We start from the raw sequence: 461,373 nt of genomic DNA, 5'->3' as shown, positions 1-461,373 counted from the left end.
GCGATATAGATTGAAATAAGAATACGCTCGGCATCGAATGTACCGTTCTCAGCAAGCCGGCAAAGCGAACGGTAATAGTTTTCGCTATGAATGGCAATACCGTCCCTCGCAGCAGTTTCACGATAAAGCCGATAAAAGATCGGTATTACGTCTTCGGCTTGGCTTCCGGGAAAACAGCGAACCTGTACACCTTTTTTTTCGGCAAGCCGGATATTGTAGCGCCACTTAGGTTTACAATGAGAAAGCAGTATGTCAAGCGGTTGTTGTAAATCAAGCAGAACGGTATCCGGCGGCTGAATATCGGAAGCTGCTTTACGCAGACTGCACGGCGTTTTTCCGCCGGTACAAGGTATAAGCGGAAACTCTTGGTGAGAGAAAGTTCGCAGATTTCCGCTTCTCATTGCGCATTCCCACGGCGGGTCAAAGCGAATTAAAAAAACATAAGCAGGCAGCAAGGGGACAAGCTTTTCCGCAAGGTTTACCAGAAAAAGCCTCCGCCTTTCCACCGTTTCGGGGAGATGTGAATCATTCGTAATGAGGATAGACGGACCCATCGGAATATAGGCAAGAAAGCCGAAGGGATTCAATTGCCGCAATAAAACCGTGAGTAAAAAAGAACGGGTACCAGAACTATGCACCTCATATTGCCGATATGACCAACCTTGTTCCTTTTTAAATTCCGCCCAAAAGCGGCTCTGCAAAAAATGCTGTGCAGGAGTTTTCACCGTCATATCGGTACATTCTTTTATCGTCAATGTATTCATAGTTGGAAGGAACGATAGCGGAAAATGGAGCTTTTGTCAAAGGATTGAAGGTGGTTTTGCCCAAAGGAATTAAGTTCATATTGCGATATTGATAAAGATGTGGTATCTTTAGAAAGGAAAGAAAATGACAGTCTTTGAAAAGCTTTCAAACAATGGAATCTATTTGACCCATAAAGATTTAGAATATATAATTTCTAAGTATAATGTTAAAGAAATATCTGTATTTGGGTCATCAATACGAAATGATTTTACAAGCAAAAGCGATGTTGATTTTCTTATAGAATTTAGAAATTCTGAGGAAATATCACTTTTTGATATACTTGATATACAAGACTATCTTCAAAATATCACAAAAAGAAATGTTGATATTGTAGAACCCGCCAGTTTAGTAAATCCATATAGAAGAGAAGCAATCATGAATTCTCGGGAACCTCTTTATGTTGCATAATGAGCGCGATAAAAGTTATATTTACGACATATTAAAGTATTCACAAGAAATAATTGATATTGTAAAAGACGAAAATCATAATAGTTTCGTAAACAATCGTATCAAAAGATTAGCAATTGAAAGATTAATACAAATAATTGGAGAAGCCGCAAATCATCTTTCCAGAGATTTTATGCAAGAAAATCAAGATATTCCTTGGACAAAAATTATTGGATTAAGAAACAAAATCGTTCATGATTACGGGGAAATCTTAACAGATCGAATTTGGCTCATTGCATCGGAATCAATTCCTGAGTTAATGCAGCAGATAAAATCGAAAAATTTTATCTAGCGCCCTGCTTCAAACTCTTTCCCGCTGATTTTAATATTTCTCGACATATCATTTTCGCCATGAAGAGCGGAAGTGCAACATAAACATCCAGAGGCACAAATAAAGACTGTTTTTGAGTCTGTATATACTTGACAAGATGTAGCCTATAAGCTAAGGATGCATAGTCTTGCATTTTTCCATCCGTTTACACTCCTCCGCCCCATCCGCGCCATTTTTCTGCAAGCGGTGTTTGCGATTCCGATGCGGAGTACGAAGAAGTAGCATCGGAATCCGCTGGGGCAGAAGAAATATCAACGGGAGTAGCGGAATTGCAGACGGTTTCGATATTGGCACTCTTTAATTCCTGTAAGAAAGCGGCTAATTCCTCCGGGGACATTGTCTCTCTTAATTTATTGATTGTACGGATTAAATCTTGTTGGGCACCGCTCGCGGTTTCTTTTGTCAGTTGAGCATTATTTTTTTCCACCTTTTCGCGGAGGCGTTTTGCATATTCTCTGCCATCGATGGATTGCGCAACGGGGATGCCTGCCGTCACACCGATAACTGCAAGTACTAATTTAAGTCCGACAAGTCCGCCTGCACTGCTCGCATATTCAAAAGAAGCACCGGTAAGATAAGCGGTTTTAAACGCCTCATAGTAGAAAATAGTAAGCGCACTATATGCAATAAGGAGTATAAACGCCGCAGCAAGCCGTCTTTTGGTGTACCATCCCATTGGCTGAATAAACAAATAGATAATCGCTGCAATCAAAACCAATGCAAAAAAAAGTTCGGCGCTCCAAGGCATCATAATAAAAGAAAAAGACTCTGTATGAATTACATTACGTAACAGATAGAACTGTCCGATAAGCATTACTAGAAAACAGATAACCGTAACCCCGCCCCGCGCACGGGTATTTGTTTTATTTTGTTTCATTTTATATACATCCCCTCGATCAGCGTAGCAGGTTTCTATTGACGAGTCAACGGAACTGCGGTACAAAAGATACGGAGGATTTATGCTGCAATTCAATCCGGTACATCTTGCTTTTGCCGTTATGATAATCGGTGTTATTTTTACCTTTGTATTATCAAAAAAGGAGATCAAACAACTTCGGTCGCTTGCCGATTCCTTTACAATCCCTTTTGTCAAACTTTCAAACTATATTGCACCGCAAAAACCTGCAAGCTCATTGTTGACAGAAAAAACGGACTCCGGCGGTATTAAACCGCTGCCGGCAGAAGAACAATCAAAAGAAATGCGCGAAATCATTAAACGGGCGGGAAATACTAAAGCGGTAAAACTTTTCCGTGAAATGGTGGAGGCCGAAGATGCACTAAAAACAGCTGCGGGGAAAAACCGACGTAAATGCTATCAATTTGCCGATCCCGTTGCCCGCATCCTGTATATGACGCACACCTTTCTTACCGGTTGCGAAAATCTTGCCTCCATCGATACGGACAGCAAGCTGGAAGAATTTAATAGTTTTTTGTATGAACAAGTACCGCACCGCATGACTTTATTGCGGCTCATCAGCGGTTCCCTTGCCGATGAATACCGCGAGCTGAATAGCGTATATGCGGCAGAGATGGAACAAATCGAGCGGGAACAAATGATGTTTCGACAGTAGCGCTTTGAAGTATGTTTTATTTACTTCACACGGTTCCGTTCAGGTAGTCTAACGTATAGGACACATATAAGGTTACCGCTGCCGTTAGGCAATCTTCGTCGATATCGAACATAGAATCATGAAGAGCAGCGACCGTTTCTTTTTTGGCGGCATTTCCGCTGCCGATATATGCATACACACCGGGAACTTTAAGGATATATTCGGCAAAGTCATCTCCGCCGAGGCTGGGTTTCCGTTGCGTAATCACCTTTTCGTGCCCGAAAGCAGCAATCGCGGCAGCTTGTACCTCGCGGGCAACCGTAGGATCATTGATAAGCGGAGAGGTAAAATCCTTCCACTCGACCGTAACGGTTCCGCCGAAAGAGGCCGCACTATGTGACGCAAGCGCTTCAAGCCGTTCTTTCATTTGTTTCCGTATCTCCGGCGTCAATACGCGAATGGTTCCTTCCAATTCAGCCTTTTGCGCTACAATGTTATAGGCATCACCCGCAGTTATCTTTCCTACCCCGATAAGTACGTTATCCATCGGTGAGGTACAGCGAGTTACAAGAGCTTGAAGCGCCGTAACAATCTGGCTTGCAATGTAGACGGCATCTACGCCGAGCTGCGGGGTTGATACGTGTGCGGGGGCGCCGTGTACCGTTATCCTAAACCAATCAACGCTCGCATTATTCGGCCCGGGCATCACAACCACGGAACCGACCGGCACATCCGAAGCGACATGGATACCGAACGTACGGTCGGCACCGTCAAGATAGCCACTATCGACAAAGACCCGTGCACCGTATCCGATCTCCTCACCTGCTTGAAAGGTCAGACGAACGGTTCCGTCAAATAGATCTCGGTGCGCATCAAGAACCCGTGCCGCTCCGATAAGCGATGCGGTATGCGCATCGTGCCCGCAAGCGTGCATACGTCCCGGAATCATTGACGTGTATTCGCAGGTATGCGTTTCCTGAATGGGGAGCGCATCAATATCGGCACGGAGCACGATTGTCTTGCCGGGCTGCTTCCCTTGAATTTCCGCATATACCCCCGTTTCTCCGACCCGCTTATGAGCAAGACCGATCTTATCGAGTTCAGCTTCAATCCGTTCGGCAGTATGGAACTCTTCTTTTGCAATTTCCGGATGCTGATGGAAATAGCGCCGTAATGCAACGATGTACGGATGATCCTCGCGGATATGTGCCGAGATGCGCTCCTGTTCAGTCTTGTTCATATTATCTTTCTCCCATAACGCATTGCAGCTGTTTAAAACTCACGGCGAGTCTTAAACAGCTGCCTTAGGTATTGAACAGCCGGTTACCACCGTACGGCAGCGTCAACTTTTTTCATCGTCGCTGCAGCGGTGTCCGCATTCACCTTGTTATAAGCAAATGACGGAAAAAAAGATTCTTTATATTTGGCAAGAACATATTCTGCCAGTGTTTGGGATTGGTACAGCTGCACGATTTTTGCATAGACGGCATTATTTTTATCATTTGTACGGGCTACAATAACATTGACATACGGATTACCGCCGGATTCGGATTGCTTTTCGATTATCAACCCGTCCCGTGAAGGAATTAAACCTGCCGGAATAGAATAGGTTCCGTTAATGGTCGCTCCGGCATAGTCGTTGAGCGTTTGCGGCAACGTATTGGCAGCCTGCGGAACTACCTCCACATTATACACATACTTGGTAATATCTTTCAGCTCAGGCGTATACCCTGCCACAGGATTCACTTCAATCAGCCCTGCGGATTCCAGCAGCTTTATTCCGCGGCTCATATTGGTGCCGTCGTTCGGAATAGCAAATTGCAAAGCCTTGCGTTTAACGTTTTTGGTTCCATTAGTACCCGCAGCCTTTTTTACCTCATCGAGGCTTTTATACTTCTTAGAATACAGGGTCAGCGGCGCAATAAGCGTATCACCGATTGCAATGATCTTATAACCGTTTTTTGCAATCTCATTGTTAAGATAGGCCTTATGCTGAAACGCATTAAGATGAATATCGCCTGAATTGAGCGCCTCATTCGGCAGATTATAAGCGCTGAATTCTACCAGCTGAATCTTGATATTGGTCTTTTGCTGATCGAGCAGGTACTGAACCGCCTTCCACTGATCATTTGAAGATCCGCACACACCAACCTTGACGGTTGTTACGCCCGCCTTTTGGGCAAAAAGTCCGCCCGCAAGCATGATACCGGCAAAAAGTATACCTATGAGTCTTTTCGCATTTTTCATAAAAATCCTCCTATAAAAGTGATAGGGAGCCTCTAAAAATCCATATTCTAAATTTTGAGAAGATACCCACTATTCTAAAAGCCAAAGAGCCTTTAATAACCTTCTTCATTCAGGGGTGCAGTTCGTGCTATTCCCTGCTTCCTTGTTGTCACAGAGTAAACCTGTTCGGAAACGCAGTTATCGAACAGGTCTATTATCAGTACGTCTTTTTAAACAATCCCCTATTTGTCGTCTTTTTGGCGAAAAAAGAACCGGTAAACTGTAAAAAACAGATAAAAAGCAGTAATACGATGATACAGGCGTAGATAATGTCGGCGTGGTTTAAGCCCTGACCATAGTTGATGGCAAAGTCTCCCAGTCCGCCTGCGCCGACAGCTCCTGCCATTGTGGTCAAACCTACGAGCGAAATAGCCGTAATTGTTGCCGCACGGATGAGCTCAGGAACCGACTCATGCAGATACACTCGAAAAATCAAACCGGCCGTACCGCTTCCCATACTGCGAGCAGCTTCAACTTTTCCCGGATTCACATTTTCAAGGGCGCTTTCAACCTGACGCGAAAAGAACGGTACGGTTCCGAAAATCAACGGAATAACAGCTCCTTTTACGCCGATTGCCGTACCCACAACCGCTCGGGTAAAGGGAATCAAAAATACGAGCAACACAATAAATGGAATAGATCTGAATACGTTGATAATGATACTGATAACGGTATAGAGGATTTTATTTTCTCTTATGCCATCCTTCTTAAACGCGACAAGCAAGACACCAAAAAACATTCCGAATACGAATGAAATACTTCCGGAAATAAGAAACATCTGGAAGGTTGCGAGGCAATTATCTAAGAAACGATACCAATAGGCATAAAGATTGGGACACCACTGCTCAAGAAATTCCACGATCACACTTCCTCCGATATATCAGTTTTTGCATATTCAAATATTTTGACATTTTTACTGCGAAAATAGGTAAGTGCGTTATCGACATTTGATGTGTCGCCCTGTATAACCGCAACGATGCCTCCAAGCGGTACACCCTGAATAAGGTCAACATTCGCAAGTACAATACTGAGATTTACATTGTATTTTCGAGACACTTCAGAGATCAGCGCATCTCCGACAACATCTTTTTCAAACTGCAATCTAACCAAGCGGCTGCCGGCACCGGTGTCGATCAGGCGGTGAGCGGAAGATGCAATGGCTCCGATTTTAGAAAGGGATGACTGAGAAGCAATGAATTTTCGCGTGATATCTTGCTCAGGCGCTGCAAAAATGGAATATACATCACCCTGTTCAACAACCCTTCCTTTTTCCATCACGGCAACTTTATGACAAATAGATTTAATCACCGCCATTTCATGGGTAATAAGGATAATGGTAAGATTCAGCTTTTTATTCAGCGTTTTTAGCAGGCTTAAAATCGATTCGGTTGCTTCAGGATCGAGGGCGCTCGTTGCCTCATCCGAAAGCAGTAAACTCGGATTATTGGCAAGGGCGCGGGCAATAGCAACCCGTTGTTTCTGTCCGCCCGACAGTTGAGCGGGATATGCCCGTATTTTATCGGTAAGATCGACCAGTTCGAGTAACTCATGTACACGATCCCGTATTCGTTCCTTAGACAATCCCGAATACTTGAGCGGATATGCAATATTATCAAAAACGGTAGACCGATCCAGCAAATTAAAATGCTGAAAAATCATACCTATCTTTTTCCGTACCTGTTTCATATCATGGTTTGAAAGACGCTTAAAGGCTCCGTTTTCTTCCCATGTAACGGCAGTACCGTTTACCGTAATCGTTCCGCTGTCCGGCACTTCGAGCAAGTTGATACACCGCACCAGGGAGGACTTTCCGGCTCCGGAATAACCGATAACACCGAAGACCTCACCGTCATTTACAGTAAGCGATACATCTTTAATTGCTTCAACCGTGTGGTTCGCAAGATAATATGTTTTATTAAGATTTTTCAACTCTACCATATACACCGCCGTAGGTGTCTACCATAGCTCGTTTATTTAATACTGTCAACAGCAAGTTACTTATGGTGGTAATATTTATTGGAGAGAGCTTGAGTTACTGCAGCAATATCGGCATACCGAAAGCTGAACATCTGCACATATTTTTATATACAAATCCGTAGAAAAATCGTTTCCGATATCTCCGGTTGTAAGAAAAATAACATAACACATCAACATGAAATAAAAAAACGCTTTTGTAAGTTATTATAAAACAATAACTTACAAAAGTGTTAAGAAAATCGGTTTAAATACGATCAATATTTAAACTTATTTTATTTCCACAAGAATTCGGGATAATAGTTTTCTGTAATTTTTTGCGCTATTTCTTTTTTCACGATTTCGCGATCTTCGGGATAGGTCATACCGAACCAGCGTTCATCGGTGGTATAACATTTGATTGTACCGAGCCCCTTCGTAACCAGCATACTCGCTCCTTCCGGTAAGAGGCATTCGGCTTTTTCGCTTGCGATATTCTTTTTAATAAACTCTTCAAAGAATGCATGGAAACCTTCAAATGCTTTCAGACTAAAGCCGAAGAGATTCATAGAAACGGTTTCTTTGCCGGTCAGATGTATTACTCCATTTTCAAGCTGAGAAAGTATTACCCGTTTACCGTTTTCTTCACCGTAAGAAATCTTGGTATGTTCCTTCATAGAAACCAGCATTCCGTTCTCAACGTTGCATACTCCCCGAGATACGGAACCGGATTCGCTCATCGTATTCTCCAGAATATAACCGACCATCGCATGATTGGGAGAATGAGTATCCAATACCGATAAATGCTCAGCCATCGTTTTATATGCCTTGCGTCCGTAATAGTCGTCTGCATTGATAATGGCAAAGGGCGTTTTAATGGAATTCTCCGCACACAGTACGGCGTGAATGGTACCCCACGGTTTTTTACGGTTTACCGTTTGCGGGAGTTCTTTAGGATCGATCAGTGAATCAATGGATTGAAACAGGTATTCTGCATCACAATTACGCGCAATCCGGTCAAATAAACGGGCGCGGAAATCGGTTTCAATATCTTTTCGAATAACAAATACTACTTTTCCGAAACCGTTATGCATAGCATCATAAACTGCATAATCCAGTAATGTTTCATTATGCATCCCCACCGCATCTATTTGCTTAACACCGCCGTAACGGCTCCCCATTCCTCCTGCTAAAACCAATAATGTAGGTTTCATTCTATTGTACCTCCGTAAAAGAAAACGCCGATTAACCCATTGCAGGATCAATCAGCGTTTCAAAAGTTCATTAATCACACTATAAAAGCACTCTAAATGCACATAAGGCTAAAGGCAACCTCTAAAACCTCACAGTTTTAGAGGTTTTCGTCTGTTTACCGTTTGTTTACGTGACGGAAAATAACGCGTTTTTCCATCGTTGTTACTGTCTTACCGGTGGTAGCGCCTTTCAAATCTTCAACTTCGACGGAAGAAAAACCTTTATCCCGTTTGTAATTTGAAAAGAATTCATACATGACCTTTTCAGCTTCATTTTCGTCAAAAGTGTTCTTATCTTCTTCATATACGCAATAGTATTCCGCCCAGTTGTCGGTCTTATAAATTTCGGTCATATAAAGGTTGGCATTTGCACGCCCTTCAACCTTTATTTTTTGCTTTTTAGGCTGTATGGTCTGCGCAGACAGGACAACAGCGAGCAACATAAATGCGCACAGCGCAAGTATTTTCTTGTTCATTATAGATCCTCCTATAAAGTAATAAACAAGTTTAGTATATACGGAAAAATCGTTCTTTGCAATATCAACTGTTCAGGGCAACCGCATCAGGCTTTTTTTTAACAAGCCCGCGGAAAAATTGAGACTATTCGACCAGAGTTGAACCTCTTCGCGGTTCAAATGGTCTCATAGTCTCAATTTTTCCGCGATTTTTATCTATCCTACCTGATGCGGTTGCCCTTCTTCTAAAATAAACCATTCGAAATTTTTAACAAAATTTCGAATGAAAAAGAAAGCAACCGTTTGAAAATAGTAGCGGTACGGTTGCCTTGTTCCGCGTTATTCACATAGAGCGATCGGAGCAAAGGTGTCTGCTTTAAGTGCGGCACCGCCGATTAAGCCTCCGTCGATATTTTCTTTTGCAAGTAAGGCCTTGGCATTTTCAGCCTTCATCGAACCGCCATACTGAATGACCATTGCATCGGCAGCAGCCTTTCCGTATAGCTTCGCAATGACGGATCTGATATGTGCATGAATCGCATCGGCATCCTCCGGGGTCGCCGTTTTTCCGGTACCGATTGCCCAGACCGGCTCATACGCAATGGTTACCCGTGCCAGTTCTTGCGCGGTTACGCCTTCCAATCCTTTTTCGGTTTGTGACGCACAAACAGATTCCGCATGACCTGCTTCGCGTTCTTCCAGCAATTCGCCGATGCAAAGGATCACTTCAAGCCCGTGCTGCAATGCAAGCCGAACCTTTTTGTTGATCATCGTATCGGTTTCGCCGTAAATATGACGCCGTTCCGAATGGCCGAGAATAACAACCTGTACACCAAGGTCTTTAAGCTGCAATACGGACACTTCTCCGGTATGAGCGCCTTGCTCATCAGTACTCATATTCTGCGCACCAAGCAAAATATTCGTCCCTTTTACTACCTGAGAAACGGCATCAAGGGCGGTAAAGGAAGGAGCAATCATGTATTTGTGCTTTCCGCCTTTGACAGCCTCTACCACACCTTTTGCCAAATCTACGGCTTCTCCCTTTGTTTTGTGCATTTTCCAGTTACCTGCAATAAAATATCTACGCATACCTTCTCCTACAAAAGTTTTTAGTCGTGCGCGCGTAATGCGCGCACATATAAATAATCAAGTTTGCACCGCAAACTTGCGATAAAAAGCATCGACGCAATTTTAGGCGATGTTTTTTATCATATCTCCTATAAAAACTTTCAGATATTTCATTATACCGCACCTTTACAGCTTATTAAAGGGTATTGTTCTGCCTGTTCCGCCGTTCTATCATGCACAGCACAAACAGAATCAGGACTTTTTTTATTATATATTCTCGGTTATAATAAACCTGTCCCGAAACGGAAGTTTCCGAACAGGTTTAATAAACAAAAGAAGGATGATGCGATGAATGTATTTGATATAATCGGCCCCATCATGATCGGCCCTTCCAGTTCTCATACGGCAGGGGCGGTACGAATCGGCTTAATGAGCAGGCTACTGCTCGGCGCCCCAGCAGTAAAGGCATATATCAGGCTGCACGGCTCTTTTGCGCAGACATACAAAGGGCACGGAACCGACAGGGCACTGGCAGCCGGAATTATGGGTATGCAGACCGATGATGAGCGTATCAAAAGGAGCTTACAAATTGCCAAAGAAACCGGTCTTTCTATTACTTTTGAGCCGACGGTCATTCCCGACGCTCATCCGAATACAGCGGAAATCACCTTAACCGATGCAAGCGGCAAAACCGTGTGTGTGCAGGGAGCATCCATCGGCGGCGGCAACATTGTTATTACCCACATAGACGGCAGAGAGGTAAAAATCACCGGTCAATCCCCAACGATTATCGTCGTACACAATGACATACCGGGAATGATCGCCGCCGTAACTGCACTGATGGCACAGTATAAACTCAATGTCTACAAATTCAATCTTGCACGGGACAAAAAGGGTGGAACGGCAATCATGACATTACAGATTGACGGACGCTCCCTTGGAGAAGATTTGCAAGCCGCTATCAAAAAAATACCCGGTGTTACCAAGGTGATTTTTGTTAGACCATTTTAAACGGAGTCCTCTATGCTTAGTTATGAATCAATCAACGAATTATATAAAACAGCGGAAGCGCAGCATAAACGTATCAGAGAGATTGTATTAGAAGATCAATCAGCACAGCTTGAACAGCCGGAAGAAGCGTTGATTAGGCGGATGGAAGAAAACTTGACAGCCATGCTGGAAGCAATCGAAAACGGCAGCAAACCGGGGGTTAAATCGACCAGCGGATTAACCGGTGGAGATGCATACCGATTAAAACAGACGATTGCGGAAGGTAAACACCTTTGCGGGGATCTTATGTCAAACGCTATTCAGATGGCAATGGCAGTATCCGAAATAAACGCCGCGATGGGAAAAATTGTTGCAACTCCCACAGCCGGTTCCTGCGGTATTCTTCCCGGCGCATTGGGCGCCTTGCTAAAAGTACACGGTATTCCGCAGAAAGAAGTAGTGCTGTCGCTGTTTACTGCAGGAGCTGTCGGTATGGTTGTTGCAAACAAGGCGTCGATTGCGGGCGCTTCAGGCGGATGCCAAGCTGAATGCGGCACCGCTTCCGCGATGGCAGCAGCGTGCATTGTGGAACTCTTAGGCGGCACACCGGAGATGGCGGCTCATGCCGTAGCGATAACCCTCAAGTGTATTTTGGGATTGGTATGCGATCCCGTTGCCGGCTTGGTAGAAATTCCTTGCATTAAACGGAATGCTTCCGGCGTTACACTTGCCTTTACCGCTGCAGAGCTGGCACTTGCAGGTATTAAAAGCGCAATTCCCGTGGATGAAACCATCGAGTCCCTCAAACGGGTCGGCGACGGACTTCCGGCATCGCTTCGTGAAACGGCCCAAGGAGGTTTAGCAATAACACCGACGGGACAAGCCTTTGAACGGCAGGTCTTCGGTACGCACTCACCGCTTACCGGCAGTCCGTGCAATACCTGCGGCTCATGCGGATCATGTGGTAACTGATGAGGGGAAGCCTATATCACCTTCAAAAAGCTCAGTACAAAGACTATCCCGAAAATAGTGATACACGATAGTACCGTTGAGAAAATAACGACTTGAGCAGCGAGTTCATGATCACAGCCAAGTTGTTCAGCCATAACCGCTGAAATAACAGCCGTAGGAGAACCGTAAAGGGCGATAAGCGCTACAATCTCATTGGCTCGAAATCCAAGATAAACAGCCGGCGTAATAAAGATCAACGGCATACCGATGAGCTTGCCTGCAACGGTAATCAACAGATTTTTAAAATTTGCCGAAACTTTTGAAAAATCGAGCATTGCACCCAGTACGATAATGGGAAATACACTGCCTACTTTGCCGATATCCGTCAACGATTTATTGAAAAAATGGGGAATAGGAGGATGCAGCAAGGACATCATAATTCCTAAAAGAGAGGCAATGACCATGTGATTTTTTAATACATCTCGTATCAGCTTCTTTTTGTTGACGGCGCATCCGCCATAGATTGAAAATATAACAACGGCTGCAGCATTGAAGATGGGAACAACAACCATAATAAGCATCGATGCCAAGATCGCGCTGTTTTCTCCTGCAATATAAGAAGAAAGGGGAATCCCAAGCATCACAAAATTACTTCTGAATGTCCCCTGAATCATAACGCCTTGCTTTTTTTTATCTTTCTCAAATAAGGGAACAATGATAATAAGCAGAAAGATAGCGACTAAAATACTTCCTGCGGCATACAGAACGAAGCGCAAATCGAAAACTTCATTTAAATTTGTCTTTCTAATATTATTAAAGGTTACGATCGGTAAAAGTAAGTCAAAGCAGAGCTTATTTAATTGGGCAATCGTTGTCTTGCTGAAATACCCTTGTTGTTTGAGAAAATAGCCGAAAACAACTAAGAGAACGACCGGCATAACTGCATTAAATGCTATAAAGAAACTTCCCATGTTATGCTCCTTACGCTACCGGTTGGAAATTGTCTGAGAATACCCGTTTTAGATAAACGGGCAAAAAAATCTCAACAAAACCTCTAAAAAGCTGAGTCTTTTAGAGGTTCCCATACTGCTTATACCTTGAACTTTCCAATTTCTCCGGTAACGTTGGCCGCATTTTTCTGATTATTCATCGCGATAGTATTTACTTCTTGCATTGCATTGTTGACTTCCGCTATTCCGGACGCCATTTCAGCCATGCTTTGTGTAATAATCTCAGACAGGTTGGCAAGTTTTTTGATACCGGCTGAAATATCGGTAGCTTCGGAAAGTATGTTATTTGAATCGGCTTTAACCTTCGATGTTATGGCATTCACTTCACTAATCACATTCAAGACGTCTTCACCGCCCTGCATTTGTTCCTTCATGGTACGGATCATGCCGTCTTCCTGTCGATAGATAAAGTCCATCATAGCACTGATTTTTTCAAATTGCTCCGCTACCAGCGGTCCTGCACCATTAAGACTTTCGATCTTATGTTTAAGTTCTTCCAAAACCTTAGTAATACTTGTACCTTGAGCACCCGATTCCTCAGCCAGTTTTCGTATCTCATCGGCGACGACTGCAAACCCTTTTCCCGCTTCCCCCGCATGGGCTGCCTCAATTGCAGCATTCATCGCGAGAAGGTTTGTTTGGCTTGCCGTATTCTGAATAACCGTAATAGCATCGAGAAGACTCTCGGATTGCTCCGTTACTACCTTTGTTACCTCAACAACCATCGCAACGGTCTCTTTACCGGTATGAGTTGTTTTTTCAAGGGTTTTAATCGATTGAAGATTTTTTTCAGCCCGTTCTTGTAAAGTCCGGATATTTTTTATAATTTCTTCGATTGTAAGAGATGAACCGGAAATACTTTTAGCTTGATTATCAATATGAAAATCAAGGCTTGACATCGTTTGAGCAATAGAATCTATCTTTGCAGCAGTTTCAGTAACTTCCGTATGCTGAACCATGACGCTGTCTTTTACACTTTCAATATTTCCTGTTATCTCATTAAGTGCTGCAGCAGAATTCACCATTCTTGTAGACAATGTCTGGCTAACCGCTTGCATATTTTTTGCCGTATTAGTGATAACCAAAAAAGAAGCACGGATTTTTTCTATTGCATTATTCATGGATAACGCGATGGCACCGAGCTCATCGGAATGTACTGCTGCCTGAACGGTAAAATCACCTTCTGCAACTTTATCGAAAATAGCATGGAGTTTAATAAATCGTCCGAATAAATAGCGGAGCATAAACTGATTGACTGCGATCATAACTATTACCAGTACGGCCGTCCATAAAAGAGAATAGCTCATAATCGCGAAAATCGGCGGTGCAAAATCCTTTACAGGAACTGCCATGATAGTATAATAAGGCAAATTGGCAAGCTGTTTTTTTACAACAACCACTCTGCCGAGCGAAGCATCGTCATAGTATTGAAGATTACTGTAGCCGGTTAAGTTTGAAAGAATACCGATCACCTTATTCAGTTTTTTATTTGTAAAGTCGGCATTTGAGCAAAGCGATAATGTATCGGTATTATCAATAATGCCGACCCATGATTGCGGACTCGGTAGCGATTTATTTATTTTAGCAACGGTTTTTTGTAAATCGACTGCCATACCGGCAAATCCGATAGCTTCCCCTGCCGTATTAAATACTTTTACGTTAAACCAAAAATTCGTTTTATTGAGCGTTTTATTATAATCGACACTATAAAATAACGTCTGCGGACTTTTCATCATGGTAAAAAACCATGAATCATCGGCTTCGGTAAGTATATCTTTTTTTACCTGTTTATTACTATCAACAACATAGTAATTACCGGTTAAATTCGAAGCGGCAAAACCGGCAGAAAACTGTTCATCTTGACTAACATCAATCAGTCTTTCGGTAACTTTAGCGCCATTTTCGTTATCTTTTTCATAACTGTTAAACCAATCCAGCAAGTACGGTTCTTCCGCTAAGTCTTGCGAACGTGCTAAGCCCACTGCAAGGTTTGCCTGTAATTCAGAACATGAAGCATCCAACATAAACGGTACGGTCTTATAGAAATTACTTTCCATATATGACCTTGCTTGCATAACGCTAAAAGCGAGGGCTCCGCAAACAGCGATAATAAGCGTCGTTACCAAAAACAGGTTAACTGATGTCCGTATTTTCATAGAGTCTCTCCAGCATAGTAAGAAAAATTTGACGATAGAATAAGTGTACCGTATTTTCATTTTTATAGCTAGATAGGCATTGCCCTGTATCGCCCAATGGAGCTTTTTTTTCTTTTATGCTATAGTGAATGCTCTATGGATTATTATGCAGTGCAGGTAAAAACAGGTAAGGAACCGGAGCTGTTAAAAACAATACGGAAATTAAATGAAGAAAAACATGAAATAGAAGCCTATTTTCCGCGCCGCATACTGTATGTTAAAAAGAAAGGTATACGGCACAAAGTTGATGCCCCGGTATTTCCCGGCTATATTTTTTTAGAAATCGCTGACTTATCGCTTCCGCTTTGCTGGCAGCTCCGTAAGACACCGAATTTTTATCATTTTTTGCCGAATAATCAAAATCCGCTGCCGCTTGCCGATAATGACCTCGCGCTTTTGCGCCATTTTCTTTCGTTCGGAGAAGTTACTGCTCCGTCTAAAGTATTTTTTGACGCGAATGCACGGATATGTGTTGTAGAAGGGGCGCTGAAAGGACTTGAAGGAAAAATTATCAAAGTTGATAGAAGAAAGCAACGGGCTAAGGTACTGCTCGATATGTACACCGACAGCTTTCCCATCGATTTGGCTTTTGATGTGATAGAGCCGGCAGCGGCCGGTTTAGGTGGAGGGGAGAGATGACAGCTCAAAGTAATAAAGTACAGCCGACCGTGTATATTATCGGGGCGGGGCTTGCGGGCACCATGATTGCCCACGAAATAAAACGGAAAGGCGTATTCGGCCGTGTTGCGGCATTCCTTGACGACGATCCGCAGAAAATCGGTACTAAAATTGAAGATATTCCGGTACTTGGTCCGATTCAAGATGTTGCCCGCCTTATCAGAGTGGAGGCGCGGGATGAACTGTTGATTGCCATTCCAAGTATAAAGGCAGAGCGATTACGCGAAATCTATGCAATTGTAAAAGAGGCAGGATTTACCACCATCAAATTACTGCCTGGTATTTCGCAGATTGTAGACGGGAATGCGCACCTCGTACAAGCACGGGAGATAAACCCGCAAGACCTGCTCGGACGCACACCGATAAAAATCAGCTTAAAAAACAGCCTTGCCTATCTGCGCGGAAAGCGGGTACTGATTACCGGCGCAGGCGGCTCCATCGGCAGCGAACTGGCGCGACAGCTCCTTTCGGGCGGCGCCGAGCGGCTTTATCTATTCGGGCATGGAGAAAACTCAATTTACCAGATCGATAAAGAACTCCACCTCTTACAGGAAGAAGGGGTCGGCGACAAGGCAACGATTGTGCCTATCGTGGGTGAGCTGAAAGACCGCGAGTATATGCGGTATATTATCGGGAAGCTCCGCTGCGATGCGGTTTTCCATACGGCGGCTTACAAGCACGTACCGCTGATGGAAGCGAACCCCGTCGCCGTCATCGAAAATAACGTGTTCGGTACCAAGAACCTGCTCGATGCCTGTATCGAAAACGGCGTAAAACGCTTTGTGCTTATCTCGACGGATAAGGCGGTTAATCCCGTATCGATTTACGGGGTTTCGAAGATGCTCAACGAAAAGATGGTGCTTGATGCCGCCGCGCGGGTCAAAGAAAAATACGGCAGCGCTGACTATGCCTATATGTTTGTCCGGTTCGGAAACGTGCTCGGCTCGCGCGGCTCAATTTTTCCGCTCTTTGTCGAACAGGTAAAAAAAGGAGGTCCCGTAACGGTAACCTCCCCCGATATGATGCGCTTTTTTATGACCATACCGGAAGCCTGTTCACTCGTATTGCAGACTGGCGGAGTGGGCATCAACGGGCAGTCATACCTACTGGATATGGGCGAACCGGTCAATATTCTGGAAACCGCCCGTCAGCTGATACGGTACATGGGCTACGAACCGGAAAAAGACATACCGATAGAAATCATCGGGGTACGTCCGGGAGAACGGTTGGAAGAGCCGCTAACTTCTGAAACGGAGTACACCGAGCCGACCGAGTATCCGAAAATTCTCTGCCTCCAAAACCGTGAGGAATATGACCGCGGTACCCTCGGCAAACTGCTTACCGCACTACATCCCGTATGCTGTCCTTCGGGGGATCCGGAGCTCTATCGGAATAAAGAATACCTGACGCGTATCCTCTGCGATGCATGTCAGTCGCTTAGGGATGCGCGGTAAAAGCACTTCTCGCACATTAAATCTAAAAGGTTTTATAGGAGATTACATTATATGAACAACACACATCATCAATCTTGTACCACCGTGCTGGTGGGTAAAAAGGCCTCAGTTGACGGTTCGGTGATGATTGCCCGCAACGAGGACTTTCACGAAGCGATTTCGGTTAAACTGTTTACCGTGATGCCCGCAAGCGAGGTAAAAAACCGTACCTATACATCGAAGAACACCGGCGTTACCGTTGCGCTGCCGGAGAAGGCGCTCCGCTGCACTTCTACGCCTCAGGCATTTCAGCTGCTGAAGGGCGATGAAGGCGAATACGGAGAAGCAGGCATCAACGAAAAGAATATTGCCGTCAGCTCCACCGAAAGCGTATACGGCAATCCGCGCGTGCTTGCGTTCGATCCGCTCGTACCGGACGGTATCGGAGAAGATGCTATCTACAACATCGTAGCACCGTTTATCAATTCCGCGCGGGAAGGGGTTGCCTTTTTAGGTAAGCTCATCGCACAGTACGGTTCGGCGGAAGGCAACGGGATCCTGTTTGCCGATGCGGATGAAGCATGGTATATGGAAATCCCGTGCGGACATTACTGGGTCGCGCAGCGCATCCCCGACAACTGCTATGCCGTCGCACCTAATCAGGTCTGTATCGAAACCATCGATTTTTCAAACGAGCGTGAGTTTATGTGGGCAGACGGCATTCAGGCATTTGTCGATACGCATAAGCTCAATCCCGACCGCGAAGGCTTTAACTTCCGCCATATTTTCGGTACCTCAACCGAGAAAGACCGTGTGTACAACACGCCGCGCGCATGGTTTGCACAAAAATACTTGAACCCCGAAATAGAGCAAAGCCCCGTATCCAACGATATCCCGTTTATACGAAAGGCGAGCAGGCTGATTTCGGTAGAAGATGTGCAGTATATCTTGAGTTCGCATTACAACGAAACCATCTATGATCCGCTCGGCAAGGCGGGAACCGACTACGAAAAAACACGGTTCAGAGGTATCTCTCTTTCCCGCACGGCAGAATCCCATATTCTCCAGCTGCGTTCCCGCGTACCGAAAGGCATGGCCGCTATTCAGTGGCTCGCATTCGGCACTACCGCCTTTACCCCCTATGTACCTTTTTTTACCAATATCAACGACACACCGAAAATCTACAAAAAAAAGACGGCGACCGTCTCGCTCGAAAATGCCTATTGGCTGTTTAAAATCCTCGGGTTCCTCACCGAAAGCCGCTATCCGGCATTCCGCGACGCAAATACAACCTATCTGAACGAGATGCAAACCTACGGGTTCAAACGAGTTCACGAGGTTACCGAAGCAGGCAAAGCCCTGACCGGAGAAAAACTGACCGAATTCCTCACCGCGGAAAACGAAAGGACCGCCGCTTACGTCATTAAAAAGACCAAAGACCTGATCGCGCAGCTGATGCTGGAATCGTTTAACTACTCAAAGCTCAGCTTCAAAATGGATAAAAACCTGTAAAAACTCAGGGCAAACGCATCAGACTGTTTTTTTAACAGCCCTGCAGAATAAACAGGCTATTCGACCAGAGTTTCGCCGTTCCACGGCTCAAATGGTCTCACATCCTATTTATTCTGCAATTTTGTCTATTTCTCTGATGCGTTTGCCCTTTTTCTGAAAAAAATTGTGCAAAATTTTATCTAAAATTTTGCACAAATGGAAGGTAAAAATATGCTTACGATACGGAATGTTTCAAAGACGTATGGACGGTCAAGGGAAAAGGCGGTTGATAATCTCTCTTTTGAGGCGAAAAGCGGGGAGATTTTCGGCTTTTTGGGGCCGAACGGGGCGGGAAAAACGACGACCATCAAAATGCTCACCGGTGTCATTGCGCCCGATTCGGGGGATATTCTCATCGGCGGTACCGATATACTGAAATATCCGCTGGAAGCAAAGCGGAAAATCGGGTATGTAACCGATAATCCCGAAGTGTTTGTGCAGTTTAAGGCGCTTGAATACCTCAACTTTGTCGCGGATGTGTACGGTGTTTCAACCGAAGAGCGGCAGAAACGGATTGCAGAGTATACCGCGCTTTTTGAAATCGATACGGTATTGAACACGCGCATCGCGAGTTTTTCACACGGCATGAAGCAAAAGCTGCTCATTGCGGCAAGCCTTATCCATCAGCCGGAATTGTGGATTTTGGATGAGCCCATCGTCGGGCTTGACCCTCAATCCGCGTTCCGCCTGAAAACCCTAATGCGGAGCTATGCCGATTCGGGAAAGACGGTGTTTTTTTCCACGCATATCATGGAAATTGCCGAAAAGGTATGCGACAAACTTGCGATTATCAACAAGGGGCGGATGCTGTTTTGCGGGTCGCTGTCTGAACTGCAAGCACAGCGCGGCACAAACGATTCACTTGAGCATCTGTTCCTTATGATGACGGAAAGAGGCACTTCACCCGCTGCTTCTTCGTAAAACAGCAGGTACCTGAAAATCCGGAGCGTTTTTTCGGATACCTGCCGAATTTCAAAATGCTATACTGATGGCGCTATTGTGACGGTGTATTTCACAATACTGCCCTTAGAGATGCGCTATTGTAGTTCGCCACGCTCAACGGAGAATTTTCCGTCTTTCTTTTTTGCTTCAACTTTAATATCGCCGATAGGTTTCCACTCGACCGCAAAAGTGATTGTCGGACTAAATTCATAATATTTACGGGTGCCTACATTCTTTAACTGAGGTTTAATTTCACAATTGAATTTTAATGTCCAATCTTTAAGATAATGGGTAAGGCCTATATCCAGCGATTGGAGTTTAAATCCTGATGCTTCCCGTTTTGATGTATCCCAAAAATAAAATGACTCAACCAAATCGGTCAGTACATTGGTATTGCCGGGAATAACAATCGGTAAATTGAGTGCTTTTTGAAAATATCGTGCAATGACATCATTCCTGCTTGATGAACCGAAAGAAAAATCCCAAAATTCATGGATATTAAAAATAATCTTAGGTGCAAACGTAAAATAGCTATCCGTAATGCGGACTAAATTAAACTGTAAGGTTGACGACAATCCAAGCTGTATTTTGATACGGTTTTTCCATGCATAAATAGTAAAGGGATTGGAAGTATTGGAAAACGAAAAGCCCAAAGCAAAGGGAATAAATCGTTTTTCCGTACCGTCCAGAACCCATGTCTTTAACGACGGGTCAAGTTTTTGCGGTATTTCGCGACTTTGGGTATAAAAGGCTGAAATATATTTCCACCCAAAAGTGATATGCAGCCGCTCATTGCTCTTCTCTTGGATATTATAGATATAGGTTTGGGCAGTCCGTATATCATAGGGAAGCGTCCATGTTACATCTGCCTTAAATGGTTCCCACGCCCATTTATCTGCCACATTCTCTTTTTCGAACAACTTTGTCGAGGCTGTCAATGTTCCATACGGAAATGATACGTTGAGTGAAGTACTATAGGCTTGCAAAAGCGGCGGCAGATTCATAGAAAAAGTAATTTTTTGCGTATACTTTTCCGCAAGTATAACACCGAATACCGCAGATCCCGTATGGGCAGTGATAAAATCTTTATTCCACTTTACCCCCTGTGTTTCCCATTTAGGATTACTATACGAACCGGTAAACGTATTTTTTGCTAAAATTTCCGTGATACTCCAGCTAAAGGATATAGGTTTAAATAGATCGTTATACACAAAAGGATTGACCGTTACTGAGTTTTCGTTTTTCAGCATATACACATTCACTTTAAAGTTGTTGAGCTCTAAAATCGGCTTTTTACTTACATCCCGTGTCCAGGGGTGCCGCTGATAATTTCCTGAAATAATAAGGTTACTCGAGAGAGTAATAAGATTTTGCGAATAGGATAGCGTACCTTTTAAACCGGCACTCCCCTTCAGCTGATAATAGCGCGATTCATAATCCTGCCAACGTATATCTTCGGGTTTATTCCACTGTGAAGAAGCAAAGGTTGTCTCTTGTAATGCGGAAAAATCTCCCGAATATGTGAGCGAATATATAATACTATGATCGAATTCTTTGCCGTATACCGGCTTAAACACCGGAACAAAGGCATCAAAGTATTCCTTTTTATCGGTGTTTTCGGTTTTTCCTGTATCCGATGATGTTTTATCCTTCGTTATAAACGGATGGTCGATACCTTCAACATCGGGGATCTTTTTTGCCGGTTTTTCATTAAACAGTGTATTTGATAATAGTGTTCCTGCAATTGAGATTTTCCCCTCCGGCTTAAAAAGCGACGGATAAAAGAAAACCCGCTGAGGTGCATAGGCTTCTTCACCGGTTGCCGGCGGGTTTGTTTCTTTTGAAGAAAAGTTAACGGTCAGTGATGCGGTATCCAGATTAAATGAAGAAATCCATGGGCTGATTTTCTTAAATGACGGACGGATAGAACCGTTAAGCTTCCACGAATAGGAACTTTCCATTCCTATATCAGCGCCTTTTGCCAACTTATCTTTGTTCAAAAGATAATTAAACCAATTCATGTCCTCCGATCGATCAAAAAAGTCTTTCTTAAAATAAGGGTCGGATACAAAGGGGACATTTATCGAAAGTTGAAACGGCGCCTGCGAAATACCGAAATTGATATGCGCCCTGTATCGAAACGGAAGCGGCATTCCTAAAAAAAAGCTTTTATTGTAGTACCGTTTTCCATTCGTATAATAGGTAGTATGTGTAATACCGTCAATACCGATTCTATTCAGCGGAAAGAGTGTCCGAGACATTCCGAAAAAAAGTGAAAAATCAAGTTGGCTAATCGGCGTATTTTTAGGGATGATCTTTCCGTCTATGCCGACTAAACCACCCAGCTGTGAATAGGTGTCGGCAATGAGTTTGATATAGGCAGGGCTTATATCAGTCGCATCTTCATCAAGGTTCTTAAAAAACAAACCGATTCGTTCTTGCTTTTTAAGCCTATCACTTTTCATGAAATTGGAGAAAGAACCGGATTTTTTTGAATCGGTATCAAGCGGTTTACGACCGAGAAGATATGTCGTTGTTTGAAGAAAATAGCCCTCACGACTGCGGAAGCCGAACACCGGATGAACCACCATTTCATCGGCAGGATGATAAAAAAACGGCAGATATAATATCGGTACAATTCCAATGGAGAAATAACCGTTTGCAAACGCAAGCTCGTTACCCGGCAACAGCCAAATCCGGCTTGCACGGATAGACCACAACGGTTCTTCGTCCGGATCGGGGTTGGTACTTAGTGCGGCATCTTTAAATCCTGTTGTACCACTTGAATCGCGGCCGACCGTTGCCGATTGAATCGTAAAAGGATTTTGCCCCTGTTTCCGCGGAGCCTGTTTAATCGTACCGTCGAGGAATATACCTTCCATCTCATCGATATTGAAGAGCAGCAATTCACCGGTGAACTCTTCCGCCCCTTCGGAACCGCCCGTCTTCCTGCTGTACCGGACATTTCCTTCAGCCTCGATCGTATTTTCCGAACGGTTGTACACCAACTTATCGGACTCAATTGTAGAAACGGATGAGCCTTCTTTTACCGAAACCGAAACGCCGCCGGTAAAGACAATAATGTCATCTTTTTTCCCTTCAATAGCTTTTTGAGCCTCTTCGGTTGTTACCGGAACCTGAGCGTCGGATGTATTTTCCGTGCCGCCGTTTTGTTCTGCCGGAGATTCCGTGCTTTCCGTAACAGGAAGTGTGTCGGCAGCGGACTGCTGACCGGCATCAGCCTTTATTGCCGCAGAAGGCTCCCCTGCCGTTTCACTTTTATCCGGATTGGTGCGATACTGCGCCTTATTCTCTTTTTTAAACACCTCCATTATGCGCACGGAATTGATGGTAATAACCTTCGGTTCTTTCGCGGTCTGCGCATAGGGAGAAGCGAGAATGAATAAAAAAAGGCAAAAAAAGGAAACAAGCAGCTTTTTCATTATACGGCTGTCTATAAAAACCTATGAGCTTTTTTGCCGCTGCCGGTCGAGCATTTCTTTGATGTAAAATCCCGTGTAGGAATTTTTCACTTCGGCAACTTCTTCCGGCGTTCCTTCCGCAATAATAGTACCGCCACGGGAACCTCCTTCCGGACCAAGGTCGATGATATGATCGGCTTGCAGGATAACATCGAGGTTGTGCTCGATCATTAGGGCGGTATTACCCTGATCCACCAGCCGCTGAATAACTTCCATCAACTGTTTAACATCCGCAAAATGCAGCCCCGTTGTCGGCTCGTCCAAAATATAGAGCGTTTTCCCCGTCGAACGCTTGGAAAGCTCGTGCGCCAGTTTAACCCGCTGCGCTTCGCCGCCCGACAAGGTAAGCGCCGACTGCCCGAGGCGGATATAGCCAAGCCCTACCGAAAGGAGGGTCTGCATTTTGCGGGCGATCTGCGGCACGGAAGCGAAGAACTCGGCGGCTTCTTCGATGGTCATGTCGAGCACGTCGGAGATGTTCTTCCCCTTGTACCGGACATCGAGCGTTTCTTTGTTAAACCGCTTCCCGCGGCACACATCGCAGGTGATATACACGTCGGGTAAAAAGTTCATTTCGATTGCTATCGCGCCGTCACCCTGACAGTGCTCGCAGCGGCCGCCCCGCACATTAAACGAAAAGCGCCCCGGCTTATAGCCCCGCGCTTTCGCTTCCGGCAAGTTTGCAAACGAGTCGCGAATCGCAGTAAACACTTCTACATAGGTCGCAGGATTCGAGCGGGGCGTTCTGCCGATCGGGCTTTGGTCGATATTGATAACCTTATCGATATGCTCAAGCCCTTTTATCTTTTTGTATGCGCCCTCCGGCAAGCCGCTGCGCATCAGCGCATTGGATACGGCGGGATACAACACATCCGAAAGGAGCGTGGACTTCCCCGAACCGGAAACGCCGGTGATGCAGGTAAAGGCTCCGAGCGGGATGGAAACCGAAACATTCTTTAAATTATGCTCGGTTACTCCCTGCAAAGTTAAAAAGGAGCCGTTCCCTTTCCGCCGTTCCGCGGGAAGTTCCATGCAGAGCGTTCCCGCAAGGTACTGACCGGTAAGGCTTTCCTTTACCTGCATCACCTCGTCGGGAGTACCCGCCGCTACGACAGCACCACCGTGCACCCCTGCACCCGGGCCTAAGTCTACGATGTAGTCGGCGACACGGAGAGTTTGCTCGTCGTGTTCTACCACGATGAGCGTATTGCCGAGGTTGCGCAGGTACAGCAGCGTATCGATCAGCCGCTGATTATCCCGCTGGTGCAATCCGATGGACGGTTCGTCAAGGATGTACAGCACTCCGATTAAGCTGGAGCCGATTTGGGTCGCAAGCCGTATCCGCTGCGATTCCCCGCCGGACAGCGTCGCCGCCTTCCGTTCAAGGGTAATATAGTCAAGCCCCACGTTTTTCATAAATTGGAGGCGGGAGGTTATCTCTTTTAAAATCTGGTGTGCAATAGTCTTTTCCGTAGCGGTCAGCTTGAGCTTTTCAAAAAACGTAATTGAATCGCCGACGGAAAGGCTGCTTAACTCGTAAATATTTTTACCGCCGACGGTAACGGCTAAGGCTTCGGGCTTTAAACGCTTACCGCCGCAGTGTTCGCACGTCGTAACCGCCATATATTTTTCGTACGATTCCCGCTGCGCTGCCGAATACGCTTCGTTATAGCGGCGCTGCATATCGGCATAGATACCGAGCCACGGACGGCGGTACTTTGACTTACCCGACCCGTCCTGCCGTTCGTACACAAATTCAATCGGTTCAAGGCCGGAGCCGTCCATGATAATCTTTAAATCTTTTTTTGATAAATCTTTTACCGGCGTGTCGAGTGAAAAACCGAAGCGGCGGGCAAGCGACTCAAAACGGGCGCGGTTCCACGCAGAATCGGGATTATAGGGCAAGAACGCCCCCTCGTTAAAGGACAGCGAGGTGTCGGGAACCATCAGCTTAAAGTCGAAACGCTGCTTATGCCCCAGACCGGTACATTCGGGGCAGGCGCCGTAAGGGTTGTTAAACGAAAAAAGGCGTGGCTGCAAATCCGGCATCGAAATACCGCAGTCGGGACAGGCATTCTTTTGCGAAAAGAATACTTCCGTTATCGGGTCATCCGCTGTCTTTTGCCGCAACGCTATCAACGTTCCGCCGGAACTTTCCAACGCAGTCTCTACCGACTCCGAAAGCCGTTTGCGGGCATCGGCGGACAGCTGAATACGGTCGACGACAATCTCTATGGTGTGTTTCTTTTGTTTATCGAGCTTAATACCGTCTTCCAAATTAACCGTTAGTCCATCGATGCGCGCACGGAGAAAACCCGCCTTTTGGGCGTCTTCGATAATCTTCTGGTGTTCGCCCTTCTTGCCCTTGATAATCGGCGCGAGGATTTGAACACGGGTACGGTCTTCCCAGCTCATAATCGCATCGATAATTTGATCGACCGTTTGCTCCTGAATTTCTTTCCCGCACTGCGGACAATGCGGATGCCCCGTTCGGGCATACAGGAGACGGTAGTAGTCGTAAATTTCCGTTACCGTGCCGACCGTCGAGCGCGGATTACGGTGCGTGGTCTTTTGTTCTATGGAAATAGCCGGAGACAAGCCTTCGATATAATCGACATCGGGCTTATCCATACGGTCTAAGAACTGCCGCGCATACGCCGAAAGGGATTCCACATACCGCCGCTGCCCCTCGGCAAAGATGGTATCAAAAGCAAGGGAGCTCTTCCCCGAACCGGAAAGCCCCGACACCACAATGAGCTTGTCGCGGGGCAGCTCCACATCGATATTTTTGAGATTGTGCTCGCGCGCACCTTTAACAATGAGTTTATTCACGTGCGCACGATTCTGTACTTCATTTTCTTGCATGATAAAGATTAAATTAACGCTTATTTCGCCTTGCCTTGATTCGCAACGGCGTTGATCTTGGCATTGATTTTTTCCTGATCTCCCAAATAGGCCTTACTCACCACATTAAAATTAGTATCAAATTCATAGACAAGCGGAACGCCCGTCGGCAAATTCACCTGAATAATCTCTTCATCGCTGAGATGCTCGAAGTATTTAATAAGCGCACGGAGCGAATTACCGTGGGCGGCAATCAGTACGCGCTTACCTGCCAGCATATCTCTTTTAATTACCGATTCGAAATACGGAACAGCCCGTGCAATGGTATCTTTCAAGCTTTCGGTACGGGGCAGTTCCGCCTTGTCGATGCCGCGGTATGCAGTTTGGAGATACGGACAGCGTGTATCGTTTTCGGCAAGGACGGGCGGCGCAATATCGAAGGAACGGCGCCAAATCTTTACCTGCGCTTCTCCGTATTTTTCAGCCGTTTCAGCTTTGTTCAATCCTTGCAGATCGCCGTAATGTCGTTCGTTCAGCTTCCATGTTTTAACGACGGGAAGCCAGTTGCGGTCAAGCTCATCCAATACGAATTGCAGCGTATGAATCGCCCGTTTTAAGTATGAGGTATAGCAGATATCAAAGTCAAAACCGGCTGCGGCAAGAGCCTTTCCGCCTTCCTTTGCTTCCTCTACGCCCTTTTCCGACAGTTCCACATCAGTCCAACCGGTAAACAGGTTCAACTTGTTCCATTCACTTTCGCCATGCCGTATAAGCACTAATTTCATTTCTTACCCCCTATGATATGAAAAAACGGTAATTCATCTCCGAAAATATCGGATATTCTTTTTCTCTTTTAATCAGCCGATCGGTACCGATCGAGCCGGAACCGAGTGAATCATACACATCGGTAAAGGCAGCAAGATGCTCCTCGCATTCTGCAGCGGCGTATTCGGCAGAGGTTTGGGCATCCGCCATCAACGGCCAATCAGTCGATTGGGCAAGCAACAACTCTTTCGCTGCCATATTCAGCATCCGCTCTTTAATACCTTGGTCACTGGGAAAACGTCCGGCAAGGTCGATCATCCGTTCGGTAGCCTTTTGAATACGGGGAAACATCCAATCGTTTGAGCTGTTGATCAGTTCATCCGCATATCCGCTCGGCAGGTTGGAAGCATAAAAAGGATTAATACTCTGTATCCGCCGCACTTTTTTCAGGTATTCGGCGGGTAAAGCGCATTGCATATCATGCCGCTGTGCGAGTTTGCGGAATACAGCTTCCAGCCACCACATTCCCTCCGTCCATGTTTTGCCGAGAAACCTTAGCGGAAGCACGGAAACTGAACACAGCGGATCGGGATCGATATCAAGCAATTCTGCAGCCTCCGTTAATACCGCATCACGGTTTGCAAGAAACCGCTCGGCATCTTTTTCCGCTTGCAGTGCGCCTGCCGCTGCGTCATAGTCGCCGCCGCCTCGCCGGTGATAACAAAATCCTGTTGTACGCCGTCCTTTTTTCACATCGAACAGGGGCGAAAGCGCTTGTTCATCCAGTTCAAACCCGGCATCTTTATCGGTATCGAGGTAATCGGGGTGCAGATAAAAACCGGTTTCGGAATGTGCAATATCGGTGTATGCGGTACTGTCTTTTCCTAAAAACGAAAGCCCGCTTTCTCCCATCGCGGCGGAAAAGACACCATTCACCGGCGGCCGATCGGCAAATAAGAAACTTTGGCTTTCCAATACGGTATAATCGATACCGTACGACTTGATCATACTGTCCAGCCCCGTATCATACCCCATCGATGGGAGCCAAAACCCTGCGGGAACCGTTGCAAAATCCTCCCGAAAACTGCTGAGTCCTTGTTCAATCTGAACGGTAAGCGCTTCGGGCATAGCCTGATAAAACGGGAAAAAACATGGCGTCGCCGATGTTGCAAGCAGTTCAATACAGCCTTTAGCAGCAAAGGAATTTATTCCGCTCAAAATATTTTTTTTATAACGGACATAAAAATCTTCTCGGTTCATCTGTAAAAACTCAAGGGACAGCCGTACAAGAGCTTCCCGAGGTGAGCCTGCTGCCCGCTTTAATTCCTGCTGTGCAAATACGATATGCTGATCCAAGTACACGCCGTACCGTTCTTGACACAAAGGAGATTTCAGCATTTCGCACAAAAGCGGAGAAATGACCAGCGCACACTTAAACGGAACAGCATCGGCATCCAAACGGCTGCATATCCGTAAAAACGGTAAAAAACCGTACGATAGCATTTCATATAACTGTGTCGCTTCAAGCGGCTCATTCTCTTCCGAATGACGGATATACGGTACGTGAGCATGAAAAATAAAAAGTAAGGTCTTTTTAATCATCGGGTACCTCGAATATACTGTTCTTCGAACACGGGGATGGCGAAACAGCAACCGACTTTCAAGACATCCCCAAGCTTTTTTATCTAAAGGCTTGCCGGTAATGCCTAAAGTGGGACTTCTTTAAAGCAGCCAATCCCGATAGACTGATTATCTTATTCACCGCATTTTGTGAAATGCAAAGCCGTTGTGGAATATTCTTCCGCTGCATGCCGACGATATTCGATTGTGCCAATATCTGCTCACGGCCGTTCGTAAAATGAGCCATTAAATCGATACGATGCAGGTATTCGTCAAAAGAGACATGCACATAGTGCCTACGGTCTTCCTTGAGTACCTGTATATCAAAAAAGTCTAATGACTTTGAAGTATTCTCAGGATCGAGGGAATGTACACGCAGTGAAAAAAAAGAAAAATCTTTCGCTTCCGTTAATTCGGTAAAAAGGCGTTTATGAAAATCCCAAAAGACAAAAAACCACAGCGGATTTTTTAAGATAACCCGTATTTCGGTCATATTATAGCTATAGGTTGCCTCATGAGGCTTTACAGACGCCGCAATGGAATCACCACTGTATTCATCATTCGCAGTACCGTCATCAAGATCGAGCAATTCGCCGATCAAAAGATGCCTCGTCAAATCCGACGACAAAAACAGCCCATATTGGTCTGCCAATGCAAAAAGAGCATCCGTCGACAGTGTTTGCAAATAAGATCTGGTAAATTTCACCGCATTACCCATTGAGGCATCATCTAAAATATTCATCGTTATGTCAAGACTCAAGCCTTTTGAAAATATACGGCGCATCTACTTCGTTGCTGTGCACAAATTAATCCTCAACGTATCAAAGATACGCCTGCGGTTAATTTGTGCTCACGCCTTGTATCTACGTCGTCTCTTTTCAAAAGCGTTGCTATATGGTAGGGCAACCAACTTTTCTGCGAAGTCCGATATATCCTTTTAATGCATTTGCCTTACATTAAAAATAGCCTTTCCGTAAGCCTTTTGAAATAGACGGCGTAGATGCTAGGAGCCTAGCCGAAATAAAGCGGAGACGTATCGGGTATACGTTGAGCATTTATTTCGGCGTAGCGACAACGCAGATATGCCGTATATTTCAAAAGGAGGTTGCGTCTTTTAGGTATATACTATAGTATAGAACACCTCTGAATTCACAATCGCCCTTTCGGCGGTGCACCTATGCGTATCAAAGATGAGCAAAAAGATGGATATAATCGATTTTATTTACAACATTGTTAAAGGCCTTAACTTACCTACCACAATACTGATATCCTTTGCGTTGATATTGATAAGCGGCTTTTTAGTCACTCGATTCACAAAAAGGATTCAGCTGCCGAAGGTAAGCGGCTATATTCTAGCAGGTATTTTAATAGGCCCAAGCGGATTGCATTTAATCCATCGGCATTTTATCGTCAACTTGGACGTTATTTCGATTATCGCACTCAGTTTTATCGCTTTTGATATGGGAAGATACTTTAAGCGGAGCGACGGCAGAAAGGAATTCCGGAATGTCGTCTTTATCACGCTTTGCGAATCTCTGTTAGCAGGATGCTTAGTGACCGTTGTTATGCTCTTCGTATTTAAAATGAGGCTGTCTTTCTCACTCTTACTCGGTGCGATTGCGACCGCAACAGCCCCCGCCAGCACTATTATGACGATAAAGGAATACAACGGTAAAGGCCCCTTTGTCGATCTGCTGTTGCGTATCACCGCCTTTGACGATGTTGTCTGCCTTTTTGTGTTCAGTATCATGGTTGCCGTCGTCAATGCACAGGAAAGCGATGTGTTTAATATTATGAGTATTGTGATGCCGATTACGCTTAATGCCGCAATGCTAATGTTGGGATTCATGACCGCTCTGTGTATGGAGTTTCTCATTACAGAAAAACGGAGCTTTGACAATCGCCTGATTTTAGCCGTCGCATTTCTTTTTTTAATTTCCGGTATCTGTTCATACTTCGAGGTAAGCCCGCTGCTTGCCTGTATGGTATGCGGCGCCGTATATTACAACCGGACAAACGATAAAACCCTATTCGACCAAATGAATAATTTTTCTCCTCCGGTGATGAGCAGTTTTTTTATCATCTCCGGTATGAATATGGATCTGACCATTATCGTAACGGCGGGGATTATCGGAGTCGCGTATTTTTGTATCAGGATAATCGGAAAATATATCGGCGCATACACATCATGCAAAATACTGTCTATCGATAAGAAGATAACGGACAATATGGGTTTTGCTCTGATGCCGCAAGCGGGTGTTGCAATAGGTCTCGCGTTTATGGGGAAAGCGATGCTGCCTGAAAAGGACGGTCTCATCTTATTTAACATCATTCTGGCTTCTTCGGTATTATATGAATTGATGGGACCGGTAACTGCAAAAATAGCACTGATACGCTCAGGAGCAATTAAACCTCAGAATATCAAGAATCATTGAAATGATTTCCACTTTACGATATATTACCGGATAGTATCATGAAAATCGTTATTATGTATGAAAATGCGGAAAAGAAAACCGCCGAAGCAGCCGCACACATTATTGAATCTCATCAATGCGATGTCAAACACTGTCAAGCCGAAAGGTTATGGAAAGACAATACATGCTCTCCCGCAGCTCTGCTGCAGGATGCCTCGCATATTTTATTTATTTTCGGTAAGAATACACCTAGGTTAGATCCTGCATTTATTTTCATTTTAGGTCTTGGTATTGGAAAGCATCTTCCTATCTTAACGCTGGGACAGAGAAAGTCATTACCTTTACCGGAAAACTGTAAACAATTTATCATCCCGTTGGCACTTGATATATTTGAAGATTTTTTTGTTAAAGAGCAGCAGAATTTTCTAACAGTAGAACGAAAGCGGCTTGCCCGCGAACAGCTGCTGGATATCGGCTGTCCTTGTTTTGAATCAAACTTTACGACAGCAGTAGAAGAAGGCAAATACGAAATTGTCAAGCTGTTTTTGGAGGCCGGATTCAGTGCTTCACAGCGGGACACGCGCGGTACTCCGGTACTTTCGCTTGCCGTCAGAAATACACACTATGAGATTACCACACTCCTGCTCACCTATGGAGCAGAGATAAATCTCCGTGCCGAAGACCGTTCCTATTCGGCATTGATGGAAGCCGCTCAAATCGGCGATTTAAAGACTGCAGAATTACTGCTCTCAAAAAATGCCGATACAAACATTCAGAGCAAGGATGGACAAACGGCATTAATACTTGCCGTCGGCAGGCAGGATGTCCCAATGGTACAGACCCTCATCAAGCACAAGGCAGATTGGAATATTTCCGATCATTTAGGTATGTCCGCGTTGGGATATGCAAAGCTGTTTCACAATAAAGAGATTTTAGAAGCTATGCAGCAGCCTTAGCTACGTCTAATCCGGCACTATCAATATCAATGTCCTTCAAAAAAATCAGCCGTTCTATTCGGCTAAAAGTGTGTGATAAGGTGAATTATTATGAAAGAAAAACTTGAAAGCTTATCAGTTCGCTGGAAAGAACTGGAAGAAGAAATACAAGACCCTGCGTTGATCAAAAACCAAAGCCGTTACAAAGAAGTGATGCGGGAACATGCCTATCTTTCAAAGCTAATGGAAGAATATGCACAGTATCTCCATCTGGAGAAAGACATTACACAAACCCGCGCAATGATGCAGGAAGAAACCGACCATGACTTGAAAGAGATGGCGCGGGAGGAGCTGCATAACCTTGAAGCTCAACTGGAGCAAAGCGAGAACAACCTTAAAGTGTTGCTGATTCCGCCCGACCCGCTCGAAGAAAAAAATATCATTATGGAAATACGCGGCGGTACCGGCGGAGAAGAAGCGGCACTCTTTGCAGCGGATCTGTTAAAAATGTACACGCACTATGCGGAATTGAAAAACTGGAAATACGAAATTCTTTCCTCAAATGAAACCGAGCTGGGCGGGTTTAAAGAAGTAACGCTGTCCATTTCAGGCAAATATGTGTACGGAAGTCTCCGCTATGAATCGGGTGTGCACCGCGTACAGCGCGTACCGGAAACGGAGGGCTCGGGGCGTATCCACACGAGTGCGGTAACCGTTGCGGTTTTACCCGAAGCGGAAGAAACGGAAATCGTTATCAAGCAGGAAGATTTGCGCATCGACGTTATGCGCGCAGGCGGTCCCGGCGGTCAGTGCGTCAACACAACCGACTCCGCCGTGCGGATTACCCATATCCCGACCGGTCTTGTCGTTATCTGTCAGGACGAAAAAAGCCAGATTAAAAATAAGGCAAAGGCAATGCGCGTCTTGCGGAGCCGTCTCTATGATATGGAAGAAGCGAAGAAGCAATCGGAGCGGGCGGAAGACCGGAAAAATCAAGTCGGTTCGGGAGACCGTTCGGAACGCATCCGTACCTACAACTATCCGCAAAACCGTGTAACCGACCACCGGATTAATCTAACTCTCTACAAGCTCGATGCGATTATGCAAGGAGACCTCAACGAAATCGTCGAAGCGCTCTGCATCGCCGCCCGCGAACAAATGATGAAAGCCCAAGCATAATCGGATGTTCACCGTCGCCGATGCCCGCCGCTGCGCCGTCGATTTGTTTATGCAGTCGGCAATACTGAAAACGCAGCCCCGCTCGTCTTTAACGCTCGATGCGGATGTCCTGCTGCAGCACTTTCTCAATAAGCCGCGGGCATGGCTTTTTGCCCATGATGACGCCGATATTTCTCCGATACGGGAAGCCTTTTACGCGGCGGCAGAGCGGCGCTGCACCGGTTTACCCATTGCCTATATCACCGGCGAAAAAGACTTTTGGGGGCTTCCCTTTCACGTGAGTCCCGATGTACTGATCCCCAAGCCCGACACCGAACTGCTGGTAGAGCGGAGCCTCACCGTCATAAGAGAAAAAACGGCGGCTCTCCGGCAGGATCAAACCTTGTTCATACTCGACCCCTGCACCGGATCGGGCTGCGTCGCAATATCCATTTTACATACGCTTGAAGCTGAAGGCATACGAAATCTCTGCTGCATTGCCGCCGATATTTCTCCCGCCGCCCTCGCCATAGCCCGCCTCAATGCAGAGCGGCTCCTGTCCGCTGAAACACAAACGCGGCTTCATATCATCGAAGGCGATATGCGCGCATTGCCGGAAACCATCGCCCGCTTTCAGAAGCTGCTGCGGTTGGGCACAACCCCCTTTCCCAAAGGTGCCGATAGAACATCCTCGCCACCTCTGAGTGCCGAAAACCTCCGCTTCGACCTCATCGCTGCCAATCCGCCGTATGTACCCTCCGCACTGACGCAGGAACTACTCAAAGACGGGCGGAATGAACCGGCATTAGCCCTCGACGGCGGCTCCGACGGTCTTGATTTTATACGGATTTTGACAAATAATACCCGTACTGTCCTAAACCGCAACGGAGTCCTTTTAAGCGAGGTAGGAGAATACCATGCCCAAGCCGCCCGTCGGCTCTTTGAAACCGCAGGCTTTTCGGACATCCGTATCCATCAAGATTTAGCAGGCCAAGACAGACTAATCGAAGGCGAACACGATGGTAGAAAAAGTTGAAAACCTAAGCAGTCTTGAACATTTTTTTGCGCAGTATCCCTGTTATGCGGAAGCGGAAAGTCCTGAAGACGCCGCTCGGATTACCGCGGCATGGAATCTTTTGCTTACAAACCGTATACCCGATACGGCAGCTGACGCCCCCATTCCGCACGACGCCGCCCATTCGCTGCGTATGGCGCACAGCCTTGCCGCACTTGAAATGGATTCCGAAAGTATCATCTGCGCGCTGCTCTACAGCGAAGACGGCAGCTTTACGTTACCGGAGGAGCAACTGCGTGCTCAATTCGGGAATACGGCCGCGGATATTTTGAATGCGGCGGCAAAGTTCTCCGATGTAAAGCTGTATAACAAAAGCAAAGAACATACCGATACCGTGTGCAAAATGTTCTTCTCCCTCGTAAGCGACTTACGGGTTATGATTATCCAACTTGCCGACCGGCTCGATAAGATTCGGTATATTTCCGAATATCCTGCCGAGCGGCAGCGCGGTATCGCCCGAGAAATCAGCGAAATCTGGGCGCCGCTTGCCCAGCGGATGGGTATTTCCACCGTTCAAAATGAGCTTGAAGATTTAAGCCTCAAATACATTAACCGCGAGGCCTTCGATCAGATAAAAGACGTTGTTGCGGCAAAGAAAAAAGAACGGGAAGCCTTTTTACAAAGCACCGAAAAAACAATCTATCAAACGATGGAAAAATCGGGAATCAAGGTTAAGGTGCAGAGCCGCGCCAAACACTTTTGGTCTATCTATCAAAAAATGAAAAAGCGGAACAAGGCGGCGGATGAATTGTACGACCTCCTCGCGGTGCGGATTTTATGCACCACCGTGAACGAGTGCTATACCATCCTCGGCTTGATGCACACGGTATGGAAGCCGCTTGAAGGTCGCTTCAAGGACTACATCGCGATGCCGAAAGCGAACGGCTATCAAAGTCTCCACACCACCGTTATCTGTAAAGGCGGGCAAACCTTAGAAATCCAAATCCGCACGCACGAAATGCACGAAATAGCCGAGCGCGGCGTTGCAAGCCACTGGGTGTATAAAAAACACAGCAAGAACAAAACGGCAAACGAGCAGGAATTATCTTTTGTGCAGCAGGTCAAGTCGCTCGCGCAACAGCGCTTTAATAATGAAGAATTCCTTGCGGAACTCAAAAGCGATTTATTAAGCGATTCGATTTTTGTGTTTACGCCTAAAGGTGATATTATCGAGCTGCCCGCCGGTGCAACCGCCGTCGATTTTGCATACCGTATCCACTCGTCGATAGGGGAAAAGCTCGTATCCGCGAAGGCTGACGGCGCCATCATCCCGCTTTCTCGCCCGCTCAAAAACACGCAAGTGGTGGAGGTTATCACGCACCCGAACGCGCACCCCACGCACAACCAGTACGAAAACGCCCATACGACGCGGGCTCGTCAAAAAATCCGCGCATGGCTCCAACTGCACGAAAATCTCCTCCACACTGAAAAAGAAGAAAAAGGACAGCGAACGGATATTGCCGAAGATGCGACAAAAGAAGCACCACGGCCGCCCAAAGAAACACCAGAAGAAGCTGAAACGGCAAAACGAGAACTTGAATCAGCTCAAAAGGATCCCAAGAAGAATCCAGCATTGCGGATACGCATCGGCGGTTCTACCAACTTTCCCGTACGTTTTGCAGGGTGCTGCAAGCCGACCTCCGATTCCGCCATCTGCGGCTATGTCGCAAACGGAAGAGGAGTTATCATTCATAGGAAAAGCTGTATCAACCTCAAAAGAATCCCTGATTTGGAAGCCCGCCTCATCGACGTTGAGTGGGATATAAAAGAAAGCAAACAGAAAAATCCCGAAAAAATGCAGAAAAAAATTAAGCCGCATAAGTAATCCGTTCGATATTAAAGGTATGAAAAAGAACGGTATTATTACGGTTATTGCGCTTATCGGCTTCCTGTTTCCCGTATTCGGGGCGGATTTAGAGCTTGACCAAAGCGATCTTGCGGTTATTCAAGACCCTAAGGGCGCCGGATATCACTTTTATATTCGAAAAAAGCCCGATATCGCTTCCATCTTGATGACGGAGACGACAAAGGATCCTCAAAATCGGCTCGATAACTTTGCATACCGCGATTTCCAATACAACAGCATTAACGGCGATGAAAAACGTATCCTGAACGGCAAAGAGCTGGATACCCGCGGAAAGCGGCTTTACAGCCTGATAGACTCCAGCCCGGAAAAAGACACGCCGCTCGGCGAAGCATTTCATATCTGGGTACCGTATATTATCTGTTACGGCTATGAATGGGACAGACACGGCGAAGTGCAGGTATTGGACGGCACGTTTTTTAATATCCGCGCATTTGAAAAGCCGTATGCCGATTATACCGGCTCTTTTAGCGATAACCCCTTCGTCCTCCGTGTAACGCAAAAATCGATTAAGGAAGTGCATGATCCGGCTTTTAGCGAACCGGCTGCTACGGCTTTTTCGGAACTTGCCCGTTTGAGCGGCAATAAACTGATCTATTCAAAGAATGTTGACGGTATTATGCCGTCGATTGAAGTCATCTTGACACCAAAGAAGCGCAAGAACCTCGATGTGGTGTTTGTTATCGATGCAACCGAAAGTATGAAGGATGATATACAAAAAGTCAGAGAGCTGCTTGCAATCTCATTGAAAAAGATACTTCCCAAGTATGATTCATACCGGATAGGGCTTGTCCTTTATAAGGACTACTATGATGATTTTTTGACTAAAACCGCAACCGATTTTACCTCGGATATCGATCGTTTTTCCGCTGCGCTCAAGAGCTTTAGCGTATTCGGCGGCCGCGACATCCCCGAAGCGGTTTACGAAGGCATCGATGCGGGACTCGACCTTGAATGGCGCACCGATACGGACACCGACCGTAAACTGATCCTTATCGGCGATGCCCCACCCCACCCCCGCCCTCAAGGCTCAATTACGAAAGAGGGCGTTATCGAAGCGGCAAAGGCAAAGGATGTAAAACTGTTCCCGATTATTTTGCCGCATAATAAGACCTACTAGACCAACCTTTTGAAATATACGGCACATCTACTGCGTCGTACGGCAAAAAAGTGTCCTCAACGTATCAAAGATACGCCTGCGGTACTTTTTTGCCTAACTCCTTGTATCTGTACCGTCTATTTCAAAAGGCTTACGGAAACTATGTTGCTACTGAAAATCCTCAACGTATCAATTCCGCCAAGGATGGCGGTGGCTCTGGTCAGTAGCGTGTTTGCGGTACTTTTTTGTACGCTCCTAGCATTTTCAGAACGGACACGGATGTCCGTGGTTCCATACAGCAGCGATGTTTTTGTGGAACAAAAACTCGCGTCCAGAAGTGTACACGGAGGTATACTTCTGGACAGGCTATTTTCAAAAGGCTTACGGAAAGGCTGTTTTACTATGTTGCTACTCCGTTAAAAAGGCCGCTTCGTATTCGCCGTTAGTAATAGTGCTGATAGGTAAACTCTCATAGCGGATATCGTATACGTCATTCATATCGCCAAGGTTGGTAACATGATCATATTTTTCATATAAGAAACCGATCCGGTGATCCTGCTGCATCACCATTGTCGAATACCCGCTCTCTCCGGTAAATACTTGATATTTTTTCTACTTGGTACTGTCTGCCAATGCCAAAAGACTGATGTTCTCTTCTATTACGCGCCAGTAGATGCCTACATCCATACGGATGTTCGGTTCAGATCCTCCCTTGGGGTGCCGTTTTGAGGATAAAGGAATAGACTGCAATGCAAGATATACCGGAGCTTTCGTATCGGTTTTACGAACCTTTATAATACATATTTCACCGTTCGTACCGCGTTCATTTTCGAGCAGCATACTTTGAGCATTTTCCCAATGCCCGTTTGCGGTTCCTTCATTTATATAAGTGAAGATATTAAAGAGACGTCCGTTCTCAGTGCGGCTTGAAAGCAATACTCTGCCGTCGGGAAGCTCTTCAACCTTGGCTTCATCACCGTTCGGTATCGGCGACACCGTTGCATCACCGAGAACCTGCCATGTTTCACCGAAATCGTCAGAGTACAATACGGCATTTCCGAAGAGCGCGACTTTGGCTTTTCCAGAGGGAGCTTTTGATGTCTTTTTAACTAACAGGGCTGCATAAATACGATAATACTTATCTTTTTTTATCTTGCGAGACTGCATAATCTTCCCCGAACCGAAAAAGAGCGTTCCCCAATCACCGTTTAAACCGTAAATGGAAGTCGTAATTTCCTCAGGCTGTGTAAACGTTTTACCTCCGTCTAAGGAACGGAGCTTAACAACTTTAAGCCGTGTATTTGCATCTCCTGCTGTATAATGTCCGTAGCGGGTATCCCCGTGAGCGCAAATAATCAGTACATTATCCGAGTCCCTATCTGCCACGATAGCGGCATCTCCATAACCGTATTTCACGGGATTATCCGGTGTATTTGTAATTTTTGTACTGCTGCTATCCCATGTCAAGCCGTTATCGGTAGAGCGTTTAACCATTACATCCACGCGATGGATATGGGAGTCTTGCCCCCATTCCCCATTAGGCCCGAACTTACCGATATCGGCAGTATGATTGTATCGTAAATCCGTAATGGCAATCAGCGTCCCGTCTTTTGTCTGTGCCAATGCCGGAATTCGAAAATAGTTTGTCGCTCCTTCAGTTTTCTTACTTTCCCATAACTCCTTTTTTAAAAGACTTTTAGGAGTCCATTTTGCATAAAGCGTTATATCTGCCGTAACGGTATCGGAGGCCGTATTCCATTGAGTATTGCAATTTTTATCTTTATACCAGCCGGAAAAATTCCATGTCCGGTGCGTAGGATTCGGTATATCAGTTGCAGGAATAGTATGATTTTTAATAACAGTTACCGGAGCCGGTGGAGTGGTAAGTCCACGCGTATCAAACCTTACGGTAAAACGAACATCACTCCATTTTGCATACAGTGTTATATCTCCGGTAACGATGTCTGAATCTATATCCCATTTATTGGCACAGACCGCCTCTTTATACCATCCATCGAAGTTTTTATCATCAGGAATATCTTCAGGCGGCGGTAATTGATCGGGCCTTAATTTACTGTTTTTAGTCACGGTAATCGTCGCGGTACCGGCAGGCAGCGAACCGAATCCCTGCACATCAAACCTTACTGTTACATTTCCCGGGCTCGGAGGAATAGGCGGCTGTGATGGGGAAGAAGCATTACGCCATTTTGCATAGAGCGTAATATCCGCTGTAACGGTATCACTATTATAGTTCCACGGCTGTGCACCGGCAGGGTCTTTAAACCAGCCGTCAAAGCTTTTATTTGTGGGGATAGCCGTAGGCGAAGGTATTTGCGCTGCGGTGAGCTTACTCCCTTCCGCAACCGTAAGCATCGCCGGAGCAGTACCAATGCCTTGCGTATTAAAGGTAACCGTATACGCCCTCAGAGAAGGATTGCGACACCCGCTAATTATAAACACACCGGCAAGAATAAAAACAAGGGAAAAAAATCTTTTCACACACGGCTCCTTTAAAATCGATCTTTCTAACACTATCAATATGATTAAAAGTAAAATGCAGCCTACATACAAGGAATAAGATTATAAGAAGTTACAGAATTACATTATCTTGCATAGAATGAAAAATATGCGTACACTTCCTTATTATGGAGAGCTTACAAACCGAAGCGATGCAGCGGATTGCTGCGTTTAAAAAACAAATGGCCGTATCCGTCATCGGGCAGGAACAGCTGATCGACGATATTCTGGTCGCATATATTGCGGGCGGGCATGTGCTGCTGGAAGGAGCGCCCGGCCTTGCTAAAACCTTAACGGTACGGACATTCGCCGATCTTTCACAGTTAAGTTTTAAACGCATCCAGTTTACTCCCGACTTACTGCCTGCCGACCTTACCGGAACGCTCATTTTTGATTCTATCGCACACCGCTTTTCGGTACGCAAAGGGCCGCTATTTGCACATCTGGTACTGGCCGATGAAATCAATCGGGCGCCGGCAAAGGTTCAGTCCGCGCTGCTCGAGGCGATGGCGGAAGGACAAGTTACCATCGGCGAAACGAGCTATCCGCTTCCCGAACCGTTTTTCGTGCTCGCAACCCAAAACCCGATAGAACAGGAAGGTACCTACCCTCTTCCCGAAGCGGAACTCGACCGCTTCCTGTTTAAACTCTTCGTCCCCTATCCTAAGCCGGCGGATGAGCTGGTCATCATGTTGAAAAGCGAGAACATCACCGCTTCGGCAAAAAAAACACAGACGCCCGAAACCGAATCGATTCTTTCCGTCGACACGCTTCATACCATCCGCAAAGGAGTTGAATCCGTACGCTGTACGGAAGGCCTGCACGAATACATTATCTCGTTGGTTACGGCGACCCGCCCCATCATCGAAAAACGCGAAGAGCTGCCCCGCGGGAGCTACCTCAGCTACATCACCGTCGGAGCATCCCCCCGCGCAAGCATCGCCCTTTACCGATGCTCAAAGATACGGGCGTTTTTAAACGGACGCGACTATGTCCTGCCCGAAGACGTAAAGGCACTCGCCTACCCCATCCTGCGCCACCGCTTAAAGCTTTCGTATGAAGCGAGCGCGGAAAATATTAGCGCCGATGAAATTATCGCCGAGCTGCTCGAACTTATCCCGCAGCCGTAATAGGAGCCGGTTATCAGCGGCTTTATAGAAAGAAGCGCAGCGTAATGGTACAATAAAATTACGAGACGCCTTACTTTTGGAGGAATTATGAATAAAGAACTTGACGCCGTAGCGCTTTCGATACGGAGCCTTTCAATCGATGCAATCGAAAAAGCTAATTCCGGCCATCCCGGGCTTCCGCTCGGAGCCGCCGAACTCGCAGCGGTGCTGTACGCAAAAATTTTACGGCATAATCCGAAAAATCCCCAATGGGTAGACCGAGACCGGTTCATCTTGTCGGCAGGACACGGGTCTATGCTCTTGTATGCCGCGCTGCATCTTGCCGGTTACGATCTTTCGCTTGACGATATCCGCTCGTTCCGGCAGATCGGTTCCCGCTGCGCAGGACATCCCGAATACGGCCTCACCCCCGGCGTCGAAGCCACCACCGGGCCGCTCGGTCAGGGCATTTCTACCGCAGTCGGTATGGCAATTGCCGAAGCGATGCTTGCAGCGCGGTTCAACACCGAAGAGTACCGCATTGTCGATCACTACACCTACGCGCTGGTGGGAGAAGGCTGTTTAATGGAAGGCGTTTCTTCCGAAGCATCGAGCCTTGCCGGTACGTTGAAACTCGGTAAGCTCATTGTATACTATGATAAAAACAATATTACGATAGACGGTTCAACCGATATCGCCTTTACCGAAGATGTTACAAAGCGGTACGAGGCTTACGGCTGGCAGGTGCTGCACGGGTCGATGTATTCCTACAGCGATATAGAAAAGCTCACTGCGGAAGCAAAAAAAGATCCCCGTCCCTCGCTTATCATACTTGATTCGGTAATCGGAAAGGGAGCGCCCGCCGTTGAGGGAACCGCCGCCGCACACGGAGCGCCGCTCGGTCAAGAGAAGCTGGCGCAGGCAAAGAAGACGCTGGGCATTGATCCTGCAGAACAGTTCTTTGTCGCCCCCGAAGCCTACCGTTATTTTGAAGAGCGGCAAAAGGAGTTTGCTCAAGCGGAAGCAGACTGGAATAGTCGCTTTGCCGCGTGGAGTGCTGCCTATCCCGAGCAGCGCAAAGAATGGGATCGCAGCTTTGTGCAAGGCGGTATCGACCAAGCCGTACTCGACGGTGTTGCCGATCCTGTCTTTAAAAAAGATGAGATGATTGCGACGCGGGCGGCTTCTAAAACCGCACTGAATGCTTTTGCAAAGGCATTTCCGAATCTCGTCGGCGGTTCGGCGGACTTGCAGGGACCGAATGCGGTCGCCTTACAGGATACCCAATCGTTTACCGCCGCAACACCGCAGGGACGGTATATCCACTTCGGTATCAGAGAATTCGCGATGGCAACGATTACCAACGGTATTCAGCTGCACGGCGGTTTCCGCGCCTTCTGCGCAACCTTTGCCGTGTTCTCCGACTATCTGCGTCCGGCGCTCCGGCTTGCGGCGCTGATGCGCATCCCTTCTATTTTTGTATTGACCCACGACTCCATCTTTGTCGGCGAAGACGGCCCGACCCATCAGCCGGTGGAAACACTCGCAAGTCTCCGCGCCATTCCTAACCTACTGGTACTCCGCCCTGCCGATGCGGAAGAAACCGCCGCCGCATGGAGAATTGCGCTGGAACAGAAAGACCGGCCGGTCTGTTTAATACTGAGCCGCCAGAATCTGCCCATACTGGAAAAAGCCGAACCTCAGTGGAAAGCTCTGATGAAAACCGCCGGCAGCTATATCGTAAAAGGCACCGACGGCGATCCTGAGATAACCGTGCTTGCGACCGGTTCCGAGGTCAGCCTCGCCTGCGAAGCCGCTCAGCTTGCCGCCCCGAAAAAAGTACGGGTTGTTTCCGTTCCGTCGAAAGAGCTTCTGGAAGCGCAAACATCTTCCTGTAAAGCGCGGCTAGTCGGTAACAACGGCCGTGTGATGGTTGCGGAAGCGGGAGTTAAACAGGGCTGGGAAGGCTGGGTACAGTCGCCGGAAAAGGATATTTTCTCGATAGAACGTTTCGGCGAATCGGGTCCCGCAAAAAAAGTTGCGGAACACCTCGGATTTACCGCCGAAGCGCTTGCCGCCAATATTAAAGACTTCGGTTAATCGAATAAAAGGACTGCGTTTACAGCAGGGCAAACAAGAGGGCTATCTTCGATAGCGGAAATGCTCCGATAGAACTGTAAACGCAAGAAAGGCGATAAATTTAAAAGGAGAGACAATGAAACATACAAAGAGACTCATAGTTATTTTGCTATTGAGTATATGCTTTGCGCCGGTTTTTACTCAAACCATTCAAAACGGAGTACTCGATCTCCGCAGAAGCAACTTCGACGATACTCAAAGCATGGTAATAAGCGGCAGGATGGGATTCTATAATCGCCGGTTACTTTCTTCACCGGAAGATGTACGTAACCCTACGGTATTTATCGAATGTCCTAAAGAATGGAGCGCAACCGTTTTATCCGACGGAACAAAGATGTCTGCATTCGGATACGGTACTTATACTCTGCAGATTTTATTACCGGAACAACATCCCGAATTAGCAATACAATTTTCTTCTCCGGTTTCCGCATGGAGCCTCTATGTAAATGGAGAGTTGCAAGCCCATTCAGGACAAGTCGGAGCTTCACGGGAAGCATCTGTCCGTGGCGAAGCAAATATTCTCTATTATATTCCGAAAGATCTAACCGAAGTATGCATGGCGATTCAAGTTTCAAACTTTTTTCATTCACGCGGAGGTATTTACCAAACCATTAAATTTTCGACAAAAGCAAAAGCCGACAGTGCCGATTTCGCATTCCTGTTTATTGAGATTTTCGTCTTCGGCTTTGGTGTCGCAATTATTCTGTATCATCTTGCGCTCTATCTATTTCAACCTGATAATAAAAGCGTCTTATGGTTTGTGTTCTTCAGTATTCTCGTCGTTCTCCGCAACATGGTAAAAGGACCCGTCTTTAGAATCCTCTTTTCTTCTTTATCATGGAATATCGATACTAAAATCGACTACCTTACCTTTGCATTGCTCAGCTTTTCCGTAGTCGGTTATTTTGCGACTCTCTATCCTAAAGATACTCATAAAATTATTAACCGTATCATTATGATTGAGGCGTTGGGGTACTCAGCGTTTATTTGTGTAACACCGTCTTATATCTACGGAAAACTCATACAAGTTCATCAATTAGTGATTGTTATGATTATCGTCTATGTCATTTATTTGATCATCAAGCTGCTCATACGTAAACGGGAAGGAGCAATATTTATTGTTATCGGTATTATCATTCTGACAATTTTCACGTTAAACGATTTATTTTATAGTATGATGCTCGTTCCTACAGGAAATTTATTGCCGTTCGGTTTTTCCGCATTTTTATTAGCGCAGGCGTTCGGTTTTGCATGGAAAACGCACATTTACAATCGTCAAAGCGAGGAGATAAAAATACAACTGTCGGATTCCGACAAGCAGAAAACACTTTTATTTAATGAGATCAGACACACCAGCGATAAACTGCAGCGGCAAGAGACGGTTCTGTCACAAAACATGGACGGAGCAGAACAGGCAATGCAGGCATTATCGCTTCAAGTTCAAACGTTAAGATCTGAAATATCCGAGCAAAGCAATCAACTTCGGAGTACGCAAAATGCAACCGACAGCTTTAATGCTTTTTTGAATACAATGCGGCAAGGAATTGAACGGCAATCGGATGCGGCAGAAGAAACGGTAACACAGATTAAGCAGTTGAACAATGCTACTAACGGACTAACGGAAAAATTCAACGAAATAAATCATAATTTTTCATACATCCGCGAAGCAAGCGATGCCGGTAAACATCATTTGATAACGGTTACGGATATCATCAATGCTATTTACGAAAGCTCGGAAAGTCTACTGGAGACAAACCAAATTATTACCGCCATTGCAGAGCAAACGAATTTATTGGCAATGAACGCGGCAATAGAGTCCGCTCATGCCGGAGAAGCGGGAAAAGGCTTCGCGGTCGTTGCCGATGAAATACGGAAACTTGCAGAAAACTCCGCGTATGAGGCCGATAATACCGGTAAGATTTTAAAGCACATCAATAAAAGCATTAAAGATTCCGCAGAGGCTTCGGATGTGTTGCGAAAAAGTTTTGAAAATATCAATATGCAGGTCAATAACTTTCAGACAATATTAGGAGATATTTCATCGTTTTTAAAAGACGTCGATGTACAGGCCGAAGAAATGAACAGCGCTATGCAATCGCTGGCGGATCAATCCATTGATGTACAAGAGGAACAAGCGGAAGTAGCCGAACTCAGAAATAAAATCAATGAAAGCTTTACCAACTTATTGCAAGCGACCGAAAAAGTACATACGGAAATCGCGGCTATGTTCACAAATATCAAAAGCCTCAATGATGCAGTTCAGACAACACGCGGGGTAGAAGCTGAAACGAGCGAATCAATCGGTACGCTCAATGCACTGATTACACACACCGATCATCTGAACAACATCCAAATGAATGAATAGCTTAGATGAATGAAAGCATCCCTTAAAAACTGAAAGCCTATCGGCTTTGCGGAGGGCGGATCATTTTTTACGAGATGCCCATGTTCTACCACGTAAACGTTCCCTTCAACCATAGAGCGCTGATCTTGTGTAAGGCCGCAAAGTCGCCCTTGCCGTCGTAGCCTTTGGTGTACACATCCCCGCCGAGTGCAAAATTGATATTATCGGTGAGGGCATAGCTAACCGAATAGGTGCTGGATGTACTGCCGTAGTTTATATCGATAACGCCGCTTGCCGAAAGCTTGAGCGTATCGCGCAAAAATGTTTTGCTTACATTGAGGCTGACAAAGCCCTTGTGCATCGGCCGCTCTATATCGTTTTTATGATTGAGGATGAGGTCTTCAAAATACTGAGCGCTCAGCGTCCACGAACTCTTGATCCAGTCAATGCCGGCGAGCATCAGCAGCTGGTGTTTTTTTATTGCTTGATCAAACTGAACATGCATTGCACGATCCGTAAATGTAATACCCTTTATCAAATTTGCTTGTTTTGGCTCAAACTTACGGTCTCCCACCAAAGCTGTTTCCAAACGTATTGTTACATCACCTGCCGGAATTGCCGCATCAAATCCAGCCATCCAGATACGATTATAACAAGTATCAAGAATCAGCTCCGCTTTTTCCTTTGCAGGGATAAACTTATTCAGAATAGGATGAAAAGGCAGCGAAGGATTAGCTAATTGCCCTTCCCATTCACCCCGTTTCATAAACTCAGGTATCTTATCCCAGCCGTAGAAGCCTGAAACGGAAAAATCGATGCCGGGCAAAAAGAAGGAGAAACGGGCGGCGGCTTCCGTGTCGGTAAACATCTTTGGTTTTGCGCTTTCCGTTTTTGTATAATGAACAGGGACTGTTCCGAACGGCGTACTAAAAGTATCCGGCGTGTCGATGTAGTACAGCCCGTCTTTGGCGCCCTCTTCAAAGCCGAAGCGCGGCAGCTTGTTCGGCGTAAAAAACGGCACGGCGACCGCTTCAAACGTAAACAGATCGTGAAAAAAACGTAGGCGGACGCTGTCCGACGGAAGCCGCGCATCATCGCCGCTAAAGGCGATAAACTCCGAGCTGTCCCGCGCACTTAACACATCGGTGAGTCTAAATCCGTCAGCCTGTCCCCACGCAATAACCTGCCGCCCGACACTGATATCCCAGATATCGCCGGAATAGCGGTAATACGCTTCGTTCAGCCGAAAGCCCGTGCGCGCAGGATTACGATAATTGTATTCGGTAGCGGCGGACATAACCGCATAAGAAGAACCGGCAGAGACCTCACCTTTTATCTGTGCGATAGAACGGGACGCGCCGTATTCAAGCTTCTTTTCAGCACCGTTCCAACGCACTCCGTGCAGCGTTTCAATTTTGCCGCTTACTGTAAAGACAGGTTTTGCAGTGTCATCTTCCAAATCGGTAGAAAATTCATCATCTGTTGAATCACCGACTATGTCATCAGCGGTTTGTAATTCAGAGCCGGTACCGGGAGACGAATCCGCTGCTTGAGCTGTTCCTGCCTTTCCGTCTACACCTGCAGCCTCCTGCGCACTGCATGGAAACGTCAATACAAAAAACAGCGTACAAAATGTAATGCCTAACAAGAATGATTGTCCGTATTTCCGTATTATACTCATATTGTCATTACTCCTTTTTTTTCAATAGTTGTATCCTATCAATTTACCGGTTGTCCGTATTCCCGCTTCTCAATGTACTTTCCATGTAAGCCTTAGAAAGAAAACAAAAATTGTATAAGCATTACAATACCTGTTTGAACTAAAGAAAAAAGTGGAACCATTATAAACGGCCACAATAAAAAATGTTCGGGTATTCCGATAACCTTCATCCAATTTTTTGTTTGATAGGTTGGATGATCTTCCGTTCCCGGAATGACAATCAGCTTAGTCCACTTTTGGAATAAAAGACAATCCAACAAGAAAAAATCGCCGAAATTCACAACAATCCAATGAATATATGCAGTCCAAAACAATGCCCTAAACGTATGAATTCCGCCATGCAATGCACTTATTACTCCATAAAGCCAGCACGCTCCCATTACTATCACCGTAAATATTTTATTTACCCGTTTTTCTTTCTTATTCATTGGCTCAGGAGCAGCTTTTTGAATCCCCTTAGGATATGAATCCATCAAATATCTCGGGTTTGCTATTACAAGAGCCGCCGCCGAACCGTTAAATATGGCAGCCATCGCTATACCATCCAATACTGCCCTGATTATATCCATTGAAAACCTCTTTTTGAAAAAACCTGTCCAGAAGTGTACATCCGTGTACATTTTTGAGCTGCAAGTTTGCAAGCAAACTTGTTACTGCATAGAACCAGCGGCGTCCGTGCCGCTTCTGATACATTGAACATTTTCAGTAGCAGCATATAAAAAATAACCCTTTCCGTAAGCCTTTTGAAAATAGACGGTGTAGATCCGAGGCGCGAGAAAAAATTAACCGCAGGCGTATCTTTGATACGTTGAGGATTAATTTTTTCGCAGCAACGAAGGAGATACATCGTATATTTTCAAAAGGTTATCTGATTTTTCCTTCTTCCAGAGAATTCACCCTAAAATACGAGTCTGAAATGTTTTTATTGAACTCGTGCTTGAGCGTTTCAATAACGGTTGTGTGCTTTTTTTGCAGATTATTCATTTCCATTTTACCGGCAGTCCAAAAGCCGTCTTTTTTTTCGATACCGCTTACCGTAAGCACTTTCAGCAGCGCGCCCTGCTCATCGTAAAATTCCGCCTTTACCTGCACCAGCGATTCCTTATCAATCCAGGAAACATACTTTGAGTACATCGATTTTTTTACCGGAACCGATTCAACTTTCCAACAGTTTTTCCCATCTACGGTTTCTTCTGCAAGCAATGTGTACGTGTAGTCATCGATCTTGTGCCCGCTTATATCATCGTAGGTAAAATCGGTACCCATAAAATAGTCCTGACTTGAAGAGCCGGAAATGCGTTTTGACTTTTTAAGCGCAGGCATATAAAGCCAGCGGTCATCGTTTTTCGAAGCATCATCATACGAGAAAGAAAGATAACCAACGCCCTTTACATCGGCAGGCAGCATAAACACCATCACCGTTTTCTTTTCGCTACCGTAATCTTTTGAATATGCAGTAACTTCGCGTACCCGTTTTTTTCCACCGGAATTGATGAGCGTCATTCGCATCGTAAACGAATCGGTTGCAGCTTTTTCGCGTTTATCAACCTTTTGCATAATCTCTTTACCCGTCAACTCTTGCGCAAATGCAAGGCTTAGGGACATCGCTACAAATACAGTCAGCGCAATCAAATGTTTTGTTGTTTTCATACTATCATTTCTCCTCTTTTCCAAACGGTTTGCTGATGTAAATCAATACCGGCGTCATCAAATAGTCGGCGGCGAGCGCAGACAAAAGACCGACTGCAGCCAATACACCGAGACGTAGAATCGCATCAATCTTACACGTAAGATACACTAAAAATGTTGCAGACAAAATAATCGTTGTCATCGCAAGTGTCTTTCCGATGGAATAAAACGTCTTGAAAATTACACGGTCATAAGATTTCTCTTTATCAAAAAGATATTTGGTATGGTTTGTAAAATGAATGGTGTCATCGACGGCAATACCGAGGATCATCGGCATAATCGCCATCGTTATGATATCCAACGGAATACGCAGATACCCCATAATCGCGCCGATGACAATGACGGGAAAGATATTCGGGATAAGCCCGATAAGTCCCATCTTAACACTGCCGAACACAAGCATCATTAAAATTGCAATCGCAACGAGTGAAGTTAAAAAAGAATACAATTCGCCGAATACGATTTTGTTGTTCAATTCCGCAAATTGTACGGCGGCTCCGATTAAATGACAATCGGCCTGCGGAAACAGTTCCGCGCATGTTTCCTCAATGGTTTTCATATTCGATGCAAGTTCGTTCGCATCATACGAGGCAACATCAATCGCCATACGGAGCGTGCGGAAATCTTCATCAACCCAACGTGAAGTTTTGCCGCCGGAAATTTCGTACAAGAACAGCAGCTGGGTGAGCAACTCTTCATCATCAGGAATCGTGTAAAAGGCAGGATCATCGGAGTGCATCGTTTGATTCATTTCTTTGACTACATCTAAAATGGAAAAAATTTTCGGTACGCCGTTATTTAATTTTGTGAGTCTAAAGGTTCCGATAAGGGTGCTCAGCTCATCAAGTTTTTTAAGTACATCAGGATCTTTTACCGAATCGTCTTCATCAAAGGTGAGCATAATGTTGTAGTTAAAATAAGAGCCGAGCTGCGACTGCGTAATTTCATAAAGACGTTTAATATACGGAATGCGCAAGCCCATAAATTTAAAGCTATCCATATTGACATCTATTCTGAATAAGGCCGGAATACACGCAGCAGTGATGAGCGTAAATGCAGCGATGATTGCTTTGCGTCTTTTGATAACAGTACGCCCGAAGCGTTCAAACCGTGCATCCAATTTTTGAGCACGCGAGGCCTTTGCATTGTGAGCATTTGCCGAATCTTTACCGGCCTCAATATCTTTTCCGAAGCTCATCAAAATAGGAATAAGAACACTGACATAAATATACACGGCAAACACCATTGCAGCGCTTGCAGCCCCCATCCAGCGCATCGGTTTAAGGTCGGTCGTTAAAAACGACAACACCGAAACAACAGTAGTAACGACGGTAAAAAAGAGCGGCCACCCGGTATTTTCAATTGAATCGATTACTGCTTCTTTTCGTTTACCGATTACATAGAAACTGGTTTTAAACGAATTGACAAGGTGAATTGAATAACCGACCGAAAGCGCCATCGCAAGCACAATCGGAACCGACATCATTTCCGACTTTCCGGAAATGTGCAAAAAGCCCATGATGCCGAGTACCGTGGTAATACCGAAGAAGGTTGCGAACAACGGCACAATCGTTCCGCGGAGCGATCTTGTAAATATGATGAGCAAGATAATCATACAGAGAAAACTCAATCCTACGCTTTTTGTGGTCTCGTGTCCCATCACTACTTTTTCTTCCGTTTCGGTATAGGGAAGCCCCGCAGGTTTTATCGTATACGCGGCGCTATGATATTTAGAATCGGTAACAATGTCGATTGCCGCTTCTCCGATAACGTACATCGGCGCCGTCGTCGAAGTTTTACTCCAGACTTCTTCAGGCGGTGTCGCCTTGAGCGACAGTACCAGCCATGTTTCCGTCGCATCCTGTGTTACGAGCTTATTAACAATCGACTTACGCGAAAGGATAAAGTCTTTGGCAGCCTTTAATGCGGCAGGATCGGAAGGAATACCGTCCCGAAACGGATTGGTGATTTCTATGCCTTCGTCCGTACCAACGGTAATATCCGTATCGGTAATCGAAGTGATGGAATCCGCATACGGTACTTTTTCCAAAAGTTCCGCGCCGATATCTTTAATCGCTTGGAGCACCTCCGGCTTAAATACATCGTCTGATTCAAAGAGCAGCACGATCGAATCGTTACTGCCGAACAATTCCTTAAACCGCGCATCATTCTTTTTTGTGCTTTCTTTTACGGTTAAAAACTCGTCTTCATCAGCCGAGCCGACCTTAAAACTTTTTACGCCTATAAGCCCCGCAACCGTTACAGTCGCAAGCAGAACCAAACAGAGCCAGCGGTATTTTAATTGAAACTTTGCAATCTTTTTAAAGAATAGATGCATCCCTTCAAGTTTCATGCCATGAACCTCTTACAATACTGAAATAGTAAACACTGTTTACTATTTCAGTATAAGATTCCCCTAGGAATTGTCAATAGGTATGATTGAATTTGCGATTTAGTTATTCTTCGGATCCGTTAAAACAATCTGAGGCCATTACCTTGATCATATTTCCGGCTGCATAATTTTATTCCAGCAGAAATACATGACATCAGTTAATATATCGATAAATCCTTGAGCTTTTTCGTAAGAATACTCATGGGTGATAATTTCAAAAAACGGCGTTAAGGCAGTACTGTAAATCAAATGAAGCTGATCGTCGCTTAAAGGCCGGATATTGATTCCATGTTTTTTAAAATCATCAATAACTTTTTTACATGCTGTAACATCCGCCATTACAAATTCATGGCGGATATTTTCGTATTTTGTTCCTGTCGCACGGTTAAACAGCAGTTTAAATTCATCAAAGCGGCTATAAACAAGATTATACAAATTCCATATCGATGTGCGTATAACTTCTTTTATCGCTGCCCCATTTTCTGTTTTGAATAGCTCGACTACGGTTTCGGAAAAATCGGTGCCGATACTTAACGTTTGTGCAATGAGCGGCTGCACGAGCGCTTCAAAAATTGCAGCCTTTGACGGAAAGTGTTTGTACAAAGCACCTGCCGTTATTCCCGTCATTGCTGCGATGGAACGCATTGATGCTTTTTCAAAGCCTTTTTGTAAAAACTCTATTTCTGCATTTTTGAGAATTTCAGTATAAGTATCGTGCTTTTTTTTCGATTCTTTCATTACTGATAGTATAGATTGCCGTTTGCAAATTGTTAAGAGGGCAACTTTCTTAACCTCAATCCTCACTCAGCGTTTTATGCTGCAACAGCTGCATCGTCCGGCGGTTGAACCATGAAAGGGAACCGTCATAGTTTACACTGACAATGTATGTATCCGTCATCAACGCTTTACGAGGAAGGGCGTAATCCCGCGGAAGCTGCCGAATCGTTCGCCGCCTTTTATCATAATAACTCAGCTGATTTTTCCCGAGGTTGGTCAGCACTGCGTATCCGTCATCGTAGAGTGAAGCGTGTAAGTTTTCATCCCCGTATGACAGTGCCGCGGTAAAACTGCTGCGGGCGGGATGTACCGTATCGATCTTCATGGTCATTAAATCGGTCTGAGCCGCCTTCTCTGTTTTTAACCGAAAACAGGAAAACGTATTTTTTACTTTATTATTTGCCTGTGCAGAAAACGCAATGTCTCCGTCCATATTAAGCGGAATGGTTTCCCCTGTCCTAATATCGATAAGAAGGAGCGGCTGGCGGATAATACCGCCGGTACTTTTAGTGATAAGCACATAGGTATCGTCAACCTGTACGGCATCTTGCAATCCGGCAGCTTGATACGTAAATAACTGCGCACCGCTTTTACCATCCAGTAAGACAAGCCCGCTAAATGCCCGCACCGCCGCGATAGTATCTTTATACACCGAAACCGAATTCAGCCGTTCCCGCGGGCGGTAGAGAATAGCAGGTATTTGACCTTCTTCTGCATAATATAGCGGCACATTTTTTTCTGCAGACCAAAATAAAAACCCGTTGCCGTATACCGTACACCGTTCTCCCGAAACGGATTGGATGACAGGCTCCGGCTTATCCGTCGGAGAAGCAGCGGCATAGAGCGTCGAACCGCTCAGCATATAGATTTTGGAATCCTTTGTGCATATATCGCTCACTTGAATTGAAGTGTCGATATTCAACTCCGTCAGCGAAATTGCCGCATCACTATTCTGCTTTAACCGGTATAGTCTACCGTCATCGGTTCCGATAACAACCGTCGAGTCAACATGCCTGGCAGCTGTAATAGCGGCCGGATACGGAAGGCTAAAAGCAGGAGATTTCTTATTCCCCTGAGATAAATGCCATGTTTGCCGCGTATCGCCTTTTTCAATCCACACCGGTAAGCTATCCGTAATTTTCCCTGCAAACAACGCCGAATGCGCAGGATAGTTTTCCAGTACCTCACCTGAAGCAGCTTTCACAACTACGACATTCCCGTTTTTATAGCCGATAATCTGCGTGTAATTCTTAATAAGCTCAGGACTTTCCAACCGATCCTCTGTCTCGTATTGGGTAAGAATAGATTTTTTCGCAATATCGGCATACACAAGCCTGCCGGTTTCCCCATACGTTACAATGCTTTTTTCACTCGGCCCCGTTGCTGCAAGCAGCACAATTCCCGGCGGACGCGGATACACTTTTTTTACATTTCCGTTGATATCAAGAACCGTAATACCTTCCGTCGAGGCAGTTCCGATAAACAAATATGTCCCTTGCGCCGACCACGATAGGGAGAGGACTGAGCTGGCAAAACGTTTTGCATACAGCTGTTTTTTTGTTTGCCAATCCCACAGAGAAATTTTATGAATGCTGAAACCGTCTGTTTCATAGACGGCAACCATCGCTTTTTTAGGATGTGCAGCTATGCACTTGACCGGCATAGCCGAAACCTGCCACGTTTCGGGCTTCATCGTTCCATACGGAAATCGAGTGATAAAACCGTCTTTTCCTGCAGCAAAAAAAGAACGCGTCACAGAAGAATCGGCAATAGCAGTTACGCCCCCCTCAAATCGATGAGCAATGCGTGCCCGTTCCAAACTGTTTTTTAAAGAAGGGTCTTGCCCCCGTACTCCGTTTTTTTGCGTATTAGGGATGTTTTCATCAGAATCGGATTCAGCCTCTGACTCAGGGTTATGAGAATCTTCGGTATCAGAAGTGTTTTTATCGGTAGGAGATGCAGTATCATCCGATTCTAAGGGATCAGGTTTCGATTGTTCATCGGGAGCAGTTTGTCCGATTTCAAAAACCGCAGATTCGGAGTCTCCTGGAGATGTCACGATATTGCCGGTTGTCTGAGCTGCTGCACTTGCAAGGAAACATATAAACAGGAACAAAAACGAAAATCGTTTAAATTGCCGTATCATGATCATCTCCTTCAGCATGAATATTCTTATAGGAAAGATAAGGACCGAGCCATAAGGCTTGAAATACCTCTTTGTGCTTTTTCGCTTTACGATCCGCTTCAATCGAACGGTAAAGATTCAGAGGAATACGCATTACTGCAACTTCTTTTTCCCGTAAGCCATGCACATGAAATTCAATAGTATCATCGTGGAGTTTTTCAAACAGGATTTGAATTTGCTTACCCTTAATATTCTTTCCGTTATCCAGCAAAAAGAATTTTACCGCTTCCACAATTTCCGGATCCAAGCCGGAATCAAGTACGGCAATCCGATCCGCAAGTTCAGGATAACCGATAACGGGCGTTTGTCCTTTCTTCAGAAATTCAGTCTTTAATTTTTTATTATTTTCCGCATCAATTCGAACCGCACCTGCACAAAAAGCAAGACATTCCATACGCTTCTTTTCGGGTACAAACAATAGCGTTATTTTTTTCGATTTCCACACAAATTCCGTTTCAAGCTCGATGTTGACTTTTGAATGGCAGGACGGACATATAAAAGACAAAAAAGAGCCTTTCTTTATATCTTCTTTGATTGCGGGACGGGCATCAAGATCAATTGTTTTTTCATATTCCACATCAAACGAACAGTCACACTTACAGGTAATTTTTTGCATAGTTTTTTCCTTATTTCATAATATATAAGATATCCGCCCAGAGCGCAAAGAAAAAAAGTACCGCGATAAAGGCGACTCCTACAAACTGTAGGTAATATAAAATGCGAGGAGGTATTTGCCGGCGGACGATACATTCGACAAAGGCAGTAAAGATCAATCCGCCGTCTAGAATGGGAATGGGCAAAAGGTTCATTAAAAAAAGAGACACGCATATTACCGCAACAATTTCAGCGATATTCACAAAGCCCGCCCGTACATTCTCACTAAAGCCGTCTGCTGCAAGACCGCCGATCATCGAACTGATTCGTACCGGCCCCGCAACCGCTTCGGTCATACTCACCCCTTTAAACAAAAGCCCGAGGCTTTTCAGCGTAACAGCCATCAGCCCTCCTGTTTGCACTATCCCTTGGCGCAAACTGGTAATAAAATCGGTTCCTTTCTCGGTTACGGTGATATAGGTCCAATTCAAACCGAGATCGACACTGCCGTTTTCCGTGCGGACAAGGTTTACCGGCAGCTCAATCCGCTCTCCGTTGCGGATAAGCTCAAAAAGCGCGGTCTTTTGCGTATAGTCGCGGAAAAAGTATATCAGCGCCATCTGATTATCGAGCGCCGTCCCGTCAATGCCGGTGATACGGTCGCCTGCTTTTACTCCTGCTAAATCGGCAGCGGAATCTTTCCGTACAGATGCAACTTCGAGCGGCACATAACGGTAAATACCGACCTGCCCCGCACCGGTCTTTTTATTCAAATCAGGGCGTATAGTCATACTGAGCTGTTCGCCGCCCCGTTCAATAAGCATTGTGAGCGATTCTTCGGGATGAAGCGCGATAATCTGCTGAATATCAGCGAAGTTCGCTATCTTTTGATCGTTGATTTTGAGAATACGATCGCCTATCTGTAGACCGGCTGTCCGCGCAGGCGATTGGTCGCTCGAATCGAGGCGGTACACCGGCACGATACGGTTATCAGTGGTGTAGTATGTCCTGCCGAGTCCGCTTATCATAGCAAGTGCGGCGGCGGCAAGCAAGAGGTTGGCAAAGGGTCCCGCAAACGCTATCAGTATCCGCTTAAAAGGGTGCGCGGCAAAAAGGCTCCCCTCTTCCTTGGGAACACTGGGCAGTTTTTTTTCGTATGCCTCTCTAAACGCGTGTTCGCCCTTCATGCCGCAATAGCCGCCGAGGGGAATCGCCGACAGCCGGTAGTCGGTCGCACCGAACTTTTTATGCAGCAGTACCGGCCCCCAGCCGATGGAAAAGCTTTCTACCGACACTCCACAGAGCTTAGCAGCGATGAAGTGCCCCAGCTCATGGATAAATACGACAATGCCGAGCACCGGCAATCCGATCAAAAATTTTAACATCTATATAGTCCTTTGCAGGGTAACCGCATCAGGTTATTTTTTTTACACCCCGCAGCATAAATAGGGTTGTTCAACCTTCCCTTTTGAAAATATGCATACCGTCTACTTCGTTGCTACACAAAAATAAATGCTCAACGTACAACAAGTACACCTGCGCTTTATTTTTGTTCGCGCCTTGTATCCAGTACCACTATTTTCAAAAGGCTAACGAAAAAGTTTGTTTTACCAGACATAAACTCACTTATTCTGCGATTCTTATTTATTTATCTGATTCGTTTTCCCTTCTCTTCTAAAATAAACTGTATCAAGGAGTCTGCGCGGCGGCGGGCGGATTCGTCGATGCGCATAACATCCGTTATATCCTTCGGCGCGGCGCTCCAATCTTCCTGCATCACCTGTGCGGTAATCTCCGCAAGCTGAACGAAACGCAGCTTACCGTCCAAGAACGCCGCGACCGCCTGTTCATTGGCGGCATTGAATGCTATCGGATATCCTGCCTTTTTACGGGCGGCGGTAAACCCGAGCGATAGCATCGGAAAATCCTCCGTCCGCGGCGGTTCAAAGTGCAGATCTACAGGCTTGGTAAAATCGAGCGGTGCAAGATAAGGCGGCGGCTCTTCAGGATAGCTGAGCGCAGCAAAAATAGGATTGCGCATATCGGGCGGAGAAAGCTGTGCATAGATTTCACCGCCGGTAAGCTGCACCATCGAATGTACAATACTCGACGGATGCACCACAACGGTAATACGGTCGGCAGGAATATCAAAAAGATGCACCGCTTCGATTACTTCCAAAGCCTTATTGGCAAGCGAAGCGGAATCGATGGTAATCTTAGCGCCCATCGTCCATGTCGGATGCTTCAGCGCATCCTGTAATGTCGCCTCTTGAATACGCTCCTTCGTCCATGTCCTAAACGGACCGCCGGAAGCGGTAATAATCAAGCGTTCAATAGCCTCCCGCCCGTGTGCTTGTATTAAACTGTAAATGGCTGAATGTTCGGAATCTACCGGTATAATGAGTGAATGATACTTTTCGGCTTCTTGTTGCAAAAGATGCCCCGCCATCACAATACTTTCTTTATTCGCAAGAGCGAGTGTCCGGTGTGTCTTAACCGCAATGAGAGACGCCTGTAACCCTGCTGCGCCCGCGATGCCGTTCACCACAATATCGGCGTGAGTTTCGGTGAGAAACCGTTCAAGACTGCGATGCTTTGCATCATACCAAATACTAACGGCAGAATCCGTTACTGTAAAATCGTTGAAATGAAATTCGGCACGTAAGGCATCCAATACATCGGTCTTGGTGTGCACGGAAACACCGGCAAGTTCAAAACGGTCTGAAAACCGGCGTATAATATCGATAGTATTTTGTCCGATTGTTCCGCTCGCTCCGAGCACGATTATTTTTTTCATTATTTTGCCCTATATCATGAGGCATCTAAAAACAGATGGTTCATTTTCCGAGATGCCGAACTTTTAAAGATGCTTTTATACCCCAATGAAAAATCGATAGCAAAGATAGAATACCGGCGTAGCAAGTAAAATAGAATCAACACTGTCGAGGATTCCGCCACGTCCGAGTATGAGCGCTCCGGAATCTTTTACCTCAGCAGAACGCTTAAAAATAGATTCGATAAGATCCCCGATTATAGCTGCCAAACCGGTACAAAACCCCGTTAACAAAGAGCCGCTGAGACTCTTCCCAAAGTTAGCAGGGAACAGCTTAAAGGCAAGAAAGCCGACCGCAGTTGCAGCGGCAGCCCCGCCGATAAAACCTACGATGCTTTTATTCGGACTTGCCGGTACAAAGCCACGGTTTCCCTTCCCAAACAACATACCAAAGAGCCACGCAAGCGAATCACAGGAAAAAACCATCAGTAAAAACATTGCGATAATATTAGAAGCGTCCGGCCAGCGTGTCATAGCTGATAGAAACATGACCAAAATTCCGGGATAAAAAACAATAAATACGGCAGAACACACACGCTGAATACTTTTTTCAAACGGTTTTGAAAAAGAATAAAAAGTTTCAACAAAAAATATAAAATAAAGAGCGCCGATACCAACCAAAACCATCCCAACGCGGGATAAAAGCCCAAGTATAAAAAAATATGCAGCCGCGGGAATAAGCATACCGGCAAATAAAACAATCGGTATCGAGTATACGGCAATTTTTCGGGAAAACATAGTACGGATTTCTATGATCGAAAGCGCCGTAGCAATAAATATTTCGAGATGCAACACCAAAAAATGTTGATACGGCAAAAAATATACCGAACTGATTACAAGAGGCAAGCCGACGACAAACATTATTATCCGTTCAATAATCTTTTTCATACGATCCTTCCGAAGCGCCGTGTACGTTTACTGTAAGCGTCCAATGCTTCCATCAGATGGGCAGGCGTAAAATCCGGCCACAAAACATCCGTACCGTAAAATTCGGCATACGCGGTTTGCCATAATAAGAAATTACTTAAACGCTTTTCTCCGCCGGTACGAATAACAAGATCTACAGGGGGAACACCGGCTGTGTCGAGCAACTGTTCAAAGGAATCTTCCGTAAGGGTTTCAAGCTCTCCAATGCTCAGTTTTTTTATTGCACGGATAATTTCATCTTTACCACCGTAGTTGATGGCAAGCTGCATCGTTGTTCCCGTGTAGTGTTCCGTTTTTTTCACTATATCGGTAATCTCTGTTTGAATTGCACGCGGCAGCGCCGCTGCATCACCGATATGTCTCACTTTAATATTATTTGCAGCATAAAAGGCGAGCTCCGCACGGAGATGTTGTTGAATGAGCCCCATCAAAAAACCGACTTCTTCCTCCGTGCGTTTCCAATTTTCCGTCGAAAACACATACAGAGTAATGTATGGTATATGCAAATCGGCAACAGCTTTGACAATCCGCTTTGCTGCTTCCAATCCTTCTCGATGTCCTTTTGTACGAGCTAACCCCCGCTGCTGAGCCCATCGCCCGTTGCCGTCCATAATGACGGCAATATGCTGCACTATCATTAACCTTCCATAATTTCTTTTTCTTTTTCTGCAAGGAGCTTATTAATATCGTTGATATGAGCATCCGTTGCTTTTTGGAATTTTTCTTCGGCTGCTTTTAAGGCATCCTCGCTCAACAAACCGTCTTTTTGCTGCTTCTTTGCCTCATCAATACCGTCACGCCGAATATTGCGAATCGCTACACGACATTGTTCGGCAAAGTTTTTCGCTTGTTTTGCAAGCTCTTTCCGGCGTTCTTCGGTAAGCGGCGGAATCGCAATGCGGATAAGTTTACCGTCATTGGCAGGGTTTAACGAAAGTTCCGATTTCAGGATGGCTTTTTCGATTTCTCCCAACAACGATTTATCCCACGGCTGAATAACAACCAAGCGCGCTTCGGGAATGGAGATACCCGCAACTTGATTGAGCGGTGTCGATTCCCCGTAGCAGTCCACCCGTATCTTGTCGAACAAAGAAGCAGAGGCGCGGCCTGTCCGAAGGGCGTTAAAATCGTCTTTTAACGCCGCAATCGACTTCTTCATTTTTTCTTCATAGACACTATGAATATCGCTCATATCCGCCCTCTATTGGCCAAGCTGCCACAATACAAGCTTTGAAAGACTGATATTCGCACCGAGCTGCTTTCCGACTTCCTTCATTTTTGCCGTCACGGAAAGCTTATCATCCTTAACAAAGGCTTGTTCAAGGAAGCATATCTCGGCTAAATGCTTATTCAGCTTTCCTTTTACGATTCCTTCTTTTACATTGTCAGGCTTCTGTAATTCGGCAACCTGTCCGCGGAATACTTCGAGTTGCTCGTCGATATAGGCAGCATCGACATCTTCTTTCTTTACATAGAGCGGGGTAAATGCCGCTGCATGGAGGCAGCAGTCATACGCAAATTCCTGAAATACTTTGTCGGCAAATACGTCGGTCTTATCGGATTTTAACATGACGATAACGCCGGTCTTTTTGTCGGAGTGGACATAATGCGCAATGTATTCATCGCTGCCTGCTTGTACGGCAGTTAAGCGCCGTAAGCCCATATTTTCGCGTACGCGTGTGGCAAGGTCGAGTACCATATCGCTCAATTCTTGTTGAACATCGGTATAGCCTTTTGCGAGGGCTGTTTCTGCAATTTTATCGCCGACTGCGATAAAATCGGCATTTTTTGCGACAAAGTCGGTCTCACAGGTTAATTCCGCCATCACTGCTTTAGAATCGGCGGTTTTAACGACGATGATACCTTCGCTGGTCGCGCGGCTTGCACGCTTTTCAACAGCAGCAAGACCTTTTTCTTTTAAGAATTTCTCAGCCTCTTTTGCATCACCGTTACATTCCTGCAGAGCTTTTTTACATTCCATCATACCGGCGCCGGTTTTTTCGCGCAGCGCCTTTACGTCAGATGCTTTTATTTCCATAACTGTTTTCTCCTTAAATCTTTGTGCATAGTAAGATGCCGCCGAAAGTATGCACATCTTTCAGCGGCAGGTTATACGTTTTTTAGCGGTCGCCGTACAGTTCATCTTCATCAATTAAAGAACTGCTTCCATCATCCGAATCTTCTTCATGATCGTTCTTTTCTGAAGGGGTGTAGTTGGAATAATCGGTAATCTCTTCATCTTCACGATCTTGATACGGATCGATATTGGAATCACTGAATCCTTCCTCTCCGTCTTGCAGATTTTCGATAATCTTGAGACCGCTTTCGTTATCAGCTTCGATAACGGCATTGGCAATAATCTGAGTGAACAAAGAAATCGAACGGATAGCATCATCGTTACCCGGAATCGGATAGTCGATACCTTCGGGGTTACAGTTTGTGTCAACTACTGCGACAATCGGGATTCCCATGCGGCGGGCTTCGCTGATTGCGATAGTTTCTTTCCGTGTATCGATGATAAAGATAATGCCCGGGAGATCTTTCATCTCTTTGATACCGCCGAGGTTCTTTTCGAGCTTGGCTTTTTCTTTCTGCAGCACGGCGACTTCTTTTTTAGTCAGGCTGTCAAAAGTGCCGTCGTTTTCCATTTTTTCAATTTTCTTAAGACGAGCGAGGCTTTTTTTGATGGTAGAAAAGTTTGTCAGCATTCCCCCGAGCCAGCGGTTATTAACATAGAACATACCGCAGCGTTCAGCTTCTTTTGCAATGGTTTGCTGTACTTGTTTTTTAGTTCCAACGAATAAGACGGATTTTCCTGCTGCGGTTGTCTTCCGTACCGCGTCATACGCCTCACGGATTGCAGTGATAGTTTTCTGCAAATCAATAATGTGGATACCGTTCCGCTCCGCAAAAATGTATTTTTTCATTCGCGGATCCCAGCGCTTTACCTGATGTCCGAAATGAACACCGGATTCAAGCAGGTTTTTCATGGTTACTACTGCCATGGTTACTCCTTCACGAGCTTTTTAAGCCCATCCTTCTCTATTTCTCTAAAAATGCATTCAAGGCGTTTCTGAAAACGTAGTGAGATTTTAGAAATTTTCCTCTGCATTTTAGGATATTTGCACGGCTGCTGTTCTTAGGTAAAACTGTAGCCGTGTTCGGTCAAAATATCATATAATTCATAAATAGGCAAGCCTACAATTCCGCTGTATGAACCCTCTATTTTTGTAATAAAACAAGCTGCGGTTCCTTGTATACGGTATCCTCCTGCAGCCCCCTGCCATTCCCCGGTACTCAGGTACCAATCGATTTCAGCCTCTGATAATGTCTTAAAAAATACGTGAGAACTACTGATTCGGGTTGAAATGTGCTGTAATTTTTCGTCATAGCAACAAATCGCCGTTATAACCTTATGCGCCGTATTTGAATACGATTGCAGCATCTTACGGGCATCATCAATATCGGCAGGTTTACCCATGTGCGTACCATTAGAAAAGATAAGTGTATCGGCAGATATAATCCACGGTGTATTGATTTTTAGCGGCGAACGGAGCACTGCTTCAGCCTTCCGCAATGCGATCTGTTCTACTGCTTTTTCGGGAGGAAGATCGGAGGCGATGGATTCATCGGCCTCCGACGGGATACTGATAAACGGAATGTTTAAACGCTTAAGGATGTCCTGCCGCTGGGGTGACTTTGATGCAAGAATAATCGGTTCCATTCACAACAGTATACGAAAGGAAGAATAAAAAGACAAGCAGGACAAGAAATTCGAATTAAGCGCACAAACACAATGCAACAAAGATATTGCCCAAGGAGTCTCTACAGCTTAAAAGCAATCCCTAACCGTGCGGTAAAATTGTTTGCCAAAAGCCCCGATGTCATCTTTTTAATATCCTTCGCGCCATCCTTGAAGTAAACAGAGAGGCCGGCATTTGTATAATATTGCTGGTTAGACACCTGTACGAACGAAAGATTATCCGTAACGCCTGCAAAAATACCTACATGAGGCAGAAAGTAAAAACTTACCCCGACATTAAGGCCGAGTCCCAATAAACCAATGAGACGGTCTTCTGTCCAGTTAGCCAAAAGTAATGTGCCAGCCGGAATATCTCTCGTTGTTCTGATGAGGTCAAATCCTACACCGCCCCCAACAAACAAATTGATGGGAGAATCTTTAAAGAAAGTTCCCCCATAGCCAAGCTGTCCGTTAAAAATAAACGAATTGTTCTTTAATGTTCCCCCGAAATTTTTTATATCATCGATACTAATTTTACGGGGAAGTCCCACATTCAGGGTAAGATACGCACCGCTTATTCTAAGATCCGCTCCTAAGGTATACATATTATAGCCGTCGTGAAAGAACTTATTATAGTCGTTGAATATTTCTTTTATCTGTGCAGATGCATTGTTAATGGTATCTTTATCATACTTTGTCCACACGTTGAAATTCATAAATCCGACAGGACTCACTTGTGCCGAAAAATCGACTCCATCGGAAAACACGAGCGGCGCCATAAGTGTTAAACCGATCAACATACATAAAATCTTCTTTTTCATAACACAACCCTCCTTAAAGTTTTATGACTACTATAATGCAGTACTCTCTGACACCCCAATTCGTTTAGATCAGAGAGACAACCCCATACCTACTTTAATTCGCGCTGAACGCGTTGCACAACATAATCGATAACACCCTCAAGCGGCATATTCATCGACTCTTTATCCGAACGGAACTTAAATTCAATATCAGGCAGTTTCTTATCGCTGATAACAAGCCGGATAGGCAAGCCGATAAGATCCATATCCTTGAACTTGACCCCCGGACGTTCTACACGGTCATCCAGCAATACCTCAATACCGCGAGCTGTGAGTTCATCGTGCAGCCGGTCAGCAACAGCCTTCATGGTTCCTTCATATTGTATCGGTACAATACCGACATGATACGGGGCAACACTCATCGGCCAGATAATTCCGTTATCATCGTGATGCTCTTCGATAATCGATGCCAGAGCACGGTCGATACCGATACCGTAGCACCCCATTAAAGGGTACTGCTGTTGACCGCTTTCGTCAAGGTAAGTCATATTCATACTTTCAGTGTATTTTGTACCGAGTTTGAAGATATGTCCAAGCTCATTGCCTTTTTTGCTGTAAAACGGTGTTTTGCACAAGGGGCAAAGATCGCCTGCCTTTACGACACGGACATCGCACACCATCGCGGGAGTAAAATCCCGTTTCGGTTCAACATGAACATAGTGCATATCTTTTTCCAACGCACCCGCAACGGCATCATGCATCAGCATGACACTTTCGTCAGCCAATACGGGAGCCTTGGTTAAGCCGACAGGACCGGCAAATCCGACTACGGTACCCGTAATATCTTCAACATCCGCATTAGAGGCAAGTTCAACTTCCGCGGCCTTGAGTACTGCCGTTAATTTTGCTTCGTTTACTTCCAAATCACCGCGGATACACACTGCAACAAACTCCGCGTCGATAACCTCGGAATCCTTTACACGATAGATTAAGGTTTTGATGAATGCTTTCGGCGAAGTGTGCAAAAACGCAACTAATTCTTCTATTGTGCGGGCATCGGGTGTCGGCAGCTTCGTGCATTTTTCCGCTGTTTCGGGAAGTTCGGTGTAGGGATCGGGTGCACAGGCAGCCTTTTCTTCGTTTGCAGAATAGCGACATTGCGGGCAGAGGATGAGCGTGTCGTCCCCGATGGCAGATTCAATCATGAATTCCTCGGAGCCGCTGCCTCCCATAGAACCGGAGTCCGCCCGAACCCGTATAATGCTTAAGCCAAAACGGCGGAATATCTTTTCGTATGCTTCGCCGAATGCACGGTAGGTTTTATCAAGACAGTCAGCGTTTGTATGAAAGGAATACGCATCCTTCATCGTAAATTCACGGGCGCGCATTAACCCGTAGCGCGGACGAATTTCATCCCGGTATTTTGTATTAATATGATATACGGAAAGCGGATAATCCTTGTACGAACCGAGCTCGTACCGCATCAGGGCGGTAAACGATTCTTCGTTTGTCGGGCTGACAACGAGATCTTGACCGAGGCGGTTTTTCATCCTTAAAAGCCCGTCTCCCATCGTGTACCAGCGCTTGGACTCTTGCCAAATCTCGCCCGGAGCAACAACCGAAGCTTTACACTCCAAACATCCGGTAGCGTCGATTTCCTCCCGTACGATATTTTCAACCTTTCTGAACACGCGTAAACCGAGCGGCAGATAATTAAACAGCCCGTTCCCCAATCTACGGATCATTCCGGCGCGTAATAATAATTGATGACTGACAACGACTGCTTCCGCAGGTGTTTCCCGTAATGTGGGAATAAACGTTTGAGATCTTTTCACACTATGCCTCACTCAGGGTAATCTCATCAGACTCTTTTTACAACCCCGCAGAATAATATAGGCCGTTCAACCAGAGTTTCGCCGCTTCACGGCTCAAATGGTCGCCCAGCCTATATTATTCTGCGATTTTTATGTATATACCTGATGTGATTACCCTTCTTCTAAAATAAACTGTGCGAAATTTTAGAAAAATTTCGCACAATAAGGAATGCAACCGCTTGAAATATCTCCGATACGGTTGCCCTGATACCTCACTGCCTTAAACCAGAGTGGAAGCATATAGAATTTCTTTTTTTATGTAAAGTAGAGCATATAGAGGCTAACAGGGATTCCGCACGAATAAAAACATGCGGAGTCCCTGCAACACGAACAAACTGTCCGCGTTGGGAAATGACTACCGGCTACTCTTGCCAGACTAAGCGGAAGCCTCTGATAGGATCAGCTCCACTGGAACCTTTTGATTTTCGCTTGCCGGTCATGCAATCGTATACAGCTTGTCCGGTACTTTCAGACCAGTTGCCGCCGCGTACTACCCGTTGCGTCTCATAGTCCGGAAAAGGACCGGTAGGATAGGCATTTGTACTTGCATTTATGGTTGTATATAAATCCCAGCACCATTCTGCAACATTGCCACTCATATTGTGCAGTCCCAATTTGTTGGCTGTTTTGTCTCCGACATTTGCTCTACCAGGTACGGAGGGACTTTGTGATGCAAATTCCGTGCCGTTCCACCATTTATTGAAAACTGCAACACGGGTGGTTTCTGCGCATAAGGTTTCATAACTTTCACCGGACGGCATTGCCATACCTTCAAAGCCAACAGGCTTTGTTGCACCGCTTGCCGAATTCAAATTGGTTAAATAAACAGTACCGTATTGTTCGGCATTGGTGCTGTCGTTACCCTGCCAGCGGGCAGCGTACTCCCACTCGGCTTCCGTCGGCAAACGGAATCCTTTTTTAGAAAAATCGCAATATGCTTTATCACCATGGAAAGCCTGTTTTATGACCTTCCCCGATGGCGATCCGTCGCGGTATACGCACTGTTCCGTGTTTCCGAATTTCATCTCGGTATATGCATTACACCACGCTATGCAGTCGGTCCAGCTTATGTTTGCCATCGGCTGATTAGCTTGGGTAGGAGTATCGTCGTTTTTAGGGTCAAATTCAAACAAATAACCGTTCCTTTGAGCCCATTCGCACACTTCATTCCATATTTGCACACTAACTTCGTATTTACCTATAGTATAGGCATTTAAATTGACTGTGCGTCCATTGATAAATACGCCTTTCCATGAAGCGTCGGCAGTTGGCAAGGTATACGAAACGGCATGTCCGGTAATACCGCCTGTAGGAGGCGTTACCTTTACACCGTCGGGAACGGGAACTTGTTGTGTTATCGCATATATGTCGGTGTCTTCTTCAAAATCATCAATGTCAAACAGCTCTTTTCCGGTTGTGCTGCCTTTTTTCCATGTGGCAAACACATAGCCTGGGGTACAGGTTATCTTAGTTTTTGCTTCGTCTTTTATTTCTCTCCATTTTACGCCATATGGCTTTGTGATTGTAGGCGACGCACCGAGCTGCACATGACCATCTCCTTTTATCGTGATGGTAACATCTGTCGGTCTTGTTTCGACGTATATCGTTGTTTTGCCTCTAAATTGAAAGTTATCGTAAAATTCGATACCGGTTTTACTGCCTTTTTTCCATGCAAGTATGACAAAACCGGGTTTTTGACTAACTTTATCCATAACTCTGGTTTTTATTTCGCTCCATTTTGTGCCCTTAGGTACATACATTTCGGCAGGAGAAGTGATATCAACATGCTCTCCTTTAATGGTAAGCTGTATATCTACCGGTTTTGTTTCTATAAAGACGGTAGTATTGGCATTAAACGAAGTTATATAGCTGTCATCCAAAACCTGCCCTGAAGCATTGCTAAGACGCCAGTTTTTAAGCTCATAATGAGACTTATATTTTTGTATTTTCGTTTTTGCAAGCGCTTCGATTTCATCCCAGTGCTTGCCCGGAGCCACTTCAAATGTAGGATCGGCTTTTAATATAACCCCTGCGTCTCCCTCAACTGTTATCATAATCTTAGAGGGCAGCGGCGTTGTGATCTGTTTTGTTACAACAAAAACGGTTGTATTTGCATTAAAAACATAGTCAGCAATTAAATCATGACCGGCAGCATTGGTAAGTTTCCATTTGTCGAGTCCGTAATGTTCGTTGTAGTGGTCTATCTTATCTTCCGCCAATGCTTGTAATTGGTGCCAGGTTTTTCCTTTATCTGCTGTAAATGTTTTTTCCGCTTTAAGCGTAACGTGTTCATCTCCCGCAACTGTTATCATTATTTGTGTAGGTGTCGAACTGCCGCCGCTTCCGCCCTCCTCCTGTGGGGAAGACGGGGGTAACGGCTGCGGCTCCTTGGAGGGAGTATTGGGAACTTTACATCCTGCAAAAAATGCAGCAAGCGTTATCACCGCTGCTATAGTCAATAGTATCTTTTTCATAAGCTCTCCTCGTATAATCGACCTGTTCGATAACTGCGCTTCCAAACAGGTTCAATGGACAAGTTTGCGCCTGTGCGGACAAACGGGTGAATCTTATCTATATGCCTGCCCCGGGTTAGTTACTATTGTCAAAAAATCAGTGAAACCCTTTAACTGTACCGTTATTTTAAGATCCGTTTCATTCTGTTTTTTGTCCAAAACTATATTTTCTATAAAAATTGATTTTCCGTTTTTAGTCAGCGAAGCCCCAAAATGCCCGCATCCCAATTGAGAAGCTAGGTTCCCCATTCCATTTACGCACAACTGAAAAGGCTCACCTGAACCGCCGGGCAGAGGATTGGCAATGGGGTTGGGGGTAACAGTTCCATTACTATTATTTACACTCAGTAAACGGCGGCCTGTAAAAATTTTATTTTTCCAAGTCTGTACATCGATATCTGAAGGATTTAGGTTAGAGACAACCGCGAAAAAAACTTGTTTATTTAATTCATCCGCATTGGTTATCTTTGCAAACCCCGATTTTTTTATCTCTTTAATTGCCGAAATATTGTTCTGAGCAGTAACCTGATCACTTGTTGCAATACAAAGATTTATCTTCACCGTACCTGTGTAGTCATCGGCATCGATTCCGCCGTTTTTAGGCTGAGCGATACCGTACGTAATTTTATCGATTGCGAGCTGCTTATTCATATCTTTAGTCTGATACAGATCGGCATATTTTTTAACCGCATTTGTAAATTCTTCAGTAAAAAGATTTGCCGGTGCTTGTCCGGTAGCTTTTGCACCGGCATAAAAGGACGAAGCAAATTCCTTCAGATCGGCTTTTATAGCGCTATCGGCAGTTTTATCCAAAATATACTTGAATACATCCTTTGCTTCAAAATAGTCTTTTTTCAGCGATGAATTTAAATGGGTAAACGAAAATACCGTATTCTTGACAAGTGTTTCTGTCCCGCCCTCGGTGAGTTTTCGGAACATAACACTCGGCTGAACCACTATCTTCGTATCCGGCGAGCCTTTTTTCGCCTTTGCCGTCAGTGTATAGCTGTCGTGTTCGCCAAGTTCTATGGTTGTTACGGAATCGCTCAGCATAAACGACAGTTTTTTTACGAGCTTTTTTCCGCTCTTATCCTTATTTACTTCTTCAATATATTTTGCAAGCGAATAATTGTGTTCTATAGCGTCGTCCAAATTAAGCTCGCAACTGGCAACCGATTGTACAAATTTCTCTGCAAGCGGATGCGTAAATCCGGTTACGGAAATCTTTTGGGAAAAGTTTTTACCGTCTTTCGTCCCCTTTACTGTTATGGTAAATGTTCCTGCTTCATCGTCATACGCAATCATTTTTCTTTCGGTAAACGTAATACCGCTTGCCGGAGTGCCGTTTTCAATCTTTTTGGCGGCTGCCGAAGCGGTGATATGTCCCTTTGAGAGAGAGAACGCCTCAAACACATCCGCTTCAACCAATTCATACGGATTTTGCGGAGGAGTAGATGGGACACCAGGTGTTTCCGATGACCCCTTATGATCTAACGGCGAATTACAGCTTGTCATTCCGATAGCTATCACCGCTGTTATGCAAAGTATTAGTTTCTTCATTATTTATACCTCATCAAAAAATATTTTCCGGTCTTTAAAGTCCGGTTCTTTCGTTTTACCCTATAGGAATTGCTAAAAGGCAAACGATGCCCTTAGCCGGTTTCCCCGTCAATGCCCCAACAATTGTATAACTTTTGATAATAAAAACGTATTTGTAATAGAAATGTCGAATGGCTTTATTGTAATTTAAGCCGCCGGCTGCTGAAAAAGACCGTTACACGGATATCTTTTTAACTTACACGGCGACTATATAGGATTTCTGTGAATGAATCAAGCAGACTAAAGCATATTTTTTTTAAATTTTCGGAATAATACCGATTTTTAGTTCTGCGGCAGAATCATATCTTCGGAAGTATCGCCTTCAATATGCAAGAAAACTCTGTTAGGCATACAGGCATTCCAATCCCCTGCTTTTTTGAGTGCCGCAGCATTCACACAGGTCTTATTGGGACACGGAGAATCGGAAATAAAAGCGGTATTATGTTCTATCCGGATGATCGTATTGCCGATTGCACCGGGTACAACCACCGTGCGCGTTTCGGTAAGCGGATATATCCATTTACCGCTTGGCGTTTCAATCACCAGCCGCTGTACGTGATTCTCTCCGGTATAGAGGAAAAAGCCCGTCCATAAAGAAACAGTGATAACGGAGGCAAAGATCAGATAATCAAGGACACGCAAGCGGCGGAAAACAGGAATCATACGCTATACTCTTTTTTTGTTTTCCGGGTTAAAAGCGCCCGTTGTATCTTACCGTTAATACCTTCCGCAAAAAAGGCTTGCAGTAAATGTTTGTTATCCATTGTTTTATGATATCCGAACTCAATCTGTTTTTTAGGATCCGAAAAATCACGGGATGACCGGGCGCTTGTCAAATTGATAAACGCAGTAGGGTATTCATTCGGCTGCAGTGCAATATGAGCGGTAGTACAGGCAAGCGTCCTCATCAGTACCGCGACCGAACTATCTAATTCGGAAGTAGTAACCGGTTCAAAAGCACCGAAAGTCAGTGCAAGGATATTTTTATATCCCTGTTCGCGGGCAATCCAAACAGGAGTATTATCTATCACGCACGCATCTATCAGCATTTCATTCTGTCGCTTAACGGGTGTAAAAAGACCGGGATACGAAGCACTCGCCCTCATTGCATCCGCTAACCGTCCTGAATTGAGTACAACCTCTTTTCCGCTGCAAAGGTCGAAGGCATTGCACAAAAAGGGAATGGTACAGTCATTAAAAGATTTACCGCCGGAGAGTTCCATAAAGAATTTATGGGCTTTTTCTCCCGAATCGGCTCCCGTGCCGGAAAGCATACGGGTAATCAACGTACCGTAGTGAATAATCTGGTTAAGTGCGTGTTTTAAAAGCGGAATATGCACGCCGCTGCCGCCGACATACCGGTTAATATCGAAAGATTCTTCAAAAACGGCTTCCATTTCCCGTACCGATTTTCCGCTTGCATATAAGCCGCCGATAATCGATCCCATCGAACAGCCGACAATACAGTCCGGCTTAGGAAGATTCAATTCTTCAAGTGCCTTAAAAAAACCGATGTATGCAAGCCCAGCGGCTCCGCCTCCCGATAACACAAGTGCCCATTTCATAGTAACTGGTAGTATACAAAAAAATGCAGTATACGCCTATAGTGCATTTACCCTACACTCTATAATAGCCTGCTTGAAGAAAGTTATAAATTATAGTATCTTTGAAATACGTTCGGCGTTATCAATTTTAGCGGAGGATAGATATGGCGATTACTGACGCGCAGTTTCAATTGGTTACCTTTCAGCTCGGTGAAGAGCTTTACGGTGTCGATATAATGGATGTAAAAGAGATAGTAAAGGTTCAAGAAGTCCGGCAGATTCCGAATGCACCATATTACGTCGAAGGTTTTTTCCATTTGAGAAATGAAATTATACCGATTATCAGTTTGCACAAACGATTCCACCTTAAAAAGGCGGATTTGGACGGAGACGATGAATATTTGGGAGGATTTATCATCCTTAAAATCGGAAAATATAAGATCGGTATTGTCATTGACCGCATCGCACGTGTTGTTATGGTACGGCAAGAAGATGTTCAGCCGCCGCCGCAGATGATTACCGGTATCGGTACCGAATATATTAACGGAGTTATCCGCCAAGACTCTGGATATCTCATCCTATTGGATATCCGCAGATTGTTTAATCCGAAAGAATTACAAAAACTTACCACATTCTAATATGCCGATACCTGTTTATAGCTCTACTATTCGGCGTTCTGAAATGGATGCCGTACTCACCTGTATGGTCGAAGAAAAAATCGGCCCGGGTGAGATGAATCAAAAACTCATTAAATTAGTACGCGAACTCTATGAGGCTGAAGGAGTCCTTGCCTTACGGAGTCCGGCGATGGCATTGGTTTATACGCTCAAGATGTTCGACCTCCCTGAGAAAGCGGGCGTCTTATTGTCAGCGCTCGCCCCTTCGTGGCAATATATCGAAGTAGCACGAAACGGATTTACACCGATTGTTTTGGATGTCGATCCGTTAACCGGTTTGGTTACACCTGAAGCGGTTGAAGAAGGTATTAAGCAAGGCGGCAGAGTGCTGGTTCTACACGAAACACTCGGCAACGTCCCCGATATGGAAGCGTTTACAGCTCTTTCAATTCCGATTATCGAAGACATTTCCCAAAGCGCCGGCGCCTTATACGGGGAAAAGCGGGCAGGAACGTTCGGTTCGTTTGCGATACTGGGACTCGAAGAACGGGATATTTTAACGGGCGGCGGCGGAGGCATCCTCATTGCTGCAGAGCGGCGCAATGCTTCCGTGTTAAAGAACATGGCGGAAACTATTCCGATAACCGATTTCTTGCCCGACATTAATGCGTCCCTCGCCTTTGTACAGCTTAAAAATATGGAAAAAAACCTCCAGCTTCGCGACGAAATGCGGGAGCTGTATCTCCGCTCACTTTTACAAACGAGGCATAAGCCGCTCGTATTTGCTGAAAGAGTAAAAAACCCCGTCTATTCCTTTCCGGTAATACTTGAAAGCGGCTTTAAAGATGTAAAACAATACGTTAACCGCAAAGATATTGAGATAGAACTCGCTTTTACCAATTCCATTGTGGACTTTTTAAAAGAAGAAAATACATGCATTAATGCGGCCTCGCTTTTGCTGCGGACGGTACTTTTTCCCCTCTATCCCCGGCTCGGTCTCAATAATGCTGCAAAGATTGCAAAGGTATTAGGAACACTGCCGTAACGGACACGTATGCAAAAGAACGCCATTATCATCCTAACAACCTATAAACCGCACGCAGCGGAGATATCCCAGGAGCTTCCGGAGTTTTTGCAAGAAAACGGGATTCAAGCAGACATCTATGAATATGACGGCTTGTCTCCTGCAAAGCCGATTCGAAAACGGTATGATTTTGCCGTTTGCCTCGGCGGGGACGGGACGGTGCTGTTTGCAGCACGGTACTGTGCACCGAAAAAAATACCGGTATTTCCCATTAACCTCGGTGAATTCGGGTTTATTGCAGGCGTTGAACCGGCGCATTGGAAACAAGCGCTCGGCGAATACCTCGCAGGAAATGCGGAACATCACGAGCGGCTGATGCTTTCTACCGCCGTGTATCGTAACGGCGAGTGTGTCGGCTCCTTTGATGCGCTCAACGATGTTGTTGTTTCAGGCGGCGGCATTGCGAAGCTTATAAATCTCGCACTATCCTTTAACGGTATCTCTTTCGGCGTGTATCGGGCGGACGGCGTTATCGTGTCAAGCCCGACCGGTTCTACCGCATATTCGGCAGCCTCCGGCGGCCCGATTATGGATCCGACGGTTGCCGCCTTTGTTCTTACACCTATCTCGGCATTTTCACTGTCAAACCGGCCGGTCGTATTGCCTGCTTCCGGTACGATGCGTATTGAGGTTTTGCATAATCGTCAAAAAGATGTTATTGTATCTATAGACGGACAGGAGTTGTTTCCGCTCTGCGAAGGCGACAAAATTGAAATTAAAATGTCACGCCACCGACTAAAACTCATCGGGTGTTCGCCGGAAGCGTTTTACACGGCGCTCCGGTCAAAATTAGCGTGGTCGGGAAGTCCGTTGCAGGAATAACACTGGGGCGCGGAGGTTGATGTGCTCGAAACCATTTCGGTAAAAAATATTGCGCTTATCGACGAGCTTTCTCTCGATTTTAACGCTCATTTGAATGTACTGTCGGGAGAAACCGGCGCGGGAAAATCCGTTTTGATAGGAGCACTCAGTTTTTTGCTCGGCGGGAAGGTTACTACGGATATTATCCGCACGGGCGCTTCCGAAGCGGCGGTGTCCGGTACGTTCTACCTTGCGAACACCCATCCCGAAGCCGCCGCATGGCTTGACGAGCGTGGCATAGAACCGGAAAATAACCGGATACTGTTACGGCGCACACTGAAAGAAAACGGCCGCGGCGGTATTTGGATTCAAGACACACAAGTTTCCCGCGCCGAGCTTGAAGCATTCACCTCTTTTCTAGTCGATATTCACGGTCAGCACGACCATCAATCTCTTTTTAAAACAGCGGAACACCGCCGCTTCTTGGATTCCTATGCAAGTATCCTCGATGAAGTGCGTGCATTCAGTCTTCTTTATACCCGCCTCGCCGAAATAAAAGCAAAACTGGAAACGATAGGGCATTCCGAAAAAGAGCGTACCGAGCGGGTAGACTATCTTGCATTCGTCATCGACGAAATCGACAATGCCCGCTTACAGCCGGAAGAAGACGAGGCGCTTGAAGCGGAAGAAACAAAACTCTGCCAGTATGAAAAACTGTATGAACAGGTCGAGACGCTGCAAAACCTGTGCACACAGGAACAAGGCATTGTACCGCAGCTTAAAAAACTACAGCATATCTCTGACAGCGTTACCGCTATCGATCCCGCCGTTCACGAATATGCCGAGCGGATAGAAAATGCCTACTATGAAATGCAGGATATCGGCGAATTTTTCAGCTCCTATCTTTCAAAACTCGTATTTGACCCCAATCGGCTGGAACAGGTGCAAAAGCGGCTTTCCCTTATCAATAAACTCAAGAAAAAATACGGCGCAACCATCAAGGATATCCTCGCCTATCGGGAGGCCGCACAATCCGAGCTGGATTCCCTCGGCGAAAGCGAGCAGGATAAAACCGCTCTGGCAAAAGAAGTTCCTCAGCTTGAAGCAAAACTTTTTGCAGCCGGTACCGCCCTGTCTCAAAAGCGGAAAGCTGCCGCAGCGGAGCTTCAGCAAAAAATTCAAACTACCCTCACCCGCCTCGGTATGCCCAAGGTGGTATTTACCGTGCAGGTTACGGCAGCCGAACCGAACGGAAACAAGCAGACTGCCGGTCTCTACGGGTTTGACTCGGTAGAATTTTTAATCAGCACCAATCCGGGAGAACCGGTTAAACCGCTCAACAAAATAGCGTCGGGTGGTGAACTCTCGCGCGTCATGCTGGCACTGAAAACCGTCCTGACTGCCGCCGATGAAGCGGATACCCTGGTGTTTGACGAAATAGATACGGGTATCGGCGGAGAGGTAGCCCGCACCGTTGCAGAACATCTGAAAGAATTGGCCGGTAATAAGCAAATACTCTGTATTACGCACCTTGCAGTTATTGCCGCCGCTGCCGATACTCATATTAAGATACTGAAGATACAATCCGAACATACAAGCCGCACATCTGCCAAAACAATAGAGGGAGACACCCGCATTGAAGAAATTGCACGGATGTTGGCAGGCGATGAGGTGAGTGCCGCTTCACGTATTCATGCAAAAGAGTTATTATCAAGGTATGGAAGTATAGGATAGCGCGATATGGATAATCCACAACAAGGTACAAACATATACGAAGAACAACTCCGTTACTATCAGGAGGAAATCGACCAAATACTCAAACAGGAAAAAGCGATGGCAGAGCTTATCGCAAGCGATCCTCAAGGTGGTATGTATAAAAAAATCATGCTCGTCGATGAACTGATATATGTGGTAACGCTCTATTTGGGAATGTACCAAATAGCGGTCTCCTTTTTGAATCGAAAAAACGAAACGCTGCTCAATGAAGCGCGAAAAGCCATTTACAAGGTTATTATCAATCTCGAAGAAATTGTTTCAAACTTTATCGACGCACCTTTTTCGGACTATGAGGAAAAAGTACGCAAAATTCAACACGTGCCTCAAAAACAGCGGTTTTATTTAATCCGAAAATTAGGCTTGGTGATAGACCTTGTCATCCGCGCGTACAGCGGCAATACCAAATGGAAGTGGTCGTTTGTAGAAATTCAAGGACGATATGCAACGATTGCGAAAAACATCCTCGATTTAAAGGATACTGCAGAAACAGGCTTTGATCCACGTTCACCGGACTATGAAAGCACGATGTTCCATCTTAAGTTGGTAAAAAAGCTACTCTTGCAGGCAGCCGACCAATACCGTGCGCGATATGAAACGGCAACCGCCAGTATAGAGGATTTCAGAATTGCTATTCAGTATCTGGAAGCTGCGCGGCGTATGCATATTTTGCTGAATGAGCGAAACGCAGCGGAAGAAGTAAAACGGCAAATCGGTATATGGTCCGAGAAGATGGAAAAAGATTTACAGAAGCGGAAAAAAGCATAAGAACGGCAAAACGGAAACAGGAAATTACAATGTTCAGTAAAGAAATCGTATGCAAACTTTTTGAAGCGTTTTCCATTCAGCGATGGAATGATTTAGTCCGCCCCTTCGATATCGTCGAAATGGATAAGACGGCAGAAAAAATGTTCCTCAGCTTTATCATCGGCAAATATGAAGAAAAGAACGGAAGGACGGTCAATTGGCTGACTATCATTAATCATTCGTTCTTTGAGCTGCTCCGCCGAATCGCGCTCTGCGATATGAAGTCGCCGGTACAGCGCATTATCCGCTCGGAATATCCCGAAGAATACAAAAAACTGAACTGCTGGGTTCTTGATAAATATAAGACAATTATTACCGACCCGCTTTTTCTTGATGAATTTGCCGCCTACCTATTTGATCCGGTTGATCCTACGGACATAAGTTTTCGAGTACTGCGCGCGGCCCATAAATATTCGGCAATGCGCGAGCTCGATATGATCCGCATGGTGAACGAACCTTTCCGGCTGACTGAAATCGACAAATGTTTGGAGACGGATATTGCCGATTTTATGGACTTAAAGGGCGTACAGCTTTTGACAACGAGGCAGCAGCCGTACTATTTTATTACCGAAATTGAAAAGCTGCGGTTCCAAACCCGTTGGAACCAAACGCCGCGGGTACCGGCAACAACGGTGCTCGGACATTCGTACTTTGTTGCCGCACTGGTTTTCTTAATGAGCCGCACGCTCAAGCTGGCGCCGCATCGTCTTTCGATGAACTTTTTTGCAGCGCTGTTCCACGACTTACCGGAGGCGGTTACCCGCGATATTATTTCTCCGGTAAAGCAAGCGACCGATCGCCTGCCCGAAGTGGTTAAGCATATTGAAGATGAAATTGTTGCAAAGGAATTGCTCCCGTTGATGGACGACTTTTACCGCGAAGAGGTGCTGTACTTTATTCAAGATGAATTTGAAAACCGCATTACATTGAACGGAGAAATCCGCTGCGTAACAAGCGAAGAGTTGAATACAACATACGCGGCGCCTCAGTTCTGCGGGATTGACGGTAAACTGATCCGTGCAGCAGATCACATCGCGGCCTTTGTAGAAGCCGACAGTTCCATCAACTTCGGCATTCGGTCGGAACAGCTGGAAGAAGGCAGGGCAAACATCCTGCACCACTACGGCAAAAACACCGTCATCAACGGCTTTTCCCTAGAAAGCTTTTTCGGATCATACCGCTAAAAAGCGTGTACATAAGAGGTGTGCAACAGGGCAACCGCCTCCAAAATGTTTCAAGCGGTTGCTTTCCTTCTGCACAAAATTTTGAATAAAATTTTGTGCAGTTTATTTATTTTAATGAGAAGGGTAATTACATCAGATAAATAAATACATATCGCAGAATAAATAGGTTGTGAGACCATTTGAACCAGCTTCAACTGTTGTACATCCATGTACAACAGTTGAAGGCGAGTTTTGTGCGTGCACAAAACATCGCTGCTGCATGGAACCACCGCCATCCGTGGCGGTTCTGCAGTGTAAGCCTTTTGAAAATAGATGGTGTAGATACAAGGAGTTAGGCAAAAAAGTACCGCAGGCGTATCTTTGATACGTTGAGGACACTTTTTTGCCGTGCGACGCAGTAGATGCGCCGTATATTTTCAAAAGTGTCTGGTGCAATTACCCTATGGAGTAGAGAAGATGAATATTGTAGAAATCCCGTTACCGCTGTTGCGGAATGAATTATCGGCTGTGTCTTTTTTATCCTGCATTGCCGAAGATGAACTTGAAGCACTCGCACAGTTTTCTCAGCTTTGCGCATTTGACGAAGGAGAGGTGCTGATTGCAGAAGGCACCATAAATGCCGATTTGTATATTTTAATGAGCGGCTCTCTTGACGTGATAAAGCAGGGCAAATGGAATAAGCAGGTACACGTTGCAACGCTGCGGGATCACGCCTCGGTCGGCGAATCCGCACTCCTGGAAGATGAACTCAGCACCGCAACGGTACGCGCTGCCGAAGATACCGTCGTCCTAATTCTTTCTCGCAGTCAGTTCAAAAAATATATTAACGCCTATCCTAAGGCGGGATTGGTAATGATGACATATATCGTTTTCAGTCTTTTGCAAAAGCTGCGGAGCGCAAACGAAGAGCTTGCCGATGAACGCAGTATGGAATTTGCACAGGAATATTTAACCGCAATGGTCGATATGTTCCAAGAGACTGAACAAGACGAAAGCTCCGGCTCAAACGATGAGACGCGATAATTCCGCGATTAAATCTTTACCGTCCCAAATCGTGTCCATTTCCATCGCCTGCCCCAACGCGGCGATTCGGTCGATACCTGCCGAACGTCGCTGCGCAAAGAAGTGCGCGAGTTCTTCCCTCCGGTAGCCTTCCACGCAGAGCGTCTGCACCTTGAACGAAAGCAGCGGCAACAGTTCATCTTTATTGCAGATTTCGGTTTCAAAGAAAAAGCCGAATGTTCCGCGCAGCGTCTCCACCGCATAGGCGGGCAGCTTTGCCAAAGTCGCAACATATAAAAGATTCCCCGCATACTGCTTGACGGAAACTTCTTCCAGTAAGGTCATCGCAGAAAGGCACAGCTGCTCGTATTTCCGCGCCGCTTGATAGGAGCCGAACCGGTACGCCGCTTGAGCTTCCGCCGCAACCTTTTCCCACCAGCGGAGGCGGACTGTAGAATCACCTCCGTCGTTTTCCCACACGACAAGGTGCGGGGCGGAACAAGCATTTTGATCCATCAAATACGTGTCGTTGTAAAACCGGTGCGCCCATGCGGCGAGCGTTTCTTCATCTGCTTGGGAAAACGCCGCTTGACTGAACAGCGCAAACGACCAGCGGTCGGGGAATACCAGTTCAACCGCATGGGGCGGAAGCGGAAGCGCGCGTATGCGGCGGATTGTTTCGTCCCCGCCCCACACTACCCGCACATCGCACTCGGTCGTATACGCAGCGGTTACGGCGTCATCCCTGCCATAGCTGATAAACGATGTCCGCCGTTTTATCGGTTCAAACTCAGGGCGATCCAGCACTCGGCCGATGCAGGCGCAGAGCATTGTAGCGATTTCCCCGCCCCGCTCCGACAGCCGCACGATGTTTGCGTTCCCTGCAAGCAACCCGATTGTATATGAATAGGCAAACATCGTCGGCACGTTTGAAGGCGCAATATGGAACGCAAGCCCCCGGCCGAGACGCGGAAAGGGTGAAGCATGGCGCTTAGCCAAGGCTTCAAGATGCGCCCTGCGGCACCAGAAGCCGAATGCAGCAATCTCCGGTATGGAATGCAGTTCCGATGCGCCGATTTCATCCGATACCGCAGCAAGAAACTCCATTGCCTCCGGTGAAAACACGGGATACGGTTCTCTTTCCGGCTGCAAAACGCCTGCCAATAATGTTACAGAGGTTTTCGTCTGCATGGTTGTATCATCCTTCATACGAGATTTAGAGCTGCTCAATACCCGATAACTCGAAGTGTTTAGCGTTCACGTTCACTCATGTATTGTTTTACTTCAGCAGCAGTTAATCTGCGTATCTGTGTATGCGGATATTCTCTATATTCCCCAATGGTAAAAAGAGGGGCAGTGTGCTTACATTGTTTATCTTTATTTTTCTTTAAAAATAACAGGACATCATTATATGAAGGAAAGATTTTATAGGATTTCTTCCCATTACTGTTTTCTATTTCGTAAATACCGCAAGACTGTTTTTCCGTATAATCTGCTGTCCGTAAATAGAGCTTTGCAATTTCCAATGACTTGAACGGAAAATTCCATCGTTGTAAACCTCGTTTAGGATCACGGTCAATACAAATACACCGTCCGCATGTCCCGCAAATGTACTGCGTATGATGTTCTAAACAATCTACAGGATTAAGCAACGGCGTAATTCTGTTTTTGTTTACGTAACACTCTTCACACATGGTAATCTCTCCTTTTAAGCCTAAGCCTTAGCTCTGCTTTTTGCCGTTATATATGGAACATCGATACGCAATACTGTAACCGATGCTGCCATCTGTTCAGTTATTTCAAAGTCTCGGCCGCTTTGTGTTTTCATCATAAGTCGCAATCCGGAAATCTTTTCTGCAACATCTTCAACAATAACCGCAGTTCCGTCTCCCATAACACTGGCATATTCCGAACCGTATTTACACGGAATGTCACCACCGGAAACAATTGCAACATCCGTCTCAAGTTCAATAAAAACGCACGGATTCTTTTTGAGAATGTCGAGTTTACGCCCCTCTTTTGCGCAGTGCACATAGAGAGTTAACCTGCCGTCGGTAAATATAAAACCATACTGCATCGGCACCACATACGGATGGTCATTATCGATCATCCCAATATGCACAACCTTTGCCTTTTCAATAATAGTATATATTTGTTGATAATCCGTTACTTCTCGATCTGATCTTCTCATAGATAAAAACCTCCATCAGATAGTATATACCATAAATATACATCCCGCTACATGATTTCTACATGATTGCGAGCTGTTGTGTATGGAAATATCAATATCTTAAGTTATTCGTGCTTTTGCCGATGCCTTTAATATGACCTTCTCACAACTGTTTACCCTGATAAAGAATGTGGTTATTTCTCCCGAAGTGATTATCGTTACTATACTGCTTATATTATACTTAAATCTTGTATTCTATATTGTGCAGTATCAAAAACCGAGACTTTCCTCCCTACAAAGCAGAATCCAAAAAAATTTGCAAAAACCGCCGGCAGAAGCTAAAAAAGATAACACACCTACCGAGCAGGCAAAATAAGAATCGGAAAATTTAGGCATACCTTAAAATACGGGGTACTCTCTCAAATGTAGAACTATCTGCCTTATATATGATCAGCTGTAAGATTAGCCGGAATTTTTTTGAACTTAAAACTCTGCCGCTGAATAGGAGAAGCGCCATATAGTCCGATAAGAGAACGATGCAACTGTGTCCCATAGCCTTTATGCAGATCGTAGCGGTAAAGCGGATATTGCTTATGATACTCCATCATACAATGATCCCGTTCGGTTTTAGCCAGAATAGAAGCGGCCATCACACACGGATACCGTCCATCAGCTTTAGGTTCCGCAATAAGCGTAAAATTACCGCCGATATTAGGCAGTTGATTGCCGTCAACAATAACCGTTAAATCCTGTTCAATACCAACCGCTGTATTAGTATTATCTCGCCTATACCGTGTAAATAGAGTTTCAAATGCTTGCTTCATTGCGGTAAGCGTTGCTTGTAAAATATTGATTTTATCTATTTGTTCGGAAGGAACCGATGCAATCTGCCAATACAGTGCACCGTCAAGAATAGCAGCCCGCGCCATTTCGCGGCGTTTAGGGGATAGTTTTTTTGAATCATCCAATATCGAAATATCAAAGGTATCAGGCAAAATGACAGCCGCAGCATATACGGGGCCTGCCAACGCCCCCCTCCCCGCTTCATCAATACCGCAAAACAACATCAGACATTTTTCCTATTTTCTGTATTATCACTGTACCCTTCACAATGCTCTATGTATCTATATAATACACTATCTACGAATAAGCACTTCCGTAAATCCTGTTAACTCAACAGATTTCGGCAATTCAGCTTTAGAAGTATTATCAGCAATGACGGCCGCATCCATCATTTCAAATAAAGGCGAGGTATACGAGCATTGCAATTTTCGGACTTTGACGGTTGAACCGGTAAGATCGGCCAATCTTCCGGTATAATGCGCAGTAAGATTACAAACCGTATCGGTCAGCGTACACTGTGTTTTTACAAAATCAAAACATAACACCATTAATCCCGATGCCGAAAAAGTACTGCGCAGCGCAGACACGGTACTGTTTTTGGCACGCACCAATACAGCCTGCGCAGTTTGTTCGGAAGTAAAAGAAGTGTCGGTACACGTGATACGGCTATCCCGAAGAATCACGGCATCACCGCCCTCTTCTACGGTAATTGAAACTCTATTCAGCGTTAGGGAAGCATTCGAACCGTATAAAACAGGTACAATACGCGGTTCCGTAAACCGTTCTATGCGTTTTATCGAGCATCCTTTTATCTCCAACGAAGTACATTCAACGACAAAACCGGCATTTTCTCCGAATGTAATTACCGGAGCATTCTCACCGAGTATCTTAATCGGAGCCGTAAGAAACACAGCTTCTTCAACATACACATCGGAACGAAGAAAAACAGAAACCGGAGCAGGTTTACCGTTCTTTACCGGAGTTTCTTGCCGGTTTATTCGGTCATAGACTGCTGCAACAGCCTGTTCAAGAGAAACGAACGGATTATCGGATGTCCCTTTTTCCGCGGTTGTTTTTGCAGCAGTATCTACATAAAAGACTAAACCACTCTCAGCAGCAAAAAGAGAAAGAGAAAAAAAGAAATATGCAAAAAGGCATAATAACGGTTTACCATTCCTGTACATCGGTTTCTTATAAAACACCCTTAAAAATTTCACGCAGCTCGGGATATTGCGCATAGTAGTACTTTTCAAGTTCCTCAGGAGTTAAACCGGTCAGTTCATGGCTCATATAGTGGATCCAACTGCTGTCTTTATCGGCATAGATATCATGCTTTCTGCACCAATAATCGGGCTGGATAGGTTCACTGCTCTTTCTGTTATGGAAAACCTTATAATCATGAACGGCTATCTTTATATCACGCCGCGGAATACCTTTTTCCAAGAAAGCCGATACAAGATAATTGATTGTAGCACCGCTATCGAAAATATCATCAACCAACAATATCTTATCGCCGCTCCGCAGGTGTTCGGGGGAATATGTCCATCCGTCAATCATCATTTTTGACTGCTGATTAGCATCGGAATAAGAATGAGCGACGACAGCGGCATACAAAATAGGCTTCACATCTCTATTCACTAACTTAAACCATTCATGAATGGCATTTCCCAAAGATGAACCGCCCCGCAGTGAAACATATATCACATCAGGAATAAAACCATCTTCCCAAATTTGGCGCGCCAAACGGAACCCGTTATTACGGATCGTATCATAGGGTAAAAATTCTTTGCTCATAATCGCTTCCTTACTTTAAATGTATACTTTATTTCAAATTAAAATACATTAACCTCAGCCGCATCAGAACGGTTGCTTAATTTTGAGGAAAATAATAGTGATAGGAAATAAAGCTCTCATTTTCTTAGTATAACGATTTCAAGTTGCTTATTCAATAGAACTTGCAACGTATCATAATCTAAATACGTACGATAAATCATTCACCCAATTATTGAGCGGCAAAGCGTATAAAAAAAGCTGCCTTTCGGTAAATCCGATGGCAGCCTTCTACTTCTGTGTATCTTATAAGATTATTTAAAATCTTTAGGTCGGCGTTCAATACGATGACATTTTGCACATTCAGCGATATTTTTTATTTTTCCGTTTTCAACCATTGTTTTTAACACAACTTCACCACCGCACGGACAGCTAAACTTCTGCGTAGCGACAGCAGTACGGGAGTTTTTACTTGCACCAGCCATACCTCAAGCCTCCTCATGAAAATTTTGTCCTTTAATATAGAAAATTTATGATAGACTGTCAAGCCCCCCTAAAACTAAGTGTTTGTAATTTATTCTCTTTTGTGATATACTCGCGCTATGTTCCAAAAGTATCCGGTGCTTCTCCAATCTATACAACTGCAAGGGCAGTATAAGCAAAACCTTTCCGGAGGTCTGCTCCCAAGATTCCCGCTGCTTTTGTTGCTGTGTTCTCTTTGGTACTTTTTAGGATGTACAAGCGTTCCTACTGCCCCCATAGATACGCCGTATCAGCCTGCTGCTCAGACAGAAATACACTGGCGTACCTTATCCCCAGGTATCGAAGCTGCCGATATCAATGATCTGCAATTTCCGCTTATCGTTCATGTTGTGAAAGTAGATTTACTCAATCCCGCTGTCGCCGTGATAACCTCAGAACCGGCTCTCTTTAAAAACGGCCAAGGCTGTATCCGCGGCGAAACGACACAGGATTTTGCACTCAGGCACAATACAATCGCAGCCTTTAATGCCACTCCGTTCAAAACAGGCTCGCTGTTTTTCAGTGTATACCGCACTATCGTGGGTATTCATATTACAGATTTCTGCCGGATGAGTATGCCGAACGAAGGCTACGGTGCATTGCTTTTTTATGCGGATAAAACAGCTCGCATTATCGACGCTCAAACGGAAGATGTATTATCAACAGATGTCCGTCATGCAGTCGGGGGCTTTTGGACAATTCTTCGAAACGGTATCGTGATTCCGCAAAAACTTCATCGCCGTGATTCACGGACTGCCGTCGGCCTTACTGATAACGGAAAAACACTCTTCGTCGTGTCGGTAGAAGGTGAGAATCAACAGAGGAGCCAAGGTCTTTCCTTTGAAGAAACGGCGTGGCTGCTGCGGGAATTAGGCGCTGACGATGCACTGCAACTCGATGGCGGCAGTTCTAGTTCGTTAGTTTTACAGGAAAATGGAGAACAGCGTATTGTATCCCCTATTCGCAACTGGAATATCCATATACGTGTTGCAAGTAATATCGGTATTATCATTAACCAATGATGACCGTTTAAGTTTAAAGCAACATTTGCCTTTATAGTACAAGTGATGTAAAATAGAAAACATGAAGAAGGAAGTTCAGTATGAATGAAGTAATCAATGCAATTTTAACACGGGTAAGTGTGCGTCAATTTACCGATCAAAGAATTGAAGATGAAAAACTAAAACTTATTGCCGACTGTGCAAAAGCTGCCCCGACAGGAAAAAACCGACAAGCACGAAAATTTACGGTTGTACATAATCGGGAAAAAATTCAAGAACTCGCACAGGCGATCGCAAAAGTACATAACCGCAACGATTACCGGATATATGGCTGTGATGCGATTCTCTTGATCAGCTTTGCAGAGGACGATAGGTACGGCCAATGCGACTCATCTTGTGCAATTGAAAACACTTATTTAGCAGCAGAATCCCTTGGGTTGGGTGCTGTCTGGATTAACCAATTACGTGATAAATGCAATGAACCGGAAATCCGAAATATACTGGACTCCTTTCATATTCCGCACAATCATGTGATATGCGGCTTTGTTGCGTTAGGCTATCCTGCAGAAAAACCGGTGATCAAAGAAAGAACGGAACCGGTAGAATTTATATACTAGAGGGAAAATTATTATGAATGAAAAGATCGCTATCCTCGGCGCAGGGTCATGGGGAACGGCAATAGCTTGTACACTCGGTCGAAACGGGCATCGCGTTATGCTCTGGAATCGGAGTGAAGATGTATGCTCAAGCATCAATATCGAACATATTAATAAAAAGTATTTACCGAACTATACCTTACCGCCAACGATCTCAGCTTCTGTCGATATGCAAGAAGTATGCAAGGATGCGGCAGTACTTTTTTTAGCAAGCCCATCCCTGTATCTAATGGATACTGTAGACAAGCTCTTAACGATTCCTCCTTTTAATATCGATACCGGAACACAGACATATCCGCTCATCGCGGTACTAACTAAAGGATTTATCCCTGATGAGCACGGAGAACCGCACTTAATCATCGAATCTCTTGAAAACAAATTGCCCGATTTTTATCGGGATCACCTTGTCTATGTCGCGGGTCCGAGTCATGGAGAAGAAGTTGCCGCCGGAAAGCTCACCGGTCTTATTGCAGCTTCAAAAAATCCATTAAGCTCCATCCGGTGCCGCGAAATCCTTAAATCTCGCAGTCTACTGGTATACTCAAGTCTTGATATTGTAGGTGTACAGGTATGCGCAGCGACAAAGAACGTGATTGCCATTGCATTCGGTATGCTTGATGCGCTAACCGAACATTCCGACTTTTTCGGTGATAATACCGAATCGCTTTTATTAGCGGCCGGCTTAAACGAAATTCAGATTATAGGGAGAGCAATGGGAGCAACGCATCCGGAAACATTTACATCAATTTCCGGTATCGGAGATCTTGACGTTACCTGCCGCAGTAAATACGGAAGAAATCGCAAATTCGGCCGTGAAATTATCACTGCAGCGGTTTTAGATTCTTTTAACGGCATCGATGACCTTATCGCACGAATCGGTACTATCGGCTATTTACCTGAAGGTATCGTTGCATGCGCTTACCTCGGCAAGATCGCCGTAAAATACGACTTAAAGTTACCGCTCTGCACCGGACTCTACAAAATCCTAAACAAAGAATTATGCCCGGCGGAGTTTATCGAAAATCTTTTAAATGGAACAAAGAATTAAACACATACAAGGCAATTGCATCAGAATCGCTACAGAGAGTGGTAATTCCACTTACAAAGAATCCGATACCTTTGCCCAAATATCAGGATGGAGCCGGCAATTCTCAAGTGTACGCGAAAAAAATGGAATAGTCGCCTCGGCAAAGAAAATTTCCTCCGGTTTCATAATACTGCCTGCAAAACGGTACGTTTTTCTCCAGTATGACTCTTGAATGCTTGAAATAATAACACCGGTATGGGGACCGTCCGATGCCGAATGGATAAATTTTCCTGCACCGATATAAATCCCAACGTGGGAAATACCGCCGGCAGTGTTAAAAAACAATAAATCGCCGGGCTGAATCTCTTCATCCGTTATTCTTTTTGCATATTCGGCAAGGGCATCCGAACGCCGCGGCATCTGCAACTTCAGAACATCAGCCCCATTGCGAAAGACAAAACCCGAACAGTCCATCCCCTTACGAGAATGGCCTGCATAACGGTAGGGCGTACCGAGATAGCTCAAAGCATTATTAACAAAAGCAATCCGTTGAGAATCTTTTGGAGAAGATGCCCCAAAAATGAAAGGTATCGCCGCTAATATGAAAAATAAATAGAAAAAAAATGCTCGTATATCTTTCAAAATCATGTAAAATAGTTATACTAAAAACAAGAAAAAATTGCAATTTTGAAAATAAGCAAAAAATTGTATTTATAAAGGAGCGTATCGATATGAATGAAAAGTCAAGATGTCCATGGGGATTCCTTGATACATGGCGCGGGAAAAAATTTACCGGAGAATGGCCGACATTACCGGAGATGTTTGAAATTACTGCGGAACGTTTCCCAAATAGGAACTGTTTAACCGTCTTTGAGCCGGATCGGATCACCCTTACCTATCGTGAAACACTTGGAGCAATTAAAAAATTAGCAGGTTGGCTTGCCACTCACGGTGTAAAAAAGGGAACACACATTGCCGTTTCAGGTAAAAACTCTTCCGAATGGGCAATTGTCTATTTAAGTGCGCTATATGCCGGCGGTATTATAATCCCCATTGACTACGGCCTACATGATTATGAAATCGAATCACTTTTAAAAACAGCAAAACCGCTCTTTTTCTTTGTTGATGAAGAAAAATACGACCATTTTCTTGAGGCATCAAAATCTCAATCCTTTATTGGTCAAGTTTATGCTTTAAACAGTAAGAACAGTGACCGCTATGTATATAACTTGGAAGCGGAACCGCTTGCCACCTATTATCCTTTACAGGAAACCGACACGGCAGCTATCCTATTCACCTCCGGTACGATGGGTACTCCCAAGGGCGTTATGCTTTCTCACCGGAATATCGTCTCCGACTGCTACATAGCTCAATCACACCTAACCATATTTGAAACCGATATTTTCTATGCATTATTGCCGATCCATCACTCCTATACTATGGTTGCCGTCTTCATTGAAGCAATTTCGGTGGGTGCAGAAATCGTATTCGGAAAATCTTTGGTTGTATCCCGTATGCTCCGCGAATTAAAAGAAGGAAAAATTACGATGCTTCTCGGCGTACCGCTTCTCTTTAATAAGCTGCTTGCGGGTATCTTAAAAGGAGTGCGCAGTAAGGGTGTCGTGGTATATGGCATCATCCGATTCCTCATGGGTATTTCATACCTTGTTAAAAAGACAACAGGGAAAAATATCGGTAAAATACTCTTTAAGAGCGTATTGGAAAAAGCAAATCTTACAACGCTTCGTATTGCAATTTCGGGCGGCGGACCGCTTTCAAAGGAAGTTTTTAGAGCATACAATGAATTCGGTATCGATTTTGTCCAAGGCTACGGTCTGACCGAAACATCGCCGATTATTGCACTGAATCCGAAAGAGCACTTTAAGATTGAAAGCGTCGGGCGTTACTTCCATCCCTATATGGAAATGAAAATCCTTGATCCCGATGAAAACGGCCGCGGAGAAATTTGCGCGAAGGGGCCGATGATTATGCAGGGGTATTACAATATGCCGGCAGAAACCGTAGAAGTACTATCGGAAGACGGATGGTTCCGCACCGGCGATATCGGATGGATTGACGATGAAAAATATCTGTATCTCTGCGGACGTGCAAAGAATCTCATTGTTACCTCCGGCGGTAAAAACGTATATCCTGAAGAAATAGAAAATGCCTTCCAGATGTATTACAACGATATCGAACAGATAACCGTACAAGGATACCACCCCGCGCACGATTTAACGAGCGAAGAAATTGAAGTACTGGTATACCCCGCCGATGAACTGTATAAAACGCTGAATCTTAACCGCGGCACTCCAGCCGGAGACAGCACCGTTTATAAAAGAATAGAAACGATAGTCGAAACCGTGAACAAGGAACTGCTGCCCTATCAGCGGATCACAAAAACCACGCTTTTGGACAAACCTCTCGAAATGACTACAACAAAGAAAGTTAAACGGTATACTAAAGCCGAATAAATCAACACCCTCCAATGAACTGAGGCTTTAAAAAATACGGCACCCATTCTTACAGAACGGGTGCCGCACTCCGGAACTTCGATATATCGATACAGATTAGTTTACTTTAAATTTTCCAACTTCCAGTGCTAAATTCTTAATGCTCTGTGTATTCTTTTGCGTAATTGCGTTTACTTCCTGCACGGCATTGTTAATCTGTGCTGCGCCAGAGGCCATTTCATTCATGCCGTCGGTTATAATACGCGTTAGATTATCCAATTTGCGCATTTCCTCCGCGACACCCTCCCCGCCTTTCAACATCTCTTCAGCCCCGAACTGAACTTCCGTTGTAACCGTATTGATGTTTTTAATAGCATCCAGTACTTCATTGCTGCCGTTTGCCTGTTCGCGCATCGCTTCCGTCAGCTGATCGCTCATCTCTTTTACTTGAGCAGCAAGGGTAAAAATAGCATTGAATTTTCCCTCGACTGTTTTAGAAGATGCTGAAAGCGTTTCTATTTCGCTGCTGAGTAGTTTAAGCGTCGCCGTAATGTTTTTTCCCTGTACGGCCGAATCTTCTGCCAATTTGCGGATTTCATCGGCGACAACGGCAAATCCTTTGCCTGCTTCTCCCGCATGGGCGGCTTCAATCGCAGCGTTCATTGCAAGCAAGTTTGTTTGCGATGCGATGTGTTGAATAACACTCGACGCTTCCATGAGCGAGCCGGATTCTTCCGCTATTTTCTGTGTTACCGTATTAGACGTAAGCAACGTTGCTTTTCCATCTCCCGTTGCGGACACAAGCTCTTTTACGATTGTATCAGCCTTATTGAGTGTCTGGCTGATCGAAGCAATATTTGCGACCATTTGCTCAACCGACGCCGAAGACTGTGCAACACTTGCAGACTGTGTTTCAATACTACTGCTCAACTGCTTAATAGTGCGGATAATTTCCTCTACTGTCGCGGCAGTTTCGGTAACGCTTGCAGCTTGGGTCAAAACTTGTTGCTGGATACCGTCTATATTTGCATTAATCTGATTAATTGAGCTTGCTGTTTCGGACATATTTGAAGCAAGCTCACTACCAATCTCTTCCATAATGCTGCTATTGACGCCGATAGACTTTATTGTAACACCGATTTTTTCTATCGTTTCATTAAAATATTCCGATAAATCCGTTACCTCGTCATTACCGCTTACAGCCATACGAACCGTTAAATCACCTTCACCTTGCGCAATGTCCTTAAGCGCTGCAACAAGTTTTTGGATCGGCTTTACGATATTGTGTGCAACAAAGAATACAACAACCAATGCCGAAACAAAAATAATTCCCCAGATAATGTCTATAGCAATACTCATCTCACCCACTGAACTCATAAGGTCACTGTAGGGAGCGGTCATAATAACCGTCCATCCCGATAGCTTGCTCTTAGCATAGGATGATATTACGGAAACGCCATCGTTATCATAATACCCGATACCCGGATCTTGTGCCTGTAATGCTTGTCGCTCAAATGATGCAAGCGGCACTTGAGTCGGATCTGTTTTTGCTTCCTCGATGGAATTGTATTGATCTTCAACAAAACGTATATCTTTATCTGCAATCGTATTCCCCGTTAAACCGAGTATATAGCAATACCCCCTTTTTCCCAAAACGATGTCTTTAATTGCTTCGGATAAAAGATTCGCTTCTACGGCTGCGCTTAATACGCCGACAATTTCATTGTTATCACCGATAATGGGAACGGCATAGACGATCTGCATTGTATTTGAAACGCGAGATATACGCGGTTCTGCTACAAAGCTTTTTCCTGATGAAGCGGCTAAAAACCAATCCCGGTCGCCGACATAAACAGCTTTTCCATCATCTGTCCCATAACGGTACCCCTGCATAGTGCTGACACCGAAATAATCTACCCGTGCATTATGCCCCGCTTCATTCACAAGACTCTGCGCTTTTTGATAGTATGAAAGAGAAGGATCACGCAGGGAAGGCATACGGGCAACTCCTTCGACAAATTGGAGAGTCGCTTTTATTCTTCCATCGATAATCTCTGCAACATCGGCAGCTTTATCTATTAAATGAGTTTCAATTTTCTCCGTTACGGCTTTGCGTGCAATCATAACTGCAAGCAGCCCCTCGATAACTGAAGCGCCTAGAATCAATACACCAAAAACCAACATCAATTTTTTTCTTAATGAAAAGCGCTTTTTCTTTAGGTTCCTTCCCATATATTCGTCTCCTAATCATTTTGGTACCGACGGCTCAATTGACCGATAATGATAACGGCTGTCCTATAGAACAGCACCGCCGGCCATTTGCCGTTTTAAACGGTACAAACCTCACAGCATAATTCAACACTTTTGAAATTGCAAAACAGGAATATCATTTTCCTGAGCAAAGAGACTTATTTCTATGACTAATTTTATATAAAGGGCATAACGGATTATATTTATTTAAATTAAGTTAGTCTATCCCTCTGTAGCTTATGGAAGAAACCGTAAGAAACTGCCTACGATAAATGCAAGTATTGAAGAGTCCCTAGAGTTGTTCACCGGCGCGTAGTTTAACCCGCATTGTTTGGATTTTTGCATCCATCACTTCGAGCTCGTTCAATATTTCTTTCTCGTGATTGGAAGTTTCGATGACTGCATGAATCCCGCCGTTTTTAATAACGATACGCTTATCGGCATAGAGCGCAAGCGCCGGGTCATGGGTAGCCATCAGTACGATTTTATCATTCGATACCAAAAGCTGCAAAGCCTTTTTACGATCAATTCCTGCATTTTCAATCTCGTCGATCAGAACAATCGGAGATGAGCTTAAAATGGCGGTATCTGCAATCATGAGCGCCCGGGACTGTCCGCCGCTCAGTGCAGTAATCGGCGTATCCAGCCGAAACTGCTCCCCTGCCAGTTTATTTGCCGCCTCGATAATACCGCTGACAGCTGCTTCTTTGTCTTCGACCATCCGGCTTTCCGCATGCAGTTCAATAAACTCTCGGACGGATAAATCCATGACAAAGTTCATATTTTGCGAAAGCTGCGCAACCAGTTTATTGTTTATCGAAAACCGGATTGCTTTATCGGGCACTTCGCCGTTAATCAGTATTGCCCGGCCGGTAGGTGTGTCTTTTTGCGCTGTCCATTCGATGTCCGCGAGCAGCCGCGACTTACCCGATCCGGTCGGCCCGACAATCGAAATAATCTGGGACGGATACAATACAAGGTCTTGAAAATTCTCCGGTTCGCCGGACTTATTCGTACCGGGTAGTATCGTAAGACTCTGCACACCTTGAACGTCATCCCCGTTTAAAAACCGCTGCATTTGAATGATATATTCAAAAAATGCATGGGATAAAGCTTCTCTATCAAGCGCACTCTCTTCGCATTCTTCTTCGGAAAGGTTTTGTAGAAAAGAGTCAAAAGTACGCTGCGTATTGTCCAGAACATGTAGCTCTGTCAATCTGTTTTCTGCAAAAAAATCTTCAATAAAAGGATACTCTGCGAGCAGCGTTTCTATCGTTTTTTTTGAAAGTTCTATTCTTTTTTCGGCGGTGCCGTGTATGTCAAAACCGGTATTTGCGGCCATATTGTCTCCCATAAAAATTTTTGCAAGATGTTTTAGTTATTTGTTTGCGACTCGGCAATCTTCATCTTACGGATATTGCCCATCTGGAAATTTTCGCCGACCCGTGTTTCCCCCAAACAATAGGAACACAACGCCGCAGGCATCGGGAAACGGAGCTCCATTCCTTGCACCGTCGAAATATCTTTATCTCGGTTAAAAAGCAGCGTGCTCAGTTCAAAGGCACCCTGCCCCGTCAGGCCGTTTACCTGCATAATCACCGCTCGCGGATTAACGGTGTTAACGCGGGCGCAAAACACCTCCCGTTCTGCTTGCGACACAATATCACCTTTTGTGATGACAACAATATCCGCCGCTTTTAACAGCGGACCGATTTTTTTCGGTGTATTGATACCCGATAAATTATCGATAACGCAAATACCGAGGATATTTTTAATATATGGAGAACAACGGTTGCACAAGCCTGCTGATTCCGTTATCAAAAGGTCGAATTTTTCCTTGACGCCCCATTGTACTACCTCTTCGATATTGGAAACAAAGAAGTGATCGGGACAGAGCGAACCGGAAATACCTTTTTGAACGGGAATACCGGCCTTTTCGTACAGTATGTCGTCATCGGTGTAGAGGCAGTCAAATTTCACCACTCCGGCACGAAGCCCTTGTGTGCGCAGCGCCTCGATTGTCTTTAAAATAACGCTGGTTTTGCCCGAAGACGGCGGGCCGGAAACGATCAAAAGATTCATAGTATTGCGATTATATCATACCGAGCTGGAACAGGCGGTAACATCCGTTACGAAAGGATACGCAATAGTTGGGCGACAATTCGTCCGGCTTTTCCGCGATGAGACAGTTCGTTTTTTTCTTGTGCCGTCAATTCTGCAACCGTTTTACCGATCTTTGGAAGATACACAATCGGATCATAGCCGAAACCATGTTCTCCGCGCTCCGATGTACCAATCACACCCTCGCACGTTTCTTGCACCGTAAAAAAACGATGAGCATCCAGCATCACTGCAATACAGCAGACAAACCGACAGCGACGGTTTTCCACACCTTCCATCTGCTGGAGAACGAGCTGATTCCGCTCCTCCGCTTTCAGCTGCACACCGTCTTTCATACCATAACGGGCTGAATAGATACCGGGCTTACCGCCGAGCGCATCGATACACAACCCCGAATCGTCGGCAATCACCGGACATTTAACACTTTCGTATAACACGCGAGCTTTTAGGAGTGCATTTTCTAAAAAAGTTGTTCCGGTTTCTTCAGGATCAAAGAGGATACCTGCATCAGCAGGGAGACTGATGCGATGCCCTTCCAAAATAGCGGCAAATTCTTCTTGTTTATGCCGGTTGCCGCTTGCTAAGTATATGTGCATAACCTACCATAACACGCTTTTTTAAGCTCGACAAGATCGTTGTTAATTGTCGCTCGAGAAACACCCAGTTGTTTTGCCAATACCCGATTACTCGGTCCCCGCGTATATTCCTGTATCCGTTTCAGATACCCCTGCCAACGCGCATAACTGTATGCTTGACGGTTTTTCAAGCGCTTGATGACGGAACCATGAGCCTCATCAACCTTACGCAGCTGAAGTGTCGCACTCTTATACCGCACATAATAAAAGTCCCGCTTAGTTACCCATTCATTGTAAACGGTATCCCGTTTGTCGGTCAGCTCCTTTGCTTCTTCAATCAGCAGTCTTACCTTCCGTACCGATATTCCTAAATGTCCAGCAACCGTTTGCAGCAAATGGTCATTGATACAAAAACAAGATTTACACAACAGTTCGAGAAAATAACGTGTATAGATGTCTTTCCTTTTTCTTTCCCATCTGATTGTTTCTTGAATAGACTGAGCTTTTTCAGGTAACACCGTATAAGAAGGCGGCGGACTTGCTGCATACAATTCATAGTTTTGTGCCCCGTCCTGTTCGTCCTGTATCGTTTTAACGATCCGCTGCTGATCATCTTGGGCAACGGAATCATACGTCGCCTGTTCGCGGTTCCGTCTCAGAAAGAGCTTCCAGCTATAGGTAAGAGACATCCGCAAGTATGTAGGAAATATTGACCTATCGGGATTATAACCGTCTATGATAGCATCCAGCTTCGGATAGAGCCAAAGTAAAAAGTCACTGCGCATATCCTCGCTTCCGCAGTAGACTCCGAATTCGCCGAGATTAAAATACAAATACTGAAACAACCGATCGACGGCTTCTTTTTGTGTATTCTGCCGTGAAAAGTCCGTCAATATCGTTTCAACGATATCCTCTTGCATACGTTCCTCCGTGAGCGTAATTTTATTTAAACCTGTTCGGAAACTTCCGTTTCTGAACAGGTTACCTTGAAATGCGATGTTCTAAATCGTGCTATTTGTGCGATTTAGAACTCGTCGACCTATTCGAAAACACAGTTATCGAATAGGTCTTTTGTGCAGAGAGTTTAATACCTCGGTACTGCTTGAACCGTAGCACAGGTATTACAACCGCCTTATAGCATGTTCCCCGATGCTCTGCGCCGAGGTATATTGATGCGTAGTTGTGTCATAGCAAGATACATGCCAAAAAAAGGAAATACGGATTTTTTCAAAAACGAGCAGGTTTTCTAGAGATAATGATCAGTTAAGACCGACAACGGATTTATTTAAATAAGTCTTTTTATAATAACAATTTACAAACTCTTGTGTCAAATTATATGTATGAAAGAAAATCTTTATTCCGTTTTCCTCCTCCTGTCATTATGCAGTAACATTAAAATATGGATACAACCATAAGTGCGCCATCTGTCAGAATATGATACACGGAATATCAGAATTTGAGCATTTGAAAATTATTCGGCTGGCAGAGTTATCGAATCGGACATGAGGAAGATTCAACACTGTCAATAATGCCGCCGCCGAGTACCCTACTCCCGGAATAAAATACAGCGGCTTGCCCGCACGCAACCGCCCGTTCCGGTTCGGTAAAAACAATACGGACTCGGTCAGTGCCGATAGGTTCGATGCGGGCTTTTTTCAGCTGCTGCCGGTACCGTGTTTTAACTTCTGCATAAAAAGGCTCCAGCGGCATTTCGGCAATCCGGTTTACCTCACGCACGGAACAGGCAGCGGCAAGAAGCGTCTCGCCTGAACCGACGGTAACGGTATTATGCTCTGCCGATTTTTCAACCACATAAATCGGATAGCCGAACGGCAGTGCAAGCCCCCGCCGCTGCCCGATGGTATAACGATGCAAGCCGCGGTGTGTACCGACCTTGACGCCGTTGATATCGATAAAATCTCCTTCAGGAAAAGCATCGGGTGCCAATGCGTCGATTACTGCCGTGTAGTCACCGTCCGGCACAAAGCAAATATCTTGACTGTCACTCTTATGCGCATTAACCAGTCCGGCATTTTCTGCAATAAGCCGGACTTCCGGTTTCGTCAGTTCCGCAAGCGGGAAAAAGGTTCTGCTGAGCTGCTCTTGGCTCAACAAGGCCAAAAAGTAGCTTTGATCTTTCTGCGCATCGGCGCCCCGCTCCAACACATACCGGCCGGACAGCTCCTGAAATACTTTGGCATAATGACCGGTTGCAACCGCATCGAACCCTTCTCGTAATGCCTGCTCCATCAGTAACCCGAATTTAATTTGCTTATTGCAAATGTAACAGGGATTCGGCGTTTCTCCGCTGCGATAGCTTTGAATAAAATAATCGATTATCTGCTTTTGAAATTCGGCACGGAAATCGTAAACACAATGCGGAATACCGAGTACCCTCGCTGCCTGCGCCGCTTCTTCAATAATCCGCTCTGTTTGTTCCTTCGCAGCGGAGGCTTGTTCATTCAGCAAACGAAGCGTAATGCCGCATACGTCATACCCCTGCTCTATCAGGAGTTTTGCAGCAACACTGGAATCAACGCCTCCACTCAAGCCTACTGCAATCTTCATTTTTTTATGGAACTCCGCAACGATATTGCTTTACCGTCCGTCAGCACAACTGCTTCCAATTGTTTATAAGTATGGGCAGGGAATTGAGCCGGCACACTTAACGCGCTGCCGATATAAATCACTTCAATGGTTTTCGTTTCCTTTTCGTCCGTATCGCGGTTTATTGCGGTAATACGGACAAGAAGCGGCAGCGCATAGTCATCACTTTGTTCCGTGGCTTCAAACGAAATATTCACATAGAGATAGTTTTGTTGGGTCAAGTAGTCCAGTTTGACCGGAACGCCCTCAATTTTTCCCGACTGCCGGCCGGTTTTTAAGAGAAAAGAGAGAAACGTAAGCGCAAAAACGGCAATAATGGCGAATAACATGGAACGGGACGAACGTGTTGCGGTAAGACTTTTCAGTAAGCTGATTTTTTTTATGTAATCGGGTTCATACATCTGCTGCACCGCTTCCGGCGCTCGCTTCAAACGCTCACTCCGGTCATAGCGGAGATATGAACTGCCCTCGCTCCACGAATCCGGTTGGTTATTCATTTTTTGATACCCCGGTAATTGTGTTTGTCTTCCACCAGACAATATCTGCCTGTTTATCTCCGGCAAGAAGCGCCGACAAGATACCGTCGGAAGAAAGATAAAAAGCGTTGTACACCAGTTCATCCGGAGAAACAGCCAATGTCCGTGTATATATTTTATTTGAATGTAAGTCGATTAATTCGAGGATATAGCCGTCGGAGCGCGGCGTTGTCAACAAACACCAATGATTTGCCGTTATACCAAGCAATCCGTAAACTTTTTTAACAGGACGGGTGCCGGTATTCGTGTCTTCGGTATCTTCATACGCAGCGATATCAATAGTCCGTTCATACCGCCGGTCTTCAATATTAAACGTATACAGACAGCTTTTATCATAACTGATTCCGGCACTCACATTGATATCTGTATCGATGTCTTCACGATAATAATCGACTTTGATATAAAGCCGCTTCGATGTAAAATCGGGAACAGCCTTATCAAGGCTGGAAAACATCTTTACTTCGTTGGTGTAAGGCGACGGTAATCCGCTAAACGCGATGGGAATTTTATACAGCAAGCTGCCGGTATTGTCATACCAGTATACCCGAATACCGGTTTCCGTTCGGCACACTACAATAATACCGTTATTTGCATCCGCATAAAGCCCTTCGATGGGCGGAAAGGGAGTACCGCCGACACCTTCTTGCCCGACAGTATCCACAAATTCCCCCGTATCACTAAAATGAATGACCGTATCACGCAGCACAAGATTTTCCGTCTGATCGTACTCAATACGTTCTTCGTTGACCGTATCGACGGCAAACAGATTTTTGTTTGGCGTTACGGCAAGATACGTCGGATGATTGAGCGGATACGGCACGGCGCTGCGGGTCATAATTTTATCGGTTTGATCGGCATCGATAAATGTCGGGCGCGGATTTTTATCAGGATTATAGTACAATGCCAACAAATCGCCGAATGATGTCAACCTGAGGATTTTTCCCGCACCTGAATTACTCAGATAAAAGATACCGTCATCCATAACAAGCTGACTGTCGGGACGGACATACGGACTTGCCAGCTGAAACAAATCGAGCTGGTCTTCAAAATTTCCGTATTTTATTGAAAAAAGCTGTTTGCGCTCCAAGTTTCCCGTTCTGTCTTTCCCGCACGAAACCGCACAAAGGGAAAAAACGGAACACAAGAAAATACAAAGTCCCTGAAAAAAACGACTGCGGCGATACATTACGATAATCCGATTTTTTGCTGCTTATTTGAGCACTTCAGCAATGCCCGACACAAGCCCCGCCATATTCTGAATATCCGCAGGAATAATAATTTTCGTCGATTTTCCGTCGGCTACTTTTTCAAAGGCTTCGAGACTGCGCAGTTTAATCAGTGCGGAATCGGCACCGACATTCTTAATAAGATTCAAACCTTCAGCCGTTGCCTTTTGAATAGCCAAAATTGCCTCAGCCTCACCCTGCGCTCTGCAAATAGCGGATTCTTTTTCCGCTTCGGCCTGTAAAATCATCGACGCCTTTTTTCCTTCCGCCACCAGAATAGAGGACTGCTTTTGACCCTCTGCGATAAGGATAGCTTCACGCCGTTCACGTTCTGCACGCATCTGCTTTTCCATTGCTTCCTGAATGGATTCAGGAGGAATGATATTCTTTACTTCTACACGGTTTACCTTAATACCCCACGGATCGGTCGCCTCATCCAGAATGCTGCGCATACGGGTATTGATAACATCGCGGCTTGTCAGCGTGCCGTCAAGTTCCAATTCACCGATAATATTCCGCAGAGTCGTTGCCGACAGGTTTTCAATCGCATTCATCGGATTTTCAACACCGTAGGTATAGAGCTTCGGGTCGGTAATCTGAAAATAGATAACCGTATCGATCATCATGGTAACGTTATCCTTCGTAATAACCGGCTGCGGCTTAAAATCGAGCACCCGTTCTTTGAGCGACACCTTATTGGCGATTCGATCGACAAACGGCATCTTAACGTGTAGACCGACTTCCCATGACTGGAAATAGCCGCCGAGCCGTTCGATAATGAACGACTGAGACTGCGGTACAATTCTGATATTCAAAATAAGCAGAATGAGTACGAACACAATTAATGCAAAAGCAATCCACATAATAGACCTCGCTATTGGGAACTTCTAAACACTCAGTTTAATCTTTAGGAATTCCCTATTCTATCTTTTTTACAATGAGGGTAACACCCTCTATCTTTTCGATGATACATTCCTCTCCGGTAGGTATGTCTGCGCCGCCGGTTGAAGCGGCAGTCCATACCATACCGTTGATTTTAACCTGCCCCTTTTCAAACTCGGTAATGGTTTGCAGTACAAGTGCTTTTTTACCGATAAGGCTATCCGCATTGGTCTTTACTCGCTTTGTATGTAAAAACTTCAACGCAATGGGACGGGTGAAAAAGAGCAATAGAAGCGCAACAAGCGCAAATAAAATGCACTGCGCATAAAACGGCGGATGCAGCATAGAGATAAAAATCATCAATACGGCGCTGAGCGAAAACCATACCGTCGTTAAACCGAGTGTCATTCCCTCGATCACTGCACAGATGACTGCAATACCGAACCAGAACCACGGCGTATAAAGTGCTAATAACATTGACAATTCAATCATATGGATAGAACCTTAGATTCGCGTCAGCGCCGCTCCGATAAAGTCGCGGAACAGCGGATGCGGTTTATTGGGACGGGAGGCAAATTCGGGATGGAACTGCACCGCTAAAAACCACGGATGATTTTTCAGCTCGACGATTTCCACCAAATTACGTTCCGGATTGATTCCCGAAAGCAGCATATCGGAGTTTTCAAACCGGCTGCGGTACAAATTGTTAAATTCATAGCGGTGCCGGTGGCGTTCACTGATTTCGTGCATTTTATATGCCTGTTCCGCCTTGCTGTTTTCCGCAACCATGCAGCGGAAAGAACCGAGCCTGAGCGTACCGCCGAGCTGCACGTCTTTTTGATCGGGCATTAAATCGATGACCGGCTCGCAATTTTTGATAAATTCAGAGGAATGCGCGCGTTCCATCCCGAGTACATGGCGGGCAAATTCGATAACGGCAATCTGCATTCCAAGGCAAATACCGAAATAGGGAACGCCCTTGCTGCGTGCATATTCCGCAGTAAGCACCATCCCTTCAATCCCGCGTTCGCCGAAACCGCCCGGAACGATAATCGCCTGCGCATCCTTTAACAGCTCTTCAGTCTTTGCCGCATCCGTAATCTTTGCTGCGTCAATCCATAGCTGCTTTACACGTGCGCGGTGATAGACACCAGCAGCGGTCAACGCTTCGCTTACGCTTAAATACGCATCGGGCAGCTCGGTGTATTTGCCGACAAGCGCAACCGTTACTTCTTTTTCGGGATGATAATAGGATTCAACCATTTCCTTCCACGACTGTAAATCGGGTTCAGGATTGGGAATATTGAAAAGCTCACATATTTTTTTACCGAGGTTGCCATCTTCCAGCATCAATGGAACTTCGTAGATGGATTTTGCAGTAAGGTTTTCGATAATGGCGTCTTGGCTGACATTGCAAAAAAGGCTGAGCTTTTCACGAATTGATTTGCTGAGCCTTTTTTCGCTGCGGCACATAATAATATCGGGCTGAATTCCGAAGCCGAGCAGCTCTTTAACGCTATGCTGCATGGGTTTGGTTTTAATCTCACCGCATTCTTTTAAGTACGGTAAAAGCCCGAGGTGAATAAAAAGGCAGTGTTCCCTGCCGACCGTGTTCCTAATTTGCCGAATTGCTTCTATAAAAGGGAGCGATTCGATGTCGCCGACCGTACCGCCTATTTCCGTAATGACAATATCGCTGCCGGTTTCTTCCGCCGTCTGCATAATGCGGTGTTTAATTTCGTCGGTAACATGCGGGATAACCTGTACGGTCGCTCCGCAATAGTCCCCAGCCCGTTCATGATCTAAAATGGAAAGATACACTTTTCCGGCTGTGTGGCTGTTAAATTTATGCAAAGCAACATCAGTGAATCGTTCGTAATGACCGAGGTCAAGGTCGGTTTCTCCGCCGTCCTCCGTTACAAAAACTTCTCCATGCTGATAGGGGTTCATTGTCCCCGGATCAATATTCAGATAAGGATCAAACTTTTGATTGATAACCGAAAAACCTCTGCTCTTCAGCAAAAGTCCGATAGATGCCGCGGTAATGCCTTTTCCAAGGGAAGAAACAACCCCGCCGGTAATAAAAATAAAACGAGCTTTCATCATGTACGCTACTATAGCATATTATGAGGGCTTCCGCAATCAATATGCCCTTGCCGAACACAGCATCGTGAAATCCCCCTCCGCTATGACTGCGGGGCGTTTTATGATACACTCATCTCCATGACACAGCATACACAAGATACGCTCTACCTGCTTGATTCCTACGGCTTAATTTACCGCTCTTACTTCGCTTTTGTCAGCCATCCGTTGACCAATAAGGCGGGCGAAAACGTTTCCGCTCTTTACGGCTTTTTTAGAAGTCTTGCGATGATTTTAAAAACATACCGGCCGCAGTATTTTCTTGCAGCCTTCGATTCCCGCACGCCGACCTTTCGGCACGAATGGTACCCCGAATACAAAGCAACCCGCGACAAGACGCCGGAAGATTTGCACGCGCAGATTCCGCATATCGAAAAAATATTGACAACGCTTGGTATCGCCTGCCTCCGCAAAGACGGTTTTGAGGCTGATGATATTATCGCAACCCTTGCCTGCCGCGCTGCACAAGAAGGCCGCCGCTGTGTTATCATCTCCGGAGATAAAGACTTAGCGCAGCTTGTAGGAGAGTTTGTTTCGGTGCTTAAACCCGATAAGAGTGAAGCCTTGGCGCACTGCGGCATCGAAGAGGTTAAGGAGCATTGGGGGGTTGCGCCTGCACAGATGCTCGATTATCTTTCGCTCATCGGCGATGCTTCGGATAATGTCCCCGGCGTAAAAGGCATCGGCCCCAAAACGGCTGTAAAACTTTTGCAGGATTACGGTACGCTCGACGCTGTGTATGAACATATCGATTCCATTGCGGGAGCCGTACAAAAGAAATTGGCTGCCGGAAAAGAGAGCGCCTATTTTTCAAAAAAACTGATAACGCTTGCCGCCGATATTCCCATCGAAGGCTCGATTGAGGATTACCGCTGCGATGCGCTGCACTACACGGAGGCGGCTGCGCTGCTGAAAGAATATGAGCTGCCGCGCCTCGGGGAATTGTACACAAAGGCCGCCGAAGAAGCAGGCATGGCTGGTGCAGCAGCCGCGCCCAATACCGCAGCAGCCGGCGGTTCAGCGGGTAGCAGTTCGGTAGAGAACGGTTCCGGTACAGGCGATGCGATTTCCCGCGGCAAAGCAGCCTCGTCCGCCGGTACCGGTACAACACCGGCGGAGCTCCGTAAAAATACCGGCGAGTACCGCACCGTAACGGATGCGGCAGAACTCGAAGCCGTTATCGCAGAAGCCGAAGCGCAGGGCTTTGCCGCCTTTGACTGCGAAACCACCGGCCTCAATCCGCTGTACGACGCCCTTATCGGATTTTCGCTCAGCTTAAAAGCCGGTACCGGCATCTACGTACCGCTCAAAGCGCCGGCGCCCGAACTGGGGGAACAGCCCTTCACCGTGATGCCCCTTGCCGCCGCAAAGAAACTACTCGCGCGGCTCTGGAGCAACGAATCACTCACTCTGATACTGCACAACGGCAAATTCGACTATCAGGTGCTGCGGACGGCAAAGATTTTTACCAGCGCCGGCTGCCGCCTCTTCGATACGATGATAGCGGCATGGCTGCTCGAACCGGACAACCTTAGTTTCGGGTTGGAGAACCTTGCCGAAGCGCAGCTCGGCTTGCAGGGCATTAACTATAAAGACGTCGTCCCCAAAGGCCGTACCTTTGCAGCGGTGCCCCTTCCGCAAGCGACCGAATATGCAGCGGAGGATGCCGACTTCACCCTGCAATTATATCACCTATATAAGCCCGCCTTGGAGCAGGCAAACCTCACCGCGCTTTTTGAAACGCTTGAAATGCCGCTGATGCCGCTCCTTGCGGATATGGAAGCGCAGGGTATCTTCCTTAAAAAAGAAGAGCTCGCCGCGTTTTCGGAGGAATTGGCGGATACGCTTGCGCGGGACGAAGCGGAAATTTACAAGCTGGTCGGCCATCCCTTTAACATCGCCTCCCCTAAGCAGCTGCAGGAAGTGCTGTTCACCGAACGGAAGCTGCCGACCGGTAAAAAAACAAAAACCGGCTACTCTACGGATATTTCCGTGCTTGAGGAGCTTGCCACCATCGATGAACTTCCGGCAAAAATTCTCGATTACCGCGCCTCCGCAAAACTGAAATCGGGTTACGCCGATGCGTTACCCCTACTTGCCGATACACACGGGCGGATACACACCAGTTTTATTCAGACGGGAACCGCGACGGGGAGACTTTCGAGCCGCGATCCCAATTTGCAGAATATTCCGATCAGAGGAGAAGAAGGCCGCAAAATCCGCAAGGCATTCTACGCAGCGGACGGCTGTAAGCTGATTTCCGCCGACTATGCACAAATCGAGCTGGTTATCCTCGCTCATTTTTCGCAGGATGAAAATTTAGTAAAGGCATTTCGGCACGGAACCGATGTCCACGCGGCGACGGCTGCGCTCATCTTTAACGTGCCGGTCGAAAACGTTGTCCCCGATATGCGCCGCATTGCAAAGGTAATTAACTTCGGAGTGATGTACGGTATGAGCGCATTCAGGCTCGCCAATCAACTGCGCATATCCCGCACCGAGGCGGCGGAGTTTATTACCCGCTATTTTACCACCTATTCGGGAGTATCCGCCTTTATGGAAACGCTCAAAGAGTCAGCCGCGGAAAAAGGCTTTGTGGAAACACTGATGGGCAGACGGCGATATATCAACGCCATCAACAGCCGGAATCAAACACAGCGCGCCGCAGCGGAGCGAATTGCCATCAACACGCCCATTCAAGGCTCCGCCGCCGATATCGTCAAAACGGCAATGCTGCGTGTAGACCGCGCATTAAAACAACAGCAGTTAAAGGCGCGTCTTCTGTTACAGGTACACGATGAGCTAATCCTCGAAGCGCCCGATGCGGAAGTCGATACCGTCAAAGCACTGTTAAAACAAGAGATGGAACACGTCGTCGAGCTTGCCGTCCCGCTTCGTGTCAGCATCGAAGCGGGCAGCTGCTGGGGAGATTTCCACTAAGCAGGAAACAATATGGGGAACCTCTAAAAGCTGGAGTTTTTAAAAGCGCCTATCATTTTTTCGTAGATAAACGCCTGCTTATCCCCGAACCATGCAAACCGGTCTAAAACCTGTGTGCGGATAAAGCCTTGTTTTTCATAAATCCGGATGGCCTTATGCCAGTCTTCATGCACAAGCAGAATGATCCGCTCCAACTGCGGAAAAACGGCAGCAATGCGTTCTATAGAAGCTGCAAAAAATTTTTCGGCAATGCTTTGCCCGCGCACATCCGGCAACAATGCAAAGGAAGAAATATACAGCGCTGTTCCTGTAGACTGATGACGTTCCCGTACCGAATGCCCCAACGCAAATGCATCTACTCCAATCTGTGAGGAATCCCACAGTTCAGCTGTAAAGTAACCGCATACCGATTGCGTACCCGTTTTAACAAGAACATAATTGCAGTCGGAAGCATACGCGATGCGGTCGGCAAACACACTTTCATCCTCAACGATGTTTTCTTCAAAGCTTTGCCGTTCAACCTGCATGACCGCAGCTAAATCTCCCTGCTCCGCCTTTCTTACACTATACCCTTTCAGCATCATTATATCCTCATCACCACCCTAGGATCTCTTTACGGTGCAGTAAACCTATTGCCCTAAGATTTTCTGCCGTAGACGTATGCGCATCGCTCAATTTTTTAAAATCGATAGCAAAACAATTCATCGAAAAATGCTGAAATACATAGACGGGAGCCTCGGACTTCCCGCCGTACTGCCGCCGCAATTCTTCCGCATAAGCGGTAAAAAGAGATTTCTTCCGTAATTCGCCGTATCCTACCAGCCAGAACGGACAACCGAGCACTCGTTGCAGGGCGGCGGTATTGGCAGCAAGCCATTCTTGCGTTTCCTCAAAAAGATTGCGGAATTGTTCGCCGCCGTGCTTGAGCAGGTAATTAAGCTCCTTTGTCTTTGCCGTATGAACGGGAGTTTTATTAAGAATAATGACTTCACGTCTAAAATCAATAGCGAGTTCGGGATTGCGGCGGAAAAAACCTTCTGCAACCTTCCCCGCCTGCCCTACCAGATAGCGTTGATTTTTATGCAGCTGCTCGTTTTTTCCCGGATTATCGCTGATGATAATCAGTTTTATCCTATCTGAGGCTTGCACTTCGTCCAAGCTATGGTTATACACAATGGGCGTTTCTTGCGGATAAGCGGGAGTCTTGTTATCAGCTGCAGCAGCCTGCTGTAATAGATGCAGCTTTCCGCGGTTCGCCGACCTTTCTACCGATGACGTTGTTTCATCAGGTGCTGAATACTCATAGCCGCACCGGTTAAGCCATTGCCGGCATACCGCTTTAAAGTCGGTTCTAAATACGGAAAAAGCCTGCCATTCCCTATCGGTCATCGGATTACGGAGTTTTTATTTGAGAGAAAATTTTTCTGAATACATTACTGCTCAATTTTTTCTTGAGGAAACCCAGCTTGGTTTCGGAAATGACAATAGCAATAAAGATGAAAATGCAGCCTATCAGCAGTGAAGCTGTTACCCTCTCATGCCAGAACGCAATGGCGAGGATAATACCGAATACCGATTCAAGGGAGAATATGAGCGCAGCCGTCGATGCAACAACTTCCCGTTGACCGATCGCCTGCAAGATATTAGTCAGAGACATACAAATAACGCCTAAATAAAGAGCGGCAAAAATAGACTGCCCGTTCCAGACGATTCGAGTGCTGTCTTCAAAAAAATAAGTATACAAACCTGCATAAATGACACCGAAAAAAAGATTCCCGATTGTAAGCAAAATCGGATCCATGGTATCAACATACCGGCCAAGGTACACGAGGTAGGCGGCAAAAATCACACTGCCTATCAAGGCAAGAAAATCACCGAGATTTAAACCGACATTGGAAGTTTTCAGAAGATCAGGCATCGAAATAAAACCGATACCGACCAGACAGAGAACAGCCGCAATAATATTATAGACATTCGGTTTTCTTTTCCATACAAACCATGCAATAAACGGAGTGATAACGCAATAGGTGGCAACCAAGAAACCGCACCGCCCAGGAGGACAACCGGCAGCAATAGAAAGATTTTGCATCAAATAGCCGATAGTCATGAGGAGACCAAGGAAGGCGCAAACAATGATGTACGAACGGGACAAGTGTTTTAACCGTTTGATAAAAACGAACAGCAACACAACGCCTCCGATGGCACACCGCATAAAGACCAAAAAAGCAGGAGGAAAATAGTCATTCGTACTGCTGATAGCGACAAAGGTCGTTCCCCAAAACATTGCGGCAACAAGAAGCGCAATATATGCACTGATCTCTTTTTTTGTAAGTTTACTCATAGGTTAATCCAGCCAATAGACTTTATCGGGAGCTTGTTCTCGTAAAAAAATTTTCCGATACCGCTGAGAATGTTGTACGCGTACATCGTCGGGAAAATATACATTATGCAAAAACCATACGGTATCCAACAGGTCTCCGAAAGAATCCGAACAGGAATACCGGTAGTACAGCGGCGACTCTTCAAGCAGTGCACGCATTGCGAGGTCATGGGTATGATACGGATCAACTGCTTGCCGCAAATTACTCCGTAAGCCTCCATACCACGCATGAGTAATCGCCAGTAAATTGAGCCGTTTATGGGTATCCATATAATACAGCTCGTACATACCGGCGATGGCAGGAACAGACGTTGTTATCTTATATTTATCCGCACGCGTTAAGGCAGTCCACGTCAGAGTATAATAGACATCGTTTTTGTCGTCTTCTTCTTTTATGATAATCGGTTTTAATTCAAGCATACTCTCAAGCTACTATAGCATATTCCGCATCAATTGACTAGCAAGGGGATGTCCCAAAAGTTGGTTGCTTTCGGGACATCCCCGTCGAGTTTAAAATTAAGTCTTTATGCAGTAATGACTTAATTTTAAATGTCGCATCTAAATCTAAGGAAACTGTCCAAAAACTGAAGTTTTTGGACAGCCCCAAACATACCGGACAGTTTTTTGTTTGACAGAGACGTAATTTGGCGATATACTTTTCCTTATAGGATAATTTTTAGGAGGCCTTAATGGCAAAAGTTGAATTGAAAGGTATCGGCAAGGTTTACGATGGAAACGTCCGTGCAGTAGAAAATGCCAATATCGTTATCGAAGATCAGGAATTTGTTGTATTCGTCGGACCGTCCGGCTGCGGTAAATCAACGACACTCCGCATGGTAGCCGGGCTTGAAGAAATCAGCGAAGGCGACCTGTACATAGACGGTGAACGTATGAATGATATTCCGCCGAAAGACCGTAACATTGCAATGGTTTTCCAAAACTACGCACTATATCCGCACATGACTGTCTATGACAACATGGCATTCGGATTAAAGATACGTAAAGTTGATAAACAAGAAATTGAACGCCGCGTGCATGAAGCCGCCCGTATTCTCGACATTGAAAAACTGCTCGACCGTAAACCGAAAGCTCTTTCGGGCGGACAGCGCCAGCGTGTCGCAGTAGGACGTGCTATTGTCCGTAACCCCAAGGTATTCTTATTTGACGAACCGCTTTCCAACCTCGATGCAAAACTGCGTGTTCAGATGCGTGCCGAAATTTCCGACTTACACAACCGCTTAAAGGCCACGATGATCTATGTTACACACGATCAGGTTGAAGCGATGACCATGGGCGATAAAATCGTTGTTATGAAAGACGGAAAGGTACAGCAAATCGGCTCGCCGCTCTATCTTTATAACCATCCGGTAAATAAATTCGTAGCAGGATTTATCGGTTCTCCGCCCATGAACTTCTTAAATGTCAAAGTCATCGAGAAAGACGGCGGCATCGCTATCGACGAAGGTACTTTCGTCTTGCATCCTACTGAAGATCAGCAAAGACACTTAAAGAAGTATGTCGGTAAAAACGTATTCTTCGGTATTCGGCCGGAAGATTTACAACTGGTTGCAGAAAGCGATGATGCTAAAAACAGCATGGCACTCAAGATCACCGTTAAAGAACCGCTCGGAGCGGAAACCCACCTCTATCTCGCGTCAAAGAACCAGCAGGTCATTGCCCGTACATTCAACACCGTCGAAGCGGGAATCGGAGAATTGCTTCACTTTGTTCCGAATATGGAAAAAGCACGTTTCTTCGATAATGAAACGGAAGCAAATATCTGCGAGGACGTTCAAAAGCAATAAAACGCTCCATACGCCGGCCTACACGGCTTGCTAAACAGCCTTGCAAAGTTTTTGAGATAAAAGGGGATGTCCCAAAAGTTGGTTACTTTCGGGACATCCCCGTCGAGTTTAAAATTAAGTCTTTATACAGCAATGACTTAATTTTAAACGTCGCATCTAAATCTAAGGAAGCTGTCCAAAAACTGAAGTTTTTGGACAGCCCCTCTTTTTTTTTATTTCTTCAGCACCCATCCTCATACAAGCAAGCTATCGATAGCGTTGTTACCCATAGCTTGCGGATTTTTCCCCAGCATGATAGTATGCAGCCCATACATTTATGATAAAGAAAAGATTAATTACGTTTTTGGCGCACTCGAAGCGCTATGTCTATTTAAATGTTTTGTGGCAGTGGATTGCCCTTGTCTCGCAGATTGCAGCGGTGTTTTTTATCGGGCGTCTTTTGGAAGCTTTATTCAAGGGTACGATTACCTCAAAAGAGATAATGACGGCAGGCGCTGTTTTTATAGCGGCGCTTGCGGTTCGGGCTGTCGCAACAAAATTTGCAACCCGCTATGCCTTTCTTGCCGGTCGGGACGTTAAAACCACCTTGCGGGATGCCCTCTACGCAAAACTGCTGAAACTCGGCGCCGCCTATCGGGATAGCATCGCTACGTCGGAAGTAGTGCAGCTTGCATCCGAGGGGATCGAACAGCTTGAAGTATACTTCGGCAGATACCTGCCTCAGTTTTTCTACAGCCTCCTTGCGCCGCTCACCCTTTTTGCGGTGCTGGCGCCGGTCAGTTTTAAGGCGGCGGTCATCCTCCTCGCCTGCGTTCCCCTGATACCGATTTCCATTGTCGCCGTGCAAAAAATCGCCAAGCGGCTGCTCAGTAAATACTGGGGCGCTTATGCAGGGCTCGGCGACAGCTTTTTGGAAAACCTTCAGGGACTGACGACGCTGAAAATATATCAGGCGGATGAAGCAAAAGCTGAGGAGATGGACAAAGAAGCGGAACATTTCCGGCGTATCACGATGAAGGTGCTCAGTATGCAGCTCAACTCCATTACCGTTATGGATGTGGTTGCCTACGGAGGAGCAGCCGCAGGTATCATCACTGCAGCATATCAATTTGCCGCAGGAAATATTTCGCTCGCGGCGGCATTCAGCATCATTCTCTTGTCGGCGGAGTTTTTTATTCCGCTTAGACTGCTCGGCTCTTTTTTCCATATCGCGATGAACGGAATGGCCGCCTCGGATAAACTTTTCTACATTCTCGACTTACCCGAACCTGCGGAAGCGTCCGGCTCCATCGACAGCACCGCCGGCATCACCGTTCAAGACCTCTCGTTCTCTTATACCGAACAACGGGCAATCCTTACCGACATCAGCCTGACCGTTCCGCACGGTTCCTTTATCGCCCTTGCAGGGGAATCCGGATGCGGCAAGAGCACGATTGCGGCGCTCCTTTCCGGTAAGCATAAAAACTATACGGGGCGCATCCTGTTCGGTGCAGACGAACTGAAAACCATCGATGAATGCCGTATCATGCGGCATATCGCGGTCGTAAAACACAATGCGTATCTTTTTAAAGGAACCGTTGGAGATAACTTACGAATTGCAAAGCCGGATGCTTCTGATGAAGAAATGACGGCCGCGCTCAAAAAAGTAAACCTTGCCGATTTCTTAGATACGCAAAAGGGCTTGGACACCGAGCTGCAGGAAGGTGGTATGAATTTTTCCGGCGGACAGCGGCAGAGGCTTGCATTGGCACGAGCCCTTCTTTTTGACAGCCCCGTCTATATTTTTGACGAAGCGACCTCCAATATCGACATCGAAAGCGAAGATCGGATATTACAGGTTATCCATGAACTGAAACAAACCAAGACGGTGCTGCTTATTTCGCACCGATTGGCAAACAGCGTAGATACCGACTGCATCTACTTTATGGAACACGGGCGGATTGCGGAACAAGGCACTCATAGCGAATTGATGTCCTTAAACGGCCGCTATTCCGCGTTGTACAAGAGCCAGTCGGAGCTGGAACGGTACGGAAGCACCGCTCCTACTCAAACAGCACAGGAGGAGCGATAAATGAATACATCAAAACGCAGAAGCGCCCTTTCCATTATGGGGTCGTTGATTACCCTTGTACGCCCGCTCCTTCCCGTTATGCTGATTGCGATTACCGCCGGAGTGCTCGGATTTTTATGCGCGATCTTTATCACCATCCTCGGCGGCGAAGCAATTATCGCGGCGCTTCACGATAAGCTCCCCATCGCGATCGGAAGGCCGTTCTTTTGCTTAAGCCTTAAACAGATTACAACAGCACTGATAATCCTTGCAATTCTACGGGGAGCGCTCCGCTACGGAGAGCAATACTGCAATCACTATATTGCGTTTAAGCTTTTAGCCATTATCCGGCATAAGGTATTCAACGTATTACGGAAGCTCGCGCCTGCAAAACTTGAAGGCAAAGACAAGGGGAATTTGATTTCTCTGATTACCACCGACATCGAGCTATTGGAGGTGTTCTATGCCCATACCATCTCCCCCATCATTATTGCAGCAGTAACATCCCTTTGTATGCTGATCTTTCTCGGCAGCCGCAGCCTCATTGCAGTACCGGTCGCACTCGCAGGGTATATTACAATCGGTGTGATTATTCCGCTGCGCAACGGCAAGCGAACAAGTGAACAAGGCCTTGCCTTTAGAACGGAATTCGGAAATTTGAATAGCTTTGTTCTTGAGTCCCTGCGCGGCTTGGAAGAAATTATCCAATATGGGGCGGGGGAACGTATCCGTACCGAACTGCGGCGGCGCTCGGAAAACCTTGGACAAAACGGGGAATATTTAAGCGTACAAGAAGCACGGCAGCGTATTTCGACGAATACGGCTATCCTCTTTTTTACCTTTGCACAGCTTTTTCTTTCTAGTGTCCTCTTTCAACAAGGAAGCATCGACTTTGCCGCCGCTGTAGGAATAACACTCGGCATGAGCGCCTCTTTCGGCCCCGTGCTTGCCCTTGCGCAGCTTTCCAACAATTTACACCAAACGCTCGCAAGCGGCGACCGCATCTTGAGCCTGTTGGAAGAGCAGCCGCTCGTAGAAGAAATCCCCACTGACGGCAAACCGCGTTCATTTGAAGGCGCTGCGGCCGATCATATTGATTTCAGCTACGGCAATGAACAGATATTGCACGATTACAGCGCGGTGATTCAAAAAGATACGATTACCGGCATACACGGCGCAAGCGGTTCGGGCAAGTCTACCCTGCTTAAACTCCTGATGCGGTTTTGGGAAGTGCAAAAAGGCGCGATACGCATCTCCGGAGAAGACATAAAAACCGTACCGACCGGAGCACTGCGGGCGATGGAATCCTGCGTTACGCAGGAAAGTCAGCTCTTCAAAGGAACTATTGCCGACAATATCAAAATCGGTAAGTTGGATGCGTCGGAAGAAGCAGTTATCGCAGCGGCACAAAAAGCATCAATCCACGACTTTATTACCACCCTTCCCGATGGCTATAATACGCCGGTCGGGGAACTCGGCGATACCCTTTCAGGCGGAGAAAAGCAGCGTATCGGACTTGCCCGTGCATTCTTACACGATGCCCCGTTCCTCCTCCTCGACGAACCCACCAGCAATTTGGATGCCCTTAACGAGCGTATCATCCTTAAATCGCTCAAGGAATCCGGCGCCGGAAAAACGGTTGTGCTCGTTTCGCACCGTAAGTCAACGCTGAATATCGCCGACACGGTTATCAATATCAAGACAACCGCATCAGACGGTTTTTAAACAGCCCCGCTATTTCGGTGGCTGAAAATAAACCTACGATTTAGAACATCACATTTCAAGGCAACCTGTTCTGAAACGGACGTTTCTGAACAGGTATTTCTATCCTATTTTTGGGTAAGGCTGAAAACGCCGTCCCAGTTATCTGCCGGAGGCTTTTGAATAAAGGCCTCGCACTTACGCAGATAGGCATCGGAGGGGCCGTCATCAGGCCGTTCTTCACGCAATGCTGTAAAGAGGCGGGCGGCTTCTTTCCAATCCCGCCGGTCGAACACGCAATGAGCCTCTTCAAAACGGCGTAAAAAGTCGAGCGTTGCCGAATCGACAGCATCCTTTAATTCGACCAGCTCCCACAGCTGTACCGGCGTATTGATACCGACAACACGCACGCGATCGAAGCGGCGGGTAATAAATTCGTCGCCGATTTCATTTTTCGTCATATCGGAAATCAAAAGCCATGAACCGTACTGTTTGTTTACCCCTTCCAAACGGGCGGCGAGGTTGACGGCGTTACCCATAATCGTATAGTCCATCTTCCGTTCGGTGCCCATGTTCCCGACAACCATATCGCCGGTGTTAATCCCGATGCGGGTTAAAAGCGGATTGGGACTCATACCTTCCCGCATGAAAAGCTCGTTCAGCTCAACCTCTTTCCGTCTCATCAGCACTGCAGCACGGCACGCGAGGCGGGCATGTTCTTTATAATCAACCGGAGCGCCGAAGAACGAGATAATGGCATCGCCTTCATACTTATCGATAGTACCGCGCTGTTCCAAGATAATATCGCTCATACCGGAAAGATAGATATTCAACAGCTTAACCAACTGTTCGGCATCGAGCGCTTCGCTTATCGTGGAAAAGCCCTTAACATCGGTAAACATTGCGGTAATCCATTTTTTCTGCCCGCCGAGCTTGAGCATGGAAGGATCTTCTATTATCTCATTGATAACATCGCCCGAAAGGTATGTACCGAACGCTTTACGGAGAAAGCTTTTTTCGCGCTCACTGAGAATGAACGAAACCATCGAGTACGTTAAGAACGATACGAAAAGCGCCAATACGGGTGAAATGATAAAGATATAAACACCGGTAAAGCTGAATATGAGCTGATTCACAATCAGCACCACAGCAGACAGCACAACCCCCAAAATAATCTGAACGATGGTACTAAACGGACGGATGATAAAAATGATACCGAAAGAAAAAACAATCGCTAACAAAGCCGACACCCAAACCGGCGCTTGCCGTAAAAAATCCCGCTGCAAAATAGTATTGGCAACGGCAGCATGCGTACCGACATTCACATATTCACTGTGAAAGGGGTTAACGCCGATATCGGTCGTACCGGTGCTTGACCATCCGATAATACAAAAAGCGTCTTTCAGTTTAGCGGCAAGCGCCGTTTCAAGCTCCGTATGCCGGGTATAGGATGCGGAGGCATTTGCATAGAGCGTTTCAAAATCGGCTTTCACCTGATCGTACAGTTCCGCATCCTCAGGCTTTCCTGCCTGTTTTGCCTCGTCGAACAAGCGCGCTACCGCTGTACCGTAGTCCGTTTCAAAAAAGCTTTTTACCGTATCCCAATAAGCCTGCACAGCGGTAAGCCACGCTTCCTTATCCTGCACAGCCCCCGATTCCAGAGCAGTACGGCGCAATTCTTCGCTTTCACCCCACAGCTGCATACACATATCGATCGGCGCATAGCCGGGGCCGAGATTCCACCCTTGGTTCGCCCGTAACAAGCGTAAACTGCTTGCTGTTTTTTCTCCGCTTTCGGCATAATCGATCAATAGATAAAAAGGAATATGAGTAAAACTCTTCTGATAATTCTTTTTAGGCCAGCGGATCAGCATCATACCGCTTGAATCAAGCGGTATTGAAACATTTTGCGCTTTATCGCCATACACGGCGCCGGCCAATGTAACGCGGTTTTTATCGATGACAACTTCGGGAGAACCCAGTTTCTGCAACAGCGGAGAAAAGGCAAGCTGCATAAACACTGTGCCGCCGATATTATCCGTCAACCGGATACGCCGCCTTACACCGTCGCTATCGATATGCACATTCGTAAAGCCCGCTCCGGCCGCCATACGGCTAATTTCGGGTATCGGTACCAAAACACTATGCCGCCCATCCGATAAAGGGGCGTTCACTTTAAGCTTGGGATAGATAAAACGTTTCTGGGCAATTGCGTATAAGTCTTCCGTACCCTCACTCGGAGGATCGTCCTGCATATTAACCGTAATAAACGACGAGCCGAATAGCCTCATTGCCTGTCCTAAATAGCTGTCGTTTTCTATCGCAACCTGCTTCGTATGCCGGTAGAGAGTATCCCGCGATTGATCGATTAAATCCACCAATTCACTCCCGTATATACCCGCCTCCGGCAGCGTAATTTGGTTATTGGCAAGCGCTGCAAAAATATCCTGTACATTTGCGCCGATCTCCTCAAAAGAAGCGGCGAACTCAGACTTTAAGGTACCGTTCAAATAGGTAAAATCCACACTCATCGGACTTTTATCGATATACTCAATATCGAAGACTGCAAATTCGGCGCCGAGCTGCGTCAATGCTTCCAAGCCTTTTGCAATCGTATTACGGGGCCATGGATATAAGCCGACTTTTTCGATGGACACATCATCGATATCCAGCAGCACGATAGAAGAATCTTCTTTAACATTAGACTTTAGTCCTAAAAAGAAATCATACAGCCGATTTTCAACACCTATCCAAAACGGAAACAGGTACACTCCGGCACTCAGTAACCCGATAATGCACGGTATAACAATTGAAGGCCACGATGTTTTTTTCTTCACTCTTTACTCCCTATTAAATCTATAGTAAGATATGTACGTGAGTTATACAATGGGAAGATGCTAAAAATTTCATTTTTTATTAAAGGGGGCACAGAATGAAACGCACTTTATGTATTACCGTTGCGGTTTTGATTACTATCGCGGCATCATTCGGTCAAGAGGCTGAAAAGGTCGATAAAATTTTAGAGACTGAAAAAACAACCTTCGGTCAGGCTGCCTATCTGATACAGACAGCCTTGAATGAGGGGGCTGACACGCTTGATTTTGAAACAGCCTTTGACCGCTTCAAAAGCGAAAATCAAAATTTAATACGGGATTCGGTTACGGCAGGCGATGTAATACCGGTCAAAACCTATGCCTTTTTATTGATGAAGGCTTTCAATATAAAAGGAGGCTTAATGTACCGCATCTATCCCTGCCCTCGATACGCATATCGTGAGCTGCGGTACCTCGCAGTTATCCAAGGTAATAGCGATCCCGATGCACCGATGACGGGATCTACAATGCTCCAAATACTCGGACGCATCGATACGGTACAAGGCGGTGAACAATGAAACGTATACTAACCTTTCTCATTATCGCAGGCGGTATTACCATGTATGCTGCCGCATTGGATTTCGGTGTCAACCTTTCCAATAGCACCGAGTTAAACGGTACCAATAAAACTTTTAACATATCACAGGCAAATGCAGCGGAAGTCTTCGTCACATTCCCTGTAAAGGATTTTTCATCGATATATATTTCCGGGGAAGCCCGGTTTTCAGGTGATTTCCCTATTAATCCTAAGGGAGCGGCTCAGTTCCTTCCCATCCACCAAGCATTTAGACTGAAAAGAACGGATTGGTCGGGCAATAAGATCTTTAATGCGATCGGCTTGCAATGGTCAGTCGGACGTACTTCATTCAACGATTATTCAAATAAAATTTTGAGCGGTTTATTCGATGGAGGCAAAATCGGTCTTACCATCAAGAATGTTGATATTGCTTTTGCACTCGGCTATACGGGACTTACCTATAAAACCGATACACAAATCAAAATAGATTTGGATGATGAAGACCGTTTGAATGATAACAGTAAGGTACTTGCCCCTCAACGGTTGTTCTTCCTTCTTTCGGCCTCTTTCCAAGAGGTTATTCCTTCACATACAATAGGAATCGATGCCCTTGCTCAATTTGATCTACTTAAACTAACCGGAAGGACACACACGCAATACTTCATGCCGTATATTCATGGACGGATAGGCAGGAATATTAATTGGCAATACTGGATAGCCCTCCAATTGGGAGAAGCTTCAAAATTTACTTACTCGCTTGCATCGGGACTTGCAGTGCAATATTTTAATCCCAATTGGCGTTATTTTACGGTAACCGGTAAGCTCAACTGGGCTGCAGGAAACTATGACGGTACAGGACCGATGCGTCGATTTGCACCTATTACAGACACAAAACAAACAGTTGTTGCTAATGGGTCGATCAGCTCGTTCAGCAATACGCTTACGGGAGGTCTTACGGTAAACGCTCGCCCGATACAAGGTCTTTTAACGGAATTGTCATATCTACTGCTGACTTCTCCGAACACCGTACAAAAACCTACTTATGTCGGATCCGAGTTATCGGCGAAAGTAGTGTATCAATTCCATAATGATTTTGATGCATCATTCACCGGAGGCATATTTATACCAAATCCGAAAGTTATCACGGCGTATAATCTGCGCTGGCTAACTGAACTGACATTTACCGTAAAACTATAGGGAACCGCTAAAACCGGAAGTTTTTAAAACTCCCCTATAGCACTCAATTTTAGGAGGTGTACTATGAAAAGATATCTAGGAATTTTACTGCTCTGCACAGCGGGAATTTTTTCTGCTGCAGCAGCAAATCTGACGGCAACCGTCACCGAAATTGCCGGAAAAGTTGAATGCAAACACCCCGGAAAAGATTGGAAAGCCGCAAAAGTAGGCGATGTTTTACCGGCCGGTTCTCTTATCTCTACCGGCTTTAAGAGTACCGTTATTCTTAAAACGGAATCGGCAGTGCTGACGGTAAAACCTGTTACCCGCTTATCGCTTGAAGAGCTGATAAAATCCGAAGGAACAACAAAAACGCAGATGTTTTTGATGGCCGGACGGGTTAAGGCAGAAGTTACACCGAAAGAAGGTGAAAAAGCGGAGTTTAAGGTTAAGAGTCCGACTGCAACCGCTTCCGTACGCGGTACCGGATTTGAATTCGACGGACATAACTTATTCGTAGACCATGGAGCCGTTCAGTTTGAATCGGGTATCGGTGTCGGAATACCGAAAATGGTTGCCTCCGGCGAATTCAGTACCTTGAGTTCCGCAGGTACCGTAACCGCTCCTGTAGCTGTCGCAACTGACACTTCGGATAACCGGTTACAAGCAGCTGCTGCCCATACCGCATCCGATATTGAGGCAGGGGATAACCGGCAAGGTATAGCCAAGCCTATCAGCGCAGAAGACCGTCCCGGATCTACCCATGTCATCGTCGGCTGGGACGACTAACTCTTTTTAATCCATAACCGGCAGCCGCTCCCTCCCATCTCCCACAACCGGTGAGGGATAGGATGCCGGTTTTTAATTCAAAAATACACCGTATTCAGTCTATATCGATCGTAATTAGGAAACTATGGATATCAAAATTATCTGTGCGGATATAACGACACTTAAAGTAGATGCAATTGTCAATGCAGCAAATACCACCTTGCTCGGCGGCGGAGGTGTTGACGGAGCTATTCACCGTGCCGCAGGCCCCGAATTATTGGAAGAATGCCGCGCACTCAAAGGGTGTAAAACAGGACAGGCAAAAATTACACGCGGATATAAGCTCCCTGCAGAATACGTTATCCATACTCCCGGGCCGATATACGAAGACGGTAAACACGGAGAGCCGGAACTGCTCGCAAGCTGTTACCGGAACTCACTCATTCTTGCCGCAGACTTTCACTGTGAAACGATTGCGTTTCCCTGTATCAGTGCAGGCGTATACGGCTATCCTATGGAAGAGGCGGCACTAATAGCTCTTTCCACCGTTTATACCTACTTAACGGAAACAAAGGCGGATATGACCGTCTATCATGTCTGTTTTAATAAACAAGCAGAAGAACTGTATCGTACAATATTATCAAACATAATTATCAAACAGAGCGATTCAAGACAGTCAAAAAATAGTAGGCGGATACACACACGGTAATACAGGAACATGGAGAAAATAAATGGAATTTTTAATTTTTGGTCTTCCTATTGTAGCATTAATTTGGCTGATAAGTGCTATAATACAATTTTGCAGGACAAATAAAGAAAATATTGAGAAAAGAAAAGCCTTAAAAAAAGAAATTATAATTTGTTCAATAATTATTGTAGCATGGATTGTGATTATTGGTGGATTTATATTTTTACTGATGAGGTCAATTGCAATCAATGGAATGTAATATGAAGAAAATTACTGTTATCCTTTTTATTATGATTTCTCTATTAGGAATGATAAGTCTCTTATATTCAGGAATACAATTTAATATTTTACATAGAAAGTCAGGTATGATAGCTGTTGTAGCTGGGAGTAACGAAATCTCAACTCTTTCAATTGATTTAAAGGATTATCTTCCATTTGACAAGAACTCAAAAACAAATTATGTAAAATCAGATTTTCAAATAGATGACACCATTCCTGTACTTGATGGAGCAAGTGCGTTATATCCGGTCTTTTCTGCGATTGCATCTGCAACTTATCCTGAAAAATCAGTTTGTTTCGATGGTGAAAATTTTACCAAAGAAAGCAAAGTTCAAATGCGAAACACGAGAGGCGCTTACAAAGCTGTTGTTGATGGCGTTGCAGATATAATTTTTTGCGCCTCACCTTCAGAAGGGCAACTATTGTATGCAAAACAAAATAATGTAGAATTAGAGTTTGTTCCAATTGGCTTAGAAGCATTTGTGTTTATTGAGAATATAACGAATCCTGTCAATAACTTATCAATTGAACAAATAAAAGGAATATATTCCGGTAAAATTAAAAATTGGAAAAAAGTTGGTGGAACAAATACTTTAATTGCAGCATGGCAAAGAAAAGAAGGAAGCGGCAGCCAAACCGCATTCTTAAAATTTATGAATGGAGAAAAGATACGATTAAATCCTTTAGGCATTTTCTTTGGAAGTCCTATCGGTTACTCATTTCGTTATTATGTAGAAGGAATAACACAAAATGCAAATGTAAAAATGATTTCTTTAAATGGGATTGCACCAACAAAAGAAAATATACAAAATGGCAGATATCCTCTATCTTCACATTTTTTTGCTATTTACAGAAAGGATAACAAAAATGCAAATGTAAAAAAGCTGATAGATTGGATTCTTTCTCCTGAAGGGCAAAGCATCATCGATAATAATGGCTATGTACCGTTAAAAAATTGAAAAACGTCCGTTCAACGGGCGTTTTCAACTACAACGATCATGAACAAACCTGACACCTCTGCAAAACGAGCGACAATCCTTATGAATACAATATATACCGCTGCACCATCTCAAACGCTTATAGAAAATGTGAACGATTTTTACCGATGGCTTGACGGTTTTATCAACTTTGAAAAACGGCCGCATAACAAAGCATTTTCGCTTGAGGTTATCGGATACTATGCCGCGCTTTTTTCCAACCCGCAAACGGCATATAAAACAGTACACATTGCCGGTTCAAAGGGAAAGGGCTCCGTTGCGGCGATGCTCTCGGCCTTACTTGCCGAGGCAGGATATAAGACCGGCCTTTATACTTCACCTCACGTAAACGACTTCCGTGAACGGATAACGGAAAACGGTTGCTTTTTCAGCGATTCCGCCTATCTTGAAGCATTCCGTACCGTACGGGAGAGCGTTATGCCGCATATCGGCAAAGAGACTGAACCCCAGCCGAGCTGGTTTGAACTGGTAACGCTGACCGCCTTTGTATTGTTCCGGCAGGAGCGGCTCGACTGGGCGGTGTTTGAAACCGGCATGGGGGGCAGGCTTGACGCTACCAATATCGTGCAGCCGGAAATAACGGTGCTGACGCCGATCGAGCTTGAGCACTGCGAATATCTCGGCAATACCATTCCGCTCATCGCGGCGGAAAAAGCGGGTATCATTAAAGCGGGGGTGCCCGTTTTTTGCTCGCGGCAGCAACCTTCCGCGCTTGAAGTATTCAGAGAACGGGCGGCAGCGCTCAATGCTCCGCTCTTCTATCTCCCCGATTTTATCGAAGCAATCGAACACCGCCTGACACCTCAAGGCCGCGAAGTTACTATCCGCTTTTCCGCCGCGCATCCGGTCGGTACGCTCTTTAAACGTCCGCTGCACGCAATACTCCCGCTTTTTACGCCGGTACAGGCGGAGAATGCTGCGCTCGCCGCCGCCGCTTTTAAATACCGCTTTCCCGATATGCCGGAAGCGTTAATCGAAAGCGGGCTTTCAAAGGCATGGCTCCCTGCGCGCTTCCAGCTTTTAAGTACGAAGCCTTTAATCGTCATCGACGGTGCGCATACCCATAACAGCATACGGACTTGCGCAGACACGTTCTTTTCTCTCCTCGACAATGGCTCCGCTAAATCAGATAATGCTAAGCCGATACTGGTGTTTGCCTGCGCGGCCGACAAAGATCCCGCCGATTTTGCGCCGATATTCTACGATAAAGTTTGTTATCTCTACCTCACCGTGCCGGGTTCGTTTAAAAAGGGGAATTTAGAAAAAACCGTCGGTGCATTTACGCAGGTTTTCGGGAATGAGAACAGTGTTGTAATGGAAGCGAGCGAGGATTTTAACGCGGTATTAAAGAAGGCCTTTACCCAAAGCATCGCCGAAAACCGGCCGCTGCTGATTACGGGTTCATTTTATCTGGCAGCGGAAGCGCAACACGTATACTCTGCCGAGGGTTTTCAGGATCGGGGAACTCAAGACTGACCGCATAAAGCTGCAAACTCACCGGCGCAGCTTCCGGTTGAGCTTCCGCTCCCTGCAGCGCGTACAGCGGATCACCCGCAATAGGAAGTCCGGCGGAGGCCAGATGAGCACGCACTTGGTGCCGGTATCCGCGGGAAAGGCGGCAGCGCACCCGAATCAGCGGCGGGGACGGACGAAATTCGTAGGCGGTTTGAGGCACAGCATCGTTTCCATCAATTGGAGATGGCAGAATATCAACCGCTTCGATTACCGTCGTATACAGCCGCCCGTCTTTCTTGTAATGCCGCGAACCGGGAAAAACCGGAGCGACCCTTTTTGCGCCGGGGCCGAAATTCCTAAACTGACTTTCCAGCGTAAGCGGTAATTGTGCTGCTATCCGTTCCTGTACTACTACCTGTTCCTGTGCCGCTATCCCCCTCTGTACGGCAGACAGCTCTTTCAGCGTAGACAACTCCGTTGCATCGAAACCATATCCGTCATCTATCTCCGGGGCTCCGTTCGGTTCTACGAAAGCGCAATAGGTTTTTATTATCTGCCCCGCTTCCTGCCGGGCAGCAAGAAAATCGTATACTGCTTGATCCTTTGCAAAAAGCACAAGCCCCCGCGTATCCGTATCGAGCCGGTGCAGCAGCCCCGCCTCAATCGCCTTTTTTCCGCGTACCTGCGCTTCTCGAATACGTCGTCCTGTCGGCCGTATCACCGGTTTATTGCCGACCTGAACTTCCTGAATATCCCGCCCGTATTCGGCGGGCGGCTCCTGTGGATCTATCTGCGTAGCATCGAGCAGCACATCTGTTTGCATATCATCGCATGGAACATCGCCCTCTGCCTCAGGGCTATGCAAAAACCAGTATACCAGCGTATTGCGTTCATCCGCTCGGAGCGGCGCAGTGGGAAGATACGGCGGCTTATACACAACCGCCCAATGATCGGTTTCCCGTACAATACAGGGTTCCGCTCTATTATAATCGAAATTTTTAACCGAAAATATTTTTTCAGTGGAATTTTGCATCACTGCATTTTCGGCACATATTTCGATAGTTTCGTTTCCCATAGACGCCTCAGCTATTCCCCTGTGACTGCCGCATCTGCAAAAAGCGCAGAACAGTTTGGAATTTTCGGGGCAGCGGGGCGGTAAACACGGCTTTTTTCTGTGTTGAAGGAAGATTAACGCACAGGCGATAGGCGTGGAGCATCAACCCGTATGCCTTCCATTCGGTTTCTTTTTTTCCATACAGCGGATCTCCGACCACCGGACAGCCGATAAACCGCGCATGAAGCCGAATTTGATGAGTTCTGCCGGTATCGATTTTAAAGAGCACCAGCGCATACCGCCCATACACCCGCAGCACTTTATAGCGTGAGCGGGCATATTTTCCCTTAGACAGATCTGCCGAGGCGGCAAACCGAATGCGGCTATGCCCGTCGCGGAATACCGACGTTTCGATAATGCCGGCCGGCTTTTCCGGTATGCCGTTCAGAATTGCGATATAATATTTTTCCGTGCGCCGCAGCTTAAACTCGTTTTTAAAAAAAGCTTCCGCTTCGGCACTACGGGCGGTGATAAGGATGCCGGAAGTATCCTTATCAAGCCGGTGAACGATACCTGCACGCAATAGCTCGGCAAAGCGCCCCTTCCCCTGCTCCGCTTCGAGCAGGCGGGCATATTCATCATGAATGGGCGACGTGTGCAAGCGGTAATACGCAAGCGCCTGTACCAGCGTCCCCGTCCAGTTGCCCGCCGCAGGATGCGTAACCATACCGGCTCGTTTATTCACCACGATGACATCATTATCTTCATATACAATACGGAGCGGAATGTGTTCAGGTATAAGAACATCGGGGAGCGGATTTTCCCATATCAGTGTAATACGGTCGCCCGCTTGCACCGTACTTGAAAGTTTTGCCTGCCGCCCGTTGAGCTGCACAGCTTGCATCCCCGTTTTCAGCTGCGAACGGGTCATACCGGTAAGCACGCTGCTGCAAAACGCATCAAGCCTCAGCTTGCCGGTTCCATCCGGCACTGTAAGCTCAAATACTTTATTCATACTATTGTGCAGCCGTACCGGTCTTGCCGCCCTGTGCGGAAGGAGTCGATGCGGTAACCTTTTCTAACAGTGCTGTAATTCCTCCGATAGACCCCGCAGCCAATGCAGCATCGGTCATGAGCTTCAAAGTCTGAGCGTCCTCTTCGTCCGATGGCTTTATCGGCGTAAACTGAATAGGGTCTTCGGTAAAGGCATTCTCCCGTTCCAAACGCTTTTTTGCTGCGGAACGTTTAATCGCGCGGTATGTTATATCGATTAATGCGATTGTTACCGATATGCCGACGGCGGTAAGAAATACGCCCAGCTGTTCTTTCTCGGTCAGCGCGACCGCCTTGTCAGCTTGTTTGAACGGCCACGGATAATAGGCAGGATCTTTAGGGTGCTGTATGGCACGAATCATATCGTACCCCCAAAAAGACAGCAGCGTAACAAAGGGGAGCGCCCCGAAAGACAGTATTTCAAACCGCCGGAGTTCCCGCTGCCAAAGCGGGAATTCCTCTTTTGTATAAGGAACCGGCGTATGATCTTCTTTTTTTTCGTCCGCAATCAGCGGCATCTGTGCAACGGTCATCATGCACAGAACCAAAAATGCGGTACAACGTAATCGTTTATTCATCACAGCCCGCCAGTCTATCCGATAAGCGGATAAAATCATAGACAGTCAGCGATTCCGCACGGGCAGCGGGATCAATTCCAGCCGCTTTCAGCAAGGATTCCGCCGACAGCGTCTTTTTTCCTCTCGCAGCAAGAATCGTGCTTAAATTATTCTTCACCGTTTTACGCCGCGCACTGAAAAGGCCGCGGACAAGACTTAAAAAAAGACGTGCATCGCGTACCGGCTGCGGGGACTGTTTTTTGGTAAAACGGAGCGCCCGGGATTCGACATTCGGTTTAGGCCAAAAGGCGGCGGGAGCAATATCGCGAATCGGCTCTACATCATAAGCCCATTGGCACAGCACCGAAAACGACGAGTAATCCGCACTTCCCGGAGCCGCGGTCATACGGAGCCCGACCTCTTTTTGTACGGTTATCACCATACGGTCAAAAAAACACTCGGCTTCGATTGTCGCCGCGATGAGCTTTGCCGCAATATTGTACGGCAGATTCCCGAAAAAGGCCTTCGGTGCATACCGTTGATATTCAGCCTTCCATGTTTTAAGCACATCGCCTTCTATTAAATGAAACGAATGATATGAACCGAAATAGGATGTTAAGAGCTGCACGAAGCCGCGGTCTATTTCGAACACGGTTAGATCGGCGCCGGCCTCCAACAGCAACGATGTCATCGAGCCGAGCCCCGGGCCGACTTCCCATACAGCATCTCCGGTGGAAAGGCCGAGCGCGGAAACAAGCTCCTGCCGTATATGTGCATTAATCAAAAAGTTTTGTCCGAATTTTTTCTGCATCCCGAACCCGTGTTCATCGAGCACGGCAGCGAGTGCGGACGGCGCATTATAGTCGGGAAGTTTCATGTTCAACCTGAAGCGGCCGTGCCATCTTCCGTTCATCAGTCCATTCGGTACGGGCGCGGAACACCTCGCTGCCGTCGGCAGTTCTCACAATAGAATGCACACACACGTTGTCTTCAATATGAGAACAGCGGCAGCAGAGTTCTTCCCCGTATTGAGCGGAAATCAAAAAATTGGTATCGAGGACGCGGAGCAATTTACCGCGGCAAAAGTCCGCATCCATAAACGACAATGCCCAGCGGATATAATTGAGATTATTGACGTGCCCGTTCATATCGATATCCAAAAGCGACGGATGGAAAAGTTCTTCGCGATCCCAGTGTTCCGGCAAGGGAATCTTTGCAAAAACCCGTCCTTCCAAATGCTCGTCACAAAACGTCAACGAACCGAACACCGTGTCGTCAAGAACGGCAGGCTGATTGGTGTGCGTATTCAGCACAACCCAGCACGTACTGCCGCGCACACACAGCGCTCCATGCCGGCGTAACGAGTCTGCCGTCCATTCGGTACCCTTCCGTTCCGCCGCATCAAAATCTTTAAAAGCCGCAGACAACGAATCTTTCTTTCCGTCCTCAGCGTAGTAATAGGCAAAATCCCGAAAACAAAAAAGCCCCTTCGGCGGCTGCGCCCATGTTTGTAACGTCAGGCAATCGAGCCAGAGCGGATATTCATGTATTTCAAAATGCTGCTTGGAAATAATCCACATCAAACCCCGTTCTTGCAGCTGCGGCATAAATATACCGGTAGAACTATAGTGATTAGCCGCCAAATCCTGCGAAAGCGCAGCAAGGGTTAACGGCGTACAGCGGTACTGCCCGTCGATGGCAGTGGTCGGCACCGTATACGGCATCGTGTATTTATCGTCGAGTATCATAGGCATCAGTGTAACTGCTTTTAGAGCGTTGTGCAATGCGTTTCAAATGCGTAGTCGCGGTGCAGCCGATCAATGAAGTGCTTCATTAAATACTCACCGCCTTCGATTGTGTAGTGGATACCGTCGCCCTGTATAAGCGGTATCCATGCGCTGCCTTCGGGCTTAATCGCTCCGATGTATCCCGTTCCATATTGCTCGACGAGACCTTTAAGCGAAATCCTTACCAGCTTTTTGGAATCGTATTCTTCGGCGACGGAATCGTGTACTGCATTTAGGTATTGCATCTTTTCGTTATACGCAGCGCTCCGCACTACCGGCAAGCCGAGCCAGTACAGCCGCGGAACGGAAGCAAGAACGATGTCGAGATGCGCTTTTACCATTTTACGGTACACCTCTTCCCATTCGGGCGTACCCGCCGTAAGGATAATGCCGCCGGTCGTCCACATATCCTGATAGTCGTTCATGCCTAAAAAGGCAACGGCGGCATCAAAGCGTTCTCCGTCTTTTTGTGCGGCAAGCAGCGCTTCAAGTTTTTGCGGCCAGTTATAATAATCGGATCGGAGAAAGCCGGAAGAAGGAACGCTTAAATCCTGTATTGTAATAGCGGTGTCGGAGCCGAGCGCACGGGTCATACCGGCGGCGATACTGCGCATCTGAGAATCTCCGAAAAAGAATAGCCGCAAGGGCATCCGTGCGGAATGGACAACCGGCAGTGAGACATTGCGGAGCATCGCTTTAGAAACCTGCCCCAACAATTCTGCAGGCAGCCCGCTGCCGCCTAAATTATCCGAAAAGCCGGGCATTGTTTCGATATAACCGTGCTCACCGGTTACCGCGTAAAAAGCGGCGACCTCGCTGTCGTACACCCCTTGGCGATAAAAGAACGTATCCCATTCGCCGCGCTCCGTTAACCCCGCCGTTCGTATAAACGCATTCCTGAGTACGGGAATAACGGCAGCGACAGGAGATGATTCGGTAACGGAAACAATCGGCGCGGTGAGTGCGCTGTAAATATTTTTTAAAGAGGCTCTTTTGATGTTTTGCACCGGATGCGCAAGCCGCTGCCCTAAAAACGGAATAAGAATAAACAGCGTTAACACAACAAAGAAAAAACACTGATTGGGAGAGTATCGGCCGTTCCGCCCTTGCCGATTGTCGTATTCTTGCCGCTCGTATTGAGCGGATTCGCCGCGTTGACTTTTTTCACTCATACTCTGCGTATCTCCCTAAAATCCGAAGTAGATAAACGGCGCAACACCGGACGTCGAAACGATATTGAGTCCGACAAAAAACAGCACAACGGCAGCGGCCTTTACCGCGAGCGGCAGCCGTACATACCGTGCAAAATAAGCGCGGCGCGTTTCTTCTTTCGGGATTTGCAGCAAAAAGGCGGCGGCGAGCGGTACCAGCACAAACCAATGCACCGTGCGGAACGGCTGTGTGATATTCTTGAGTGAAGAAAGATACAACGTAATTTCCCGCACGGTATTCGACCGGAAAATTAGCCAGCTGATATTGATAAACACAAACATACCGCCGAGCCGAAGCAGCCGTTTCATGTCAATGTTCCATCCGATAAACCGCACCATGCCGCGGCGCGGTTTATCGGATACAGCCGTTGCAGCAATGAGAGATTCTTGGTTGCCCGCGGCAGTGTTTATAGCGGCGGCGCGGCGTTCTTTACCAAGCACGGCGGCAACCCGCTCTGCGGCGCAGGCAAGTCCCTGAAGCAGCCCCCACAGCACAAAGGGAATAGAGCCGCCGTGCCACACCCCCGCGATGAGCATTGTCCCAACCAGCGCAATCACCGTGCGGACTAAACCGTAACGCGAGCCGCCGAAAGAGAAATACACATAATCGCGCAGCCACGACGAAAAACTGATATGCCAGCGCCGCCAAAACTCACTCACCGATTGGGAAAGATACGGACGGTTAAAGTTCTGCGGTGCTTCAAAGCCGAGCAAAAGCCCGATGCCGATTGCCATATCGCTATAGCCGGAAAAGTCGCAATAAATAACAAACGTATACGATACCAAAGCAACAAGCAGTTCGAGGGTATTACACTGTGCAGGATTCGCAAATACGGGATCGACGGCAAGCACGGAAAGAAAGGTTGCCAGCACCATCTTTTTATACAGCCCCGACAAGATCAGCAGTACGCTGCGGTCAAACGCTATCGGGCGTTCCGCCGTTACATCCTGTGCAAGATTATCCGGCAAGGCTGTAAAAAAGGCTTCCGCCTGCACGATGGGACCCGACGCCAGCTGCGGAAAAAACGAGATATAGAGCAGTACTTCGATAAACGATTGAACCGGCCTCATTTTGCAGAGATAAATATCAAAAATATAGCTCATCGAGCGGAACGTATAGTACGAAATTCCTACCGGTAATAAGAGCGAGTAACTTTGCAGTTGCAACAACAGCGGCGCTTGGAGCTGTCCGTTAAAAAACGTGTAGTTTAAAAAGGAAACAGCTGTATAAAAATATTTAAAAAAACCGAGAAAAAGAATGTGCAGCACGGTACCGGTTATCATCGTAACGGTACGGGGAATATAGTTTTTTTGTATACCGAGCAGATAACCGGTAAGACCGGACAGCGCCGACACTCCGAACAGCAAGAGGCAAAAACGCCAATCCCAGCAGGCATAAAAAAAATAGCTTGCGCAGGTAAGCAGCACAATCCGTTGTCTTTTCTGCCTGAATACATACCAGTACAGAAAAAAGACAACGGAAAAAAAGAGCGCAAACCGGAGTGTCGGAAATAACATCTCTCAAGAGATTAAGGGAGCGCTGCCGGTTTGTTTGCCATCTTGCGCTGAATATCGGCGGCGCGGTTCGCCGGCATCAACGAGAACCAGTACGCAACGGAAGAAGTCTTGTTCGCTTTTTTCGCGATTGCCTCTACCGCCCGCAACACATCGATAATATCTTGATCATCCATTTGCAGCAGGTTTGCGACAGCCTTCTGAGGCGGCATTCCATTGATATACCGTGCAATCTGGTCGATATTTACTTCCCGCATATCGCGTTCCGTCATCATCTGTTTAAAAGACTTTTCTTTTTCTTCTATAATAGAAAGCCGGTCATCCAGCTCCTGCGATACTTGTGCCGCTTCTTTTTCGCGGGCGGTAACATCAGCTTCTTTTTTATCAAGCTCCTGCGAGCGGACATCAAGTGCAATCAACCGCTTTGCATACCGGTCGGCATCCAAATCCGCATCAGCATCAGCCGGAGAAGCAACGCCGGCAGGTGTTTTTAACCCGAACCATGAGTATACCGGTGAAAAAACTCCTCGCGCATTGATTAAGCCGAGATAGCTAAACCAAAAAAGTCCGCCGAAAACCAATATAATAATCAATAAAAGCAATACTATTACTCGTCCAAAAGAACCTCTACGTCTCACCGGAGTCCTCCCTGCATATTTCAGTATCGGTAAAAATCTCAACAAATATTAGTCCAGCGCTTAAAAGCATTTTTTTTAAGCGCTCTATCAGTCCCCGCGTTAATGTTTATAAAGATACTGAAAGTATTCCATATCGGTTGATAATATCTTTTCGGTATCGGGAAGTGCGTTTTGGTATACTTCAAGACTCTTCCAAAAACTGTAAAACTCAGGGGACTTGCCGTACGATGCGGCATAAATTGCGGTAGCCTGCGCATCCGCCGCACCCTTTATCTTCTCCGATTCGGCATATGCCTTTGACAGGATGCTCTTTTTCTCGTTTTCCAACTTACCGAGCCATTCCGCCTTTTTGCCCTCACCGGTAGAACGGAAGGTTTGCGCAATCTGATTCCGTTCCTTAATCATTCTATTATATACGGAGGCTTGCAATTCGTCGGAATATTTTATCTCTTTAAAGATGACATCGATAACCTCAATGCCGAAATCTTTCAGCTGCATATTCGCCTTCTTTAAAATTTCGGCAGCCAGCATATCGCGCCCTTTTTCGATATTCGCATACACAACCTTTTCCGCGCCGGTTACTTCCTCCAGCTTAACCTCATCCGTATTCAGCCCGATCTGCTCTTGATGCACCATTTCATTAATGATGTTGGTGTTGCGGACAACGTCATTCAAACTGTTGACGGTGATAATATCCCGCACTGATGAGTCGATAATATCCGAAAGACGCGAATAAGCGGCTTCGTAGGTTCCGAGAGATTGATAGAACCTGAGGATGTCTGAAATACGCCAACGGCTGGTCGTATTCACTTCGATGAATTGCTTTTCTTTGGTAAGAATTTTTTGAGGGTCGCCATCGATGCGGAGCAATTTTGCCGTGTATCGATGTACCTGGTGCAGAATCGGTATCTTAAAATGAAGCCCCGCCTCCGTTTCGGCTTTGACAATTTTACCGAACTGAGTGATAACCGCGGTTTGTCCCTCATTTAAAATATAAAAAGGCTTTACCAATAACACAAGAATAAGAATACCCAGTAGTATGGCGCCAAACTGCACTATCTTCTTTGCTTTTACCGGATCTATTTTCCTCGCTCTCACTGTTCCCCTCCCGAAAGATTTTTTAACGGTAAGAAATTTTTGACATTTTTATCGATGAAGATTACCTTGTCGGTATTCGAAAATATTTTATCGAGCGTTTCAAGATAAAGGCGGCGCCTCGTAATATCAGGGGCCTTGCTATACTCAGCATAGACAGCGTTAAACCGCGCAACATCTCCTTCCGCCTTGTTGATCCGTTCCGCCGCATAACCTCGCGCTTCTTGAATCATACGGTCTGCCTCGCCTTTTGCTTTGGGTATCTCTTTATTGTAGGCTTCTTTGCCTTCGTTAATCAACCTGTTCATATCCTGAATGGCGATATTGACATCCTCAAAGGCTTGCTGCACGTCTTCCGGCGGAACAACGTTTTGCAGCTGCACCGACGAAACCGCAATACCGAGCCCCAGCTGCTTATACTTTTCATTCATAATTTTGGGCGCTAAAAACTGAATGGGGTCGCGTTCAGATCCCATAATATCAAAAATAGTGCGGTCGCCGATTAGACTGTTGATTGCCGCAGCGGACACATCGCGGATTGTGTTCATCCGCTCGTCTGCCTTAACATTAAAAAGCCATGCCTTGGGATCGATAATGCGGTACTGTACCGTCCATTCAACATTGATAATGTTGAGGTCGCCGGTCAGCATAGAAGATTCGGTGAGGATGTTGTTCCGGTACTGACTCCGGTCTGATGCCATCGTGGTACGAAAACCGAATTCCTCTTTTTGAACGATCGTAACAGGAATATGATACACCCGTTCAATAATCGGGATAATAAACTGCAACCCGGGCTGCAGCGTCCGGTTGTACTTACCGAGCCGAGTTACCACACCGTTATCCGTGGTCGAAATAACGGTAAAACTGAAAAATGCCAATGTGACGAGTACAACCGCCGCCCCTATTGCAACAAGCTGCCCGTTTTTTAATTGTTTTGCCATGATTCCTCCTTACACTACATTCTGCGGTTTACCGACAAGAAAGCTTTTTAAATTCTCCGCGGCGATATGCAACAACCGTGTCCGCGCTTCGCGGGTTTGCCATGCGATATGCGGTGTTATAAAACAGTTGGGACAGCCGAACAGCGGATGGTTTGCAGGCGGCGGTTCAACGCTTAGAACATCGGCTGCATAGCCGCCGATAGAGCCTTTTTTTAACGCTGCGGCAACAGCCTCATCATCGATAAGCTGTCCCCGTCCGGTATTGATAATAAACACGCCCGGCTTTACTTTCGAAAGCGCGGCAGCATCCATCATTTTTTCGCTTGCACCGTTAAGCGGTGCATTCAAGCTGATGATGTCGGATTCGGCAAGCAAGGTTGCAATGTCAACCTGCTTCGCCGCAGCGAGCTGTGGTACCGTTTTGGGCGAACGGTTGACATAGAGCACCCGCATTCCCATCACAAGCGCAATTTCCGCAACCTTTTGCCCGATGTGGCCGAACCCGATAATACCGAGCGTTTTCCCCGTCAGTTCAAACGTCGGAAACGAGGTATAGCAAAAATGTGCGCTGCGGCTCCATGCACCGCCGTGAACCTCATCGCTGTGTTCTTTTACGTGCCAATAAAACTGTAAGATGAATGCAAATACCAGCTGAGCAACGCTGTCGGTGCTGTAGCTGGGGATATTCGTTACGGTGATCCCAGCAGCATGAGCCGCCTCTACATCGATAACATTATAACCGGTCGCCAGCACGCCGATATACCGCAGCTTGGGTAAACGCGCAATCAATTCCTTTGAAAACACAATTTTATTTGATAAAACCGCCTCGCAGTCTTTTACCCGCTCATATACTTCATCGGGTGCGGTTTTATCGTATATCGTAATATCCGCAATATCCTGTAAAACCCGCCACGACAAATCTCCCGGATTAAGCGTGAACCCATCCAGTACAGCTGCTTTCATAGTTGAGCCTCCCACAAAAAATACTTTTTCATTATAGTAGAAAACTCCATTTTCTTCAATTATTTTTATTACAAGGCAAGCCCTTGACCTAACGTAATCTTGCGCATACACTCTATAGAAATGAACAAGAAAACGGTTGCTGCCTATTGTGCCGCTTTTGTGTACGAAATAATAAAAGTTTTTTATATCGCTGTCTTTTCATCCGGCTATCCGCAAGGGATAACCTTCTTTAAGTATAGCGCACTTGCGGCGCTCTGTATGCCGGTACTTTTGTGGCTGATGCTCGCATTAAACGAAAAAGACTTTCACTGGGCACTCTATGCGGCTGCATTGTTCAAATTAACCGCTGTTTGCGCGGAATTCCTCTATATTTTTCAACGGGGATTTGCTATAATAGGGAACGTCTTTAACTCGGCACAGAGCAGCGGCAGTCTCGATTTCTCAAAGGAAGTGCTTTTTTTCCTTGCAGCCGATACGGTGTTGCTGTTTTATTCATTTATAAAAGGGAGTGTGTATTATGCAAATAATACCGATTGCTAGCGGAAAGGGCGGGGTCGGAAAAAGTCTTCTTTCCGCGAATCTTGCAATTGCACTCGGACAGGCAGGAAAAAATGTTCTGGTTGCCGATCTGGATTTAGGCGCATCGAATCTTCATTTGGTTCTTGGACAGCAATCGAACGCGCACGGGATCGGTACGTTTTTGTCGGGAAATTCGGCATTCGAAGATATTATTGTAAATACGGGGTATCCGAACGTACGTTTTGTTCCGGGCGACTCCGAAATTCCCGGCTTCGCAGCCTTAAAAGCCTCTGATAAAAACAGCTTAATCAAAAATATGCTTAAAATGGATGCAGACTACCTGATTCTTGACCTCGGTGCAGGAACACACCTCGGTATTCTGGATTTCTTTTTGCTTTCCCCGCAGGGCATTGTCGTTACCGCACCGTCGGTTACCGCGATACTGAACGCATACCTTTTCCTAAAAAATGTCGTATTCCGTATGCTCTACGGAGCCTTCAAGCGTAATAGCCCCGGTTTTAAATACCTTGAAAAACTCAAGTCCGATTCCTCATCCATGCAGCGGATGTACATCCCCCGTATCATCACCGAACTTGAAAAAGTCGATCCTAAAAACACCGAGCTTTTTTTGACCAATCTGCATAAATTTAAGCCCCGGCTTATTATGAATATGCTCGATGACCCGAAAGATGCCGACAAAGCCTTAAAGATCCGCCGGTCATGTCAAGAATACCTCAATATCAATCTTGAACACCTCGGCGTTATTTACCGGGATACAATACAGGATACGGCGCTTGCATCACGTTTACCCGTCATCCTATACAAACCGCAGGCTATGATTTCTCAGGCAATCTACCGCATTGCCGACAAAATTCTACAGTCCGAAACCGAAACTTTTCAAAATGCGGCAGATTATGCCGAATATACCGATGAGACGTTTCAGTCTGCCGAATTGGAGGCCGAAACCGACTTCCGCTCAAAAATGGGCTATATCGAAGACCTCATCGGCAGTGATGCTCTGTCAATGAACGATATTGCCGAAATGCTCAAGAGTCAGCAATATGAGATTTCCGTTTTAAAGAAAGAAAATGCTTTGTTGAAGCGGAAAATAAAAACAGCCCTTGAACAAGGGTATCGTATATAAGCGGTATGATATGAAGTGGACGATAAAACAAAACGAGAGAAATAAAAAGTGGTATTTTTCCGTCAGTGACGTAGACAATAAAGAGAACTGCGTATTCCCCAGCTATGAAGAAATAGTAGAACAGGCTAAGAAAGAAGGGGTGTCTACCGAAAATCTTATCAACGTACAACAGTTTGAACGCTACTTCGATAAAATATTATATGGAACGACAGTACCGCTTCCCCTCGAAATCGAACTTGATCCATCCTTTGACACACGGCTGATTATCGATCCGGATAAAACAAAAGCAACACTCTATATACGGAAGGCAAAAGACGAACCCCATACTATCGATAAAAAATTGATTACGGCAATGCTGAATAACAGCCAAATTGCAGCTATCGATTTTAAAGCGCTGGACGAGAAGATACATGCTTTTATCGAAGCTCCCGATCGGGAAATTGAACTTGTCATCGCAGAAGGTACGCTACCCGGTCGGGGAAAAGACAGATCTCTTATCCCGCACATTACAAAGTTGGACGAGACGGAAGACCTCATGCTCCGCAAAAAACTGCTCCATGCGGTGGGAACAGCCCGTGAACAGCCGCAAATGATATACGACAAAGATTTTCCGCTTTCCGAAGCACAAGCGCTTTCCGTTGTTGCAAAACACGACCTGCTGTACGAATTTTCAAAATCCGAACTCGGAACAAACGGCGCAGATATTTACGGGAATGCTATTCCGGGCTTACCGGGCAATGATCCCTTTGTGCTGGATTTACGGAATATCACACAAACGAATGACGAATTGAAAGCCGGCTGCAATGGGATTCTCTTATCGGCTGAAAGCCCCGATGGACTCAAGCTGCGTATTATCCCGTATAAAGATGCTACGGTCAAAGCTGTTATCAGTAATGACAAAATGGAAGCATCGCTCATCCTTGAATCGGGAAGAGGAGCCGGCGCACGCCTTTCGCTTTCCCGCTTAAAAAAGGCCTTGGATGAAGTAAACCTACCGGCTGAGCGATATACCGACAAAATACTGAGAGATGCCATTTACGAAGCACGGCTTTCTTCCGCACCGGTTGAATTTACCGTCTGCAGAGGCATACCGCCGGTCGCTCCGCATTCATACCAATTCGACTGGAAAGTACATTTCGGTCATTCAAACGCCGTATCGGTAAAGCGGGGAGAAACCCTCCTGGAAACATTCTTTCAGGAAGCCGGCGAAAAAGGCTCCGATGTGTTCGGTAACACTATAGAAATCAATCAAGCAGCACTGTTAAAACTGCCCCAAACCGATAACACCATCCGTGTTATTAAACAAGGAAGAAAAATTTCGTTCGTAGCGGCTGTACACGGGGAATTGATACGCGCCGGCGAAAAGCTCAAGATACTTAATTCAAAAATTATCGACACTGATGTGAATAAAGAAACCGGCGACATTATCTTTGCCGGTGATGTAATTATCAATGGGGACATAGATGCAGACCGCAGCGTAAAGGCCGGCGGCAGTTTAACCGTCAACGGAGATGCGGGCGTATCGTTGGTGTATACCAAGGAATCGCTTTTAATGAACGGCGGTATACGGGGAGAAAGCCACGGTACCGTGTGGGCAAAGAATACGATGGCACTCCATTTTGCCGAAACGGCACGGCTGTTTGCAGGTGGTAATATCTATATCAATGAGTACAGTTTCCGTTGCGTCGTTAAAACAAACGGTCAGCTGATTATGACCGGAGAACCCGGTAGTTTTATCGGCGGAAATGCTCATGCCGCCCGCGGCATCAATGTGCGAAATTTAGGGGATTACAAAACCGTTCGTACCATTATTTCATTTGGACAAGACTACCTGATAAAAGATAAGATAGAGGTATACGAAAAACAGACGCAGGATAACCTGCTGGAACTCGCCCGCATAGAAGGGGAATTAAGCGACACGGAAACCCCTACCGACCGTATCCAAGAACTGCGAGAGCAAAAACTCATCTTACTTAAATCAAACACATCTCTCGGCATAAAGATTTTTAAGCTGAAAGAAAATTTTGAATCGCATATTCCCTCTGAGGTCAAGGTAACCGGCACGGTGTACCCCGGCGTTATTTTGGAAAGTCACGGCAGATATTACGAGGTACGCGAACCGGCTTCTCATGTCATATTCACCTTTGATTCAAAACAGGGCAGAATAGTCTGTAAGCAAATTGAAGATAAAGTCGAATTTACGGCGGAATAAGAGGTATTTTTATGATTTGTGCTATTCAATATCCGTCGTGGATACAACCGGAGATTATTCCGGGCTTTCCCTTTTTACGATGGTACGGGTTTATGTACCTCGTTGCGTTTGCGATAGCTTTCATGCTGTTTAAGGTACAGGTTAATAAAGGCGAGTTACAACGGTACGCAAAAAGCGAAAAGCCTATCACGAATGAAGATATCATCGACTTTTTTACCTGGTCGCTTTTTGGGCTGATGCTCGGCGCCCGCATTTTTGCAACGCTGGTATATGAACCGGAATGGCTTTATTGGCAAAAACCGTGGTTGATCTTTTGGCCGTTTTCCCAAACAAGAGAATGGACGGGGCTGCAAGGGATGTCGTACCACGGAGGTTTTATCGGCTGCTTCTTAGGTGCCTTTCTGTGGACAAAGCGGCATAAGCAGGACTTTTTTGCATGGGCGGATACCGCAGCAGCAGGAATACCGCTCGGCTACACCTTCGGAAGGCTTGGAAACTTTTTTAACGGCGAACTCTACGGGCGCATCACAACAAGTCCCATCGGTATGCTCTTTCCGTCGGTGCCACTGTACGACTGCTTCCCGGTCAAAGAAGCATGGGTACGGGAGTTTGCGGCAAAAGCAGGAGTCGCCATACAAGAAGGAGCTCAATATGTCAACCTACCCCGCCACCCAAGCCAGCTGTATGAGGCACTTTTTGAAGGAGTACTCCTCTGGATTGCAGTATGGCTGGTACGCAATAAAAAACCGTTTAACGGCTTTTTATTTTGTTTCTACACCATCGGGTACGGGCTTGTCCGTTTTTTCATCGAATACTTCCGACAACCCGATTATGAGCTGGGCTTCCGGATTGCCGCTGCTGCGGACGAGGCAAATATCTATCTTTTTAGCTCGTTCAAAAATATTTCTACCGGACAAGTCTTTTGCTTTATGATGATTGCAGGCGGTCTCATCGGTATCGGTCTTTTAGCTCGGTATAATCGGAAGCGTAATCATGGATAAACCGTTGTTGCCTAAAAAAAACCGAAGCGATATTTTCACCTTTTCGCTCCTTTCACCCGGAACACGGGTTGGATACGCAGTGATGCTGCTGTGTATCGGTGCGGCCTCCGTTCTTATGTATAGTGAGCGGCATCAGCTACCGATTTTGGGAATTATACTGGGATGTTTTTCTCTGTTTGCGCTATGCTATATAGACCGATGGAGTTTTAACTGTACGGAACAGACGGTAGAGTATCGGGTCGGTCTTATTTTTTTTATTTTGTGCACGCAGCATCTTTTTTCCGATATCGAAAAGACCGAAACAGAGCGCTTTACCAAAGGGATTTTTAAAACACCGTTCATAAAATGTGTACTGTGCTTACGAACCGGAGAAAAGAAAACCGTTGCTATTTTTCCGGCACGCAACAAAGCGCTCGAACGGCAGTGGGAAACACTCTCGGCGTTTTTTGCCGATTAAAAAAGGGAGAAGATATGCGCTGTCCGTATTGCGGAAGTGTTGACGATAAAGTGGTAGAATCCCGAACACTCGGGCAAGGCGATTGTATTAGGCGGAGACGAGAATGTCTCAGCTGCGGGTACCGCTTTACCAGTTATGAGCGGATAGAAGAAAAACCGCTGATGGTGGTTAAACGAAACGGACGGAGGGAACCCTTTGACCGCGCAAAATTGGAACGGGGCATCGAACGCTCACTGGAAAAGCGTCCCGTTTCGATGAACGAGATTGAAAACATCGTTAGCGATATTGAAGATGCGGCGATTATGAACAGTAAGAGCGCAAAAGAAATCAAGAGCACGGAACTGGGCGAAATGGTACTTGCACGATTGCATTCACTTGATAAAGTCGCCTATATTCGATTCGCATCGGTATATAAGAAATTTAATGACCTTGATGAGTTTATCAACGAAGTACAAAAAATACATGTCAAATATGGGGAGGAAGAAGAACATGGATCAAGCGGTATTTCCTGAATGGACAGCCTTTTTAGGAGACACAACGATAGAAACAAAGCCGGTATTGCGGTCGGTAGTAAAACGGTCGGGTGATATTGAAGTTTTTAATCGGAATAAAATAAAGATAGCCATTCAAAAAGCAATCGAGGCGGTTACCGGTTCTGCAGATGAAGAAAAAGCCGACTCGCTGACGGCTGCAGTGGAAGAGAAACTGACAGAGTTGATGGCTTCGCGCCATGCACATTCGATTCCCGCAATCGAGGAAATTCAGGATATTATCGAAAATGTCTTAATCGAACGCAATGAGGCAGGTATTGCAAAAGCTTTCATCCTCTACCGTGCAAAACGGGAAGCTGTCCGCGATGCGGAACGGCTGATGATCGATATCGACAAAACGATGAACGGCTACTTGAGTAAAAGCGATTGGCGGGTCAACGAGAATGCCAATGTCAACTTTTCGCTCGGCGGTCTCATTTTGCATAACTCCGGTACGATAACGGCAAACTACTGGCTTAAAAATATCTACACGCCGGCAATCGCCGAAGCGCATCAGACGGCGGCTTTCCATATCCATGATCTTTCGATGTTTTCGGGCTATTGCGCGGGCTGGTCGCTCCGGCAGCTCATCCAAGAGGGTTTGGGCGGCGTTCCCGACAAGATTACGTCGAAGCCTGCGCGCCATCTTTCCACCCTTATTCAGCAGATAGTAAACTTTCTCGGCATTATGCAGAACGAATGGGCGGGAGCGCAGGCATTCAGCTCCTTCGATACCTACCTCGCACCCTTTGTAAAAGCCGACAAGATGGACGAAAAGAGTGTAAAGCAATGCTTGCAAAGTTTTATCTACGGGGTTAACACGCCGAGCCGTTGGGGGAGTCAAGCGCCGTTTACCAATATCACGCTCGACTGGACATGCCCCAAAGATCTTGCCGATAAAAAAGCAGTGGTCGGCGGAAAGGAAACCGATTTTACCTACGGCGATTGCCAAGCGGAAATGGATATGATCAATAAGCTCTTTATCGAGCTGATGCTGGAAGGCGATGCGGCAGGGCGCGGTTTTCAGTACCCTATTCCAACCTACAACATTACCGAAGACTTTAAGTGGGACAGCCCGAACGCCACCCTCCTTTTCGAGATGACGGCAAAGTACGGAACGCCGTATTTTCAGAATTTTATTAACTCGGATCTTAACCCGAGCGATGTTCGCTCCATGTGCTGCCGCCTACAGCTGGATAAGCGCGAACTGCGGAAACGGGGCGGCGGTCTTTTCGGCTCCGACGAATTTACCGGCTCCATCGGCGTAGTTACCATCAATATGCCGCAAATCGGCTACCTTGCGCGCACGGAAAAAGAATACTTTGACCGCCTTGACTATCTGATGGAACTTGCCAAAACCAGTTTACAGATTAAGCGCAAGGTGATTCAGCGGCTGTTGGAGGGAGGCCTTTTCCCGTATACGCGCCGGTATCTTCAACACTTAAACAACCACTTTTCTACAATCGGGATTTGCGGCATGAACGAATCGTGCCTTAACTTCCTCGGGGAAACTATCGTCGGAGACGCCGGTAAGGCCTTTGCCGAAAAAGTGCTGACCCACATGCGCAAGCGGCTCGCTGATTTTCAGGAACAGACGGGCGACCTCTTTAACCTTGAAGCAACCCCCGCCGAAAGCACCTCATACCGGCTTGCGCGACATGACAAGCAGCAGTTCCCCGACATTATCACCTCAGGTGAACGCGACCCCTACTATACCAATTCAAGCCAGCTGCCGGTTTCGTATACCGCCGATGTGTTTGAAGCCTTGGATCATCAGGAAGCCCTGCAGCGTAAATACACCGGCGGTACGGTATTCCATATCTTCTTAGGCGAATCGATTAAAGAGTGGCAGGCGTGCCGTGATTTGGTTAAAGCGGTTGCTTCCCATTACCGTATCCCGTATTTTTCCATATCGCCGACTTTCTCCATCTGCCCCACGCACGGGTACATCGACGGAGAGCACTTTGAATGTCCCTTGTGTAAGCGCGAAAAAGAAGCTGAACTGGAAGCCCGCTTACGTAAACTGGAAGCGGAGAAGGAGGCCTTGGGCTACTAGCCTAAGAGTTTTGCTCCGAAAACATGAACGCCCCTGTTACCGCTAACGGCAGCAGGGGCGTTTTATCTTATGAAATGCTTATGGAAACCTCTAAAACTTCCATTTTTAGAGACGCTCTATCAGCAGTTCATTCAGGAACAAATATTAGAAATTAATGCAATTCTTCAAACCCGTAGACTTCTTCTTTCGTATTAAAGAAATAGTTATAGGATTTGGAAGCCTCTACCGTAATTTCCTGTTTGCTTGCACCGTAAGTTGTGGTAACGGAGCGGTAAAAGAAACCGGGACGAGTTTTTGAAAAAGACGATTCGACAATATGGGTTCCGGGAGTAACATAGAATCCGGTTGAAAGCTTTTCTCTAAAGTAGAACGGACGTTCCCCGTCGACACTGCTGACGGTTATCTGCTGAGCCGCACTCGCCAGATAACCGGTTACCGAACTCGTTTTACCGATATACACTTTTACCGCATCGGGATGTTCATTCAGCCAATTTGTAACGCGCTGTTTATCCTTCTTTGTTTTAAAGATTGCAAATGCAAAATAAGCAAGCAGCCCTATCGGAATAAGGATAAAATAATAGATATGTGAAAAAGTTGTATTACTCATGATGGTGTCCATGTGTTTTCTCCTTTACGGTTGTCAATTTAGCCGGTTCATCAGTATTGTCCGTGCTGAGTTTGGTTACGGAATCTCTATTGATTCCCAAATCATCCAATAACTTTATAAACTGCGTAATACCGATTAATTCGCAGTCAATCAGTTCTTCATTTTCTCCCTGCCGGGTAAGATAGAGCGAGCATTCCGTATCCCCGCCGGAACTAACGGTTTTTGCCCGTATCGCTGTAGCGGAAATCGAATAGGTATCGATTTTATTACCCTTTTTTATTGTCAATGTATCGCCGTCGGTTTCTATAACAATCATATTACCGATAATTACCAACCAAACATAGCCGGCGAAAGTTGCTAAAGCTATCAATAGCAATAATACGGAACTTTTAAGCCAAATTGATGCAATAAAAGTCACAAAGAGAGCGGCTCCCGCACCAAAAACAAGATTCACAAGTACTCTGTGCGGGCGTGTCTTATAGACATTGCTCATTTTTTTCCTCCTATAAAAATTTCAGGAATCGAAGGAATTATTATAATTGAGCCACTCACTTTGTCAACCCAGTCTAAATTTCTTTTCAATTTTTAGACTGCTTTATGCCGATTAACCGGAGATATTAGACATCCGTTTGATTGACCGCTTGATACTTTTCTTCCTGTTTGGAAACAATAAGCGTTCCGACAACATCGCCTGTTACATTGATGCAGGTTCTTCCCATATCAAGCAATGCATCGATTCCAAGAATCATCGCATAGGCTGCCGCTACGGCAGAACCTTCAGTGAGTTTTAAACCGCAAGAGTCGAGTACCATTAGCAGCATAATAGCTCCCGACCCCGGAACACCCGCAGTACCGACCGCTGCCAATGTTGCCGTAAGCACAACGGTAACCTGCTGTGAAATACTCAGCGGAGAGCCGATTGCATAGCCGATAAACATCGCGCAAACACCGAGGTAGATAGCGGTTCCATTCATATTTATTGTTGCACCAAGCGGCAGTGTAAATGAAGAAATACTGCGCGGAATCTCCAAATTTTCTTCCGCCACGCGCATGGTAACCGGCAACGTTCCTGATGACGAACGGGTTACAAAAGCGGTAATCATAATCTCGTGAATCTTTTTAAAAAAGGTTATCGGAGAAACCTTCGATGCGGTAAGAATAGCGCCGTACACCACAATCGTCTGTACTACAAAGCCGAGATAGGCACAGAGAGTAACCATTAAAAGAGGTCCTATCGCCTGCGGTCCTTGCTGGGCAAATACAATGGAAATTAAAACGAATACACCAATCGGTGCATATTGCATAATTCCGCCGACGATTTTATACATTGCCTCAGCCGCCCCGTTACAACCGTAAAACACCGTATCACCGCTTTTACGGAGTAACTCGTCTTTGGAACCACGGACAAAAGAAACGGCAAAACCGAACAGCATTGCAAATAATATGATGGGCAGCATATCCCCTTGAGCCAATGCCTCCATCGGATTAGTCGGGATCATTTTTAAGAGAATTTGATTCATTGCAGGCGCTTCGCTGATCTTCGCCTTTGCAGCTGCCGAACCGACAACCGAAAACCCGAAGCCGGGGCGCAGTAGATTAGCAAATACAAGCCCGACGAATACGGCAAGCGCACTCGTCAATAAATAGTAGATAATGATTTTAACACCGATCCGTCCCAATTTTGCCGGTTCGATACTGGCCGAACCGCAGATAATCGAAAACAGGACAACCGGTACGACAATCATTTTCAGCAGCCGGATAAATACATCACCGAAAAACTTCGTATAGGTAACGTAAGGCTGCACCGCATGGGGAAAGAAGCCGAGAATAATACCGGTAATTGCACCGAGTATAAGAGCAGCAAGAATTCGCTTTAAAAGATTGGAATCCAGATACAACCTTAATGCATTTTTTCTCATCATGAGCCTCCTTTAATTACAACGGGATAGCTCTAAAAACGGAAGATGTAAGAGCCTCCCGATAGTATGATTCTATTATACCCCCTATCCGGCCTGAATGCAAACAAATTGTTGTTCATATAATGATAGAAATGGAGAATGCCCTTCGTAATTGAGAAAATTCGACAATCATTTTTTATCTTGATTTATTTGCAATTATCTTATTTTGCCGGATGAATTCGATTTGTTTTTACGAGTACGGTACATCTCAGATAAGTCGAGACCAAAGAGAAAATTAATAGGCTTACACAAAAAACATAGCGGATGATAAAAAAGAACGGCATCAAATATATACTACAGAGCACAATCACCGTAGGTAAAATATAAAATCCTATAGCCGTATACCGACCAATACGGTCAAACATAAAAATATGAGACCGGTACTGTACGCGTTTTATCAGTAGAGAGGTCAAGATAAATTCAAAAAGTTTTACGGTAATAAGAATCAGCACCCAAATAGGTAAACAGCCTAAGCGGTACAGTGCGTAAGTTGAAGTCATAATATAGAAGAAGTCACAGATGACATCTGCTATTGCACCAATGCCGCTTTGAACATGAAATGCACGGGCACATTTTCCGTCCAAAAAATCACTTACGGCAATACCCAAGAATAAGCAGAGATAATAAATACCGCGGATAGTTCCCGCTGTTATTTCCATATAAGCAAAGACGGATAACGGTATTCTGGATAATGTTAAACAATTAATCAGCACAAACGCTGCATATTTTTTTCCGGTAGTGTACATATTTTATTTCCTTATTTTACTGAATGAATATTATTTAACATTCATTCAGAGTATAGTCATTATTGATGAATGTGTCAATAATAGCATAGAGCATCTTTTAAAAATCTATACCTGAGTTTTTAATTAATGAAAGAAAACGAGAATCTGACCAATTATATGCATGGTAAATTGCTAGTGTCAAAGGGGGTACTGCAGGCTGAGCTTCATTATTGTACATTCTTACACGAGTATTTATATTTTCATTTGTAAGTTTAGAAAGACGTGCATAATCCTTTTCGACTTCTTTACATGAACAATTTTTTCTACTGTAAGCATAACAAAATGCCATTGAATGCCCAGGGCGGACGCTTCGAGTCGATGTTGCAGGACTTAAGAAAAAAGTCTTTTACTTCCTGCTCCATAAGCGGATGATTTCCTTTAAGAGCTAGAATATAATCACTATCTTTTGCAATTTTTATCAAAAATACAATGAATTTTACACAAAAGTGATTGTTACTATTTCAAACCTTTAAAATCATCTACTTTAATCTGCTTGCTATCAATTCCCTGTTCCTCAAGTAACTTTTTTATCATTTCAACATCATCAGATTGACCAGCCAAAAGATAGATAGCTTTATTACCATATTTATCAACTATATTTTTTAAGGTTTCTTGGCTTTGGGAGAGGCTGGTGCTTTTGTCATAATTCAGTTCGACGTATTTTTGAGCCGTTTGAGACAACTCTTCATCAAAAACCGTTACACCCTTATCCAAATGACTCAGAATAATATCTCGTTTGCCAGCCCACTCTTTGATAATTGGTCGTATTGCAGCAATACCTACATCAGAGGCAAAACAAACAAGTGGCTCTTCGCCATCTGTAACAGATAAATGAGAGTCAATCCAACTCATCGCAACCTTACTTCCTGCTGGTAAATTGGTCAAAGTTTTCTTATATAAACTACTACTATTGTGAGTCAAAATAAGGATTTCATTCTCATCAGGATTGGAAGCTATTGTCAGCCAGTAACGGTTTTGCTTGTTTTTATCACCGCTCGTTGTAGCACCGGATACTGCATCTGTAGTGTCTTGATTACTCTCCTTAATATCGCGTAATGTAAACTGAGCAAAAGAACCGGCTTTCCATGTCATATTAGTAGGTTTCGTCAAATGTATTAAGTAAAGGTCACCATTGAAATTTTCAATGGATTTTAAAGACAAAGCTTGACTACGTCCAAGATGGGTTATCACACCCCAAGAAATAAGGCATATAGCTACCAGAATAGATACAATAATTATCAGCATTTTTTTACCTCTTTTCATTATTTTCCTCATTTCCAAAATTTAAAGGATAGCCAAGTAGCCAGTGCAATAACAGGAATAAAGCCAATCAGTTTGATAAGCAAATCAGTATCAGGTAGACTGTAAATATAAATCATGGTAGTCAATGCCGCTAACCAAATACCTACGATTTGCAGAAAGGCAGGCAAGCCGGCAATCATACATAACCCTATAGCCAGCAAAATCATACCTCCAGTCGCAAAGGACATAAAATTAGGGTTTGATAAATCAATCTGTTGTAGTGTAGCCCCCCCAATAATGACCAAAATACCAATAACGGCAAGAGAAATTCCTGTAATACCTAATCCATTCATTTTTTTCACTCCTTGTTTGTCCATGATAACATCCCCTTTATTATATTATTGAATGAATAAAATATAAATTCATTCATATATTTCCAAAAAATAAAGAAATTAATTCTTTTTATAAAAATTTTGTCCTTTCCATTAAATAGTATCAAATATAGCATATCCATTTACTCTATAATCTGTTCTATCTCACCTATAAGAATAAAATGAGGTTCCCAGCCACCATGTCCATCAGTATAGATATCCGGATACGATTCATAGTAATCCCTTATTTCCTGTACAAAACTCTCCTTGTCAAACTGTTGCTTACAAAGCTTTTTACATAAAAAAGTCTGCTTTGCCTCTTTAAATCCCATGGTCTTACCTATAGGAATTGCCATAAGTCCGGCATTTTCTATTTTATTTTCATTTCTTCCTGAATGACTTCCAAGGTATGCAAGTGCCTTTTTATATTTCGGATCAAAAAAGCTTACAGTAAAGTATTCACTATCATCAATAAACTCAGCTGTATATCTTGACGGGTGTATATATAGGGTTACAGTCGCCTTACTTTTTCCCGGTGCTCCCCAGATATTTCCAAGGCTGCCCCATGACACAAGGCAGGCATTGAACTTTTCCCTGTTTCCTACCGTTACTGCCGCCCATTCACTGTCAAAAATATCAAACGGTTTGTACCCTTTTTTTCTAAATTCCATGGACATCCCTCTTTCTCCAATTCACCTATATTATATTTGTTATTTAAGAATGCCTTTAATGAAGTAAGTCGCAAGCATTTCAACAGTTTTACTGACTCCCGGAAAATCATTTTCTGTGATGTGCATATCCATATAGTAGAACAGATTATAAACTTGCAAGATTTCTTGAATTTTTTTCTGAGAATATCCTTCTTCCACCATACGATTAGTAAAGGTCTCCACTAAAAACTGATGAAAGGGATTCGCAACTTTGCCCTCTTCCGAAGAATAATATTTATGCAATTCATCAGAAATAAGAGGATTGTACCATTCCGTAAGAATTTTATTGGAAGAAACATAACTTCGTGACCGTCTGAAAATCTGACTGACAAGTCCAACCATATCATTCATTTGCCAATCCAGCTCGTTTATCATTGCTTGACGTACACGATTATTCTCATCTACATAAACATCTAAAAAAATAGCTTCTTTACTGTCATAGTAGTTATAAAAAGAGCCAACTGCTACACCGGCTTGCTCGGCAATTTCTGCAATTGCTGTTGCCTTATATCCTTTTTTAGAGAATACATCGTAGGCTGCGGTCTTTAATGCCTGTTTTTTATCCAATTAAATAGACCTCCTTTTTATACTATGAATGAATAATTCGTTGTATTCATTCATAGTATATCAGACTATAAATAACTTGTCAATAGATAAAAAATATAAACCATTATTTTATTCTTAGTTGTCAAGACATATGTAGAAATCTTTCTATATTTATGGTATAATGTATTAATAAATTATATACACGCTTATGTTTGCTATCTAAATCATTCTTTTGTAGCTTTTGTAGACAAACTAAGGAAAGTCAATATCAATTTAAAAAATGGCAAATATTATTTTTTGCTACTGAAAAATTAAAAAAGTGCATAACAAATAGACCTCATAAAAGTTCTATTTTGAGTCTTAATTGTCAACAATTTATGCAGCTATTTTATTGTTTTCTCGAATTAGTCTTTGATGTTCTTCGGGTGTTCTTAACTCAAATGATTTTTGGTTTCTAAGAACAGCAAAAATCATTTGAACCATCTTTCTCATAATTGCACACATTACAACTTTGTACGGTTTTTCAGCTATTTTCTTTTCAAAGTCAGTTCGCATAATAGGATTGAAATGCTCTCTGTTGCGATTCGGATATACATTAGACTTTGCCAACATATGGAGAATTAAGCGGTTGATGTGTTCTACGATTTCATCTGTCAATTCTTTGTGTTGTCTGCAAAGCTTTTTGACCTGATATTCCGGAGTGTTCATCGCTTATGTTGTACAGTCTTTGCAAAATGATGACCTTAAACATCAGCACATAATCATACGCTGGTCTTCTTATGCTGTGCCCGGAATCAGGAACACGGAGTTCAGTTTTACCTCATACGGTAGTAAGCCGCTTATCTTAATTACACTTGACATCTTCACTATGCTTGCATATTTCTTCCGATTGTAGTAAACTCCGTCTTACAGTTTAATATTACACCGTAATATTAAACTGTAAGACGGAGGGTGATTGTATACCAAGGAATTTTCAGCAAACACACGAAAATCTGCTGCAATGTGCAAAAGAGCAGTTTTTAGCATTCGGCTTTGAGCGGGCAAGCATTCGGGAAATTTGCAAGGAAGCTCATGTAACCAACGGCGCATTCTATAATCATTTTACGGATAAGGAAGCGCTCTTCGGCGCCATAGTAGACCCGGTTTTTCAAACTATTTCTCAAATGTATAACGATGCCGCAGCGGAGCAGTTCGCATTAGTAAAAAACGATGATCTTTTACAGCTGTGGAGACATGAAGAAGAAACCTTGTGCAGCATGATCGAGTATATCTACGCACATTTTGAAATATTTCAGCTTTTGCTGATGTGTTCAGCCGGTACAAAATACGCAGATTTTCAAGATATGGTGGTACGTGCCGAAATGCGGGAAACTAAAAAGTTCCTTGTCGAATTAAAGCGGCGGGGTATTCCTTTTCGGGATTTGGAAGATGATGAATGGCATATCCTTGTGCATGCGCATTATGCTTCCCTTGCCGAACTTGTGTTGCACAATTATCCAAAAGAAACCGCATTAAAATATGCTCATACGCTCGCCGCTTTTTTTGAGGCGGGGTGGAAAGCGGTTTTAGGGTTCCGTAATGGGAGAATAAAACTACGGCAGCGATTTTGATCTATCAGGAGATAGTAGGCATCTTTTAACAACTCTGGTTAGATTTTTTATAGAGAGGAGAATATATGGATATTTTAAAAAAGCATATCGGCGCAATCATCTTTTCGGTGGTTGTCGCAATTATCGGTGTTGCGTGCAGCATTGTGCCCTACTTTGCTGTTGCATCTATTGTGACACAGCTGATAAACGGCGCAACGGATTACCGCATTTTCTTACCGTATGCAGGACTTATTTTTGCAGGCTTTGCCGGGGCGATTATCGGACATTCGGTATCTACCATTGGTTCGCACAATCTGGCATTCAGCATTATTGAAGATACGCGGAAGCGGGTGGTGGAAAAATTAAGCCGTCTTTCGATGGGTACGATAGAAGAAAAAAGCAGCGGCAAGTGGTCTCAGTTTGTGGTAGAAACGGTGGATAAAATGGAAAAGCCGATTGCGCACGTTATCCCCGAAGTACTTGCCAACGTTATCATTCCGATTGTTATTGTCGTTATCATTTTTATACTGAACTGGAAGATCGCTCTTGCAAACCTCGTAACGCTGCCGCTCGGTATGCTCTTTTCGATGCTGATGATGAAAGACTATGAAGCAAAATCGAAACGGTACATCGAAGCATCGAAAAAAATGAATGCCGCTGCGGTCGAATATATTCAAGGGATAAAAGTGATCAAGGCGTTTAACAAATCGGCATCATCGTATGATAAATTCCAAAAAGCGGTGGAGGATAACCGGGACTCAATGCTCGACTGGTATTTGAGCGTGTGTTTTGCGATGACCGCTGCGATGGAAGTGCTGCCGTCTACGCTCCTTGTCGTACTGCCGGTCGGCTTGTATCTGTTTATGACCGGCGGCATTACACTGCCGGTGCTGATTATGTGCGTGCTGCTTTCTTATGCGTCATATAAACCGCTCCTTAAAGCAATGGCGTACATGGACACAATGGCGAATGTGCGTGTTGTGTTCGGTGAGATACAGTCGGTACTCGATTTACCGGAGCTGGTTCGGCAAGACACCGCCCCTGCACCGCACGGCTTTGATGTGCGCTTTGAAAATGTGGTATTCGGCTACGGCGGAGCGCTGTGCGAAACAGCCGGTGCCGCTGCCAAGGATCCTGCGGCAGGCAGCGCGGTAAACGGTGCAGCTGCCAAAGACAGCACAAAGGTGTTCGATGGATTGAACTTTACCGCCAAAGAAGGCGAGCTGACCGCGATTGTCGGCTCTTCCGGCAGCGGTAAGTCTACCATTGCAAAACTGCTGGCAGGCTTTTGGAATATCGACAGCGGACACATCACCATCGGCGGCGCTGATATCGGGAGTATGAGCTTGGAACGGAATATGCAGCTGGTTACCTACGTGTCGCAGGAAAACTTTTTGTTCAATAAGACCATTCGGGAAAACCTCAAGATGGCAAAAGAAGATGCAACCGATGCGGAAATCGAAGCCGCCTGTACAAAAGCCAGCATTCACGACTTTATCAAAAGCCTGCCCGACGGGTATGACACCAATGCGGGAAACGCAGGCAGCAAGTTTTCAGGCGGCGAGCGGCAGCGGCTCACCATTGCCCGTGCCTTACTAAAAGACAGTCCCATTGTGGTACTCGACGAGGCAACCGCCTACTCCGACCCGGAAAACGAAGCCATTATCCAGCAGTCCATCGATAACCTCGTAAAAAATAAGACCGTTATTATGATTGCGCACCGGCTTTCCACGATTGTCAATGCCGATAAAATCATCGTACTGGATAAAGGAAAAATCGCCGCTGAGGGAACGCATACCGAGCTGTTGCAACGTTCACCGCTCTATCAAAAAATGTGGCAGTCTCATATCAGCAGCAGGGATAATTAAGAATTATATTGGAGAAATACATGATACGAACTATACAGCTAACAGATGCAAAGGCTATTCGTGATATCAGCGAATTTTCGCTTGGATATAAAACAACAGAAACGGTAACCGAACGGCAGATTGCAAAACTCATCTCCGATAACCGGCATTTTATACGGGTGTACGAAGATAATGAAACGCACACGGTGGTAGGCTTTATTCATGCCGAAGCGTATGAATTACTGTTTGAAGAAGCGGGGTTCAACATTTTAGAATTGGCAGTCAGTTCCGAACACCAGCACAAAGGTATCGGCAAACAGCTGTTGGGTGCTGTAGAAGCAGAAGCTGCTGCGCGGCACTACCGCTTTATCCGCCTCAACTCCGGTGAGCACCGCACGGAAGCCCATGCGTTTTATGAACACTGTGGCTACAAATGTACCAAGCTGCAAAAACGCTTTATAAAGGAATGGTAAAACTATGTTTGATTTATTGAAGAAGATTTACGCGATTGCGGGGAAGCAATCAAAGCGTATAACAACGATGTTTATTTGCGATATGCTCAAAAGCATATTCGAAGGTTTTACCCTCGGCGGACTTGGATATTTTTTGCTAACGTTGAGCCGTGCGGTGTTTCAATCACAGCCGGTTACACGGAGCAATATTATCACGGTGTTCTGCATTATGCTTGTCAGCCTTACGGGAAAAATTATTTTCGGCTATATTTCCGACCGCAATAAAAATATCGCCTCGTATACGATGGGAGCGGAGAACCGGCTTGTCATCGGAGATAAACTGAAAAACGTACACATGGGATATTTTTCCGAAAGTAAACTCGGCGATATTTCGGGAGCGTTGACAACGGTGATCACCGATGTTGAAACCATCAATATGATGATTCTCGAAATGATGTTTGCAGGCGGTATTCAAACGGTGATCATGGCGCTGTTTGTATTCCCTTATGATATGACGACCGGCTGTATCATCTTTATTACCCTTGTCGTGGCGATTGTATTCAACAATCTATTCCAAAAGAAGACCGATGCGGTAACGACAAAACTGACGGAGCTGAAGCTGCAACTGCATACCGATGTTCTGGAGTATGTGCAGGGAATCGGTGTGGTCAAGGCATTCGGAAGAACAAGCGAAGCGATAAAAAACGTAACGGAGAGTATTAAAAAAAGCAAAACCGGTTTCTTTGCGGTAGAAAAAACGCTCATGCCTTCATTGCTGGTTTTTTCGCTCCTGCTAAAACTGGGGACAACCGCAATTATTGTAAGCGCCTTATATCGGTATTCAGCTGGGGCGATCGATGTGGAAAAAACGCTGATGCTGATTGTTGCGAGCTTTGTGGTATTCGGCGGATTTGAAATAGCCGGTACGATGCAGCGGATGCGCGGTGTTGCGGTACAGAATTTGGATACGCTGTTTACGGTTAAAAATATTCAAGCCTTACCGGAAGGTTCGCTCCTGCCGCAGGGAAATGACGATATCACTGTCAAAAATATTACCTTCGGCTACGGCGGAAATGAGCAGCCGGAAGAAAAACTTTTCCGCAATGTGGATATGAGTATTCCGAAAAACAGCGTAACAGCCTTGGTCGGGTATTCCGGTTCGGGAAAGACCAGTTTGTGTCAGCTGATTGCCCGCTTTTGGGATGTCAATTCAGGGGAAATAAAACTCGGCGATACCAATATAAAAGACTTTGCGTACGATGCGTTTTTATCAAACTTTACGTTTGTATTCCAAGATGTCTATCTCTTTGAAGATACAATAAAAAACAACATCAAATTCGGAAAACCGGATGCAACCGATGAAGAAGTTATTGCAGCAGCAAAAGCAGCGCAGTGTCACGACTTTATTATGGAACTGCCGAACGGTTACGATACCGTACTGCAGGAAGGCGGCAGCAATCTTTCAGGCGGGGAGCGCCAGCGTATTTCCATTGCACGTGCAATGCTCAAGCCGAGTTCCATTGTCATCCTCGACGAAGCGACTTCCAGTGTCGATCCCGAAAATGAAGAAAAACTGATGAGCGCCCTTGATGAATTGCTGAAAAACAAAACCGCAATCATCATCGCACACCGGCTTTCAACTATCAAAAATGCCGATCAAATATTCGTCATGGACAAGGGCAGTATCGTCCAGCACGGCACCCATGCCGAACTCGTGCAGCAAGACGGTATTTATGCACGCTTTGTCGGTATGCGGGAAACCGCTGCTGCATGGAAGGTGTAAAATAATTGATAATGTTCTAATGTGTAATTGGTAATTAGTGCAATCCTTAAGTGTACAACATTACCAATTATACATTGACTGAATTATCCGGCTGTACGAAATTTTGACGGAAGTGTGAGGTATATATTGACAAGTGTTACAGTTAAAGAATTGTTGAATAGCGACAAACCCGAAGAGCTATTGGAAGCGGCATACCCGTTTGCCCATCTGATGATGCAGTATCGCTGTGCTATGCGAGAGGTTCAAACAAAACTGGAAGTCCTTAATACTGAGCTGTCGATGGATCAAGACCGTAATCCTTTTGAATCCATCACCTGTAGAATCAAAAAACCGATCAGTATTCTCGGCAAATTAAAAAAGATGGGACTGGATGTATCGCTCGAAAATATCGAACGTCATTTACATGATGTGGCGGGCATTCGGGTTATCTGCACGTTTCAAAAGGACATCTATATCCTTGCCGATAAATTATGTGCACAAGATGATATAAAACTGCTTGCCCGCAAAGATTACATTAAAAATCCAAAACCGAACGGGTACCGCAGCCTGCATCTGATTGTCGAAATTCCCGTTTTCTTCGCAGAAGGGAAAAAGTATATGCAGGTAGAAGTACAATTCCGTACAATCGCGATGGACTTTTGGGCAAGTGTCGAGCATAAGATATATTATAAAAAAGAGATCGACCGTAACACCGCTCAAATTACGGAAAAGCTCCGGCTCTGTGCGGAAAACATCAACCTGATTGCAACGGAATTGGAAGATATCAGCAGAGAAATAGAAATACAAGAAGAACAGGATCGTCCGCTAGCCTAACAGTCCGATGCGTTTATACTGACATTTCCTATTGTGCTATTCCTTTTGCAATAAACACTTCTTGCCAAAATGCATTTTCTGCTGTGATCGTTACAATACCGTCAAGCGTATTGGTCCCTTTGCTGATATACACATCGATTCCGTTTACTTCAAATTTATCATAGTTATTAAGGTCTTTCGGCATTCCGACAAGCACGGTCGGATCTACAATAGTACCGCCTCACGATGCGCCCATCGCGATACAATACACCGCAGTCGCTTTTTGCTTACTCAGCGCTGCATGTGCTTTATCGTCAATCACCACATGCGCAACAGGCCTTTCGGCCCATACAGCGGTTTGTGTACGTTTATCCGCCGTACAAGTTTGAGCGGTATCTTGCCGTGCCTCACGTTTACATGCAATACAGCCTAATATCAGCAAAACCAAACCTACATACGAAAAATTTTTTTATATATTATCATCGTTAACTCCTCTAAACCAGAATCACCGCCTCTGTTTATACCTCAACCTTTCTTTTTAGAAGCCATGCCGAAGCAAAAAAACATGCGATGCCTATCCCCAATGAAATGAACGTCGAAACGATAGGGACGTTAACAACCATACTCGGATATGATGCGACCTGTGCTGTATACTTAATACCGGATACGGTAATGGGACAATAGGAGCCTAACGCCCGTCCGACCATTGCCTCAACTCTGCCGGTCAAAAAGAGTGTACCGGTAAAAATAAGAATAAAGCCTACGGTCCAGACTCCCCGCATCCGTTTAATATTAAAGGAACGCATCACCGTTTGAACGGCAAGCGCAACATTTCCAATAAATATGAATGACACTAAAGAGCCGAACAGCATAAAAACAAGGAGCGGAAAATTTTTAAGGAAAATAAGAGTAAGAATATCTCCCGCAACACGAAAAAACTGCTGACTCGTAAAACCGATATAATGATATGTCCACCCTATTCCAACTGCTATTAAAAAGGCTCCTGAGACAAACATACAAATCACCAATTCGGCAAGGCCGCATAGTATTCTGCCGAGTAATATAAATTCGGTACGAACCGGCAGTGTCAGCATAAGATAGCTCTCATCGGTAAATAGTAATGTCCGTGCGTAACCGCTGCTGCACCGAATAAATAGGAAGAGCGGAATTACCGTTAAGGCTATCACGGTAAGTACAAACCATAACATATAAAACCCGTTAAATATGTTTTTAGTAAAGGCTAAAAAGAGCAGCTCAACACCGCTCATACATGCCATAACGGCACAGCTTAAAATAATACTCGGCAGCCGCTGCAAAAAAGTATATTTAAAAATCCGGTTCATTTTTTTCCCCTTTAGCCGAAAATTTCGAGATACAACTGATACATCGATTTTTGATGCGCTTCCCTTAGTTGTTCCGCATTGCCTTGCATGGCAATTGTTCCTTTGCGCAAAAAAGCGACATCGGTAAACACATGCTCAACATCCGTAACCAGATGGGTACTGATGATAATTGCACTGTTTTCCGTCCATGTTTTAATGATCGTTTTGATAATCCTTTCACGGGCAACAGGATCGGTGCCTCCTAAGGGCTCATCAAGCACGAACAGCTTTGCCGTCCGCGAAAAAGTGAGCGTTAAATTCATCTTTTCGATCATACCTTTCGACATTGTTTTAATCGTTTGCTTTTGCTCGAGTTCCATGAATTCAAGCAATTCCAAGGCTTTATTCCGGTCAAAGTCATCAAAAAAATCCTGATAAAACTGAATAACATCGAGTGCAGTCATCCGCGGATACAAGCAATTCCGGTCGGGTAAAAACGAAACCATACGCTTTGTTTCAAGCCCAATCGGTTGACCGCACACCCGAACATCGCCGGAGGTTGCATGAAGCAATCCTGCAATAATCTTCAAAAAAGTAGTTTTACCCGAACCGTTCGGACCAAGCAACCCGAGTATCGAACCTTCTTCTATCGCCAAAGAAATACCATTCAAGACAGGTTTGGTAAAATAGGATTTCTTTAGCCCGTCTACCTCTAAAATAACACTCATATTGTAAACTCCCTTCTTATTTGCCCACGCAAAAGCCTGAGAATATTTTATCTAAGATATCATCGGAGTGCACTTCGCCGGTAACGCTTCCAAGCGCATGCACCGCCTCTTCCACATCCTGAATGACGGCATCGAGCGGATATCCGCTGTGCCCTGCTTCAAGTGCGTGGTGTGCTGCTTCAAGCGCGGCGGTTACCGCTTCCTTTTGCCGCTCCGTCCCGAGCGAGATGCCTGCGTCCTGCATCGGCAGCGCGGTATCCGCCGTAACGAGCCCGGCAACCGTATCGATCAGCGTATCGAGACCGGCTCCCGTTTTCGAGCTCAAACTCACGGCGGGATACCGCTGCAAAGCCGCCGGCAATGGTTCCGTTTGCCCCTTATCCGCCTTGGTTTGCACGATAATCAGCGGCACGGTATTCCGTTCGATAAACGCACTATCTTCTTCGGCCGGCGGCTTTGTCCCGTCAATCAGATACAGCACAATGTCGGCTGCCGATGCCAGTTCAACGCTGCGCTGCACGCCTATCGCTTCGATTGTATCTTCCGTAGCGCGGAGACCGGCAGTGTCGAAAATATGTGCAGGAATACCTTTAAAATCGAGTTCAGCTTCAAGCCAATCACGGGTTGTTCCGTGAATATCAGACACGATAGCGCGATCTTCTTTTAACAGCGCATTAAAAAGAGAAGATTTTCCTGCGTTTGTTTTGCCTGCAAGCACAAGGCGCACACCTGCCTGATATATTTTTTCCGTTTGCCACGAATCGGCGAGCTGCTGCAAGGCCGAAAGAGGTTTTTTCAGAAGTGCTTCGTTAAAACTGTCTGCAATCGTTTCCTCATCTTCGGGATATTCGATGCCCACTTCAAGAGCGGCAAGAGCTGTCATTAAATCTGTTTTGATTGTTTCAATTTCACGGAATACGGTACCGGAAAGCCGGCCGGCAGCCTTTTGCTGCGCCGTATTTGTTTTTGAATCGATAATTTCCCGCACCGCTTCCGCGCGGGTTAAATCCGTTTTGCCGTGTATAAACGAACGAAAGGTGAACTCGCCTCGCTCCGCTTCACGGAAGCCGTTTTTGATGCAGAGACGATAAATCGCTTTTACTACACCTGCCCCGCCGTGACAGAGGATTTCAACGGCATTTTCACCGGTATTGCTTTTCGGAGCACGATACACGCAGAGGACAACCTCATCGACTTTCACCCCCTCATCGTGTATCCACCCGTATACCAGCGTATGCCCCTCTGCCTGCAACAATGCCTGCGGACGGGAAAAAAAACGGGAAATAAGCTCAAGGCTTCGAGTTCCCGATGTCCGCACAATACCGAGTGCTGCGGGCGCCAATGCTGTTGCAATAGCGGCAATTTCGTCATCAAGCGTATAATTCAAAAAGCGACATCCTTTAGTGCTTGAGAGGAAAGAGTTTAACAAAGTTTTCCAAAATAACTGCCGGAGCAGGTTGTGCATCCAAGGTTATGAGCAGTTTTTTATTTTGATAAAACTCTATTAAAGGAAAGGTTTGCTCTCGATAGGTTTCAAGCCGCTTTACAATTGCTTCTATTTTATCATCCTCGCGGATAACCAGTGTACCGCGGCAATTGTCGCAAACACCTTCGACCTGTGGTTTCATAAACTCAATATGAAAGTTCTTACCGCATGAGGGGCACAGCCGCCTGCCTGACAGCCGTGTTATTACTGCTTCATCCGAAATATCAAAATTGATGACAGCATCGAGCCTGCAAAAATCTTCCAAAATTTCCGCCTGTGCGATTGTACGCGGGAAACCGTCTAAAATAAAACCGTTACGCGCATCATCATGAGTAAGGCGCTCTTTTACCAAAGCAGCCGTTGTTTCATCATCAACAAGCGCACCGGAATCGATAATCTTCTGAATTTTTTCCCCTAATGGAGTATGATTCTTGATAGCAACACGGAACATAGATCCCGTAGAAATATGAGGAATACCGTAATATTTTGCAGCCTCCAACGCCAATGTTCCCTTTCCGGCCCCCGGAGGACCTAAAAAAACCAATTTCATATATAACCTCTAAACGAAGTTGTTATAGGGCATCTCTAAAAAACAGAGGTCTTTAGAGGCTTCCTATACTCTGCTAAAAAGATATAAATCGGGTAAAGTATGACAGCTTTCAACATCAAGATCCCGCTTTACACTTGCATCACTCATTAAACCGAGTTTAAAATGGTAGTGAATAGGATCATATCCATCCTTATCAGCATGAATATAAAAGTTAAAAATACGCTTTTCACCTAATTCCGATGCAAGTACGGGAAACGGCCAAAACGTATACGTGCCGGGCGTCTTATGAGAAATCGTATACGGATTATCCCACAGATGATTCATCTGTGCAACCAAGGTGTTTTCCAGATATAAAGCGACAGGTAAATCGGAAACGGGAGCAAATGTTTGACCGTCCAAGACTCGCCCCGTGATGGTTGGAAAATTAAATACATGACCGGAAGGCAGGACTTGTTCAGAGGACGTATGGGAACGCTTGGTACTCAAAACAGTTTTCATACCTTCAAACGCCAACGCTGAAACATCGGCAAGCAGCTGATTTTTTTCCGACTGATCAATCTGCAAAAAATGCGCCATACCTCTACCGGAAGTCGTATACCGCGGTTTAATCCGGTTCAAAACATAACAAACCGTATCCAAACGGCATTGCATACAATTACAAGTAAACCATGATTCATTCTTTTCTTTTGCAGCATCGAAAACTTTATTCACTTCGTTGTATACGAAATCTTCCATAAGGTTATGTATTGTCATTACGAAGGCTCCTATTTAATCAGTGTAACGCAACATTATAGATTTTGCAAGCTGCTTCATAATAGTTTTTTACAGTTGTCTCAGACTGATTCCCATTACAAGTCCTGTAGCAATCATCGCGGTCCACAAAGAAGAACCTCCATACGACAGAAATAACAGCGGAATACCGGTAATCGGCATAAATCCCATCACCATCCCAATATTGACAACAAAGTGAAAAAAGAACATCCCCACAACACCGGAGACAATGAGTTTTCCGAATAAATCACTTGTTTTTTGAATGATAAGAATCATCCGTAAAAAAATGATTGCATAAAGTCCAAAGACCAAAAGTCCGCCGAGGAACCCCCACTCTTCCGATAGAATACTGAAAATAAAATCGGTACTCTGTTCCGGCAAAAAGCGGTAATGGCTTTGCGTTCCTTTTAGAAAACCTAAACCGGATCGCCCTCCCGAACCGATTGCCGTCATCGATTGGAGGATATGCCAACCTGCACCACGCGGATCGCTATTGGGATCCAAAAAGATGATCAAACGCTTCATCTGGTAATCTTTTAATACTCTGCTCCCAACCAATGCACCGGATAAAGCAACGGCGATAATGCCCAATACATAACCAATCCAGTAATAATACCGCTTTTTCAACAGAAGATATCCGATTGCAGCAATAATCCCTGCCCCGACAACGGAAAAAATAATCAACAAGGTAATATTTTTATTACCTAATACTTTAACTGCGAAAGAAGATTTGCGTAAAATAGTCCGTTCCCAAAGGGGCAGTAGCGTAAAAATGAGCGTACAGACCGTTGTACCCAATAAACCAAACACATACCGAAGCGGGAAACCGGCTATAAAGCTCATGATTAAAAAAATGGGAAGATATACGGAAGCCGTTCCAAGATCGGGCTGCAGGAGTATCAATCCCATCGGTACAAACATAATAATCGCAGCCTTGACAAACCGGCGGAATTCGGGTTCATTCTGAGATCTTGATAGATACCAAGCAAGAAATAAAATATAAATAATTTTTGTAAATTCGGAAATTTGTATACCGAAATCTCCGATTCCGATCCAGCTCCGTGCTCCTTTAACGGTTTTTCCGAACAATCTTGTATACACCAATAAGAGCATTGTAATAATATAAATCAATAAAGCACGATCGGCGATTTTAGTATAATCGTATACCGCTACCGCAAACAGTAAAATCAATCCCGACACAACCCAAATGAGCTGTTTAATATATTCATGCGAAATCGATATACCATCGGAATTAACTCCGGAAGAATAGATAAAGAGGATGCCGATAACCGACAAGCTGATTACAGCTAAAAACAGTACATAATCAAAATTAGTAATATGTCTCAGATTCATTCTTGCCTTACCCTTACAGCCGGTAAAAAGCTCTTACCGCCGAGAGCTTCAAGAGCTTCTTCATATGTTTGATCCGCAAAGATACCCTGAAAGATAATATTTGTAGCATAGGGTGCCCACCACTCCCATTTATTCTGGGCTTCAACCAATACAACGACTATAACAGCGTCTTCTGCCGGAGCATTGTAAGGCCCATAAGCAACCATCCATGAATGCCATCGATCGGAGAAGCCTACTTCTGCAGTACCGGTTTTTCCGGCAAGCTGCACGATTTTATTACGCATTGGGTATTGAGCCGTTCCATCCGTAATGGTGTACCGCATATCTGCCCGCACCTGAGCGAATATATCGGGAGGAATATCACTTTGCTGCAATATCTCCGGTTTCTTTTCATATATAAGTTCGTTAGTACCGGGTGCTCTGACTTCTTTTAACAAATGCGGTTTATAGATTACTCCGTTGTTAACAACCATTGCTACCATATTTGCAACTTGTAAGGGCGAAGCAAGCATAAATCCCTGTCCGATCGACATATTCATCGTATCCCCGCCAAGCCATTTTTCATGGAATTGACGTTCCTTCCATACGGGATTAGGCACTTGGCCAACTGCTTGGCTCGGTAAATCGATTTCGGCAGACTTACCGTATCCGAAATCGCGGACATAATCGACCATCTTATCGATGCCGAGGTTATCACGGCATACCGTCCAATAATAAATATCGCAAGACTGTGCCAATGCATTCCTTAAATCAAGATACCCGTGTCCGGCACGTTGATGGCAACGGAATAAGTGATTACCGTATTCTACTTTACCGGAACACTGCACTTTTTTTTCGGGAGGAAACGCTTTTTCCGCCAGAATTGCAGTAGACATAGCGATTTTAAAAGTCGAAGCCGGAGGATAGCTTGCATTCACCGCCCTGTTCAACAGCGGATTACGGGGATCATGCAAGACCTGCGCATACATTTCATTCCCATTATCATTCAAAAAAAGATTGGAATCAAAGGATGGATACGAAACAAGCGCAAGGATTTCTCCTGTTGCCGGCTTTAGTACTACGGCAGCACCGATACGCTGACCAAGCGCATTTTCCGCAAGCTTTTGAATTTTCCGGTCGATGGTTAAAATAAGATTATTTCCCATTTTAGGAGGAATAAATGCGGTGTTGCTCTCAATTAACCGCCCGCTTGCGTCAACTGTGCGATATTCGCTGCCGTCCTCTCCGCGTAACCACTCATCATAGTATTTTTCGATACCGGCCTTACCGATTGAAGTATTTGCCGTATAGCCCTTGTTATACAACTCCTTGAGTTCTTCTTTTGTTATATCACCGACATAGCCGAGAATATGAGAAAACGATCCCGTCTCAACATAGTTGCGCACCGGTTTTGAATGCCACGAAACTCCCGGCAATTCATCGATATTTTCTGCAAGAGACGTAATGACTTCATAAGGAAGGTTAGACCTTATCTCGATACTTTGAAAGGAATTACGCTTCGCCGGCAATTTTTTTTCGATCTCTACAACGGGAATCCGCAAAATATTTGCAAGACGCACCATAACCGTTGAAAATGACTTTTTCGGAATTTCTCCCGGAGTTACCGACACGGCAAAGGTGTTGGTACTAAGTACCATCGGGACGTTTGCATTACGGTCAAATATTTCTCCACGCTGTGCGGGAATACGTTCGGAACGCTGAGATATTGTCTGAGACTGTCTTCTAAACTGATCACCTTGAACGATCTGCATCGTAAACAATCGAAACAGATATATCACTAAAATACAGAAAACAAAAACACTAAAAAATTTCAGCCGTTTATCAACTTGTTGAAAATCCTGCTCATACATGGAACTCAGCACTCCCTTATTTCAAACGCATTCGGAAATAAACCTAACAGCATAAATAATGCCGGCGCACAGAGGGCATTTTCTGCAACTTCAATCCAAAAGGGGGCTGCGAGCAGGTTATAAACCTGAATACTTTGTCCGAACAGTACATGTAACACGAATAGCATCCCAGCTTTTAAAAATGTTGCCGAAAGCCCGAGTATCAATGGGAAAAAGAAGCGACGCACATTATATTTCCCGTACAACATACCATAAAGAAATCCGAGTACGGTAAATACAAATGAATGGAGTCCCATCGGCGCCAATGAAAGAAAATCAAAAATGAGTCCGGAAAAAAAACCTGCTGTAATGCCGGGAACAGTACCGTTATACAGCGCAATATACACGACAAGAAGTAAAATTAAATCCGGCAATGCCGGCAATAATTGAATATGGGACAAAATCGCTGTTTCAAACACACCGAGTAAAAAGGCAGTTGCAATCGTCCACAGAATAACTTTTCTCACTGTACCGCCTCCCCATTAGAACCCGATAAATCCAGCACAAACACATAGTCCAACCGTGAGAAATCGATAATCGGCTGTACCGCCAACTCAAGATAGGTTTCATAATCATGCACCTTAATACCGGTTACAATACCGATAGGACTGTCTTTCGGGAATAGATTGTTTTCCCCCGATGCAAGAATTCTGTCACCGATAGCGATTTCGTCTTTTGCCCGTTTTTGTACATACTTCATAGTAAGCGGAAGATCGGCAGTACCCTGTCCGTTGATCAAGCCCCGATGTTTTGTTGTTTGAACGGAAGCGGCAACATAACACTGATAATCATATATTGGGATGATCATACTGCTGTCGCGACCGGTTTGTACGATTTTTCCTACTAAGCCGACATTGCTGCCCTGGAATGCCAACACCGGCATATTCTTACGCACACCGTGCTTTGTTCCGCGGTTAATGATAATACCGGAATAGAGGTTATCAGGATCAAATCCGACAACCTGCGCCGGAATATTTTTATAGATAATCGTATCCGCAAAACCGAGCAATTCCTTTAACTCTCTGTTCTCACGGCGTATGTCGGCATTTGACCGCTGCAAAAGCTCATAATCTTTAAGTTTTTCGCTCAACGCCACATACTTTGAACGAAGCTCGGCAAGCTCCCGTACAGCCGACACCGTATCCGTCACAAATGACGATACCGAATGCACGGCATTTTCCGTTCCGGCAGCAACTGAAAAACCGACCGATTTAAAATCGACGATAAATCGACCGCCGGAGAACGTCAGCAACACCGAAGATATGATAAGCAGCAAGATTAATAAAAAAACATCAAGCTTTATTTTAAATGAAAATTTCCTTTTCATTGTATTAGCGGTTTAAACTCTCGTAGAGACTGCGGTTACCCGACATATCCTTATACACGTCATAGTATAAACCTGCGCCGATCGCCACGCAGTCCATGGGATTTTCGGCAAGGATGACCGGAACGTGCGTTTCTTTAGAAATGAGCTTCGGTAAGCCTTTCAGCAGAGAGCCACCGCCGGTCATAACAATCCCCCGCTCTACGATATCGGCAGCCAGTTCCGGCGGCGTCTGGGCGAGCGTTGTTTTTATCTCTTCTACAATCTGGGTAATCGGCTCCCTCAACGCCTCGCGCACTTCTACAGAATCGATTTCGAGGCGACGGGGAAGTCCGGTAATTGCATCGGTTCCCTTAATTTCCACCCGTTCCATGTTTTTTTCCGGGAACGCGTTACCGATTTCAATTTTAAGACGCTCGGCAGTCTGCTCACCGATGATGAGGTTATGCACGGAACGGATATGCTTAATGATGGCCTGATCAAATTCATCGCCGCCGACACGGATAGCATTGGTAACAACCATACCAAGCAGCGAGATAACCGATACTTCGGTCGTACCGCCGCCGATATCGCATACCATATTACCGGCAGGTTCGGTAATCGGAATATTGGCACCGATGGCAGCCGCACGCGATTCTTCAAGCACTTCGACGCTGCCGGCTCCCGCTTTTAACGCACTTTCGTGCACGGCACTGCTTTCCACATCGGTGATACAGCTCGGAATACCGATAACCACGCGCGGTTTAATCAGCCTATGACGCGGCAAAATCTTGGAAATAAAGTACCGGATCATCTTCTCCGTCGTATCTTTATCCGCAATAACCCCGTCTTTCAGCGGCCGTATGGCGATGATGTTGCCCGGCGTCCTCCACAGCATTCGTTTAGCGTCGGCGCCTACCGCCACAACCGATTTTGTTCCGCGTTCTACGGCAACAACCGAAGGTTCATTAACGACAATCCCCTTCCCTTTTATATAAATGACAGTATTACAGGTTCCCAAATCAATGCCTATATCGGCAGAAAATCTTTTAAAAAAGCCCATACCCCGAACGTTCCTCCTATTGTGAACCTCTAAAAACTTTAGTTTTTAGAGGTTTTCCTTAGATTTAGCCGCGATGTTTAAAATTAAGTCATTATTGTATAAAGACTTAATTTTAAACTCGTCGGGCATCTCTAAAATCTAACCAAGTTTTTAGAGATGCCCATGCTATTTTATATTCAATTTTGCACGCGTTTCCGCATGTATGGGATTAAGCCGTATCGCAGAGCGCCACTCATACCGCGCCTTAATCATATCTCCCTGCATCTCATGTATCAGCCCGATACCGTAATGTGCATCCGCAGAATTTACATCTTTTTCAAGTACAAGCTTGAACTGCGCCAACGCATCGTCCGGTTTATTTTCCTCTAAAAAGAGCAAACCGAGCTGATTTCTGCACCGCACTTCCAGCACGGCATTACCGGTCTTTTTAATTGTTTCAAAAAGATAGAGCTTTGCATTCTGTATATCACCCTTCTTTTTATAATTTTCCGCTACGGCATACAGCACAAAGTCGGAAGGATTTGCCGCAAGAGCTTGGGTAAAAGCTTCTATCGCCTTATCGGTATCTCCCAATACAGAAGCCGCCATACCGCGAAACTCCGATAAATCACTCGCCTCAATACCGCCTGTGTATGCTTCATCCAAGTACTTCACTGCGAGATCGGCATAGTAATAGCCTTGTTGATAATATGCCTTCCCGAGTACATACGCAATTTTCGGAATATCCTTATCTTTAGTCAGATAAAGCGCCCTGCGTAAATGCACAATAGCTGCCGTAAGATAATCCGCACCGACAGATAAATCGGTCTGTTCGGCAAAAAGGTAATACGCTGCAAAACCGTGCAGTGCAAGCGCAGTTCCATCCATCGGGCGTTTCTCTAAAATTTGAGCGGTCTTTGCGTACACTCCCGCATAATCTTTATTTTCCCACTGAGTATATACCGTACGCATCGACGGCACACGGAAATAACGCGCCCGATACACAGTAAAAAAGAAAAGAGCACCGGCAACGATAAACACAATACACAAAAAAAGAACGGCATATCTTCCGATATGCGGTTTTGAGTAATACTGTGTCTTACCGTGGTACCTTTTCATACGTTTCTAATTCATATCCTTCATAACGGAATGCATCCGTATAAATAAAAAATAGAGAGCCATAAGCCGGATTCTGTCTGCGAACAGGGTAACCATCTATCTTACTCCTGCATTACTACAGTAATTTCCGCAATCAACCCGTAAATAAAGGATCGGATATCCTTTACTATTCAATTTTGCTCCTGATGAGGCTTGCAGTGCCGCCCCGTTACCGGAAGCGCGGTGGGCTCTTACCCCGCCTTTTCACCCTTACCGTTTTACCGGCGGTTTATTTTCTGTTGCGCTGTCTGTCGCCTGTATTTTTCAATACAAGCGCCCGGCCATTAACCGGCATCATCTCCGAAGGAGTCCGGACTTTCCTCCGTATATCACGGCGGTTACCGGCTCTCTATCATCTTACACTATTAATCTTCGCTGTTGTCCGATTCCCCTTCATCATAGTCGGACGAATCATCCAAATCGGCTAAGCTACCCATATCCATATCATCAAAGATCATATCCTCAGCGGAATCCTGATCACTTTCCTGATAATACAGAATTCTGCTGCAATACGGACAATACATGATATTTTTTCCTTCCCGTACTTCAATAGCAAATTGAGCCGATAAGATCATGTGGCAACCCATACAAACATTGCCTTGAACGGGAACGATACCGATACCTTGCTTGTTTTTGATAATACGGTCAAATTTAAACAGCGTATCACTATCCAAATCGGGGGCAATCCGCTGCTCCCCTTCAGCAAGTTCAGCCAGCTCGTTTTTCTTTTCGGCAATTTCTTTTTCGATCACCGCCTTCCGTTCATCAAGCTCCTGTTCCTGCTGTTTAATCAGCGCTTCTTCATTTTTAATCTCTTCGTCAAGACGCTTATGATTTGCCTCGTTTTTCAGGATTTCTTTACGAAGCTCAGCTTCTTTTTTGCTCGCCTCTTGAATTTCACGATCGAGAGCATCATATTCCCGTTGTGAGGTAATACTATCCATTCCCTTCTCGGCATTTTCACGCTTTTGTTCGGTTTCAAACAGTTCTGCTTTTAATGCGCCGATGGTTTGCCGTATTGCTTCATCGTCAGTATTCTTCTTAATATAATTCGTTTTATACTGCGCCAACAGTTCTTCCTGCTTTACCAATAGTTGAGGTGCCTCTGAAATCTCACTATCAAGCTGATTCTTCCGTGCAAGAATATCCTGTAATTCACGCAGTTTATCAAAAATCTCCGCTGTAACCATCGTCTCTCACTCCCCTATGTATCCAAATAATCTTTTAATTTGCAACTTTGTTTAGGATGCCGCAATCTGCGTAATGCCTTTGCCTCAATTTGACGGATACGCTCGCGCGTTACGTTAAAATACAAGCCGACTTCTTCCAAAGTCAGAGCATAGCCTTCATCAAGACCGAACCGCATTTTAAGCACTTCTTGCTCCCGCAACGGCAGACACGACAATACGCCGCGCAGCTGTTCCTGCAACAGAATATACTCTGTCAAGTTGGACGGATTTTCGACATCCTTATCTTCGATAAAATCGCCGAGCGAAGAATCTTCTTCCTCGCCTATCGGTGTTTCAAGCGAAATAGGCTCGCGCGCGACATTTTTAACCTGTTTAACCCGCTCGACATTCCAGCCAAGCTGCGCGGCGATCTCCTCGTCGGTAGGCTCTCTGCCGAACTTCTGCATCAGCTGCCGCGACTCGCGGGTAACCTTATTGATCTGTTCAATCATGTGCACCGGCACACGGATGGTTCGCGCCTGATCGGAGATGGAACGCGTAATTGCCTGCCGTATCCACCATGTCGCGTATGTCGAAAATTTATACCCTTTGCGGTATTCAAATTTTTCAACCGCTTTGATCAAGCCGATATTGCCTTCTTGAACCAGATCGAAAAAGTGCAATCCCCTATTGGTATACTTTTTTGCGATCGATACGACCAAGCGCAGGTTTGCATTGATCAGCTTATCCTTCGCCTTTTTCAACATTGCATGACCGTGGCGTATTTCTTTTGCCAGCGCGATAATATCTTCCGTCGGCGCTTCAAAATCATATTCGATTTTCCGCACTTTACGAATGAGCGTTTGAATATGCGTATAAATATCGCGGATATCGTTCGCCGTCATACCAAGCTCTTCTTCCAGCTTCTGCCGTTCACGCGGAATAGCGAGCCGTTTCCCAAGCTTTCGCAAGTCGGAGTACGCCCGTATACCGAGTTGACGTTGCTTCTTTTCACGCCGGCGACGGTACTCCCGTATCTTCCGGGCTGCCTCCAAAAAATGATCCGAAATTTTTTCGATTTCTTCGGTTTGAAACTCGATTTTTTGTAAATAATTCAGAATCTTTTTCCGTGTTTTTTGGAGATCTTCGTCATCCAAAAAACTGGCAAGCGTCTCTTTATCGTATAATTTCTTTTTTAATAAGATATAAGCCTTTATATCGGAATAGATGGGTTTTAATTGTTCGCCATAAGATTGGCGGAGCCGTTTTTTTTCAGCATCTTCATAGCTCAATTCCTTACGCGGTTTATTGTTCTCTGAAGAACTGATTTTGGCAAAAGCTTTTTGGGCGATCATTTGAACTTCAGAAATCAGCACACCCGAGTTCTTTATCGCATTTTTGATGATATTCTCCCCATCCTCCATCGCTTTTGAAAGGATAACTTCCTGCTCGGCTGTCAGCAAATTTTCCTTGCCGATATCACGCAAATAGAGTTTAATAGGGTCGTCAACAACTGCTTCTCTATCGTTATTCAAAAGCTTTTTATGCGTTTCTTCCGGTTTTGAAAATTCAGAGTCATTTCCGGGTTCGAGTTCCGCCTCTTCAAACAGCTGCTCCTCGCTTTCAAGCTCTACTTCATCAAGCTCATCCGCGAACATATCATCGGCTTCTTCTGAGACATCATCAACCACTTGTATCTGCTCTTGTTCAAGCAGATCAATAATTTCATCCATCACCGTTTCGGACGAAGTCATTTTTTCAGGCAACAAATCGGTCAGTTCATCCCACGTTAAGCTTTTACGCTCTTTTGCATGGGCAATCAACTTTATAACAATAGGATCTTCAGAGATATCTATCATTTATGTCGTTTCCTTTAATTCTGCGAGCACTCTGTCGATATGCAGTTTCTCGCTCAGCAGGTCATTGGCATGCTGAATATCGTCAACACTGCCGTTTTCATGCACTGCTTGCAATTTACGGATTATGAGCTCCTTTTGGCGCTGTAAAGCATTTTGTTTAATATAGTAGATACCGTCATACACCAGTTTATCAGGATTTTCTGCAAATTCACCTTTAATAATTGCACTGCTTACGGCATCTCTCAACGTTTCGGAAGGACAATGCGCTAATAAGCTGTCATACGTATTTGCATCGGCGCGATAACATTCTTCTAATACAATAAACAAATCCTTCGCAGCAGGATCCTCAAAATCATCGGAAGTCAACTCTGCCCGCATTTTTTTAAAGAGATGAGGATTTGCAGCTGCTGCAAGCACGATCCTCAGCTCTGCGGTCATTTTAAGCGCAGTACGCTTTTGTGTTTCACTTTTTCGTGTAGGCGGTACCCGTTCTTGTTTTTGGTCATACTGTATATAATCAGTAAATAACGCTTTTGAGCTTATACCCAAGTCCGCCGAAAACTTATGTATTGTTGACTCTTTTTGAATATCGGATTCCAACACCTCAATATAGGGGAATAGAAAGGCAGCAGCCTGAGCCTTTCCTTCGGGACTCACCACATCAAACCGCCCAACGGCAATTTGAATAAGATAATCACTGTCTAAAATAGCATTTTTTACCAATTCCGTCAAGCTTTCGGCACCCTTATGCGCCAGTATCTCAGCAGGATCCTTCCCTCCCTTAATCATCAGTACCCGTACTTGTAAATGTCCGGCACGACACAGCTTTATCGCCTTGTATGTTGCCTGCTGTCCTGCAAAATCGGAATCGAACGAAAGAATGATAGTGTCGGCAAAGGACTGAATAAGCTTTACCTGCTCTTCCGTCAAAGCGGTGCCTAATGGAGCAACGGCATTGGTAATACCCGCTTGGTGAAAGGCGATAACATCCATATAGCCTTCACAAAAAATAACCGTTTTTTCTTTTCTGATCTGCGCAAGCGCCTGCGAAAACGCAAAAAGCGTTTCGCCTTTTTTATACTGCGGCAAATCCCCGGTATTAAGGTACTTCGGTCCGTCGCCTTCCAGAACCCGCCCGCCGAAAGCGACCGGCTGACCGTGCCGGTTACAAATCGGAAACATAATTCTGTTTGAAAAAAAAGAAACTTCGGGATAGTTTTTAGAAAATAAACCGGATTTTGCTAAAAACTCTGCAGAATACCCCTTTGTCTGCAAAAATTTAAAGAGCCACCGGCGATCAGCCGGCGCATACCCGAGATTAAACTGCTCGATCATTTCGGGACTTACTGCCCTCCCCTGTAAATATCGCAGCGCAGGAGCTCCTTCAGGGGTGTGCAATAGAAAATAATGAAAGGTTCCGCTCACTCTTTTGTATAATTCAAGCAGTGTTTCTTTCAATGAATCCTCCGGCGCGGGGTTATAACGGCCTTCCGCATACACAACGGGAATACCGGCTCGCTTCGCAAGCGCCTCTACCGCCTCATTAAAGGACAGCTTTTCCATTTCCATAAGAAACTTGATGGTAGGGCCGCCCGCTCCGCAACCGAAGCAGTAATACATTTTTTTATCGGGGATAACATGGAAAGACGGTGTTTTTTCGTTATGGAAGGGACAACAGCCCCACCAATCATGCCCGCGCTTTTCCAAATGGGTATAATTTTCGACGAGTGACACCAAGTCCGTATGATTATTGACCGCGTCGATCGTTTCCGTAGTGATTTTTGCCATCGCGGTCAGCGCCCCGCTGCCCGTTTTAAAATAATTGCGCCTGCTTTTGTATGTTCCGTTAAATTTTTAGTAAAAATATGTGTACCGGCCGCCGCATCTTCCAAACGAAAGTAGAGATAGCTGCTTTTTTCGGGATTACAAGCTGCGTACAAGGCGGTCATTCCCGGATTGGAAATCGGCCCCGGAGGAAGCCCCCGCCATTTATAGGTATTATACGGATGGTCTATTTCCAAATCTCTATTCAACAGACGATCGGGGTGAGGTTTATGCTGAATCTCTGTCAATATATATTCTACGGTAGCACACGATTGCAGTCCCATGCCGATATGCAGCCGGTTTGAAAAAACGCCGGCAATTTTTACGGCTTCTTCCGGTACACGGTATTCACGCTCTATAATGCTTGCCAAAATAACCGCCTCGTACCGCTGAACAGGATCGTCGGGGAAGTGAGGGATACCGGCCGTTTTGCTGAAGAAATTATCCAGCATCGCCGTAATAACCCGATCTGCCGTTTCATTGTACGAAAAAAAGTAGGTATCGGGAAATAAAAACCCTTCGGCAGAACTGCCGGGAATTCCATAGGATTGCAGCAAAGCTTTATTGGTTGCCGCTGCAAGGAAATCATCGGCGGCAATAACCTGCCGGTCTTCAAGAATCGCTGCCGTTTTTGAGAGTGTCAGCCCCTCCGGCACAGTAACCTTAATCAATTCTTGTTTTCCCGCCTGTAAATAGGCACAGAGCGTGTGCACCGACCAAGCGGAAGAAAGTTTATATGTTCCGGCTTTAATCGGTTTATTAAAAAGTCGGAAATACAGATATGTCGGATACTCAAACCGGATGAGTCCCGCCGCTTTTAAATCGGCAGCGATTGCCCGTGCAGAAGTACCGCGTTTAATAGTAAAAAGCTGTTCGGCAGGATTTGTATCAAAAGAAGCAGGCGTATAAACAACAGCAGCCGCTGCTCCAATAAGAAAGAGACATATCGGTACAATCATCGTTAAGAAAAAGTATTTTTTTTTCATAGTGTGTTCACATATCACATATATTGACTACTATCGATCACCATAGAGCTGTTCCGCTTCGCTGATGGTAAGATTTCTATAAATATACTTTTCAGCAAAAACATTCAATGAATACAGCTCATTGGGCAACGGGGGACTTTTCCTAAAAAAAGAAACAAGTGCTTTAAGTTCGGAATCGGAAAATTGATAAATCGGCAGATCATCACTCATAAGTACAGATCCGTTCCTTCAACAGCACTGAATATTTCAAGCGTACCGGTACCTATATAGTTGCAGTAATGCTGTGCACTTGATTGTATCGCGAGAATCTTTTTATCGTTATACGTCGGTTCGTGATGGAAAAGTGCTAATTTTTTAATTCCCCACGAAGTTGCAAAATCAATAGCGAGAGAAAAGGTTGAATGCCCCCAGCCTATTTTTTCGATGGAATCGGTCATTGTGTACTGAGCATCGATAATCAGCAGCTCTACATCACTATAAAATGCGATATTAGCATCATTTTTTTCAAAATCTTGAGGGCGAAGCTCCGTATCGGTTGAAAAAATAATCTTTTTTTGATTATCATTGATTGAGTATGCGACACAGCCACCCGGATGACGCACACGATGCCATCCTATCCGTGTATTACCAATGTGGATATACGGTTCATCCGGTGCAATACAACGGAACTCGAACTTTGCAGTAAAGCCGCCCTTTCCGAACATGGTAATCGGGAAGTACGGATACTTCATCTGCTCTTCTAAAAACTCCCGCATTTTAGGGCGGGTACTATATATAATAATAGTATTGCGTGAATCATACGCCGGGCCGAAAAAAGGAAGACCTTGGATATGATCCCAATGGAAATGAGAGAAAAAGAGGTGATAGGTTTGCGGCCGGTCGAAATAATCAAAGCGGTTTTGCAAATTAACGCCTAACTCACGAATACCGGTACCTGCATCAAAAATGATATGATTACCCTCTTCGGTTTCCACTTCTACGCAGGTCGTATTTCCGCCGATAGTTCCAAAGAGCCATGGCGGTAATGAAGCAAGAAAACGCTCCCGTGCATCTTGATCGGTAATGTCCTTTTCGGTTATCCGTTGAACAACAGCAGAAATTTTAGCTTGAATTTGCGTTGCGCTCAACGGGGTTGCAATCGAGCCGCGAACGCCCCAAAAATGTACCCGCATACACTCCTCTATTTTTCGGTAAAATCTCTGCTTTCGCCGGTTCTTCTTCGTCGAATAACAGGAAATTGTTTTGCAGCATCAAGAAAACCTTGAATCTCTTCCGCAGAATACCATTTACCGCGATTTATTCCCGAACAGCTGCGGGCATTTGCATTCCAACGCTGCTCATTTTCAAGTAAATAATCCCAAAACGGATATGAAGAACATTGAAAAGGCCGATAATTATATGCAATACAGCCGTTATTCCATAAAATACAATCGTAATTTGGAAGTTCTTTTAAGCAAAGATACTCGTATCCATCCCCTTGAAGTACCCACCGGCAATATTTTTCGATAAATGCCGCCCGTTTTAGCGATGCCCATGTTTGCAAATTTTGAAGATCCCGAGGAGATAAATACACAAACCCCGGATCATAGCGGCAACATCCTGAACATCGGTCGCATGAAAAGCATAAACCGCCTTTCCAAAATAAACTTTGCTGCAAAAACTTCTCCGTTACAATTATCTCATTATATATGAAAAACCTTGCTATTTCAAGCATTTTTTTTGCCGTTGTGGGCTAAACTTGTTCAAGATGAACATACCAGACAATTCACAATTATGAATTGTATTACTCCAACAACCTTGGTATATTATATTTATAGGGAGATCTTGCTATGGGAACATTATACTGGAAACGTATATACGATACTGCCGAACCTCAGGATGGGTTTAGAATATTAGCCGATCGGCTGTGGCCGCGAGGTATTACAAAAGAAAAAGCAATGCTCGGAGATTGGGCAAAAGATATTACGCCGTCGTCGGATATACGGCAGGCCTATCACAGGGGAGACATGGATTACAGCCATTTTTCCGCCCTTTATGCAAAAGAATTAGCAGGAAATCCTACAGTACCGGCTTTTATCGAAAAAATTAAAAGCAAACTGCAAACCGGTAACGTTACGATACTATATGCGGTCAGGGAACCTGAGACAAGCCATATTCCTACGTTACGGGCATTTATTGAAAAGCATCTGAAACAGTTTTGTTAAAGCAATCTTTGGAGGAGGTTTATATGAAAGTTGGGATTAAAGGAGATACCTGCTTTACCGTTACAAAGGAAATGTTGGCGAGTCAAGACGGTGATGACACACTTGAGGTATTTTCGACGCCGAACATGGTTCTAAAGATTGAGCGGACTGCAGCGCTCAGCGTACTTCCATTTTTAGAAGAAGGATATACGATGGTCGGCGTAAAAGTCGATGTTCAACATACTGCCGCAACCCTTGAAGGGATGAAAGTATATGTCCATACCGAACTGATAGACATCAGTGAGAATGGAAAATTCTTGACTTTTAAAGCGGAAGTCTCAAACGATCGGGGGATTATAGGCAGTGGTACCCATGTACGGGCAATCGTCAATAAAAAACGGTTTATGGAAAAACTCCGAGCGGCTGTCCATAATGATACTCATGCCTTTTAGAATATCTCCGCTGCGCTTGACATTGATGCAATACGAGACCTTGCATTAAGAGGATGTTTTCCGTACAATTCGGGATAAAAAGATATGCTAAAAACAGCCGTCTAACATAATTGCCGGTATAGTTTTTTAGCTCAAGTTTTTATAGGAGTTATTATGAAACGTATTATACCCCTGTGTGTATTGATTGCAACGCTCGGTATTGCATTTTTGAGCGGTGCATGTGCCTCTACGTCAAAAAAGCACGATCCCGACTTCCTCGGCAACTATCCGGTACAGTCGTTAGGTGTACTGCATCTTAATATAGTAAAACGTTATTCCAACGATTTACTGCCGCGCGATATCAGCTTTGTTTTTGAACCCTCAACCAACACTGTTAAATTTCATCATAAGATGATGGGAGATAATATTTGGATTTCTTTAAAAAAGAAGGAACGTGCACTTCTACGGAATGCCATTGAACAGTACCTCACAGCCTTTGCTAATAAAACACTGACTCCCGAAGGAGCAAAGAAAAAGGGAGCATTTGGAAAAACCGAGATATTAATGACATGGGGGCTATTCGGAGGGGCACATGAAGCATACCCAACCCTGCGATTTGATTATCAATTTATTACGCCGCAACGGCCGTACTTCATACTTGCCAATGCGACCACTCAAGCAGACGACAAAGCTAACTGCCCTGCAGTGCGGATTGCGATTTCACCCGCACAATGCCAGGATGTTTTAAAAGTATTGGACGAACCGGCTCTCTTGCAGCTTGTAGAAGAATTAAAAGCAGACTATGACAAATACGATGAATTTAATTCAAATACATCAGCGGTGAAAAACATAGAAAATACTCCCGAAGGAAGCGACACACCTGTAAAACAGGAAAATATTTCTTTTGATGAGTTTTAAAAACTCATCAACTGATGGACAAAGATGTCCATCAGTTGATGAGGCCAAGTTTTTAAAAGAAAACTTGGTTTTATAGGAGGATTTATGTGCAATAAAAGGTTATGCGGTTTGGCTGCAGCAGGTATGCTGATAATCGCGATCGGTATTTCCGGCTGCGCGGGAACACCCCGGAATTCCCGGCCGTTGGTATTTCAGACTGACTTCGGACTAAAGGATGGTGCGGTCTCGGCAATGAAGGGTGTCGCTTTTACGCAATCGTCTGCGATTCCGCTGTATGATCTTACCCACGAAATACCTGCTTACAGTATCTGGGATGCAGCGTATCGGCTCTTTCAGACGGTAGAATACTGGCCCGCAGGCACAGTCTTTGTATCGGTAGTTGACCCCGGTGTCGGTACCGACCGTGATTCGGTTGTCTTAAAAACTAAGACAGGTCACTATATTGTGACTCCTGATAATGGAACACTTACGCTTGTCGCAGACAGGCTTGGAATTGCAGAAGTTCGTTTAATCGATGAGGCGGTAAACCGGCGAAAACATTCGGAGAAGAGTTATACTTTCCACGGACGTGATGTATACGCTTTTACCGGTGCACGGCTCGCAGGAGGAATTATCAGTTTTGAGCAGGTTGGACCCGCAAAAAAAGAGATTGTCCGTCTTCCTTACGAAAAACCCCGTTTTGACAAAGGTACACTATTAGGAACCATTCCTGCCCTCGATGTCCAGTACGGGAATGTGTGGACAAATATTAGCCGTGAAACAGCCGAAGCATTAAAATTAGCCGTCAATGATGTCGTGCAGGTAACGGTATTCAATAACGGAAAACAAGTATACACCGGCTCTATGCCGTATGTGAACAGTTTCGGCGATGTTCCCGACGGAAAGCCGCTGCTGTATTACAATAGCCTCGATTGCTTATCGATGGCATTGAATATGGATAATTTCGCAGCCGTGCATAAAATCGAATACGGCGGCGAATGGACCGTAAAAATCACCAAAGTTACAAAATAACATCCTTTTTGGCATCTCTAAAAATCTAACCGAGTTTTTAGAGATGCCTTAATCCTTATCCCTCGCAAAGAGGAGGCACTTGTTCCCTTATGAATGTTTTAGCTGAAAAATTTAAAGAAGTTATTTTTTCAGTTTTACCCATTGCCGTGTTAATTTGTATTTTGAACTTCCTTTTTGTGCGGGTTGATTATACTTTTTTTATTCAGTTTTTGATCGGCGTTGTTTTTATCTGCCTCGGACTTACGATATTCCTATTCGGAATAGACATCGGTATTACGCCCATCGGCGACGTGATGGGGCAGTTTATCACTGCCAAAAATAAAATCTCGGTGGTTATTATCGGGGCACTCATACTCGGCTTTTTTATTTCAATTGCCGAACCTGATCTGCAAATACTCGGCGCTCAAGTTATGCAAGTTACCAAGGGCGCAATCCCGCAAACCACACTGATTGTCATCGTTTCAATCGGCGTCGCGATATTTCTTGCCGTCGGATTATTAACCATTGTCTATCACATCCCGCAACATAAAGTTTTTACTTTCTCGTATGGATTGATATTGCTCTGCTCGATTTTTTCGGTACGGGAGGGCATCTCGATAGCCTTTGATTCTTCGGGTGCAACCACCGGCGCGATTACGGTACCTTTTGTTCTGGCAATAGCAGCAGGTGTTTCCCGCATGAAGAAAAACTCCATCGCATCGGAAACGGATTCTTTCGGACTTGTCGGGATGGTTTCGGCGGGAGCAATCTTGAGCGTGCTTGCAATAACCTTGATACGGCAGTTACCGGCCTTTGATAATGATTTCAGCATTTCGGAACCGGCCACCGGTGTATCAATTCTTACCGCCATATCCGAATCATTGAGCCATGCAGCCTCTGAATCGATGCTGTCGCTGTTACCGATCGCGGTTATCTTTTTACTCACCGATATATTATCATTACGGTTGAAAAAAAACACCTTGAGCGGAATTATTAAGGGGATGATCATCACCTTTGTCGGCTTAATGTTATTTTTAGCGGGAGTAAAAGCGGGCTTTTTGGATCTGGGATTCCTGATTGGCCATAAAATCGGCGAAATCGCCAATATGCCGCTCATTTTAATCATCGGGGCTTTTATCGGCTGTGTGGTCATCCTTGCGGAGCCGGCCGTTTATGTATTGACCAAGCAAATTGAAACCGTCAGCGCCGGCTATATTCCGAGAAAGCTGGTACTCATCTTCCTTGCGCTCGGCGTGAGTATTGCGACGTTTCTTTCGATGCTGAGGATTCTTATTCCCGCATTTCAGCTCTGGCATATTCTATTGCCGGGATACATGGTCGCCCTCGCGCTTTCGTGGATTGTGCCGGAGCTGTTTGTCGGTATGGCTTTTGATGCAGGAGGGGTCGCGTCTGGTCCGATGACAGCGACATTCGTGCTCTCCTTTGCGCAAGGGTTGGCGGCTGCAACACCGGGTGCAAACGTACTTATCGACGGGTTCGGTATTATCGCAGCGGTCGCCTTGGCGCCGGTTATCTCGCTGCAAGTACTGGGATTGCTTTTTTATTTAAAACAAAGGAAAGGGACATGACCGCTTTTTCATTATTGATCATTTTAGTGCCGCATGGACAGGCGCGGAAAATTATCCACGAAGGCAGGGAACTCGGCCTTATCGGCGCAACAACGCTGCTTGCTCAAGGTACCGTAAAAAGTAAGCTGCTCGATTTTCTCGGCATCAATCAAATCCAAAAGGAATTGATTTTGACGATGGGAGAACATGATAAACTTGCCTCGATTATGGAGGAACTGAACCGGCGGCATAAAGTAACCAGAAAAAATTTCGGCATTGCGTTCATCATTCCGATTACCTATTCAAATAAACATTTCAGCGGAGCAATGCCGCCGGAAACGCAAAAGGAGATACAAGCTATGAAGTCGGCGATTTTTACGATTGTAGATAGAGGACGAGCTAATGATGTTGTGGACGCTACCATAGAAGCGGGAGCACGCGGAGGCACCATCCTTCACGCCCGTGGTTCGGGGGCAAATCAAACAAAGCTGATTTTCGATATTGAAATAGAACCCGAAAAAGAAATTGTCTTAACAATTGTAGATCCCGAACAGGTTGAACCCGTCGTTGCCGCCATCCGCAGCCACAGCGATATTGAAAAAGACGGCCACGGAATCTTATTCGTGCTGCCCATCACCGACGCCTATGGAATAAAATAAAAGAGAACCTCTAAAAAAATTGCAAGCTTATCGGCTTGTTCTGTAAGGGAATGGTCTCTCATATCTGCTTAAGCTGATTGCAAATTGTTTTTTAAAACAATACAAGGCCGACCGCAGCGCCGGCAAGAATTAAAAAGATGGGATGCAGCCGCTTAAACAATATTTGCACAAGTAAAAAAAGGCAAAAGACGGCTGCAGCTTTCCAGTCAACCAATTCCGTCCACTGCCGCGAAGCGTAAAAGGCAGGCAATGTGAATACAGCAACGGCAAGTACGTTCCATGCCGCAGCGGCAATCATCCCCGCAGCCCCCGCCCGCAGCCCATACATGGTATTCTTAACCGGCGCCGCATTTTGAAACGATTGAGCAAAGCGGGCTATTAACATAATCACAATCAGCGACGGCAGCACAATGCCTGTCGTCAACACAAGGCTGCCCCAAATACCATACAGCTCGTACCCGATATAGGTCGCCATGTTGATACCGATTGGACCCGGCGTCGATTCCGAAACGGCTATCATTGCAATAAACTGTTCCGAGCTGATAATTGATCGAGAAACCAGCTCCTGCTGCATCAAGCTGACGGCAACCAACCCGCCGCCGATGGTAGAAAGGCCGATATACATAAAAAGGAAAAACAAACCGAATAAGCTCATTCTTTATCCTCCTCACGGCGGCTGGAAGCTCTTTTACCGTTTCGGATAATCTGCGCACAAAACCCGATAATACCGGCGGCAAGCACTATCAAGATACCGGAAATATTCCACACGGACATCGCGAGAAACGCACCGGCGGCAATCCCCGCGGTAACAAAGTCGGTAATAATCTTTTTGCCGAAAGTAAAAACCGCACGGGCAAGCAGGGCGGCAACAGCAACATAGACACCCTTCATCGCGCGTTGTATCCATACAATATCGGAAAAGCGGGAGATGGAACCGGCTATCAGCGTAATGACAATCCACGAAGGACACACAATCCCTATCGTGCTCACAATCGCACCCGAAAGACCGGCGCGCTTATACCCGCAGAACGTCGCAACGTTCACCGCAATAATTCCCGGCGTACACTGCCCTATCGCAAAGTAATTCAGGATTTCTTCTTCCGTCAGCCACTTTTTCGATTCTACCAATTCTTTCTGCAGCATCGGCAGCATACTCATACCGCCGCCGAAGGTAAAAAGCCCTATCTTAAAAAAAGCCGTGAATAACTGCACATAGCGTATTAATCCGTCTTTCATAGCTCATCCGCCCCCCCTTGTTTTTATTCGTGCCAAAGGTTTAATACCTGACGTATACCCTGCCTCCATGTACTACTTCTTAAAAAGCTTCAAAAACTTTGCTTTAAGCTTTGAAAGTGTCGAAGGAGCTTGAGCCTTTGCCGTTTTCTCTAATGCAACAAAATCCAGCACAGCTTCATCGAGACTGAAATCGTTGCCGTTCTTTTGCTTGAGGCTATCCCAATGCTTGACAATCCAGACATAAATATCGCTCTTCGTCCGGTCTTTAAAATCGGAAAGCAGCTTATATTTATCTATCACAGCGATAACCGGAAGATACACCGTTTTATACCAAGAAACCAGCGCATCATTAAAATCAATTTCGGTATGCTGCTGCTCATTCATATAATACTTATGTACAAGGATATGATTATAGATGACATCGTAGCGGCCGGCTGCGGTAAAGTCCAAATCCCAATAATCGGTTAGATCGCCGAAATGTGTTTCGTTATAAAACACCCGTTTCTCGTAACGGATAACCGCATCGAGCAGCGTGTCCAGTCTGACATCCGGCGGCAGCTGCACCTCGCTCTGCAGCGAGATCACTTCGGCATCGATAAACTCAACCCCCTGCGTCTTCGCCACCGACACACGGTGATTCCCGTCCCGGACAAAATACAACCCGCCGAGTTCATACAGCTGAATAGGCGGCAATATAATGTCAGATAAATGAGCTTGATCGACATTCATCCACCGCTGCTTCAATTCGTTTGAACGGGGTAAAAAGCGGTTGTCAAAATCATTATAGCGCCCCTCACTGCCGACTATCTTTTTGATCGGAACCGTTTTAAGCCCGACATACACCTCATTCTTAGGCTTTAAAATCTTTTTTACGTCGTTCAGAGAGAGAAGCCGTTTTTTATCGGGATGCATGACATTCTGCATCTCATTGATCCATGCCTTATTGCGCGCCTTGGAAAAATCTTCTTGTGCCTGAAATCTGAAAGCATCCGATTGCATAATAGTTGTATTATGGTAGTAAATAAAAAACAGCCTGTCAAGGTAAGCGGAGTCTTGTCAATATACAATGGCTGTGATAGTATGCCCCCCGTGATACGGTTTAAAAAGTACCTGCTTGTCTGTTCCGCCCTTTGTATCGGCGCTTTATGCTGTTCCTGTTCTCAGGATCGGTTCGGCTATCTCTATACCGGCTTACGAGAACACCGCAAAGAACAGAAAACCTTGGTCGCTTTATTGGAAAAAGAACAGGACGCTCAAATACGGTTCGCCCTTATCGACAAAATTACTTCTCATTTACAAGCTGAGCATAAAATAAAATCACTGGCAGTGTTCCTCCAATCCGTTATTGCTGCGGAACCGGACAATCCCTATAATGCCTACTTCCTTTTACGGCTTGCAGCGGCATATCGGGATTCCCAAGAAGATGCTATTGCAGCCCATTATTTTGAATATATTGTTCAAAATTATTCAGATATGATGGTAAACGGACAATCAATCCACTTGCTCTGCCTAAAAAATCTGATAGAGCTTGTCGGCACCGCCAGAAAATCGATTGTTTATTATTCGCGGCTTTTGACCGATTTTTATAATGAGTTCGACCCCGCACAAGCATATTTTATGCTCGCACAGGCTTATGAAAAACAAGGGGAATGGCAGCTTGCAATCCAAGCGTATACACAATTTTTAAATCTGCACCGGTTTGATGTTATTATTCCGGGTATCCCCGACAGCTACGGCTATGCGCGTAAGATTGTCGACTACAGTACCTCGACAAAAAGCTGGACGTTCAATACGCTTGACGATCTCGTAAAGACCATCAAGGCTGCAATCCGTGCGCGGGACTATGCGACCTTGGAACGGTGCCGATCAAAGGTTAACTTCTTTGCAATGTCGTGGAAGCAGGAGTTATCCGATACGCAGCAGCAGCCCGATACGAATCTAAAGGATTTTATGTACGGCAGTGCCATCAGTATTGCCTCCGAGCTGGATCCGTCCTCGACCCCTTACGAAGCTTATTTAAGGACTTCCGGTTGGAACCAATACGTCCGTACATGGTACCTCTACTTTAGAAAAATTAATTTTCCTGCCGATCCGGCAATCCACGGCCGCTGGGAATGGGCAGGCATCTATTATGGAGAAAAACTTTGAGGATGCGTATACATTTTACCGGTAAAAAATCGCATATAAAGTACTTCTGTGCCGGTGTCATAGCAGGTACGCTGTGTATCCGCCCTATCTATGCGAATGCTCAGCCCAAACCGGCAGTCACAGAAACAGGTGTGTACTTCAATAAATCGCTTTTGCAAAATTTCCAAAGCAATACGTTACTACATAATACGCTTATCCCTCATGATCATCCGTTAGTCGAAAAATTCCGTAAGCAGTATATGTGTACCGACGGCTATGACTACCTTTCAAAAATAATGAAGCGTTCCGCTCCGTACCGCGATTTCATCATCGAACTCTTGGAATCCGAAAATATGCCTGCCGAACTGTTGTTCCTGCCTGTCATCGAATCGGGCTTTTTTGAAACGGCAACGTCAAAATCGGGAGCCGTCGGAATTTGGCAATTTATGAGGAACAGTGTCGGCGGATTTAATATCCACATCGACGATTGGGTTGATGAACGGCGGGATCCGTGGAAAACGAGTGTCGCCGCGGTAAAAAAACTCAAGTGGAACTACAGTCAATTCAACGACTGGCCCCTTGCGCTCGCCGCCTATAACAGCGGAGTGGGAACAATACGGGCAGCGGTCAAAAAAGCCGGCAAAGCTGATTACTGGTATCTCGCAGAACACGGGTATCTAAAAAAGGAAACACTGTACTATGTGCCGAAATTCCTTGCTATTGCGGAGATACTTTCCCGCAGCGAGGAACTTAACATCGATTGGGGAAAGACCGAAGACCACCAGCCTACTTCCACCATCGAAATCAAACGGGCAATCGACGTGCGGTTACTGGCAGAGGAGCTCGGACTTGAATCCGAAGCAATTAGAAAACTCAATCCTTCGCTCCGGTACTTTATCACACCGCCGAGCGTCAAATATCAGCTGCGCCTCCCTTCGGCTTATACGGAAGCAGCCCAAGCCGTACTCAGTCAATCGGATAAGCTGCTGATAAAATACTATCAGTACCGTATCAAATCAGGCGACACGCTCTATGCGCTTGCAAAACACTATGGGGTCAGCGTTCAAAGTATCTTAAACTACAACACCGGTCTTAAACCGGAAACACTGAAAATCGGAAAGACTATTTTAATCCCTGCATTAAAATCGGTCGGAACCTATTCGGGCAAAAGTACCGCGCAGGCAGGAAACTTTGACGGTACACATACCATCCGGCAGGGCGACACGCTGTGGTCGATCGCGCTGAAATATTCGGTTTCAGTCGAACTTTTAGCTCAAAAGAACAATATGTCGGTAAATAGTGTCCTCAAGTTAGGGAATACCCTAAAAGTGCCGATACTGTAACGAGGACGTATCTATGAAATATTCACTTTCCCTTACCGTTTTCATTTTATTTGCTTCGCTCTTCTGCTACAGCTACCCGTCGGGGATGGAATCCCAAACAGTACAAAACTGGGAAACAGCTCAAGTAGATTCAAAAATCACGATAGATTTAAATAAAAGCGGGTTGTACCTGCCGACCGATAGAAATGCGGCAATACGGCTTATCCAACAGAACCGCTCTTCTCTCTTAAAGAATGCCTATCTTTCCATATTGGTGGATTCTTCCCATAGGATCGGCAACTATCTGGCAGAAGAAAAAATTTCCTTCACTGATATAAATACCGTCATTAACAACGGTAAAAGCACGGCGCCTATTCTCTCTCAAGAATTGCAGACGGCTATTGTTTATCATCAAAATCCTTTACAGGGACTTGCAAACCTTTTTGTAAAACATAATGCGCCGTATACCCCGTCTTTTTTTCCTCTCGGTACGGCGAGTAAGGTATACACCGGTATTTTAATCGATGCACGCGGACAGCTGCCGGTACACGGCGAGTATTCCAGTGAACAACTTAATCCGTGTTTGTTTCCGAAAATTTGGAATAAAAACATGAACTTGATTTACGAGAAGAATATCGTAGACCCTGCTCAGGCAAAAAAACACAGCATTGTTTTGTATACCGGAACTCTTGATGAAAGCGAATATCGGGACAGAATCGGTACCGAGCCATTGAGAATTATTGCGCGCGGCGTATTCGGCGACAACCGAACCGACCCGATCATCAGTAATGAAGATGCGGAACGTATCCTTGCAAAAAAGGAAAATATCGAACTGCTCCGTCAAGGAAAGATTGTTATTGTGTGTGATAAAAACACCTTGCAGGTTTCTCCGACATATCCGCTCGTGGATGAACAGTTCTACTTTATATACCGCGATATAGAAAAATTCTTCTTAGACCGCGAACCCGAAAACATCACCCTTAAAGCGCCCGAAAATGTTATCAAAATTACTATGCACGATGAGATACTATTCGTAGCGGATTCGGCAGAAATTCTTCCGGACGAAACAGGCCGTCTTGACGTAATTGCAGAAGCGTTGAAAAAAGTCGGCCCGAATACTCACTTCTTAATCGAAGGGCATACTGCTGACCTTAATCGCCCCGAAGGGCAACGCATCCTATCGCTACAACGGGCTGATAAAATTGCTGAAGAGCTTGCAAAACGAGGTATTGAAGTAAGTAGAATGCAAACTGCCGGATACGGAGCAACGCGTCCCATTGCACCGAACGACACCGCCGAAAACAGGGCAAAAAACCGCCGCGTAGAAATTACCATCCTGCGCGACTAGTACAAGTTTTTAGAGGAGTTTATGTATGAAGATAAAAAACATTACACATTTGTGTTGTATGATTATGACGTTCAGTCTTTTTTCGTGTATGACTGTCCCTAAAGAATCCGAAATACCGGAAGAAGCAACAGCAGCGGATTTAACGCAAAAAGCGCAAGAAGCCTTCGATTCAGGTAACTACCGCGCTGCACGTGTCTATTATGAGACTATCCTGAAACGTTTTGCCGATGATGAGAGTGCGTGCATCGCCGCTCAATATGAAATTGCACACTTGCATATCAAACGGCATCAATGGAAGGATGCGTATACCATACTCGAAAAGATTATGGCTCAATATGAAGGGCCGATGGCGATGCATTTGCCGCCCGATTATTATAAACTTGCAAAAATCGACCATACACGCGCTGCGGAAAAACTCCGTATTAAGACAAAGCAGTAGGCTCCGCCGATTTTTGCACTGTGTTAATATTGTATTATGGTATTGAACGGAATAGACCGGATATGTGATTTCGATTCTCTTTTTAAAGGAAAAAAGCTCGGTGTTATTACTTCGCTGTCCGGGCTTTCTAAAGATTTTATCCCTTCGTGGAAAATACTTGCCGAACAGTATACGGTACGCGCCCTCTTCGCGCCGGAGCATGGGCTTTACGGCTGTGAAGACGCCGGCACGGTATGGGAAGGCGAAAACAAATCGGTTTCCGGTATTCCGCTCTACAGCCTCTACCGGCAAGACGGGCAGGATTTTAAGCCCGATATGCTGGCCGATATCGACACCTTAGTCTACGACATTCAGGATGCCGGCGTCCGATTTTATACCTATATTTCTACATTGATACTCGCAATGCGGGCAGTATCGGCGCATGGTAAGGATTTTATCGTACTTGACCGGCCTAATCCGCTCGGCGGCGTTAAAACGGAAGGTAACATCGTAAAAAAAGACTTTGAAAGTTTTGTCGGTATGTACTCGCTGTGCATCCGCTACGGTTTAACCGCCGCCGAACTTGCACGAATGGTACACACGGAGGAACAGCTGCGCTGCCCGCTGCATATTATACCGATGGAACACTGGCGCCGCGATATGCTTTTTACCGAAACCGGCCGCGTGTGGATACCACCCTCCCCCAATCTGCCGCACTTTGACAATACGCTCGCCTATCCGGGTACCGCGTTGTTTGAAGGATCAGATGTATCGGAAGGCAGAGGCACGGCAAATCCGTTTACCCTTATCGGCGCTCCGTACATCGATGCGGAAAAACTTGCCGATACGATGAATGCTGCAAAGTTGCGCGGCGTGCATTTTTTACCCGCCCGTTTTACCCCTTCCGCCTCCAAATACGTAGGCGTGCCGTGCCGCGGCGTACAACTTTTTATCACCGACTACAAAGCCTTCGAGCCGGTTAAAACGGGCGTAACGCTCTTGTTTGCCGTTAAGATTGCCTACCCCGATGATTTCCGGTTTTTGCCCACTCCGGAAGCAACAGCCGCAGACGGAAATCTTTCGGCTTCGATAGACCGGCTCGGCGGAGACAGCCTATTGCGGACAGCCTCTTCCGCAGCTGAAGTGTGCAGCATATTTGAAAAAGAAGCGAAAACTTTTTACCGGCGTATCAGGCCGTTTTTTATTTACTCGTAGGAGGGAGCAACTATGAACAGCACTACGTTAACCGAACATATCGGACAGATGTTTGCCTGCGGTTTTCCGGGGACGCAAATGCCGGAAGACTTTATCGCATTGGTAAAAAAATACAAGGTTGGCAATGTTATCCTCTTTAAGCATAACATTACAAGCCTTGTGCAGCTCAAGACGCTCTGTGCAGATATACAGACCTTGATTACCGCTGAAACCGGACACCCTGCCTTCATCACGATTGACCAAGAAGGAGGCGCTGTTTCACGGCTTGCCGAAGACTACTATAACGTACCGGGCGCAATGGCACTGGCGGCAACCGGCGATGAAATAAATGCCTACACCGCCGGTAAAATCACGGGAGAAATCCTCCATGCCCACGGCGTAAACTTTGACTTAGCACCGGTGCTGGACGTCAATTCCAATCCGCATAATCCGGTTATCGGGGTACGCAGCTATGGAGATGATCCTACCCTTGTCGGCTGCTACGGGCTTCAGATGGTACGGGGACTCACCGCAGGAGGAGTGCTCAGTGCCGCAAAGCATTTTCCCGGGCACGGCGACACATCAGTCGATTCGCACCTCACGTTACCGACCGTCCGTAAATCAAAAGCGGAACTGGAAGAGATGGAAATTGCCCCCTTTGCACACGTCATCAAAACGGGACTGCTTCCCGCGGTTACCATCTCGCATATTCTCTTTCCCGCCATCGATGAGCAATTCCCTGCGACCATCTCTAAAAAGATCGTAACCGGCTTATTAAAAGAAAAACTCGGATTCAACGGATTGGTTATCAGCGACTGCATGGAGATGAAGGCAATGCAAACGTACTTCGGCACCGCGGAAAGCGCTGCGGCGGCAATCAATGCGGGTATCGAACTGATTTTTATCTCCCACACCATACCGACCGCCTGCGCCGCCATCGAAACGGTAACGCGCGCCTGTGCGGACAAACAGATTTCTGCAGCAACCATCGAACAGGCAGCCGGAAAGATTATCGGCTTAAAAAAGCAATTCAAACCCGCACAGCCGCTGCCGGAAAAAACGATGGAAGAATATCGAAAAACCATTGCAAGTCTCCGGCGCAAAACGCTGACGGGCTATCATCTGTCCGAAAGCGGATTCCCCAACCTCGGCAGCAAACCGTTTTTTGCCGGCCCGCAGCCGTTCATTGTTACCAATGTGTCGAACGACGTCGATAATTCAATCAGCTTTGCACGCTCCATGCAAACCGCATTCGGCGGCACCGGCATCGATACGTCGATCGACCCTGACGAAGCGGAAATCGCGCGAATCGTTGCGCAGGCGGAATCGGCTACCGGTATCGTCGCAGCGAGCTATAACGGACACGTAAAACAGGGACAGCTCAAATTGATCCAAGCCCTTACACGCCTGCATAAACCGATGATCGCTGTCGCCCTGCGCAATCCCTACGACCTCGGCTGCCTGCCTGATACCGTCTGCGGCCTCGCTGCCTATGAATACAGCAATGCAGCACTATCCCGTATCACCGAGATGCTCAAAACGAATGCCAAACCGGAAGGGCATTTCAGCGTTACTATCCCGAAGATTGTACTTGAATAAAATAGGAAATATGATCATGAATACAACCGAACAAAATCCCGCTAGGGAGATACCTTTTTTTAGACCGTCGTTCGACCGCAGAGAAGAAGAAGCGGCAATCCGCGTGCTGCATTCGGGCTGGCTAACAACCGGCAAGGAAACGCTCGCCTTCGAAAAAGAGTTTGCCGATATGGTACACAGCCCGTATGCGCTTGCAGTCAATTCCGCGTCAAACGGATTGATGCTCGCAATGGAAGCCTTCGGAATCGGCAAGGGAACCAAAATACTCACCAGCCCGTACACTTTTGTCTCGACTGCAACCAGTGCCTTGCACCTCGGCGGAGAAGCGGTCTATGCGGATATCGAAGCGGACTCATACAGTATCGATCCGGAAAAAATCGAAGATAAACTCAAGCAGGATAAAAGCATTAAAGCGATTGTGCCTATCCATATCGCAGGAAACCTCTGCAATATGAAAGCGATTAACAGCCTCGCAAAGAAATACAACGTTGCGGTTATCGAGGACGCAGCCCATGCCTTTCCTGCAAAAACAGCGGACGGCTACGGCGGTACCTTCGGCGACGCGGGCGTGTTCTCTTTTTATGCCACCAAAACCATCACAACCGGAGAAGGCGGTATGATCTGCGTCCGCAATCCCGAAGCGGCGGAACGCATTAAGCTGATGCGCTCCCACGGTATCAACCGCACAATATGGGATCGCTACACCGACAAGCACGCCAGTTGGCAATACGATGTTGTTGCGGAAGGCTATAAATGCAACCTGCCGGATATTTTATCGGCAATCGGCAGAGTACAGTTACAAAAGGCGGAAGAGTTTTACCGGAAACGGAAGCTCATCGCCGAACGCTTTACCCGCGCCTTTGAACCGCTCGACTTTTTTCAAGTTCCGCCGGACGGAGCAGGCAATGCGTGGCACCTCTACCTCCTCCGCATCGCACCGGAAACGCTTTCCGTCGGCAGGGATGACTTTGCCCGCGCGCTGCAAGAACGGGGACTCGGTATTTCAGTCCACTTTATCCCCCACTTTGAACTGACCTTCCTGAAAGAGCGGTATAACCTGCGCGCACAGGACTTCCCCAATGCCGCAGCGCACTATTCGCAGAGCATCAGCCTTCCGTTCTGGCCGGATATGACCGATGAGGATGTGCAGTATGTCATCGATACGGTAATCGATACTGCAAAAAAGTTCCGCAGATAGGAAAGATACAGTAGGGATTTTGACAGGAAGTTTGATATGATAGAACAATTTGTTTCGGATATGAGCTTTGAGGGGCAGCGCTATGCGGTGATTGTCCGCGCCCCCGTATCGTCGGGGATCATTTCCGCCGTGCATCTGCCGCCCTTACCGGAAGGGTATGCCTTTTACGGAGCAGCGCAGATTCCCGGACAAAAAACCGTCGAAGTATTTGAACACTCGATCCCGCTTTTTACAGCGGACGAGATAGAATATAAAGAACAAGCAGTCGGAATCCTTACCGGCGATAATGAGGCAACACTTGAAGCGCTGCGGAAAGATATCACAATAGAACTGGAGCCGATACCCGAAGACAGTTTTGAGGCAGGACGAACGCATACGCTGTTTGATTATCCTATTATTGCACGGGAAGATCGAACTGCCGGAAATATCGATTCAATCTTTGAAACAGCCCCTTCGACCGTATTCTCATCGCTTAAAATCGCTTCGCAATATGCCGCCCGTTCGGAGCCGTTTTCCGCCGTTACGGTGTTCCGTGAGGACGGGCTCGACGTCTATGTGCCTACCCAGTGGCCGTTTCATGTCCGTACCGCGGTAGCAAAAGCGACCGGTCTTACGGAAGAAGCGGTTGTCGTGCATCCAACCCAAACCGGCGAAACATTCAATGAACTTTTATGGTTCCCGTCTCTCCTTGCCTGTCAGTGCGCTGTTGCGGCGGTTCTACAGCGGAATACCGTTTCGCTCAATCTATCCGCGGAAGAAAGCCGGACGGCAGCGCCTAAAACGCCGGAGATGATTATCGAACATAAATCGGCGCTATCAGACACTTATTCGATTGACGCAATGCAGATATCGATTATTGTCAATGCCGGTACCTGCTGCCCGCTCATCGGCAATATACTCAAGCAAATGACCGCCGCTGCATTAGGGCCGTACACCGTACCCAACTACCGGATCGAAGTGCGGGCTTCAAAAACAGCGGATGGCCTTATCGATATCCTTGAAGGCTGGGGCGACTACTATATATCAAACGCGCTGGAAAACCACATCAACAAGATTATTCAGGATTACAATCTCTCTCCGGCGGAATGGCGCATAAAAAATATGCCGGACGATTACAGCGCCGTTTTTTCAAACCTCTTCGAACTCTTAACCGGCAAAAGTGATTTTATCTGTAAATATGCCGCGTATAATGTTTTTAACCGAGGCAAAACGGATAAACGGGACGGACGGTGGCGCGGTATCGGCTTGGCAGCGGGCTTTCAATATAGTGGATGTGCCGCAAACTTCACGTATACGGCAGAGCTGACGTTGGATGTCCACAACCGGCTTTCAATTAAGGCGGAACCGGCGGAGGATGATTTAAAGAAAGTCATCAGGAAGCTTGCTGCGAAAAAACTGGAAATCGCCGAATCCGATATTACCTTTGCCGGCCTTACGACTGCCGATATGAATGAGTCCGGGCCTGCGACTGCCGGCAATACTGCGGGTATTGTCCTACCTCTTATTGAGCAATGCCTGAGCGATTTGCAGGAGCAGCGATTCCGCAATCCGCTCCCGATCAGTATTTCGAGAAGCACTCACACCCCGCAGCCCGATACTCCGCAGCCGGACGTTTCCTCGGCAGAAAATGAAACCGGTAAAAACAGTGTTCCGTTTATTGCCAAAACGCCCGCGGCCTGTATTATCGAACTTGAAATGGATACGGTTTGCTATAAAATACAAATCCGGAAAGTGTGGTTCGCTTGTCATCCTGGAAAAATCTACGAAAAAAAGCAGATTCTCAACTATCTGCGTAAAAATATTGCCGCGGCATTATCACGTACTGCTCAGGAAGCGCTCCCTTCAGCCGAAATCGATGATACTCCCCTCCCCTATTCGGAATACCGGATGATACTGCCGAATGAAATGCCGCCCCTTTCCGTGGATATTCCCGAACGGGGACGTTCGATGAGCGCTTTTGATTCATCTGCACTGAATATACTGCCCGCTGCATATCTTGCAGCGTTGAACCAAATACTGCTGCGTGTTCCTGCACGGATAAATACCTTACCGATCCGTAGAGAACAGCTATTCAAAGCTTTGACGGGGAAAAAATAATATGAAGATACGATTTCATCTCAATAATGAGGCGGTAGAAATAGAAGCTGATGCCGATGAACGGCTGTCAGATGTGCTGAGACGGGATTTCGGCATCTTGAGTGTACGGAAAAGCTGTATGCAGGAGACGTATGCTTCCTGCACAGTGTTATTAAACGATCATCCGGTGCCGTCCTGTATGCTCCCCGTCTTTGCTGCAGCGGGGCAAAACATTATCACACTTGAAGCCTTTAGCGCTACGCAGGAATATAAAGATATTATCACCGCATTTGAAAAAGAAGGCATTACACTGTGCGGTTTTTGCTCTGCGGGTACTCTTTTAACCGCTCACAGTATTGTACAAAAACATTGGAACCCCACCGACGAACAAATACGCGATGCCTATATCGGAATCGTGTGCCGGTGTACCGATATTGTTTCGATCACCGCGGCGTTAAAACAGGTATGCAAATCAAAGAGGAGCAAGCGGCATGAAAAATAATTATATCGTCAATACCGCAAAAAACATGGCCGAGCTGTATACGCTGATGCAGAACCATACCGACATTACTCCGCTTGCCGGCACTACCGGATTGCTCAAAGATTGCCATACCGACCGTTTCCTCTTGCCGGAATCGATTTTATTCCTAAAGAATCTTCCCGAACTTGAAACCATCGCCAAACGGGAACGCTTCATAGACTTCGGCGGTGCCGCAAGCCTCAATACCATTTTAGAGCTGGGAGAAAAGAACGTACCGCGGATTCTCTATCAGGCGATTTCCCTTGCGGCCAATCCCGGTATCCGCTCGCTTGCAACCATCGGCGGAAACATCGCGCAAGCGCCCATGCAAAATTCCTGCCTTATCCCATTAATCGCGCTCGATACCAAAATCGAAATACGGACACGGAAAGAAACATTTTGGATGCCGCTGATTCAGTATTGCGACGAAAGCAGCACTGCACTGCGCCAGAGCCCGCATATTATCCTCCGTGTGCGCGTTCCGTTTGAAGAATGGACTATTTCATATTATAAGCGGCTTGGACCGGTCGGTCATATTACTGCCGATACCGCCTCTTTTGTATTTATGGCTCGCACACAGAAAAACCTGCTTTCCGATGTTAAACTGCTGTTCGGCAGCACTCAGCTGATAAAGAGTAAAGAGTTTGAAAACCTCTTAACCGGAAAGGGACTCCCCATCGACCGGCGCAGTGTCGGCGCATTGATGAAAGAAACCGAAGAGATTTTCAGCGACACCTTTTCCGCCGCGGAAATCTCCGAGTTCCAAAAGGCGTGTTTTTTCAATTTGATTGAAGAGAGTATCTACTTACTAACCAATTAAGTGTAGATTGACAAGTTATACCGCTTAAATCTTTATCCTCATTAAGAGCGGAGCAGCTTCTGCTCCGCTCTTTTCATAAGGACACCTGATGAGTCGATACTCAAACAGCTCCCAGTCTACTTCTTCTGTGCGGTTTCAAAGGCTCCGTCTTCGGCAACGGCATAGCCGAGGATGGGATTTGCAGTGCCGTTACCGCCTACAATCCATTCATCAGTACCTACAGTACCCGAAGCCGTAGGAATCTCTTTTATCACACCCGTAAAACTATCTTTATACACACCGACATTGATGCGGTATTCCCGTATCATATTCGTAGCCGGAACAATCGAAACCTCCCATGCACCGGTAAATCTTTCATCGGTAAGGGCACCGGCTTTTATGCTTCCGCTTCCTATTCCCGCAGTCACTTCAGATGCAGACGGAGCCGTTTCATCGACCAAGTAAGCAAGCTTCGCACTTGCTCCGCCCTGCATATAGTAGCTGATGTACGGTATCCATTTTCCGCCAGTCTTGGCCCGTGCAAGATCAATAGACACGTGCGTACCGGTAAGCGAATAGGAGTCTACAATGACAACAGACCAGCTTGCATTATTGTATGCCGGCAAATAAGCGTACTTTAAGTTACCGCTGTCGTAAAATGCTACGTGTATACCGCCTGAGGGGTCTGCAACACTGCGTACATATTCACCGCCCGAACTTATTTTGACGGGAGCTGACCATGTAACATTATCCTTCCGAGGAGTTTCTGTTCCGCCTGCGTATGAATACATTAAAGAACGCTCCTTAAAATTATACCATACAGCCGTAACTACATCGTGTGTTGTACCGGCTGTAGCAGCCTTAACCGCCGCAAGCGACACATATTTACCGGAGTTATTAACAGTTCCTGTTTGAGTAGAACCGCCATTATCTCCGGGATATTTTTTTGCAGGAGGCCCTGCCAATATGCTAAATGACGATGCCGGAGGTTCCTGCATCTTACCGTAACCCTTAAGGTCTATCAGCTGCCCATCATATTTATGATACGGCTGCTCTGGATTGCCCCAGTAATTCGTCTTTTTACTAACCGAACCCCAGCGATAGCGAATATGCTGATTGATAGCATCGTAATATGCCAGATAGATAAAGGTCTCTTCGTTAGTAGCGTTGCCTGCAACCGTTGTGATCGAGGGCGACTGTATACGGTCGGGGTCTGCTGTATAGGGATTATTGGTAGTACCGATATTTTCAAGGCGAAGACCGATTCCAAACTGTTCACCTCTTGGAGGCTTCCCTGCTCCGCCGTTGCTGCCATAATTATTTAAATTATTTATTTCTCCGGGTCTTCGGGAAACAAATTTTGAATAAGAGGCAACGCCTCCACTATCCCCAGAGTTCATATCGACACCGGTCGCCATACCATAGGTATATCCGTATTCGTCAAAGACAAAATCCGTATGCACATATTGCGCCCAGTTTTGATCAAAACGACGTGCACTCTTGTAATCGGTTTGTCCTGCAGTATTACCAAAGCCTGCCATGTTAAAGTATTCAACGCCGTTTGCATAGGCAAGCCCTACACTTCCGTCCTTGGGAGAAACCTTTAATACAGGATAACTTATAAAGCCGTTTGCCGGTTTTGCCGCCTGTTTAAACTGCCACACATCAATAAAGCGGTCATCTGTTAATAAGTCGTTATTAACCTTATTCGGTTCCTGATTATAAGGCTTAGTATCGTCGTTTATGTTATTGATTGACTCAATCTGTCCGACTTTTGCAACAAGGGCACCCGATTTTGCAGAACCTATTTTATACTTGGTGCCTGAGGCAGTAAGATCGGTTCCGTTAAGCTTAAATTCTGCACCGCTTAAATTAAAGCCTTCTATGGTTATTTCTTCCGCATCAGCTACAGGATATTTTCCCAAAGCCGTTCTGTTATAGACGGAAGCGTTGCTGCTGAGATCCGAGAGTTTTGTAGTAACCTTTGTTATATACGGCACGATATTCACAGCAAACGCTGTATTGTTGGAATTCTTATCATACAGGCGGTAGCTTGTAATACCAGTAGGAACACTTGTGTCCTTCCAGGTAACCGTTTTTCCGTCGGCAGAAACGGTATCAACCTGCACCAGATATGATTTTTTGCCCTCTTTATTATTTACCTTCTCATACAGACGTATAAACTGATGCTTTACCGCAGTGTGGTTTGTATCGGAAGCAAGAGTCATACCCCGATCGCCGTTCCGTGTACCGATTTTTTCGGCAGGTTCGGTTTTCCCTGCTGCGTTTGTTTTACTTGCCGCATCGGTTACATTGAGCGTTACCGTTTGAGCCAACGCAGGAGTTCCCGTTGTCCACTCATATTCCCATTCAACATAGTGACCGGTATTGCTTAAGCCTTTTTTCACAATTTTAAGAGGAGAAGTTGCCGACCAGGCTCCATTTGTAAACTCATTGCTTACACCGCTGATTCCCGCTCCGCTTAATTCAAGTTTTTTAAGCCGAATATTATCGTAAGCGATACCGCGAAGCATCACCTTACCCGAAACACAGGGATGTGCATTTATAGAGCTTATTCCCGATATTTCGATATGACCTGCAGGCTCTTTTACCTTTTTTATTACACCTGCATCGGTTTCAACATCATAGACAACACTGACAAGGGGTAAATCCGCAGGCTTTGTTATACGGCTGTCATCGCTGTTGTAGTACATCGGCATAATAAAACCGGTGGGCGTAACATCGTCGACAACATCCACACCTACGGTTATATCCGCTTGGGCACACCAATACGGACTGGTAGGAGCCGGTGTAGGAGGAGCCGGCGGATCCGACGGAACCGTTCCTATCGATTCGTCTTCAACTTTGAGAACAAGTGCTTTTTCGACAGCATCCCCGATATTGAGAACATTACTTAAATCAAGGTCTACATGATACTCATGACCGGAAGCATTGGGGGTTACAGAAACAGATTTAACAACATTACTGCCGTTAAGTAAAGATACTTTTACACTTTCCCCATAACCGCCTTTAAGTGTAACTATCAATTGGGATTTTATCGGATTTTTAAACGTAAATTCGGATGCTGCATTTACCGTTCCGGTAAAATCCCTGTTGGCATCTAAACTTCCGAAATCGGTACTTTCAAAAGTTTCATTAGGATCATTATAATCTCCATCACCGGATAAGTCGGTCTTAAAAACGATCTTTTTAATTTCAAGAGGCTTATTTTTTACAATGACATTCGTTATCGTCTCTGAAATTTCATTACCGTTTCCATCATAAGCGGTAACCGTCAGTCGTCCTTTTCCGTTGGGAACATCCTTGGTCTTAAGAGAACCTTTAAAACTGACCATATTGCCGCGTTCTGTGCTTATTTTGTTACTTGCGTGATCGGCTGTCATATCAACCGATACACTCTTAGTCAAACCGCCTTTTACAACTTCAAGTTTTGCCGTAACCTTTTGTACGCCCGATCCGGTATCGGAAGCAATACCGGTAATCTGATAGTCCGAACCGTCATCATAAATCATTTTAGGCTGCTCTACGATGCCGTAATCAAAGCTGCCGGTTAAAGATGAAGCATCGCTTAAAACAACATTTGTACCCGTTATCGAATGTACCTTATATACCTGATTATTGACTAAGACGCGGTATAAATCTTTTTTCGTGTTGTCAAGATTTGCGACAAATTGTCCGCCCGTAAATACGGCAGTATCGCTTTTTACTTTATGCACACCTGCCGCAACAGTCGGCTTACTGTTATCGTATTTGAGCGTTATCATGTATGAAACCGGTACCGGCGTTCCGTCCGTACGGGCATCTATTGCCGAAATATCAAACTGAATATTCCCCGCCTTTTGAGTATAATGCGAGGTTTTTATGGGAATTGCAAAATTATACTCCCGATCGGAGCCGATATTGGCTTGCGTAAACCAGCCTGACGTATTAGACGTATCAAGCTTTTCATAGCCTTGAGGCAGCTGAGCGGCAGACTCGGCCTTTATTGTATTTTGTATACCTGCACTGTGAGATACCGATCCCGTTATTTTAAAATCATCGCCCTTGAGCCACACCGAATTCGGAGTGTAAGGATTAGATTCTGTACCTTTTTGCAGCTGTATTTGGGAAAATTTGGCAACATCGGTATTTATCGTAAAACTTATCGGCTGAGTCCACTCACTGAACACACCGTCTACGTTTTTTGCCTTTACACGTAAAAACACCTCTTTTGAAGAGTCACTACCAAGAATATCGGCTCTAACTTCAGACGGCAGAGTGTAATTCCAATAATATACATCGGGAGACCCGGATGCAGGATAGATTTTAACGCCGCTTGCAGCTCCGTAATTCGTACCGTTTAAGGTCCACGCGGTATTCGATTCAAGCTCCGCCCGTGTTTTTCCCATCTGCAGATAAATTTCTTTAACGGTTTTACCGGATGCGGGGTTTGCCACATGGGCACTGCCGCTTATTAAAATATCGCCGCCCAAGCGATCCCCTTGTTTGGGCGCAGTCAAATCCGCAAAGGGAGTTCCGCCCGCCGGGTCAAATTTTATGGTAAATACATCGGATGTGCGCAGGTTTCCCGCCTTATCAGAAACTTGTATTTGTATGGGGATACTGTGTATGGTACCTCCCGAAGGGACGGATGCTCCATAAGCAGCTGTATATCGAGCGATATCGGATATATTGATAGTCCATGCACCGCCCGAATAGGTCAGTTTACTCCACTCTACACCGCCGGGCTTATGCTCGGTTACAAAGCCGGAATTTCCGATTTTATATTTTACGGTATCGGCATCCGCTCCTGAAGCCATTCCGGATCCGGAAGAAACTTCATCGATTATAGTTCCCATCAGTTGTATTTCTTTGAAAAAAATACCGTGCAAATCGGGGGACGACTGCTTAACCTTAGGGGCGGTAAAATCAACTATTACTGGGGTCTGCCATTCTGTCAGCGTACCCGATTTCGACTTAACATAGAGTTTAAAATTGGGATTTCCCTCAACAAGAGGTACATCATTAACCGTCCATTCTTCATATCCATCGGTAGCCGTACCTGTTTTTGTCCCTGCTTTTTCGCCGCCGCCTACGGACACTTTTACGCTTTCAATTTCAAAGGTGCTGTGTGCAAAAACTTTAAATGAAGCTTTTTTATTATTTTCACTTACTCCGTTTCCGATAACGGCATTTTGTTTTACCAATGTAACGGGAGAAGGCTCGGAATATGTTGTTCCCAACGAAAACCGTATATCTTCAAATTTAATCTGCGGAGAATCGGTATTTACCTCATAGGGGCCGAAGTCGGTATCCGTTTTATTACCGGCCTTATCATAGATACTTACACGCAGATAGTTATCTTTTTTTTGTCCGAAACTTACAACCGCCTCCCATTTATACGGATCTGAAGAAGATACGGGATCAATGAGTGTAGCAGGACTTTCGTTAGGTTTATATACTATAGGAGCGGACGAATTTGCCTTGGTACCGACCCTATAGGTTACTTTATCTATATTCGAAATTTGGCTAAGCTGAAGACCCGTGGGTATTTTATCGGCCGCCGTTCCCTTAAATGTATGCGACCATGTACTGAATGTATGATTTTCGGTTTCAACGGGATCCGTTAAAACAGCCGGCGACGGATCCGTTTTATCAAAAATAAACGGAACATATGCAGTATTAAATAATACATCGCTCTTATATGCACGCACATGAACCGTATGATTTCCCTCGGGAAGTCCGGACGTTGATACCTTCCTCTTATATACGTCCGGGGAATCTAGTGTTAAAAGCGAAGGACCGGAGGAAGCAGGAGTACCTGTAGGATCCGCATCAAAGTTATAGTCTACTTTACCGCCGGATAAATTTTTTACATCACAGAAGATGTCGAAGTCGGCTTTTTGATATGTCTTCAACGTACGGAAAAATATATACGGGGCGCCTGTCGCTTCAAGCTTTATAATGAAATATCCTTCTGAAGGCTTATTGCCTTCGCCGTAAGGTACAAATCCGCTATTATTTTTTACGTCTGTGCCTTCGACATTAATCCTGTATAAACCCGGTTTTGTATCGGCAGGCAGCAATTTTGTTATTTTTATAAGATTGCCGCTTAGTTCGACACCTGAAAAATCGGCATTATCCGCTGCTGCATCAAACAATACTTTTTCCCCGGTATAGATACCGTTTTTTAAATTTTCAGCGGTTTGTCCTTCGCAAAGGGAAACTTTGATTCCACGTGTTTTATAATCGGTACCTGCAACAAGAGCATTACCGTCCCTATTCGGATATAATTCAACAGTTAAGGCAGTAGTTGAACTAAACTGCATTAACGGGGGATTGGGCTGATCAATAAACGGTGAAATACCGACAAGCTTAAATCCCGGCGTCTTCGCCGGATTTAGCGAAAATACGCTTTTCGTTGTATTGGATATTATACGTTTACTCAATAAAACATTGCGGGCTGCTTCATCGGTATGCCGCAAATCGTATACAGCCTGTTCGTGCGGGGTGCCGCCGTTTTTTCCTTTTTTACCCGAAAAATAATCGCTTATAACCTTTGCCGTATATTTATTTAAATCAAGATCAGCTTCCAGTTCGTTTTTAATATAATAAAAAGCCGATTCATTTCCCCTATTATCATTATCGGCAGTTGCATCATCACATATTCGGGCATTATCCTGTAAAGCTATAACAGCTTTTAAAGGCTTATCATTTCCTCCTGCAGCATTCAATAAATTTGTGTAATCCGAATCAGGATCACTTGCCATAACAAGATCAACGGAGGTTTCTTTATTCTTTTTTGTTATGGACAGACTATCATTTACCTTCAAGGTAACCGAACGCAGTTCGTACATATCGGCTGCCGAACCCGTAATTTTCATCACGGCACCATATTGATCTCCCGAAGGATTGACCGCATCATTCGCTGCCGATAATGAGGGTCTTTCAACGATAAACACGGGCGGCGTATTGTCGATTTTATAGTTTTGGGTAAATGTGGACGTCTTTCCGCCCTTGTCGGTCACGGTAACGGTTGCCGTGTATTCACCATCGGGAATAGGATACACTTTTACGAGAGGATGATTGTCTATCGTTCCCGTAAATTCATTATTTATATCTGCCTTCCACGATGTGCTAGGCACTCCGGGATTTGAAACCGCAGCATAAAACGGACCTTTTCGGTCATTCGTTTCGATATTTACAAAAACAATGGAAACAGATGTAACACCCTCGTCATCCTTTGCCGTTCCCTTTAAGACAAACGAACCCCGTATCGGCATTTCACCCGCATCAGGATAGGTGATCTCACCGCTCGGCGGAAGAATATCGATCTGACCGCCCAAACCTACATACGGTTTACAGGTAATACCTGCAAGGGCAGTTAATATAATCAGTACAAGAAATACTGCACGATTCATCTTTTTCATAAGCCTTTTCTCCGCTCCATTGAGCAAGCGTTTCTAACACACTCCGGCGATAAAAACGCACTATAATTTCTTCTGCTTCGCTTCTCTGCGGCAGAACCTTACCGTCTTGCTTTCACCTCTGAGCGGTAGCGACATAACCGGTACAACTTTCTGCTATCCCGCTTCCCGTATCGGCAGGAATAGCGCAAAACTTTAATGTTGCTAGTTGATAAACTTTTTGTACGATTACTTTTTATGGATGACTTTTAGAGGGCGGCAGATTACCGCATATATTACTAAATCTCATGTGATGTATACCGATAATTAAACATTTTGTCAAGCAAAAAATAAATCTTAAATCTTTATCCTGCCTTTGAAGCTGCGCATTAGAGTCAGTTTGTCGGTGTACTCCAAATCGCCGCCGACCGGCAGTCCCGATGCAAGGCGGGTAACCTCGACGGGGAGATCGCGCAGCACCTTTTGGATATAAAGAGCGGTGGTATCCCCTTCGATTGTCGGGTTGGTTGCGAGAATCACTTCTTTTACCGCAGTACCGTATTCTTCCTCCGGTTCTTCTTACTGACCAATTAAGCGTACATTGTATCAGAGTTGCTTCTCATGCTAGTATCAACATTATGTTACGGCATACAATATTTTTTATATTACTACTGTCCGCCTACACCGCTACAGCAACGGATACACACATACAAGGTCGTATTCCTTCTCCGCTGTACGGTATAACGCTTGACGATGTTTCAGAGCATTCTATCACAGCTATCATAGATGCAATTAAAGCACTACCGGTAAAACCGACAGCACGTATTGTTATTGATGCTGACAAAAAGCCGGCTGATTTTGTTTCACTTCTCGCCGGTATTCACGAAGTCGCGTATATTATGCTTTGTCCATGCGATTCGTATGATATGGCTTTTTATAAAACAGCCGAATCCTATAAGGCGCGTTTCGCCGAATGTGCGGCATATCTCACGCCGTACGTAGATATTTGGGAAATCGGAAATGAAGTCAACGGAGAAGGATGGTTGGGCGGTTCGGAGAAATTGATTGCCGAGAAGGTTTATACGGCGTGGAAATACATACATCAGCAAGGTTTTGCAACGGCACTTACCGCATATATGGCTGATCCGGATTATCAAAGTATAACAATGGAGGACTGGCTTTTAAACTATATTCCACCTGATATGCGGAATACACTTGATTATGTATTAGTCAGTTACTATGACGATGATAATGACGGTAAGCATGAAGAATGGCAGAATATGTTCAAAAATCTGTATAATATGTTTCCTAATTCTTTGCTTGGATTCGGTGAATGCGGGTTTGCAAAACCACACAACGCAGGAAAAACCTTCAATGCCCAGGCAGATAGATATTATCGTATGCTCCCCTATAACCACCGCTATATCGGCGGCTATTTTTGGTGGTATTGGCAGGAAGACTGTATTCCTCATAAACAAAATTCGCGTTGGAGCAAAATAGCCGATAATTTTTTGTGGATGAAAGAACAATACCGCTAAACAAGACAATACAAAAAGCGTCGCCGTTAAAAACCAAAGTTTTTAACGGCAATGCCCAAAACTTTTATTTTACCTTACAAAAACACCTACTTTCCTACATAGAATGCCGCGCGGTAATCCGAACTGGTTTTAAACCCTACCGCAACAGGCATCTTCTCCGTAGTATTGTAATACTTTGCCTTCGTTTCAATACAGATACGGCCGTTTGCTGCCCGTTGGTTAAGCGGAGCGGTCATTGTTTCCCAGCCAGCTACATCCGTTCCCGTATTGTTAAAGTCCATAGAGGTTTTATAGGCAATCCGGATAGCATCGTACGAGTTGGGACGGGACATATACGTAATATAGGGCATTGTGCCGTCCATGGTCATCTCTATAAACGTACCGGAATCATCCAGTACTTCGGAAGTGCCAAACTTATACTTTGCTGAACCGGTATCGGACGTATTCGTGGATTTTACATACACGAGCTGCCCCCTGGTGTTTTGGAACGCGATATGCAGAATCCCATCACTGCCGATACATGCATTTATGTAGTCGCTTGCAATCTTACCGTTCGGATCCGAAGAAGCGAGAACGCTTTGAATCTTCCAATGATCTGATGATGTAGGTTGTTTTGACGTACTTTTTGCAAGCCGTAAGGTTCTCGTAGCAGCATCCATGTACACTACAACAGGATAACCGTCCTTAGTTACCGTAACGTCGACAGATTCCCACACTGCACTTGAAACGGAAAGACTGTCTTCAAAATTGTTCAGTACATACGGTGTCTTATACGCTGACTTGTTGGGACTCACAAATGTAAATATATTATTGGGCGAATCAGGCGGTACAGCTGTATCGACCAAGTGATCAGGAACTTTATATTCTCTATCTGTTATGTCGGTATTGCCGTCTATGACACACCATGGGAGTGCATGGACTCTTGTATCCGGTTTTTTACTGTCATCTACCCAGGCGAATTTTGCAGCTTCGGTTAATCTATCATAATACACAACATAGATGTTATCACCGGAACGTACAGTCCGTATGTTTTTAAACTGCTGCAATTCATTGTCGTAGGTATACAGTTCAAACCGATACACATTAGTATGCCTAGTTCCAACGGCTGCATCCTTATCATAGAGGTATATACCGCCTGCATACTCAGGAGTGGTATCATTCCATGGGTATTTTTTTGTGCCCGAAAGGTCTCCATTACCCCAGTTATTAGCACCACCGCCATGATAATTTGCAGCATAGAGTACATTTACTTCAGGATTTGGATCGCTTCCAGTAACGGTTATATCGGTTTCTTCCGGCGGGTCATATCCGTCAAATACTCTTGTTGCACCATCTCCGGCTGTAACAGAACCACTTCCCGTAAATTGATTTGAATAATACACTGCCGAAGTTGAGTTATTGCTAAACGATGCATAGAGCGTGCCATTACTATCTTTAGTCATTGCAGGATAAATAGCATTTTTGCTGCCTTTAAACGTATCATGCGCATTTACACGCCAAATATGCACAAATCTATCGTCGGAATGTTCCTTAGCTCCGTATGTATCGGATTTTTCCGTATTACTTGCGGTATAGGCATTTATATTATTTACCGCAGCAACACCGTTTACTACAAGATGCAAATATCCGTCTTTTGCCGTATCGGGAACTGTAAAGGTGAAAGACGAACCGCTCAAAGTAAGATTCTCCATTGCAACCGAAGAACCGGTTCCGTCTTTATTTGCGGTAATCTTTAAAGAGGGAGTGCTTCCTTCAAAGTTAAAGCCTGTAATCGTATTGCCAGCTTCCCCGCGGAGTAAGGGTATCGCACCGCTTCGCGCTCTGTTTGTATTATATGTACTGTTTCTGCTGACACCGGTAATATACGGCACCACGTTAACACTTATCGAAGGCTTATTTGTTGTATCTTGATACAGCGTAGCAGTCACAAAACCGGTATCTACCGCATTTATAAGCTCAATCTTATTACCGGTAACTGATTTTACTCTGGTTAAGTGCTGTGCCTCACCCTTGGTAAAGAGAATAAACTGACCGGGCTTTGCAACGGCAAAATCCGTATGTTCCGCCGTATCATTAGTATCACGGGTTAGAGAAGAAGATGAGGAAGACAGATCGGCAGCCGAGGTTCCTGAAGAATTGGTTCCGTCATAAGCCGAAACACTGATTGTCTTTCCAAGACCTACAGACGTTTTTTCACTGTCCCATTCCAGCTTCCATTTTACATAGTAGCCGAGATAGTCGTATTTAGACTCTTCAACTTCAAACTTGATATTCTTTGAAATATCTTCGCCTATAGACCAGTTATTATTGGTGTTCGTAACAGTTATGTTTGAAGCGTTAGGAAGCGTTGCTGTAAGTTTCTTGAGCTGAACATTGTCATACGCAAAGCCACGGATTGTAACCTTACCTGAAACAGAAGAGGTATCAATTTCCACATGTCCGTTAGCACAGCTGTTTTGATACAGAGAGTTATCGGTTTCGCCGTTCCAGTGGAACGGAAGAATAACTACCGTCGGCGGCTTAGTGTCAAGCGCATCAAAGAGCGTATTGATTTTAACTTCAGCAAAAGAACTCTTTTCAAGCGGAGCTGTGCCGGTCGGTGTACAGTCGTGTGCACTATCCCACAGTTCCAAAACCAATTCTTTGGTTGTTTCGTCTGTAGTATTATCGATTGTATTCAAATTGTCTTCGCTCAACATTATGGCGCCATCGGTGCTGATATTCTGCATATTATGACCGGCCAAAACATTACCGGCATATTTCAAATTATATTTTACCTGTCCTTGCCCGCCGGAAAAGTCAACCTTTATTTTGGAATTATCTTTATCTTTAAAGGCGAACGCACTGCTGGTATAATTCGCGGTAAAGTCGAGATTAGCATCTACGTCTATATCCTTGAGGGCTTTGTTCACATTATCATTTGCGAACTCTACAGCACTTCCCCCTATCTTGGTAGCGAGCGTAATTTTAGAAACCTTTATCGGCTTGTTTTTTACCCGCACATCGACAGCAGGAGCGGTATATTCATTGCCGCTCTTGTCGGTTATGGTATAATGCAGCTTGCCCTTACCATCAGATACGGAACCAAAATCAAGCTCTCCCTTCCACGTAACGGTTCCACCAAGCTGTTTGGTAATTCTGTTTTTCGGATGAGTTTCGTTTATGACCGTTTCAGGTGATTTAATTACCGTATGCAATACGGGATCAGTTTCAACACTTACCCAAGCCTTCACTTCTGCAACACCTGAACCACTGTCATTCGCCACACCATTGATAATCCATTTTCCACTGTTGTTTTTGTATATCAGCGTTTCCGGTTTATACAGAATATAGCTGTGACGTCCAGCAGTAAGAGCCGGAGAGGCGGTAAATTCAATCTTATCGCCCGTTACTTTCGTTACCGTGAGTATATGATTGTCCGCCAGTATTTTGCATCCGCCGCCGGAAGATTCTGTAGCGCCCAAATCTTTCACTTTTTGCGCCAGCTGTGCGTCAGTTATCGAATCAGAAGCAAAATTCCCGATATTCATATATTTATCGGTACCGAAATCACCGATAGGATCGGTGGTGTCGAAGCGGAAGGTAAACGTTTGTTGTGTACTCAATGCCGGAGATGTTGTATTTTCTGTAATGGAAATAGTTACACTAAACTCTCCAGCCGCTTTTGCAGCAGAGCTCAGCGCATCTAAGTCGAACGGAATCTTTAGCTCATAATTTCCGTCTGCAGCATCAGCTATCCAACCCGCTGCTTTAGCTTGAGCAAGATCATAGTTCACACCGCCAGCCAAACCGGTCGATGCAATTTGAACAGCCTTTATACCCGAATCGTCTTTTAATGAGCCGATCAGTTTTTTATTGCGTCCTACCCACATATTAGGCGTATAGTCTTTTGCGTTTGCACTGCCGGCAAGAACGGTACTCGAAGAATCGTCTACTTTAACGGCATTGGGACTTCCAATCGTAGGAGCAGACTTATCGACGATTATTTTTATTTTATCGCTCCAGTCCCCCATCGATGTACCATTTTTATTTTTCGCACGGACTCTAAAATAGACATCTTGGTTTTGATTGGTTGCATGATTAAATGAACCGTCGCCGTTTATACTGATTCTCCAGTCTGCGCCTCCGTTAGTATCTGTCCCCGGAATAAGCTGTCCGTTTCCACTATTGTACCAATTGATTGTACCAAATGTTCCATCTGCGGCAGAGGTAAAATTACCATCACGAGAAAATTGAATATATACTTCACGCACCGCTGCCGGTCCACCTTTAGGTACACTTGCAGTTCCGAATATCTGTATAGTACCGCCTAATTTTGTAGTAGGAGTAGTATTCTGCGGTGAAAGTACTTTCACAATCGGCTTTGTTCCCTCAGTATCAAAGAGTATCTGTTTTTCATGTACAGCTTTATTCCCCAGTTCGTCTTCCGTAAAAACATATAACGGTATTTTTCTATATCTACCGATAACCGCACCGTATTCCGATGAAGGAACGTTATCCAAATTGATGTGAATACTCCACGAACCTTTTGTCGAAGTATCAGGAGCATCTTTCATTATTTTCCAGCCGGCAGCAGTATCAACCGTCGGCGCAGGAGTCTTTTTACCCAGTATGTATTTAGTTTTTTCGGGATTTACTCCGGCCCATTCATCGCTGACACGGCCTAAAACGACAATCTCTCCCGCTTGCGGATCGGTTTCTTCAGGATATACTATTTCAATCGTCGGCCCCGTGTTATCGACGGTAAATTCGGTAGTATCCGTATCGGTAGAACCGGAATTTGTTTTAGCTAAAAAGTGAATTTTATGGATGCCGTCCGAAAGATGGTTCCCATTCCAAAGAAGCTTTCCATGCGAATCAGTAGTTAAAACAACCGTCGCTTTGTAGCGAGGATTGCCCGGGTCGGAACTGACCTTTGTAAGAATCTTTGTTGTATCGGGACTACCGGCATTTACCGGTGCACCTATATTGTAATATACAGCACCAGTCGAATCGATACCGGTAACATCCGCTTCTATATCCACAGTTGTATTTTTAAAGCCTTGCGGACGGATCGGACGTATTCTCGGCCCATTTCCGGTAGCAAGAAAGTTTATTATATAAAGACTGTTGATTACCGTATTAGAGGTGTCATAGGCTTCAAATTTATTTGAATCGGCTCCGGAGGTGTCGGAACCTTTAACCTTTACGGCATAGTATCCTTCACCCCAAGACGGATCAAAGACACATTTTACACGTAACTTTCCATCTACTACCGTAATATTGCTTGTATCCGTCAACTCAGAAAATTTTATCAGTTTCTTCTCTTCATAATTTTCATCATTTTTTAAGCTATCCGCTTCATTCGTGCCGGCCGCTTTATTCCATTTGCGTAAAACGATCTCAATATTGCTTTCCTTATACCTAGCAAGGTCAAAGCCGGCCGTCAATGGAGTGTTATTTTTATTACGGATAAGCTCTATCGAAAATGCCGTTTCACCTCCGCTTTTAAAGAGCATCGACGTAGCGTCTGAAAGAGTTAAAGCAGGCTCTACAGGTAAACTTTTTACGCCGACAACTGTAAAACCGGGAGATTGGCTGGGATCAAGTTTAAAAGTGCTGCGCTTTTCAGTCATTTTAATCATCGTCGTTTTAAGTATATTCAAAGCTGCCGCATCGTTGCGCAATTCTTTTATTTTTTTATCATGCTCGTCTTTATCCGACCCCTTTTTACCGGCAAAATAATCGCTGATTACTTCAGGCGTGTAGCCTTTTGCTATGACATCTGTATAAATGCTATCCCACTGATAATACCAATCGGCTTTATTACCTTCGTCTGTTACCCCCCCAGTATATTTGCGGGCATTATCGTATAAATATAATTGACTTCTGATAGGCTTTGTTTTATCCTGCGCTTGCAAATTATATAAAGGATTTGTTTCATTGCCTGAAATGACTTCCGATACGGCAACCCGTGCGTTTATATTGTTGCCCACGAACATATTAGTTATATCGATCGGCGGCGTTCCCGGAACATGCACATTCAGTTTTTCAACGGTATTTTTTTCACCCACCTGCCCCACAACAGAAAAAGTCGAACCATAACCGTCTGAAGGATCCGATGGTGAAGGAGAGGTACTTTCATCAACAAACATCGACGGCCGCTGCACGATAAACACCGGCGGGGTGTTGTCTATTTTATAGCTCTTGGTAAATGTGGACGTCTTTCCAACCTTGTCGGTAACGCTCACAATTGCCGTATATTCACCGTCGGGAATAGGATACACTTTTACCAGATCGTGTCCGGGTTCGATTCCTGTCGATTCGTTGTTTACGTTTATTGTCCACGAAGCTGAAACATCCCCTGCGGAAAATCCTTCGGCGCGATACGCAGAGCTTCTTTCTTTTGTTTCGATATTTTCAAAAACAACCGAAATCGATTGAATACCGTCATCATCGCTTGCACTGCCTTGTAACACAAAGGAACCACGGATCGGCGTTTCCCTCGTATCAGGATAGATGATTTTCCCACTCGGCGGAAGAATATCGATCTGACCGCCCAAGCCTACATACGGTTTACAGGTAACACCTGCAAGAACAGTTAATAAAATCAGTACAAAAGATACTACGTGATTCATCTTTTTCATAAGTTTTTCTCCGCTTCATTTAGCAAGAAAACTATCCAAAACCTGAAGTTTATGGACGGCCCCACGCTCCGGCGATAAAAATGCATTATAATTTCTTCTGTTCCGCTTCTCTGGGACAGAACTTTACCGTCTTGCTTTCCCGTCTGAGCGGTAACGCATAACCGGCACAACTTTCTGCTATTTCACCTCTCGTATAGACATCAATAGCTCAGAATTTTGATGTTGTTGATGATAAACTTTTTGTACGATTACTTTTTATGGATGACTTTTAGAGGGCGGCAGATTACCGCATATATTACTAAATCTCACTTGATGTATACCGATAATTAAACATTTTGTCAAGCAAAAAATAAATCTTAAATCTTTATCCTGCCTTTGAAGCTGCGCATCAGCGTCAGTTTGTCGGTGTACTCCAAATCGCCGCCGACCGGCAGTCCCGATGCAAGGCGGGTAACCTCAACGGGAAGATCGCGCAGCACCTTTTGGATATAAAGGGCGGTGGTATCCCCTTCGATTGTCGGGTTGGTTGCGAGAATCACTTCTTTTACCGCCGTACCGTTGCCGATACGCTTAACAAGGCTTGCAATGCGGAGCTGTTCCGGACCGATACCTTCAAGCGGCGCGATAACGCCGCCAAGCACGTGAAAAAGCCCGCGGTATTCGCCCATGCTCATCAAGGTATAAACATCCTGCGGCTGCTCCACGACACAGATGCATGAGCCGTCCCGCCCCGGATCGCTGCAAACGGCGCACACGTCCTGATCGGTAAAAGCGCCGCATATCGGGCAGGGCTTAATACTCTCGTGAAGCTTGTAGAGGCTGTCTGCCAGTCGGTGGGCATAGGGAGGCTCTTGCTTCAGGATATGATATGCGAGCCGGGCGGCGCTCTTTTTTCCGATACCCGGCAGGCGGCATAAATTGTCGATAAGGTCTTCAAGCGCATTCATTATGACGGCATTCCTCCCGTAAGCGCGGCGAGCGGTCCCATTTTTTCCTTCAAGGTATCCTTAATTTTTTCTATTGCATCGGTATGAGCCGAGCGGATCAGGTCTTGTAACATCGGAATATCGCGGTTATCGACAGCGATGGGATCCAATTCGACTTTTACCATATCGAAGGTACCGCTGAGCGTTACCTTTACCAAGCCGCCGCCCGAAACACCTTGCACGCGGAGCGCCGCCAGTTCTTCTTGCATTTTCCCGAAATGAGTCTGCAAATCTTTTGCGTTTTTCATCAATTCAAAGGGATTTATATTCATTATTCTTCCTCCGGTTCTTCTACAACCACTTTTTTCTGTATGTCAACGATGCTACCTTTGATATTACGCAGCACCATCTCTACCCGCGCAGGGACGGAAACTTTTTGTACCGTCTCTTCTTGAGCGAGCGTTATCTGTATTTTCAATTCTTTGCCGTAAAGCTCCGCCGTCTTTCGGGTTAGGATATTTTTTTCCCGCTGCAGCTGCTGTACTTCAAAAGGGTTGTGAACAGCCATATACAGGATGCCGTCCCGTTCGCGCCAGTTGAGCGTTTTTCCGACCGCAGCCGACAGCATCGTATGTTCTATGAGTAGATGCTGAACGAGCGCATCCTTGAGCTCATCGATGCTTTGCACACGGGGCGGCGGCGTGGTTCCGGTTGGCGACTGCCGCACTGCCGAAGGCTGAGGTACCGACACCGGCGGCTGAATCTGCGGCGTCCCCTGCGGTACCGGAACATCCCGCTGCTGCACCGGCGCTGCTCCGGTTGCCGGACGCTGTACCTCCTGTTGCTGCTGCACTGCTCCGGTTGCCGGATGCTGAGTATAACCTAGCGGGGCATTGGCCGAAATTCCTGTCTGCGAGGTGCCTGCTATTCCGACCGAAGCATTGACCGGTATCCCGGCCGATGCGGTATTTCCGTAAGTACCGGCAACCCTCAGCGAAGAGAAGCCGCCGGTCTTAAAAAAGGGGAGTCAGCCCCGCCTTTTTGCGGCACCCCGCTGCCGGGCAGTGCTCTGGTTGCAGATTGAACTGCCGTAGGTAAGCCCGCGAGCAGCGCTTGAGCCGCATCAAAGGCTTCTTTCAGTTCCTTTGGGGAAACATAGTCGGAAAGCCATGCAAGGCGGGAAACCGTTAATTCCAGTTCATAACGAGGATTAAGCGAGAAGCGGAGATCTCTGAAAAGCTGCAAAAACAGATACAGCGCACGCTCAAGCTGTTGCGCATCCCATCCCGTCAGTATCTCCTGCGGAAACCGATCCGCGCGCTGCCCGATCAAAGCCTCTTTTGTAATGCCCTGTTGTATTAATAGAAGACTGCGGAGATAGTTGGTGCAGTCTACCGTAAATTGCTCGGTAGAAACACCGTTTTGCAGAATAGTATCAAGGGTGAGCAGCGCGGCGGCGGCATCTTTTTGAACGCAAGCAGTCAGCAAGGCTCCGATCGAATCAGTACCCGTTAAACCGAGCGTGCTCTGTATTTTTTCAAAGGTGATATGCCCGTCCGAAAAGGCAGCCACTTGATCGAATAAAGTGTAACAATCGCGCACGCTCCCGGTAGCCTCGCGCGCAATCCAGTACAGCGCCTCGTCGTCAGCCTCGATATGCAGCTCCGCCGCCGCCTCTGCTAAAGCCTGTTTAAGCACTTCTACATCGACTAATTTAAAGTTAAAGTGCTGGCAGCGGCTTTTGATAGTTGCCGGAACTTTGTGCAGTTCGGTTGTTGCAAAAATAAAGATAACATAGGGAGGCGGCTCTTCAATCGTTTTCAGCAACGCATTGAAAGCGCTTGTAGAAAGCATGTGAACTTCGTCGATAATATAGATTTTATAACGGCTGGTATTAGGCGGAAAGAGGATTTCGTCCTTGATTTGCCGCACATCGTTGACGCTCGTATTCGATGCGCCGTCTATTTCGATAACGTCAATGCTTGAACCCGCTGTAATTTCGCGACACGAGGTACACACTCCGCAGGGAGTAGCGACTGTTCCCGTTTCGCAGTTGAGTGCCTTGGCTAAAATACGCGCCGAACTGGTTTTACCGCATCCGCGCGGCCCCGAAAAAAGATACGCATGGGCTATTTTCCCCGCTTCAATAGATTTTTGCAGCGTCGCCGCAACAAAATCCTGCCCTAATAAATCTTCAAATCGCTGAGGCCTGCGCCGTGTCGCAGTTACTTGGTACTCCATCCGGAGATAGTATCATAAATTGAGGTTTGGATAAAGTATTTACTCACGTAAAAATCTAACGGAAAGTCTTGCCCTCTAATCGAAAGACTCCTTGTCTAACAAGTCATACACTGATATAGTACACTATGCACACAGAAAAAATTATTATCCTTGATTTCGGAGGGCAGTATATTCAGCTCATTGCCCGCCGTATCCGCGAATGCGGTGTTTATTGTGAAGTACTTCCTTTCGACGCAGAGCTTACCCGTATACAAAGTATTTCTTTAAAGGGAATCATCTTATCCGGAGCGCCCGACTCCGTGTATGCCGATGATGCGGCAACCTGCAATCCTGAAATATTCAACTTAGGGGTACCGGTGTTGGGTATCTGTTACGGAATGCAGCTGATGACGTATTTGCTCGGCGGAAAAGTGCAGCCGGCAGAAAAAAGCGAATTCGGTAAAACCAAGCTCTACACCAGCGGAGATTCGGCAGGTGCAGCGCTCTGGAAAGATTGTCCGGCAGACTCCATCGTGTGGATGAGCCACAACGACAGCGTATCCGCCCTCCCCGAAGGGTTTACAACCATTGCGAAAACGGATAACTGTCCTATCGCCGCTATGGCGAACACCGAACGCGGGTGCTACGGCGTACAATTCCATCCCGAAGTATTACACTCCGTATACGGCACACAAATGCTCAAAAACTTTGTGCGCGGCATTTGCGGATGTACCGAAGTATGGAACGCCGCAACCGCCGCCGATTCGGTCATTCAAGAAATAAAACAAAAGGTCGGCAACAAAAAGGTTATTTCGGCTCTGTCGGGCGGAGTTGATTCCTCCGTCGCTTCGGTACTGGTGCATAAGGCTGTCGGCGATCAGCTTACCTGTATCTTTGTCGATCACGGTCTTTTACGCAAAGACGAAGCTGCACAAGTATTAAAAACATACCGTGAAACACTCGGTCTTAACATCATCCATGTGGATGCCTCCAAGCGGTTCTTAAAAAAACTTGCCGGAGTAACCGAACCCGAACGCAAGCGGAAGATTATCGGTGAAGAATTTATCCGCGTTTTTGAAGAAGAAGCGAAAAAGATCGGCACGGTTGACTTTTTGGTACAAGGAACCATCTATCCCGATGTTATTGAATCCGGCGGCAGTAAAAAAGCGGCGGTCATAAAATCCCATCACAATGTCGGCGGACTTCCCAAAAATATCGACTTTAAAGAATTGATTGAACCGCTGCGGATGCTGTTTAAGGATGAGGTACGGGCGCTCGGCACGGCGCTTGGTATTCCCGATGAATTAGTCAAGCGGCAGCCCTTCCCCGGCCCGGGACTTGCGGTGCGTATCTTAGGAGAAATCACCCCCGAACGGCTGCATTGGGTGCGCGAAAGCGATGCCATCCTCCGCGAAGAGATTGCGCAGGCGGGCTTGGCGGATTCTATTTGGCAGTATTTTACCGTATTCCCCAATGTCCGCACGGTCGGCGCTATGGGAGATGGCAGAACGTATGACAACCTGATAGCACTACGGGCGGTAACTTCCGTCGATGCGATGACGGTTGAGGTCGCGGAAATTCCGTATCCGCTGCTGCAGAAGATTACGCTCCGCATCATCAACGAAGTCAAAGGCATCAACCGCGTAGTGTATGACATTACGCCCAAGCCGCCCGCCACCATTGAATGGGAGTAACGCCATCCGTATGAATATCAAAACCCTTCATATAAAACGACTTTTTCTTTTTCTTGCTCTTATTTCGCTATTTCTCTGCTTTTCATGCAGGTCGGTTCCCCCGTCCATTCCTAAAGCGATTATGGGTACCGGACGCATGACGCAGGAACAACTCGTTTCGTTCTTTTTAATGCAAACCGCATTAGCGCAAACAGAAGAAGTTGATCAGGAAAAAGTCGAGCGGTTGGCAGGGTATTATGTGAAAGAATCCTCAGCTGAAGGAATAAATGCCGATATCGCTTTTGCACAGATGTGTTTGGAAACCGGCTTTTTACAGTTCGGCGGATTGGTAACCGCAGACATGAACAATTTTTGCGGACTCGGCGCGATCAATGCCGAAAATCCGGGTTTGGTGTTTCCCGACGAGCAAACGGGAGTCAGAGCGCATATTCAGCATCTAAAAGCATACGCCAGCGCCGAACCGCTCAAACTTCCATCCGTAGATCCTCGTTATCGCTATGTAAACCCGAAAGGCAAGGCGCCGCATATTTATAACCTTGCCGGAACGTGGGCATCGGATCCCGCTTACGGGCATAAAATAGACCAGCTACTGCGCCGTATGTACGCAGGGTTGTAACGAAAATATAACCGGTAACCTCTAAAAAACTCAATTTTTGAGGTTATTTTAAATTGATTTACAAAGGAGATCACTATGACAATAGCTGAACGTATTAACGTATTACGCAATAAAATGGCGGAATGCGGCTTCGACGCGTATTATATTCCCACCGCCGACCCGCATCAGTGCGAATATCTTGCCGAACACGATAAGACCCGTGTCTTTATTTCCGGCTTTACCGGCTCTGCAGGCGCCGTATTGGTTACAAAAGACAAGGCCTTTTTATGGACTGACGGCCGGTATTTTTTACAGGCTGAAAAAGAATTGAAGGGAAGCGGCATCTTCTTGCAAAAGAGCGGAGAACCGAATGTACCGACCGTATTTGAATATCTTGCACAGACGCTTCCTGCGGGAAGTACGATCGGTATGGACGGGAAAGTGATGGCGGTTAATTCGTTTGCACAGTTTAATTCGTCGCTTCCCGATATGAAGTTTGTTATCGACCGTGATCTCATCGGGGAGATGTGGATGGATCGGCCTGCGCCCGTATTAAGCGCCGCCTTTTTACTCGATGTCCGCTACACGGGAAAATCCGCGTCGGAAAAAATCAAAGAAGTCCGCGCGGCGCTTCGGGAAAAGAAAGCGGAGGCAACGGTTATCGGGGCTTTGGAGGATGTTTGTTACCTTTTTAATATCCGCGGCAACGATATTGAATGCACACCGGTTGTTACCGCCTACGCCTTGGTTGATATGCAGAGGACACGGCTTTACATCGACGCGCGGCAAATGACGGATGAGGTGAAGGCGGCGCTGGAAAAAGAAGGCGTGTCGGTTGCTCCTTACGAAGCGGTTTTCGCCGATGCCGAAAAGTTACAGGGTACGGTCTACATTGATCCGGCACGGACAAATATCTTCTTACGCAACAAGATTAAGGCGAATATCATAGAAGGCCTTAATATCACTTCTTCGATGAAAGCGGTGAAAAACGAAACCGAAATTAAAAACTACCGGAATGCATTCCTCAAAGACGGCATCGCGATGGTCAAAATCCTCAAATGGGTGGAAGATCATGCCGATAGTGGCGTTACCGAATGGGATGTTTCTGAACAGCTGCTGCGCTTCCGTGCCGAACAGCCCGACTTTATCGAAGCGAGCTTTACCACGATTGCCGGATACGGAGCAAATGCGGCGATTATCCACTACGGGCCAAAAAAAGAAACGGCCGCTACCTTGCAACCCAAAGGCTTTTTACTGCTCGACTCAGGCGGACAATATAAAGACGGAACAACGGATATTACCCGTACCATCCCGCTCGGCTCGCTCACCGCGGAAGAAAAAGAAGATTATACACTGGTGTTAAAAGGGCATATCCAGCTCGCCTTAGCAAAGTTCCCCGAAAACACGACCGGCTATAAGCTTGATATCCTTGCCCGCAATCCGCTCCGGAAATACGGTAAAGACTATAAGCACGGTACCGGACACGGCGTCGGATATGTGCTGTCCGTTCACGAAGGGCCGCAGAATATCGGGCTCCGCTATACGGACGCTCCGATGAAGGCGGGTATGATTACCTCCAACGAGCCCGGCTTTTACTGCGCTGGCAGTCACGGTATCCGCATCGAAAACCTCACACTGACAAAGGAATGGAAAACGACTGAGTACGGCACCTTCTTGAAGTTTGAAACGCTGACGCTCTGCCCGATCGACACACGGCCGGTGGTGAAGGAGCTACTGCTTCCCGAAGAACTCAAGTGGCTGAATGATTATAATCAAGCGGTTCGCACGGCGCTGGAACCTCATTTGGATGAGGCACATCGTGCATTCTTAAAAGAACGGACACAGGCACTGTAAGAGGGCTGAGGAGTAAAATAATGAAATCTGATTGATTTTTCATGTATTCCATTATATAGTTATGAGTGGAGGTTCAATATGGCAATGTTACAAGTCCGCGATATAGATGATCGATTATATGATAGGCTAAAATTTGTTGCGAAATTGGATAACCGCTCAATCAGTCAACAAGTTATTACAATTTTACAGGATTATTTTACTTCAATTCCCATAAAACAAAAAAATGCCACGGAAGAATTCTTAAAACTTGCAGGTTCTTGGGAAGATAGCCGAACTACAGAAGCAATAATCGATGATATTTATAGTTCGCGAGTAAATTCTACAAGATTTGAGGCATTAGATGGCATATTTAATTGATACGGATATAATAATTTTTGCTCTTCGTAAAGATAAGTCGGTTCTGATAAAATTTGAAGAGAACAAGAACATCCCCATTTCAATTTCAATGATCACTTATGCAGAGCTGATTTTTGGAGCAAAGCGTTCTCAAAACGAACAGCAAAACATGATTAAAGTAAGGCATATCCGTGAACTTTATCCGATTGAAGACTTAAACGAAGGTGTGATGGAAGTTTTTGCCGATATAAAAGCAAAAATGTTTAACAATGGAATACGAATTGAAGATATGGATTTATTGATTGCAGCAACAGCAATTTACAATGATTTAACACTGGTAACAAACAATGTGAAGCACTTTGAAAAAATCCCATATTTAAAATTGGAAAACTGGAAAAGTTAGGAAACCTAATGCCTGCTTCAATCCGCCATTGCTCTGCAATGCAGGGTAAACAAATGTTAAGATGATAGGAAGATAGAGCAGATGACGGAAAAGCGGACAGCCGCAGGACGGATTATCATGGGGATCGACCCCGGGCTTGCCTCTACCGGCTACGGCATTATTACGGTGTCCGGCAGCAGGATGCGCTGTATCGATTACGGTGTTATTCAAACGGAAGCGGGACAGGTACAGGGGGACCGGCTGCTCATTGTCTTTGACCGGCTTACGGAGCTTATCCGCACATACCAACCTGCTGCCGCCGGTATCGAAACGCTCTATTTCGCAAAAAACGTAACGAGCGCGTTGAGTGTTTCGGAGGCGCGCGGCGTAACGCTGCTTGCCTTAGCGCAGGCAGGCGTTCCTGTCTTTCAATACGCGCCGAATGCTATTAAAAAAGCAGTTACCGGCATTGCGCAGGCGGAAAAGCAGCAAGTACAGCTCACGGTACAGTTATTGCTCGGCCTTAAAACGATACCGAAACCCGACCATGCCGCCGATGCGCTGGCGGCGGCGATTACATACGTAAATACAGTACCTACCTAAGGGTTGTTTTTTTTATATGGGCTGTATATACTGTTCCAATGCTTTTTTATTTATCGGGGCTTCTTTCTTCATTCTACGGCCCCATGCGGCTTTTACAATCATATCTCGTACTTATTTCAATTTCATTTTATGTAGGCTTTTTTTTAACGGTATTCATTTTACCGTGCTTTTATGCCCGTTTACCGAAAGACAGAGGAAAGGAATTCGGTATTTCTCCTGAGGCAGCAAAAGGAAAACCGACCGGCGGCGGGGTCGTATTTATTACGATTTTTGTCGTTATGATTTTTCTGCTGATCATGCCTTCGGGTACGCAAATAGCGGTACTGGTTTTAACATGGTTGGTGATGCTCACCGGCTATCTTGACGACCGGTCGGTTAATCCGTGGGGAGAATACCGGAAAGGCGCATTGGATTTAGTGTTGTCGCTGATTACTGCGACAGTGCTCTTTCATTGGTATTTTGACGATTCCATTTCTTACTGGATTCCGTTTATGAGTCAAAGTATCGCGGTACATCCTGCCGTATTTTTTACGGTTTCCGTTTTAATTTTATGGTTTTCTATCAATACGACAAACTGTACCGATGGAGTAGACGGACTTTCCGGAACCCTCATTTTGATGGCGCTTATTTCGCTTGGTATGGTCTTCTATTTTATTATCGGGAACGTAAAAGTTTCGGAATATCTGCTTATTCCGCATCGGGTAGATGGCGCGCAGTGGGCGCTTATCTGCTTTAGTCTTTCCGGTGTACTGATGGGATACCTGTGGCACAATGCCTATCCAAGTAAGGTGATGATGGGAGATGCCGGTTCCCGCGCACTCGGCTTTTTTATCGGCGTATTGGTTATTATTTCGGGCAATCCCTTCTTGCTGTTAATGACCAGTGGAATGATTCTGCTCAACGGCGGCACAGGCCTTGTTAAAGTGGCGTTATTACGCTTTTTTCATATCCGTATTTTTAGGAATATTCGGTTCCCGCTCCATGACCATATGCGGAAAAACCTTCAATGGTCATCGACGCAGGTATTGATAAAATTCCTTATTTTACAACTGCTGATTACGCTTGCCGTATTTGCAGTCCTATTCAAAATCCGCTAAGCTTTGACTGACTCTGATCGCAAGAGCGCTGTGCGCAGTTCATATGATACGCACAATATCGGTATGGATATGCAGGACGAGCCTGACCCGCTGTTTATCCGGAGCAAAGCGCTTATCGGAACGGAAGGGGTTAACCGGCTTCGAAAATTGCGGGTCGCGGTATTCGGTATCGGCGGTGTCGGCGGGTATACGGTTGAAGCCCTTGCACGCGCCGGTATCGGGACACTATATCTCGTTGACGGCGATACGGTAAGCCCTTCAAACCTTAACCGGCAGCTCTATGCGCTTACCTCTACCATCGGACAGTATAAAACCGCTGCTGCCGCCGCACGAATCGCCGATATAAACCCGGTGTGTACGGTGCATCAGGTTGTTCAGCACATTCTCCCCGATGCGGACGGCTCTCTTTCTTTCTTACCTTTTTTATCCGACATCGATTGTATTGTCGATGCGGTTGATACGATTTCACTCAAGGTTGCACTGGCAGCAGAGGCGGAAAACCGCGGCATCCCAATCGTAGCGGCAATGGGCTGCGGAAATAAGCTCCGCGCGGATTTATTTCAATTTGCCGACATTTACGATACTGCCGTTTGCCCCTTGTGTAAAACCATGCGCGGACTGCTAAAAAAACGGGGAGTAAAAAAGCTGCGGGTACTATATTCCAAGGAAGTTCCCGCTGTCCGCAGCCGTCCGCCAAGCTCGGTTTCATGGGTACCCGCCGCAGCCGGTATTCTGCTTGCAGGCGATCTACTCAATCAGATATTACAGGGGATCTCTAAAAACTCAAGTATAACTTTTAGATGTCCCCAGACGTAGTTCTCTTTTATGAGAAATCCCCATTGATTACTACACCACTACACCATACAGAAATTATCAGGGTACAGCGCCGGTTACTCCAGCTTATATTGCAAAAGCAAAATTCGCAGCGCTTCTCGGTTCGCGACGCCGAAATACTTACAGGCTGCAGCCATGTCTTTTTTGACCACAGAGGTGCTGACATAATAGCGATTTCCCAGCGTTTCGTAAGTTTCACCGTGTTTAATCGAACCGAGGATAAATGCGATTTGGCGCTCCGAAAGCTCATAATCCGATAATTTTAATGTTGAACCTTTCGGCGGCAGGGTAACGGCAGTCGTTACCGTTTCGTTCGGCAACAAAAGATACGAAAGCTTTCCTTCGAGTTTTTGATACAATGCAGCGCAGGCAGTAAGCCCGAATAGTGTCCCTAAGATTTCAAATATAACGAATGTAAATCCGAGGACAGGATAGATTGTTATAGTAACCAGCAACCAGTAGACACCAAGCAATATCACCTTTTTTCTCCGATTAACGGCAAATTCTCCGTTAACAAAACAGAGGATAATACCGATACAGAACATCGAAGTTCCGATTCCCATAAAGCCGACAAGAACGGCATTTCCTGCTTCGACAAAAAAGACAATGTAGGTTAAGAGTTTTTTTTGGGGATGAACGATAAGGATAATGGAAAGACACACGCAAAAAGCGTTCAACCCAGCTTTAATTAAATTCATATACGGTATAACAGATGCATATGGAATAGCTACTTTGATATTCATTATCATTGCAAAGGTCATCATACCGGCATTTAAAATATATAACAGACGATCAGGGCTTAGTTTTTTAGTCATAATCGGCAGTACCATATCAAAAATAGTGTGAAAATTCTAGACTTTCCCAAAGATTATAGCCATGCCGGACAGCGTAACCATGGTTCTTTTTAAGCAACCATGGTTCTTTTTCATTAAAAATGCTGGCTGTATAGAGAAATTCTGCTATTCTATAGTAGGAATATTCTGTGTTAATTCTTTTACATCATCAATAAACATCACAATAACGCAGAGTATATGTATGCTACCGCGTACCAATTCAGCATCCTCAAAAATTGACATTTTGTGCGGTTGCTGAATTTTAGGGAGATTTTTATGCGCAAAGCTTTTATTATTTTAACAGGAATACTGTTTACTCTTTTGTTTGCAACCTGTCAGCAGTTTACCGCAGATATAGACGACTATTTAAGTCTTTGGTCTTCCCAGGCTTTTATTCTAAACTCGACTATAGACAAGAAAACCTATAATGACGCAAACGGTATTGTAAGTGTCGCTTCTGCGGATGATGTTACCATTACGCTGAAAGTACAAAACCCCAAGTCGTTCCGGTTTGTTATGCCGTCCGCGTCCGAAACAAGAAATATCGTTGGGTTTGCTCATTTTGCCGGGACAAAACCCGCAGCCGGTACTGATTATGAACTGACACAGCTTACAGCGGATACCTTGCAGCTTGTATATAAAAATTCTTTTTTGAAAAACTCCGAATGGGGCGAAAAAGATATCTCGTCTACCATCACCCTGTATGCCAATGACGGACGGCCGCCGTTTAAACAAACCTTTACCATTCCTCTTAAAGCGAATACCCCGCCTCCGAAGCCGGGCTATGCCGTTGCAAAGACAGCCGGAACATCTGCTTATTATGTGCTGTGTATCAGGGTGCCGGAGATGGATACGGCAGTACCGGGAGGACTGTTGCATAAAGATCTTACCCGTATTGAGGTCAACGGAACACCCTATACCTTTTCGGTAAACGAGGCGGAACATACGTTTGTAAGGCCGGAGGCTGATGTCTTTATTACGCAGTCCGCTGTAGAACGGCTGAGCGGAGCTGAAGGCGATGAACTTCCTACCGGCAAGTGGGTATTGTATTACAAAACCGATGTTGAAGTGAAAGCCGGCGCTGCAAAAAAAGACTATACAATTAAACTGATAGATAAAAAAGGTTTGGTTTCCGACATATTGAACGCAAGCACAAAACCGAATAAGGCGGAACCTGAAAATATTGCTATTACGAAAGGGACTCCCTCTGGCGGAAGCGGCAGCGACACTAATCCGACGATTATCGGTACCGACAGCAGCAGAGCGGAACTGACGATATCCTCCCCAACGGCGAATACCACGGTGCACTGCACATGCACCGATACAAGCGACGGTTCCGTTACAAGATACAACGCCAAGCACGTTACCGTACTGCTTCCGTTAAGCAGCGCCGGTGAAAAAAAGTACAAGCTGGAGTATTACATAGACGGCGAAGGCTTTGCTGCAACGCCGGTAAAAACGATTTATTATAAGGTTGCGAAAAAGTACACCGTAACATTCAGCGCAGTAGACGGAACCGGCGGAACGCTTAAAGCAAAACCTGAGGGCGGTTCTGAGAGTACAATAGGTTCCGTTTCAGTTCTGCATGGCGGAACCGTAACCTTTACTGCAACACCGACAGATCCAACCCACTACAAGGTAGGAGACTGGACTTGTACACCTTCGGAAGGCTTTACAGGGGCAAGTGGACAGTCGAGTGCCACGCTTACCGTAACGACAGACACAACTGTAAGTGTGCAGTTTGTACAGCTTAATGCTTTAAACCTGAGTAAACTTAAAATACACGGGCGAGACGCTTCGGTCGGTTCCGTTACGCTGCCTTATACTATAACTCAAGTGAAGAAAGAGGATATAAGTCTTGCGTTTAGCGGACAGACGGGAATTGACTTTACCGTAACACCGTCATTGCCGCTTAACTTAACGGAAGGAGAGAGTCTAACCATTACCATAAACGTTGCAGCAGATCCAGGCAATTATCCTGCGTGGTCAAAAACGGTAAGCATAACCCGTGTGAAAAACGACGTTGCAAAGTTACGGAGCTTTACGCTTAACGGAGAAACCAAAACTGCGGCTTCCGATAGTTCTTTTGCGAGCGAATACGAGGTTGCGTCCGAGCAGGCAGAAGTAAAAGGCTTTAGCTTTGATACCGGCAGTGACGGAGCAACGGCAAGCGTAAGCCCTGCGGGCAGCGAATCTATCCCAGTCAGTACGGGTAAAAAGTTTACCATCACGGTAACAGCTCAAAACGGTACGCAAAGCACCGTAAAATTTACCGTAAAGCGCAAAAAATACGACGTATCTTACAGTGTAGACAACGGAGTGGGCGGAACGCTTAAAGCAACACCTGCGGGCGGCACTGAGAGTACAACAAGCTCATCAGCGACCGTTTCAGTTGAGCACGGTGGAAGTGTAACCTTTAAAGCACAGCCCAACCTCGCGTGGGAAATTGAAGGTTGGACGCTTGACAGTACCGCTATAAGCGGGGCGGATAGTACCTATAGTCTTTCTAACATAAAGAGCGATAAAGCCGTAAAGGTGAAGTTTAAGAAGGTGACGACCGTAAAACACACCGATAATAACGCGTGGCAGTTGTTAAAAGAAGTTGTTAAAATCGCTGACAATAATGCCGTTATCATCATAGACGGTGAAATAAAGGCGACAAACGGAGACAATGCGGGTGAAATCAAAATAAACAAACACCTGACGATTAAAATGGCGGACGGTGCATCATCCGCCGTGATCGACGCGAACAAAGACACAGGCAGTAAACCGAAGCACCGCATTTTCAAGGTGGAGAGCGGCAAAACGCTTACCCTTGAAAACCTGACGCTTAAAGGTGGAAAGGCAGAGGGGACACAAGATGCGGATAACTATGGCGGCGCGATCTATGCAAGCGGTGCAATCGTCAATATAACAAACTGCACCCTCAAGGGCAACGAGGCGGCTCTGGGCGGCGGTGCAATTTATGCACGAGAGGTAGGCAGTACTGCTTCCACCATAAAAATCAGCGGCGGCACTATCGGCGGCGACACAGACGAGGATAAGAACAAGGTAACCAGCAAGTGGCAATTCGGCGGCGGTATCCTTGTAGTGACTGGCTGTACCTTAACGCTTGACAGTGTACGGATTATCGGCAACGAGGCATGGAGAGCCGGCGGTGTGCGCGCAAACGAATCAACTGTTAAAATGACCGACTGTACTATTAAAAACAACAAGACAACAGGCGACAATGACTCAGGCGGCGGCGGCGTATATACCTTTATGGGAATGCTCATCATGACAGGCTGTACCATTACGGGCAACGAAGCAGCCACAAACGGTGGCGGCTTAAATGTTGAGGGCACAACTACCAACATCACAAACTGCACCTTTACGGGGAACACCGCAAAGAACGGCGGCGGTATCTATACGAAAAAGGAGAAAGGCACCCCACCCACCGTAACAATCAACGGCGGCACTATCGGCGGCACGGATACGGATAAGGCAAACAAAGCAACCGGAACCGGCTCCGATGGCAACGGCGGAGGCATTTATATCGGTGAAGACTGCAAGGTAACACTGCAAAATAACGGCTCCACCGGCTGCACAATTACGGGCAACACAGCACAGCGCGGCGGCGGAGTTTATGTGGAAGGCGGCACCTTTAAGATGAGCGGCTCCGCAGTCGTTACGCCCGCTACCGGATCAGAGGCGAATGATAAGGGGAAAAACGACGTGTATTTGGTGACCGGACAGGCGATAACCGTTGACGACCCGCTCACCCCTCAAGGCGGAATCGCGGCGCGCATTACGGTACCGAACGACAACTACCAGACGGGGACGAAGGTGCTTGCGGGAGATAAGGTCGGTACGGAGTACACCAAGTTCGTCGTAACACCGAATGGCAACAAGCGTTGGACAGTGAAAAGCGACGGTACATTGTCAAACACTCTCGCTGACATTTTTGCCAATATCACGAAGGATCAGATAGAAGCCGAAATTGGAGCCGCAAACTCTGCAATGGTTTATACGGAGGGTAAAACAATTACCAACCTTATCACGACGTTGCAAGGCAAACTGATACTTTATATGACAGGTAAATATGATTACGGCATTATGCACGTTACCGAAGTAAACAACACAAGTAACGGAGGTAAAGGACATATTAAGTTTAATTACAAAACCTTTAGAACATATCATAGCGATGTTCTGCAAAATAGTGGTAAAGTGGTAAATGGAGATGCGAGCTTTGATTTAGACTCTGGAGGATCTGGTTCTAGTGGTAATGATTTTCAGCTTAAAACTGCTGCCAGTCAGTTCAAAATTTTAGACAACGCCAAGTTTTATATACTGCCTAATTAAATGGGTAATAGGTAAGGGAAAGAAAGACACTTGTTTCGGATAAAAGAGCCTTTCCTTCCCTTCGACCCTTCCTATCTTCAAAATAACCGCTTAGGTAGATTGCGAACCGGTGCAGCAATCTTCCCAAAGAACCCGCCGCGCGTATTACGCCGGAAAGCTACAGGGCGACGACGGTGCTTACGGGCAATATAACAACCGGCGAAAACCGCAAGAAGTTCACCGTGCCGCCGCAGAAAGTTACGGTGGGATCGGAGAACGGGAAGATATTTTGGTACATTTCCGCTACCGGTTTGTTGAAAGCGGAAGTTGAGGATCTTCAAACGTTGAAAGAAGCAGTTCAGGCTGCACCTGCCGATGATAAGCCTTTTATTATAAAGCTGGCGGGTACTATCGACGACCTTCAAACGGTTCAAATACCGGGGACATAAAAAGATTATGCTCAAGGCTGATACAGCGGTAACCTTAACATGTCCTCAGAAGTGGAACGACTATAAACACTTACATGTAAAAGAACATGCCTCATTAACATTAAAAGGGCTAATAAAACTGCAAGGCGCTGCGTACGGAAGGAATAGTCAATACGCGCTTTATGTAGAAACCGGAGGCACGGCAGAAATCAAAAATGGCGTAACAATTACCGAGTTTAAAAATTCCTGGTTTACAAACGGGGGTGACCATGACGGAAAAGGTCCTGTTTTTGTAGACGGAACACTTACCATGTCAGGCGGAACAATTACCGGCAACCAAGCCAAAAATGGCGGCGGCGTATATTCACAGGGAAGTTTTACGATGTCAGGCGGAACAATTACCAAGAATAAAGCAAATACTGACGGCAAGGCGGTGATGCTTCAGCATTATTTTAACTGGGCTGGCGGCGAGATCAAAGACAACCAAGAAGGCTCCGGCTCGGTAATTGGAGACAGTGGTGGCTATTTTCAAAACAACTGCCATGGTACGGCAACCTAAGGGGGGATTCCTTGGAGGCAACCGTATCAAAAGTATTTTAGTGCGGTTGCCTCCCTGCTGTGCGGAATTTTACACAAAATTCCGCACAGTTTTTTCCAGCAGAGGGGAAAACGTATCAGGCTGTTTTATCATATCTGCCATAGATGGTGGTAATACTAGTCAGCAGCAATACGGCTGCAAGAAGGATTAGGAATGAGTTTCGTCTAGAGCGTCTACCTCGTCTGTGGTTAGGCCGGAAATTTTACAAATATCCACAAGCGGATAGCCCATAGTAAGCATTGTTTTTGCCGTTTCAAGCTTTGCTTGACGGGAACCCTCTGAGCGACCTCTTGCTTCACCTTCTGCAAGCCCCATATCAAAACTTTCTTCCCGTTGTACTGCTATGTCGGTATCATAATCATACTCACCTATTAACATGTTCAGAACCTCCTTCGATTTCCGTTGTAAATATTCCCGTAAAATATCGTTTTGTATACATTCTTTGATTGCTTTTTCAAACCCATGTTCCTTATCAACAGCAATATTGCGGCGTACGGCATCAACAAACAAGCTGTATTGTTTCAGCGGCTTGCAGCGCTCAAGTATTTCACTTGCTTTATCATAATTGATATTAACCACTTTTACGGATAATTCAAGAGCATATTCATTATGTTTTTGAGTGAATGAATCAGATAGTTTTAAGAGCGAATCACCGCGATATGGTTCTTTTCCGTTATAAAAGACATAAAACTCCGGTGTTGGAATAGCTAACTGTTTACGGCTATACTTTTCTTTTGACTTATAAAACTATTCGTATAAGCGAGCAATATATTCAAGGCATCTGATTGGCATATTGGGATTTATGGTCGACTGACGTTCTGCCAGCACGATAATCTTATTGTCAACGAGATACGATACATCGTTAGCGAAACTCATATAGAGTACTTGTTTAAGCCGTATGTTTTTCAAAATAGTGGTAGATTGGTAATCAGTACCGTGCAGCGCGTTATATAGCGATAAAAAATTAGCTTTCGCGGTTTTGTCTGTACTGAATAGGTCGACAAAGACAGAATCTTTGTATCGGCGATTACGTTTTTTCATAGTATGTTCCTCCATAGGCATATATAACTACTTATAGAGCACGGATGAAGAAATGGCTAACAAAATGGGGATAATTCATCATTTTTTTGATAAAAACTGAAACTGAGGGGGAAAACAATTCAGAATTATGAATTACTCATTATCAATTACAAATTGACAATGTGATTGTTGATAAATCAAAGGCGTTTGCGTTGAAGGTCATCGCCTTGTACAAAAAGCTTTGCGATACGAACCGTGAGTTTGTTATGTCAAAACAGCTTTTAAAAAGCGGAACGAGCATCGGAGCAAACATTAAAGAAGCCCAGCAAGGACAAAGCAAGGCAGACTTCGGGAACCGCGGGATTTGCCCTCTGAGAGCCCCATATCAGAAGTTTCTTCCCGTTGTACTGCTATGTCGGTATCATAATCGTATTTACCTATTAATATGTTTAAACTCTCCTCTTTTGCAAAAATGCAAAGCATCTACTCCACCCCTTTGCAAAAAGCATTTCAGAAGCGGCACGGATGGCGATGGTTCTATTCAGTAGCGATATTTTTACGCAGCAAAAACATCGCAGTTCAAAAAAGGAAAGGCATTCTAAACGGTTGATATACCGCTGCCTATTTCTATCTTTATGTTATGCAGGAAAAAATTGTGAAGAAAGTAGAATTATATTCAGAAAAAGTTATAATAGCAAACAGGAGATATCATGGGAATTTTGAAGAACACATTCGGTAAAAAAAATAAAAAAATGGACACTCAAGCACCGCTCATTTTATCTATGCCAATGTTTAAAGGTGATAGCGGGTATTCATTGGAGAAAGTTATCGAGGATTTAAAATCATATTGGGGACTTACGGTTGATCAGATAGAGGGTGATGATACTACCGCTTCATTTGAAATCGGCGAAGAACGTGTAGTCATTGCGTTGATGCCTGCACCGATACCCGCTGAGGAATTTGAATCCATGTACAGCTATTCTTACCTTTGGAAAGATGCGGAGAAAGAGGTAAAAAAACATACACAGCATGCAATAGTTTCACTTTTAGCCGGCAATACCTCGGCAGTGGAAAGGTACTCTTTATTAACTAAAGTGAATGCTTCTATTTTGAGAACGTGTGAAACGGCAATAGGGGTATATCAAGGTGCATCGACACTGTTACTTCAGAAAAATCTTTATCTTGATTTTGCTCATTTTTTATTGGAGGATATGTTACCGATTCAGCTGTGGGTGTATATCGGGATTATCAATGGAGATGAGAAAAGCAGTGTTTATACATACGGGATGAAAGAGTTCGGTAAATCCGAAATAGAAATAATCGATGCACATATGAAAGGCAGTGAAGTATATGATTTTCTATTATCTATCCTTGAGTACGTTTTACGGCAAGATGTAACGCTGCACCACGGAGAAACCATAGGATTTACCGAAGAACAGAAAATTAAAATCACAGAATCGGAGGCAATTTATTTGGATGGCACATCATTAAAGATAGAATTATAGATTGCACGCAAGATGTCCGAGGTATCCTCCGCTGCTTTATCATATTTAGAAACCCTTTCTAACAATGAGCTTATAAAATTACTCCATTCTTTTACGATAACCCATGAAGATATTCGGAAGAAGAAGATTGCAGTATCCGTATCTGCAATACGGAAATTGCGTCAGCTGTAGAAGCTGAAATGATGAAATAAATACCGTTTAATGAGCACCGCTTTAAGCTAAGCTTGCCGCTCACTCTCCCCGCTACCTCCCCTCAAAAAACGCCTGCACCTTCTCCATAATCGCCTCCGACCAGCCGCCGCTCCACGCCAATTTTCCGCCATCCAGAAAAATAAAGTAATTGCAGCATGCAGCAATCAGCTCAGGATCGTGGCTGATAATGAACACGGTTTTGCCTGCACGGGCAAGGCGTGTGATATTTTCTGCAACTTCCCGCATGTGTGCGTAGTCAAGGCCGCTGGTCGGTTCGTCAAAAATAAGAAACTCCTTATCGGCAGCAATCGCGCTTGCGACGGCAAGTCGCTGCTTTTGTCCGCCCGATAACACCATCGGATGAACGTCCTTAAATTCCGAAAGATTCATCGCATCCAAAATGTCAAGCGCTTTTTGCCGAGCTTTTTGATGCGCCGCTTTGCCGCTTACATCACCTGAATCCATACTCAACAAGACTTCTTCGATAACGCTTTCCGTAAAAAGCTGATGGTTGACATCCTGCATCACCATATAGGACTTTTTCAGCCGTGCCTTTGCCGTGTAGAATTTTCCGTTATCGTTCAACACCCCCTTCGCCTGTTTTTCAAGCCCGCAGATAACCCGCGCCAAGGTCGATTTTCCTGCGCCGTTAAACCCAAGCACACCCGTAACCGCATCGGAAGGTACCTTCAGCTCCGGTATATCGAGAACGCGCTTTTTCCCGTAAGAAAACGCAAGACCGGAAAACGTAACGTACCGCTCGAATACCGGCGGCTTTTCGACAGAGGTATCTTCAAACACCGGCGGCTCTTCGGCAGGAGCACATTCGGATACCGGTGGCCTCTCGACAGAGGCACAGTCAAATGCCGGAGACTTTTCGGCGGGGGCACATTCAAAGATTCCTTCAAGGATTCCTCCGGTTTGACATGCACGGATACATCCCGGAGTGTATTCCATTGCTTTTTGCGAACGCAAACCTTTCCGATGCAGCGCTTCCGTGTCCACCTTCAGAAATTCCGCTATCGGAAAATCCTTGATAATCCGCCCGTTTTCCATATAGATCACTCGGTCGGCTATCTCCATCAGATAGTACAGTCGGTGCTCGGCGATAACGACCGTCTTTCCCTGCTCCTTCCATTTCCCTATTACCGCCTTCAAATTGGCAATGGAGCGGAGATCAAGATTGGAAGAAGGCTCATCCAAGACGAATATGGCAGGCTGCATCGCCGCCGCGGAAGCACACGCTATTTTTTGCTTTTCTCCGCCTGAAAGCGCAAACAGGTTTCTATCCAAAAGGTCAGCCATATCAAGGTCTCTGCTTACCTGCCCGATGCGGCGGTACATTTCTTCCCGCGGAACACCGGTATTTTCGTAGCCGAAAGCGATTTCACTCGTGGAATCCAAACTGAAAAACTGAGAGCGCGGATTTTGAAACACCGACCCGACTTTTTGCGAAAGCTCATACAGCGTTACGGACGCCGAATCTTTCCCGTCGATAAGTACCTGTCCTTCCAGCGTCCCCGCATAATACGCCGGAGCAAGCCCGTTAATCAGGCGGGTAATCGTCGTCTTACCGCAGCCCGACAGCCCGCATAGCAGTACCACCTGTCCCGCCGGGATTTGTAAGTCAATGCCGTACACTCCCGCGCTCCGCTCCGCGTTATGATAGGTAAAAGTTACATTTTTTAACTCAATCATCTTATCATCCTCTCATCTGCATCATTTTCCATATCATTGTCTAATCTGTGTCGCTCCCCAATCATCCCCCGATGCGTAACACCGTACAGACAAGCAGCGCAGCCGCGATAACGGCAATGCCCGCATCGTATATGCCAAAGTGCAGCTCAACAAGGCATGTCCGCTTTTTCAATCCCCCTAAGCCCCGCGTCAAAGCTGCCGCCGATAACTCCTCTCCGATTTTGGCAATCGACATCATCAGCGGAATCAGCCGGTACTCCAGCATCATCGTAGGGTTCCGCCAAAACCGAGGCGTACCGAGCCCAATCTCCCGCATCCGCATCGCGCTGCCGATTGAACGGTTTTCTTCTCCCAACGTAGGAATAAAACGGAACACAACGGATATGGGAATAATCAGCGCATCAGGCACATACCACCGGCTCATCGCCGCGATAAACTCATTCGGTTTTGTCGATTCGATAATATAGTAGCCGAACATAAACACCGGAAAAAACCGGAAAATCAGCTCGCTTAAAAGCCCCCACAGCATCGCCGCAAGGTACGGAAAACTCCCCGCCATGTTCGACAGCTTGACCGCAGCCGCCAGCGCAAAAAGCCCTCCGTAAATCAGCGCCGGCCGGTATTGGCGGTTCAGAAAAAGCAGACTAATGGGAATAAGCACAATCACCATATTCAGCATACTCTGCTCTTCCACAAAAAAAATCAGCGTTGCAAGAAAAAACATAAACAGCACCTTGGTGCGGGGATCGATGTGCACCCCCTTCGCCCGCGGCGGTCTATACGGCTCAAAATCTTCCATTATACAATCCTTTATATAACCCTTATCTAACACCATGCAGCACCGGCAGCATCTATACGCACCTATACAATACCGGCTCTTTCAAAATGCTTTGTCAACATCCGCCTTCCAAGCAGCGCACCGAGCAGTGAAGAGACAAACAGAATACCGATTGCCGCAAATCCCATCCACGGCGGCATAAACTTTTGCACCCCTTCAACATATTGATCCCCCATTGAACTGCGCACCTTTTCCATATACGTTGCAGCAAAAAGCCACATCGGCGCCTGACAGCTTATCATCGCGCAAGAAAAAAGCCAGTAGCCAAGCACACTCGCCTTAAAACTCTTGTATTTACCCGCCTTCAGTACTAGATCGGCAAGTGCTCCCATCACGCAATAGCCGATAATCGGAAGATACGTGTATCCCATCAGATACCAAAACAGGCCTAAAATAACACTCATAATAAAGACCATCCCGAACTTATCCGCCTTTGTCAAAAACAGCATAAACGGGATCCCCGTCGCAATCGGCACAATCACATATAAAAACGGATACAGCACCGGAATCGCGTTGATCATCCCGATCACAAAAAAAATAACCAAATACATCGCCGTATAGATTCCGATATTTATCAGATCCTTCGCCGACAACTTACTGCTTTGCATACGCAAACCTCCATTAAAATATTGGAAACCTCTAAAATCTGTATTTTTTAGAGCACCTCTTGTGATAACATTGATAGCACACTTTGTTATCTTTTCTTCAAAAAAAATATATTACACTCGCAAAACCTTCCGCCAGCCGGCAGAAAAAAATTCGGCAAGGGTATGCACAACTTCAAGCGCTTCATCCTGCGTGTAATCATGCAAAACCGTTTCAAAAATACAAGAAAAATAAGAATGGATCAGCATGTGCAGTTTTTTTCCATCAATCCGGCTGTATTTAATATGCTTTTTATCCAAAAATTCGTACATACGGTGTGTGTCTTGCAGTTCCCGTTCGACAAGCCGGTCAGTAAAATCGATATACGGTGTGCCATCCGCGCAGCACAAAAGGAGTTTGAACTCATCAAAATGCGCGTAAATGATGCGGACAAATGCTTCTATCGTCTCTGCCGAAATTGCCCAAATGTCTTCCGTGTTTCCCATACTCAGGCAATGAAAGCACTCATCCGCAGCCGTTTCATATTTATCTTGGATACTATTGACGGCAGGTTCCACAAGCGCCGAAAAGAGCGCCTCCTTGTCCTTAAAATGACGGTAAAATGCACCGGTCGTTACGCCCGCCGCACCACACAAATCCCGCAGATTCGTGCGTTCGTAACCATTCCGCAAAAACATCTCTTTGCCGCTTTCTAAAATTCTTGTGTGGGTTGCTTCGTACGTTCCGCTTGCCATATCCGTGTAGTAGTCGCCCTCAAAAACTAACTTTAAGCTTTTAGAGTATCTCTCTTGTTCTTGATAACTTTGTTAGCATTGTATGACAAAGAAGCGGATGTGTCAATGGAAAATTCATGGTACGATGCAGATATACTTACAGCACTTCAATCTAGAGGTAAAGGCTGTCAGACAAGAATAAATAGGATTTTAAGGAAAGCCATCATGACGGGGGATTATTAATCTATTCCACCTCTTTTCCCCTACATTCTCCACTGCTCCGCTTCATATTGTATATCCCACAGCCGCCGGTATAGTCCCCCTTGTGCAATCAGCTCTGCGTGAGAGCCGCGCTGACTGATTGTTCCGTTTTCCAGCACGAGAATCTGATCAGCGTTCTGTATAGTAGAAAGTTTATGTGCAATCATAATCACTGTTTTGTTTTTCAAAAGTTCCTGTAAAGCCGTTTGAATTAGCTGCTCATTTTCCGCATCGACATTTGCCGTCACCTCATCCAAAAGGATAATCGGTGCATCCTTGAGAAGCGCCCGCGCAATGGAAATACGCTGCTTTTCTCCGCCGGAAAGCCGTGCTCCCGCCTCACCGATAACCGTGTTGTAGCCATCTTCCATCGCTTCAATAAATTCCGCACATCCTGCACGCCGTGCTGCTTCACAGACTTCTTCAATTGTTGCATCAGGCCGTCCGATACGGATATTGTTCAGCACGGTATCATTAAACAAAAATACATCCTGAAATACAAAACTGATATTCTTTAACAAGTTTTCGTACGAGAGCGTTTTTACCGCTTTGCCGCCGATGCTGATCTCCCCGTGTCCGGGCAGGATATCCCAAAAGCGGGCAATCAAATTCGTAATCGTTGTTTTGCCACTCCCTGAAAGTCCGACCAGAGCCGTCGTCGTTCCTTCCGGTACGCAAAAACTAACATCTCGCAATACCGGCGTTTTATTGTATGCAAAATCCACATGCTCAAAACAAATATCGTACCGCTCAAGTTTTTCCGTGCCGGAAATATCTTCTAATTTAGGGATCGTCTTAATCTGATTCATCCGGTCGATGGACTGCTGCGTCATCTTTGCAAAGATACTGAATATACCCATCGCTTCGGCGCCGGTAAAAAGACTGAACGAGGCAAGCATCAATAAAAAGGCTTGCGGAAATATGAAGTCCTTGTTCAATAGAAACAGTCCGGAAAGAAATACGATCCCTGTCGTAATCAGCCGAAAACATAATTGATACATGCCCATCGGCGGGATATGAACAAATTCTCCTCGTACGGAAAATGCGCGCAATCTTTCATAAGCGTCTTGTGTTTTAGAAAATTGTTTTTCCGTCATATTGTAGGATTTCAATACGGGAAGTCCCTTGATAAATTCAATCGTATCTTCCGTTACCTGCCCGATCAATTTTTGCCGGTTTAGCTTGAGCGCATCCTGCCGTGTTGCAAGATATCGGTAGGCAAACCATGTCGGGATGAGCAAGACAAGCACGAGCAAAAAAATACGGTAATCAAATGAAAGACAGATCATAAGCGCGATGATAAATACCGGAATGCCGACTGCAACTTTTTCAATGACACCCATGCCTTCTATTTCTAAAAACGCCGCGTCCGAGGTAATCGTCGAAACCACATCGCCCAAATTCTTTTCATTAAAAAAACCGAGCGGCACCTTCCGCAATTCCTTCCCCAACGTTTTGCGCTCTTCCGCCATACATTTATACCCCGCGCCCGACCGCAGATACGAAACAAGGTAGCGCAGCACGATGCGGGCAAAAATACTCGCCAGCATAATCAGCGAATACCGGATCATTACCGGCATCGTCAAAGCCTCCGCAACGTCAGGATTAAATTCCGGCATCCGCGCGGTAATATGAAACGCTGCCAGCAAAGGAACCACAATCAGCCAGCCGTCAAAAAAACTCAACACAAGCGAAGCATACAGTTCCCTTTTTTGCCTGCTCATCAACTTGATAAAATCCTGCACCGTTTTTAACATACCGATTCCCCCATTTCTGCAATTCTATATCATTTTCCCGTCTGCTGTCCGTATAACAAACGAAACATTGTCTTCCTGCGATATATTTTGACTGCAAGCATAAGTGGGGGAAGTAACTTAGGGTAGTAGTAAGATATGCTCATTTGTGATATAAGGTTAGTAGTTGTCTGGATTTATTTGATAATCGCACAGCTATGTTACTTTATAAACGTCGCGTTTGCTAACCCGCAAACGCAAGGAAAAACAATTATGCAAACAGAGACACATTCCATTCATGATATTTTAGCGAAAAATGCAACCTCATTTTTTATTCCTCCATTTCAAAGAGCTTATGCATGGGGCAAAACAGAAATAGAAAGGTATTTTAGCGATATTATCAGGATTATTAATTCCGAGCTTGATACGTCACAATCCGATAAACTTGAACACTTTTTTGGAACACTTGTTATAAAAGAAGAAAAAGCAGGATTTGTGAATAAGTCTATTGTTGTCGATGGGCAACAACGATTAACCACGACACTGCTCTTTTTGATTGCTTTACGAGATAATGAACCAAACAAAGAAAATAGAGACTTTATCACCGATACTTATTTAACTAATAACGCATCATCTTTTCAAGATAAAATCAAATTAAAGCAAGTTTCAAAAGATTGGGATGCCTATCGTGCATTAATAAATGGAACAAGTGCAAAACCCGGTATAATAAAAAATGCGTATGATATATTCACTAAACTAATAGCAAATATAAAAATATCACATCCTGAAATTACATTGGAAAAATATATTATAGCTATCCAACGGCTTAATGTTGCTGTTATTTTCTTAGATGAAAGACCATTTAAAGGTGAAGACCCACAAATTATTTTTGAAACGCTCAATTCTTTAGGAAAACCGCTCACTCTATCCGATTTAATCAGAAATTATGTCTTGCTCAATATGGACTGTACGCATCAATCGATCATGTATGAAACAATTTGGTATCCAAAAATTGAACTACAATTAACCGGTAGTACGTCGGACTTTTTTCGAGATTTTTTACAGTATAAAAAATCTACTTCTATAAAAGTTGTAAGTGATAATAACACAAAAGAAATTTATGCAAACTTCAAAAACTTTGTCGAAGAATCGTATGCTAATCATAAAGCTTTTATTGACGACATCGTAAAGCATGTAAAACTTTATACTTGGATTATACAAGCAGAAATCATTGATACTATTTCACCAGATAAAATAAAAGACAGTCAAATAAAGGAACTGTTGAGGAATATTTTTCATGATATAAAGACCGAAGCATTTAAACCGTTTATCCTTGGACTGCTTTATTATCATCAAAATCAAACAAGCACTATCATATTTAGTGATGATAATTTTATAGCGATATTGCAAATCATTAGAACGTATCTAATACGGAGACGAATAGCACGGCTAACACAAGGAGAAAATAAAAATATCGTACTTCTCTGCAATCGAATACATGATCTCGTGCAAAAGAAAATTGAAATGATCGATTTATTATCAAGTATGTTTTATAAAATGAGACTTCCGAATGATGATGAAATGCGGCAAGTCTTGATGATTTCAAAATTTTATGAAGATTTTAAAACGTATGGAAAATTTATTCTGGGAAAAATAGAAGAACACAATGCAAAAGTCCCGGTTGATTTTAGAAATGCTAAAATCACGATAGAACACATTATGCCGCAGACACTCAATGATGAGTGGAAAACAATGCTTGGAAATAATTATGAAGAAATATATAAAAAATATTTGCATAATATTGGAAATCTCATTCTAACAGAGTTTAATAGTGAAATAGGGAATAGCCCTTTCAAAGATAAGAAAACCAAACTGCACACCTCTTCTTTATATTATAGACTGGAAATACTTAACAATGATGTTTGGAATGAGGATAGTATAAAACAACACCAATCAAATATGATTAATTGGTTCTTGGAGACATTCCCATTACCTCAACAATATCAAGCAGCTTCTAACTATGATAGAAAAAAACCTGATGTTACAACCTTTTCTCCTATAGATGACGATGCCGGTGATTGGGCAGAGGGGAATAAACCGGCAAAAATGATAATCAACGAGAGCGTTTTTAACGTCTCTACTTGGCAAGATGTATTTATAAAGTTTATCACATTTATGAAAGAAGATAGCAGATATGATTTCCAATTTATCCTTGATAATCAAACTGACTTATTCAATCGCGAAGGTGTAATTCTACACTGGGGTTTATTAAAAACGATCATAGACAAGAATATAGACCTAACCACCCGATATAAATCATTTGATGGGCTATTCCCGGATAAAATCTCAAACCTTAAAGGTAATATGCTGTTTATTCATACCAATATATCCGCAGCAACATGTATGAATCGTATCGCAAGCATTATGACCAAGTTTGATATGCCGAGAGAATTTGTGATTATTACTTTAAAGTAATAGTGGTTTGCAACGAATTTTGACGACCTCGAAGATTTCTTATTTTGATACCGCTTAAGTGATATGTATGTATGTAGGAGTAATTTCTATTTCTTTTCATCGTAATACACCGTATAGAAATTGCCTTTTGTGTCCGTACTTTGTTCGATGTTTTGACTGTCGCCATCGATAACGATTTATATTCACATTTTAACCTAATCAATAGGCAGAACATAAAACACATTAAATGAAATATCTAAAATCATACGCCTTGCCTCCAAGCTCTTCTAATTGCTTTCCCATGACTGAAAGGCGCCTTGAAAAATCAATTGTCACAGGTAAAGTCTTATATAATTCTGCTCCGTTCCAATTCATTTTAGTAAGCTTCAAAATATCATTAGCAACAGTTTCTATGGAATCTGTTCCTCTGAAACGCTTAATTAATAATGGGGCTGGGATACCACGTTTACCTTGATAGTATCTTCCATTCAATTCTTGATTTTGAACGAGTCCATGTGTCCATAGTAAAAAACTAAAATCATCTAATTGTATAACCGTTCCCCGTTCTATCGGATAAGCATCAAAATCATGGGTGTTTGCATTTTGTTTTTTTAACAACTTTATCGCCCTCCAATTACTAAACTGCTGAATCTGTAATAGCTCAATATTATCAATCCCCTCTAATGCATGACTTATACCCTCCATTTCCTCACTTGTGAAGTATGTTGTTTTATGAAGAACTAATTTTTTTAATCCTATAGTTGGGTCTATTTTATGGTAAATGTTTCTGATGTTGCTAATTAATTTAAACGCATCATCTTTACTCATAAATGGGTTTCTATTATAAAAAATAGGTTTTTCAATAGGTTGCAATAGAAATTTTAATCCGTTCCCGTTAGCGTCAAAAATTTGACTGCTCCCAAGAACAACTTTATTTTTTGCGTTTTGTCTTACTGCATATCCCAAACCAATAAAAGCAGTTTCTTTATTAGATGTTTTTATTTTCCAAGGCGATCCATTTGCTTTTACATATAGTCCTAACGAAAGCCACCATCGTATTTTTGCTTGGTCTTGGTAATTTATGGACTTGTCTTCTATAAGTTGTATTTTCAAGCCCCTTTTCACACAAAAAAGTTTTAGCGAATCATGTAAATCATAGTATGTATTATTGTTTTTCAATTCTCGGAAACATTTCCATTGGTCAGGGATATAAATTACAACACAGTCTATATCATGATTTTTTAAAGCAAGATTATCTATTTTACCCTTCAAATAGTCGTAAAACTGAACTGGAGAAAATGATTTTATTTCGTTATTGGGAATTGAAATTACGAACTCACTCTGAATCGAATTAGGGATAATCAAATGTTTTTTAAATACGTTATAAAAACCAGGAAAATCTCTCAAATATTCTCTTTCCGATTGAGGGCTTATGCTATCTAATAGCGATTCTAAATGTCTTTTAAGTTTATCAAATCCAAAATCAGGTGTTATAATAGCAAGATTAACCGGAGAATGGTTACTATTCGGTTCAAAACTTCTTCCTAAAGGTCCAAATATTTTCAAGCCACTGATAGGATGGATAGATTGCTTCGATTCATCTTGATAATGATAATAAATCGATGGTTCGTTAAGTTTGATATGATTGTCAAAGCAATAAATATTATCTTTTCCCTTTTTTGCAGCTGTTGAATAATAATCTGAAAATTTAATTTCAAAGTCGCCAAGTTTAAATGATAACTCTCTATTTTTATTTTGTAATCTTTTTATCCAAAAATTTAATTTTTGCCCATACTTTTTATTATAACGATTTGAGAGGATTGTATTCGAGAGAAATTGAAGGACATTTTTATAAGGATCTTCTCCTGATTTTGTTTGTATGTGAATAGTTGGGCAAATAAGTAAAAACAGCTCTTTGTTTACAAATTCGAGCTTAAATTCGAATGCCTCAAAAACGCTATTATTTTGATTGATATTAAAATTTCTGTTTCGTTGTTGAATATCGTGTATTTCATTTTCGCTCAAGGGATCATTTACGGAATAAAATCTTCTTATATTCCGACCTTTTGCATAAAGAGATAATCCGTAATCATTAACTAAACACTTTTCAATCATTTCATAGAGCATTCCAAGATAAAAAGAATCGGAATAGAAAAATATATGCTCAGGAATATCCGCAATTTTTAATTCGTCAGTCAAATGGTTTCTTAAAACATCTTTTATTTCTTGTTCGTTACCGAAAAGTTTTAAGCAGTCTTCTTTTCCAAAAGAGGCAACGATATTTGAATTACCAATTATTTCATGTAATCTTCTCCATTTACCTTCTCCTACAATATTGGTTTTAGTTAAAAAAGTGCTTTTAGGAAAACTTATTGCTTTAATTGCATTCAAAAAAATAGGAGAGATGTTTGAAATACTCTGGTTTAATCTGAAAGCTTGCCGCATTTCAAAACGTTTGTTAGCAATTGAATCGATATGAACATTTGTTACTTCGCAAATTTTATAAAGCTCATGCATAAAATAATCAAAACTGTCGATTATTACAAAACCAGAACGTTGATTTTTGGTATTGGCCTTTCCAATCAGTTGAGTTAGTCGCTCATTTGGTGTTACGCCTTTTGGGATACACCAAATCAAGCCTTTGGGGAAAGCATTATTTTTCTCTAAGACTTTTTCAAGTGATTTTAAAACAGACTCATCGCTGCCTGAATATCCGACCACTAGCAAACCTCTTTTTGTTAATGCGTCTACAAAATATTGATGTAAATTTTCCTCTAATTTTTGCAATTCTTCATCTGTATTTTGTAGTGGATCATATCGAAAATCTCCATGTAATTTCACAACGGTAGGAATATCCTCTTTGAAATTTTGAACAGAAGCTGCGTTTTCAGGTGATACTATCTGACAGCTTGTGTAATTTAATCCATTTATTGCTTTTTCAATCAAATCATCAAAATTCGTTGTCCAAACCGTATTGATCTTACATTGATCAACCATTGCTGCCAAACACAAAAAACCAATAGAAGGTTTTTTGTCTCTTACCAAGCCAGTTAAGAATTCTTTTCTTACTAATGGGTCAGGATAACATTGTGCAAAGTAATACGAATATGGATTAGTTATGTTGTTGTCGCCTTTCATATCAAAATAACTTTGAATTATCTTTTTATTGTCTTCTATTTTTAAGTCATGAAATTGTTTGTTATTTATTTTTCCGCTACTATTTAAAATCTCTCGTTTGAAGTGCCACACCAAATCGCTTCCCGACGGTATACCTGATGAGACAGATGCTCCCGCACCAAGAAGCAAATCAAAAGAGTGTTTTGAAAGCACTTTAAAACTTCTCAAAAAGACGTCTTTATCCATCGTTTTCATTTCGTTATTCATAACCAGCTACCCAATATCATTTTTCCTTTTCTGCACAGGCAACCGTCACCACTTTTGCAGCAGCAATCTCGGATTCGCAGGTTTCTATTGCCTTGAGAGCCTCCCGTTGGTCGCCAATCAGTGCAACTTGCCTTGATTGGCTTCCAATTCTATCAATCGAGGCTCTGTAACTACGGCTAAATCCGTCTTTTATCTTCTTATCTATCATACACAAATCCCAATTTTTAAAGATTAGCTACAATCATCTTATAAGCCCTAGTATATTCATTATAGATATTCTCTAAAAAAGAACAAGCAGGAAAAATGGTCATTACCTCAACTTTGCTTAACAAAACAGAATACCTCTCCCACAAAATCTCAAAATATGCTATAACACAGTATGTTTGCACTGGCAGAGACACTGGAGGAAGAAAGACTTACTCATGCGGTAAATACCGCTATAGAACACAAGGCACGTTTAGGGCAATATTTTACACCCTATCCGATTGCCCGCTTTATGGCATCTTTATTTCCGGTTACCGATCAAAAAATACGGTTGCTCGATCCCGGAGCTGGTATCGGAGCACTTTCCTGCACTTTTTTAGAACGGATTCGGCAGGAAAACTGGAAAGCGCCGGATATTTCTGTTTCTGCGTACGACATTGATGAATTGGTATTGCAAACATTAGAGAAAAATATAGCATATGCATGTTTTAATAAACCCGATTATGAAATAATTTCCGAAGATTTCCTTACAAAAACGGCATTTGAATACACATGGAATATAAACAAGACATATACCCATGTTATTATGAATCCGCCCTATAAAAAAATAGCAACTCATTCTATGGAACGTCATGCCGCTCGTGTTTTTGGTCTTGAGACGGTCAATTTATACACTGCCTTTATCGGAGCCGCTATTGCAATTACTGAAGAATTGGGGCATATTGTTGCTATTATTCCAAGAAGCTTTTGTAATGGTGTTTATTATAAACCCTTTCGAGAGTTTATTTTGAAACACTGTGCAATAAAACATATCCATCTGTTTAAGTCGCGAAGTAAAGCATTTAAGGATGAAGCGGTTTTGCAGGAAAATATTATTATTATGCTGCAAAAAAATGTACAGCAAGAAAAAGTAAGCGTATCTTATTGCACTGATGAGTCGTTTGCAGATTTTAAAGTATTTGATGCTGATTTCTCTCAAATTCTTAATCCATTTGATAAAGAAAAATACTTGCATATTCCCGAAGAAAAAAAGATTCATACGGAAACATTTTCCAGTTATTCAACTTTGAAAGATTTACATATCAATGTTTCTACCGGACCGGTTGTAGATTTCAGAAAATGGGATATTTTACTACAAGACTATCAAAACGGAGCTTGCCCTCTGATATATCCTCTTCATTTACGACATTTCCGTCTTGAATGGCCAAAGCAATCAAAAAAAACTAATGCAATTTTATATTCTGAAGATGTTGCTAAATTAGTGTTCCCGAAAGGTTTTTATGTTGCAGTAAAGCGCTTTTCAACAAAAGAAGAACCCAAGCGTATTATTGCTTCACTTATTACGCCGCAAGATTTTATAACTGATGGTATTACATTTGAAAATCACCTGAATATTTTTCATATAAATAAAACTTCATTATCTGAGGATATTTCATACGGTTTAATTTGTTGGCTTAATTCAACGTATATTGATAGAAATTTTCGACTATTTAGCGGTCATACCCAAGTAAATGCAACAGATTTACGAAATATCCCGTATCCTAATCTACAGAAATTAAAAGAGCTGGGAAAACAGCTGCAACAATCAAATCAATGGAATCAACCGCTTTTTGATTCACTTGTGGAGTCTATCGCATTATGCAACTAAACGAACAAATACAACAAAAAAATTGAAGAGGCAATTAATCTGCTTACTTTGTTTGGAATGCCGAAAGCACAGCAAAATGAACGGACAGCATATTGTCTACTTTCACTCTTAAATATGACACCGGAAAAAGAGTGGAAAAACGCTGAAAATCCGTTGATGGGTATTACCCCAATGATGAACTTTGCAAAAAAATATTATAATAAAATATATGCCCCAAATACGTGCGAAACATTTAGGAGATTTAGTACTCATCAAATGGTACAAGCAGGAATAGTTCTCTATAATCCAGACGATCCTGCACGACCGGTTAATAGTCCCAATGCCGTATATCAAATATCAGCCGAAGCATTGCAGATAATCCGACACACATGATTCACTTTAACGGTGATAAATTTATCGGAGCGCATAAATAATCAACTTAATAAAATCCCTTACCGTTTTTAACATACCGTATTCCCCTTTCCCCTCTCCAGCTTCCAGTTGCGGCTTTGCTCGTGTGTGTCCCACAGCTTTGCATACAGCGGCGAGGTTCTTAAAAGTTCGCTGTGTGTTCCCGTTGCTGCGACCGTTCCGTTATTCATCACGATAATTTGATCGCAGCAGGTAACCGTCGACAGCCGGTGAGCAATTAAAATAAGTGTCTTATCTTTACACAATTGTTCAAGCGACTTTTGTATCTTTTGCTGATTTTCCATATCCGCATAGGCGGTCGCTTCGTCAAGAATTAACACCGACGCATTCCGCAGCATTGCACGCGCAATAATAATCCGCTGCCGCTGTCCTCCCGATAATTTCGCTCCGTCATCTCCCGCCATTGTATCGTAACCGTTTTCCAACGCACAGATAAACTCATGACAATACGCTTTCTTTGCCGCTTCAATTACTTCCTCATCAGACGCATCGGATTTCCCAAGCCGTATGTTTTCTAAAATAGACATATTGAATAAAAAGGTGTCTTGCGTTACATAGCTGACCCGCCGCATCAGTTCATCCAACGATATATCCCGATACGCAACACCGCCTATGGTCAGACTTCCTTCCCGCACATCCCAAAACCGCGCAATAAGATTGGCGACAGTCGTTTTGCCGGAACCGGAAGGACCGACAATCGCCGTCTTTGTTTTTTCAGGGAATACCAGTGAAATATCGTGCAGCACCTGCACATCTTCATAAGCAAAAGAAACATGCTGCAGCGCAATTTCATTACTCGGTATGCTGCGGGCGGCTGTATCCGGTTCCTGCAATTCCGGAGCGGAAAGAACTTCGTCGATAAGGCGCTCACCATTTTTAATATAGTAAAAGTTATCCATAAATTCCGTGAACTTTAAAAGAGACGTACCGATTCCGACGGACACCAACACGGAAAACAAATACAAGTACGCGCTCAAACTTCCGGTGCAGTATAAAAAACCGCCGACACTCAGCACGCTTGCTAAAAGCGAAGAGAGCACAACGATTGAAGGAGAAGCGGCAATATACATTCTGTTATAAAGATGCAGCGTTGCGGTTTTATACTCATCAATGGAGGTGTCATATTTTGAAAGCGCCGCATCTTCCCGTCCGAAAATTTTTATTTCTTTATTCCCACGGATATATTCGATAACGCGCCCGTTCATCGTTTCAAGCATTGTATAATAGGTTGCGGCAAACTCGTTCATAATGCCGATATACATCGGAAGATAGAAAAGCAAGGTCAATCCCGCAGGTACCAATAGTGAAAGTCCCATCCGCCAATCAAAGCTGAAAAGTAATGCGATAACACTGACAGGCAGCAGGACGTTTGAAGTCGTTTCGGGGATTGCATGCGCAAGCGGATATTCGAGATGCTCGAGGCTGTCAATCAAGAGACTGTGAAAGTAGCCACTCCCTTTTGCTTGCATGTAGCCCAGCGGCATACGCATCATTTTTTCCGTAATGGAAAGCCGCACTTTTTTCAAAATAGAAAACGCCGTCTTATGCGAAAGAGCGGTTGAAAGACAGTGCATCAATATTTCGAGCGCAAGCGACAGCAAAATCAACAGCGCATACCACAACACCGTTCGCCCATTGCAGCCCTGCACAATACGCAGCAGCAGCCGGTACACCGCATAATACGGCAACAACCCGAAAAACACGGAAGCAATCGCCAGAGCCACAGAAACACTATAAACCGGAATATGTTCTTTTACAAAATCCTTAAATCGCATGATTGGCAATCCTCTACTTCATATCCTTAAAGTGCCGTTTTAAAATGAGCTTGCCGATATAGATACCTGCAATACCGAAAATGATAGCAGATACGATGCCGATTACGGCGAAAGTTCCGGTAAAATAGTGTACATATTCAAGTATCTCTTCCCGGCTCATTCCCATTTCCTGCCACTTTGCTAATTCTCGTTCCAAAAAGAAAAGGAAGGGAAACGCGCCTCCGGTAAAATAGGCAGCCTGCGTCAGTCCGTGACCGATACCGATTGAAAGTGTTTTGAATCCTGTTTTTGTGATAATTACATCAGCTATCAAGCCTATAATGACGACAAAAATTAAACAGTTAATACTTCCCATTCCGGTCAGCGTAAAAAGCGCAACGCCCAAACCGGCAAGCAGCGTCAATACGCCGAATCGCCGGACAGTCTTTACAACAAAAAGCACGATAGGCCCCATGAGAATTCCCGTCATACTGGGCGCAAACACGTGCATAACGGGGATAGTAACAGACGTCAGCATTCCGACCCCATAAATAACGGCTGCATAAATCGCCGCCATTAAACCGATTAAAACAAAGTAACTGATTTTCCAGTGATTGTTTTTTGTTTCCATACCTTTATAACCTCTCTTTAAAAATATGTTCCAACTGCATCGAGCCGTTCAATTGAAAATCTTCGGTTATCCGTCCGTCTTCCAAAAGAACAACTCTATTGCAGGTGTTCAAAATGAACTCATAATCATGCGTAATAATAACAGAGGCGTTTGTCTTGCCTGTTATCGAATCGATTAATGCACAGACATTTTGCATATTGCCGTAATCCAAACCGCTTGTCGGTTCGTCAAAAATAGTAAGCCGCTTATTTTGCAAAAATGATGATGCGACCACTAAACGCTGTTTTTGTCCCATCGACAGTGTGGTCGGGTGTTGTTCTTGCAGCTCTGAAAGACAAATCTTTGCAAGCACTGTTTGTATTTGATTTTTCCGGTCGTGCAGCATTTCGTTACCGAGCAATAAATCATCATATACACTGCACCCGAAAAGCTGAAAGTCTACATTCTGCATCACATACCCGACCGTCTTACTGCGTACCTTTGCAGGGAATGCGCTTCCGTCAAATAAGAGATTGCCGCTTTTCTCTCGTTTTAATCCGCAAAGGATTTTCCCAAGCGTTGTTTTTCCGCATCCGTTTTTACCGATTAAAGCGATCTTGTCTCCGGGATATATTGAAAGATGTATTCCTTTTAAAACCTCAACATTTTTTTGATAGGAAAAATGAATATCGTGCAGTACCAACAACGGTTTGTCTGTATGTTGCCGCTGCGGAGAGATCAGTGTATCGCAGTTATTTTGAAATAAATGCAAGCCGCGAAGTCCTTGTTTGTGCAACTCATCATTACCGATAGTGCGTAACAAAGCTTTTTCATATTCCCGTACTATAGACCCGTTTTCCATTACGATGAGCCGATCGCAGAGTTCCGCCAAATAATGCAGCCGATGTTCGATGATGAGTATCGTGTAATCTTTTAATTTTAGCTGTGCAAGTATTTGTGTAAGCAATTCAACGGATCGATAGTCAAGATTGGAAGACGGCTCATCCATCAATACAACGCGCGTATCCAACATTAAAACAGAAGCGATTGCAATCTTTTGTTTTTCACCTCCGGAGAGTTCCGAAAGCTTTCTGTTCAAAAGCGGTTCCAGCGATAACAGTTTTGTAACACGGTGCAGCCGCTCTTGTATTTCCTCTTTTTCTATACCGTAATTTTCGCATGGGTACACAAGATCGGAAAGCACATCGGTAGTAAAAAACTGGCTTTCGGAATTTTGAAAAACGGATGCCACAATGTCTGATATATCGCATATATGCATCGATGAAAGAGCATTGCCGTTTAGCGTAAGGCTGCCGGTTATTTCTCCTTCATAAAAATGAGGACACAGCCCATTCATACAGCGAAACAGTGTTGTTTTTCCGCAGCCACTTTTTCCGGTAATAGCAACCAATTCACCTTTTTTTACGGACAAGGATATGTGTCGAATTGCCTGTGCCGTAGCATCGTTATATTTGTAGCTTACATCATTCAGATTGATCATACGCGCGGCTCTCATTCAAAATAATTTTACGCTTGTACTTGCTGTTAGAATTGCGAGTGCGGCGAACGAAAATATAAGGTCAATCGATCTGAGCTTGACATCAAAATACGATGTTTTCTTACCGGTGTTTTCAATGCCCTTGATCAGTGCTGCGCAGGAAAGTTCTTCGGCAGTTCGCAGACTTTTAAACAGCATCGGCACAATTATAAATTCCATCGTCCTTATCGGATGAAGCATAGCCGAACGTTTTGACGTATACAAACCTTTCAGCTTCATCGAATCGATGATAACAAAAAAGTCATCTTTTATTGCAGGAAAATAGCGGAACATCACCGCTATACTGAGAATAATTCCTCTCGGTAGTCGCATACGTTCGAGCGCCATCGTAATTTCCGAAATATTTTTTTGCTTTTTAATTACCGTCCCCTGGAGCATAAAGGGAATAATCCGCTGTACGATAAAAGCGAGTATTCCAATAACGAAAAAAAACGCGTAGTGAAACACCGGCAGCTTCAAATGAAAAATCAGTTGGTAATAAGAAAAAAGCACTGCAAACAAAATAGCGTAGCACACTAAGGCGCCGTATAATCCCGTTATGACCGGCACTGCTGCCGCAACAATAAAAGAGCCGAGCGTTACTTCCGGCTTTCCGGAAATCAGCATAAAAACCATAATCAACATATCTAAAAAAAGAAGTGTTCTCGCATCGAATACGGCCGTTTTGTTTTCTTGCATATCGTACAACTTTTTCCTTTTTATATAGGCGCCGGTAATCTTTGATGCCTAAATATTCGTCTTGAGCTTTTTTAACAGATACCGGAATCCTGTGTATTATCATAGCTATATAAGTTAGCTAAGGCTATCAAAACATCGTAACATTGTCTTTTTGCTATATCTTTTGGCTGGGAGCGAAAGCGAGGAGGGTATGGAAGAAAATTTATTTTACCGGCATTATACAGGTTAATAGAAAAGTGACAAATATTTCTAAAATAAAATAATGTTCCATAACATAGCATTATTCGGCTATATATTGTATAATATAGGACGTAGGAGACTATTATGAGTCGTAAAGTGTTTTGTGAAAAAGATGGAATTGTAATTACCTATACCGATAACGGCATTCCGCAATCTTGACGCACTGGAGAGTGCCTGATGCCTATAACGCAGAAGTACAATTTTATAATTGATTATATTAGGAACATCAAAATTGACCAACAGTTATCAAAGTTTTATAGAACATACCGGCAGCACACTTACCAAAAAAAGCGCGCTGCTGAACGAGTGTTTTGATACATACCAATTCTCATCCGACTACGGCAAAGGATACACTGCCGTATATCAGCTCGATTCCTATGCGAGTATATGCATTGCGGAACATTCATATATCAGGGATTTTGAATATTCCGTGCCGGCAGAGGACTCCATCAGCATACAGCAGTATGATTCCATCGATTCTGATCGGCGTTATCCGCAGGGGAATGTATCGGCAGGAATGCAGTATATCGCTTATGCACCGGATAACCGAACCTATCGATATGTCATCAAAAAAAATGTTCCGGCAAAGGTGATTGGTATTCAGCTGCTGCCGGATTATTACGAAACATATCTCAAAAAAGAGTTCAGTATAAAAGGAATTGATTTAAAAAAATATCTACAGGTGTTTCCGCATGGTGTTGTAATTCCTGAAATTGCAGCGATATTTAGCAAGATACGCAGCTTTAACGGGAGTGAACTTAGTTCACGGCTCTTTTTCAAAAGCAAGATCGATGAGCTGACTGCAATCATTATGCAGAAAGCGGAAGAGTTCCGCTCTATGCATGATCTAAAACTTGCAGCTTCCGACAAGTGTGCCGTTGCAAAGATCACAGAATATGCGAACGATCATTTATCTCAAAACTTTTTGTTATCCGAACTGGCAGCCGAAGCATATATGAGTGTTTCAAAATTCAAATATGTGTTTAAAGCGGTTACGGGGCAAACATTCTCCGGCTACATAACGCAAAAAAAGATGGAAAAAGCCTGCGAACTTTTAACACACAGCAATCTCTATGTTGCGGAAATTGCTTACCGGCTCGGCTACAAAAATGCGGGAAGTTTTTCAACTCAATTTAAAAACTATACGGGTATCTTGCCGTCGGACTACCGCACCCATTGATATGTATTGATATTCGCTTATTTTTGTTTCATCCATCTTTATTAGACAGTATCACCCTCATAATGGAACCTTAATATGAACTCTTGTGCGCACGCAACCGAATGGCACGGAACACGCGCCGCTATTGTATCTAATACCAATTTGATAACGGAATATGCTATCAACTGCGATACACCGAACGGGCGTATGAAAACCTTTCATTTATTCTCAGGAGTTGATTATGCACTTACAACTTTTGAAGCGGTCTCATGTGATTACCGAAAAGAGCCGGTACCGAATATTCTGGAAATAGCCTATTGCAAATCAGGTAGGTTTGAATGCGAATATAAAAGCGGTTATTTTACATATATCGGTGAAGGTGATTTTGCTGTCGGTGTTTTGGAGGCTCAAACCGAAAAGCCTTATTTCCCGTTAGGATATTACACCGGCTGTACAATCATTATCGATGTCAAAAAGACAGGTATGGTTTTTCAGAATACTATCGAAGGCATATCCATTGACCTAGCGGCACTACTGCAAAACTATTGTCCCGACAATAAATGCGCAGTTATTAAAACACCGCCAATGCTGCTCCGTATATTCAATGAATTATATGAAGCATCCCAAGATTGCTGCTTTCCCTCTGATACAACAAACGGCTACCTGCGGCTGAAAGTTTTAGAGCTGTTGTTTTTATTGCAGCACTATAAACCGCAAAAGCAGTCTGCGGCACATACCTGTTTTTCAGGAGTATATATAAAAAAGATAAAAGCGATTAAAGCTGATATTACGGAACACTGGAGCGAAAATCCGCGGTTAAAAGATTTGTCGCAAAAATACGGCATCGGTTTAACGGTAATGAAAGACTGTTTTAAGGCGGTATACGGAAAACCGATTTATGCTTTTCAAAAAGAATACAAAATGCAAAAAGCGGCGCAGCTATTACACACTACGGAAAAATCGATTACAGAAATCGCCTCCCTAATTGGATACGAAAATCCGAATAAGTTTTCTTCCGCTTTTAAGAATACATTCGGGTGTTCTCCGCGGGAATACCGCCGGAATAATTTATAATTGATAATTTGTAATGGATAATTATTTTGGGCGTTCCGGTTCCCGTCGGGCTTTACGCTTATAGCTTTTTGCTGCGTTTGTATCATTTCAGCAGTGTTTCTCCTCACGTCGAAAACTGCATTTGACTTCTTTCGGCAGCAAAAAGGCTATCGCTGCAATCCCTAACGCAACGTCAAAAATGTACATCCTTGTACATTTTTGACTGCGAGTTTTGCCTTACGTCAAAACATCGCGTCTGTCTAATACCACGGACATCCTTGTCCGTTCTGAATTGACTTCCGTGTCAAAATTTGCACGCGAGTTTTTTTGCAAAGCAAAAAAACATCGCTGTTGCTTAGAACCAACGGCATCCGTGCCGCTTTTGAAAATCCTCGACGTATCAAAACGGCCAAGGATGGCAGTGGTTTCAAACGGAATCGAGTTCGCACTGTGAACTCGCAGACAAAGAATGTACACGAATGTTCATTCTTTGTCGTGCCTGCGGGGGTTTTTTATGCGCTCCTAGCATCTGTACCATCTATTCCAAAAGACTAACGGAAGGTCTATCCTCAAGTCTCTCTTCTGTACGAAATTTTGCATAAAATTTCGCACATTTTTCCATCAAAGGGGTAAACGCATCAGGCAGAATAGATAAAAATCGCGGAAAAATTGAGACTGTGAGACCATTTGAACCATCTTCAACTGTTGTACGTCCATGTACATCAGTTGAAGGCGAGTTTTGTGCGTGCACAAAACATCACTACTGTATGGAACCACTGCCATCCTTGGCAGTTCGGTCGAATAGTCTCAATTTTTCTGCGGGGATATTAAAAAAACAGCCTGATGCGTTTACCCTGGCCAATTTTCACGGCTTTTTGGATAGGTTTTGACTGAATGGAGTGGAAAACAGCTGTTCATTGCCGCTATAGTATTCTCTTAAGTTAGTAGGTGCTAACTCAAGAGGAGGAAATACTATGGAAGTAAAAACAAACGATTCGGCTCGACTGCGGTTAAAGGATATTATCACGCTTTCGATTTTTAATATTGCGATGCTGGTGATTATGGTTATCGTTAAGATGGTTATGACAATAGCGGCAACACCCGCACTCGATTACCTTTTTTACGTCGGCGTGATGGCTTTTTTCTGCGCACCGCTCTACATTGTTATGTCAAACAAAACAGCAAAACACGGAACATTCCTTGTAACGGCAATTTTTTGCGGATTGATGATGGCTGCGTTCGGTTCGGCATGGTTTTCTGCAGTGATGCTTGCAGTAGGTCTCATCTGCGAGCTTTTGATGCTTGGTAATACTACCTACAAAAACCCGGTGCGGAACGGTATCGGCTATGTGGTATATTGGACGCTGTACGCTTGGGGTAGTTCAATTCCGTTGTTCTTTTTTAAAGAGCCGTATTTGAAGAGCTTAGGTGATTCATATACCGAAGAAGGCAAGCAAGTGTTGATTCGTTTTTACGGTTCGCTTGATATGATGCTGCTTATCGGTTTGATTTCGGCGGCACTTGCGGCTGCAGGTTTTTGGGTCGGTATGCTGTTTTTCAAAAAACATATTCAAAAAGCAAAGTTAGCGTAAAGCCAGTGCGGAATCTCGACCCCCGAACACACCTTGCTGTTATGCTGTGCGCCACGGCTGTTTGGTTCTTCTACGAGCAGATCGGGCAAATGCATTGCCTGTGCCTGCTGGCAGGCTGTTATCTGCTGCAGGTGAAGGAGGTGCGAACGGCAGGGCGTTTGTGCTTTTTCTATACTATTCTCCAAGTACTTGCCCGGATCTGTGCGCCGCATACAGCGCTGCTCTATGTGATCCTGCATACCCTTGCCCGATCAATTCCGCTCGTGATGTTCGCTGCCGCCATTGTAAAAAGCAATCCGAGTAGGCTGATGGCAAGCTGGCAAAGCCTGCATATTCCTAAGTCCGTGACGATTATGCTCTGCATGATGATGCGCTTTTTTCCGGTACTGTGGAAAGAGATGGCATCGATTCGGGAGGGGATTAAGGCACGGGGATTGTTTCCGCATTGGCATGATTATGTCCGTCATCCGGTTATTGTGTATGAAAGTTTTTTTGTACCGTTTACCGTTCGCTGTTTAAAGCTGTCGGCAGAATTGGGTGCAACAGCGGAACTGCGCGGTTTGGACGCTCCTCAAAAACGAAGCAGCATATATGCCGCTCCGCTATCTGTCTACGACTACCTTGCGGTTGGACTATACGGTACCGCAATGGTTCTCATTGCCATTGTGTAAAATACGGTTGCTATATCTATGATTACATTTTGTGATGTATCGTTTTGTTATGGGGAAGCGGAGCTTGCGGTAGGGAACCGGCAGGATGCTTGCATTGAGGGAATGTTCTTCGATATACGGAACGGGGAATGCGTTGTTTTGTGCGGAAGATCAGGGGCTGGAAAGAGTACCGTGTTGAGGCTGATCAATGGTTTAGCTCCGGCATTTTACGAGGGAACACTACATGGTTCGGTGCTGGTTGCCGGGAGAGAACCTGCGTCTATGCCGCCTGAGCAGCGAGTGCGGACGTTCGGAGTTGTGTTTCAAGACCCGCGCAGTCAATTTTTTATGAACAGTGTGCAGGATGAAATTGCGTTTTCCGCAGAGAATATCGGACTGGAGCCGATGTACGTGAAAGAAAAGGTACGAGAAGCGGCTGCACTTCTTAACATAGAGCCGCTGTTATGCCGAACCGTTGATACCCTATCGGCAGGGCAAAAACAACGGGTAGCGATTGCTGCAGCGCTTATTTTATCGCCTCAAATCTTGATCTTAGACGAACCTGTTTCTAATTTGGATGCGGACGGTATCGAAATTCTTACCGGTCTTTTGGCGGAGATTAAAAAGCGGGGAACAACGATTATCATCAGTGAGCACCGGCTGCACACATTTTTAGGAATTGCAGATTCATTTTTGCATATCGAAAACGGTAGGGCTGCACACCGGTGGACGGCAGAGGAGTTTTGCCGTTTGCAGGAAGGTGAGCTACGGCAATTCGGATTTCGCTATCCCGGTATGGCGGACTTATCTTTGCGGACAAATCACATTCATACAACGGAAGTGATAGGAGCAGCTGAAAGAGCCGTACTAAAAAAAACGCAAGGAAGAGCCGCAGCAGTAGAAACGTCAACACCGGATCCGGTTGTAAAATTACCGGAAGCGGCAAAAATAGAGCCGGATGCATCGCGAGCTGCTTTATGTGTGTCGAATGTAACGTATTTATACCGGAATGGACGGTATACGGAATGTCACGGCGAAGACGGTTCCGGTCGGGCAATGGAATGCGGTATACGGAATATCAGTCTTACATTTCCGCAGGGGAGTATTACTGCACTGACCGGAAAAAACGGTGCCGGTAAAACTACCTTGTGCAAGATACTGTGCGGACTGTTGCGGCAGCAGAGTGGATGCATTACCCTGCACGGACAGAAGCTCTCGTGTGCACAGCGGCGGCGAATGAGCTATTTTGTGATGCAGGATGCCGATTATCAGCTGTACTCCGACAGCGTCATCAATGAGCTGCTGCTGGGACGAAAGCTGTCTCAAAGCGTAAAAGAGCACGCGGAAAAAGCACTTGAGCTGTTCCGCTTGCAGGCGGTACGGAACCGGCATCCTGCGTCGCTATCCGGCGGAGAAAAACAGCGGGTGGTAATTGCCGCGGCGTATTGCTCGGAAGCGCAGCTCTTTGTGTTCGATGAGCCGACCAGCGGTATGGACGGCGAAGGGCTTTTAAGTATGGTGCAGTGGGTTGATGCGCTTGCACAAGCGGGAAAAACCGTTGTCATTATCACCCATGATGAGCTGTTGACCGAACTCGCTTGTGATTACCGGTTAAAAATTATACACTCTTGATCATTGAGTATTACCGTAACGGCAGTCCCCTCCCCTACAAACACACCTCCGTGTATTTTCACGGAGATATCTGCGCTGTTACTGTACCGTACCGGTTTTAACGTGCTTCATTACGAGCGGTTTGCCGTTTACCAAGAGCTGTTTTCCGGCAGCGCATACGCGGAAATCTTCTACCGTAAAGGGCACCGCAAAGAACATCTCCGCATCAATAGCTTGCGGTTTTTGTACCGGCGACGTAGCTGCTTCGGCATCTCCCAGCATTACCGGTGTACCGGCAGCCGCACCGGGCATTCCGACCAGTTCAACCCGCTCGGTTCCGTCCGCATCGGTATAATGAGACGCTAAGAGCATTCCCTTCGATTCAATACCGCGCATTTTCCGCGGCTTTAAGTTTTCTGCGAGGATAATATCCGCACCAACCAGCTCTTCCGGCGCAAAATACGGCGCTAAGCCGGAAAGGATAACCCGCCCACCTTCCGATCCATCGTCAATGGTTTCCACAAAGAGTTTATCCGCATCGGGATGTTTTTCCACAGAAAGGATTTTCGCAGTTTTTAACGAAATATAATCGGTAAACAGCTGTTCGGGAGAAATATCCGCCCATTCCGGCTTGGCTTTCTGCTTCTCGTTTTTGCTTCCCGCATTCTGCTGTTTTTTTCCGCCCTGTTCTCCGCCTGCTTGCTTTCCCGCAGCCTGTTTTCCGGCTTGCGCGGCACGTTCCTTTTGACTGCCTGCATAGCGCTCACGATATGCTGCAATCGCATCGTTTTCCAGCGTTTTAAAGATGATTGCAGGCTTTTGCACCCGCTCCAAACCGCTCCGCTCCAAGAGGTTTTTCCACGCAAGGGTATTTTCAGGACGGGGCTGTACGGGATGTTCCCAGTCAAAGACATTGCCCGACCATATCTTAATACCTAAGAACGACGCAACCGCATCGGCGTATTCCGGCATATACGGGTGCATCAATATCAGCAAATCCTTGATTAAATAGCACAGTTCAAAGAGGAGCGCCTCCGCTTTTTCGGGATCAGCCTCGCGGTTTTTCCACGGCTCTCCGTCTTGGAACGCCTTGTTGGCAACTGAGGAAAGTGTAAACAGCTCGTGGAAGGCATCGCGCAGTTCCGCTTCTTCAAGCAGTGCGGTAATTTTTTCAATGCTATACTTTGCTGCAGCACGCAAGCCTTCCGTTACCGCACGGACATCCTCACGGGCGAAAGCCATCCCATCCCGCTGCGGGATAACGCCGTCATAATAACGCGACACAAAGGTGAGCGTCCGGTTTATCAGATTACACAGGTTCCCCACCAGCTCGCTGTTTACCCGCTCCTGAAAATCCTTCCACGTAAACAGGGCATCATTCTTTTCGGGGCGGTTATAGAAGATGTAGAAGCGCCACATATCTGCCGGAATCCCTGAATCCTTAGCATCGGAGCCGAACACGCCGATCCCCTTCGATTTGGAGAATTTGCCGGACTCGTAGTTGAGGTACTCGCTGCTTGAAATATGATGGAGCTTTACCCAATCCTTCCCCGATGCAATGAGTGAGCTGGGGAAAATCACCGTATGGAAGGGGATATTATCTTTTCCAATGAACTGAAACAGCTCGATGTCGTTTTGCTCAAGCCACCAGTTTTTCCAATCGGCTCCGGTTAAATCGGTAAAGCATTTTGTAATAGAGATATAGCCAATCGGGGCATCAAACCAAACGTAGAATACCTTATCTTCAAAACCCGCTTTCGGAACAGGGATGCCCCATTTCAGGTCGCGGGTGATGGCGCGTTCCTGTAAACCGTCGCGCAGCCATCCCTTGGTCATCTGCACGGCATTGTTGCTCCACTGCCCTTCTACGCTTGCTTTCTGCATCCACGGTTCATACTGCGGCACAATGCCCGGCAAATCGATGTAGAGGTGCTTGGTACTGCGCGGCTCCGGCGCAGCTCCGCAGGTTGAACAGCGGGGAGCTTTTAGTTCGGTCGGCTCCAGCAGCTTGCCGCAGGCTTCACACTGATCGCCGCGCGCATCTTCGTAACCGCAGTGAGGACAGGTACCGCGTACATAGCGGTCTGCCAAAAAGCGGTTACAGTGTGCACAATGGAGCTGTTCCATCGAATGTTCTTTTATAAAGCCGTTTTTTTCAATATCTTTAAAAATCCCCTGAACGATTTCTGTTTGCTGAGGTGTGGAGGTGCGTCCGAAGTAGTCAAACGCAATATTGAACCAATGATAAATATCGCGGTGGATCGCATGGTAGTAGTCGCACAATTCGCGCGGCGTTTTCCCTTCTTCGAGGGCCTTTGTTTCGGTTGCCGTACCGTATTCGTCGGTACCGCATACATATAAACTCGTATATCCGCGGAGCCTGCAAAAACGCGCAAAGACATCGGCGGACAAGACTTGAATTAAATTCCCGAGATGCGGGATATTATTCACATAAGGAAGGGCTGAAGTAATCAATTTTCGTTTCATATCGGGCTATTATAGTGTTCGGGACAAAATCAGTCAATCTTTTGAAAATATACGGCGCATCTACTTCGTTGCATCATTAAAAGTGTACACGGATGTACAAGTGTACACGGATGTACAATGGAAAGAAATGCGTAGTCGTTTTGAGCGGTGAACCGCATTGGGCTGCTGTGGGATTTGCTCATTTTCAGCCTCCTACAATCCTTATGCGACTTTTGGAGGAAAATGGCTGGAAAAATTACTATAATTCACATCAAAAATTCATCATTCCTTAAATTAAAATTTATTTAAGTGCTTCCACTTCTGCTTGAGGGAGTCCTACAATTTTACAAATATCGCTAAGGGGATAGCCCATTGTAAGCATGGTTTTTGCCGTTTCGAGCGCTTTTTGGCGGGAACCTTCGGCAAGACCGAGCGATTTGCCTTCAGCTCTCCCGCGTTCAAGACCTTTCCGTTCAGACTCGCTTATCATCGAGAGCCGGTCGCTTTCATATTCCCACGCTGCCTCATACCGCTTCCGCTCTTGCTCATCTAGATAAAAGATATCCATTACTTTGTTTGCCTTCGCCATTACAGGATTCCCTTGTGCGAGCATAGACCGCTCCTCCTTACTGTCTGTTTTGATAAACATAAGCCATTTTTCTAGGCTTGTCAAATTCTCTTTTTGCAGCTTTGTTAAGTCTAAAAAGTGAATCTCCAAAAGCTCATCCAAGAGTGTTTGTTCTTCCGTTTCCCGTATCTGATAGATTGAATGTATCTTTTCACTCAGCTTAAACGGGCTATTCAGCACATTGATTGCAATACACTTTTTCAACTGCGCATACTGGAAGCCGCTCATAAAATGTTCATGGATCAGTTTAGAACAGTAAAAGATACTGCGTTTAGGATAATAATCAAAATAGGTATTCTGCATCTCTACATCGATTTTACGGCCGTCGCGTAAGCGGATTTTTATATCGAGCCGCCCGGTTTTATCGTTGTAGAATCGGGGAATCTGTTCACTGTTTTCGATACGAACATCGTCAAAATCATCTGTGCTCAAAAGGGTAACCAAAGAGAGGAATTCAATCATGATGTCTTTATTTTCCTCGGTACCAAAGAGCTTTTTGAATGCGTAGTCGTTTCGTGCGGTGAAACGCATTGGGATATTCGGTAATTTTTGCATATTTGCCTCCTACAGTCCTTATGCGACTTTTGGAGATTTTTGGCTAAAGAAAGTCAAATTTTTTGAGTTTTTCCTGTGCTGTGCAAAATTAAAAAAAAATTTCCGCTGAAATTCACCGTAAAAATCAGACATCTTGAGTCCGATCGTCACAGTTTCATCTTACTTTCAAAAATGCACTGTATTTTTATTATAGCATTCCATATTTTATTTTGCGAGTAAAGACCGTTTTACATCAGCGTAACAGCAGATGCCGGTTTGCTTCCATTCACAGCCACGGCAAATGCACTCGTATACGGGTTCGGTTAATCGGGCTGTAAGTACCTTTTCTATTTCGGTATAAGTATATGTTTTTCTTTCCAATCCGAGCTGCGATAGAACAGCTTCATCAAAGCCCATTACTTTTGCTTCCGAGCGGCAGTGATTGCCGATTCTTTCGGGACATAGGGCGCAAATGGCATCGACGCCTGTCACTAAGGTAATATCGCAGCCGGTTTTTAACCGATCGATAACACGCTGCATATTTTCAACAAATGCGGGAGAATAGCCGTTACCTTTAAATGCACGGGTGCATAACAGATGGTGCGGACGCAGACAGAGTGTTTCCATGTATGATATTCCTTGCAATGTGTATTTTAGAAATTCATTCTAAATTGTTCCGAATTATATCAAAGAGCAAACCGTCATACAAGAAAACATTCTCGTAGAATAATTAGGGCTGATAAAAAACCGCCTGATGCGTTTACCCTGATCGCCTAATATAGTCAGATTGTTGTAAGCGTGATATGATAGAATCATACAGGGGATTTATCCTAACTAAAGGATAGTTCTAAATTACTTCATAAACCAAAGTTTTTAGAAATTTTCTTTAACGTAAACATATTCCCCGGATTTCTAGGAGGTCAAAAATGACATTATCAAAATCGTATATTGTCAGTGCAAAACGTACTGCTATCGGGAAATTCCTCGGCGGATTATCCGCCGTACAGCCTAAAGACATGGGTTCAGCAGTAGTAAAAGCGCTGCTGGAAGATGCAAAGGTAAAGCCCGATCAGGTTTCGGAGCTTATTTGCGGTAACGTACTCGGCGCCGGACTCGGACAAAATATCGGACGTACCATCGCATTGGAAGCGGGAATCCCCGAAACCGTGTGCGCTCATTCAACCAATATGGTCTGCGGTTCCGGCTTGCGGACGGTTATGGAAGCGGTCATGTCTATTCAAGCGGGCTTTAATGATATTGTTGTTGCAGGCGGTGTAGAATCAATGTCTCTTGCTCCGTATCTCGTACCCGCAAATACCCGCAGCGGAAATAAGATGGGAAACTGGCAGGCGGTCGATCACATGATTTATGACGCCTTAACCGATGCCCGTGCAAATATCCACATGGGAATTACAGCCGAAAACATCGCGGCAAAATTCAATATTACCAGAGCAGAGCAGGATGAATTTGCATTCGCCTCCCAGCAAAAAGCGATTGCCGCTATCGATGCAGGCAAATTTAAAAACGAAATAGTTCCGATTATCATCCATAATAAAAAAGGCGATATCGTTTTTGACACCGACGAATACCCCAATCGTACCACCGACCTCGAAAAACTTGCAAAGCTCAAACCTGCCTTTAAAAGCGACGGTACCGTTACAGCGGGCAATGCATCGGGAATAAATGACGGAGCTTCTTTTGTACTGATTGCAAGTGAAGCAGCCGTAAAGAAATATAACCTAAAACCTCTTGCGGAAATTATCGGCATCGGGCAAGGCGGCGTCGACCCGCTCGTAATGGGATTAGGTCCCGTTCCGGCAATCCGTAATGCATTAAACTATGCATCGCTGAAACTTTCCGATATGGAACTGATTGAATTGAATGAGGCATTTGCGGCTCAGTCTCTAGGTGTTATCCATGAATTGGTACAGGAGCACGGTGTTGATCGTGATGCTCTATTAAAACGAACGAACGTCAACGGCGGCGCCATTGCGCTTGGACATCCGGTAGGAGCTTCGGGCAATCGTATTTTAGTAACCCTCCTGCACGAAATGATTCGATCGGATAAAAAGCTCGGTCTTGCTTCTCTGTGTATCGGCGGAGGTCAAGGTACTGCCGTTATTGTAAAACGATAAGATAAAACACATTCCGCTGCCGAAACAGTCAAAGTCAAGACGCGGTATTCTGCGATATTCCGCGAGGTAGAATTTTATACAAAAGCTCTGCCTCGCGGATATGTTACGGTATGCATCTCAAAAGCTTATTCAAATATAAGCGGTGATTTTCCAATCGGTGTAATACCGCTCAACGTAACGGAAACTTCTATTAAGCTTAATCGCTTACCGGCATTATCAAGTATAAGACTAAAAAAGCGCTCATTATTTTCAGTGTCTTTAAGCTGCAACACAGTATTACCTTTTATCTGCAAAATCGTATACCATCCTAATTGCTGCACCGTATCTTGCAGCAAGCGATACGAATTATCCGAAAAAGATAAAGAATAACCCTCTGCACTTGCCCATGTTTTTTCATCCGCAGTTAATATCTTTTTTATATTGTCAAGCATGGTACTGCTCTGCACTTCTCGTACGGTATTGCTTATTTTTCGGTATGTTCCATCCCAGTTTGATGCAACACCGATTTTCAAACGTGCAATATCATCGATAACTCTTACATGCACCTCATCAACTCCAATCAACTCAATACTGATGCGCCGATGAATACTCGAAATAGAAGCATTTTTTGTAGAAAAATAAATACCGAATCTGCGCGGTGTTATCGAATCAATAGTGAACAGTTCTTGAATATTATCAACGGAAAAAATGATTTCATTTTCTGACCGGTTAAAAAAGATACTCCGGTTTTGATCTCTTTTTGCACTTGGCTGATACCATAATCCATCAAGAAATTCTTGAAAAGAATTACTATCCCCTGTTTGAAATTTTTGAAGAAATTGACTTTCAATTCTTTTTCCGGGAATCTTTATTTCTTTTGTTTGCACAAAAGATTCTTTTTTAGCATTCCATGTATATTGTTTTTCTATTTGGTTGAGCGTATTTGGAGCATCTTTATCGGAATAATATGCAGATATCGTATAATCGGAAATCGAATTATTCTGTTCATTTTTCAGTATAATTTGACCGTCCGCTTGTATACCGGCTAAAGAATTGATACTGATCATTTTATTGTCATCGATTTCCAACGCATACATACCGAAAACCTGCATACTGTCGGCATTCATTCCATTATACGCTATAACAGGATATGGGTACTCTTGTACCATTAACGTATAAACGGAAAGCGTTTTCGCATGGGTTGCTTCCGTTTTTATTTCTGCCGCTCTTGTAAAAGTGTAAGCATCATTATCCTGTAAAAATATAAAAAGATAGATGAATTGATCGGATAATTTTTTTGCAGCAATAATTTTATCTTCTTTATTATCACCATTCAGATCCGCTTGTATATCCTCAACAAGTACCTCATCGCTGAGCAGCGTAATAACCGATTGTACGGTTTCCGGTATTACTTCCGAAGCGGAAACTTCTTGCTGATGCAATTGCGGCGCAACGGGAATAATTGTTTGAGCATTCCGTGGTATTACCTGCATCCGTTGGCGAACAATACGCTGATAAGTCAATAGACCGATAATAACAATAACCGCCGCAATGCAAAGTATATAAAACAATTTTTTCATCTTTAAAAACGCCCTGCTTTATAATTCCGCAATTTATTTTTTTTCTTCGGTGATAAGCACTTTATTTTGGTCATCATTACTACGGGGCACTCCCTTATTATCAATAATATTCGTATAGAGTTCTTGAGTCGTTTTAACAACCTTATCCTGAATATCCATATCCAGTGTTATTTCGTACCAATTATCATGTTTGATAATGCGCGCTTCTGCAAGATACGGACTTTTAAACGATTCCTGTTTTCCGCGATATTTTGATGTCCACGGCGCATCTTGTTCAAGATCCGTTACCAATAATAAAATTTTATATCGGTTGTTTTTTCCTCGTTTATTTAATGAATCTTGGATTGCATCCAATGCACTGCCGATATCGGTAAATGCACCGTTGGGAGTAATATTGTCGATTGTTTTTATCAATGAATTACGATCGTTTTCATTTTTAATAACTAATGTTTGTAATTCATGAGGCTTTTCATAAAATTCCCAGACAGTTATCCAATCATCAGGTATCAGCATTTCGGCAACGAGCGTATCGCGTACCCATTTATGCAAACTCTCGAATTTACCGGGTTCATTCATTGATTGCGATTTATCAATCATCAAAAAAATATCGACGGGAATAGTTCTTTCACCGGCAAATACCGTAAAAGAAATAATAAAAAAAGAAACAGCAAAGAAAATAGATTTGATTTTCAACATAATAACTCCTTTCATTACAGATATTGTATAACACCCTTCTAAAAATACACCGTGTTTTTAGATATAACCTATAGTATTACAAAAAAAGAAAGTAAAAAGGGGGGAGAAGCCTTTACATTTTATCAAATAGCCTTATAATGAGAAGTGTGTTAGTATATCCGTCACGGATATAAATCTACTGCAATAAGGAGACAGTAAGATGGCAAGTTTAGATTTACCTCAAAGTCCAAATGTATTCCATCCCGAAAAGCCCAGTGCTGTCGGTTCTAGGAATTCGTTGGCGCAGGATTACCGCGATCAGCAAAAAGAAGTGAATCAGCTGATTGAAGAAGAGACCAATAAAGTATTGCATCACTTATCAACAAAACTACCCAAAGATGTTCTTGAAAGATTGGATATAATGGGTGGTTTAAAGGAAAAGTTATACAATTACTTTAACCAGAACTATCAGAATATGTTCAACCGCTATATGGTAACCGCAGAAGATGAAATGCTCAAAAAAGTCCGCGGATTTATCGATAGGGAAGAAATGAAGGTTTTGAACCGCTACACGCCGAAAGAGATCGCAACTCTGTTGGATGAAGTCGGCGGCGCCGATAAGTTCAATACCGGTGAAATCGAAAAATCGATCGTCAATATGTACGGACACCTGCAAGGACACGTACAGCGCGGAATCAACGATTTGGAAACACTGACCAATTCGCTTCTGCGTCAGAAAACCGACGTCGGTGCTTTCGTCCGCGGTGAAAACGCTTACTCAATTGTAAAGTGTGCGTTTAAAGACAACATCATTAAGCCCAAAACGGTAACAGATGTAAAACTTTCAGTCAACATTCTCGACACCGAGCTTATCAGCCCGATTTTCCAGTATCAGGCAACGGTTGAATACTTAATCAAAGATTTGCTCTCCGGCCACCTGATGAACCTCATCGATAAAGAAATCGAAGTATTAAAAGATGAACTTATCGACGAAGGCAAAGAAGAGATGACCGACAGTGAAATCATCTTCAAGAAGATGGGAAAAGTTCTCGATGTTACCGACGATGATGTTGAAAATCCTGAAAGCAAGCGCTATTCGGTAGTTTCAAAGGAATTGATGGAACGCATCGCAAACTTGCGAGCGGAAATTGATCCGGAGACTTTCGATCAGCTCAATGTGCGTGAGAATATCAAACACATCATCGATATCGAAAACATCCGTAACCGCGGCTTTAACACGGCAATTAACTCGTTAACTTCAATTCTTGACACCTCTAAGATGGGATATCAGTACATTGAAAACTTGAAGAACGCCCGTGAGTTGCTGTTGCGCGAATACGATGATACGAACGTTGCAAACCTCCCCGACGAACGCTACCAGATTCGTCTACGCTACTACGATAATGCCCAGCTGCTTGAAGAGCGCAAAGCGTATGAGGTTATGGTTCGTTCATTTGAAACCGAAGTCGAGCACCTCTGGGACGTATTACAGACCCAGTATGACAAGTCGAAGTTCATGGTACGTATTACCGATTTCGGCGATTTGGCAAAGCTCTACGAAAAGCACATCCAGAAGAAGTACAAGATGCCGAAGGGTGAACCCGCCTATAAGGATATTGCAAAAGTCTGGGACGAAATTTCGTTTGTCAATGCAGCTGAAACCGACGTCGAAAAAATGAACCGCACGTTTGTCTACGAAAAAGACAAGATGCGCAAGAAGCTTGTAATCATGCGTGAACGGCTCAAGAAAATGTATGATTATCAGTACCCTGTTGAACGCCGTGTTATGGAAGAACGGCTCGCCTTCCTCGAGGCTGAATTCAACAAGTTCGACTACCTCATCAACCCGTTCCACATGCAGCCGGGTCTCTTGCTTGACGTGGATATCACCTCCATCAAACGCAAGAAGGCAACTCTTGACGGTATGGCAAACGTCTTAAACGAATTCCTCCATGGCGTTTCCAAAGGCTTTATGGATCAGGCATTTGCTTCCTTCAGCCGCCGCCGCTCAACAGTTCGTGCAGATATTGCACAGACCTTCGGTTCAGGCGAAGAGGATGAACCTGCTGCGGGAACACCGAGCGGGCGCGCTCAGTTCCTCGATGTGTTAAACGAAACTCCGAGTTTGGAGGCACCTGCCGCTGAAACCGTGAGCAGAACACCGGCCGCAACCCGCGGACGCAGAGGTACCGCTAAAACGAAGAAAGCGGGTGCTGTTGATAGTACGGCAAGCAAAGGACGCCGGGGACGCAAATCCGGTGTAAGAACCCTGTAAAGCTTATCGTATGGCAATAAGTTAAAGTTATGTATAAAAGCCCCCTGAAACGCTCGTTTCGGAGGGCTTTTATCTATAGGGAACTTACATTCCGTGTTATTCAAGGATTCCTGAAGGAATTGTTTTTCCCATAAGACTGAAAGTAAATGCAAGGACGTTTTTTAATCAATGCTTCTAAAACCATCCTTGCGATGCAAAGGAGAAGTGAATGCTCGATTCATTAGGATTTTATGTACCGCTTGCTACAAAGCAGGGGTTTAATGCCTCTGTAACACATATTCAGAATGCTCTATCGCTTCTGGATGCCAGCAATGTTAAAAAAAATATTGCCGATGAAATTAGTATATTACTTGAAAACAAAGAATTAATAAATGAAGAAATTCCGGCGTTTTTATCTGTTATACTACTCGATATGTGGGGATATAAGGTTATATCTAAAAACATCCGAGAAATCACTACGACGCCGATGAATATCATCACAGAAGCAGCAAAATGGAAAGGAATCGATATCGTAATCGGTTATCATCACCCTGACTTAGGCTTTTTGGTGATAAACCCTAAAAATCCTGCAAATGCGTCTCTTTTTGAAACGATGAAAAAAAATGAACTCTTAAATATTTATGTCGGAAAACAAGATAAAGGCATAATAGAAACTTCTGTTGCAGAAAAGGTATTCAACGCATTTTTTGACCTCTTAAGTGGTACAACCCCGTCGGTTCCTGCAAAACTTTTGAACGGGCCGTTTGTATTTACTGCACCTAAAGCAAAAAAACAGCCGGTAAAAGAGCGAAAGCGAAAAGCGGTAAAAACTCCGGCAACGGCAAAAGCCAAAACAGCAGCAGCAAGTCCTGCAAAAGCAAAACAGGCGGCAGCCCCCGCTCAAATGCAGGTTCCATCGGGAAAAACCCGCATCTCTCAACAAATTTCGGTTGTTGTTACCAACGAACTGTTTCATAACGGCAACGTCGAAGCATGGAAGCGGATTATCCGCAGCTACAATGCACGCTATCCGCATAATAAGGTTATCGTATTCTATGACGGCGAGCAGATTGTCGATATCAATACGTTGTTTAAATGGGGAAAGGTAAAGCACGGCAGCAGCATCCAATTTGCCGTTGCAGGTGAGGAAATTAAAGACTTATCAAAATTGTCCAAATATTTTGCAGAAGGCGCAAGTCCGCGTTTTGAAGCCTTTTTGCGCGGTTCCCCCAGCACCGTCCTTAACCTTTTCTAGGAGTTTATTATGAATATGTCTAAATCAATCCATTTTTTTACTAATAAAGAAGCACTTAAAAGCAACATCGACAAAACAATTCTCGGTATCCGCGGACGCCAGCTGAATGAATTTTCGGAACTCGGATTACCTATCGTACCGGGTCTTGTCATGGATGCAACTATTACACAAACCTTGCAACAGGCAAATGTGTTATCGCCACTGCGTCCGTTCTTAAAGAAAATGGGCGAAGCGGTTAAAAAAGAATTCGGTGATCCGGAAAATCCTCTTTTATTAAAGCTCGTTATTTCGCCCAACCTTGTTATCGCCAACTATCCGACGCTCCATAACTTCGGGTTGGCAAAAACAACCATCGGCGGCTTTGAAAAGAAAGTCGGAACAGATTTTGCAAGTCACGAAGTTCTGTTCTTATTGCGCGGTATCTTTTCAATTTTATTTAAGATTGCAGAGTTACAGGAAGACAACGCAAAACAGCACCTCTATAAAGAACAGCTGGAAAAAATTGAAAATGAACTGAAGAAAGAAAAACGAAACGAATCCGGTACTACCGTTATGGATAAGTACCAACCGTATCTGCCGCAGGAGTTTTTTAGCACTGCAGAAGTACAGCTCAATCAAACCATCCAGCTCATCAGCACCCTGCTCAGTCTTGAACCTGATAATGAAAATGATGTCGCATTATTGATTCAGCCCTTAGTATACGGTAACTATGACAAGGAATCCTTTTCCGGCAGATTCTTCAGCCGCAATATCGTTACCGGTGAAAAGAAATTACAGGGTATGTTCTTCCAAGAAAAATTTGATGAAGTGGATGCCCTCGGAAAAGATATTAACGACATAAAGCCGGTATACCTTGAGCAATTGGAAGCTATTGCATGGCGGTTGGAAGATCATAGTAAAGATGTCCGCGAAATCCGGTTTACGATTGAAGCAGGAAAACTATGGCTTATCGAGCAAAAATCCGTTGAAGCAAAAAGCACGATTGCATTGGTACACTTCCTCCTCGATTTGTACAATCGAAAAATCGTTGATGCTGAATATGTCGTAAAAAATGTCAAACCGGGGCAGTTAAATGAAATATTACATCCGGTTATCAATATGTCGAGCGTCAAAAATCTCCAGCATTCAAAGGGCGGTATCGCAGGCGCGCCGGGTGCGGCAGTCGGCCGCGTATACTTCAGTGCTGACGCACTGATTGAAGCCCAGCATATTGCACGTTTGCAAAGCGCTGATACCCGCTGTATTCTCTGCCTACCGGCGAGTTATGCAGGCGATGTAAAGGCGATTGAAGTTTCTACCGGTGTTTTATCGAATGAAGGCGGCTATTCGGCACATGCCTCCGTTGTTTCACGCCAATATGGGAAAATCTCATTGGTACGCCCCGACATGAAAATTATGGCGAACAAAGCTATCATTAACGGTATTACCATTAAGGAAGGGGATTACATCACCTTGCAAGTACCCTATTACGGCGAATCGACCGTATACTTCGGAGCGGCAGAACTGATCGAACCTGATCCCAAGACATCCGGCTTGCTTGACTTTATTGATCTTACCCGTTCGTTTATCCAAGACTTCCATGTCCGTGCTAATGCCGACAGTCCCCGCGATGCTGCCTTAGCAGTCAGCTTCGGTGCCGAAGGTATCGGGCTGTGTCGTACCGAACACATGTTCTTTGAGGCAAAGCGTATCAATCCCTTTAGAGAGATGATCCTTGCCGAAACAACGGAAGAACGTATTAAAGTTTTAAACAAGCTCCAAAAAGTTCAAATGGAAGACTTTTACGGTATCTTTAAGACTATGGCAGGACGTGAAGTTACCATCCGCCTGTTAGATGCTCCGTTACACGAATTCTTACCGCATAATGACGCGGAGCTGAACGAATTTATCGATTACCTTAAAAAAGAAACAAAAAAACCGTTACTAAAAAAGCATTGTCGGAAAAAATCGAGCTTTGTGCGGAAGTAAATCCCATGCTGGGACACCGAGGCTGCCGTATCGCAATCTCGTATCCTGAAATTTACGCAATGCAAGTCCGCGCTATCTTTGAAGCAGCCTACAAACTGCAAAAAGAAGGCGTTGAAACGCACGTTGAAATCATGGTTCCAATTATCATGAATTTCCGTGAGCTTAAACAAATTGCATACGGAAAGAAGATCGAAGGGCATGCCTACCTCGGTATCCGTACGATTGAACAGGAAATGCGCGCACAGTTCAAAGCGAAACCGATAGACTTCAAAATCGGCACGATGATTGAATTGCCCGTTGCGGCGTTATCGGCAGGAGAAATTGCCCGTTATGCGGAATTCTTCTCGTTCGGAACCAATGACCTTACGCAAACAACGCTCGGACTTTCACGCGATGACTTTAACAGCTTTATGCCGGATTACACGTTGTATGACTTAATCGACGGCAATCCTTTTGCAATTTTGGATCCGTGTGTGCGGGAACTTATCAGTATCGCAATTGAACGCGGCAAGCTCACCCGCCCCGACATTAAACTCGGACTCTGCGGAGAGCAAGGCGCACGCCCCGAAAACATCCCCTTCTGTATGAAGGCGGGTTTGAACTATGTCTCCTGTTCGTCTTATTCGGTACCTATCGCACTCTTGTCGATTGCACAGGCAGAATTGGAAAAGGCGGAAAACGAAGGGCGTAAGCTCACACGCAAAGCAGTTTCAAGGTAAAAAAAGAGGTATAACAAGGCAGCCGTATCTATTTTTGCGGTTGCCTTGCCGTAACGTGCACTATGAGTGAATTATATCAAAAAGAATTGGCGGTGTGCGGTTTTGAAGCGGTAAAAGCGCTCGCCGCCGAACATCCTGAAAAAATTTCAAGACTTTTTTTTGCCGGAAGCAGGGTAAAAACATTCGGCAGCCTTTGCAAATATCTTGCTCAGCGGAAACGGCTCTACCGGCTCGTGCAGTCGGATGCGGAATTGGAAAAACTCTGCGGCTCTGTTCACCACCAAGGGGTAGTCGCCATGATTGCAGCACCCCACGTCGCTGCCGTAACACCGGAACAGATGAAACGGTGGGAAACCGAAAAAGCCGCAGTATTGCTGTGCGACCGTGTCGGAAATGCAAATAACCTCGGAGCAGTTATCCGCAGCGCAGCCTTTTTCGGCATAGAGCATATCGTGATAAGCGGAGAGGATGCACAAGCGCAGCTGACGCCGAGCACCTACCGGATTGCACAAGGTGGTATGGAATTTATCACCTTGTATACCACTCCTTCCGCCGAACATTTTTTAAAGATGAGCAGCGGATATTTGGTACGGATAGGGGCGGATCATCGGGCATACCGCAGTCTAAAAGATATTCCGTCAGTGGTACAGCCGGACGAAGCGGTCGTTATAGTCTTAGGAAATGAAGAACACGGCATTTCTGCCGAAGCGAAAAAACTCTGTGATGTGCTGGTTAAAATCAACGGCAGCGGAGCAATCGAAAGCCTTAACGTAGCGCAAGCCGGTACCCTCTTCTGTTCCGCACTTGCCGAACTCCGGCGGGAATAGGGCACTCCCCTACCCGTTTTGCTGCCGGCGTACCTCGTACATCAAAATACCGGCGGCGACCGAGACATTCAAACTGTCCAGTTTGCCGGAGGTGGGGATTGCCGTAAAAGAATCGCAGGAGGCTTTTAACAAGCGGCTGATGCCCGACCCTTCACTGCCCATAATCAGCACGGTTTTGTCGGGGAACTTGGTGTGCGGCAGCAGGTCGCCTTGGGCGTCGGCGCCGAATACCCAGAAGCCGTTGCGTTTAAGCTCTTCTACCGTCCGCACCAAATTCGCCGTGTATAAAAGCGGTACCCACGCCGCCGCCCCCGCGCTGATCTTACTGACAGTCTGAAAGTCTCCGGCGGATCTCCGTTCGGGCAGCACAACGGCATCCACAGCGAATTGATCGGCGCTGCGGATAATCGCGCCGGTATTGTGAGGGTCAGTGATTGAATCAAGGACGACCACAAAGGCTTTTTCGCGGGAAGCAAGCGCGGCGAGCAGTGCATCGGCAGAAAGCTTCGGCGCCTGATCCTGCGGACGTTCATCGATCAGGATAATTCCGCGGTGATTTTGCAGATATTCCGGCAGGGATGCCGTCAATTTGTCAAGCTCGGCGTCAGTCCGCTGCTCTATCGTTACGGAAAGTTTTTCCGCCTGCGCAAGGATCTTTTTTACGCGCGGCCCCTGCTTGGCGTAAAGGATCTTGAGCCGCAATCCGGACACCTTTCCGCCGGAGGCAGCCTGTCCGCCGCCAATCTTTTTCCCCGCATCGGAATTCTTTGTTGCGGAGCTTTTTGTTTCCGAATTTTTTTTCTCCAACTGAGCTTCAACCGAGCGCAGTAATTCTTCTATCGCATGAAAACCGGTAATAATCTGCATCGCTATAACTCGATTACATCGCCGTACCGCATAATATGCGATTCATAGCGATGCTCCTGTAAATATGCTTGAAAAAAGCTCTGTGCGTCCGGTTCACCGTGCACCATCAGCAGCTTTTTCAAGCTTCCGGTGTCGAGGCTGTCAAGCCATTCGACCATTTCGACATAATCGGCATGGGCGCTGAACGCATTAATCTGAAGAATTTCCGCGCGGACTTGATGCCATTCTCCGAATATCTTTACCTCCGGTTCACGGTTCATCAAACGTCTGCCGAGCGTATTTTCCGCCATATAGCCGACCAGCATAATTTTTGTCGAAGGCTTTGAAATATTATTTGCAAGATGATGGGTAATGCGGCCGAATTCACACATACCGTCCGCACTGATAATAACCATCGGCTCTTCCATCGCGTTCAGCGCCTTCGATTCATCGACACTCGTAATAAACTTGAGCGCATTAAAGCCGAACGGGTTTTTGTGGTGTTTGACAAAGGCTTCCTGTGTTTCTTGGTCAAAGCATTCGGGATGCACCTGAAAGATAGTCGTTGCGTTCACCGCCATCGGCGAATCGACATAGATGGGAATCTGCGGAATCCGTTTTTGATCCGTCAGCAGATGGAAATAATAGATGAGTTCCTGCGTCCGCTCAACGGCAAAGGCGGGGATGATAATCTTACCGCGCATCTTTACCGCGTCATTAACCGCACGTTCCAGCATCTCCATCGCATTGTGAATATCCTCATGCCGGCGGTTTCCGTAGGTGCTTTCTATCATAATATAATCGGCAGCAGGGATAATATCAGGGTCGCGGATAATCGATTTATTCTTTCTGCCGAGGTCTCCGGTAAAGGCAATTTTTACAGTCTTACCGGCGGAATCTTTTGCCGTAATAAAGGCGATTGCGGAACCGAGAATATGCCCCGCATCATAAAATTCAAGCTGCACATTCGGGCCGATCCACACGGGACGATGATACGAAACCGTTACAAATTGATTGATGGTTTGTACGGCATCTTCTTCGGTAAAAAGCGGCTTCCAGTCGAATTTTTCATGTTTTTTGATTGCTTGTTTTTGTAAATATTCGGCATCCCGCGCCTGTATACGGGCGGAATCCATCAGCACGAGGTTGGCAATATCCCGTGACGCGGGCGTCGCATAGATATTGCCGGTAAACCCGTGTATACCCAACAGCGGCAACAGCCCGCAGTGATCATAGTGCCCGTGGGTAAGAACAACGGCGGTTAATTTATCGGCGGGAACATTAAAATCGCGGTTCTTTTTATCGGCTTCCGCCCGTTTCCCTTGAAAAGCCCCGCAGTCAAAAAGATACAAATACCCATCGACATCGAGAATATGCTTTGAACCGGTTACTTCCTCTGCGGCTCCCAGAGAATACACGTTGATGCTCATAAAAAAATGATACAGGGATTTTTTGAAAATGTCAATTTTTAAAAAATCCCTTACATCACGCATTCATCGGTATGTTGATCTACGGCTGCCTATATTTAAGGACACCTCAAACCGCCGGTTTAGTATCCCTCTATTCTATTATACTGGCATAATTGGACCATTTAGTTTTATACGCAGTAACGGAACCGGAAGGAACCTTTATTTTGGTTGCACCGACAAATACTGAGCCCGGATTTGCAGGCAGCGCAGGCGGTGTAGATGTATTAATGGTAACTTCATATCCACCTACTCCAGACTTAAAAAAAGCATACTGGTATATTTTTGAAAGATCTGCTAGGCCGGAGATTTGTATCTTGGTAAAGGTATGAAACTCTGCAGCCATATTTTTAATCTCTTTTATCTTGCTATCCGTAATTTTCAGAATAGGATAAGTTGACGGTTTGAATACCACCGAAACAAGCGTTAAGTCATTCTGATCATAACTGCCGGGAGCGGTCTCTTTCTTCGAACACAGGTGTTTCTGAGCTGAAAGACAGTAGCGAGGATTGCCGTCAGCGATCACATATTTTTCTAAGGCAGTACAGCCTGGAAAGACTTCGTTAATATCTCCGGTAAAACCGCTTGGGATGGTAACTTTCTTTAGTACTTTACAGTCAAAAAAAGCATACGAGCCGAGCTTTTTTAAACCATTCGGCAATACAACTTCTTGTATCGTAGTATTATTGATGAAACTGCCGCCGCTTTCATTTCTAAAAGCATTTGCTGCGATTTCTTCAACGCAACCGAGACCGCGATCATTAAAATTAATAATAGACTCTGTGCCGGTATATTTTTCTATCGTTTTTCCGTCGGAAGAAAGGTTCAAGCCTGGAGGAAGCGTAGCACGGGAGGCAAATACTGCTGTAATGGTTTTTCCCTTCACACTTGTACTATTCGGATATTCTACGGTATAGCCGGACGGCGGCGTATCTCCTCCTGTCAGTGTCCATTTCTTTAGGAATGTGCTTGATGAGCATTCCGCCTTTAGTTTTATGTCGGTAATATACGGATTCAGCATAAGACGATACTGCTGGTTTGTTATTGTTAAAGGACCTTTCGATACCCCGTTCTCTTTCCACGAAAGTGTAATCTTGTCTCCAGTTAAACTTGGTGTAGCTGCAATAGTGAATACACCGTAATCTTTTAATTTGAGCTGATTATTGGCGGGTGGATCGAGAGCCCAGCTTTGATTATTATTAGCGGATGGCGTAATAACGAATTTTTGAGCGTAGCCTGAAGGAAGTGCAAAAGATGGTGTCCCTTGTACCACAACGATACCGTCAGTGTAGTTTTCAGGCGTTATGCGTGCTATCGGGCTTGTTCCCGTCAGGTTGCCGTCAATGGTAATTGTTTGACTGTTTTTAAGATACACGTCGTTTTTGCCTTTAGCATTTTCATCAGAGCCTGATGAGGGCGTTATGCTAGTACCGTCTTTTATTGTAAAAGTACTGTTTTCAATATAGACAGCTCCGCCGTGTGTCGCGGTACAGTTTACGATTGTTGAATCAGAGAGAGAAACAATAGAATCTTTTGCATAAATACCGCCGCCGTCTCTGCCTGCGACAGCTGTACCGCCTTTGAGCGTCAAGCCGCTTAGGGTAAGCGTTGCACCGCTTTGCACGGCGAAGATACGGTGTGTTTTGCCGGTCGTAGCCGTATCTGCGTTCAGAATGTCGGTATACTTGCCGCTTTTGCCCCGTATCGTGAGGTTTTTATCGATGGTGATTTCGCCCCAGTTTGCAGCTGAACCTGAGCCGACAGACGTTGCCTTAATTTCTCCATTTATGGTGATAATGTCGCCTGCGGTAGCGTTTTCAACAGCCTCTCTCAGTTTTTTCCATTTTCCATTCTCATTGAGTGTACTAGCATCTATAGTTACGTCGCCTACACGGGTCAGTGTGTAGTACACATCACGGGTGTCTTCGGTAAATCCCGGTGCCGTTGCTTTAAGAACAACTTTATACTGCTTTGTATGCCCAACAGTGCCGGGCGCGATAAGCCGTATCCCCGTAAGCGGCGAAGCACCCGAATTCTTGCTTGTTTCTACCGCCGGACTGTTTGTTATGTCGTAAACCGTATACGAAATAGTAACGCCGGGCGTATTGCATGTTGCTTTGAGCGTTGCACCGTTTTCATTACATCTTACGCTATACGGATGATCATGTCCGCCGGTTTCGCCCGGTGTGGAGGTATGCGAGGATGGGTTAGTTACCTCAAGGTCTATAAGTCCGACTTTCCTTTTAACGGTACTGCATTCAACTTCGTTTGAACGAAGCCCCGCCGCATCGCTGAGCTGTGCGGTGTATGTTTTTGCTGCCGACGAAGGAGATATTTCGATATCCGTTTGATAGTATATGAGCCATTTATCCGTCGACGCCGGGAACGGAGGCGCGGATCCCTCATAATCACCAAAACCCAACTGTGTTGCAGTATTTAAAAGCGGATCACCGGGGCTCCAGCTGAATGTTTGGGAGCTAAAATTAATATTTTGTATGGTGTAAACAGCGCTTGCTCCGCCTTCTTTTGCAATGTGCAGCTTTTTAATGTCCCCATGCAGATGCAAAAGAGGAGACGGCAGAGAAGCGTTCATATTCTGTGCTTGGAATATGAGCACATAGTACCATTTGCTGTCTACCTGTGTTTTCCCGACACCTCTGTACTCCAAAGCAGGGGCAGTGTCAGCCTTGAGGTTTAGGCGAAACTTCTGACCGAATACTCTGTCATTATCGGTAGCGATGAGGGTAATTTCGGGACTGATATCTCCGGTGCCCCATTCATACTTTTTTAAAAAGCTGCTTTTATACGTAAGGGTAAGCGTATCGGGTGTCGTTTGCGTTAAGGTATAGTCTTTTGTATCGCCGTACTCCGGCTGCGGCGAAAGCTCGGGAAAGCGGATAACCTTTCCTGCATCGGCGGGGGAGGACGGCGTCTTGAGGGTAAAGTTTTTAGGATTACGCAGTTTAACCGTAACCGTTACATCGCCAGCGGACGGTACACACAATGCACCGGCAGCATTCGTTGAATACGGCGGATTAATGCGGTAGTCCGTAGCGATCACCTCCGCCGACCAATAACTTAAATAGTCTTCTATATTGTCTTTAAACGGCTGACAGTTTGTAAATAAAAGAGTTAAAAATATTCCTGTTAGAATAGTACAAAGTTTACGCATACACGCTCCTCTCTTTTACCCGTTTTTTTGACAATGATGCTGATAAAACAGCCGTATTACGGCCTACTATGTACTATTTTTATACAAATGACAAGAGAAAAAGATAAGAATTTCGGCGTTTCCGCCGTGTATACCCGCCCCCCTCTAAAAGCTTCGGTATTTAGAGAGGTGCAGCATTGTTAACCAATTAGGCGACTCCGTGAGCTTCGGCAGGAACTTCGCTGATATATCCGGTACGCAGGCAGAGTGCAAACATATCATTATCAAGAAATTCTTCGCTGATTTTCTCATATCCTTCTTTATCATGGCAGATGCGGATAAAATATCCTTTATCCGTTTCGTTCAAAATTGAAAAATAGGATACATCACCCGGATTACTTTTAATCGAATACAATTTCATACATTACCCTCCACTATAACGAAAAACGATGCAGTGTGCCGCTCTCCGTAAAATTATTCGCTTGCAGCAGACGGCATCTATTTATAGTTTCGGCACCGCCTCAAAGAGCTTTAGAATACAGGGAAACTTGACATATCTTGTATCTGTGCTATGATTAGCTCATAAATATTTTGATTCTAACAATTTTTTTTTGAATGAGAATCCTTAAAAAAACGGATTTTAGCGGTTCTCTATTTTAAAAGATTAAAAGGAGTTATCTTATGGAGAAGATTCTGTGGTCGGAAAATAAGCTTCCGAAAACGGACAACAAACAGCTTGCGGTAATGGCTTTAGACGAAATCAATAAGGCACACGCGTTTCATAAAAGCTTCCCGCAGTATGCACCAACACCGCTCGTTCCATTAAAAAATATGGCGGATATGCTTGGTGTCGGGTCGGTATTTATCAAAGACGAATCATGGCGATTCGGTTTAAATGCTTTTAAAGTACTCGGCGGTTCCTTTGCGATGGCAAAGTATATTGCAAAGCAGCTTAAAAAAGATGTTTCAGAACTCCCCTACGATGTATTAACCGGTGAAAAACTGCGGAAAGAATTCGGGCAGGCTACGTTTTTTACCGCAACCGACGGCAATCACGGACGGGGCGTGGCCTGGGCTGCAAATAAACTCGGTCAAAAATCGGTCGTGCTGATGCCCAAAGGCTCTACTAAAACCCGCTTCGATAATATCGCAAAAGAAGGCGCAAAGGTTACTATAGAAAACGTCAACTATGATGAATGTGTTCGTATGGCTGCAGCGCTTGCCGCAAAAACGGAACACGGCGTTATGGTACAGGATACGGCATGGGATGGGTACGAAGAAATCCCCGCATGGATTATGCAGGGCTACGGTACGATGGCGCTTGAAGCTGCCGAACAGCTCAAGGCAGCCGGCGTAGACCGCCCCACCCATATCTTTGTACAGGCAGGGGTCGGTTCACTTGCAGGAGCCGTACAAGGATATTTTAAAAATCTGTTCCCCAATAATTGCCCCATTACCGTTGTCGTGGAAGCGCGTGCTGCAGACTGCTTGTACCGGTCGGCAACTGCAGCAGACGGAAAACCGCATTTTGTAACGGGCGACTTGCAAACCATTATGGCAGGACTCGCATGCGGCGAACCGAACACCATTTCTTGGGACATCCTAAAGAATAACACCAGCTGCTTTGTTTCCGCACCCGATTGGGTTTCCGCCCGCGGTATGCGTATGCTTGCGGCTCCTATTAAGGGAGATGCGCCGGTTACCTCAGGAGAATCGGGCGCCGTCCCCTTCGGCCTCTTATCCGCAATTATGCAGCACGATGATATGAAGGATTTACGCGCGGCATTAAAACTCGATAAGAATTCAAAGATACTGTGCTTCTCTACGGAAGGAGATACCGATCCCGATATGTATAAAAAAATTGTCTGGGAAGGTTCCTACCCGTCACTATAACAAAATATAAAAGCCGGTTAAGCTCTGATACTTGTATCTTACGGCTTAATCGGCTATCATATTTGCTACAAAGTTTTGCGTATTCTGCGCGTTGCGGTTTCGCTGAACAAAGGTAAGAATAGTTAATAATGACGTTTCCATTGAGGTTTTAATGCAACTGACACATGTGCAGCTTATCATATTCACGATGCTGATCCCCTGCGCCATATCAGCCTTCTTTGTATACCTTGTAATTCTTTTTGCAAAACGGCACAACTTATACGATGACGTCGGCGGTAGAAAAATCCATTCGGGGAAAATTCCGCGGTTAGGCGGTGTCGGTTTCTTTTCTGCCTTTGTATTGAGCGTCTTTATCACCTACTTCACATTTCCGGGCAGTATCGTTATAAGCCACCAATTTACGGCTATTATCATCGGAGGCTGCTTAATTTTCTTTATGGGCCTTTGGGATGACCTAAAAAACTGGCGGGCTATCTATAAGCTTATTGTTCAATTAGTTGCAGCAGGTATCGTCGTTTACGCAGGCTTCCGTTTCACCCGTATCAGTTTTGGCCCTATCAGTCTTTTCATCCCCTTCGGTATTTTTGCGTATCCGATAACGATACTCTGGATTGCCGGTGTTACCAATGCCGTAAACTTGATGGACGGCATCGACGGACAAGTAGGCTGTTTGAGCGCTTCATTGCTGATCAGCTATATCGTTTTATTTTGTACGGATTTACCGCCTCATTTTTCTATGACCTATACCTGCATCATATTGACTGCTGCGATTATAGGTTTTTTATTTTTTAATCTTTCCCGCCCTAAAGCAAAGATATTTATGGGAGATGCGGGTTCTCAGTTTCTCGGCTTTGTACTTGCAATACTCCCGCTCGTACCCAGAAATGATGGATATGAAACTGCTGCTGCTCCTTTTGCGGCTATTTTTATGATGCTGCCTATTTTCGATATGATTGCCGCAATTTGGCGGCGTATACGGGATAAAAAACCGATACGGGAAGGGGACAGGATGCACCTTCATCATAAGCTGATGCTCATCGGCTATTCGCCACGAGGGGCATTGGTTACTGTAATGATTTTACAGATCATTATAGATATATTCGTAACGCTGGCGGTTATCTCACAAGGACTGATGGCACTAGCAACGCTTATCGGGCTTTCACTGGTGGGGATATTATTCTTCGCGCTCATTCATTTTGAAAAAGAAAAACACCTTACCAATGATAATCCGGCTGCTCCGAAGAATAACCGGTAAATTTCTTCCCTCACCGGCGTTTTATTTTATAGGAAACAGCTACAAAGGAGACGATTATGTGGAAAAACTTAGATGAATGTTCCCTGTTTCGAGATTTGCAGGAAGCACAAATACCGGACCTCACACAATGGATGAAAGGAGCCGGAGGAGCAAACCGTATAGAACGATACTCCATACCGATGGCTGCCGGTCTGCACTACAATTATGCTGCAAAGCAGGTTGACGAAAGCATCCTAACGAAACTCGGTATGCTCGCGAATGAACAGCAAGTAACATTAAAGTACCGAATGCTCCTTTCGGGCGAAGAAATCAACACCGGAGAACGCCGGAAAGTCCTGCATCATCTGACACGCGGACAGCTTGGCGGCGATGTTATCTACAACGGCAAAAATATGCGTGCCTTTTATTTGGAACAGCAGGAAAAAGTCCGTAAGTTTTCCGAAGCTGTCCGAAACGGTTCCATCACCGCGCCATCCGGTAAGCCCTTCACCGATGTTGTACAGATCGGTATCGGCGGTTCGGATCTCGGCCCGCGTGCGTTGTACCTTGCGTTAAAAGCATGGGGGGAGCGGCATAACAAGCTCAAGCTCCGTGCTCACTTTATATCGAATGTAGACCCTGACGATGCGGCGGCGGTACTTTCCGCACTGGACTTATCAACAACGCTGTTTATCTTGGTTTCAAAGAGCGGTACCACGCTTGAAACGCTCACCAACGAACGTTTCGTCGGGCAATTCTTGCAAGCGGCGGGACTAAATCCTGCAAAGCAAATGGTTGCTGTAACGAGCGAAAGCAGTCCGCTTGCCAACAATCCTTCATACCTTGCATCCTTCTATATGGATGACTTTATCGGTGGACGGTACTCTTCCACCTCTGCATGCGGAGGCGCGGTGCTTTCGCTTGCATTCGGAGCGGATACCTTTGACGCCCTCCTCGCCGGAGCCGCCGCAGCGGATAAGCAAGCCCTTGAACCGGATCATACCAAAAATGCCGCGCTCATGGATGCGCTGATCGGTGTCTATGAACGGAATATCCTCGGCTACGGCAGCACCGCCATCCTGCCCTACAGTCAAGCGCTTTCCCGCTTCCCTGCTCATCTGCAGCAGCTCGACATGGAATCCAATGGAAAGTCGGTGAACCGCTTCGGCGAACCGGTTCGCTATAAAACAGGGCAGGTTATCTTTGGAGAACCGGGAACCAACGGGCAGCACTCGTTCTATCAGCTGCTGCACCAAGGCACCGATATTGTGCCACTCCAGTTTATCGCCTTTGAAGAAAGTCAATACGGCAAAGACATTACCGTCGAAGGCTCTACCAGTCAGCAAAAGCTGCTTGCCAATGTTGTCGCGCAGATAACGGCCTTTGCAGTCGGTAAACAGGATGAAAATGCGAATAAGAGCTTTGCCGGAGGACGCCCATCAAGCCTTATCTACGGAAAGACGCTTACGCCGGAAGCGCTCGGCGCGCTGCTTGCGCACTACGAAAACAAGGTTATGTTCCAAGGCTTTATCTGGAATGTCAACAGCTTCGATCAGGAAGGGGTTCAGCTCGGTAAGGTGCTTGCTAAAAAAGTCTTATCGCACGATATGCCGCCCGAACTCGCCGCCTACGCCCGCCTCTTTGGACTATAAGCCGAGGGAATTAGCACAACCGGTATGCTCAAGATCGTATCCGCCGAGTTTATCAAAGGGGCAATTAACAGTAAGCAATTCCCGCAGATAGGCGTTCCCGAGTTTGCTTTTTTCGGACGCTCCAATGCGGGTAAGTCTTCGCTGATAAACATGCTTCTTAATCGGAAAAACCTCGTAAAAACAGGCTCAAAGCCGGGCATGACACGAGAAATCAATTTTTTTGCGGTGAATGCTCCGGCAGGCAAGCAGCCAAGTGCGGAATCGTTTTGCGTTGCCGACTTACCCGGCTACGGCTTTGCGCAAGTATCCCAAGCGGAACGGAAGCGGATTGACGCTATGCTGTATGATTACTGCACAACCCGCTCCACACTTAAAACAGTATTTTTATTGATGGATATCCGGCGGGATCCTGCTGAAATAGAACTGCAAACCTTACAGTTTTTCCGGGAACACAACATACCCGCTGTCTTGACGGCAACCAAAGCCGATAAGCTCAGTAAAAATGAACAGGCAACCCAGCTCCTTGCCCTTGCGTCCTTTTTTGAATGCAGCAAGGATGAAATAATCGTAACCTCTTCTACAAAAAAAACGGGCAGAGAAAAGCTGTTACAGCATCTCTCCGCCTGTCTTTCTGTGTAATTACAGCTTAAGATGCTAAATTGCAGAAAAGTGATAACCGTATTATAATAGCCGCAAAGGTATATGTATATGCATCAAAAAAACAAAATCGGCATACAGTATATTGCAGTTTTTAAGTCCCTATTCCGCATATATGCGATGATGGTATTCGGTATTAGCCGGTGGCAAGATTTTATCCGGGAAAAAAAGAGCCGTATTCACGGCAGCAGCCGAAACAAACAAGAGCAAGCGGCACAAAATATTACGGAAGCTATCGCCGGAAACAGAAAAAGTTCCGACAATATTACCGAAAATGCAGACACCACCGTGTCTATCGTTAAAACCGGACTTTTTATCCTTTTTTTGATATACATCGGCGGCTGCTTTATCGCATTGTTCAGAATGATTGCAGTGAATCTCTACAAGAGCTTACAGCCCTTAGGGATGCAACACCTCCTCTTTGAAATCGAAATAACGGCGCTCTTTGTATTTCTCTTTATTTCCAATTTTTTACTGACGCTTTCTACTTACTTTATCGGTAACATCGAGCAAACGCTGCGCGCAATGCCTATTCCGCCCCGTATTTTTTTCGGTGCAAAATTTTTTGCACATTGTTTACCGGCTGCGATTATTTCGGTGAGTTTTTTTGGAGTTACTGCAGCAGTATACGGACACTATGAACACTCCCAGGCTCCATTCTATATCATGGCAGTAACCGGCGCCGTGTTTTTTCCGTTGCCGCTTATCGGACTATGCTATCTAATCAATATCGGTGTTATGAGGATAACGAAGATTTTTAAGCAACGCCGATTCGTAATGATGATCACCGGTTTACTCGGCATCGTAATAGCACTCGGAATCAATTATTTTGTACAATCAATCAATATGCTGCACGGGAGTTCAGACTTAGTAGAAGCTTTTACACGCTACCGGCCATTTATTGCTGCCGTTACGCGCTGTTTGTTACCCGTGCGTTTTTTTGCAGCAGCCCTTTCAGCAAACTCTCTTTCTACAGCAATCGGTTCTTTTTTGCCGTTTCTCGCAGTCTGCATTGCCGTGCCGATAGCAATAATCGGGCTGCTTTCGGGGGTGTATGAAAAGACACTAGACGGGTTTGATGAACAGGCCTTAAAACGGCTCACAGCTTCCGAAACAGTAAAGGTTATCCGCCGCGGATTCACACAGCGCTCAGCCTTTAGTACGCTGCTGTTACGGGAAATTCATATGATGAACCGCGAGCCGGCTTATCTTTTAAACGGCCCATTCACTATGATACTACTGCCACTCATCTACGGCATTATGTACCTTACCGGCTCGCTTACTTTGCCGCCGGAGGCAGAATTATTTATGCAAAGCACTACAGGACTTGTGATTGCAGGAGTATGTGGAGCCTTTCTCGGCTCGGCAACCGGTACAGCAGCAACAGCCGTATCCCGTGATGCAAAAAATCTTTGGCTGATAAAAAACCTTCCCCTTTCGATAAAGCACTATATGCAAGCTAAGCTCGCCCATGCAATGCTCTTTGCCGGTATCGGTTCACTCATTGGCGTTGGAGGCACGACCCTGCTTTTTTCTCTTAAGCCTTCAGCCGCTATAGCAGCACTGCTAATTGCACTCTCGCTTGCCCTTTTCTGCAACCTTCTTGCACTGATGCTGGATACCGCCCATCCCAAACTCCACTGGGACACGCCCGTAGGGGCAGTCAAGCATAATCTCAACACTATCATTATGCTATTTTCCGACCTACTGCTGTTCAGCATCACTATAACGGCAGCATTGCTGATATCCATACCGCAGGACTACTATCTGCCGTGCTTTGCGGGTATTCCGCTGCTCGCAAGCGGTATTATTGCGCATTTCTTTTGGCCGTATGCGGAACGACAAATCAACAAAATTGAAATTTAGATTAAGAAACTATGAGGTTTATACCTTTTTTCCGTGATAATTATACCGAAAACCTGCACTGAAATTGATTATTTCCGGTATCCCCGGGATAACGGTAATAGAAACATCAAAATTATCATTTACCTTAATATTTGTCTCAATTTCGCCGGCATACCAATAAAAGAGGTGCTGCCAATCCTCACCTTTTGTTCCCCCTTTATAAGACTCTGAAGAAGGATCATAATTAGGTAATTTATACCAACTCCGCTTATATAAAAATGTCGGTCCTATGCCTACATTCATCGAGAACCGAGCGATTTTTAAAAAGCGTACCCTAAAACCAAGATGAGAAAAGCCCGCAAACTGCATCGCACAATCACCATAAAGACCCTGTACCACTTTTATGGAAATAATATCCCGCCACACAAAATATTCAAAATTTAACGTTACTCCAGGATTAAAGACAACGATACCCTTAGGATCAAGCTTCCATGGAAACAGCCGATAATTTGGGGCACCACTTGGATGGATACTTAAGCCGAATAGCTTTACCCCAAAACTAAAGTCATGGGCGAAAATAGGAAATGATGTTAAAAACATCATAACAACCGCAATAGAGAGCGTTTTCCTTAGTCTTTGCATAAGTGATTTATAATGCCATAAACCGAGCTGACCGTCAATATATCTTTTTTAGCCTCTATATTTAGAGATGAAAGCGCGGAAAAAGCATACGGAAAAGGCTTGCATGTTCTTTTTTATGTAAATCTTCCTTATGATGAGAAAAAACAAAAATATGCTCTTCCGAGCCTGCTAAGAGGAGAATATCATCTGCGGCAAAACGATAGTCCGGTTCAATAAATTCAAAACTTTCGCAGTCTTGCTTCCGTACTGCAACGACATTGAGACCAAGTTCTTTCCGCAGATTTGCTTCAAGAAGAGTCATACCGATATATTTTTCATTAATGCTTACCTCAGCCAATGCAAGATCCGCTGAAATCGGCATAAAATTTAACAATAGAGTCGATGCCAGCATCGGCATCACTCGCTTTGCCGCTTCCCGGTCGGGAAAAATCACTTTAGTTGCCCCAACCATGGACAACAGATTCTCATGCTGGTCGGTTTCGGCCTTTACAACAATCTCTTTAATACCAAGCTGCTTTAAATATTTGGTTACCATCAGCGAAAGTTCAATCCTACCGCCCAGATCAACAATAGCAGTACCGATTCTTTGAGGAATATTTTTACGGAGACTCTCTTCATCGGTAATATTAACGACAGAGCCTTTAACGGCCTTGCCTTCATACTTTTTAATAAGATTAGGATCTTTATCTATAATGATAACTTCATCGGTAAAATGGAGCAGTTCTTCCAACATACGGACACCGAACGCACCTAAACCAATAATTGCTAATTTATTCATACAGTCTCCTCTTTACCGATATATATCTATTTTCTATAAGTACATCATTCGGCATTGTATTTCTTTTGTGAAGATTTAAAGATTTTCTCCGATCGCATAACATAAATACTGAAGCCGATAAAAAGAAGTAAAAGGACAATTCCGATGATCTTCATAAAATGACTGCCCCTTTGTCCAAGAAAGTAGACGAGCCAGAATAAAGCCGAAATATTGCAAACCGCTGCAATAGCGTCAAAAAAAGCGAACTTATAAAACGGAAAATTAACAAAGCCGGATGTCATTGAAATAATATTACGTATACCGAAAGGAATAAAACGCCCGAATAAAAAAGTTAGAAAGCCGTGCCGTTCAAGTGCACTGGAAATACGCCTTATATTATTTTCACTTATCAATTTTGAAAAAAATTTCTCCGAAATTCTGCCGCGCCCTAAAAGCCATCCCCAAAAGTACACAAGATAATCGCTGATCACTGCACCGAAATAAAGAGCAGCATAGAAGGCAGGAATAGAGGCCTTCTCTTGTTTGCAGAGCAAAGCAGCAGTAATAACAATGATATCTTCCGAAATCGGAAGATTGAATCCTCCGAGAAACAAGCTGATAAAAATAACCAATGGAAAATAAGAAATATACTGTCCTATCCACGCGGCAATTGTTTGAAACATTAGAAAGATATATCACACTTCCGACAACTTTTCAAGTTCGGCAAGCCATACGGCGGCATTCATGTCGCTCGGCATTTGCCATGCTCCCCGCGGGGAGAAACTGCCGAATCCTACCTGCACGCCGTCGGGAGCACAGGAACGTTTAAACTGCTGAGAAAAAAGGCGTCGGTAAAAAATACGCATACAGCCGAGTATCTGCTGACGGTTATACCGCTGCTCCGTAGAAAAACAATGCTCTGCAAGTAAAAGGATTTTTGCAGGGCTAAAATCCGTGTGCAGCAGATAATATAAAAAGAAGTCGTGCAGCTCATAGGGGCCGAGTATATCCTCGGTTTTTTGCGTGATGACTTGTTTTTGTGCAGGCAGCAGTTCAGGACTGATCGGCGTATCGAGAATATCCTGCACAATAACGCGGAATTCGGTATGCTTATCGGCATCCGGTAAAAATACTGACGGATATGCCGCAATATAGCCGATGCAATGGCGTAACATGGTTTTTGGGAGCCCGGCATTGACATTATACATCGACATATGATCGCCGTTATACGTTTCCCATCCGAGCGCGGATTCGGAAAGATCCCCAGTCCCGACAAGCAGCGCCCCAAGCTGGTTTGCTTTATCCATCAGAATTTGAGTTCGTTCCCGTGCCTGCGCGTTTTCGTAGACCGTATTACAGAGATCTGCGGGGTGTTCGATATCCGCAAAATGTTGCAGCATCGCCTTTTCTATAGGAATGGAAAGAACGGTACAGCCGAGTAATTCTGCAAGTTTAAGCGCATTGGATTTGGTTCTGTCCGTTGTTCCGAAGCCGGGCATGGTAATTGCCGTAACCGAATCGGCTTTCTGACGGAGCATTCGCGAAGCGAGTATCGCAATAAAGAGCGCCAATGTGGAATCCAGACCCCCGGAAATCCCAAGTACTGTCTTTTTACAACCGGTGTGGTACAACCGCTTTGCAAGTCCGCGCGCTTGAAGCTCCGTTACCTGTGAGAAAAAACTTTCCCATGCTTGCTCGTTATTTTGCACCGCAAGCGGAATAAACGGATTGGGGTTACGCGGACGAACAAGTAGAACCCCTCGGGAAGGTATGGCAGGAATGACAATACGGCGGCAAACCGATAAACTGCGGCCGAGACTGGAGGGCGCTTCGCAATCCATATCTGCAAGGGTAATAGCGGCGTCATCTTCATAGCCGGAAAAATTGAAATCGCCTGTTTTATTAAAAGAAGACAGTTCAAACCCGTTTGCCGCCGCAAGCAGCTCGCCGTTTTCGTAAATGCCGCGCTCGCCCGCACAGACAGTGTCGGTTGAAGACTCTCCCCAACCAGCGTTGACAAACAGAACCGTATTTCTTTCTTGCTTTGACCGGGCTGCAGCGCTACGGCAAAGTTCTGTAAAAGACCCGGTGAACGAAGCCTGTGCGAGCGGTTCAATGTATAACGCCGATCCGGTTACCGGTAGGACGTTGCCCGCATCCGGAGAAGCATTTTTAGTTCCGGCTTGACTTTGATTCAGTACATTTTTTGGGCTGCCGATTACAAACGAAAACCGGCTTTTTTCTACTTCAAACAGCAAATCGGAACCGAACGGAATAGCCGTATTTTGCAAACCGGTAAGAATTGCCGAAGATTCTCTTCCGTCATACATGGAAAAAACGCGGGAGTGAGCGGTTCCATCCAGCGGTACAATGCCGTAAATAGTTCCTCTACTGAAGACGGCAACAGCACTGTAGATATTACCCGAAAAAAAGAACGGAAAACCAACCACACCGATAATCGGCTCCATGGAAGTTTGCCGGACGATATACGCAAGCCGGTCTTCAGCAGCATTCAGTAATGACCGGTGTCCGAAAAAAGTACCGCAGCTGGCGGATGTTAGAGCCAATGCGGGGAATACGGCAATATCGGCTCCCATTTCGGCGCTTTTCCGCAATGCACCGATAATCCGTTCGGCATTACCGGTGCAATCGCCAACTGCACAAGAAGGCACTATCGCAGCAACCCGATAAAATCCGTAGTCGTGTATATTCATCTTCCATCTCCCCGGTTTTACCACTGCCGATGCAGCAGTGCTTTTCGTTTAAAAAGTTTGAAAAAGCCTGTAAGTTGCTTCCTTTGCATACGTAAAAGAAGGACAGCTCTCCGACAATTTGTGATAGAGATCATTTGCTTGTACGACAAATCCCTGCCGGTACAACAAATCTGCGAACTGCAAAAAGACATTCCAAATTTGCTTGGTTTCCGTCCATTGTAAGATTTCATTATTTGTACCGATTCTCTGCAATAGATCGGAAAAGTTACTGTACGTATACATAAAATCAGCTTTTTTCAAGGTATTGCTTAAATACGTAACGGCAATATCGGCGCCGAGCAGCGCAGTTCTAAATGCGCGATCGTATTCTTCGGCACGAAGATAAATATCGGTCAGTTCAATATAAGCACGAAGCGCTATATCATTATGATGCCGATATAATGAAAAAAACTTTTCAACCGTCTGTTCATTTTTAATCGTATGGATCATCGCCCTCAATGTCGGACTTTCTACATTGGTAGTTCCATACACCGGATCTTCCGTTAAAATAAGGAGAAGGTATTTTTCCTGATCGTCATATTGCTTTAATAAACCGGAAATTTGTGCAAGCGAATAAATAATTTCAAACCGCATATCGGGGATGTATAAAAATTCTCTCGCTTCCCATGCAGATTGATAAAATCTGCGGGACTGAGTAAGCTCTCCTTCAAGCTCATAAACCTTCCCGATAAGATAATCACATTCAGGATAGACATCGCTCTTTTTTAACCATGTAAGTACTGCAGAAATCGACTTATCAAAATAAGCAGGAGGATGAATAAGAAAAATTCTATCAAGAATTGCACAGGCTTCATAATCCTGCCGCTTTTCCAACACGCGGTATACATCCGAGATAAGATCACCGGCAGCCCGTACCTGATGCGGTTTAAGTGCGGCGAAAAGATAATCATATTGAGCGGTTACCTGTGTTTTATGCATTTCCCGCGCTTGTCTGAACAAAAGGAGAGCCTTGCCGAATTCCCGTCCTTCATACGCAACCTTTCCTTGCTCAAGCAGATGCCAAGGGTACTCCAACGAGTCGGTCGATACTTTTTGTGCATACAGACACACACTGATAAGGATTGTAAAACATGCTATTACTAACTTTTTCATAAACTCCTCAGCTCCTTTTCAAAGGCTGCATCGACAACCGTATTTTTTTCCATTTCCGTCAAGCCTTGTATATCGATACGCTGAACGATAACGCCCCGCTTAAACAACAGGATAACGTTTTCCGCACCGGTAATCCCGATATCGGCAAATTTTCCCTCGCCCGGCCCGTTGACAACACATCCCATCACCGCAACAGTCAAGTCTTTCTTCTCAGCAAAAAGCCGGTGCTGCCAGCGTGCAACGAACCCGTGAACATCAAAACCGTTACGGCCGCAGCGCGGACACGACACCAACCTGATACCGCCTTTCCGTTTACCGCATTCCGTCAAAATTTCCCGCGCTGCAATAACCTCATTTTCCATAGTATCGGAAAGACTTACCCGCACGGTAGCGCCGATATTCCGTCCAAGCAGCTTTGAAAATGCGAGCGTACTTTTGACAATGCCCGAAACCAAAGGCCCCGCCTCCGTAACACCTAAATGGAGCGGCGCAGCGGACTCGGCAGCAAACAGTTCATTGGCAATAATCGTTTCGTTTACGGATGAGGCTTTCATCGACACAAGGTACTGCGTAAAGCCGTGTTTATCGAAAAGCGCCGCTTCCCGCTGCGCCCCGGCAACCAATGCGGCTGCCCTCGCCTCCTCTGCATTGCGTCCTTCGCGGATTTCCTGCTCCATACGGTTCCGTATATCGGCGGGGAGAGAGCCGCTGTTGACACCGATGCGGAGTACGGTACCGGTATCCTGTGCTTTTTTAATGACCGCGCTTACCCGATCTTCCGTTCCGATATTTCCCGGATTGATACGTATTTTTGCAGCACAGCCGTCCATACAGCGCAACGCAAGTCGATAGTCAAAGTGAATATCGGCAACAAGCGGCATCGGCGTCATTCCGGTAAGCTTGACAAACGCTTCGGCACTTTCGGAATCCGGTACGGCAAACCGGAGAATATCACAACCGAGCTGCTCCAATTCGGCAATTTTCCGTGCCGTCTCCTGCAAGGTATCTCCGCTCAGCGGCTGTTTCCACATAGTCTGGATAGCAATAGGACTATCTCCGCCAAGCTCAATACTCCGAACGCTGCCCTTGCCGCCTATCCGTACTTTTTCCGCCGTATACATATTTTCTCCAATCAGCGTTTGTTTTCCGGTACTTGGCTTTGATGAATACCGGCAGCTTTTAAAAAAAGGATACCGCCCCGCTGCTGAATTTTCCCTAATACTTCTATCGGGCGCTCAGAATCTATCCTGACCGAAAAATTACAAAAGATAGGGACAACACCTTCCAGCTGAATGCGCTCGCTATACCCTACCAAAAGATCGAAACTCGTATTGTCCCCACCCGATTGTATATTTGTTGCCCGCCCCGACCAAATTGTCCAGCAATCAAGATAGAGCGGAATATCAGCCCGCACATCGCTGTAGGTAGGAATATCCCGAACAGTATCGAAGCCCGGTGTTGCAAAATAGTCCATCAACAATCGAGCTTTTTGTTTAATCGAATGAGCGGCATTTGAAGACAAAATCCGGTTAACTTCAATTTGAGCAAGGTTATCCCGTGAATCCTGAAAATATTTCTGTGCATTCCGATATGCCGCAAGTACCTCTTTTTCAGAAAGCGTATACCGATACGTTCCGCCCGTATCAATCGGACGCGCTTTTTCATCCGACAGCAATGTGAACGCCGAAAGGTCGGCTCTATTATTATTCCGAGTCCGTATTGACAGCGGATATTTTATCAATATCGTTACTGCAATCGCCGCAATAAACACTGCAGCTACAAAGCAGGCAAACAAGATTATTCTTTTTTTGATATAGGCCTGCACACCGGGGCGGGGATAAAACTTCTTTATTTCGCCCGATTGAACGGCGTCTCCTATTGCCTCCGGCGTATTATGAGTTCGAATAAACTCCAACCCGCTGCGTGCCAATTCATGGTTAGGATTATACTCAATGGCTTCCAAATAATAGTCGATCGCACGAGCAGTATCACCGCGCCGTAAAAACAGCACGGCCTGCGCACACAGCAAATCGGGATCAGTCATTTTAATACGCCGCGCACAGGTCAAATAATCAACGGCACCGCCGATATCCCCGGCATGTAAACAAGCAAGTCCTAAATACAAATAAAAAGGAAACGATTTGTTAAATGAAGCATTATACACGACATCTTTGGTATCGCCCGACACAACGTATTGCGTAACGTGCGGTTCCAATAAGTTAATGACCTGTTGATAATTCCCCTTCGCAAATTGTTTTTTTGCTTGTTCAAGAATCGATGACGGCATTATTGTTCCTGCATAGCCTCTATTGCGTTATCTACTTCTATACGTAATTTTGCAATCTCTTCCATGGATAATGAGTCGGACGATTTTTCAAGCTCCGCAATTTTATCCAACAGCTCCTGCACATACCGGTAATCTTTTTTAGGTTCTTCCGGTTTTACCGGTGGATTCTGTTCGGCGGCTTGAACGGCAGCAGACTGCTCTGCAGATGCCGAAGAAACAGAACTATCCGCCGGCTGTGTGTTAGGAGCAGCCGGTTGAGTTATGGGAGCAGCCCGGTAAACGGTAGTAACGGTAGGCTTGCTAATAACCGGTGCTGCAACGGGCACAACCGTCTCTCCCGCTACCTGTTGAGTATACGCCGAATATGCCGTTACGCTATCAGCTGTACTCCGGTAATCGTAAAAACCGATGCAATTTGTAACACTGAACGTCTCTTTATAAAGAATCTTCTTTTCAGACCATACGTATAAAAGCCCGGGATCGGAAAATGCATACTTACGGAAGGATCTACCGTTTACATAAGAAGGCAGCCACTTCTTTGTTACCAGCCGCTCCCAATTTGCAATATATACGGATGTAGGTACTGTCGCATATTCATTTCGTAAGAAGAAGAGGCAGGCATATCCTCTATCCGCAGAAAAGATAACGGAATCTTTTTCCAATACAGGCTGCAGCATCAGTTCCGCTCCGATTTCGCTGCGTAAGTCCGTATACAGCGGAACAAGATTCTTTTCACCCAACGACGTGTCAAATAACGCCTTTAAACCGATATCGGCAATATCTCCCGAAATGTTTTGAATTTCGGTTACGACCTTTAAGAGCTTCCCCGTTGACCGCTGTTTTGAAGGTACAAATGAAAACGTCTGCGTCGCCAAAAAGTCCATACTGATCTGGAACATAACCGTTATCTCATTTTTTGACTGGCTAATAATAATTTTCTTCCCGCTTTTATTATTGAGATGGTGTATCTCTCCATTAAAGAGCACTGAATAAAGATTCACGGAAGATTGAGAGCGGTCATCATACAGCGGCTCATACGAGCGTGCATCTTCGGCCTTCGAATGATATAAACAGAAATTACCAGTATTAGGGTAAATAACCAGCTTGAGCGGATCACTGACCATTTCGACTGTATTTTCCGCTGCAAATAATCCGCTCAGCAACCATACCGAGAGGCACAATAGAATCATCTTTTTATTGAGTATCTGCATTATTTTGCTCCTTTTGTACGCTGTTCATAAAGTTTTTCCAAGGTCTTGGTACGAGCCATCAGCTCTGCCAATTCCTGACGACGTCTTTCAAGTTTCTGCCGTTCTGCTTCTTTTTGTTCTTTTTGTTGCTGCTGTTCCCGTATACGCTGATTTTCTTGTTCTTCAACAATCAGAGAAAGCGTTGCGGAAATTTCATTGATTTTTTTCTCCAATGCCGCTAAGCGGCCGGTAAAGTATTCGGTCTGCTTTTCTTCTTCCGGTAACGGAGCAGCATCCACAACTGGTGCAGCCTCCGCAACCGGTGCAGCTTCCGTACGCTCGGCTGATGCAACCGCTGTCTCGGTTGTATCGGGTTTGCCGGCATCCGCGGTAGTATCGGGAGTATCTCCAGCAACCGTTATAACAGCTTCATCCGTAATCAGTGCATCTGCGGTATTGCTGTCCGTGCTGTCTGACGCAATCGAGGCACTTGCTTCATAGGATTTCGGGGCGGCTTTATCGGATTTCGGCTCCGGTTCGGTGGATTCAGATATTTTTTCAGCCTCTGCCGATGCGGAATGGGTTTCGCTCGCCATCCGCAAAAGTTCCTCCCGAACCGCCTGTTGATCGATAAGTACGATTTTATATCGTGCCTCGTTTACTTTTCCCGACTGCGGATAATTTACTACAACGTCGTTAAAAATTTTGCGGGCTTCGGCGTGATTCCCCGCTGCGTAAAAATTTTCCCCTATCCAATAATGAGCGGACGGAATCTTAGGATGGTCGGGATACTTTTCAATAAATTCATAGAAGTTCTCCGATGATGCATCATAGCAGCCCGACAGATGTAAAAGCCGTCCTTTTTGATAGCTCACCTCGGCGGCACGTTCATCCTCAGGGGCTGCTTCCAAAAACGCATCGGCATACTCCAATGCACGCTCATAGTTTTGTGCAGAAGTTTCGGACATTACGAGCCAATAGAGCGCCTCAGTACGGTCGTTCGGTTCTGCCGTAGTAATCACCCGTTCTAATGATTCCACAGCAGCAGTCCACTCACCGCGGCTATACGCATCAAGACCGGCCAGTAAGTCATCGTTGCCTGCAAAAAGGCTGCATATACCAAAACACACAAGATAAACCAATACTAATTTTTTTTCATTTCTTTATCTCTCCGGAAAAAAAAGATGATCCCGAAACGACAACATCGGCACCTGCATTACATACAGCAGGAAGCGTTTCCGCATTGACGCCGCCGTCAACCGAAATCAAATAGCGATAACCGTATTTTTTACGGTACTCACACAATTTCTCAATTTTACCGAGACAGTGGGGGATCATCGTTTGTCCGCCAAAGCCCGGATTAACCGTCATCACCAACACAAGATCGACCAAGGGTAACACCTCATCCAAAAGATGTACAGGGGTTGACGGTACGATACTCACGCCGGGCTTCATACCCGCCGCGCGGATTTCCGTAATAAGCCGATGGGCATGTATTGCCGCTTCAATATGAAACGTAAAATAATCGGCACCAGCCGCCGCAAAATCTTTTACAAAATCTTGAGGACGGGCAACCATCAAATGCACGTCAAAAGGAAGAGTGCTCTTACGCCGCAAGCTGCGTACAACGGGAGCGCCGAATGTTAAATTCGGTACAAAGGCGCCGTCCATCACATCAAGATGCACCCATTGCCCTCCGTTTGCTTCAATAAACTGTAATTCTTCAGCAAGCCGTGAAAAGTCTGCACTCAATAAAGACGGCGCTAATATAAACGATGCCCCCATCGTCTTAAACCCTCCTCGTTCCGCAAGAAAACCCAATATCTCGATTACAATATCGGATTTTTTTTCAAAAGTTTGAACCGGACATCAGCATTACGAAAACAATGAACTGCGGAATGCTCTCATCTTTACGATACCGGCAATCGAAATTTTTTCTTTGTATGGAGCATTTTCTCCCTGCATCACCAATACCGCATCATGATCCGTTTTTTCAATTGTAATAGGAATACCGGTAATTGTCCGCCGTCCGGAAGCACCATCGATAGACACCTCCAAACGGCTGTTATCGGTAATCGCAGTTTCTGCAAGGTGGATTTTGCCTAAAAAATCAAGCCCGGAAACCTCCCGGACTTCGTTGTCAGCCGGCGCTCCATATAGCTGCTCTTTGGTGATAATCAGCTTTTTCGCAATTTTTTCTTTTAAGCTTTGTTTATTATACTGATCGATGGGCATCGTATCTACAACAGCTTGCAGCTCCCGAATATGCTCAGAATAGTTTTTTTCCTGTTTACATTGCGCCGTATGCTGTTTTTTTGCTTTTTTATCAAAATTATCAAGCACAGAATGCCGATTTTCAATAGAAGAAAATCCGGTAGCAGTATAACGGTCTGTAGAACCTGTAGTATAAAAAGTTACATCTAAACCGGCAGACTTGACCATCGTGCGAACCGAATCCAAATCCATTTGCTTTATCAGATATACACCGTCGGCTAACTCCTTATAGATGATATCCTGCAGCCCGGCATTTTGCTTAAAAAGCTTCCGTTTGTCTTCTGCAACGGTTATCACAAATCCGTAGTATAAACCGACGGCGGTACACTGCAAATACCATTCGGAAATACTTACCTTTATATTTTGAGGAAGCGTCCCTCCGGAAGCTTCCTCCAGTAAGGCGATCAACGCTTTATCGGTGCTGCACCGCTCAAAACAACGCAAACAGGCTGTCCGTGTGATACTAAACCGGCCGGTTGTCAAAATAGATACCGGTTCCATGCAGCTCAGTACCGGAAATATCCGCCCAAGAGCCGTAAAGGGCAACAGCGTTATCTCAAATGAAGGAGCGGCAATCAACCGCTGCTCTACCGATTCTTGATTAAAAGAGGCAGCATTCAACTGCCAATAGTCTCCAACCGGCAGTAAAAACTTGAGCGCTTTGAGCGTATCGATCATACGCAGTTCATCCTCACTCATCATATCAGGGAAAATCGAGGCATCTCCGGTTGTTTCGACATATAAACGCATATATAAAAAATCGAAAAAACGTTTCAACGCAATATCATCATACAATCCGCGAGGATCAAGGGAGGTCAAAAAATCCGAAAAAAACTGTGCCCTTTTTTGCATACTATCACGGCGTACATGACCATACATTGCGGCAACAATATACATCTTTCTGTCAAACGGCTTTTGCTTAAAAAACTCCTCCCATCGCCCTTGCTGAGGAATAAGGCTTACATCCTTCCGTATCAGCAAACCGAGATTTTCTAAGCCGGTACAGAGCGTTTTAAAAGCGCCGATATCCGTTGCCGTATCTTGAAAAATCACTTTAAGCTGCTTTTCGGCTCTCACTTTAAAAGTACCATTCATTTTAAGCACATCGGGTTCTTTGAGAAAAAAGGTGTAGAGTCCCGCCAATACGATATCATCGCAAAGCGTTGCCTCACTCTGAGGCTCCTTTTCCTGCTGAGGTAAAAAAAGCGAGCGCGAATCCAACAAAGGTTCGACGGCTTTATACAAAAAAGGATTAATCTTGTAGTTGTTTATTACTCGATCGTAATCATCGGTATAACTATCCCGATAGAGAATAAGCCGCTCTTCCAGATTGGTCAGCCGCGTTTGTAATGCAGTTTCAGAAGATAAAAATATCAGCAATGCGCCGCGGTTGGCCACCGGCAGCGTATGAACGGCTGTTAAAATCAGCAGGTCGAGGCGGTCAAGGCTTTCTACCATCGTCCGCTGTGTCTCCGGCTTCGATAAAAATCCGCCAAGGCTCTCTACAAGACGCTGCTTATTAAAAGGCGTTTTAATTTCCCCGAGATACAGACGCACTAAGAGAAAAAACGTCCGTTCAGGAAGGAACAGCATCGCTTCTTTCCAATCTTGATAACCGTTTATCTTCATTATACTATCAATACGTACGTACTACCGGGCGACGATTGAGCTTTTCAGCTCAGCAAGTTTCTTTTCGCCGTACAAGGCATCCGCCAAGGCAAAAGCGAATTCTTCGGCGGCTCCGGCTCCGCAGGCAGTAATAAATTGACCGTCCCGAATAACCCGCGCGCCCGTCACGGGTTTTGTCGATAAATCTTCTCCCATGCCCGGATAGCAGGTAAATTGTTTCCCGTCAAGCAAACCCCATTCGCCGAGCGCAAGCGCCGGAGCCGCGCAAATTGCTGCAACAAATCCCCCGTGTTTTGCCGTCTCGGTTATAAAAAAACGAAGATCAGTACTTTCACTGAGTGTACGACTGTTTGGAAGACCGCCCGGCAGTATTGCCAATACGGTATCTGCTGCCAACTGCTCGGCATTTTTTTTTGCGTCTGCACCGTCTCCGATCAGTTCGGATAAGGCAAGATCGCAGGTAACGGCCAGTCCGCGTGACGAGCGAATAATTTTTGCACCGACTCCAACCAACGTCAAATCGGCTCCGCAGCGGCGCAAGTAATCGAGCGGCGTAATCGCTTCGACTTCTTCAAATCCGCCCGCGATGAATAAAAAAACTCTTTGCATTGTATCTCCCCTTGTATGGGTTAGCGTTTTTTTCGTTCGGTTTCAGATTGACAATCGATACACATCAATGCATAAGGGATCGCCCGCAGCCGGTCTTCCGGTATTTTTTTTGCACACTTGATGCACTTGCCATACTTACCTTGTTCGAGACGGGCAAGAGCGGATTCAATTAACTGCATCCGTTTGGCATCTTTTTCATTCATGCTTTCCAGCATCTTCCGATCGGTATCTTCCGAAGCGATATCGCCGAAATCTTTAGGATCGACCGATTCAATAATCTGTTTGAAACTTTCATGGTTTGCTACAAACGTTTTGATAATTTCGGCACGGCGCTCATGCAGCGATTGCTTCATCTCTTGATAAAACTCTTTTTCCATCTATTTTTTATAACTCCTTTCTTTTTATGCCCCTTTCCATTAGTTGACAAACTAATGAATAGACTCTACAATTATACGCGTTATTTCAATAAAAAAGCAAGTGTTTTTTTTGGAGGAATTGTGGCTAAAGAAGAAGCAATTGAAGTTGAAGGAATAGTTAAAGAATCCCTTCCCAATACGATGTTTCGTGTTGAATTAAAAAACGGTCATGTCATTTTAGCGCATTTATCGGGAAAGATGCGCAAACATTTTATCCGCATTGTTCCCGGCGACAGCGTAAAGGTTGCGCTCTCTCCCTACGACCTTAACAGAGGAAGAATTATTTTCCGCGAACGCTAACTGCTTTTAAAAAATGACACAAATGCTATTTTCAGGTTTTTAACACCTTTCACCAGCAACGGCACACCGATAAAAAGACCTAAAAAGCCGAAGAGGTATATCACACGGAAGCTTAACAAGCCCAACCATAGATATAAGATACCGGCGAGTAAAGCGCTCAATCCTCTGCGCCGTGAAACCGGTTCGTTTTCCTGCTGTGGCGAATGGTAAAACGTCCAGTGATACGATTGACCGAACATCGGATCATCATCTTCTTCTGCGAACGGGTTATAGGTAAAAGGATTTTGCCGTGCATACTGTTGTGTATAGGCTCCGTATTGCTGCGATGCGGTACCGCCGAGGTCATAATCGGCGCGTTTCTTGGAATCGGACAATACGGAATATGCTTCATTTATCTTTTTGAACATTTCTTCGGCGGCTGCATTTCCCTGATTTTTATCGGGATGATATTGCAACGCCTTTGCGCGGTATGCTTTTTTTATTTCTTCATCGGAAGCAGTTTTCGAAACTCCCAGAACCTCATAATAATCCATACGTCTAGCCTATTGTCGTGCCTTTAAAGGGACAGTCGTTTAATATATTATCAAGATTATTCAAATCAGTACCGCCGGCGCAGATTACCTGTATCCCCGCTTTTTGAGCACGCAGGCTTGCGACCGGATCAAACGGCACATTTTTGCCGGGAACCCATTCCGTACCAACGAGCCGAATAAATTGCTCCCACGAAATCGAATCAATCGGTTTTGCATCAGGATTTTTCTTAGGATCGTCAGTGTATACTTTCTCGATATTGGAAAGATTGATAACCTGCTTTGCAGAAAAACGCTCCGCCAATAAAACAGCATCGTTATCGGTGGAAAAGCCCGGCTTCCAGCCCGCTGCTATCAATATCTGCCCGGAAAAAAGCTCCACAGCCGTAGGGTCGTATACAACGGGATTAGGACATATATCCAAAAAAATAGCTTTTAAGAGCTGCGCATTAAGCCGTGTCGCCATAATACCGATCCAATCGGCCTCATCATTTGAAGGCGTATTATCTGTAATATTTTTATATGCTTGCTGATACATTCGGGCGGGACCGCCGCCACCGACAACTAAAATCAGTTTTCTCTCTGCCGACACACTGAGCCATCTGCGTATATGGGCGGCAAAATCCCGTAAAAAGGCTTCATCAGGCTGTTGAGGCACCACAATTGATCCGCCTACCGATAAAACACGTACCATGAAGATCCTCCTCATTCACATTGGAAGTTTACTTTAGATCATAAAACAAGTAAAAAACACTATCAGTTACCGCCCATTTACAGGCTGTTTTTCACTTTATAATGTAATAATTAATTTAAAAAAATGCAATTCTTTTTAGTATACGCCTGTTATCTTCGGGATCCGCCAGAGTGCACTGTAGCCGCTGATATTCGGCGTTGCTTCTTCCCAAATAGACCGAAAGGCATAGCTCCGAACTTTTTCCGTCGTTTTACCGTTCGGCAGCATTGGTGCTTGATTTTGATACCCACGAGAAAACGCAATGTGATAGGCATCCAAATTACCGAAATACCATCTTCCCTTATCAGCGATACCGGTATCAAAAGGAATGCCGGACGCAAGGGCAGGATCAACGGGAACCCAGCCGAAACCGTTTATATAGAATGCTGCCCACCAATGCAGCACAGCTTTCTGCTCCTGATCAACCAATAGTCCGGCCGCCGGAATAGCCGGCACCCCCGCAGCGCGGGCAAGCGTACAAAACAGCAATGCAAGATCATAGGCACTGCCGTTTTTCTCTTCCAAGGCAGTAAGAATAGATCGTCCTGCATCTGCCGCGCTGCTTTCCCGTGCTTTTATCTCGGAGGTTAAAAAGGTGTAGATACGCCGTGCTTTATTATAAGGGTTCGTTTCAGAGCCGACAATCTGCCGGCATATCTTTTTAATTACTGCGTTATCGGCAGGAAGGAAATCATCTGATTCGGTATATGCGGCATACAAAAGCGGATTATTTTGCTCCGTCCTCCTGAGAGACGCAACATTAACATTCGTTTCAACTATACTGCGGGATACGCTGTATTCCTGCCGGATCTGTATTTTACTGCCGGATTCAACATTATGAAAACGGTAAATACTCGCACCCTGATATGAGGGTACAAACGGCTCCGGTTGGACGGAATTAATAGTAACGGTACGCTGTGTTTCCATTTTTTGCGGCAACGGTATCTGCAAAAAGAAGGTATTCGGCGTCTCTGCCAGAAAATCGGAAATTTCAACTTCGGAAACAAGACGATATGTCCTCGTATTCGTATAGGTTTTTGTACCGTATTTGTTTTTCAACCGGAACGCTACAGGATTACTCATCCCCGCTTCGGTAATAATCACGACATTTCCCGTATCCGCGGCATCGGGTACCCGTATCCGCAACTCACGATCGCTCCAAAATTCGTAATCAAAATCCGATTCGCTGCATTCGGCCCCGGTCAACACCGCTTCTTTTGCAGTATTTTGTGCGTAAATGGCATTCTGCATTCCTGTAAATAGTACAACCGAATTATTACGCGCATGACCGAAGTTTTTGCCGTGAATGGAAATCAGATCCCCCACATTGCCCGAATCGGTCTCCAAAGAGTCGATAAACGGAAGATTTTCGTCTGCGGTACGTTTTGAACTAACCGGAAAAACAGTCTGATTCACCAACATGACTGCATTTCCTTGCTTATTCTTAGTCACTACGTACAGCATATCTTCATAGAGAGTATCAGGTGCTTCAAAAACGATCCTCGTATCAGTCCATTCAATACACCGGTCGGATTTAATTCTGTCATTGCCGATCATAAGCCACGAATGGATTGAAGGCTGTCCAAAATTCTTACCTGCTACAGTAACGCGTTCACCCGGCACGGTCACTTGAGGAGACACGGCTGTAATAACATTGGAACGAATGGTAGATCGAGAAAAGAAAATAATACCGGCTACTATACCGCCGATAACAAATGAAAAAATAAGAAAGCGAAAAAAGGGATACTTTCTTATGAGATAAAAAAGCTTCATCGATTGCTTATTCTTATATTGGGATCAGCGATGATATAAAGCGATTGATACTCCGATGAAAGCGGAAACGACGAAGAAGAAATTTTAAGATCGACTGTAGATTCAACCGGCTGAAATAAATTTTCATCTTTTGAATACAAACGGGTAAATTCACCGACCGTAAAGAACTTAGCATTAGTATTCACTGCTTTAGTCGATACGGCATAGTTTTGAGTACCGCTTGTTTGGGTAATGCCGTAATCTATCTCGGTAATAGGCTTTTGTTTCTCAAGCGAAACGGGAATAATCGGAGTAAAAGAAGACTGAGCCGCAGCAACTGAATTGATAGTATGTTCTACTTTGAAGAATAATATAAGCGGCAAAAAGACAAAAACCAGAATAGCGGCTGCGGCGGCAGAAACAGGAATGCGAATGGAAGACGAAAACCACCGTTCACCTGAGCTTAATGCCCATCGCCGTTTTTGGGTTTGCGATTTATTCTGTAATACGGCATTTCGCTTTTCAAGCAATTTAGCAAAAGAATCCCCCGCATCAAACTCCGCTTCGGCCGTTGGTTTTTGCATATAACGGTGCACCATCATATATTGACCGTATATTTTTTTGCATGTAGCACATTGCTGTAAATGCTGTTCTATTGTTCCTTTCCAAGGGAACAGAATTTCACCGTCGATATAAGCAGACAAAAGATCTTTATTAGGGCATGTAGACATTATCTTCTCCTATAACTTTTGCTAAATATTCCCGTGCACGGAAAATACGGACTTTCACATTTCCTTCGCTAATACCAAGGATACGTCCAATCTCCTTATAATTCAACTCGGTATATTCACGAAGCTGTAGTGCTATCCGCAGTTTTTCAGGCAATTGCTCCAATGCATGCTGTACATCTTGAATTGTTTCATCTTTCAAGAGCGCAGTCTCACCGGAGTCTATTTTACGCTGATCTTCTTTAAAGGCACGCGTATATACTTTCCGCTCCAGCACTCGCCGTTTCGCATAGTTCAGCGCTGCATTTTTTACCACTCTGATAAGCCAATACTTTGCATCATTTAACGACGGAAATTTCATCTCCTTTTCCGTCATCTTAATCAGCGCATCATGGCACAGGTCTTCAGCAGCATCTTCTTCCCGTACAACATTATAGGCAACCTTGTACAGTGCCGGTATTACCGCATCATAAATGGTTTTAAAATCCTTATCGGAAAGCGCATCTAACGGCGCTAATTCATCAAACAACTCAGTCTCCCAAAGGTTACATCTTACGCCACAGCGTTCCGTTTGCCGTATCTTCTAAAGCAATTCCACGATCTTTCAGCACGTTACGGATTTCATCCGCCCGTTTAAAGTCTTTATTCTTTTTCGCTTCCGTCCGTTCAGCAACCAAGCGTTCGATTTCTTCTGCATTATCGACTGATTCGGTGCCGGTATGAAGCGCTTCTGCTTCTTCTATTAAATGTAAGGCAAGTACCGTATCGAAAATACGAATTAACGTAACAGCTTCACTTGCATCGAGCTCCTTATCTTTAACGGCCAGCTGCAGCACGGAAAGTGCACGCGGTGTCGAAATATCTTCTTCAAGCGCATGCACAAAGTCCGTAAAACAACCGCGTGCTTTTTCGGTATGGAGCAGCGCAATCGATTGTTCGGCTGTTAGACCGCCACAGGGGAAATCGGGAAACGTTTTTGCTTCAGTCAGCAGATTGGAAATCCTTTGTTCAAGGTTTTTACGCGCATTCTTTGCCGTTTCCATCGCTTCCCACGAAAAGGTAAGCTGACTGCGGTAATGTCCACCCAGCAACAGGAAACGGTAATCGAGCGGCGCATACCCCGCCTCAATCACCTTATCTAAGGTGATAAAATCGCCGGTAGACTTGGACATTTTCCCCTTGTTCATCACCAAAAATTCGTTATGGAGCCAATATTTTACCCATTTTTTGCCGGTTGCCCCTTCCGACTGGGCTATCTCGTTTGTATGGTGAATACGGATATGATCGATACCGCCCGTATGAATATCAAACTGCTCGCCTAGATACTTCATACTCATGGCGGAACACTCGATATGCCAGCCCGGATATCCCCTACCCCACGGAGAATCCCACACTAGAGCTTGATTTTCAAACTTGCTCTTGGTAAACCAGAGCACAAAATCATGCGGATTCCGCTTATTTTCATCCACTTCGATGCGTGCGCCTGCCTTGAGGTCTTCAAGATTAATCGACGCAAGTTCTCCATATTTTGGAAAGGTCATAATATCATAGTAGAGATTCCCGCCTGCCGAATACGTGTGTCCATTCGCTTCAATCCGTTTGATCAGCTCTATCATATCGGATACATGTTCGGTGGCCTTGCATACGACATCGGGACGGCGGATGTTAAGCCGTTCGGTATCCTTAAAGAACGCTTGAGTGTAAAAATCGGCAATCTCCAACACACTCTGTCCGCGCTCCTTCGCTGTCTTAACCATCTTATCTTCACCGTCATCGGCGTCTCCCGAAAGATGACCGATATCGGTTATATTCATCACATGGGTTACCGGATACCCTAAAAAACGCAGCAGGCGCGACAGCGTATCTTGGAATACATACGCCCGCAAGTTACCGATATGCGCATAGTTATATACAGTCGGACCGCAACCGTAGAAGCCCACCTTTTTCGGATCAACCGGCACAAAGTCCTCTATTTTATGCCCCAATGTGTTATATATGCGTAAACTCATAAAAAAATCTCCTGTATGATAACCAATTGGTATTTTTCTTGCCATTTCTGAAAATACATTTTCCGTAAGCCTTTTGAAAATAGCCTGTTAAAAAACGTACATCCGTGTACGTTTTTTAACGACAAGTTTTTCTAACGAAAAACTTGCTACTGCTTGCACCCACCGCCGTCCATGGCGGTTCTGATACGTTGCGCGACAACGCAGATGCGCCGTATATTTTCAAAAGACAAGTCTTTTATAAATACCGCTGATAGTATATAGTGTTTTAGTATGTTTAATCTAGGAGAAAAAGAGAAAAAAAACAGTTTCCCTGTTAAATTCTGTGATATAATACAAAAAAACGTAAAATTGAGTTCATTTACGAGTTTCAAAATCGGTGGAAATGCCGATATATATATTAGGCCTTCATCTCAGGATGAATTGGCAGCGGCACTGACGTTTATTCATGCGGAACGCATACCGGCAATACTATTAGGCGGTGGCAGCAACCTGTTAATTCCGGATGAAGGAATACGGGGAGCCGTTATCCATACCTGTAGATTAAATAAAATCCTGCTGGTGGAATCTGCAGGCCACCTGTTTGTTCAAGCGGAAGCCGGATCGCTCGTGCAAGATCTAACGGAATTCTGCGCGGAGCACGGCCTTACCGGGTTGGAAGATTTTGCCGGGCTTCCCGGAACGGTGGGAGGGGCAGTCTTTATGAACGCCCGTTGTTACGAAAAATCGATTTCCGATGTATTATTTTCCGTATCGGCGTTGTATTTTTCTGAAAAAGGCTGCACATTGCAGGAATATAATTGCCGTAAAGAAGATTGGGGCTATAAACAATCGCCGTTTCAACCGTCAAATAAACGATACGCAGCGATTGATGGTAACCGACCGGTAATTGTTTCCGCAACGTTTGGAGTTGAACAAGGAGATGCGATACTCATCCGTAACATAATGGAGAGCCGCATTACGGACAGAACGTCGAAGGGACACTTTAAACTCCCTTCGGCAGGGAGCGTGTTTAAAAATAATCATGCATTCGGAAAACCATCCGGTCAGCTGATAGATGAGGCCGGCTTACGCGGTCTGCGAATAGGAGACGCCCAGGTGGCGCCGTGGCATGGGAATTTTATTGTGAATACCGGTTCCGCAACTGCACGGGATATTGTGGAACTCATTGAGGCAGTTCAAAGACAGGTGAAAGATAGAACCGGTTTTGAACTTGAACCGGAGATCATTTTTGCCGGATAAAGGGGCTTACGTATATTGCAACAGCCTGGTATTATAATAAACCTGTTCGACAACGAAGTTATCGGACAGGCCTAATGACAAGCAAAAAAAATAAGAGGGTAATAAAGTGCTTCAACTATCTTTTGTAAATTTTAAACGTGGGTCTTATATCCTCATTGAAGGGAAATCCGATACCGACCGTTTTTATATTATCCAAAGCGGTCAAGTACAAATTGCAAAGCAAAAAGAGGTTGTAGCGGAAGAAGAGGGAAATCTCCTCGGACCGGGCGACTTTTTAGGGGTTGTTGCCTGTATGGCACATCATAGTCAGATTGAAACGGCTATTGCGGTTACCGATGTAGTGCTTATTGCCGTACACTATGCACAGTTCCCTGAACTGATCGAAAAAAACACTCCGATTGCAATGAAGATTATCTATTCTTTTAGTAAAAAGATGCGGTATTTGGATGAAGCGCTTACCCGAATTACCCTTAAGCGTAATATTGAAACTGATATCTCCCATCTTTTTACCATCGGTGAATACTATCTTAAAATGTCAAAATTTGAGCTTGCGTTGTATGCTTATTATCATTATCTAAAAGAAAAACCGGACGGACAATTTGCCGAAACGGCGCGGAAACGCTTTATGGCGATAAAGTCAACCGGTGTGAAAGCACCGATTGAAATGCTCGAACCGGACACTAAGCAGATGGTTCGGGTGTATAACCGCGAATCAATGGTCTTCTGCGAATGCCAATCGGGAACCGAATTATATATCATCCAAAAAGGCCGAGTAAAAATTTCCAAGATTGTAGATAATAGCGAAGTATTGCTTGCAGTCCTCAGAGAAGGTGATATGTTCGGCGAAATGGCATTGCTTGAGAATAAACCGCGGTCAGCGACAGCTATTACCGCTGCAGAAGAGTGTCAACTTTTAGCGGTAAATCGGCAAAACTTCAACCAAATGGTTGCAACTCAACCCCAACTGATTGCCCGCTTAACTACTACCCTTGCGGATCGTATTTGGGCGATGTACAAGCAGCTTGCAAATACGCTCATTCCTGTTCCGCTTGAAAAGATGTACGATATGCTGAGCATTCAACTTGAAAAGCTGCGGATACAACCTGGATCAGGCAAGCAGCACACCTTTTTGTTCGGTCCTGCGGAGCTTGCAAAAATGTGCAGTATTCCTAAAGAACAGGTCGCACAAGCGATTGCTGAGTTTTTAATGACACCGATTGTGCGCAGTACCGACGACAGCATCATTATCACCGATACACTTGAGCTGTCGAAGCAGACCGCGTACTTTAAAAAGATGCAGGAAATTGAACAAGCTCGCAAGCAATCCCGTGCCAATGAACCGACCTACCGCGGAAAACCTGTCCGTTAATATATAAGGACACCATGAGGGTATAAGATGAAATATCTTTTATGTACGGCTGTTTTGTTTTTTGCTACCGCTGTAGTACCTTTAACAGCAGCAGAATCTTCTTCACCGCCGGCGGCGGCACAATCCGTCCATACAACTCAAGCACCTGCCGGACAACAGGCAAAGCCGCCAACGAGAACAAACGAAAAACAAGAAAAAAACGCATTACCGGCCGAATACCGCAGCATCGCGCTTGGCATGAATATCGATGCGGTAAAAGAGGCTCTTAAACAAGATACTGTGTTCGGATACCGCGGCGAAAGGGATGTTTCATTGCTGCTGACAGAAAATAGAAGCCTTATCGAATCGGCAGGTTCGTACTTTATCAGTAGGTCATGGTTTCAGTTTTATAAAGATAATCTCTATACAATGATCTTTAAACTAAATACCGATACGGTCGATTACTATTCGGTTTATTCCAAATTTTGTGAAAAATACGGTGAACCGGTCTCAATCAACCCACAGCGGGCTGTGTGGGAAGATGAACATACCCGTGTTGTTATCGAGCGGCCGCTTATCGTAAAATATATCGATCTTACGGTATTCAATGAATTGCTTTCTCAAAGCACTACCGAGAAAGCCACAGCCGAAACAAACCGCCAAAACTTTATCGACGGATTTTAAAGGCAGGAACCATTATCATGTGTTTTGATTCTCTACGACAGAACTTCAGATATCGGGCAGTACTTTTATGCCTTCTTCTCTTCACAGTGGCCGCCGTATCTTGCAGCAATGCAGAAAGACCGAAAGCCCCATCCATAACTATCTTTATCGAATCAAAAAATGCAAAAACGGCTATTCCCATTGATGTCGAAACCGCAGTAACCGCCCAAGAGCAGCAGCGTGGTTTTATGCAGCGAAATGAGATACCGGACGGTACCGGTATGATTTTTGTTTTTAAACGAGATGAAAAATTACGGTTTTGGATGAAGGATACTCCGCACCCGCTTTCCATTGCCTTTATCGATTCAACAGGCCGTATCCGAGAAATCTATGATATGCAGCCGTTTAGCTTGGACATTACCGCCAGCACTTATTCGGTGCGCTATGCCCTTGAAGTAGCGCAAGGTTACTTTGGACGGGCAGGGATTAATGCCGGGGACAAGCTTAGTACGGAAAGCCTCGACCGCCTAAAAGCGGCAGCACAGTAATAACGCTTGTCACTCAAGATAAAAATACGATCTCAGACCATGCACACAGCATCTGTCAGAACTTTTTCATAAAAATAGAAGGTACACGTTGAACAGCTAAACTATCGCTTCGTCCCTAACTACCATTCGTCGCGGCGGACGTATTAACGAGCGAGTTTACCTTTCGGCAAAGCATCGCTCATTGCTTAACACTCTTGAGCGTTCTAAAAATACTATTTAGAATGCTTCATCTATGTATCATTATTAGGCAAACTCCCTTCCATAACGATTGATAACGGAAGCCATATTGCTTAACGAAACTTGTTCCATTACACCGCCCATTTCATAAGCAACACGGGGCATACCGTATACAATAGCAGACGCTTCATCTTGCCCAATAGTACGGGACCCTTCCTGATACAACCGTGTAAGACTTGCAGCACCGTCCTTGCCCATACCTGTCATGATAATTCCAAGTGCACGGTTTTGGAACTGTTCTGCTACAGAAGCAAATAACACATCCGCACTCGGACGATGCCCGCTTTGAGGAGGCGCATCGGAGATATGAGCAATAACGCCAAGAGGTTTCTTTTCAACTAAAAGGTGTTTTCCTCCCTGCGCAATAAGAATACGCCCCGGCTTTACAAGATCTCCTTCCTGAGCTTCTTTCACTTCCAATGGACATATCTTATTGAGACTATTCGCAAATTCATAGGTAAATCCCGGAGGCATATGCTGTACAACGACAATCGGCTGCGGAAGATTCGGATCTAATTCTGCAAACACTTCACGCAAGGCATTCGGTCCACCGGTAGAAATCCCGATTGCAATAATTTCAAGTTTTCCCGGTTGACGAACTTGCATCGGTTTTTCAGCTTTTTCCGGAGGTGCTGCAAAGGCTGAGGTACCACTTGCAACCGTATGAGTTTGAGGCGCTGTTTGCAGCTGAGGTGTATGAATATAATGCGGTGCAGGAGCAGTTGAAGCAGTCTTGATACCGGCAACAGATTGCTTTTTCAATTGATATTGCCGACCATACGCTTGTAAAAATTCCACAAGCTGACTGGCAACTGTAGCTAAGTTTGCCGATTCGGATCCGGAAGGCTTAGTAACAAAATCGCTGGCACCAAGTTCCAGACAATCCATTGTGATACGGGCTCCCTCTTTTGCAATACTGGACAGAATGATGACCGGAATATCAATCTTAAGTCTTTTTCGCTCACGCAAAAACTCTATTCCATTCATTTCCGGCATTTCGAGATCAAGCACAATAATATCAGGCTGAACACGTTCCAATTTTTGTAGGGCAAATCTCCCGTTCATAGCTTTATCAGCGACAGTTAATCCGGGTGTCCCATCAATTATCTTTCCAATCAAACTCCGCATCAAGGCCGAGTCATCTACTATTAAAACTTTTATATCATCCATATTAAAACAACCTCCCGCATTTTCAGCAGATATACTAAAAATTCATATGCCCTTTTCAATACATAGTTGTAGCGATAAAGGACTCTACTTAACATTTTTTTGGTACAAGCAAGCCCATTCGGTTTTAAGAAACTCAAATTTCGTATCCATACCGAATAAAGATTCTGAATGTCCAATAAAAAGAAATGAATGAGGAGCCATCGCATCCCAGAAACGATTAATAACCGCCTGTTGTGCCGGTTCGTCAAAATAGATAATCACATTACGGCAAAAAAGAATATCAATATTATTCCTATTAGCATCATGTTTTAAATTATGATAATCAAACTTAACCATTTGCATAATCTCAGGATTTATTTGATAACCATTTCCCTGTTTAGTTAAATACTGAGCAAGATAATCATCAGGAATCCCAACTACACGGCTTTCCGGATAAAATCCTTGTTTCCCGACAACCAACGATTTAAACGACAGATCTGAAGCAAGAATATCAGCGGTGAACCCGGGAGGTAAGTGCCGCTTCATAATCATAGCAATCGTATACGGCTCTTCTCCGGTGGAACACCCTGCACTCCAAATATGAATCTGCTTTTGTCCTGCAGCTTGTTTTATCTTGACAATTTCAGGAATAACATAATGAGTTAAAGCATCGAAATGAGGTTGATTTCTGAAGAAACGGGTCAGATTGGTGGTAACCGAATCCAACATAATTTTCAGCTCTTCTTTATTTGAAGTCAGAATTTTATAGTAGGCATCAATATCGTCCATTTTATTCTCTCGTAAGCGATCTTTCAAACGACTTTCTAAAATGGATCGGTTTGTTACAGAAAAAGTGATACCGCTTTCGTTATATATTAAATTTTTAAAGAGTTCAAAGTTGCGGTCACTTAAAAATTCTGCCATATATTTTCCTCCTTATAGAGTATATGTTGCTATATTTTTTTGTCAAGCAAACGGTTTTTCTATTCTGTATTACCAATCTGCTTCAATCTTATCAGCTTCCGTCAGGATGCTTGTTACTTCCTGTAATAAATTCTTTACACCTTCTACACGCTTTCTAAAGTCTGCATTGTCATTTCCTTGAATAATCAGCCAATTTAATAGCGGTGCATATACACTGCTCTTATTACCGTCGATAAAACCGTTGAGCAAAGCAATCAATATTTTGAATGCATTCTGAGAAGAAGTAATAATTTGTTTAGCTTCGGTTTCAATATTTTTCATTAACGCTTCAAGGCTATTCTTACTCTTCAAACTTGCTACAGTTTTTTCTTTTAATTGGATAAATGCTGCACCGATTTCCCCCTCAGGAGATAACCGTGTTTCAAAAGTACTAATACAACTTTGCTGTTTTTCCAATGCAGTAAAGGCATTGGTATATTCTGCAAGATTCTCACGACGATAAAAATTTCCTTCCATTAACAACGTTTTTAATATCGGTTGCACAAAAGGCGGATATAATCTTGAAAAAAAAGCAGAAAGAAATCTAAATGAAAATTCACGCTTAAAACGAAGCACAAGCCATGAATCTTCCCAGGGGCGATACATTAAAGGTTCAAGCTGATCAGTTTTCAACAAATCCAGCATCTGACGGCTTAATTGAGCGCGTTTTTGTTCTGAAGCCCATAGTTGCCACCGTTCAGTAAATCGTTTTTTCCATGCTACTTTAAAGAGTTGAAACCAATCTTCCCCTCCTTCAAGGCGTTGCGGTTCCCAGTGTATCGATTTTAACGTATAACGGGCTAATTCTAAAATCGGAATTTTCACGGAAAATTCTTTAATTGCTTCCAAAGCATGAGAAGCTTGCGAAATAAACTCAACCGATTCTTCATCCATATTAACCGTTTTATCATTCAACTTATCTTGTTTTGATAACAAAAATAAAGCTTGGAGTACAACATCAGGAATTGGTTTTGTTGTACTGAGAACCGATGCAAGCATACCAATTTCTGCAGAAAGCAAATAAACGGAACAGGAAGGTTCAACAGCCGGATTTACGGTAAAACGTAAAACAGCTTTATCGATCGGCAATTCACAAAAATACCGCATCCATTCAATCGCATTAGCCGCTTGATACATTCCAGCCTTATAATCTGTCGTCATCAGCGAAAACGATTCATCAATTTTTTTTAAAAGCTCGGATCGAAGGTTGGAATTTGCCTGAGAAGTTGGAACACAGTTAAAAGGATCAGTGTTATACATTAATTTTAAATACACATCCGGTGCAACGAAAGAACTTACCAATAAGTAAAAATTTCCTTTGTCAGTATCATAAGCAGATAAAAGAGAGGTAAAAAAAAGTTGGGTTTTTCGTAATTCACGTAACAATTCATAAAAGTCCTTTGTAAAGACATTTCCTTTTATATTGATATATTGCTTGTATTCATGCTGCAAATCTTTTCCAAGACGCCGAATCAATTCTTCTTCATACACCGTTTCAATGGGTAATGACTTAAAAAAGGATTTAATGCGTATCCATAAACGAATAAAAAAAGGTTCGTCATTTATTCGAATACTTTTTTTTATTTGAGTATCGCTTAACAATGGCTCCTTTTTAGAGTCCGTTTGTATATCTTCAGACATCTTCATATTTTCAGCAATATGTGCAAGCATTGCCTGTGCTTCTTCTGTGGAAAGAGAATCAACCAACTTATCAAATGTAGAAACTTGAGGATTCATAAAAAAATTATATACAAAACAGATAAAAAAACTATAGGTTAGTTCCAATTTTTTTTGTTAAACAAAAAGCCTTCCAGATACTGTGTGAAACACATAAAGTGTTTTGCCTCCAGATTACACCTTTAAAAGGCGAATAGCTTTAAAACACCCCTTAGGGCAAAACAATAGTCTACTTCCGACGCTTTTTAAGCGACGATACCGGTTAAATAAAAAAAGCCCGGCAGCTACCTACTTTCCCACTCTGGATGAGCAGTATCATCGGCGTAATGAGAGCTTGACTTCCGTGTTCGGGATGGGAACGGGTATGACCTCTCCACTATGGCAACCGGGCAATAAAAGACGAAACAAAAAAGAAACGAAATTTATTAAATAAAGGGACAGGAAAGAAAGAGTAAGGAGATAAAGAATAAAGAAGAGAAGATAATATGGTCAAGCCTCACGACTTATTAGTATTGCTCGGCTATAACACATTACTGTGCTTAGACCTGCAACCTATCAACCTTGTAGTGTGCAAGGAGTCTTTAGCGGGGTTAAACCCCGAGGGATATGTAATCTTGAGGCGGGCTTCCCGCTTAGATGCCTTCAGCGGTTATCCCTTCCGAACGATAGCTACCCAGCACTTACCCTTGGCAGGATAACTGGTACACCAGAGGTTCGTCCACTTCGGTCCTCTCGTACTAAAAGCAGCTCCTCTCACATATCCAACGCCCATAGCAGATAGGGACCGAACTGTCTCGCGACGTTCTGAACCCAGCTCACGTACCGCTTTAATTGGCGAACAGCCAAACCCTTGGGACCTACTTCAGCCCCAGGATGCGATGAGCCGACATCGAGGTGCCAAACTTTCCCGTCGATGTGAACTCTTGGGGAAAATCAGCCTGTTATCCCCGGAGTACCTTTTATCCGTTAAGTGACGGCGCTTCCACTCGCTACCGCCAGATCACTAAGACCTACTTTCGTATCTGCTTGAGCTGTCACTCTTGCAGTTAAGCCTCCTTGTGCCTTTACACTCACTGCGTCGATTTCCAACCGACGTGAGGAGACCTTCGCGCACCTCCGTTACATTTTAGGAGGCGACCGCCCCAGTCAAACCGCCTGCCTACCACTGTTCCTATTCCGGCTTCACGGAACAGGTTAGAAACCTAATTCATCAAGGGTGGTATTTCACTTGGCAACTCCACTCACCCTAACGAGCAAGCTTCATAGTTTCCCACCTATTCTACACATGATAAACCAAGTCCCAATAGTAAGTTACGGTGAAGGTTCACGGGGTCTTTCCGTCTAACTATGGGTAACCGGCTTCTTTACCGGTATATAAATTTCACCGAGCCTCGCGTTGAGACAGTGCCCAGATACGTTACACCATTCGTGCGGGTCGGAACTTACCCGACAAGGAATTTCGCTACCTTAGGACCGTTATAGTTACGGCCGCCGTTTACCGGGGCTTCAATTGACAGCTTCGCATTACTGCTAACCGCTCCTCTTAACCTTCCGGCACCGGGCAGGTGTCACCACCTATACGTCTCATTACTGATTCGCAGATGGCTGTGTTTTTGATAAACAGTCGCCTGGGCCTGCTTTATGCTACCTCCACTCATTACTAAACAGAGGCCACACTTTTCCCTAAGTTACGTGTGCATTTTGCCGAGTTCCTTAACGCGAGTTCTCTCGAGCGCCTTAGATTTCTCATCCTACCTACCTGTGTCGGTTTACGGTACGGTCTTTTATAACCTAGCCTTAGACAGTATTTCCCGGCACCATGACTTACCCCGCTTCGCTTCTCTCATCGATCCACTCGCTGTCGCCTCTCACCTTGGATAGCGGATTTACCTACTATCCTTTATAACGGCTTGAAAGCTTCGACCGGAACAACCGTTCTCCGGCCGGGGGTCGCCTCATGCGTCCTGCCATCGAAATTATAAAAGGTATCGGAATATGAACCGATTTCCCATCGACTACGGCTTTCGCCCTCGCCTTAGGGGCCGACTAACCCTGGGCAGATGACCTTTACCCAGGAAACCTTAGGTTTTCGGCGGAAAGGAATCTCACCTTTCTTTTCGTGTACTTATACCTGCATTCTCTCTTCCATCCCCTCCAGTGCCCCTCTCAGGTACACCTTCATCAGTCCATGGAATGCTCCCCTACCGCCTTACACTTAAATCGTGTAAGACCCGTAGCTTCGGTATACTGCTTAGCCCCGTTACATTATCTGCGCATGTATACTCGACCAGTGAGCTATTACGCACTCTTTTAAGGAATGGCTGCTTCTAAGCCAACCTCCTGGCTGTCTTTGTATCCACACTTCATTTCACACTCAAGCAGTATTTCGGGACCTTAGCTGACGGTCTGGGCTGTTTCCCTTTTGACTACGAACCTTGTCGCACGCAGTCTCACTCCTATACGTTGATTACCGGCATTCAGAGTTTGATTGGGTTTGGTAGGCGGTGAAGCCCCCTAGTCCATCCAGTGCTTTACCTCCGGTAATTTTGTATAAGGCTGTCCCTAAAGGCATTTCGGGGAGAACCAGCTATTTCCAGGTTTGTTTAGCCTTTCACTCCTAGTCACAAGTCATCCAAACCTTTTTTAACAGATTGTAGTTCGGTCCTCCACAGCGTTTTACCGCTGCTTCAACCTGCTCATGACTAGATCACTCTGGCTTCGGGTCTACGACATGCAACTTTACTTCGCCCTATTCAGACTCGGTTTCCCTCCGGCTCCGGAACTTCTATTCCTTAACCTCGCTGCATACCGTAACTCGCAGGCTCATTCTACAAAAGGCACGCTACCACCCATAAAGGGCTGTAACATCTTGTTGGTTTATGGTTTCAGGTTCTATTTCACTCCCCTCACCGGGGTTCTTTTCATCTTTCCCTCACGGTACTTGTCCGCTATCGGTAGCCAACTCGTATTTAGCCTTGGATCGTGGTCGACCCGGATTCCGACAGGATTTCTCGTGTCCCGCCGTACTCAGGTACTGCACCGGCAAGATGAATGCATTTCGTATACGGGGATTTCACCCTCTCTGTCAGGCTTTCCCAAAACCTTTCTACTATACATTCACTTTATCACTTGCTGTACGTAAGCCCGTGCAGCCCTACAACCCCCGTTTAACGGGTTTGGGCTCTTCCAATTTCGCTCGCCACTACTTTCGGAATCTCTTTTGATGTCTTTTCCTTGAGTTACTTAGATGGTTCAGTTCACTCAGTATCGCTTTACCTCTCTATTTTATTCAAGAGCGTAATGATAGAATCTCTCCTATCGGGTTACCCCATTCGGCAATCTCCGGATCAAAGGATATGTGCTCCTCCCCCGAAGCTTTTCGCAGCTTATCACGGCCTTCTTCGCCGGTTGGCTCCAAGACATCCACCATAAACCTATTCTTCGCTTGACCATATTATGTTCTCTTCTTAAAACAATCGTCTATTCGACAACCGTCAAGAACTTTTCTCTTCACCTTATTTTCTCCTACTCTCCAGTTAATCACTTTTCTAACAAAGCAACTCACCTTTAAGTAGTCTTTCTTTCCCTTCCCTAGCTTTTCAAAGATCTCTTCATACAGTAAAATTATTTATACTGTACGATTTTTGGAGATAAGGGGATTCGAACCCCTGACCTACGGCTTGCAAAGCCGCCGCTCTAGCCAGCTGAGCTATATCCCCTTACTACAAACCAATAATATAAAAAAAGAGAGGGAAAGAAGAGGAGATAAGCGGAAGCTTTGTGTACAACCAACAAAGCATTTAGTATTATACCTTTCTCTAAGAAAGGAGGTGATCCAGCCGCACCTTCCGGTACGGCTACCTTGTTACGACTTCACCCTCCTTACCAAGCGTACCTTCGGCACCGTCCTCCTTTGCAGGTTAGACAAGCGACTTCGGGTACCCCCAACTCGGATGGTGTGACGGGCGGTGTGTACAAGGCCCGGGAACGTATTCACCGCGCCGTGCTGATGCGCGATTACTAGCGATTCCAACTTCATGAAGTCGAGTTTCAGACTTCAATCCGAACTACGATTGCTTTTTTGCGGTTTGCTCCACCTTACGGTCTCGCTTCGCTTTGTAGCAACCATTGTAGCACGTGTGTAGCCCTGGACATAAGGGCCATGATGACTTGACGTCATCCCCACCTTCCTCCGATTTGTCATCGGCAGTTCCGCCAGAGTCCTCAAGCTTTACCTGTTAGTAACTGGCAGTAGGGGTTGCGCTCGTTGCGGGACTTAACCCAACACCTCACGGCACGAGCTGACGACAGCCATGCAGCACCTGTCTAGCAGGGTATTGCTACCCGGCCTTATCTCTAAGACCTTCTACTAGATGTCAAACCCAGGTAAGGTTCCTCGCGTACCATCGAATTAAACCACATGCTCCACCGCTTGTGCGGGCCCCCGTCAATTCCTTTGAGTTTCACCCTTGCGGGCATACTCCCCAGGCGGTACACTTATCGCGTTTGCTTTGGCACTGAAGCTCTTGCCCCAACACCTAGTGTACATCGTTTACAGTGTGGACTACCAGGGTATCTAATCCTGTTCGATCCCCACACTTTCGCATCTCAGCGTCAATTATCGGCCAGAAACCCGCCTTCGCCACCGGTGTTCTTCCAAATATCTACAGATTCCACCCCTACACTTGGAATTCCAGTTTCCCTTCCGTAATTCAAGTTGTGCAGTACCCAATGCTATTCTGGGGTTAAGCCCCAGGATTTCACACCAGGCTTACACAACCGCCTACATGCCCTTTACGCCCAATAATTCCGAACAACGCTCGCCCCTTACGTGTTACCGCGGCTGCTGGCACGTAATTAGCCGGGGCTTATTCGTCGATTACCGTCATCAGATGAGCATTCCCTCTCACCCTTATTCTTCATCAACAAAAGGATTTTACAACTTTTCAGCCTTCTTCATCCACGCGGCGTCGCTCCGTCAGACTTCCGTCCATTGCGGAATATTCTTAGCTGCTGCCTCCCGTAGGAGTTTGGGCCGTATCTCAGTCCCAATGTGTCCGATCACCCTCTCAGGCCGGATACCCATCGTCGCCTTGGTGGGCCTTTACCTCACCAACTAGCTAATGGGACGCAAGCTCATCCTCAAGCGAAGCCGTAGCTTCCTTTCCTCAACATCTCTTGTGAAATGCCGAGTGTATTCGGTATTACCTGCTATTTCTAGCAGCTATCCCCATCTTAAGGGTAGATTACCCACGTGTTCCTCACCAGTCCGCCACTCTAGGAGAGAAGCAAGCTTCTCTCTTGCCGTTCGACTTGCATGCTTAAGACGCGCCGCCAGCGTTCGTTCTGAGCCAGGATCAAACTCTCCATTATTTTATTTCAAACACCCCGAAGGGCGTCTGATATTCATAATTTTGAAAGCAAGTCCCGTTTCTTTTATTTTAGGAACGTTGACCTTTAAGAGAAAGAAAATAATAATGCAAAGCAATTATTCATCACCCTGCACACTCTCTTTCTCTTGATTCTTTGTTCTACGCTTATTTCCTTACCAAAGATTTTGCTCTTTGGCTTTTTCTTCTTTCCCTTCCCTTTAATTTCAAAGACCAGCTTACTTAATCGGAGCCCTGCTTTAGAGCGCCGCAAGCGAAAAAGAATGTATCACAAAACCTTCAGTCTTGTCAAGCACCTTTTTCTTTTTTTATTTATTTTTTTTAGTTTTTTTTCACTCAATTCAGCAAGCGTTATAAACTAAAAAACATAAAACAACATCTTAGTGTCACTGCTCACAAAGCATATCAGCATTAAAAAAATCAACCGATAGACCGTATCAGCATGAGGAGTTTATACAACTGTACACTATCTAATAATAGAAGAAACCAGCAAAACCCAAACACTTTTATGTTTATTGCCTGCTGTTACTGCATAGCAGGTAACAAATGCAACGGAAAAGATAGTATCACACATTTTGCTTTTCTGTCAACACCTCTATATGTTTTTTTATTTAATAACCGCAATCTTTCGAAATAATCAAATGAGAACTTATCCACTATTCACATCATCATATTTCAGTATATTGTTCAAGAAACCTCTAAAAACCTATTCGCAATCCGCAAGGCAGGCAATTTAATGCATTTCCTACAGAACAAGCCGATCGACTTGCAGTTTTTGGAGATACCTCAGGAGTTACCTTAGGAGTTTCTTATGATTAAAGCACTGATTTTGGATTACGGTAATGTAATTTCTTTAACCGACACGAAAGCTATCGATGAAGCAATGGCTGCTGAAACCGGTATTCCGGTGGAAGCATTTGGAAATCTTTACAGCACACACCGCAGCGATTTTGATCGGGGAGTCATCAACGGTGAGGAAATGTACAGACGCTTGCTGCAAAATAACGGCTATGAAGAAGCCGCTAAAGATACTGGACTACTGAAAAAGATGGTAGATATTGATTTAGCCGGTTGGCGAACTTTAAATGATGCGGTATGTGATTGGGCTTTAAATATTCAAAAACAAGGTTTCAAGCTGGGTATTCTTTCCAATATGCCGTATCAATTTTTAGATCGATATGAAAAAGAAATACCGCCCTTTGTGGCTGCCGATTACGCATGCTTTTCATGCCGGTTACATCTGATAAAACCCGAACCCGAAATTTATCGTAAGTGTCTTGAAGGATTAGGCATCCGTGCAAATGAAGCCGTTTTTTTCGATGACCTGGAACGAAATATCGAGGCAGCTCAAAAACTTGGGTTCCGTGCCTTTGTATGGACGGGATTGGTGCAAGCGCAGAAAGATTGGCTTTCTTGTCTGTAAGACTGTCCAATTATCATTGTAAGAGGACAATACTGTCAAAAAAATACACTGAAATTATAAAAGGAAGCAGCCTTCGGTCATTGTTGCATTTTTTTATATAACAGAGTATATTTTTATCGGATATGAAGCTAGTAGAGGGCATCCTGCGTTCTGAAAGATACGAAATATATGCTTCAAGCGCAGCAGGAGTATGAACACTGCCCCTCACATAACGGAGGAATACAATGGTTAAAACGGTAAGAGATGTAGATCTTCACGGCAAGCGTGTTATCATGCGGGTCGATTTTAATGTTCCGATGAAGGACGGTGTTGTGCAGGACGATACGCGAATCGTTGCGGCACTACCGACTATCAAATATATTTTAGAGCAAAAGCCGCGCTCGCTGGTGTTGATGAGCCACCTCGGCGATCCTGCCAAAGATTCAAAGAAAGCTGCCGAAAAAGCGGCTAAGGATGGTAAACCGTTTGACAAAGAGGCCTACATCGCCGGTAAGCATAAGATGAAGCCGGTAGCTGCCTATTTGGAAAAACTGTTAGGTATGCCCGTTCGGCTTGCCGATTCCTGCAAGGGGCAAAAGGCGGTAGTCGATGCACTTCCCGAAGGCGGTATCTTGATGCTTGAGAATACGCGCTTCCATCCCGAAGAAACCTCGAAGGACACTGCAGAACAGGAAACACTTGCCAAAGAGCTTGCCTCCTACGGCGATGTATACGTCAACGACGCATTCGGAACTGCACACCGTGCTCATGCTTCTACGGCAACCATCGCAAAATTTATGAAAGTAAAAGTTGCCGGTTTTTTAATGGAGAAAGAAGTTAAATATATTGAACCGATGGTAAAAAATCCGCCCAAACCGATGGTCGCCATCATCGGCGGCGCAAAAGTTTCTTCAAAAATTGCCGTACTGGACAGTCTTTTGAAAAATGCCGCTGCGCTGATTATCGGCGGAGGCATGGCGTATACCTTCCTTAAAGCACAAGGCCATTCAATCGGGAAATCCTTGGTGGAAGATGATTTTATCGACACGGCAAAGAAACTTTTGACCGATGCCGAGGCAAAGGGTGTTAAAATAATCCTGCCGGTAGATCATATTTGCGCCGCTTCTTTTACCGCCGATGCAAAACCGGAAAGCGTGGACGGCTGCGACATCCCCGATTCGCTTATGGGAATGGATGTCGGACCTAAAACCATCGCGTTATACAAGTCTGAAATCTTAAACGCGAAGTCTATCGTGTGGAACGGCCCGGTCGGCGTGTTTGAATTTGAAGCTTTCTCCCACGGAACGGAAGCGGTTGCCCGCCTTGTGGCCGAAGCGACCGGAAAAGGCGCAGTAACGGTAGTCGGCGGCGGTGATTCCGTTGCAGCCGTCAACAAGTTCCATCTTGCCGATAAAATGAGCCATGTATCTACCGGCGGCGGCGCCTCACTCGAATTCTTGGAGGGGAAAACCTTACCGGGAATCGCCTGCCTTGATGCATAAACGAAACCGGCATGAAAGAATTTACCTGTGTTTCCTGTCCTATGGGCTGTAGGCTCCGAGCAATCGAAAAAGACGGCGCCTACACAATAGAAGGATATAGCTGTAAGCGAGGCCTTGAATACGGCTTGCAGGAAATGAAAGATCCTCGAAGAAATATCAGCTCGACGGTGCGCATTGAAAACGGCTTTTTAGCGGCGCTTCCCGTTAAAACAGCGGCGCCTATTCCGAAAGGTATGATTTTTCAGGTGATGGAAGAGATAAACAAAATCAGGGTAACGGCGCCGGTAAAGACAGGAGCAGTCATTATTCCCGACGTGCTGCATACGGGCATCGACATTGTCGCAACCCGCGATATGCCATGCCGCGTTGAGTAGTGTATGATGCGGCAGTGCCGATTTTGACACGCCGCTCAATCACGAGCCTTTAACAAAACGGCCGGTAATTCTTGCTGAATTACCGGCCGTTTTCGTTTGCGACTCCTATTAGACCATCTCAAAAAATGAGTTTTTCAGAAATGCCTATTTGTGTCTTATCTAAAATTCTGCGCTTGTTGCAACGGTGTCTATCTTGAGTTTTAAGAAAGCGGTAAATTCATCGACGGACATCGTTTTTTGCGCTCCTTTCAAAAGCCGGACGGTAACACTGTTGTTCTGCTTTTCCTTTTCGCCGACAACAAGCTGGTACGGAATTTTTTGTTCCTGATACTTCCGTATCTTTGCATTCATACGGTCGGTATCAATATCAGCCTTTACGCGGAAGCCGGCTTTTGAAAGAGACGCCGCGATACTCTCGGCATATTCGTTAAATACGGGAGCAACGGGAATAACCATTGCCTGCACCGGAGAGAGCCACGGGGGCAGCGCTCCGCCGAATTGTTCAATCAAAATACCGATAAACCGCTCCAGTGAACCGAGCGCCGCGCGGTGCAGCATAACGGGCTGATGCTTTTGGTTATCCTCTCCGATATACTCGGCATTCAGCCGGTCTTTAGAGGGCAGTTGATAGTCCGCCTGTATGGTACCGCATTGCCATTCTCGACCAAGCGCATCGACAAGCGTAAACTCCAGCTTCGGCCCGTAAAAGGCTCCTTCTCCGGGGGCAATCTCGTATTCAAGACCGGCGGCTTTACACGCTTCCGCAAGCGCATTCTCTGCCCTATCCCAGGTTGCATCATCGCCGACCCGTTTTTCAGGCCGCGTGGAAAACTTAACGAGTATGGCTTTATCGTCAAAGCCGAAATCCCGATAGAGCGACTTGAGCAGGTTACAGAACTTGCACACTTCGGAGGAAATCTGTTCTTCCGTACAGAAAATATGCGCATCGTCCTGCACAAAACCGCGCACCCGCATAATACCGTGCAGCGAACCGGACGGTTCATTCCGCGTACAGGAGCCGAACTCCGCAATACGCAGCGGTAAATCGCGGTAGCTTTTAATTCCCTGTTTAAAGATTTCGACATGCCCCGGACAGTTCATCGGTTTAAGCGCAAACACCCGTTTTTCGCTTTCGGTGATAAACATATTTTCCTTGTATTTTTCCCAGTGTCCCGACCGAAGCCAGAGACTCTGCGGCATAACAAAGGGGGTATTTACCTCAACATAGCCGTCCTCTTTAATCTTTTGGCGTACATGCTGCTGTACGGTTAAATAGAGCGTCCAGCCGTTCGGGTGCCAGAATACTTCGCCGGGATTGTCTTCTTCGATATGGAATAAATCCAGTTCCCGTCCTATCTTGCGGTGATCGTTTTTCTCCGCTTCCGCCTGCATCGTCAGATACGTTTTAAGATCATTGGGCGTTTCCCATGCCGTACCATAGATACGGGTCAGCATCGGGCGTTTTTCATCGCCGCGCCAATAGGCGCCCGCAATTTTTTGCAGCTTAAAACTTTGCGCGTTAATTTCTTTTGAATTGGCAACATGCGGCCCTCTGCATAAATCGAAAAAATTACCCGATCGATAAATCGAGATTTCCGCATCTTGCGGTAGGTCATTGATAAGCTCGCATTTATACGGCTGGTCTTTAAAAAGCTCAAGTGCTTGTTGCCTACTTACGACTTCTTTTACAAAGTTCTGCGGAGTTGATAAAAGACGGCGCATTTCCTTTTCAATGCGCTCAAGATCAGTTTGGGTGATCGGTGTCGGAAGGTCAAAGTCATAATAAAACCCGTGTTCAACGGCAGGGCCAATGGCAACCTTTGTTCCGGGGAATAAATTCATAACGGCTTCCGCCATTATATGTGCAATACTGTGCCGTATTAACGGTAATTTTTCCGATTTCGGTAATGAATAATTCATAAGACCTCCCAAGATATCCAATATATACAATAAAAGAAAGCATATCGCCGAATTTTTAGACTGTCAAGATACCATAAAACTGTCTGCATAAATGCGAGTCAAAAAATCTTGCAGAAAAATCTGTTATCCGATAATCTTACAGCATGGAAACTCAACACAAACTTTCTTTTGCTTCGGATTATATGGAAGGAGCACACCCTGCGATTATTCAGCGCCTTGTGCAAACAAATATGGAACAAACCGCGGGATACGGAACCGATGAATACTGCGAACGGGCGCGTGCCCTTATCAGAAAAGCGTGCGAATGCCCTGAGGCGGCGGTACATTTTCTTGTCGGCGGTACTCAGACAAACGCAACGGTTATCGATGCGCTCCTTAACCGGTATGAAGGGGTCATTTCGGCACAGACCGGGCATATCGCCGTACACGAAGCGGGAGCGATAGAGTTCGGCGGGCATAAAGTACTCCCCCTTGCCTGCGACAAAGGTAAAATCACCGCCACATCGGTTAAGCAGTATCTACAGGATTTTTATGCTGAAGGAAACTATGAGCACATGGTTCATCCGGGAATGGTGTATATCTCGCAGCCGACGGAATATGGAACGCTCTACAGCAAGCAGGAGATAAGCGCGATCAGTGCAGTGTGCCACGAATATCATATTCCGCTGTATGTTGACGGAGCGCGACTCGCGTATGCGCTTGCTTGCAAAGAAAACGATGTAACGCTTGCTGACCTTGCAAGGCTCTGCGATGCTTTTTACATCGGCGGCACTAAATGCGGAGCCCTCTTCGGCGAAGCGGTTGTTATTCCCGATCCTAAACGCAGCCCGCATTTTTTTACCATTATGAAGCAGCACGGCGCGTTACTCGCAAAAGGCCGCTTACTCGGTATCCAGTTTGAAACACTTTTTACTGATGACCTGTATTTCCGTATCGGGGAAAATGCAATCCGAGCCGCCGATACCATTCGCACCTTTCTTGACTCGCACGGGTATGAACAATATTTTATGGCGCCGACAAATCAGATTTTTATCGTCCTTGAAAATACACGCTATGCAGAGCTTTCAAAAAAAATTACATTCGGATTTTGGGAAAAGAAAGATGATTCGCACACGGTTGTCCGCATCGCAACCGACTGGGCAACCACGCCTGAGAACGTAGAAAAGCTCTTACAAGCGCTTGCATAAACAACAAAGGTCTATGTAAAAAAGTCGATTAGATTTTTAGAGATGCGCTCATTATGATATAATATAGACTTGATGTAAGGAGTACCATTATATGAATCGTCATTGTATTTTTCTATCTTTTTTTATTATCTTTTCAGGAACGGTTGTCTTCAGTTCATGTGCTAAAAAAAGCGCTTCTGTTTCAAATAGACAGGTATATGCCGAGGCTGAACATCCCGCAGGAGCGGTAAAAAATGCGGCATACGCAAAAGATGCAACCACTACTGATGTAGATACCGCCGATATGCAGCGTCCCTTAGACGACACAGAGACTGCAAATACCGCTGCAATGCTCGAACGGCAGCTGATAAAAGAAGGCTCGATCAATTTTGAAACGCACGATATAGCGGAAACCCGTCAGCACATCGAATCGCTCGTACAAAAATACGGCGCATATATCAGTCAAGAAGATGAGCGCGCAAGCTCTTCGCGAATATATCAGAATATGACGGTCAGAATACCTAAGGCTCATTTTGATGTATTCGTAACGGAGCTTTCCGGCGGCGTTAAAAAAATTGATGAAAAATCCATTACCGTACAGGATGTAACGGAAGAGTTTATCGATAGTACCGCACGCCTTGCCGTCAAAAAAGAAACGGAACAAGGATACCTGCGGCTGCTCAACCAAGCAAAAACAATAAAAGATATCCTCGATATTCAAAATGAGCTACAGGATATACGGTCGGATATAGAATCGATAGAAGGCAGACTGCGGTATCTGAAAAATTCCGTTAATTTCAGTACGCTGCATATCAGCATGTACCAACAGATAGAAGTCGCATCGGAAACCGGTTCACTTTTTATGCCGGTATGGGATGCAATAAAAGGCGGAGTACAGGCCTTTGCCGCAGTCTGTATCGCACTGCTGTACGGCTGGGTATTTATCGCGTTGGGAATAGCCGCAATGCTCATCATACTGCGTCTGAGGAAACGGCGGCGGAAGGCAGGATAAACGCATCAGGCCGTTTTTTTAACAACCCCGCGGAAAAATTGAGACTATTCGACCAGAGTTGAACCTCTTTGCGGTTCAAATGGTCTCACAGTCTCAATTTTTCCGCGATTTTTATCTACTTTACCTTATACGTTTACCCATTTACTGGGAAAATGTGCGAAATTTTAAGCAAAATTTCGCACAGAAGGAAGGCAACCGCTAAAAATATTTTTAATGCGGTTGCCCTGCATCGGAAGGATAAGGCTGAGAAAGCACAATAGAAAATTTTATGTGAATAGGTACAATGACAGACAAAGCGATACTGAAAGAATTAAGCGTAATCACAAAAGACAAGGTGCATTGGAACACAGCGATTGATGATGTCGCAGCAAAACTCGGCGAACAGTATTCAGCGGATGTACAAGCAAAAGCGTTGTGGCTTCTCGGTGAAATGGGATTACAGTATCCGTTATCGGTGCAGCCGTATATTGAACAAATTGCGGGCTATTTAAAAGACGGTAATCCGAAACTGCGGGAGCGCTCGGTAAACGCATTGGGACGAATAGGCAGGGCAAACAAGGATTTGATTCTTCCTTATTTTGACACAATGATGAATATGCGCTCCGACACAGCAGGAGCGGTACGGCTTGCGTTTGTGTGGGCTTGTGAAAATATCGCAACGAATGCACCGGAACTTTTTTGCGACACATTGGATTTGTTCTATGAGTTGATATCGGATAAGGGAGAGCGCGTACGAATTGAGGCGCCTGAAATGTTTCGGGTAATGGGAAAACGGCTGCCGCATTCTGTAGAACTGTACTTGGAAAAACTGGAATGGTTTGCACAACATGATCCGCATCCTGTTGTTCGTATTCACAGCAGCGGTGCAATTCGCATAACGAAAAAAGCATTGGAGGAAAGTAAACATGCCGCAGATGAGTAAAGGCGGAAAATATATTTTCGGCTGGTCTGAGATACGGGAAGATGGAGCGCTCATTTTTCCGACACCGGCAGTGGAAGAATATAAATTACACCAAGAGCAATATATTTACATCGTTTCCGGCAGTAAGCAGACGGGCGGATTTTGTGTGATGAGCGAGCCTCTGCTTTCTCGCTCAACACTCAATCACATCTTAAAAGAAAACCCTCGTTTGGCGGATAAGACACTAAAAGAGGGTGAGTTGATTTCATATAAGGGAAGAAAATACGGCTGGCTTACCTTGAAAGATAACGGAGTTCATATTTCGCCATCTTTGATGCAAACATTGGATATTAAGACCGGAGACAAATTGTTGGCAATCCGAAGCAGCGATATTGCTTTTACTATGGGTGCAAAGGGGTCATTGATACAAAAAGCGTGTGCATACAAAGGGGTAATAGAAGTTTTTTGATATCTGTATATGGTGATAATAGGAGAAAAAACATGACAGTAAAAAAGATAGCGATTATCAGTCTTTCACGGGGTTTGCTCGGCGAGCCGTTTATTAAGCACGAGGAAGAATTGGGCTTTAGGCGTTTACGCTCGTATGGGATAGAAGTTGTTACTACTGCGAATGCCTGTAAAGGAATTAATTTTCTTCAAAGTCATCCCGAAGCACGTGCACAGGATTTATTGGATGCTTTTTCCAATCCGTCTATTGATATGATTCTGTGTGCAATCGGCGGAGAGGACACATACAAGCTGCTGCCGTATTTATTTGAACACGGTGAATTACGGAAGGCGGTACAGCATAGCAAAAAGATTTTCCTCGGATTCTCCGATACGACGATGAATCATTTTATGCTGCATAACGTAGGCGTAAACACTTTTTACGGTCAGTCGTTTGTGGCGGATATCTGCGAACTTGAAGATGAAATGCTGCCATATTCAAAAAAGTATTTTGAAGAATTGATTACAACCGGCACAATAAAAGAAATCCGCCCGAGCGATATGTGGTATGGCGAGCGTACCGAATTTGATGAATCACAGATCGGTGTAAAAAGAATGCGGCACCGGAACAATGGATTTGAATTATTACAAGGGGAGTCCGTATTCTCCGGTAAAATACTCGGAGGCTGTATTGAAACAATGTATGATATGTTTGACAACACCCGCCATAGTGACAGCCCTGCTCTGTGCCGCCGGTATAATCTCTTTCCCTCACTTGATGATTGGAAGGGTAAAATACTGCTTTTGGAATCAAGTGAAAATCGTACCAAACCTGAACTCTATCAAAAGATGCTGCAAGCATTAAACACTACCGGCATTTTTGAAGTCATAAACGGCATCCTTGTCGGAAAACCGATTGACGAATCGTATTACGAAGACTATAAAAACCTTTTAATCAGCGAAATCAATAAGCCGAATTTGCCGATTGTGTACAACGTCAATATCGGACACGCAGCACCGCGGTGCATTATCCCGCTTGGCGTTGAAGCGACAGTTGATGCGGATGAACAGGTTATACGGTTTGCGTAATTCGCATCATCTATCTCAAATTATGGTGCCGTCGATAATTAATGACTTACACTATTGAAAATGAGCGTATGAAATTAATCCAAAAAGCTTTTTTATATAAACTTGAAGCGGAAATACGCAACGGAAAATTAATATACACACAAAAGAGGTTGCTTTCAAAAATTTCAAAGGAATGCAACCTCTATGATTTTGATGATGAAGTATATGAATCGGTATATAAAGATTGGCACATTGGAATTATTGCTGCTATGCTTTTTCTCTTGGCAGGATTTATCATAATAGACATCTATGTTAATTCAAACACAATCGATAATCTCTTGTTTTATTTTATCCCTGCCGTAATTCTGACTATTCTCTTTTTTGTTACGATGAGAAAAACAGTTTATATCAATTCAAGAGCCGGTATATTTGAATTTCTCTATACTGAAGAAGCCCTCTATTTTCTCAGCGAACTGATAAGTGAATATGATACATTGTATAAAAAATATAATATAAAAGAGTTTACCGGAAAATATTTTTCCGAACAATTAGAAGAGATAAAAAATGCAGTCGATTTAAAAAGTATGTCTAAAAAAGAAATAAAAGAAATTATTAATACTCATGCAGAACAGTTATTAGATTGTTTTTGTCCGCTATGCAATAAAAGAAAAGGTATAAATGCATTAACCATAAATACCGCCTTCAGTATATTGATTTTGACGTTCCGCCATACGAACATTGAAATCGGCTGCAAAGAGTGTTTAAAAGAAAAAGTAAAAAAAGCAAATATCATGTCTTTATGCTGCGGAATCTGGAGCCTTCCATTCGGCATTCCCGTAACGCTGTTTGCAATTTTTAAAAATATACATTCTTTGAAATATCTAAACATGGATATACCGACAAAGACATTAAAAAAATATGTATTAAAAGCGATAAAATAGCGAATTATACCATTTTCCGTATTGCTACACCAACAATAGTTATTGCAACTACGAGGAAAAGGACACTTGTCACAACGACCATACTAGTAAACTTTTTTGCAGCTCCAGTTAATTCCAACTCAGGAGAGTTAAGGACGACCGTCCATCCGGTAGTCTGCATGGTAGAGTATGCAGCCGTATTTTTTCCGTTTTGTTTTTTTCAGCCTCATATCCGTCACCATTTTGATTTTCGGTATATATTGTTCTATATCTTCCCATAATAATTACCTTGCTCGTATAACTAGATCCGGCTCTATTTCTACAATATCGATATATTATAATGTCCGGTATCAAACTATAAAGTAAAAAGGCTGCCCAAAAACTCATATTTTCGGACAGCCTTCCGGTCGCAAGTTATATCAACTAACGATTATTTACTTTTTTTTCGTTGCGGTTTTGGCAGATTTTGCCGTTTTAGCTGTCTTTGCAGTTTTTGCCGTTTTTTTAGCTCCGGCCTTTTTATCCTCTATTGCAGCCTGTGCAGCAGCAAGGCGGGCAATCGGAACACGGAAGGGGGATGCCGAAACATACGACATACCGGCGCGGCAGCAGAACTTGACGGATTCCAAATCACCGCCGTGTTCACCGCAGATACCGACCTTTAATTCGGGGCGGGTCGAACGGCCTTTTGCAATACCTTCTTTTACGAGCAACCCGACACCGGCTTGATCCAAAGACTGGAACGGATCGGCAGGGAATACTCCCGCTTTTTGCTCATCGACATACTCAGGCAAGAACTTTGCAGCATCGTCGCGGCTGATACCAAGCGTCATCTGCGTTAAGTCGTTGGTTCCGAATGAGAAGAACTCTGCCCGTTCTGCAATCTTATCAGCCAACAAAGCGGCGCGCGGAGTTTCGATCATTGTACCGACCAAGTATTTAATCTTTGCCTCGTGCTTTTTCAGAATTGCATCGGCAACGCTGCGAACTCTCGATTCCAGAATCGCAAATTCTTTAGGATCGATGGTAAGCGGAATCATAATTTCCGGCAGTACCGTAATACCTTTTTTATGTACATTGCATGCCGCAGTAATAATAGCGGTTACCTGCATTTCGAGGATTTCGGGATAGGTAATTGCCAAACGGCAGCCGCGGTGTCCGAGCATCGGGTTTGCTTCATGGAGCTGTTCTACCCGTTCCTTTACACTTGCAAAGCTGATATTGAGCGCTTCGGCCAATTTCTGCTGACCTTCTTTATCGTGCGGTACAAATTCGTGCAGCGGCGGATCGATTAAGCGAATTGTAACACCCTTTCCGTCCATAGCTTTAAAGATACCTTCAAAGTCTTTCGTCTGAATCGGGAGCAGCTTCGCCAAGGCCTTTTTGCGTCCTTCGGTGCTGTCCGCAACAATCATCTCACGAATTGCAAGAATGCGTTTTTCATCATTAAAGAACATGTGTTCGGTGCGGCACAAACCGATACCTTCAGCGCCGTGCTCAATTGCAACTTTTGCATCCTCAGGCTGATCGGCATTCGTGCGTACTTTGATAGTGCGGATTTCATCAACCCACTTCATCAAGGTCTTATATGATTCGGGCTGTTTTGCCTGTACCAATTTTAATTCACCGATATATACATCGCCTTTTGTTCCGTCAAGGGTGATAAAATCCCCTTCTTTCAGAACTTTACCGTCATAGCTGCATTCGCCTTTTTCGTAATCGATCACGAGTTTTTCGCATCCGACGATACAGCATTTACCCCAACCGCGGGCGACAACAGCTGCGTGGCTTGTCTTTCCGCCGGTCGCAGTCAAAATACCCTGTGCAGCGTGCATACCGCCGACATCTTCGGGGCTGGTTTCCTTACGCACCAGAATTGCTTTTTCTTTATTTGCAGCGAGAGCCTCTGCCTTAGCTGCGGAGAAACAGATTTTTCCTGCGGCAGCACCCGGAACTGCGGCAATTCCGCTGACGAATAGCGCGGATTTTAAGTTTGGCTGCTTATAGTCGATGGCAGGATAGAAAATACCTTCAATATCGCTTGCCTTAATACGCATGATAGCTTCTTCTTTTGTAATGAGCTTTTCATTTACCATATCGACAGCCATTCTAAACGCAGCGGCGGGAGAGCGCTTACCGGTACGGCACTGGAGCATATAGAGCGTACCTTCTTCTACGGTGAACTCCATATCCTGCATATCTTTATAATGTTCTTCCAAAAGAGCGCGGACTTTGCAGAGCTGATCATACGCTTTTTTATCTTCTTTTTCAAACTCGGAGAGTTTAATCGGTGTACGGATACCTGCAACAACGTCTTCACCCTGTGCATTAAAGAGGTAATCACCGTAAAATATGTTTTCGCCGCTGTTGGGATCACGCGTAAAGCAAACGCCGGTACCGGAGGTATTCCCCTTGTTCCCGAATACCATTTGCATAACGTTGACTGCAGTACCCTTAATTCCGACGAGATTTTCTACGCGGCGGTAGGTAACGGCTTTTTCGGCCATCCAAGAATTGAATACCGCTCCGATAGCGCCCCAAAGCTGTTCGATCGGATCCTGCGGGAAGTCTTTTTTAATCTCTTTCTTATACAGTGCCTTAAATTTCGTGATAACTTCTGCGAGCTCGTCTTCATTTACATCGGTATCACCGACTTTTTTGCTCGCTGCAATATTCAAGCGTCCGCGGGTATGCTTTTCTTTTACCTCATCAAAAAGGTCATCAAACTTAATACGGTCAATGCCCATTGCCGTTGAGCCGTACATCATAATAAAGCGGCGGTATGCATCCAATGCAAAACGGCGGTTTGAAGTCTTTTTTGCCAAACCTTCGACTGATTTATCGGTTAAACCGAGGTTCAAAATCGTTTCCATCATACCGGGCATCGAAACGGGAGCACCTGAACGGACGGAAACCAAAAGCGGATCATTGGGATCACCAAGCTTCTTACCGGCACTTTTTTCAAGCTTCTGCAAGTTTTCTTTTACAGACTGCTCCAAGCCGGCAGGATATTTTTTATTATTTGAATAATACAATTGACAAACTTCAGTGGTAATTGTAAAACCAGCGGGAACAGGTAACTTTGCACGAGTCATTTCGGCTAAGCCGGCACCTTTACCGCCCAGCAGCTGCTTCATTTCGCCGTTGCCTTCAGCTTTGCCGTTCCCGAAGAAATAGACATATTTTTCTTCTGCCATGATTTCCTTCCTTTTAAATAAAGTAGATAAAAATAGATTAGATACCTATCGTATGAATAATGCAATTATTGTATAATGTACGATAGTTTATGTCAACGGTTCGATCAGAGGCTCGAGCAGAGCTGCGGGCAACATCATCAAACCGGTTTGATAAAAACCGTGGATATCATTGCAAAATACATGACCTTTTGCTATGCTGTCGGCATGAAAATAGTTGTAATATTGCTGCAAGCATTGGGGAGCCTCGGATTCATTCTGTACGGCATGAAATTGATGAGCGAAGGTATTCAAAAAAGTGCCGGAGGGAGTCTTCACCGAATCCTCAATATGATGACCGGTAATCGAGTTCTTGCTGTAATCACCGGTTTTGCAGTTACTGCTATTGTCCAATCATCAGGCGCAACCACGGTTATGACCGTTTCCTTTGTCAATGCAGGACTCCTTTCACTAACACAAGCAATCGGCGTCATCTTCGGCGCTAATATCGGTACTACGGTTACCGCATGGATTGTTGCACTGATCGGCTTTCAACTTAAACTCGCCGAAATTGCGATACCGGCATTCGGCATCGGCTTTTTTCTTACCTTCTTCAAAAAGTTCCGTAAGGAAAGTTTGGGCGAAGGTATTATGGGCTTCGGACTCCTTTTCACAGGACTCGGAATCCTCTCTTCGCTTATGCCGGATCTTTCCGCCGACAACCTTTCATTCTTATCATTTGCAGCGGATGGCAGTATCTACAGCATTATAGTCGGTTTTATCGCAGGCTTTCTTTTAACGGTCATTTTGCACTCTTCGTCGGCAACCACTGCTATTATTTTGACCATGGCATACGGCAAAGTAATCGGTATGGAATTTGCGGCGGCAAGCGTACTCGGCAGTAACGTCGGTTCAACAATCGATGCTGTTATCGCGGCAATCGGCAGCAAACTCAACGCACGCAGAACCGCTACGGTACACGTCCTTTTTAATGTCTGCGGGGCACTGTTATTCTTAATCTTTTTTAAGCCCTCACTTGTATTACTATACCGATTAACCCCCGACGGCGGAAAACTTGCAGACATCACTATTCGTCTTGCACTCTTCCACTCGTTATTCAATATCATCAATACGTTGATTGCACTTCCGTTTGTTTCGTACATTGCACGATTCGTAGAATGGCTTGTAAAAGACAAAGGAGACGAATCGCCTGAACGGTATCAGCTGGTTATGCCGAACGAAACGGCGATTAAAGAAAATATTGAAGCGTACATTCTGCAAGCTGAGCGGGAAATCAGCATGATGTCTATGGTTGTGCGCAGGATGTTCGATACAATCCGCCCTCTGTTGGAGGACGAACACAAAGGCTCCGTTGAAGCCGTTATCGAACAGCTCGTACAGCAAGAGGACTATGCAGACCAAATGCAGGAAGAGTTATCCCGTTTCTTGATTGCAACATCCCGTCTATCCCTCAGCACTAAAGCGGAACATAACGTACGGCTGATGCTGACTATTGTCGATAACCTCGAAAACATGACCGATCATATCTATGAATTGGGTCTGCATATCGAAAAAAGCAAGAAGAAGAAGCTCGATATTCCGAAAGAGGATATGGATAAGCTCTTGCCCTATCTCGGCGTCGTCAATCAATTTATTCACTTTGTACACGATCACTTAAATAAACCGCTGGCACAGGATCAACTCGCGCTTGCCGATGAAATGGAACAAACAATCGATGCAATGCGCAGTAATCTGAAAAAGCTCGCACGGAACCGTCTGGAAGAAGGCGGTAATGTTAAGGCAGAGCTTTTGTATATCGATATGGTACGGACAATTGAAAAGGTCGGAGACTGCGCGTTCAGTATTTCCGAAACACTCAGCAAAACGATGTAACAGTTTACCGGCAAGGTACTCCAATACAGTTATCCTATGGGTAATGAGGTGAAATATGGAACTATTGAGATATGCCGAAAAAGATCCGCATCGGGTATTGGCGATAACCGATAGCGGCGAAACATTGCATTACAGCGAAATCAATACGGCTGCAGCTGCGTTTCCAAAAGAGGCCGCGCATCAACTGGTATTCCTACTCTGTAGAAATTCACCCGGGACGCTGCTCGGCTACCTCGGTTGCTTAAAAGCAGGAGCTGTACCGCTCCTGTTGGACGCACATATTGCACCGGATCTTTTGCACCATTTAATTCAAACCTACCATCCCGCCTTTTATTATATCCCGCAAGACTTACCGGAAGAGACAAAAAAAATACTTCCGATGAATAAGCCCGTTGCAGCGATAGCAGACAGTGTACTACTCCGTTCGGATAAAAAAGGGCCGGAGCTTTTTCAAGATTTAGCGCTGCTCCTCACTACATCGGGAAGTACCGGCAGCCCCAAGCTCGTACGTCTGACATACCGTAATATCTGTGAAAACGCACGGTCAATTGCAGAATACCTGCACATTACCGACAAAGAACGTCCGGTAACCATGCTGCCGATGAGCTATTCATACGGAATGTCCATTATTAACAGCCATGTTCTTATGGGTGCAACCGTCATATTGACCGGGCACGATATCTTAACCGCTGCGTTCTGGGAACGGGTTAAGCAAGAGAACGTCAGTTCGCTTGTGGGAATCCCCTATACCTATCAAATGTTCTCCCGTCTACGGCTGACCCAAATGGAGCTGCCGGCGCTCAAAACACTGACGCAGGCGGGAGGTAAACTGCCATACGAGCTGCATCAAAAATTCGGTGAATGGAGCCTGAACACCGGACGGCGCTTTTTTGTGATGTATGGACAAACCGAAGCCGCACCGCGCATGGCATATCTGCCGCCTGATAAGACAATGGAAAAATGCGGTAGTATGGGTATTGCAATCCCCGGCGGTAAACTAAAGTTGATCGACGAAATCGGTGCGGAAATCACTGCGTCCGATACTGTCGGTGAATTGGTGTACCGCGGGCCAAATGTTTCGATGGGCTATGCGGAATGCGCTGCCGATTTAGCGAAAGGCGACGAGTGGCAGGGAACGCTCCATACCGGAGATATGGCAAAACGGGATTCAGACGGTTATTTTTTTATCGTCGGAAGGAAAAAGCGGTTCATCAAGGTATTCGGTAATCGGGTTAATTTAGACGATACCGAACGGCTGCTGTCTGCCGCCTTTGCCGATGCCGAATTCGCTTGTATCGGACAAGACGACCTTCTCTGCGTTTATACAACGCTTAAAACCGAAGAACAGCATCGTGCAGTATCGGAATACCTCGCCCAAACGACACGGCTCCCTGCAAAGGTCTTCCACATCTTTTTTATTGAGGCTATCCCTAAGAATCCCGCGGGTAAAACGCTGTATTCGCAGCTGGAGATAATATGAAAAAGATTCTTTTCTTTCTAGTTTTATTTGTTATAGTACTTGCAGGATGCGGGAAAAAACAGCTGCCTGCCTGAACGGTAAGCAGCCGCAAGATTGTTAAGCGTATTTTTTTAAAGGGCTTTCATTTCTGTTGCTGTAGGACTAGCAACCTTCTTTAGTTCATACATCTCTACACCATTCAGTGAGATTGTCATCGTTTCACCGCTAATTTTATAGTCAGCCTCAAGACCGCCTGTAAGCGGACATTTAATTTTTCCGCCTTTTGCAGTATAGGAACCTGACAGCATAGGAACCTTTACAAGAGATCCCAGTGCATTAGAGGCGACAATCATGTTTCCGTCCGCACCAAAGCAATAATACGTAGTGGGGGCGGCTTTATTTTGCCAAACAGAATCGTCGGCAACACCGGTAACAAACAAGGCTTTCATCTCTGCTACTGTAGGGCTAGAAACCTTCTTTAATTCATGCATCGTTACACCATACATTGATATCGTCATCGTTTCGCCGCTAATTTTATAGTCAGCCTCAAGATGGCTGGTTATCGGAGCTTTAATTTTTCCGTTTTTTGCAGTATAGCTACCTGATAATGTAGAAACCTTTGTAAGCGTACCACCGTACTTATAAGCGGTAATCATTTGTCCATCCGCACAAAAACAATAATACGTAGTGGGGTCGGCTTTATTTTGCCAAACAGTATCAGCCTGTATCTTTCCACCGCAGCTGGTAACAAACAGGGCGCTCCCGACAAGCACGGTGAGTGCTACAAGTAATGAAAGTTTTTTCATCTTTCGTTCCTTTACATAATGCAATAATGCATTACGTTTTTGAAAATACGTCCGCCATACGGCGAACGTAAGTTACACATTGTGCATAACTTCTCTTCTATATTACCCCCCCCCCCCCCTAAACGTCAAGCACAAATATTAAAAAAATGAAAAAAAAGTCCGATGCAATTACACTCTCCTCGGCTTGCAGTTTTCGGCTCTTTCTCATATACTAAGCAGCATGAGTGAAAACACAACTGAAATAATTACCTATGATGATTTTGCAAAACTGCAGCTGAAAACCGGCAAGGTTTTGGAATGTGTAAAAGCTGAAAATGCGGAAAAACTCTACATTTTACAGGTAGACCTCGGCGAAGAAAAGCCGCGCCAAATCGTTTCGAGCTTAGTAGACTACTACACTGCCGAAGAATTGGTCGGCAAAGAGATTATCGTGCTTGCAAACCTCAAGCCTGCTAAAATGCGCGGGCATATTTCCGAAGGTATGCTGCTCTGCGCGGAATCCGAAGATTCATCGATCTGCGTTCTGCTAAAACCCGAAACGCCGGTACCCGCCGGTACCAATATCACTTGATGCTCACCGAGCCTCAATTCAAATGAGAGTTTTTCCTTAGACGTTATGGAGGGCACTATGAAAGCGCAAGAAATAAGTACAGGCATATATTGTATCCATGCGGATATTTGTGCACGCACGAGCCGTTTTGAAGGTTTGTGGATGCTTCCTCAAGGAGTAAGCATCAATTCATATATTGTAAAAGGCGAAAAGACCGCATTGATCGACATTGTTCGTGATTGGGACGGCTCGTTAAAAAGCTATACGGAACAACTGGAATCCATCGGGCTTTCGTTCAAGGACATCGATTACCTTATTCTGAATCACCTGGAACCCGACCATTGCGATCTGATTGAATATGTCCATTCCTGTAATCCGCAGGCGGAAGTTATCAGTACGTCAAAGGGGCTGGCGATAGTCGAAAAGTTTTTTAAGGTACAGGGAAACCTCCGTGCGGTTAAGACGGGAGATAGTCTTGACCTTGGCGGCGGAAAAGTTCTCCAATTTTACGAAACACCGAATGTACACTGGCCTGAAACAATGATGACCTATGAGCCTGCCACTAAAATCCTCTTTTCCTGCGATGCATTCGGCTCGTACGGCGCTATCGGCGAAAAGATCTTTGACGATCAGCATTCGGAGGAAGAACTGAAGTTTTACGAATCCGAAGCGCTGCGCTATTATTCGAATATCGTCGCAAGTTTCAGTACATTCGTCTTAAAGGCGTTGGACAAACTTGCAGCGCTGGATATCAAATGTATTGCGCCGAGTCACGGTCTTATTTGGCGTTCCCATCCCGATCGTATTTTTTCCCTTTACAAACGGTTTGCAGGTTACAACACCGGCGGCGAATGCGAAAAAGAAATCTGTATTATTTGGGGTTCCATGTACGGATATACCAAACAAGGGCTCGATGCCGTCATCAAAGGAATTGAAGCCGAACAAGTCCCCTACACCATCCACGACATACCCGACACGGACGTATCCTACATACTTGGTAATGCGTACAAGGCGGCAGGCTTGGTGCTTGCGATGCCTACCTATGAATACAAGATGTTCCCGCCGATGGCGTATGTATTGGATTTATTTGAACGCAAGCACATTACCGATAAAACGGTACTGCGTATCGGAAACTGGGGATGGTCGGGCGGCGCAAAGAAAGAATACGAGCAAAAAATAGCCGCTCTGAAATGGAACCAGCTGGAGCAATATGAATGGCAGGGCAAGCTGCTCGACGCAGATATTCGGCTGCTTGAAGAACGAGGCGCCGAACTTGCTCGTGCGGTTAAAACAGGTACTCAAGCGTAACGTCAGCCCGCTTTCCATATTGGCACAGATGAGCGTATGCACGAAATCGAATTAAAAGCGCATCTTGAGCATCCTGAAAAAACCGAGGCGCTGTTATCCCGTATCGCAGATTTTTCACTCCGCTGCACCAAGACCGACCGGTACTGGACACTCGGAGAAAAAACGGTACGGGTACGGCGGGAACTGATTAGGGACAAAGAAACGGTTTTCGTAACGCATAAGCAGAAACACTATACCGATACGATAGAAACCAACCGCGAACTCGAATTTGAGCTTGCAGCTGTGTCCGTACCGGTATTTACCGAAATGCTCGAAAGCCTCGGTATGACCTGTACCACAAAGAAACAAAAGGAGACAAAAGTTTTTGTTCCACACTCAAACTTGTTTTCTGCAGACATACTTGAAGATACTCGATCGGTGTCGGCGGAGCTATCCTTCATACATCCGATCGGGTATTTTTTAGAAATCGAGGTTCTCTACCCCGATGAAGGTTCCGATACTGCCGCTTACGAACGGCATATCCGTAATGCACAGATTATTTTCGATACGCTGCTTGATGCTTTAGCAGTTCCGCAATCGGCTATCGAAATACGCCCGTACGATAAGCTGCTGGCTCTTCAGATGTTATGAAAACATATAAAACAATATTTTTTTACCGCGTATATTTTTCTTTTTTGTCTTACTGCTTCCGATGAACGGAAGAGCTGTGCTGTATGCACAAACCGGTGACGCACAGCTCGAATATGAAGTTGCCGTATTAAACCCTGAGTCCTTCAAAAAATATAACCGCATCTATAACTATGAACTCAATCATGCTTTTTCAGCGCCTGAATTAACCGATGAAGGTGTTTTAGATACTCCGCTCACGGTTTTTTATCCGGTACTTGAGGGAACCTACCCACTCGTTATTATCAGCCATGGCTGGCATGTTTCAAAAAAGCCGAATGCAAGCCTTGCCCGTTATCTTGCTTCTCAAGGATATGTCGCAGCGATTCTGTCGGCAAAAGAGAAAAGTTACCCCGAAGAGTTTATCGCTGCATTTAAATCGGCATATACACTTTTAAAAACGGCAAACGAAAATACCGAAAGCTGTTTATTTAAGCGGATGGATATGCAAAAAATAGCAATAATCGGTCACTCTATGGGAGGAACAGCGGCGCTGCACTTTTCAAAATCAATCCCCGATATCGGTGCCGTGATTGCATTGAATCCGTATAACGGAGCATCTTCTTTGGTAGAACGAGTCGGAGGCAAAAATGAGGTTCTCGGTACCGATCTAACAGCTCTGCACATTCCCGTTCTTATTATTACCGGCAACAAGGATAATGTTGCATATCCCGAAAAAACCTTTAAATTTTACGAACACTGCAATACATCTGCGCCCACGGCTTTTTTTGCCGTTAAGAACGGTGTTCATAGCAGCGGACTCGATAGCAAAGGCAATATGCTTTCAGGTTGGTTCGATATCGAACTTTATATGCGCTACAGACTGTTAATACTCGGATGGCTCGATCTGTTTTTAAAGCAGAAAATATCAGAAGCTTCTATGCCCTACTTATACCCTGCTGCGTTTGAAGCAATAAAAGGCTGGTTTTATTCCGGTAACACAAAATGTTATCCTGCTTACGCCTTCCGCAACTTTTTGCGCCGGTAAGAGTACCGCTGCAAAAAGCAGCCCCGCATCTGCTTGTGTAGTACCTACACCGCTTCCTTATATGAGCGGGAAGCCAGCTTCGATAAAGCTCATGTACTCGCCGTTCGGCGACAGAATGATGTGATCCAACACCTCAATTCCTAAGAGCCGTCCGGCCTCACAGAGTCGCTTTGTCAAGTTTAAATCCTCAGCAGAAGGCGTTAAAGCACCTGACGGATGGTTGTGGGCAAGAATAACTGCGGCAGCTCTGTCTGCAAGCGAATCGGCAAATACCTCACGAGGATGCACGAGCGTATGGGTCAGCGTCCCAACCGAAACCACACGGATTGCCAAAATTTCGTGCGCCCCGTTCAGCGATACACAGATAAACTGCTCTTGCTTACGCACCGAATAATGCCGTAAGAATGGAACAATATCACTCGGATGCCGGACTTTCTCACCTCCGACACCGTAATATCTCCTGCCAAGCTCAAACGCTGCAAGTATCGTCGATAACTTCGCAGCTCCTATCCCGTTAATAGTCTTTAACGCCGCTTCGATACTTTCCGTTTTACGTGTATCGATATGTCGGATAATCTCTTCGGCAAGTTTTGTTACCGGCTTATTCACAATACCGGTGTGTAAAAGAACTGCAAGCAAATCAACATCGCTCAGCTGTTCCGCTCCATGCGCCAAAAGGCGCTCCCGTATATCCGGTTTTTCCCGTACATTTGAATGTATAGTCATACCCGATATATAGCGCACGAGTAATCATTTTGGCAAGGAAAATAAGAAAAATACGTTGAGAATTAATTTGTGCGCAGCAACGAAGTAAATGCGCCGGATATTTTTGAACCAGCGCCTTTTGAAAATAGACGGCGTAGATACGAGGCGCGAGCACAAATTAACCGCAGGCGTATCTTTGATACGTTGAGGATTAATTTGTGCGCAGCAACGAAGTAGATATGCCGTATATTTTCAAAAGGTTAGCGGATGCTTCGTAAGAGCGACAACAGCTGCGACATCTGCTGCCCGCGCGGATCGGTGCCGTCGACGGTTTTTTCGGCTTTCCCGCCGGTCTTTGCCGGATCGGTGTAAATAAGCACCGCCATATCGCCTTTCGTCATTCTATCGTAGTACCCCTTCCGCGTAAGTGTTCCTTCAGTAAGATCTTCCGAAATACGCCCTATCGTGAATGTACCGAGTACATCTTTTTCATTGTACAAGAGTCCGATGCCTTCATTCGCAATCGTGAGCGTTCCCTTTTTGACGATTTCGATAGTATAATCGGTAAAATCGCAGTCGCCCGAACCGATATCGATAACCGCTTCCGCTTGGGAGCGCCCGGCAATACTGCCGATAACCGGCATTGCTTGATTAAATAGACCGATGATACGGCGGACTGCGTTACCGAACCGATCATTACCCGACCGGTACACCGTTAAGGTTTCCGCTTTTGAACCGGTACGTCCGACATAAAGGTCGAGCGTAATCTGTATATCCCGCTCGTTTTCCTGCAAATTGATGATACCGAAATAATCGTTTCCGGCAGTGCGCGCCTGTCTGAACGCTTCCATATAAGAACTGGGGCTATCCAGATGGGCGGAAACCGCAAAACGGCGGTTGTAAGAAAGAATATCGTTTATCAGCGCTGCGGTGAGTTTTTCCGCTTCGGGGTGAAACACATTGGCTGCATTTACCTGATAAAAAAGCCCGATAGAAAGGTGAGCCTTATTCAAATACAGCGGATCGATCTTCCAGCGGTTCCGCACCGAGTGGTCGAGCATCTTGCTGTAAGCCTCTACCGTGTCATTGATTCGGGCGGTACTTTTTTCGATGGACTGAATAAATTCAAGCTGCTGTATGGCACGCTCGTAAAAGCCTTGCCGCATCAGGATATTGGCATACGCTTGCCGGCTTTCCGTGTCATACGGATACACCTTGAGAGCACGCCGGTATTCATATAAGGCTTGGTCGGTCATGTTGCGGTTTAAAAAGGCATCGCCCTTTATGCGGTGTGCGCCGGCGAGCTCCTTCCGCTGCGTATCTTCAAACTCAAAGGTTTGAACGGCGATATCCTCAAGCAGGGTACGCATCAGTTCGTTTTCGGTATCGACGGAAAGCCCGATTTGCGCGGCTTCAAATGCTTGCTTTTTTTGCGTCAGCTTCATTAAACAGAGCGCTTTTACATACCAGGCATCGGCACGCTTACGGTCGCCCGCAATGCGCAAATCGGCTACGGACATCGCCTCGCGGTAACGGCCGGAGCTATATAAAAGCGAGCAGAGCAGCGCTCGCGCCTTATCATAGTCTTCGTCTATAGTCAGCGCCGCACGGATACGTCCTTCCGCTTCGTTCAGGTTTCCTGCAAGGGCGGAAAGGTAACCGGCAAAGTAATGCACCTGCGCGTTATCCCCGTGGTATTGCAGGGCGCGGCTGATGTAACTCTCAGCCGCTTTGTTATTACCCGTTTCGTGGCTGAGCAGCGCAAGCGACAGAAGCGCTTTGCGGTTTTCGCTTTGGCGGCGGAGCGCGGCGGTGTACAGTTCCGAAGCATTGGTTAAGCGGCCGCCCGTTACCTCGATTTCTGCCATCCCGAAGCGTGCGTCAAGGTTGTTCGGGTAACGGTTCAGAATACTCGAAAAAATCTTTTGTGCGTCTTCGATACGCCCGATACCGATCAGAATAAATGCATAGAGGTTTTCGATATCGACATCCTGCGGAGAGTAGCGGCGTGCCTTTTCCGCGTAGACAATAGCTTGATCATATTCTCCCAGTGCGTAAAAACATTCGGCCAAGCCTCGATACACGGCATTATAGGCGGGATTTTCTTTTAACGCCTGTTGATAGAGTTCTATAGCGCCGTACCAGTTTTCATGGTATTGCAGCTCCTTTCCTTTCTCAAAGAGTTGAATAGGAGAAGCCAAAAGAGGCAGCGCAACGCAGAGCAGAAATACACTAAACAGACTATTTTTACGCATAAATCTTCCTTTATTGATCCTCATCTTTGACCGCAGCAATTTTCACGGTATTGATTTTATGCCCGTCCATATCTTGAACGATAAAATCAAAGTTCTTCCACCGTACTTTTTCGTAACGCACGGGAATTTTTCCAAATAAGTCAAAAACAAAACCGCCGAGCGTTTCAAACTCATCGGACGGCAGTTCCGTGTGCAGACATTCCGCTAAATCGTCCATATCGACACGGGCATCACAGAGCCAGAGTCCCTCGCCGATAGAAGAAATATCTTCCCCTTCATTATCGAATTCATCCTGGATATCACCGACAATCTCTTCGATAATATCTTCCATACAGACAATACCCGAAATACCGCCGTATTCATCAACTGCAATTGCAATATGCACGTGTCGGCGTTTAAATTCCCGTAATAGGCCGTCGATACGCTTGGATTCGGGTACAAAAAACGGCTTTCTGATAATTCTTTCCAAATCGATCGGTTCTTTTTTTGCAAATGAATTGATTAAATCCTTCACATACAGGATACCTACCACATTATCGATGGATTCATCATAGACGGGAAACCGTGAATGACCGCTCTCCGCGACACGTTTCAGCAATTCTTCCGTTTCCATATCCAACGGAATAAAATCGACATCGATGCGCGGAATCATCACTTCTTTTACTGCGGTGTCGGAAAGATCTACCACACCGCGTATCATATCTTCTTTTTCTTCATTGAGCGAATCCTGCAAAATCTCGGATACCGCCCGCTTTTTTTTCAGTTTATCAAATATCCCCATACTTATTCCTGATAGATTACCGTATTACTATATTCCTTGAGTATTTTTTCCTGTAATTGCAGCATTTCCTGCTGCGGATCGTTATCACTGTGATCCATACCGCTCAGATGCAAAATACCGTGTATCAGCAACCGTTTTAATTCTTCATTCATCGTTACATTAAAAGTTTCGGCATTTGAGCGCAAACTATCGAGGCTAATTACAATATCTCCTGCATTAAAACGCAAACTCCCGTCTTCATCATCGTATTCGTCGCCCTGCTCAAAAGAAAGTACGTCAGTCGGCGAGTCGATATGCCGGTAGGTTTTATTCAGCTCATGAATAAACGCATCTCGGCAAAACACAACGGATAAATCCCAATTCGTGTGTTCAAGCTGTGTAAGTACCGCCTCTAAAAAAGGCAAAATCTGCGCACCCCATTTCGGTTCGGGGATATCCTGCCACGTAATCGCAATAGTATTCATGTTATTCTTCCTTGTTGTTCTTCCCATCCGGCAGCCCCTGCTTTACTCCCGTAGTTTGTTCCGATGTCACGGTTGATGACTGCGTTGTTGCCAGTGGTTCTGATGCCGGTGTATCGACTGTGTTTTCAGATGCTGCTAATCCGAGGTCTATTTGCAGGTAATTTTTTACTCCCGGCGAAATTTCTTTTACCGCCGGAGTTCCCTGTTGTATCGATTTGTCATCGGCAGTCTTGTCAGCCGCAGTATCCTGGGATGCAGCTTTTTCATCGGGAATTTTGCCGCCGGCACCTTCTTTTTCATCAGGATCTTTTTGATTCGGATACTTAATACGGGAATGGTAATACCCTGCAAGCGTCGTTACAAAAGATTCTTGAATAATGCGCAATTCCCGCAGTGTTAAATCGCAGTTATCAAGCTGCCCCGATTCCATTTTACCTTTAACGAGTTTCGCAATAAACTTTTCGAGCCGCGGCACCGACGGATGGTCTAATGTCCGGCAGGCAGCTTCGCTCACGTCGGCAAGCATCACTACGGCGGCCTCTTTGGTACGCGGCGGCTGCCCCGGATACGAAAAATCCTTGGGGCTGACATTGGGGTCGAGCTCTTTCGCCTTAGCATAAAAATACTGTACCAAAGAATTACCGTGATGCTGCCCGATAATGTCGATAACTTCCCGGGGCAGCCTCATACTTTCCGCTTTTTCCACCCCGATTTTTACGTGACTGCGGATAATGGCCGCCGAAAGCCGCGGGTTTAAATCCAAGTGCTTATTATACGAAGTCTGATTTTCGACAAAGTATTCGCTGTTTGCCATCTTGCCGATGTCGTGGTAATACGCGCCGACCCGCGCCAACAGCGCGTCTGCCCCGATTTCGCGGCAGGCTGCTTCCGCCAATGTTGCAACCATCATCGTGTGGTTATAGGTACCGGAAGCCGTCAACAGCATCTGCTTCATCGTCGGAGAGTTAAGGTCGGAAAGTTCCATCAAGCGGAAGCAGGTCGGCGTATTCAGCCGGTCTTCCAAAATAGGCAGGAAGCCGAGTACAAAGATGCCGCTGATAAAGCCGTTTATGACCGAGCCGAGCAGCACAAAGACAAAGTCACTGTATGAGTCCGGAAATACCGCGCACAGTACAAAGGTAATAATCGGGTGAATGACCGCAAGTTGGCAGGCTGTTTTAATTAAATCCATCCGCCGTCCGGTTAAATTCATCAATGAGACAGCCGACAAGCCGGAGAACAGCGCAAAGAGCGCCGGTTCAAGTTTAAAACCGGTTGCCGTCAGCACAATCAGCATGATCAAAAACACTATCCGTATCGCAATCTGTGAGGAAACAAGCGTCGCTACCAGCATAGCGGTCAGTGCTGCGGGAATAAATGGAATAATATCAAGTGCCTGTACAAGGGATAGCGCCTTTGCCGTAAAGAGGACGATAAGATACACGGCAAGCGAAATCAGCAATAAAAAGATTTTTCGGCTTTCTTTTAACCGATCCCCTATTGCTTGTGCCGAAAACATAAAGATACCGATGATATAGAGGCACAGAATAAAGGCCGAAAGCCCTAAAAATTTATTGATATCAATATAATTTCCCGCATCTGCATAGGCCTGCAGCTGCCGGTAGTTTTCCGTGGTAATAATAAATCCCCGTTTAATAATCTTTTGACTTTTCTGGATGGTTACAATCACCGGCTGAACCTGTTTAAGCGCTTCCTGTACCCGCAGGTTGGTTTCTTTTTCATCGTAAATGATGGTCGGCTGCAAAAACGGCTTAATGAGCGCTGTTATGATGTTAGCATCAAATCGTGCACTCAAGGAGCGTATTGCATTTTTGATATATGCATCGAGATTCTCTTTTTTAATAACAGAACTTGTCTGAATGTTGATGTACTCGCGGTTATTTCCGCGCTGTACCAATAGCGTCATTTCCGTTTGATTAAACCCTTCGAGTCCTTTTTCGGGAAATTCGGCAATACCGACTGCCATCACTTGTTTGACGACAGCTTGCGCGGCGGATAAGATCCCTTCAAATTGCTTTACCTTTTGTAAATCTTTCAAAACCTGCGCGTCAAAAAAGCCCGGATATTCTTCCTGTATCCGCGCTTCAAAGATCGCTTCGGTATCATTGTGTAAGGCAAGCATAAAGGAAACAAACTCATCATATTTTTTGAGCGTTTCGGATACCAGCTCGGCATCCTGCCTAAAAATAGGTGTAACTGTCTGTAATCGGGCAGCTTTTCTTATCTCCGTCGCAGACTGATCCGTGTAGGAAATATCCCTGCCTGCAATAACATCGCGTTCAGCCACTCTTCCTACGGCAAATTCATCAAGGTTTAGGTAGGCAAGCCCGCCGCGGTCAAGCGTCGTAAACAGCATCGCTGCAATAACAACAAAAAAACTTACAATAAACAGAATGGAAAAAACTTTTTCCGTTCGAAAACCGTCTTTAATTTTGCAGAAAAAACCCGTGATAGACGGCAATACTACTGCTTTAATATATCCGGAATTGTTTTCGTCTTTCATTCGATGACTCCGCTATAGTCCGCAAGAGTTGGATTATCCCTTAAAAATACGGTGTTATTGTTTTTCATACGCATTAATTATCTTTTGTACCAGCGAATGACGGACTACGTCATCCGCAGAAAATTCAACGATTCCAATTCCGTCAATGGTGCGGATTAAAGAAACGGCGTGAACAAGCCCCGACTCCGATCTTCCGCGGATATCCGATTGGGATGGATCGCCGGTAATAATCAGCTTTGAACCCTCGCCCATCCGCGTCAAAAACATCTTCATTTGTTCTTTCGTGGTATTCTGTGCTTCGTCCAAAATGACAACGGCATTGTGCAGTGTCCGCCCGCGCATATAGGCAAGCGGCGCCACCTCGATGGTATTGGACTCTTCCATGCTACGCAGCACATCGGCAGGCAACAGTGTTTCCATAATATCGAAGAGCGGACGCAAATACGGGTTTATTTTCTGAACAAGGTCGCCGGGTAAAAACCCGAGGCTTTCGCCGGCTTCTACGACAGGGCGGGTTAAAATAAGCTTGCGCATCTTGTGCGACAGCAACAGTTTTAATGCAAGCGCAACTGCAATATAGGTTTTTCCTGTACCGGCGGGGCCGAGTCCGAACGTTATATCATTAGTATAGATCGAATCGATCAACGCTGCCTGTTTTCTATTTTTAGGATAAACGGATTTTATACCACGCGGAATATGAATACACTGCGGACAAAAAGCCCCCCCCTGCGGCACACTATTAGCAACGCAGGAGGCGATAAACTCGGCAGAACTTTCCGAGGTAATTTCTGGGCTTTTCAAAAGAGTGTCGATGAGTTTTTGAAACCTATTGCAAACCGCTTGGTCGGAAGTTAACACCGTTACTTCATTTCCCCGACAGATAACGGGAACACCTAAATAGGTTTCAAAAACCTGTAAATTCTCATCATTTGCGCCGCATAAGGAAGACAATACGGTCTGATCTTCCAACACGATTGTATATGAGGTATCCAAAAACACTCCTTTCCAACTTTTCACACTTGACGGCAGCGAACTCCCCGTATGGAGTTACTCCCGCTTGCCGAGTTCTCTATCCAGAATAAGCAAACCGGCATTCCCGTCGATATATTTAAAGGTATCGAGGATATCCCGGTCGTTTTCTTCTTCTTCCACCTGCTCGTTGATAAACCACTGCAGGAAAGTTTGCGTTTTGTAGTCTTTCTCCGCAAGGGCGAGTTCGTACAGACTGTTAATGGAAGCGGTTACAAACTGTTCGTGCTTGAGCACTTCCTGAATAACTTCTACCGGAGGCTTGGCATAATGCACCGGCACTTCCTTAATCGCCTTTAACACGGGCTTTGCATCGACCGAAAAGAGATAGTCGTATATCTTCATCGCATGGCCTTGCTCTTCGCCTGCCTGAACCCTCATCCACTTGGCAAAGCCTTTAAGACCTTCCGCTTCAAAATGCACTGCCATCCCAAGGTATAAATACGCCGAATAGAACTCTTTGTTGATTTGGTCGTTCAAAGCGTCTTCCAATTTCTTACTGATCATAGTGTATCTCCTTCTATCCGATGTTTAGATCAAACGACCGCCCACCGGATATAACGGAATAAGTCTACAATGAAGATAAGGGATAGTCAAGAGAACGGAAACTCCCGGAGCAACCGCATCAGCTATGGATAGGGCTTATATTCGTTAACAATGCTGATCTGTGTTGATACCGAACGTCCCTGAGCTAAGTCTTCGGCTATTTTAAGCGCTTTGTCGATACAGGCAACAGAGTCCGCAACTCCATGCAGCACAATCTGTGTATCGGACACTTCCGCATCCAAAAAATAAATCGGGAGTTCTTCCTTAAATGCAATCAAATTGACAATCCGCTGTCCCAGTAACAGTTCCGAAATACGCTTGAGCCCTTCCTGCTCTTCTTCAGGAGAAATAGCATCCTTGCATGCATGAGTAATAATACTTGCGGCAAGCGGTGCGGTAGCAAAATCGGTATTAATAACAAGGCGGTAATGGGTAGGGTCTTCCGGCTTCATGTCAAAAAAACATTTATGGAATCCTTCGCGGTTGGCATCGCTTTCTGCCATCAAAGCACGGGCTTTTTTTTCGGACCAATCGAACTCTTTCATCAACCGCGCAATCCGCACCTCATCAGAGGCTACCAGCCGTACTGCATAGCAACCGGGGATACCGCGTAATAACGCAAAACCGCCGCGGCCGATAAAGATACTATTTCCTTTCAGCGCATATCCGTACACGATTTCCCGTAAATAATCAAAATAGGCGTCGCGGTTACGGGAAAGCGATGCCCAAAAGCCGGGTTTCCGCTCGTCATAATGAGCAAGACACTCTTTTGAAACACCCCTGTCAATCAGATCTTTCTCCAAGTTTTTTTTGTCGATAAACTCGTAGCCAAGCGATTTTGCCAACTCTAAAGCCGTTTCATCGCCGTAAGAAGCTATTTGCCGTGAAATTGTGATAATTGCCATAAAGCCTCCTCTTCTATAGAATAAGGCTAAATGCTCATTATGTCAAAGGAAGGTTCTATTTTTATGCAAAAAAATCCTAGTCTTTCATGGAAACCCGTTTCTACAAAAGCAATATGCACCACACGGGTATTTACCGTCAACGAAATTACCAGTCTTTCGCCCGACAACGAAACAAAGACGTTTTCGACATTGTCCGCACCGGAATGGGTTATCGTTATTCCCCGTATCACCGATGGGAAGGGGCAGCATTATTTTTTGATGGTAAAGCAGTGGAGGCACGGTTCAGCGCACTTATCGATCGAATTTCCCGGTGGTGTAGTCGATGAAGGAGAAACGCCGGAGCAGGCAGCACGGCGCGAATTGCTGGAAGAAACGGGAAAAACAGGACGCAACTTAACGCTGCTCGGTGAAGTGTATCCCAACCCTGCAATTATGGGAAATAAAAGCCATATCTACTTTGCAGACTGTGAATCGGATACGCAGGCACAGCATTTGGATGAAGATGAGTTTTTAGAAGCCGAGGCGGTTCCCGTAGAAGAGGTATTGAACAAAATGGGAACGGGATCCTACGACCACGCGCTTATGTGCACGGCACTTTTCTTTTATCAGCGAGCTTATCCTTGCCGCTGATGGACGGGAATATAAAAGAACCTCTAAAAACTTTTGTTTTTAGAGGTTCGCAGATGATTATTTCTTACTTTTTAGCCGGCGGTAATTTTTCGTAGGTTACCGCAGGATCGTACATACCGCTGCGTTTTTCGCCGCGGAGGCTCGGAATTGTCAAGATAATACCGGGTTCAACCAGATCAGGGTTGTTAGGATCGGGCAACTTATTCTTGTTCGCTTCATACAGCTTCCGCCACAGATACGGATTATCATAAATAGCCTTATCCTTTGCGATATTCCATAAACAGTCCCGTTCACCGCGCCATGTGCGGATACGGTATTGAGCCGGGAGCGTTGTGAAACCGGATTCATCACCGGTAACGACAGCAAGTGCATCCAAAACTTTTTTTGCGCAGACAACCGCAACGTCAAAGTCTTTATTTCCAAATGCGGTATTTCCTGCCTTTAAAGCCTCAGTTGCTGTCTTAAATGCTTCAGGATATTTCTCTTCAGCTTTGTTGTTTTTCGCCCATGTATAGCGGGTGCGTGCTCTATTCATTGCTTGTTCAGCTTCAACACGCGCAAGCATATATTGAATATAATCAGCCGATTTTTGAGCATTCTCTTCGGCAAGCCGTGAATACTCTATAGAAGCGTCATAATCACCTTCGCTATATGCTCGCCGTGCCAATTCGGAATAAGCGCGGCTCTTCCGCTGATACTCATTATTATCATACGATACGGCAAATAGTAACGCAGCTCCTAATACGAAGAATACGGTACAGAGAATCGCTGTTTTTTTCATGGGTTACCTCCCGTTACCGGATGACGTTGTATTGCCGGTATTTGTAGAACGCTGTAATTCGTCAAGATTAACCGGCTCTTCGGAAAAACCTTCCGCATTTTCCGGCAACGGCGCTTCGCGGTCGGCTTCTTTTGCAAGCTTGCTGCTGGCATCCTGACGAGCTTTTGCCCGTTCCATTGCATCATTTGCCTGTGCCCGTTTAACTTTCACCTTTTCGTAGATATCGTTAAACTCATCGGAAGCGGTCATATAGCCCGTATACGCTTGTTCATACTTCTTATTACCGGCGGCAATTCCTGCTGTGCGGTAACGATTCACCGTTTTTGTATACGGGTCTTTCATCGCCGTAGCCGCTTTAACCGAATCTGCGCGGGAACGTGCTTCATCGGCCTTCTTTTTTGCATCACCCATCATTGAAGCAAAACCGGCTTCTTTTACCTTCTCATAGAAATTCAGTGCTTCTTCAGAGGTTTCAAAAGCTTTTGCCGGATCAGGTTCATAAAGAGCGGGTATCTTTGCAGATAAATCTTGAGCCTTTTTATAGCTTTCCGCATCATAGGCAGCAAATTTATTTTTGTCGATCTTTGCTTTTAACTCGGCGATCTTCATTCGGTTAGCCAGAGTACGATACTGAGCGGTAGCTCTTTGAGCCTTTTCCTGTGCTTCAGCAAAGTTATTTGATTCATAACTCTTTCTTGCTTCGGCCGCCGTATCGTCGGCTGATTTAAACTGCGCAGGATAAGTCGTATCTGCCTTGACGTTCACCGCTTCGGTACGAGCCTTTGCCATCTCATCCAGTAGACGAGCTGTCTTTACCTGTTCTTCGGTTTTCTCCGAATCAGCAGGCTTTACCGATTCAGGTTTTTGCTCCGGCTTAGGTTTATTAGATGCACAAGCACCGAAACCGAATAACAGAACACAAACACAGAGAATATAAAACAATGTTTTCAGTGTTTTATTCATTACAACCTCCATTTCTAAACGGATATCCAGACATCTAAAAAACTCATAGAGCTCTTAAAGAAGTTTGTCTAGTGCGAAAGTTTTTCGCATGAATAAATTACTATAGAACTCAATCCTTTTCAAGACACTGACACTCAGGACACAGTCCGAAAAAATCAAACCGATGTGAATCAATGCGATAGCCGCTCATCTCCGCAGCCTTTTTCTCACAATCTTCATCGGACGGCATAAACGCATCTTCTACCTTGCCGCACCGGGTACAGATGACGTGATTATGAGCGCTCATATCCGCATCGAAATGAGCAAAGGTACCGTCAACATTAATAACCTTGATTCGTTTTTGCTCGGCAAGAATATTTAAGTTACGGTAAACGGTTCCCTGACTCAAGTGAGGAAAGTCTTTCCGAAGTTTATCATACAGCCACGCAGCCGTAGGATGCGTATGAGTAGAACATAATAGGTTAAACAATGCCTCCCGCTGTTTTGAATACTTGTATGACACAGCTTTTTTCATATACAATAACTCCTCGTATCAAAGCGCAACGCCTAAATTCATAATGAATACTACAATCTCAGAAGCGGTACTGTCAATATTCACATTCGGCAAAATCAATACTAAAATATGATTATTCGATAATTTGTAAGGGGATAACTGATAATACACTAGACACCTTCAGTATATGCACAGAAACTTACATATACTGAAGGCATAGATTTTCCTCTATTTTTTCATTTTCATAGAAGAGCTTTTATTTTTTTACTTCGGTAGTCGGTTCAAATGCGTGTGCATGCACAAATTCCACGGATTTGGGGATTTCCACTTCTTTGATGTTGTTCTTCAAAAAAGCATACATATTGATTTTCTTCACCGATGCAGGAATCTTGACCGCCGTCAGCTCATTCTTGTAGAAGGATGAAGTATCAACCAGCTCAAGGGTTGCAGGCAAGTTGAGTTCCGTCAACGCATTTAATGCAAAGGCGCTCGGCTCAATCTTTGTTTCCTTACCGCCGAAGGTCACTTCTTTAAGACCGTTCCGGTAAAAAGCAAAGCCTTCGATATCCTTCAACGCGCTCGGCAGTTTAACCGAAGTTAATTTACACACGCCGAATGCATCATAGCCGATGCTTTCTACCGTGTCAGGGATAACAACGGAGGTTAAGCCCCTGCGGTAAAATGCATTGTCGCCGATCCGCGTAATAGGAGTCCCGTCCGGAGCTGTCGCCGGAATGGTCAAATCGGTAAGCCCTTGTGTTTTTACCTTATCCTTTCCCTTCTGTGTCATGCCCTTTAATTCGGCGCCTTTAAAAATAAAATCATCATTTTCCCATACATTTTCACTCATACTGCTACCCCCTTACATCCGATTGAGCTGTACAATCTCGTTGAATGTTTCAAGCTGTGTTTTTACCTGCCCGAAGTCCGACATCTGCTGATCATAACCGACTTTAATCAACGGGATTTTTGCTTCACTGAATGCCTGCTTAAGCGAAGGATATTCCATCTCTTCCGTATCATCAAAGTTGAGCATAAAGAGGAGGCATCCGTCAGCCTTGTTGTCCTTTGCCAGTTTCACCACATACGCAGGGCGCTTTGTCAAATCAGGATCATAGAGCAGCGGATCCTCATCCATACGGGCAAATTGATCGGCAAGCGCCAACATCGGATCGTCGATAGAAAGATCGATATCAACCTTCAACGCACGGGATTCATGCGCAACGTCATCGGCAACAACACAGACCTTGTAGAAATCTAAGATATCCAGCAAGCCGGGGTTATCGGTAATAACACCGCTGGTAACCACCCGAACGCCGTCCCATTTTTCTTCCGGCAAGGCTTCGAGCAAGGCGTTCAGCTTTTTGAGCAATTCTGTGTGTTCGTCTTTCAGCATAAAGTATGAGCTTTTCAGCACATAGCAGCGGTCGGAAGCCTTTATGCTCTGCGGATGAGCCGCAGCGAGCTTGATAAACCGGCGCTTTTCAGCCCTGTTTTCGTTATACACTTTGAACGCTTTCTTTAAGTTTTCATCGGTTACTTTAACGTCGCAGATTTTTTCCAGCTCTTCCTTCGCCTTGGTGAAGATACGCGCGTTGTACTTCTTGCCGAAGTCCTCTTTGCGGTGCTGACCGTGATTGATAAAGATCATCGGAATTTTCCGTCCGGCACTTACCTTGTAGTTCTGAGAGAGCGGACGCAGCGTGTCATCCAGCGTTGTCAGCATTGAAGCGGAAAGCCCGTCGAGGGTACCGTCCAAGGCCATTTCCAAACAGCGCAATGCCAGCGAGTAATAGAATGTCGGGAAGTATTCCTTTGCCCGCTCGATGGGGCCTTGACCGCCCCATACGCCGAACGGTGCGATACCTGCCGCATAGACAATCTCTTCGGGTGCATAGTACGGGAAAATACCGACGGCTTTTTTCCCTGCCGCAAGGTATTTATCCAGCTGCTTCCGCGGATTATTCGCCAAATATTTAAATTGTTCCAATAATTCTTTGATTGTTTCCATACTGTCCTCCCCTACTCCAGCGTCGGCTTCGACCAATCGGTCTCTTTGGTGTTTTTAAAGTTGGTATAGACGTCCTCGCCTTTCGCCTGTTTCTCCTGCTTGCGTTCGTCCATAATTTCTACCAAGCCCTGTACACGTGTTTTGTACTGTTCCGTAGAGAAGTTACGTTCATCAGCCTGATCACCGTCAAAGTGAACAACCGGAATACCGAGGTCTTCTTTCCAGCGCCGCTCGATTTCGGGCATCGCACCGCTCCACGGTTTACAGCTGCGGTTGTAGTTGACCAAGGCACCGCTGATACCGTTTTCTTTTGCCATGGTTTCGCGCCATTCAACACCGGTTTCGATACAGACGGAACACGGCGCCTTGCAGTACGCGGCGGCCATTTCACGGATATTCTCATAACGGAAGCCGAATGCCGGAGCATATACGACAGCGGTCACGTTAACGCCGCTATCTTTTAAGGGATCAAACAAGGGACGGAGCGCCGGCCAGCACGGAATACCTTCAAACAAGATACGATGCTCTTCGGGATATTCCCACGTGGAGGTGTTTTCTTTAACCGACTGTTCAAACTCCTGAGCCAAAAGCTCAAAACCGACAGCGGCGTCTTCTTCGCAGCGGGCGGCGACAATGTCTGCCATGTGGTTAAACAGGTCAAACCCGCTTAACGGAGACGGCTTATATGACATAAACGAACAGGATTTCAACCATGCCGCGGCGGTTCTGTTTGCACGCGCACAGGCATCCTCAAATTTCTTTTCGTCGAATTTTTTACCGGTCAATTGTTCCAGCTGCTTGATGGCATGGTCAAACTGTCCGATAAGATAATCCACTTTTTCTTCGGGAACATCCACCGTGTTGGAGAACGGGATGTCGACCATGATGAGCGGAATATTATGCATACGTGCAATATTTTCGTACCATTTGGTCATCATATTGCAGATATTGTTACAGCACAACAAAAAGTCAGGCTGCGGCATTCTGCGCGAATCGGTGGGCTCTCCTGCGGCATACGCAAGGCTGATGCGCGCATAACCGCAAATATCGTTATCGTATCCCATATCTTCCGCAGCTTGGCAAAGGCGTAATCCGTCTTTCTTAGCAGCTGTCGATGCTGCATGGTTTTCGGGATACACAACATTAAGATCAAAAGCTTTCGCTAATTCAATTGGAAATTTAGAAGAACTCCATCCGACTAATTCACCGCGCCGCTTTGCTTCCCACGCGTTCGCATAGACCTTATCTACGACATCGCGTAAAATAGCTGCTGCGGGCTTATGACCTTCAATCGGCCGCGGCGTTTTGTTGGGTAACTTTTCCATTTTTTGGGCCATTTGTTTCCTCCTATGTCCTCAAGGTTATCTTCAAAAAACCGGCAGGTTCTTTAAAAGATGCCATTCAGGTCTACACCGGCCTTGCATTAACCGGCGTAGCGCCTTACTTATTTTCCCGCCTGCATACACTTTTGATGTGCAAACAGAGCGGCTCCAATTGCGCCATTTAACTGGCAATACTCACTCGTGTGAATTTTAAATCCTATATTCTTTTCTAATGCCCGTACCATTCCCTTATTCAGGGCTACTCCTCCGGTCATTATGACGTCATCCTGAATACCGACCCGCTTGGCCAAACTGCCGACACGGCTCGCTATTGCAGTGTGGATTCCTTTTACGATATCGGGAATTTTCGCACCGCTTGCCAACTGAGAGATAACCTCCGATTCGGCAAAAACGGTACAGGTTGAACTGATTGTCAACTCTTTGGTGGACTGTTCATCAAGCTTTTCAAGGTCTTCCAAATTGATTTCCAGAACCTTTGCGATAACATCGAGGAAGCGTCCCGTACCGGCAGCACACTTATCGTTCATAACAAAGTTTTCAAGCATACCGTTATCGCTAAGCTTTAACGCCTTAGAATCCTGCCCACCGATATCGATAATAGTACGAACACGCGGGAACAAGAAATAAGCGCCTTTTGCATGGCAGGACAGTTCAGACATCTGTGCCGGTACTTCCTTTAACGAATTACGCCCATAGCCGGTTGCGATAGCTCCGTCAAGCTGCTCCATCGAGGTAAACCCCAGCTGATCAAGCGCTTGCTTCATTACCCGTGCCGGTCCGCTGGTCCCCGTTCCAACCGGAACAACTGCCGTTGCGACGATTTCCTTCCCGTCCTTGATAATAACACACTTGGAAGCTGTAGAACCGACGTCTACGCCCATAGTAAATATACTCATAACGATATATCCACTCCCTTGCCGATAAAAATATACAAAAATTCCCGATCACGGGCAATTTTCAGGCAACCGCTTTCTCGTCAGCGGTTACCGTTACTTACGGCAAAAAGCCGCTTACACATTACAGTCCAAGCATGTGCTTAGCCAAATCCAAGAACTTTGTAATGATAATTGCATTGGTAATATTACTGATAAATCCTCCGATAACCGGCACGACAAAGAAAGCTAACTTTGAGTAGCGGTATTTGCGGCATACCGTCTGCATTGTCGTCATCGAAACAGGCACTGCCCCTAAACCGAACCCGATATGTCCGACTGCCATAACCGCCGCGTCATAGTTTCTTCCCAAAAGATTAAACGTAAGGAAGTAACAGAAAATAAGAATTAACACAACCTGTACAAGCAGCAATACAACCAGTGCGGTACCTAAGCCTGCGAGTTGCCAGAGTTTCATTGAAACAATCGACATCGAAACAAATAACGCGAGCGAAAACTCACCGACGATATCGAATGCATCATATAATACATTGTGCTTTGCGGGATTAGTTTTTGAAGTTAAATCCAACAAAAGGCGCATAGCGATTCCGCCGAACATACAGCATACGTGAATGGGGAAGTTGATCTTGAAATACTTCAAGGCTAAAAATAAAACTTGTCCGATACCGCATGCGATACACAAGAGAAACACAGCTTGCAGTACATTGGCTTTATCTACCAAAGCGCCGGCAGTACCGCCAGAACCTTCAGCCTTTAATTCCGCCGCTTCTTCTTTGCCGTCCAATTCGGGATTTTCGAGGTGGAAGCGCTTTACCATAAAGTTACCGAACGGGCCGCCCAAGATACAGCCTGAAATCAATCCGAAGGTTGCAGCGGCAATCGCAACTTCCATAGCTGCGGTTGCACCCGCTTCTACGGCAATCGGAGCAAACGAAGCGGCATTTCCGTGACCGCCGGTCATCGGAATACTGCCGGTCATCAGCGAAATAAGCGGACTGATGTTAAAGAGGCTTCCTACCGAAATGGCAGCGGCATTTTGCAACGCTGCAAGCAAAGCTGCCAGTACGGTAAAGATAATTACCAGCTTACCGCCTTTTTTCAACAATGCCAAACTTGCAGCAGCACCGCTTGCAGCAAAGAAGAGACAATAGAACAGCTGATTGACCATTTTATAATCAAAATTGAGTTCAAAAATATTGAGCGAATAGAGCAATAACGAAAGGAGCGCAAATAAGGTACCGCCCACAACGGCAGCGGGCAAACAATATTTTTTAAGAACCGGAATTTTATTACGCAGGAATTCTCCCACATAGATTGCAATAACGGCAACCATGAGTGTTTCAAACATACCTAATTTTAAAACGATTCTTTCCATAAACCGATAACTCCTGATAATGCTTGTATTTCCGTATAAAAATTACGGGATTTAACAACGCATAAATGAGAGCCGTTCAGCACAGTTTCTATCTGTTTGAACGGTTCTTAACTGAACCGATACCGGTCTCATTGCTTACAGCAACTAATCGGTACCGTTTTTTTGTTTTGTTCATTCCATCAAGTCATTCCTAAAAACTCACGTGAGTTTTTAAGCGTTGGCCTATTATTTCTTTACAAAGGTATTATATTCTCTAATTGCGCGCGGTAACAGCATCTGATGGAATGCGCACATTGCTTTTGGGTTCTGATAAACCGAGTTCGCAAAGGCAACCATATACGCCCGTATATCATACAGATTGACAATTTCGTCAACCATACCGGTCTTAGCGCAATACTGCGGAATGGATTTTTCCTTATACTCATTGATCAGTTTATTCATCTTTTCAATGGTCGGCGTTAAATCTTTTCCCGCATCCTTATCCTTAACCAAGCGGCGTGAATACATCGCGGTTGCGGCGGTTTCTCCGTTCATTACATTGATTTCAGTTGCCGCGGTACCAAGCGAGAACGCATTGGTATCGTTGCCCTGAGGCCCGCCCAATACGTAGTGAGCCGCAGCAGTTCCCTTACGCAGCGTAACTTCCATCTGCGGAATATTGGAATTCTGAATGGAGTAGATAAGCGACTGTCCCAAACCGAGCAGTTCCGCCTTTTCCGCATCGTTTCCGACGTCGATACCGGTGGTATCCTGCAGCCAGACAATCGGAATCTTATCGCGAGCGCAGAGCGTTACGAACTCATTCATCTTCATCAGCCCCTGCCGATAGAGCTTACCGCCGATACCGACAGCGCCTTCTTTGTATTCGGGATATTTCAGCAGCAAGCCCTGGAAGTTCGCCACAATACCGACTAACAGGCCGTCAACTTTTGCAATACCGGTTACCATTTCGGGGCCGTAGCCTTTTTTGTACTCGCTGAATTCGCTGTTATCTACCAGGCGTCCGATAATATCGTAGATATTATATATCTTTTTCTGGTTCATCGGCAAAATGGAATAAAGATCATTCGGGTCAAGCGCAGGTTCTCTCGGTTCGTCTACGCGGAAAAATTCCAAATCGTAGGCAGGCAGGTAGTCCATGTACTTTTTGATACCGTCCAATACGCCGATTTCATCGCTGTACACTTCGCGGAAAAAGCCCGTTTCGTTGTAGTGAATAGACACCGTTCCCGGTACGTCAACACCTTTGGATTTTTTACTTGCCTCGATAATCTGCTCGGCGCCCTCTTGGTCGATATAGCCTTTCGGGTTCATACCGCCGACGATACCGGCGCCGCCTACTGCCATATTCGCTTTTTCATGCGCGATAAGGATGGTCGGGCTGATACTGTGGTAACCGCCGCCCGCAGGGTTTGTTCCATAGATACCGACGATAACGGGAACACCGAGCTGCTGCAGCTCTACGTTCCGGTAGAACGGAGTACCGCCGCCGCGCCGATTCGCATAGACTTTTTCCTGTTCGTCAAGTTTAACACCGCTACAGTTCAATACATAGACCAACGGAATGCGGAGGCATTTTGCCGTATCGGAAGCCCGCAGTAAGTTTTCCGCCTGTCCGGGAACCCACGCACCGACAATCTTCTTATTATCGGAAGCAACGATAACCGCCCATTTTCCGTTAATCCGTCCCAAGCCTTTGACGATACCGGTCGCAGTTTCAAAGTCCTGCGGATTATAGAGGCTGTTTAAAGGACACCACGTACCTTCGTCAATCAGGTCGGCAATCCGCTGCAGCGCGGTCATTTGCCCTTTTTCGTTGATAGCCTCCGTCGGTGTTCCTGCTTCATGAATCTCATCTACAAGTCTGCCGATTTCTTCTTCAACATCTTTAATCAGCTTCTCATTTTCTTCATCAATATGTGCCAATGCTTTTCCAACTTGTTCCATATTCTGGAAATAGTTTGGCATCGAATAATCACCCATGTCTATTCCTCCGGTTACGACATTTTCCGCGAGCACGAAGCTCACGGAAAATGCTCTCTTTCCGTGCGAAATTTTATCAAAAATTTCGCACATTTTTTCTAACAGACGGGTAAACACATCAAGCGGAGTAGATTAACATCGCAGAATAATTGTGGCTATGGCGTCTAAAACTAGCCTTTCCGTCAGCCTTTTGAAAATAGCGGCACCGGATACAAGGCGCAAACAAAAACAAAGCGGAGACGTACTTGTTGTACGTTGAGCATTTATTTTTGTGCAGCAACGCCGTAAACGGTATGCATATTTTCAAAAGGCAAGGTTGAACGGCCTCCTTATTCTGCGGGGCTACTAAAAAATAGCCTGATGTGTTTACCCTACCCTGATACTTACTCTTCGACAGGAACCTTGATAAATGCCTGCCCGGGATCGATTTCCTCGCGGATCATCTTAATGACATCTTCGCTCGGCGCATCAAGCAGAACAGCCTTAGAAACATCGATATCAAAACCGGTATTTTCCAGTACGTCCTCGGGGGAAGAAGTCGGATAATATCCCGCTAAGTACATCCGCTTGGTCTTATCGTCAAATTTGAGGATACCGCGGTCGGTAACAACGGCGATCGGACCTCTGTTTCCCGGAAGACCGAGTCTTTCACGTCCGCCGGGGCCGTCTCCCCATCCGGCGCTGGTGATGTAGTCAATTTTGTCGATAAAGCGACGTTTTTCATGCTGCATCATAATAACAGTGTTGGAATATGTTGCGATACCGTTTGCACCGCCCGAACCGGTAAACCGGGTAATAGGATTATGATAATCGCCGATACAGGTTGAGTTTACGTTTCCGTAGGGGTCAATCTGAGCACCGCCGATAAAGGCGATCATACGGTCGTTATCGTTGAGCCATTCATTTGCCTCAAACCCGATAAAGCGGACATTCGGCCATTGCACTCCGCAGTGAGCCATCAGCCGGTTATCGCCGACGCTGCGCGGTACTTCGATCGGAGCGCAGTCCATCAAACCGCTTTCTACAATCAGCTTGCAATTCGGAGCAAAAATCCGTTTTGCCAACGAAGCTCCGATTAAAGGAAGCCCCGTCCCTACAATAACGATTTGACCGTCTTTAATGGTCTTCGCGATTGTAATCGCCTGCATCTCTTTATTGGTATAATTCTTATAATTCTTCGCCATCTTACTTATCCTCCTTCACAAGCTTTGCCGCATAGCCGAAGCCCGGCACAACATGGAGCTTCGCCAATCTGCTCGCGCCTAACTTATCGATATACTCATTATGATCTTTTACGCCGTATACCCACTCATTCAGGTACGCTTTAAAATCTTCTTCGGTCTTGGTAACGCTGTCGTACATTTTGAAGAAGTTCGCATCATAATCATAATAGTTATAGCACTGAGCGGGATGAGCACCGTAGGGAGTGTGAACAACTGCATCGACGCAGAATTCGGGAATTGAGTTCTTGCTGGGATCTCTTCTGATTTCTTCTTCGGTTACGAGTTCTTCGCAGGTTACGATACATTTTTTTGCGGCAATTGCGATATCGACATCGTGGAATTCATCGCCCTCAATAGAGCATGTCCCTTCGATAGAAGCCTTCTGCACGTGGATAATTGCGGTGTCCAAGCGCGGTACCGGTACGGCAACCACTTTTTCGCCGGGGTTAAAGGGATTGTCCATCTCTATCAATTTATCGTTAGGAAGACGAGGATCTTTTGAACGTTCTTCCTTACTAATTCCCCACTTGTTTACCAAGTCGGAACCCTGCATCAGCCGTACCGGCAGATACGGGAGACCGAGAGATGAAGCATGGAGCATCAGCATTAAAACATCCTGCGAATAGTCTTCCAGCAGCATTTTTTTGTTTTTTTCTATTTCGTGGCGGAAGCGGCGTGCTACATTCGTATAGCCGGAATTTGCAATATAGCAGTTAATAAAGGCCTTTACCCTTCCTTCACCAATCAGCATATCCCAGTCGCCGCCGGCAGGGCCGGAATAACCGATAAAATCACCTAAACCTTGACGCAAGATCTCGTTTACCGCCGCATAAGGCTTGCGGTTTGTCGTAAAACCGCCGAAACAAAGAACATCGCCCGATTTTACGTACGTTTTGATTGCATCATGCAATGACATAACCTTACTCATAATACATCTCCTTCCAACTATATGTACTTTAATGAGATAGACAATCGCAGAAATCACTCTTCAGCGATACATTCTATCATACAAAGAGGGAACGCCGATAACATCGGTATTCCCTCTGCATTATTACTTGCCGAAAATCAGCATAAAGAAGCCGGCAGCAACCGCCGACCCGATAACACCCGCGACATTAGGTCCCATTGCGTGCATTAACAGGAAGTTCGTAGGATTTTCTGCAGAACCGACCGTTTGCGAAACGCGCGCAGCCATCGGTACTGCTGAAACACCCGCAGACCCTATTAACGGGTTAATTTTCCCGCCGGTAACGACATACAACACCTTTCCGAGCAGAACACCGCCGACGGTCGACATACAGAACGCAAACAAGCCCATAAAGATAATGGTAATCGTTTGCACCCGCAGGAACAGCTCTCCGTTAGCGGTAGCACCAACCGTAACGCCGAGCATAATCGTAACGATGTTAATCAAAGCGTTTTGTGCCGTATCGGACAAGCGCTGTACAACACCGGACTCTCTAAAAATATTGCCCAACATCAGCATACCGAGCAACGGAGCAACCGACGGCAGCAACAGCGCAGTAAATAGAACGGTTCCGATCGGGAATACGATCTTTTCGGTCTTACTCACCTTCCGCAACTGCTTCATCTTAACCGCCCGCTCTTTTTTGGTGGTTAACAGCTTCATAATCGGCGGCTGAATCAACGGAATCAGCGCCATGTACGAATACGCTGCAACGGCAATCGGTGCAAGCAGTTCAGGCGCCAAGTTGTTTGCAATATAAATAGAGGTAGGACCGTCAGCTCCGCCGATGATAGCGATAGCGGCAGCCTGCTTCGCCGTAAAAATCGGTAAGGCGCTGGCAGCCATAAAGGTAATATAGATACCAAACTGCGCTGCCGCTCCGAGCAGCAAGCTGATGGGGTTGGCGATAAGCGGTCCGAAATCAGTCATTGCGCCTATTCCCATGAATATTAAGCACGGGAAGAGGTTACTTTTGATACCGCTATAGATAATCCGCAGTACACCGGACGTATACCAAGGATCCGCTTCCTTCATCAAATCCGCTAACGGTAAATTCGTCAAAAACATACCGAAAGCAATCGGCAACAGCAGCAACGGTTCAAACTGTTTGACGATTGCTAAATAAATTAAAACGAACGAGATGACAAACATCACAAGCTGCTGCCATGTCAACGCAGCAAAGCCTGATTGTTGCATCATCGTCCCTATAACCTTAATGAATTCCATGCGGTGCCCCTTATTTAACCTCTACCAGTACGGTATCAGTATCGACGGCATCTCCTTTCTTTACCCTGACAGCAGCTACGGAACCGGCAACTTCGGATACGATTTCGGTTTCCATCTTCATGGCTTCCAAAATAACGACCACTTGACCGACGGAAACAGCATCGCCCTCTTTCACTTTTACATCAAGAACGGTACCGGGCATCGGGCTGACTACGGAACCGGCAGAACCCGAAGCTGCAGGTGCCGGGGCAGCAGGCGGCGGAGCAACTGCAGGCTGAGCTGCGGGGACAGCTTGAACAGTGTGGGATACCCGCTCAGGGGGGCGTCTGGACAAAGAGGAAGAGCCGCCGCCGACTCTCTCGACTTCAACTTCATATTTTTCACCATTCACAGTGACTACATAGTTCATACTAAACACTCCTTTATGTGATTTATAGTTTCTTAATATTCGTAATTACGAATGAATTTAAAGGCTCGCGCCTTTCTTCGCTGATTGCGGCCGCAATAACCGCAACCTTTACCGCTTCGGTACCCGCTGCAGGCTTCGCATTGACGGCTGTAGATGCCGCTGCCGCAGGGGCTGCTTGAGGTTTGGCAGGTAATTTTTTCTCTAAGCCTGAAATAACTTTCGAAACGATCATAACGTAAATCGCTAAGAAGATTAGAGATAAAAACACAATGCCAAGCCCAAGCAGAGATGACAACAAGCTTGTAACAAAGCTTATGTACTCTGTTGTAATCATTCATACCTCCTATAAGGAATAAATAGCTTGAAAAAGCATCCTGGATAATAGCCCTATCATAATACAAAAAGTGCTTTACTGTCGAGACAGCAAAGCACTTTTTGACTGTTCTAGGGTATCTCTAAAAACTTGGTTATATCTTTAGAAGATACCTCACAATAGATATGTTCTTTTCAACGTTACCCGACAAAGATACTGGTAAAGGTCTGAATGATAAACGCATTAACAAAGTCGATAAACAGTGAACCTACGAGCGGAACAGCTAAGAAAGCCTTTGTCGAGAAACCGTTTACCGAGGTGAACGCTTCCATGTTTGCGATAGCGTTCGGGGTAGCGCCCATACCGAAGCCGCAGTGACCGGTCGCCATAACCGCAGCATCGTAGTCCCGTCCCATAATATTAAAGGTTACAAAATAGGCAAACAATCCCATAACGACGGTCTGTACCAACAGGATTACGATAAGAGGAATCGCCAAGTCTGCCAATTCCCACAGCTTCATCGACATTAATGCGATGGCCAAGAAGAAGGAAAGACATACGCTTCCGATAATACCGATTTCATCGATAGGTGTTTTGCTTTCAGTCTTATCGACAACGTTACGCATAATAGCGGCAATGAGCATCGGGATGAGGTATGCCGGTAAAGACAGTCCTGCTTTTTTAATAAGCGGAGTGATAAGGCCGCCGACACCCATTGAAATACCGATCATACAGGCTGCTTTAAAGAAGGATTTCTCAGTCATGGTAGCTTTTTGAGCAAGGGTCTCTTCATTTTCAGCTTGCTGTTGAGCATCTTTTGCGTTAACTTCTTTGCACACGAGGTTGTGCTTATCCTTTAAACGCTTTGCAATCGGACCTCCGAGCAAACAGCCCGCTACCAAGCCGTAGGTTGCCGAAGCAATTGCAACAACCGTAGCACCTGAAACTCCCCGTTCTTCCAAATAAGGACCGAAGGCACCTGACGTACCGTGTCCGCCGGTCAACGGGATAGAACCTGCTGCCAAACCGATACCGGGGTTAAGCCCGAACACCTTTGCCAAGGCAATACCGACACCGTCTTGTACAACACAGAGTACCGCTGCTGCGGCCAAAAACAGAAGTGTTGCAATACCACCCTTTTTCAATGCAGAAACACTTGCCAAGAAACCGACACTGGTAAAGAACACAACCATGAAGAAATTCTTCAAATTTCCGTCAAATGTAAATGTAAACAGCCCCATATTATGGCCTACTAACATTACAATTGAGAACAGTGTTCCTCCGATAACCGGCGCAGGAATGTAGTACTTCTGAAAAAGCCCAACTTTTGCTTTAATACCGCTTCCCAACAGGTACAGTATAATAGCAAGCCCCAACGTTAGATACATATCAAACGTAAATGTAAACATCTTTCATTACCTCCTCATAAGATGCATTTACTGTTGCACACCACTAGCAGTCAATTACTGAATTTTATTTTTGCAATCTCCGGTGTCAAGATATTCTTTTACATTATCGAAGGTTGTTTCGATCATATTAAGAGCGGCTTCATCAGTATAAGAACCGACATGCGGCGTAATAATGACTTTCGGGTACATATTGATCAGCTTCTCAAATGCAGGAACAGGCAAGGTCTTTCCTTTAAAATCCTTAAAGAAGATTTCTACCTCATTATCCAAGGTATCGATACCCGCGCCGTAGATCTTTCCGCTTTCAAGTCCTTCTACCAACGCATCGGTATCGACCAATTCACCGCGCCCGGTATTGATGAGGATGACATTATCCTTCATCTTTGCAATTGCTTCTTTGGTGATAATCTTACCGTTTTCTTTGATATACGGAGCATGGAGCGTGATAATATCGGATTTTGCAAGCACTTCATCCATCGGCATCTGTGTTACGATGTCTTCCACACCGGTTTTCGGGAAAATATCAAATCCGATAACATTCGCGCCTAAACCTTTAAACAGTTTAGCTGCTGTCATACCGATTCGCCCCAGACCGAGTACACCGACCGTACAATTCCGTACTTCGCGTGAGAACATCTGCTTATCGACAATAAAGTTCTTATCTTTTGTCTTGTTGCCGGTATACGTAACATTGCGCAACAGCGTCATCGCTAACGTCAGCGCCAATTCCGCAATCGCATTCGGAGAATAAAACGGCACGTATGCCATTTTAAATCCTAATTCTTTTGCATACGGGATATCGATGTGATTAACCCCGACCGTTCGGGTTAATACATATTTAACGCCGAGTTCTTTATAAATATCCAGCCGCTCTTTTGTCGCAAAGCAGTTTCCGCGCAATACGACTACGTCATGCCCTGCCGCCTTCTTTGCGGTCGCCTCATCGGTCAGATATTCGGGGATTAAGGTCATTTCGTACCCGAATTTCTTATTTACCGCTTCAAAGATAGGAACTTCGACATCGCGCACGCCGTAAAAAATAATTTTCATTCTACAGTGCCTCCTTAAATTACATAAACCTGAAAATAGAGTCGAAAACAGCACCAAACCAACAATACAAGCACTTATCTAAGTATAAATAATAACTGCTTGTATAATTGATATATTGGCCTATAATGCTCATACTCATTCCAGTATTATTTAATCCTACAATGCCTCTACCGCGTTGTCAAGAAAATAAATAAATAAATTTATTTTTATTTTTACAGGATAACGGGTACATAAGTCACGCATGTTTTAGTCCTTTACGCGGGACATTACCATTCTGAGCATAGACAGTGATACGCAAAAGGGCTAGAATACATCTACTATTATACAGTATAGATAGTATAGAGCCGGACGGATAATAATTTTACCGTGAGACCCCGTTAATTTGTAATCGGTTAAAAAAATAAAATCCATGTTTGGAAAGGAGTCTTAGCACGATGGCAAAAACAACACCGAAACGGTTTTCAATCCGCTATAAACTCATCCTTGTTTTCGGCCTTCTTGTCATGTTTGCCGGTATTACCGAAGCAGTACTGGCAAACTGGATTGCACGTAAAGCAGTAACCGAAAAAGTCGAAACGCATTTAACGGACAAAGCAGTAGATGTCGCAAACATTATTGACGGAAGAATAAGCGCACTCTATCAATTCCTTAACGGTATTGCGCGTATGCCTTTTTTAACCGATCCCGCATATTCATATCAAGAACGGGTTGCACTCTTACAAGCAGAAACCGAGACAAACAGTAAAATTATTGAACTGGATATAACCGATCCTAACGGCACATTCTATTATGGTGGAGGAACCGTTCAAGTAGGCGACAGAGCATGGTTCCGGACAGCCATTTCGGGAACACCCTTTATTTCGGAGCCGTATAGAGAACGGGTAAACGGAACGCTCGTCATCACCCTCGCAGTACCGATATTCGATGAAAATCGGCACATTCACAGTGTCCTTTCCGCCGATGTCAAGGGACTATTGCTTGCACAAAATATCGCAGATATCGTTGTCGGTGAAAGCGGTTTCTGCTACATCATGGGTTTAACGGGAACTACCATTGCCGACAGGGACTTTCCCTTAGTGGAAGCGCTTTTTAATGCCTCCGAATTAGCAAAAACCGATCCGGACTTAGTAAGCCTTGGGGCATTCGAACAAATCGCCTTAAAAGCACAACAGCCCGCTGTTGGATACTATGAATATACGGGAATTTCAAAAATAGCCGCATACGCAAAAAGCAATATCTCAGGCTGGACAATCGTTGTTAATGCGCCCTATCACGAGTTTATGGGAACGGTCGATTCACTCACCGGTTCTATGATAACTATCGGATTATTCATACTGATCGGGGCACTTCTCATCGTGTATCTTGTGGCCGCTAAACTAGTCAAACCTATTCAAACGGCGGTATATGCATTAAAAGATATTTCACAAGGCGAAGGTAATTTGACAGTCAGACTGCCGGTTACGGGGAATGATGAAATTACCGATTTGTCCGAATTTTTTAACCAAACCATTGAAAAAATCGCTCATGCAATAAAATCGATCGGGACCAATAGCGCTGAGATGCAAACGATCGGCAATGAACTCGCAGATAATATGGTAGAAACCGCAAGTGCAGTGAATCAAATCAGTGTCAATATCGAAGGTGTAAAGCGGCAGACTTTAACCCAAGCGGCAAGTGTGACCGAAACGGCAGCAACCGTTGAGGAAATTGTCCGCACTATTAAGCAACTCAACGCCAGTATCCAAATACAAGCGGCAAGCGTTGCACAGTCTTCATCTTCGATTGAGCAGATGGTGGCCAACATCGCCTCCATTACCGATACACTCGAAAAGGCAAACGGTGCAGTAAAAAGCCTGACAACCGCAACCGACGACGGTAAAGCAACGCTTGTAACCTCGAATACCGTAACACAAAAAATAGCCGAAGAATCCGGCTCGCTGATGGAAGCATCGAGCGTTATTCAGCATATTGCATCCCAAACAAACTTGCTCGCAATGAATGCGGCCATCGAAGCCGCTCATGCAGGCGAGGCGGGAAAAGGTTTTGCTGTTGTCGCGGATGAAATCCGCAAATTGGCAGAAGATTCCGCGGCTCAAGGAAAAAATATTACAAAGACCCTTAAAATGCTCAGCGGAGAAATCGAAACACTTTCAGCATCTTCCAAGACCGTAGAAGGAAAATTCAATACCATATTTAACCTAGCAGGACAAGTGAAGGATATGAGCAATAGCCTGACCCATGCAATGCGTGAACAGGAAAACGGCAGTAAAGAAGTATTAACCGCCATCAAGAACATCAATACGGTAACGATAGAAGTACAAGAAGGCTCCGAAGAGATGCTAAAAGGCGGGGAAAGCGTTGCTGAAGAGATGCGAAAACTGGATGATCTTACCCGCATCATTACCGACGGCATGAACGAAATGGCGATAGGAGCGGCGCAGATCAATAACGCCGTTCAAGAAGTCAATAACATAACGCAGAAGAATAAACGAAGTATCGAAAACTTAACGGATGAAGTCGGCAAGTTTAAAGTCTAGCCGGCTGTAGAGGATGATGACTATGAAAAAGGTAAGTATTATTACAGTAATTGTACTCGCGTGTGCAGGAGCAGTGTTCTTTTTCGGATGGACGCAATTCTCAGTTCCTGCGGGAAAATACGGTGTCATGCTGTCAAAGTCGGGAGGCTATTACCCCCAAGCGATTATGCCCGGAAATTTTACCTGGCGATGGGAGCGGATTGTTCCTACGAATGCACAGATACTGGTATTTGACCTAACGCCCCGGCAAGTAAATTACGCGGCGGACGGTTCGCTCCCGTCGGCAGACCGATACGCTAAAATATTGAATACAAAAGATAATTTTTCGTGGGCATTCGGTATCGATGCCCTCGTTACGCTGAAACCTGAAAAGTTGGTATCAATTATCGAAAAAAACACCATACAGACGCAAGAAGCCCTTGACTCGTATATCGATTCGCATATACGCGCGGCGTTGCAGACAATTATGTACCGGTATGTTTCGGAACTGATCGACAATCCCTACGAATATCAGCAAGTAAAAACCGATTATCATACACTTTCGGAAAAGCTCAAAAACGAACTCATAAAAACAACCGGTGAAGACTTTTCTGCCGAAGCCGTTACCTTAACCAAACTCACCATCCCCGATATTCATACTTATAAGATTGCAGAACAGGCTTATAACACGTATGAACAGAAGCGCGAAATGCTTTTGGCAGAAACTGCGGCAAAAGAAGCACAATACGCAGCTTCGGAACAATTCCAGATAGACCGGCTGACAAAATGGGGAGACTTTTTGGCAAAATACCCGCACATCATTGAACTGATTGCTGTTGCACAGCAGGATTCCAAAGCGGCGCTCAATGCTTTAAAGTCGCTGGAGAAAAAACAAGAATAACCCGGTATTACAGCTTTTTATCTACTATAAAAAATTAGTTTGTCTTTTGGGGATATCGAAAAAGTAACCAACTTTTAAGACATCCCCAAGGCATACCATTCTTCGATCGGATACCCCCTCTTGGGTATAACAAGGAGCTGAAAAGCAAGATAATGATTTATAAACGTATTCATTTAGCACTGCCGCTCTGCATTGCTCTAACTCTCTGCAGCTGTATGAAAGCACAAGCAGGGGAAAGGCATAGACTGCAGAATGAAAACAAAAACGGAGGAACAGCTATGGTAACGGCGGGGAATATAAAAGAGATTTATTTGGCGGGAGGCTGCTTTTGGGGTGTTGAAGGATACTTCCGCCGTATCGCAGGTGTCGTCGAAACCGATACGGGATATGCGAACGGCACTACCGATACGACGAATTATCAGCAAATACACGGCACCGATCATGCCGAAACCGTCAAGATAACCTATAATACCGGCGTTATCGCACTCGAAGAACTATTGGAACACTATTTCCGCATCATTGACCCGCTTTCCGTAAATAAGCAGGGAAATGATGTCGGCAGGCAATACCGTACCGGCATTTACTACACCGATAAGAAAGATGTACCGGTTATTCAAGCTTTTTTAAAACGGATGCAGACACAATATGCACGCCCGCTTGCAGTAGAAACGGAACCGCTGCGGAACTTCGTATTGGCGGAAGACTATCATCAAGATTATCTTGAAAAAAATCCCAACGGGTACTGTCATATCAATTTAAGCCTTGCCTCCCTACCCCTGCATGACGAAGCGAAGTTCAAAATGCCGGATGCAAAACAGATTAAGGAACGGCTGACACCGCTGCAATACAGTGTAACACAGGAGAAAGCAACCGAACGTCCCTTTACCAGCGAGTATGATAAGTTTGAAGGAAAGGGAATTTACGTTGATGTTGTTACGGGAAAACCGCTTTTTTCTTCGAGCGATAAATACGATGCAGGCTGCGGATGGCCGAGCTTTACCAAACCGATTACCTCGCAGGCGGTTGATTTTACGCACGACAGCAGCCACGGTATGGAACGGATTGAAGTTACCTCAAAAACCGGCGGCGCGCATTTAGGTCACGTTTTTGACGACGGCCCGCAGGATAAAACAGGCTTGCGCTATTGCATCAACGGAGCTTCGTTACGATTTGTTCCCTACGAAGAAATGGACGCCGCCGGCTACGGAGACTATAAACAATACGTAACCGACTAAGGAAAACACATCAGGCTGTTTTTTAGCAACCCCGCAGAAGAATTGAGGCTGTTCAACCAGAGTTGAACCTCTTCGCGGTTCAAATGGTCTCACAGCCTCAATTCTTCTGCGATTCCGATTTACTCTGCCTGATGTGTTTTCCCATCTGTTGAAAAAAATGCGAAATTTTGGATAAAATTTCGCATAAGGCATAAGAAGAAAGCAATCGCTTTAAATATTTCTCATGCGGTTGCTTTTATTTCTAAAAATATGACGGATTGTCTAGGTATGCCCAGATGTTCATAAAGGTATCGAGATAAGCGGATTTCCGGCGTTTGGTATAAATCCGGGTGAACAGCGCATCCTCGGCTTTTTGTACTTCCATATCACGGATTTCAAGATAATCTCCGGCGGAAAAGCCTGTTTCATCGGCGTAGCTGCCGGGAATAACTTCCGTTATCCGGAAAGCCTTTCTTCCGCCGGCACTTTCAAGATACATACCATACACCGGCAGCATAGCCCGCGCACGGCTATCCTTACGATACACCAGCTCGGCAGGCTGTTTGGGACGGGCTTCCAGCTGTATGTACCAATCCTGCCGCGTTTTTTCCCAACGGTGCTCGCCTTGTTCCGCCCCTCCCATATTGCCGATTGCATCAGGCATAGTGCTGGCATTTGCATTTTCGGTATTGCCTGTTGAGCTGGCGATTGCATCGGGGGCGATACTGACGTTTGCAGCGATATCTGAGCCGGTAGTACGAGCGGCATTCGCGGCAGGAGTATGCAGGGGCGCATAGCCTGAAATCTTAATGATAGTACCGGCACTCAACCGCATCAGCTCGGCCTGAAGTGCTTCCAAGCTGGGAACCGCCCGCCCATTCAGATGAGTAATAACGGCACCGGCGGGAATAACAGACGCGGACGAGCCCGGCACTGCATAGACCAGTTCCGTACCGGCCGCCTGCTGAGGCGATTCCTTCACGGAAACGCCATAGCAAGACATCCACGCATGAACGGTTTCACCGCCTGCATAGAGCTGTGGGAGGATAAGCCGCAGCAGTTCCACCGGTATCGCAAAGTTTAAGCCCTCGTTGCGTTCAAGACCGGCAAACACAATTGCCTGTACCCTGCCCGCCTCGTCGATAATCGGCCCGCCTGAGCTGCCGTGATTAACAGGCGCATCAATCTGCAATACGCTGCCTAAAGACAGAAGACGCCGGTTTTGCGCCGACACGATACCGGAAGTAAGCGTCTGCTCCAATCCGGCGGGCGAGCCGATCGCATAGATTCTACTGCCGATGTTTAAGTCTTCCGAAGAGCCGAGCTGAAAATACACTTCGGGATTAATCTCCGTTTTAAGAAGCGCAAGGTCGAATGTCGTATCCCAGCCGACTACCTTTGCCGGTATCCGTACCGTAGGATTTTCCGCACGCTTGATGTACACACGGGAAAACCCTTCGTATTCGGGATCAACTTCGCTTTGAATAACATGATAGTTTGTAATGAGATAGCCGTTAGCGTCGATAAAAAAGCCCGAACCGATCATCCGGTCGGCTCTCCCCAACCCTTTTTCAATCGTCATACCGCGGTCTACCCACACCGTTACGGTTCCTTTCATCATCTTTCGAACCGTTTCCAACGACGGTGCATCATGTATCCCGTCTGATAATCGGGCAATATCCTGAATCAGCGCATCAAATTTCTTTTCTTTCCATTTATTCCGCTGCGCCGACATGAGTTTTTTCTCACTCCACTGTGCAGGCGTATGTCCTAATGCGGTGAGCGATCGGAATATTTTGAGCGCTTCATCCCATGTACCGTTTTCGACAGCCCTAAAAAACAATTCTTCAACAGCGCTCTGAGCGTCTTGATACAATGTGTTTATTTCATCGGTACGTTCGGTATACAGTGTTAAACGCTTTGCCCGCAATAGGGCATCGAGCGGTTTTTCTGCAATAAGACCGCGGACAGCTTCAATCTCCTGTATCACACTGCGGCCGTCCGTGTAATTGACGCTTTGAGAAAAAGAGGGAGTAACGGAGGTACAGGCGCCGAAAGTAACCAAAAGTACAATCAGCACGGATATGTTATACAAAAACCGGCTCAATCTCACTTTTGCCCCTCTGCTGTTACAGGAGCTGCCCGATTGGGAACGCGCAACATTTGAACGAACACGGCGCCTTCGGAGCGGACGGCATAGAGCTCATAACTTCCGATTATCATCGTCCGCCCTTCTACATCGGAATCGGTATTCTTAAACAACTCTATCAGTTTTTCAGCGACCTTATCCGAGAAAGAGGGGCGCATTTCGAGCCAGTATACATTGTGCGACGGATCTTTTATCAGCGGCATACTCGTTTTGCCGATAGTCAAGCGTTCCGGTGTTCCTTTTTTATAGTATACCGACACCGGAAGCCCCGAATACCGGTGCTTCCACACCGTCTGAGCATTTCCCGACGGAAACTGCGTATACTGAATTTCCGGTGTTCCGTCTTCATTTTCATCCCAATTTTTTATGACCGTTCCGTCCGTCTTGTAAAGTTCATAATATTCAAACAACTTATTTTTATTGATATCAACCGAAATTTTATCGAGCTTTCCCTGTTTGCCGTATTGTTCCAGCACCTCAAAAAATCCGTCGCCGTCATAGTCATACTCTTTTTGTGCAAGTACGCCGTTCCGATACCGGGCAAGTGCAAGCGTTTGTATTCCCGTCTTGATTTCAGCCGAAATAATCCGGCCGTCTTCAAAGTGCATCCGCATAACCGCATTTGTATCCAACGGTGAAGGTTCTTCACTGTATAATACCGAAAAGATAAAATCATGTTCTTGCAGCAGGCGGGCATTGTTGCGTAACCGCAGCGTAAAGAAAGCCGGCGCCTCCGCATCGGTATCGCGCAGTCTTAAATCAAGTTCGGTCTGAGCAACCGGCTCCCATCGAAGTGCAAGCGGACGCATGATATATTCCCGCTTTTCCGTCTTTTGCACAATCGAATGCACTGCCGGATAGCTGTCATATTGAATGGCATAACCGTTCTTCGGCGTAACAATACGATCAGGGGCGCCGAAATTGCACTGTATCTGATATTCATACACCTCATCCTGATTGAGATCGAAAAAGGCCGATACGGGGCGTCCCTGTTCAAAAAAAACAGCCGCGTTGGAGATGCCGTCACGGTTATCGTCCTCTAAGAGCACGCCGCTAAAACTTTTAAGGCGGTTACCAATCTCTTTCCTCATAGCGTCCGTACCGGTCAGCCGGCACAACTCAATCAGCTGATCGGAATACAAGGCAAACACGGGCGCTTTACCATTTTCCCTTTGCGGCAAATGGGCGGCAACGGTTACGGCAAAAAATTCTTCGACAGCGGTCTTTTCTTCGATAACGCCATACCGAAGCTCCGCAAGCACCGCGGCAAGCTGCGTCCGAGCATCAAGGTTTTGAGTGCCCGTTGCATACATATTACGGTACACTTTTAAACGGCGGCTGTTTTCCTGCGGGTTAGGATCAAAGGGAGCGGCATACACTGCCAGAGACGGCGCCTGTTCAATCCAGACATAAAGTTGCTGCAAAAGAGAGTCGGCAAGTTTTTTCCCCGCGCGGGTCATCGCTTTATCCCTCTCTTGTAAAAAGAACAGCCGAGGGAACCGAACATCAAAACTCCAACGGTTTAACGCAGTTTCGATTACATCCCGCGCCTGCCCGTCACGTCCTACCCCATAGAGCGCAGAAGCGCGGTAAAAGTCACGGTCGGCGAAATCAAAGGCAAGCGAATCCAACACTTGAATTGCTTCGTTGTAGCGTCCCGTTTCAGTATAAAGGCGGGCAAGCAGGAGAACGAGATTATCACGGTTATAGATACGCAACTTTAATCCCGAAGTCAATGCCGTTTCCGCGGCATCAAGGCATTGTGCACGGGTACCGTTCAACTGAAGAAGACATTGAGCCTTTAAATAAAAAAAGTCCGCAAAGGAATCGTCAAAAGTCATGCCTTTTTCGGTGTATTCAAGAGCTTCCGCATAGTTTGCATCGGTATAGAGCGCCGCGGCTTTTTGTAAATATTGCAGTGCATACGAGGTATTAATCTGCTGCAGTTCACGGTTTACTGTTTGCGAATAAGCCGCAGTAACAGGTAGTAATAGCATAAACAACGCTTCTGTAAGCGGAATCATCCGTTTTATATGCTTGAGCATTCTATTGTTCCTCCACAAACCAGTTTTTATATCCAAGGAAGCTGCCATACAAGGCGCGTATACGAGTACGCCTCCGAATACAAGTATCTTCTATGATAATCGGCAAAAGTTCGCGGGCAAGTGAATCAACCTGCCATTCATTTAAAATTTTTTTTACTTCTTTTACATTTCCGGATTTCATTTGAATCCGATCGCCGCCGCGCCTAGATCTGACGAAAATGGGGAGCGTAAAAGGGCCTATTCCGCTGCTTTTCTCCGTACTATCCCGCACAAAGATACCGTTGTCAGCTTGATAAACCTCCAACTGCCCCAGAGGATACGCATATATGCCGCATTGCGGAATGGTCAAACTATATGACTTTTGATTATACAGCGTAAGATAGGCAGTACTGTCAAAAAGAAGGATACGATCACCGCGGCGTTCCAACCGGAGCGCACCGGCAGCAGCAATCTTTGAGCGAGTATCCGGTTGCTTTTCCTGAACAATCAATACTGCCTCCGATACATCCGAAGCTGCCGCTGTTTCTTGCCCCGCTCCCTTCAATATTTCCGGCGCTTCCGTGAGTTCGGACGAAAGCCTAAGGAGTATGCCAAGCGGAACCCGTGTCCCGATACCGAGCCGACGGCACCCTTGTTCAAGCACCCTGAGCCGCAGCGCGGGATGGAGCGAATCGAAGAAATCCGCCGCGATTGTAAGCGCACCGTGTTTACATTGCTTCCAATCTGCCGTGCCGCCCGCGTTGGTTGCACCGGTCATACCGATAAAGGTTTTGCGCGCAGTTATCAATGCTTCTTCACAGAACGAACGATCCAGACTAATCCGCTGCAGTGTTTTATCCAGCCCGGTGCGCCACCCGCCGAAAGCCGCAGCCAATGCCGGTACTAGATGGTGCCGAATTCGGTTACGCAAATACGTATCTTCTGCATTGGTGGAATCCTCACGCCATCCGATACCCTGCTGCCGTAAAAAGACCTCGATATCGCTCCGTTCTACTGTAATAAGCGGGCGTAAATACCGTCCGCGCCGTACCGGCATTACGGATAAACTTGCCGTACTGCCGCCTTGGAAGAGCCGCATCAGCACTGTTTCATATACATCACTGAGGTTATGGGCTGTTACAATATAGTCGGCACCAACGGAAGCGGCAGTTTCTTCAAAAAGCCGGTATCTCAGCGTACGTGCGGCATCTTCGGTTCCCCTATTTCGTTCCTTTGTATAACGTGCAACTTCTCCAGCGGGGATTTCCGCGATTACACAGGATACCGGCGGATCCAGACGGCTGCACAGCTCGGCGACAAAGGCTGAATCGGCGGCGCTTTCTTCCGCACTGCGGATATTATGGTTGACCGTAACTACGGTTAATCGGCAGCGAAGCCGCGTCTGTAATCGATGAAAGGCTAACAGTAATGCCGTAGAATCAGCACCGCCCGAACACGCAAGAAGAAAGCGACACGGAATATGTGTTAAAAATGGTTTAAGATTGTTAAATACGACATCGATGAGCGGATGAGAATTCATACACTGAGAACAATAAAGCATTTTTGAGGAAAAGACAAGAACAGAAAAAAAGTGCAGGTGTAAGACCTGCACTTTGATAAGAAGGTTAGGCTTTTGCTTCCGGAGCAGCGCCTGCAGCCGGAGCTGCATCAGCTGCAGCTTCATCCGTAACAGCGGGGGCTTCTTCTCTGGCAAATTTAACCATTGCAACCGCTAAATCAGCATCAGTCAAAACCTTAACCCCTTCGGGAACTTTAATATCCCGAACGTGAATTGCTTCGTTAGCACCGAGTTTTTCAACATTGACTACGATGCGCTCAGGCAAGTTACGCGGTAAACATTCAACCTCAAGTTCTGCAATACCGGTTTCCAAAACGGCGCCTTGACGGCATGCTTCAGGAGATCCGGAAAGCCGAATCTGAATTTTAGTCCGTAACAACTGACCGCGTTCAACAGCGTAGAAATCTGCGTGGAAAACTTTATCGTTTACGATATCATATTGATAATCTTTGATAAAAACTTCAAACTCGTCTTTGTCGTCAACTTTAACGGTAATAAGCGTACTTTCGGTAACTGTTTTGAATAATTTTTCAAAATCGCGATAGGGAACATCAATAGCTGTCGAATGCCCCGCATTATCATAAATAACGGCAGGCAAACGATTAGCCCTACGGCATTTTGCAGTAGCAGCTTTTCCAAAATCTGTTCGGCGGCAGGCTGTCAAAACTCTCTCTTCCATAATCAGGAACTCCTTTGCATATAAAGCAAACAAGAGGCTCCTTCTGTATGAAAAGCCCCTTTTTTATATTTACATTCATATAAAGTCAACACGGATTATTTTGCAACAAAATAATCCGTATCTCCTTCAGACTGGGACGGTAGGATTCGAACCTACGGAATGACGGCACCAAAAGCCGTTGGCTTACCACTTGCCGACGTCCCATTATAAAAAACCATGCATTCATGCACGGTAATTTTCCTATTATTATAAACCGATCTGCATACCATCGGTTCTAGCTTTCTGCACAAGCCTCGTATGCGGAAAGTATCTTTTCTTGCAGTACCGATCGGAATTCAGGTGTTATCGGATGAGCAATATCCTTGTACGCGCCGGTCTTAGTTCTACGGCTCGGCATTGCAACAAAAACACCTTTTTCGCCTTCAATAAGCTTCACATTATGCAGTACGAAGCAGTCATCAAAGGTAACGGTTGCATAAGCCTTTAATTTGCCTTCAGCTACGGTCTTCCGGATCTGGACATCAGTGATCGTCATACTATGCCCCTCCTTACGGTAGAGCCATTATACACCGTAAAGTCTTGTTAGGCAAGTAAAAGAAACGGTTTACACCAGCTCCATCTTTTTGCCAAGACTTTGAATGCAGAAGCCATAAGATTTTCAGAGCTAAACAACCCGAAAACAGCGGAACCGGAACCGCTCATCTGTGCAAATTCCGCACCTTGTTCGCAGAGCTCGTTACGCACACGACCGATAACGGGGTAGCGCTGCTCAAGCACCGGCTGAAAATCATTTACAAAGCACCATTTCCCAAGCGGATCATGATACTGCTTTATCAGTTTTTCATATCCCCAGGCTTCATATTCGCCGGATAGTATTCCCTTTTGTTTATCCAAAAGCGAATAAGCTTCTTTCGTCGAACTCTGCACATCCGGCCAAATCAGGATACCGAAACAGTCAGTACGGGATTGTATCGGCTCAAAAACCTCTCCTCGTCCCGACACGATTCCTGCCGCCTCCCTAAGAAAGAACGGCACATCGCTACCGACTTGTAAAGCAAGATCTATCAACTCAGAATCGGTTAACGGCATCGCAAAAAGCTCATTTACAACCTTCAGTAAGGCAGCCGCATCGGATGACCCTGCACCCAAACCGCTTCCTGCAGGAAGATTTTTTATCAACCGAACTCTTATGCCCGCATTGATTCCCGCCGCGTCTTTAAACACTTTCCATGCTTTAGTCAATGTGTTATCAGCAGGCAATGGCAACAAAGGAGATTCAACCGTACAACTGTGCGAATCGCTTGATTGTGTTATGGAAAGATAATCCGCTATTGAAATACGCTGAAAAACACTTTCGAGGTTATGAAACCCATCTTCTCTTTTTGCCAGAACCTTTAGATGAATATTAATCTTCGCATATGCACAAAGACTAATTGCATCGGCACTCATGCTTGAAGCATTATTCATATATTGTGAGTTTTGTCAACCGCCCCAAATATCTCCAAAACATCTTCGATCCGGCAGCGGTGCGCTTTACATCTTGAGTCTTTTATACGTTTCTTCGAGCGGATGTACAGCTCCGCCGAATTTCGGGAAACTCGGAACGGCGTCACCTGATTTCCGCGGAATAAGGTGTATATGCAAATGAAAAACCGTCTGGCCTGCGCATTGGTTATTTGCATTCAGCATATTGATACCTTCATATCCGCAGTCAGTCACGCAATGGTTCGCGACCTTTTTTACCGTATCCATTACATGCTGGAGCGTTGCTTCATCCGCATCCAAGATATTCGTAACATGTTTTTTGGGGACGACCAGCATGTGACCGTCAACATCTTTTGCAATATCCATAAAGACAATCGTATATTCATCTTCATAAATTTTCATGCATGGAATTTCACCTTTAATAATCTTACAAAAAATACAATCATCCATACGTTAGCTCCTTTTCTTTTCATTGTAAGAGGAAACCTCTTTGCCGTCAATCATACGTCTTGAACATCCTCTTTATTTTGCGGGAATATCCGAAGACCGTCTGATGAGGTTGCCTTTTACTTGACTGATTTTTTCTTTTGTGCTAGCGTTTCGGCATGAACGACATCACAATGCCGCAATTGTTGCAACAAATTGCAAAAAAGCATCCGAATATTGCCGCTCAATATTCAAAGAATGAGCAAGGCGATTTTAATCCGCTCTCCTACACCGATGTTTTTGATCGGGTATTGAGTTTCGCAGGCGGGCTGTTATCCCTCGGCATCACGCGGGGCGATAGAGTCGGCCTTATCGCAGATAACCGGAAAGAATGGTACCATGCCAGTATGGGGATTATGGCGATCGGAGCTGCTGATGTTCCGCGCGGCTGTGATGCAACCGAACAGGATTTAGTACGCATTTTATCTTTCGCTGAATGTACGGCTGCTGTCATAGAAAATCGGGATCAATTCATAAAAATTCTGAAAAATCAGCAACAGTTCCCGCTGCTCAAAACGCTCATTGTTTTTGATCCTTTTGATATTCAAGATGAAGAGCTCAAAACAAAGGGTGACATTTTCCGCTTTGCAATGTACAGCTATGATGAGATTATCGAACGGGGTATGGCATATCGGAAAGAACACCCCGAAGCGGTTGAACGGGAGCTGGAAAAAGGCAGCGATACGGAAGTTGCTACGATCATTTTTACCTCCGGTACGACAGGCGAACCTAAGGGCGTTATGCTGACGCATAAAAACTTTGCCGTGCAGCTGGATGATCTTAAAACAAGAGTTATCCTCTATCCCGGCGAAAAGGCCATTGTGGTTCTGCCGGTATGGCATAGCTTTGAGCGGCTCTGCGAATACGTTATTTTGGCTTCTGCTGCGGGAATGGTATACTCTAAACCGGTGGGAAGCATCCTGCTTGCAGATATCGCAAAAACCAATCCGGCACTGTTCCCGTCGGTACCGCGTATATGGGAATCCGTCTATACCGGTGTTTTTAAGGCAATGAAGCAGGCTGGCGGCATTAAGCAAAAACTGTTCAACTTCTTTGTCGCGGTAGGCTTGTTCCATGCACACCATGCGCGGAATGTAACAGGGCAAAATCCGCACTTTGTGCCTTATACAAAGATCACCCGTCCTATTATTTCCTTTATACCCTATCTTTTCTCCCTGCCGCTCTATGCGCTGGGCAATGCGCTTGTGTTTAAAAAGATCCGTACCAAACTCGGTACCGGCTTCCGGCAAGGAGTTTCAGGCGGCGGTGCGCTACCGCCGAATATCGATGCTTTCTTCTGGGCTATCGGTGTAAGCGTTACCGAAGGCTACGGTTTAACTGAAACGGCACCGGTTGTGTCGGTTCGCCCGCTCGGACGCCCCGTATTCGGCACTATCGGGAAGCCGCTGTCGTGTACGGCGGTAAAGATTGTCGATGACAACGGGAAAGAGCTGCCGGTAGGCCAACTCGGTACGGTAATGATCCGCGGCACCAGTGTTATGAAGGGGTATTACAAACGGCAGGATTTAACCGATGCGGTCATCGATAAAGACGGTTGGTTCGATAGCGGCGACCTCGGATTTAAAACGCTTGACGGCGAACTTATCCTACGCGGCAGAAAAAAGGATACGATTGTACTGCGCGGCGGAGAAAACATCGAGCCGGTACCGATTGAAATGAAGCTGCAAGAATCGCCATTCATTGCGCAAGCCGTAGTTCTCGGGCAGGATCAGCGCTTTTTAGGCGCACTCATCGTTGCGGATGAAGCGGAAGTAAAAAGCCATGCAGCAGAACAAGGAGTAGCCGCAGATTCGCTTTCGGAACTGTTGGAAAAGCCGGAGATCAAAAAACTTTTTGAACGGCAAATTGCTTCGTTGATAAACCATGAAAATGGTTTTAAGCTGTTTGAACGGATTAATCGTTTTGCGCTCCTTGCCAAACCTTTTGAAGCAGGTGTGGAACTTTCGGCAAAGCAAGATATCATGCGCTATAAGATTACGTCGTTATACAGCAAACAAATCAACACCCTCTTTACCGACTAATGGAAAAGATTTTCCATCGCTCGCAGCCGCAATCTGTAACGTTGGGGGATCAGCTTCTTTGGCCGAAAACGACCTTCATATTCTATAGTGAGCTTCAATTTCTTGTAAGATATTTAATGAGTACGTATCTTTTGCGAGTTTTTCCTTCAAAACATGAAGGTTTTGAAGGAAGCCTTGAGGAATTTCTGTGGTATCACTTTTTCGTATAAGTGAATACAAAAGCTCAACACATTCGGTACATAAATAGGGGTTTGTTTCAGACTGTATAAAAAACACAACTTCCATTATAGCGCTAAAAGTATCTTCTGCAGTAAATGCAGTATCTATTTTATCCCGTGCTTTTGCAAAAAACCATTCATCTTTTTGCAGCTCTGTTTGCCAATTGAGCTGTAAATCTTTAAGCACTTCATTTATTTTCATGTTTATTCCTATGTGCATGATATTATACGGCATATCATTCTTAATTAACATAAGAAATCCAGTCTGTATACAATAACGCCATATCTTTTTATCTACGCCATAGTTTATAGAGGTTTTTCCTTATAACTTTTTCTCTCTTTTTTCCTTGCATTTTTTTCTATCCGTTTTACACTAAAGAACATAAGGAGTATGCAAATGACACAGAAAAAAGTTTTTAAAACACTGTTCGTTGTTCTGGCGGCTGCATTTATGCTGTTCCCGTCGTGTAAAACAACCGAATCCGCTCCGGCAGCTGTATCAAAGCAATACAGCGCTATTGAAGCAACAGCGCCGGCCAATCAAGTGGATGTGCTTCTATTCAACGACTTCCACGGCAATGTCGCGGAAGATACCCGTCCCGGTAAAGGGAAAAATGCCGGTATGGCAAAGCTGCTCGGCTATGTGCACACCGCACAAAGGGAAAACCCGAATACGATTGTCGTAGCGGGCGGTGATAACTATCAAGGTACTGCAATTTCCAATTTGACCTACGGTGCACCGGTTTCCGCAATGATGAAGGCAATGGGCGTATCGGTATGCGCAGTCGGAAACCACGAGTTTGACTGGGGCGTAACGCACATGACCCAATGGCAAAAAGACGGCGGCTTCACCTTCTTGGCGGCAAATATCGTTGATAAAAACACCAAGAAGCCTGTCTCGTGGGCAAAACCGTACATGATTATCACTAAAGGCGGTTATAAGGTTGCATTTATTGGTTTAGCACATCCCGACACGGTCACTTTAACAAAAGCCGAACATGTCAGCGGATTGGACTTTACCGATCCTGTGAGCGCCGGACAGCAATGGGTTGATTACCTTTTGGCCGGAAAAGCAAAAGAAGGGAAACCGGATGTCATCATCGCATTGACGCACATCGATTCGGATCAGAAAGGTGAAGAAATTACCGGAAATGCAGTTGCCCTTGCTAAAATTAAGGGTTTAAACGCGATATTATCAGCTCACAGCCACCGGCCGGTACAAGGGGTTGCAGGCGGTATGCCGATTATGCAGGCATACTGCTATGGCCGCGCAGTCGGAAAACTCAGTATCACATTCGATAAAAATAAGAAAATTGCATCCATCACCCCTGCTCTTGATGAAATTTGGAAGCATAAAGACACTATCGTCGAAGATGAAGTAGGCAAAGCTGTGCATGCAAAATACGAAGCTGACTTAAAACCGATCTTAGGCAAAGTAATCGGCACCGCTGCCGGTGAATTTACCCACGAAAGAAGTGAAAAAGGTAGCAACACCTTGCTCGGCGTATGGGCTTCCGAAGCTCAGCGGAAAGTAGGTAAAGCGGATATCGCCATCCAAAACGGCGGCGGATTACGCAGAACGCTTGCAGCGGGAAATATTACCGTCGGCGATCTGTACGAAATTATGCCGTTCGACAACTACTTGGTAGTGTTCGATCTTCCCGGTTCGGAAATCAAAAAGGCAATTGATCACGGTATTATGAACCCGAATATCACAGACGGACAGTTTGCAGGATTAAAGGTTGAATACGACGGCACCAAACCTTTTGAAAGCAGAGTAACTTCTATCGCATTAGCCGATGGAACTCCGCTCGATATGAACAAAACATATAAGGTTGTTGTCAACGACTTTATGTTTACCGGCGGCGATAAATACGATTTCTCGAAGGCAACGAACGTCGTCGAAACATACGTTCCGATTCGTGATGCTTTAATCGACGAAATTAAAGCGGCAAAAACAATTACGCCGAAAGCTCCGGATTACATCAAAGATATCAGTAAAAAATAAAAGGGAGTCCTTATACACAATGAAACAAGCAATGTATGTTCGCATACATTGCTTGTTTTTCTTTTTGGTATTCGTCATGCAGCAAAAAATCAAACGGTCTTTTATTTTCTTTTTTTTATCCTTACAATTATGCTTACAGCGCAAATCCCCGTATTTGCAGAGGCAGACACCGATTCAAAAGATAAAGGATTGGCGGAATATTACGACACGCAACTTAATTTGCCGAAGAATCAGGTGGTAAAAGCGCGCGTCATTGAAATCGTATATGATGACCTTGCGGAAAGCAGGCCGGATGTTCCGATTGAATCCGACTTCCGGTATCAGCATTTAAAAATAGAAATTTTAACCGGCAAGCATAAGGGCGAAGTGTATACCGTCCGCAACACTATTGAACTGGCAATTCCGTACCGGCTTATCTTCCGTGTCCATGAAAAAATGATACTGCAGGTGGACGAAGATGAAGAAACCGGAAAGATAATAAACTTAAAAATCTATGAGCGTGCACGGGACACAAAAGTCTATGCACTCATCGTAATCTTTGCGGCAGCACTTATTATCGTCGGCAAAAAAAACGGCCTTAAAGCACTGATTACGCTCGGTATTACCGTAGGTCTTATTTTCGGTATTTTTCTCCCGTGCATTATACGGGGTTTTAACCCGATCTTATTGGCGCTCGCCGTATGCAGTTCAGCAACGGTTATCACGCTGCTGATCATCAGCGGCAGCAATAAAAAAACATATACGGCTATCATAGGTACAATCGGCGGTGTTATCATCGCAGGGATATTCGCATTTATTGCCGGTAAGGTACTCATGCTGACAGGGCTTGGAAATGAGGACGCGCAAATGCTTGCCTTTATACCGCAGCACCGTAGGATTGACTATCAAGGTTTGTTGTTTGCAGGTATTATGATTGGTGCACTCGGCGCGGTGATGGATGTGGCAATGTCCATCTCATCGGCAATGTGGGAGATTATTTCCGTAAGCCCCGACATATCAAAAAAGCAACTGATAAAGTCCGGCATGAATATCGGCCGAGACATCATCGGCTCGATGTCGAACACACTGATTTTGGCGTATGTCAGTACCTCCATTCCGGTACTGCTGCTGTTTATTCTATTCTCCAACGGCTTTACCGAAATTATCAACCTCGAACTTTTAGCCTCCGAAGTACTGCGCGCAGTCGCCGGAAGCATCGGGCTTATCTGCACCATCCCGATTACGGTGCGCCTTGTCGGGAGATGGCATCACACATCGTGATGCGGTTACATCCCCGTATTTTCCACAAGGCGTAAAAGCGCCGAGCCGAATTTTTCCGCTTTTATTTCGCCGATACCGAATACGTTCAGCAGTTCACGTACCGTGCGCGGCTTCTTAAGGATGAGGTCTTCGATTGTTCTATCTCCGAATATAACGTAAGGCGGAACGTTTTCTTCCTCGGCAGCGTGTCTGCGCCAGTCTTTTATCGCTTCATACAACGCTGCGTCATCTTCATTCAACGTGCGCAAAAATTCACCTCGCTTATATTCACCTCGTTTATGTGCAGCATCATTCTTTTTAGAATCAATACCGGTCTTTTTAGATTCTGCTTGATTCACCCCGCTCTGCCCAACAAGCTCGATCGGGAGTTCGATTTTTGCGCGGGATGCAAGCGTCCGTTTACCGTTCTCGGTTATAATGAGCACATTGTAATCACCGGTTTTTTCGACAAGTCCCGCATAGATGAGCGCATCGGACAGCGCAAACCAATCCTCTTTTGAAAGCTCCCGCCCGATTCCCCATGTTGAAACTTTATCATGCCTGTTTTCAATAATCCGCTTTTGCTTTGAGCCGAGCAATACATCGACAATATACGAAAGCCCGAACCGCGATTGCGTACGGTATATGCAGCTCATAAACTTTTGAGCCGGGATTGTAACATCTGTCAGCGGAGACGGAGGCGCGGCACACACATCGCAGCATGGAAAAGGACATATTTGTCCGGCAACGCTTTCGTTTTCACCGCCGATGTCTTCCGGTTTTGCATCAGGGCTTTCGGCTTTCTCGTTGGCTGCCGCCGGAACAAACCGCTCTCCGAAATACGACAACAGAAAATGACGGCGGCATGTCCGAGCGGACGCAAACCTGAGCATTGCCTGCAAGAGCCGTTCGGAGTTGGTGCTGTCCGCGGCCTCTTCAAAAAACGAACGAATTTTATGTGCATCGCCTGCGCTGTATAAAAGTAGGGCGTGAGAGGCAAGTCCGTCGCGTCCTGCTCGTCCAATCTCCTGATAATATTCTTCGAGCGACTTGGGTAAATCATAATGGATAACAAAGCGGACGTTCGGTTTATCAATTCCCATACCGAATGCAACCGTCGCAACCATAATCCGCACTTTATCGCGGATAAATTGCTGTTGATGATTTCTCCGCTCTTCGTCGGAAAGACCTGCGTGATAATTGAGCGCCGAGTAGCCGGAATCCGTGAGCTGTTCGGTGAGCTTATCAACTTGCTTGCGCGAAAAACAATAAATGATTCCGCTTTCACCGCTGTGTTGTTCAAGGCAGGCGATGACCTCGCGCAGCGCATTCCGCTTAGGACGTACCTCAAGAAAAATATTTGCGCGGTTAAAACCGGCGACAAAAACGTCCGGCGTTTTCATACGGAGATTTGCCGTAATATCTTCTTGCACCTGTGCGGTTGCAGTTGCCGTAAGCGCAAGAAAAACCGCATCCCTAAACTGCGCACGGATATTCGAAATTTCCAAGTAGTCGGGTCGGAAATCGTGCCCCCACTCGCTAATGCAATGAGCTTCGTCAATGGTAATGCAGCTGACCGGCAGGCTTGCATCATGCAGTATAGACTGCGTGCGCTCCGCCGCAAGCGCTTCAGGCGAAAGGTATACCAGTTTGACACTTCCCGACTTAATACGCTGCACCGCATCGAGATAGTCCCCCCATTCAAGCGAGCTATTCAAGAAAACTGCGCTCACACCGTTTTCGACAAGGGAAGCAACTTGATCCTGCATGAGTGAAATCAGCGGAGAAACAACAAGCGTAATACCGCCGAACAAAAGCGCAGGGATTTGATAGCACAACGATTTTCCGCCGCCGGTCGGCATAACGGCAAGCGTATCGCGCCCCGACAACACGGAGGCAATCACTTCCTTTTGCATAGGACGAAATTCATCATAACCGAATGTCGTTTTAAGTACAGCGTATGCGCGGTTTAGCAGTTCAGCATTTTTTTCCATAAGGCGATTATATCTATTCCATACGGCTTGCAAAAGAGATTGACTTGACGCAAGGTAGATATTTCTTTATCTTTACTGTAAATAAAGGTTAACAGATATCTCTTATCGCTTCCAGGAATAAGAAACTACAGCCTTTATACGGAGGACGCCTATGGAAATGAAACGCCATTTAGATTCAGTAAATGATGCAAAGATAAAAACGGTTCTTCAGCTGAAGAATGACTATAATGCAGGCAAAATCAGTTTAGCGGATGCCAAACGGATATTAAAAGAAAAAGTCGGTTCCTTAAAACCGTACGAGATCGCCCTCGCAGAACAGGAACTTAAAGAGTTTGATGAAAATGAATGTCAAAAAGAAGACATTCAGAAAATGCTTGAGCTTTTTGAGGACATTATGGATACGAGCCGTCCCGACTTACCCGACGATCATCCTATCATGTGCTATTACCGCGAAAACGATGCGCTCAAAAAAATCCTATTGGAAATCGAAGACCTTGTGCAATACCCGCTTATCAAAAATCAGTGGCTCGGTATATATGACCGGCTGGATCAGTTCAGAATACACCTGTCACGCAAACAAAATCAGCTCTATTCCATTTTGGAAAAAAAAGGCTTTGACCGGCCTACGACAACTATGTGGACGCTGGATAATTTTATCCGTGATGAAATACGGGATGCGCGAAAATTACTTGACGACGATGCCGACGATCAATTTATTGCGGTGCAATCTTCGATTGTTGCCGATGTACGCGACTTACTGCAAAAAGAAGAAGCAATTTTGTATCCTACTTCGCTTGCGATGATCAATGAAAAAGAATTTGAAGAGATGAAATCGGGAGACAAAGAAATCGGCTTTGCGTGGATAAACGACAGCGGAGCACATAGTTTAACAGCTAAAAACAATTCCGCACAAACGGCACACGATACGCAAACGCAGGGCGCTACCGGCACTGTTTCTTCTTTAACGGATGATTTAGCGGCAGTATTACGCAAGCACGGTTTAAATGTCGGCGGCGGAAACAGTTCCGTTTTTGATGTAACAACCGGTAAGTTGACACTCGAACAGATTAATTTGATTTACCGGCACCTACCCGTCGATCTTTCGTATGTAGACGAAAACGAAATCGTTTGCTTTTATTCCGATACGGAGCATCGTGTGTTTCCGCGCAGCAAAAACGTCATCGGGCGGAATGTTAAGAACTGTCACCCGCGGGCAAGTGTGCATATTGTCGAAGAGATTATCGAAAAGTTCCGCTCGGGCGAACAGGACTCTGCAGAATTTTGGATCAATAAACCCGGCATCTTTATCTACATTCTGTATACGGCAGTCCGTGACGAACACGGTAAATTCCGCGGCATCCTCGAAATGATGCAGGACTGCACGCATATCCGCAGCCTAACCGATTCGCAAACGCTGCTGACGTGGAAAAAAGGCGGCGAAATAAATGGCCAAACCGTTATCCAAGAAAACTCAAATGAATCTCATAACGGCAATACCGTCGATGCGAAAAGTACAGTCGGTACGCCACATGCGCAGACTTCCGAATCTCCGCAGCGGGATAAAAAACTTTCCGCAGCGGGTATTACCGCCGATACGCTTTTAAAAGATATCTTTGAAGATTATCCCGCGTTAAAAGATCAAATGGAAGAAATCAGCCCCAAGTTTAAAATGCTGAAAACGCCGCTCGCACGGATCATGCTGCCGAAGGCGACGATTAAAATTGCGAGTGAACGCACCGGCGTTGAACTGAATACTTTAATTGCGGAAATAAAAAAGCGGCTTGGAAAATAGAGCACGCAAAATATCTCTTGAGTAATTATGCTGCATAATTACTCAAGAGGAAATATGCATAGAATCTTTAAAAGCTACCCGAGTTTTTTCAAATGCTCTAAAGTTTCTCTTCTATATTTTAAACTTAGACACTTCCTGTGCTAAATTTTCAATACTTCGTTTGTTTTTATTGGTGATTTCTTTTACACCTTGAATTGCATTATTGATTTGCACTGCTGCAGCCGCCATTTCTTTCATACTCGCAGCGATTGTGTTGGTCAGCCCGTCGAGTTTTTTCATTTCGTGTGCAACCCCTTCTCCGCCTTTGAGCATATCGCCTGAACCGTCTTCTATTTCAACGGTTACCTCACTAATATTCTTAATAGCCTCCAATACTTCGCGGCTTCCGTTTTCCTGCTCTCTCATCGACTCGGTTAAACGGGTACTCATATTTTTTACCTGATCGGAAAGCGTAAAAATAGTAGCAAATTTTTCACCGGCAACTTTTGAAGAAGTAGAAAGCCCTTCGATTTCCGCACTCAAAGTTTTAAGCGTAGCGGTAATCGTCTTACCCTGCGCAGCGGAATCTTCTGCAAGTTTGCGGATTTCGTCCGCAACAACCGCAAACCCCTTTCCAGCCTCACCGGCATGAGCTGCTTCGATAGCGGCATTCATTGCAAGTAAGTTCGTTTGAGATGCGATGTGTTGAATGACACTTGAAGCTTCCATCAAGCTGCCAGACTCCTCCGCAATTTTCTGAGTAACGCTGCCGGTATTCACGATAATCTCTCGTCCGTCCGCAGTCGCTTCTGCGAGTGTTTTAATAACCCCGTCCGTCTTTTCAAGCGTATCGGTAATCGATGCGATATTGGCAACCATCTCTTCTATAGCGGAAGAAGAAACGGACACACTTGCCGACTGGCTTTCTATGCGGGTATTTAATTGACGTATCGTTTTGATAATTTCTTCAACCGTTGCAGCCGTTTCTCCGACACTTGCAGTCTGCGTCAATGCTTGCTGTTTTACACCGTCGATATTTTCATTTATCTTATGGACAGCTTGAGCTGTCTCGGTCATATTCTGAGCCAGTTCATCACCAATCGATCGCATTATTCCGGCATTGCTATCGATGGATTGTATGGAAGAACGAATCTTTTTAATCGTCTCATTAAAATATTCCGATAGCCGCGTTACCTCATCATTACCGATAAGAGGAAGCTGCACGGTCAAATCACCCTCCCCTTGCGAAATATCTTTCAGTGCATTAACCGCTGTCTGAACGGGAGCGACCATCTTTGCCGCAATAAAAAATATAATTGTCAATGTTACCACAAGAATAATAATACCGATGATAATGATCATTTTACGAAAATCCGTAATTGCGCCAAGAAACTCTTCCGCCGGAGCAGCAATAATAATTGTCCATTCCGTATCCGGCATTTTCGTATAAGCTGCAATATGCTTTTTACCGTTGTAAGTATAATAACCGATACCGTCGGAAGAATCCGAAACCGCTTGCCGCTGAAACTCTGCGATGGATGCGAAGGAGCGGTCAGTCTTTGCCAGTTCCATTGTATTTTGTTGCGCTTCAACAATTGATGTATCCTTATGGGCAATAGTTGTTCCGTCCATTCCTAAAATATGGCAATTTCCCGTTTTACCGATTTTGATTTCCGATATGGTATCACAAATAACAGTTCCTCCCAGTCCTGCACCCAAAACAGCGATAACATTATCCTCGCTATCTAACATCGGAACAGCCAAAATAACTTCCAGTTTTTTAGTAAGTGTTGAAATATGAGGCTCGCTGATAAAAGGAACTCCGCTCACCGCGCTCTTATACCAATCCGTGTCCCCGACAAAGCCAACCGTACCGTCGGCATAATAGCTGTTTCCCTTGGTATCGCATATATTAAAAAAACTGAGAGTGTCGGCATATCCGATATCGTCACGTACAATTCGCGTTTTTTCCGTAAAAGACACTGAAGGATCCTTTATTGCCGGATTACGCATAAAACCGCTTAAGAAACTGAAGTCCCCTTTAATATCGCTCGTAATAAACAAGGCTATATCGTTTACTTTGTCGATAAGATGCGCATTGACCCGCGCAGTAAGGGCTTGTTGCGCAGTATACCGCGCCAACGAACCTTGTATAACACCGGCTACCGTAATCAACGTTCCGAAAATGATAAGCAGCTTCTTACGAATAGAAAAACTTTTCTTTTCCCGCATAAAGAGAAATACCTCCGCATACCGAGTACCTCTCTAACAACTTTGCTCGCTTTAGAGGCTACTTCGTCTACAATAATATGTTCACTATATCTGAGTTTAGCAGGGATGACAATACATATTCGATATCAGGATAAACGCATCATGCCGTTTTTTAGTAACCCCGCAGAAGCAATGGGGTTGTTCAACCAGAGTTGAACCTCTTCGCGGTTCAAATGGTCTCACAACCCCATTGCTTCTGCGCTTTTTATCTACTCTACCTGATGCGTTTATCCTTCTTAAAAAAAATAGCACAAAATTTTATGCAAAATTTTGTGCAAACGGAAGGTGACCGCATCAGATAGTTTTAAGCGTTTACCTTATATTCGACAGATAAAAGATGATTGGATTTATTGCCGTATCGGAGTATAATCAACTTATTCGACACAAGGAACATTTATGGAAAACTTTAACGCACTGTACTACCAGAAACCGTATATCAGAGAATTCGATGCAACGGTAACCGCTTGTTCAAAAACCGAGAGAGGGTATGAGATAGAACTGTCGGATACGGCATTTTATCCCGAAGGGGGCGGACAGCCCGGCGACAGGGGCAGCCTTGTTGCGGAAGGACAGCCTGAGCGTACTATCCGAATATCTGATACGCAATTTGCAGGTGAACGTATCGTTCATATTGCCGATGGAGAACTTGATGCCGGAACAAAGATTCACGGCGTATTGGACTGGGTAAACCGTTGCGACAATATGCAAGGACATTCGGGCGAGCATATCCTTACCGGCATCCTCGCACAAACCTACGGGTACGAAAATGTCGGTTTCCACATGGGAGAAAGTTTTATCACCATCGACTTTAGCGGTCCGTTGACTGACGAGCAGGTACTCGATGCAGAACAGCGTGCCAATGAAATTGTCCGTGCAAATCTTCCAATACAAGAAAGCTTTCCAAACGATGAAGAACGTAAGACAATGCAATACCGCAGCAAGAAAGAACTGTCGGGTACCGTACGCATTATCACCATTCCGGGACTTGATGCCTGCGCCTGCTGCGGCACACATGTTACTGCAACCGGCGAGATCGGTTTGATTAAGATTCTCAACTTTACGAACCGAAAAAAGGGCGTCCGTTTGGAAGTGCTCTGCGGCAGAAAGGCAGTTCTTGCATACGAACAAGAGATGGCACAAGTACGGGCTATCTCCCGCTGCTTATCGGCAAAGCCATCCGAAGTGCAGGATGCGGTGGAAAAATTAAATGCCGAAAAAGCAAAGCTCCAGCAGCAGCTGCACGAGATGACTGAAAAATATCTAAAACAGAAAGCGGAGTCGGCGGCAGATACTGAGGGTGCACCTCTTTATTTTGAAGATAATCTCAGTATCGAATATCTACGCTCGTTCTGCAATCTGCTTTTAGCAACAGGAAAAATGCACACCTGTGCAGCATTATCAGCGGTTTCAGTTGACTCGGAAGAAGTGCAACCGACAGCATACAATTACGTCATCGTGAGTAATGCAATCGATTTAAAACTGCACATAAAAACATTAAACCAACAGCTCAACGGCCGCGGCGGTGGAAGCAGTTCGGCCATTCAAGGAACCTATTTTGCGGGGAAAGATCTTATTAAGGAAACACTTACCGACTTGTTGAGCAGGGCACGAGGATAGTATCCTGTATAACTAGATGAATCAGCCATAGGGGAGGAGCACTCTGAAAAAGAGATTAACACTATCATCATGGAAAGGCAGATTAACTGTCATTGCCGATAAGAATGAAGATGAAGAAATCATGGGAGAAAATAAGAGATGACAAAAATCTATAAACCCTTGTTTGCCGTACTCGTGATTTATATATTGTGCTTTATATTCCGATTTATAGAGTATTTTATTATTCGTACGGATCAAACATTTTGGGGAGAGGCATTTTTACACAAACTTTTAGGGATAGTTGTTTTATTCATAGCAGCTAAATTATATAACTTTAAAGTGCAAGATATCGGATTTAATAAAAATAGAGCTGTAAAATATACATTGATGGGATTGCTGTTTGGAATTTGTATATATGTATTAGCTTATAGTATAGAGATTGTTATAGCTGTTTCAAATAAAAATTTTCAATCATTACAATTATATGTCAGTTCTTATTCTGTAGATAAAAATATAGGAAATCAAACTTCACTACTCTTTTTTGTAATTTGTATTATCGGGAATATCATTAATGTGATTATGGAAGAAGGGATATTCAGAGGCCTGTTTACAAAAATGCTTGAGAAAAATCATACATTTTTTGTATCTGTGCTTATTACTTCTGTTTTGTTTGGATTATGGCATTTTATCGGACCTGTAAGAAACTATTTTGACGGCAGCAGCAGTATTGAAGGTATGTATGTAAATATTATTCTGTTGGTTACTGCTTCCGGATTTATCGGATTTAAATTTGCTTTATTAACAAAATTGACCGGCTCTATTTATATGGCAATGGGTGATCACTTTGTAAATAATACAATCATTAATATTTTTCATATTGTTTCTTCTACGGGGTGTGATGAATTGATATTTTTAAGAATTGCAATTGCCCAATCCGTGTCGTTTATAATTGTTCTATTTGTCTATCTGCATAAAAAAGATTGTAGGTAGTAAAGTCTCCACACGAATGAAGGAGCGCTGCATGTATACAAACGATGAAACATGGCAAAAACTTCAAGCGTTTTTACCCGAACGCAACAGGATAAGCATTTCATGCGCTCCTTCCGAAATGTTCAGCACATTCGACAGAACGAACATCCATCTCGACGTATACAACGAACATAGCAACAACGGTGTTACGCTCGTGCTGTTCCACGGTGTCGGCGGGAACGGCCGGCTCCTGTCGTTTATTGCAGCTCCTCTGGCAAAGCGCGGCTATAAGGTTGTCTGTCCGGATTTGCCGGGGTACAGCTATACCGAATACGAGGGCATACCGTCTTATAAAACATGGATCGACACCGGTGTGCACATTGTACGACAGGAATTACAGCGCTCCAAAAAGATTTTTGTACTGGGTTTGAGTGCAGGAGGCATGCTCGCATACAACGTTGCCTGCTTGGCTCATGGTGTTTCCGGCGTCATCGTTACCACCCTGTTAGATAATCGCTTAAAGCCGGTGCGTAACTATTCGGCAAAAAACAAATTGCAGGCGCGTATCGCTTTGCTGCTTTTACGTTTTATACCGAAGCAGATAAGGCACTTAAAAATTCCGGTAAAGGCGATAACGAATATGAAAGCAATCGTCAACAACGACCGGGTACTTTCTTTGTTGCTGCAGGATAAAAGGGGAGCAGGATCTTCCGTGCATCTTGGTTTGTTATGTTCGATGATGGAAAGCATTCCTGCCGTAGAGCCTGAAGCATTTGAAATTCCGCTTTTGCTTTGTCATCCTGAAAAAGATCGCTGGACACCCGAATGGATAAGCCGCCTTTTTTTTGATCGCGTACGGAGTCCAAAACAACTATGCACGCTTAAAAACGCGGGGCATTTTCCGATTGAACAGCCGGGTATTGCACAGCTTGAAGAAGCAATTATTTCCTTTATAAACAAAACGCTACAAGAAAGGTAAAACTATGAACATACAAGATTTTTTGAACGCAGTATTAAAACAGGATGCCGAGCGCTTACGCACTTACTTTTCCGATTCGGCATATATCAACTGGCATTGTACTAATGAGCATTTCACGGTTAAGCTTTTTTGCGATAGGTTACTGCGTATTGTACAAACTATCGCAAGATGCACCGAAGTGTTGATTACGCATTTGCTATCCTTTTTACAAAAGGCAGTGTTTCAAATGTTTTATTTTCCAGCATACTGATTAAACGGCATGCGGTACCGGTTGGGCGGTTTGTTCCTTTTTCCCATGCTTCTACCGTCTTGAGTGAAACACCCATGTAATTTGCAAACAAAACCTGTGTCATCCCAACGGAATTTCTTATGTGTTTTATTTCAATATTATTATATTTTTTTATAGGTTGAATTTCATATACGGTTTTACGACCTTTTAATTCCCCCCGTTCAATAGCCACTGCTTCATTTAAGCCAGTCATTAGACTATCAAAAAATTCACTCATGTTCTTTCCTCCAATTCCTTGCAGCTTCTATTTTTAAAATACCGATAACTTTTTTAACTGCATTTTTTTCCGCATCGGTTAGGTTTGATTGTTCTTCTTTTGAAAATACTTAAATCAGATATGTTTTTGCAAAAGTTGCAAAATCAACATAGCAAACTCTGGAACTTCCGCTTTTACCTCTGCCCTGAAAAGCAAAACGGATTTTTTCAAACCGCCTGTTCCAACCATTATATCGCCTGCCTCCGGATTTTTAAGAAGGAATTGCTGTAATTCAGCTAAATCATCATCAGTAAATCCTAGTGCAAACCATTTTTTCGTAAACGATGGAGTTTCTATAAATTCCCTTTTCATCTTACACTTTACAATATACCCTATAAAATAGGGTGTTGTCAACCATTCGGGAACCTCTAAAACCCGCAAGTCTATCTCGTCTTATTCTGTAGGGAAATGCATTAAGTTGTCCGTTTGCCAAACCGGAATCGTTTTTAGAGATGTCCTATCATCCATTATTGACTCTTTACTCTCTTTTTCATACCATCATTATCTCGTTCTAATAGATTCTAACAGAGCATATTCTGTTACACTGGCTATCTCCGGTAGTGTTGCACAAAGATTGATCCTCAACACACACAAAGCACACTGTAGCGGGAACACATGAGGTATGCACCATAATGCTTATTTTGATACGGCATGCACACGTGCTTTTTAATTGGGAAAAGAAATATACGGCCGAGGGCTTTGCTCAGGCACAGGCTGAGTATGATGAAGCACCGATAGAACGGATCAACGATTCACAGCTTCGGTCTATCAGAGATGAATTGCCGGAGCATTTTGAACTTTATACGAGTACCTTAAAAAGAAGTATTGACACGGCAGCACTGCTCTTTCCTGATAAAACACCGATGCGGTTGCCGGAGCTTTCGGAAATACCGATTTATCCGTATCGAGATTCTGATAAGCCGCTTTCGCTCTGGCGATGGCTATTCTGGGGACGGGTGCAGTGGTTTCGCAACAATCCGCGGCAGGAAAGAACAAAGCGGATGGTCGAACATGAAGTCGAAGCATTGATGTCTTTAATGGAAAACAAAAATGCGGTGATTGTAGGTCACGGATTTCAGATGCGGACAATGCTGAGCATATTAGCACGGCGCTATCCCGTTCAAAAACCGATGCACATAAAAAATTTAGACATAGTGAAATGTTTTGTTTATGAGAAGCAATGACGGAGTTCCGCCTCAGTGGAGATTTGAGAAACGAAAGAGAAGAAAAAATTGTAAGCAAATTGAATATTCGGACTGAAAGATAGCGAAAAGAATGTTTTTAAGTATAATTAAGATAAATCATTTTAGTAATGGAGGTCATTATGTACGAAACTTTTTTTGAGCAAATAAAAACAGTGCCGCGGGAATATCTTGCAGATATAGAAAATTATGTCCAGTATATTTTATATCGATACAAACAAAATGTCGAAAAACATTCGCAACAAGATTTATCAAAATATTTTGGCAGTATAAAAATACAGCATGATGCTCTTAGAATGCAAAAGGAAATGCGAGATGAGTGGAATTGACTACATGGCTGATACAAATGCCCTGATTTATCTTCTTTCCGGCGATTCCTGTATGAAACCCTATTTGGCAAGTTATATAGGTGTTTCCGTCTAAGGATGCCGAAGTTAACCGATGAGTTTACCTTGCGGCAAACATCACAGATTGTATGTGCACTTTTCGTGCATCAATGCATCATTTTTCGAGAATTGATATTCTCTCAACTGCTGTATTTCAAAGGAATGTTTTATGTGGAACTCATTTATTACTATTGAAGATGATCGTTTTGGTCTAAAGACCATAGCACATTGTGTTATCGGCATTATTCTGTTTATTATTGCAAATATTGCTGCAGCAATATTATCAAACGTTTTGTCGAATATTATTACTGTTCATAGTATTATTATCATCATAAACTGTTGTTTTAATATTCTATTTTTTCTCTTGTTGATATCGCTCTATATCCGGAAAGGGTTAAAAAAACGATTGGATTTTTTCCGGATAAATAATGTAAAACCGTCAAAATTATTTATTCTTATTTCAATTATTTTACCCGGTTGTGTTATAGGATTTTATTATTTTTTTCTAAGCGGTACATTATCGGTTAATAACATAAAGATATATGAAAAGATATGCTTTGCTGTCAGTATAGGATTATCTGCAGGAGTTTGCGAAGAAATACTTTTCCGCGGATATATAATGAAGTTGGTAGAAATACGATGGAATAAAAAAGTTTCCGCATTTGTACCGTCTGCATTATTTGCCCTTCTTCATATATCAGGCAGCATGAGCATAATCGATATCCTGCAATTGTTACTTGCCGGTATAACAGTCGGTGTAATGTTCTCATCCGTTACATATGCAAAAGATACGGTAAACAACTCAATAGTAATACATGGAGTATGGAATTTTTTCATTCTCGGTATTATCGGTATTTCAGTAAAACCGAATACTACTCCCTTAGTATCCTACGTCATTCGCAGCGAAAATATGTGGATAACAGGCGGTACATTTGGCATAGAAAGCGGATTACCTGCAATCATTGGATATTGCATTGTTATTTTATTCGCTGTATTGAGCAAGCATAAAATTGAGGAATAGATTAATATGGAGCATTTTATGAACACACATCAAAATTATCAGGACGCAAATGCGGCGGTGATCGACCGTTGGATTACAGAAGGCTGGGAATGGGGTAAGCCCGTTGATCACGAAACGTATATCAATGCACAAAACGGACAATGGTCTGTAGTATTGACGCCGACAAAAGCGGTACCGCGTAAATGGTTCGGTGATTTAAAAGGAAAAAAGCTGTTAGGACTTGCGTCGGGAGGCGGGCAGCAAATGCCGATTTTTACCGCAGCCGGAGCGGAATGCACGATACTTGACTACTCTGAAAAACAGCTTGAATCTGAGCGAATTGTTGCCGAGCGTGAAGGCTATCGAATTAACATTATACGTGCAGATATGTCAAAACCGCTGCCCTTTGCCGATGCATCCTTCGATATTATTTTCCATCCGGTAAGCAACTGCTATATCGAAAAAGTTGAACCGGTGTTTGCCGAATGTTTCCGGATACTCAAAAAAGGCGGTGTGTTACTGTGCGGACTTGATACCGGTATCAATTATATTGTCGATCAAAAAGAAGAGAAAATTATCAACGCACTTCCGTTTAATCCGCTCGTTTACGAAGCGCACCGAAAACAGCTTGAAGAAGCGGACTGTGGATGGCAATTTTCTCATACAGTAAGCGAACAAATCGGCGGACAACTGCGCGCAGGTTTCACGCTCACCGATATATACGAAGACACGAACGGAGAAGGACGCTTGCACGAATTGCATATCCCATCGTTTATTGCAACACGTGCGGTGAAATAAGAAGGATCCGTTGTGTCGTTTATAAAAAAATATTATTGAGGTGATCATGGTATTAAGAAAATATGAAGCGCAAGATTCAAAAATCATTTGCAGCTGGATTCAGGATGCAAAGCAGCTTTATCAATGGTCTGCCGACAGAATAGGGCGGTTTCCACTGAATGGCAATGAGTTAAATGAATACTATGGTTCGATGAACGGTACACAGCCTATCATTCCTCTTTGTGCCATTGACGGATGCAGCGTAATCGGTCATTTGTTTATCCGATATCCAAATAAAGACGATAAAACGCTCGTGCGATTCGGGTTTATTATACTTTCGCCTGAAAGCAGGGGAAAGGGAAGCGGAAAGAAAATGGTAGAGCTTGCAATAGAATATGCAAAGACCGTTTTGTATGCTTCAAAAATAACATTGGGAGTGTTTACGAATAATGAGCGTGCACGGCATTGTTATGAAGCCACCGGTTTTCAACCAACAGAAAAAGTTATAACCTATATGATGCCGGATTGCGCATGGGAATGTATTGAAATGGAATTGAATATCTAACTTTGAGGCTGGTTATGAACATACAAGATTTTTTGAATGCAGTATTAAAACAGGATGCCGAACAATTGCGCACTTACTTTTCCGATTCCGCATATATCAACTGGCATTGTACCAATGAGCATTTCACAGTTGAAGAATACATACAAGCAAATTGCGAGTATCCGGGAACATGGAACGGAACAATCGAAAGAATAGAACAAATCGATGATTTAATCATCACCGCTGTCAACGTATACAGTGTTGATAGAACAAGTTCTTTTCATGTGGTATCGTTTATAAAATTAAAAGATGATAAAATCATTGCGATGGATGAATATTGGGGCGATGATGGAGTTCCGCCTCAGTGGAGATTGGAGAAACGGCTTGGGAGAAAAATCATAACTAAAGGATAATTATGGCATCGAGTAAAACATATTTAGACTTCATTCTGGAGCAGTTATCGGAATTGCAAGACATACGCTATCGCGCAATGATGGGAGAATTTATCATTTACTATCGAGATAAAATTGTGGGCGGTATCTACGATGACCGCTTACTGGTAAAAGCGGTTCCGTCAGCAATTGCGTATATGCCGAACGCTTCCTACGAATTGCCGTATCAAGGCGCAAAAGAAATGCTTTTAGTAGACGAAGTTGATGACAAAGCATTTATAACGGGCTTGTTTAATGCAATGTATGATGAATTACCGGCGCCGAAAATGAAACAAAAAAATAGCACAACGGGGCGGCAACATTGCAGGACGTACACGAAAAGAAATCGAAACAGAAACCGGTAAGCCGGTCATCAGCCCGAAAAACGCAATTGATTTTTCAAAATTGATAGACGATGTGGCAAAAGCCGTATCGGAGAAGGGCGAGAAATAATTTATAATACGATAATTACTCATTGAATGAAGGAATACAGCATACATGATAACATTACAAAATGTTTCTTTTTCATATCCGGATTCTGCGGAGATATTATTCGACGGATTCTCCGCAGCGCTTGGGGGAGCATCCCATTGGACATGTATTACCGGTGCAAACGGCTGCGGAAAAACGACATTACTCAAATTAATCGCAGGGATGCTTCCGCCGCTTTCAGGGATAATTAAATGCGAATCGGCAGTATACTGTGCGCAAAACAGTACGGAACTGCCCGATACTGCGTATACATTGTTCTGGGATGCGGATAACGAAGTGCGTCGCTTTTTCTCGCTGCTTAATATTACGGCAAAACAGCTTGAACGCTGGGAAACGCTTTCGGGCGGAGAAAAGAAGCGGCTGCAAATTGCCTGTGCTTTAGCGGAGCGTCCTTCGGTTCTGCTGCTTGACGAACCGACCAATCACTTGGATGCCGTTTCAAAAGAGCTCATTATAAATGCCTTAAAACTGTTTACCGGCACAGGGCTCATTGTCAGTCATGACCGCGCCTTTGCCGATTCATTATGTACCGCTACCTTCTACTTATATCGGGAAGCGGCAGCGTTCGCAGACGGAGCCGATTCAATCAGAGGTAAGCTCTATGCTGCGAATGTAAGTACAGCGCTTGAACTTTGGGACACAGAGCGAGCTTCCTGCCTTTCGGAATGGCATAAAGCTGATGCAGGGGTTTCAAAAGCAAAAGCACTTTCCGATATGTGGCAGCGCGAGGCAGAACATTCTAAGAACCGCCTGAGGAATGTGTACGGCGGCAAAGACCACGATGCAGCACAAAAAATCCGCCTTGCCATTGTTACCGGTAAAGACCGTACGCCGGGCACCGTAAAAAAATGTTTTGACAGCCGCCGTGAACAAGCCGAAAAACGCCGCGATACTCAAGCAAAACCGCTGAACCGTAAGGAAGGGTTTTCACCGGCGCAAGCAGATACGTCTGTGTTCATTCCGAAGGTACTCATACACCTGCCGCCGCAAATCATCAGTGCAGGAGAAGATGGCAGTTATACCTTGCAGATTCCCGAATTGACGGTGCAAAAGCAGTCACGCATTGCCTTGACGGGAGCCAACGGAACAGGAAAGACATTGCTTGCACATACAATATTAAACCGGATACGGGAAGCTGATCTGCAAAAGAAAAGCGATGGAGAAAGTCTTTCATTTTATCTGCCGCAGGAAATTCCGAAAGCAGAAGAACAAGCAGTGTTAGCACACTTCTTCTCGCTCGATAAAGAACTGCGAAGTGAAATTCTTTCTACGGTGTACCGCATGGGATCGAATCCCAAAGCGCTGCTTACCTTTACTGACAGCAAGCGGATCAGTCCCGGCGAACTCCGCAAGCTCATGATTGCACTTGCAATGTCAAAACCGCTCAAAGTTCTTATTTTGGACGAACCGACCAATCACTTGGATATTCTTTCTGCTAGACTTCTCGAAACTGCCCTTGCAAAAATATCATGCGCACTCATTATCATCAGCCATGACAGTGTTTTCCTGCAAAATTGCAACTGCACGGAATTATGGCGGATTATCAAAACCGGCAGTTGCGGAATGTTGGAACGGATAGATAATCCCTATCCTTGCAGCTGTAACGCAGGCTCTTGCTTGGTAAATCCGTGAATGGTTTTAAGCGCAGCAAGCGGGCCGATAACCGAAATAGCCGATAAGGTTAAAAGGGCGCACAACAGTATCCACAAAACCGGCGGCGTAAGAAAGGGCATTTTAAGACCGGCGATAATTGCCTGATTAAACAAGAGAACAATTAAGCAGGACATCCCCGTTCCGATTCCCGCACCTGATGCACTGATGATAAACGCCTCGGCAGAAGCAAGCTGTGCAAGTTTTTTCTTTGTACCGCCGATAATCCGCAGCATTCCGAATTCTGCTTTCCGCTCATGGAATATCGAAGAAAACGACACCGCAAGTACAATGAACGACAACAGCCAGAGCAGTGCAAGCAGCACATAAATATACACATTGAGGTTTGCGATACTTGCGGAAATATTGGTCATCATCCGCTTGGAAATAAGAGGATAAATCTGTTCGCCTTCAAACTCAGTGAGGATGCGCTGAGCGACTGTTTTGACATCAGCATTCGGCTTTATCCGCACCATAACGCTGGAAATAAGATCCTCGTCGTGCGCAACCGGATGTTCCATAATTCGCTCATATTCTTTTGCAAGCCGCTTTGCATTTTCAATCGTCATAAACACGGAATTGTCGAAGCCCATACCGGTTTTTGCGAGCCGCCCCGTAATCACAAAAGGCTGATTAAAAAACTTAACCTCGGAATGCGTATCCCCGACGATGTTACTGCCCACGACAATCTGGTTATCGGTAAGCGGTAACCGAATCTGTCTTTCGAGCCACGGCTTGATATTAAAATCGGAATCAAAGTCGATACCGATTACCTGCAACGGAAACGAACAGCATCCGGCGGAAAGGGTTGCGATAAAAAGCTGCGGAGAAGCAAGGTCAACCCCTTCAATTTTTTTAAGGCGGTCTACGACCTCGGACTTAAAGTAAAAGCTGTTCGGCTCACCCCGCAGCAGTGCGCTTTCGATTTTTGAATCATACCCCTGCGGCACGACAATGATGTCTGCACCCAGCCGGTTCGACAGCGACTGCATTCCGCCGTTCAGACTCTTGACCAAAAAGCTGCCTGCAAAAAGACTGAACGCCAGCACCGCGGTAAGCACAATCAAACTCACCGTCCTAAACGGCTTGCGTTTAAGGTTCTGTTTCGCAAGTTCGATAACCGTTAATTTTTTGACCGGTTCGGAAACTGCCATCGTTACTACTCCGCCTTCGCCTGTTTAAGCGCAATACCGACTACGTTCTCAAACAGTTCATAAGATACAGTCGCTCCGGCAATCGCATCCACTTTATCAAGCTGCTGCGTTTCAACCAGTTTCGGACCATACTTTTCGGCATTCTTAATTGCGTTCTGCGCAATTTTGTATAAACCGGCATTCTTAATCACTCCGTCGGTTTTGCCGTAGTCCTCGCCTTTCAGCGTTCCGTCCTTCTCGTAGGATAGAAATTCACAGTCGGTAATTTTACCGTCTTTAACGGTTATCGTTACCTCGGCATTTCCGCCCCAATCGTCTTTAATACCGGAAACCGCTTTGTAAACGCCGTCCTTATACCGTACCGTAGGTTGTACAGCTTGTGCCGATTGTCCGGCCTGCTGCGCAGTCCCTTCATTTTTACTACACCCTGCGAAGCAAAACGCCGCAAGTGCCAATGTAATTGTGAATATACGCAAAGTTATTTTTTCCATTTTTTACTCCTTCTTGTATGAAGTTTTCTTTAAAATTTCGTGCAATTTATGCTAGAAAAAGGGAAAGACACATCAGACAAAGAAATCAAAATCGCAAAATAAATAGGATGTGAGACCATTTGAGTCGCATAGCGGCGAAACTCTGGTTGAACAGCCTATTTATTTTGCGTGGGACTAAAAAACCTCTGATGTGTTTTTCCCTGCACATATTATTTTTGCAGCACAGGCCGTGTTCTGCTCATCTTTTCGATACGCGCGATTTTTCCGTGCTCAAGTACGACCATCCGTTCCGCCTGATCGGCAACCTCAGGGTCGTGGGTAACGACGATAATGGTACTGCCGGTATTGTGCAGCTTTTCAAAAATCTCCATAACCAACCGCTCGTTTTTTTCATCGAGGTTGCCGGTCGGTTCGTCCGCAAGCAGGAGCTTAGGGTGATTGATGAGCGCGCGGGCAATACACACACGCTGCTGCTCTCCGCCCGAAAGCTGATTGGGTAAGTGCTTTGCCCGCTCCTTTAAGCCGACGCTCGCAAGCGCTTCCATCGCCTCTTCTTCATCGGGCATACTGTGGTAATACTGCGCCATCATCACGTTTTCAAGCGCGGTAAGATAGTTGACGAGGTGGAATTGCTGAAAGACCAAGCCGATGGTATCCCGCCGTACGACCGTTAATTCCTTCGAGGATAATTTTGAAATATCCTGCCCCGCAAGCTCAATCTTGCCGAGCGACGGCTTATCCATACAGCCGATGATGTTCATCAGCGTCGTTTTACCGGAACCGGACGGTCCCATAATCGACAGCCACTCGCCTTCTTCTACGTTTAAGTTTATGTTGTCTAAGGCTTTTAAGTCGCCGTAAATCTTTGAAATTCCGCTCAATGTTAAAATATCCATATAATCCTCCTTTGCTACTCCCCGCGTAAAACCAAAGCGGGGTCGATGTCTACCGTGGCGCGTACCGGGAATAAACAGGAAACAATTGTGATGATAATCGAGGCGATTACCGTAAACGGCGCAAGCTGCACCGGAAACGAAACCTCGCGGGCGAATACACTGATACTCACGTTATCCGCAAACACATAGCCTAATACCACGCCCAAGATACCGCCGATCAAACCGAGCATCACCGCTTCGCCCATAAAGTCTTTCACAACACTGCTGTTCGAAGCACCGAGCGCTTTTTTAAGGCCGATTTCTTTTCTGCGTTCTGCGACAACCGCCATCATCGTCGTCGTTACGCAGATCATCGTTAAGAACAACACAATGATGGTAACAATCCACACGAGTGCTTGCAGCTTGCTCAAAACTACATCCTGAGATTCCGTTACACGTTTTACAAGCCGCGGCGTAATACCGTTCACCTGCTTCGACACCATATCGGCTATCGATTTAAGGTATTCCTGATTGCCGTCGATGCTGCATTCGATAACATCAAACTGATCATCGTACCCGATAATACCTTTGATGTCCTCAAGGCTCATAAAGATAAATTCTTCTTCTACACCGCCGGTGGTAACAATACCCGACACCGTACATTCGTTGACGGTAACATCGCCGTTTGCCTTCGGCGTATTGACGATAAAGGTATCGCCGACCGACAATTCGATATTGCGGCTTATTTCGTGCCCGATCAGCACTTCCTTTTTATTGTGCGGCCAGTCCCCGCGGATAAGCCAATACGGACTGTTATTCCGTGCATTTTCTAAATCCGTCGCGGCAATCATGTACGGCTGTTCGTTTACCTTTGCCGACTGATAAATATACGGCGCAAACCCGACCAGCTTCTCAGAATCGATTACCTGCTTAATAGCGTCGATTTGCTCCTGCGTAATCTTGGATTCGCTTTCCGCCGGAAGGAATATCACATTTGCGCCGTATGAGCGGAATACCGTCCCCATCTGACGCGGAATATCATAGTAAATAGTCAGTAAGCCCGACAGCACCGTAGAACCGATTGCGATTGCCAACAACGCGACAAGCATCCGCGACCGGCGACGTATCAGCGAACTTGTAATCATCTTTAAATACATTCTATTTCTTGTCATAATAGTTCACTCCCGTATCCGCTCTTTCCGCTTTCGGCGTGCATTTTATTTTCCATGCAGCACCTCCGTAGGGTTGAGTTTAAGCAAATACCGTACCGAAGGCAGACTGCCGAGCAGGGTAATAAGGAAGATGATAAGCACGACAATCGGAATCACCATCGGTGCGGGAGGAATAGCCGAACCGAATACGCTCCGTCCGATAATCTGCGTCAGACCCAAACCTGCAAAGTAGCCGATTGTTCCGCCGATTAATCCGATAATCATAATCTCCGTCAGTACCGATACGGTAACCGCCGTGTTGCTCGCGCCGATCGCTTTCTTTAAACCGATTTCCGCGCGTCTGTCCATCACGCTTGCCGTTACAAGGTTGGAAATTCCCAATGCGGAAGCGAGCAAACTTAACACCGTTATTAAGAGCATCAGCAGCGTGGTCTTATTTAAAATCGCCCCTTCGGATTCGGCAACCTGCCGCACCGGTTTTGCAACGGCATCGGTAATCACTTCCTGAATCTGATAGCAGATACTGCTGACATACGCAGTGCAGTACCATACCTCCATCTCTTTGATGGTTAAACTCAAAGGGTTCCGCGCGGCCTTTCGTGCGAGGTCGTTATCGGGCGTCGTAAGGGCGCTTACTTCGATGCTTTCACATACATCGGTTTTTCCTAACAGGCGCTGCGCCGTGTGAATAGTCGTAAAGATGTACTCATCCTCGTTGCTGCCCGAATTGAATATACCGGAAACAGTCAACGATGCGGTTCCGGCAGGGCCTGTTACTTCGATTACATCACCGACATGAATGGCATTACGCCCCGCAAAAAGGCTGCCGATCATACAGCTGGAATCATCGGTATCGGAAGCCCATGCACCGGTTACTTCCCACCACGTTCGCATCCGCCGGATACCGGTAATAACTTCCTGTCCGGTGTGCAAGTCTATTTTATAATCGAACCATGTACCGGTCAGACGGACGGGCTTATTTTGGCCCTTATATTCAACGGACACGTTTAAAAACGGAGCATAGTCAACAACATTGTACGCCCAAAATATAGTCTTAATTTTATACAGCTCATCCTCGCGTAAATACTTTTTGGTACTCCCCGACTCTACTCCGTAAATATCATCGAGAAGCGAGGCCTCTTTATGCACGACATTGATATTCGCTCCGTAGGTTTTCAGCTCCTGATTTACCTTATCCCCTACTCCGAGCATCGTATTGAGCATTGCGCTTGAAAGACTCGCACCCAGCGCAATGGTAAACGCAATCATCGCCATCTTCCCTTTCTGACGGAAGAGGGAACCGGCTATCATTCTCCAAAACATAATTGCTATCGAACCTCCATCTGGATATTCCTATTTAAAGCGGTGCGCTTCCGCTTCAAGATCGGCTATCTTTATCTTGATCTTTTCATCGTGGATGATATACGCAACCGGCACAGGGTTACATCCGCCCGGGAAGCCGATAGTTCCCTTGTTCATCACGACATCGCAGAGTTTACAGATAACCTCCCCGTTCCGTTCAAAATATCCGGTAGGACCGCAGATATCGCACGCATCAAGTCCTACGCCATAAGAGCCTTCGCTCTTTTTAATGGCAATAAACCGGACTTCAATCCCCTGCTCCGAAGTATACGCATACCGGTGCAGCTTATCATCTTCCAATTCCGAAATAGGAATCATCGCCATACCGTCGGCAATCGTATAATTTTCCGGCGGCGAAAGCGGAACTTCTCGGTCGACATAGTGCCGCAACACAGACAGAGATAAAACCGAACCGATCAGCAAGACCAGCGAAAATTTCGCCCACCGGCGTGCGTTGCGCTTTTGCGCTTTCAGTTTCCGCAGTTCCGCATTGTTGTGATATGTTTCCGTAATTGTCCGGTTCTTCCGCCAGAGGATAATCGGCGGAATCATAATGAATAGGATAATTGCAAAGGTAAAGAAATTTCCGTGGTTTACGACCGCGGCAATGAATGCAAAGATAAAGTCGTTGCGAGGAATAATCCCCAACGAATAGAGGCGCTGTAAAATAACAACCACCTGCGTAACACCAAAAATGCAAAGCGCTCCGGCAACCGATACCTTGAGTTCTATGGCCGATAATTTAATCAACGTTTTATAGATCGCTAAACCGGCGCACAGCATACACACAATACCGAGTACATAGCCTATCAGTCTGAATAAGACAATCGTACTTACTGCGCTCTCGCCGTAATTTACCAATGTGGTTGCCAGCATGATAATAACGGGAAGATAGTAAAACAGCATCGAAGCTGCATATAAGAAAATTACCGCACTAAAAAGATTTTCATATATATGTGCTATCTTTCGTTTAAGATTGGGTGAAATAAAAAGCAGGATGAGTAAAAAGAGAAGTGCGATGGTAACAGGAACCATGCACCAAAAAGCGAAACGTGTTCTATTTATATAGTTGGGAATTGATCTAAGAATTGCTGAAACAATACTGCCGGCAAAGCCCAGCAGCATACTTATTAAAACAACAAGCCGTTTTTTTTTGGGATTCTTCCGTTCTCTCGGACTCTTGAGTTTTAAATGAAGCAAATACAACGGCTAACACCAATGCAAAGGCGATACCTGCTTCAAAAACTCTTATATAAAATTTTAAGATGATACACCTCCAAGAAAAAACCGGCGGTAACCGCCACTCCTTCCCAAAATATACCTTTTAATAGGAGTATCTTGCAAAGAGAAAGAATAACGGTTACCGCTTAGTGTGGCAAAGCAGTTTCCAAGACAACCTGTCCCGAAACGGAAGTTTCCAAACAGGTTGATTGTAAGGCATACCGATTAACTATTTAAATGAACCGGCACCGCCTTAAAACTGCATACTGTTTACCACTGAGGTCCTTTCCATTCAAAATCTTTCCATTCGACAACGAGCGGTTCCGTCCAGAAACGGCCGGTAACACCGGTTTCTTTGTCAACGTGCAACAGGTAATCGTTACCCGGAGCTTTGATTTCGAATTTGACATTGTATTTGCCGAGACCTTCTTCGAACTTCATGTTTGCACCGTAGTGGGGGCCGTCATCGGCATTCATCGGCATAAATGCAACTTCCTGCACTTTGCTCGAGCCTTGCTTTTGAACATAAGCCTTAACATGAAGATACGGAACAAAGTCGCCTACGCCGTAACCAAGCACCTTACCCTCATCATTTGCGTGGATATCCGCTTCGATGTGGCAGTCAGCTTCGTTCTTGGAAAGGCTGTTTCCGGCAGGTTCCATGTCAACCGGCTGGAAGTAAACGCCACCGATGTGGAGCGGACCAACATCCTGTTCGTCCCCGATTGGGAACTCATCAAAACCTGCTGCCTCTTCTGCAGTCGGTGCAGGAGCCGCAGCTTTTTGCTCTGCGGCAGGTTTTGCCATTTCCTGCTTTTGCGCAGGTTTGTCACATGATGCAAGCACAAAAGCGATTGCAATCAGTGCAAAAAGAAAAGATACTGTTTTCTTCATTTTGAAACTATCCTCCTAAATAATATATCTTTATTTTCTTTTTGTTTCACATTCATTACAGCCTTGTAGGACACCAGTTATTTTCCACAATCCGGCAGCCCAAAAGCAGTTGTCATCGGCGATCTCAAAAACTTTGCTTTTGAGATCGCCCTATATTTTTTTACTTTTGCCCAATCCTCGCCTTTTCAGCTTCAATTTGAGCACGCTGTTGTTTATTCTTTTTTGCATACACAACAGACATTGTGATAATCACCGCAAGCACGATAATCTGCGGGATGAGACTTTCATACGTTGCATAAATACCGAGGAAGTCCATTTCAAAACTCATCCACGGAATAACGGTCTTATTGACAACACCGGCAGCTTGCAGTTCCGACACACCTTTTCCGGTAAACGAAAAGCACATCGCATACATCAATATACTGGTAACCAAGAAGAAAGGCTTTAATGGCAACCGCACGGTTAAGAACCTAAATACTAGGAACACCGCAATCAAAACAACCGCTGACAGCACAATCGCCAAGATCATTGCATTCCTGCCGCTCGTTCCATGAACGGGAACGCCCTGGAAAAAGAGAATAAGCTCGGCGCCTTCACGCGCAACTGCAATAAAGGCCGCGAAAATTAAGACCCATTTATTTCCGGTAGAAACCGATGCTTCAACCTTCTTATGAATGTACCGCTCCCATGCTTCGGTTTCGGACTTTGAAAGCATCCAGTTACTGACATAGAACAACACGATAACTGCGACAAACATACCGATGCCTTCAAAAACTTCCTGAGCGATGCCGCTCTGTGCACCGGCAACAGCGCCGAACAAAAAGGCCAACAGAATACTTACCAAGATACCGCCCAACGCACCGACATATACCGACATGATATATTTCTTTTTCCCCGTTTTTACAAGATAGGCGATAATAGCGGCGATAACAAGGATTGCTTCCAAGCCTTCGCGGAGTACCAATACAAAACAGGAAATAAACGTTGCAACAACTGCCGATTGAGCGGTATTTGCAGTCTCGCTGCCGCTTTCGTCCAACGTGCCGTCAAGCTCGGCTGCATCATGGTAAAGCATTGCAATAAGCTTATCTTTATGCGCTTTTACCATCTCATTATCTTTATCGCTGTAGACGTTCCGGCGGTATTCGTAAAACGCATTTTCTACCGTTGTCTTACGCGCACCGGAAAGGTACCCCATCGTTATCTTTTCCATCCCTTTAGATTCATAAAATCTAAAGTACGCGACGTTCACTTCGTCATACGCTTCTTTGGATTTCCCTTGAGTATAAAGATCGTAGGCATTATTGAGGTGCACTTCCATCTTTTTTACAATTCCTGTCCACGAATCCAGCACCTCTTCGTCGTTTGCGGCATACAGTCCGCTAACCGGAATAAATATGAACGATAAAGCGAACAAAATTGCGGCAAAGGCATGTTTTTTATTCTGTGTAATATACATAAAGCCCTCAACTAATTAGCTAAAACTTACAAATATGCCGTTAGTATATCACTCATAAAAATAATGTCAAGGGTTAAGCACAGTTGACAAAAATATAAATTGCAATTCTTTGCCGTTTGCAGTACAATGCCGCCCATGCGTGCAACAAAAGCGATTATCCATCTGGATAATCTGAAACATAACATTACCCAAATCAAACAAACCCTTGCCCCGGAAACAAAGATATGTTTACCGGTTAAAGCTGATGCCTACGGACACGGAGCCATACGGACAGCGATTGCAGCCATCAGAGCAGGAGTTTCATACCTTGCCGTCGCTTCCGTACAGGAAGGTATAGAGCTTCGAGAGGCTGGCATTGTCGCCCCCATCATTTCGCTCAGTCTGCCGATTTTGGAAGAAATAGATTCTATTATAGACTATAAACTGGAACCGCTTGTTATCGATGAGGAATTCATCAATGAACTCAATCGCGCGGCCGATGCGCAAAAGAAAACCGTTGCGGTACATCTTAAAATAGATACCGGTATGAGCAGGATAGGCTGCAAGCCGTCGGAAGCGGTAAAACTGGCGACCCAAATTGTGCGGGCAAAAAATTTACGGTTGCAAGGCGTTGCAACCCACTTTGCCGTTGCGGATTCCGATTCGGAATCCGACCGCGCTTTTACAAAAGATCAGCTGGAACGTTTTAGCGATGCCGTCGAAGCAATCAGACAGACAGGCATACACATCCCGCTCGTTCATGCCGCCAACTCAGGCGCGGTGCAGATGATGCCCGAAGCTCGGTTTGATATGGTTCGCCCCGGACTCCTCGCCTATGGCTACCTGCCCTTACAGGATACGGCAACGGCTATCGACGTAAAACCCGTTATGGAACTGGTAACGCAGGTAGTGCTGATAAAACAGATACGCGCGGGCACCTGCGTTTCCTACGGGCGCAACTGGACAGCTCCTCAGGATACCTATATCGCAACCCTCCCGATCGGATATGCAGACGGTTTACGCCGCGCACTTTCGCCCGGACTAAAAGTACGCATCGGCAACGAATTCTTTCCGATTATCGGTAGAATATGTATGGATCAATGCATGGTTGACCTCGGCGCGCACCCGTGGGTACAACGGTGGGATGAGGTGTGCATATTCGGCCCCAACCCTCAGGACAACAGCGCACAAACACTGGCAGACATTGCAGGCACTATTCCCTACGAAATCACCTGCGGTATCCACAAGCGTGTTCCCCGTGTCTTTGTGAACGAAAGCCGATAAGCAGCCGCGCCCTATAGCCTATCTTCGGTTAGTGTCCCGCATCCCAATGATTAAAAAAATAGGATATGTTTTTACGGCGCCATCGATAATCTTTTGCTCAGTATATACGGTTTTGTTACAAATAACGTGAATACCGCTCTTACGAGCCGCATTCATAACCGCATCACGGTCTATTCCGTTATGAGGCGCCGTATTGGGGTAATGGAAACTCCCATCTTCAAGATCGAGATCCGAAAGGCAGAGATATCCGCCCTCGGCAACATGTGAAGCCAAGCCGCAAACCGTTTTTTCTATATCGTCAACATGATAGAGCGCCAACAGTGAAACAATAATATCGTATGCTTCCGTAACGGTATGCTCCGTTAAATCGATGGTCTTTACACTGCCGCTCCCAAGCGTTGCAGCTTTTTTGCACACCTGTTCGAGCATACCGGCGGAGATGTCGGCAAACGTTACTTCAACTGCACAATCAACAAAATGAAATCCGAGCAAGCCTGTCCCGCAACCGAAATCAAGCACCTTGCTGTAAGGCTGAGGGCATATCTCAGCGATAATTTTTCTATATATCTCTTCCGCCCTCAACACCCGCGTGCGGTGTGCATCCCATTGCTCTGCTTTTGAATCGAAAAATGCCGTATCCATATACTATCCGGAGCTCCGGCTATACGGTGGCTGTTCCTGCCGGAGGCAGATTCTTTTCCGAAAATGCTTTTCCAAGCAAAATAGGCACAATCATGGAAGAAACAATAATCAGCAAAATGACCGGTGCAAAATATTCAGCCTGAACCATGCCGACGGCAAGTCCCTTTTGAGCTACGATAAGGGCTACCTCACCGCGCACCATCATTCCCAGCCCTATCTGGAGCGATTCCTGTCGCTTAAAGCCCAAAGCCAAAGCCGAACCGCCGCAGCCGATTATTTTTGCAATACAACCGACAAGCACAAAGGCGATCGAAAACCATATTAAGCTCATATTCAGTCCGCTTAAATCCGTTTTAAGTCCGATAGCAGTAAAAAAGAGAGGACTAAAAAACATATATGAATTGATATCTATTTTTTTCTCCATATAAGAGGCATCATGTAAATTGCAAAATACAACCCCTGCGACATACGCACCGGTGATATCAGCGATACCGAAGAAGCGTTCTGTACAATAGGCAAAAATTAAAGCAACGCCCAACCCGTAAATCGAAATACGGTGGGTATGCGGATGCCGGTTATCATACCATTTAAAAATTCGGTAAATCAGGTACCCCACGACCAATGAAGCGCCAAAGAATGCTGCCGTTTTTATGATAAGTCCGAGGTAATCGCTCTTACCGGAACTTGCGCCGAGCACAACCGTTAATACAATAATACCAAAGACATCATCAATAATTGCAGCGCTGATAATTGTTTGCCCGACTTCCGAATTTATCTTGCCCAGCTCTTTCAATGCAACAACGGTAATACTGACCGAAGTTGCCGTTAAAATAGTACCGATGAATAGCGCTTGATAAAATAGCGGTGTCCCGAAGCCGTCAAAACCCCAAAAGCCCAACGCCATAACCGTACCTAAAACCAATGGTATGATAACACCGCAGGCAGCAATCACGGTTGATTTTATACCGGATTTTACAAGCGATTTTAAATTAGTACCCAATCCGGCGGAAAACATAATCAGAATAACGCCGATTTCTGACATATACTCGATAAATTGGTTGGTTCCAGCGTAGATAATATTCGGTTCGACGCCGCCGAAATTACGGAAAAAAGGCAGGTAGCGTAAGAAAAGCCCTGCAACAATTTCGCCGGCAACCTGCGGAATATTGAATTTTTTAGCAAGCAGACCAAGATACTTTGCAGCGATAATAATAATTCCGACGGAAAGGACAATTTGCAGTGCGATTTCTTCAATCGGTATTTCCTTAGCAGACATAAACAACTCCTTTATACCCGAAAGGGTATATTAAGGGCGCGTTGATTAATTCGCGTTCGGATTAACCAGTGGTTCCCTATTTTGAGGATTCATTATAGTAAAAAGGAAAAAGAACCGCAATATTTTACAGAAAAAGTTAAGCAAAAGATACAAATTTCCTTTATGCCCCGGAATTCCGAAAAAAAGGCTCATTTATCCACAGCCCGAAGTCCGCTGCCGTAATATTGACAATCATACAAAGATATATAAGAATATTTCACGGGTGATGAACATCCTTGTCATCACTCATGAAATATAACCACCGTCATCTGTGGCGGCGCTGAATAAAAGAAGGTGTACATGAAATCAAAAAAAGTTCCGTATGCGGGGCTGTTGTGTTCAATTCTTTTCCTTTTTACTGCCTGTAAGGACAATGCCTTTATTCGGCGAATGCAGGATATGGAGATGGGCGTCAAGAATCCGTCTTCTATACAAGAATTGGAATCGGCCATACAAAAGTATCAGGGAAAGATCAACGAAATCCTAACTATGGAACAGCGAGTCGGCATTTGGTACAAAATACTCGGCCGCCGGTACATGGATAAAAAGATGTACAAAAAAGCGATTGAATCCTTCCGCAATGCATTGGAATACTTCCCCGAAAATCAGCATGTGTTTTATCAAATCGGCGTATGTGCCGCTATTATCGCAAAAAGCACCCTCGATTACCCCAATATGAGCCTCGGCGAACGGCAAGCATATTTCGACCTGTCGGTCTCAGCCTATAAACGCGCCGTAGAGCTTGATCCAACCTATACACGGGCGGTATACGCACTGTCCGTACTCTATGTTTTTGAATTGAACCGGCCGGAGGATGCCATTACGATCATGGAACCGGTTGCCGCCCGCGAAAAAAAGCCGCTGGATTCCTTATTCATCCTTGGACGCGCCTATTACATGACCGGTCAATATGAAAAAGCGATTGCCGCCTACGACCGCATTATCAAAACGAGCGGAAGCGCCGAACAGCGCGCCGACGCCGAACGGAACAAAGCTTTCGTAGAAAATGCACGGCGCTAACGGTCAACAACTGCTCGGCAATAGAATTCGACAAAAACTATAATAATGAATACAAAAACCGATTCTGAAAAGCGGAAACTCTACATTGCGCTCTCTTATTGCTCTTTTCTAAAGGGCAGCGAGCGCCTTTTACTTGCCCGCACGCTTGACACTTTGCAAGCACTTACAGTAAGTTCAATAGATACGCTGAGCAGGCTGATACAGCGGACACTCCGCACACGCAGTTATAAGCCCGAACAGCTGCCGCAGGCAGTGGAAAAAGCTGAAGCGCTGATGAAGTATTGCCGAATCAACATGACGTTTTACGATGACGCCGACTTCCCTCCCCTGCTGCGGGAAATTCCCGATGCGCCTTTTTTGCTGTACTACCGCGGCGTCTTACCGCAGGCCGATACGCCCGCAGCGGCGATTGTCGGCACACGCCGCCCGACAGGAAACGGCATTAAGGCGGCACTGCAGCTGGGCACCGAATGCGGGCACGCCGGCATCCCCGTTCTTTCGGGGCTGGCACGCGGTATCGACACCTTTGCGCACCGGGGAGCCTTGGAAGGCGGCGGCCTCACGACGGCTGTACTCGCCTGCGGACTTGACCGGCTCTACCCGCAGAGCAATGCACGGCTCGCAGGCCGGATACTGGAAACGGGCGGGTGCATCCTCAGCGAATATGCGCCCGGGGAGCTGCCGCTTGCCTACCGCTTTCCGCAGCGTAACCGGATTATTTCGGGGTTAGCCCGCGCAACCGTTGTCGTCGAAGCGCCGGCGAAATCAGGGGCGCTTATTACGGCGGACTTTGCCCTTGAGCAAGGACGCGACGTATGCATATACGCCGGAATGCAGGATTCCGTACAGAATACCGGCTGCAAAAAACTTGCTGAGGACGGAGCGATTCCGGTAGAACATGCCGGCGACCTTTTACGCGAATGGGCACATCCGACCTTGCAGTATTTACAGAGAGAGCAGCACATACAACTACCTTTGTTTGAGAAAGGAGCACCATAATATGGCGAAGAAAACCGCAGCAAAAACGAAAAAACAAACTTAATTATCGTAGAGTCTCCGGCAAAAGCAAAAACAATCGAAAAGTATTTAGGCAGCGGCTATACGGTTAAGGCTTCGATGGGGCACCTGATCGATCTGCCGAAGTCCCGTATCGCAATCGATATCGAACACGGCTTTCAGCCCGAATATATCACCGTGCGCGGCAGAGCTAAACTCTTAAAAGAGCTGCAGCAAGATGCAAAAAATGCTCAACACGTCTTTCTCGCAAGTGATAATGACCGCGAAGGGGAGGCAATCGCCTATCATCTGTGCAATGCGATACGGGAAAAATGCGAAGATGTGCCTATCAACCGTATCGTCTTTAACGAAATCACTCCGCAGGCGATTAAAACCGCCGTGCAGAATCCTATGGATATCGATGAGGCAAAGGTGAATGCGCAAAAAGCCCGCCGCGTACTCGACCGGCTTGTCGGCTACAACCTTTCTCCGCTGCTTTGGCAAAAAGTAAAGAACGGGCTTTCCGCGGGGCGGGTACAGTCGGTTGCGCTGCGCCTCATCTGCGAACGGGAAGCGGAGGTAGAAAGTTTTATCCCCGAAGAATTTTGGACACTGGAAGGAGCTTTTAAAAAGGGGAAAACAGCCTTTAACGCCCAACTCGCATTATATAACGGAGAAAAACCGGCGCTGAAGAACGAGCGGGAGGTACAGGCGATTATCGATGTATTGAGCGGAAAAGAGGCAACGGTTACCGATGTCAAAAGCACGCAAAAGACCATCAATCCGAAACCGCCGTTTACAACCTCCACGATGCAGCAAACGGCAGCAAATAGGCTCGGCTTTACCTCCCGTAAGACAATGCAGATTGCTCAACAGTTGTACGAAGGTATCGCCGTCGGCTCAAGCCGCGTCGGTTTAATCACCTATATGCGTACCGACTCGGTACGTATCTCCGATGTTGCTCTTACGGAAGTACGCAAATGGATCGGCGAGCAATATCCCGCCTACTTGCCGGAAAAACCCAATTTCTACAGCGTCGGAGCAAAAGCGCAGGATGCCCACGAAGGTATCCGCCCGACTTACGCTCATTATACGCCCGATTATCTGAAAGACTATCTCAACCGCGACCAACTGCGCCTCTATACCCTTATCTGGGAACGCTTTACCGCGAGCCAGATGACCGGTGCAAAGACCGAAACGCTCAGCTATGAAATTTCCGCAGGAGATGCCGTCTTTAGAACGGCTTCTACCAAGGTAACGGACAAAGGTTTCTATTCGGTGCTGAATCTCCTCCTTTCAAAAGAAGAAAAAGGCAAGGCATTACCGGCGTTAAAAACCGGCGACACCCTGACGGTAGACAGCCTGACACCCGAACAGCATTTTACGCAGGGGCCCGCCCGCTATACCGACGCAAGTATCGTTAAAATGCTGGAACAAAAAGGTATCGGGCGCCCCTCGACGTATGCGCCGATTATTTCGGTACTGCTCGACCGTTATTACGTTAACCGCTCCAATAAACAGCTTGTTCCCACTCAGCTCGGCAGAATAATCAACGATCTGTTAGTCGCAAACTTCAACGACGTAATCGACGTCAACTTTACCGCCGGTATGGAACAAAAGCTGGACGAAATAGAAGAACACAATGCCGACTGGTCAAAGATTATCGGCTCCTTTTATACCCCATTCATCACACAGGTGGATTCGGTGATGGCGCATTTAGGCAGTTTGAAAGGAAGCCTCGATGAGCCGACAAACTTTACCTGCGAAAAATGCGGCAAAAGAATGATGAAAAAGCTCGGCCGCTTCGGCTTTTTCTTGGCATGCGAAGGATTTCCGGAATGCCGCAATACCAAATCCATTCCATTGGCTAAATGCCCGCGTCCCGGATGCGGCGGCGACATCGTATCCCGGCGGGCAAAAGGGCGGGGCAAAGAATTCTTCGGTTGTACCAACTTTCCAACGTGTAATTTTATCTCTCATTTTAAGCCTATCAACTCGGCGTGCCCCAAATGCGGCTGGTTCATGGTTGAAAAATACGATAAAAAGAACGGAAGCTACAAAGCCTGTGTAAATCCCGATTGCGATTATCTTCATAGCGTTGTCGAAGGCATTGAAGACCGGGATATCGACTAGCCGATGAATACGGTCTTTGAAGACTACCTCGCCTACAGCGCAGGCGTGCGGCACTTTTCGGAAAAGACAATCGAGGCATACCGGAGCGACCTCAAGCTTTTTTCGGACTGGCTTGCGGACAATGAGCTGGCCTTTACCGAAGTTACGAAAACACAGATACGTGTCTTTGTTGCAGAGCTCGGTAACCGGCATTTTGCACCGGCAAGCATTAACCGAACCCTCTCCTGTGTGAGGGGCTTGTATCGCTATGCCCTGCAGAAAGGGCTCTGCTCCACGAACCCCGCCGCGGTTGTCCGCAACCTCAAACAGCCGGACAAGCTGCCCCGCTTCCTCTTTCCTGATGAAGCGGAACGCTTCTGTGAATTTCCCAAAGAAGCGGGCATTTTATGGTACGCCCGCGATGCAGCGATCTTTTCGTCGCTCTACTCTACCGGCTGCCGCGCGGCGGAGCTGCAAGGACTCAAAATAACGGATTTAAAGGGAGATTGCAGCTGGGCAATCGTACAAGGAAAAGGAAGCAAAGAACGCAAGGTGTTCTTTGCGGACTTTGCACGGGAAGCGGTACAGCGGTATTTGACGGAGCGGGCGGAACTGATTGCATACCTAAAAGAACAGGACGGCTTAAAAACTGCGATTGCCGAAGACGCGCTTTTTTTAAACTGCCGCGGCGGCGCGCTTACAACACAGGGCATCCGGTACATCATCAACCGATACACAGCCCTTCTCCCGAACTATAAAAAGCTGACGCCGCACGCTTTCCGGCACAGCTTTGCCTCGATGTTCATCACGCGCGGAGCAGACATACGGGTTGTGCAGGAACTGCTGGGACACAGCAATATCGCAACCACCCAACGCTACACCCACATCACGGCAGCCCAGCTCCAAGAGCTGTACCACAAAGCTCATCCGCACGGATAGCCCATCTTCTCTTTGCTTAATCGATAACAACAGAACCTTGGCGGAGCACGCGGGGAGTGCCGGAAGTCAAATCCACGAGAGTAGAAGGAAGCCCCTCAAGATTACCGTCATCGACAATTAACGAAACGGAATCCTCAAATTCGCGGCAAATCGCCTCTATATCGGTGAGGGGCGGGGTTCCCGAACGGTTAACACTCGTCGAATACACTGCATCTCCCGCTGCAGCAACGACACCGCGCAGCCAATCATCCGCGGGACAGCGAAATGCCTGTGTGCCCTGCCCTTTTAACGGCACGATAAGCGTCAGCGGTGCAGGCCACAGGTTCAAAATATGTTCGGGAATTTTTAGATCGGTATAGCGGTAAATATCCTCCGGTTCGGCGATGAGGGCGATAAACGGTTTATCTTCAGCTCTTCCTTTAATACGGGCAATTGCCTCGGCAGTCTTACCGATCAACCCGGAAAATCCGTAAATCGTATCGGTTGGAATAACCACGATATTTCCACGCCTGAGTTCCGCAGCGGCGGCATCCGCCGAATTAGACGCTTTTTTTTGAATACGCATTCTTTTTGCTCACAATCATCTCGCACATAATAACGATAATACTCATGGAAACGGCAATCGTTTTGCATACGGCATCCGGCAGATAGCGCGGAGCCTCTATCAGATACACGACACCGACATCCTCGGTGCGCTCCGCCGTCCCGGAAAAGTTCATCAATTTGATAAGCCGTTCGTTTTTTTGAACATAGCCCAATTCATGCGCATACACAGCGATGGTCTGAGGATCGGAAGACAAATTCGCGATACGAATATTCAGATCTTCCCCAATATCGGATAGAAGCTGTACGTGCTGCACAAGAGCTTCGTGCTGCCTTCTCAACTGCTGACATGCAAAAAAACCGCGTGCTCCAAAGCACATACTCAAAAAGCTATAAACAAACGCAAATACGAAGATCGGCGTAATAACTTTCAAATAAAATTTCATACTCGATTTTAATAACGGCAAAATAAATATTTTCTTGAATTTTATTCGAAATAAGGTACAATAGAAAGTTGAAGATACCGACTGAATCGGTAGGGGAGCACCTGTGAATGCCGGATTTTTTAGAAACTCTCGGCAAGACTTCCGTTTATGTTACTTATGTTATATACAGGGTATGCCGATACATGATATAATGACACAGCCCTTTGTGGAGAAAGTTTATGGATAATTTTAACAAAACCGATGATTTATATGATCCTAATTTTTCTATAGACAGTAAAAGCACGGAAAAATTGGATATGTATGGTGTATGGCTTAAGAAAAAGAAAGATAGTAATGAACCGCTCGATTCAGACGATTCTCAATTTGTAAGTACTTCCGACATAGAACCGGATCAAGATAGCATAAATTTTGATGATGATTTCTCTTTTTCGGATATGGCTGCAGATACTGAAATACCAGAACTTGACGAGTTGAGTGATATAAATACTTCAACCGAAATACCGCTGGAAACGCCTGCACCTTCATATAGCGATAGTGATACTTCCGATATTGCGCTTGATGAAAACAGTTTTGAGTCGTTGGATTTGGATGACTTTTTGTCGGATGACTCCTCTGCAGAAACGGCGCCCAAAGAAAGCTCCGAAGCATTTGTTGAAGAAGAACCGATAGATCTTGATTTTACCGAAATTACCGACGATACCGAACAACATTCTAACACCAATGAACTTCCGGCAGGGCTCGAAAACTTCAGTGAAATTTCTCTTGAAGATTTTGAAGACGCAGCGCCGGCTGAAAGCTCCGGATCGGACGACGGTTTTGAGACAGTCGATGATTTTAACGATATCTTCGCAGACGACGCTTCCGAAACGCAAGAAGCCGGACACAGCGAACAAAAAGAAGAGACCGTTTTAGACATTGACGTTACAGCTGATGATGAAGGAGCAAAAGAGCAGCCGCTTTCGGCACTATCCTCACAGATTGTAGAAGATAATGCCGATATTTCGATTTTCGGTACGGAGACAGACGACAAATCTCCCCATACGGAAGAGCCGGCTTTCTTTGACGATGTTGAAGCTGTTAAAGAAGATTTACTTTCAACACAGCAGGTTACCGAACCTGAAGCAGAACCGGTGAAACCTGCTTTGGAAAAGGATTCAAAAGAAACTATGGATACAACAGCCGTACCTTTCCAACGCACCGCCGCTGAACAAGATAAAGCAACCGAATTACTGATGCAAATTGCTCACGAAATCAGCGATCTGAAAGCAGAGCTGAATAGCTTAAAAGCCGGTATGACGGCTCAAGCGAAAGTAACCTCCGAAGCACCGGTAAAAGACGCTGCTGCACATACGGAAAACAAAGCTGCCGATACGGAAAGTTCGGGCTTTTTCAGCGATGATGACACGGACGAAACGATTGCCCTCACCGGGGATGAGCTAAATAATATCCTTATTACTGCGGATTTCACTGAAGAGCGGAACGCCGAGGATGGAGAGCGGGCATCTGCCGATGAGGAAGCTCCGGCAGAAACAACCGAAACCTATGAAGTGCCGCCCGTACTTACAAAAGATATTGATCCGGAAATACAAGAAACAGCCTCTGCCGATCACGCTTTTGAAGACAGTATAGCGGAACCGGCTTCGGAAGAGACAAATAACGATTACAAACCTGAGGCGGAAGGGGAAAAACTCCTTGCATCCGATCCCGTCTTTAATGTAGACCCCACACCCATTACATCGCTGCCCGAAGATCTCAGTTACCTTGACGATCAATCGGAAGTTACGGATGAAGATATGGGGCTTATTGACGGAGATACGGAAGATCATCAAGAAATAGCCGAACTTGAAGATATTGAAGACGCTGAGTCTGTGGATGACGATGCCGATTTTGAAGATATCAATATAGAATCCTTCGATATTCCCACGGAACAGGAGATTGAAGTTCCCTCTGAAAACATGGAAGCGGTTGACAATGAAATACAGTCTTCTAAAGAAATGAAAGAAGAACGCACAATTCATGAACTTCAAAATGACGAAGATTTCCCGAACCCGTTTGACGATGATTCAGCTGCCGGCGAAGATTCGATAAAAGAAGCAATTATCGGAGAACCGTTTATCGCAGAAGTTCCTGCTATTGAATCGGAAGGCGAAGAAGCTCAATCTGGAGCCCATGAAGATACGTTCGAAGCATTGGACACCGCCGCTGAAGATGCAATTCCAGAGCTTGAATCGGAACCGGAAACCGAAAGCGTTCCCGAAGAACCGAAACAGGAAACATTGTTGCAAGCTGCGAGCAGAAAGCGGGAAACCATTTCTATTCCGTTGGAACTGAAAAACGAGATTAAATCGGTTCTTTCCTACATGGATCAACTGTTGGAAGCCTTGCCCGAAAAGAAGATTGAAGAGTTTGCCAAATCTGAATATTTTGAAACTTATAAACATCTTTTTGAAGAATTAGGCATTTCCTAATAACAGAAACTTCCTAGCGCCGCTATGCCCCCCTGCATAGCGGCTAATTGCTTTCATGCCTCCTTTTCGTCTCCATTCAAAATACAACCCTCACAAAGAAGCCGAACAGTTTGCTTCCGCTATTGAAGGCAATCCGTCGATTATTGTCATAACCGAGCCGGGAGAATCCTACCTTGCATCGGTACTGAAAGCAAAGTTTCCCTCTACAAAATGTATCGCAGTGCGGTATAACGAAACAGCTTTTGCCGATTCCGATACCCTCTGGGACGCCGTTTGGCGGCCGGGAAGCGGCAGTTTGCCTTTTTTCTTACTTTCACATATACCCGATGAAAAATTGGCCGGAACCCGCTTTATCAGCTGGAAGGCTGCCGATAAAGCTTTTCCCGATGCGGCGGATACAGTCTGGAAAAATATTCGAAATACAATCGATATGCTGACGAGCATCATGCATACCCGTTCATTCTTTGGAAATAAGTGGCTTCAAAACACGATCAATAACTTTATCGGGCTTGAGCAGCCTGCAGCGCTGCAATTCGGAACACAGGATTTTATCTTAGCCGGGGCAGGCCCAAGCTTAGAACAGCTCACTGCAGCACAGGCTGCCCCCTACTCTATCCTTGCCGTATCATCGGCTTGTGCAGCGCTGACGGCGCGGGATATCCCGATAGACCTCTGCATCAGTACTGACGCCGGCTATTGGGCATTACCTCATTTTGACCGGCTGCCTGCAAGTGTTCCGATTGCCTTTCCGCTCGAAGCGGCAATTCCCGCATCGATACTCAAAACGCATCCCTGTGTTCCGCTTTCATACAATTCTCCGCTGGAATCAGCGCTTTTTACGGCAGCAAACCTACAGCCGCTTACCGCCAGAGAGAACGGCACTGTAACGGGCACAGCCTGCGAACTGCTTTTACGGCATAGCGGCCGGAACATCATACTTGCCGGCGTCGATTTGGCAGCTGCAAAAGGTTTCAGCCATGCACAGCCCCATGCAAGTATCGCACGCTTGTTTGCCGAAACGAACAGAGTACATCCGCTTGCTGATGCACTCGCCGTCCAAAACTTTGCAGCGCAATCGCTTGAAACCTATCGGCAATGGTTTTTGCAGCTGCCGCCGGAATCTGCACGGAGACTGGCCCGCGCCGGTACGGGTGGAGCGCCGCTTCTGAATATCAAACCGGTTGACCTAATAGCGGGAGTACGGGGTAAGGCACGGATTTCCGTAACATCCTACCCTGCACCATCCGCTCAGGAGCGCACACGGATAGTGCATTCCCTGCTCAACACACTGCGTACCGGAATACCCGCGTTAATTGCAGCGGAACCGGCACGGCTCGCGGAAGATACGGCAACCCTCGAAAAACAGATATGCGCCTTATGCAGCTATACCGCTTACTGTAATGTGATAAAAAATCCTGCGGATAACAAAGCGCACACAAACTTGTCGGAACAGGTAAGCCGCATACTCGGTGCGCTCATCAAAAGGATAGAAGCATGACGGTTTTAGAAATGAACCTCGCTGCGATACGCCTTAAACAGCCGGAACTCGCAGAAAATATCCAACGCTCTCAAGGAGGAGCTGCCTATAAAGGCGTCGTACCCGCAAAAACTGGGGAGCCGGTGCCGCTCTTTGCATCGGGACAGGCGCTGCAGTCCCTGTATAATCCGGTACGTGAGGCAGAACGCGCCCTTACTTCAGCAGCCGGTTTTATGCTTTTTTGCGGACTGGGCAACGGTATCCACATCAAAGTGTTTTTAGATACATATCCGCAATCATTTTGCGCAATTACGGAATCGGATTACGAATCCTTCAAGCAGCTGCTCTCACTCATCGACTATACGGAGCTATTAGCCGATAGCAGGGTCTTTCTCTTGCCGCCCTGCACAAGCAGCGCTTTTGAAACCGCACTTACAGCAGCCTATTTGCCGTCCGTACATGGCACCTTCGGCTATCACATCCTAAGGACATGGAGCGAATTCTATAAAGCTCAGGTAAAAGATTTACCGGAAAAGATCGAACACGCACTCGAAAAAATCAAGGCGGATTTTTCGGTTCAAGCACATTTTGGAAAAATCTGGCTGCGCAATATCTTTTTCAATTTGCGCCTCGCAGGTTCCGTCAAACCGGCATATCCTCACACTGATACCGCCCGGACAGCGCTCATATTGGGCGCAGGCCCAAGCTTGGAAGCAGGCTTATCATTGTTGAAAAAAAAGCGGCAGCAGTACACGGTCTTTTGTACCGATACAGCCTTTCCCGCCGTATGCACAAGCGGTATTACACCGGAATTCTTCATCGCACTTGACCCGCAGCATATCTCATATCAGCATACCATCGGTGTCATACCTAAAGAAACGACAGGCATCTTCGACCTTTCGGCACAACCCGCCGGAGCGCGCCGCTTTTACAAAAACGGCAATGCTTTCTTTTTTACGGCAGGCGGGCACCCGCTTGTCCAAACAGCCGCGCTTTTCTCCCCTTTTCCGCCGCTTGCTACGGGTTCCGGCACTGTTGCCGTCGCAGCCTACCATGCGGCACAGGCACTCGGTTACCGGCATATCGAATGCAGCGGAATGGACTTTGCCTATACCGGCGGCAAGGCATATAGCCGCGGTACCTATCTTTCGGCGCAATATGCCGGCAGTGCAGCACGTATCAGCCCTCAAGAACACTCGTTCATCCGCCTCATGTTCCGTACCGAAACCTACAACGAGCAGACAGCGCAAGGCATCACCTATCGAACGGCACTTTTGGATTCTTACCGGGCGGCTTTTGAAGCGGAAAAACACAGTGCCACCCGCTGGCAACCCACTGATTTTCAACAATTCCCGTACACGGCATTTCTTGCATCTTTTAGTAAAACCTTACAACAAAACGGCCGGAATGCCGTCATGCCGCTGCTCCCTGCACTTGCATGGTGTAAAGCTCATAGAAAAGGAAATTTGACCGATATGGAACTTGTATCGGAATTCATTTCGGAGTATACTGATTTATGATGAAAAAAATATTGATGTCAGTCTATGCCGCATGCGCATTGCTTGTTATTATTGGAAGTTTGCTATGGTTTGTTTTTACCCTTCACAGCGATTCTGCTGCGGGAAAAACGGAAGCATTGAAGAACTTTAAGATATTTGCTCAGCATACCGGCGAGATATTGTCGGAATCCGCTCAAGAAGGTAATCCTGCCCGTCTGCAAATACAGCTTGAACAGTTATGCCGTAACTACAGCAAATATATTCAAGCAGTTCTCATTCGGGATAGTGCCGGTATCGTATTTACCTGGCCGAAAAACACCGATATTTTTTCATATAATGAACAATATGTAGTCGAAGTAAAAAATCTGCCGCTCTTTTTTACTGCTGCTCAAACGCATATTCCGGTTAAAGAAACGGGTAATACCGTGACCGTCCATGCGGCGCTCCAAATGCTTCCGATTGAAACGGTCTTTAACCGCGGTCAAATAGTATTCTTTCTATTACTGCTGATTGTATTAATGACCGTCTTGGTGTTGATCTTTTCATATATGGATATCAAATCCGCAGCAGAAAAAAAACCGGAGCTTAAAAGTGCTATACGCACTTCCGAAACGGATATAACCGATTCGAATACCGCTCAGTCAGGCGAGTGTGCCGCTGCTACAGCAACTAATGAGCCGCCAAGCATACCACAGACGGAAACTTGTGCCGAACCGGACAATTCAGCCTCCTTGCAAACAGAAGGTTTAAGTATCCGTGCAAAGATGCCGAATACTCATGAACAACCTGCAACGGAAAAAAATAAGGCGCAAATATCTACGACGGTCTCGTCTTTACCGTTAAACGAACAGCTTGAATCGCTCAACCGTCTCCATATCTACGATGATGAACAGCCCCAACAAAGCGCCCCCGAATATCAAGCAGGCTCACAACATACCCAGCTTGAAAACAGCACAGCAGATCGGCAAAGCAACACAGATAAGGATACGGAACGTCCGGTATCCTCAAATAGCGCTGAAACGGACATTTTACAAACGGCAGAGACTCCGCAAGCGGATAGTAAACAGGGTTTTGACGCGAGGAATTACGGTTTCTTTGAAAATCATACACAAATATTGAAAACCTCAACCGAAACACAAGAATCCGCAAAAAAACCGCCCGTTACTACCTTCGAAAACACACCGCTTTCAGGTGCATCACGCAGCAGCAGTCATTCGCTTGAACAAGCTACACTCATCGAAGAATTGACAACGGCAATTACTGAAACAGCTGTAGCCGAAGAGGACTTAACACTTCTGCTCATTCATGCAACTGATATACCTCATAATCAGCAAATTGTTCATCTGCTGCGTTCAACACTCGACCGCATCCATAAGGTGTTTGTTTTTAATAAAGATATTCTCGGTATTATTATCTTTTATGCACCGTTGGATCAGGCAATGCAAATTGCAAGTAGTCTCTATGACGAAATTAATGCGCTCTTGGATGATTCCACTAAGAAATCACTCGGCATCGGGCTTACGACACGGGCAGGGCGGCTTATTCCTGCTCCCCGCATGATCGAAGAAGCCATGGCTGCAATCGGCAAGGCAACCCAAGAGGGCGGCGATCCTATTGTAGCTTTTAGGGTTAATCCGGATAAATACCGGCGATGTCTTGCACGGTTAAGCTAATATACATTGAATCTAAAACCGGTTGACAGAGTAGTATACTCTTATTATTATGCATTTGCTGTTTACCTAACGGCAGCGTCTTTCCTCTAAGACGATTTTATAAGATATTCCAAAATACAATGGATGGTTCACTATGAGTAACAAAGTTTCTTTCTTTTTCGGAAATCGTTTTTTATCGGCCGCTCCTTTTGATGACGACGATGATTTTGATGACGACTTTGACGATGATTTCGGCAATGATGATTTTGACGATGATTTTAGCGACGACGACTTTGATGATGATTTCGATGACGATTTTGACGACGACTTCGATGATGATTTTGACGATGACGATTTTGATGATACCTATGACGATGATGACGGTTTTGAAGACGACTTCGACGAATAAGTGATCGAAATAAAAAAAGGGGCTGCTGAAAACGGCAGCCTCCTATCTATTAAACAGAAGCAGAGTCTTTGCGGTGTTGATGCAGAAATTCAAAATCAGCAAGGTATTGCAGACGGGACTGCACCAGATACAGCAATTCATTATACATATCAAAATTTACTTCCAGCGCAATCGGAAATACATACACTTCAGTTTCATTACAATACCGTTTAATAAATTCAGGATCGTTTACAAAGCCCAAACTGATCATATTACTGATTCGGTCGGCACACTTGAGAACCTTTGCCCGTTGTGATCCATGCCTGATAATATGCTCCAAATATTCAGGTTTTGACTGCCCCGGACGACGGGTAACTTCCATAACCAATTCATAGACGGCGGAAGATTCCGAATCGATCGATAACAATTCATTCACATTAAAATCCGGCACATCTTCCAATACATCATGAACGATTGAGGCTTTCAGCAAAATGCTGTCGATATAGCCATAATCGATAAGCGTACCCATTGTATCGATTTGATGTCGAAACATATTACCGCCTGCATGGCGGGCTTTTCCCCGTAAACTGGTCGCCAAGTGAATATAAGGGGCAAGATACATCCCTTTTAATAGTGCTACTTCGTGTTGTTCCATCTTCTTATCCTCTTTTTTTCCGCACTATACGAGATCGTGCAAATACAGCGTGAACTTTTCAATCAGCCGTTCCGCTTGGCGCAGCTTTTCTCTTTCCCCTTCGACAACCTCAGCCGGAGCATGATCCGTAAAATTTGCATTCGAAAGCTTTGCCGTTAAACGGGACACTGCCTGTTTTTCTTTTTCGAGCTCTTTTGTAAAACGCGCAGCCAATTGACTGCGGTCTACCTCGGTTCCGGTAATGATAAAGGCTTCAAAGCCGGCGCCTACCGTCCCGATAGAATTTGCAGGCTTAGCGGCAGGGGTTTCGATAAACGCGATATCCGCGAGTCCCGCCAATAGCTTAATTAAATCGATATTCTCAAACGCAGCGGCCGCGGGAGAACCTGCTTCGATATAGAGCGCGATATGCAGTTTGAGCTGAGGATCGATACCGCATTCCGCCCGGAGCGCACGAATAAGCCGCACGATATTTTGCAGCGCAGTAAAGCGCGCAGCAGCTACCGTATCGATGCGTTCTTCACAATAGACGGGATAATCGGCGGTTATCAGCGCCTCTGCACGGTGTGAAGCTCCGGCAGCACAGTGTTCGGGGAGTTTGCGGTAAATTTCTTCGGTAACGAAAGGAAGCACGGGGTGCAGCAGCCGGAGCGATTCTTCCAAAACGGCAAGCAGTACCGAGGTTATCCGGTCTTTTTCCGCATCATCTCCGCTCTTATAGGAAAGCTTTGTCCCTTCAACATACCAGTCACAAAAATTATTCCAGAAGAATTCATAAATGCCATGCCCTACCTCGTTATAGCGGTACCCTTCAAAGGCTGCCCGCACATTTTTAACCGTTTCGTTGAGGGTATGGTAAATCCATCGGTCAAGCTCGGTTAATTCAGAGGCGGAAACGGGAACAATGCGTCGCCCTTCGAGGTTTCCTAAGATATAGCGCGAAGCATTCCAGATTTTATTGGCAAAGCGGGAGCCGAGTTTAAAGGATTCGTTATCGATAAGAATATCCTGCCCCTGCGTGCACATAAAGGTGAGCGTAAATTTAAGAGCATCGGCTCCGTACTCGTCGATAATATTCAGCGGATCAATACCGTTACCGAGCGATTTGGACATCTTGCGTCCTTGTTTATCGCGCACTAAGTCATGCAGATAAACATCTCGGAATGGAACGGTACCGGTAAATTCAAGCGCCGCCATAATCATACGGGCAACCCAGAAAAAGATAATATCATGCGCGGTGATAACGGCAGAGGTCGGGTAATAGCGCTGCAAATCTTCGGTTTTTTCAGGCCAGCCGAGCGTCGAGAACGGCCACAACCAGCTTGAAAACCACGTGTCGAGCACATCGCTATCCTGCTTGAGAGCGGCGCTCTTACAGTGGGGACATTCGGTTACATCTTCTACCGAAACGGTCATCTTACCGCAGTCTTTACAATACCACACCGGAATTCGGTGCCCCCACCACAGCTGCCGCGAAATACACCAATCGCGGATATTTTCCATCCAATGACTGTAGGTATTCTCCCATTTTTGCGGATAGAACACGAGTTCGCCTTTTTTCCACGCGGCAAGCGCTTTATCTGCAAGCGGCTTCATTTTGACAAACCATTGCTCCGAAAGATACGGCTCTACAACGCTGTGACAGCGGTAGCAATGCCCTACGGCATGTTTAATGTTTTCTTTCTCTTTAAATAAGCCCATCGCCTCCAAATCGGCGATAACCGCTTCACGGGCGGCTTTCACCGTCATGCCGCGGTATTTTTCGGGTACCGCCGCATTGAGCGTACCGTCAGGGTTTAATATATTGATAACTTCGAGATTGTGCCGCTTGCCGACTTCCCAGTCATTGGGGTCGTGGGCAGGGGTTATTTTTACGGCGCCCGTCCCGAATTCCTTATCGACATAGCTGTCTGCAACAATCGGGATACAGCGGCCGGTCAGGGGAAGCACGAGTTTCTTTCCTATTAAATGAGTATAGCGGGGATCGTCAGGGTGTACGGCAACGGCGGTATCGCCCAAAAGCGTTTCGGGACGGGTCGTCGCTATTTCGATATATTCCGACGCAGAAGGAGCACCGTTTTCATCGGCAAGGGGATATAAAATATGATACATTCCCCCTTTGGTCTCCTCATGGTCAACTTCATCATCGGCAAGCGCAGTACCGCAGGAAGGGCACCAGTTAACCAGATAGTTGCCGCGGTAGATAAGCCCGCGTTCATAGAGGGTAACGAATACGGTGCGGACGGCATAGGAAAGCCCTTCGTCCATCGTAAACCGTTCCCGAGACCAATCGACGGAAGCGCCGATTTTACGCAGCTGGTTGGTGATAATCGAGTGGTGCTTTTCTTTGACCTCCCACGTACGTTTGAGGAAGGCTTCCCGTCCGAGGTCGTGCCGTGTTTTGCCTTCCGCTTTCAGCTGGCGTTCAACCACATTTTGCGTTGCGATACCGGCATGGTCGGTACCGGGTATCCAGAGCGTTTCATCGCCCTTCATGCGGTGATAGCGGACAACGACATCCTGCAGCACGTTGTTTAAACCGTGTCCCATGTGGAGAACGCCGGTTACATTGGGGGGAGGAATGGCAACGACATATCTACCGGTACCGTCAGTCTTTTTAACCGGCTTAAAACAGCCCTGCTTCTCCCAATCCGCATAGATTCTATCCTCAAAATCCTTAGGATTATATGCTTTTTCCAATTCTATCGTGTGCAATATGTCTTCCATGACGCCACCCTCCTGCTTCATTTTTCTACAATAAGTAGGTATTTTAGTTATTTTTCGGTTATCGTTCAAGGGTATGCGGTAAGTTGTGTGCGGGCAAGCAGCTAATCAATTCATCCTGTTTCATTAAAATTCGGTTTCCAATGCATTCGCTTTGCATATTGTGCTATTAAAAATAAAAAAATATTTTGAAAATTTTGCACTTATATAGTATAATACGGAATTGTACTGGCAGTGAGCCGTAAATAATGGTAAAACTGTTAGATACGGAGGCTTAGCTTTGGCTTCCCAAAAACGGGGCCACTGTTAAGCATGACTTATTTTGAGGAGGCAGATATCTATGAACTATGTTTCAAAAGTATCTCACAAAGTTGTATTGGCTGTACTGGCGTGCAGCCTCTTGGTTCTTGCAAGCTGCGGCGGGAAAAGCACCGCGACGCTCAACAAGGATAAGCCGCTCGTATTCTTTAACCGGCAGCCGTCCGATCCGACGACCGGTGCAATCGACATGACAACGATGAACTGGAACGACAAGACCTACTATGTCGGTTTTGACGCTGCAGGCGGCGGAGCCGTTCAAGGGGAACTGATTATGAACTTCCTTGCAAAGGCTGACGCTTCGATCGACCGCAACGGCGACGGTGTTTTGGGCTATGTACTGTGCATCGGCGACGTCGGACATAACGATTCCAAGGCGAGAACGGAAGGTATTAGACGGGCACTCGGTACGTGGGCAGGTTCCACCGATCCGGGAGTAGTTCAGGCAGGTTCTCTCACCATCGCAGGAAAAACCTTAAAGGTCGTAGAGCTTGAAGGAAAGGCGATGACCGGAACCGACGGTTCTACATGGAATGCAAACGCTGCAACCGAAGCAATGGGCGGCTGGGCAACCAAATTTGCAGACCAGATCGACATGGTTGTTTCCAACAACGACGGTATGGCAATGGGCTGTTTACAGGCTTCAAACTACCCGGCAGGCGTTCCGATTTTCGGTTATGATGCAAACGCAGACGCGATCGAAGCAATCGGAAACGGCAAACTTTCGGGAACCGTTTCTCAGAACGTGGATGCGCAGGCAACTGCAACATTGCAGGTATTGCGCAACTTGCTCGACGGTTTAACCGGAGAGGACGTATACACCAAGGGTATCTCCGTCGCCGATAAATACGGCAATAAGATCACCGCGCCCGTACAGTATTGGGCAGACGTAAAGGCCGTTATGGCGGAAAACTCAGGCGTAAATGCCGAAAACTGGCAGAACTACTCCGGCGGCAGCCGTGACATGGGCATCAAGCAGACACAGGCAGATAAGAAAAAGGTATTATTGACAATCTACAACTCTGCCGATAACTTCCTTTCTTCTTCGTATGTTCCGGCACTGAAATACTACGCTCCGCTTTTGAACATCGATCTGACAATCGTACAGGGCGACGGACAAAACGAATCCAGCTGCTTGGATCGCTTTACCAACCTGAACAACTTTGACGCATTCGCCGTCAATATGGTAAAGACCAACTCCGGCGCAGACTACACCGGCAAGCTGAAGTACTAAATAGGAAACTCCTGACATCCTGTCAGTGTTAGGGATAGAAGCGGTATCCTTTTTAGCGCCGGTGTATTGCAACGGCAGCCTTCGACGCGAGGAGAAGCGCTGCAGGATTTTGCAGAAGCGCTAAAAAGATACAAGCGGATAGCCCGACCTACTTCAAACGGCAGGCCGCGTTTGCCGTTTGAAGTAGGGAACGCCCAAAATAATAGTAAAAATTAATATATAAAGAAGAAAAAAGTTGTTGAATGCACTACAGAGGGGCTTCGCGCTCCGAAACCGAAAAAAACCATGTAAGGAATAGCTATGGAAGACACGGTACTTGAAATTAAAAATCTTTCAAAGTCTTTTGCTAAAAACAAAGTATTGGAAAATATCAGTTTGACGGTGAAAAGAGGGGCGGTTGTCGGACTGATGGGTGAAAACGGCGCCGGAAAATCGACGATGATGAAGTGTCTGTTTGGGATTTATGCGAAGGACGAAGGACGCTTTTTCCTTGAGAATAAATTGATCGATTTTAAGTCTCCCAAGGATGCGCTGGAAAACGGTGTGGCGATGGTGCATCAAGAGCTGAACCAATGCCTTGACCGTACTGTGATGGATAATCTCTTTTTAGGAAGGTATCCTGTGCGGTTCGGTGCGGTGAATGAAGTGAAGATGCAAAAGGATGCGGATGCGCTGTTTGCGTCTCTTAAAATGAATGTGAATGCACGCACGATTATGCGTACGATGTCCGTTTCGCAGCGGCAGATGGTAGAGATTGCGAAGGCTGTTTCGTATAACGCGAAGGTTATCGTGCTGGATGAGCCGACGTCTTCTTTGACGGAACCGGAAGTTATTAAACTGTTTTCTATTGTACGGTCGTTAAGCAAGAAGGGCGTATCGTTTGTATATATCTCTCATAAAATGGATGAGATTTTTCAGATATGCAGCGAGGTGGCGGTACTGCGCGACGGACGGCTGACGCTGGCAAAGAATATCAATGACACGAATATGAATGAATTGATTTCGGCGATGGTCGGACGTTCGTTGGAAAAGCGCTTCCCCGATGTGGATAATGAGGTTGGGGAGGATTATTTTGAGGTGCGGAATATTACAACCCGCTATGAACCTCAGCTAAAGGATATTTCTTTTACGGTAAAAAAGGGAGAAATTTTCGGGCTGTACGGGCTGGTCGGCGCGGGGCGGAGCGAGCTTTTAGAAAGCATCTTCGGTCTTCGCACTATTGCATCGGGCGAGATGCTCTTGGACGGTAAGAAGCTCCATTTTTCCAATGCGAAGGATGCAATGGACTATAACTTTGCGCTGGTAACCGAGGAGCGGAAGTTCAACGGGATGTTCGGTAAAGCTACCATTAAATTTAATACCGTTATTGCGAACATTGAAACCTATAAAACATTCGGCGTGCTGTCAAACCGCAAAATGCAGGAGGCTGCCGACCGTGAAATAAAGACGATGCACACAAAGTGTGTTTCTGCGGATGAGCTGATTAGCGCGTTGAGCGGAGGGAATCAGCAGAAGGTGATTATCGGCAAATGGCTTGAACGCCAGCCCGACATTCTTTTGCTGGATGAACCGACCCGCGGTATCGACGTCGGGGCGAAGTACGAAATTTATCAGCTTATTATCAATATGGCGAAAGCGGGAAAGACGATTATCGTTGTTTCGAGTGAGATGCCGGAAATTTTAGGCATTACCAACCGCATTGCCGTTATGTCGAACTACCGCCTTGCCGGTATTGTCGATACCGCTACCACCGATCAGGAAGCGCTGCTGCGGCTTTCCGCTCGGTACTTATAATTGGACAGCTGAAAATCATTAAATATAATTGAACACGGAAATTTACCGGAGGATAGGATGAAAGATACACCCGAAAATAGTACACAGTACACGTTCTCGCAGGAACAAATTACGCAGGCGGATACGGCAAAGCTCTTGGATGAGGATGCCGTTCTTGCCGAGTATACGGAGCGGCTTGATGCATTGCGAAAAAACGGAGTGAACAAAGTTTCCGCACTGGCGCAGGAGATTGCCGCCGTACGCAAAAATAAATTGATAAGCGCCGAGGAAAAAAACACCCGGATTGCAGCGTATCGCAAGCAGATTGAAGAGGCTAAGACCGTTGCGGCGCGGTATAAGGATGAAGAAAAAGAACTGACGCATAAAGCGATACAGCGGGTGAATGCGCTTTCCGACGCTTTTGAGCAGGAAGTAAAAAAGAATGAAAATGCAAAGGCGGCGCGGTATAAGCAGGAATACGCGGAGAAGGTACAGAGCATTACGGAGGCGGCGGAGAAAAAGAAGCAAGAGATTACCGCCGCTTTTGCAGGGAAAAACTCCGAGGAAGAACGGCGGGAAGTACAGCAGGAACTGACCGCTGCACACAATGCGTTTAAGTCCGCGCTTTTCGATGCGAAAAATCAGTATGAGGCAGCGCTCGGAAAGTGTAAAACGGCAAAACATCAGGTGTATGTCGATCGGGTACAGAAAAATATCCATTTGCGCAACAGTAAAACCAATTTTGCCGAGGATTTTAAACTCGGCTTAAAAGATTACGCTTATAAGTTTACCCCCGCGCAGTTCTTTTTGGCAAACGGATTGTACATTGCGATTGCAATCTTCTTTGTGGTGTGTATTATCGTTGCTCCGCTGTCGGGAAGCGGAAATTTATTGACAATTTCCAATATCCTGACGATTTTGGAGCAATCTTCGGTGCGTATGTTCTACGCGCTGGGCGTTGCGGGGCTTATCCTGCTTGCCGGTACGGACTTGAGTGTCGGCCGTATGGTCGCGATGGGCGCGGTGGTTACCGGCTTAATTCTCCATCCGGGAACGAATATCGTAACATTCTTCGGTATGGGGCCGTGGGATTTTACCGCGCTGGCGATGCCGGTACGGGTAGTGCTTTCGCTTGGAATTTCCATCATCCTCTGTGTGATATTCAGCGCTTTTGCAGGCTTCTTTTCAGCGTGGCTGAAAATTCACCCCTTTATTTCGACGCTCGCGACTCAGCTGATTATCTACGGTCTCTTGTTCTTCGGGACGAGCGGTACGCCGGTCGGTTCCATCGACGCCGGTATTAAGGACTTTTTCGGCGGCCGGTGGGTGCTCGGCGTTGTAGGCGGCGAATTGGTAACCTTCCCCAAGCTGATTATCCCTGCGGTTATCGCGATTGCGATTGCGTGGTTTATCTGGAATAAGACCGTACTCGGCAAGAATATGTACGCGGTCGGCGGCAATGCCGAAGCCGCAAGCGTGAGCGGTATTAGCGTATTCAAAGTAACGATGAGCGTGTTTATTATGGCGGGGATTTTCTACGGCTTCGGAGCTTTCTTCGAGGCGTTTAAGGCGAATGCGAGCGCAGGTACCGGACAGGGGTATGAGCTGGACGCGATTGCGGCCTGCGTAGTCGGCGGTATTTCGTTTAACGGCGGTATCGGCAAGCTGGAAGGCGCGGTGCTCGGCGTTATCATCTTTACCGGTTTAACGTACTGCCTAACCTTCCTTGGCATCGACACCAACTTACAGTTCGTGTTTAAAGGCTTTATCATCATCGCCGCCGTCGCCCTCGACAGCGTGAAGTATTTGAAGAAGAAGTAAAGCATAGGAGGAAATTTCTAAAAATTGCAAAAGGAGTATTTTATGAAACAGAAAAGAAGTATTATGTGTACTTTGTTGGTCCCCGTCCTGCTGTGCACCATAGGACTAAGCAGCTTATATGCACAGAGAGCAAATCCGAGTACTGATTTTAAGTACGACTTAAATGAGAAAGAAGACGGTATTGTTATTCAGCAGTATTTAGGAGAAAGCAAAGATGTGGTCATTCCTACCGAAATTGAAGAAATACCGGTAAAAGAAATCGGGCCGGAGGCTTTTTATCGCTATGGCTTTTATTTATCATCGATTATCTTCCCGGAGAACCTTGAAAGTATCGATGAAACCGCTTTTCCCAACAGTAATTTCACATCGCTTACTTTCCCTAAAGGGCTTAAAAATATTGGTGCATCGGCTTTTTATGGCTGCAATAATTTGATATCAGTTACTTTCCTGGGCGAAGTTAAAAGTATCGATAAAGGGGCTTTTGCAAAATGCGCTCGGTTACAATCAGTTACATTCCAAGAAAAGGTTAAAAGTGTCGGAGAGAAAGCTTTTTATGACTGCAATAATTTGACATCAGTTACGTTCCATGGAGAAGTCGATACTATCGGCAAACGGGCTTTCTCATGTCACTATTATTATGATGATGATACCAGTCTTACAACAGTTACTTTCCACAAAGAAGTTGGAAGTATCGGCGAAGAGGCTTTTGCAGATTGCATCAAGCTGTCATCGGTTACTTTTGAAGGAAAAGTCAACAATATCGGAGAAAAGGCTTTTTCAGGATGTAAAAATTTAACTTCAGTTGTTTTCCCTGAAGGACTTAAAAATATTAATGAACAGGCTTTTTCAATGTGCGGTTTAACGTCAGTAGCTTTCCCGGAAGGGCTTATCAGTATCGGCGAAAAGGCTTTTTCAGACTGCGAGAATTTAGCTGCCGTACAGCTTCCTCAAAATACCATCTCCTATGGAGAAAATGTTTTCCAAAATTGTCCAAGACTTTCATTAAAAGAACGCCAAAAAATAAAGCAAGCAGGTTATACCGGCGAGTTCTAAAAACTACCGGCAGCGAGTTCTTGCTATGCAAAAACATCGCTGCCAAAAGTGTACATCCTTGTACACTTTTGGCAATGCAACGCAGATGCCCCGCCTTTCCAGCGCTTTTGAAAATAGACGATGCAGATACAAGGAGTTTAGCAAAAGCGAAGCGGAGGCGTACTTACTGTACGTTGAGCATTCGCTTTTGCGTAACGACGCAGTAGATGCGTCGTATATTTTCAAAAGGACTCATTCTTTCCAGACCTGAAGAACCCCCGGCTGCTTCCCCAGCTGTTCGATAAATTCATCGGAAGAAGATACTTTCAGCTGCGAAGAGCCTTTCACTTGATAGACGGTATCGTTATCGGTAATATGGATAAAAATATCGCAGGTACCTTGCGCACCGAAGAGGAAATCCTTGAGCGGCTGAAACTGTAAATCGGTTTCGATGAGCGGATCAAGCTCAAGATGTACCTCTTTAATCGAACGCTCTTTCAGCTCATCGATGCTGACCATCGATTCAACGAGGAACGACGGCGTATCGCGCGAGCAGTCCACTTTCCCGATAAGGCCGCACACTGTTTCAGGCAGCGCATTGGCGCGGTTTTCTTCCCACACCTTGGAAAAGAAGGTTAAATCGATGGTTCCGGTACGGTCTTCAAAGGTGCCGAATCCCATCCATTTGCCGTTTTTAGTCTGATAGGGGCGGATGCCGGTAATCATCCCGACGATGGTATACAGCTTTTCTTTCTGTGCACGCCGGAAATTAATCAGCTCCAAGGTAGCGCTGCGGTCAATCGCCTTTTTGTACTCATCGAGGGGATGGCCGGAAATATAAAAGCCCATCAGCTCCTTTTCGATACGGAGCTTTTCCTTTTGCGGCAAATCGTTGACCGGCTTAAAGGTAAAATCGGAAAACTCTTTAATGCCGGTATCCTCAAACAGGCTGGTTTGACCGACTGCCGATCCCGCTTTTTTCTGCGCGCTGAACGCCATTGCCGCTTCAAGATTATCCAGCAGCTCGGAACGGTTTTGTCCCAGCTTATCGAAGCACCCCGTCTTGATGAGCACTTCCAAGTTCTTTTTATTCACGGTATGTAGATCCAGCCGGTCGAGAAAATCGATAAACGACTTGTAGGGGCCGTGCGCAGTGCGTTCAGCGACAATATCGCGGGCAGCTTGCTCCCCTACCCCCTTAATACCGAGCAGCCCGAATACGATATCTCCTTCATAGACCGAAAAATATTCTTCCGAGGTATTGATGTCGGGCGCATGGAGGGCAAGCCCCATCTTGTTCGCTTCACTGATATACTCCGGCAGCTTATCCGTCGAGGTAATCTCGTTGGTGAGGTTCGCCGCCATAAATTCCGCAGGAAAATTCGCCTTGAGATAGGCGGTTTGATACGCCAGCACCGAATAAGCGGCGGCATGGCTCTTGTTAAATCCGTAACCGGCAAAAGGAATCAGAATTTCAAAGATACGGTCGGCGTCTTTTTCCTTAAAATTGTTTTTTACGGCGCCTTCGATAAACCGCGTTTTCTCCTTTTCCATAACCTCTTTTTTCTTCTTTCCCATTGCGCGCCGCAGCAAGTCCGCTTGACCGAGGCTGTAGCCGCCGATACGCTGCGCTACCTGCATAACCTGTTCCTGATAGACGATAACGCCGTAGGTTTCCGACAATATGTCTTCGAGGCAAGGGTCGGGATATTGAATTTTCGATGCATCGAATTTCGATTCAATAAATTGATCGATATAGGCCATCGGACCGGGACGGTAGAGAGCGTTTAACGCGATGAGGTCTTCTATTTTATCGGGCTTTGCACGTTTCAAGATGTTCTGCATACCCTGACTTTCAAACTGAAAGACCGCGGCGGACTTTCCTTCGCCGAGCATTTTAAACGTCGCCGCATCCTGTTCATCGATCTGCGCAATGGAGAAGTTCGCGTACTCCCCTCCCCGCTTTTTGATAAGGTCTTCCGTGTGCTTAATCAGCGTCAGCGTCTTGAGCCCGAGGAAGTCCATCTTTACCAAACCGCAATCTTCTATTAGATCCATCGTAAACTGAGAGGCGGTCTTGCCTGTCTTGGAATCCTTGTACAGCGGGACATAATCGGTCAGCTTCGTTTTACCGATAACAATACCCGCCGCATGGAGGCTCGTGTTCCGGTTGAGGTCTTCAAGCTTTTCCGCAATGGAAAAAAGCTCCGTGTACCGCGGGTCGGAGCGCATTTCGGCGAGTTCGGGGACATCCGCAAAGGCCTTTTCAAACGTGAGCTTGGGATCGGAAGGCATCATTTTGGTGATGGCATTTACCTCGCCAAGCGGAATTTCCAACACCCGCCCGACATCCTTGATTGCGGCTTTCGGCTTCAATGTTCCAAACGTGATAATCTGCCCGACGCTTTCATCACCGTATTTTCTGCGGACATAGTCGATAACCTCCTGCCGCCGTTCGAAGCAGAAGTCAACGTCAAAGTCCGGCATGGAAATACGTTCGGGATTAAGGAAGCGTTCAAACAGCAGCTTGTATTTAAGCGGGTCGATGTCGGTGATCCGCATCGCGTAGGCGACAATGGAACCCGCCCCGGAACCGCGCCCCGGCCCAACCGGAATGCCGTGCTCCTTCGCCCAGTTGATAAAATCCCATACGATAAGAAAGTACCCGACAAAGTCCATCTTCATGATAATACCGAGTTCATAGTCGGCGCGTTGGGTCATCTCTTCGGTAACGGGATTGTAGCGTTTTTTTAAGCCCTCGTGCACGAGGTGGGTGATGTACTCTTCTTTTGTCGCGAAATCTTCCGGTATCTGATACACGGGAAGGAGCGGCCCCGGCTGCGGAATTTCGAAATTACAGCGATCCGCGATGCGGCAGGTATTGGACAGCATTTCGGGATAACCGGGAAAGAGCTTTTCCATCTCCTCCGCCGATTTGAGATAGAATTGATCGGTTTCAAACTTCATGCGGTTGGTGTCGGAGCGGTTCTTTTTTGTGCCGATACAGAGAAGGATATCCTGCGCAACCGCATCCTTTTGCTCCGCATAGTGAGCATCGTTCGTTACCACCATCGGCACGCCTATCTTGCGTGCTATTTCAATCAGCATCGGCGCAACCTTCTCCTCGTCGGCGATGCCATGCTTTTGCAGCTCGATAAAGTAATTGTCGATACCGAATATGCTGCGGTAGCGCCTGACATGCGCTTCAGCTTCAGCCTTTTTACCCTGCAACAGCAGCGACGGTAATTCCCCCGCAAGACAGGCTGAAAGGCAGATAAGCCCCTCCGAATACTGTGTCAGCAGCTCCTCGTCAATACGCGGTTTATAGTACATTCCCTCGGTGTAACCTTTGGAGCACAGCACCATCAAATTCCGGTAGCCGGTTTCGGTTTCGGCAAGCAGGATAAGGTGAAAGTATTTGCGGACGCCGGTATTGGTATTCTCCGGCTTTCCGAAGCGGCTGCCGTTCGCAACATATACTTCGCAGCCGATAACCGGCTTTATCCCCTGCGCCTTACATTCACGGAAAAAGCGCAAGGCGGCAAACATATTGCCGTGGTCGGTCAGCGCAAGGGCTGTTTGTCCGAGGTTTTTAGCGGTTGTTACCAGTTGTTTTATCGAAGAAGCACCATCCAACAGCGAATAGTCGGAGTGCACGTGTAAATGAACAAAATCTTGAGGCATACCCGAAACTATAGCAAAAACGGGGGCAAATGATAAGAGGTGCGGAAAACGGAAACACATCCGATCATAATTCTTAACTATGAATTACATAAATGCCTGCGGGGCAGCGGCGGACGAGGAACGTCAGGTATCCTCCGAAAAGTCTATCCGTGACGGGATTCGGTGTAGCCTCTGCGTAATAGTGCGGGGTTTCCGTGGTGACGGACAGCGATAAGCTCGGCAGCGATGGAAACGGCAATTTCTTCAGGTGTTTCTGCTCTGATGGGCAGCCCGATCGGTTTATAGATGGAATCGAGGTACTCTTTGCCGATACCTTCATCGGCAAGCAGCTTTACAACCGCAGCATTTTTTTCAAATGAGCCGATCATGCCGATATAGGCAAGTTTCTTACCGCACAGATACCGCAAGACATCCGCATCGCAGCGATGCCCGCGGGTTACCGCAACACAGTATACATTTTCGTGAAACTGTAGGACGGTATGAGATGCCGGTACAGCTTCTTGAGGCGCAGCGATGCCGCAGGACGGCGAATTATCGTGCGCTGCCTGATTATTTTGACCCGATGCAGCCGTTTCTTTGAGAAAGAGCTGTTCCAGCGGACAACAGAGCCGCCGCGCTGTCGGAAACAAATCTTCCGTAATACAATCGGCACGGTCATCCCAAACGGTAACGCGGAAACCGATAAAAGAGGCAATCTTCGCAAGCGCACGGCCGACGTGTCCGCCGCCGAAGATAAACAGTTCAGGATCATTCCCGATCTTTTCAAGATACACTTGGATAGAACCTCCGCACGCGAGACCTTCCTCTGCAGTAAGATTTTTCTTTATGATACAGGTAGTATCGCCTGTTTTCAGCATTTCACGTGCCTGTTTGATAACTTCATGTTCGGAACCACCGCCGCCTACCGTACCGCGGATACGCTCCGGAGTTACCCACATCGACGTTCCGGCTTCCCGCGGCGAAGAACCATGCGCTTCGATAATTGTGCATAATACGCCCGTAATACCATTTGCCGTATCGGCTGTAATATACTTTAAAATCTCAGTATCCATAAACTATTTATCCTCTTTTTGTTCCAGCGCTCTCTCATTTTCAAGAATCATCGGTATATCGGTGTAAATCTCTGATTGATACGGACTCTTTGTATTCAGCATATTTTGGGTATTCAAATAGGCTAAGCCGACTGATTTTGCACGGATCATCGTCTGAGGATTTCTGGTTAACGCATCCCATGCACGGGTAGATTCCGCATATAGCGCAAGTGCACGCCCATTCTTCTGAGAGTCGCCGGTTCGTTCGGACAATCTGCTCAGCGTCGCACCCAAATTATTAGCCGTATGCATATAGCGTTCAATAAACGCAGCATCATCAGGGCGGGTATTGGACAAAGCTTGTTCTTTCCGCGCACGCTGTGCATTCAGCAATGTTAAAAGCTCCTCATACGCAGCCAAAGCAGCAAAATAATCACCCCGCTTAAAGAACGCATTTCCGAATCCATACAGCAAATTCTTATCGTGTGCTTTTTCTGCATACGCATGACTCATGGCTTCTATTGCCTGCCGGTAATTTTCTTGTTGATAATGTATATAACCGATTCGGTAATTTACCGACGGCGTGTTATACAGTTCCTTCACCGCATTTTGATAGCTGTCAAGTGCCGAATCAAAATTATACGAAATAAAGTAGTCGATGTCGCCGTAATCTGCATAGAGTTTTCCGATAGCTTTGTTCGGCGGCAGCGGTTTAAAGGCAGTATATTCCCGGTATATATTCAGTGCATCAGCATAAAGGGTTTGAGCCTCAAGGTATTTTTTCTGATCTACCAGCTGCTCTCCCAACAGGCGCATTGCATCGACATAATTACCGGTACGCCGCGCAGTCATCGGGGCGGCAGTTTTGAACAACTGAATCGCCTCAGTCAAATTTTCGATTGCGCCGTCCTGCTTATTATTGTAGATAAAGAAGCGGCCTAAATTGTAATAGGCTTCCGGCATCGTTTTATCCGTCTGTACGGCTTTTTCCAATAGCATACGGACATCGTCGATTTTTGAGCGGAGTTTTTCGGAATCGAGCGGTTTAGGATTATACCGCTTTTCGAGTAAATAACCGCTCAATTCAGTGAGATTTGCCGCTCCGATTTTCGTTATACGGGAAGAGAAATGATCTTTGAGGTTCAGCACTTCTGCCAGATTATCCGTGCGGATAAAATAGCGCATCATCCGCGCAAGGAAGATATCGTTTTCACCATATAGCTCGATCAACCTGCTGTAAATCTTTACCGCCTCACCATACTTCTCAGGCTCTTCATCAGCCCAATTCATAAACACATCACCAAGGGCGAGCATTCCATCTTTATCATTGATATGCTGATCAAGAACACGCCGGCGCAAAACCGCCTCAGCTTTTTCGTAATTACGCAGATCGGTGCTCAACATATCTGCATATTCCAAGCCGCCCTGCTTATCGTTAGCAAAGTCGTAAATCAGGCGGAGATACATTTTTTCTGCAGCAGTAAATTGTTTTTTTGCTCTAAAAGCACGGGCATACGAGAAATACCATTTTTTCTTCCGCTTATACTCGCCTGCCCGATTAAATTTTTCTATTGCAGTTTCATACTGACCGTTCTCCAGATAAGAATATCCGGTCTTATAGAGAGATTCCGACTTTACCGGTTTATAAATAAACTGCCACGACAAAACTGAAATACAGAATACGAGAATCAGTGCAATCGCGGTCATAACCGCCACGGGCAAGAATCGGTGCATGAACCAATATTTAAAGGTCTGCTTTTCTTTTTCGTAGTCTTCAACGCTCTGCCGTTGAAATCCGCGCGGAATAGGAATCGATCTATTGATTATCTTTTCGAGTTTATTGACAACTTTTTTAAGAGAATCTTTTTCCAATACAAAGCGGATAAAGTTCATCTTATTCTCAGGACGGTCATCGCCGTTGGCGATATAGTCCTGAATAGCAAGCTGCACATTAAACGGGAAGGTTTCAAGCTTGTTTAAGAAATTGAAATAATCATCATCCGATATTGTTAAAGCTTCACTGTCATCCGAAGAACCGGTGCTCTTGGCGATCACGGAATCGAACATCTGTGAATGAGCATCTGCCGAGAAATCTTTAAAGTTATCGGGAAGATTGAATTGATCGTCAACGACTTCGGTTATATTGCTGTCAAGCGGATTTTCTTCCAAAGAAAAACCGCTTTGATCGCCGCTATCGCTCTCCGGCTGACTAAAAAAGGTATCGGTTATGTGCTCCGGCATCCCGATACCGTCAAACCCCGTATCGGCCTGGGAAATCGGCGGAATACCGATAGGTTCGGTATCCGGAGTATCCATACTAAATTCAAATGACGATGTGTCCGTTTCCTCATCCGGCGATTCGGCATCGGATGACATAGGCTCATCCCTGTTTTCGGAATAAAGTGCAAGCTCATCCATATTTTCAAAATTATCCGATGTATCGGAACCGCCGACTGCAGTATCGGAATGAGAAGGAGCATCGCCCCCTGTCATTTCATCTGATACCGGAAATTGAGCACTTTCTTCATCTTCTCCCATATCTATATCGGGAATATTGAAATGCGAGAGATCTTCCATTGCATCCAAATCATCGGGAATATCAGAATCGCTTGAAGTATCCTCAGAAAGAGAATCGACAGCCGATAAATCAATGTCCGGGATAGCAATATCGGGGATGGTACGTTCTTCTTGAAGTGTATCATCACCCGCCGGCACTTCATCATTTTCATCCAGCGTTTCCACATCTTCCGGAATCATATCGTCATTGGCTGATGCAGATTCATTTACCTTTATCGGTTCGGGAGCAAAATCGAAGGAAGAAAGCATATCGTCAAAATTAAACGGATCGTCAGCGCTTACCGAAGCGGTATCATCCGATACCTCAGGCAGCTCACCGGCTTCGGACATTTCCGGTACATCTTGCGAACTATCACCGGCAGACAGTCCGGATTCATCGAAATCGGGTGCACTCAATTCCCCTAAACCGTCGAAAGAATCCGTACCGGCCGTTAAATCGACATCGGCTAACTCGGTATCAAAGTTGAAAGGATCGTCAAGCTCATCGGATAATGTGTCAGCAGTATCCGATTCGGCCGTATCGGAAGCTACGGCATCGTCGCCGGAAAGATTGTCAAAATTAAACGAAGAAAGAAATGCGTCCATGTCTGAGGTATCCGGCATTCCTTCTTCGTCAACAGGATACGCGTCTCCGGTTACCACTTCGGGTTCATCGGACGCAGTACTCGGTTTGCCGGATTTTTGCGGCGCTGCAACGTTATCATCGGAAGAGATACTATTACTTTGTGCGGAAGTGCCGTTGGTGCCGAGATTATCAAAATCAATGGGGAAAGGGGTATCCATCGATATGTCGGGTGCATCTGTAACCGGCACGGTATCAAACATACCGGAGGTAGGTTCGGTATGCTGTTGTGATGCGGGTATAGACTCGGAAGATTCATCAACGGTATCGCTTACGGAAGCCGTCTGCTCCGGCTCCGTTGCAGGCAGCAAGGCATCAAGATCAATATCAGGTACCTCTGCCGGATCCGGAGGCGGGAGTTCGTCATAAACTCGTTCACCCCACCGAGCGGTTATTTCATCTTCATGAGCAATATTTTTCAGATCTTCTCTAAACTTCGTAATTTCATTTAAATTCGGCATAAACGCGCACAAAAGCCCCTTTCTCTTGTAATTTCGGCATTTTTAGCATATATCTTAAGGAAGCGCCGTATAGGGGGCGCCTCAAAAGCCTATTGCCTTTTTGTCATCCCCCTAGCAATTCCCGCCGGATGCGGGGAGCCGGATTATTCTTTGTAATACTGATTAAATACCTGCGTGATATAGGCTTGATCCGCCGCGCCGCCCAGCTCGCGAATGGAATGCATCGACAAGATGGGGTTTCCGATATCGACCGTCTTAATCCGCAAGTTTGTCGTCGTAATCGGCCCGATGGTTGAACCGCCTTTTATATCCGAACGGTTGACAAAGTTCTGGCACGGGACACCGGCTCTTACACAGAGATCCTTAAATATCCCTGCCGAAATTCCGTCGCTCGCATAGCTCATCGAAGCGGCAAGTTTTACTACGGGGCCGCCGTTTACAAGCGGGAAGTTGGTAATATCGTTTTTTTCGGGATAATTGGGATGGTAAGCATGCGCCTGATCGGCGGAAATAAGGAAAGACCTGCTCAACTGCTGCTGGAACAGCTCAAACCACTGCTCACCTGCCTCGCACTGAGCAATCGTAATCCGCTTGAGCGTATCCGCAAGGAACGGGCTTCCGGCGCCCTGCATCGTTTCCGAGCCGACTTCTTCGTTATCAAAGATACAGGCGGCTTTAACATAGTCTAACGGAGCATCTTGTGCAATCAACGCATCGAGGGAGGCGTAAGCCATACCGAGGTTGTCAATTTTTCCCGTCGAAAAAAATTCATCGGAAAGACCGCAAAAACTTCCCGGCTGCGTATCATACAAATAGAGGTCAAAGTCGAGGATTGCGTTCACCGGTACATGCAGCTGTTTTGATATGAGCGAAACGAGATACCCGTCTTTTTCAAATTTCTTATTGATAATGCCGAGCAGCGGCAGCACATCTTTTTGGCGTTCAATTTTATACCCGTCGTTTACCTCACGGTTCATGTGGATAGCAAGGTTCGGTATAATGAGCGGAGAGCCTTTAAACGAGAACAACATTTCTTGAGGCGCAAGCGGATCATCAGTCCGTATAACCACACGTCCCGCTGCAGAAAGAGGCCGGTCAAACCATGTTGAAAGAATTGCCCCGCCGTATACTTCGGTATTCAGCTTGAGATAATGATCCTGCACCGTTACTTCGGGATGCGGCTTTATCCGCAAGCAGGGAGAGTCGCTATGACTGCCGACAAGCTTAAACCCGCGCGCTTTCTTCCCGCGGCTCATCTGCCATGCAATAAGAGCGCTGCCGTTTGCAGTGACAAAGTACTTTCCTGCCGGTTTTAACTGAAAGGCATCCGAAAGATTGAGACGGGTAAAACCGGCAGCCTCAAGCTTTTTACCGGCATTTTCAATCACATGATACACCGACGGGCTTTGATCGATAAACCGCATCAGTTCACGGGCATACTGTTTTTGCATCGCCATATCTATACTCCTTAGGGGGTTGTCCTGATTATCTTCTTTAGTATACCTGTCTTTTACGATTTTGGGAAGGTTGCGGAATGGAATTATCGGGAGTCCTAAAGGAGCAATTTCAGAAAAATCTGAGAAAGTATTGTTGAGCGTGTAATTAACACACAGCCTATAAAACTCATACCTGTTCAAACGAAGCTTGCAGATAGGCAAGACGGATACGGCGTACCTTTACGGTCAGTTCCTGATTAAGTTCCGGCTCGATGTCCAAGGTCATGTCGCCTTCATATCCAAGTGAAGGAATAAAGACATGGGCTTTTTTGCCCATTACTTCGAGTACCACTGCCGTACCGCGCCAATCGGGGTTTTGCAGCAAGTACACGAGCGTCCAATGCTGACGGGATGCCCGTTCCGCAGAAACACAGGCGCGCCCCGCCACGTCCCCCGCCGCTATTTTAAGGATGAGATCCGCCGCAGGCGTCAGCGGTTTACCGTCAATATAGTTTAACAGCTGGCGATGACTGACTAAATCTCCATAACGGCGGAGCGGGCTTGTTACCTGTCCGTACATCGCAAGCCCGAGCGCAGCGTGCATCGACGGAATGGTGCCCACGCTGCGCGGACGCATGGCGCGCCGCTTCCGGTATTCCCCGGCAAGGCCGGACGGCAGCTTATTCGGCAATTCGGGTGCCTCCTGACTGATATACTGAAACGGAATACTATGCTGAAAGGCAAAACGGGCTGCTGCCTCTCCTGCAAGCAGCATCATCTCTTTAATCATTGCGGCGGCTTCGGTCTGGACAACAGGCTGAACCTGCGCCCGTTTTGTGCCGTCCTGCTCCGTCAGCGTAATCGATACTTCGGGAAAATCGATGGATACGGCGCCTGCATTTTCCCGCCTGATGCGGTTTTTCTCCGCTATGGCAAAAAGCGGCGCTAATGCGGACGAGTCTTTTTGAGCATCCGCTTCTTCATACGTCATCCTGATAACCGAAAGCTGAGTGCGGTGGATACCTACTTCTTCGATTGCACCGTCAGCGCCGAGGAGCAGCTTAAAGGAAAGCGCATAAGATATCGGCTTTAACCCGAGGGCAAAATAGTCAACCGCTTTTTCGCCGAGCATTCGGGCAGCTCCTTCCGGCGTGTACAGCGTTGCGCCGCGTGCGCAGGCATCGGTATCGCTTTGCGTATCGGCCTGAATGGTGTCGGCAGGGTTTGCGATGTGAATCCACAAGTATGTCCCGTCAAAAGAAACCGCATCGTCGGGATCGGTACTGCCGGGATTGTCGATTGCATACGCAGGAATTGCCGTCAAATCGAGCGGCGCTTCGGGAAACACCGGCTCGGGAATATCCGCCTTTGACGAATGAAGCGAATGCCCGAAGCGTGCCGGATAGGGATTTTTTTCAATAGGCCAAAAACCCGTTTTTAACAGAATATCGTGCGCCTGTTCGGGAGTTTGCTCCAGTTTTGCATCTTTTAATATTTTGGAAGCGGAAGAACTCCCCAGCGCAAGCGCCTCAAGCTCTTGAAAAAACGGCGTGTATAACTCTTTGCTTTCGGTAAACGGCTTTCCCTGCATACAGGTGCGGAGTGCAGCGATAAAATCCTGCCGCAGTTTTTCGGCCTGTGCTTTTTCCGCCTCTTTTTGATTGAGCCGCTCTATTTCTGCTTGTGTGCGGATACCGATCGGCTCTACAGGCGAAGTGCAGATAAAATACGGTGAAGCGCCAAGTGCTTGCCAGAGCTTCCAGCTTTGCTCCGCTGTATACGTTCCCCACAAGAGCTCTGCAAGCTCAGCGAAAGACGGCGTTTCTCCTTCAAAGAAATCCGCTGCTTCGGCAAAATCCGCAGCAGGTACTGCGGCATCGAGCGCTGCTTTAATACTCCGGCATTCTCCGCCATGGAGCAGCACAATATCTTTTTCGCGAACTTTCTTTGTGCCGGCTTCCAGCGTAATTTCAAACTTATCAGCTTGCACATCGGTAATAAGTGCAGGTTGATTCTTATAGAGGACAAGATTACCTTTTTTCATTGATGTTCCGGATTGTAATGTTTCGTACTTTGTTATTACCGTATATCACTTGTAAGAGATTTCCCTGTTTGTGATACATCAGAGCATCGCAGCTGCGATACACCGCCTTTCCGCATGCTTTTTCAAAAGCCTCACGGGAATCTCCGGTACGTATTTCGTTAAAGAGCGAGAGCGACGATGGAAAGCCGATACTTATTTGCAGTACCGCACCATCCTCATCTTTAGAACGGATGATGATCTCGGTATTAAGCAGACGATACAACCAACGTTCACTGTAATAATTGTAGATAATGGTAGACGGTCTATCCCAAGCGCTCAATAGTTTATCGACCGTATCGCCGACGGATACCTTGCGGAGAACAATCGGAACAGCGGTTTCAGGTTCTTTTAAAATATCGGCAAGCCATTGCCTTTCTTTTGCAGCGCCTGTTTTATTGTGTAATTTTTTTAGGATACGGAAATAATTGCAGCGGATCAGCCGTTCATCGGCAGGAAATCCCGTTGTTATAAACAATACTTTACCGGTTGTTTTTCGGACAGATGAATAGAGGCAATCGGCAAGCAGCTGCTGCGCCTTGGTATAGTCTTTTCTTAGCAGAGATAACAGCGCAGCATAGTTTGCCCGTGCGGTTTTATCATCGGCTCCCGTATGAAAGAGATCAGCCTGTTCCGCAATACTGAGTACCGCATTCCGCTCATGAGTCAACGGAGAGGATGCGAGCAGATACGCATAGCTCGATGCGATTCCAGCCTCGTATATCATAGTAAGATAATCGCTATATGCTTTTTTTGCCTGCTCATATAGAGCGCTGTTACTCCGTGCCGGCATTGTCTTTGAAAAGTAGTCGGACTGTTCATCGTCATCATTTTCAAACATAAAATCCGCCGACTGAAAGAACGCAAAAACCGATGCATTATCATACACTGCAGCAGGAAGAATAGTTGCCATCTCCGTATCCCGCTTATCAAGACTGTTCAGCCACTCCTGATGAGCTACCAAGGCATTCAAGCGATTGATATAAAGGCTCTGCGGGAAGAGCTGTAGTACATTACCCAACACGGTACGGGCATCGGCGGTTCCTCTACGATTCTGCAGTGCAAAGAGCACTCCGGAAATTTCTTCGTAGAGATGCGTAATATCTTCTCCGTTGCCATTCAACTGCTCAAGCCGTGCAGCAGGTTTTACGGAACCGGTTGAAAACGCTGCAAAGACTTTTGCCGTTCCCGTATCGGCGTAAAGCGAAGCAAGCCGATCGAGCCATGTCTCCAATAACCCTTGAGGATAACCGGCAATAGTGAGTAATACACTTGCCATGATGTCGGCGGTGTACACTTGCTCAGGCAAAAATGCGGTATTTTTAGCCGTATTGTAATAGTTGAGCGCAAACTGCGCCGCACACACGGCAGCGATAGGAGCAAAAAAATTCTCCCGTTCGTTGTTCAAATTCCGTATCTTGCGCGCAGAACCGGATGTATCCATAAAAAGGAGTGAATCGATATAATCCAAAAGACCGGTACTTACAAGAAACGTCCCGTCGGGATACATCATACAGCGGGCATTTTTTCGGTCGGTTATAATTAAGCGCATCGTGCCGCGAAAGAGCTCGGTTCTTCGTATCAGCATAAAGAGAGACGTTTCGATAATATCATACCATTCGCCGACTTCACTCGCCGCTATTTCATGTGAAGATGCCTCCGCTATCTCATTGCGGTACACCTGCATCAGCCGCTCACGGGTATACATTCCCTCCGTCAACGGATCCGTAAAACCGGAAATTGCAATGAAAAAAAAGGAAAGTAAAAAAAGAACCGTTCGGCGCATATCTTTCATACGCTAAAGCATATCATAGCAGGGCAAATATGACTAGTCGGTGACAGAGTGAAGCCATTTACCGGATTTGATCCGCCACAGCCCTAGCAGCAGTTTAAGCGGCTCTTCGCTAAAGAGACACATATAAATAACCCACGGCGGAAGCGCTGTATGAATCGATACGAAAGATGCAAGCGGAATCGCAATCAGCCACATAATAAAGGTGTCGCAAATCATGCCGAAACGGGTATCGCCGCCCGCGCGCACCAGACCTATCAATATACACATATTGCAGGCTTTAAGGGGATAACAGCACGCCAACACGACAAACAGTGTTTTAACCGTTGACAACACAATCGGTTCCACATTAAAGATAAAAGGAACAAGATAGGAAATAGGAATCAGCGCGGCGCCGATAAAGATCGCAACAATCGGAATAAACAACAGAACTTTAGCAGCATATTGCCGCGCTTCGCTGTCATGCTTTTCGCCTATTTTCTTTCCGATTAAAACGCTCACACCATTCCCAAAGCCGATAAAGATAACCCATGTCAACTGAGAAATAGTATTAGTAATATTAAAGGCTGCATAAGAGAACGTATTAATACTTGCAAAAATTTTATGATGGAATGTGATGCCGAAAGACCACAGCGTTTCGTTTAACAGTACCGGCAATACGATTAAGAGGTACACTTTTAAGAATTTAGCATCAAAGGTAAAGTGACTTTTTAACGTTCCTAAAACAGGATATTTCCGATACTTTGTTATGGTAAACGTAATAAAGAGCTCGACAAAGCGGGCAATCACGGTTGCGATAGCCGCACCGCGGACACCCAATGCCGGAGCGCCGAATAACCCGAAAATTAAAATGGCATTCAGCGTCGTATTGACAACCAAAGACACCAGCGTAGCACCGACTGCAACTCTCACCTTTTCGATGGAACGCAGGGTAATCATCAGCATAAAATTTATCGCAAATGGGATAAAGCACAACGCCGACAGCCGTAGATAGTGCACACCGGTTTCTATTACGGCATTGTCCTTTGTATACAGTGACAGTATTTCTTTCGGCATACTTACACAGCAAACCGTAAACAAAACAGCGAAGAATACGGACACCAGCATAGAAATACCGAGCGTTTTATGTAAGCCCTTAAAATCTTTCTTGCCCCAGAACTGCGCCGTAAATACCATGCTGCCGGAACCGATACCGTATAAAATCAGATTGAGCAAAAAGAAAAGTTGGTTTCCCAAACCGACAGCCGCAAGCTCGGTAGTACCGAGCTTACCGATCATCACCGTATCGAGAATATTGACAAAGGCGCTGAGGAAATTTTGCAGCATAATCGGAAGAGCGATTGTGAATAGCGTTCGTAAAAAATTTTTATCAAAAAATACCGCCCTAAACCGTGCCGTCATCGTCATATACGCATTATCTCCATCAATAAACTATTCGCCCCTTCCATTCATAACCTTGTTTCTTTACAGAATGAACCCATGAAAGGAGTGCAGTATATAGCAGATTAGTAAACAGTAACGGGTATATACATATAAATTTTTTATCGATGTCTTGCGTTCTAAATATGACCGCCCATGTTCCGCCTACTAAAATCAGATTAATCCATAGCGCTACAAGCGTAAATGAAACAGTCTGCGTGCTAATGAGTGTATATGCCGTTAATCCAACCGCTAAAAAAGGAGGCAAAGTTAAAAAAATAAAAATACCGAGTACGGCAAACACAAGGAGAATATGGTTTTTATCTATAAAATCAAAAATATTCTTGCTTATTCCTTTCACAGCACTTTGCCATGATGTATACATCCGGCATAATGCGGCATCTCTAAGATTTAAAAAAACGGTCTTATACCCGTGACGCCTCATCGTTCGAGCCATAAATACATCTTCCGTTGTCTTCCCCTTAACCAAACTGAACCCACCACACTCCATAAACGCATCACTTTTCACACAAATATATTGTCCAATAGCTACTGCAAAAACCGATAATTTACTCCATTTACACATCTGTAATGGCAAAATAAAACCGCTAAGCAAATACATCAACGGGACTGTTATTTTTTCTCCAAACGTTTTCATTTTTTGCGTAATATACCCGGATAAAAAATCAACCTTATGATAAATAATATTGGTAACTGCAAGTGAGATGGAACGAGGAGAATGAATAGTATCAGCATCAGTAAACAGCCAGTATTTTCCCTTTGCTTGTTTGCAAAGCTGATCCATCGCAAATGGCTTACCTCGCCAATCCGGCGGCAGCGGCACGCCTTGAAAAACTTTCAGCTTATCGGGATATAACGCTTGGAGGCTGTCTAATATTTCACCTGTTTTATCAGTAGAATTATCGTTTAATACAAGTACTTCATAATTTGTATAGGTCTGATTCATAAACGATTGTATACATTGCTCGATATGTACTTCTTCATCACGAGCGGGAATAAGTACCGAAACGAGCGGGCCATCGGTTAAATCGGCAGGACGAGATTCCTTTGCCAACCACAAAGCATTACTCACAGAAAGACAAAAAAAGTACACACCAAGTCCGATAATAATCCAATCGAACAAAGCGATTGCAAACGCCATCATATTGCTCTCCTTTTTGTTAATAAAGACAGTCTCAAAAAAACGAAAATTATCAGGAATTTCCCTATATACTCATAAAATTTGTATGCAGTCTGCTATCCTACTCCGTTTCCCAGCTGCGTCCGAATAATTTTTTTACGAAGTGCGCAAAACCGCCGGTTTCGGGAATTTCGGTTTTTTCCATACGGGATACGATATGCTTTAGACAGCTTGCCGCTTTACCGTTGGGTTCTGCAATAATAAAAGGTTTTTGTTTGAGTACGGCTTTTGTTACCAAAGGATCATTATAGATGAAGCCCAAATATTCAATTTTAAGATTTAGGAACTGTGCAGCTATTTTTATCATACGGTCTGCAATCCGCTTGCCTTCGGCTGCAGAATCAACTCTATTGATAATCATTTTGAGGTTGAGGTTCATGTTATCGACTTCCGTTGCAATCACCTTGATAATACCGTAGGCATCGGTAATTGCGGTCGGCTCGGAGGTCGTTATAATAACCACTTCATCGGCAGCAGCCACAAAGCTCAATACATTCTTAGATACACCGGCACTGGTATCAATAATAATGATATCGACATCGGAAAGGGTATACATTTCGTTAATAAATTCATTGCGTTCCGCTTCTGCCATATTTGCAATCTTTGCAAAACCGGAAGCGCCGACAATCAGCTTAATACCGTATTCGGTGTCGATAATAATTTCCGACAATCTCTTTTGCTTTTTAATAACGTGATATAAATTATATTGCGGAATGACATTCAGAATAACATTGACATTGGCAAGCCCGAGATCTGCATCGATAACGATAACTTTCTTCCCCATCTGAGCATACGCAATTCCCATATTGGTAGCAACATTGGTTTTGCCTACGCCCCCCTTGCCGCTGGTCACAGCAATAATTCGAGTCTTTTGCGCCGTATCCTGTCCGCCTCCGGTATTGTCGGCGCCTTTATTTATTTCTTTCATTAAGAGACGTAATCCGTCAGCTTGATCACCCATTTTTTTCTCCACACTTTGAACTTTTATCAAATCGGTTGTGTTTCGAGCTCCTATAAAGCAGAAACTTTGAGCAGTTGCTCTCTATCTTTATTACACAGTTGATTGATATATTCGCCATCGATTGAAAAGCCTTTTAGTTTTCTTAAAAAGACTTCGACATCGGCAAGCATAAAATCCTGCGGAACTTCTTGCCCCGCCGTTATATACGTTATCGGTATATCCGTTTCCGAAATAATACTCAATAAATTGCCGATATATGAGGTTTCATCAAACTTTGTAATGATCAGCGATTTGTATTTAAAAACGGCATACTCTTTCATAATTTCCCGAATGTCGTTTATTCGGGTCCCGGCACATACTGTCAAATATACCTCGGCATCGTCACCCAGTTCGGTAAAATAATTTTGCATGGTCGAAATCTTTTCTCGGTCTTTCGGACTCCGCCCGATGGTATCGATACAAATAACATCGGCTTCTTCGCGATACAATGCCATATATTTACGTACTTCGGCAGGGCTTGACGCTACCATCAAAGGAATTCCCATCAATTCACAGTAACGCTTCATCTGATACGCTGCCCCAATACGCCAGTTATCAATCGTAATCACTTTAACCCGTAAGGGATGCTCGGAATTTTTACGGATATACTGTACGGCAATTTTTGCGAGTGTCGTTGTTTTTCCAACCCCTGTAGGGCCGACTAATAGCACCACCCGTGTTTTAGGTTGACTGTCGGCAGGTTTAATTTTGATCGATTCGGCAAGCAGTTCAAAGAGTTTTTTCTGTACTGTTAAAAAACTTTCGATTTCCGTATAGCTCAACTCATCCTTCAAACGGGCGGACAGTTTTTTGATATATGAAGGAGAAAAATCATTTTCTTCGAGAATTTTCTGCACTTTAACGATATGTGCATGTTCGGCATCAGCGTGCGACGCATTCTGTTTTTTCATTTCCGTCACAAGCCGTTCAACCGTTTCGGCAAGTTTCTCTACAGACTTCTCCTCATTCGGCGTAGAAACAGGTACGGACTTTTTCTCGGGATTTTTTTTCGAAGTCATATCGACATATTGGCGCAGCTCATCGGCAGCAGCAGGATTTTTATTTGCATACCGTGTTACGATTTTCAGCCGCTCTTCTTCATCGTTCAGATTGCTCACACCGGACAATCTGGTTGGAGGTCTCATCACCGGTTGTTGTTCTGAAAGCAAGGACGGCCGCGGAGGTATTTTATCGTTTACCGTAAAGGTTACCTCAACCACATCTTTTTCGAAGAGTCCAAAAAGGCGGCTGATTTTAGCGTCTTTCCTTCTCCAGATGGTAACGGCATCACCATGCTTTTTTGTAATTTTTTTCAGACATTTGTCATACGTCGAATCTTGCTCAACAAAAAGTTCCATTAGTTTTTATCCTGCTCCAATTTTATCTCACCGATCACTTCAACCTGTATGTCTTTCGCAATTTCGGGGATGGAGAGTACAACAAGATCAGGAATCTCCCTATCGGTTGAATTTTTAATCAAAACACGAGAGGATGCTTCGGGCGCCAATACAATAGGCAGAAAGCCGTTTTTCTGTACCGTTGTAACTGCTTGAATAAGCGAGCGTATCCACATCCGCTGCTCAGACGGTTCAAGAGCCGCCATCGGCCCATTCACCGTATCTATTCTGCTTTCAATAATTTTTTGAGCAAGTGAAGGTTCAATCGTCAGAACATGAAGCGTTTTATTTTCATCGGCGTACTGCAAGCATATCTGCCTGCCAAGCGCCTGTCGAACCCTTTCAACAAGACGCACAATTTCGGGAGTAATCGGGCGGAAATCTGCAAGCGTTTCCAAAATAACGATTGTGTTACGGATAGATACCTGTTCCCGCAAAAGGCCTTGCAAGACCTTCTGTACCTCACCGAGGCTGCATACCTTTGCCACTTCGTCGATAACCGCAGGATAGTCTTTGCGCAGCGCATCCATAATACCTTGCACTTCCTGCCGTCCGAGAATTTCGGCTGCGTGCTTTTTAATCACCTCAGTGAGGTGCGTCGCGATAATCGCAGGAGGATCTACCACGGTATAACCGGCTCGCTCGGCTCGGTCGCGGTTTTCCTCGGATATCCACACAGCGGGTAAGCCGAAGGTAGGATCGACAGTACGCTCGCCGGCAATTTCTTCGGAAACGCCGCCGGGGTTTATACCGAGGTACCAACCCATACGGATTTTTCCCCGCGCCACTTCTACGCCCCTAATCTTAAAACAATATTCACTCGGTTCAAGCCGCATATTATCGATAATACGGATGCGCGGGGCAACCAAACCGAGGTCAAGGGCAGCCTCCCGCCGAATGCGCGTAATACGCTCAAGCAGTTCCGCACCCTTGTCCTTATCGACAAGCGGAATCAGCGCATAGCCGAGCTCCAGTGACAAAGGATCAAGCGGTACGATGGGAGCAATTTCTCCGGCAGCCCCAGGCTCTCCTCCGCTTCCTGTGCGCTGCTGCCCAGCCTGTTTTTGCGCAGCCTGCTTTTGCTTTTCTTTACCGGCTTTAAATGTCTGTTCTTCTTTGATGATTCTCCAGCCGACAAAAGCCAAAACAAACGCGATAATAAATAACACAACATGAGGAAATCCGGGCAGTACGCCCATAATAGCAAGCGTACCGGCAGCAACAAAGTAAATCCACCCGATTTGGGAAAACTGCTTTTTAATATCCTGCCCGAATGACCCTTCGTCGATCATACGGGTAACCAGCAAGCCGGTTGCTACCGACAAAAAGAGGGAAGGCAGCTGCGCAAGCAAGCCGTCTCCGATAGTCAACGTCGTATAGGTACGCAGTGCGTTGGAAAAAGATTCAGTCCGGAACACCATCCCAATAATCAAACCGGCAATAACGTTGATAACCGTAATAAAAATACCGACTTTTACGTTACCTGACACAAACTGATTCGCACCGTCCATCGCGCCGTAAAAGTCGTCTTCCCGCTGCAGCTGCTCTTTTTTCTTCCGGGCTTCTTCATCGGTAATAATACCCGCATTGTATTCGGCATCGATGGACATACTCTTTGTCGGATGAGAGTCGAGTTTAAAACGGGCGGAAACCTCGGCAACCCGCTTAGCGCCTTTCGTAATAACAAAAGCCTGTACCGCAATAAGGATGATAAAGATGACAAAGCCGATAACAAGACCTTGACTGCCGGTCGAGCCGATAACAAATGAACTGAATGCCCGTATCATCGCTCCGTCAAAGGCTTCTCCCTTTGAAAGAATAAGGCGGGTAGAAGACACGTTCAGCACTAATCCGAAAATAGTGCTAAGCAGCAATAATGAAGGGAAGACCGAAAAGTCGGTAGCACGTGCGGTAAACAATACAATCAACAATACGACAAGGCTGAATGTAAGGTTCAACGCCATAAAAAAATCAAGCAACACGGTAGGAAGCGGGATAATAAACATCAGCACCATGAGGATGACGGTAAATGCAACTGCGATATCGATATTATACTTTTTTGCTGCCATGACTATCTTCTATAAAATTCCTGTTTTTTATTGTTGAGGGTGTACACTTCTGCAAACACTAACGAAAGCGCCCGATAATATTCCTCCGGTATTATATCACCGATTTGAACTTTAGCATAGAGCGCACGGGCAAGCGGCTTGTTTTCTATTAATGGAATATTATGCTCGCGGGCGATTGCCTTTATCCTCTGCGCCATCGCATCGGCACCTTTGGCCAGCACCATCGGCGCCGCCATCGTTTTTGAATCCCACTGCATTGCAATAGCGAAGTGCGTCGGGTTTGTAATAACGACATCGGCCTTTGGCACATTGCGGATTGCATTTTGGGAAAGGATTGCCTGCATTTGCTGCCGGATCCTCCCCTTAACCTGCGGATCTCCTTCCAACTCCTTGTATTCTTCTTTTATTTCCTGCTTTGTCATCTTCAGCGAATCGATAAATTGCTTACGCTGAAAAAAATAGTCGGGGATTGCCAGAATCAACAGCAGTAGAGCAGCGGTTGCGAGTAATTTTGCGGCAAGTCCCGCGATAAAAAAAATCGCCTGGGGAAAACTCACCGTTAGCAATTCGATAAAATGAGGCAGGTTTGCCCGTATCATCAAAAAGGCAACAAATACCAATACGACAACCTTTGTCAACGACTTTGCAAAATTGAATAACCCTTCCGCAGAAAAAAGTGCCCGCTTAAAAAAACGCATAAAATTGGGAACAATCTTATTAAACTGAGGTTGAATGGGTTTAGTAGAAAATAAAAAACCGTTATTTTGAAGGATATTGGCAATCACACCTGCAATCATTGCAATAAGTGCAAGCGGGAGCGCAAGCTTTAAAAAATATTGCACAAAGATTCCGAACCAAATACCGCTACGAATATCAGCCTGTGTACTCCGCAAAAAAAAGAAGCGGAGGATTTCCATACACTCTTCCAAAAAAAAGGAAGAAAGGAAGATCAGGGCTCCGGCGGGAAAAAGCATTACCAAAGCGGCATTGATATCCTGACTTTTTGCGACACGTCCTTCTTCACGGGCTTTACGTATCTTATAGTCGGTTGGGTCTTCGGTACGTCCTTCATCCTCTGCTGCAAACCACTGCAAGTCAATAAAAAAGTTCTGTTCGGTATATCCGCTTGCAGTCTCCATCACAAGTTTCCGCATCCTATACACCTCCGGCGACACGGCCCAGAAGCGACTCAAATGCCGCGAATCCGTTTTCCATAATCCGTACAAATAAATTTGCCATAAACGGCAGCGAAACGGTTAAAAGAAAGAAGGTCAGCAAAATGGTTATCGGGAAACCTTCCGATAAAAGGTTCATCTGCGGCGCGGCCTTTGACAGCAAGCCCATCGAAACATGCACTAAAAAGAGCGTTCCCATCACCGGCAGTGCAATCATCATTGCATTTAAGAAAAGACTGCTAAGATTTGTTATAAGAAATGAAGCAAGCAATTCCCGTTTTTCCAGAAACATAAAACAGTTGATCGACTGAAAGCTGCGAACCATACCGCCTAAAAACAACGTCTGGAATCCCTTAATCTGCAAAAAAAGCAGCACTGCAATAAAATTTAAAAATTGTCCCATCAGCGGATTTTCAATTTGAGCAAGTGCATCATACACTTCCGATGCGCCGAATCCCATTTGATACGAAAAAAATTGACCGGCCGTACTAAACGAGGCAAAGATAATGCTGATAAAAAAGCCGGTCAGCACTCCGAGCAGCGCTTCGCCGACAACAAGCAGCACATAGTCAAGATTAAATCCTTGCACGTCCAGCGGGGAACCATAGGCAACCGGCATCACCAAAAAACCGATTAATCCCGCCAGCGAAATCTTTGCAATGCGCGGCACCGCCCTCGTCGAAAGAAGCGGCGTCGTAGAAATCATCGCGAATATCCGTACGCATACCAAAAAAAGAGAGGAGCCTTAACAAGTAAAAAAGAGAAGGGGTTAGGTTCCATTATTCACGCCGCCTACGAGGAAACTAACCTTGCACCAGCTGAGGAATAATGTCAAAAAGGCGGACGGTATAATCCCGCAATACGCTGATCATCCAGCCGCCCAAAAGCGCAAGCATACCCAAAATAGTCAAAATTTTCGGTACAAAGGTAAGCGTCTGTTCCTGAATGGAGGTGGTCGCCTGAAAAATTGCTACGATTAAACCGACAACTAATGCAGCCAGCAGAATGGGGGCGGCTAATATAAATACCTGAAAAACACCCTCACGCAAGAGACTGACAATCATCCCGATACTCATCGTTTTTCCTCCCATAAAAAGTCAAGAAGAAAGTATCAACTTTCGATTGACTTTTTACGCACGTTCGCAACGAAGTGAGAACGTGCAGATGATATACAAGTTTGCACTTGAGCAAACTTGGGTAAATAAAAGCCGTGCTATTTGTACGGCTTTTATTTACACTCCTCCTTTTTACTTCTACAAGAACGACTGAAAGAGTTGACCGACCAACAAATTCCAGCCGTCAACCAGTATAAATAAAATCAGCTTAAACGGCATCGAAATTTGCACCGGCGGCAGCATGATCATACCCATCGACATTAGAATACTTGCAACCACCATGTCGATGATGATAAACGGCAAATAAAGGAAGATGCCTATCTGAAAAGCAATGGTTAACTCGTGCAGGATAAATGCAGGGATTAACACATGAGTAGGAACGTCGGCGAGTGTATTGGGTTTTTCCATACGGGCAAGCGACATACAGAGTCTGATATGAGAGGGATCATGCGCCATCTGTTTATACATAAAGAGACGCAACGGTTTTTCCGCTTCGGTATAAGCGGTTTCGATATTGATTTGCCCGTCTGCCATCGGCTTAAACGATTTATCGTATATTTCCGTTAAAGTCGGCCACATGATAAAAATCGTCAAAAAAAGAGCAATGCCGTTGAGTACCTGCGTCGGCGGTACCTGCTGCAGCGACAGCGCACGCTTAATAAAGTCAAGCGCAATACTGAGCCGCAAGAACGATGTCATCAAAAGGAGAATACTCGGCGCAAGGGTAATCAGTGTTATTAACAGAAGCAGCTGAATGGAAAACGCTACTTCCTGATTATTTTGAGGTTCGCGGATATTTAGGTTGACAAAGGGAATACGGGTTGCCTGACGGGTTGCGTCTATTTCGGTACGCCCGGTCTGTGAGGTACCGGTATTGCTCTGCGCGGACAGTGTTACCGGAATACAAAACAAGCAGATACACGCAATACATAGTGCAAGTTTTTTCATCGGCCTTCCCTCCCCGTGCCGCCGATTTCCGTCTCTCGTGGAGTTCCGTTCTCCTGCACCGCACCTGAATTTTGCAGACGTCCCCGCTGCTTAGCTAAAAACGAGTCGAAGGGATTCGCATCGGCTTCCTTTGGTTTTGCTGCAGGAAAAAAGGTATGCAACAATGAGTTGAAGCTCTGCTTTGGACCGGGTGTTTGCGCCGCGTGCAGATTCATCGCATCGATGAGCTCTTTATCGGTGATTTCCGCAATCAGCGACAACGAAGCATCCGATGCGCCGATTAAATATGCTTTATCAATAAGAGTCACAATGTGGAGAGTTTTATTAGGCGCAAGCGGTAAATTGGCAACATTCTTTAAGAAAGGATCATCTGCGGCGGTAAATTGCTTTGAACGCCGGATAAAATACAGCACTCCATAAATGAGCGCACACACAACCGCTAATGATATGATCAGCTGAAACAACAGAAAAAAAGTTGAACTTCTTGAAGCTCGAGGTGCAGGTACATCTTGTACCGGCAATGCCGATTCATCCGTCTGTAAAACAATATTAGTCTCTACAGGTGATATCTGAGAGACAGCCGGATTACCGGCTTCTGCTGCTGTTCCGTTATCCGCAAACGCACACACGGCGCTGCAGAGTAAAAGAAAAGAGAATAATATACTTTTATAAAAGCTGCTATACATTTCCCACCCCATGTGCTCTACGGCCGCAGTATGCAAAAGCCGTACTCACAGATCCGCTATGTATCGCTAATACGTTCAGCCGGCGACAAAATTTCGGTAACGCGGACACCAAAATTTTCATCGATAACGACGACTTCCCCTTTTGCAATCGGTTTATGATTAACTAATATATCAACCGGTTCACCGGCAAGCTTATCCAATTCGATAATATGCCCTTCACCCATGCTTAAAATTTCTTTAATCATCTTGCGGGTACGGCCGAGTTCAACGGTCATTTCCATGAACACGTCCATAATCAGCCCGATATTTCCCTGTTCCGATTCAGTTACTCCGTTTAACAGGGGAGAAAATTGCACGGATTGTACATTCGGGTTCATACCGGGCATCACCATTCCGCCCTGAGCCTGTACTCCGCCTTGCATTTGCATTCCCATGCCCATCGGTTGCTGACCCATTTGCGGCATTCCATTCATTCCGTTCATCGGCATATTCATTGCCCCCATTGCGCCTCCCTGATCAAGAACAGGCTGTGCGGGAATAGGCTGCACAGGTGTTACCGGCGAAGCGCTCTCCATATTGCTTAATTTATCGGCAAGTTGTTCCGCTGTTTTTTTGGAGATAATCTCCCATAAATTAAAAGTTGCATCATCAATTGTAACCGAATATGTTAAAAGTGCAAAGTCCTGAGAAAGCCGTACCATTGCCTTGGGCACATGATGAGCTTCGGCAGGCATATTGGTAACACCTTTAATATCTTGACCGTCAAACGCGCTGATTTCTTTTCCGACATACTGCGCAATGGTTTCACTGATAACCGAAAGCGCCATATCATCGATTGTAACGCTCTCCTCATTGTTTACAAGCCCTACCAGCTTTTCCGCAAATTCGGGAGCCAACACAAACAAGTGATCACCTGTCAGTGATCCGTCAAAATCAATGGTAACGGCAACCGCCATATCCGGCACTTTCTGCAAAAAGGCTTCACGGCCGCTCAGCTCGATCACAGGATTGGACACGGAGACGGTTTTACCCGTCATCGAATCCAGATTTGCAGAGAGTGCGGGAACATTCCCGTCAAAAAACTTCTGTAAGGCTTCTTGACGAGCCGGTGTAAGCGCTCCGTCCGTAGGCACACCGGCAGAACCGCCCATACCCGACAACAACGCATCTATTTCGTTCTGAGAAATGGACCCATCACTCATATAATTCCTCCTGATCAGCACTTAGCTCTTCAAATTCATCCTGATTGATATCCTCAATCTTTTCCAATATCTGTACGGCAACCTTATTTCCCACAACGCCGGGCTGACACCAGAACTTCTTTCTGCTGCCGACGCTGAGCGTAAACGGATGACCCACTCTCGTATCAGTCAGCCGTACTACATCCCCCGCACGGAGATTAAGCACATCCCGTACCGGCAGTTTTAACGAACCGACTTCGGCGACAACATCCATATCTACCGTAGAAAGTTTATCTTTCAAAACCCCCATATACTGAGTTGTCGAACTTCTGCGTACCGACGAGAACCAGAACTGACTGGACAGCTTTGAAATAATCGGCTCTATCGTGATATAGGGAATACAGAAGTTCATCATGCCTTCTTCTTCGCCGACCTTGGTTTCAAGCGTAACCAAAACAACCATTTCGGAAGGCGGTACGATCTGCGCGAACTGCGGATTGGTTTCAATCTGACCCAAGCGGGGGCGCAAGTCGATAACCTGCGTCCATGCTTCGCGCATATTCGCCAAGATACGAACGATAACTCCTTCCATAACAGAGGCTTCGATGTCGGTTAATTCCCGCTGTACCATTGTCCCCTGCCCCGTACCGCCGAAAAGACGGTCGATGATGGAGAAGGTAACGGAAGGGTCTATTTCTAAAACGGCATTACCCTTGAGCGGATCCATGTTAATTACAGCCAGCGTAGTCGGCGTAGGGATTGAACGGATAAACTCTTCGTATGTCAGCTGATCGACAGAGGCAACGTGTACGTGCGCCATACTCCGCAGCTGAGCAGAAAGAGCGGTGGTAGTCAAACGCGCAAAGGTTTCGTGCATAATTGAAACGGTACGCATCTGCTCCTTAGAGAATTTATCCGGCCGCTTAAAATCGTAAATTTTGATTTTACGCGTATCATTAACCGGTCTAAACTCTTCCGCTTCGGTATCCCCTGAGCTGATTGCAGTGAGAAGCTGGTCTATTTCGTCCTGCGATAATACTTCAGTCATACAATCCCTATTGTTCTATAATATCATATTGGGTAAAAGCAACCGCTTTTATCTTCGACTTCGATAGTATATTGTCATTGATTTGATTACGGATTTCGATTTTAATCTTCTCTTCCTGCTTCAGTTCCGCAATCGTTTTACTCTGGAAATAACCACGGAGAAAATCCTTCAACTCAACCAACCGCGCTGTCAGTTCCTGCGAAGTTGTCTTATCGTTTTGCGGATATCCCAGCTCGACGTTAACCACAACGGTACCCGGCACGACATCTTTGGTAAATGTCTTTACAGCACCGATTGCAGAATAATATTGCAGCATTTCGCGTGAGTCGCGGTATTCCTCAGCAATAGGATATTCGGACTGAGATTGCCCCCGCTTTGACATCAGATTAACCGTAATAACGACAACCGTCACAATAAAAATCAAAGCAGCGAGTGTGATGGCAATGTATTTCAGAAGCGTCGGAATAAGCCCCGCTTTTTTAGCCTTTACCGGATTATCGACACCGATGTTTTCATCCATTCCGTGTTCATCAGTCAAATTTGTATGCTCGTCAGCCATTGTGGTTACTCCTCTCTCTTCAAGTAAATCTTTAGGGAAGCACTAAAAATGTGCATCATCCAAAATGATAATATCAACCCGTCTATTATATGCACGTTCTTCTGCAGTCTCGTTGGAATAGACAGGACGAGTATCTGCATAGCCGGCAATGGAAAACTTATCTTCCTGCACACCAAAGTCAGTCAAATTGTGCAATACGCTGATTGCACGGGCAGCCGACAGTTCCCAGTTGCTTGTCCACTTTCCCGCAAGCGCATCGCTTGAATCGGTGTGTCCTTCAATACGGAAACGGCGAGCCGCTAATTCTTTATCGGATAAAAACTGCGCAATTTTCAATAATGTTTCGCGGCTTTCTTCGATATTTAGCTCTGCACTGTTCCGGGCAAAAAAAGACTCAGCTATAAGTGAAATCACAATACCGCGTTCATCGCTCGTAACAGCAATCTTAGTCGTCTTTATTTCGGGCGTAAAAATCGAAACAGCCTTTTTTAAGGCGGTTCCGAGCATCTTCCCTTTTTCCATAGACGGCATTGAACTGATGGTATTGCCGAGGTCGGCAAGTTTGCCCGCCGATAACGAGATGGAACCGCCGGTAGGGTCGCCGCTGATAGATGCCGATAACGCCTGTAACCGAGTGATATCTACTTCGCTCGGTTCATAGAGCATAACAAAGAAACAGAGCATCAGCGTAACCATATCACCGTACGTTGTGAGCCATCCGCTGCCGGGAGCGCTCGCGCCTTTCTTTTTCCGTGCCATGAACTAATCCCTTACAAGCTCGGATTCCAAAACCTTTCGGTCTTTAGGATCAAGATACGTCAGCAAACGCTGCGCAAGGATACGCGGGTGATCGCCCGATTGAATACCAAGGATACCCTCGATAATCATTTCCTTTGACCGTACCTCCAGATTATTCTGATAAGCAAGCTTTGACGCTATCGGAATAAGCATCCAGTTTGCCATCATAGAACCGTAGAACGTCGTAACCAATGCAACAGCCATGTTTGGACCTAATGAACTCTTATCTTCGATGTTCAGCAACATACCGATAAGACCGATAACCGTTCCCAACATTCCAAAGCCCGGTGCGAGGGTTGCCCATGCGTTTACCAACGAAATCCATTTGTTATGCCGCTCTTCCATCTGTGTTAATTCGTTTTCCATCGACACACGGATAGCAGCCCCGTCGATACCGTCGATAACATTGCGTAATCCGGTACGGAGAAAATCATCTTCAAAATCTTGAATTTCTTCTTCCAGAGCTAAAAGACCGGTACGGCGGCTTTTTTCTGACAAGGCGACCAATTTTTGCACCATTTCTTTTTCTTTATAATCGGCAACTTTGAACACCCTGCCCATAACCTTGAAAACACCGATAACATAAGAAAGCGGATAGGTTAAGAACAAACACATATACGAACCGCCGATCGTGATGAACATCGAAGGAACGTCGATAAGTCCGCCCAACGAGCTTCCCATGAAAGCTCCGAACAGAACGATAGCAATACCGCCGAATATACCTATAAATGATGCTATATCCATAACTTAAGACAGCTCCCTTACATTTCGTTTTTAAAGATACCGATACATTTGCGGTACGCGACAATAGCATCGATCAAGGCTTCGGGTGTTTCTTTTATCACAAAACTCTTGCCCGACAGCATATGCAACGTTACATCGGGGTTACAGTCTATCGTTTCAATCTGATGGGGATTTATCCAATACTGTGTACCGTTAAGCCGCGTAACCTTTACCATAATGTATCCTTTATATTACCTTATTACCGCTTCAAATTCAATACGGTTTCAAGCATTGTATCGGACGTTTGAATGGTTTTTGCCCCTGCTTGGAACCCGCGCTGTGTAATAATCATGTCGGTAAACTGATCGGTTAAATCGACATTACTCATTTCGAGGGTACCGGCAATCAGTTTACCCTTTCCCATAACACCCGATGTGGTGATATTCGCAATACCGGAGTTATTCGACTGAATATAGGTATTTTCACCTGCTTTTTCCAAGCCGCCCTGGTTTGCAAAGCCTGCCATCGCAAGCTGACCGATCTCGTTGCTTACGCCGTTGGAATACACACCGGTGATAATACCGCTCTGGTCAATCTTAAAGTTTTCAAGATAGCCCATTGCGTATCCGTCCTGTTCGTATGCTTTCGTTGTGCTGCGTTCCGCAAACTGTGTAATCGTATTGCGGGAAGTACCGATCTCACCTAAGTTAATATCAAAGGTGTGGCGGACAGGAGCACCGTCTTCACCGGCTGTTGCACCGGGAACATTATAGGAAACCTGCACAAGTACTTGTCCTGCTGCGGCGGAGGCATTTCCTGCCGTATCGGTAACCGAAGCAAGGTGTCCGTAGTTGTCGAAGGTAACGGTAAACGTGTTACCGGTGCCTTCGGTAGTACCGACGCCCGTGCGCGTTGCCGTTGCTTCTGCGTTTTCAGGGTCAACATTGACCGTCGCGAGCCACTGGTTCTGTGTGCCCGGGACGCGCGAAAAGCTTAAATTAAGTTCATGGGTTTCGCCGAAAGTATCGTATACTTTGAACTCGGTTGTCCATGTCGATTCCAGCACTTGCGCGCGGTTCGCATTTTCGGGAAGTTCCGGAAGCCGCTTGTCGAGGTTACAGGCATAGTTCACCGATGTGGTTGCACGGGCATCGATCTTCTGCCCAATCGGAATGATGAGATCTTCCGTCTGTGCGGAGGTGTTGATAAGGCGGGTACCGTCTACTTCCTGCGCCATCCAGCCCTGAACACGCATACCGTTTGCGGGGTTCACCATCGTGCCGTCTTTATCGACACCGAAGGCACCGGCGCGAGTATAAAAGCTCTTTTCACCCGACTTGAGTACGAAGAAACCGTTTCCCTGCACCGCGATATCGGTATTGATGCCGGTTGACTGCAAAGCGCCCTGCGTATGCACGGTGTCGATGCTGGCAACCATAACACCGAGGCCGACTTCTTTCGGGTTCACGCCGCCGACTTCTTCGTTCGGACGGGAAGCGCCGCTCAACTGCTGAGAAATCAAATCCTGAAAATTAACCCGTCCGCGCTTAAAGCCTGTGGTATTCACGTTTGCAATATTGTTACCGATAACATCCATTCTGGTTTGGTGATTCTGCATTCCGGAAACGCCGGAAAATAATGACCGCATCATATCTGTATCTCCTCTATTATATCTTAGTTATTTGCATAGACGGTTTGTACGTCCGACCATGCATACCATTTGCCGTTAACCTGTACCTGCGGGTTTTCTCCGCGGGTCGCAGCCGTAATGGTTCCCGAAACGGTACCGCTGCTCTGTTGGATATCAACCTGCTTACCGACCACATTAACCGCCGAAGAATCTCCGATCAGTCTGTTCAAGGTTCCGAAGCTCTGGTTCATATTCGTCAGCTGCTCAAGCGACGTAAACTGTGCCATCTGAGCGACAAACTGAGTATCTTCCATCGGGCTGGTAGGATCTTGATGAGTCAGCTGTGCTACGAGCAACTGGAGAAAATCGTCCTTTCCCAGCTCCTGCTTCGGCTTTCTCCCTTCCGGAAAATTCTGTTTATTGATTGTGTCTACTTCCATGTTGAGCCGGGCTTTTTCTTCCGGACTCATGTCAAAAGAAGGCATCGGAATTCCGTTTCCCTGCGCTACCATACCGATATTCATATCTCTTTATCCCCCATTTTACGCAAATACATTCACCGCTTGATCTTGCCCGAAGGCATAGACAGTTTCAGTATCGGCATAACGATTACCCTGCATTACCTCAAGCCGGTCATTTTGTGCAAATAATTCATTAAATTGACCGTTCTCACCATCAAATTGCCCGCCGCCTTCGCCCGACCAGCTGACATCAAATTGCGCACTTGCGAATCCGCCCTGTTCAAAGGCCTTGGCAAGCTGTTCGATGCTTTCTTTAAACGCTTCGTACGCTTCTTTTGATCCCGTGATAATCTTCCCGACGATTTTCTTCCCGCCGGCCAATTCCAAATTGATTCTGACATTGCCGAGATGCGCGGGCTGCATCTGCAAGCGGATGACGCCTGCGTTGTTATCCTGCAGCACAATCCGTCCTGCCTGCACAAAGTCGGGTGCCATATCCTGCACCTGCTGCGCCACCAACGACGCAAAACTCGGTGCGCCGCTCTCCTGTGTTGTCTGCGTACCGTTTGCAGCGGTGCCCAAACCTGCCGTCATACTGCGGAAGTCCGCCGCCATATCAACCGACGGCGCATTGGTAACCCGCACGGCGGCGCCCGCTTCGTGTACGGAACCGTCCGCAACAACCGGAGCGGCATTCACCGTGCGTTCATCTATAATGGTAAACACCGGCTTGTGCTGTTTTACCTGCTGCGCTTTTGTGCTTTTTTCGAGAGAACGATCCGCGGCGGGCTCATCGGCATTTTTCTTCAGCTTTCCGGGCAGCTCTGCCGTACCGGAAGCCGATATACCTACAGCCATGCCGGATTCCGCTTTGCCGTTTTTCTGCTTTTTTAACAGTTGAGCTTCTTCGGCAGACAGTAAAGCGGCTCCCTCAGGCACGGCATCCGTCTCCGCTTGAGCAAACATCGAAGTTTGAAGCTGCTTATCCGCGCCGTTTTCAAGCGCATTCTTTACATCGATCCCGTCTTCAAAGGCAAGCAAAACGTCCGCGTCTGCAAGCGCTTCGGCAGCTTCCCCTTCCCGTGCATCTGCTTCGGCAAGGTGTTGTGCGCGCATATCGCTGTGTTTCCCGGCTTTGTTCTTTAACCGGGATAATTCGGTTTGCGCCGCAGCATTTTTTTTACGCTCAGTCTGTTCCGACGCCTCTTGAGCCAATGCGGTGCTGCCGGATATTTTTTCTTCTCCCGCAGTACGGCTGTCGGTCTCCTCCGCCATCAGCTTTTTTATTATATCAATAAAGGATGAGCCCTTCACATCAGGTTCTTTTGCATTTTTTTTATCCTGATTACTTGACTGTACCGCATCCGTGTAATTGACCGGCTGCATATCGTTCTGGACATCAAGTGCTTGCATGTATTGAACCTCCAATTTGCCTCTATATAGATAAACTTTCCTTAAAATGCAACAGTTGAACAAAGTATCAACTTTGGAAACTGTTGCATTCGTGCGCGAAAAGCGCACATATAATCTACGACGTTTGCGAAAGCAAACTCGCAGTGTTTTTCAGCCGCGCTATTTCAACGGCTGAAAATAAACGTTCGTCTTTATGATTTTCGGCTTTTTTTCAGCCTTATTGAGAAAGAAAAGAGACAAAATGGGAAAGATTTTATAGAATAAGCAAAACATCTACTGGAATTTTTTGCGCTTTTACGCAAAAATATTCAGTAGATGTGGAAAATATCATTTTTAATGCACTGAAAATCCGCGGGCTCAATGTTGATGTCGGGGTTATTACACAATTGGAGTATTGAAAATAGGAGTAACTATGATTACCGTTTTTGAACAGGAACTTGAGAAGGGTACCGGTGTACCGTATCTTTTGCTGAAAAAAGGCTGTATTCAACCTTCGGAGCAAATTGAAGAAATCTTATATGCTAACATTATAGAAAACAAAGCCTACGATCCGCAATGTGAAGGCAGCCGCACCGAATATCTGTACGATCTCTTGGAATTATATCCGCACAGAGAAAAAATCGACGAGCGCGTTATCGCATATTTTAACACAATGGACGATAGAGATTGGGGCGAATTGCAGGTATTCGGATTTGTACGGAAGCTCGCCGAGTCGAGGCGGTTCGATAAGACCGAGCTGTACAAAAAATTCGAACAGTATGCCGAAGAAGATATGTATAATGGCATGATCGGCTTGAGCGATTTACTG

At 45.4% G+C, this 461,373-nt stretch carries 388 protein-coding genes, 2 tRNA genes, 3 rRNA genes, 1 other RNA gene and 5 pseudogenes (2 of these 399 cut by a window edge); 157 read left to right on the top strand and 242 right to left on the bottom strand.

Features of this window, described 5'->3' with window-relative positions; genetic code table 11:
- Nucleotides 1-764 carry the 5' portion of a lipid II:glycine glycyltransferase FemX gene (locus tag QI63_RS10950; protein WP_044016363.1) on the bottom strand. 388 nt of this gene lie to the left of the window's left edge, so only the first 764 of its 1,152 coding nucleotides appear in the window; its start codon is at nucleotides 762-764; the stop codon falls past the left edge of the window.
- A 124-nt stretch (nucleotides 765-888) separates the two neighbouring features.
- On the opposite strand from QI63_RS10950, the gene QI63_RS10945 reads away from it, so the two are divergent.
- Both QI63_RS10945 and QI63_RS10940 read left to right on the top strand, forming a co-directional pair.
- Complete coding sequence (locus tag QI63_RS10945; RefSeq protein ID WP_044016361.1) at nucleotides 889-1,212, top strand: nucleotidyltransferase family protein; 324 nt, start codon at nucleotides 889-891, stop codon at nucleotides 1,210-1,212.
- The gene (locus tag QI63_RS10940; protein WP_044016358.1) at nucleotides 1,202-1,543 is read left to right on the top strand and encodes a HepT-like ribonuclease domain-containing protein; all 342 of its coding nucleotides are present in this window, start codon (nucleotides 1,202-1,204) and stop codon (nucleotides 1,541-1,543) included. The genes QI63_RS10945 and QI63_RS10940 overlap by 11 nt, the downstream gene beginning before the upstream one ends.
- 184 nt (nucleotides 1,544-1,727) lie before the next feature.
- On the opposite strand, the gene QI63_RS10930 is transcribed toward QI63_RS10940, so the two are convergent.
- Nucleotides 1,728-2,459 carry a hypothetical protein gene (locus QI63_RS10930; protein WP_044016354.1) on the bottom strand — a complete coding sequence of 244 codons (732 nt, stop codon included), beginning with the start codon at nucleotides 2,457-2,459 and terminating at the stop codon, nucleotides 1,728-1,730.
- 82 nt (nucleotides 2,460-2,541) lie between these two features.
- Between QI63_RS10930 and QI63_RS10925 the strand changes: the two genes are divergently transcribed.
- Nucleotides 2,542-3,153, top strand: coding sequence for a hypothetical protein (locus QI63_RS10925; protein WP_044016353.1), 612 nt, complete (start codon nucleotides 2,542-2,544; stop codon nucleotides 3,151-3,153).
- A gap of 25 nt (nucleotides 3,154-3,178) precedes the next feature.
- Here QI63_RS10925 and QI63_RS10920 read toward each other — a convergent pair whose 3' ends face one another.
- From QI63_RS10920 to tpiA, 7 genes are all read right to left on the bottom strand, one after another.
- Nucleotides 3,179-4,372, bottom strand: a complete 1,194-nt coding sequence (locus QI63_RS10920; protein ID WP_044016351.1) for a M20 metallopeptidase family protein — start codon at nucleotides 4,370-4,372, stop codon at nucleotides 3,179-3,181.
- An 83-nt stretch (nucleotides 4,373-4,455) separates the two neighbouring features.
- Nucleotides 4,456-5,379, bottom strand: a complete 924-nt coding sequence (locus tag QI63_RS10915; protein WP_052185548.1) for a MetQ/NlpA family ABC transporter substrate-binding protein — start codon at nucleotides 5,377-5,379, stop codon at nucleotides 4,456-4,458.
- 196 nt (nucleotides 5,380-5,575) lie between these two features.
- Complete coding sequence (locus tag QI63_RS10910) at nucleotides 5,576-6,283, bottom strand: methionine ABC transporter permease (RefSeq protein WP_235619701.1); 708 nt, start codon at nucleotides 6,281-6,283, stop codon at nucleotides 5,576-5,578.
- Complete coding sequence (locus tag QI63_RS10905; protein WP_044016350.1) at nucleotides 6,280-7,356, bottom strand: methionine ABC transporter ATP-binding protein; 1,077 nt, start codon at nucleotides 7,354-7,356, stop codon at nucleotides 6,280-6,282. The genes QI63_RS10910 and QI63_RS10905 overlap by 4 nt, the downstream gene beginning before the upstream one ends.
- A 311-nt stretch (nucleotides 7,357-7,667) precedes the next feature.
- Nucleotides 7,668-8,585 (bottom strand): nucleotidyltransferase family protein, encoded by a 918-nt coding sequence (locus QI63_RS10900; protein ID WP_044016348.1) that lies wholly within the window; start codon nucleotides 8,583-8,585, stop codon nucleotides 7,668-7,670.
- Nucleotides 8,586-8,740: 155 nt separating this feature from the next.
- Complete coding sequence (locus tag QI63_RS10895) at nucleotides 8,741-9,100, bottom strand: hypothetical protein (RefSeq protein WP_044016346.1); 360 nt, start codon at nucleotides 9,098-9,100, stop codon at nucleotides 8,741-8,743.
- Nucleotides 9,101-9,418: 318 nt separating this feature from the next.
- On the bottom strand, nucleotides 9,419-10,168 hold the full coding sequence (gene tpiA, locus QI63_RS10890; protein ID WP_044016343.1) for a triose-phosphate isomerase: 750 nt from the start codon (nucleotides 10,166-10,168) through the stop codon (nucleotides 9,419-9,421).
- 327 nt (nucleotides 10,169-10,495) lie between these two features.
- Here tpiA and sdaAB point away from each other — a divergent pair, with 327 nt between their 5' ends.
- Together sdaAB and sdaAA are read left to right on the top strand one after the other, a co-directional pair.
- Complete coding sequence (gene sdaAB / locus QI63_RS10885) at nucleotides 10,496-11,158, top strand: L-serine ammonia-lyase, iron-sulfur-dependent subunit beta (RefSeq protein WP_044017345.1); 663 nt, start codon at nucleotides 10,496-10,498, stop codon at nucleotides 11,156-11,158.
- A 12-nt stretch (nucleotides 11,159-11,170) separates the two neighbouring features.
- Complete coding sequence (sdaAA, locus tag QI63_RS10880; RefSeq protein WP_044016340.1) at nucleotides 11,171-12,109, top strand: L-serine ammonia-lyase, iron-sulfur-dependent, subunit alpha; 939 nt, start codon at nucleotides 11,171-11,173, stop codon at nucleotides 12,107-12,109.
- An 11-nt stretch (nucleotides 12,110-12,120) separates the two neighbouring features.
- Here sdaAA and QI63_RS10875 read toward each other — a convergent pair whose 3' ends face one another.
- Complete coding sequence (locus QI63_RS10875) at nucleotides 12,121-13,059, bottom strand: AEC family transporter (protein WP_044016338.1); 939 nt, start codon at nucleotides 13,057-13,059, stop codon at nucleotides 12,121-12,123.
- A 119-nt stretch (nucleotides 13,060-13,178) separates the two neighbouring features.
- Nucleotides 13,179-15,254, bottom strand: a complete 2,076-nt coding sequence (locus QI63_RS10870; RefSeq protein ID WP_044016336.1) for a methyl-accepting chemotaxis protein — start codon at nucleotides 15,252-15,254, stop codon at nucleotides 13,179-13,181.
- Between the two features lie 135 nt (nucleotides 15,255-15,389).
- Here QI63_RS10870 and loaP point away from each other — a divergent pair, with 135 nt between their 5' ends.
- The 4 genes from loaP (at nucleotide 15,390) to QI63_RS10850 (ending at nucleotide 19,876) form a co-directional block, all read left to right on the top strand.
- Complete coding sequence (loaP, locus tag QI63_RS10865; protein ID WP_044016333.1) at nucleotides 15,390-15,932, top strand: antiterminator LoaP; 543 nt, start codon at nucleotides 15,390-15,392, stop codon at nucleotides 15,930-15,932.
- Entirely contained in the window at nucleotides 15,929-17,425 is a 1,497-nt protein-coding gene (locus QI63_RS10860) for a polysaccharide biosynthesis protein (RefSeq protein WP_044016331.1), read from the top strand. Before loaP ends, QI63_RS10860 begins: the two co-directional genes overlap by 4 nt.
- A gap of 51 nt (nucleotides 17,426-17,476) precedes the next feature.
- A complete protein-coding gene (locus QI63_RS10855) occupies nucleotides 17,477-18,916 on the top strand; it encodes a C69 family dipeptidase (RefSeq protein WP_044016329.1) in 1,440 nt (479 codons plus the stop codon).
- Nucleotides 18,917-19,126: 210 nt separating this feature from the next.
- Nucleotides 19,127-19,876, top strand: a complete 750-nt coding sequence (locus tag QI63_RS10850; RefSeq protein ID WP_044016327.1) for an ABC transporter ATP-binding protein — start codon at nucleotides 19,127-19,129, stop codon at nucleotides 19,874-19,876.
- Between the two features lie 116 nt (nucleotides 19,877-19,992).
- On the opposite strand, the gene QI63_RS10845 is transcribed toward QI63_RS10850, so the two are convergent.
- The 5 genes from QI63_RS10845 to QI63_RS10825 form a co-directional block, all read right to left on the bottom strand.
- Nucleotides 19,993-23,340, bottom strand: a complete 3,348-nt coding sequence (locus tag QI63_RS10845) for an LPS-assembly protein LptD (protein WP_044016324.1) — start codon at nucleotides 23,338-23,340, stop codon at nucleotides 19,993-19,995.
- A gap of 21 nt (nucleotides 23,341-23,361) precedes the next feature.
- Complete coding sequence (gene uvrA / locus QI63_RS10840; protein ID WP_044016322.1) at nucleotides 23,362-26,244, bottom strand: excinuclease ABC subunit UvrA; 2,883 nt, start codon at nucleotides 26,242-26,244, stop codon at nucleotides 23,362-23,364.
- 20 nt (nucleotides 26,245-26,264) lie between these two features.
- Nucleotides 26,265-27,008: a 2,3-diphosphoglycerate-dependent phosphoglycerate mutase gene (gene gpmA, locus QI63_RS10835; RefSeq protein ID WP_044016319.1), complete on the bottom strand. Its 744-nt coding sequence runs from the start codon at nucleotides 27,006-27,008 to the stop codon at nucleotides 26,265-26,267.
- Nucleotides 27,009-27,018: 10 nt separating this feature from the next.
- A complete protein-coding gene (locus QI63_RS10830; protein WP_044016317.1) occupies nucleotides 27,019-28,590 on the bottom strand; it encodes a 1,4-alpha-glucan branching protein domain-containing protein in 1,572 nt (523 codons plus the stop codon).
- A 79-nt stretch (nucleotides 28,591-28,669) separates the two neighbouring features.
- Entirely contained in the window at nucleotides 28,670-29,392 is a 723-nt protein-coding gene (locus QI63_RS10825; protein WP_235619699.1) for a DUF4912 domain-containing protein, read from the bottom strand.
- A gap of 418 nt (nucleotides 29,393-29,810) precedes the next feature.
- Here QI63_RS10825 and QI63_RS10820 point away from each other — a divergent pair, with 418 nt between their 5' ends.
- From QI63_RS10820 to QI63_RS10795, 6 genes are all read left to right on the top strand, one after another.
- Complete coding sequence (locus QI63_RS10820) at nucleotides 29,811-31,043, top strand: cation:proton antiporter (RefSeq protein WP_044016314.1); 1,233 nt, start codon at nucleotides 29,811-29,813, stop codon at nucleotides 31,041-31,043.
- Nucleotides 31,044-31,081: 38 nt separating this feature from the next.
- Entirely contained in the window at nucleotides 31,082-31,978 is an 897-nt protein-coding gene (locus QI63_RS10815) for an ankyrin repeat domain-containing protein (protein ID WP_044016313.1), read from the top strand.
- Nucleotides 31,979-32,068: 90 nt separating this feature from the next.
- The gene (gene prfA, locus QI63_RS10810; RefSeq protein ID WP_044016311.1) at nucleotides 32,069-33,136 is read left to right on the top strand and encodes a peptide chain release factor 1; all 1,068 of its coding nucleotides are present in this window, start codon (nucleotides 32,069-32,071) and stop codon (nucleotides 33,134-33,136) included.
- A gap of 4 nt (nucleotides 33,137-33,140) precedes the next feature.
- Nucleotides 33,141-34,151: a peptide chain release factor N(5)-glutamine methyltransferase gene (gene prmC / locus QI63_RS10805; RefSeq protein ID WP_044016308.1), complete on the top strand. Its 1,011-nt coding sequence runs from the start codon at nucleotides 33,141-33,143 to the stop codon at nucleotides 34,149-34,151.
- On the top strand, nucleotides 34,135-36,015 hold the full coding sequence (locus QI63_RS10800; RefSeq protein WP_044016306.1) for a RelA/SpoT family protein: 1,881 nt from the start codon (nucleotides 34,135-34,137) through the stop codon (nucleotides 36,013-36,015). Before prmC ends, QI63_RS10800 begins: the two co-directional genes overlap by 17 nt.
- Nucleotides 36,016-36,034: 19 nt before the next feature.
- The gene (locus QI63_RS10795) at nucleotides 36,035-37,174 is read left to right on the top strand and encodes a vWA domain-containing protein (protein ID WP_044016303.1); all 1,140 of its coding nucleotides are present in this window, start codon (nucleotides 36,035-36,037) and stop codon (nucleotides 37,172-37,174) included.
- A 387-nt stretch (nucleotides 37,175-37,561) separates the two neighbouring features.
- On the opposite strand, the gene QI63_RS13365 is transcribed toward QI63_RS10795, so the two are convergent.
- Together QI63_RS13365 and QI63_RS10790 are read right to left on the bottom strand one after the other, a co-directional pair.
- Entirely contained in the window at nucleotides 37,562-37,717 is a 156-nt protein-coding gene (locus QI63_RS13365; RefSeq protein ID WP_235619698.1) for a hypothetical protein, read from the bottom strand.
- 48 nt (nucleotides 37,718-37,765) lie between these two features.
- On the bottom strand, nucleotides 37,766-39,652 hold the full coding sequence (locus tag QI63_RS10790) for an InlB B-repeat-containing protein (protein WP_052185547.1): 1,887 nt from the start codon (nucleotides 39,650-39,652) through the stop codon (nucleotides 37,766-37,768).
- A gap of 146 nt (nucleotides 39,653-39,798) precedes the next feature.
- Here QI63_RS10790 and QI63_RS10785 point away from each other — a divergent pair, with 146 nt between their 5' ends.
- From QI63_RS10785 to QI63_RS10775, 3 genes are all read left to right on the top strand, one after another.
- The gene (locus QI63_RS10785; protein ID WP_044016302.1) at nucleotides 39,799-40,800 is read left to right on the top strand and encodes an AAA family ATPase; all 1,002 of its coding nucleotides are present in this window, start codon (nucleotides 39,799-39,801) and stop codon (nucleotides 40,798-40,800) included.
- 87 nt (nucleotides 40,801-40,887) lie between these two features.
- Nucleotides 40,888-42,879 (top strand): transketolase, encoded by a 1,992-nt coding sequence (gene tkt / locus QI63_RS10780; protein WP_044016299.1) that lies wholly within the window; start codon nucleotides 40,888-40,890, stop codon nucleotides 42,877-42,879.
- A gap of 115 nt (nucleotides 42,880-42,994) precedes the next feature.
- Nucleotides 42,995-45,283 carry a methyl-accepting chemotaxis protein gene (locus QI63_RS10775; protein ID WP_044016296.1) on the top strand — a complete coding sequence of 763 codons (2,289 nt, stop codon included), beginning with the start codon at nucleotides 42,995-42,997 and terminating at the stop codon, nucleotides 45,281-45,283.
- A gap of 85 nt (nucleotides 45,284-45,368) precedes the next feature.
- On the opposite strand, the gene QI63_RS10770 is transcribed toward QI63_RS10775, so the two are convergent.
- From QI63_RS10770 to QI63_RS10665, 21 genes are all read right to left on the bottom strand, one after another.
- Nucleotides 45,369-46,943: a DUF1302 domain-containing protein gene (locus QI63_RS10770; protein ID WP_044016295.1), complete on the bottom strand. Its 1,575-nt coding sequence runs from the start codon at nucleotides 46,941-46,943 to the stop codon at nucleotides 45,369-45,371.
- 92 nt (nucleotides 46,944-47,035) lie between these two features.
- On the bottom strand, nucleotides 47,036-47,551 hold the full coding sequence (locus QI63_RS10765; RefSeq protein WP_044016293.1) for a hypothetical protein: 516 nt from the start codon (nucleotides 47,549-47,551) through the stop codon (nucleotides 47,036-47,038).
- 295 nt (nucleotides 47,552-47,846) lie between these two features.
- Nucleotides 47,847-48,632 carry an outer membrane lipoprotein-sorting protein gene (locus QI63_RS10755; protein WP_044016289.1) on the bottom strand — a complete coding sequence of 262 codons (786 nt, stop codon included), beginning with the start codon at nucleotides 48,630-48,632 and terminating at the stop codon, nucleotides 47,847-47,849.
- 4 nt (nucleotides 48,633-48,636) lie between these two features.
- Complete coding sequence (locus QI63_RS10750) at nucleotides 48,637-51,024, bottom strand: efflux RND transporter permease subunit (RefSeq protein WP_044016286.1); 2,388 nt, start codon at nucleotides 51,022-51,024, stop codon at nucleotides 48,637-48,639.
- Between the two features lie 147 nt (nucleotides 51,025-51,171).
- Entirely contained in the window at nucleotides 51,172-51,801 is a 630-nt protein-coding gene (locus QI63_RS10745) for a TetR/AcrR family transcriptional regulator (protein ID WP_044016284.1), read from the bottom strand.
- Nucleotides 51,802-51,856: 55 nt separating this feature from the next.
- Nucleotides 51,857-53,986: a WD40 repeat domain-containing protein gene (locus tag QI63_RS10740; protein WP_044016282.1), complete on the bottom strand. Its 2,130-nt coding sequence runs from the start codon at nucleotides 53,984-53,986 to the stop codon at nucleotides 51,857-51,859.
- The gene (locus QI63_RS10735) at nucleotides 53,970-54,641 is read right to left on the bottom strand and encodes a CpXC domain-containing protein (RefSeq protein ID WP_044016280.1); all 672 of its coding nucleotides are present in this window, start codon (nucleotides 54,639-54,641) and stop codon (nucleotides 53,970-53,972) included. The genes QI63_RS10740 and QI63_RS10735 overlap by 17 nt, the downstream gene beginning before the upstream one ends.
- Before the next feature lie 10 nt (nucleotides 54,642-54,651).
- Nucleotides 54,652-56,004, bottom strand: coding sequence for a site-2 protease family protein (locus QI63_RS10730; RefSeq protein ID WP_044016278.1), 1,353 nt, complete (start codon nucleotides 56,002-56,004; stop codon nucleotides 54,652-54,654).
- 263 nt (nucleotides 56,005-56,267) lie between these two features.
- On the bottom strand, nucleotides 56,268-57,416 hold the full coding sequence (dxr, locus tag QI63_RS10725) for a 1-deoxy-D-xylulose-5-phosphate reductoisomerase (protein ID WP_044016276.1): 1,149 nt from the start codon (nucleotides 57,414-57,416) through the stop codon (nucleotides 56,268-56,270).
- A 75-nt stretch (nucleotides 57,417-57,491) separates the two neighbouring features.
- Nucleotides 57,492-58,340 (bottom strand): phosphatidate cytidylyltransferase, encoded by an 849-nt coding sequence (locus QI63_RS10720; RefSeq protein WP_044016274.1) that lies wholly within the window; start codon nucleotides 58,338-58,340, stop codon nucleotides 57,492-57,494.
- Nucleotides 58,337-59,017 carry a polyprenyl diphosphate synthase gene (gene uppS, locus QI63_RS10715; protein ID WP_044016272.1) on the bottom strand — a complete coding sequence of 227 codons (681 nt, stop codon included), beginning with the start codon at nucleotides 59,015-59,017 and terminating at the stop codon, nucleotides 58,337-58,339. The genes QI63_RS10720 and uppS overlap by 4 nt, the downstream gene beginning before the upstream one ends.
- On the bottom strand, nucleotides 59,017-59,571 hold the full coding sequence (gene frr / locus QI63_RS10710) for a ribosome recycling factor (protein WP_044016270.1): 555 nt from the start codon (nucleotides 59,569-59,571) through the stop codon (nucleotides 59,017-59,019). Before frr ends, uppS begins: the two co-directional genes overlap by 1 nt.
- A gap of 9 nt (nucleotides 59,572-59,580) precedes the next feature.
- The gene (tsf, locus tag QI63_RS10705) at nucleotides 59,581-60,417 is read right to left on the bottom strand and encodes a translation elongation factor Ts (RefSeq protein ID WP_044016268.1); all 837 of its coding nucleotides are present in this window, start codon (nucleotides 60,415-60,417) and stop codon (nucleotides 59,581-59,583) included.
- 82 nt (nucleotides 60,418-60,499) lie between these two features.
- On the bottom strand, nucleotides 60,500-61,384 hold the full coding sequence (rpsB, locus tag QI63_RS10700; protein WP_044016267.1) for a 30S ribosomal protein S2: 885 nt from the start codon (nucleotides 61,382-61,384) through the stop codon (nucleotides 60,500-60,502).
- Nucleotides 61,385-61,518: 134 nt separating this feature from the next.
- Nucleotides 61,519-62,103: a Maf family protein gene (locus tag QI63_RS10695; RefSeq protein WP_044016265.1), complete on the bottom strand. Its 585-nt coding sequence runs from the start codon at nucleotides 62,101-62,103 to the stop codon at nucleotides 61,519-61,521.
- Nucleotides 62,104-62,204: 101 nt separating this feature from the next.
- Nucleotides 62,205-62,942, bottom strand: a complete 738-nt coding sequence (locus tag QI63_RS10690; protein ID WP_044016263.1) for a DUF2715 domain-containing protein — start codon at nucleotides 62,940-62,942, stop codon at nucleotides 62,205-62,207.
- A gap of 89 nt (nucleotides 62,943-63,031) precedes the next feature.
- Nucleotides 63,032-64,756 (bottom strand): proline--tRNA ligase, encoded by a 1,725-nt coding sequence (locus QI63_RS10685; RefSeq protein ID WP_044016261.1) that lies wholly within the window; start codon nucleotides 64,754-64,756, stop codon nucleotides 63,032-63,034.
- Between the two features lie 401 nt (nucleotides 64,757-65,157).
- Nucleotides 65,158-67,269: a formylglycine-generating enzyme family protein gene (locus tag QI63_RS10680; protein WP_044016259.1), complete on the bottom strand. Its 2,112-nt coding sequence runs from the start codon at nucleotides 67,267-67,269 to the stop codon at nucleotides 65,158-65,160.
- 93 nt (nucleotides 67,270-67,362) lie between these two features.
- The gene (locus QI63_RS10675) at nucleotides 67,363-68,868 is read right to left on the bottom strand and encodes a lipoprotein 17-related variable surface protein (protein ID WP_044016257.1); all 1,506 of its coding nucleotides are present in this window, start codon (nucleotides 68,866-68,868) and stop codon (nucleotides 67,363-67,365) included.
- A gap of 321 nt (nucleotides 68,869-69,189) precedes the next feature.
- Nucleotides 69,190-69,570 carry a NusG domain II-containing protein gene (locus tag QI63_RS10670; RefSeq protein WP_044016255.1) on the bottom strand — a complete coding sequence of 127 codons (381 nt, stop codon included), beginning with the start codon at nucleotides 69,568-69,570 and terminating at the stop codon, nucleotides 69,190-69,192.
- Nucleotides 69,567-70,472, bottom strand: coding sequence for a patatin-like phospholipase family protein (locus tag QI63_RS10665; protein ID WP_044016251.1), 906 nt, complete (start codon nucleotides 70,470-70,472; stop codon nucleotides 69,567-69,569). Before QI63_RS10665 ends, QI63_RS10670 begins: the two co-directional genes overlap by 4 nt.
- A 143-nt stretch (nucleotides 70,473-70,615) precedes the next feature.
- Between QI63_RS10665 and QI63_RS10660 the strand changes: the two genes are divergently transcribed.
- From QI63_RS10660 to QI63_RS10630, 7 genes are all read left to right on the top strand, one after another.
- Nucleotides 70,616-71,089, top strand: coding sequence for a chemotaxis protein CheW (locus QI63_RS10660; RefSeq protein WP_044016249.1), 474 nt, complete (start codon nucleotides 70,616-70,618; stop codon nucleotides 71,087-71,089).
- 1 nt (nucleotide 71,090) lies between these two features.
- Complete coding sequence (locus tag QI63_RS10655; RefSeq protein WP_044016247.1) at nucleotides 71,091-72,113, top strand: DegT/DnrJ/EryC1/StrS family aminotransferase; 1,023 nt, start codon at nucleotides 71,091-71,093, stop codon at nucleotides 72,111-72,113.
- A 9-nt stretch (nucleotides 72,114-72,122) separates the two neighbouring features.
- Nucleotides 72,123-72,974 (top strand): NAD(+)/NADH kinase, encoded by an 852-nt coding sequence (locus QI63_RS10650; protein ID WP_044016245.1) that lies wholly within the window; start codon nucleotides 72,123-72,125, stop codon nucleotides 72,972-72,974.
- A gap of 21 nt (nucleotides 72,975-72,995) precedes the next feature.
- Nucleotides 72,996-74,687, top strand: coding sequence for a DNA repair protein RecN (gene recN / locus QI63_RS10645; protein ID WP_044016243.1), 1,692 nt, complete (start codon nucleotides 72,996-72,998; stop codon nucleotides 74,685-74,687).
- 6 nt (nucleotides 74,688-74,693) lie between these two features.
- On the top strand, nucleotides 74,694-75,494 hold the full coding sequence (locus QI63_RS10640) for a hypothetical protein (protein ID WP_044016241.1): 801 nt from the start codon (nucleotides 74,694-74,696) through the stop codon (nucleotides 75,492-75,494).
- Between the two features lie 29 nt (nucleotides 75,495-75,523).
- Entirely contained in the window at nucleotides 75,524-76,717 is a 1,194-nt protein-coding gene (locus QI63_RS10635; RefSeq protein WP_044017340.1) for an HD domain-containing protein, read from the top strand.
- A 456-nt stretch (nucleotides 76,718-77,173) separates the two neighbouring features.
- Nucleotides 77,174-77,740 carry a cyclic nucleotide-binding domain-containing protein gene (locus tag QI63_RS10630; protein WP_044016238.1) on the top strand — a complete coding sequence of 189 codons (567 nt, stop codon included), beginning with the start codon at nucleotides 77,174-77,176 and terminating at the stop codon, nucleotides 77,738-77,740.
- On the opposite strand, the gene QI63_RS10625 is transcribed toward QI63_RS10630, so the two are convergent.
- The 3 genes from QI63_RS10625 to QI63_RS10615 are packed head-to-tail and all read right to left on the bottom strand — an operon-like array spanning nucleotide 77,720 to nucleotide 79,910.
- Entirely contained in the window at nucleotides 77,720-78,928 is a 1,209-nt protein-coding gene (locus QI63_RS10625) for an acyl-CoA reductase (protein WP_235619697.1), read from the bottom strand. The genes QI63_RS10630 and QI63_RS10625 overlap by 21 nt on opposite strands.
- Before the next feature lie 41 nt (nucleotides 78,929-78,969).
- Nucleotides 78,970-79,413, bottom strand: coding sequence for a hypothetical protein (locus QI63_RS10620; protein WP_044016235.1), 444 nt, complete (start codon nucleotides 79,411-79,413; stop codon nucleotides 78,970-78,972).
- Between the two features lie 20 nt (nucleotides 79,414-79,433).
- Entirely contained in the window at nucleotides 79,434-79,910 is a 477-nt protein-coding gene (locus tag QI63_RS10615) for a pyridoxamine 5'-phosphate oxidase family protein (protein ID WP_044016233.1), read from the bottom strand.
- Nucleotides 79,911-80,043: 133 nt separating this feature from the next.
- Here QI63_RS10615 and QI63_RS10610 point away from each other — a divergent pair, with 133 nt between their 5' ends.
- The gene (locus QI63_RS10610) at nucleotides 80,044-80,265 is read left to right on the top strand and encodes a hypothetical protein (RefSeq protein ID WP_044016231.1); all 222 of its coding nucleotides are present in this window, start codon (nucleotides 80,044-80,046) and stop codon (nucleotides 80,263-80,265) included.
- A 64-nt stretch (nucleotides 80,266-80,329) separates the two neighbouring features.
- On the opposite strand, the gene QI63_RS10605 is transcribed toward QI63_RS10610, so the two are convergent.
- From QI63_RS10605 to QI63_RS13080, 4 genes are all read right to left on the bottom strand, one after another.
- The gene (locus QI63_RS10605) at nucleotides 80,330-80,956 is read right to left on the bottom strand and encodes a ribonuclease HII (RefSeq protein ID WP_081984441.1); all 627 of its coding nucleotides are present in this window, start codon (nucleotides 80,954-80,956) and stop codon (nucleotides 80,330-80,332) included.
- A 69-nt stretch (nucleotides 80,957-81,025) separates the two neighbouring features.
- Nucleotides 81,026-81,916, bottom strand: a complete 891-nt coding sequence (locus tag QI63_RS10600; protein ID WP_044016229.1) for a hypothetical protein — start codon at nucleotides 81,914-81,916, stop codon at nucleotides 81,026-81,028.
- Nucleotides 81,917-81,923: 7 nt separating this feature from the next.
- A complete protein-coding gene (locus QI63_RS10595; RefSeq protein ID WP_044016227.1) occupies nucleotides 81,924-82,526 on the bottom strand; it encodes a phosphoribosyltransferase in 603 nt (200 codons plus the stop codon).
- A 290-nt stretch (nucleotides 82,527-82,816) separates the two neighbouring features.
- Complete coding sequence (locus tag QI63_RS13080) at nucleotides 82,817-82,987, bottom strand: hypothetical protein (protein ID WP_006188141.1); 171 nt, start codon at nucleotides 82,985-82,987, stop codon at nucleotides 82,817-82,819.
- A gap of 117 nt (nucleotides 82,988-83,104) precedes the next feature.
- Here QI63_RS13080 and QI63_RS10590 point away from each other — a divergent pair, with 117 nt between their 5' ends.
- The 3 genes from QI63_RS10590 to QI63_RS10580 all read left to right on the top strand — a co-directional run bounded on the left by QI63_RS10590 (nucleotide 83,105) and on the right by QI63_RS10580 (nucleotide 85,729).
- Nucleotides 83,105-84,046 carry a phosphodiester glycosidase family protein gene (locus tag QI63_RS10590; protein WP_044016225.1) on the top strand — a complete coding sequence of 314 codons (942 nt, stop codon included), beginning with the start codon at nucleotides 83,105-83,107 and terminating at the stop codon, nucleotides 84,044-84,046.
- An 80-nt stretch (nucleotides 84,047-84,126) separates the two neighbouring features.
- Nucleotides 84,127-84,642 (top strand): nitroreductase family protein, encoded by a 516-nt coding sequence (locus tag QI63_RS10585; RefSeq protein WP_044016223.1) that lies wholly within the window; start codon nucleotides 84,127-84,129, stop codon nucleotides 84,640-84,642.
- A 13-nt stretch (nucleotides 84,643-84,655) separates the two neighbouring features.
- Nucleotides 84,656-85,729, top strand: a complete 1,074-nt coding sequence (locus QI63_RS10580) for an NAD(P)H-dependent glycerol-3-phosphate dehydrogenase (RefSeq protein ID WP_044016221.1) — start codon at nucleotides 84,656-84,658, stop codon at nucleotides 85,727-85,729.
- Between the two features lie 51 nt (nucleotides 85,730-85,780).
- On the opposite strand, the gene QI63_RS10575 is transcribed toward QI63_RS10580, so the two are convergent.
- Nucleotides 85,781-86,356, bottom strand: a complete 576-nt coding sequence (locus tag QI63_RS10575) for a C40 family peptidase (protein ID WP_044016219.1) — start codon at nucleotides 86,354-86,356, stop codon at nucleotides 85,781-85,783.
- Between the two features lie 83 nt (nucleotides 86,357-86,439).
- Here QI63_RS10575 and QI63_RS10570 point away from each other — a divergent pair, with 83 nt between their 5' ends.
- Nucleotides 86,440-88,182, top strand: a complete 1,743-nt coding sequence (locus tag QI63_RS10570) for an AMP-dependent synthetase/ligase (protein WP_044016217.1) — start codon at nucleotides 86,440-86,442, stop codon at nucleotides 88,180-88,182.
- 96 nt (nucleotides 88,183-88,278) lie between these two features.
- On the opposite strand, the gene QI63_RS10565 is transcribed toward QI63_RS10570, so the two are convergent.
- The 11 genes from QI63_RS10565 to QI63_RS10515 all read right to left on the bottom strand — a co-directional run bounded on the left by QI63_RS10565 (nucleotide 88,279) and on the right by QI63_RS10515 (nucleotide 100,461).
- On the bottom strand, nucleotides 88,279-90,393 hold the full coding sequence (locus QI63_RS10565; RefSeq protein ID WP_044016215.1) for a methyl-accepting chemotaxis protein: 2,115 nt from the start codon (nucleotides 90,391-90,393) through the stop codon (nucleotides 88,279-88,281).
- 310 nt (nucleotides 90,394-90,703) lie between these two features.
- Entirely contained in the window at nucleotides 90,704-91,753 is a 1,050-nt protein-coding gene (locus tag QI63_RS10560; protein ID WP_044016214.1) for an ATP-binding cassette domain-containing protein, read from the bottom strand.
- Nucleotides 91,754-91,785: 32 nt separating this feature from the next.
- On the bottom strand, nucleotides 91,786-92,493 hold the full coding sequence (locus QI63_RS10555) for a GTP-binding protein (RefSeq protein WP_044016212.1): 708 nt from the start codon (nucleotides 92,491-92,493) through the stop codon (nucleotides 91,786-91,788).
- A 47-nt stretch (nucleotides 92,494-92,540) separates the two neighbouring features.
- The gene (gene rdgB, locus QI63_RS10550; protein WP_044016211.1) at nucleotides 92,541-93,128 is read right to left on the bottom strand and encodes an RdgB/HAM1 family non-canonical purine NTP pyrophosphatase; all 588 of its coding nucleotides are present in this window, start codon (nucleotides 93,126-93,128) and stop codon (nucleotides 92,541-92,543) included.
- Nucleotides 93,113-94,027: a hypothetical protein gene (locus tag QI63_RS10545; protein WP_044016209.1), complete on the bottom strand. Its 915-nt coding sequence runs from the start codon at nucleotides 94,025-94,027 to the stop codon at nucleotides 93,113-93,115. The genes rdgB and QI63_RS10545 overlap by 16 nt, the downstream gene beginning before the upstream one ends.
- Before the next feature lie 568 nt (nucleotides 94,028-94,595).
- Complete coding sequence (gene mnmA, locus QI63_RS10540) at nucleotides 94,596-95,675, bottom strand: tRNA 2-thiouridine(34) synthase MnmA (RefSeq protein ID WP_044016207.1); 1,080 nt, start codon at nucleotides 95,673-95,675, stop codon at nucleotides 94,596-94,598.
- A complete protein-coding gene (locus QI63_RS10535) occupies nucleotides 95,672-96,211 on the bottom strand; it encodes a hypothetical protein (protein WP_044016205.1) in 540 nt (179 codons plus the stop codon). The genes mnmA and QI63_RS10535 overlap by 4 nt, the downstream gene beginning before the upstream one ends.
- Nucleotides 96,204-97,337 carry an LIC_12708 family protein gene (locus QI63_RS10530; RefSeq protein WP_235619696.1) on the bottom strand — a complete coding sequence of 378 codons (1,134 nt, stop codon included), beginning with the start codon at nucleotides 97,335-97,337 and terminating at the stop codon, nucleotides 96,204-96,206. The genes QI63_RS10535 and QI63_RS10530 overlap by 8 nt, the downstream gene beginning before the upstream one ends.
- Nucleotides 97,338-97,460: 123 nt before the next feature.
- Nucleotides 97,461-98,339, bottom strand: a complete 879-nt coding sequence (locus QI63_RS10525; RefSeq protein ID WP_044016201.1) for an SPFH domain-containing protein — start codon at nucleotides 98,337-98,339, stop codon at nucleotides 97,461-97,463.
- A gap of 55 nt (nucleotides 98,340-98,394) precedes the next feature.
- Nucleotides 98,395-98,835: an NfeD family protein gene (locus tag QI63_RS10520; protein ID WP_235619695.1), complete on the bottom strand. Its 441-nt coding sequence runs from the start codon at nucleotides 98,833-98,835 to the stop codon at nucleotides 98,395-98,397.
- A gap of 27 nt (nucleotides 98,836-98,862) precedes the next feature.
- Nucleotides 98,863-100,461 carry a CTP synthase gene (locus QI63_RS10515; protein ID WP_144389709.1) on the bottom strand — a complete coding sequence of 533 codons (1,599 nt, stop codon included), beginning with the start codon at nucleotides 100,459-100,461 and terminating at the stop codon, nucleotides 98,863-98,865.
- A 120-nt stretch (nucleotides 100,462-100,581) separates the two neighbouring features.
- On the opposite strand from QI63_RS10515, the gene polA reads away from it, so the two are divergent.
- On the top strand, nucleotides 100,582-103,440 hold the full coding sequence (gene polA, locus QI63_RS10510) for a DNA polymerase I (RefSeq protein ID WP_044016195.1): 2,859 nt from the start codon (nucleotides 100,582-100,584) through the stop codon (nucleotides 103,438-103,440).
- A gap of 23 nt (nucleotides 103,441-103,463) precedes the next feature.
- Here the strand turns inward: polA and QI63_RS10505 are convergent, their stop codons facing one another.
- The 4 genes from QI63_RS10505 to QI63_RS10490 are packed head-to-tail and all read right to left on the bottom strand — an operon-like array spanning nucleotide 103,464 to nucleotide 106,240.
- Entirely contained in the window at nucleotides 103,464-104,024 is a 561-nt protein-coding gene (locus QI63_RS10505) for a GNAT family N-acetyltransferase (RefSeq protein WP_044016193.1), read from the bottom strand.
- Nucleotides 104,025-104,034: 10 nt separating this feature from the next.
- Nucleotides 104,035-104,829, bottom strand: a complete 795-nt coding sequence (locus tag QI63_RS10500; RefSeq protein ID WP_044016191.1) for a hypothetical protein — start codon at nucleotides 104,827-104,829, stop codon at nucleotides 104,035-104,037.
- Between the two features lie 4 nt (nucleotides 104,830-104,833).
- A complete protein-coding gene (locus tag QI63_RS10495) occupies nucleotides 104,834-105,781 on the bottom strand; it encodes a DMT family transporter (RefSeq protein WP_044016189.1) in 948 nt (315 codons plus the stop codon).
- Nucleotides 105,782-105,784: 3 nt separating this feature from the next.
- Nucleotides 105,785-106,240: a hypothetical protein gene (locus QI63_RS10490; protein WP_044016187.1), complete on the bottom strand. Its 456-nt coding sequence runs from the start codon at nucleotides 106,238-106,240 to the stop codon at nucleotides 105,785-105,787.
- Nucleotides 106,241-106,509: 269 nt separating this feature from the next.
- Here QI63_RS10490 and QI63_RS10485 point away from each other — a divergent pair, with 269 nt between their 5' ends.
- From QI63_RS10485 to QI63_RS10475, 3 genes are all read left to right on the top strand, one after another.
- Nucleotides 106,510-107,625 carry an ABC transporter ATP-binding protein gene (locus QI63_RS10485; RefSeq protein WP_044016185.1) on the top strand — a complete coding sequence of 372 codons (1,116 nt, stop codon included), beginning with the start codon at nucleotides 106,510-106,512 and terminating at the stop codon, nucleotides 107,623-107,625.
- Nucleotides 107,626-107,941: 316 nt separating this feature from the next.
- Nucleotides 107,942-109,696, top strand: a complete 1,755-nt coding sequence (locus tag QI63_RS10480) for an ABC transporter ATP-binding protein/permease (RefSeq protein WP_044016182.1) — start codon at nucleotides 107,942-107,944, stop codon at nucleotides 109,694-109,696.
- On the top strand, nucleotides 109,697-111,400 hold the full coding sequence (locus QI63_RS10475) for an amino acid ABC transporter ATP-binding/permease protein (protein ID WP_044016180.1): 1,704 nt from the start codon (nucleotides 109,697-109,699) through the stop codon (nucleotides 111,398-111,400).
- Nucleotides 111,401-111,504: 104 nt separating this feature from the next.
- Here the strand turns inward: QI63_RS10475 and QI63_RS10470 are convergent, their stop codons facing one another.
- Complete coding sequence (locus QI63_RS10470; RefSeq protein ID WP_044016178.1) at nucleotides 111,505-114,213, bottom strand: CHASE2 domain-containing protein; 2,709 nt, start codon at nucleotides 114,211-114,213, stop codon at nucleotides 111,505-111,507.
- 95 nt (nucleotides 114,214-114,308) lie between these two features.
- Here QI63_RS10470 and QI63_RS10465 point away from each other — a divergent pair, with 95 nt between their 5' ends.
- The 7 genes from QI63_RS10465 (at nucleotide 114,309) to QI63_RS10435 (ending at nucleotide 120,151) form a co-directional block, all read left to right on the top strand.
- Nucleotides 114,309-114,767, top strand: coding sequence for a hypothetical protein (locus tag QI63_RS10465; RefSeq protein ID WP_044016175.1), 459 nt, complete (start codon nucleotides 114,309-114,311; stop codon nucleotides 114,765-114,767).
- Nucleotides 114,764-115,963, top strand: a complete 1,200-nt coding sequence (locus QI63_RS10460; protein WP_044016173.1) for a hypothetical protein — start codon at nucleotides 114,764-114,766, stop codon at nucleotides 115,961-115,963. Before QI63_RS10465 ends, QI63_RS10460 begins: the two co-directional genes overlap by 4 nt.
- Before the next feature lie 63 nt (nucleotides 115,964-116,026).
- Nucleotides 116,027-116,731: a FecR family protein gene (locus tag QI63_RS10455; RefSeq protein WP_044016171.1), complete on the top strand. Its 705-nt coding sequence runs from the start codon at nucleotides 116,027-116,029 to the stop codon at nucleotides 116,729-116,731.
- A gap of 124 nt (nucleotides 116,732-116,855) precedes the next feature.
- Nucleotides 116,856-117,419: an O-acetyl-ADP-ribose deacetylase gene (locus tag QI63_RS10450; protein ID WP_052185546.1), complete on the top strand. Its 564-nt coding sequence runs from the start codon at nucleotides 116,856-116,858 to the stop codon at nucleotides 117,417-117,419.
- Between the two features lie 22 nt (nucleotides 117,420-117,441).
- Entirely contained in the window at nucleotides 117,442-117,657 is a 216-nt protein-coding gene (locus tag QI63_RS10445) for a hypothetical protein (RefSeq protein ID WP_044016170.1), read from the top strand.
- Nucleotide 117,658: 1 nt separating this feature from the next.
- A complete protein-coding gene (locus tag QI63_RS10440; protein WP_044016168.1) occupies nucleotides 117,659-118,636 on the top strand; it encodes a PstS family phosphate ABC transporter substrate-binding protein in 978 nt (325 codons plus the stop codon).
- 81 nt (nucleotides 118,637-118,717) lie between these two features.
- The gene (locus QI63_RS10435) at nucleotides 118,718-120,151 is read left to right on the top strand and encodes a bifunctional folylpolyglutamate synthase/dihydrofolate synthase (protein WP_052185545.1); all 1,434 of its coding nucleotides are present in this window, start codon (nucleotides 118,718-118,720) and stop codon (nucleotides 120,149-120,151) included.
- On the opposite strand, the gene QI63_RS10430 is transcribed toward QI63_RS10435, so the two are convergent.
- The 11 genes and pseudogenes from QI63_RS10430 to QI63_RS10380 all read right to left on the bottom strand — a co-directional run bounded on the left by QI63_RS10430 (nucleotide 120,069) and on the right by QI63_RS10380 (nucleotide 130,944).
- Entirely contained in the window at nucleotides 120,069-121,205 is a 1,137-nt protein-coding gene (locus tag QI63_RS10430) for a pseudouridine synthase (protein ID WP_235619694.1), read from the bottom strand. The two genes, QI63_RS10435 and QI63_RS10430, sit on opposite strands and share 83 nt — an antisense overlap.
- Before the next feature lie 7 nt (nucleotides 121,206-121,212).
- Complete coding sequence (locus tag QI63_RS10425) at nucleotides 121,213-122,199, bottom strand: RluA family pseudouridine synthase (protein WP_044016166.1); 987 nt, start codon at nucleotides 122,197-122,199, stop codon at nucleotides 121,213-121,215.
- Nucleotides 122,200-122,356: 157 nt separating this feature from the next.
- Nucleotides 122,357-122,773: pseudogene (locus QI63_RS10420) on the bottom strand (hypothetical protein); the annotation flags it as partial.
- A 34-nt stretch (nucleotides 122,774-122,807) separates the two neighbouring features.
- A complete protein-coding gene (gene rsmA / locus QI63_RS10415; protein ID WP_044016162.1) occupies nucleotides 122,808-123,671 on the bottom strand; it encodes a 16S rRNA (adenine(1518)-N(6)/adenine(1519)-N(6))-dimethyltransferase RsmA in 864 nt (287 codons plus the stop codon).
- On the bottom strand, nucleotides 123,652-124,542 hold the full coding sequence (locus QI63_RS10410) for an acyl-[acyl-carrier-protein] thioesterase (protein ID WP_044017329.1): 891 nt from the start codon (nucleotides 124,540-124,542) through the stop codon (nucleotides 123,652-123,654). Before QI63_RS10410 ends, rsmA begins: the two co-directional genes overlap by 20 nt.
- Before the next feature lie 20 nt (nucleotides 124,543-124,562).
- Nucleotides 124,563-125,753, bottom strand: coding sequence for an SGNH/GDSL hydrolase family protein (locus QI63_RS10405; protein ID WP_044016160.1), 1,191 nt, complete (start codon nucleotides 125,751-125,753; stop codon nucleotides 124,563-124,565).
- 15 nt (nucleotides 125,754-125,768) lie between these two features.
- Nucleotides 125,769-127,310, bottom strand: coding sequence for an MBOAT family O-acyltransferase (locus tag QI63_RS10400; RefSeq protein ID WP_044016159.1), 1,542 nt, complete (start codon nucleotides 127,308-127,310; stop codon nucleotides 125,769-125,771).
- Nucleotides 127,311-127,321: 11 nt separating this feature from the next.
- The gene (locus QI63_RS10395; protein ID WP_044016156.1) at nucleotides 127,322-127,945 is read right to left on the bottom strand and encodes a periplasmic-type flagellar collar protein FlbB; all 624 of its coding nucleotides are present in this window, start codon (nucleotides 127,943-127,945) and stop codon (nucleotides 127,322-127,324) included.
- A 99-nt stretch (nucleotides 127,946-128,044) separates the two neighbouring features.
- Nucleotides 128,045-129,004, bottom strand: a complete 960-nt coding sequence (hflC, locus tag QI63_RS10390; RefSeq protein ID WP_369792415.1) for a protease modulator HflC — start codon at nucleotides 129,002-129,004, stop codon at nucleotides 128,045-128,047.
- Nucleotides 129,005-129,039: 35 nt separating this feature from the next.
- Nucleotides 129,040-129,981, bottom strand: a complete 942-nt coding sequence (gene hflK, locus QI63_RS10385) for an FtsH protease activity modulator HflK (RefSeq protein WP_044016152.1) — start codon at nucleotides 129,979-129,981, stop codon at nucleotides 129,040-129,042.
- Between the two features lie 9 nt (nucleotides 129,982-129,990).
- Nucleotides 129,991-130,944 (bottom strand): D-2-hydroxyacid dehydrogenase, encoded by a 954-nt coding sequence (locus tag QI63_RS10380; protein ID WP_044016150.1) that lies wholly within the window; start codon nucleotides 130,942-130,944, stop codon nucleotides 129,991-129,993.
- Between the two features lie 120 nt (nucleotides 130,945-131,064).
- Here QI63_RS10380 and QI63_RS10375 point away from each other — a divergent pair, with 120 nt between their 5' ends.
- Genes QI63_RS10375 through QI63_RS10345 form a run of 7 tightly spaced genes read left to right on the top strand, consistent with a single transcriptional unit; the run spans nucleotide 131,065 to nucleotide 138,863 of the window.
- Nucleotides 131,065-131,484: a hypothetical protein gene (locus tag QI63_RS10375; protein ID WP_044016148.1), complete on the top strand. Its 420-nt coding sequence runs from the start codon at nucleotides 131,065-131,067 to the stop codon at nucleotides 131,482-131,484.
- Nucleotides 131,462-132,607: a nucleotide-binding protein gene (locus QI63_RS10370; protein ID WP_044016146.1), complete on the top strand. Its 1,146-nt coding sequence runs from the start codon at nucleotides 131,462-131,464 to the stop codon at nucleotides 132,605-132,607. Before QI63_RS10375 ends, QI63_RS10370 begins: the two co-directional genes overlap by 23 nt.
- Nucleotides 132,608-132,617: 10 nt before the next feature.
- Complete coding sequence (locus tag QI63_RS10365) at nucleotides 132,618-134,819, top strand: FapA family protein (protein WP_044017327.1); 2,202 nt, start codon at nucleotides 132,618-132,620, stop codon at nucleotides 134,817-134,819.
- Between the two features lie 11 nt (nucleotides 134,820-134,830).
- Complete coding sequence (lgt, locus tag QI63_RS10360; RefSeq protein ID WP_044016144.1) at nucleotides 134,831-135,820, top strand: prolipoprotein diacylglyceryl transferase; 990 nt, start codon at nucleotides 134,831-134,833, stop codon at nucleotides 135,818-135,820.
- Nucleotides 135,813-136,277 carry a hypothetical protein gene (locus QI63_RS10355; protein WP_235619693.1) on the top strand — a complete coding sequence of 155 codons (465 nt, stop codon included), beginning with the start codon at nucleotides 135,813-135,815 and terminating at the stop codon, nucleotides 136,275-136,277. Before lgt ends, QI63_RS10355 begins: the two co-directional genes overlap by 8 nt.
- Nucleotides 136,278-136,291: 14 nt before the next feature.
- A complete protein-coding gene (gene nrdR / locus QI63_RS10350) occupies nucleotides 136,292-136,789 on the top strand; it encodes a transcriptional regulator NrdR (RefSeq protein ID WP_044016142.1) in 498 nt (165 codons plus the stop codon).
- Nucleotides 136,767-138,863 carry a ribonucleoside triphosphate reductase gene (locus QI63_RS10345; protein ID WP_044016139.1) on the top strand — a complete coding sequence of 699 codons (2,097 nt, stop codon included), beginning with the start codon at nucleotides 136,767-136,769 and terminating at the stop codon, nucleotides 138,861-138,863. The genes nrdR and QI63_RS10345 overlap by 23 nt, the downstream gene beginning before the upstream one ends.
- A gap of 151 nt (nucleotides 138,864-139,014) precedes the next feature.
- Here the strand turns inward: QI63_RS10345 and QI63_RS10340 are convergent, their stop codons facing one another.
- The 9 genes from QI63_RS10340 to QI63_RS10300 form a co-directional block, all read right to left on the bottom strand.
- Nucleotides 139,015-139,482 (bottom strand): hypothetical protein, encoded by a 468-nt coding sequence (locus tag QI63_RS10340; protein WP_044016137.1) that lies wholly within the window; start codon nucleotides 139,480-139,482, stop codon nucleotides 139,015-139,017.
- Complete coding sequence (locus tag QI63_RS10335; protein ID WP_044016135.1) at nucleotides 139,463-139,963, bottom strand: Got1/Sft2-like family vesicle transport protein; 501 nt, start codon at nucleotides 139,961-139,963, stop codon at nucleotides 139,463-139,465. The genes QI63_RS10340 and QI63_RS10335 overlap by 20 nt, the downstream gene beginning before the upstream one ends.
- Before the next feature lie 124 nt (nucleotides 139,964-140,087).
- A complete protein-coding gene (locus tag QI63_RS10330) occupies nucleotides 140,088-141,392 on the bottom strand; it encodes a dicarboxylate/amino acid:cation symporter (RefSeq protein ID WP_044016133.1) in 1,305 nt (434 codons plus the stop codon).
- Between the two features lie 197 nt (nucleotides 141,393-141,589).
- A complete protein-coding gene (locus tag QI63_RS10325) occupies nucleotides 141,590-142,174 on the bottom strand; it encodes a CDP-alcohol phosphatidyltransferase family protein (RefSeq protein ID WP_044016131.1) in 585 nt (194 codons plus the stop codon).
- Between the two features lie 495 nt (nucleotides 142,175-142,669).
- Entirely contained in the window at nucleotides 142,670-143,476 is an 807-nt protein-coding gene (locus QI63_RS10320; protein WP_044016129.1) for a ferredoxin reductase domain-containing protein, read from the bottom strand.
- An 8-nt stretch (nucleotides 143,477-143,484) separates the two neighbouring features.
- Nucleotides 143,485-143,832 carry a hypothetical protein gene (locus QI63_RS10315; RefSeq protein WP_044016128.1) on the bottom strand — a complete coding sequence of 116 codons (348 nt, stop codon included), beginning with the start codon at nucleotides 143,830-143,832 and terminating at the stop codon, nucleotides 143,485-143,487.
- Nucleotides 143,833-143,969: 137 nt separating this feature from the next.
- A complete protein-coding gene (locus tag QI63_RS10310; protein WP_044016125.1) occupies nucleotides 143,970-144,497 on the bottom strand; it encodes a flavin reductase in 528 nt (175 codons plus the stop codon).
- Between the two features lie 39 nt (nucleotides 144,498-144,536).
- Nucleotides 144,537-145,103 carry a TetR/AcrR family transcriptional regulator gene (locus QI63_RS10305; protein WP_044016123.1) on the bottom strand — a complete coding sequence of 189 codons (567 nt, stop codon included), beginning with the start codon at nucleotides 145,101-145,103 and terminating at the stop codon, nucleotides 144,537-144,539.
- A gap of 354 nt (nucleotides 145,104-145,457) precedes the next feature.
- Nucleotides 145,458-145,790 (bottom strand): hypothetical protein, encoded by a 333-nt coding sequence (locus QI63_RS10300; protein ID WP_044016121.1) that lies wholly within the window; start codon nucleotides 145,788-145,790, stop codon nucleotides 145,458-145,460.
- Between the two features lie 221 nt (nucleotides 145,791-146,011).
- Between QI63_RS10300 and QI63_RS13455 the strand changes: the two are divergent.
- The 6 genes and pseudogenes from QI63_RS13455 to QI63_RS10275 form a co-directional block, all read left to right on the top strand.
- Nucleotides 146,012-146,203 (top strand): annotated as a pseudogene (locus QI63_RS13455) (TetR/AcrR family transcriptional regulator); the annotation flags it as partial.
- A 42-nt stretch (nucleotides 146,204-146,245) separates the two neighbouring features.
- Nucleotides 146,246-146,692, top strand: coding sequence for a hypothetical protein (locus tag QI63_RS10295; RefSeq protein WP_235619692.1), 447 nt, complete (start codon nucleotides 146,246-146,248; stop codon nucleotides 146,690-146,692).
- Nucleotides 146,693-146,757: 65 nt separating this feature from the next.
- Nucleotides 146,758-148,539 carry an ABC transporter ATP-binding protein gene (locus QI63_RS10290; RefSeq protein WP_044016118.1) on the top strand — a complete coding sequence of 594 codons (1,782 nt, stop codon included), beginning with the start codon at nucleotides 146,758-146,760 and terminating at the stop codon, nucleotides 148,537-148,539.
- A gap of 20 nt (nucleotides 148,540-148,559) precedes the next feature.
- Nucleotides 148,560-148,991 (top strand): GNAT family N-acetyltransferase, encoded by a 432-nt coding sequence (locus QI63_RS10285; protein WP_044016116.1) that lies wholly within the window; start codon nucleotides 148,560-148,562, stop codon nucleotides 148,989-148,991.
- Between the two features lie 4 nt (nucleotides 148,992-148,995).
- Nucleotides 148,996-150,753: an ABC transporter ATP-binding protein gene (locus tag QI63_RS10280; RefSeq protein ID WP_044016114.1), complete on the top strand. Its 1,758-nt coding sequence runs from the start codon at nucleotides 148,996-148,998 to the stop codon at nucleotides 150,751-150,753.
- A gap of 126 nt (nucleotides 150,754-150,879) precedes the next feature.
- A complete protein-coding gene (locus QI63_RS10275) occupies nucleotides 150,880-151,566 on the top strand; it encodes a GTP pyrophosphokinase (RefSeq protein WP_052185544.1) in 687 nt (228 codons plus the stop codon).
- A 28-nt stretch (nucleotides 151,567-151,594) separates the two neighbouring features.
- Here the strand turns inward: QI63_RS10275 and QI63_RS13475 are convergent, their stop codons facing one another.
- From QI63_RS13475 to QI63_RS10180, 20 genes are all read right to left on the bottom strand, one after another.
- A complete protein-coding gene (locus QI63_RS13475) occupies nucleotides 151,595-151,993 on the bottom strand; it encodes a CC/Se motif family (seleno)protein (protein WP_304413153.1) in 399 nt (132 codons plus the stop codon).
- A gap of 70 nt (nucleotides 151,994-152,063) precedes the next feature.
- The gene (locus QI63_RS10265) at nucleotides 152,064-152,888 is read right to left on the bottom strand and encodes a hypothetical protein (RefSeq protein ID WP_044016110.1); all 825 of its coding nucleotides are present in this window, start codon (nucleotides 152,886-152,888) and stop codon (nucleotides 152,064-152,066) included.
- A gap of 11 nt (nucleotides 152,889-152,899) precedes the next feature.
- A complete protein-coding gene (locus QI63_RS10260) occupies nucleotides 152,900-153,595 on the bottom strand; it encodes an ABC transporter ATP-binding protein (protein ID WP_044016108.1) in 696 nt (231 codons plus the stop codon).
- A gap of 16 nt (nucleotides 153,596-153,611) precedes the next feature.
- Entirely contained in the window at nucleotides 153,612-154,982 is a 1,371-nt protein-coding gene (mnmE, locus tag QI63_RS10255; RefSeq protein WP_044016106.1) for a tRNA uridine-5-carboxymethylaminomethyl(34) synthesis GTPase MnmE, read from the bottom strand.
- A 13-nt stretch (nucleotides 154,983-154,995) separates the two neighbouring features.
- The gene (locus QI63_RS10250; protein ID WP_044016103.1) at nucleotides 154,996-155,631 is read right to left on the bottom strand and encodes an adenylate kinase; all 636 of its coding nucleotides are present in this window, start codon (nucleotides 155,629-155,631) and stop codon (nucleotides 154,996-154,998) included.
- 63 nt (nucleotides 155,632-155,694) lie between these two features.
- Nucleotides 155,695-156,384, bottom strand: a complete 690-nt coding sequence (locus tag QI63_RS10245) for a late competence development ComFB family protein (protein ID WP_044016100.1) — start codon at nucleotides 156,382-156,384, stop codon at nucleotides 155,695-155,697.
- 69 nt (nucleotides 156,385-156,453) lie between these two features.
- A complete protein-coding gene (rodA, locus tag QI63_RS10240; RefSeq protein WP_044016098.1) occupies nucleotides 156,454-157,755 on the bottom strand; it encodes a rod shape-determining protein RodA in 1,302 nt (433 codons plus the stop codon).
- A complete protein-coding gene (mrdA, locus tag QI63_RS10235) occupies nucleotides 157,752-159,605 on the bottom strand; it encodes a penicillin-binding protein 2 (RefSeq protein WP_044016096.1) in 1,854 nt (617 codons plus the stop codon). Before mrdA ends, rodA begins: the two co-directional genes overlap by 4 nt.
- Nucleotides 159,606-159,610: 5 nt before the next feature.
- Complete coding sequence (gene mreD, locus QI63_RS10230) at nucleotides 159,611-160,111, bottom strand: rod shape-determining protein MreD (RefSeq protein WP_044016094.1); 501 nt, start codon at nucleotides 160,109-160,111, stop codon at nucleotides 159,611-159,613.
- Nucleotides 160,108-160,971, bottom strand: coding sequence for a rod shape-determining protein MreC (mreC, locus tag QI63_RS10225; protein ID WP_044016092.1), 864 nt, complete (start codon nucleotides 160,969-160,971; stop codon nucleotides 160,108-160,110). The genes mreD and mreC overlap by 4 nt, the downstream gene beginning before the upstream one ends.
- Before the next feature lie 4 nt (nucleotides 160,972-160,975).
- Nucleotides 160,976-162,010, bottom strand: a complete 1,035-nt coding sequence (locus QI63_RS10220) for a rod shape-determining protein (RefSeq protein WP_044016090.1) — start codon at nucleotides 162,008-162,010, stop codon at nucleotides 160,976-160,978.
- Nucleotides 162,011-162,175: 165 nt separating this feature from the next.
- Nucleotides 162,176-163,108, bottom strand: coding sequence for a tetratricopeptide repeat protein (locus tag QI63_RS10215; protein WP_044016088.1), 933 nt, complete (start codon nucleotides 163,106-163,108; stop codon nucleotides 162,176-162,178).
- A 47-nt stretch (nucleotides 163,109-163,155) separates the two neighbouring features.
- Nucleotides 163,156-163,500, bottom strand: an RNA gene (rnpB, locus tag QI63_RS12500) — RNase P RNA component class A.
- Between the two features lie 12 nt (nucleotides 163,501-163,512).
- The gene (locus tag QI63_RS10210; RefSeq protein WP_044016086.1) at nucleotides 163,513-164,337 is read right to left on the bottom strand and encodes a zinc ribbon domain-containing protein; all 825 of its coding nucleotides are present in this window, start codon (nucleotides 164,335-164,337) and stop codon (nucleotides 163,513-163,515) included.
- Nucleotides 164,338-164,351: 14 nt separating this feature from the next.
- Nucleotides 164,352-166,175, bottom strand: coding sequence for an RNA polymerase sigma factor RpoD (gene rpoD, locus QI63_RS10205; protein WP_044016084.1), 1,824 nt, complete (start codon nucleotides 166,173-166,175; stop codon nucleotides 164,352-164,354).
- Nucleotides 166,176-167,963, bottom strand: a complete 1,788-nt coding sequence (gene dnaG, locus QI63_RS10200; RefSeq protein WP_044016081.1) for a DNA primase — start codon at nucleotides 167,961-167,963, stop codon at nucleotides 166,176-166,178. It lies immediately after the preceding gene.
- A 5-nt stretch (nucleotides 167,964-167,968) separates the two neighbouring features.
- Nucleotides 167,969-168,985 (bottom strand): endolytic transglycosylase MltG, encoded by a 1,017-nt coding sequence (mltG, locus tag QI63_RS10195; protein WP_044016080.1) that lies wholly within the window; start codon nucleotides 168,983-168,985, stop codon nucleotides 167,969-167,971.
- 30 nt (nucleotides 168,986-169,015) lie between these two features.
- Complete coding sequence (locus QI63_RS10190; RefSeq protein ID WP_044016078.1) at nucleotides 169,016-169,195, bottom strand: hypothetical protein; 180 nt, start codon at nucleotides 169,193-169,195, stop codon at nucleotides 169,016-169,018.
- Complete coding sequence (locus QI63_RS10185; RefSeq protein ID WP_044016077.1) at nucleotides 169,192-170,157, bottom strand: MBL fold metallo-hydrolase; 966 nt, start codon at nucleotides 170,155-170,157, stop codon at nucleotides 169,192-169,194. Before QI63_RS10185 ends, QI63_RS10190 begins: the two co-directional genes overlap by 4 nt.
- Nucleotides 170,158-170,165: 8 nt before the next feature.
- Nucleotides 170,166-170,642: a YkgJ family cysteine cluster protein gene (locus QI63_RS10180; RefSeq protein ID WP_044017320.1), complete on the bottom strand. Its 477-nt coding sequence runs from the start codon at nucleotides 170,640-170,642 to the stop codon at nucleotides 170,166-170,168.
- A 172-nt stretch (nucleotides 170,643-170,814) separates the two neighbouring features.
- Here QI63_RS10180 and QI63_RS10175 point away from each other — a divergent pair, with 172 nt between their 5' ends.
- From QI63_RS10175 to QI63_RS10150, 6 genes are all read left to right on the top strand, one after another.
- Complete coding sequence (locus tag QI63_RS10175; RefSeq protein ID WP_044016075.1) at nucleotides 170,815-171,189, top strand: DUF488 domain-containing protein; 375 nt, start codon at nucleotides 170,815-170,817, stop codon at nucleotides 171,187-171,189.
- A gap of 23 nt (nucleotides 171,190-171,212) precedes the next feature.
- Entirely contained in the window at nucleotides 171,213-171,620 is a 408-nt protein-coding gene (locus QI63_RS10170; RefSeq protein ID WP_044016073.1) for a thioesterase family protein, read from the top strand.
- A gap of 153 nt (nucleotides 171,621-171,773) precedes the next feature.
- Nucleotides 171,774-172,517: a hypothetical protein gene (locus QI63_RS10165; protein WP_044016071.1), complete on the top strand. Its 744-nt coding sequence runs from the start codon at nucleotides 171,774-171,776 to the stop codon at nucleotides 172,515-172,517.
- Nucleotides 172,518-172,601: 84 nt separating this feature from the next.
- Nucleotides 172,602-173,528, top strand: a complete 927-nt coding sequence (locus QI63_RS10160; protein WP_044016069.1) for an SAM hydrolase/SAM-dependent halogenase family protein — start codon at nucleotides 172,602-172,604, stop codon at nucleotides 173,526-173,528.
- A gap of 89 nt (nucleotides 173,529-173,617) precedes the next feature.
- Entirely contained in the window at nucleotides 173,618-175,096 is a 1,479-nt protein-coding gene (locus tag QI63_RS10155; RefSeq protein ID WP_044016067.1) for a DUF1538 domain-containing protein, read from the top strand.
- Nucleotides 175,093-175,734: a P-II family nitrogen regulator gene (locus QI63_RS10150; RefSeq protein WP_044016065.1), complete on the top strand. Its 642-nt coding sequence runs from the start codon at nucleotides 175,093-175,095 to the stop codon at nucleotides 175,732-175,734. The genes QI63_RS10155 and QI63_RS10150 overlap by 4 nt, the downstream gene beginning before the upstream one ends.
- Before the next feature lie 91 nt (nucleotides 175,735-175,825).
- Here QI63_RS10150 and QI63_RS10145 read toward each other — a convergent pair whose 3' ends face one another.
- From QI63_RS10145 to QI63_RS10135, 3 genes are all read right to left on the bottom strand, one after another.
- Complete coding sequence (locus tag QI63_RS10145; protein WP_044016063.1) at nucleotides 175,826-176,389, bottom strand: chromate transporter; 564 nt, start codon at nucleotides 176,387-176,389, stop codon at nucleotides 175,826-175,828.
- Nucleotides 176,386-176,970 carry a chromate transporter gene (locus QI63_RS10140; protein ID WP_044016061.1) on the bottom strand — a complete coding sequence of 195 codons (585 nt, stop codon included), beginning with the start codon at nucleotides 176,968-176,970 and terminating at the stop codon, nucleotides 176,386-176,388. Before QI63_RS10140 ends, QI63_RS10145 begins: the two co-directional genes overlap by 4 nt.
- Nucleotides 176,971-177,042: 72 nt before the next feature.
- A complete protein-coding gene (locus tag QI63_RS10135) occupies nucleotides 177,043-177,969 on the bottom strand; it encodes a transcriptional regulator (RefSeq protein ID WP_044016059.1) in 927 nt (308 codons plus the stop codon).
- Between the two features lie 81 nt (nucleotides 177,970-178,050).
- Between QI63_RS10135 and QI63_RS10130 the strand changes: the two genes are divergently transcribed.
- Genes QI63_RS10130 through QI63_RS10085 form a run of 10 tightly spaced genes read left to right on the top strand, consistent with a single transcriptional unit; the run spans nucleotide 178,051 to nucleotide 189,592 of the window.
- Entirely contained in the window at nucleotides 178,051-179,118 is a 1,068-nt protein-coding gene (locus tag QI63_RS10130) for a tetratricopeptide repeat protein (RefSeq protein ID WP_044016057.1), read from the top strand.
- 2 nt (nucleotides 179,119-179,120) lie between these two features.
- Nucleotides 179,121-180,440, top strand: a complete 1,320-nt coding sequence (locus tag QI63_RS10125) for a LysM peptidoglycan-binding domain-containing protein (RefSeq protein ID WP_044016056.1) — start codon at nucleotides 179,121-179,123, stop codon at nucleotides 180,438-180,440.
- Between the two features lie 13 nt (nucleotides 180,441-180,453).
- Nucleotides 180,454-181,767, top strand: a complete 1,314-nt coding sequence (locus tag QI63_RS10120) for an OmpA family protein (RefSeq protein ID WP_044016054.1) — start codon at nucleotides 180,454-180,456, stop codon at nucleotides 181,765-181,767.
- A gap of 25 nt (nucleotides 181,768-181,792) precedes the next feature.
- The gene (locus QI63_RS10115) at nucleotides 181,793-182,206 is read left to right on the top strand and encodes a tetratricopeptide repeat protein (protein ID WP_044016052.1); all 414 of its coding nucleotides are present in this window, start codon (nucleotides 181,793-181,795) and stop codon (nucleotides 182,204-182,206) included.
- 36 nt (nucleotides 182,207-182,242) lie between these two features.
- A complete protein-coding gene (locus QI63_RS10110; protein WP_044016050.1) occupies nucleotides 182,243-183,400 on the top strand; it encodes an exo-beta-N-acetylmuramidase NamZ family protein in 1,158 nt (385 codons plus the stop codon).
- Between the two features lie 12 nt (nucleotides 183,401-183,412).
- Entirely contained in the window at nucleotides 183,413-184,978 is a 1,566-nt protein-coding gene (locus QI63_RS10105) for a glycoside hydrolase family 3 protein (protein ID WP_044016048.1), read from the top strand.
- 16 nt (nucleotides 184,979-184,994) lie between these two features.
- Nucleotides 184,995-186,176 carry a DegT/DnrJ/EryC1/StrS aminotransferase family protein gene (locus tag QI63_RS10100; protein ID WP_044016045.1) on the top strand — a complete coding sequence of 394 codons (1,182 nt, stop codon included), beginning with the start codon at nucleotides 184,995-184,997 and terminating at the stop codon, nucleotides 186,174-186,176.
- Between the two features lie 36 nt (nucleotides 186,177-186,212).
- Complete coding sequence (locus tag QI63_RS10095) at nucleotides 186,213-188,273, top strand: molybdopterin cofactor-binding domain-containing protein (RefSeq protein WP_044016043.1); 2,061 nt, start codon at nucleotides 186,213-186,215, stop codon at nucleotides 188,271-188,273.
- Nucleotide 188,274: 1 nt separating this feature from the next.
- Nucleotides 188,275-188,754 carry a (2Fe-2S)-binding protein gene (locus QI63_RS10090; RefSeq protein ID WP_044016041.1) on the top strand — a complete coding sequence of 160 codons (480 nt, stop codon included), beginning with the start codon at nucleotides 188,275-188,277 and terminating at the stop codon, nucleotides 188,752-188,754.
- Complete coding sequence (locus tag QI63_RS10085) at nucleotides 188,744-189,592, top strand: FAD binding domain-containing protein (RefSeq protein ID WP_044016039.1); 849 nt, start codon at nucleotides 188,744-188,746, stop codon at nucleotides 189,590-189,592. The genes QI63_RS10090 and QI63_RS10085 overlap by 11 nt, the downstream gene beginning before the upstream one ends.
- Before the next feature lie 116 nt (nucleotides 189,593-189,708).
- On the opposite strand, the gene QI63_RS10080 is transcribed toward QI63_RS10085, so the two are convergent.
- Entirely contained in the window at nucleotides 189,709-197,001 is a 7,293-nt protein-coding gene (locus tag QI63_RS10080; protein ID WP_044016037.1) for an Ig-like domain repeat protein, read from the bottom strand.
- A gap of 333 nt (nucleotides 197,002-197,334) precedes the next feature.
- A pseudogene (locus QI63_RS10075) lies at nucleotides 197,335-197,526 on the bottom strand (toprim domain-containing protein); the annotation flags it as partial.
- An 89-nt stretch (nucleotides 197,527-197,615) separates the two neighbouring features.
- Here QI63_RS10075 and QI63_RS10070 point away from each other — a divergent pair.
- Nucleotides 197,616-198,515, top strand: a complete 900-nt coding sequence (locus tag QI63_RS10070) for a hypothetical protein (protein ID WP_044016035.1) — start codon at nucleotides 197,616-197,618, stop codon at nucleotides 198,513-198,515.
- 86 nt (nucleotides 198,516-198,601) lie between these two features.
- Here QI63_RS10070 and QI63_RS10065 read toward each other — a convergent pair whose 3' ends face one another.
- From QI63_RS10065 to dnaX, 5 genes are all read right to left on the bottom strand, one after another.
- Nucleotides 198,602-205,141 (bottom strand): hypothetical protein, encoded by a 6,540-nt coding sequence (locus QI63_RS10065; protein WP_044016033.1) that lies wholly within the window; start codon nucleotides 205,139-205,141, stop codon nucleotides 198,602-198,604.
- A gap of 356 nt (nucleotides 205,142-205,497) precedes the next feature.
- On the bottom strand, nucleotides 205,498-206,088 hold the full coding sequence (recR, locus tag QI63_RS10060) for a recombination mediator RecR (protein WP_044016031.1): 591 nt from the start codon (nucleotides 206,086-206,088) through the stop codon (nucleotides 205,498-205,500).
- Entirely contained in the window at nucleotides 206,088-206,399 is a 312-nt protein-coding gene (locus QI63_RS10055; protein WP_044016029.1) for a YbaB/EbfC family nucleoid-associated protein, read from the bottom strand. Before QI63_RS10055 ends, recR begins: the two co-directional genes overlap by 1 nt.
- Nucleotides 206,399-206,920, bottom strand: coding sequence for a DNA polymerase III subunit gamma/tau (locus tag QI63_RS10050; protein ID WP_235619691.1), 522 nt, complete (start codon nucleotides 206,918-206,920; stop codon nucleotides 206,399-206,401). Before QI63_RS10050 ends, QI63_RS10055 begins: the two co-directional genes overlap by 1 nt.
- Before the next feature lie 137 nt (nucleotides 206,921-207,057).
- Complete coding sequence (gene dnaX / locus QI63_RS10045; RefSeq protein ID WP_044016025.1) at nucleotides 207,058-208,308, bottom strand: DNA polymerase III subunit gamma/tau; 1,251 nt, start codon at nucleotides 208,306-208,308, stop codon at nucleotides 207,058-207,060.
- Nucleotides 208,309-208,433: 125 nt separating this feature from the next.
- Here dnaX and guaA point away from each other — a divergent pair, with 125 nt between their 5' ends.
- The 8 genes from guaA (at nucleotide 208,434) to QI63_RS10005 (ending at nucleotide 215,664) form a co-directional block, all read left to right on the top strand.
- On the top strand, nucleotides 208,434-209,981 hold the full coding sequence (guaA, locus tag QI63_RS10040; protein ID WP_044016023.1) for a glutamine-hydrolyzing GMP synthase: 1,548 nt from the start codon (nucleotides 208,434-208,436) through the stop codon (nucleotides 209,979-209,981).
- A 10-nt stretch (nucleotides 209,982-209,991) separates the two neighbouring features.
- Nucleotides 209,992-210,597, top strand: a complete 606-nt coding sequence (locus QI63_RS10035) for a glucosaminidase domain-containing protein (RefSeq protein ID WP_052185542.1) — start codon at nucleotides 209,992-209,994, stop codon at nucleotides 210,595-210,597.
- A 75-nt stretch (nucleotides 210,598-210,672) separates the two neighbouring features.
- Nucleotides 210,673-212,430 (top strand): aminopeptidase P family protein, encoded by a 1,758-nt coding sequence (locus tag QI63_RS10030; protein ID WP_044016021.1) that lies wholly within the window; start codon nucleotides 210,673-210,675, stop codon nucleotides 212,428-212,430.
- A gap of 78 nt (nucleotides 212,431-212,508) precedes the next feature.
- Complete coding sequence (locus QI63_RS10025) at nucleotides 212,509-212,787, top strand: hypothetical protein (protein ID WP_044016019.1); 279 nt, start codon at nucleotides 212,509-212,511, stop codon at nucleotides 212,785-212,787.
- Nucleotides 212,771-213,169 carry a type II toxin-antitoxin system VapC family toxin gene (locus QI63_RS10020; RefSeq protein WP_044016016.1) on the top strand — a complete coding sequence of 133 codons (399 nt, stop codon included), beginning with the start codon at nucleotides 212,771-212,773 and terminating at the stop codon, nucleotides 213,167-213,169. The genes QI63_RS10025 and QI63_RS10020 overlap by 17 nt, the downstream gene beginning before the upstream one ends.
- An 81-nt stretch (nucleotides 213,170-213,250) precedes the next feature.
- A complete protein-coding gene (ruvC, locus tag QI63_RS10015; RefSeq protein WP_044016014.1) occupies nucleotides 213,251-213,751 on the top strand; it encodes a crossover junction endodeoxyribonuclease RuvC in 501 nt (166 codons plus the stop codon).
- Nucleotides 213,752-213,789: 38 nt separating this feature from the next.
- The gene (locus QI63_RS10010) at nucleotides 213,790-214,848 is read left to right on the top strand and encodes a phospho-N-acetylmuramoyl-pentapeptide-transferase (protein ID WP_052185541.1); all 1,059 of its coding nucleotides are present in this window, start codon (nucleotides 213,790-213,792) and stop codon (nucleotides 214,846-214,848) included.
- Nucleotides 214,849-214,917: 69 nt separating this feature from the next.
- Nucleotides 214,918-215,664 (top strand): tRNA threonylcarbamoyladenosine dehydratase, encoded by a 747-nt coding sequence (locus QI63_RS10005; protein WP_044017314.1) that lies wholly within the window; start codon nucleotides 214,918-214,920, stop codon nucleotides 215,662-215,664.
- A 74-nt stretch (nucleotides 215,665-215,738) separates the two neighbouring features.
- Here QI63_RS10005 and QI63_RS10000 read toward each other — a convergent pair whose 3' ends face one another.
- On the bottom strand, nucleotides 215,739-216,497 hold the full coding sequence (locus QI63_RS10000) for a hypothetical protein (RefSeq protein WP_044017312.1): 759 nt from the start codon (nucleotides 216,495-216,497) through the stop codon (nucleotides 215,739-215,741).
- A 294-nt stretch (nucleotides 216,498-216,791) separates the two neighbouring features.
- Here QI63_RS10000 and QI63_RS12475 point away from each other — a divergent pair, with 294 nt between their 5' ends.
- The 3 genes from QI63_RS12475 to QI63_RS09985 all read left to right on the top strand — a co-directional run bounded on the left by QI63_RS12475 (nucleotide 216,792) and on the right by QI63_RS09985 (nucleotide 221,822).
- Entirely contained in the window at nucleotides 216,792-220,856 is a 4,065-nt protein-coding gene (locus tag QI63_RS12475; RefSeq protein WP_052185539.1) for a right-handed parallel beta-helix repeat-containing protein, read from the top strand.
- Nucleotides 220,857-221,029: 173 nt separating this feature from the next.
- Nucleotides 221,030-221,284, top strand: coding sequence for a hypothetical protein (locus tag QI63_RS09990; RefSeq protein ID WP_044016010.1), 255 nt, complete (start codon nucleotides 221,030-221,032; stop codon nucleotides 221,282-221,284).
- Between the two features lie 7 nt (nucleotides 221,285-221,291).
- Nucleotides 221,292-221,822, top strand: coding sequence for a hypothetical protein (locus tag QI63_RS09985; protein WP_044016008.1), 531 nt, complete (start codon nucleotides 221,292-221,294; stop codon nucleotides 221,820-221,822).
- A 186-nt stretch (nucleotides 221,823-222,008) separates the two neighbouring features.
- On the opposite strand, the pseudogene QI63_RS09980 reads toward QI63_RS09985, so the two are convergent.
- Nucleotides 222,009-222,902 (bottom strand): annotated as a pseudogene (locus QI63_RS09980) (hypothetical protein).
- A gap of 161 nt (nucleotides 222,903-223,063) precedes the next feature.
- On the opposite strand from QI63_RS09980, the gene QI63_RS13350 reads away from it, so the two are divergent.
- Complete coding sequence (locus QI63_RS13350) at nucleotides 223,064-223,429, top strand: four helix bundle protein (RefSeq protein WP_235619689.1); 366 nt, start codon at nucleotides 223,064-223,066, stop codon at nucleotides 223,427-223,429.
- Between the two features lie 162 nt (nucleotides 223,430-223,591).
- On the top strand, nucleotides 223,592-224,386 hold the full coding sequence (locus QI63_RS09975) for a DUF4261 domain-containing protein (RefSeq protein ID WP_081984438.1): 795 nt from the start codon (nucleotides 223,592-223,594) through the stop codon (nucleotides 224,384-224,386).
- Nucleotides 224,387-224,477: 91 nt separating this feature from the next.
- Here QI63_RS09975 and QI63_RS12980 read toward each other — a convergent pair whose 3' ends face one another.
- The 5 genes from QI63_RS12980 to QI63_RS09955 form a co-directional block, all read right to left on the bottom strand.
- Nucleotides 224,478-224,621, bottom strand: a complete 144-nt coding sequence (locus tag QI63_RS12980; protein WP_158506665.1) for a hypothetical protein — start codon at nucleotides 224,619-224,621, stop codon at nucleotides 224,478-224,480.
- Nucleotides 224,622-224,629: 8 nt separating this feature from the next.
- The gene (locus QI63_RS13075) at nucleotides 224,630-226,276 is read right to left on the bottom strand and encodes an ABC transporter ATP-binding protein (protein ID WP_044016006.1); all 1,647 of its coding nucleotides are present in this window, start codon (nucleotides 226,274-226,276) and stop codon (nucleotides 224,630-224,632) included.
- Nucleotides 226,277-226,337: 61 nt separating this feature from the next.
- The gene (locus QI63_RS09965; protein ID WP_044016004.1) at nucleotides 226,338-227,075 is read right to left on the bottom strand and encodes an energy-coupling factor transporter transmembrane component T; all 738 of its coding nucleotides are present in this window, start codon (nucleotides 227,073-227,075) and stop codon (nucleotides 226,338-226,340) included.
- Nucleotides 227,076-227,137: 62 nt separating this feature from the next.
- The gene (locus QI63_RS09960) at nucleotides 227,138-227,722 is read right to left on the bottom strand and encodes an MptD family putative ECF transporter S component (RefSeq protein WP_044016003.1); all 585 of its coding nucleotides are present in this window, start codon (nucleotides 227,720-227,722) and stop codon (nucleotides 227,138-227,140) included.
- 111 nt (nucleotides 227,723-227,833) lie between these two features.
- The gene (locus QI63_RS09955; RefSeq protein ID WP_044016000.1) at nucleotides 227,834-228,454 is read right to left on the bottom strand and encodes a TetR/AcrR family transcriptional regulator; all 621 of its coding nucleotides are present in this window, start codon (nucleotides 228,452-228,454) and stop codon (nucleotides 227,834-227,836) included.
- Nucleotides 228,455-228,559: 105 nt separating this feature from the next.
- Between QI63_RS09955 and QI63_RS12700 the strand changes: the two genes are divergently transcribed.
- Nucleotides 228,560-228,676 (top strand): BrnA antitoxin family protein, encoded by a 117-nt coding sequence (locus tag QI63_RS12700; RefSeq protein WP_081984437.1) that lies wholly within the window; start codon nucleotides 228,560-228,562, stop codon nucleotides 228,674-228,676.
- Nucleotides 228,677-228,696: 20 nt separating this feature from the next.
- Here the strand turns inward: QI63_RS12700 and QI63_RS09950 are convergent, their stop codons facing one another.
- The gene (locus tag QI63_RS09950; protein ID WP_044015998.1) at nucleotides 228,697-230,451 is read right to left on the bottom strand and encodes an ABC transporter ATP-binding protein; all 1,755 of its coding nucleotides are present in this window, start codon (nucleotides 230,449-230,451) and stop codon (nucleotides 228,697-228,699) included.
- 249 nt (nucleotides 230,452-230,700) lie between these two features.
- Here QI63_RS09950 and QI63_RS09945 point away from each other — a divergent pair, with 249 nt between their 5' ends.
- Nucleotides 230,701-232,902 carry a DUF262 domain-containing protein gene (locus QI63_RS09945; protein WP_044015996.1) on the top strand — a complete coding sequence of 734 codons (2,202 nt, stop codon included), beginning with the start codon at nucleotides 230,701-230,703 and terminating at the stop codon, nucleotides 232,900-232,902.
- Between the two features lie 222 nt (nucleotides 232,903-233,124).
- Here the strand turns inward: QI63_RS09945 and QI63_RS09940 are convergent, their stop codons facing one another.
- Both QI63_RS09940 and QI63_RS09935 read right to left on the bottom strand, forming a co-directional pair.
- Complete coding sequence (locus tag QI63_RS09940; RefSeq protein WP_215904694.1) at nucleotides 233,125-236,253, bottom strand: SIR2 family protein; 3,129 nt, start codon at nucleotides 236,251-236,253, stop codon at nucleotides 233,125-233,127.
- A gap of 28 nt (nucleotides 236,254-236,281) precedes the next feature.
- Nucleotides 236,282-236,473 carry a hypothetical protein gene (locus QI63_RS09935; protein WP_044015992.1) on the bottom strand — a complete coding sequence of 64 codons (192 nt, stop codon included), beginning with the start codon at nucleotides 236,471-236,473 and terminating at the stop codon, nucleotides 236,282-236,284.
- A gap of 171 nt (nucleotides 236,474-236,644) precedes the next feature.
- Here QI63_RS09935 and QI63_RS09930 point away from each other — a divergent pair, with 171 nt between their 5' ends.
- Nucleotides 236,645-238,117: an Eco57I restriction-modification methylase domain-containing protein gene (locus QI63_RS09930; RefSeq protein ID WP_044015990.1), complete on the top strand. Its 1,473-nt coding sequence runs from the start codon at nucleotides 236,645-236,647 to the stop codon at nucleotides 238,115-238,117.
- Between the two features lie 57 nt (nucleotides 238,118-238,174).
- The gene (locus QI63_RS09925) at nucleotides 238,175-238,489 is read left to right on the top strand and encodes a hypothetical protein (RefSeq protein WP_052185538.1); all 315 of its coding nucleotides are present in this window, start codon (nucleotides 238,175-238,177) and stop codon (nucleotides 238,487-238,489) included.
- A gap of 68 nt (nucleotides 238,490-238,557) precedes the next feature.
- Here the strand turns inward: QI63_RS09925 and QI63_RS09920 are convergent, their stop codons facing one another.
- The 4 genes from QI63_RS09920 to QI63_RS09905 are packed head-to-tail and all read right to left on the bottom strand — an operon-like array spanning nucleotide 238,558 to nucleotide 243,128.
- Entirely contained in the window at nucleotides 238,558-240,303 is a 1,746-nt protein-coding gene (locus QI63_RS09920) for an ABC transporter ATP-binding protein (RefSeq protein WP_044015988.1), read from the bottom strand.
- Between the two features lie 13 nt (nucleotides 240,304-240,316).
- A complete protein-coding gene (locus QI63_RS09915; RefSeq protein WP_044015986.1) occupies nucleotides 240,317-240,913 on the bottom strand; it encodes an MptD family putative ECF transporter S component in 597 nt (198 codons plus the stop codon).
- A gap of 4 nt (nucleotides 240,914-240,917) precedes the next feature.
- Nucleotides 240,918-242,393, bottom strand: coding sequence for an ABC transporter ATP-binding protein (locus QI63_RS09910; protein ID WP_044015984.1), 1,476 nt, complete (start codon nucleotides 242,391-242,393; stop codon nucleotides 240,918-240,920).
- 15 nt (nucleotides 242,394-242,408) lie between these two features.
- Nucleotides 242,409-243,128 (bottom strand): energy-coupling factor transporter transmembrane component T family protein, encoded by a 720-nt coding sequence (locus tag QI63_RS09905; RefSeq protein ID WP_044015982.1) that lies wholly within the window; start codon nucleotides 243,126-243,128, stop codon nucleotides 242,409-242,411.
- A gap of 448 nt (nucleotides 243,129-243,576) precedes the next feature.
- Here QI63_RS09905 and QI63_RS09900 point away from each other — a divergent pair, with 448 nt between their 5' ends.
- The 5 genes from QI63_RS09900 (at nucleotide 243,577) to QI63_RS09880 (ending at nucleotide 249,454) form a co-directional block, all read left to right on the top strand.
- Nucleotides 243,577-244,548, top strand: a complete 972-nt coding sequence (locus QI63_RS09900) for a helix-turn-helix domain-containing protein (protein ID WP_235619688.1) — start codon at nucleotides 243,577-243,579, stop codon at nucleotides 244,546-244,548.
- 75 nt (nucleotides 244,549-244,623) lie between these two features.
- Nucleotides 244,624-245,601: a helix-turn-helix domain-containing protein gene (locus QI63_RS09895; protein ID WP_044015978.1), complete on the top strand. Its 978-nt coding sequence runs from the start codon at nucleotides 244,624-244,626 to the stop codon at nucleotides 245,599-245,601.
- 953 nt (nucleotides 245,602-246,554) lie between these two features.
- Nucleotides 246,555-247,172, top strand: coding sequence for an MptD family putative ECF transporter S component (locus tag QI63_RS09890; protein WP_044015977.1), 618 nt, complete (start codon nucleotides 246,555-246,557; stop codon nucleotides 247,170-247,172).
- 5 nt (nucleotides 247,173-247,177) lie between these two features.
- Nucleotides 247,178-247,843, top strand: coding sequence for an energy-coupling factor transporter transmembrane component T family protein (locus QI63_RS09885; RefSeq protein ID WP_044015975.1), 666 nt, complete (start codon nucleotides 247,178-247,180; stop codon nucleotides 247,841-247,843).
- An 18-nt stretch (nucleotides 247,844-247,861) separates the two neighbouring features.
- Nucleotides 247,862-249,454, top strand: coding sequence for an ABC transporter ATP-binding protein (locus tag QI63_RS09880; RefSeq protein WP_044015973.1), 1,593 nt, complete (start codon nucleotides 247,862-247,864; stop codon nucleotides 249,452-249,454).
- A 78-nt stretch (nucleotides 249,455-249,532) separates the two neighbouring features.
- On the opposite strand, the gene metG (QI63_RS09875) is transcribed toward QI63_RS09880, so the two are convergent.
- The 4 genes from metG (QI63_RS09875) to QI63_RS09865 form a co-directional block, all read right to left on the bottom strand.
- Nucleotides 249,533-251,920, bottom strand: coding sequence for a methionine--tRNA ligase (metG, locus tag QI63_RS09875; protein WP_044015971.1), 2,388 nt, complete (start codon nucleotides 251,918-251,920; stop codon nucleotides 249,533-249,535).
- A gap of 29 nt (nucleotides 251,921-251,949) precedes the next feature.
- On the bottom strand, nucleotides 251,950-252,102 hold the full coding sequence (locus QI63_RS12975) for a hypothetical protein (RefSeq protein ID WP_158506664.1): 153 nt from the start codon (nucleotides 252,100-252,102) through the stop codon (nucleotides 251,950-251,952).
- Nucleotides 252,103-252,200: 98 nt separating this feature from the next.
- Complete coding sequence (locus QI63_RS09870) at nucleotides 252,201-253,082, bottom strand: Rpn family recombination-promoting nuclease/putative transposase (RefSeq protein ID WP_044015969.1); 882 nt, start codon at nucleotides 253,080-253,082, stop codon at nucleotides 252,201-252,203.
- Between the two features lie 204 nt (nucleotides 253,083-253,286).
- A complete protein-coding gene (locus QI63_RS09865; protein WP_044015967.1) occupies nucleotides 253,287-253,688 on the bottom strand; it encodes a DUF1284 domain-containing protein in 402 nt (133 codons plus the stop codon).
- Between the two features lie 299 nt (nucleotides 253,689-253,987).
- On the opposite strand from QI63_RS09865, the gene QI63_RS09860 reads away from it, so the two are divergent.
- Nucleotides 253,988-255,196 carry an acetyl-CoA C-acetyltransferase gene (locus tag QI63_RS09860; protein WP_044015965.1) on the top strand — a complete coding sequence of 403 codons (1,209 nt, stop codon included), beginning with the start codon at nucleotides 253,988-253,990 and terminating at the stop codon, nucleotides 255,194-255,196.
- A gap of 125 nt (nucleotides 255,197-255,321) precedes the next feature.
- On the opposite strand, the gene QI63_RS09855 is transcribed toward QI63_RS09860, so the two are convergent.
- Both QI63_RS09855 and QI63_RS09850 read right to left on the bottom strand, forming a co-directional pair.
- The gene (locus QI63_RS09855; RefSeq protein ID WP_044015963.1) at nucleotides 255,322-256,755 is read right to left on the bottom strand and encodes a pallilysin-related adhesin; all 1,434 of its coding nucleotides are present in this window, start codon (nucleotides 256,753-256,755) and stop codon (nucleotides 255,322-255,324) included.
- A 33-nt stretch (nucleotides 256,756-256,788) separates the two neighbouring features.
- Complete coding sequence (locus QI63_RS09850; RefSeq protein ID WP_044015961.1) at nucleotides 256,789-257,451, bottom strand: vWA domain-containing protein; 663 nt, start codon at nucleotides 257,449-257,451, stop codon at nucleotides 256,789-256,791.
- A gap of 199 nt (nucleotides 257,452-257,650) precedes the next feature.
- Here QI63_RS09850 and cfpA point away from each other — a divergent pair, with 199 nt between their 5' ends.
- The 4 genes and pseudogenes from cfpA to QI63_RS09830 all read left to right on the top strand — a co-directional run bounded on the left by cfpA (nucleotide 257,651) and on the right by QI63_RS09830 (nucleotide 264,453).
- The gene (gene cfpA, locus QI63_RS09845) at nucleotides 257,651-259,705 is read left to right on the top strand and encodes a cytoplasmic filament protein CfpA (RefSeq protein WP_044015959.1); all 2,055 of its coding nucleotides are present in this window, start codon (nucleotides 257,651-257,653) and stop codon (nucleotides 259,703-259,705) included.
- 208 nt (nucleotides 259,706-259,913) lie between these two features.
- Nucleotides 259,914-260,939, top strand: coding sequence for a hypothetical protein (locus QI63_RS09840; RefSeq protein WP_044015957.1), 1,026 nt, complete (start codon nucleotides 259,914-259,916; stop codon nucleotides 260,937-260,939).
- A gap of 9 nt (nucleotides 260,940-260,948) precedes the next feature.
- Nucleotides 260,949-263,626 (top strand): annotated as a pseudogene (locus QI63_RS09835) (putative PEP-binding protein).
- A 62-nt stretch (nucleotides 263,627-263,688) separates the two neighbouring features.
- Entirely contained in the window at nucleotides 263,689-264,453 is a 765-nt protein-coding gene (locus QI63_RS09830; RefSeq protein WP_044015955.1) for a TrmH family RNA methyltransferase, read from the top strand.
- 9 nt (nucleotides 264,454-264,462) lie between these two features.
- On the opposite strand, the gene rlmB is transcribed toward QI63_RS09830, so the two are convergent.
- The 4 genes from rlmB to QI63_RS09810 form a co-directional block, all read right to left on the bottom strand.
- Nucleotides 264,463-265,320: a 23S rRNA (guanosine(2251)-2'-O)-methyltransferase RlmB gene (rlmB, locus tag QI63_RS09825; protein ID WP_044015953.1), complete on the bottom strand. Its 858-nt coding sequence runs from the start codon at nucleotides 265,318-265,320 to the stop codon at nucleotides 264,463-264,465.
- Nucleotides 265,321-265,322: 2 nt separating this feature from the next.
- Nucleotides 265,323-266,729 (bottom strand): MBL fold metallo-hydrolase RNA specificity domain-containing protein, encoded by a 1,407-nt coding sequence (locus QI63_RS09820; RefSeq protein ID WP_044017304.1) that lies wholly within the window; start codon nucleotides 266,727-266,729, stop codon nucleotides 265,323-265,325.
- A 130-nt stretch (nucleotides 266,730-266,859) separates the two neighbouring features.
- The gene (locus QI63_RS12470; protein WP_052185537.1) at nucleotides 266,860-269,937 is read right to left on the bottom strand and encodes a leucine-rich repeat protein; all 3,078 of its coding nucleotides are present in this window, start codon (nucleotides 269,935-269,937) and stop codon (nucleotides 266,860-266,862) included.
- Nucleotides 269,938-270,124: 187 nt separating this feature from the next.
- Nucleotides 270,125-270,337, bottom strand: a complete 213-nt coding sequence (locus QI63_RS09810) for a hypothetical protein (protein ID WP_044015951.1) — start codon at nucleotides 270,335-270,337, stop codon at nucleotides 270,125-270,127.
- Between the two features lie 260 nt (nucleotides 270,338-270,597).
- Between QI63_RS09810 and dpaL the strand changes: the two genes are divergently transcribed.
- From dpaL to QI63_RS09785, 5 genes are all read left to right on the top strand, one after another.
- On the top strand, nucleotides 270,598-271,809 hold the full coding sequence (dpaL, locus tag QI63_RS09805) for a diaminopropionate ammonia-lyase (protein WP_044015949.1): 1,212 nt from the start codon (nucleotides 270,598-270,600) through the stop codon (nucleotides 271,807-271,809).
- A gap of 151 nt (nucleotides 271,810-271,960) precedes the next feature.
- A complete protein-coding gene (locus tag QI63_RS09800) occupies nucleotides 271,961-273,064 on the top strand; it encodes an MraY family glycosyltransferase (RefSeq protein WP_081984435.1) in 1,104 nt (367 codons plus the stop codon).
- 56 nt (nucleotides 273,065-273,120) lie between these two features.
- Nucleotides 273,121-274,695: a glucose-6-phosphate isomerase gene (locus QI63_RS09795; RefSeq protein WP_044015947.1), complete on the top strand. Its 1,575-nt coding sequence runs from the start codon at nucleotides 273,121-273,123 to the stop codon at nucleotides 274,693-274,695.
- A 24-nt stretch (nucleotides 274,696-274,719) separates the two neighbouring features.
- Nucleotides 274,720-275,334: a ribosome biogenesis GTP-binding protein YihA/YsxC gene (yihA, locus tag QI63_RS09790; protein WP_044015945.1), complete on the top strand. Its 615-nt coding sequence runs from the start codon at nucleotides 274,720-274,722 to the stop codon at nucleotides 275,332-275,334.
- Between the two features lie 63 nt (nucleotides 275,335-275,397).
- On the top strand, nucleotides 275,398-277,218 hold the full coding sequence (locus tag QI63_RS09785; protein WP_235619686.1) for a putative ABC transporter permease subunit: 1,821 nt from the start codon (nucleotides 275,398-275,400) through the stop codon (nucleotides 277,216-277,218).
- A gap of 18 nt (nucleotides 277,219-277,236) precedes the next feature.
- Here QI63_RS09785 and QI63_RS09780 read toward each other — a convergent pair whose 3' ends face one another.
- The 13 genes from QI63_RS09780 to QI63_RS09720 all read right to left on the bottom strand — a co-directional run bounded on the left by QI63_RS09780 (nucleotide 277,237) and on the right by QI63_RS09720 (nucleotide 290,828).
- Nucleotides 277,237-277,800 (bottom strand): hypothetical protein, encoded by a 564-nt coding sequence (locus QI63_RS09780; RefSeq protein WP_235619685.1) that lies wholly within the window; start codon nucleotides 277,798-277,800, stop codon nucleotides 277,237-277,239.
- 100 nt (nucleotides 277,801-277,900) lie between these two features.
- Entirely contained in the window at nucleotides 277,901-278,617 is a 717-nt protein-coding gene (locus QI63_RS09775; protein WP_044015939.1) for a potassium channel family protein, read from the bottom strand.
- Nucleotides 278,618-278,661: 44 nt separating this feature from the next.
- Nucleotides 278,662-279,279, bottom strand: coding sequence for a DedA family protein (locus QI63_RS09770; protein WP_044015937.1), 618 nt, complete (start codon nucleotides 279,277-279,279; stop codon nucleotides 278,662-278,664).
- Between the two features lie 12 nt (nucleotides 279,280-279,291).
- Complete coding sequence (locus QI63_RS09765; RefSeq protein WP_044015935.1) at nucleotides 279,292-281,310, bottom strand: NAD(+) synthase; 2,019 nt, start codon at nucleotides 281,308-281,310, stop codon at nucleotides 279,292-279,294.
- Between the two features lie 48 nt (nucleotides 281,311-281,358).
- Nucleotides 281,359-282,462, bottom strand: coding sequence for a hypothetical protein (locus QI63_RS09760; RefSeq protein ID WP_044015933.1), 1,104 nt, complete (start codon nucleotides 282,460-282,462; stop codon nucleotides 281,359-281,361).
- The gene (gene ispG / locus QI63_RS09755; RefSeq protein ID WP_044015931.1) at nucleotides 282,459-283,583 is read right to left on the bottom strand and encodes a (E)-4-hydroxy-3-methylbut-2-enyl-diphosphate synthase; all 1,125 of its coding nucleotides are present in this window, start codon (nucleotides 283,581-283,583) and stop codon (nucleotides 282,459-282,461) included. The genes QI63_RS09760 and ispG overlap by 4 nt, the downstream gene beginning before the upstream one ends.
- Before the next feature lie 11 nt (nucleotides 283,584-283,594).
- Nucleotides 283,595-284,749, bottom strand: a complete 1,155-nt coding sequence (locus QI63_RS09750) for a tetratricopeptide repeat protein (RefSeq protein WP_044015929.1) — start codon at nucleotides 284,747-284,749, stop codon at nucleotides 283,595-283,597.
- A complete protein-coding gene (locus QI63_RS09745) occupies nucleotides 284,749-285,960 on the bottom strand; it encodes a hypothetical protein (protein WP_044015927.1) in 1,212 nt (403 codons plus the stop codon). The genes QI63_RS09750 and QI63_RS09745 overlap by 1 nt, the downstream gene beginning before the upstream one ends.
- On the bottom strand, nucleotides 285,960-287,069 hold the full coding sequence (locus QI63_RS09740; protein WP_235619684.1) for a tetratricopeptide repeat protein: 1,110 nt from the start codon (nucleotides 287,067-287,069) through the stop codon (nucleotides 285,960-285,962). The genes QI63_RS09745 and QI63_RS09740 overlap by 1 nt, the downstream gene beginning before the upstream one ends.
- A 25-nt stretch (nucleotides 287,070-287,094) precedes the next feature.
- On the bottom strand, nucleotides 287,095-287,724 hold the full coding sequence (rpe, locus tag QI63_RS09735; RefSeq protein WP_044015923.1) for a ribulose-phosphate 3-epimerase: 630 nt from the start codon (nucleotides 287,722-287,724) through the stop codon (nucleotides 287,095-287,097).
- Nucleotides 287,725-287,814: 90 nt separating this feature from the next.
- Nucleotides 287,815-289,842 carry a hypothetical protein gene (locus QI63_RS09730; RefSeq protein ID WP_044015921.1) on the bottom strand — a complete coding sequence of 676 codons (2,028 nt, stop codon included), beginning with the start codon at nucleotides 289,840-289,842 and terminating at the stop codon, nucleotides 287,815-287,817.
- Nucleotides 289,843-289,863: 21 nt separating this feature from the next.
- Nucleotides 289,864-290,451, bottom strand: a complete 588-nt coding sequence (locus QI63_RS09725; RefSeq protein WP_044015919.1) for a DJ-1/PfpI family protein — start codon at nucleotides 290,449-290,451, stop codon at nucleotides 289,864-289,866.
- 20 nt (nucleotides 290,452-290,471) lie between these two features.
- Nucleotides 290,472-290,828: a TraR/DksA family transcriptional regulator gene (locus QI63_RS09720; protein WP_044015918.1), complete on the bottom strand. Its 357-nt coding sequence runs from the start codon at nucleotides 290,826-290,828 to the stop codon at nucleotides 290,472-290,474.
- A 120-nt stretch (nucleotides 290,829-290,948) separates the two neighbouring features.
- On the opposite strand from QI63_RS09720, the gene infA reads away from it, so the two are divergent.
- Nucleotides 290,949-291,167 carry a translation initiation factor IF-1 gene (infA, locus tag QI63_RS09715; RefSeq protein ID WP_016523428.1) on the top strand — a complete coding sequence of 73 codons (219 nt, stop codon included), beginning with the start codon at nucleotides 290,949-290,951 and terminating at the stop codon, nucleotides 291,165-291,167.
- On the opposite strand, the gene QI63_RS13470 is transcribed toward infA, so the two are convergent.
- The 6 genes from QI63_RS13470 to QI63_RS09685 all read right to left on the bottom strand — a co-directional run bounded on the left by QI63_RS13470 (nucleotide 291,164) and on the right by QI63_RS09685 (nucleotide 296,919).
- Nucleotides 291,164-291,700, bottom strand: coding sequence for a DnaJ domain-containing protein (locus tag QI63_RS13470; RefSeq protein WP_044015916.1), 537 nt, complete (start codon nucleotides 291,698-291,700; stop codon nucleotides 291,164-291,166). The two genes, infA and QI63_RS13470, sit on opposite strands and share 4 nt — an antisense overlap.
- 4 nt (nucleotides 291,701-291,704) lie before the next feature.
- Complete coding sequence (gene pyrH / locus QI63_RS09705; protein ID WP_044015914.1) at nucleotides 291,705-292,391, bottom strand: UMP kinase; 687 nt, start codon at nucleotides 292,389-292,391, stop codon at nucleotides 291,705-291,707.
- A gap of 135 nt (nucleotides 292,392-292,526) precedes the next feature.
- Nucleotides 292,527-294,203, bottom strand: coding sequence for a transglutaminase domain-containing protein (locus QI63_RS09700; protein ID WP_044015912.1), 1,677 nt, complete (start codon nucleotides 294,201-294,203; stop codon nucleotides 292,527-292,529).
- The gene (locus QI63_RS09695; RefSeq protein WP_044015910.1) at nucleotides 294,200-294,913 is read right to left on the bottom strand and encodes an anti-sigma factor family protein; all 714 of its coding nucleotides are present in this window, start codon (nucleotides 294,911-294,913) and stop codon (nucleotides 294,200-294,202) included. The genes QI63_RS09700 and QI63_RS09695 overlap by 4 nt, the downstream gene beginning before the upstream one ends.
- Entirely contained in the window at nucleotides 294,897-295,439 is a 543-nt protein-coding gene (locus QI63_RS09690) for an RNA polymerase sigma factor (protein ID WP_044015908.1), read from the bottom strand. Before QI63_RS09690 ends, QI63_RS09695 begins: the two co-directional genes overlap by 17 nt.
- Nucleotides 295,440-295,455: 16 nt before the next feature.
- Nucleotides 295,456-296,919 carry a cysteine--tRNA ligase gene (locus QI63_RS09685; protein WP_044015906.1) on the bottom strand — a complete coding sequence of 488 codons (1,464 nt, stop codon included), beginning with the start codon at nucleotides 296,917-296,919 and terminating at the stop codon, nucleotides 295,456-295,458.
- Between the two features lie 270 nt (nucleotides 296,920-297,189).
- Between QI63_RS09685 and murB the strand changes: the two genes are divergently transcribed.
- The 4 genes from murB (at nucleotide 297,190) to QI63_RS09665 (ending at nucleotide 300,717) form a co-directional block, all read left to right on the top strand.
- On the top strand, nucleotides 297,190-298,158 hold the full coding sequence (gene murB, locus QI63_RS09680) for a UDP-N-acetylmuramate dehydrogenase (RefSeq protein ID WP_044015904.1): 969 nt from the start codon (nucleotides 297,190-297,192) through the stop codon (nucleotides 298,156-298,158).
- A gap of 106 nt (nucleotides 298,159-298,264) precedes the next feature.
- Nucleotides 298,265-299,527 carry a cyclic nucleotide-binding domain-containing protein gene (locus tag QI63_RS09675; protein ID WP_044015902.1) on the top strand — a complete coding sequence of 421 codons (1,263 nt, stop codon included), beginning with the start codon at nucleotides 298,265-298,267 and terminating at the stop codon, nucleotides 299,525-299,527.
- Nucleotides 299,528-299,554: 27 nt separating this feature from the next.
- Entirely contained in the window at nucleotides 299,555-300,190 is a 636-nt protein-coding gene (locus QI63_RS09670) for a hypothetical protein (protein WP_044015900.1), read from the top strand.
- 17 nt (nucleotides 300,191-300,207) lie between these two features.
- On the top strand, nucleotides 300,208-300,717 hold the full coding sequence (locus QI63_RS09665) for a DUF192 domain-containing protein (RefSeq protein WP_044015898.1): 510 nt from the start codon (nucleotides 300,208-300,210) through the stop codon (nucleotides 300,715-300,717).
- Nucleotides 300,718-300,960: 243 nt separating this feature from the next.
- Here QI63_RS09665 and QI63_RS09660 read toward each other — a convergent pair whose 3' ends face one another.
- The 7 genes from QI63_RS09660 to QI63_RS09630 all read right to left on the bottom strand — a co-directional run bounded on the left by QI63_RS09660 (nucleotide 300,961) and on the right by QI63_RS09630 (nucleotide 310,116).
- A complete protein-coding gene (locus tag QI63_RS09660; protein ID WP_044015896.1) occupies nucleotides 300,961-302,124 on the bottom strand; it encodes a protein-glutamate methylesterase/protein-glutamine glutaminase in 1,164 nt (387 codons plus the stop codon).
- A gap of 84 nt (nucleotides 302,125-302,208) precedes the next feature.
- Nucleotides 302,209-303,027 carry a CheR family methyltransferase gene (locus tag QI63_RS09655; RefSeq protein ID WP_044015895.1) on the bottom strand — a complete coding sequence of 273 codons (819 nt, stop codon included), beginning with the start codon at nucleotides 303,025-303,027 and terminating at the stop codon, nucleotides 302,209-302,211.
- Between the two features lie 69 nt (nucleotides 303,028-303,096).
- Complete coding sequence (locus tag QI63_RS09650) at nucleotides 303,097-304,803, bottom strand: DUF5312 domain-containing protein (RefSeq protein WP_044017298.1); 1,707 nt, start codon at nucleotides 304,801-304,803, stop codon at nucleotides 303,097-303,099.
- A gap of 215 nt (nucleotides 304,804-305,018) precedes the next feature.
- Nucleotides 305,019-305,133, bottom strand: a 5S ribosomal RNA gene (gene rrf, locus QI63_RS09645).
- 95 nt (nucleotides 305,134-305,228) lie between these two features.
- Nucleotides 305,229-308,194: ribosomal RNA gene (locus QI63_RS09640) — 23S ribosomal RNA — on the bottom strand.
- A gap of 194 nt (nucleotides 308,195-308,388) precedes the next feature.
- A tRNA-Ala gene (locus QI63_RS09635) sits at nucleotides 308,389-308,462 on the bottom strand.
- Nucleotides 308,463-308,566: 104 nt separating this feature from the next.
- Nucleotides 308,567-310,116 (bottom strand): 16S ribosomal RNA (locus QI63_RS09630).
- Together the 16S, 23S and 5S rRNA genes with 1 tRNA gene alongside form the textbook arrangement of a ribosomal RNA operon.
- Nucleotides 310,117-310,944: 828 nt before the next feature.
- Here QI63_RS09630 and QI63_RS09625 point away from each other — a divergent pair.
- The 3 genes from QI63_RS09625 to QI63_RS09615 all read left to right on the top strand — a co-directional run bounded on the left by QI63_RS09625 (nucleotide 310,945) and on the right by QI63_RS09615 (nucleotide 313,411).
- Nucleotides 310,945-311,556 carry an HAD family hydrolase gene (locus QI63_RS09625; protein WP_044015893.1) on the top strand — a complete coding sequence of 204 codons (612 nt, stop codon included), beginning with the start codon at nucleotides 310,945-310,947 and terminating at the stop codon, nucleotides 311,554-311,556.
- Nucleotides 311,557-311,780: 224 nt separating this feature from the next.
- Nucleotides 311,781-313,037: a phosphoglycerate kinase gene (gene pgk / locus QI63_RS09620; protein WP_044015891.1), complete on the top strand. Its 1,257-nt coding sequence runs from the start codon at nucleotides 311,781-311,783 to the stop codon at nucleotides 313,035-313,037.
- A gap of 11 nt (nucleotides 313,038-313,048) precedes the next feature.
- On the top strand, nucleotides 313,049-313,411 hold the full coding sequence (locus QI63_RS09615) for a DUF1667 domain-containing protein (RefSeq protein ID WP_044015889.1): 363 nt from the start codon (nucleotides 313,049-313,051) through the stop codon (nucleotides 313,409-313,411).
- Nucleotides 313,412-313,570: 159 nt separating this feature from the next.
- Here the strand turns inward: QI63_RS09615 and thrS are convergent, their stop codons facing one another.
- Nucleotides 313,571-315,331 (bottom strand): threonine--tRNA ligase, encoded by a 1,761-nt coding sequence (thrS, locus tag QI63_RS09610; protein ID WP_044015887.1) that lies wholly within the window; start codon nucleotides 315,329-315,331, stop codon nucleotides 313,571-313,573.
- A 143-nt stretch (nucleotides 315,332-315,474) separates the two neighbouring features.
- Between thrS and QI63_RS09605 the strand changes: the two genes are divergently transcribed.
- The 6 genes from QI63_RS09605 (at nucleotide 315,475) to QI63_RS13340 (ending at nucleotide 320,866) form a co-directional block, all read left to right on the top strand.
- A complete protein-coding gene (locus tag QI63_RS09605) occupies nucleotides 315,475-316,518 on the top strand; it encodes a threonine aldolase family protein (RefSeq protein ID WP_044015885.1) in 1,044 nt (347 codons plus the stop codon).
- A gap of 91 nt (nucleotides 316,519-316,609) precedes the next feature.
- On the top strand, nucleotides 316,610-317,509 hold the full coding sequence (locus tag QI63_RS09600; protein ID WP_044015883.1) for a DUF4349 domain-containing protein: 900 nt from the start codon (nucleotides 316,610-316,612) through the stop codon (nucleotides 317,507-317,509).
- 283 nt (nucleotides 317,510-317,792) lie between these two features.
- Nucleotides 317,793-318,431 carry a sister chromatid cohesion protein PDS5 gene (locus tag QI63_RS09595; protein ID WP_044015881.1) on the top strand — a complete coding sequence of 213 codons (639 nt, stop codon included), beginning with the start codon at nucleotides 317,793-317,795 and terminating at the stop codon, nucleotides 318,429-318,431.
- Nucleotides 318,415-318,879 carry a hypothetical protein gene (locus QI63_RS09590; RefSeq protein ID WP_044015879.1) on the top strand — a complete coding sequence of 155 codons (465 nt, stop codon included), beginning with the start codon at nucleotides 318,415-318,417 and terminating at the stop codon, nucleotides 318,877-318,879. Before QI63_RS09595 ends, QI63_RS09590 begins: the two co-directional genes overlap by 17 nt.
- 32 nt (nucleotides 318,880-318,911) lie before the next feature.
- A complete protein-coding gene (locus QI63_RS09585; RefSeq protein WP_044015877.1) occupies nucleotides 318,912-319,946 on the top strand; it encodes a S66 family peptidase in 1,035 nt (344 codons plus the stop codon).
- A 68-nt stretch (nucleotides 319,947-320,014) separates the two neighbouring features.
- A complete protein-coding gene (locus QI63_RS13340; protein WP_235619683.1) occupies nucleotides 320,015-320,866 on the top strand; it encodes a hypothetical protein in 852 nt (283 codons plus the stop codon).
- A 413-nt stretch (nucleotides 320,867-321,279) separates the two neighbouring features.
- On the opposite strand, the gene ppdK is transcribed toward QI63_RS13340, so the two are convergent.
- Nucleotides 321,280-324,042, bottom strand: coding sequence for a pyruvate, phosphate dikinase (gene ppdK, locus QI63_RS09570; RefSeq protein WP_044015874.1), 2,763 nt, complete (start codon nucleotides 324,040-324,042; stop codon nucleotides 321,280-321,282).
- A 204-nt stretch (nucleotides 324,043-324,246) separates the two neighbouring features.
- On the opposite strand from ppdK, the gene QI63_RS09565 reads away from it, so the two are divergent.
- Together QI63_RS09565 and QI63_RS09560 are read left to right on the top strand one after the other, a co-directional pair.
- Nucleotides 324,247-325,911 carry a Na/Pi cotransporter family protein gene (locus QI63_RS09565; RefSeq protein WP_044017291.1) on the top strand — a complete coding sequence of 555 codons (1,665 nt, stop codon included), beginning with the start codon at nucleotides 324,247-324,249 and terminating at the stop codon, nucleotides 325,909-325,911.
- A 55-nt stretch (nucleotides 325,912-325,966) separates the two neighbouring features.
- A complete protein-coding gene (locus tag QI63_RS09560; protein ID WP_044015872.1) occupies nucleotides 325,967-327,391 on the top strand; it encodes an AMP-binding protein in 1,425 nt (474 codons plus the stop codon).
- Nucleotides 327,392-327,501: 110 nt separating this feature from the next.
- On the opposite strand, the gene QI63_RS09555 is transcribed toward QI63_RS09560, so the two are convergent.
- A complete protein-coding gene (locus QI63_RS09555; RefSeq protein WP_044015870.1) occupies nucleotides 327,502-328,176 on the bottom strand; it encodes a hypothetical protein in 675 nt (224 codons plus the stop codon).
- 220 nt (nucleotides 328,177-328,396) lie between these two features.
- Here QI63_RS09555 and metG (QI63_RS09550) point away from each other — a divergent pair, with 220 nt between their 5' ends.
- The 4 genes from metG (QI63_RS09550) to QI63_RS09535 all read left to right on the top strand — a co-directional run bounded on the left by metG (QI63_RS09550) (nucleotide 328,397) and on the right by QI63_RS09535 (nucleotide 331,688).
- The gene (gene metG / locus QI63_RS09550; RefSeq protein ID WP_016523396.1) at nucleotides 328,397-328,747 is read left to right on the top strand and encodes a methionine--tRNA ligase subunit beta; all 351 of its coding nucleotides are present in this window, start codon (nucleotides 328,397-328,399) and stop codon (nucleotides 328,745-328,747) included.
- A 57-nt stretch (nucleotides 328,748-328,804) separates the two neighbouring features.
- Nucleotides 328,805-330,034, top strand: a complete 1,230-nt coding sequence (locus QI63_RS09545) for an FprA family A-type flavoprotein (protein ID WP_044015867.1) — start codon at nucleotides 328,805-328,807, stop codon at nucleotides 330,032-330,034.
- Between the two features lie 36 nt (nucleotides 330,035-330,070).
- Nucleotides 330,071-330,664 carry a CYTH domain-containing protein gene (locus tag QI63_RS09540; RefSeq protein ID WP_044015865.1) on the top strand — a complete coding sequence of 198 codons (594 nt, stop codon included), beginning with the start codon at nucleotides 330,071-330,073 and terminating at the stop codon, nucleotides 330,662-330,664.
- 61 nt (nucleotides 330,665-330,725) lie between these two features.
- Nucleotides 330,726-331,688, top strand: coding sequence for an alpha/beta hydrolase family protein (locus QI63_RS09535; RefSeq protein ID WP_081984434.1), 963 nt, complete (start codon nucleotides 330,726-330,728; stop codon nucleotides 331,686-331,688).
- A 57-nt stretch (nucleotides 331,689-331,745) separates the two neighbouring features.
- Here the strand turns inward: QI63_RS09535 and radC are convergent, their stop codons facing one another.
- From radC to QI63_RS09495, 8 genes are all read right to left on the bottom strand, one after another.
- A complete protein-coding gene (gene radC, locus QI63_RS09530; RefSeq protein ID WP_044017289.1) occupies nucleotides 331,746-332,414 on the bottom strand; it encodes a RadC family protein in 669 nt (222 codons plus the stop codon).
- 239 nt (nucleotides 332,415-332,653) lie between these two features.
- Entirely contained in the window at nucleotides 332,654-334,648 is a 1,995-nt protein-coding gene (locus QI63_RS09525) for a tetratricopeptide repeat protein (RefSeq protein ID WP_044015861.1), read from the bottom strand.
- Nucleotides 334,649-334,658: 10 nt separating this feature from the next.
- On the bottom strand, nucleotides 334,659-335,429 hold the full coding sequence (locus QI63_RS09520) for a hemolysin family protein (protein WP_044015859.1): 771 nt from the start codon (nucleotides 335,427-335,429) through the stop codon (nucleotides 334,659-334,661).
- A gap of 2 nt (nucleotides 335,430-335,431) precedes the next feature.
- The gene (gene ybeY / locus QI63_RS09515) at nucleotides 335,432-335,893 is read right to left on the bottom strand and encodes an rRNA maturation RNase YbeY (protein ID WP_044015857.1); all 462 of its coding nucleotides are present in this window, start codon (nucleotides 335,891-335,893) and stop codon (nucleotides 335,432-335,434) included.
- Nucleotide 335,894: 1 nt separating this feature from the next.
- Entirely contained in the window at nucleotides 335,895-338,417 is a 2,523-nt protein-coding gene (locus QI63_RS09510; RefSeq protein ID WP_044015855.1) for an HD family phosphohydrolase, read from the bottom strand.
- A gap of 54 nt (nucleotides 338,418-338,471) precedes the next feature.
- Nucleotides 338,472-339,410: a PhoH family protein gene (locus QI63_RS09505; protein ID WP_044015852.1), complete on the bottom strand. Its 939-nt coding sequence runs from the start codon at nucleotides 339,408-339,410 to the stop codon at nucleotides 338,472-338,474.
- A 54-nt stretch (nucleotides 339,411-339,464) separates the two neighbouring features.
- Nucleotides 339,465-339,953, bottom strand: coding sequence for a ferritin (locus QI63_RS09500; RefSeq protein WP_144389683.1), 489 nt, complete (start codon nucleotides 339,951-339,953; stop codon nucleotides 339,465-339,467).
- A 122-nt stretch (nucleotides 339,954-340,075) separates the two neighbouring features.
- The gene (locus tag QI63_RS09495; RefSeq protein WP_044015849.1) at nucleotides 340,076-340,897 is read right to left on the bottom strand and encodes a cytidylate kinase-like family protein; all 822 of its coding nucleotides are present in this window, start codon (nucleotides 340,895-340,897) and stop codon (nucleotides 340,076-340,078) included.
- Between the two features lie 63 nt (nucleotides 340,898-340,960).
- On the opposite strand from QI63_RS09495, the gene QI63_RS09490 reads away from it, so the two are divergent.
- A complete protein-coding gene (locus QI63_RS09490; RefSeq protein ID WP_044017285.1) occupies nucleotides 340,961-341,527 on the top strand; it encodes an NUDIX hydrolase in 567 nt (188 codons plus the stop codon).
- Nucleotides 341,528-341,591: 64 nt separating this feature from the next.
- Here the strand turns inward: QI63_RS09490 and QI63_RS09485 are convergent, their stop codons facing one another.
- The 16 genes from QI63_RS09485 to QI63_RS09410 form a co-directional block, all read right to left on the bottom strand.
- A complete protein-coding gene (locus QI63_RS09485; RefSeq protein ID WP_044015847.1) occupies nucleotides 341,592-342,308 on the bottom strand; it encodes a LysM peptidoglycan-binding domain-containing protein in 717 nt (238 codons plus the stop codon).
- Between the two features lie 3 nt (nucleotides 342,309-342,311).
- Nucleotides 342,312-343,271, bottom strand: a complete 960-nt coding sequence (locus QI63_RS09480) for a hypothetical protein (RefSeq protein WP_044015845.1) — start codon at nucleotides 343,269-343,271, stop codon at nucleotides 342,312-342,314.
- Nucleotides 343,272-343,380: 109 nt separating this feature from the next.
- Nucleotides 343,381-343,785 (bottom strand): Fur family transcriptional regulator, encoded by a 405-nt coding sequence (locus QI63_RS09475; RefSeq protein ID WP_044015842.1) that lies wholly within the window; start codon nucleotides 343,783-343,785, stop codon nucleotides 343,381-343,383.
- A gap of 235 nt (nucleotides 343,786-344,020) precedes the next feature.
- The gene (locus tag QI63_RS09470; protein ID WP_044015840.1) at nucleotides 344,021-344,614 is read right to left on the bottom strand and encodes a leucine-rich repeat domain-containing protein; all 594 of its coding nucleotides are present in this window, start codon (nucleotides 344,612-344,614) and stop codon (nucleotides 344,021-344,023) included.
- A 12-nt stretch (nucleotides 344,615-344,626) separates the two neighbouring features.
- On the bottom strand, nucleotides 344,627-345,775 hold the full coding sequence (locus tag QI63_RS09465) for a 2-hydroxyacyl-CoA dehydratase subunit D (RefSeq protein WP_044015838.1): 1,149 nt from the start codon (nucleotides 345,773-345,775) through the stop codon (nucleotides 344,627-344,629).
- Between the two features lie 11 nt (nucleotides 345,776-345,786).
- Entirely contained in the window at nucleotides 345,787-347,112 is a 1,326-nt protein-coding gene (locus QI63_RS09460) for a 2-hydroxyacyl-CoA dehydratase subunit D (protein ID WP_044015837.1), read from the bottom strand.
- Between the two features lie 107 nt (nucleotides 347,113-347,219).
- The gene (locus tag QI63_RS09455) at nucleotides 347,220-348,014 is read right to left on the bottom strand and encodes an acyl-CoA dehydratase activase (RefSeq protein ID WP_044015835.1); all 795 of its coding nucleotides are present in this window, start codon (nucleotides 348,012-348,014) and stop codon (nucleotides 347,220-347,222) included.
- 121 nt (nucleotides 348,015-348,135) lie between these two features.
- The gene (locus tag QI63_RS09450; RefSeq protein WP_044015833.1) at nucleotides 348,136-349,386 is read right to left on the bottom strand and encodes a sodium/glutamate symporter; all 1,251 of its coding nucleotides are present in this window, start codon (nucleotides 349,384-349,386) and stop codon (nucleotides 348,136-348,138) included.
- A 225-nt stretch (nucleotides 349,387-349,611) separates the two neighbouring features.
- Nucleotides 349,612-351,462 carry an acyl-CoA carboxylase subunit beta gene (locus tag QI63_RS09445; protein ID WP_235619682.1) on the bottom strand — a complete coding sequence of 617 codons (1,851 nt, stop codon included), beginning with the start codon at nucleotides 351,460-351,462 and terminating at the stop codon, nucleotides 349,612-349,614.
- Between the two features lie 290 nt (nucleotides 351,463-351,752).
- Nucleotides 351,753-352,553, bottom strand: coding sequence for a glutaconate CoA-transferase subunit B (gene gctB / locus QI63_RS09440; RefSeq protein ID WP_044015831.1), 801 nt, complete (start codon nucleotides 352,551-352,553; stop codon nucleotides 351,753-351,755).
- 1 nt (nucleotide 352,554) lies between these two features.
- Nucleotides 352,555-353,520: a glutaconate CoA-transferase subunit A gene (gctA, locus tag QI63_RS09435; RefSeq protein WP_044015830.1), complete on the bottom strand. Its 966-nt coding sequence runs from the start codon at nucleotides 353,518-353,520 to the stop codon at nucleotides 352,555-352,557.
- 123 nt (nucleotides 353,521-353,643) lie between these two features.
- Nucleotides 353,644-354,786 carry a sodium ion-translocating decarboxylase subunit beta gene (locus QI63_RS09430; protein ID WP_044015828.1) on the bottom strand — a complete coding sequence of 381 codons (1,143 nt, stop codon included), beginning with the start codon at nucleotides 354,784-354,786 and terminating at the stop codon, nucleotides 353,644-353,646.
- 10 nt (nucleotides 354,787-354,796) lie between these two features.
- Entirely contained in the window at nucleotides 354,797-355,195 is a 399-nt protein-coding gene (locus tag QI63_RS09425; protein WP_044015825.1) for a biotin/lipoyl-containing protein, read from the bottom strand.
- A 22-nt stretch (nucleotides 355,196-355,217) separates the two neighbouring features.
- Nucleotides 355,218-355,529 carry an OadG family transporter subunit gene (locus QI63_RS09420; protein WP_044015823.1) on the bottom strand — a complete coding sequence of 104 codons (312 nt, stop codon included), beginning with the start codon at nucleotides 355,527-355,529 and terminating at the stop codon, nucleotides 355,218-355,220.
- Nucleotides 355,530-355,708: 179 nt separating this feature from the next.
- A complete protein-coding gene (gene gltS / locus QI63_RS09415; RefSeq protein WP_044015821.1) occupies nucleotides 355,709-356,917 on the bottom strand; it encodes a sodium/glutamate symporter in 1,209 nt (402 codons plus the stop codon).
- Between the two features lie 54 nt (nucleotides 356,918-356,971).
- Nucleotides 356,972-357,967 carry a 2-hydroxyacid dehydrogenase gene (locus tag QI63_RS09410; RefSeq protein WP_044015819.1) on the bottom strand — a complete coding sequence of 332 codons (996 nt, stop codon included), beginning with the start codon at nucleotides 357,965-357,967 and terminating at the stop codon, nucleotides 356,972-356,974.
- 434 nt (nucleotides 357,968-358,401) lie between these two features.
- On the opposite strand from QI63_RS09410, the gene QI63_RS09405 reads away from it, so the two are divergent.
- The 3 genes from QI63_RS09405 (at nucleotide 358,402) to msrB (ending at nucleotide 362,619) form a co-directional block, all read left to right on the top strand.
- On the top strand, nucleotides 358,402-360,504 hold the full coding sequence (locus tag QI63_RS09405; RefSeq protein ID WP_044015818.1) for a methyl-accepting chemotaxis protein: 2,103 nt from the start codon (nucleotides 358,402-358,404) through the stop codon (nucleotides 360,502-360,504).
- 22 nt (nucleotides 360,505-360,526) lie between these two features.
- Entirely contained in the window at nucleotides 360,527-361,384 is an 858-nt protein-coding gene (locus QI63_RS09400) for an SPFH domain-containing protein (protein WP_235619681.1), read from the top strand.
- A gap of 137 nt (nucleotides 361,385-361,521) precedes the next feature.
- The gene (gene msrB, locus QI63_RS09395) at nucleotides 361,522-362,619 is read left to right on the top strand and encodes a peptide-methionine (R)-S-oxide reductase MsrB (RefSeq protein WP_044015814.1); all 1,098 of its coding nucleotides are present in this window, start codon (nucleotides 361,522-361,524) and stop codon (nucleotides 362,617-362,619) included.
- A 241-nt stretch (nucleotides 362,620-362,860) separates the two neighbouring features.
- On the opposite strand, the gene QI63_RS12465 is transcribed toward msrB, so the two are convergent.
- The 8 genes from QI63_RS12465 to QI63_RS09355 all read right to left on the bottom strand — a co-directional run bounded on the left by QI63_RS12465 (nucleotide 362,861) and on the right by QI63_RS09355 (nucleotide 370,964).
- Nucleotides 362,861-364,678 (bottom strand): S1C family serine protease, encoded by a 1,818-nt coding sequence (locus QI63_RS12465; RefSeq protein WP_235619680.1) that lies wholly within the window; start codon nucleotides 364,676-364,678, stop codon nucleotides 362,861-362,863.
- Nucleotides 364,679-364,707: 29 nt separating this feature from the next.
- On the bottom strand, nucleotides 364,708-366,792 hold the full coding sequence (locus tag QI63_RS09385; RefSeq protein ID WP_044015812.1) for a tetratricopeptide repeat protein: 2,085 nt from the start codon (nucleotides 366,790-366,792) through the stop codon (nucleotides 364,708-364,710).
- A gap of 1 nt (nucleotide 366,793) precedes the next feature.
- Nucleotides 366,794-368,311 (bottom strand): tRNA lysidine(34) synthetase TilS, encoded by a 1,518-nt coding sequence (gene tilS / locus QI63_RS09380; protein WP_044017281.1) that lies wholly within the window; start codon nucleotides 368,309-368,311, stop codon nucleotides 366,794-366,796.
- A gap of 85 nt (nucleotides 368,312-368,396) precedes the next feature.
- Nucleotides 368,397-369,029 (bottom strand): 50S ribosomal protein L25, encoded by a 633-nt coding sequence (locus QI63_RS09375; RefSeq protein WP_044017279.1) that lies wholly within the window; start codon nucleotides 369,027-369,029, stop codon nucleotides 368,397-368,399.
- Nucleotides 369,030-369,160: 131 nt separating this feature from the next.
- Nucleotides 369,161-369,233, bottom strand: a tRNA-Gln gene (locus tag QI63_RS09370).
- A 70-nt stretch (nucleotides 369,234-369,303) separates the two neighbouring features.
- Nucleotides 369,304-369,564 (bottom strand): septation regulator SpoVG, encoded by a 261-nt coding sequence (gene spoVG, locus QI63_RS09365; protein ID WP_016523359.1) that lies wholly within the window; start codon nucleotides 369,562-369,564, stop codon nucleotides 369,304-369,306.
- 47 nt (nucleotides 369,565-369,611) lie between these two features.
- Nucleotides 369,612-370,496, bottom strand: a complete 885-nt coding sequence (ispE, locus tag QI63_RS09360; protein WP_052185535.1) for a 4-(cytidine 5'-diphospho)-2-C-methyl-D-erythritol kinase — start codon at nucleotides 370,494-370,496, stop codon at nucleotides 369,612-369,614.
- A 66-nt stretch (nucleotides 370,497-370,562) separates the two neighbouring features.
- Nucleotides 370,563-370,964 (bottom strand): HIT family protein, encoded by a 402-nt coding sequence (locus QI63_RS09355; protein ID WP_044015809.1) that lies wholly within the window; start codon nucleotides 370,962-370,964, stop codon nucleotides 370,563-370,565.
- A gap of 155 nt (nucleotides 370,965-371,119) precedes the next feature.
- Between QI63_RS09355 and QI63_RS09350 the strand changes: the two genes are divergently transcribed.
- Nucleotides 371,120-373,042, top strand: a complete 1,923-nt coding sequence (locus tag QI63_RS09350) for an AMP-dependent synthetase/ligase (protein ID WP_044015807.1) — start codon at nucleotides 371,120-371,122, stop codon at nucleotides 373,040-373,042.
- Nucleotides 373,043-373,117: 75 nt separating this feature from the next.
- Here QI63_RS09350 and QI63_RS09345 read toward each other — a convergent pair whose 3' ends face one another.
- The gene (locus QI63_RS09345) at nucleotides 373,118-373,462 is read right to left on the bottom strand and encodes a hypothetical protein (RefSeq protein WP_044015805.1); all 345 of its coding nucleotides are present in this window, start codon (nucleotides 373,460-373,462) and stop codon (nucleotides 373,118-373,120) included.
- Between the two features lie 195 nt (nucleotides 373,463-373,657).
- Between QI63_RS09345 and QI63_RS09340 the strand changes: the two genes are divergently transcribed.
- Both QI63_RS09340 and QI63_RS09335 read left to right on the top strand, forming a co-directional pair.
- Nucleotides 373,658-375,268 carry a 5'-nucleotidase C-terminal domain-containing protein gene (locus QI63_RS09340; RefSeq protein WP_044015803.1) on the top strand — a complete coding sequence of 537 codons (1,611 nt, stop codon included), beginning with the start codon at nucleotides 373,658-373,660 and terminating at the stop codon, nucleotides 375,266-375,268.
- Between the two features lie 129 nt (nucleotides 375,269-375,397).
- Nucleotides 375,398-376,528 carry a YibE/F family protein gene (locus QI63_RS09335; RefSeq protein ID WP_052185596.1) on the top strand — a complete coding sequence of 377 codons (1,131 nt, stop codon included), beginning with the start codon at nucleotides 375,398-375,400 and terminating at the stop codon, nucleotides 376,526-376,528.
- A 5-nt stretch (nucleotides 376,529-376,533) separates the two neighbouring features.
- On the opposite strand, the gene QI63_RS09330 is transcribed toward QI63_RS09335, so the two are convergent.
- The gene (locus QI63_RS09330) at nucleotides 376,534-378,501 is read right to left on the bottom strand and encodes a RecQ family ATP-dependent DNA helicase (protein ID WP_044015801.1); all 1,968 of its coding nucleotides are present in this window, start codon (nucleotides 378,499-378,501) and stop codon (nucleotides 376,534-376,536) included.
- Nucleotides 378,502-378,652: 151 nt separating this feature from the next.
- On the opposite strand from QI63_RS09330, the gene QI63_RS09325 reads away from it, so the two are divergent.
- Nucleotides 378,653-380,293: a PAS domain-containing protein gene (locus QI63_RS09325; protein ID WP_044015799.1), complete on the top strand. Its 1,641-nt coding sequence runs from the start codon at nucleotides 378,653-378,655 to the stop codon at nucleotides 380,291-380,293.
- Between the two features lie 111 nt (nucleotides 380,294-380,404).
- On the opposite strand, the gene QI63_RS09320 is transcribed toward QI63_RS09325, so the two are convergent.
- Nucleotides 380,405-382,504 carry a methyl-accepting chemotaxis protein gene (locus tag QI63_RS09320; protein ID WP_044015797.1) on the bottom strand — a complete coding sequence of 700 codons (2,100 nt, stop codon included), beginning with the start codon at nucleotides 382,502-382,504 and terminating at the stop codon, nucleotides 380,405-380,407.
- A gap of 435 nt (nucleotides 382,505-382,939) precedes the next feature.
- Between QI63_RS09320 and QI63_RS09315 the strand changes: the two genes are divergently transcribed.
- The 3 genes from QI63_RS09315 to QI63_RS09305 all read left to right on the top strand — a co-directional run bounded on the left by QI63_RS09315 (nucleotide 382,940) and on the right by QI63_RS09305 (nucleotide 386,087).
- Complete coding sequence (locus QI63_RS09315) at nucleotides 382,940-384,160, top strand: alanyl-tRNA editing protein (RefSeq protein ID WP_044015795.1); 1,221 nt, start codon at nucleotides 382,940-382,942, stop codon at nucleotides 384,158-384,160.
- A gap of 138 nt (nucleotides 384,161-384,298) precedes the next feature.
- Nucleotides 384,299-385,129, top strand: a complete 831-nt coding sequence (locus tag QI63_RS09310) for a CPBP family intramembrane glutamic endopeptidase (protein ID WP_044015794.1) — start codon at nucleotides 384,299-384,301, stop codon at nucleotides 385,127-385,129.
- A gap of 31 nt (nucleotides 385,130-385,160) precedes the next feature.
- The gene (locus tag QI63_RS09305; protein WP_044015792.1) at nucleotides 385,161-386,087 is read left to right on the top strand and encodes an alpha/beta hydrolase; all 927 of its coding nucleotides are present in this window, start codon (nucleotides 385,161-385,163) and stop codon (nucleotides 386,085-386,087) included.
- 185 nt (nucleotides 386,088-386,272) lie between these two features.
- Here QI63_RS09305 and QI63_RS09300 read toward each other — a convergent pair whose 3' ends face one another.
- Together QI63_RS09300 and QI63_RS09295 are read right to left on the bottom strand one after the other, a co-directional pair.
- A complete protein-coding gene (locus tag QI63_RS09300) occupies nucleotides 386,273-386,593 on the bottom strand; it encodes a helix-turn-helix domain-containing protein (RefSeq protein WP_044015790.1) in 321 nt (106 codons plus the stop codon).
- Between the two features lie 114 nt (nucleotides 386,594-386,707).
- Entirely contained in the window at nucleotides 386,708-386,944 is a 237-nt protein-coding gene (locus QI63_RS09295) for a hypothetical protein (RefSeq protein ID WP_235619679.1), read from the bottom strand.
- Between the two features lie 320 nt (nucleotides 386,945-387,264).
- Between QI63_RS09295 and QI63_RS09290 the strand changes: the two genes are divergently transcribed.
- The 8 genes from QI63_RS09290 (at nucleotide 387,265) to QI63_RS09255 (ending at nucleotide 393,096) form a co-directional block, all read left to right on the top strand.
- The gene (locus tag QI63_RS09290) at nucleotides 387,265-387,816 is read left to right on the top strand and encodes a histidine phosphatase family protein (protein WP_044015788.1); all 552 of its coding nucleotides are present in this window, start codon (nucleotides 387,265-387,267) and stop codon (nucleotides 387,814-387,816) included.
- Between the two features lie 140 nt (nucleotides 387,817-387,956).
- Nucleotides 387,957-388,163, top strand: coding sequence for a hypothetical protein (locus QI63_RS09285; RefSeq protein WP_235619678.1), 207 nt, complete (start codon nucleotides 387,957-387,959; stop codon nucleotides 388,161-388,163).
- Nucleotides 388,164-388,389: 226 nt separating this feature from the next.
- Nucleotides 388,390-389,241, top strand: a complete 852-nt coding sequence (locus QI63_RS09280) for a CPBP family intramembrane glutamic endopeptidase (protein ID WP_052185534.1) — start codon at nucleotides 388,390-388,392, stop codon at nucleotides 389,239-389,241.
- Nucleotides 389,242-389,259: 18 nt separating this feature from the next.
- Nucleotides 389,260-390,018: a class I SAM-dependent methyltransferase gene (locus QI63_RS09275; RefSeq protein ID WP_044017269.1), complete on the top strand. Its 759-nt coding sequence runs from the start codon at nucleotides 389,260-389,262 to the stop codon at nucleotides 390,016-390,018.
- Nucleotides 390,019-390,064: 46 nt separating this feature from the next.
- Complete coding sequence (locus QI63_RS09270; protein ID WP_044015786.1) at nucleotides 390,065-390,562, top strand: GNAT family N-acetyltransferase; 498 nt, start codon at nucleotides 390,065-390,067, stop codon at nucleotides 390,560-390,562.
- Between the two features lie 14 nt (nucleotides 390,563-390,576).
- Entirely contained in the window at nucleotides 390,577-390,954 is a 378-nt protein-coding gene (locus QI63_RS09265) for a nuclear transport factor 2-like protein (RefSeq protein WP_044015784.1), read from the top strand.
- Nucleotides 390,955-390,956: 2 nt separating this feature from the next.
- Nucleotides 390,957-391,337, top strand: a complete 381-nt coding sequence (locus QI63_RS09260) for a TfoX/Sxy family protein (RefSeq protein WP_052185533.1) — start codon at nucleotides 390,957-390,959, stop codon at nucleotides 391,335-391,337.
- 133 nt (nucleotides 391,338-391,470) lie between these two features.
- Nucleotides 391,471-393,096: an ATP-binding cassette domain-containing protein gene (locus tag QI63_RS09255; RefSeq protein ID WP_044015782.1), complete on the top strand. Its 1,626-nt coding sequence runs from the start codon at nucleotides 391,471-391,473 to the stop codon at nucleotides 393,094-393,096.
- On the opposite strand, the gene QI63_RS09250 is transcribed toward QI63_RS09255, so the two are convergent.
- From QI63_RS09250 to QI63_RS09215, 8 genes are all read right to left on the bottom strand, one after another.
- Nucleotides 393,051-394,268, bottom strand: coding sequence for an ABC transporter permease (locus QI63_RS09250; protein ID WP_044015779.1), 1,218 nt, complete (start codon nucleotides 394,266-394,268; stop codon nucleotides 393,051-393,053). The two genes, QI63_RS09255 and QI63_RS09250, sit on opposite strands and share 46 nt — an antisense overlap.
- 5 nt (nucleotides 394,269-394,273) lie before the next feature.
- Nucleotides 394,274-394,759, bottom strand: coding sequence for an FMN-binding protein (locus QI63_RS09245; RefSeq protein ID WP_044015777.1), 486 nt, complete (start codon nucleotides 394,757-394,759; stop codon nucleotides 394,274-394,276).
- Between the two features lie 209 nt (nucleotides 394,760-394,968).
- On the bottom strand, nucleotides 394,969-395,655 hold the full coding sequence (locus tag QI63_RS09240; RefSeq protein WP_044015775.1) for an ABC transporter ATP-binding protein: 687 nt from the start codon (nucleotides 395,653-395,655) through the stop codon (nucleotides 394,969-394,971).
- Between the two features lie 14 nt (nucleotides 395,656-395,669).
- Nucleotides 395,670-396,806, bottom strand: coding sequence for an ABC transporter permease (locus QI63_RS09235; protein WP_044015773.1), 1,137 nt, complete (start codon nucleotides 396,804-396,806; stop codon nucleotides 395,670-395,672).
- A gap of 45 nt (nucleotides 396,807-396,851) precedes the next feature.
- Nucleotides 396,852-398,129 carry an ABC transporter permease gene (locus tag QI63_RS09230; RefSeq protein ID WP_044015771.1) on the bottom strand — a complete coding sequence of 426 codons (1,278 nt, stop codon included), beginning with the start codon at nucleotides 398,127-398,129 and terminating at the stop codon, nucleotides 396,852-396,854.
- Nucleotides 398,130-398,159: 30 nt separating this feature from the next.
- On the bottom strand, nucleotides 398,160-399,368 hold the full coding sequence (locus tag QI63_RS09225; protein WP_235619677.1) for a Fe-S-containing protein: 1,209 nt from the start codon (nucleotides 399,366-399,368) through the stop codon (nucleotides 398,160-398,162).
- A 291-nt stretch (nucleotides 399,369-399,659) separates the two neighbouring features.
- Complete coding sequence (locus QI63_RS09220; RefSeq protein ID WP_044015769.1) at nucleotides 399,660-400,283, bottom strand: iron transporter; 624 nt, start codon at nucleotides 400,281-400,283, stop codon at nucleotides 399,660-399,662.
- 160 nt (nucleotides 400,284-400,443) lie between these two features.
- Nucleotides 400,444-401,742 carry an FTR1 family iron permease gene (locus tag QI63_RS09215; RefSeq protein ID WP_044015767.1) on the bottom strand — a complete coding sequence of 433 codons (1,299 nt, stop codon included), beginning with the start codon at nucleotides 401,740-401,742 and terminating at the stop codon, nucleotides 400,444-400,446.
- A gap of 135 nt (nucleotides 401,743-401,877) precedes the next feature.
- Here QI63_RS09215 and alr point away from each other — a divergent pair, with 135 nt between their 5' ends.
- Complete coding sequence (gene alr, locus QI63_RS09210) at nucleotides 401,878-403,005, top strand: alanine racemase (protein ID WP_044017261.1); 1,128 nt, start codon at nucleotides 401,878-401,880, stop codon at nucleotides 403,003-403,005.
- 18 nt (nucleotides 403,006-403,023) lie between these two features.
- On the opposite strand, the gene QI63_RS09205 is transcribed toward alr, so the two are convergent.
- The gene (locus tag QI63_RS09205; RefSeq protein ID WP_044015765.1) at nucleotides 403,024-403,647 is read right to left on the bottom strand and encodes a class I SAM-dependent DNA methyltransferase; all 624 of its coding nucleotides are present in this window, start codon (nucleotides 403,645-403,647) and stop codon (nucleotides 403,024-403,026) included.
- Between the two features lie 19 nt (nucleotides 403,648-403,666).
- Complete coding sequence (locus QI63_RS09200) at nucleotides 403,667-404,923, bottom strand: cation:proton antiporter (RefSeq protein WP_044015763.1); 1,257 nt, start codon at nucleotides 404,921-404,923, stop codon at nucleotides 403,667-403,669.
- Between the two features lie 339 nt (nucleotides 404,924-405,262).
- Between QI63_RS09200 and QI63_RS09195 the strand changes: the two genes are divergently transcribed.
- Genes QI63_RS09195 through QI63_RS09180 form a run of 4 tightly spaced genes read left to right on the top strand, consistent with a single transcriptional unit; the run spans nucleotide 405,263 to nucleotide 410,029 of the window.
- Entirely contained in the window at nucleotides 405,263-405,982 is a 720-nt protein-coding gene (locus QI63_RS09195) for a tetratricopeptide repeat protein (RefSeq protein ID WP_044015761.1), read from the top strand.
- 45 nt (nucleotides 405,983-406,027) lie between these two features.
- Entirely contained in the window at nucleotides 406,028-406,981 is a 954-nt protein-coding gene (dprA, locus tag QI63_RS09190; protein ID WP_044015759.1) for a DNA-processing protein DprA, read from the top strand.
- Between the two features lie 42 nt (nucleotides 406,982-407,023).
- Nucleotides 407,024-409,111 (top strand): type I DNA topoisomerase, encoded by a 2,088-nt coding sequence (gene topA / locus QI63_RS09185; protein WP_044015757.1) that lies wholly within the window; start codon nucleotides 407,024-407,026, stop codon nucleotides 409,109-409,111.
- A gap of 3 nt (nucleotides 409,112-409,114) precedes the next feature.
- Complete coding sequence (locus QI63_RS09180; protein ID WP_044015756.1) at nucleotides 409,115-410,029, top strand: tyrosine-type recombinase/integrase; 915 nt, start codon at nucleotides 409,115-409,117, stop codon at nucleotides 410,027-410,029.
- 16 nt (nucleotides 410,030-410,045) lie between these two features.
- Here the strand turns inward: QI63_RS09180 and QI63_RS09175 are convergent, their stop codons facing one another.
- Together QI63_RS09175 and QI63_RS09170 are read right to left on the bottom strand one after the other, a co-directional pair.
- A complete protein-coding gene (locus QI63_RS09175; RefSeq protein ID WP_044015753.1) occupies nucleotides 410,046-410,594 on the bottom strand; it encodes an L-threonylcarbamoyladenylate synthase in 549 nt (182 codons plus the stop codon).
- On the bottom strand, nucleotides 410,569-411,018 hold the full coding sequence (locus QI63_RS09170) for an FtsB family cell division protein (RefSeq protein WP_044015750.1): 450 nt from the start codon (nucleotides 411,016-411,018) through the stop codon (nucleotides 410,569-410,571). Before QI63_RS09170 ends, QI63_RS09175 begins: the two co-directional genes overlap by 26 nt.
- Before the next feature lie 218 nt (nucleotides 411,019-411,236).
- On the opposite strand from QI63_RS09170, the gene QI63_RS09165 reads away from it, so the two are divergent.
- The 5 genes from QI63_RS09165 (at nucleotide 411,237) to QI63_RS09145 (ending at nucleotide 418,523) form a co-directional block, all read left to right on the top strand.
- Nucleotides 411,237-413,486, top strand: coding sequence for a midas domain-containing protein (locus tag QI63_RS09165; RefSeq protein WP_044015749.1), 2,250 nt, complete (start codon nucleotides 411,237-411,239; stop codon nucleotides 413,484-413,486).
- Nucleotides 413,487-413,541: 55 nt separating this feature from the next.
- Complete coding sequence (locus tag QI63_RS09160) at nucleotides 413,542-414,984, top strand: 6-hydroxymethylpterin diphosphokinase MptE-like protein (RefSeq protein ID WP_044015747.1); 1,443 nt, start codon at nucleotides 413,542-413,544, stop codon at nucleotides 414,982-414,984.
- The gene (locus QI63_RS09155; protein ID WP_044015745.1) at nucleotides 414,981-416,483 is read left to right on the top strand and encodes a motility associated factor glycosyltransferase family protein; all 1,503 of its coding nucleotides are present in this window, start codon (nucleotides 414,981-414,983) and stop codon (nucleotides 416,481-416,483) included. Before QI63_RS09160 ends, QI63_RS09155 begins: the two co-directional genes overlap by 4 nt.
- On the top strand, nucleotides 416,480-418,135 hold the full coding sequence (locus QI63_RS09150) for a hypothetical protein (RefSeq protein WP_044015743.1): 1,656 nt from the start codon (nucleotides 416,480-416,482) through the stop codon (nucleotides 418,133-418,135). The genes QI63_RS09155 and QI63_RS09150 overlap by 4 nt, the downstream gene beginning before the upstream one ends.
- 133 nt (nucleotides 418,136-418,268) lie before the next feature.
- Entirely contained in the window at nucleotides 418,269-418,523 is a 255-nt protein-coding gene (locus QI63_RS09145) for a hypothetical protein (RefSeq protein ID WP_044015740.1), read from the top strand.
- 49 nt (nucleotides 418,524-418,572) lie between these two features.
- On the opposite strand, the gene QI63_RS09140 is transcribed toward QI63_RS09145, so the two are convergent.
- Both QI63_RS09140 and QI63_RS09135 read right to left on the bottom strand, forming a co-directional pair.
- Nucleotides 418,573-419,157 carry a hypothetical protein gene (locus tag QI63_RS09140; protein ID WP_044015738.1) on the bottom strand — a complete coding sequence of 195 codons (585 nt, stop codon included), beginning with the start codon at nucleotides 419,155-419,157 and terminating at the stop codon, nucleotides 418,573-418,575.
- Between the two features lie 24 nt (nucleotides 419,158-419,181).
- The gene (locus tag QI63_RS09135) at nucleotides 419,182-421,884 is read right to left on the bottom strand and encodes a valine--tRNA ligase (RefSeq protein WP_044015736.1); all 2,703 of its coding nucleotides are present in this window, start codon (nucleotides 421,882-421,884) and stop codon (nucleotides 419,182-419,184) included.
- Between the two features lie 337 nt (nucleotides 421,885-422,221).
- Here QI63_RS09135 and QI63_RS09130 point away from each other — a divergent pair, with 337 nt between their 5' ends.
- From QI63_RS09130 to QI63_RS12460, 4 genes are all read left to right on the top strand, one after another.
- Complete coding sequence (locus QI63_RS09130; RefSeq protein WP_044015734.1) at nucleotides 422,222-423,433, top strand: substrate-binding domain-containing protein; 1,212 nt, start codon at nucleotides 422,222-422,224, stop codon at nucleotides 423,431-423,433.
- 300 nt (nucleotides 423,434-423,733) lie between these two features.
- A complete protein-coding gene (locus QI63_RS09125; protein WP_044015731.1) occupies nucleotides 423,734-425,227 on the top strand; it encodes a sugar ABC transporter ATP-binding protein in 1,494 nt (497 codons plus the stop codon).
- A gap of 57 nt (nucleotides 425,228-425,284) precedes the next feature.
- Nucleotides 425,285-427,027 (top strand): ABC transporter permease subunit, encoded by a 1,743-nt coding sequence (locus tag QI63_RS09120; protein ID WP_044015730.1) that lies wholly within the window; start codon nucleotides 425,285-425,287, stop codon nucleotides 427,025-427,027.
- Nucleotides 427,028-427,069: 42 nt separating this feature from the next.
- Complete coding sequence (locus QI63_RS12460; protein WP_052185532.1) at nucleotides 427,070-428,080, top strand: leucine-rich repeat domain-containing protein; 1,011 nt, start codon at nucleotides 427,070-427,072, stop codon at nucleotides 428,078-428,080.
- 231 nt (nucleotides 428,081-428,311) lie between these two features.
- Here QI63_RS12460 and dnaE read toward each other — a convergent pair whose 3' ends face one another.
- The 25 genes from dnaE to QI63_RS08990 all read right to left on the bottom strand — a co-directional run bounded on the left by dnaE (nucleotide 428,312) and on the right by QI63_RS08990 (nucleotide 460,565).
- On the bottom strand, nucleotides 428,312-431,743 hold the full coding sequence (gene dnaE, locus QI63_RS09110) for a DNA polymerase III subunit alpha (RefSeq protein ID WP_044017257.1): 3,432 nt from the start codon (nucleotides 431,741-431,743) through the stop codon (nucleotides 428,312-428,314).
- 143 nt (nucleotides 431,744-431,886) lie between these two features.
- Nucleotides 431,887-432,795: an XdhC family protein gene (locus tag QI63_RS09105; protein ID WP_044015728.1), complete on the bottom strand. Its 909-nt coding sequence runs from the start codon at nucleotides 432,793-432,795 to the stop codon at nucleotides 431,887-431,889.
- A 3-nt stretch (nucleotides 432,796-432,798) separates the two neighbouring features.
- Nucleotides 432,799-436,434: a periplasmic flagellar collar protein FlcA gene (gene flcA / locus QI63_RS09100; RefSeq protein ID WP_044015726.1), complete on the bottom strand. Its 3,636-nt coding sequence runs from the start codon at nucleotides 436,432-436,434 to the stop codon at nucleotides 432,799-432,801.
- A 143-nt stretch (nucleotides 436,435-436,577) separates the two neighbouring features.
- Entirely contained in the window at nucleotides 436,578-437,891 is a 1,314-nt protein-coding gene (locus tag QI63_RS09095) for a M18 family aminopeptidase (RefSeq protein WP_044015724.1), read from the bottom strand.
- Nucleotides 437,892-438,057: 166 nt separating this feature from the next.
- The gene (locus QI63_RS09090; protein ID WP_044015723.1) at nucleotides 438,058-439,914 is read right to left on the bottom strand and encodes an RNB domain-containing ribonuclease; all 1,857 of its coding nucleotides are present in this window, start codon (nucleotides 439,912-439,914) and stop codon (nucleotides 438,058-438,060) included.
- Entirely contained in the window at nucleotides 439,901-441,745 is a 1,845-nt protein-coding gene (locus QI63_RS09085) for a hypothetical protein (protein WP_044015721.1), read from the bottom strand. The genes QI63_RS09090 and QI63_RS09085 overlap by 14 nt, the downstream gene beginning before the upstream one ends.
- Before the next feature lie 33 nt (nucleotides 441,746-441,778).
- Nucleotides 441,779-443,149 carry an MATE family efflux transporter gene (locus QI63_RS09080; RefSeq protein WP_044015719.1) on the bottom strand — a complete coding sequence of 457 codons (1,371 nt, stop codon included), beginning with the start codon at nucleotides 443,147-443,149 and terminating at the stop codon, nucleotides 441,779-441,781.
- A gap of 16 nt (nucleotides 443,150-443,165) precedes the next feature.
- A complete protein-coding gene (locus QI63_RS09075; RefSeq protein WP_044015717.1) occupies nucleotides 443,166-444,326 on the bottom strand; it encodes a glycosyltransferase family 2 protein in 1,161 nt (386 codons plus the stop codon).
- Nucleotides 444,327-444,423: 97 nt separating this feature from the next.
- Entirely contained in the window at nucleotides 444,424-445,323 is a 900-nt protein-coding gene (locus QI63_RS09070; RefSeq protein WP_044015715.1) for a MinD/ParA family protein, read from the bottom strand.
- Nucleotides 445,324-445,373: 50 nt separating this feature from the next.
- On the bottom strand, nucleotides 445,374-446,720 hold the full coding sequence (gene flhF, locus QI63_RS09065; protein ID WP_044015713.1) for a flagellar biosynthesis GTPase FlhF: 1,347 nt from the start codon (nucleotides 446,718-446,720) through the stop codon (nucleotides 445,374-445,376).
- Nucleotides 446,720-448,828, bottom strand: coding sequence for a flagellar biosynthesis protein FlhA (gene flhA, locus QI63_RS09060; RefSeq protein ID WP_044015712.1), 2,109 nt, complete (start codon nucleotides 448,826-448,828; stop codon nucleotides 446,720-446,722). The genes flhF and flhA overlap by 1 nt, the downstream gene beginning before the upstream one ends.
- A 2-nt stretch (nucleotides 448,829-448,830) precedes the next feature.
- Nucleotides 448,831-449,982, bottom strand: coding sequence for a flagellar biosynthesis protein FlhB (gene flhB / locus QI63_RS09055; protein ID WP_044015711.1), 1,152 nt, complete (start codon nucleotides 449,980-449,982; stop codon nucleotides 448,831-448,833).
- Between the two features lies 1 nt (nucleotide 449,983).
- A complete protein-coding gene (fliR, locus tag QI63_RS09050; RefSeq protein ID WP_369792414.1) occupies nucleotides 449,984-450,718 on the bottom strand; it encodes a flagellar biosynthetic protein FliR in 735 nt (244 codons plus the stop codon).
- A gap of 88 nt (nucleotides 450,719-450,806) precedes the next feature.
- A complete protein-coding gene (fliQ, locus tag QI63_RS09045; RefSeq protein WP_044015710.1) occupies nucleotides 450,807-451,079 on the bottom strand; it encodes a flagellar biosynthesis protein FliQ in 273 nt (90 codons plus the stop codon).
- Between the two features lie 177 nt (nucleotides 451,080-451,256).
- The gene (fliP, locus tag QI63_RS09040; RefSeq protein ID WP_044015709.1) at nucleotides 451,257-452,066 is read right to left on the bottom strand and encodes a flagellar type III secretion system pore protein FliP; all 810 of its coding nucleotides are present in this window, start codon (nucleotides 452,064-452,066) and stop codon (nucleotides 451,257-451,259) included.
- Entirely contained in the window at nucleotides 452,063-452,764 is a 702-nt protein-coding gene (locus QI63_RS09035) for a FliO/MopB family protein (protein ID WP_235619676.1), read from the bottom strand. The genes fliP and QI63_RS09035 overlap by 4 nt, the downstream gene beginning before the upstream one ends.
- A 44-nt stretch (nucleotides 452,765-452,808) precedes the next feature.
- Nucleotides 452,809-453,954 (bottom strand): flagellar motor switch protein FliN, encoded by a 1,146-nt coding sequence (fliN, locus tag QI63_RS09030; RefSeq protein WP_044015707.1) that lies wholly within the window; start codon nucleotides 453,952-453,954, stop codon nucleotides 452,809-452,811.
- The gene (fliM, locus tag QI63_RS09025; protein ID WP_044015705.1) at nucleotides 453,947-454,981 is read right to left on the bottom strand and encodes a flagellar motor switch protein FliM; all 1,035 of its coding nucleotides are present in this window, start codon (nucleotides 454,979-454,981) and stop codon (nucleotides 453,947-453,949) included. The genes fliN and fliM overlap by 8 nt, the downstream gene beginning before the upstream one ends.
- 7 nt (nucleotides 454,982-454,988) lie before the next feature.
- Nucleotides 454,989-455,540: a flagellar basal body-associated FliL family protein gene (locus QI63_RS09020; RefSeq protein WP_044015703.1), complete on the bottom strand. Its 552-nt coding sequence runs from the start codon at nucleotides 455,538-455,540 to the stop codon at nucleotides 454,989-454,991.
- A 42-nt stretch (nucleotides 455,541-455,582) separates the two neighbouring features.
- Nucleotides 455,583-456,299 (bottom strand): flagellar motor protein MotB, encoded by a 717-nt coding sequence (gene motB, locus QI63_RS09015; RefSeq protein WP_044015701.1) that lies wholly within the window; start codon nucleotides 456,297-456,299, stop codon nucleotides 455,583-455,585.
- 3 nt (nucleotides 456,300-456,302) lie between these two features.
- Nucleotides 456,303-457,082 (bottom strand): motility protein A, encoded by a 780-nt coding sequence (locus tag QI63_RS09010; protein WP_044015699.1) that lies wholly within the window; start codon nucleotides 457,080-457,082, stop codon nucleotides 456,303-456,305.
- A gap of 17 nt (nucleotides 457,083-457,099) precedes the next feature.
- A complete protein-coding gene (locus tag QI63_RS09005; RefSeq protein ID WP_044015697.1) occupies nucleotides 457,100-457,297 on the bottom strand; it encodes a flagellar FlbD family protein in 198 nt (65 codons plus the stop codon).
- A gap of 23 nt (nucleotides 457,298-457,320) precedes the next feature.
- Entirely contained in the window at nucleotides 457,321-458,712 is a 1,392-nt protein-coding gene (gene flgE, locus QI63_RS09000) for a flagellar hook protein FlgE (RefSeq protein ID WP_044015695.1), read from the bottom strand.
- Nucleotides 458,713-458,735: 23 nt separating this feature from the next.
- Nucleotides 458,736-459,215 carry a flagellar hook assembly protein FlgD gene (gene flgD / locus QI63_RS08995; protein ID WP_044015693.1) on the bottom strand — a complete coding sequence of 160 codons (480 nt, stop codon included), beginning with the start codon at nucleotides 459,213-459,215 and terminating at the stop codon, nucleotides 458,736-458,738.
- A gap of 18 nt (nucleotides 459,216-459,233) precedes the next feature.
- Nucleotides 459,234-460,565, bottom strand: a complete 1,332-nt coding sequence (locus QI63_RS08990; protein WP_044015692.1) for a flagellar hook-length control protein FliK — start codon at nucleotides 460,563-460,565, stop codon at nucleotides 459,234-459,236.
- Nucleotides 460,566-460,977: 412 nt separating this feature from the next.
- Here QI63_RS08990 and QI63_RS08985 point away from each other — a divergent pair, with 412 nt between their 5' ends.
- Nucleotides 460,978-461,373, top strand: partial view of a hypothetical protein gene (locus tag QI63_RS08985; protein WP_044015690.1) — the 5' portion only. The gene runs 267 nt beyond the window's last position; only the first 396 of its 663 coding nucleotides appear in the window; the start codon lies at nucleotides 460,978-460,980; its stop codon lies off the right edge, out of view.

Source organism: Treponema sp. OMZ 838 (assembly GCF_000775995.1).
In the GTDB taxonomy this organism is placed as follows: Bacteria; Spirochaetota; Spirochaetia; order Treponematales; family Treponemataceae; genus Treponema.
Note: the sequence above shows the minus strand (reverse complement) of the source record. Positions and strands in the feature narration are given on the sequence as shown.

What these genes read in the sequence shown, in the direction of transcription:
- QI63_RS10945 (WP_044016361.1), top strand. Translation starts at nt 889, where the DNA reads ATGACAGTCTTTGAAAAGCTTTCAAACAATGGAATCTATTTGACCCAT.
- QI63_RS10940 (WP_044016358.1), top strand. Translation starts at nt 1,202, where the DNA reads ATGTTGCATAATGAGCGCGATAAAAGTTATATTTACGACATATTAAAG.
- QI63_RS10930 (WP_044016354.1), bottom strand. Translation starts at nt 2,459, where the DNA reads ATGAAACAAAATAAAACAAATACCCGTGCGCGGGGCGGGGTTACGGTT.
- QI63_RS10925 (WP_044016353.1), top strand. Translation starts at nt 2,542, where the DNA reads ATGCTGCAATTCAATCCGGTACATCTTGCTTTTGCCGTTATGATAATC.
- QI63_RS10920 (WP_044016351.1), bottom strand. Translation starts at nt 4,372, where the DNA reads ATGAACAAGACTGAACAGGAGCGCATCTCGGCACATATCCGCGAGGAT.
- QI63_RS10915 (WP_052185548.1), bottom strand. Translation starts at nt 5,379, where the DNA reads ATGAAAAATGCGAAAAGACTCATAGGTATACTTTTTGCCGGTATCATG.
- QI63_RS10905 (WP_044016350.1), bottom strand. Translation starts at nt 7,356, where the DNA reads ATGGTAGAGTTGAAAAATCTTAATAAAACATATTATCTTGCGAACCAC.
- QI63_RS10900 (WP_044016348.1), bottom strand. Translation starts at nt 8,585, where the DNA reads ATGAAACCTACATTATTGGTTTTAGCAGGAGGAATGGGGAGCCGTTAC.
- QI63_RS10895 (WP_044016346.1), bottom strand. Translation starts at nt 9,100, where the DNA reads ATGAACAAGAAAATACTTGCGCTGTGCGCATTTATGTTGCTCGCTGTT.
- tpiA (WP_044016343.1), bottom strand. Translation starts at nt 10,168, where the DNA reads ATGCGTAGATATTTTATTGCAGGTAACTGGAAAATGCACAAAACAAAG.
- sdaAB (WP_044017345.1), top strand. Translation starts at nt 10,496, where the DNA reads ATGAATGTATTTGATATAATCGGCCCCATCATGATCGGCCCTTCCAGT.
- sdaAA (WP_044016340.1), top strand. Translation starts at nt 11,171, where the DNA reads ATGCTTAGTTATGAATCAATCAACGAATTATATAAAACAGCGGAAGCG.
- QI63_RS10875 (WP_044016338.1), bottom strand. Translation starts at nt 13,059, where the DNA reads ATGGGAAGTTTCTTTATAGCATTTAATGCAGTTATGCCGGTCGTTCTC.
- QI63_RS10870 (WP_044016336.1), bottom strand. Translation starts at nt 15,254, where the DNA reads ATGAAAATACGGACATCAGTTAACCTGTTTTTGGTAACGACGCTTATT.
- loaP (WP_044016333.1), top strand. Translation starts at nt 15,390, where the DNA reads ATGGATTATTATGCAGTGCAGGTAAAAACAGGTAAGGAACCGGAGCTG.
- QI63_RS10860 (WP_044016331.1), top strand. Translation starts at nt 15,929, where the DNA reads ATGACAGCTCAAAGTAATAAAGTACAGCCGACCGTGTATATTATCGGG.
- QI63_RS10855 (WP_044016329.1), top strand. Translation starts at nt 17,477, where the DNA reads ATGAACAACACACATCATCAATCTTGTACCACCGTGCTGGTGGGTAAA.
- QI63_RS10850 (WP_044016327.1), top strand. Translation starts at nt 19,127, where the DNA reads ATGCTTACGATACGGAATGTTTCAAAGACGTATGGACGGTCAAGGGAA.
- QI63_RS10845 (WP_044016324.1), bottom strand. Translation starts at nt 23,340, where the DNA reads ATGAAAAAGCTGCTTGTTTCCTTTTTTTGCCTTTTTTTATTCATTCTC.
- uvrA (WP_044016322.1), bottom strand. Translation starts at nt 26,244, where the DNA reads ATGCAAGAAAATGAAGTACAGAATCGTGCGCACGTGAATAAACTCATT.
- gpmA (WP_044016319.1), bottom strand. Translation starts at nt 27,008, where the DNA reads ATGAAATTAGTGCTTATACGGCATGGCGAAAGTGAATGGAACAAGTTG.
- QI63_RS10830 (WP_044016317.1), bottom strand. Translation starts at nt 28,590, where the DNA reads ATGATTAAAAAGACCTTACTTTTTATTTTTCATGCTCACGTACCGTAT.
- QI63_RS10825 (WP_235619699.1), bottom strand. Translation starts at nt 29,392, where the DNA reads ATGCGCCGTATATTTTCAAAAGGCTTGAGTCTTGACATAACGATGAAT.
- QI63_RS10820 (WP_044016314.1), top strand. Translation starts at nt 29,811, where the DNA reads ATGGATATAATCGATTTTATTTACAACATTGTTAAAGGCCTTAACTTA.
- QI63_RS10815 (WP_044016313.1), top strand. Translation starts at nt 31,082, where the DNA reads ATGAAAATCGTTATTATGTATGAAAATGCGGAAAAGAAAACCGCCGAA.
- prfA (WP_044016311.1), top strand. Translation starts at nt 32,069, where the DNA reads ATGAAAGAAAAACTTGAAAGCTTATCAGTTCGCTGGAAAGAACTGGAA.
- prmC (WP_044016308.1), top strand. Translation starts at nt 33,141, where the DNA reads ATGTTCACCGTCGCCGATGCCCGCCGCTGCGCCGTCGATTTGTTTATG.
- QI63_RS10800 (WP_044016306.1), top strand. Translation starts at nt 34,135, where the DNA reads ATGGTAGAAAAAGTTGAAAACCTAAGCAGTCTTGAACATTTTTTTGCG.
- QI63_RS10795 (WP_044016303.1), top strand. Translation starts at nt 36,035, where the DNA reads ATGAAAAAGAACGGTATTATTACGGTTATTGCGCTTATCGGCTTCCTG.
- QI63_RS13365 (WP_235619698.1), bottom strand. Translation starts at nt 37,717, where the DNA reads ATGCAGCAGGATCACCGGATCGGTTTCTTATATGAAAAATATGATCAT.
- QI63_RS10785 (WP_044016302.1), top strand. Translation starts at nt 39,799, where the DNA reads ATGGAGAGCTTACAAACCGAAGCGATGCAGCGGATTGCTGCGTTTAAA.
- tkt (WP_044016299.1), top strand. Translation starts at nt 40,888, where the DNA reads ATGAATAAAGAACTTGACGCCGTAGCGCTTTCGATACGGAGCCTTTCA.
- QI63_RS10775 (WP_044016296.1), top strand. Translation starts at nt 42,995, where the DNA reads ATGAAACATACAAAGAGACTCATAGTTATTTTGCTATTGAGTATATGC.
- QI63_RS10770 (WP_044016295.1), bottom strand. Translation starts at nt 46,943, where the DNA reads ATGAGTATAATACGGAAATACGGACAATCATTCTTGTTAGGCATTACA.
- QI63_RS10765 (WP_044016293.1), bottom strand. Translation starts at nt 47,551, where the DNA reads ATGGATATAATCAGGGCAGTATTGGATGGTATAGCGATGGCTGCCATA.
- QI63_RS10755 (WP_044016289.1), bottom strand. Translation starts at nt 48,632, where the DNA reads ATGAAAACAACAAAACATTTGATTGCGCTGACTGTATTTGTAGCGATG.
- QI63_RS10750 (WP_044016286.1), bottom strand. Translation starts at nt 51,024, where the DNA reads ATGAAACTTGAAGGGATGCATCTATTCTTTAAAAAGATTGCAAAGTTT.
- QI63_RS10745 (WP_044016284.1), bottom strand. Translation starts at nt 51,801, where the DNA reads ATGAAAGAATCGAAAAAAAAGCACGATACTTATACTGAAATTCTCAAA.
- QI63_RS10740 (WP_044016282.1), bottom strand. Translation starts at nt 53,986, where the DNA reads ATGATACGGCAATTTAAACGATTTTCGTTTTTGTTCCTGTTTATATGT.
- QI63_RS10735 (WP_044016280.1), bottom strand. Translation starts at nt 54,641, where the DNA reads ATGCAAAAAATTACCTGTAAGTGTGACTGTTCGTTTGATGTGGAATAT.
- QI63_RS10730 (WP_044016278.1), bottom strand. Translation starts at nt 56,004, where the DNA reads ATGTTAAAATTTTTGATCGGATTGCCGGTGCTCGGCATTGTCGTATTT.
- dxr (WP_044016276.1), bottom strand. Translation starts at nt 57,416, where the DNA reads ATGAAAAAAATAATCGTGCTCGGAGCGAGCGGAACAATCGGACAAAAT.
- QI63_RS10720 (WP_044016274.1), bottom strand. Translation starts at nt 58,340, where the DNA reads ATGAAAAAGATTATTGAACGGATAATAATGTTTGTCGTCGGCTTGCCT.
- uppS (WP_044016272.1), bottom strand. Translation starts at nt 59,017, where the DNA reads ATGATAGTGCAGCATATTGCCGTCATTATGGACGGCAACGGGCGATGG.
- frr (WP_044016270.1), bottom strand. Translation starts at nt 59,571, where the DNA reads ATGAGCGATATTCATAGTGTCTATGAAGAAAAAATGAAGAAGTCGATT.
- tsf (WP_044016268.1), bottom strand. Translation starts at nt 60,417, where the DNA reads ATGGAAATAAAAGCATCTGACGTAAAGGCGCTGCGCGAAAAAACCGGC.
- rpsB (WP_044016267.1), bottom strand. Translation starts at nt 61,384, where the DNA reads ATGGCAGTAGTAACCATGAAAAACCTGCTTGAATCCGGTGTTCATTTC.
- QI63_RS10695 (WP_044016265.1), bottom strand. Translation starts at nt 62,103, where the DNA reads ATGGAACCGATTATTCTTGCATCAAAGTCACCCCAGCGGCAGGACATC.
- QI63_RS10690 (WP_044016263.1), bottom strand. Translation starts at nt 62,942, where the DNA reads ATGAAAAAGAAGATTTTATGTATGTTGATCGGTTTAACACTTATGGCG.
- QI63_RS10680 (WP_044016259.1), bottom strand. Translation starts at nt 67,269, where the DNA reads ATGAAAAAGATACTATTGACTATAGCAGCGGTGATAACGCTTGCTGCA.
- QI63_RS10675 (WP_044016257.1), bottom strand. Translation starts at nt 68,868, where the DNA reads ATGAAGAAACTAATACTTTGCATAACAGCGGTGATAGCTATCGGAATG.
- QI63_RS10670 (WP_044016255.1), bottom strand. Translation starts at nt 69,570, where the DNA reads ATGATTCCTGTTTTCCGCCGCTTGCGTGTCCTTGATTATCTGATCTTT.
- QI63_RS10665 (WP_044016251.1), bottom strand. Translation starts at nt 70,472, where the DNA reads ATGAAATGGGCACTTGTGTTATCGGGAGGCGGAGCCGCTGGGCTTGCA.
- QI63_RS10660 (WP_044016249.1), top strand. Translation starts at nt 70,616, where the DNA reads ATGGCGATTACTGACGCGCAGTTTCAATTGGTTACCTTTCAGCTCGGT.
- QI63_RS10655 (WP_044016247.1), top strand. Translation starts at nt 71,091, where the DNA reads ATGCCGATACCTGTTTATAGCTCTACTATTCGGCGTTCTGAAATGGAT.
- QI63_RS10650 (WP_044016245.1), top strand. Translation starts at nt 72,123, where the DNA reads ATGCAAAAGAACGCCATTATCATCCTAACAACCTATAAACCGCACGCA.
- QI63_RS10640 (WP_044016241.1), top strand. Translation starts at nt 74,694, where the DNA reads ATGGATAATCCACAACAAGGTACAAACATATACGAAGAACAACTCCGT.
- QI63_RS10635 (WP_044017340.1), top strand. Translation starts at nt 75,524, where the DNA reads ATGTTCAGTAAAGAAATCGTATGCAAACTTTTTGAAGCGTTTTCCATT.
- QI63_RS10630 (WP_044016238.1), top strand. Translation starts at nt 77,174, where the DNA reads ATGAATATTGTAGAAATCCCGTTACCGCTGTTGCGGAATGAATTATCG.
- QI63_RS10625 (WP_235619697.1), bottom strand. Translation starts at nt 78,928, where the DNA reads ATGAAGGATGATACAACCATGCAGACGAAAACCTCTGTAACATTATTG.
- QI63_RS10620 (WP_044016235.1), bottom strand. Translation starts at nt 79,413, where the DNA reads ATGTGTGAAGAGTGTTACGTAAACAAAAACAGAATTACGCCGTTGCTT.
- QI63_RS10615 (WP_044016233.1), bottom strand. Translation starts at nt 79,910, where the DNA reads ATGAGAAGATCAGATCGAGAAGTAACGGATTATCAACAAATATATACT.
- QI63_RS10610 (WP_044016231.1), top strand. Translation starts at nt 80,044, where the DNA reads ATGACCTTCTCACAACTGTTTACCCTGATAAAGAATGTGGTTATTTCT.
- QI63_RS10605 (WP_081984441.1), bottom strand. Translation starts at nt 80,956, where the DNA reads ATGTTGTTTTGCGGTATTGATGAAGCGGGGAGGGGGGCGTTGGCAGGC.
- QI63_RS10600 (WP_044016229.1), bottom strand. Translation starts at nt 81,916, where the DNA reads ATGTACAGGAATGGTAAACCGTTATTATGCCTTTTTGCATATTTCTTT.
- QI63_RS10595 (WP_044016227.1), bottom strand. Translation starts at nt 82,526, where the DNA reads ATGAGCAAAGAATTTTTACCCTATGATACGATCCGTAATAACGGGTTC.
- QI63_RS13080 (WP_006188141.1), bottom strand. Translation starts at nt 82,987, where the DNA reads ATGGCTGGTGCAAGTAAAAACTCCCGTACTGCTGTCGCTACGCAGAAG.
- QI63_RS10590 (WP_044016225.1), top strand. Translation starts at nt 83,105, where the DNA reads ATGTTCCAAAAGTATCCGGTGCTTCTCCAATCTATACAACTGCAAGGG.
- QI63_RS10585 (WP_044016223.1), top strand. Translation starts at nt 84,127, where the DNA reads ATGAATGAAGTAATCAATGCAATTTTAACACGGGTAAGTGTGCGTCAA.
- QI63_RS10580 (WP_044016221.1), top strand. Translation starts at nt 84,656, where the DNA reads ATGAATGAAAAGATCGCTATCCTCGGCGCAGGGTCATGGGGAACGGCA.
- QI63_RS10575 (WP_044016219.1), bottom strand. Translation starts at nt 86,356, where the DNA reads ATGATTTTGAAAGATATACGAGCATTTTTTTTCTATTTATTTTTCATA.
- QI63_RS10570 (WP_044016217.1), top strand. Translation starts at nt 86,440, where the DNA reads ATGAATGAAAAGTCAAGATGTCCATGGGGATTCCTTGATACATGGCGC.
- QI63_RS10565 (WP_044016215.1), bottom strand. Translation starts at nt 90,393, where the DNA reads ATGGGAAGGAACCTAAAGAAAAAGCGCTTTTCATTAAGAAAAAAATTG.
- QI63_RS10560 (WP_044016214.1), bottom strand. Translation starts at nt 91,753, where the DNA reads ATGGCCGCAAATACCGGTTTTGACATACACGGCACCGCCGAAAAAAGA.
- QI63_RS10555 (WP_044016212.1), bottom strand. Translation starts at nt 92,493, where the DNA reads ATGAATCTTTTGATCGTTTCCGGCCCGCCGTCTTCGGGCAAAACCAGC.
- rdgB (WP_044016211.1), bottom strand. Translation starts at nt 93,128, where the DNA reads ATGCACATATACTTAGCAAGCGGCAACCGGCATAAACAAGAAGAATTT.
- QI63_RS10545 (WP_044016209.1), bottom strand. Translation starts at nt 94,027, where the DNA reads ATGCAAGAGGATATCGTTGAAACGATATTGACGGACTTTTCACGGCAG.
- mnmA (WP_044016207.1), bottom strand. Translation starts at nt 95,675, where the DNA reads ATGAAGATTGCAGTAGGCTTGAGTGGAGGCGTTGATTCCAGTGTTGCT.
- QI63_RS10535 (WP_044016205.1), bottom strand. Translation starts at nt 96,211, where the DNA reads ATGAATAACCAACCGGATTCGTGGAGCGAGGGCAGTTCATATCTCCGC.
- QI63_RS10525 (WP_044016201.1), bottom strand. Translation starts at nt 98,339, where the DNA reads ATGTGGATTGCTTTTGCATTAATTGTGTTCGTACTCATTCTGCTTATT.
- QI63_RS10520 (WP_235619695.1), bottom strand. Translation starts at nt 98,835, where the DNA reads ATGTTATTAGCACTTTATACGCCGTGGTTCTGGTTCGGTATTGCAGTC.
- QI63_RS10515 (WP_144389709.1), bottom strand. Translation starts at nt 100,461, where the DNA reads ATGAAAGCTCGTTTTATTTTTATTACCGGCGGGGTTGTTTCTTCCCTT.
- polA (WP_044016195.1), top strand. Translation starts at nt 100,582, where the DNA reads ATGACACAGCATACACAAGATACGCTCTACCTGCTTGATTCCTACGGC.
- QI63_RS10505 (WP_044016193.1), bottom strand. Translation starts at nt 104,024, where the DNA reads ATGATGCTGAAAGGGTATAGTGTAAGAAAGGCGGAGCAGGGAGATTTA.
- QI63_RS10500 (WP_044016191.1), bottom strand. Translation starts at nt 104,829, where the DNA reads ATGACCGATAGGGAATGGCAGGCTTTTTCCGTATTTAGAACCGACTTT.
- QI63_RS10495 (WP_044016189.1), bottom strand. Translation starts at nt 105,781, where the DNA reads ATGAGTAAACTTACAAAAAAAGAGATCAGTGCATATATTGCGCTTCTT.
- QI63_RS10490 (WP_044016187.1), bottom strand. Translation starts at nt 106,240, where the DNA reads ATGCTTGAATTAAAACCGATTATCATAAAAGAAGAAGACGACAAAAAC.
- QI63_RS10485 (WP_044016185.1), top strand. Translation starts at nt 106,510, where the DNA reads ATGGCAAAAGTTGAATTGAAAGGTATCGGCAAGGTTTACGATGGAAAC.
- QI63_RS10480 (WP_044016182.1), top strand. Translation starts at nt 107,942, where the DNA reads ATGATAAAGAAAAGATTAATTACGTTTTTGGCGCACTCGAAGCGCTAT.
- QI63_RS10475 (WP_044016180.1), top strand. Translation starts at nt 109,697, where the DNA reads ATGAATACATCAAAACGCAGAAGCGCCCTTTCCATTATGGGGTCGTTG.
- QI63_RS10465 (WP_044016175.1), top strand. Translation starts at nt 114,309, where the DNA reads ATGAAACGCACTTTATGTATTACCGTTGCGGTTTTGATTACTATCGCG.
- QI63_RS10460 (WP_044016173.1), top strand. Translation starts at nt 114,764, where the DNA reads ATGAAACGTATACTAACCTTTCTCATTATCGCAGGCGGTATTACCATG.
- QI63_RS10455 (WP_044016171.1), top strand. Translation starts at nt 116,027, where the DNA reads ATGAAAAGATATCTAGGAATTTTACTGCTCTGCACAGCGGGAATTTTT.
- QI63_RS10450 (WP_052185546.1), top strand. Translation starts at nt 116,856, where the DNA reads ATGGATATCAAAATTATCTGTGCGGATATAACGACACTTAAAGTAGAT.
- QI63_RS10445 (WP_044016170.1), top strand. Translation starts at nt 117,442, where the DNA reads ATGGAATTTTTAATTTTTGGTCTTCCTATTGTAGCATTAATTTGGCTG.
- QI63_RS10440 (WP_044016168.1), top strand. Translation starts at nt 117,659, where the DNA reads ATGAAGAAAATTACTGTTATCCTTTTTATTATGATTTCTCTATTAGGA.
- QI63_RS10435 (WP_052185545.1), top strand. Translation starts at nt 118,718, where the DNA reads ATGAATACAATATATACCGCTGCACCATCTCAAACGCTTATAGAAAAT.
- QI63_RS10430 (WP_235619694.1), bottom strand. Translation starts at nt 121,205, where the DNA reads ATGGGAAACGAAACTATCGAAATATGTGCCGAAAATGCAGTGATGCAA.
- QI63_RS10425 (WP_044016166.1), bottom strand. Translation starts at nt 122,199, where the DNA reads ATGAATAAAGTATTTGAGCTTACAGTGCCGGATGGAACCGGCAAGCTG.
- rsmA (WP_044016162.1), bottom strand. Translation starts at nt 123,671, where the DNA reads ATGAAACTTCCCGACTATAATGCGCCGTCCGCACTCGCTGCCGTGCTC.
- QI63_RS10410 (WP_044017329.1), bottom strand. Translation starts at nt 124,542, where the DNA reads ATGATACTCGACGATAAATACACGATGCCGTATACGGTGCCGACCACT.
- QI63_RS10405 (WP_044016160.1), bottom strand. Translation starts at nt 125,753, where the DNA reads ATGAGTGAAAAAAGTCAACGCGGCGAATCCGCTCAATACGAGCGGCAA.
- QI63_RS10400 (WP_044016159.1), bottom strand. Translation starts at nt 127,310, where the DNA reads ATGTTATTTCCGACACTCCGGTTTGCGCTCTTTTTTTCCGTTGTCTTT.
- hflK (WP_044016152.1), bottom strand. Translation starts at nt 129,981, where the DNA reads ATGGCAAAACAATTAAAAAACGGGCAGCTTGTTGCAATAGGGGCGGCG.
- QI63_RS10380 (WP_044016150.1), bottom strand. Translation starts at nt 130,944, where the DNA reads ATGAAAGCAGCTGTACTGGATGGGTTCACGCTTAATCCGGGAGATTTG.
- QI63_RS10375 (WP_044016148.1), top strand. Translation starts at nt 131,065, where the DNA reads ATGAACAAGAAAACGGTTGCTGCCTATTGTGCCGCTTTTGTGTACGAA.
- QI63_RS10370 (WP_044016146.1), top strand. Translation starts at nt 131,462, where the DNA reads ATGCAAATAATACCGATTGCTAGCGGAAAGGGCGGGGTCGGAAAAAGT.
- QI63_RS10365 (WP_044017327.1), top strand. Translation starts at nt 132,618, where the DNA reads ATGAAGTGGACGATAAAACAAAACGAGAGAAATAAAAAGTGGTATTTT.
- lgt (WP_044016144.1), top strand. Translation starts at nt 134,831, where the DNA reads ATGATTTGTGCTATTCAATATCCGTCGTGGATACAACCGGAGATTATT.
- QI63_RS10355 (WP_235619693.1), top strand. Translation starts at nt 135,813, where the DNA reads ATGGATAAACCGTTGTTGCCTAAAAAAAACCGAAGCGATATTTTCACC.
- nrdR (WP_044016142.1), top strand. Translation starts at nt 136,292, where the DNA reads ATGCGCTGTCCGTATTGCGGAAGTGTTGACGATAAAGTGGTAGAATCC.
- QI63_RS10345 (WP_044016139.1), top strand. Translation starts at nt 136,767, where the DNA reads ATGGATCAAGCGGTATTTCCTGAATGGACAGCCTTTTTAGGAGACACA.
- QI63_RS10340 (WP_044016137.1), bottom strand. Translation starts at nt 139,482, where the DNA reads ATGGACACCATCATGAGTAATACAACTTTTTCACATATCTATTATTTT.
- QI63_RS10335 (WP_044016135.1), bottom strand. Translation starts at nt 139,963, where the DNA reads ATGAGCAATGTCTATAAGACACGCCCGCACAGAGTACTTGTGAATCTT.
- QI63_RS10330 (WP_044016133.1), bottom strand. Translation starts at nt 141,392, where the DNA reads ATGATGAGAAAAAATGCATTAAGGTTGTATCTGGATTCCAATCTTTTA.
- QI63_RS10325 (WP_044016131.1), bottom strand. Translation starts at nt 142,174, where the DNA reads ATGTACACTACCGGAAAAAAATATGCAGCGTTTGTGCTGATTAATTGT.
- QI63_RS10320 (WP_044016129.1), bottom strand. Translation starts at nt 143,476, where the DNA reads ATGAAAAGAGGTAAAAAAATGCTGATAATTATTGTATCTATTCTGGTA.
- QI63_RS10315 (WP_044016128.1), bottom strand. Translation starts at nt 143,832, where the DNA reads ATGGACAAACAAGGAGTGAAAAAAATGAATGGATTAGGTATTACAGGA.
- QI63_RS10310 (WP_044016125.1), bottom strand. Translation starts at nt 144,497, where the DNA reads ATGGAATTTAGAAAAAAAGGGTACAAACCGTTTGATATTTTTGACAGT.
- QI63_RS10300 (WP_044016121.1), bottom strand. Translation starts at nt 145,790, where the DNA reads ATGAACACTCCGGAATATCAGGTCAAAAAGCTTTGCAGACAACACAAA.
- QI63_RS10295 (WP_235619692.1), top strand. Translation starts at nt 146,246, where the DNA reads ATGTATAACGATGCCGCAGCGGAGCAGTTCGCATTAGTAAAAAACGAT.
- QI63_RS10290 (WP_044016118.1), top strand. Translation starts at nt 146,758, where the DNA reads ATGGATATTTTAAAAAAGCATATCGGCGCAATCATCTTTTCGGTGGTT.
- QI63_RS10285 (WP_044016116.1), top strand. Translation starts at nt 148,560, where the DNA reads ATGATACGAACTATACAGCTAACAGATGCAAAGGCTATTCGTGATATC.
- QI63_RS10280 (WP_044016114.1), top strand. Translation starts at nt 148,996, where the DNA reads ATGTTTGATTTATTGAAGAAGATTTACGCGATTGCGGGGAAGCAATCA.
- QI63_RS10265 (WP_044016110.1), bottom strand. Translation starts at nt 152,888, where the DNA reads ATGAACCGGATTTTTAAATATACTTTTTTGCAGCGGCTGCCGAGTATT.
- QI63_RS10260 (WP_044016108.1), bottom strand. Translation starts at nt 153,595, where the DNA reads ATGAGTGTTATTTTAGAGGTAGACGGGCTAAAGAAATCCTATTTTACC.
- QI63_RS10250 (WP_044016103.1), bottom strand. Translation starts at nt 155,631, where the DNA reads ATGAAATTGGTTTTTTTAGGTCCTCCGGGGGCCGGAAAGGGAACATTG.
- QI63_RS10245 (WP_044016100.1), bottom strand. Translation starts at nt 156,384, where the DNA reads ATGACAATACATAACCTTATGGAAGATTTCGTATACAACGAAGTGAAT.
- rodA (WP_044016098.1), bottom strand. Translation starts at nt 157,755, where the DNA reads ATGAATCTGAGACATATTACTAATTTTGATTATGTACTGTTTTTAGCT.
- mrdA (WP_044016096.1), bottom strand. Translation starts at nt 159,605, where the DNA reads ATGTATGAGCAGGATTTTCAACAAGTTGATAAACGGCTGAAATTTTTT.
- mreC (WP_044016092.1), bottom strand. Translation starts at nt 160,971, where the DNA reads ATGAAAAGGAAATTTTCATTTAAAATAAAGCTTGATGTTTTTTTATTA.
- QI63_RS10220 (WP_044016090.1), bottom strand. Translation starts at nt 162,010, where the DNA reads ATGGGCTTTTTTAAAAGATTTTCTGCCGATATAGGCATTGATTTGGGA.
- QI63_RS10215 (WP_044016088.1), bottom strand. Translation starts at nt 163,108, where the DNA reads ATGAAAAGGTACCACGGTAAGACACAGTATTACTCAAAACCGCATATC.
- QI63_RS10210 (WP_044016086.1), bottom strand. Translation starts at nt 164,337, where the DNA reads ATGGTTACAGCGGAGATTTTTGATAAACTGCGTGAATTACAGGATATT.
- rpoD (WP_044016084.1), bottom strand. Translation starts at nt 166,175, where the DNA reads ATGATAGATATCTCTGAAGATCCTATTGTTATAAAGTTGATTGCCCAT.
- dnaG (WP_044016081.1), bottom strand. Translation starts at nt 167,963, where the DNA reads ATGGCAAAAATCACTACGGAAACGATCGACGCGGTCAATAATCATACG.
- mltG (WP_044016080.1), bottom strand. Translation starts at nt 168,985, where the DNA reads ATGAAAAAAAAATACTTTTTCTTAACGATGATTGTACCGATATGTCTC.
- QI63_RS10190 (WP_044016078.1), bottom strand. Translation starts at nt 169,195, where the DNA reads ATGAGTGATGATCTGCCGATTTATCAATTTTCCGATTCCGAACTTAAA.
- QI63_RS10185 (WP_044016077.1), bottom strand. Translation starts at nt 170,157, where the DNA reads ATGCGGGTACATTTTTGGGGCGTTCGCGGCTCGATTGCAACCCCGTTG.
- QI63_RS10175 (WP_044016075.1), top strand. Translation starts at nt 170,815, where the DNA reads ATGGGAACATTATACTGGAAACGTATATACGATACTGCCGAACCTCAG.
- QI63_RS10170 (WP_044016073.1), top strand. Translation starts at nt 171,213, where the DNA reads ATGAAAGTTGGGATTAAAGGAGATACCTGCTTTACCGTTACAAAGGAA.
- QI63_RS10165 (WP_044016071.1), top strand. Translation starts at nt 171,774, where the DNA reads ATGAAACGTATTATACCCCTGTGTGTATTGATTGCAACGCTCGGTATT.
- QI63_RS10160 (WP_044016069.1), top strand. Translation starts at nt 172,602, where the DNA reads ATGTGCAATAAAAGGTTATGCGGTTTGGCTGCAGCAGGTATGCTGATA.
- QI63_RS10155 (WP_044016067.1), top strand. Translation starts at nt 173,618, where the DNA reads ATGAATGTTTTAGCTGAAAAATTTAAAGAAGTTATTTTTTCAGTTTTA.
- QI63_RS10150 (WP_044016065.1), top strand. Translation starts at nt 175,093, where the DNA reads ATGACCGCTTTTTCATTATTGATCATTTTAGTGCCGCATGGACAGGCG.
- QI63_RS10145 (WP_044016063.1), bottom strand. Translation starts at nt 176,389, where the DNA reads ATGAGCTTATTCGGTTTGTTTTTCCTTTTTATGTATATCGGCCTTTCT.
- QI63_RS10140 (WP_044016061.1), bottom strand. Translation starts at nt 176,970, where the DNA reads ATGAAAGACGGATTAATACGCTATGTGCAGTTATTCACGGCTTTTTTT.
- QI63_RS10135 (WP_044016059.1), bottom strand. Translation starts at nt 177,969, where the DNA reads ATGCAATCGGATGCTTTCAGATTTCAGGCACAAGAAGATTTTTCCAAG.
- QI63_RS10130 (WP_044016057.1), top strand. Translation starts at nt 178,051, where the DNA reads ATGCCCCCCGTGATACGGTTTAAAAAGTACCTGCTTGTCTGTTCCGCC.
- QI63_RS10125 (WP_044016056.1), top strand. Translation starts at nt 179,121, where the DNA reads ATGCGTATACATTTTACCGGTAAAAAATCGCATATAAAGTACTTCTGT.
- QI63_RS10120 (WP_044016054.1), top strand. Translation starts at nt 180,454, where the DNA reads ATGAAATATTCACTTTCCCTTACCGTTTTCATTTTATTTGCTTCGCTC.
- QI63_RS10115 (WP_044016052.1), top strand. Translation starts at nt 181,793, where the DNA reads ATGAAGATAAAAAACATTACACATTTGTGTTGTATGATTATGACGTTC.
- QI63_RS10110 (WP_044016050.1), top strand. Translation starts at nt 182,243, where the DNA reads ATGGTATTGAACGGAATAGACCGGATATGTGATTTCGATTCTCTTTTT.
- QI63_RS10105 (WP_044016048.1), top strand. Translation starts at nt 183,413, where the DNA reads ATGAACAGCACTACGTTAACCGAACATATCGGACAGATGTTTGCCTGC.
- QI63_RS10100 (WP_044016045.1), top strand. Translation starts at nt 184,995, where the DNA reads ATGAATACAACCGAACAAAATCCCGCTAGGGAGATACCTTTTTTTAGA.
- QI63_RS10095 (WP_044016043.1), top strand. Translation starts at nt 186,213, where the DNA reads ATGATAGAACAATTTGTTTCGGATATGAGCTTTGAGGGGCAGCGCTAT.
- QI63_RS10090 (WP_044016041.1), top strand. Translation starts at nt 188,275, where the DNA reads ATGAAGATACGATTTCATCTCAATAATGAGGCGGTAGAAATAGAAGCT.
- QI63_RS10085 (WP_044016039.1), top strand. Translation starts at nt 188,744, where the DNA reads ATGAAAAATAATTATATCGTCAATACCGCAAAAAACATGGCCGAGCTG.
- QI63_RS10080 (WP_044016037.1), bottom strand. Translation starts at nt 197,001, where the DNA reads ATGAAAAAGATGAATCGTGCAGTATTTCTTGTACTGATTATATTAACT.
- QI63_RS10070 (WP_044016035.1), top strand. Translation starts at nt 197,616, where the DNA reads ATGTTACGGCATACAATATTTTTTATATTACTACTGTCCGCCTACACC.
- QI63_RS10065 (WP_044016033.1), bottom strand. Translation starts at nt 205,141, where the DNA reads ATGAAAAAGATGAATCACGTAGTATCTTTTGTACTGATTTTATTAACT.
- recR (WP_044016031.1), bottom strand. Translation starts at nt 206,088, where the DNA reads ATGAATGCGCTTGAAGACCTTATCGACAATTTATGCCGCCTGCCGGGT.
- QI63_RS10055 (WP_044016029.1), bottom strand. Translation starts at nt 206,399, where the DNA reads ATGAATATAAATCCCTTTGAATTGATGAAAAACGCAAAAGATTTGCAG.
- dnaX (WP_044016025.1), bottom strand. Translation starts at nt 208,308, where the DNA reads ATGGAGTACCAAGTAACTGCGACACGGCGCAGGCCTCAGCGATTTGAA.
- guaA (WP_044016023.1), top strand. Translation starts at nt 208,434, where the DNA reads ATGCACACAGAAAAAATTATTATCCTTGATTTCGGAGGGCAGTATATT.
- QI63_RS10035 (WP_052185542.1), top strand. Translation starts at nt 209,992, where the DNA reads ATGAATATCAAAACCCTTCATATAAAACGACTTTTTCTTTTTCTTGCT.
- QI63_RS10030 (WP_044016021.1), top strand. Translation starts at nt 210,673, where the DNA reads ATGACAATAGCTGAACGTATTAACGTATTACGCAATAAAATGGCGGAA.
- QI63_RS10025 (WP_044016019.1), top strand. Translation starts at nt 212,509, where the DNA reads ATGGCAATGTTACAAGTCCGCGATATAGATGATCGATTATATGATAGG.
- QI63_RS10020 (WP_044016016.1), top strand. Translation starts at nt 212,771, where the DNA reads ATGGCATATTTAATTGATACGGATATAATAATTTTTGCTCTTCGTAAA.
- ruvC (WP_044016014.1), top strand. Translation starts at nt 213,251, where the DNA reads ATGACGGAAAAGCGGACAGCCGCAGGACGGATTATCATGGGGATCGAC.
- QI63_RS10010 (WP_052185541.1), top strand. Translation starts at nt 213,790, where the DNA reads ATGCTTTTTTATTTATCGGGGCTTCTTTCTTCATTCTACGGCCCCATG.
- QI63_RS10005 (WP_044017314.1), top strand. Translation starts at nt 214,918, where the DNA reads ATGCAGGACGAGCCTGACCCGCTGTTTATCCGGAGCAAAGCGCTTATC.
- QI63_RS10000 (WP_044017312.1), bottom strand. Translation starts at nt 216,497, where the DNA reads ATGACTAAAAAACTAAGCCCTGATCGTCTGTTATATATTTTAAATGCC.
- QI63_RS12475 (WP_052185539.1), top strand. Translation starts at nt 216,792, where the DNA reads ATGCGCAAAGCTTTTATTATTTTAACAGGAATACTGTTTACTCTTTTG.
- QI63_RS09985 (WP_044016008.1), top strand. Translation starts at nt 221,292, where the DNA reads ATGCTCAAGGCTGATACAGCGGTAACCTTAACATGTCCTCAGAAGTGG.
- QI63_RS09975 (WP_081984438.1), top strand. Translation starts at nt 223,592, where the DNA reads ATGGGAATTTTGAAGAACACATTCGGTAAAAAAAATAAAAAAATGGAC.
- QI63_RS13075 (WP_044016006.1), bottom strand. Translation starts at nt 226,276, where the DNA reads ATGATTGAGTTAAAAAATGTAACTTTTACCTATCATAACGCGGAGCGG.
- QI63_RS09965 (WP_044016004.1), bottom strand. Translation starts at nt 227,075, where the DNA reads ATGGAAGATTTTGAGCCGTATAGACCGCCGCGGGCGAAGGGGGTGCAC.
- QI63_RS09960 (WP_044016003.1), bottom strand. Translation starts at nt 227,722, where the DNA reads ATGCAAAGCAGTAAGTTGTCGGCGAAGGATCTGATAAATATCGGAATC.
- QI63_RS09955 (WP_044016000.1), bottom strand. Translation starts at nt 228,454, where the DNA reads ATGGCAAGCGGAACGTACGAAGCAACCCACACAAGAATTTTAGAAAGC.
- QI63_RS12700 (WP_081984437.1), top strand. Translation starts at nt 228,560, where the DNA reads ATGGAAAATTCATGGTACGATGCAGATATACTTACAGCACTTCAATCT.
- QI63_RS09950 (WP_044015998.1), bottom strand. Translation starts at nt 230,451, where the DNA reads ATGTTAAAAACGGTGCAGGATTTTATCAAGTTGATGAGCAGGCAAAAA.
- QI63_RS09945 (WP_044015996.1), top strand. Translation starts at nt 230,701, where the DNA reads ATGCAAACAGAGACACATTCCATTCATGATATTTTAGCGAAAAATGCA.
- QI63_RS09940 (WP_215904694.1), bottom strand. Translation starts at nt 236,253, where the DNA reads ATGAAAACGATGGATAAAGACGTCTTTTTGAGAAGTTTTAAAGTGCTT.
- QI63_RS09935 (WP_044015992.1), bottom strand. Translation starts at nt 236,473, where the DNA reads ATGATAGATAAGAAGATAAAAGACGGATTTAGCCGTAGTTACAGAGCC.
- QI63_RS09930 (WP_044015990.1), top strand. Translation starts at nt 236,645, where the DNA reads ATGTTTGCACTGGCAGAGACACTGGAGGAAGAAAGACTTACTCATGCG.
- QI63_RS09925 (WP_052185538.1), top strand. Translation starts at nt 238,175, where the DNA reads ATGCCGAAAGCACAGCAAAATGAACGGACAGCATATTGTCTACTTTCA.
- QI63_RS09920 (WP_044015988.1), bottom strand. Translation starts at nt 240,303, where the DNA reads ATGCGATTTAAGGATTTTGTAAAAGAACATATTCCGGTTTATAGTGTT.
- QI63_RS09915 (WP_044015986.1), bottom strand. Translation starts at nt 240,913, where the DNA reads ATGGAAACAAAAAACAATCACTGGAAAATCAGTTACTTTGTTTTAATC.
- QI63_RS09910 (WP_044015984.1), bottom strand. Translation starts at nt 242,393, where the DNA reads ATGATCAATCTGAATGATGTAAGCTACAAATATAACGATGCTACGGCA.
- QI63_RS09905 (WP_044015982.1), bottom strand. Translation starts at nt 243,128, where the DNA reads ATGCAAGAAAACAAAACGGCCGTATTCGATGCGAGAACACTTCTTTTT.
- QI63_RS09895 (WP_044015978.1), top strand. Translation starts at nt 244,624, where the DNA reads ATGAACTCTTGTGCGCACGCAACCGAATGGCACGGAACACGCGCCGCT.
- QI63_RS09890 (WP_044015977.1), top strand. Translation starts at nt 246,555, where the DNA reads ATGGAAGTAAAAACAAACGATTCGGCTCGACTGCGGTTAAAGGATATT.
- QI63_RS09880 (WP_044015973.1), top strand. Translation starts at nt 247,862, where the DNA reads ATGATTACATTTTGTGATGTATCGTTTTGTTATGGGGAAGCGGAGCTT.
- metG (WP_044015971.1), bottom strand. Translation starts at nt 251,920, where the DNA reads ATGAAACGAAAATTGATTACTTCAGCCCTTCCTTATGTGAATAATATC.
- QI63_RS12975 (WP_158506664.1), bottom strand. Translation starts at nt 252,102, where the DNA reads ATGAGCAAATCCCACAGCAGCCCAATGCGGTTCACCGCTCAAAACGAC.
- QI63_RS09870 (WP_044015969.1), bottom strand. Translation starts at nt 253,082, where the DNA reads ATGCAAAAATTACCGAATATCCCAATGCGTTTCACCGCACGAAACGAC.
- QI63_RS09865 (WP_044015967.1), bottom strand. Translation starts at nt 253,688, where the DNA reads ATGGAAACACTCTGTCTGCGTCCGCACCATCTGTTATGCACCCGTGCA.
- QI63_RS09860 (WP_044015965.1), top strand. Translation starts at nt 253,988, where the DNA reads ATGACATTATCAAAATCGTATATTGTCAGTGCAAAACGTACTGCTATC.
- QI63_RS09855 (WP_044015963.1), bottom strand. Translation starts at nt 256,755, where the DNA reads ATGAAAAAATTGTTTTATATACTTTGCATTGCGGCGGTTATTGTTATT.
- QI63_RS09850 (WP_044015961.1), bottom strand. Translation starts at nt 257,451, where the DNA reads ATGTTGAAAATCAAATCTATTTTCTTTGCTGTTTCTTTTTTTATTATT.
- cfpA (WP_044015959.1), top strand. Translation starts at nt 257,651, where the DNA reads ATGGCAAGTTTAGATTTACCTCAAAGTCCAAATGTATTCCATCCCGAA.
- QI63_RS09840 (WP_044015957.1), top strand. Translation starts at nt 259,914, where the DNA reads ATGCTCGATTCATTAGGATTTTATGTACCGCTTGCTACAAAGCAGGGG.
- QI63_RS09830 (WP_044015955.1), top strand. Translation starts at nt 263,689, where the DNA reads ATGAGTGAATTATATCAAAAAGAATTGGCGGTGTGCGGTTTTGAAGCG.
- rlmB (WP_044015953.1), bottom strand. Translation starts at nt 265,320, where the DNA reads ATGCAGATTATTACCGGTTTTCATGCGATAGAAGAATTACTGCGCTCG.
- QI63_RS09820 (WP_044017304.1), bottom strand. Translation starts at nt 266,729, where the DNA reads ATGAGCATCAACGTGTATTCTCTGGGAGCCGCAGAGGAAGTAACCGGT.
- QI63_RS12470 (WP_052185537.1), bottom strand. Translation starts at nt 269,937, where the DNA reads ATGCGTAAACTTTGTACTATTCTAACAGGAATATTTTTAACTCTTTTA.
- QI63_RS09810 (WP_044015951.1), bottom strand. Translation starts at nt 270,337, where the DNA reads ATGAAATTGTATTCGATTAAAAGTAATCCGGGTGATGTATCCTATTTT.
- dpaL (WP_044015949.1), top strand. Translation starts at nt 270,598, where the DNA reads ATGGAGAAGATTCTGTGGTCGGAAAATAAGCTTCCGAAAACGGACAAC.
- QI63_RS09800 (WP_081984435.1), top strand. Translation starts at nt 271,961, where the DNA reads ATGCAACTGACACATGTGCAGCTTATCATATTCACGATGCTGATCCCC.
- QI63_RS09795 (WP_044015947.1), top strand. Translation starts at nt 273,121, where the DNA reads ATGTGGAAAAACTTAGATGAATGTTCCCTGTTTCGAGATTTGCAGGAA.
- yihA (WP_044015945.1), top strand. Translation starts at nt 274,720, where the DNA reads ATGCTCAAGATCGTATCCGCCGAGTTTATCAAAGGGGCAATTAACAGT.
- QI63_RS09785 (WP_235619686.1), top strand. Translation starts at nt 275,398, where the DNA reads ATGTATATGCATCAAAAAAACAAAATCGGCATACAGTATATTGCAGTT.
- QI63_RS09780 (WP_235619685.1), bottom strand. Translation starts at nt 277,800, where the DNA reads ATGATGTTTTTAACATCATTTCCTATTTTCGCCCATGACTTTAGTTTT.
- QI63_RS09775 (WP_044015939.1), bottom strand. Translation starts at nt 278,617, where the DNA reads ATGAATAAATTAGCAATTATTGGTTTAGGTGCGTTCGGTGTCCGTATG.
- QI63_RS09770 (WP_044015937.1), bottom strand. Translation starts at nt 279,279, where the DNA reads ATGTTTCAAACAATTGCCGCGTGGATAGGACAGTATATTTCTTATTTT.
- QI63_RS09765 (WP_044015935.1), bottom strand. Translation starts at nt 281,310, where the DNA reads ATGAATATACACGACTACGGATTTTATCGGGTTGCTGCGATAGTGCCT.
- QI63_RS09760 (WP_044015933.1), bottom strand. Translation starts at nt 282,462, where the DNA reads ATGAAAAAGTTAGTAATAGCATGTTTTACAATCCTTATCAGTGTGTGT.
- ispG (WP_044015931.1), bottom strand. Translation starts at nt 283,583, where the DNA reads ATGTATACGGCGGAAAAAGTACGGATAGGCGGCAAGGGCAGCGTTCGG.
- QI63_RS09750 (WP_044015929.1), bottom strand. Translation starts at nt 284,749, where the DNA reads ATGCCGTCATCGATTCTTGAACAAGCAAAAAAACAATTTGCGAAGGGG.
- QI63_RS09745 (WP_044015927.1), bottom strand. Translation starts at nt 285,960, where the DNA reads ATGCAGATACTCAATAAAAAGATGATTCTATTGTGCCTCTCGGTATGG.
- rpe (WP_044015923.1), bottom strand. Translation starts at nt 287,724, where the DNA reads ATGGGGGCATCGTTTATATTAGCGCCGTCTTTATTGAGTGCAGACTTT.
- QI63_RS09730 (WP_044015921.1), bottom strand. Translation starts at nt 289,842, where the DNA reads ATGAAGATAAACGGTTATCAAGATTGGAAAGAAGCGATGCTGTTCCTT.
- QI63_RS09725 (WP_044015919.1), bottom strand. Translation starts at nt 290,451, where the DNA reads ATGCAAAGAGTTTTTTTATTCATCGCGGGCGGATTTGAAGAAGTCGAA.
- QI63_RS09720 (WP_044015918.1), bottom strand. Translation starts at nt 290,828, where the DNA reads ATGGAAAAAGAGTTTTATCAAGAGATGAAGCAATCGCTGCATGAGCGC.
- QI63_RS13470 (WP_044015916.1), bottom strand. Translation starts at nt 291,700, where the DNA reads ATGGATTATTATGAGGTTCTGGGAGTTTCGAAAACTGCTTCCGATGAA.
- pyrH (WP_044015914.1), bottom strand. Translation starts at nt 292,391, where the DNA reads ATGGTACGTGTTTTATCGGTAGGCGGATCAATTGTGGTGCCTCAACAG.
- QI63_RS09700 (WP_044015912.1), bottom strand. Translation starts at nt 294,203, where the DNA reads ATGAAGCTTTTTTATCTCATAAGAAAGTATCCCTTTTTTCGCTTTCTT.
- QI63_RS09695 (WP_044015910.1), bottom strand. Translation starts at nt 294,913, where the DNA reads ATGTCTACATGCCCTAATAAAGATCTTTTGTCTGCTTATATCGACGGT.
- QI63_RS09685 (WP_044015906.1), bottom strand. Translation starts at nt 296,919, where the DNA reads ATGAGTTTACGCATATATAACACATTGGGGCATAAAATAGAGGACTTT.
- murB (WP_044015904.1), top strand. Translation starts at nt 297,190, where the DNA reads ATGTTTAATCTAGGAGAAAAAGAGAAAAAAAACAGTTTCCCTGTTAAA.
- QI63_RS09670 (WP_044015900.1), top strand. Translation starts at nt 299,555, where the DNA reads ATGAAATATCTTTTATGTACGGCTGTTTTGTTTTTTGCTACCGCTGTA.
- QI63_RS09665 (WP_044015898.1), top strand. Translation starts at nt 300,208, where the DNA reads ATGTGTTTTGATTCTCTACGACAGAACTTCAGATATCGGGCAGTACTT.
- QI63_RS09660 (WP_044015896.1), bottom strand. Translation starts at nt 302,124, where the DNA reads ATGGATGATATAAAAGTTTTAATAGTAGATGACTCGGCCTTGATGCGG.
- QI63_RS09655 (WP_044015895.1), bottom strand. Translation starts at nt 303,027, where the DNA reads ATGGCAGAATTTTTAAGTGACCGCAACTTTGAACTCTTTAAAAATTTA.
- QI63_RS09650 (WP_044017298.1), bottom strand. Translation starts at nt 304,803, where the DNA reads ATGAATCCTCAAGTTTCTACATTTGATAAGTTGGTTGATTCTCTTTCC.
- QI63_RS09625 (WP_044015893.1), top strand. Translation starts at nt 310,945, where the DNA reads ATGATTAAAGCACTGATTTTGGATTACGGTAATGTAATTTCTTTAACC.
- pgk (WP_044015891.1), top strand. Translation starts at nt 311,781, where the DNA reads ATGGTTAAAACGGTAAGAGATGTAGATCTTCACGGCAAGCGTGTTATC.
- QI63_RS09615 (WP_044015889.1), top strand. Translation starts at nt 313,049, where the DNA reads ATGAAAGAATTTACCTGTGTTTCCTGTCCTATGGGCTGTAGGCTCCGA.
- thrS (WP_044015887.1), bottom strand. Translation starts at nt 315,331, where the DNA reads ATGAATTATTCATTACCGAAATCGGAAAAATTACCGTTAATACGGCAC.
- QI63_RS09605 (WP_044015885.1), top strand. Translation starts at nt 315,475, where the DNA reads ATGGAAACTCAACACAAACTTTCTTTTGCTTCGGATTATATGGAAGGA.
- QI63_RS09600 (WP_044015883.1), top strand. Translation starts at nt 316,610, where the DNA reads ATGAATCGTCATTGTATTTTTCTATCTTTTTTTATTATCTTTTCAGGA.
- QI63_RS09595 (WP_044015881.1), top strand. Translation starts at nt 317,793, where the DNA reads ATGACAGACAAAGCGATACTGAAAGAATTAAGCGTAATCACAAAAGAC.
- QI63_RS09590 (WP_044015879.1), top strand. Translation starts at nt 318,415, where the DNA reads ATGCCGCAGATGAGTAAAGGCGGAAAATATATTTTCGGCTGGTCTGAG.
- QI63_RS09585 (WP_044015877.1), top strand. Translation starts at nt 318,912, where the DNA reads ATGACAGTAAAAAAGATAGCGATTATCAGTCTTTCACGGGGTTTGCTC.
- QI63_RS13340 (WP_235619683.1), top strand. Translation starts at nt 320,015, where the DNA reads ATGAAATTAATCCAAAAAGCTTTTTTATATAAACTTGAAGCGGAAATA.
- ppdK (WP_044015874.1), bottom strand. Translation starts at nt 324,042, where the DNA reads ATGGCAGAAGAAAAATATGTCTATTTCTTCGGGAACGGCAAAGCTGAA.
- QI63_RS09565 (WP_044017291.1), top strand. Translation starts at nt 324,247, where the DNA reads ATGAAAATAGTTGTAATATTGCTGCAAGCATTGGGGAGCCTCGGATTC.
- QI63_RS09560 (WP_044015872.1), top strand. Translation starts at nt 325,967, where the DNA reads ATGGAACTATTGAGATATGCCGAAAAAGATCCGCATCGGGTATTGGCG.
- QI63_RS09555 (WP_044015870.1), bottom strand. Translation starts at nt 328,176, where the DNA reads ATGAAAAAACTTTCATTACTTGTAGCACTCACCGTGCTTGTCGGGAGC.
- metG (WP_016523396.1), top strand. Translation starts at nt 328,397, where the DNA reads ATGAGTGAAAACACAACTGAAATAATTACCTATGATGATTTTGCAAAA.
- QI63_RS09545 (WP_044015867.1), top strand. Translation starts at nt 328,805, where the DNA reads ATGAAAGCGCAAGAAATAAGTACAGGCATATATTGTATCCATGCGGAT.
- QI63_RS09540 (WP_044015865.1), top strand. Translation starts at nt 330,071, where the DNA reads ATGCACGAAATCGAATTAAAAGCGCATCTTGAGCATCCTGAAAAAACC.
- QI63_RS09535 (WP_081984434.1), top strand. Translation starts at nt 330,726, where the DNA reads ATGAACGGAAGAGCTGTGCTGTATGCACAAACCGGTGACGCACAGCTC.
- radC (WP_044017289.1), bottom strand. Translation starts at nt 332,414, where the DNA reads ATGACTATACATTCAAATGTACGGGAAAAACCGGATATACGGGAGCGC.
- QI63_RS09525 (WP_044015861.1), bottom strand. Translation starts at nt 334,648, where the DNA reads ATGCGTAAAAATAGTCTGTTTAGTGTATTTCTGCTCTGCGTTGCGCTG.
- QI63_RS09520 (WP_044015859.1), bottom strand. Translation starts at nt 335,429, where the DNA reads ATGGGGATATTTGATAAACTGAAAAAAAAGCGGGCGGTATCCGAGATT.
- ybeY (WP_044015857.1), bottom strand. Translation starts at nt 335,893, where the DNA reads ATGAATACTATTGCGATTACGTGGCAGGATATCCCCGAACCGAAATGG.
- QI63_RS09510 (WP_044015855.1), bottom strand. Translation starts at nt 338,417, where the DNA reads ATGAAAGACGAAAACAATTCCGGATATATTAAAGCAGTAGTATTGCCG.
- QI63_RS09500 (WP_144389683.1), bottom strand. Translation starts at nt 339,953, where the DNA reads ATGATCAGTAAGAAATTGGAAGACGCTTTGAACGACCAAATCAACAAA.
- QI63_RS09495 (WP_044015849.1), bottom strand. Translation starts at nt 340,897, where the DNA reads ATGGCAATTATCACAATTTCACGGCAAATAGCTTCTTACGGCGATGAA.
- QI63_RS09490 (WP_044017285.1), top strand. Translation starts at nt 340,961, where the DNA reads ATGCAAAAAAATCCTAGTCTTTCATGGAAACCCGTTTCTACAAAAGCA.
- QI63_RS09485 (WP_044015847.1), bottom strand. Translation starts at nt 342,308, where the DNA reads ATGAAAAAAACAGCGATTCTCTGTACCGTATTCTTCGTATTAGGAGCT.
- QI63_RS09480 (WP_044015845.1), bottom strand. Translation starts at nt 343,271, where the DNA reads ATGAATAAAACACTGAAAACATTGTTTTATATTCTCTGTGTTTGTGTT.
- QI63_RS09475 (WP_044015842.1), bottom strand. Translation starts at nt 343,785, where the DNA reads ATGAAAAAAGCTGTGTCATACAAGTATTCAAAACAGCGGGAGGCATTG.
- QI63_RS09470 (WP_044015840.1), bottom strand. Translation starts at nt 344,614, where the DNA reads ATGAGTGAAAATGTATGGGAAAATGATGATTTTATTTTTAAAGGCGCC.
- QI63_RS09465 (WP_044015838.1), bottom strand. Translation starts at nt 345,775, where the DNA reads ATGGAAACAATCAAAGAATTATTGGAACAATTTAAATATTTGGCGAAT.
- QI63_RS09460 (WP_044015837.1), bottom strand. Translation starts at nt 347,112, where the DNA reads ATGGCCCAAAAAATGGAAAAGTTACCCAACAAAACGCCGCGGCCGATT.
- QI63_RS09455 (WP_044015835.1), bottom strand. Translation starts at nt 348,014, where the DNA reads ATGAGTATATTTACTATGGGCGTAGACGTCGGTTCTACAGCTTCCAAG.
- QI63_RS09450 (WP_044015833.1), bottom strand. Translation starts at nt 349,386, where the DNA reads ATGGAAAGAATCGTTTTAAAATTAGGTATGTTTGAAACACTCATGGTT.
- QI63_RS09445 (WP_235619682.1), bottom strand. Translation starts at nt 351,462, where the DNA reads ATGTGCGAAATTTTTGATAAAATTTCGCACGGAAAGAGAGCATTTTCC.
- gctB (WP_044015831.1), bottom strand. Translation starts at nt 352,553, where the DNA reads ATGGCGAAGAATTATAAGAATTATACCAATAAAGAGATGCAGGCGATT.
- gctA (WP_044015830.1), bottom strand. Translation starts at nt 353,520, where the DNA reads ATGAGTAAGGTTATGTCATTGCATGATGCAATCAAAACGTACGTAAAA.
- QI63_RS09430 (WP_044015828.1), bottom strand. Translation starts at nt 354,786, where the DNA reads ATGGAATTCATTAAGGTTATAGGGACGATGATGCAACAATCAGGCTTT.
- QI63_RS09425 (WP_044015825.1), bottom strand. Translation starts at nt 355,195, where the DNA reads ATGAACTATGTAGTCACTGTGAATGGTGAAAAATATGAAGTTGAAGTC.
- QI63_RS09420 (WP_044015823.1), bottom strand. Translation starts at nt 355,529, where the DNA reads ATGATTACAACAGAGTACATAAGCTTTGTTACAAGCTTGTTGTCATCT.
- gltS (WP_044015821.1), bottom strand. Translation starts at nt 356,917, where the DNA reads ATGTTTACATTTACGTTTGATATGTATCTAACGTTGGGGCTTGCTATT.
- QI63_RS09410 (WP_044015819.1), bottom strand. Translation starts at nt 357,967, where the DNA reads ATGAAAATTATTTTTTACGGCGTGCGCGATGTCGAAGTTCCTATCTTT.
- QI63_RS09405 (WP_044015818.1), top strand. Translation starts at nt 358,402, where the DNA reads ATGGCAAAAACAACACCGAAACGGTTTTCAATCCGCTATAAACTCATC.
- QI63_RS09400 (WP_235619681.1), top strand. Translation starts at nt 360,527, where the DNA reads ATGAAAAAGGTAAGTATTATTACAGTAATTGTACTCGCGTGTGCAGGA.
- QI63_RS09385 (WP_044015812.1), bottom strand. Translation starts at nt 366,792, where the DNA reads ATGCTCAAGCATATAAAACGGATGATTCCGCTTACAGAAGCGTTGTTT.
- tilS (WP_044017281.1), bottom strand. Translation starts at nt 368,311, where the DNA reads ATGAATTCTCATCCGCTCATCGATGTCGTATTTAACAATCTTAAACCA.
- QI63_RS09375 (WP_044017279.1), bottom strand. Translation starts at nt 369,029, where the DNA reads ATGGAAGAGAGAGTTTTGACAGCCTGCCGCCGAACAGATTTTGGAAAA.
- spoVG (WP_016523359.1), bottom strand. Translation starts at nt 369,564, where the DNA reads ATGACGATCACTGATGTCCAGATCCGGAAGACCGTAGCTGAAGGCAAA.
- ispE (WP_052185535.1), bottom strand. Translation starts at nt 370,496, where the DNA reads ATGAATAATGCTTCAAGCATGAGTGCCGATGCAATTAGTCTTTGTGCA.
- QI63_RS09355 (WP_044015809.1), bottom strand. Translation starts at nt 370,964, where the DNA reads ATGGATGATTGTATTTTTTGTAAGATTATTAAAGGTGAAATTCCATGC.
- QI63_RS09350 (WP_044015807.1), top strand. Translation starts at nt 371,120, where the DNA reads ATGAACGACATCACAATGCCGCAATTGTTGCAACAAATTGCAAAAAAG.
- QI63_RS09345 (WP_044015805.1), bottom strand. Translation starts at nt 373,462, where the DNA reads ATGAAAATAAATGAAGTGCTTAAAGATTTACAGCTCAATTGGCAAACA.
- QI63_RS09340 (WP_044015803.1), top strand. Translation starts at nt 373,658, where the DNA reads ATGACACAGAAAAAAGTTTTTAAAACACTGTTCGTTGTTCTGGCGGCT.
- QI63_RS09335 (WP_052185596.1), top strand. Translation starts at nt 375,398, where the DNA reads ATGCTTACAGCGCAAATCCCCGTATTTGCAGAGGCAGACACCGATTCA.
- QI63_RS09330 (WP_044015801.1), bottom strand. Translation starts at nt 378,501, where the DNA reads ATGGAAAAAAATGCTGAACTGCTAAACCGCGCATACGCTGTACTTAAA.
- QI63_RS09325 (WP_044015799.1), top strand. Translation starts at nt 378,653, where the DNA reads ATGGAAATGAAACGCCATTTAGATTCAGTAAATGATGCAAAGATAAAA.
- QI63_RS09320 (WP_044015797.1), bottom strand. Translation starts at nt 382,504, where the DNA reads ATGCGGGAAAAGAAAAGTTTTTCTATTCGTAAGAAGCTGCTTATCATT.
- QI63_RS09315 (WP_044015795.1), top strand. Translation starts at nt 382,940, where the DNA reads ATGGAAAACTTTAACGCACTGTACTACCAGAAACCGTATATCAGAGAA.
- QI63_RS09310 (WP_044015794.1), top strand. Translation starts at nt 384,299, where the DNA reads ATGACAAAAATCTATAAACCCTTGTTTGCCGTACTCGTGATTTATATA.
- QI63_RS09305 (WP_044015792.1), top strand. Translation starts at nt 385,161, where the DNA reads ATGTATACAAACGATGAAACATGGCAAAAACTTCAAGCGTTTTTACCC.
- QI63_RS09300 (WP_044015790.1), bottom strand. Translation starts at nt 386,593, where the DNA reads ATGAGTGAATTTTTTGATAGTCTAATGACTGGCTTAAATGAAGCAGTG.
- QI63_RS09295 (WP_235619679.1), bottom strand. Translation starts at nt 386,944, where the DNA reads ATGAAAAGGGAATTTATAGAAACTCCATCGTTTACGAAAAAATGGTTT.
- QI63_RS09290 (WP_044015788.1), top strand. Translation starts at nt 387,265, where the DNA reads ATGCTTATTTTGATACGGCATGCACACGTGCTTTTTAATTGGGAAAAG.
- QI63_RS09285 (WP_235619678.1), top strand. Translation starts at nt 387,957, where the DNA reads ATGTACGAAACTTTTTTTGAGCAAATAAAAACAGTGCCGCGGGAATAT.
- QI63_RS09280 (WP_052185534.1), top strand. Translation starts at nt 388,390, where the DNA reads ATGTGGAACTCATTTATTACTATTGAAGATGATCGTTTTGGTCTAAAG.
- QI63_RS09275 (WP_044017269.1), top strand. Translation starts at nt 389,260, where the DNA reads ATGAACACACATCAAAATTATCAGGACGCAAATGCGGCGGTGATCGAC.
- QI63_RS09270 (WP_044015786.1), top strand. Translation starts at nt 390,065, where the DNA reads ATGGTATTAAGAAAATATGAAGCGCAAGATTCAAAAATCATTTGCAGC.
- QI63_RS09265 (WP_044015784.1), top strand. Translation starts at nt 390,577, where the DNA reads ATGAACATACAAGATTTTTTGAATGCAGTATTAAAACAGGATGCCGAA.
- QI63_RS09260 (WP_052185533.1), top strand. Translation starts at nt 390,957, where the DNA reads ATGGCATCGAGTAAAACATATTTAGACTTCATTCTGGAGCAGTTATCG.
- QI63_RS09255 (WP_044015782.1), top strand. Translation starts at nt 391,471, where the DNA reads ATGATAACATTACAAAATGTTTCTTTTTCATATCCGGATTCTGCGGAG.
- QI63_RS09250 (WP_044015779.1), bottom strand. Translation starts at nt 394,268, where the DNA reads ATGGCAGTTTCCGAACCGGTCAAAAAATTAACGGTTATCGAACTTGCG.
- QI63_RS09245 (WP_044015777.1), bottom strand. Translation starts at nt 394,759, where the DNA reads ATGGAAAAAATAACTTTGCGTATATTCACAATTACATTGGCACTTGCG.
- QI63_RS09240 (WP_044015775.1), bottom strand. Translation starts at nt 395,655, where the DNA reads ATGGATATTTTAACATTGAGCGGAATTTCAAAGATTTACGGCGACTTA.
- QI63_RS09235 (WP_044015773.1), bottom strand. Translation starts at nt 396,806, where the DNA reads ATGACAAGAAATAGAATGTATTTAAAGATGATTACAAGTTCGCTGATA.
- QI63_RS09230 (WP_044015771.1), bottom strand. Translation starts at nt 398,129, where the DNA reads ATGTTTTGGAGAATGATAGCCGGTTCCCTCTTCCGTCAGAAAGGGAAG.
- QI63_RS09220 (WP_044015769.1), bottom strand. Translation starts at nt 400,283, where the DNA reads ATGAAGAAAACAGTATCTTTTCTTTTTGCACTGATTGCAATCGCTTTT.
- QI63_RS09215 (WP_044015767.1), bottom strand. Translation starts at nt 401,742, where the DNA reads ATGTATATTACACAGAATAAAAAACATGCCTTTGCCGCAATTTTGTTC.
- alr (WP_044017261.1), top strand. Translation starts at nt 401,878, where the DNA reads ATGCGTGCAACAAAAGCGATTATCCATCTGGATAATCTGAAACATAAC.
- QI63_RS09205 (WP_044015765.1), bottom strand. Translation starts at nt 403,647, where the DNA reads ATGGATACGGCATTTTTCGATTCAAAAGCAGAGCAATGGGATGCACAC.
- QI63_RS09200 (WP_044015763.1), bottom strand. Translation starts at nt 404,923, where the DNA reads ATGTCTGCTAAGGAAATACCGATTGAAGAAATCGCACTGCAAATTGTC.
- QI63_RS09195 (WP_044015761.1), top strand. Translation starts at nt 405,263, where the DNA reads ATGAAATCAAAAAAAGTTCCGTATGCGGGGCTGTTGTGTTCAATTCTT.
- dprA (WP_044015759.1), top strand. Translation starts at nt 406,028, where the DNA reads ATGAATACAAAAACCGATTCTGAAAAGCGGAAACTCTACATTGCGCTC.
- QI63_RS09180 (WP_044015756.1), top strand. Translation starts at nt 409,115, where the DNA reads ATGAATACGGTCTTTGAAGACTACCTCGCCTACAGCGCAGGCGTGCGG.
- QI63_RS09175 (WP_044015753.1), bottom strand. Translation starts at nt 410,594, where the DNA reads ATGCGTATTCAAAAAAAAGCGTCTAATTCGGCGGATGCCGCCGCTGCG.
- QI63_RS09170 (WP_044015750.1), bottom strand. Translation starts at nt 411,018, where the DNA reads ATGAAATTTTATTTGAAAGTTATTACGCCGATCTTCGTATTTGCGTTT.
- QI63_RS09165 (WP_044015749.1), top strand. Translation starts at nt 411,237, where the DNA reads ATGGATAATTTTAACAAAACCGATGATTTATATGATCCTAATTTTTCT.
- QI63_RS09160 (WP_044015747.1), top strand. Translation starts at nt 413,542, where the DNA reads ATGCCTCCTTTTCGTCTCCATTCAAAATACAACCCTCACAAAGAAGCC.
- QI63_RS09155 (WP_044015745.1), top strand. Translation starts at nt 414,981, where the DNA reads ATGACGGTTTTAGAAATGAACCTCGCTGCGATACGCCTTAAACAGCCG.
- QI63_RS09150 (WP_044015743.1), top strand. Translation starts at nt 416,480, where the DNA reads ATGATGAAAAAAATATTGATGTCAGTCTATGCCGCATGCGCATTGCTT.
- QI63_RS09145 (WP_044015740.1), top strand. Translation starts at nt 418,269, where the DNA reads ATGAGTAACAAAGTTTCTTTCTTTTTCGGAAATCGTTTTTTATCGGCC.
- QI63_RS09140 (WP_044015738.1), bottom strand. Translation starts at nt 419,157, where the DNA reads ATGGAACAACACGAAGTAGCACTATTAAAAGGGATGTATCTTGCCCCT.
- QI63_RS09135 (WP_044015736.1), bottom strand. Translation starts at nt 421,884, where the DNA reads ATGGAAGACATATTGCACACGATAGAATTGGAAAAAGCATATAATCCT.
- QI63_RS09130 (WP_044015734.1), top strand. Translation starts at nt 422,222, where the DNA reads ATGAACTATGTTTCAAAAGTATCTCACAAAGTTGTATTGGCTGTACTG.
- QI63_RS09125 (WP_044015731.1), top strand. Translation starts at nt 423,734, where the DNA reads ATGGAAGACACGGTACTTGAAATTAAAAATCTTTCAAAGTCTTTTGCT.
- QI63_RS09120 (WP_044015730.1), top strand. Translation starts at nt 425,285, where the DNA reads ATGAAAGATACACCCGAAAATAGTACACAGTACACGTTCTCGCAGGAA.
- QI63_RS12460 (WP_052185532.1), top strand. Translation starts at nt 427,070, where the DNA reads ATGAAACAGAAAAGAAGTATTATGTGTACTTTGTTGGTCCCCGTCCTG.
- dnaE (WP_044017257.1), bottom strand. Translation starts at nt 431,743, where the DNA reads ATGCCTCAAGATTTTGTTCATTTACACGTGCACTCCGACTATTCGCTG.
- QI63_RS09105 (WP_044015728.1), bottom strand. Translation starts at nt 432,795, where the DNA reads ATGGATACTGAGATTTTAAAGTATATTACAGCCGATACGGCAAATGGT.
- flcA (WP_044015726.1), bottom strand. Translation starts at nt 436,434, where the DNA reads ATGCCGAATTTAAATGAAATTACGAAGTTTAGAGAAGATCTGAAAAAT.
- QI63_RS09095 (WP_044015724.1), bottom strand. Translation starts at nt 437,891, where the DNA reads ATGGCGATGCAAAAACAGTATGCCCGTGAACTGATGCGGTTTATCGAT.
- QI63_RS09090 (WP_044015723.1), bottom strand. Translation starts at nt 439,914, where the DNA reads ATGAAAAAAGGTAATCTTGTCCTCTATAAGAATCAACCTGCACTTATT.
- QI63_RS09085 (WP_044015721.1), bottom strand. Translation starts at nt 441,745, where the DNA reads ATGAAAGATATGCGCCGAACGGTTCTTTTTTTACTTTCCTTTTTTTTC.
- QI63_RS09080 (WP_044015719.1), bottom strand. Translation starts at nt 443,149, where the DNA reads ATGACGATGACGGCACGGTTTAGGGCGGTATTTTTTGATAAAAATTTT.
- QI63_RS09075 (WP_044015717.1), bottom strand. Translation starts at nt 444,326, where the DNA reads ATGATGGCGTTTGCAATCGCTTTGTTCGATTGGATTATTATCGGACTT.
- QI63_RS09070 (WP_044015715.1), bottom strand. Translation starts at nt 445,323, where the DNA reads ATGGGTGATCAAGCTGACGGATTACGTCTCTTAATGAAAGAAATAAAT.
- flhF (WP_044015713.1), bottom strand. Translation starts at nt 446,720, where the DNA reads ATGGAACTTTTTGTTGAGCAAGATTCGACGTATGACAAATGTCTGAAA.
- flhA (WP_044015712.1), bottom strand. Translation starts at nt 448,828, where the DNA reads ATGGCAGCAAAAAAGTATAATATCGATATCGCAGTTGCATTTACCGTC.
- flhB (WP_044015711.1), bottom strand. Translation starts at nt 449,982, where the DNA reads ATGCGGAAACTTGTGATGGAGACTGCAAGCGGATATACCGAACAGAAC.
- fliQ (WP_044015710.1), bottom strand. Translation starts at nt 451,079, where the DNA reads ATGAGTATCGGGATGATTGTCAGTCTCTTGCGTGAGGGTGTTTTTCAG.
- fliP (WP_044015709.1), bottom strand. Translation starts at nt 452,066, where the DNA reads ATGAAAAAACTTGCACTATGTATTGCGTGTATCTGCTTGTTTTGTATT.
- QI63_RS09035 (WP_235619676.1), bottom strand. Translation starts at nt 452,764, where the DNA reads ATGGGGTGGGAAATGTATAGCAGCTTTTATAAAAGTATATTATTCTCT.
- fliN (WP_044015707.1), bottom strand. Translation starts at nt 453,954, where the DNA reads ATGAGTGATGGGTCCATTTCTCAGAACGAAATAGATGCGTTGTTGTCG.
- fliM (WP_044015705.1), bottom strand. Translation starts at nt 454,981, where the DNA reads ATGACTGAAGTATTATCGCAGGACGAAATAGACCAGCTTCTCACTGCA.
- QI63_RS09020 (WP_044015703.1), bottom strand. Translation starts at nt 455,540, where the DNA reads ATGGCTGACGAGCATACAAATTTGACTGATGAACACGGAATGGATGAA.
- motB (WP_044015701.1), bottom strand. Translation starts at nt 456,299, where the DNA reads ATGGCACGGAAAAAGAAAGGCGCGAGCGCTCCCGGCAGCGGATGGCTC.
- QI63_RS09010 (WP_044015699.1), bottom strand. Translation starts at nt 457,082, where the DNA reads ATGGATATAGCATCATTTATAGGTATATTCGGCGGTATTGCTATCGTT.
- QI63_RS09005 (WP_044015697.1), bottom strand. Translation starts at nt 457,297, where the DNA reads ATGGTAAAGGTTACGCGGCTTAACGGTACACAGTATTGGATAAATCCC.
- flgE (WP_044015695.1), bottom strand. Translation starts at nt 458,712, where the DNA reads ATGATGCGGTCATTATTTTCCGGCGTTTCCGGAATGCAGAATCACCAA.
- flgD (WP_044015693.1), bottom strand. Translation starts at nt 459,215, where the DNA reads ATGAATATCGGTATGGTAGCGCAGGGAAACGGAATTCCGATGCCTTCT.
- QI63_RS08990 (WP_044015692.1), bottom strand. Translation starts at nt 460,565, where the DNA reads ATGCAAGCACTTGATGTCCAGAACGATATGCAGCCGGTCAATTACACG.